Source organism: Streptomyces sp. NBC_01808, assembly GCF_035917395.1.
Taxonomy (GTDB): Bacteria; Actinomycetota; Actinomycetes; order Streptomycetales; family Streptomycetaceae; genus Streptomyces.
In genome coordinates this window covers 861,791-1,323,163 of the sequence record NZ_CP109072.1, presented here as the reverse complement: position 1 = coordinate 1,323,163, position 461,373 = coordinate 861,791, and the positions used below count along the sequence as shown (strand labels likewise).

General features: G+C 73.4%; 387 protein-coding genes, 6 tRNA genes, 13 pseudogenes, 1 CRISPR repeat array and 1 riboswitch (2 of these 408 only partly in view). Of the genes and pseudogenes, 261 read left to right on the top strand and 145 right to left on the bottom strand.

Annotation, left to right across the window (positions count from 1 at the left end; all coding sequences use genetic code 11):
- On the top strand, positions 1 to 180 hold the 3' end of the coding sequence (locus tag OG946_RS05450) for an aldehyde dehydrogenase family protein (protein ID WP_326795010.1). It extends 1,257 nt beyond the left edge of the window; 180 of the gene's 1,437 nt are visible here — the last part of the coding sequence; the start codon falls outside the window, past its left edge; it ends in the stop codon at positions 178 to 180.
- Between the two features lie 337 nt (positions 181 to 517).
- On the opposite strand, the pseudogene OG946_RS05445 reads toward OG946_RS05450, so the two are convergent.
- Together OG946_RS05445 and OG946_RS05440 are read right to left on the bottom strand one after the other, a co-directional pair.
- Positions 518 to 799, bottom strand: a pseudogene (locus OG946_RS05445) (transposase); the annotation flags it as partial.
- Positions 800 to 838: 39 nt separating this feature from the next.
- A tRNA-Leu gene (locus tag OG946_RS05440) sits at positions 839 to 926 on the bottom strand.
- A gap of 108 nt (positions 927 to 1,034) precedes the next feature.
- Between OG946_RS05440 and OG946_RS05435 the strand changes: the two genes are divergently transcribed.
- The 3 genes from OG946_RS05435 to OG946_RS05425 all read left to right on the top strand — a co-directional run bounded on the left by OG946_RS05435 (position 1,035) and on the right by OG946_RS05425 (position 3,768).
- Positions 1,035 to 2,405, top strand: coding sequence for a M20/M25/M40 family metallo-hydrolase (locus tag OG946_RS05435; RefSeq protein ID WP_442814270.1), 1,371 nt, complete (start codon positions 1,035 to 1,037; stop codon positions 2,403 to 2,405).
- Positions 2,406 to 2,588: 183 nt separating this feature from the next.
- Positions 2,589 to 2,822: a chaplin gene (locus OG946_RS05430; protein ID WP_326795009.1), complete on the top strand. Its 234-nt coding sequence runs from the start codon at positions 2,589 to 2,591 to the stop codon at positions 2,820 to 2,822.
- 142 nt (positions 2,823 to 2,964) lie between these two features.
- A complete protein-coding gene (locus OG946_RS05425) occupies positions 2,965 to 3,768 on the top strand; it encodes a chaplin (RefSeq protein ID WP_326795008.1) in 804 nt (267 codons plus the stop codon).
- Positions 3,769 to 4,000: 232 nt separating this feature from the next.
- Here OG946_RS05425 and OG946_RS05420 read toward each other — a convergent pair whose 3' ends face one another.
- A complete protein-coding gene (locus OG946_RS05420; RefSeq protein WP_026276372.1) occupies positions 4,001 to 4,189 on the bottom strand; it encodes a DUF5703 family protein in 189 nt (62 codons plus the stop codon).
- 47 nt (positions 4,190 to 4,236) lie between these two features.
- On the opposite strand from OG946_RS05420, the gene OG946_RS05415 reads away from it, so the two are divergent.
- Entirely contained in the window at positions 4,237 to 4,995 is a 759-nt protein-coding gene (locus OG946_RS05415; RefSeq protein WP_326795007.1) for a hypothetical protein, read from the top strand.
- Positions 4,996 to 5,108: 113 nt separating this feature from the next.
- Here the strand turns inward: OG946_RS05415 and OG946_RS05410 are convergent, their stop codons facing one another.
- Both OG946_RS05410 and OG946_RS05405 read right to left on the bottom strand, forming a co-directional pair.
- Complete coding sequence (locus OG946_RS05410) at positions 5,109 to 7,481, bottom strand: helix-hairpin-helix domain-containing protein (RefSeq protein ID WP_326795006.1); 2,373 nt, start codon at positions 7,479 to 7,481, stop codon at positions 5,109 to 5,111.
- The gene (locus tag OG946_RS05405) at positions 7,478 to 8,485 is read right to left on the bottom strand and encodes an aldo/keto reductase (protein WP_326795005.1); all 1,008 of its coding nucleotides are present in this window, start codon (positions 8,483 to 8,485) and stop codon (positions 7,478 to 7,480) included. The genes OG946_RS05410 and OG946_RS05405 overlap by 4 nt, the downstream gene beginning before the upstream one ends.
- 123 nt (positions 8,486 to 8,608) lie before the next feature.
- Between OG946_RS05405 and OG946_RS05400 the strand changes: the two genes are divergently transcribed.
- Together OG946_RS05400 and OG946_RS05395 are read left to right on the top strand one after the other, a co-directional pair.
- A complete protein-coding gene (locus OG946_RS05400) occupies positions 8,609 to 9,658 on the top strand; it encodes an LLM class F420-dependent oxidoreductase (protein WP_326795004.1) in 1,050 nt (349 codons plus the stop codon).
- 228 nt (positions 9,659 to 9,886) lie between these two features.
- Entirely contained in the window at positions 9,887 to 10,678 is a 792-nt protein-coding gene (locus tag OG946_RS05395) for a ferritin-like domain-containing protein (protein ID WP_326795003.1), read from the top strand.
- A 58-nt stretch (positions 10,679 to 10,736) separates the two neighbouring features.
- Here OG946_RS05395 and corA read toward each other — a convergent pair whose 3' ends face one another.
- Positions 10,737 to 11,735 (bottom strand): magnesium/cobalt transporter CorA, encoded by a 999-nt coding sequence (gene corA, locus OG946_RS05390; protein ID WP_326795002.1) that lies wholly within the window; start codon positions 11,733 to 11,735, stop codon positions 10,737 to 10,739.
- 56 nt (positions 11,736 to 11,791) lie between these two features.
- Here corA and OG946_RS05385 point away from each other — a divergent pair, with 56 nt between their 5' ends.
- The 4 genes from OG946_RS05385 (at position 11,792) to mshC (ending at position 15,435) form a co-directional block, all read left to right on the top strand.
- The gene (locus OG946_RS05385) at positions 11,792 to 12,517 is read left to right on the top strand and encodes a histidine phosphatase family protein (RefSeq protein WP_326795001.1); all 726 of its coding nucleotides are present in this window, start codon (positions 11,792 to 11,794) and stop codon (positions 12,515 to 12,517) included.
- A gap of 85 nt (positions 12,518 to 12,602) precedes the next feature.
- Positions 12,603 to 13,193, top strand: a complete 591-nt coding sequence (locus OG946_RS05380) for a DUF3090 domain-containing protein (RefSeq protein ID WP_326795000.1) — start codon at positions 12,603 to 12,605, stop codon at positions 13,191 to 13,193.
- Positions 13,157 to 14,077: an SCO1664 family protein gene (locus OG946_RS05375; RefSeq protein ID WP_326794999.1), complete on the top strand. Its 921-nt coding sequence runs from the start codon at positions 13,157 to 13,159 to the stop codon at positions 14,075 to 14,077. Before OG946_RS05380 ends, OG946_RS05375 begins: the two co-directional genes overlap by 37 nt.
- Positions 14,078 to 14,205: 128 nt before the next feature.
- A complete protein-coding gene (gene mshC, locus OG946_RS05370; RefSeq protein ID WP_326794998.1) occupies positions 14,206 to 15,435 on the top strand; it encodes a cysteine--1-D-myo-inosityl 2-amino-2-deoxy-alpha-D-glucopyranoside ligase in 1,230 nt (409 codons plus the stop codon).
- Positions 15,436 to 15,453: 18 nt separating this feature from the next.
- On the opposite strand, the gene OG946_RS05365 is transcribed toward mshC, so the two are convergent.
- Positions 15,454 to 16,674 (bottom strand): PAC2 family protein, encoded by a 1,221-nt coding sequence (locus OG946_RS05365; protein WP_326794997.1) that lies wholly within the window; start codon positions 16,672 to 16,674, stop codon positions 15,454 to 15,456.
- Positions 16,675 to 16,934: 260 nt separating this feature from the next.
- On the opposite strand from OG946_RS05365, the gene OG946_RS05360 reads away from it, so the two are divergent.
- The 6 genes from OG946_RS05360 (at position 16,935) to OG946_RS05335 (ending at position 23,952) form a co-directional block, all read left to right on the top strand.
- Entirely contained in the window at positions 16,935 to 18,254 is a 1,320-nt protein-coding gene (locus tag OG946_RS05360; protein ID WP_326794996.1) for an enolase C-terminal domain-like protein, read from the top strand.
- 122 nt (positions 18,255 to 18,376) lie between these two features.
- Positions 18,377 to 19,423, top strand: coding sequence for a sugar ABC transporter substrate-binding protein (locus tag OG946_RS05355; RefSeq protein WP_326794995.1), 1,047 nt, complete (start codon positions 18,377 to 18,379; stop codon positions 19,421 to 19,423).
- Positions 19,424 to 19,426: 3 nt separating this feature from the next.
- Positions 19,427 to 21,085 carry a sugar ABC transporter ATP-binding protein gene (locus tag OG946_RS05350; RefSeq protein ID WP_326794994.1) on the top strand — a complete coding sequence of 553 codons (1,659 nt, stop codon included), beginning with the start codon at positions 19,427 to 19,429 and terminating at the stop codon, positions 21,083 to 21,085.
- The gene (locus OG946_RS05345; protein WP_442814268.1) at positions 21,082 to 22,143 is read left to right on the top strand and encodes an ABC transporter permease; all 1,062 of its coding nucleotides are present in this window, start codon (positions 21,082 to 21,084) and stop codon (positions 22,141 to 22,143) included. Before OG946_RS05350 ends, OG946_RS05345 begins: the two co-directional genes overlap by 4 nt.
- Before the next feature lie 10 nt (positions 22,144 to 22,153).
- Positions 22,154 to 23,119, top strand: coding sequence for an aldo/keto reductase (locus tag OG946_RS05340; protein ID WP_326794993.1), 966 nt, complete (start codon positions 22,154 to 22,156; stop codon positions 23,117 to 23,119).
- Positions 23,120 to 23,124: 5 nt separating this feature from the next.
- Positions 23,125 to 23,952, top strand: coding sequence for an amidohydrolase family protein (locus OG946_RS05335; RefSeq protein ID WP_326794992.1), 828 nt, complete (start codon positions 23,125 to 23,127; stop codon positions 23,950 to 23,952).
- 84 nt (positions 23,953 to 24,036) lie between these two features.
- Here OG946_RS05335 and OG946_RS05330 read toward each other — a convergent pair whose 3' ends face one another.
- The 5 genes from OG946_RS05330 to OG946_RS05310 form a co-directional block, all read right to left on the bottom strand.
- Positions 24,037 to 24,708, bottom strand: a complete 672-nt coding sequence (locus OG946_RS05330; protein WP_326794991.1) for a FadR/GntR family transcriptional regulator — start codon at positions 24,706 to 24,708, stop codon at positions 24,037 to 24,039.
- Between the two features lie 173 nt (positions 24,709 to 24,881).
- Entirely contained in the window at positions 24,882 to 26,504 is a 1,623-nt protein-coding gene (locus OG946_RS05325) for a glycerol-3-phosphate dehydrogenase/oxidase (protein ID WP_326794990.1), read from the bottom strand.
- Between the two features lie 5 nt (positions 26,505 to 26,509).
- The gene (glpK, locus tag OG946_RS05320; RefSeq protein WP_326794989.1) at positions 26,510 to 28,036 is read right to left on the bottom strand and encodes a glycerol kinase GlpK; all 1,527 of its coding nucleotides are present in this window, start codon (positions 28,034 to 28,036) and stop codon (positions 26,510 to 26,512) included.
- A gap of 84 nt (positions 28,037 to 28,120) precedes the next feature.
- Positions 28,121 to 28,918, bottom strand: coding sequence for an MIP/aquaporin family protein (locus OG946_RS05315; RefSeq protein WP_326794988.1), 798 nt, complete (start codon positions 28,916 to 28,918; stop codon positions 28,121 to 28,123).
- 189 nt (positions 28,919 to 29,107) lie between these two features.
- Complete coding sequence (locus OG946_RS05310) at positions 29,108 to 29,872, bottom strand: IclR family transcriptional regulator (RefSeq protein WP_125933977.1); 765 nt, start codon at positions 29,870 to 29,872, stop codon at positions 29,108 to 29,110.
- Positions 29,873 to 30,130: 258 nt separating this feature from the next.
- On the opposite strand from OG946_RS05310, the gene metH reads away from it, so the two are divergent.
- The 4 genes from metH (at position 30,131) to OG946_RS05290 (ending at position 38,179) form a co-directional block, all read left to right on the top strand.
- Positions 30,131 to 33,670: a methionine synthase gene (metH, locus tag OG946_RS05305; protein WP_326794987.1), complete on the top strand. Its 3,540-nt coding sequence runs from the start codon at positions 30,131 to 30,133 to the stop codon at positions 33,668 to 33,670.
- A gap of 165 nt (positions 33,671 to 33,835) precedes the next feature.
- Positions 33,836 to 34,570, top strand: a complete 735-nt coding sequence (locus OG946_RS05300; RefSeq protein WP_326794986.1) for an HAD family hydrolase — start codon at positions 33,836 to 33,838, stop codon at positions 34,568 to 34,570.
- Between the two features lie 340 nt (positions 34,571 to 34,910).
- Complete coding sequence (locus tag OG946_RS05295; RefSeq protein ID WP_326794985.1) at positions 34,911 to 36,515, top strand: ABC transporter substrate-binding protein; 1,605 nt, start codon at positions 34,911 to 34,913, stop codon at positions 36,513 to 36,515.
- 59 nt (positions 36,516 to 36,574) lie between these two features.
- Positions 36,575 to 38,179, top strand: coding sequence for an ABC transporter substrate-binding protein (locus OG946_RS05290; protein ID WP_326794984.1), 1,605 nt, complete (start codon positions 36,575 to 36,577; stop codon positions 38,177 to 38,179).
- Positions 38,180 to 38,246: 67 nt separating this feature from the next.
- On the opposite strand, the gene OG946_RS05285 is transcribed toward OG946_RS05290, so the two are convergent.
- A complete protein-coding gene (locus tag OG946_RS05285; protein ID WP_018836882.1) occupies positions 38,247 to 38,918 on the bottom strand; it encodes a response regulator in 672 nt (223 codons plus the stop codon).
- Positions 38,919 to 38,950: 32 nt separating this feature from the next.
- Positions 38,951 to 39,967, bottom strand: coding sequence for a RecB family exonuclease (locus OG946_RS05280; RefSeq protein ID WP_326794983.1), 1,017 nt, complete (start codon positions 39,965 to 39,967; stop codon positions 38,951 to 38,953).
- 154 nt (positions 39,968 to 40,121) lie between these two features.
- On the opposite strand from OG946_RS05280, the gene OG946_RS05275 reads away from it, so the two are divergent.
- From OG946_RS05275 to prcA, 8 genes are all read left to right on the top strand, one after another.
- Positions 40,122 to 41,240 (top strand): site-2 protease family protein, encoded by a 1,119-nt coding sequence (locus tag OG946_RS05275; RefSeq protein WP_326800153.1) that lies wholly within the window; start codon positions 40,122 to 40,124, stop codon positions 41,238 to 41,240.
- Between the two features lie 27 nt (positions 41,241 to 41,267).
- A complete protein-coding gene (locus OG946_RS05270; protein ID WP_326794982.1) occupies positions 41,268 to 42,173 on the top strand; it encodes a tRNA (adenine-N1)-methyltransferase in 906 nt (301 codons plus the stop codon).
- Positions 42,174 to 42,273: 100 nt separating this feature from the next.
- Positions 42,274 to 42,849 carry a hypothetical protein gene (locus tag OG946_RS05265; RefSeq protein WP_326794981.1) on the top strand — a complete coding sequence of 192 codons (576 nt, stop codon included), beginning with the start codon at positions 42,274 to 42,276 and terminating at the stop codon, positions 42,847 to 42,849.
- Between the two features lie 292 nt (positions 42,850 to 43,141).
- Positions 43,142 to 44,908, top strand: coding sequence for a proteasome ATPase (gene arc / locus OG946_RS05260; RefSeq protein ID WP_326794980.1), 1,767 nt, complete (start codon positions 43,142 to 43,144; stop codon positions 44,906 to 44,908).
- Positions 44,909 to 45,153: 245 nt separating this feature from the next.
- A complete protein-coding gene (gene dop, locus OG946_RS05255; protein ID WP_199850562.1) occupies positions 45,154 to 46,665 on the top strand; it encodes a depupylase/deamidase Dop in 1,512 nt (503 codons plus the stop codon).
- Between the two features lie 161 nt (positions 46,666 to 46,826).
- Positions 46,827 to 47,045, top strand: coding sequence for a ubiquitin-like protein Pup (locus OG946_RS05250; protein WP_326794979.1), 219 nt, complete (start codon positions 46,827 to 46,829; stop codon positions 47,043 to 47,045).
- Between the two features lie 129 nt (positions 47,046 to 47,174).
- Entirely contained in the window at positions 47,175 to 48,020 is an 846-nt protein-coding gene (gene prcB / locus OG946_RS05245; protein ID WP_326794978.1) for a proteasome subunit beta, read from the top strand.
- A 54-nt stretch (positions 48,021 to 48,074) separates the two neighbouring features.
- Entirely contained in the window at positions 48,075 to 48,911 is an 837-nt protein-coding gene (gene prcA, locus OG946_RS05240) for a proteasome subunit alpha (RefSeq protein WP_326794977.1), read from the top strand.
- Between the two features lie 85 nt (positions 48,912 to 48,996).
- On the opposite strand, the gene OG946_RS05235 is transcribed toward prcA, so the two are convergent.
- On the bottom strand, positions 48,997 to 50,100 hold the full coding sequence (locus OG946_RS05235; protein ID WP_326794976.1) for a LacI family DNA-binding transcriptional regulator: 1,104 nt from the start codon (positions 50,098 to 50,100) through the stop codon (positions 48,997 to 48,999).
- A gap of 101 nt (positions 50,101 to 50,201) precedes the next feature.
- Here OG946_RS05235 and OG946_RS05230 point away from each other — a divergent pair, with 101 nt between their 5' ends.
- From OG946_RS05230 to OG946_RS05165, 14 genes and pseudogenes are all read left to right on the top strand, one after another.
- Positions 50,202 to 51,452, top strand: coding sequence for an MFS transporter (locus OG946_RS05230; RefSeq protein WP_326794975.1), 1,251 nt, complete (start codon positions 50,202 to 50,204; stop codon positions 51,450 to 51,452).
- Positions 51,453 to 51,461: 9 nt separating this feature from the next.
- Positions 51,462 to 52,823, top strand: coding sequence for a Pup--protein ligase (pafA, locus tag OG946_RS05225; protein WP_326794974.1), 1,362 nt, complete (start codon positions 51,462 to 51,464; stop codon positions 52,821 to 52,823).
- Between the two features lie 127 nt (positions 52,824 to 52,950).
- The gene (locus OG946_RS05220; RefSeq protein WP_326800152.1) at positions 52,951 to 53,937 is read left to right on the top strand and encodes an FKBP-type peptidyl-prolyl cis-trans isomerase; all 987 of its coding nucleotides are present in this window, start codon (positions 52,951 to 52,953) and stop codon (positions 53,935 to 53,937) included.
- 183 nt (positions 53,938 to 54,120) lie between these two features.
- Positions 54,121 to 54,495, top strand: a complete 375-nt coding sequence (locus tag OG946_RS05215) for an FKBP-type peptidyl-prolyl cis-trans isomerase (protein WP_047014842.1) — start codon at positions 54,121 to 54,123, stop codon at positions 54,493 to 54,495.
- A gap of 179 nt (positions 54,496 to 54,674) precedes the next feature.
- On the top strand, positions 54,675 to 55,691 hold the full coding sequence (locus OG946_RS05210; RefSeq protein WP_326794973.1) for a helix-turn-helix transcriptional regulator: 1,017 nt from the start codon (positions 54,675 to 54,677) through the stop codon (positions 55,689 to 55,691).
- 47 nt (positions 55,692 to 55,738) lie between these two features.
- Positions 55,739 to 56,662, top strand: coding sequence for a helix-turn-helix transcriptional regulator (locus OG946_RS05205; protein ID WP_326800151.1), 924 nt, complete (start codon positions 55,739 to 55,741; stop codon positions 56,660 to 56,662).
- A gap of 119 nt (positions 56,663 to 56,781) precedes the next feature.
- Positions 56,782 to 56,994 (top strand): hypothetical protein, encoded by a 213-nt coding sequence (locus OG946_RS05200; RefSeq protein ID WP_388894211.1) that lies wholly within the window; start codon positions 56,782 to 56,784, stop codon positions 56,992 to 56,994.
- 134 nt (positions 56,995 to 57,128) lie between these two features.
- Positions 57,129 to 57,437 carry a Sec-independent protein translocase subunit TatA gene (gene tatA, locus OG946_RS05195; protein ID WP_047014839.1) on the top strand — a complete coding sequence of 103 codons (309 nt, stop codon included), beginning with the start codon at positions 57,129 to 57,131 and terminating at the stop codon, positions 57,435 to 57,437.
- Between the two features lie 124 nt (positions 57,438 to 57,561).
- Positions 57,562 to 58,503, top strand: coding sequence for a twin-arginine translocase subunit TatC (gene tatC, locus OG946_RS05190; protein ID WP_326800150.1), 942 nt, complete (start codon positions 57,562 to 57,564; stop codon positions 58,501 to 58,503).
- A gap of 17 nt (positions 58,504 to 58,520) precedes the next feature.
- Positions 58,521 to 59,411 carry a diacylglycerol kinase gene (locus OG946_RS05185; RefSeq protein WP_326794971.1) on the top strand — a complete coding sequence of 297 codons (891 nt, stop codon included), beginning with the start codon at positions 58,521 to 58,523 and terminating at the stop codon, positions 59,409 to 59,411.
- A gap of 114 nt (positions 59,412 to 59,525) precedes the next feature.
- Entirely contained in the window at positions 59,526 to 62,363 is a 2,838-nt protein-coding gene (locus OG946_RS05180; RefSeq protein ID WP_326794970.1) for a DEAD/DEAH box helicase, read from the top strand.
- A gap of 32 nt (positions 62,364 to 62,395) precedes the next feature.
- On the top strand, positions 62,396 to 63,877 hold the full coding sequence (locus OG946_RS05175) for an oxidoreductase (RefSeq protein WP_326794969.1): 1,482 nt from the start codon (positions 62,396 to 62,398) through the stop codon (positions 63,875 to 63,877).
- A gap of 101 nt (positions 63,878 to 63,978) precedes the next feature.
- Positions 63,979 to 64,301, top strand: a pseudogene (locus OG946_RS05170) (ABC transporter); the annotation flags it as partial.
- Entirely contained in the window at positions 64,298 to 65,074 is a 777-nt protein-coding gene (locus OG946_RS05165; RefSeq protein WP_326794968.1) for an ABC transporter permease, read from the top strand. The pseudogene OG946_RS05170 and the gene OG946_RS05165, both read left to right, overlap by 4 nt.
- A 19-nt stretch (positions 65,075 to 65,093) precedes the next feature.
- Here the strand turns inward: OG946_RS05165 and OG946_RS05160 are convergent, their stop codons facing one another.
- On the bottom strand, positions 65,094 to 65,954 hold the full coding sequence (locus OG946_RS05160) for a siderophore-interacting protein (protein ID WP_326794967.1): 861 nt from the start codon (positions 65,952 to 65,954) through the stop codon (positions 65,094 to 65,096).
- 105 nt (positions 65,955 to 66,059) lie between these two features.
- Positions 66,060 to 66,968 carry a 5'-3' exonuclease gene (locus tag OG946_RS05155; RefSeq protein ID WP_326800149.1) on the bottom strand — a complete coding sequence of 303 codons (909 nt, stop codon included), beginning with the start codon at positions 66,966 to 66,968 and terminating at the stop codon, positions 66,060 to 66,062.
- Positions 66,969 to 67,203: 235 nt separating this feature from the next.
- Between OG946_RS05155 and OG946_RS05150 the strand changes: the two genes are divergently transcribed.
- Both OG946_RS05150 and OG946_RS05145 read left to right on the top strand, forming a co-directional pair.
- The gene (locus OG946_RS05150; protein WP_326794966.1) at positions 67,204 to 68,274 is read left to right on the top strand and encodes a quaternary amine ABC transporter ATP-binding protein; all 1,071 of its coding nucleotides are present in this window, start codon (positions 67,204 to 67,206) and stop codon (positions 68,272 to 68,274) included.
- The gene (locus OG946_RS05145) at positions 68,267 to 70,897 is read left to right on the top strand and encodes an ABC transporter permease/substrate binding protein (RefSeq protein ID WP_326794965.1); all 2,631 of its coding nucleotides are present in this window, start codon (positions 68,267 to 68,269) and stop codon (positions 70,895 to 70,897) included. Before OG946_RS05150 ends, OG946_RS05145 begins: the two co-directional genes overlap by 8 nt.
- 93 nt (positions 70,898 to 70,990) lie before the next feature.
- On the opposite strand, the gene OG946_RS05140 is transcribed toward OG946_RS05145, so the two are convergent.
- Positions 70,991 to 71,713, bottom strand: coding sequence for a helical backbone metal receptor (locus OG946_RS05140; RefSeq protein WP_326794964.1), 723 nt, complete (start codon positions 71,711 to 71,713; stop codon positions 70,991 to 70,993).
- Positions 71,714 to 71,737: 24 nt separating this feature from the next.
- Positions 71,738 to 72,820: a TDT family transporter gene (locus tag OG946_RS05135; protein ID WP_326794963.1), complete on the bottom strand. Its 1,083-nt coding sequence runs from the start codon at positions 72,818 to 72,820 to the stop codon at positions 71,738 to 71,740.
- Positions 72,821 to 72,890: 70 nt separating this feature from the next.
- Between OG946_RS05135 and OG946_RS05130 the strand changes: the two genes are divergently transcribed.
- Positions 72,891 to 73,838 (top strand): LysR family transcriptional regulator, encoded by a 948-nt coding sequence (locus tag OG946_RS05130; protein ID WP_326794961.1) that lies wholly within the window; start codon positions 72,891 to 72,893, stop codon positions 73,836 to 73,838.
- Positions 73,839 to 74,226: 388 nt separating this feature from the next.
- Entirely contained in the window at positions 74,227 to 75,084 is an 858-nt protein-coding gene (locus OG946_RS05125) for an SAM-dependent methyltransferase (RefSeq protein WP_326794960.1), read from the top strand.
- 13 nt (positions 75,085 to 75,097) lie between these two features.
- On the opposite strand, the gene OG946_RS05120 is transcribed toward OG946_RS05125, so the two are convergent.
- The 3 genes from OG946_RS05120 to OG946_RS05110 form a co-directional block, all read right to left on the bottom strand.
- On the bottom strand, positions 75,098 to 75,796 hold the full coding sequence (locus OG946_RS05120; RefSeq protein WP_326794959.1) for a gamma-glutamyl-gamma-aminobutyrate hydrolase family protein: 699 nt from the start codon (positions 75,794 to 75,796) through the stop codon (positions 75,098 to 75,100).
- The gene (gene eat / locus OG946_RS05115) at positions 75,796 to 77,337 is read right to left on the bottom strand and encodes an ethanolamine permease (protein WP_326794958.1); all 1,542 of its coding nucleotides are present in this window, start codon (positions 77,335 to 77,337) and stop codon (positions 75,796 to 75,798) included. The genes OG946_RS05120 and eat overlap by 1 nt, the downstream gene beginning before the upstream one ends.
- Before the next feature lie 141 nt (positions 77,338 to 77,478).
- A complete protein-coding gene (locus tag OG946_RS05110) occupies positions 77,479 to 78,219 on the bottom strand; it encodes a FadR/GntR family transcriptional regulator (protein ID WP_326794957.1) in 741 nt (246 codons plus the stop codon).
- A gap of 94 nt (positions 78,220 to 78,313) precedes the next feature.
- Here OG946_RS05110 and OG946_RS05105 point away from each other — a divergent pair, with 94 nt between their 5' ends.
- Genes OG946_RS05105 through OG946_RS05095 form a run of 3 tightly spaced genes read left to right on the top strand, consistent with a single transcriptional unit; the run spans position 78,314 to position 81,914 of the window.
- Positions 78,314 to 79,705 carry a glutamine synthetase family protein gene (locus OG946_RS05105; RefSeq protein WP_326794956.1) on the top strand — a complete coding sequence of 464 codons (1,392 nt, stop codon included), beginning with the start codon at positions 78,314 to 78,316 and terminating at the stop codon, positions 79,703 to 79,705.
- 11 nt (positions 79,706 to 79,716) lie between these two features.
- On the top strand, positions 79,717 to 81,123 hold the full coding sequence (locus OG946_RS05100; protein ID WP_326794955.1) for an aldehyde dehydrogenase family protein: 1,407 nt from the start codon (positions 79,717 to 79,719) through the stop codon (positions 81,121 to 81,123).
- A gap of 5 nt (positions 81,124 to 81,128) precedes the next feature.
- Entirely contained in the window at positions 81,129 to 81,914 is a 786-nt protein-coding gene (locus OG946_RS05095; protein ID WP_326794954.1) for a 3-oxoacyl-ACP reductase, read from the top strand.
- A gap of 49 nt (positions 81,915 to 81,963) precedes the next feature.
- On the opposite strand, the gene OG946_RS05090 is transcribed toward OG946_RS05095, so the two are convergent.
- Positions 81,964 to 83,184 carry an alanine racemase gene (locus OG946_RS05090; RefSeq protein ID WP_326794953.1) on the bottom strand — a complete coding sequence of 407 codons (1,221 nt, stop codon included), beginning with the start codon at positions 83,182 to 83,184 and terminating at the stop codon, positions 81,964 to 81,966.
- 137 nt (positions 83,185 to 83,321) lie between these two features.
- Positions 83,322 to 83,729, bottom strand: coding sequence for a hypothetical protein (locus OG946_RS05085; RefSeq protein WP_326794952.1), 408 nt, complete (start codon positions 83,727 to 83,729; stop codon positions 83,322 to 83,324).
- On the opposite strand from OG946_RS05085, the gene OG946_RS05080 reads away from it, so the two are divergent.
- From OG946_RS05080 to pheT, 11 genes are all read left to right on the top strand, one after another.
- The gene (locus OG946_RS05080) at positions 83,710 to 84,564 is read left to right on the top strand and encodes a hypothetical protein (RefSeq protein ID WP_442814266.1); all 855 of its coding nucleotides are present in this window, start codon (positions 83,710 to 83,712) and stop codon (positions 84,562 to 84,564) included. The two genes, OG946_RS05085 and OG946_RS05080, sit on opposite strands and share 20 nt — an antisense overlap.
- Entirely contained in the window at positions 84,561 to 85,898 is a 1,338-nt protein-coding gene (gene mycP, locus OG946_RS05075) for a type VII secretion-associated serine protease mycosin (RefSeq protein WP_326794950.1), read from the top strand. Before OG946_RS05080 ends, mycP begins: the two co-directional genes overlap by 4 nt.
- Positions 85,876 to 86,628, top strand: coding sequence for an SseB family protein (locus OG946_RS05070; RefSeq protein ID WP_326794949.1), 753 nt, complete (start codon positions 85,876 to 85,878; stop codon positions 86,626 to 86,628). Before mycP ends, OG946_RS05070 begins: the two co-directional genes overlap by 23 nt.
- 78 nt (positions 86,629 to 86,706) lie before the next feature.
- Positions 86,707 to 87,072 carry a DUF1844 domain-containing protein gene (locus tag OG946_RS05065; RefSeq protein WP_326794948.1) on the top strand — a complete coding sequence of 122 codons (366 nt, stop codon included), beginning with the start codon at positions 86,707 to 86,709 and terminating at the stop codon, positions 87,070 to 87,072.
- Positions 87,073 to 87,391: 319 nt separating this feature from the next.
- Entirely contained in the window at positions 87,392 to 88,000 is a 609-nt protein-coding gene (gene infC, locus OG946_RS05060; RefSeq protein ID WP_420308214.1) for a translation initiation factor IF-3, read from the top strand.
- 110 nt (positions 88,001 to 88,110) lie between these two features.
- Complete coding sequence (rpmI, locus tag OG946_RS05055; protein ID WP_018852864.1) at positions 88,111 to 88,305, top strand: 50S ribosomal protein L35; 195 nt, start codon at positions 88,111 to 88,113, stop codon at positions 88,303 to 88,305.
- A gap of 99 nt (positions 88,306 to 88,404) precedes the next feature.
- Positions 88,405 to 88,791, top strand: a complete 387-nt coding sequence (gene rplT, locus OG946_RS05050) for a 50S ribosomal protein L20 (protein WP_326794946.1) — start codon at positions 88,405 to 88,407, stop codon at positions 88,789 to 88,791.
- 119 nt (positions 88,792 to 88,910) lie between these two features.
- Positions 88,911 to 89,780: a TrmH family RNA methyltransferase gene (locus OG946_RS05045; RefSeq protein WP_326794945.1), complete on the top strand. Its 870-nt coding sequence runs from the start codon at positions 88,911 to 88,913 to the stop codon at positions 89,778 to 89,780.
- A gap of 73 nt (positions 89,781 to 89,853) precedes the next feature.
- The gene (locus OG946_RS05040; protein WP_326794944.1) at positions 89,854 to 90,939 is read left to right on the top strand and encodes a sensor histidine kinase; all 1,086 of its coding nucleotides are present in this window, start codon (positions 89,854 to 89,856) and stop codon (positions 90,937 to 90,939) included.
- Positions 90,940 to 91,080: 141 nt separating this feature from the next.
- Positions 91,081 to 92,226: a phenylalanine--tRNA ligase subunit alpha gene (pheS, locus tag OG946_RS05035; RefSeq protein WP_326794943.1), complete on the top strand. Its 1,146-nt coding sequence runs from the start codon at positions 91,081 to 91,083 to the stop codon at positions 92,224 to 92,226.
- Entirely contained in the window at positions 92,226 to 94,754 is a 2,529-nt protein-coding gene (pheT, locus tag OG946_RS05030) for a phenylalanine--tRNA ligase subunit beta (protein ID WP_326794942.1), read from the top strand. The genes pheS and pheT overlap by 1 nt, the downstream gene beginning before the upstream one ends.
- A 237-nt stretch (positions 94,755 to 94,991) precedes the next feature.
- A CRISPR array of direct repeats spans positions 94,992 to 95,755; the repeat unit is 29 nt; unit sequence CTGCTCCCCGCGCACGCGGGGATGGACCC.
- A 99-nt stretch (positions 95,756 to 95,854) separates the two neighbouring features.
- On the opposite strand, the gene OG946_RS05025 is transcribed toward pheT, so the two are convergent.
- A complete protein-coding gene (locus OG946_RS05025; protein WP_326794941.1) occupies positions 95,855 to 96,229 on the bottom strand; it encodes an ATP-binding protein in 375 nt (124 codons plus the stop codon).
- A 425-nt stretch (positions 96,230 to 96,654) separates the two neighbouring features.
- Between OG946_RS05025 and OG946_RS05020 the strand changes: the two genes are divergently transcribed.
- The 10 genes and pseudogenes from OG946_RS05020 to OG946_RS04975 all read left to right on the top strand — a co-directional run bounded on the left by OG946_RS05020 (position 96,655) and on the right by OG946_RS04975 (position 108,029).
- The gene (locus OG946_RS05020) at positions 96,655 to 97,488 is read left to right on the top strand and encodes a helix-turn-helix domain-containing protein (protein WP_326794940.1); all 834 of its coding nucleotides are present in this window, start codon (positions 96,655 to 96,657) and stop codon (positions 97,486 to 97,488) included.
- Positions 97,485 to 97,694 carry a DUF397 domain-containing protein gene (locus OG946_RS05015; RefSeq protein WP_326794939.1) on the top strand — a complete coding sequence of 70 codons (210 nt, stop codon included), beginning with the start codon at positions 97,485 to 97,487 and terminating at the stop codon, positions 97,692 to 97,694. Before OG946_RS05020 ends, OG946_RS05015 begins: the two co-directional genes overlap by 4 nt.
- 607 nt (positions 97,695 to 98,301) lie before the next feature.
- Positions 98,302 to 100,425, top strand: coding sequence for a TIGR03986 family type III CRISPR-associated RAMP protein (locus OG946_RS05010; RefSeq protein ID WP_326794938.1), 2,124 nt, complete (start codon positions 98,302 to 98,304; stop codon positions 100,423 to 100,425).
- Positions 100,422 to 101,936, top strand: a complete 1,515-nt coding sequence (locus tag OG946_RS05005; RefSeq protein ID WP_326794937.1) for a Cas10/Cmr2 second palm domain-containing protein — start codon at positions 100,422 to 100,424, stop codon at positions 101,934 to 101,936. The genes OG946_RS05010 and OG946_RS05005 overlap by 4 nt, the downstream gene beginning before the upstream one ends.
- Entirely contained in the window at positions 101,927 to 102,499 is a 573-nt protein-coding gene (locus OG946_RS05000; protein WP_326794936.1) for an RAMP superfamily CRISPR-associated protein, read from the top strand. Before OG946_RS05005 ends, OG946_RS05000 begins: the two co-directional genes overlap by 10 nt.
- Positions 102,492 to 103,916 carry a type III-B CRISPR module-associated Cmr3 family protein gene (locus OG946_RS04995; RefSeq protein WP_326794935.1) on the top strand — a complete coding sequence of 475 codons (1,425 nt, stop codon included), beginning with the start codon at positions 102,492 to 102,494 and terminating at the stop codon, positions 103,914 to 103,916. Before OG946_RS05000 ends, OG946_RS04995 begins: the two co-directional genes overlap by 8 nt.
- A complete protein-coding gene (locus OG946_RS04990; RefSeq protein ID WP_326794934.1) occupies positions 103,913 to 105,325 on the top strand; it encodes an RAMP superfamily CRISPR-associated protein in 1,413 nt (470 codons plus the stop codon). The genes OG946_RS04995 and OG946_RS04990 overlap by 4 nt, the downstream gene beginning before the upstream one ends.
- A complete protein-coding gene (locus OG946_RS04985) occupies positions 105,322 to 105,759 on the top strand; it encodes a hypothetical protein (RefSeq protein WP_326794933.1) in 438 nt (145 codons plus the stop codon). Before OG946_RS04990 ends, OG946_RS04985 begins: the two co-directional genes overlap by 4 nt.
- A gap of 13 nt (positions 105,760 to 105,772) precedes the next feature.
- Positions 105,773 to 106,873 (top strand): hypothetical protein, encoded by a 1,101-nt coding sequence (locus OG946_RS04980; RefSeq protein WP_326794932.1) that lies wholly within the window; start codon positions 105,773 to 105,775, stop codon positions 106,871 to 106,873.
- Between the two features lie 152 nt (positions 106,874 to 107,025).
- Positions 107,026 to 108,029 (top strand): annotated as a pseudogene (locus tag OG946_RS04975) (IS5 family transposase).
- Between the two features lie 191 nt (positions 108,030 to 108,220).
- On the opposite strand, the gene OG946_RS04970 reads toward OG946_RS04975, so the two are convergent.
- The 6 genes and pseudogenes from OG946_RS04970 to OG946_RS04945 all read right to left on the bottom strand — a co-directional run bounded on the left by OG946_RS04970 (position 108,221) and on the right by OG946_RS04945 (position 114,075).
- Positions 108,221 to 109,444: an IS701 family transposase gene (locus OG946_RS04970; RefSeq protein ID WP_326794931.1), complete on the bottom strand. Its 1,224-nt coding sequence runs from the start codon at positions 109,442 to 109,444 to the stop codon at positions 108,221 to 108,223.
- 411 nt (positions 109,445 to 109,855) lie between these two features.
- A complete protein-coding gene (cas2e, locus tag OG946_RS04965) occupies positions 109,856 to 110,212 on the bottom strand; it encodes a type I-E CRISPR-associated endoribonuclease Cas2e (protein ID WP_326794930.1) in 357 nt (118 codons plus the stop codon).
- Positions 110,209 to 111,170, bottom strand: a pseudogene (gene cas1e / locus OG946_RS04960) (type I-E CRISPR-associated endonuclease Cas1e). Before cas1e ends, cas2e begins: the two are co-directional and overlap by 4 nt.
- A gap of 3 nt (positions 111,171 to 111,173) precedes the next feature.
- On the bottom strand, positions 111,174 to 111,920 hold the full coding sequence (gene cas6e, locus OG946_RS04955) for a type I-E CRISPR-associated protein Cas6/Cse3/CasE (protein WP_326794929.1): 747 nt from the start codon (positions 111,918 to 111,920) through the stop codon (positions 111,174 to 111,176).
- On the bottom strand, positions 111,920 to 112,468 hold the full coding sequence (locus OG946_RS04950; protein WP_326794928.1) for an HD domain-containing protein: 549 nt from the start codon (positions 112,466 to 112,468) through the stop codon (positions 111,920 to 111,922). The genes cas6e and OG946_RS04950 overlap by 1 nt, the downstream gene beginning before the upstream one ends.
- Before the next feature lie 749 nt (positions 112,469 to 113,217).
- The gene (locus OG946_RS04945; RefSeq protein WP_326794927.1) at positions 113,218 to 114,075 is read right to left on the bottom strand and encodes a 3-hydroxybutyryl-CoA dehydrogenase; all 858 of its coding nucleotides are present in this window, start codon (positions 114,073 to 114,075) and stop codon (positions 113,218 to 113,220) included.
- Positions 114,076 to 114,256: 181 nt separating this feature from the next.
- Here OG946_RS04945 and OG946_RS04940 point away from each other — a divergent pair, with 181 nt between their 5' ends.
- Complete coding sequence (locus tag OG946_RS04940) at positions 114,257 to 115,534, top strand: glycoside hydrolase family 10 protein (RefSeq protein WP_442814265.1); 1,278 nt, start codon at positions 114,257 to 114,259, stop codon at positions 115,532 to 115,534.
- Between the two features lie 57 nt (positions 115,535 to 115,591).
- Here the strand turns inward: OG946_RS04940 and OG946_RS04935 are convergent, their stop codons facing one another.
- Positions 115,592 to 115,795 carry a DUF1918 domain-containing protein gene (locus OG946_RS04935; protein WP_326794926.1) on the bottom strand — a complete coding sequence of 68 codons (204 nt, stop codon included), beginning with the start codon at positions 115,793 to 115,795 and terminating at the stop codon, positions 115,592 to 115,594.
- A 129-nt stretch (positions 115,796 to 115,924) separates the two neighbouring features.
- On the opposite strand from OG946_RS04935, the gene OG946_RS04930 reads away from it, so the two are divergent.
- The 3 genes from OG946_RS04930 to OG946_RS04920 all read left to right on the top strand — a co-directional run bounded on the left by OG946_RS04930 (position 115,925) and on the right by OG946_RS04920 (position 118,866).
- Complete coding sequence (locus OG946_RS04930; protein ID WP_326794925.1) at positions 115,925 to 116,383, top strand: GNAT family N-acetyltransferase; 459 nt, start codon at positions 115,925 to 115,927, stop codon at positions 116,381 to 116,383.
- A gap of 21 nt (positions 116,384 to 116,404) precedes the next feature.
- Positions 116,405 to 116,980 carry a histidine phosphatase family protein gene (locus tag OG946_RS04925; protein WP_326794924.1) on the top strand — a complete coding sequence of 192 codons (576 nt, stop codon included), beginning with the start codon at positions 116,405 to 116,407 and terminating at the stop codon, positions 116,978 to 116,980.
- Between the two features lie 128 nt (positions 116,981 to 117,108).
- Positions 117,109 to 118,866 carry a GMC family oxidoreductase gene (locus OG946_RS04920; protein WP_326794923.1) on the top strand — a complete coding sequence of 586 codons (1,758 nt, stop codon included), beginning with the start codon at positions 117,109 to 117,111 and terminating at the stop codon, positions 118,864 to 118,866.
- A gap of 769 nt (positions 118,867 to 119,635) precedes the next feature.
- On the opposite strand, the gene OG946_RS04915 is transcribed toward OG946_RS04920, so the two are convergent.
- Positions 119,636 to 121,327, bottom strand: a complete 1,692-nt coding sequence (locus OG946_RS04915) for an IPT/TIG domain-containing protein (protein WP_326794922.1) — start codon at positions 121,325 to 121,327, stop codon at positions 119,636 to 119,638.
- Between the two features lie 403 nt (positions 121,328 to 121,730).
- On the opposite strand from OG946_RS04915, the gene OG946_RS04910 reads away from it, so the two are divergent.
- From OG946_RS04910 to OG946_RS04900, 3 genes and pseudogenes are all read left to right on the top strand, one after another.
- A complete protein-coding gene (locus tag OG946_RS04910; protein WP_326794921.1) occupies positions 121,731 to 122,462 on the top strand; it encodes an IPT/TIG domain-containing protein in 732 nt (243 codons plus the stop codon).
- A 206-nt stretch (positions 122,463 to 122,668) separates the two neighbouring features.
- Positions 122,669 to 122,965 (top strand): annotated as a pseudogene (locus tag OG946_RS04905) (transposase); the annotation flags it as partial.
- A gap of 9 nt (positions 122,966 to 122,974) precedes the next feature.
- Positions 122,975 to 123,459: pseudogene (locus tag OG946_RS04900) on the top strand (Tn3 family transposase); the annotation flags it as partial.
- Positions 123,460 to 123,569: 110 nt separating this feature from the next.
- On the opposite strand, the gene OG946_RS04895 reads toward OG946_RS04900, so the two are convergent.
- Complete coding sequence (locus tag OG946_RS04895) at positions 123,570 to 124,478, bottom strand: alpha/beta hydrolase family protein (RefSeq protein WP_326794920.1); 909 nt, start codon at positions 124,476 to 124,478, stop codon at positions 123,570 to 123,572.
- A gap of 104 nt (positions 124,479 to 124,582) precedes the next feature.
- Between OG946_RS04895 and OG946_RS04890 the strand changes: the two genes are divergently transcribed.
- Complete coding sequence (locus tag OG946_RS04890; RefSeq protein ID WP_326794919.1) at positions 124,583 to 125,152, top strand: TetR/AcrR family transcriptional regulator; 570 nt, start codon at positions 124,583 to 124,585, stop codon at positions 125,150 to 125,152.
- 228 nt (positions 125,153 to 125,380) lie between these two features.
- Here the strand turns inward: OG946_RS04890 and OG946_RS04885 are convergent.
- Both OG946_RS04885 and OG946_RS04880 read right to left on the bottom strand, forming a co-directional pair.
- Positions 125,381 to 125,552: pseudogene (locus OG946_RS04885) on the bottom strand (site-specific integrase); the annotation flags it as partial.
- A 255-nt stretch (positions 125,553 to 125,807) separates the two neighbouring features.
- Positions 125,808 to 126,132: pseudogene (locus OG946_RS04880) on the bottom strand (Hsp70 family protein); the annotation flags it as partial.
- A gap of 225 nt (positions 126,133 to 126,357) precedes the next feature.
- Here OG946_RS04880 and argC point away from each other — a divergent pair.
- The 7 genes from argC to OG946_RS04845 all read left to right on the top strand — a co-directional run bounded on the left by argC (position 126,358) and on the right by OG946_RS04845 (position 132,527).
- On the top strand, positions 126,358 to 127,386 hold the full coding sequence (gene argC / locus OG946_RS04875; protein WP_326794918.1) for an N-acetyl-gamma-glutamyl-phosphate reductase: 1,029 nt from the start codon (positions 126,358 to 126,360) through the stop codon (positions 127,384 to 127,386).
- Positions 127,383 to 128,546 carry a bifunctional glutamate N-acetyltransferase/amino-acid acetyltransferase ArgJ gene (argJ, locus tag OG946_RS04870; RefSeq protein ID WP_326794917.1) on the top strand — a complete coding sequence of 388 codons (1,164 nt, stop codon included), beginning with the start codon at positions 127,383 to 127,385 and terminating at the stop codon, positions 128,544 to 128,546. Before argC ends, argJ begins: the two co-directional genes overlap by 4 nt.
- On the top strand, positions 128,543 to 129,493 hold the full coding sequence (gene argB, locus OG946_RS04865; RefSeq protein ID WP_326794916.1) for an acetylglutamate kinase: 951 nt from the start codon (positions 128,543 to 128,545) through the stop codon (positions 129,491 to 129,493). Before argJ ends, argB begins: the two co-directional genes overlap by 4 nt.
- On the top strand, positions 129,490 to 130,710 hold the full coding sequence (locus tag OG946_RS04860; RefSeq protein ID WP_326794915.1) for an acetylornithine transaminase: 1,221 nt from the start codon (positions 129,490 to 129,492) through the stop codon (positions 130,708 to 130,710). The genes argB and OG946_RS04860 overlap by 4 nt, the downstream gene beginning before the upstream one ends.
- 22 nt (positions 130,711 to 130,732) lie before the next feature.
- Positions 130,733 to 131,257: an arginine repressor gene (locus OG946_RS04855; protein ID WP_101425469.1), complete on the top strand. Its 525-nt coding sequence runs from the start codon at positions 130,733 to 130,735 to the stop codon at positions 131,255 to 131,257.
- 396 nt (positions 131,258 to 131,653) lie between these two features.
- Entirely contained in the window at positions 131,654 to 131,977 is a 324-nt protein-coding gene (locus tag OG946_RS04850) for a DMT family transporter (RefSeq protein ID WP_326794914.1), read from the top strand.
- A complete protein-coding gene (locus OG946_RS04845; protein ID WP_326794913.1) occupies positions 131,967 to 132,527 on the top strand; it encodes a TetR/AcrR family transcriptional regulator in 561 nt (186 codons plus the stop codon). The genes OG946_RS04850 and OG946_RS04845 overlap by 11 nt, the downstream gene beginning before the upstream one ends.
- 22 nt (positions 132,528 to 132,549) lie before the next feature.
- Here OG946_RS04845 and OG946_RS04840 read toward each other — a convergent pair whose 3' ends face one another.
- The 3 genes from OG946_RS04840 to OG946_RS04830 form a co-directional block, all read right to left on the bottom strand.
- Positions 132,550 to 133,104 (bottom strand): GNAT family N-acetyltransferase, encoded by a 555-nt coding sequence (locus OG946_RS04840; protein WP_326794912.1) that lies wholly within the window; start codon positions 133,102 to 133,104, stop codon positions 132,550 to 132,552.
- A gap of 20 nt (positions 133,105 to 133,124) precedes the next feature.
- Positions 133,125 to 133,709, bottom strand: coding sequence for a pyridoxamine 5'-phosphate oxidase family protein (locus OG946_RS04835; RefSeq protein ID WP_326794911.1), 585 nt, complete (start codon positions 133,707 to 133,709; stop codon positions 133,125 to 133,127).
- 103 nt (positions 133,710 to 133,812) lie between these two features.
- Positions 133,813 to 134,868 (bottom strand): tartrate dehydrogenase, encoded by a 1,056-nt coding sequence (locus OG946_RS04830; RefSeq protein ID WP_326794910.1) that lies wholly within the window; start codon positions 134,866 to 134,868, stop codon positions 133,813 to 133,815.
- A gap of 85 nt (positions 134,869 to 134,953) precedes the next feature.
- Between OG946_RS04830 and OG946_RS04825 the strand changes: the two genes are divergently transcribed.
- From OG946_RS04825 to OG946_RS04775, 11 genes are all read left to right on the top strand, one after another.
- Positions 134,954 to 136,561, top strand: coding sequence for an SLC13 family permease (locus tag OG946_RS04825; RefSeq protein WP_326794909.1), 1,608 nt, complete (start codon positions 134,954 to 134,956; stop codon positions 136,559 to 136,561).
- A 141-nt stretch (positions 136,562 to 136,702) separates the two neighbouring features.
- A complete protein-coding gene (locus OG946_RS04820) occupies positions 136,703 to 137,899 on the top strand; it encodes an argininosuccinate synthase (protein ID WP_326794908.1) in 1,197 nt (398 codons plus the stop codon).
- Positions 137,900 to 137,931: 32 nt separating this feature from the next.
- Positions 137,932 to 139,356, top strand: a complete 1,425-nt coding sequence (gene argH / locus OG946_RS04815) for an argininosuccinate lyase (RefSeq protein WP_326800147.1) — start codon at positions 137,932 to 137,934, stop codon at positions 139,354 to 139,356.
- A gap of 120 nt (positions 139,357 to 139,476) precedes the next feature.
- Positions 139,477 to 140,448: an aldo/keto reductase gene (locus OG946_RS04810; RefSeq protein WP_326794907.1), complete on the top strand. Its 972-nt coding sequence runs from the start codon at positions 139,477 to 139,479 to the stop codon at positions 140,446 to 140,448.
- A gap of 172 nt (positions 140,449 to 140,620) precedes the next feature.
- The gene (locus OG946_RS04805; protein WP_326794906.1) at positions 140,621 to 140,857 is read left to right on the top strand and encodes a hypothetical protein; all 237 of its coding nucleotides are present in this window, start codon (positions 140,621 to 140,623) and stop codon (positions 140,855 to 140,857) included.
- On the top strand, positions 140,854 to 141,951 hold the full coding sequence (locus OG946_RS04800) for an AAA family ATPase (RefSeq protein ID WP_326794905.1): 1,098 nt from the start codon (positions 140,854 to 140,856) through the stop codon (positions 141,949 to 141,951). Before OG946_RS04805 ends, OG946_RS04800 begins: the two co-directional genes overlap by 4 nt.
- Positions 141,948 to 142,907 (top strand): DUF58 domain-containing protein, encoded by a 960-nt coding sequence (locus OG946_RS04795; RefSeq protein ID WP_326794904.1) that lies wholly within the window; start codon positions 141,948 to 141,950, stop codon positions 142,905 to 142,907. The genes OG946_RS04800 and OG946_RS04795 overlap by 4 nt, the downstream gene beginning before the upstream one ends.
- A gap of 367 nt (positions 142,908 to 143,274) precedes the next feature.
- On the top strand, positions 143,275 to 144,225 hold the full coding sequence (locus tag OG946_RS04790) for a VWA domain-containing protein (protein WP_326794903.1): 951 nt from the start codon (positions 143,275 to 143,277) through the stop codon (positions 144,223 to 144,225).
- 11 nt (positions 144,226 to 144,236) lie between these two features.
- Positions 144,237 to 145,178 carry a S1C family serine protease gene (locus OG946_RS04785; RefSeq protein WP_326794902.1) on the top strand — a complete coding sequence of 314 codons (942 nt, stop codon included), beginning with the start codon at positions 144,237 to 144,239 and terminating at the stop codon, positions 145,176 to 145,178.
- A 9-nt stretch (positions 145,179 to 145,187) separates the two neighbouring features.
- Positions 145,188 to 145,859 (top strand): response regulator transcription factor, encoded by a 672-nt coding sequence (locus OG946_RS04780; protein WP_326794901.1) that lies wholly within the window; start codon positions 145,188 to 145,190, stop codon positions 145,857 to 145,859.
- A complete protein-coding gene (locus tag OG946_RS04775) occupies positions 145,856 to 147,145 on the top strand; it encodes a sensor histidine kinase (RefSeq protein ID WP_326794900.1) in 1,290 nt (429 codons plus the stop codon). Before OG946_RS04780 ends, OG946_RS04775 begins: the two co-directional genes overlap by 4 nt.
- Before the next feature lie 32 nt (positions 147,146 to 147,177).
- Here the strand turns inward: OG946_RS04775 and OG946_RS04770 are convergent, their stop codons facing one another.
- Complete coding sequence (locus tag OG946_RS04770; RefSeq protein ID WP_101425485.1) at positions 147,178 to 147,849, bottom strand: lysophospholipid acyltransferase family protein; 672 nt, start codon at positions 147,847 to 147,849, stop codon at positions 147,178 to 147,180.
- Positions 147,850 to 148,066: 217 nt separating this feature from the next.
- Between OG946_RS04770 and OG946_RS04765 the strand changes: the two genes are divergently transcribed.
- Together OG946_RS04765 and OG946_RS04760 are read left to right on the top strand one after the other, a co-directional pair.
- Positions 148,067 to 149,236 (top strand): glycerophosphodiester phosphodiesterase, encoded by a 1,170-nt coding sequence (locus OG946_RS04765; RefSeq protein WP_326794899.1) that lies wholly within the window; start codon positions 148,067 to 148,069, stop codon positions 149,234 to 149,236.
- A 281-nt stretch (positions 149,237 to 149,517) separates the two neighbouring features.
- Complete coding sequence (locus OG946_RS04760; protein ID WP_326794898.1) at positions 149,518 to 150,042, top strand: GNAT family N-acetyltransferase; 525 nt, start codon at positions 149,518 to 149,520, stop codon at positions 150,040 to 150,042.
- On the opposite strand, the gene OG946_RS04755 is transcribed toward OG946_RS04760, so the two are convergent.
- Both OG946_RS04755 and OG946_RS04750 read right to left on the bottom strand, forming a co-directional pair.
- Positions 149,975 to 150,436 (bottom strand): hypothetical protein, encoded by a 462-nt coding sequence (locus tag OG946_RS04755; RefSeq protein WP_326794897.1) that lies wholly within the window; start codon positions 150,434 to 150,436, stop codon positions 149,975 to 149,977. The two genes, OG946_RS04760 and OG946_RS04755, sit on opposite strands and share 68 nt — an antisense overlap.
- Positions 150,429 to 150,797 (bottom strand): hypothetical protein, encoded by a 369-nt coding sequence (locus OG946_RS04750; RefSeq protein ID WP_326794896.1) that lies wholly within the window; start codon positions 150,795 to 150,797, stop codon positions 150,429 to 150,431. The genes OG946_RS04755 and OG946_RS04750 overlap by 8 nt, the downstream gene beginning before the upstream one ends.
- Before the next feature lie 570 nt (positions 150,798 to 151,367).
- Between OG946_RS04750 and OG946_RS04745 the strand changes: the two genes are divergently transcribed.
- The 8 genes and pseudogenes from OG946_RS04745 to OG946_RS04710 all read left to right on the top strand — a co-directional run bounded on the left by OG946_RS04745 (position 151,368) and on the right by OG946_RS04710 (position 163,247).
- On the top strand, positions 151,368 to 152,390 hold the full coding sequence (locus tag OG946_RS04745) for a methionine ABC transporter ATP-binding protein (protein ID WP_326794895.1): 1,023 nt from the start codon (positions 151,368 to 151,370) through the stop codon (positions 152,388 to 152,390).
- Positions 152,387 to 153,106 (top strand): annotated as a pseudogene (locus OG946_RS04740) (methionine ABC transporter permease); the annotation flags it as partial. The gene OG946_RS04745 and the pseudogene OG946_RS04740, both read left to right, overlap by 4 nt.
- Positions 153,092 to 153,907, top strand: coding sequence for a MetQ/NlpA family ABC transporter substrate-binding protein (locus tag OG946_RS04735; RefSeq protein ID WP_326800146.1), 816 nt, complete (start codon positions 153,092 to 153,094; stop codon positions 153,905 to 153,907). The pseudogene OG946_RS04740 and the gene OG946_RS04735, both read left to right, overlap by 15 nt.
- Before the next feature lie 77 nt (positions 153,908 to 153,984).
- Positions 153,985 to 154,590 (top strand): GNAT family N-acetyltransferase, encoded by a 606-nt coding sequence (locus OG946_RS04730; RefSeq protein WP_326794894.1) that lies wholly within the window; start codon positions 153,985 to 153,987, stop codon positions 154,588 to 154,590.
- 142 nt (positions 154,591 to 154,732) lie between these two features.
- The gene (gene cbiE / locus OG946_RS04725) at positions 154,733 to 156,028 is read left to right on the top strand and encodes a precorrin-6y C5,15-methyltransferase (decarboxylating) subunit CbiE (protein ID WP_326794893.1); all 1,296 of its coding nucleotides are present in this window, start codon (positions 154,733 to 154,735) and stop codon (positions 156,026 to 156,028) included.
- 373 nt (positions 156,029 to 156,401) lie between these two features.
- A complete protein-coding gene (gene cobT / locus OG946_RS04720) occupies positions 156,402 to 160,790 on the top strand; it encodes a nicotinate-nucleotide--dimethylbenzimidazole phosphoribosyltransferase (RefSeq protein ID WP_326794892.1) in 4,389 nt (1,462 codons plus the stop codon).
- A gap of 271 nt (positions 160,791 to 161,061) precedes the next feature.
- On the top strand, positions 161,062 to 162,345 hold the full coding sequence (gene cobA / locus OG946_RS04715) for a uroporphyrinogen-III C-methyltransferase (protein ID WP_326794891.1): 1,284 nt from the start codon (positions 161,062 to 161,064) through the stop codon (positions 162,343 to 162,345).
- A gap of 83 nt (positions 162,346 to 162,428) precedes the next feature.
- A complete protein-coding gene (locus OG946_RS04710; protein WP_326794890.1) occupies positions 162,429 to 163,247 on the top strand; it encodes a TrmH family RNA methyltransferase in 819 nt (272 codons plus the stop codon).
- Between the two features lie 100 nt (positions 163,248 to 163,347).
- Here the strand turns inward: OG946_RS04710 and OG946_RS04705 are convergent, their stop codons facing one another.
- Complete coding sequence (locus tag OG946_RS04705) at positions 163,348 to 164,679, bottom strand: serine/threonine protein kinase (RefSeq protein ID WP_326794889.1); 1,332 nt, start codon at positions 164,677 to 164,679, stop codon at positions 163,348 to 163,350.
- Between the two features lie 170 nt (positions 164,680 to 164,849).
- Between OG946_RS04705 and OG946_RS04700 the strand changes: the two genes are divergently transcribed.
- From OG946_RS04700 to OG946_RS04685, 4 genes are all read left to right on the top strand, one after another.
- Positions 164,850 to 165,104, top strand: coding sequence for a hypothetical protein (locus OG946_RS04700; RefSeq protein WP_047014755.1), 255 nt, complete (start codon positions 164,850 to 164,852; stop codon positions 165,102 to 165,104).
- 184 nt (positions 165,105 to 165,288) lie between these two features.
- The gene (locus OG946_RS04695) at positions 165,289 to 165,495 is read left to right on the top strand and encodes a hypothetical protein (RefSeq protein WP_047014754.1); all 207 of its coding nucleotides are present in this window, start codon (positions 165,289 to 165,291) and stop codon (positions 165,493 to 165,495) included.
- Between the two features lie 222 nt (positions 165,496 to 165,717).
- Complete coding sequence (locus OG946_RS04690) at positions 165,718 to 166,785, top strand: hypothetical protein (protein ID WP_326794888.1); 1,068 nt, start codon at positions 165,718 to 165,720, stop codon at positions 166,783 to 166,785.
- Positions 166,786 to 166,852: 67 nt separating this feature from the next.
- The gene (locus OG946_RS04685; protein ID WP_047014752.1) at positions 166,853 to 167,140 is read left to right on the top strand and encodes a TFIIB-type zinc ribbon-containing protein; all 288 of its coding nucleotides are present in this window, start codon (positions 166,853 to 166,855) and stop codon (positions 167,138 to 167,140) included.
- Positions 167,141 to 167,238: 98 nt separating this feature from the next.
- On the opposite strand, the gene OG946_RS04680 is transcribed toward OG946_RS04685, so the two are convergent.
- The 6 genes from OG946_RS04680 to OG946_RS04655 all read right to left on the bottom strand — a co-directional run bounded on the left by OG946_RS04680 (position 167,239) and on the right by OG946_RS04655 (position 170,501).
- A tRNA-Val gene (locus tag OG946_RS04680) sits at positions 167,239 to 167,310 on the bottom strand.
- 205 nt (positions 167,311 to 167,515) lie between these two features.
- Entirely contained in the window at positions 167,516 to 168,658 is a 1,143-nt protein-coding gene (locus OG946_RS04675) for a S1 family peptidase (protein WP_326794887.1), read from the bottom strand.
- Positions 168,659 to 168,881: 223 nt separating this feature from the next.
- A complete protein-coding gene (locus tag OG946_RS04670) occupies positions 168,882 to 170,099 on the bottom strand; it encodes a GNAT family N-acetyltransferase (RefSeq protein ID WP_326800145.1) in 1,218 nt (405 codons plus the stop codon).
- Between the two features lie 156 nt (positions 170,100 to 170,255).
- Positions 170,256 to 170,330 (bottom strand) — tRNA-Val (locus OG946_RS04665).
- 1 nt (position 170,331) lies between these two features.
- Positions 170,332 to 170,402: transfer RNA gene (locus OG946_RS04660), tRNA-Cys, on the bottom strand.
- Positions 170,403 to 170,428: 26 nt separating this feature from the next.
- Positions 170,429 to 170,501, bottom strand: a tRNA-Gly gene (locus tag OG946_RS04655).
- Between the two features lie 195 nt (positions 170,502 to 170,696).
- Here OG946_RS04655 and OG946_RS04650 point away from each other — a divergent pair.
- The 3 genes from OG946_RS04650 to OG946_RS04640 are packed head-to-tail and all read left to right on the top strand — an operon-like array spanning position 170,697 to position 173,484.
- Positions 170,697 to 171,767: a chorismate-binding protein gene (locus tag OG946_RS04650; RefSeq protein ID WP_326794886.1), complete on the top strand. Its 1,071-nt coding sequence runs from the start codon at positions 170,697 to 170,699 to the stop codon at positions 171,765 to 171,767.
- Positions 171,764 to 172,603, top strand: coding sequence for an aminotransferase class IV (locus tag OG946_RS04645; RefSeq protein WP_326794885.1), 840 nt, complete (start codon positions 171,764 to 171,766; stop codon positions 172,601 to 172,603). The genes OG946_RS04650 and OG946_RS04645 overlap by 4 nt, the downstream gene beginning before the upstream one ends.
- Positions 172,604 to 172,653: 50 nt before the next feature.
- The gene (locus OG946_RS04640; protein ID WP_326794884.1) at positions 172,654 to 173,484 is read left to right on the top strand and encodes a GNAT family N-acetyltransferase; all 831 of its coding nucleotides are present in this window, start codon (positions 172,654 to 172,656) and stop codon (positions 173,482 to 173,484) included.
- Between the two features lie 120 nt (positions 173,485 to 173,604).
- Here the strand turns inward: OG946_RS04640 and OG946_RS04635 are convergent, their stop codons facing one another.
- On the bottom strand, positions 173,605 to 174,117 hold the full coding sequence (locus tag OG946_RS04635) for a DsbA family protein (RefSeq protein WP_326794883.1): 513 nt from the start codon (positions 174,115 to 174,117) through the stop codon (positions 173,605 to 173,607).
- 128 nt (positions 174,118 to 174,245) lie between these two features.
- Here OG946_RS04635 and OG946_RS04630 point away from each other — a divergent pair, with 128 nt between their 5' ends.
- A complete protein-coding gene (locus OG946_RS04630; protein ID WP_326794882.1) occupies positions 174,246 to 174,737 on the top strand; it encodes a hypothetical protein in 492 nt (163 codons plus the stop codon).
- A gap of 152 nt (positions 174,738 to 174,889) precedes the next feature.
- Positions 174,890 to 175,042 (top strand): hypothetical protein, encoded by a 153-nt coding sequence (locus OG946_RS04625; RefSeq protein ID WP_199850565.1) that lies wholly within the window; start codon positions 174,890 to 174,892, stop codon positions 175,040 to 175,042.
- A gap of 124 nt (positions 175,043 to 175,166) precedes the next feature.
- Here OG946_RS04625 and OG946_RS04620 read toward each other — a convergent pair.
- Positions 175,167 to 175,724: pseudogene (locus OG946_RS04620) on the bottom strand (CGNR zinc finger domain-containing protein); the annotation flags it as partial.
- A 180-nt stretch (positions 175,725 to 175,904) separates the two neighbouring features.
- Positions 175,905 to 176,318 carry an SsgA family sporulation/cell division regulator gene (locus OG946_RS04615; RefSeq protein ID WP_018836768.1) on the bottom strand — a complete coding sequence of 138 codons (414 nt, stop codon included), beginning with the start codon at positions 176,316 to 176,318 and terminating at the stop codon, positions 175,905 to 175,907.
- Positions 176,319 to 176,743: 425 nt separating this feature from the next.
- On the opposite strand from OG946_RS04615, the gene OG946_RS04610 reads away from it, so the two are divergent.
- A tRNA-Val gene (locus tag OG946_RS04610) sits at positions 176,744 to 176,818 on the top strand.
- Between the two features lie 106 nt (positions 176,819 to 176,924).
- On the opposite strand, the gene OG946_RS04605 is transcribed toward OG946_RS04610, so the two are convergent.
- Positions 176,925 to 177,653: a 3'-5' exonuclease gene (locus OG946_RS04605; RefSeq protein WP_326794881.1), complete on the bottom strand. Its 729-nt coding sequence runs from the start codon at positions 177,651 to 177,653 to the stop codon at positions 176,925 to 176,927.
- A 187-nt stretch (positions 177,654 to 177,840) separates the two neighbouring features.
- Here OG946_RS04605 and OG946_RS36025 point away from each other — a divergent pair, with 187 nt between their 5' ends.
- The 5 genes from OG946_RS36025 to OG946_RS04580 all read left to right on the top strand — a co-directional run bounded on the left by OG946_RS36025 (position 177,841) and on the right by OG946_RS04580 (position 183,236).
- On the top strand, positions 177,841 to 178,149 hold the full coding sequence (locus OG946_RS36025) for a hypothetical protein (protein WP_442814262.1): 309 nt from the start codon (positions 177,841 to 177,843) through the stop codon (positions 178,147 to 178,149).
- Complete coding sequence (locus OG946_RS04595) at positions 178,149 to 179,306, top strand: hypothetical protein (protein WP_326794880.1); 1,158 nt, start codon at positions 178,149 to 178,151, stop codon at positions 179,304 to 179,306. Before OG946_RS36025 ends, OG946_RS04595 begins: the two co-directional genes overlap by 1 nt.
- Positions 179,307 to 179,420: 114 nt before the next feature.
- Positions 179,421 to 181,403, top strand: coding sequence for a threonine--tRNA ligase (gene thrS / locus OG946_RS04590; RefSeq protein WP_326794879.1), 1,983 nt, complete (start codon positions 179,421 to 179,423; stop codon positions 181,401 to 181,403).
- A 60-nt stretch (positions 181,404 to 181,463) separates the two neighbouring features.
- Complete coding sequence (locus tag OG946_RS04585; RefSeq protein WP_326794878.1) at positions 181,464 to 182,024, top strand: HIT family protein; 561 nt, start codon at positions 181,464 to 181,466, stop codon at positions 182,022 to 182,024.
- 120 nt (positions 182,025 to 182,144) lie between these two features.
- Complete coding sequence (locus tag OG946_RS04580) at positions 182,145 to 183,236, top strand: hypothetical protein (RefSeq protein ID WP_326794877.1); 1,092 nt, start codon at positions 182,145 to 182,147, stop codon at positions 183,234 to 183,236.
- 48 nt (positions 183,237 to 183,284) lie between these two features.
- Here the strand turns inward: OG946_RS04580 and OG946_RS04575 are convergent, their stop codons facing one another.
- Positions 183,285 to 184,478 carry a trans-sulfuration enzyme family protein gene (locus tag OG946_RS04575; protein WP_326794876.1) on the bottom strand — a complete coding sequence of 398 codons (1,194 nt, stop codon included), beginning with the start codon at positions 184,476 to 184,478 and terminating at the stop codon, positions 183,285 to 183,287.
- Between the two features lie 63 nt (positions 184,479 to 184,541).
- Here OG946_RS04575 and yczR point away from each other — a divergent pair, with 63 nt between their 5' ends.
- A complete protein-coding gene (gene yczR, locus OG946_RS04570) occupies positions 184,542 to 185,996 on the top strand; it encodes an aminotransferase-like domain-containing protein (RefSeq protein WP_326794875.1) in 1,455 nt (484 codons plus the stop codon).
- A gap of 39 nt (positions 185,997 to 186,035) precedes the next feature.
- Here the strand turns inward: yczR and OG946_RS04565 are convergent, their stop codons facing one another.
- Entirely contained in the window at positions 186,036 to 187,649 is a 1,614-nt protein-coding gene (locus tag OG946_RS04565) for a hypothetical protein (protein ID WP_326800144.1), read from the bottom strand.
- Positions 187,650 to 187,790: 141 nt separating this feature from the next.
- The gene (locus OG946_RS04560) at positions 187,791 to 189,989 is read right to left on the bottom strand and encodes an elongation factor G-like protein EF-G2 (protein WP_326794874.1); all 2,199 of its coding nucleotides are present in this window, start codon (positions 189,987 to 189,989) and stop codon (positions 187,791 to 187,793) included.
- 252 nt (positions 189,990 to 190,241) lie between these two features.
- Between OG946_RS04560 and pgsA the strand changes: the two genes are divergently transcribed.
- From pgsA to OG946_RS04485, 15 genes are all read left to right on the top strand, one after another.
- On the top strand, positions 190,242 to 190,970 hold the full coding sequence (pgsA, locus tag OG946_RS04555; RefSeq protein WP_326794873.1) for a phosphatidylinositol phosphate synthase: 729 nt from the start codon (positions 190,242 to 190,244) through the stop codon (positions 190,968 to 190,970).
- 20 nt (positions 190,971 to 190,990) lie between these two features.
- Positions 190,991 to 191,857 carry a phosphatidylinositol mannoside acyltransferase gene (locus tag OG946_RS04550; RefSeq protein ID WP_326800143.1) on the top strand — a complete coding sequence of 289 codons (867 nt, stop codon included), beginning with the start codon at positions 190,991 to 190,993 and terminating at the stop codon, positions 191,855 to 191,857.
- Entirely contained in the window at positions 191,854 to 193,026 is a 1,173-nt protein-coding gene (locus OG946_RS04545; protein ID WP_326794872.1) for a glycosyltransferase family 4 protein, read from the top strand. Before OG946_RS04550 ends, OG946_RS04545 begins: the two co-directional genes overlap by 4 nt.
- Position 193,027: 1 nt before the next feature.
- Positions 193,028 to 193,582, top strand: a complete 555-nt coding sequence (locus OG946_RS04540) for a membrane protein (protein ID WP_047014730.1) — start codon at positions 193,028 to 193,030, stop codon at positions 193,580 to 193,582.
- Between the two features lie 183 nt (positions 193,583 to 193,765).
- Positions 193,766 to 194,686 (top strand): pyridoxal 5'-phosphate synthase lyase subunit PdxS, encoded by a 921-nt coding sequence (gene pdxS / locus OG946_RS04535; RefSeq protein ID WP_326794871.1) that lies wholly within the window; start codon positions 193,766 to 193,768, stop codon positions 194,684 to 194,686.
- An 11-nt stretch (positions 194,687 to 194,697) separates the two neighbouring features.
- Positions 194,698 to 195,291 carry a pyridoxal 5'-phosphate synthase glutaminase subunit PdxT gene (gene pdxT, locus OG946_RS04530; RefSeq protein WP_326794870.1) on the top strand — a complete coding sequence of 198 codons (594 nt, stop codon included), beginning with the start codon at positions 194,698 to 194,700 and terminating at the stop codon, positions 195,289 to 195,291.
- Positions 195,292 to 195,362: 71 nt separating this feature from the next.
- Positions 195,363 to 196,115, top strand: a complete 753-nt coding sequence (locus tag OG946_RS04525) for a YebC/PmpR family DNA-binding transcriptional regulator (protein WP_326794869.1) — start codon at positions 195,363 to 195,365, stop codon at positions 196,113 to 196,115.
- Between the two features lie 123 nt (positions 196,116 to 196,238).
- On the top strand, positions 196,239 to 196,898 hold the full coding sequence (gene ruvC / locus OG946_RS04520; RefSeq protein ID WP_326794868.1) for a crossover junction endodeoxyribonuclease RuvC: 660 nt from the start codon (positions 196,239 to 196,241) through the stop codon (positions 196,896 to 196,898).
- Complete coding sequence (gene ruvA / locus OG946_RS04515; RefSeq protein WP_326794867.1) at positions 196,895 to 197,518, top strand: Holliday junction branch migration protein RuvA; 624 nt, start codon at positions 196,895 to 196,897, stop codon at positions 197,516 to 197,518. The genes ruvC and ruvA overlap by 4 nt, the downstream gene beginning before the upstream one ends.
- A gap of 67 nt (positions 197,519 to 197,585) precedes the next feature.
- Entirely contained in the window at positions 197,586 to 198,629 is a 1,044-nt protein-coding gene (gene ruvB, locus OG946_RS04510) for a Holliday junction branch migration DNA helicase RuvB (protein WP_326794866.1), read from the top strand.
- Between the two features lie 233 nt (positions 198,630 to 198,862).
- Positions 198,863 to 199,369 carry a preprotein translocase subunit YajC gene (yajC, locus tag OG946_RS04505; protein WP_326794865.1) on the top strand — a complete coding sequence of 169 codons (507 nt, stop codon included), beginning with the start codon at positions 198,863 to 198,865 and terminating at the stop codon, positions 199,367 to 199,369.
- Positions 199,370 to 199,529: 160 nt separating this feature from the next.
- Positions 199,530 to 201,311, top strand: coding sequence for a protein translocase subunit SecD (secD, locus tag OG946_RS04500; RefSeq protein WP_326794864.1), 1,782 nt, complete (start codon positions 199,530 to 199,532; stop codon positions 201,309 to 201,311).
- Position 201,312: 1 nt separating this feature from the next.
- Positions 201,313 to 202,515: a protein translocase subunit SecF gene (gene secF, locus OG946_RS04495; RefSeq protein ID WP_326794863.1), complete on the top strand. Its 1,203-nt coding sequence runs from the start codon at positions 201,313 to 201,315 to the stop codon at positions 202,513 to 202,515.
- Complete coding sequence (locus OG946_RS04490; protein ID WP_326794862.1) at positions 202,512 to 203,060, top strand: adenine phosphoribosyltransferase; 549 nt, start codon at positions 202,512 to 202,514, stop codon at positions 203,058 to 203,060. The genes secF and OG946_RS04490 overlap by 4 nt, the downstream gene beginning before the upstream one ends.
- A gap of 160 nt (positions 203,061 to 203,220) precedes the next feature.
- Positions 203,221 to 205,716, top strand: coding sequence for a RelA/SpoT family protein (locus tag OG946_RS04485; protein ID WP_326794861.1), 2,496 nt, complete (start codon positions 203,221 to 203,223; stop codon positions 205,714 to 205,716).
- A gap of 77 nt (positions 205,717 to 205,793) precedes the next feature.
- Here the strand turns inward: OG946_RS04485 and OG946_RS04480 are convergent, their stop codons facing one another.
- Together OG946_RS04480 and OG946_RS04475 are read right to left on the bottom strand one after the other, a co-directional pair.
- Positions 205,794 to 207,023, bottom strand: coding sequence for a DUF349 domain-containing protein (locus OG946_RS04480; RefSeq protein ID WP_326794860.1), 1,230 nt, complete (start codon positions 207,021 to 207,023; stop codon positions 205,794 to 205,796).
- Between the two features lie 230 nt (positions 207,024 to 207,253).
- A complete protein-coding gene (locus OG946_RS04475; protein WP_326794859.1) occupies positions 207,254 to 208,105 on the bottom strand; it encodes a peptidylprolyl isomerase in 852 nt (283 codons plus the stop codon).
- Positions 208,106 to 208,299: 194 nt separating this feature from the next.
- Here OG946_RS04475 and OG946_RS04470 point away from each other — a divergent pair, with 194 nt between their 5' ends.
- The 15 genes from OG946_RS04470 to aroQ all read left to right on the top strand — a co-directional run bounded on the left by OG946_RS04470 (position 208,300) and on the right by aroQ (position 223,509).
- Positions 208,300 to 209,019: an MBL fold metallo-hydrolase gene (locus tag OG946_RS04470; RefSeq protein WP_326794858.1), complete on the top strand. Its 720-nt coding sequence runs from the start codon at positions 208,300 to 208,302 to the stop codon at positions 209,017 to 209,019.
- Positions 209,016 to 210,302, top strand: a complete 1,287-nt coding sequence (hisS, locus tag OG946_RS04465) for a histidine--tRNA ligase (RefSeq protein ID WP_326794857.1) — start codon at positions 209,016 to 209,018, stop codon at positions 210,300 to 210,302. Before OG946_RS04470 ends, hisS begins: the two co-directional genes overlap by 4 nt.
- 182 nt (positions 210,303 to 210,484) lie before the next feature.
- On the top strand, positions 210,485 to 211,126 hold the full coding sequence (locus OG946_RS04460) for a vitamin K epoxide reductase family protein (protein WP_326794856.1): 642 nt from the start codon (positions 210,485 to 210,487) through the stop codon (positions 211,124 to 211,126).
- Positions 211,127 to 211,159: 33 nt separating this feature from the next.
- Positions 211,160 to 212,581, top strand: coding sequence for a replication-associated recombination protein A (locus OG946_RS04455; RefSeq protein ID WP_326794855.1), 1,422 nt, complete (start codon positions 211,160 to 211,162; stop codon positions 212,579 to 212,581).
- A gap of 162 nt (positions 212,582 to 212,743) precedes the next feature.
- Positions 212,744 to 213,355, top strand: coding sequence for a 30S ribosomal protein S4 (gene rpsD, locus OG946_RS04450; protein WP_326794854.1), 612 nt, complete (start codon positions 212,744 to 212,746; stop codon positions 213,353 to 213,355).
- Positions 213,356 to 213,551: 196 nt separating this feature from the next.
- The gene (locus OG946_RS04445) at positions 213,552 to 214,001 is read left to right on the top strand and encodes a DUF948 domain-containing protein (RefSeq protein ID WP_326794853.1); all 450 of its coding nucleotides are present in this window, start codon (positions 213,552 to 213,554) and stop codon (positions 213,999 to 214,001) included.
- A gap of 5 nt (positions 214,002 to 214,006) precedes the next feature.
- The gene (locus OG946_RS04440; RefSeq protein WP_326794852.1) at positions 214,007 to 214,357 is read left to right on the top strand and encodes a DUF6167 family protein; all 351 of its coding nucleotides are present in this window, start codon (positions 214,007 to 214,009) and stop codon (positions 214,355 to 214,357) included.
- On the top strand, positions 214,357 to 217,026 hold the full coding sequence (gene alaS, locus OG946_RS04435; RefSeq protein ID WP_326794851.1) for an alanine--tRNA ligase: 2,670 nt from the start codon (positions 214,357 to 214,359) through the stop codon (positions 217,024 to 217,026). The genes OG946_RS04440 and alaS overlap by 1 nt, the downstream gene beginning before the upstream one ends.
- Positions 217,027 to 217,051: 25 nt before the next feature.
- Positions 217,052 to 217,519, top strand: coding sequence for a Holliday junction resolvase RuvX (gene ruvX / locus OG946_RS04430; protein WP_326794850.1), 468 nt, complete (start codon positions 217,052 to 217,054; stop codon positions 217,517 to 217,519).
- Positions 217,520 to 217,597: 78 nt separating this feature from the next.
- Entirely contained in the window at positions 217,598 to 219,208 is a 1,611-nt protein-coding gene (mltG, locus tag OG946_RS04425) for an endolytic transglycosylase MltG (RefSeq protein WP_326794849.1), read from the top strand.
- Positions 219,208 to 220,044 carry a shikimate dehydrogenase gene (locus OG946_RS04420; RefSeq protein ID WP_326800142.1) on the top strand — a complete coding sequence of 279 codons (837 nt, stop codon included), beginning with the start codon at positions 219,208 to 219,210 and terminating at the stop codon, positions 220,042 to 220,044. The genes mltG and OG946_RS04420 overlap by 1 nt, the downstream gene beginning before the upstream one ends.
- A gap of 141 nt (positions 220,045 to 220,185) precedes the next feature.
- Complete coding sequence (gene aroC / locus OG946_RS04415; RefSeq protein ID WP_326794848.1) at positions 220,186 to 221,370, top strand: chorismate synthase; 1,185 nt, start codon at positions 220,186 to 220,188, stop codon at positions 221,368 to 221,370.
- Entirely contained in the window at positions 221,367 to 221,948 is a 582-nt protein-coding gene (locus tag OG946_RS04410) for a shikimate kinase (RefSeq protein ID WP_326794847.1), read from the top strand. Before aroC ends, OG946_RS04410 begins: the two co-directional genes overlap by 4 nt.
- Entirely contained in the window at positions 221,945 to 223,072 is a 1,128-nt protein-coding gene (gene aroB, locus OG946_RS04405) for a 3-dehydroquinate synthase (protein WP_326794846.1), read from the top strand. Before OG946_RS04410 ends, aroB begins: the two co-directional genes overlap by 4 nt.
- On the top strand, positions 223,069 to 223,509 hold the full coding sequence (aroQ, locus tag OG946_RS04400; RefSeq protein ID WP_326794845.1) for a type II 3-dehydroquinate dehydratase: 441 nt from the start codon (positions 223,069 to 223,071) through the stop codon (positions 223,507 to 223,509). Before aroB ends, aroQ begins: the two co-directional genes overlap by 4 nt.
- A gap of 45 nt (positions 223,510 to 223,554) precedes the next feature.
- Here the strand turns inward: aroQ and OG946_RS04395 are convergent, their stop codons facing one another.
- Both OG946_RS04395 and OG946_RS04390 read right to left on the bottom strand, forming a co-directional pair.
- Entirely contained in the window at positions 223,555 to 225,918 is a 2,364-nt protein-coding gene (locus OG946_RS04395) for a protein kinase domain-containing protein (RefSeq protein ID WP_326794844.1), read from the bottom strand.
- Positions 225,915 to 228,494, bottom strand: a complete 2,580-nt coding sequence (locus OG946_RS04390) for a protein kinase domain-containing protein (protein ID WP_326794843.1) — start codon at positions 228,492 to 228,494, stop codon at positions 225,915 to 225,917. Before OG946_RS04390 ends, OG946_RS04395 begins: the two co-directional genes overlap by 4 nt.
- Before the next feature lie 195 nt (positions 228,495 to 228,689).
- Here OG946_RS04390 and OG946_RS04385 point away from each other — a divergent pair, with 195 nt between their 5' ends.
- The 5 genes and pseudogenes from OG946_RS04385 to nusB all read left to right on the top strand — a co-directional run.
- Positions 228,690 to 228,905, top strand: coding sequence for a hypothetical protein (locus OG946_RS04385; protein ID WP_326794842.1), 216 nt, complete (start codon positions 228,690 to 228,692; stop codon positions 228,903 to 228,905).
- Between the two features lie 146 nt (positions 228,906 to 229,051).
- Positions 229,052 to 229,792: an AAA family ATPase gene (locus OG946_RS04380; protein WP_326794841.1), complete on the top strand. Its 741-nt coding sequence runs from the start codon at positions 229,052 to 229,054 to the stop codon at positions 229,790 to 229,792.
- A gap of 133 nt (positions 229,793 to 229,925) precedes the next feature.
- Positions 229,926 to 231,032, top strand: a complete 1,107-nt coding sequence (locus OG946_RS04375) for a M24 family metallopeptidase (RefSeq protein WP_326794840.1) — start codon at positions 229,926 to 229,928, stop codon at positions 231,030 to 231,032.
- A 66-nt stretch (positions 231,033 to 231,098) separates the two neighbouring features.
- A complete protein-coding gene (gene efp, locus OG946_RS04370) occupies positions 231,099 to 231,665 on the top strand; it encodes an elongation factor P (protein ID WP_101425548.1) in 567 nt (188 codons plus the stop codon).
- A gap of 1 nt (position 231,666) precedes the next feature.
- Positions 231,667 to 232,092: pseudogene (nusB, locus tag OG946_RS04365) on the top strand (transcription antitermination factor NusB); the annotation flags it as partial.
- A 301-nt stretch (positions 232,093 to 232,393) separates the two neighbouring features.
- On the opposite strand, the gene bldD reads toward nusB, so the two are convergent.
- Positions 232,394 to 232,897 (bottom strand): transcriptional regulator BldD, encoded by a 504-nt coding sequence (bldD, locus tag OG946_RS04360; protein WP_018836716.1) that lies wholly within the window; start codon positions 232,895 to 232,897, stop codon positions 232,394 to 232,396.
- Between the two features lie 227 nt (positions 232,898 to 233,124).
- Here bldD and pyrR point away from each other — a divergent pair, with 227 nt between their 5' ends.
- From pyrR to OG946_RS04290, 14 genes are all read left to right on the top strand, one after another.
- Positions 233,125 to 233,685, top strand: coding sequence for a bifunctional pyr operon transcriptional regulator/uracil phosphoribosyltransferase PyrR (gene pyrR, locus OG946_RS04355; protein ID WP_101425550.1), 561 nt, complete (start codon positions 233,125 to 233,127; stop codon positions 233,683 to 233,685).
- Between the two features lie 92 nt (positions 233,686 to 233,777).
- Complete coding sequence (locus OG946_RS04350; protein ID WP_326794839.1) at positions 233,778 to 234,785, top strand: aspartate carbamoyltransferase catalytic subunit; 1,008 nt, start codon at positions 233,778 to 233,780, stop codon at positions 234,783 to 234,785.
- On the top strand, positions 234,782 to 236,077 hold the full coding sequence (locus OG946_RS04345) for a dihydroorotase (RefSeq protein ID WP_326794838.1): 1,296 nt from the start codon (positions 234,782 to 234,784) through the stop codon (positions 236,075 to 236,077). The genes OG946_RS04350 and OG946_RS04345 overlap by 4 nt, the downstream gene beginning before the upstream one ends.
- Positions 236,074 to 236,679: a PH-like domain-containing protein gene (locus OG946_RS04340; protein WP_326794837.1), complete on the top strand. Its 606-nt coding sequence runs from the start codon at positions 236,074 to 236,076 to the stop codon at positions 236,677 to 236,679. Before OG946_RS04345 ends, OG946_RS04340 begins: the two co-directional genes overlap by 4 nt.
- The gene (carA, locus tag OG946_RS04335; protein ID WP_326794836.1) at positions 236,676 to 237,845 is read left to right on the top strand and encodes a glutamine-hydrolyzing carbamoyl-phosphate synthase small subunit; all 1,170 of its coding nucleotides are present in this window, start codon (positions 236,676 to 236,678) and stop codon (positions 237,843 to 237,845) included. The genes OG946_RS04340 and carA overlap by 4 nt, the downstream gene beginning before the upstream one ends.
- Positions 237,838 to 241,158: a carbamoyl-phosphate synthase large subunit gene (gene carB / locus OG946_RS04330; RefSeq protein WP_326794835.1), complete on the top strand. Its 3,321-nt coding sequence runs from the start codon at positions 237,838 to 237,840 to the stop codon at positions 241,156 to 241,158. Before carA ends, carB begins: the two co-directional genes overlap by 8 nt.
- Positions 241,159 to 241,244: 86 nt before the next feature.
- Positions 241,245 to 242,414 (top strand): quinone-dependent dihydroorotate dehydrogenase, encoded by a 1,170-nt coding sequence (locus OG946_RS04325; protein ID WP_326794834.1) that lies wholly within the window; start codon positions 241,245 to 241,247, stop codon positions 242,412 to 242,414.
- Entirely contained in the window at positions 242,411 to 243,262 is an 852-nt protein-coding gene (gene pyrF / locus OG946_RS04320; RefSeq protein WP_326794833.1) for an orotidine-5'-phosphate decarboxylase, read from the top strand. The genes OG946_RS04325 and pyrF overlap by 4 nt, the downstream gene beginning before the upstream one ends.
- Before the next feature lie 207 nt (positions 243,263 to 243,469).
- The gene (locus OG946_RS04315) at positions 243,470 to 243,793 is read left to right on the top strand and encodes an integration host factor (protein WP_018836707.1); all 324 of its coding nucleotides are present in this window, start codon (positions 243,470 to 243,472) and stop codon (positions 243,791 to 243,793) included.
- A 38-nt stretch (positions 243,794 to 243,831) separates the two neighbouring features.
- Complete coding sequence (gene gmk / locus OG946_RS04310) at positions 243,832 to 244,425, top strand: guanylate kinase (RefSeq protein WP_326794832.1); 594 nt, start codon at positions 243,832 to 243,834, stop codon at positions 244,423 to 244,425.
- A 31-nt stretch (positions 244,426 to 244,456) separates the two neighbouring features.
- Positions 244,457 to 244,729 (top strand): DNA-directed RNA polymerase subunit omega, encoded by a 273-nt coding sequence (gene rpoZ / locus OG946_RS04305; protein WP_018836705.1) that lies wholly within the window; start codon positions 244,457 to 244,459, stop codon positions 244,727 to 244,729.
- A gap of 90 nt (positions 244,730 to 244,819) precedes the next feature.
- Entirely contained in the window at positions 244,820 to 246,049 is a 1,230-nt protein-coding gene (gene coaBC, locus OG946_RS04300) for a bifunctional phosphopantothenoylcysteine decarboxylase/phosphopantothenate--cysteine ligase CoaBC (protein ID WP_326794831.1), read from the top strand.
- A 217-nt stretch (positions 246,050 to 246,266) separates the two neighbouring features.
- The gene (gene metK / locus OG946_RS04295; RefSeq protein ID WP_018836703.1) at positions 246,267 to 247,478 is read left to right on the top strand and encodes a methionine adenosyltransferase; all 1,212 of its coding nucleotides are present in this window, start codon (positions 246,267 to 246,269) and stop codon (positions 247,476 to 247,478) included.
- Positions 247,479 to 247,673: 195 nt separating this feature from the next.
- Complete coding sequence (locus OG946_RS04290) at positions 247,674 to 249,812, top strand: primosomal protein N' (RefSeq protein ID WP_326794830.1); 2,139 nt, start codon at positions 247,674 to 247,676, stop codon at positions 249,810 to 249,812.
- A gap of 72 nt (positions 249,813 to 249,884) precedes the next feature.
- Here OG946_RS04290 and OG946_RS04285 read toward each other — a convergent pair whose 3' ends face one another.
- Positions 249,885 to 250,394 (bottom strand): hypothetical protein, encoded by a 510-nt coding sequence (locus OG946_RS04285; protein ID WP_326794829.1) that lies wholly within the window; start codon positions 250,392 to 250,394, stop codon positions 249,885 to 249,887.
- Positions 250,395 to 250,707: 313 nt separating this feature from the next.
- Between OG946_RS04285 and fmt the strand changes: the two genes are divergently transcribed.
- From fmt to OG946_RS04265, 4 genes are all read left to right on the top strand, one after another.
- Positions 250,708 to 251,661, top strand: coding sequence for a methionyl-tRNA formyltransferase (gene fmt, locus OG946_RS04280; RefSeq protein WP_326794828.1), 954 nt, complete (start codon positions 250,708 to 250,710; stop codon positions 251,659 to 251,661).
- Positions 251,662 to 251,703: 42 nt separating this feature from the next.
- On the top strand, positions 251,704 to 253,122 hold the full coding sequence (locus OG946_RS04275; RefSeq protein WP_326794827.1) for an RsmB/NOP family class I SAM-dependent RNA methyltransferase: 1,419 nt from the start codon (positions 251,704 to 251,706) through the stop codon (positions 253,120 to 253,122).
- Positions 253,123 to 253,266: 144 nt separating this feature from the next.
- Positions 253,267 to 253,956, top strand: a complete 690-nt coding sequence (gene rpe / locus OG946_RS04270; RefSeq protein ID WP_326794826.1) for a ribulose-phosphate 3-epimerase — start codon at positions 253,267 to 253,269, stop codon at positions 253,954 to 253,956.
- Between the two features lie 167 nt (positions 253,957 to 254,123).
- Positions 254,124 to 255,113, top strand: coding sequence for a sugar-binding transcriptional regulator (locus OG946_RS04265; protein ID WP_326800141.1), 990 nt, complete (start codon positions 254,124 to 254,126; stop codon positions 255,111 to 255,113).
- Positions 255,114 to 255,189: 76 nt separating this feature from the next.
- Here OG946_RS04265 and OG946_RS04260 read toward each other — a convergent pair whose 3' ends face one another.
- A complete protein-coding gene (locus OG946_RS04260) occupies positions 255,190 to 257,502 on the bottom strand; it encodes an ATP-binding protein (RefSeq protein ID WP_326794825.1) in 2,313 nt (770 codons plus the stop codon).
- Positions 257,480 to 258,664: an acyltransferase family protein gene (locus OG946_RS04255; RefSeq protein WP_326794824.1), complete on the bottom strand. Its 1,185-nt coding sequence runs from the start codon at positions 258,662 to 258,664 to the stop codon at positions 257,480 to 257,482. Before OG946_RS04255 ends, OG946_RS04260 begins: the two co-directional genes overlap by 23 nt.
- A gap of 146 nt (positions 258,665 to 258,810) precedes the next feature.
- Here OG946_RS04255 and OG946_RS04250 point away from each other — a divergent pair, with 146 nt between their 5' ends.
- A complete protein-coding gene (locus OG946_RS04250) occupies positions 258,811 to 260,109 on the top strand; it encodes an MFS transporter (protein ID WP_326794823.1) in 1,299 nt (432 codons plus the stop codon).
- A gap of 32 nt (positions 260,110 to 260,141) precedes the next feature.
- Here the strand turns inward: OG946_RS04250 and dgoD are convergent, their stop codons facing one another.
- From dgoD to OG946_RS04225, 5 genes are read right to left on the bottom strand one after another with little or no spacing between them, the layout of a single operon-like run.
- Positions 260,142 to 261,290, bottom strand: a complete 1,149-nt coding sequence (gene dgoD / locus OG946_RS04245) for a galactonate dehydratase (RefSeq protein WP_326794822.1) — start codon at positions 261,288 to 261,290, stop codon at positions 260,142 to 260,144.
- Positions 261,291 to 261,294: 4 nt separating this feature from the next.
- Positions 261,295 to 262,215, bottom strand: a complete 921-nt coding sequence (locus OG946_RS04240) for a carbohydrate ABC transporter permease (protein ID WP_326794821.1) — start codon at positions 262,213 to 262,215, stop codon at positions 261,295 to 261,297.
- On the bottom strand, positions 262,212 to 263,162 hold the full coding sequence (locus tag OG946_RS04235; RefSeq protein WP_326794820.1) for a carbohydrate ABC transporter permease: 951 nt from the start codon (positions 263,160 to 263,162) through the stop codon (positions 262,212 to 262,214). The genes OG946_RS04240 and OG946_RS04235 overlap by 4 nt, the downstream gene beginning before the upstream one ends.
- Entirely contained in the window at positions 263,159 to 264,481 is a 1,323-nt protein-coding gene (locus OG946_RS04230) for an ABC transporter substrate-binding protein (RefSeq protein WP_326794819.1), read from the bottom strand. The genes OG946_RS04235 and OG946_RS04230 overlap by 4 nt, the downstream gene beginning before the upstream one ends.
- Positions 264,482 to 264,505: 24 nt before the next feature.
- Positions 264,506 to 266,500 carry a beta-galactosidase gene (locus OG946_RS04225; protein ID WP_326794818.1) on the bottom strand — a complete coding sequence of 665 codons (1,995 nt, stop codon included), beginning with the start codon at positions 266,498 to 266,500 and terminating at the stop codon, positions 264,506 to 264,508.
- 100 nt (positions 266,501 to 266,600) lie between these two features.
- On the opposite strand from OG946_RS04225, the gene OG946_RS04220 reads away from it, so the two are divergent.
- Positions 266,601 to 267,392 (top strand): SDR family NAD(P)-dependent oxidoreductase, encoded by a 792-nt coding sequence (locus OG946_RS04220; RefSeq protein ID WP_326794817.1) that lies wholly within the window; start codon positions 266,601 to 266,603, stop codon positions 267,390 to 267,392.
- A 64-nt stretch (positions 267,393 to 267,456) separates the two neighbouring features.
- Positions 267,457 to 268,257, top strand: a complete 801-nt coding sequence (locus OG946_RS04215) for a FadR/GntR family transcriptional regulator (protein ID WP_326794816.1) — start codon at positions 267,457 to 267,459, stop codon at positions 268,255 to 268,257.
- An 83-nt stretch (positions 268,258 to 268,340) separates the two neighbouring features.
- Here OG946_RS04215 and OG946_RS04210 read toward each other — a convergent pair whose 3' ends face one another.
- From OG946_RS04210 to OG946_RS04195, 4 genes are all read right to left on the bottom strand, one after another.
- A complete protein-coding gene (locus OG946_RS04210; protein ID WP_326794815.1) occupies positions 268,341 to 269,240 on the bottom strand; it encodes a LysM peptidoglycan-binding domain-containing protein in 900 nt (299 codons plus the stop codon).
- A gap of 7 nt (positions 269,241 to 269,247) precedes the next feature.
- Positions 269,248 to 269,422: riboswitch (cyclic di-AMP (ydaO/yuaA leader) on the bottom strand.
- Between the two features lie 103 nt (positions 269,423 to 269,525).
- The gene (locus OG946_RS04205) at positions 269,526 to 270,170 is read right to left on the bottom strand and encodes a hypothetical protein (protein ID WP_326794814.1); all 645 of its coding nucleotides are present in this window, start codon (positions 270,168 to 270,170) and stop codon (positions 269,526 to 269,528) included.
- Positions 270,171 to 270,502: 332 nt separating this feature from the next.
- Positions 270,503 to 270,751 carry a DUF397 domain-containing protein gene (locus OG946_RS04200; RefSeq protein WP_047014672.1) on the bottom strand — a complete coding sequence of 83 codons (249 nt, stop codon included), beginning with the start codon at positions 270,749 to 270,751 and terminating at the stop codon, positions 270,503 to 270,505.
- The gene (locus OG946_RS04195; protein ID WP_326794813.1) at positions 270,752 to 271,612 is read right to left on the bottom strand and encodes a helix-turn-helix domain-containing protein; all 861 of its coding nucleotides are present in this window, start codon (positions 271,610 to 271,612) and stop codon (positions 270,752 to 270,754) included.
- 235 nt (positions 271,613 to 271,847) lie between these two features.
- On the opposite strand from OG946_RS04195, the gene OG946_RS04190 reads away from it, so the two are divergent.
- Together OG946_RS04190 and OG946_RS04185 are read left to right on the top strand one after the other, a co-directional pair.
- The gene (locus OG946_RS04190) at positions 271,848 to 272,300 is read left to right on the top strand and encodes an ATP-binding protein (RefSeq protein WP_326794812.1); all 453 of its coding nucleotides are present in this window, start codon (positions 271,848 to 271,850) and stop codon (positions 272,298 to 272,300) included.
- The gene (locus OG946_RS04185) at positions 272,297 to 272,722 is read left to right on the top strand and encodes a hypothetical protein (protein ID WP_326794811.1); all 426 of its coding nucleotides are present in this window, start codon (positions 272,297 to 272,299) and stop codon (positions 272,720 to 272,722) included. Before OG946_RS04190 ends, OG946_RS04185 begins: the two co-directional genes overlap by 4 nt.
- A gap of 175 nt (positions 272,723 to 272,897) precedes the next feature.
- Here the strand turns inward: OG946_RS04185 and OG946_RS04180 are convergent, their stop codons facing one another.
- From OG946_RS04180 to OG946_RS04145, 8 genes are all read right to left on the bottom strand, one after another.
- Positions 272,898 to 273,866 carry a sugar phosphate isomerase/epimerase family protein gene (locus tag OG946_RS04180; protein ID WP_326794810.1) on the bottom strand — a complete coding sequence of 323 codons (969 nt, stop codon included), beginning with the start codon at positions 273,864 to 273,866 and terminating at the stop codon, positions 272,898 to 272,900.
- A gap of 91 nt (positions 273,867 to 273,957) precedes the next feature.
- Positions 273,958 to 276,057, bottom strand: a complete 2,100-nt coding sequence (locus tag OG946_RS04175) for a PQQ-dependent sugar dehydrogenase (RefSeq protein ID WP_326794809.1) — start codon at positions 276,055 to 276,057, stop codon at positions 273,958 to 273,960.
- A gap of 323 nt (positions 276,058 to 276,380) precedes the next feature.
- Entirely contained in the window at positions 276,381 to 277,466 is a 1,086-nt protein-coding gene (locus tag OG946_RS04170; RefSeq protein WP_326794808.1) for a mechanosensitive ion channel family protein, read from the bottom strand.
- 411 nt (positions 277,467 to 277,877) lie between these two features.
- Positions 277,878 to 278,516, bottom strand: coding sequence for a response regulator transcription factor (locus tag OG946_RS04165; RefSeq protein WP_326800140.1), 639 nt, complete (start codon positions 278,514 to 278,516; stop codon positions 277,878 to 277,880).
- Positions 278,513 to 280,261 carry a sensor histidine kinase gene (locus tag OG946_RS04160; protein ID WP_326794807.1) on the bottom strand — a complete coding sequence of 583 codons (1,749 nt, stop codon included), beginning with the start codon at positions 280,259 to 280,261 and terminating at the stop codon, positions 278,513 to 278,515. Before OG946_RS04160 ends, OG946_RS04165 begins: the two co-directional genes overlap by 4 nt.
- 263 nt (positions 280,262 to 280,524) lie before the next feature.
- Complete coding sequence (locus OG946_RS04155; protein ID WP_326794806.1) at positions 280,525 to 281,148, bottom strand: transglycosylase SLT domain-containing protein; 624 nt, start codon at positions 281,146 to 281,148, stop codon at positions 280,525 to 280,527.
- A gap of 328 nt (positions 281,149 to 281,476) precedes the next feature.
- On the bottom strand, positions 281,477 to 282,634 hold the full coding sequence (locus OG946_RS04150; RefSeq protein WP_326794805.1) for a winged helix DNA-binding domain-containing protein: 1,158 nt from the start codon (positions 282,632 to 282,634) through the stop codon (positions 281,477 to 281,479).
- Positions 282,635 to 282,805: 171 nt separating this feature from the next.
- Entirely contained in the window at positions 282,806 to 283,699 is an 894-nt protein-coding gene (locus OG946_RS04145) for a universal stress protein (RefSeq protein WP_326794804.1), read from the bottom strand.
- 436 nt (positions 283,700 to 284,135) lie between these two features.
- Between OG946_RS04145 and OG946_RS04140 the strand changes: the two genes are divergently transcribed.
- A complete protein-coding gene (locus OG946_RS04140; RefSeq protein WP_326794803.1) occupies positions 284,136 to 285,212 on the top strand; it encodes a S1 family peptidase in 1,077 nt (358 codons plus the stop codon).
- A 153-nt stretch (positions 285,213 to 285,365) separates the two neighbouring features.
- The gene (locus OG946_RS04135; protein WP_326794802.1) at positions 285,366 to 287,033 is read left to right on the top strand and encodes an IS1182 family transposase; all 1,668 of its coding nucleotides are present in this window, start codon (positions 285,366 to 285,368) and stop codon (positions 287,031 to 287,033) included.
- A 54-nt stretch (positions 287,034 to 287,087) separates the two neighbouring features.
- Here the strand turns inward: OG946_RS04135 and OG946_RS04130 are convergent, their stop codons facing one another.
- Positions 287,088 to 287,879, bottom strand: coding sequence for a diacylglycerol/lipid kinase family protein (locus OG946_RS04130; protein WP_326794801.1), 792 nt, complete (start codon positions 287,877 to 287,879; stop codon positions 287,088 to 287,090).
- A gap of 128 nt (positions 287,880 to 288,007) precedes the next feature.
- Positions 288,008 to 289,615 carry an FAD-binding oxidoreductase gene (locus OG946_RS04125; RefSeq protein ID WP_326800139.1) on the bottom strand — a complete coding sequence of 536 codons (1,608 nt, stop codon included), beginning with the start codon at positions 289,613 to 289,615 and terminating at the stop codon, positions 288,008 to 288,010.
- A gap of 82 nt (positions 289,616 to 289,697) precedes the next feature.
- Here OG946_RS04125 and OG946_RS04120 point away from each other — a divergent pair, with 82 nt between their 5' ends.
- Both OG946_RS04120 and OG946_RS04115 read left to right on the top strand, forming a co-directional pair.
- Positions 289,698 to 290,297 (top strand): TetR/AcrR family transcriptional regulator, encoded by a 600-nt coding sequence (locus OG946_RS04120; protein ID WP_326794800.1) that lies wholly within the window; start codon positions 289,698 to 289,700, stop codon positions 290,295 to 290,297.
- Positions 290,294 to 291,913 (top strand): glycerol-3-phosphate dehydrogenase/oxidase, encoded by a 1,620-nt coding sequence (locus OG946_RS04115; protein WP_326794799.1) that lies wholly within the window; start codon positions 290,294 to 290,296, stop codon positions 291,911 to 291,913. The genes OG946_RS04120 and OG946_RS04115 overlap by 4 nt, the downstream gene beginning before the upstream one ends.
- Here OG946_RS04115 and OG946_RS04110 read toward each other — a convergent pair.
- The 5 genes from OG946_RS04110 to sucC all read right to left on the bottom strand — a co-directional run bounded on the left by OG946_RS04110 (position 291,897) and on the right by sucC (position 296,835).
- Entirely contained in the window at positions 291,897 to 292,733 is an 837-nt protein-coding gene (locus OG946_RS04110; RefSeq protein ID WP_326794798.1) for an SGNH/GDSL hydrolase family protein, read from the bottom strand. The two genes, OG946_RS04115 and OG946_RS04110, sit on opposite strands and share 17 nt — an antisense overlap.
- 124 nt (positions 292,734 to 292,857) lie before the next feature.
- The gene (locus OG946_RS04105; RefSeq protein WP_326794797.1) at positions 292,858 to 294,393 is read right to left on the bottom strand and encodes an aldehyde dehydrogenase family protein; all 1,536 of its coding nucleotides are present in this window, start codon (positions 294,391 to 294,393) and stop codon (positions 292,858 to 292,860) included.
- On the bottom strand, positions 294,390 to 294,824 hold the full coding sequence (locus OG946_RS04100; RefSeq protein WP_326794796.1) for a carbonic anhydrase: 435 nt from the start codon (positions 294,822 to 294,824) through the stop codon (positions 294,390 to 294,392). Before OG946_RS04100 ends, OG946_RS04105 begins: the two co-directional genes overlap by 4 nt.
- The gene (sucD, locus tag OG946_RS04095) at positions 294,821 to 295,696 is read right to left on the bottom strand and encodes a succinate--CoA ligase subunit alpha (RefSeq protein WP_326794795.1); all 876 of its coding nucleotides are present in this window, start codon (positions 295,694 to 295,696) and stop codon (positions 294,821 to 294,823) included. Before sucD ends, OG946_RS04100 begins: the two co-directional genes overlap by 4 nt.
- A gap of 5 nt (positions 295,697 to 295,701) precedes the next feature.
- Positions 295,702 to 296,835, bottom strand: coding sequence for an ADP-forming succinate--CoA ligase subunit beta (gene sucC / locus OG946_RS04090; protein WP_326794794.1), 1,134 nt, complete (start codon positions 296,833 to 296,835; stop codon positions 295,702 to 295,704).
- A gap of 165 nt (positions 296,836 to 297,000) precedes the next feature.
- Here sucC and OG946_RS04085 point away from each other — a divergent pair, with 165 nt between their 5' ends.
- From OG946_RS04085 to OG946_RS04070, 4 genes are all read left to right on the top strand, one after another.
- On the top strand, positions 297,001 to 298,710 hold the full coding sequence (locus tag OG946_RS04085) for a thiamine pyrophosphate-binding protein (RefSeq protein WP_326794793.1): 1,710 nt from the start codon (positions 297,001 to 297,003) through the stop codon (positions 298,708 to 298,710).
- A 9-nt stretch (positions 298,711 to 298,719) separates the two neighbouring features.
- Positions 298,720 to 299,949: a formyl-CoA transferase gene (frc, locus tag OG946_RS04080; protein ID WP_326794792.1), complete on the top strand. Its 1,230-nt coding sequence runs from the start codon at positions 298,720 to 298,722 to the stop codon at positions 299,947 to 299,949.
- Positions 299,950 to 299,952: 3 nt separating this feature from the next.
- Positions 299,953 to 302,091 (top strand): acetate--CoA ligase family protein, encoded by a 2,139-nt coding sequence (locus OG946_RS04075; protein ID WP_326794791.1) that lies wholly within the window; start codon positions 299,953 to 299,955, stop codon positions 302,089 to 302,091.
- Between the two features lie 70 nt (positions 302,092 to 302,161).
- Positions 302,162 to 303,547, top strand: a complete 1,386-nt coding sequence (locus OG946_RS04070) for an OFA family MFS transporter (protein ID WP_326794790.1) — start codon at positions 302,162 to 302,164, stop codon at positions 303,545 to 303,547.
- A gap of 92 nt (positions 303,548 to 303,639) precedes the next feature.
- Here the strand turns inward: OG946_RS04070 and OG946_RS04065 are convergent, their stop codons facing one another.
- Together OG946_RS04065 and OG946_RS04060 are read right to left on the bottom strand one after the other, a co-directional pair.
- Positions 303,640 to 304,329 (bottom strand): GntR family transcriptional regulator, encoded by a 690-nt coding sequence (locus tag OG946_RS04065; protein ID WP_125933826.1) that lies wholly within the window; start codon positions 304,327 to 304,329, stop codon positions 303,640 to 303,642.
- Between the two features lie 127 nt (positions 304,330 to 304,456).
- Positions 304,457 to 305,674, bottom strand: a complete 1,218-nt coding sequence (locus OG946_RS04060) for a molybdopterin molybdotransferase MoeA (protein ID WP_326794789.1) — start codon at positions 305,672 to 305,674, stop codon at positions 304,457 to 304,459.
- A gap of 151 nt (positions 305,675 to 305,825) precedes the next feature.
- Between OG946_RS04060 and OG946_RS04055 the strand changes: the two genes are divergently transcribed.
- The 16 genes from OG946_RS04055 (at position 305,826) to OG946_RS03980 (ending at position 326,958) form a co-directional block, all read left to right on the top strand.
- Positions 305,826 to 306,866: a 2-dehydropantoate 2-reductase gene (locus OG946_RS04055; protein ID WP_326794788.1), complete on the top strand. Its 1,041-nt coding sequence runs from the start codon at positions 305,826 to 305,828 to the stop codon at positions 306,864 to 306,866.
- A complete protein-coding gene (locus OG946_RS04050; RefSeq protein WP_326794787.1) occupies positions 306,863 to 308,809 on the top strand; it encodes a molybdopterin oxidoreductase family protein in 1,947 nt (648 codons plus the stop codon). The genes OG946_RS04055 and OG946_RS04050 overlap by 4 nt, the downstream gene beginning before the upstream one ends.
- Positions 308,800 to 310,707 (top strand): NAD(P)H-dependent oxidoreductase subunit E, encoded by a 1,908-nt coding sequence (locus OG946_RS04045; protein WP_326794786.1) that lies wholly within the window; start codon positions 308,800 to 308,802, stop codon positions 310,705 to 310,707. Before OG946_RS04050 ends, OG946_RS04045 begins: the two co-directional genes overlap by 10 nt.
- Positions 310,704 to 311,576, top strand: coding sequence for a 2Fe-2S iron-sulfur cluster-binding protein (locus tag OG946_RS04040; protein WP_326794785.1), 873 nt, complete (start codon positions 310,704 to 310,706; stop codon positions 311,574 to 311,576). The genes OG946_RS04045 and OG946_RS04040 overlap by 4 nt, the downstream gene beginning before the upstream one ends.
- A gap of 6 nt (positions 311,577 to 311,582) precedes the next feature.
- Positions 311,583 to 312,434, top strand: a complete 852-nt coding sequence (gene fdhD / locus OG946_RS04035) for a formate dehydrogenase accessory sulfurtransferase FdhD (protein ID WP_326794784.1) — start codon at positions 311,583 to 311,585, stop codon at positions 312,432 to 312,434.
- 218 nt (positions 312,435 to 312,652) lie between these two features.
- Complete coding sequence (locus tag OG946_RS04030; protein WP_234380570.1) at positions 312,653 to 313,279, top strand: TetR/AcrR family transcriptional regulator; 627 nt, start codon at positions 312,653 to 312,655, stop codon at positions 313,277 to 313,279.
- 164 nt (positions 313,280 to 313,443) lie between these two features.
- Complete coding sequence (locus tag OG946_RS04025) at positions 313,444 to 314,361, top strand: ferritin-like domain-containing protein (protein ID WP_326794783.1); 918 nt, start codon at positions 313,444 to 313,446, stop codon at positions 314,359 to 314,361.
- Positions 314,358 to 315,356 carry a TIGR00268 family protein gene (locus tag OG946_RS04020; protein ID WP_326794782.1) on the top strand — a complete coding sequence of 333 codons (999 nt, stop codon included), beginning with the start codon at positions 314,358 to 314,360 and terminating at the stop codon, positions 315,354 to 315,356. Before OG946_RS04025 ends, OG946_RS04020 begins: the two co-directional genes overlap by 4 nt.
- Positions 315,353 to 316,090, top strand: a complete 738-nt coding sequence (gene larB, locus OG946_RS04015) for a nickel pincer cofactor biosynthesis protein LarB (protein WP_326794781.1) — start codon at positions 315,353 to 315,355, stop codon at positions 316,088 to 316,090. The genes OG946_RS04020 and larB overlap by 4 nt, the downstream gene beginning before the upstream one ends.
- 140 nt (positions 316,091 to 316,230) lie before the next feature.
- Positions 316,231 to 317,487: a nickel pincer cofactor biosynthesis protein LarC gene (gene larC, locus OG946_RS04010; protein WP_326794780.1), complete on the top strand. Its 1,257-nt coding sequence runs from the start codon at positions 316,231 to 316,233 to the stop codon at positions 317,485 to 317,487.
- 62 nt (positions 317,488 to 317,549) lie between these two features.
- Complete coding sequence (locus tag OG946_RS04005; protein WP_326794779.1) at positions 317,550 to 319,916, top strand: HAD-IB family hydrolase; 2,367 nt, start codon at positions 317,550 to 317,552, stop codon at positions 319,914 to 319,916.
- Positions 319,913 to 321,151, top strand: coding sequence for a zinc-dependent alcohol dehydrogenase (locus tag OG946_RS04000; RefSeq protein WP_326794778.1), 1,239 nt, complete (start codon positions 319,913 to 319,915; stop codon positions 321,149 to 321,151). Before OG946_RS04005 ends, OG946_RS04000 begins: the two co-directional genes overlap by 4 nt.
- A 131-nt stretch (positions 321,152 to 321,282) precedes the next feature.
- Complete coding sequence (locus OG946_RS03995) at positions 321,283 to 322,860, top strand: lactate racemase domain-containing protein (RefSeq protein WP_234380572.1); 1,578 nt, start codon at positions 321,283 to 321,285, stop codon at positions 322,858 to 322,860.
- Complete coding sequence (locus tag OG946_RS03990) at positions 322,857 to 323,885, top strand: lysophospholipid acyltransferase family protein (RefSeq protein WP_326794777.1); 1,029 nt, start codon at positions 322,857 to 322,859, stop codon at positions 323,883 to 323,885. The genes OG946_RS03995 and OG946_RS03990 overlap by 4 nt, the downstream gene beginning before the upstream one ends.
- Before the next feature lie 426 nt (positions 323,886 to 324,311).
- A complete protein-coding gene (locus tag OG946_RS03985; protein ID WP_326794776.1) occupies positions 324,312 to 325,982 on the top strand; it encodes a bifunctional 3'-5' exonuclease/DNA polymerase in 1,671 nt (556 codons plus the stop codon).
- Positions 325,983 to 326,139: 157 nt separating this feature from the next.
- On the top strand, positions 326,140 to 326,958 hold the full coding sequence (locus OG946_RS03980; protein WP_326800138.1) for a putative protein N(5)-glutamine methyltransferase: 819 nt from the start codon (positions 326,140 to 326,142) through the stop codon (positions 326,956 to 326,958).
- Here OG946_RS03980 and OG946_RS03975 read toward each other — a convergent pair.
- On the bottom strand, positions 326,927 to 328,072 hold the full coding sequence (locus OG946_RS03975; protein ID WP_326794775.1) for a DUF4185 domain-containing protein: 1,146 nt from the start codon (positions 328,070 to 328,072) through the stop codon (positions 326,927 to 326,929). The genes OG946_RS03980 and OG946_RS03975 overlap by 32 nt on opposite strands.
- A gap of 200 nt (positions 328,073 to 328,272) precedes the next feature.
- Between OG946_RS03975 and OG946_RS03970 the strand changes: the two genes are divergently transcribed.
- Entirely contained in the window at positions 328,273 to 328,827 is a 555-nt protein-coding gene (locus OG946_RS03970; protein WP_326794774.1) for a pyridoxamine 5'-phosphate oxidase family protein, read from the top strand.
- A gap of 40 nt (positions 328,828 to 328,867) precedes the next feature.
- On the opposite strand, the gene OG946_RS03965 is transcribed toward OG946_RS03970, so the two are convergent.
- Positions 328,868 to 329,689 carry an SAM-dependent methyltransferase gene (locus OG946_RS03965; protein ID WP_326794773.1) on the bottom strand — a complete coding sequence of 274 codons (822 nt, stop codon included), beginning with the start codon at positions 329,687 to 329,689 and terminating at the stop codon, positions 328,868 to 328,870.
- Between the two features lie 165 nt (positions 329,690 to 329,854).
- On the opposite strand from OG946_RS03965, the gene OG946_RS03960 reads away from it, so the two are divergent.
- Positions 329,855 to 330,277, top strand: coding sequence for a limonene-1,2-epoxide hydrolase family protein (locus tag OG946_RS03960; RefSeq protein WP_326794772.1), 423 nt, complete (start codon positions 329,855 to 329,857; stop codon positions 330,275 to 330,277).
- Complete coding sequence (locus OG946_RS03955) at positions 330,274 to 331,062, top strand: SDR family NAD(P)-dependent oxidoreductase (protein ID WP_125933810.1); 789 nt, start codon at positions 330,274 to 330,276, stop codon at positions 331,060 to 331,062. Before OG946_RS03960 ends, OG946_RS03955 begins: the two co-directional genes overlap by 4 nt.
- A gap of 195 nt (positions 331,063 to 331,257) precedes the next feature.
- On the opposite strand, the gene OG946_RS03950 is transcribed toward OG946_RS03955, so the two are convergent.
- Entirely contained in the window at positions 331,258 to 332,229 is a 972-nt protein-coding gene (locus tag OG946_RS03950; protein WP_326794771.1) for an ArsR/SmtB family transcription factor, read from the bottom strand.
- A gap of 61 nt (positions 332,230 to 332,290) precedes the next feature.
- Between OG946_RS03950 and OG946_RS03945 the strand changes: the two are divergent.
- Positions 332,291 to 333,603: pseudogene (locus OG946_RS03945) on the top strand (MFS transporter).
- An 82-nt stretch (positions 333,604 to 333,685) separates the two neighbouring features.
- Here OG946_RS03945 and OG946_RS03940 read toward each other — a convergent pair.
- Genes OG946_RS03940 through OG946_RS03925 form a run of 4 tightly spaced genes read right to left on the bottom strand, consistent with a single transcriptional unit; the run spans position 333,686 to position 338,249 of the window.
- The gene (locus tag OG946_RS03940) at positions 333,686 to 335,047 is read right to left on the bottom strand and encodes a GH1 family beta-glucosidase (RefSeq protein ID WP_326794770.1); all 1,362 of its coding nucleotides are present in this window, start codon (positions 335,045 to 335,047) and stop codon (positions 333,686 to 333,688) included.
- 20 nt (positions 335,048 to 335,067) lie between these two features.
- A complete protein-coding gene (locus OG946_RS03935; protein ID WP_125933807.1) occupies positions 335,068 to 335,922 on the bottom strand; it encodes a carbohydrate ABC transporter permease in 855 nt (284 codons plus the stop codon).
- Positions 335,915 to 336,922: a carbohydrate ABC transporter permease gene (locus OG946_RS03930; RefSeq protein ID WP_326794769.1), complete on the bottom strand. Its 1,008-nt coding sequence runs from the start codon at positions 336,920 to 336,922 to the stop codon at positions 335,915 to 335,917. Before OG946_RS03930 ends, OG946_RS03935 begins: the two co-directional genes overlap by 8 nt.
- 10 nt (positions 336,923 to 336,932) lie before the next feature.
- Positions 336,933 to 338,249, bottom strand: coding sequence for an ABC transporter substrate-binding protein (locus tag OG946_RS03925; protein ID WP_326794768.1), 1,317 nt, complete (start codon positions 338,247 to 338,249; stop codon positions 336,933 to 336,935).
- A 149-nt stretch (positions 338,250 to 338,398) separates the two neighbouring features.
- On the opposite strand from OG946_RS03925, the gene OG946_RS03920 reads away from it, so the two are divergent.
- Entirely contained in the window at positions 338,399 to 339,649 is a 1,251-nt protein-coding gene (locus OG946_RS03920; protein ID WP_326794767.1) for an ROK family protein, read from the top strand.
- 524 nt (positions 339,650 to 340,173) lie between these two features.
- On the opposite strand, the gene OG946_RS03915 is transcribed toward OG946_RS03920, so the two are convergent.
- Positions 340,174 to 343,629 carry a ThuA domain-containing protein gene (locus tag OG946_RS03915; protein ID WP_326794766.1) on the bottom strand — a complete coding sequence of 1,152 codons (3,456 nt, stop codon included), beginning with the start codon at positions 343,627 to 343,629 and terminating at the stop codon, positions 340,174 to 340,176.
- A 280-nt stretch (positions 343,630 to 343,909) separates the two neighbouring features.
- On the opposite strand from OG946_RS03915, the gene OG946_RS03910 reads away from it, so the two are divergent.
- Complete coding sequence (locus OG946_RS03910) at positions 343,910 to 344,677, top strand: class I SAM-dependent methyltransferase (RefSeq protein WP_326794765.1); 768 nt, start codon at positions 343,910 to 343,912, stop codon at positions 344,675 to 344,677.
- 51 nt (positions 344,678 to 344,728) lie between these two features.
- On the opposite strand, the gene OG946_RS03905 is transcribed toward OG946_RS03910, so the two are convergent.
- Positions 344,729 to 345,706 (bottom strand): NAD(P)-dependent alcohol dehydrogenase, encoded by a 978-nt coding sequence (locus OG946_RS03905; RefSeq protein WP_326794764.1) that lies wholly within the window; start codon positions 345,704 to 345,706, stop codon positions 344,729 to 344,731.
- Positions 345,707 to 345,798: 92 nt separating this feature from the next.
- Here OG946_RS03905 and OG946_RS03900 point away from each other — a divergent pair, with 92 nt between their 5' ends.
- Positions 345,799 to 346,473: a TetR/AcrR family transcriptional regulator gene (locus OG946_RS03900; protein ID WP_326794763.1), complete on the top strand. Its 675-nt coding sequence runs from the start codon at positions 345,799 to 345,801 to the stop codon at positions 346,471 to 346,473.
- A 48-nt stretch (positions 346,474 to 346,521) separates the two neighbouring features.
- Here OG946_RS03900 and OG946_RS03895 read toward each other — a convergent pair whose 3' ends face one another.
- The 6 genes from OG946_RS03895 to OG946_RS03870 form a co-directional block, all read right to left on the bottom strand.
- Entirely contained in the window at positions 346,522 to 346,728 is a 207-nt protein-coding gene (locus OG946_RS03895) for a DUF5999 family protein (protein ID WP_101425633.1), read from the bottom strand.
- A 228-nt stretch (positions 346,729 to 346,956) separates the two neighbouring features.
- The gene (locus tag OG946_RS03890; RefSeq protein ID WP_326794762.1) at positions 346,957 to 348,423 is read right to left on the bottom strand and encodes an amino acid permease; all 1,467 of its coding nucleotides are present in this window, start codon (positions 348,421 to 348,423) and stop codon (positions 346,957 to 346,959) included.
- A 63-nt stretch (positions 348,424 to 348,486) separates the two neighbouring features.
- Positions 348,487 to 350,859, bottom strand: a complete 2,373-nt coding sequence (locus OG946_RS03885) for an alpha-L-fucosidase (protein WP_326794761.1) — start codon at positions 350,857 to 350,859, stop codon at positions 348,487 to 348,489.
- A gap of 243 nt (positions 350,860 to 351,102) precedes the next feature.
- Positions 351,103 to 353,346 (bottom strand): MMPL family transporter, encoded by a 2,244-nt coding sequence (locus tag OG946_RS03880; RefSeq protein ID WP_326794760.1) that lies wholly within the window; start codon positions 353,344 to 353,346, stop codon positions 351,103 to 351,105.
- 108 nt (positions 353,347 to 353,454) lie between these two features.
- Entirely contained in the window at positions 353,455 to 354,054 is a 600-nt protein-coding gene (locus OG946_RS03875) for a TetR/AcrR family transcriptional regulator (RefSeq protein WP_326794759.1), read from the bottom strand.
- A gap of 98 nt (positions 354,055 to 354,152) precedes the next feature.
- Complete coding sequence (locus OG946_RS03870; RefSeq protein ID WP_326794758.1) at positions 354,153 to 355,139, bottom strand: DUF3048 domain-containing protein; 987 nt, start codon at positions 355,137 to 355,139, stop codon at positions 354,153 to 354,155.
- 287 nt (positions 355,140 to 355,426) lie between these two features.
- On the opposite strand from OG946_RS03870, the gene OG946_RS03865 reads away from it, so the two are divergent.
- On the top strand, positions 355,427 to 355,615 hold the full coding sequence (locus OG946_RS03865) for a hypothetical protein (RefSeq protein WP_326794757.1): 189 nt from the start codon (positions 355,427 to 355,429) through the stop codon (positions 355,613 to 355,615).
- A gap of 37 nt (positions 355,616 to 355,652) precedes the next feature.
- On the opposite strand, the gene OG946_RS03860 is transcribed toward OG946_RS03865, so the two are convergent.
- The 4 genes from OG946_RS03860 to OG946_RS03845 all read right to left on the bottom strand — a co-directional run bounded on the left by OG946_RS03860 (position 355,653) and on the right by OG946_RS03845 (position 359,180).
- Positions 355,653 to 357,065, bottom strand: coding sequence for an NAD(P)(+) transhydrogenase (Re/Si-specific) subunit beta (locus tag OG946_RS03860; protein ID WP_326794756.1), 1,413 nt, complete (start codon positions 357,063 to 357,065; stop codon positions 355,653 to 355,655).
- Positions 357,062 to 357,379, bottom strand: a complete 318-nt coding sequence (locus OG946_RS03855) for an NAD(P) transhydrogenase subunit alpha (protein ID WP_047014626.1) — start codon at positions 357,377 to 357,379, stop codon at positions 357,062 to 357,064. Before OG946_RS03855 ends, OG946_RS03860 begins: the two co-directional genes overlap by 4 nt.
- Positions 357,376 to 358,533, bottom strand: a complete 1,158-nt coding sequence (locus tag OG946_RS03850) for an NAD(P) transhydrogenase subunit alpha (protein WP_326794755.1) — start codon at positions 358,531 to 358,533, stop codon at positions 357,376 to 357,378. Before OG946_RS03850 ends, OG946_RS03855 begins: the two co-directional genes overlap by 4 nt.
- Before the next feature lie 149 nt (positions 358,534 to 358,682).
- Positions 358,683 to 359,180, bottom strand: coding sequence for a helix-turn-helix domain-containing protein (locus OG946_RS03845; RefSeq protein WP_326794754.1), 498 nt, complete (start codon positions 359,178 to 359,180; stop codon positions 358,683 to 358,685).
- Between the two features lie 157 nt (positions 359,181 to 359,337).
- Between OG946_RS03845 and OG946_RS03840 the strand changes: the two genes are divergently transcribed.
- Entirely contained in the window at positions 359,338 to 359,730 is a 393-nt protein-coding gene (locus OG946_RS03840; RefSeq protein WP_326794753.1) for a VOC family protein, read from the top strand.
- Positions 359,731 to 359,766: 36 nt separating this feature from the next.
- Here the strand turns inward: OG946_RS03840 and OG946_RS03835 are convergent, their stop codons facing one another.
- On the bottom strand, positions 359,767 to 360,447 hold the full coding sequence (locus OG946_RS03835) for a helix-turn-helix domain-containing protein (protein ID WP_326794752.1): 681 nt from the start codon (positions 360,445 to 360,447) through the stop codon (positions 359,767 to 359,769).
- A gap of 28 nt (positions 360,448 to 360,475) precedes the next feature.
- Between OG946_RS03835 and OG946_RS03830 the strand changes: the two genes are divergently transcribed.
- Positions 360,476 to 361,345 (top strand): Fpg/Nei family DNA glycosylase, encoded by an 870-nt coding sequence (locus tag OG946_RS03830; protein ID WP_326794751.1) that lies wholly within the window; start codon positions 360,476 to 360,478, stop codon positions 361,343 to 361,345.
- Positions 361,346 to 361,364: 19 nt separating this feature from the next.
- Here the strand turns inward: OG946_RS03830 and OG946_RS03825 are convergent, their stop codons facing one another.
- Positions 361,365 to 361,586, bottom strand: a complete 222-nt coding sequence (locus OG946_RS03825; protein ID WP_326794750.1) for a dodecin — start codon at positions 361,584 to 361,586, stop codon at positions 361,365 to 361,367.
- Between the two features lie 64 nt (positions 361,587 to 361,650).
- Complete coding sequence (locus OG946_RS03820; RefSeq protein WP_326800137.1) at positions 361,651 to 362,061, bottom strand: universal stress protein; 411 nt, start codon at positions 362,059 to 362,061, stop codon at positions 361,651 to 361,653.
- 234 nt (positions 362,062 to 362,295) lie between these two features.
- Between OG946_RS03820 and OG946_RS03815 the strand changes: the two genes are divergently transcribed.
- Positions 362,296 to 363,840, top strand: a complete 1,545-nt coding sequence (locus OG946_RS03815) for an MFS transporter (RefSeq protein WP_326794749.1) — start codon at positions 362,296 to 362,298, stop codon at positions 363,838 to 363,840.
- On the opposite strand, the gene OG946_RS03810 is transcribed toward OG946_RS03815, so the two are convergent.
- Both OG946_RS03810 and OG946_RS03805 read right to left on the bottom strand, forming a co-directional pair.
- Positions 363,837 to 364,388: a dihydrofolate reductase family protein gene (locus OG946_RS03810; protein ID WP_326794748.1), complete on the bottom strand. Its 552-nt coding sequence runs from the start codon at positions 364,386 to 364,388 to the stop codon at positions 363,837 to 363,839. The genes OG946_RS03815 and OG946_RS03810 overlap by 4 nt on opposite strands.
- Before the next feature lie 68 nt (positions 364,389 to 364,456).
- Entirely contained in the window at positions 364,457 to 365,161 is a 705-nt protein-coding gene (locus OG946_RS03805; RefSeq protein WP_326794747.1) for a helix-turn-helix domain-containing protein, read from the bottom strand.
- Between the two features lie 275 nt (positions 365,162 to 365,436).
- Here OG946_RS03805 and OG946_RS03800 point away from each other — a divergent pair, with 275 nt between their 5' ends.
- Both OG946_RS03800 and OG946_RS03795 read left to right on the top strand, forming a co-directional pair.
- A complete protein-coding gene (locus OG946_RS03800; protein ID WP_326794746.1) occupies positions 365,437 to 366,210 on the top strand; it encodes a hypothetical protein in 774 nt (257 codons plus the stop codon).
- 411 nt (positions 366,211 to 366,621) lie between these two features.
- Entirely contained in the window at positions 366,622 to 370,683 is a 4,062-nt protein-coding gene (locus tag OG946_RS03795; protein WP_326794745.1) for a discoidin domain-containing protein, read from the top strand.
- 590 nt (positions 370,684 to 371,273) lie between these two features.
- Here the strand turns inward: OG946_RS03795 and OG946_RS03790 are convergent.
- Together OG946_RS03790 and OG946_RS03785 are read right to left on the bottom strand one after the other, a co-directional pair.
- Positions 371,274 to 372,227, bottom strand: coding sequence for a pirin family protein (locus tag OG946_RS03790; RefSeq protein ID WP_326794744.1), 954 nt, complete (start codon positions 372,225 to 372,227; stop codon positions 371,274 to 371,276).
- Positions 372,228 to 372,300: 73 nt separating this feature from the next.
- Positions 372,301 to 373,068 (bottom strand): annotated as a pseudogene (locus OG946_RS03785) (RICIN domain-containing protein); the annotation flags it as partial.
- Here OG946_RS03785 and OG946_RS03780 point away from each other — a divergent pair.
- The gene (locus tag OG946_RS03780; RefSeq protein WP_442814259.1) at positions 373,031 to 373,285 is read left to right on the top strand and encodes a zinc ribbon domain-containing protein; all 255 of its coding nucleotides are present in this window, start codon (positions 373,031 to 373,033) and stop codon (positions 373,283 to 373,285) included. The pseudogene OG946_RS03785 and the gene OG946_RS03780 overlap by 38 nt on opposite strands.
- A 208-nt stretch (positions 373,286 to 373,493) precedes the next feature.
- Here OG946_RS03780 and OG946_RS03775 read toward each other — a convergent pair whose 3' ends face one another.
- Positions 373,494 to 376,103, bottom strand: coding sequence for a PA14 domain-containing protein (locus OG946_RS03775; RefSeq protein ID WP_442814584.1), 2,610 nt, complete (start codon positions 376,101 to 376,103; stop codon positions 373,494 to 373,496).
- Positions 376,104 to 376,307: 204 nt separating this feature from the next.
- Between OG946_RS03775 and OG946_RS03770 the strand changes: the two genes are divergently transcribed.
- The 6 genes from OG946_RS03770 to OG946_RS03745 all read left to right on the top strand — a co-directional run bounded on the left by OG946_RS03770 (position 376,308) and on the right by OG946_RS03745 (position 384,607).
- Positions 376,308 to 377,339, top strand: a complete 1,032-nt coding sequence (locus tag OG946_RS03770; protein ID WP_326794743.1) for a LacI family DNA-binding transcriptional regulator — start codon at positions 376,308 to 376,310, stop codon at positions 377,337 to 377,339.
- A 241-nt stretch (positions 377,340 to 377,580) separates the two neighbouring features.
- Entirely contained in the window at positions 377,581 to 378,672 is a 1,092-nt protein-coding gene (locus OG946_RS03765; RefSeq protein ID WP_326794742.1) for an ABC transporter substrate-binding protein, read from the top strand.
- 5 nt (positions 378,673 to 378,677) lie between these two features.
- Positions 378,678 to 380,402 (top strand): sugar ABC transporter ATP-binding protein, encoded by a 1,725-nt coding sequence (locus tag OG946_RS03760; RefSeq protein WP_326794741.1) that lies wholly within the window; start codon positions 378,678 to 378,680, stop codon positions 380,400 to 380,402.
- Positions 380,395 to 381,360, top strand: coding sequence for an ABC transporter permease (locus OG946_RS03755; RefSeq protein ID WP_326794740.1), 966 nt, complete (start codon positions 380,395 to 380,397; stop codon positions 381,358 to 381,360). Before OG946_RS03760 ends, OG946_RS03755 begins: the two co-directional genes overlap by 8 nt.
- Positions 381,357 to 382,376 carry an ABC transporter permease gene (locus OG946_RS03750; RefSeq protein WP_326794739.1) on the top strand — a complete coding sequence of 340 codons (1,020 nt, stop codon included), beginning with the start codon at positions 381,357 to 381,359 and terminating at the stop codon, positions 382,374 to 382,376. Before OG946_RS03755 ends, OG946_RS03750 begins: the two co-directional genes overlap by 4 nt.
- Before the next feature lie 239 nt (positions 382,377 to 382,615).
- Positions 382,616 to 384,607, top strand: a complete 1,992-nt coding sequence (locus tag OG946_RS03745; RefSeq protein WP_326794738.1) for an N-acetylmuramoyl-L-alanine amidase — start codon at positions 382,616 to 382,618, stop codon at positions 384,605 to 384,607.
- Positions 384,608 to 384,698: 91 nt separating this feature from the next.
- Here the strand turns inward: OG946_RS03745 and OG946_RS03740 are convergent, their stop codons facing one another.
- Positions 384,699 to 385,709 (bottom strand): LCP family protein, encoded by a 1,011-nt coding sequence (locus tag OG946_RS03740; protein ID WP_326794737.1) that lies wholly within the window; start codon positions 385,707 to 385,709, stop codon positions 384,699 to 384,701.
- Positions 385,710 to 385,976: 267 nt separating this feature from the next.
- Here OG946_RS03740 and OG946_RS03735 point away from each other — a divergent pair, with 267 nt between their 5' ends.
- From OG946_RS03735 to OG946_RS03715, 5 genes are all read left to right on the top strand, one after another.
- Positions 385,977 to 387,581: an ABC transporter substrate-binding protein gene (locus OG946_RS03735; protein WP_326794736.1), complete on the top strand. Its 1,605-nt coding sequence runs from the start codon at positions 385,977 to 385,979 to the stop codon at positions 387,579 to 387,581.
- A 20-nt stretch (positions 387,582 to 387,601) separates the two neighbouring features.
- Complete coding sequence (locus tag OG946_RS03730) at positions 387,602 to 388,567, top strand: ABC transporter permease (RefSeq protein ID WP_326800135.1); 966 nt, start codon at positions 387,602 to 387,604, stop codon at positions 388,565 to 388,567.
- Entirely contained in the window at positions 388,560 to 389,486 is a 927-nt protein-coding gene (locus OG946_RS03725; protein ID WP_326794735.1) for an ABC transporter permease, read from the top strand. The genes OG946_RS03730 and OG946_RS03725 overlap by 8 nt, the downstream gene beginning before the upstream one ends.
- Before the next feature lie 95 nt (positions 389,487 to 389,581).
- Positions 389,582 to 390,595 (top strand): ABC transporter ATP-binding protein, encoded by a 1,014-nt coding sequence (locus tag OG946_RS03720; RefSeq protein WP_326800134.1) that lies wholly within the window; start codon positions 389,582 to 389,584, stop codon positions 390,593 to 390,595.
- Positions 390,585 to 391,286, top strand: coding sequence for an ABC transporter ATP-binding protein (locus tag OG946_RS03715; protein WP_326794734.1), 702 nt, complete (start codon positions 390,585 to 390,587; stop codon positions 391,284 to 391,286). Before OG946_RS03720 ends, OG946_RS03715 begins: the two co-directional genes overlap by 11 nt.
- Positions 391,287 to 391,323: 37 nt before the next feature.
- Here OG946_RS03715 and OG946_RS03710 read toward each other — a convergent pair whose 3' ends face one another.
- Complete coding sequence (locus OG946_RS03710) at positions 391,324 to 392,052, bottom strand: haloacid dehalogenase type II (RefSeq protein ID WP_326794733.1); 729 nt, start codon at positions 392,050 to 392,052, stop codon at positions 391,324 to 391,326.
- Positions 392,049 to 392,861, bottom strand: coding sequence for an SAM-dependent methyltransferase (locus OG946_RS03705; protein ID WP_326794732.1), 813 nt, complete (start codon positions 392,859 to 392,861; stop codon positions 392,049 to 392,051). Before OG946_RS03705 ends, OG946_RS03710 begins: the two co-directional genes overlap by 4 nt.
- A gap of 138 nt (positions 392,862 to 392,999) precedes the next feature.
- Between OG946_RS03705 and OG946_RS03700 the strand changes: the two genes are divergently transcribed.
- Positions 393,000 to 393,848 (top strand): ATP-binding cassette domain-containing protein, encoded by an 849-nt coding sequence (locus tag OG946_RS03700; protein ID WP_326794731.1) that lies wholly within the window; start codon positions 393,000 to 393,002, stop codon positions 393,846 to 393,848.
- Positions 393,845 to 394,516: an ABC transporter gene (locus OG946_RS03695; protein WP_326794730.1), complete on the top strand. Its 672-nt coding sequence runs from the start codon at positions 393,845 to 393,847 to the stop codon at positions 394,514 to 394,516. Before OG946_RS03700 ends, OG946_RS03695 begins: the two co-directional genes overlap by 4 nt.
- A gap of 14 nt (positions 394,517 to 394,530) precedes the next feature.
- Here OG946_RS03695 and OG946_RS03690 read toward each other — a convergent pair whose 3' ends face one another.
- On the bottom strand, positions 394,531 to 395,733 hold the full coding sequence (locus tag OG946_RS03690) for an anhydro-N-acetylmuramic acid kinase (protein WP_326794729.1): 1,203 nt from the start codon (positions 395,731 to 395,733) through the stop codon (positions 394,531 to 394,533).
- Between the two features lie 298 nt (positions 395,734 to 396,031).
- Between OG946_RS03690 and OG946_RS03685 the strand changes: the two genes are divergently transcribed.
- From OG946_RS03685 to OG946_RS03650, 8 genes are all read left to right on the top strand, one after another.
- Positions 396,032 to 397,396 (top strand): ABC transporter substrate-binding protein, encoded by a 1,365-nt coding sequence (locus OG946_RS03685; RefSeq protein WP_326794728.1) that lies wholly within the window; start codon positions 396,032 to 396,034, stop codon positions 397,394 to 397,396.
- A complete protein-coding gene (locus OG946_RS03680) occupies positions 397,393 to 398,361 on the top strand; it encodes a carbohydrate ABC transporter permease (RefSeq protein ID WP_326794727.1) in 969 nt (322 codons plus the stop codon). Before OG946_RS03685 ends, OG946_RS03680 begins: the two co-directional genes overlap by 4 nt.
- Positions 398,362 to 398,375: 14 nt before the next feature.
- The gene (locus tag OG946_RS03675; protein WP_326794726.1) at positions 398,376 to 399,188 is read left to right on the top strand and encodes a carbohydrate ABC transporter permease; all 813 of its coding nucleotides are present in this window, start codon (positions 398,376 to 398,378) and stop codon (positions 399,186 to 399,188) included.
- Between the two features lie 117 nt (positions 399,189 to 399,305).
- On the top strand, positions 399,306 to 402,557 hold the full coding sequence (locus OG946_RS03670) for an alpha-mannosidase (RefSeq protein WP_326794725.1): 3,252 nt from the start codon (positions 399,306 to 399,308) through the stop codon (positions 402,555 to 402,557).
- A 21-nt stretch (positions 402,558 to 402,578) separates the two neighbouring features.
- Positions 402,579 to 404,291: a class I mannose-6-phosphate isomerase gene (locus tag OG946_RS03665; protein ID WP_326794724.1), complete on the top strand. Its 1,713-nt coding sequence runs from the start codon at positions 402,579 to 402,581 to the stop codon at positions 404,289 to 404,291.
- Positions 404,288 to 405,403: an ROK family protein gene (locus OG946_RS03660; RefSeq protein ID WP_326794723.1), complete on the top strand. Its 1,116-nt coding sequence runs from the start codon at positions 404,288 to 404,290 to the stop codon at positions 405,401 to 405,403. The genes OG946_RS03665 and OG946_RS03660 overlap by 4 nt, the downstream gene beginning before the upstream one ends.
- Positions 405,400 to 406,470: a LacI family DNA-binding transcriptional regulator gene (locus tag OG946_RS03655; RefSeq protein ID WP_326794722.1), complete on the top strand. Its 1,071-nt coding sequence runs from the start codon at positions 405,400 to 405,402 to the stop codon at positions 406,468 to 406,470. Before OG946_RS03660 ends, OG946_RS03655 begins: the two co-directional genes overlap by 4 nt.
- 105 nt (positions 406,471 to 406,575) lie before the next feature.
- Positions 406,576 to 407,376: an IclR family transcriptional regulator gene (locus OG946_RS03650; protein ID WP_326794721.1), complete on the top strand. Its 801-nt coding sequence runs from the start codon at positions 406,576 to 406,578 to the stop codon at positions 407,374 to 407,376.
- A 146-nt stretch (positions 407,377 to 407,522) separates the two neighbouring features.
- Here OG946_RS03650 and OG946_RS03645 read toward each other — a convergent pair whose 3' ends face one another.
- From OG946_RS03645 to OG946_RS03620, 6 genes are read right to left on the bottom strand one after another with little or no spacing between them, the layout of a single operon-like run.
- Positions 407,523 to 408,359, bottom strand: coding sequence for a hypothetical protein (locus OG946_RS03645; RefSeq protein ID WP_326794720.1), 837 nt, complete (start codon positions 408,357 to 408,359; stop codon positions 407,523 to 407,525).
- A complete protein-coding gene (locus OG946_RS03640) occupies positions 408,350 to 408,526 on the bottom strand; it encodes a hypothetical protein (RefSeq protein WP_326794719.1) in 177 nt (58 codons plus the stop codon). The genes OG946_RS03645 and OG946_RS03640 overlap by 10 nt, the downstream gene beginning before the upstream one ends.
- A 2-nt stretch (positions 408,527 to 408,528) precedes the next feature.
- On the bottom strand, positions 408,529 to 409,827 hold the full coding sequence (locus OG946_RS03635) for an extracellular solute-binding protein (protein ID WP_326794718.1): 1,299 nt from the start codon (positions 409,825 to 409,827) through the stop codon (positions 408,529 to 408,531).
- Positions 409,828 to 409,887: 60 nt separating this feature from the next.
- Positions 409,888 to 410,829 (bottom strand): carbohydrate ABC transporter permease, encoded by a 942-nt coding sequence (locus OG946_RS03630; protein ID WP_326794717.1) that lies wholly within the window; start codon positions 410,827 to 410,829, stop codon positions 409,888 to 409,890.
- A complete protein-coding gene (locus OG946_RS03625) occupies positions 410,826 to 411,800 on the bottom strand; it encodes a carbohydrate ABC transporter permease (RefSeq protein WP_326794716.1) in 975 nt (324 codons plus the stop codon). Before OG946_RS03625 ends, OG946_RS03630 begins: the two co-directional genes overlap by 4 nt.
- The gene (locus tag OG946_RS03620; RefSeq protein WP_326794715.1) at positions 411,797 to 412,711 is read right to left on the bottom strand and encodes an IclR family transcriptional regulator; all 915 of its coding nucleotides are present in this window, start codon (positions 412,709 to 412,711) and stop codon (positions 411,797 to 411,799) included. Before OG946_RS03620 ends, OG946_RS03625 begins: the two co-directional genes overlap by 4 nt.
- Positions 412,712 to 412,981: 270 nt before the next feature.
- Between OG946_RS03620 and OG946_RS03615 the strand changes: the two genes are divergently transcribed.
- Positions 412,982 to 415,510, top strand: coding sequence for a hypothetical protein (locus OG946_RS03615; protein ID WP_326794714.1), 2,529 nt, complete (start codon positions 412,982 to 412,984; stop codon positions 415,508 to 415,510).
- 32 nt (positions 415,511 to 415,542) lie between these two features.
- Positions 415,543 to 416,760, top strand: coding sequence for a glycoside hydrolase family 16 protein (locus OG946_RS03610; protein ID WP_326794713.1), 1,218 nt, complete (start codon positions 415,543 to 415,545; stop codon positions 416,758 to 416,760).
- An 83-nt stretch (positions 416,761 to 416,843) separates the two neighbouring features.
- Here OG946_RS03610 and OG946_RS03605 read toward each other — a convergent pair whose 3' ends face one another.
- The 5 genes from OG946_RS03605 to OG946_RS03585 form a co-directional block, all read right to left on the bottom strand.
- Positions 416,844 to 417,623, bottom strand: a complete 780-nt coding sequence (locus OG946_RS03605; RefSeq protein ID WP_326794712.1) for an SDR family NAD(P)-dependent oxidoreductase — start codon at positions 417,621 to 417,623, stop codon at positions 416,844 to 416,846.
- A complete protein-coding gene (locus tag OG946_RS03600) occupies positions 417,620 to 418,534 on the bottom strand; it encodes a dihydrodipicolinate synthase family protein (RefSeq protein WP_326794711.1) in 915 nt (304 codons plus the stop codon). Before OG946_RS03600 ends, OG946_RS03605 begins: the two co-directional genes overlap by 4 nt.
- A 142-nt stretch (positions 418,535 to 418,676) precedes the next feature.
- Complete coding sequence (locus OG946_RS03595; RefSeq protein WP_326794710.1) at positions 418,677 to 419,858, bottom strand: mandelate racemase/muconate lactonizing enzyme family protein; 1,182 nt, start codon at positions 419,856 to 419,858, stop codon at positions 418,677 to 418,679.
- A gap of 161 nt (positions 419,859 to 420,019) precedes the next feature.
- A complete protein-coding gene (locus OG946_RS03590; protein ID WP_326794709.1) occupies positions 420,020 to 420,607 on the bottom strand; it encodes an N-acetylmuramoyl-L-alanine amidase in 588 nt (195 codons plus the stop codon).
- A 164-nt stretch (positions 420,608 to 420,771) separates the two neighbouring features.
- The gene (locus OG946_RS03585) at positions 420,772 to 422,088 is read right to left on the bottom strand and encodes an ROK family transcriptional regulator (RefSeq protein ID WP_326794708.1); all 1,317 of its coding nucleotides are present in this window, start codon (positions 422,086 to 422,088) and stop codon (positions 420,772 to 420,774) included.
- Positions 422,089 to 422,329: 241 nt separating this feature from the next.
- On the opposite strand from OG946_RS03585, the gene OG946_RS03580 reads away from it, so the two are divergent.
- From OG946_RS03580 to OG946_RS03565, 4 genes are all read left to right on the top strand, one after another.
- Positions 422,330 to 423,817: a GntP family permease gene (locus OG946_RS03580; RefSeq protein WP_326794707.1), complete on the top strand. Its 1,488-nt coding sequence runs from the start codon at positions 422,330 to 422,332 to the stop codon at positions 423,815 to 423,817.
- An 8-nt stretch (positions 423,818 to 423,825) separates the two neighbouring features.
- A complete protein-coding gene (locus OG946_RS03575) occupies positions 423,826 to 425,163 on the top strand; it encodes a four-carbon acid sugar kinase family protein (RefSeq protein WP_326794706.1) in 1,338 nt (445 codons plus the stop codon).
- A 139-nt stretch (positions 425,164 to 425,302) separates the two neighbouring features.
- Positions 425,303 to 426,340, top strand: coding sequence for a 4-hydroxythreonine-4-phosphate dehydrogenase PdxA (gene pdxA, locus OG946_RS03570; protein ID WP_326794705.1), 1,038 nt, complete (start codon positions 425,303 to 425,305; stop codon positions 426,338 to 426,340).
- Positions 426,341 to 426,399: 59 nt separating this feature from the next.
- Positions 426,400 to 427,191: a DeoR/GlpR family DNA-binding transcription regulator gene (locus tag OG946_RS03565; RefSeq protein WP_125933750.1), complete on the top strand. Its 792-nt coding sequence runs from the start codon at positions 426,400 to 426,402 to the stop codon at positions 427,189 to 427,191.
- A 106-nt stretch (positions 427,192 to 427,297) separates the two neighbouring features.
- On the opposite strand, the gene xylB is transcribed toward OG946_RS03565, so the two are convergent.
- Positions 427,298 to 428,719, bottom strand: a complete 1,422-nt coding sequence (xylB, locus tag OG946_RS03560; protein ID WP_326794704.1) for a xylulokinase — start codon at positions 428,717 to 428,719, stop codon at positions 427,298 to 427,300.
- A 102-nt stretch (positions 428,720 to 428,821) separates the two neighbouring features.
- Between xylB and xylA the strand changes: the two genes are divergently transcribed.
- From xylA to OG946_RS03545, 3 genes are all read left to right on the top strand, one after another.
- Positions 428,822 to 429,985 carry a xylose isomerase gene (gene xylA, locus OG946_RS03555; RefSeq protein WP_326794703.1) on the top strand — a complete coding sequence of 388 codons (1,164 nt, stop codon included), beginning with the start codon at positions 428,822 to 428,824 and terminating at the stop codon, positions 429,983 to 429,985.
- A 377-nt stretch (positions 429,986 to 430,362) separates the two neighbouring features.
- Complete coding sequence (locus tag OG946_RS03550) at positions 430,363 to 430,815, top strand: hypothetical protein (protein ID WP_326794702.1); 453 nt, start codon at positions 430,363 to 430,365, stop codon at positions 430,813 to 430,815.
- 54 nt (positions 430,816 to 430,869) lie between these two features.
- Positions 430,870 to 431,745: an alpha/beta hydrolase family esterase gene (locus OG946_RS03545; protein WP_326794701.1), complete on the top strand. Its 876-nt coding sequence runs from the start codon at positions 430,870 to 430,872 to the stop codon at positions 431,743 to 431,745.
- A gap of 11 nt (positions 431,746 to 431,756) precedes the next feature.
- On the opposite strand, the gene OG946_RS03540 is transcribed toward OG946_RS03545, so the two are convergent.
- From OG946_RS03540 to OG946_RS03525, 4 genes are all read right to left on the bottom strand, one after another.
- Positions 431,757 to 432,548, bottom strand: coding sequence for an amino acid ABC transporter ATP-binding protein (locus OG946_RS03540; RefSeq protein WP_326800133.1), 792 nt, complete (start codon positions 432,546 to 432,548; stop codon positions 431,757 to 431,759).
- A 5-nt stretch (positions 432,549 to 432,553) separates the two neighbouring features.
- Positions 432,554 to 433,372 carry an amino acid ABC transporter permease gene (locus OG946_RS03535; protein WP_442814258.1) on the bottom strand — a complete coding sequence of 273 codons (819 nt, stop codon included), beginning with the start codon at positions 433,370 to 433,372 and terminating at the stop codon, positions 432,554 to 432,556.
- A complete protein-coding gene (locus OG946_RS03530) occupies positions 433,369 to 434,163 on the bottom strand; it encodes a basic amino acid ABC transporter substrate-binding protein (RefSeq protein ID WP_326794700.1) in 795 nt (264 codons plus the stop codon). The genes OG946_RS03535 and OG946_RS03530 overlap by 4 nt, the downstream gene beginning before the upstream one ends.
- Positions 434,164 to 434,296: 133 nt before the next feature.
- The gene (locus OG946_RS03525) at positions 434,297 to 435,565 is read right to left on the bottom strand and encodes a citrate synthase (protein ID WP_326800131.1); all 1,269 of its coding nucleotides are present in this window, start codon (positions 435,563 to 435,565) and stop codon (positions 434,297 to 434,299) included.
- Positions 435,566 to 435,661: 96 nt separating this feature from the next.
- Here OG946_RS03525 and OG946_RS03520 point away from each other — a divergent pair, with 96 nt between their 5' ends.
- A complete protein-coding gene (locus OG946_RS03520; RefSeq protein ID WP_326794699.1) occupies positions 435,662 to 436,825 on the top strand; it encodes a citrate synthase/methylcitrate synthase in 1,164 nt (387 codons plus the stop codon).
- A gap of 72 nt (positions 436,826 to 436,897) precedes the next feature.
- Here OG946_RS03520 and OG946_RS03515 read toward each other — a convergent pair whose 3' ends face one another.
- On the bottom strand, positions 436,898 to 438,061 hold the full coding sequence (locus tag OG946_RS03515) for an alpha/beta fold hydrolase (protein WP_326794698.1): 1,164 nt from the start codon (positions 438,059 to 438,061) through the stop codon (positions 436,898 to 436,900).
- Between the two features lie 83 nt (positions 438,062 to 438,144).
- Here OG946_RS03515 and OG946_RS03510 point away from each other — a divergent pair, with 83 nt between their 5' ends.
- Positions 438,145 to 439,041, top strand: coding sequence for a LysR substrate-binding domain-containing protein (locus OG946_RS03510; protein WP_326794697.1), 897 nt, complete (start codon positions 438,145 to 438,147; stop codon positions 439,039 to 439,041).
- An 85-nt stretch (positions 439,042 to 439,126) separates the two neighbouring features.
- Here OG946_RS03510 and OG946_RS03505 read toward each other — a convergent pair whose 3' ends face one another.
- Together OG946_RS03505 and OG946_RS03500 are read right to left on the bottom strand one after the other, a co-directional pair.
- Entirely contained in the window at positions 439,127 to 440,431 is a 1,305-nt protein-coding gene (locus OG946_RS03505; RefSeq protein ID WP_326794696.1) for an SWIM zinc finger family protein, read from the bottom strand.
- On the bottom strand, positions 440,428 to 443,343 hold the full coding sequence (locus OG946_RS03500) for a DEAD/DEAH box helicase (protein ID WP_326794695.1): 2,916 nt from the start codon (positions 443,341 to 443,343) through the stop codon (positions 440,428 to 440,430). The genes OG946_RS03505 and OG946_RS03500 overlap by 4 nt, the downstream gene beginning before the upstream one ends.
- A gap of 241 nt (positions 443,344 to 443,584) precedes the next feature.
- On the opposite strand from OG946_RS03500, the gene OG946_RS03495 reads away from it, so the two are divergent.
- The 7 genes from OG946_RS03495 to OG946_RS03465 all read left to right on the top strand — a co-directional run bounded on the left by OG946_RS03495 (position 443,585) and on the right by OG946_RS03465 (position 450,628).
- Positions 443,585 to 444,634 (top strand): fatty acid desaturase family protein, encoded by a 1,050-nt coding sequence (locus OG946_RS03495; RefSeq protein WP_326794694.1) that lies wholly within the window; start codon positions 443,585 to 443,587, stop codon positions 444,632 to 444,634.
- Positions 444,635 to 444,851: 217 nt separating this feature from the next.
- The gene (locus OG946_RS03490; protein ID WP_027746601.1) at positions 444,852 to 445,034 is read left to right on the top strand and encodes a hypothetical protein; all 183 of its coding nucleotides are present in this window, start codon (positions 444,852 to 444,854) and stop codon (positions 445,032 to 445,034) included.
- A 177-nt stretch (positions 445,035 to 445,211) separates the two neighbouring features.
- Complete coding sequence (locus tag OG946_RS03485) at positions 445,212 to 445,991, top strand: MHYT domain-containing protein (RefSeq protein ID WP_326794693.1); 780 nt, start codon at positions 445,212 to 445,214, stop codon at positions 445,989 to 445,991.
- Between the two features lie 74 nt (positions 445,992 to 446,065).
- The gene (locus tag OG946_RS03480) at positions 446,066 to 449,161 is read left to right on the top strand and encodes a sensor histidine kinase (protein WP_326794692.1); all 3,096 of its coding nucleotides are present in this window, start codon (positions 446,066 to 446,068) and stop codon (positions 449,159 to 449,161) included.
- Positions 449,158 to 449,595 (top strand): roadblock/LC7 domain-containing protein, encoded by a 438-nt coding sequence (locus tag OG946_RS03475; protein WP_326794691.1) that lies wholly within the window; start codon positions 449,158 to 449,160, stop codon positions 449,593 to 449,595. The genes OG946_RS03480 and OG946_RS03475 overlap by 4 nt, the downstream gene beginning before the upstream one ends.
- An 18-nt stretch (positions 449,596 to 449,613) precedes the next feature.
- Complete coding sequence (locus OG946_RS03470) at positions 449,614 to 450,033, top strand: DUF742 domain-containing protein (RefSeq protein ID WP_101425705.1); 420 nt, start codon at positions 449,614 to 449,616, stop codon at positions 450,031 to 450,033.
- A complete protein-coding gene (locus OG946_RS03465) occupies positions 450,014 to 450,628 on the top strand; it encodes a GTP-binding protein (protein ID WP_326794690.1) in 615 nt (204 codons plus the stop codon). The genes OG946_RS03470 and OG946_RS03465 overlap by 20 nt, the downstream gene beginning before the upstream one ends.
- Before the next feature lie 22 nt (positions 450,629 to 450,650).
- On the opposite strand, the gene OG946_RS03460 is transcribed toward OG946_RS03465, so the two are convergent.
- Positions 450,651 to 451,079: a PPOX class F420-dependent oxidoreductase gene (locus OG946_RS03460; RefSeq protein ID WP_326794689.1), complete on the bottom strand. Its 429-nt coding sequence runs from the start codon at positions 451,077 to 451,079 to the stop codon at positions 450,651 to 450,653.
- Between the two features lie 106 nt (positions 451,080 to 451,185).
- Here OG946_RS03460 and OG946_RS03455 point away from each other — a divergent pair, with 106 nt between their 5' ends.
- Positions 451,186 to 452,187, top strand: a complete 1,002-nt coding sequence (locus tag OG946_RS03455; protein ID WP_326794688.1) for a DUF6397 family protein — start codon at positions 451,186 to 451,188, stop codon at positions 452,185 to 452,187.
- A 7-nt stretch (positions 452,188 to 452,194) separates the two neighbouring features.
- Here OG946_RS03455 and OG946_RS03450 read toward each other — a convergent pair whose 3' ends face one another.
- A complete protein-coding gene (locus OG946_RS03450) occupies positions 452,195 to 454,723 on the bottom strand; it encodes a DEAD/DEAH box helicase (RefSeq protein ID WP_326794687.1) in 2,529 nt (842 codons plus the stop codon).
- 148 nt (positions 454,724 to 454,871) lie between these two features.
- On the opposite strand from OG946_RS03450, the gene OG946_RS03445 reads away from it, so the two are divergent.
- Positions 454,872 to 455,666: a metal-dependent hydrolase gene (locus OG946_RS03445; protein WP_326794686.1), complete on the top strand. Its 795-nt coding sequence runs from the start codon at positions 454,872 to 454,874 to the stop codon at positions 455,664 to 455,666.
- A gap of 146 nt (positions 455,667 to 455,812) precedes the next feature.
- Here OG946_RS03445 and OG946_RS03440 read toward each other — a convergent pair whose 3' ends face one another.
- On the bottom strand, positions 455,813 to 457,594 hold the full coding sequence (locus OG946_RS03440) for an ABC transporter ATP-binding protein (protein ID WP_326794685.1): 1,782 nt from the start codon (positions 457,592 to 457,594) through the stop codon (positions 455,813 to 455,815).
- Complete coding sequence (locus OG946_RS03435) at positions 457,591 to 459,429, bottom strand: ABC transporter ATP-binding protein (RefSeq protein WP_326794684.1); 1,839 nt, start codon at positions 459,427 to 459,429, stop codon at positions 457,591 to 457,593. The genes OG946_RS03440 and OG946_RS03435 overlap by 4 nt, the downstream gene beginning before the upstream one ends.
- Positions 459,430 to 459,590: 161 nt before the next feature.
- Between OG946_RS03435 and OG946_RS03430 the strand changes: the two genes are divergently transcribed.
- Positions 459,591 to 460,349, top strand: a complete 759-nt coding sequence (locus OG946_RS03430; RefSeq protein WP_326794683.1) for a L,D-transpeptidase family protein — start codon at positions 459,591 to 459,593, stop codon at positions 460,347 to 460,349.
- A gap of 69 nt (positions 460,350 to 460,418) precedes the next feature.
- Here OG946_RS03430 and OG946_RS03425 read toward each other — a convergent pair whose 3' ends face one another.
- Positions 460,419 to 461,373: the 3' portion of a Gfo/Idh/MocA family protein gene (locus tag OG946_RS03425; protein ID WP_326794682.1), read on the bottom strand. The gene runs 482 nt beyond the window's last position; 955 of the gene's 1,437 nt are visible here — the last part of the coding sequence; its start codon lies beyond the right edge, outside the window; it ends in the stop codon at positions 460,419 to 460,421.

Below are 461,373 nucleotides of genomic sequence, written 5' to 3'. Positions count from 1 at the left end.
GCGGCGCACCGAGTGGCGAGTGCCATCCGCGCGGGCACGGTGTTCATCAACATGCCCAACCCCGTGGACGCCTCCGCCCCCTGGGGCGGGTTCAAGGCGAGCGGCTGGGGCCGGGAGATGGGCAGGGGGGCCATCGATGCGTACACGGAGGTCAAGAGCGTGTGGACCTCGCTCGCCTGAGGTGCCCGCCCGTCGCGGACAGGCAGCCCCCGCGGGTTCGGACCGCGCGATCCTGAAAATGATGCGCGGCTTTCCGCCTGTCCGCCCGTCCGGACAGGATCTCGTTGTCGCCCCGGCCCAACGATCAAAACCGCGCGGCCGTCCGGGACCCTGAAGAACCATGCAGCCGGGTGGTGGACGGCAACGACGGCCTCGACTGCCTGCGCCGCCGACAGCAGCGGACACGGCTGGACCCTGGTGCGGTTCGCCGCCGCCGACCGGGACCTCAGGAGCCCGACGCTCGGTCGGGTGCTCCAGGGGTCCTCAGGTAGTGGGTGGTCAGGGATGAAGCCGCTGGTCAGGTGGCCGGTCTGGGTAGGGCGGCAAGGCGGGTGGATGCGCTGGTCAGCTCGTTTCGCCAGGGCCAGGTGGCGGCGATTCGCAGTCGTAGGCGGCGGCCGCCGCGGGTGAGGCGGGCGACGGCGTGCAGCAGCCGGTGGCGCAGCTTCTTCGGCTCGGCGGTGGACAGTTCGCCGTCCAGCAGCAGCGTTTGCGTCCAGGCGAGCAGGTTGATGGCGGTCAAGGACAGCTCCAGCCAGCCTGAAGTTGATCTACCAACCCGAACGTCAACTCGTGCGTGTCGAGGCCAAGCTTGACCCGTACCAGTTGGGGATAAGGGTGGTGTCCAGGGGGGGACTTGAACCCCCACGCCCTCATACGGGCACTAGCACCTCAAGCTAGCGCGTCTGCCATTCCGCCACCTGGACCGGTGGACGCCGCGCGGGCGGGGCCCGCCGCGACGCGGTACACCCTAGCAAACCCGCGGGGGCTCGCGATCACCCCGCGGGTTGGGTCGGGCGGTCCGGCGGGGCAGGATGGGGCGTGGACCCCGAACGTGCCAGGGAGGCATCGTGAGCCAGCCGGAGAACGCCCGTGGCGGCACCGTCGAGCGCGCGGAGAGCGAGGTCGTCGACCTCTGCCGTGAGCTGATCCGGATAGACACCAGCAACTACGGCGACCACTCCGGGCCGGGGGAGCGGGCGGCCGCGGAGTACGTGGCGGAGAAGCTGGCCGAGGTGGGTCTCGAGCCGGAGATCTTCGAGTCGCACCCCGGCCGGGCGTCGACCGTGGCGCGGATCGAGGGCGAGGACTCCTCGCGGCCGGCGCTTCTCATTCACGGCCACCTCGACGTCGTGCCGGCCAACGCCGCCGACTGGACCCACGACCCCTTCTCCGGCGAGGTCGCCGACGGCTGCGTCTGGGGGCGGGGGGCGGTGGACATGAAGGACATGGACGCCATGACCCTCGCCGTCGTACGCGAGCGGCTGCGCACCGGCCGCAAGCCCCCGCGCGACGTCGTGCTCGCCTTCCTCGCCGACGAGGAGGCCGGCGGGCTCTACGGGGCCAGGCACCTCGTGGACACGAAGCCGGAGCTGTTCGAGGGCGTGACCGAGGCCATCGGCGAGGTCGGCGGCTTCTCGTTCACCGTGAACGAGGACGTGCGGCTGTATCTCATCGAGACCGCGCAGAAGGGCATGCACTGGATGCGTCTGACGGTCGACGGAACCGCCGGGCACGGCTCGATGACCAACCGCGACAACGCCATCACCGAGCTGTCGGAGGCGGTGGCCCGGCTGGGGCGGCACGAGTTCCCGGTGCGGCTGACCAAGTCCGTACGCGGCTTCCTCGACGAGCTCGGCGACGCCCTCGGCGTCGAGCTGGACCCCGAGGACATGGACGCCACCCTCGCCCGGCTCGGCGGCATCGCGAAGATCATCGGCGCTACCCTCCGCAACACCGCCAACCCCACCATGCTCGGCTCGGGCTACAAGGTGAACGTGATCCCCGGGCAGGCCACGGCGCACGTCGACGGCCGCTTCCTGCCGGGGTACGAGGAGGAGTTCCTCGCCGACCTCGACCGGATCCTCGGCCCGCGCGTCAAGCGCGAGGACGTGCACGCCGACAAGGCGCTGGAGACCACCTTCGACGGGGCGCTGGTCGAGGCCATGGCGACGGCCCTGAAGGCGGAGGACCCGATCGCCCGCGCCGTGCCGTACTGCCTCTCCGGCGGTACCGACGCCAAGTCCTTCGACGACCTCGGCATCCGCTGCTTCGGCTTCGCGCCCCTGCAGTTGCCGCCGGAGCTGGACTTCGCCGGGATGTTCCACGGGGTCGACGAGCGGGTCCCGGTCGCGGGTCTGCAGTTCGGCGTCCGGGTGCTGGACCGGTTCCTCGACGCCTGCTGAGCTGGGTTTTCTCCCCGGCGGAGGTGCGGGTGCGGGCGGGTGGCACACGCCGTCGAATCGGCCACCTGTACCAACCGGACTGAAACGGATGAATGGCACGATAAGCGCGTAGCCCGAAACCTGCCTCGTCGTTGCATTGGATGCGGTCCGCTGCTGGGGCCGCACCGTCAACGAGGAGGAAGAATGATCAAGAAGGTTGTCGCCGCGGCGGCCGCCACGGGCGGTCTGGTGCTGGCGGGTGCCGGGGTCGCCGCTGCCGACGCGGGTGCTCAGGGCGCTGCTGTGCAGTCCCCGGGCGTGCTGTCCGGCAACGTCGTCCAGGCTCCGATTCACATCCCCGTGAACCCCTGCGGCAACACCGTGAGCCTCATCGGTCTGCTGAACCCGGCGTTCGGCAACACCTGCATCAGCAAGTGACGTTCAACCTCCCGTAAAGGGTGTGACCGTACGGCCCCGGAGCGCGCTGCAGTGCTCCGGGGCCGGACGGGCTTTTTGGACGAGCGGGACGGGGACGGCCCGCCTGCTCGCGTACTCAGAACTCAGAAGGCAGGAAAGACCCATGCGACATGTCGCAAGGAAGGGCCTGTTCACCATTGCCGCCGCAGGCGGCATGCTGGTCGCCGTAGGCGCCGCCGGCGCGCAGGCGGACGCGGGCGCCGAGGGCGCCGCCACGAACTCCCCCGGTGTCGGCTCCGGTAACACGGTGCAGGCGCCGGTGCACGTTCCGGTGAACGCGTGCGGCAACACGGTGGACGTAGGCGGGCTGCTCAACCCCGCGTACGGCAACACGTGCGTCAACGACGGCGGGGGCACGAAGACCGGCGCCGGCGGCCACGCCACCGCCGGCGGCGCCACCGGCGGCCACGCCACCGGCGGCGGCGCCACCCGCGGCCACGCCACCGGCGGCGGCGCCACCGGCGGCGGCGCCCAGGCTCAGGGCCAGTCGTCGCAGTCCCCGGGTGTGCTCTCCGGCAACACGGTGCAGGCGCCCGTGGACGTACCGGTGAACGCATGCGGCAACTCCGCCAACGTCGTCGGCGTCGGCAACGCCGCCTTCGGCAACGGGTGCGGCAACGTTGCCACCCCCGACACCCCGAAGCCGCCCAAGCCCGAGGAGCCGCCGACGCCGGACGAGCCGGACCGCCCCGACGTGCCGGACACCCCCGAGCAGCCCGACGAACCCAAGGACCGGAGCCACACCCCGCCGAACCACGAGACGCACGCCGGCGCGCCCGTCTCCGGCCCCGAGCAGCTCGCGGAGACCGGCTCCGACATCCCGGTGGGTGCCCTCATCCCGCTCAGCGGCGGCCTGCTGCTCGGCGGCGCGGTGCTCTACCGCCGCGCCCGCGCGTCCGCGGCCTGATCACGCGGGCAACCTGAGCAAGCGGGCAACCCGATCGGGCAGGCGGCCTGATCGGGCCGGCTCCTTGATCAAGTAGCCGACGGCAGGGGCGGGTCCGGACAGCCGGACCCGCCCCTTTGCCGTCCGTATCGTCTCCGCCACCGTCCGGCACCATCCGGCGCCGGACCCCCCTGTACGCACGGAAACCGCAGGTCGGCGGAGCGTCCACGCTAGGGATACGCCCCCGCGGGGCTCACCACGTCGCTCGCACCTGTCTGATGATCCGGCGCCGCAGCCGCGCCCTGCGGCTGCCGTCGGGATACAGCCGGAGCCGGTGCAACTCCCAGTGCCCGTACTCGGCTTGGTCGGTCAGAAGCCTCGCCGCGGCGGCCCGTGAGACTCCCCGCGGCACATAGACATCACGAAACTCGTATTCCGGCATCGCATCCATTGTGCGGAAAGTGCCTCGCTCCGGATAGCGTCTGCACTATGTCTGATGCTGCGCAGCCTACGGCTGCCGAGGTACGCGCCGCCGCGTCGGTGCTGAAAGCCGCGATCGACCGCCACCTCGAAGCGGTCGAGCGCCGGTCGGGCGAGGAGGGCTCTGCCGTCTATGCCGCCTTCGAGGAGCTGGCAGCGGCAGCCGAGGCGTACGACGAGGTGTTGTACGAGGTCCACGACGAGGTGACCCCCTTCGAGATCCCCAGCAGCGACACGCTGCCCGCCTACACCGGGCCCGACGAGCCGGGGGCGCTCAGCGTCCTCATCCGCCGGGACTACACCGTGGCGGAGCCGCACCGGCTGCTGGCTCAGGCACAGCGCATCGCCGACCTCGACCCGGACGTCGCGGGCGGGGACGAGAGCGGCGACCGGGAGGCCGTGGGCAGCAGCCTGACGGCGGCGGTCGGCGTGCTCTTCGGCGAGTTCGAACCGGACGAGATCGCCTCGCGGCACCGGGAGTTCGGCCTCTCCGAGGGCGACTCCGCGGTGTGGGTGGCGGCGGCGGAGGAGCCGGCGGAGCCGGGGGAGTGGCTGTCGGCGCCGTTCGACCAGGTCGACCCCGAGCTGGTCATCTGCCGCTTCGACGTCAGCGCGTCGTTCGAGGACGAGCTGGACTTCGACGCGGACGACGAGGCGGACATCGAGGACGACGACGGCGAGGGACGCGAGGACGACCGGGTGGTCGACGCGCTCGACGACCTGGACGACGGCGACGACGAGCTGGAGCGGGTGGACACGGACCGCTGAGCGCGATGCCGCGGGGCCCGGCGCGGACGCGCCGGGCCCTTCCTCATGCCGCCCGCCCGACGCCGCCCGACGCCGCCCGACGCCGTCTGGCGCCGCCGCGTGCCGGTTCCGGGTCAGGCCCGGGTCTGGGCGTCGAGCAGGCCGCGCAGCCGTGTCGTACGCCGCGGGGCCGGCACCTCCGCGAGCCGCCTGGCCAGCACGGGGCCCGCGCCGTGCACGACGGAGAGGTGCCGCTCGCCGCGGCTGAATGCCGTGTACGCCCACGCGCGGCTCAGCGCCGCCTCCGCGTCCCCGGGCACCACGACCACCGCGGCGGGCCAGCGCCGCCCGGCCGCCTGGTGGGCGGTCAGCGCCCAGCCGTGCCGTACGGCCTCGGCGACCCGGTCGGGACGGACGACGACGGCGGTGCCGCCGCAGTCGAGGTGCAGCCCGGCGTCGTCACCGGAGGTGACCAGTCCCGGCACGGCGGTGCCGGGGGCGGGGACGTAGACGACGCGGTCGCCCGCGTCGAAGCCGCCGAACGCGCCGGGGCCTGGGTTCAGCCGCTCCTTCAGCGCCGCGTTCAGCACCCGGGTGCCCGCGGCGCCGCCGTGCCCCACGGCGATCACCTGGGTGTCCGCGGCCGGCACCCCGAGGGCGCGCGGTACGGAGTCCGCGACGAGCTGCACCGTGCGGTGGACCGCCTCGCCGGGGTCCTGCACCGGGACGATCACGACCTCCTTGCCGGGCGCCGCCACGGCCTGCAGCTCGCCGGCGCCGACGCCGGAGACCAGCTCGCCGATCGGTCCCGGGTCGGGGGTGCGGGACGTCACCCGCGGGCAGACCCGCGCGGCGGCCACGTCGGCGTAGACCCGGCCGGGGCCCGCGGACTCCAGCAGCCCGGGGTCGCCGCTGAGCACCAGCCGGGCGCCGTCGGGCAGCGCCTCGACGAGGGCGGCGGCGGCCTCGGCGTCGAGCTGCGGCGCGTCCAGCACGGCCAGCACGTCGACGGCGAGCAGGCCGTCGGCGTCGCGCCCGGGCCCCTCCCGGTCGGCGAGCAGCCCGCGCACGGTCACGGCTCCGCCGGACGCCGGGTCCTCCGCGCCGGTTGCGGAGCGGCCTTCCGCGGCGGCGGCCTCAGGTCCGGTGGCCGCCGCGGCGAGCAGGCCGGCCAGGCGGGCCCGGCCGTCGTCGGTGTGGGCCGCCGCGTATGCGCGCAGCCCCAGGGCGCGGGCCGCGGCGACCAGCGCCGCCGGCTCCGCGCGGGCGGCTTCGCCGCCGCTGTGCAGCACGAGCCCGCTGCCCGCGGTGGCGCGGATCAGCTCCGCGGCGGAGGGCGACGGCGCGGCGCCGGCCGCGGCCTCCCACGCGCCCGCGCCGACGACGCGGACGGCGGTGTCCTCACCCTGCTCGTCGGCGTCGTCCGCCGCCGGACCCGGCGGCGGCGTGAACGTGTTGACGAGCCGGGACAGGCCGTCCGCCAGGCCCTCCTCCGCCATCGCGTAGCGCTCCAGGCCGAGCAGCAGCCGTACGGGGATCTCCTCCTCGCCGTCCCCCTCGCCCTCCGGTGCGGGGGCCGCGGCGGGCGGCTCCTCGCGCTCCTCGCGCTCCTCGAAGACGAGCACGCCGCCCGCCGACGCCGCCTCGCGCAGCGCCTCCTCGGCGTCCGGTACCCCGTACCCGGACAGGGCCTCCGCCAGCGCCGGGAACTCCAGCGCGGTGTGCCCCCTGAGGGCCGCCTGCGCCAGCAGCCAGCCCACCAGCGCCTCCACCCGGCGCTCGTCGCCGGGCTCCGCGGACTCCAGCAGCCCGCGGGCGAACTCGTCGGCCTGCGACGGCCGTACGCCCGGCACCGCGAGCAACTGCCACGGGTCCGCACGCAGCAACTCCGCGGCGCCTTCGCCGAACTGCCCCGCGACCCGCGCCGCAGGACCCTCGGGGGCGCCCGCGCCGGCCAGCAACTGCCGTACGGCGGCGACCGCCTCGGCGCTCGGCTCCGGCGGCCGCACCGGCTCACCCTGCCCGCCACCGGCCCCGGCACCCGCACCGGCCTCCGGAGCCGTCCTGGCCCCGGCCGGCGGCTCCGCGCGCCGTACGGGCCGGGGCTTGGGCGCCCGCGCCTGCGCGGGGAAGAACGCGGTGGCGTCCCGCTCGCCCCGCTCCACGGCCCGCACGGCGGCCAGCAGCTCCGCCGCCTTCCCGGTCAGCGCCGCCCCGCTCTCGACGGCCGCAGCGGCCCGCCTGGGCCGCTCCTCGCCACCGTCCGCGCCCTCGCCGGACCCACCGGCCGCCGCGCTCGCCTCGGCCTCGGTACCCGCGCCGTTCCCGGCACTCGCGTCGGCCCCGGCACTCGCGCCGGTCTCCGCGCCCGCGCCGGACTCGCCCCTGCCGGTCCCGCCGGGTGCCCCGCCCGCACCGGACTCCGCGCCACCGCCGCCGCCCCCCGCAGCCCCCGGCCCCGTACCGCCCCCCGCCGCCGTCTCCGCGGCCTCCGGTGCGTCGTTCACAGCGTGCTCCAGTCCTGATCGGGATAGCGGTGCACGGGCGCCGACACGTCGTCCAGCGCCTGGCAGATCTCGTCAGGAAGCGTAAGACCCTCCACCGACAACGCCGCCGACAACTGCTCGGCGTTGCGCGCCCCCACCAGCGGTGCCGCCACCCCCGGCCGGTCCCGTACCCACGCGAGCGACACCTCCAGCGGCGTCACCGCGAGACCGTCCGCCGCCGTGGTGACCGCGTCGACCACCCGGCTCGCCTCCTCGTCCAGGTACGGCACGACGAACGGCGCCAGGTGCTCCGAGGCCAGCCGCGACCCCGGCGGCGTGGCGTCGCGGTACTTGCCGGTCAGGACCCCCCGGCCGAGCGGCGACGACGGCAGCAGGCCCACGCCCAGGTCCAGGGCCGCCGGCAGCACCTCCCGCTCCACCCCGCGCTGCAGCAGCGAGTACTCCATCTGGGTCGACGCCAGCCGCGTCCGCCCGCCCGCCGCGCCCGCGCCACCGCCCGCGGCCCCGGCGAGCTGCCAGGTCGCGGCCTTGGCGAGCTGCCAGCCGCTGAAGTTGCTCACGCCCGCGTAGCGGGCCCGGCCGCTCGCTATGGCGGTGTCGAGGGCCTGGAGGGTCTCGTCCATCGGCGTGTACGGGTCGAAGGCGTGCACCTGCCACAGGTCGACGTGGTCGGTGCCCAGCCGCTCCAGCGAGGCGTCGAGCGCGCCCAGCAGGTGCCGCCGGGAGGTGTCGAAGCGGCGCTCGGGGTCGGGCACGCTGCCCGCCTTGGTGGCGACGACGATGTCCCGCCTCGGTACGAGGTCCCCCAGCAGGCGTCCCAGCAGATACTCCGCGCCGCCGTCCGCGTACACGTCGGCGGTGTCGACGAGCGTCCCGCCGGCCTCCCAGAACGTCTTCAGCAGTCCGGCCGCCTCGGGCTCTCCGGTGTCCCGCCCCCAGGTGAGGGTGCCCAGTCCCATGCGGGAGACGCGAAGGCCCGTGCGGCCGAGTTGCCTGTGCTCCATGGGCGTTGAGATTACTGGGGCCGGCGCGCTGCGCGGCGCGGACCGCCGCGCTAGAGTCGCACAGATATATTACCCACCGGTACGAAACCTCGGCGCGAGGCGCCGGAGAGCAGGGAGGCCCGCATGCGGCTCGGGATCAACCTCGGCTACTGGGGCGCCGGCATGGACGCCGACAACCTCGCCGTCGCGCAGGAGGCGGACCGCCTCGGCTACGACGTGTGCTGGGCGGCCGAGGCGTACGGCTCCGACGCGGCCACCGTGCTGAGCTGGGTCGCCGCCAAGACCGAGCGGATCGATGTCGGCTCCGCGATCTTCCAGATCCCGGCCCGTGCCCCCGCCATGACCGCGATGACCGCCGCCACCCTCGACTCGCTCACCGAGGGCCGCTTCCGCCTCGGCATCGGCGTGTCGGGACCGCAGGTCTCTGAGGGCTGGTACGGGGTGGAGTTCGGCAAGCCGCTCGCCCGCACCCGCGAGTACGTGGAAATCGTGCGCAAGGCGCTGTCGCGCGAGCGGCTGTCGTACGCGGGGGAGCACTGGACGCTGCCGCTGCCCGACGGCCCCGGGAAGCCCATCAAGCTGACCGTGCACCCCGTCCGCGAGCACATCCCCGTCTACATCGCCGCCATCGGCCCGAAGAACCTGGAGCAGACCGGCGAGATCGCCGAGGGCGCCCTGCTGGTCTTCTACTCGCCGGAGCACGCCGAGGAGACCACCCTGCGCCACGTGCGCGCCGGGCGGGCGAAGGCCGGCAAGGAACTGGACGGCTTCGACATCGTGCCCACGGTCCCGATGGCCCTGGGGGACGACATCGCCGCGCTCGCCGACGTCTTCCGCCCGTACACCGCCCTGTACGTCGGCGGCATGGGCAGCGCCAAGCAGAACTTCTACAACCGCCTCGCCGGCCGGATGGGGTACGAGCGCGAGGCCGCCGAGATCCAGTCCGCGTACCTCGTCGGCGACAAGGCCGCCGCGGCCGCCGCCGTGCCGCAGGAGCTGATCGACGCCACCACGCTGCTCGGTCCCGTGGAGCGGATCGCGGACCGCATGCGGGCGTACGCCGAGGCGGGGGTGACGTCGCTGTCGCTGGCGCCGTCCGGGTTCACGCGGGAGGAGCGCATCGCGGGCGTACGCGCCGGAGTGGAGGCGCTGGAGCGCGCCGGCCTCGCCTGAGCCCCCGCGGCCCCGGCCCCGCGGCCTGAGCCACCGTTCCTGCCCGGCGGCCGTGGTGGGGCTCCGGATCCTCCCCGCCACGGCCGTCACCCCACCCAACGCGCCGTCCCCGCATGGGTTACGGATCGCCCGCATGGCGGATGGTGCGCACCGCGGGTGTTGCGTCATGCGCATCCCCGTCATTCACTCGGATACGGGTGTATTCCGGCAGTGAAAGGCGACGGTGACATGCTCTCGGCCAAGGACCTGTACAAGGAGATCCTCGACAACGACGACACCTTCCGGCTGTTCTGCTCCATCGCCGCCGCCGGGGAGGCCCAGGGCGGCTGGGAGAACGCCCGCATCTCCGCCCTCGTCCCCGACTCGTACCGGGAGCTGGCCCCCAAGGTGGCCCGGCACGGCGCCGACGAGGACAAGCACGGCCGCATCTTCCACGCCCTGATGAAGAAGCGCGGAGTGGAGCCGGTGGCCGTCCCCGCCGAGACCGACTACACGATGCTGCTGGAGGGCATCGGCATCGGCCTCGCCCACGACCAGCTCCGCCGGGACGGGCAGCTCACCGAGGCCGACATCATCACGTACCTCGCGCACAGCAGGGTCACCGAGCAGCGGGCGTCGGACCAGATGCGGATGCTCCTCAAGTACTTCGGCGACCACCCGGACATCGGCCGCGCGGTGCGGATGATCTCCCACGACGAGGACAACCACCTCGCGTACTGCCACGAGGAACTGCTCGCCATGGCCGCGCACGGCCACGGCCGCCGCGTCCAGGCCGCGCTGCGCGAGGCGGCGCTCGCGGAGATCCGGGTGTACCGGGACGTGAGCCACGCGGTGATGGCGCACATGGGGCGGATCCTGAAGTGGTCGCGCGCCAGGCGCGCGCTGCTGTCCGCGGGTATCGACGCGGTGTACGCGTACGAACGCGCCGGCGGCTGGCGGCGGATGGTCAGGCTGCGGATGCCGGAGTTCCGCGACGCCCTCGGCGGACCGCCGCCGCGCACCGCGACCGAGTTCGCCTGACGCGAACGGCACCCGGCGCGAACGGCGCGAACGGCACCCGGCCGCCGGGCCGCGGCCCTCAGCGCCCGCCGTTGCCCAGCCAGCCGCGCCGGCGGAAGAACACGTAGAGCGACAGCACCACGGACGCCATCACCAGCAGCACCGCCGGATACCCGAGCGTCCAGTGCAGCTCCGGCATGTGGTCGAAGTTCATCCCGTAGATGCTGCCGATGACGGTCGGCGCCGCGGCCATGGCGGCGTACGCGGAGATCTTCCGCATGTCGTCGTTCTGCTGCACCCCCACCCGCGCGAGGTGCGCGGCGAGGATGTCGGACAGCAGCCGGTCGACGGTCTCCAGGTGCTCGTTGACGCGCATGAGATGGTCGCCCACGTCGCGGAAGAACGGCCGCGCCCGCTCGTTGACGAACGGCAGCCCGGCCCCCGCCAGCCGCGCGATCGGGTCGGCCAGCGGGCCGGTGACGCGGCGGAACTCCAGCGCCTGCCGCTTGAAGTCGTAGATCCGCCCCGCCGAGCGGCCCGGGTCGCGGCCGCTGGGCTGGAAGACCTCGGCCTCCAGCTCCTCCAGGTCGGTGTGGAAGTCGTCCGCGACGTCGAGGTAGTTGTCGACGACGGCGTCGCACACCGCGTACACCACCGCCGTCGGCCCGTGCGCCAGCACCTCCGGCTGCCCCTCCAGCCGGGCCCGTACCCGGCCGAGGGGGTTCGCCTCGCCGTGCCGGACGGTGACCACGAAGGAGTCGCCGACGAAGGTGTTGATCTCGCTGACGGTGATGGTGTCGGTGCTGTCGTCGTAGAGCACGGGCTTGAGCACGAGGAACAGCGCCGCGTCGTACACCTCCAGCTTCGGCCGCTGGTGCGCGGTGACCGCGTCCTCCGCCGCGAGCGGGTGCAGACCGAGCTCGCGGGTCAGTTCGTCGAACTCCTCGCGCGACGGCTCGAAGAGCCCGATCCAGCAGAAGGTGTCCTCGTCGGCGCGCGCCTGCGCGAGCACCGCCAGGACGTCCGCGGGCGCGGGCACGCGCCGGCCGTGCCGATAGAGCGCGCAGTCGACGATCACACCGTCATTCTTTCCCGAACCGTGCCGCCTGTCGCGCAGGACGTACGCTGGCTGGCATGCCCACCCTCCTCCTGCTCCGGCACGCCCGGTCCACGGCCAACGTGGACGGCGTGCTCGCCGGCCGCAGCCCGGGCGTCGGACTGGACGAACGCGGCACAGAGCAGGCCGCCGCGCTGCCCGCCCGGCTGGCCGCCCTGACGCCCGCCGCCGTGGTCACCAGCCCGCTCGAACGCTGCCGCGAGACCCTCAAGCCGCTGCTGGCCGCCCGCCCGGAACTGCCGGTGCACGTCGACGAGCGGCTGACCGAGTGCGACTACGGCGAGTGGACCGGCAGCAAGCTCGCCGAGCTGGCGGAGGACCCGCTGATGGCCACCGTGCAGCAGCACCCGTCGGCGGCGGTGTTCCCCGGCGGCGAGACGATGCGCGCGATGCAGGCGCGCGCCGTCGAGGCGGTACGGGACTGGAACGCCACCGTGCTCGCCGAGTACGGCCCGGAGGCGCTGTACGTGATGTGCAGCCACGGCGACGTCATCAAGTCCGTGGTGGCGGACGCCCTCGGGATGCACCTGGACCTCTTCCAGCGCATCGCCGTCGGCCCCGCCTCCGTCACCGCGATCCGGTACACGCCCCTGCGCCCCTTCGTGCTCCGGCTCGGCGACACCGGCCTGCTCGACGGCCTCGCGCCGCCGCCTCCCGCGGCGGATCCGGGGGCGGACGGTGCGCGGGAGGACGCGGCGGACGCGTCGGCCGCGGAGGTGGGCGGCGGTGCTGGAGCCGGTTGATCCCCGATGATCAGCTCGCGCAGTAGGGTGGTCGGATCGGGCCCGCAGCGGATCCCGTTCAGAAGTCGAGCAATCGGAGCAGCACGTGCCGCGTGAGGTGTACTTCTACGACCCGCCGGACCGCTTCGTGGCCGGCACGGTCGGGCTGCCGGGGCGCCGCACCTTCTTCCTGCAGGCGTCCAAGTCCGGCCGTACGACCAGCGTTGCGCTGGAGAAGGCGCAGGTGTCCGCGCTGGCCCAGCGGATCGACGAGCTTCTCGACGAGGTGGTACGGCGCAGCGGCGGCACCAGCGACGTGCCGGCCGTCGCCCCCGCCGAGCTGTCCGACACCGCGCCCCTGGACGCCCCCATCGAGGAGGAGTTCCGGGTCGGCACGATGGCGCTGGCGTGGGACGCGGAGAGCGAGCGGATGGTCGTCGAGGCGCAGGCTCTGGTCGAGTTGGACGCCGACTCCGACGAGGACCTGGCGGCGGCCGAGGAGGCGCTGCTGCAGGACGACGAGAACGGCCCGCCGATGCTGCGCGTACGCCTCACCGGGCAGATGGCGCGCGCCTTCGCCAAGCGGGCCAACGACGTGGTGAACGCCGGCCGGCCGCCCTGCCCGCTGTGCAGCCTGCCGCTCGACCCGGAGGGACACGTATGTCCGCGCCAGAACGGATACCGCCGGGGGGAGTGAGCCCGCTCGCCCTGGCGTCCGACGAGGCCCGCGCGCTGCTCACCGGCGGCGAGCTGACCGTCGCCGGGCGCATCCGCGGCGCGTCGAACGCGGTCCTGTTCTGCACCGTCGCCCACGCCGGGCGGACGGCGGAGTGCGTGTACAAGCCGGTCGCGGGGGAGCGGCCGCTGTGGGACTTCCCTGACGGCACGCTGGCGCAGCGCGAGGTCGCGGCGTACGAGGTCTCGGAGGCCACCGGCTGGGGGCTGGTGCCGCCGACGGTGCTGCGGGACGGGCCGTTCGGCGAGGGCATGTGCCAGCTCTGGATCCCGGCCGCGGACGCGCAGGACGGGACGGACGCGCAGGACGGGACGGACGCGCAGGGCGGACGGGACGGCACGGCGGGGGCGGCGCCCGGCGGCGCCGACCTGCTCGCCCTCGTCGAGGGCGACGAGCCGGGACCCGGCTGGAAGGCCGTGGGCTACGCCGAGACGGGCGAGGGCCGTCCCGCGCTGCTCGTGCACGCCGACGACGTCCGGCTGCGCCGCCTCGCCGTACTCGACGCCGTGATCAACAACGGCGACCGCAAGGGCGGCCACCTGCTGCCCGCCGCCGGCGGCCGGCTCTACGCCATCGACCACGGTGTGACGTTCCACACCGACGACAAGCTGCGCACCCTGCTGTGGGGCTGGGCCGGCGAGCCGCTGCCCGCCGAGGCCGTCGCCGTGCTGCACCGGCTCGCGGCAGGGCTCGCCCCCGAGGGCCCGCTGGCCGCCCGGCTGGCGCCGCTGATCACGGCGGCGGAGGTGGCCGCGCTGCGGGCCCGTACCACCGCGCTGCTGGCCTCGGGACGGCACCCGGAGCCCAGCGGCGAGTGGCCGGCCATCCCCTGGCCGCCGGTCTGAGCCTGCCGGTCCTCGCGCCGGCGCTCGCGCGGGCATATTCCGTACGAACCCTCCCACCCCTGTCCGAAACCGCGGCCTCGCGCCGCCCCGGTCGTTTCACCAGGCAACCGGCGGTTACGCTCGTTTACATGCATGCCTGGCCTGCTCCCGAGGTCCCGGTGCTCCCCGGCACCGGCCGCGACCTCCGCCTCCACGACACCGCGACCGGAGGGCTCGTCGCCCTCGATCCCGGCCCGGAGGCCCGCATCTACGTCTGCGGCATCACCCCCTACGACGCCACCCACATGGGGCACGCGGCCACCTACACCGCGTTCGACCTCGTGCAGCGCGTCTGGCTGGACAACAAGCGGCAGGTCCACTACGTCCAGAACGTCACGGACGTCGACGACCCGCTGCTCGTCCGGGCCGCCGAGACGGGCGAGGACTGGACCCTGCTCGCCGACCGCGAGACGGACCTGTTCCGCGACGACATGACGGCCCTGCGGAACCTGCCGCCGCGCGAGTTCGTCGGCGCGGTGGAGGCGATACCGCGGATCGTGCCCCTCGTGGAGCAACTGCGCGACGCCGGCGCGGCGTACGAGCTCGACGGCGACATTTACTTCTCGGTCGAATCCGACCCCCGCTTCGGCGCCGTCTCCGGGCTCGACGCGGCCACCATGCGGGAGCTGTCCGCAGAGCGCGGCGGCGACCCCGACAGGACCGGCAAGAAGAACCCGCTCGACCCGCTGCTCTGGAGCGCCGCCCGCGAGGGCGAGCCGAGCTGGGACGGCGGTTCCCTGGGCCGCGGGCGGCCCGGCTGGCACATCGAGTGCGTCGCCATCTCGCTGGACCACCTGGGCATGACCTTCGACGTGCAGGGCGGCGGCAGCGACCTGATCTTCCCGCACCACGAGATGGGCGCGTCCCACGCGCAGGTGCTGACCGGCGAGTTCCCCTTCGCCAAGGCGTACGTGCACTCCGGGCTCGTCGCCCTCGACGGCGAGAAGATGTCGAAGTCCAAGGGCAACCTCGTCTTCGTCTCCCGGTTGCGCCGCGACGGCGTCGACCCCGTGGCCGTACGGCTCGCGCTCCTCGCCCACCACTACCGCACGGACTGGGAGTGGACCGCCCACGGTCTTGAGGAGGCGGAGCGGCGGCTGGCGCGCTGGCGGGACGCCGTCTCCCGGCCGGAGGGGCCGCCCGCGGAGGGGCTCGTGGAGGAGATCCGCGCCGCGCTGGCGGAGGATCTGGACTCGCCCGCGGCGCTGGCCGCCGTGGACCACTGGGCGGCGCTGCAGCGCGCCGGGGGTGGTACGGACACGGGGGCGCCGGGCGTGGTCTCGCGGGCGGTGGACGCGCTGCTGGGCGTGGCGCTGTAGCGGGCGGGCGGGGCGGCGTCAGTCCTTGCCGCCGGCCTCGCCTTCGCCGTCGCGCCCGGGGCGCTTGCCGTCGTCGGACCCGGCGTCGGCGTCCGTGTCCGCGTCGCCGTCGTCGGAGGCGTCCTCGCCGGCGCCACGGTCCGAGCCGTCCGAGTCCTCCGGGCCGTCCGAACCCTCCGCGGCCCCGGAGTCTCCGGTGTCCCCGTCGTCCTCGGCGGTCCCGGAGTCCTGCCCGGCACCGTCCTCCTCCGGCTCCGCGGCGCCCTCCGCCTCGTCCGTGCCGCCGCCGTCCTCGCCGTCCCCGTCGCGCTCCTGCGGCGCCCGGGGCTCCTCCCGGTCCGTGAGGGGCTGCGGCCCGGAGAGGTCGCGCAGGTACGGCCCGGCGCCCGGATCGCGGCGGCGCAGATAGCGCTCGAACTCGCGGGCGATCGCCTCTCCCGACGCCTCCGGCAGCTCCGCGGTGTCGCGCGCCTCCTCCAGCGTCTGCACGTACTCCGCGACCTCGCTGTCCTCCGCGGCCAGTTGGTCCACGCCCACCTGCCAGGCCCGCGCGTCCTCGGGCAGTTCGCCCAGCGGGATGCGCACGCCGATCAGATCGTCGAGCCGGTTGAGAAGCGCCAGGGTGGCCTTCGGGTTGGGCGGCTGGGAGACATAGTGCGGGACGGCGGCCCAGAGGCTCGCGGTCGGCACGCCCGCGTGCGTGCACGCCTCCTGGAGGATGCCGACGATCCCGGTCGGGCCCTCGTAGCGGGTCTCCTCCAGATCCATCGACACCGCGAGCTCCGGGTCCGAGGTCACCCCCGTCACCGGCACGGGCCGGGTGTGCGGCGTGTCGCCGAGGAGCGCCCCGAGCAGGACGACCAGCTCGACGCCCAACTCGTGGGCGAAGCCGAGGATTTCGTTGCAGAACGAGCGCCAGCGCATGCTGGGCTCGATGCCGCGGACGAGCACCAGGTCCCGCGGGTTGCCCTTGCCGTCGGCGTCCGCGATCCGCACCGCGGACAACTGCGTGGTGGGCCAGGTGACCTTCCGTACGCCGCCGTGGAGGGTGACGGTGGGCCGGTTGACCTGGAAGTCGTAGTAGTCCTCGGCGTCCAGTGACGCGAAGACCTCGCCCTTCCACTCCCGGTCGAGATGGCCGACCGCGGAGGAGGCGGCGTCACCGGCGTCGTTCCAGCCCTCGAAGGCGCAGATCATCACCGGATCGACCAGCTCGGGCAGCCCCTCCAGCTCGATCACCCAGCGCCTCCTTCCCCTGTGCCGGCCCCTGTGGCCACGTGCTGCGGAACATGCGGCCCCCAGCCTAAGGCTTCCCCGTCGGCGCGCCGTATCCCGTGCGGCGCGAGTACCGATTCATCCGAGGTGTGCACCTTGAGGAGGGTTGGCAGCGCGTCAGTGCGGATAAATCACTCACGGCCTCTGGACGTTGGCAAGCCCACCCCGATATACATCGGATGACTGCTGAAAGATCCGATGTTCCAGACGCGAGGGAAGCCTGTATGCGACCGACTGTCACCGATTTGGACGTCTCCGACATCCGCTTCCCCACCTCACTGGAGCTCGACGGGTCGGATGCCATGCACCCCGACCCGGACTACTCCGCCGCGTACGTCGTCATCCGCACCGACGACCCCGGAGTCGAGGGGCACGGCTTCTGCTTCACCATCGGCCGCGGCAACGACGTCACCGCCGCCGCCATCCGCTCCCTCGCCCCCTACGTCGTCGGCCGCCCCGCGCCGCGTACCGCCGCCGAGCTGGCCGAGCTCTGCAACACCCTCACCCGCGACTCCCAACTGCGCTGGCTAGGCCCCGAGAAGGGCGTGATCCACATGGCCGCAGGCGCCGTGGTCAACGCCGCCTGGGACCTGGCCGCCGGGCTGGCGGGGCTGCCGGTCTGGGAGTTCCTCTCCTGGATGACCCCCGAGGAACTGGTGTCCCTCGTCGACTTCCGCTATCTCTCCGACGCCCTCACCCCCGACGAGGCGCTGGCCCTGCTGCGCGCCGCAGAACCCGGCCGCGCCGAGCGGGCCGCGCTGCTGCGCGCCGAGGGCTACCCCGCGTACACCACCACCCCCGGCTGGCTCGGCTACTCCGACGAGAAGCTCATCCAGCTCTCCAAGGCCGCCGTCGCCGAGGGCTTCGGCCAGATCAAGCTCAAGGTCGGCGGCGACCTCGACGCGGACGTACGGCGCATGCGGCTCGCCCGCGAGGCCGTCGGCCCCGACGTGCGCATCGCCGTGGACGCCAACCAGCGCTGGGACGTCGCCGACGCCGTGCGCTGGATGACCGCCCTGGCCCCGTACGCGCCGCACTGGATCGAGGAGCCCACCAGCCCCGACGACGTGCTCGGCCACGCCGCCGTGCGCGCCGGGCAGCCGGTGAAGGTGGCCACCGGCGAACACGTCGCCAACCGCGTGATGTTCAAGCAACTGCTCCAGGCCGGCGCCGTCGACTTCGTGCAGATCGATGCCGCCAGGGTGGCCGGCGTCAACGAGAACCTGGCCATCCTGCTGCTCGCCGCCAAGCACGGCGTGCCGGTCTGCCCGCACGCCGGCGGCGTCGGCCTCTGCGAACTGGTGCAGCACCTGGCCATGTTCGACTACGTCGCCGTCTCCGGCACCCGCGAGGACCGCGTCATCGAGTACGTCGACCACCTGCACGAGCACTTCGCCGACCCGGCCGTCGTCGTGGACGGCCGCTACCGCGCACCCGAGGCCCCCGGCTTCTCCGCGCGCATGCTCCCCGAGTCGCTGGCCGCGCACCGCTACCCGGACGGCCCGGTCTGGCAGGCAGTGGCCGAGCGGGACCAGGGGAGCTGAGCCCCCATGCCCGACGCACCGCACACCGCACCCCACGCCGCACGGCCGGCTCCCCGGCCCGCCGCGGCCCGAGCCGAACCCCCCAGCCGCATACCCGAGACGAACGACGGGACGGGACTCCCATGCTGACTCGCAGACTCCGCACGACGGCCGTCGCGGCCTGCACCACACTCCTCGCCCTCGCCCCGCTCACCGCCTGCAACCGCGGCAACGACGCGGCCGGCGGCGACGGCCAGGTCGGCATCGACATGCCGCGCACCGACAGCGACTTCTGGAACTCCTACCACCAGTACCTGAAGAAAGGCGTCTCGGACGGCGTGGTCGACGCCCTGCCGATCACCAACTCGCAGAACGACATCGGCAAGCTCGTCGCCAACGTGCAGGCGTTCACCGACCAGGGCGCCGACGCCGTCATCATGGCGCCGCAGGACACCGGCGCGGTCGCCTCCACCCTGGAGCGGCTGGCGGAGGAGGACATCCCCGTCGTCAGCGTCGACACCCGCCCCGACAAGGGCGAGGTCTACATGGTCGTACGGGCCGACAACGAGGCCTACGGCATCAAGGCCTGCGAGTACCTCGGCGAGCAACTGGGCGGCAAGGGCAAGGTCGTGGAGTTCCAGGGCGACCTGGCCTCCATCAACGGCCGCGACCGCTCGGTGGCGTTCAAGAAGTGCATGGACGAGAAGTACCCCGAGATGCAGGTCTTCGAGCTGCCCACCGAGTGGAAGGGCGACGTCGCCTCCGCAAAGCTGCAGAGCGTCCTGGCCAAGGAGAAGACGATCGACGGCATCTACATGCAGGCCGGCGGCGTCTTCCTGCAGCCCACCCTGGCGCTGCTGGAGCAGAAGGGGATGCTCAAGCCCGCCGGGGAGGACGGCCACATCACGATCGTCTCCAACGACGGCATCCCCGAGGAGCTGGACGCCATCCGCTCCGGGAAGATCGACGCCACCGTCTCCCAGCCCGCCGACCTCTACGCCGAGTACGCGCTCTTCTACGCCCAGCAGGCGCTGAAGGGCAAGGAGTTCAAGCCGGGCAAGACCGACCACGGCTCGGAGATCGTCAAGATCCCGAACGGCCTGGAGGACCAGTTGCCGGCCCCGCTGGTCACCAAGGAGAACGTCGACGACCCCGAGCTGTGGGCCAACCAGCTCGAAAAGCAGGGCTGAGCCGTGCCCGCGGCGCCCCCCGCCGTACGCGCCGACGGCGTCGTCAAGCGCTTCGGCCCCACGCTCGCGCTCGACGGCGTGCACCTGGAGGTCGCGGCCGGCGAGGCACACGCCCTCGTCGGCCGCAACGGCGCCGGGAAGTCCACCCTCGTCTCCGTGCTCACCGGCATGGAGCGGCCCGACGCCGGCGCCGTGACCTTCTCCGGCGCGCCCGCGCCGCCGTTCGGCGACACGGCGGCGTGGCGCGCCAAGGTCGCCTGCGTCTACCAGAAGCTCATGATCGTCCCGGACCTCACGGTCGCAGAGAACCTCTTCCTCAACCGCTACACCGGTGGCGGCGCCATCAACTGGCGCGGGCTGCGCTCGCGCGCCCGCGAGCTGCTGGCGGCGTACGGCGTGGACGTGGACCCCGCGGCGCGGGCGAAGGATCTCGGCGTCGAGCAGCGGCAGTTCGTGGAGATCGCCCGGGCGCTGAGCTTCGGCGCCCGGCTGATCATCCTCGACGAACCGACCGCCCGGCTCGACGCCGGCGGGATCGACCGGCTCTTCGGCAAACTGCGCGAACTGCAGCGGCAGGGGGTCGCCTTCCTCTTCATCTCCCACCACCTCCAAGAGGTCTACGAACTCTGCGACACCGTCACCGTCTTCCGCGACGCCCGGCACATCCTCACCGCGCCGGTCTCCGGGCTGCCGAAGGAGGACCTGGTCGCCGCGATGACCGGCGAGGGCGCGCCCGCCGGCGCCGGGGGTCCTGCCGCGCTGCCGCGGCAGGCGACGGCGGCGGGCGGCGCCGAGCCCGTGCTGCGGGCGCACGCGCTGGCCGTGGCCGGTGCGTACGAGCCGCTGGACCTGGCCGTGCGCGCCGGGGAGGTCGTCGGCCTGGCCGGCGCCGCCGCCAGCGGCAACACGGCGATCGGCGAGACCCTCGTCGGCATGCGGGCGCCGGACGGCGGCCGGGTCGAGGTGCGCGGGACCGCCGTGCGCACCGGCAGCGTGCCGCACGCGCTGGAGGCCGGCATCGGGTACGTACCGGAGGACCGGCACCAGCAGGGCCTGGTGCCCGGGCGCAGCGTCGCGGAGAACGCCACGCTCACCGTCGCCGACCAACTGGGCCCGTACGGCACCGTGCTGCCCTCGCGCACCCGCCGGTTCGCGCAGCGCATGATCGAGTCGCTGGACATCAAGACCTCGGGTCCTGCACAGGACGTCGACGGGCTCTCCGGCGGCAACCAGCAGAAGGTCGTGATCGCCCGCGCGCTCGCCCGGGACCCCGGCGTGCTCGTGGCGATCAAGCCGACCGCGGGCGTGGACGTGAAGTCCAAGGACGCCCTGCTGGGCGTCGTCCGGCGGGTGGCCGACGGCGGCAGCGGCGCCGTCATCGTCTCCGACGAACTGGACGACCTGCGCGTCTGCGACCGCGTGCTCGCGCTCTTCCACGGGCGGGTGGTCGCGGAGTTCGGCGGCGGCTGGACCGACCGGGAACTGGTCGCCGCCATGGAGGGCATCGAACCCGGAGCCCGCGGCCCGCAGCAGGAGCACGGCACCGGCACGGACCAGCCGGACCAGCACGTACAGCCAGGCCAGCCAGACCAGTCTGGCCAGTCCGACCAGTCAGTTCAGCCCGACCAGCAGGATCAGCCGGAAAAGGGGCAGCAAGCATGACACGGCCTACGTCGACAGCGCCGCCGGCCAGCGCGGCCGAGGGCGGAGCGGCGGTGGAGAAGAAGCCGCAGTTGCAGCTCGGCGGGGTGGAGATCGACCTCGGCCGCTGGCGCGACTTCTCGCTCGTACCCGTCATCTTCGTGCTCGGCGTGATCGGCTTCATCGTCTCGCCCGCCTTCCTGACCTCCGACAACCTCATCGGCGTCGTCCAGCAGTCCACCGAACTCGGGCTGCTGGTCCTCGCCCAGGCCCTCATCCTCATCAGCGGCCGGATGGACCTCTCGCTGGAGTCGACGATCGGCGTCGCGCCGGTGATCGCGCTCTGGCTCGTACTGCCCGCCGAGGGCGGCCGGTTCACCGGCATCGAACTGCTGCCGTCCGGCACGTCGATCTTCCTCTGCCTCCTCGTCGGCGCCGTCATCGGGCTCTTCAACGGCTTCCTCATCCTCAAGCTCAGAGTCAACGGCTTCATCGCCACGCTCGGCATGCTGGTCATGCTGCGCGGCCTGCACGAGGGCATCACGGGCGGCAAGTCCATCATCGAGGTGCCCGAGTCCTTCGCCTACCTCGGCAAGGAGAGCTGGCTCGGCGTGCCCGCCGCCGTCTATGTCTGCCTCGGCCTCTACGCCGTCGGCGGGCTGATGCTCGGTTATCTGCGGCACGGGCGCGCGCTGTACGCCATCGGCGGCAACCCGGAGGCGGCGCGCGCCGCGGGCATCCGCGTCGACCGCATCACCTGGATCGTGCTGGCCATCGGCGGCATGCTCGCGGCCTTCGCCGGCGTGCTCTACACCGGCCACTACGGCTCGGTCTCCGCCGGCCAGGGCAAGGACATGATCTTCCAGGTGTTCGCCGCGGCGGTCATCGGCGGCATCAGCCTGCGCGGCGGGCGCGGCACCCTCTTCGGTGCGCTGACCGGCGTGCTGACGCTCCAGCTCGTCATCAACGTGATGACGCTCGCGGGTGTGCCGGCGGAGTGGACGAAGTTCCTCAACGGGGCGATCATCATCGTGGCCCTGGTCATTTCCCGGTTCGTCAGCGGCGAGAAACAGGACTGAGAGGCGGCGGATGCCCCCCATACCCAGGCTCGGCCTCGGCTGTGCCAACCTCGGCAACCTCTACCGGGCGATGCCGGACGCCACCGCGGCCGAGATCGTCGAGACCGCGTTCGCGCACGGCTACGGCTACTTCGACACCGCGCCGCACTACGGTGTCGGGCTGTCGGAGGAGCGCCTCGGCCGTGCGCTCGCGGGCCGGCCGCGGGACTCGTACACCGTGTCCACCAAGGTCGGCCGGCGGCTGCGGCCCCTCGGCCCGGGCGAGACCGAGCCCGCCCACGACTTCGTCGACACCCCGGCCCGCGGCCGGGTGTGGGACCTGAGCCGGGACGGGATCAGGGCGACGCTGGAGTCGTCCCTGGAGCGGCTGGGGCTCGACCGGGTGGAGATCGCGTACCTCCACGACGTCGAGAACCACCTGCCGCAGGTGTACGAGACGGCCTTCGCGGCGCTCGCGGAGCTGAAGGCGGAGAAGGTCGTCGGCGCCATCGGCTTCGGCATGAACTTCAGCGACCATCTGGGCCGGCTCGTCGCCGACCTCGACGTCGACGTGGTGCTGTGCGCCGGGCGCTGGACGCTGCTGGAGCGGAGCGCGTACGACGACCTGCTGCCCGTCTGCGAACGGCGCGGCACCTCCGTCGTCGTCGGCGGCGTCTACAACACCGGGCTGCTCGCCGACCCGCGGCCCGGCGGGCGGTTCCACTACGGCGAGGCGCCGGCCGAGGTGGTGGAGCGGGCGCGCGGGATCGCCGAGGTGTGCGGCGAGTTCGGGGTGCCGCTGAAGGCGGCGGCGCTGCGCTACCCGTTCGCGCACCCGGCGGTGGTCTCCGTCATCCCGGGCGCCTCCCGGACGCGCGACGTCCGGGAGAACGCGGAGATGTTCGCGTACGACATCCCCGACGCGCTCTGGCCCGCGCTCGTCGAACTCGGGCTGCTCGACGCCGACCTGCCGCTGCCCGCGGCCACGGGAGGCTGAGCGCAATGCCGCGCATCGACGCCCACCACCACCTGTGGGACATCAGCCGCCGCCCGCAGCCGTGGATGGACGGCTCCTGGGCCGACCCGCTGCGGCGCACCTTCACGCTGGCCGACCTCGCGCCGCATCTGGCGGAGCACCGCATCGACGCCACGGTGCTGGTGCAGACCTCGTCGTCGTACGAGGAGACGCTGGAGCTGTGCGAGGAGCCGGACCCGCCGGTGGCGCTGGTCTGCGGCTGGCTCGACCTGACCGCGCCAGGACTGGACGTGGACACCCTGCGCCGTACGCCCCCGCGCCTCGGGGCGCTGCGCCACCAGGCGGAGGAGGAGCCCGACCCGCGGTGGCTGGAGCGCCCCGACGTGCTGCGGGCGCTGGGGCTCGCGGGCGAGATCGGCCTCGTGTACGACCTGCTCGTGACGCCGCGCGAGCTGCCGGCGGCGATCGCCGCGGCCCGCGCGGTGCCGCACACCCGGTTCGTCCTCGACCACGCGGGCAAGCCGCAGATCGCGGCGGGGGAGTGGCAGCCGTGGGCGGACCTGGTCGCGGAGCTGGCCCGGCTGCCCAACGTGAGCTGCAAGCTGTCCGGCCTGGTCACGCAGGCGGACTGGGACCACTGGCGGCCGGCGGACGTGCTGCCGTACGCGCGGCACGTGATCCGCGTGTTCGGGCCCGGCCGGATCCTCTTCGGCTCGGACTGGCCGGTGTGCACGCTGGCGGCGGAGTACGGGCGGGTCGTCGAGCTGGCAGAGGAGGCGGTGGCGGACCTGACGGCGGCGGAGCGGGAGGCGTTCTTCGGCGGCAACGCCCGCCGGCTCTACCTCGGGGACTGAGGCCGGGCGCTGGGCGCGGCAGGTGGCCGCGGCCCCGCCCGGCCCGTACAGTCCCGGCCCGTCCGGGCCCGTCCGGGCCCCGGGTCACAGTGTCCGGCGCAGCCACTGCTCCACGCTCGCGATGTGCACCGTGGCCCACGACCTGGCCGCCTCGGCGTCCCGGCTGCGCATCGCGTCGAGGATCGCCCGGTGCTCGGTGAGCGTGCGCCGTACCGCGTCCTCCTGCGTCAGACCGCGCCAGATGCGGGCGCGGGCCGTCGGCCCCGACAGCCCCTCAAGCAGCGAGCTGAGCACGGAGTTCCCCGACGCCTGCACGATGCGGCGGTGGAACTCCAGGTCGGCGCGGACCAGTTCCTCCACGGACGGGTCGTGGCCCAGCTCCGCCAGCTCCGCCTCCAGCGCGTCCAGCTCGGGATCCCCGATGCCGGTGCAGGCCAGCGCGGTGGCGGCGGGCTCCAGGATGCGGCGTACGGCAAGCAGCTCCAGCACCGTGTCGTCGCGGTGGAAGTCGACGACGAAGCTCATCGCCTCCAGCAGCAGTTGGGAGTCGAGGCTCGTGACGTACGTGCCGTCGCCCTGCCGTACGTCCAGGATGCGTATCAGCGCGAGTGCGCGCACCGCCTCGCGGAGCGAGTTCCGGGACAGGCCGAGCTCGGCCGCCAGCTCGCTCTCCTTGGGCAGCCGGTCGCCCGGCCGCAGCTTGCCGGAGACGATCATTCCCTTGATCTTCTCGATCGCCTCGTCCGTGACCGCCATCTCGCGCCCTCCCTGACACAGACATCCGATGTCTGCGCCGCTTCCATTATGACCTGCGGCCCGGGTGGGCGGAGCAGGGGAGGGCGGCGAATCCGGCGGGAGGCGGAAAAGGGGGAGGGGAGAGGCGCCCCCATGGCGCCTCTCCCCTCGGACTTCCGGCCCGCGGCGGGTGCTCAGCCCCGCTTGCGGGCGAGGAGCTCCCGCACCCTGGCCCGTACGTCGGCGGTGTCCAGGCCGCGGATCGTCACCGTCGTGCGGCGGCGCAGCACGTCGTCCTCCGTCTCGGCCCACTCGTGGTCGCGGGCGTAGACCACCTGCGCCCAGATCTCGGGCCCGTCGGGGTGGATGCGCTCGCCCAGGTCCGGGTTCTCGTTGACCAGGCGGGCGATGTCGAACGACAGCGAGCCGTAGTGCGTGGCCAACTGGCGGGCGGTGTCCGGGGCCATGCGGTGGCCCGGGTCGCGGTCGACGAGGAGCCGGTGCGCGACCGCGTTGGGGTTCGCCACGCCGGGCAGCGGCGTGTGCCGTACCAGGGACTTCACCGGCTGCATGTCCTCGGCGATCGCCCCGCCGTGCTCCTTGGCGAGCTTGCGGAGCACCATCCGGCCGATGTGGCGGTACGTCGTCCACTTGCCGCCCGCCACCGACAGCATCCCGCCGGCGCCCTCGGTGACGACCGTCTCCCGCTTGGCCTGCTCCGTACCGCCCGGACCGCCGGGCAGCACCCGCAGCCCGGCGAAGGCGTACGTCACGAGGTCGGGCGACAGGTCGTCGTCGCGCACCGAGAGCGACGCCTCGTCGATGATCTGCGCGATGTCGGCGTCGGTCGGGTGCACGGCGGCGGGATCGCCCTCGTACGGCTCGTCCGTGGTGCCCAGCAGCAGTTGGTCCTCCCACGGCAGCGCGAAGGTGACGCGGTACTTGTCCACCCACGTCGACATCGCCGCGCGCCACGGCGACCGCCGCTTGAGCACGATGTGCGCGCCCTTGGAGAGCCGGATGGACGGGTCCGCGGCCGGGTCCTCCAGGTGCCGCAGGTGGTCCACCCACGGCCCGGTGGCGTTGAGCACCAGCCGGGCGTCGACGCCGAACTCGTCGCCGCTCAGCCGGTCCCGCAGGTCCGCGCCCGTCACCTGGCCGTGGGTGAAGCGCAGCCCGGTGACCTCGGCGTGGTTGAGGACGACGGCGCCGGCGCCGACGGCGGCCCGTACCGTCATGACCGCCATCCGCGAGTCGTTCATCTGGTGGTCGCCGAAGACCGCGACCGCCTTCAGCCCCTCGGTGCGCAGCGCGGGGACGTCCCGGGCCGCCCGGCCGGGGGTGATGAGGTGGCCCACGCCGTCGCGGAACCCGGACAGCGCGGAGTAGGCGAAGACGCCGGCGCCGAGCTTGGCGGCGCCGTGCGGGCCGCCCTTGTAGAGCGGCAGATAGAAGGGGAGCGGGTTGACCAGGTGCGGCGCTACGTCGCGGGCCAGCACCCGGCGCTCGTGGTGGTTCTCGGCCACCAGCTTCACCGCGCCGTTCTGCAGGTAGCGGATGCCGCCGTGGACGAGCTTGGAGGACGCGGACGAGGTGGCGCCGGCGAAGTCGCCGGCGTCCACCATCGCCACCCGCAGTCCCGACTGGGCGGCGTGCCAGGCCACCGAGGTGCCCAGGATCCCGCCGCCGATGACCAGGAGGTCGTACGTGGCCCGGGCGAGCAGATCCCGGGTCTCCGCGCGGCCGAGGGTGTGGCCGGCAGTCGGGTGCGTCCCGAGTGCGGGTATCGCCGCCGGGACGGTCTGCGGGAGAGTCATCGCCGCTACTCCTTGTCTTCGATCCAGCCCATGGTGCGCTGGACTGCTTTGAGCCAGTTGTTGTATTCGCGGTCGCGGGTTTCGGTGTCCATGCGGGGGGTCCATTCGGCGGCGCGGCGCCAGTTGGCGCGCAGGGCGTCGGTGTCGGGCCAGTAGCCGACGGCGAGTCCGGCCGCGTAGGCGGCTCCCAGGCAGGTGGTCTCGGCGACCAGGGGGCGGACGACGGGGGCGTCGAGGACGTCGGCGAGGGTTTGCATGAGGAGGTTGTTGGCGGTCATGCCGCCGTCGACCTTCAGGGAGGTCAGCTCGACCCCGGAGTCTTTGGTCATCGCGTCGACGATCTCGCGGGTCTGCCACGCGGTGGCTTCCAGCACCGCCCGGGCGAGGTGTGCCTTGGTGACGTAGCGGGTGAGGCCGGCGATGACGCCGCGGGCGTCGTCGCGCCAGTAGGGGGCGAACAGGCCGGAGAAGGCGGGTACGAAGTAGGCGCCGCCGTTGTCTTCGACGCTCAGGGCGAGGGTTTCGATTTCGGCGGCGGTGGAGATGATGCCCATCTGGTCGCGCATCCACTGCACCAGCGCGCCGGTGATGGCGATGGATCCTTCCAGGGCGTAGACGGCGGGTTCGTCGCCGATGCGGTAGCCGACGGTGGTGAGCAGGCCGTTTTCGGAGTGGACGGGTTCGCCGGCGGTGTTCATCAGCAGGAAGGTGCCGGTGCCGTAGGTGGATTTGGCTTCGCCCTGGGCGAAGCAGGTCTGTCCGAAGAGTGCGGCTTGCTGGTCGCCCAGTGCGGAGGCGACGGGGATGCCGGTCAGGGTGCCGGAGGCGGCGTGGCCGTAGACCTCGGCGGAGGAGCGGATCTGGGGGAGTACGGCTTGGGGGATGCCCATGGCCTGGCAGATGCCGGGGTCCCAGTCGAGGGTTTCGAGGTTCATGAGCATGGTGCGGGAGGCGTTGGTGACGTCGGTGACGTGGACGCCGCGGCCGGGGCCTCCGGTGAGGTTCCAGATGACCCAGGAGTCCATGGTGCCGAAGAGGATGTCGCCTGCCTGGGCGCGGGCGAGGAGGCCGGGGGTGTTGTCGAGGAGCCAGCGGATTTTGGGGCCGGCGAAGTAGGAGGCAAGGGGCAGGCCGGTGGCGGTGCGGAAGCGGTCTTGTCCTTCGGTGCCGCCGAGTTGGCGGCAGAGTTCTGCGGTGCGGGTGTCCTGCCAGACGATGGCGTTGGCGACGGGTTCGCCGGTGTTCTTGTCCCAGAGCAGGGTGGTTTCGCGTTGGTTGGTGATGCCGATGGCTTTGACGTCGGCGCGGGTGATGCCGGCTTTGGCGACGGCGCCGTCGACGACTTGCTGGACGTTGCGCCAGATCTCGGTGGCGTTGTGCTCGACCCAGCCGGGCCTGGGGAAGATCTGCTGGTGTTCCTTCTGGTCCACCGACACGATCCGGCCATCGGTGTCGAACACGATGCACCGGCTCGAAGTCGTCCCCTGATCGATAGCCGCAATGAACGGGCCTGCAGTGTGTGCGTCGGTCATGTCGCTCCGATACGTCGTTGGTTCGGCGTGGGTCGAGGTGGTGGCCTGCGTGGTCCCGCCCGGTGCGGGGGCGGGACGCCCGGCTCAGGCGAAGACGGCTTGGTAGAGACCGCCGGCGGCGGCGCCGCCGATCAGCGGGCCGACGACCGGGATCCACGCGTAGGTCCAGTCGGAGCCACCCTTGTTGGGCAGCGGCAGGAGGGCGTGGACGATACGCGGACCGAGGTCGCGCGCGGGGTTGATGGCGTAACCCGTGGGGCCACCGAGGGAGAGACCGATGCTGACAACGACGAGCGCGGTGATCAGTACGCCGAGGGTGCCGAGCCCGTTGCCTTCGGCGTTGAGGCCCTGGGTGAGGATCGCGATGACGAGGACGAAGGTGGCGATGATCTCGGTCATCACGTTCTGCACGACGTTGCGGATCTCGGGGCCGGTGGAGAAGATGCCGAGCACCGGTCCCGCGCCCTTCTCATGGGCCTCGATCGCCTTCTGGTCCGCGCCGTCGAGATGACCCACGACTTCCTTGTCGGTGAGGTGGTCGTGGAACTGGCCGTAGTAGGCGAGCCACACGAAAGCGGCGCCGATCATGGCGCCGAGCAGTTCGGAGGCGAGGTAGAGCGGGACGTCGCTCCAGGGGGTGTCGCCCTTGATGGCGAGCCCGAGGGTCACCGCGGGGTTCAGATGGGCGCCGGAGACACCGGCGACCGCGTAGGCGCCGGTGAGGACCGCGAGACCCCAGCCGAAGGAGACCGCGACCCAGCCTGCCTGGTGGGCCTTGGACTTCTTGAAGGTGATGGCGGCGACCACGCCGCCACCGAGAACGATCAGCAAGGCCGTCCCGAGCACCTCACCGCTAAATATGTCCCAATTGGACGGGTCCATCCTGCGACTCCTTTGTCCTGGCTGGTCCGTACAAGGAATCCGGTCCGCGCATAACACCCTACGTCAAAATTATCGTTAGGTGTTCGACAATGCCGACCGGTGCACGGCAGTGTTCCGCCACGTCACAGGCACGTCAAGGCCCGGTGGCGGGAAAACGGGGAATCGGCCAGTCGGAGGAGGCCCGCGCGGTCAGAAGCGCCCGGCGCCCAGGTCCCTCGCCACCGCCCGGGCGCAGTCGCGTACCGCGGCCACCAGTTCGGGCCGCAGCTCGCCGCCGGGGCAGACGCGCTCCACCGCGCCGGTGACGCCCACGGCGCCCACGGGCATGCCGCGGCGGTCGCGTACGGGGGCGGCGACGGCCGCGATGCCGTCCCAGGTCTCCTCGACGTCGGAGCCCCAGCCGCGGGCCCGGGTCAGCTCCAGGATCCGTTCGAAGTCCGCCGCCTCGGTGACCGTGGCGGGCGTGAGCGCCTTGCGGTCGCCCTCCGCGGCCTCGGCGTGGGCCACCGGGTCGACGGCGCACAGGACCTTCCCCAGCGCCGTGCTGTGCAGCGGCAGCATGGCGCCTATCTCCAGCACCTGCCGGCTGTCGTCGGGCCGGAAGACGTGGTGGACGATGAGCACGCCCTGGTGGTGCAGCACGCCCAGGTGCACGCTCTCGCCGCTGGCCCTGGCCAGGTCGTCGGTCCAGGGCAGGGCGCGGGCGCGCAGCTCGTGCACGTCCAGGTAGCTGTTGCCCAGGCGGAGCAGTTCCGCGCCGAGCTGGTACCGCCCGGAGACCGGGTCCTGCTCGACGAAGCCCTCCTGCTGCAGCGTGCGCAGGATGCCGTGCGCCGTGCCCTTGGCCAGGCCCAGCGTCGAGGCGACGTCGGACAGGCCCAGGCGCCGCTCTCCTCCGGCCAGCAGGCGCAGCACCGCAGCCGCTCGCTCGAGCGACTGGATGTTCCGTGCCACGGAAGATCCTCCTCAACGAGACCGGCAGTTCGACAATGCTGAACAGTATCGGTCATTGTTCCGCCGCAGGGGGGTGGTCGGGGAAGACCCCGGACGTGCCGATCGTGCCCGAGTCTGCCGGAAAGCGCCGCAAACCTGCACCGTCCGGGTCGTGGGACAGCCCGCGCCGCACCGGCTCCGGCCGATACCCTTGGCCCGTGCACCGGCCCTCGCGGGCCGCGCATAGCCGACAGCCGTCGCACACGAGGGAGTATCCCCATGGCCTCGCAGCCGTCCCAGCCCGCCGCCAGCCAGCAGACCCGCGCCGACGCGCTGCGCGAGGCCCTCGCCACCCGCGTGGTGGTGGCCGACGGCGCCATGGGCACGATGCTCCAGGCGCAGGAGCCCACGCTCGACGACTTCCAGCAGCTGGAAGGCTGCAACGAGATCCTCAACGTCACCCGACCCGACATCGTGCGCTCCGTGCACGACGAGTACTTCGCGGCCGGCGTCGACTGTGTGGAGACCAACACCTTCGGCGCCAACCACGCCGCCCTCGGCGAGTACGACATCGCCGACCGGATCTTCGAGCTCTCCGAGTCCGGCGTGCGCATCGCCCGCGAGTCCGCCGACGCGCACACCGCGGGCGACGGCCGGCAGCGCTGGGTCCTCGGCTCCATGGGCCCGGGCACCAAGCTGCCGACCCTGGGCCACGTCGCGTACGGCACGCTGCGCGACGCGTACCAGCAGAACGCCGAGGGCATGATCGCCGGCGGCGCCGACGCGCTGCTCGTCGAGACCACCCAGGACCTGCTGCAGACCAAGTCCGCCGTCCTCGGCGCCCGCCGGGCGCTGGCGGCCACCGGCATGGACCTGCCGCTGATCTGCTCGGTGACCGTCGAGACCACCGGCGCCATGCTCCTCGGCAGCGAGATCGGCGCCGCGCTCACCGCGCTGGAGCCGCTGGGCATCGACATGATCGGGCTGAACTGCGCCACCGGACCGGCCGAGATGAGCGAGCACCTGCGCTACCTCGCCCGGCACTCCCGGGTGCCGCTGTCCTGCATGCCCAACGCCGGCCTCCCGGTGCTCGGCAAGGACGGCGCCCACTACCCGCTGACCCCGGGCGAACTGGCCGACGCCCAGGAGACGTTCGTCCGCGAGTACGGGCTGTCCCTGGTCGGCGGCTGCTGCGGCACCACCCCGGAGCACCTGCGGCAGCTCACCGAGCGGGTACGGGACCTGCAGCCGGTCGAGCGCTCGCCGCGGCCCGAGCCGGGGGCCGCGTCGCTGTACCAGACGGTGCCGTTCCGGCAGGACACCTCGTACCTGGCGATCGGCGAGCGCACCAACGCCAACGGCTCGAAGAAGTTCCGTACCGCCATGCTCGAAGGCCGCTGGGACGACTGCGTGGAGATGGCCCGCGACCAGATCCGCGAAGGCGCCCACATGCTCGACCTGTGCGTCGACTACGTCGGCCGCGACGGCGCCGCCGACATGGCCGAGCTGGCGGGCCGGTTCGCCACCGCCTCCACGCTGCCCATCGTGCTGGACTCCACCGAGGTCGACGTGATCCGCGCCGGCCTGGAGAAGCTCGGCGGCCGGGCCGTCATCAACTCCGTCAACTACGAGGACGGCGACGGCCCCGAGTCCCGCTTCGCCCGCGTCGCGACGCTCGCCCGCGAGCACGGCGCCGCGCTGATGGCGCTGACCATCGACGAGGAGGGCCAGGCCCGTACCGCCGAGCACAAGGTCGCCATCGCCGAGCGGCTGATCGACGACCTCACCGGCAACTGGGGCATCCACGAGTCCGACATCCTCATCGACTGCCTGACGTTCACCATCTGCACCGGCCAGGAGGAGTCCCGCGGCGACGGCATCGCCACCATCGAGGCGATCCGCGAGCTCAAGCGCCGCCGCCCCGACGTGCAGACCACGCTCGGCCTGTCGAACATCTCCTTCGGTCTCAACCCGGCCGCCCGCGTCGTGCTCAACTCCGTCTTCCTCGACGAATGCGTGAAGGCCGGCCTCGACTCGGCGATCGTGCACGCCAGCAAGATCCTGCCGATCGCCCGGCTGGAGGAGGAGCAGGTGCAGGTCTGCCTGGACCTCATCCACGACCGGCGCCGCCCGGCCCAGGGTGACGAGCCCGCGTACGACCCGCTGCAGCGCCTGCTGGAGCTGTTCGAGGGCGTCGACACCAAGTCGATGAAGGCGGGCAAGGCCGAGGAGCTGGCCGCGCTGCCGCTGGAGGAGCGGCTGAAGCGGCGGATCATCGACGGCGAGAAGAACGGCCTGGAGGCCGACCTGGACGCCGCGCTCGCCGAGCGGCCGGCCCTGGAGATCGTCAACGAGACGCTGCTGGACGGCATGAAGGTCGTCGGCGAGCTGTTCGGCTCCGGGCAGATGCAGCTCCCGTTCGTGCTCCAGTCCGCCGAGGTGATGAAGACCGCGGTGGCCTATCTGGAGCCGCACATGGAGAAGGTCGACGACGGCGAGGGCAGCTCGGGCAAGGGCACGATCGTGCTGGCCACCGTGCGCGGCGACGTCCACGACATCGGCAAGAACCTGGTCGACATCATCCTGTCCAACAACGGCTACAACGTGGTCAACCTCGGCATCAAGCAGCCCGTCTCGGCCATCCTGGAGGCCGCGGAGGAGCACGCCGCCGACGTGATCGGGATGTCCGGGCTGCTGGTGAAGTCCACGGTGATCATGAAGGAGAACCTGGAGGAGCTGAACCAGCGCCGGCTGGCCTCCCGCTACCCGGTGATCCTCGGCGGCGCCGCGCTCACCCGCGCGTACGTCGAGCAGGACCTGCACGAGGTCTACGAGGGCGAGGTCCGCTACGCCCGCGACGCCTTCGAGGGGCTGCGGCTCATGGACGCCCTCATCGGCGTCAAGCGCGGCGTCCCCGGCGCCGAGCTGCCCGAGCTGCGCCCCCGCCGGGTACGCGCCGCCACCCCCGCGCCCGCCGCCGCCGACGAGGAGGCCCCCGCCCGCTCCGACGTGGCCACCGACAACCCCGTGCCCACCCCGCCGTTCTGGGGCACCAGGGTCGTCAAGGGCATCCAGCAGGCCGACTACGCCTCCTGGCTGGACGAGGGCGCCCTCTTCAAGGGCCAGTGGGGGCTGAAGGCGCCGCGCGGCGGCGGCCCGTCGTACGAGGACCTGGTCGCCACCGAGGGCCGGCCGCGGCTGCGCGGGCTGCTGGACCGGCTGCAGACCGGCAACCTGCTGGAGGCGGCCGTCGTCTACGGCTACTTCCCCTGCGTCTCCAAGGGCGACGACCTGATCGTCCTCGGCGACGACGGCGCCGAGCGCACCCGCTTCACCTTCCCTCGGCAGCGGCGCGGCCGGCGGCTGTGCCTGGCGGACTTCTTCCGGCCGGAGGAGTCCGGCGAGACGGACGTCGTCGGCTTCCAGATCGTCACCGTCGGCTCGAAGATCGGCGAGGCCACCGCCGAGCTGTTCGCCGCCGACTCCTACCGCGAGTACCTGGAGCTGCACGGGCTCTCCGTACAGCTCGCCGAGGCGCTGGCGGAGTACTGGCACGCGCGGGTACGCGCCGAGCTCGGGTACGCCGGCGAGGACCCGGCGGAGATCGAGGACATGTTCGCGCTGAAGTACCGCGGCGCCCGGTTCTCGCTCGGCTACGGCGCGTGCCCGGACCTGGAGGACCGGGCGAAGATCGCCGAGCTGCTGGAGCCGGAGCGGATCGGGGTGAAGCTCTCCGAGGAGTTCCAGTTGCACCCGGAGCAGTCCACGGACGCGATCGTCATCCACCACCCCGAGGCGAAGTACTTCAACGCCCGCTGAGCGCCGCCGGCGCCCGGGCCGTACCCGTACCCCGGCATCGTCGTAAATGCGCCCCGAACGGTCTCCCCGGGCGCTTTCCGGACAGTCGGCTTACACTGGTCGGTCCGGAACAGGCCGGTCGCTTCTGGCGGCCGGCCTTTGCGCCCCTTCGAGGGAGGTGAGCGGATGACCAGCAGCATTCCCGCTGAAGGCACCCGAACGGCCCAGGGCACCGCCCAGGACCGCCGGGTGCGGTCCATCCGCGGTACGACGCCGCAGGCCGTACTGCTCGACATGGACGGCACCCTGGTCGACACCGAGGGCTTCTGGTGGGCCGCCGAGGTCTCGGTCTTCGCCGAGTTCGGCCACGAGCTGACCGAGGAGCAGCGCCAGGTCGTCGTCGGCGGCCCGATGTCGCGCAGCGCCGCGTACCTCATCGCGACCACCGGCGCCGACATCGGCCTGCCGGAGCTGACCGTGCGCCTCAACACCCGCTTCGAGGAGCTGGTCGACGGCGACGTGCCGCTCATGCCCGGCGCCCGGCGGCTGCTCACCGAACTCGCCGCGCACGACGTGCCCACGGCCCTCGTCTCCGCGTCCCACCGGCGCATCATCGACCGGGTGCTGCGCTCGCTCGGCCACGAGTTCCACCTCTCCGTGGCCGGCGACGAGATCCCGCGTACGAAGCCGCACCCCGACCCGTACCTGCACGCCGCGGCCGCACTCGGGGCCGACCCGCGGCACTGCGCGGTCATCGAGGACACCCTGACGGGCGTGACGGCGGCGGAGGCGGCCGGCTGCGCCGTCGTGGCGGTGCCGTCGGTGGCGCCGATCGAACCCGCGCCGGGACGGCACCTCGTGCGTTCCCTCACGGAAGTCGATCTTTCCTTTCTCCGCTCCGTAGTCGAGCGCCTCCACTGAGAAAGCGGTGAGGAAACTCCGCGCAGCGGTTCATGTATTTTGCGTGACGAAAGCCGTTACCCCATTGCCGCTACCGGGCGCGGATTCGACAGGGTGAGCTTTCTCACGCGCACAGCTCTCGACAGGGGTGTGGAACTGTGCTGGAGGGGTTCCGAGGGTCTCCCGAGGTGCCTCCCTGTGTCCGGTTTGATTGGGGTTCACGGCCATTGTTCCCGCGTCCGGTTATCGGAAGGGCGCCGGGCGTAATCGGCATGTGATTCCTTCTCAACTTCCCTGCCACCCAGCCCGGCTGGGTGCTCCGGCTAATCTCTCCGGGGACGCCTGAGGGAGAAAGTCGACCATGATTCGTAAGTCGTTGGTGCTGCCCGCGCTGCTGGGTGTGCTCGCCCCGGTCGTCACCTCCTGCGGCGTGGTGGGCGACTCCGGCGGAGACGACGACGCGATCGTGGTGGGTACGACCGACAGGCTGGAGCTGACGAAGGAGAACCCGGCTCCGCTCGACCCCGCCACGGCGTACGACATCAACTCCTGGAACGTCCTGCAGAACACCTTCCAGACGCTGATGCGGATGCCGCGTACGGGCTCGGAGCCCGAGCCGGACGCCGCCGAGCAGTGCGTCTTCGCCGACCGGCGCAGCGAGCAGTACCGCTGCACGCTCCGCGACGGCCTGACGTTCACCAACGGCCACGACCTCACCGCCGAGGACGTCAAGTTCTCCATCGAGCGGATGCTGAAGATCAAGAACCCCAACGGCCCGTTCCCGCTGCTCGCCAACGTCGACACGGTGGAGACCCCGGACGAGCTGACCGTGGTCTTCCACCTCAAGACGCCCGACGCGACGTTCCCCCTCAAGCTCGCCACCCCCGCCGCCGCCATCGTCGACAGCGAGGTCTACGAGAAGGACAAGCTCTACGAGGGCTTCGAGATCGCCGGCTCCGGCCCGTACAGCCTGAAGGTGGAGCACGACGACGACGTCGCCACCAAGGCCGTCTACACCGGCAACGGCGACTACAAGGGCGAGGTCGAGCCGCAGAACGACGCGGTCGAGGTCCGCTACTTCGGCACCTCCAAGAGCATGGAGGACGCCATCGCGGGCGGCGACATCGACGTGATGGGCCGCAGCCTGAAGCCGGAGCAGATCAACCGCCTCGACGACGGCGCCGACGGCGACGTCAGCCTCTTCGAGACGCCGGGCGCGGAGATCGCCTACCTCGTCTTCGACGTCGAGAACCCGACCGTGAAGGACCGGGCCGTACGCCAGGCCGCGGCCGAGGTGATCGACAGGACGAAGCTCGCACGCGACGTCTACCAGCGCACCGTCGACCCGCTGTACGCGATGATCCCGCGCGGCATCATCGGCCACAACACCGCGTTCCACGACGCCTACGGCGACCGTCCGGACGCCGACGGCGCCCGCGAACTGCTGCGGGAGGCGGGCGTCGAGACGCCCGTGAAGCTCACCCTGAACTACACCACCGACCACTACGGCGAGACGACGAAGGCCGAGTTCGAGGAGCTGCGTGACCAGCTCAACAGGTCCGGCCTGTTCGACGCCGACATCAAGGGCGACACCTGGGAGACGTACAAGAAGCACTACGCGGAGAATCGGTACGCCGTCTACGGCCTGCACTGGTATCCCGACTTCCCCGACCCCGACACGTTCACCGGGCCGTTCGTCGGCGAGGAGAACTTCACCTTCAACAACTACGACAGCTCCGTCATCGAGGACCTGATCCCGAGGACCCGCCAGGAGGCACAGCGGGAGCGCACGACGGACAGCTTCGAGCGGATACAGGACGTCCTCGCCAGCGACGTCCCGTACCTCCCGCTCTGGCAGGGCAAGCAGTACATCGCGGCGCGCGACACCGTCACGGGGGCGGAGTGGGCGCTCAACTCGTCGTCGACGCTGCAGCTCTGGGAGCTGCGGCGCGGACTGAGCGAGTAGGGGCCACCGGCGGTGCCGCGCCGGGCAGAGAACCGACCCGAGTGAAGGAACCCACACACGTGAAGAAGGCTGTCCAGCGGTTCGCCCCACCCCTCGGCGCCGCCATGGCCACCGTGCTGCTCGCCGCCGGCTGCGGCTCGGACTCCGGATCGGGGGCCGGCTCCGGCGACGCGGTCGTGATGGGGATGACCGACGAGGTCACCGCCATCGACCCCGCGGCGGGCTACGACCCCGGCTCCTGGCTGGTGTTCAACAACGTCTTCCAGTCCCTGCTGAGCTTCCCCAAGGGGTCCACGGAGCCCGAGCCCGAGGCGGCGAAGGAGTGCACCTTCGAGGACGCCGACAGCCGCGTCTACACCTGCAAGCTGCAGGACGGGCTGAAGTTCTCGAACGGCTCGGAACTCACCTCCGAGGACGTGAAGTTCTCCTTCGAGCGCACCATCGGCATCGACGATCCGGCGGGCCCCGCCGTCATGCTCGACTCGATCGGCGAGATCGAGACGCCCGACGAGCTGAGCGTGACGTTCCGGCTGGACTACCCCGACGCGACCTTCCCCATGAAGATCGCCTCCGGCGCCGGCTCGATCGTGGACAGCGAGTCCTACCCCAAGGACAAGCTGCGCGACGACGGCGAGGCCGTGGGCTCCGGCCCGTACAAGCTGGACTCCTACCAGGAGGGCAAGGAAGCCGAGTTCTCCGTCAACTCCGGCTACAAGGGCACCGCCAAGGTGCAGAACTCCGGGATGACGCTGAAGCTCTACGGCGACAACACCGGCGGCGACGGCAAGCTGAAGAAGGACCTGGAGAACGGCGACATCGACCTGGCCTACCGCGGCCTGGCGATGAAGGACATCGCCGAGCTGCAGGACCAGGCCGGTGCCGGCCAGAAGATCCAGCTCGTCGAGGGCACCAGCGCCGAGGTGCAGCACCTGGTCTTCAACATGAACGACCCGGTCGCCGGCGACCCCGCCGTGCGCAAGGCGTTCGCCTACCTCATCGACCGCAACGCGCTGGTCCGCGAGGTCTACGAGGGCACTGCCGAGGAGCTGTACTCGATCGTCCCGGCCGGCATCACCGGCCACAACACCGCCTTCTACGACACCTACGGCGACCGCCCCGACCCGTCCAGGGCCGAGCAGGCGCTGCGCGAGGCGGGCATCGACGAGAAGGTCCCCGTGACGCTCTACGCCACGCCCGAGCGCTACGGTCCCGGCACGGTGCCGTCCTTCGAGCTGATCGCCGAGCAGCTCAACGACAGCGGCCTGTTCCAGGCCGACGTGAAGTCCGTGCCGCTGGACGAGTTCGAGAAGGGCGTCGAGAAGGGCTCGTACGGCGTCTACGTCAAGGGCTGGGTGCCGGACTACCCGGACCCGGACAACTTCACCGCGCCGTTCTTCGGCGAGGGCAACGTGCTGGCCAACAACTACAACCCGGGCCGGATCACCAGCGAGCTGATACCGGCGGCCGCCGGCCAGTCGGAGCGTACGGCCACGGTGGACGCCTACGGCGAGCTGCAGGACATCGTCGCCGACCAGTTGCCGGTGATACCGCTGTGGCAGGGCAAGCAGTACGCCGCCGCGCAGGAGAACATCCTCGGCCTGGAGTGGACGCTCGACGCCTCGACGGTCTTCCGCTTCTGGGAGATCTCGAAGGGCTCGGAGTGACCCGCCCGCACTGATCTGAGGTACGCGGCCGGGAGCCCCGCTCAGGCAAGGGCTCCCGGTACGCCGCTCAGGACCCGCCGGGGCGCACCAGCCCGCTCTCGTACGCGTACACCGCGGCCTGCACCCGGTCGCGCAGGCTCAGCTTGGTCAGCACGTGGCCCACATGGGTCTTCACGGTCGTCTCGCTCACGAACAGGTCGGCGGCGATCTCCGCGTTCGACAGCCCGCGGGCGACCAGCTTCAGCACCTCTACCTCGCGCTCGGTGAGCGTGTCCAGGGTGTCCGGCACGTCCTGCTCTCCTGTCGGCAGCTTGGTGGCGAACTTGTCGAGCAGCCGCTTGGTGATGCTCGGGGCCAGCATCGCGTCCCCGGCGGCCACCACGCGGATCGCCTGCACCAGCTCCCCGGCCGGCGCGTCCTTCAGCAGAAAGCCGCTGGCCCCCGCGCGCAGCGCCTCCACCACGTACTCGTCGAGGTCGAAGGTCGTCAGGACCAGCACCTTCGCGGGCCCGTCCCGGCCCGCGCCGGTGATCTGCCGGGTGGCCTCCACACCGTCCATGCGGGGCATCCGGATGTCCATCAGCACCACGTCCGGCTGCAGCGCCCTGACCTGGTCGAGCGCCTGCAGCCCGTCGCCGGCCTCGCCGACCACGGCGATGTCCTGCTCTGCTTCCAGGATCATGCGGAAGCCGGTGCGCAGCAACGGCTGGTCGTCGACGAGCAGGACGCGGATGGCCACAGGGTCTCCTCTTCCTCGGCCGGACCGGATTGTCAGGCGGTGTCCATTCTGCCCTGCGCACCGTCCCCGGCCCCGGCCGGGCGGGGCTGCGGCAGGCCGAGATCGACGCCGGTCAGCGGATACGGGGGCGGGGTGCCGCCGAAGGCGGGGCAGGAGTCCTTGAAGTCGCACCAGTCGCACAGCCGGCCCGGCCGGGGCCGCCAGTCGCCGCTCTCCGTCGCCCGCCGGATCGCCTGCCACAGGGCGAGCACCTTGCGCTCCACGCCGCGCAGGTCGGCCTCGTCCGGGTCGTACGTCAGCACGTCGCCGCTGCCCAGGTAGACCAGCTGCAGCCGGCGCGGGACACTGCCCCGCAGCCGCCACAGCACCAGCGCGTAGAACTTGATCTGGAAGAGGGCGTCCGCCGCGTACTCCGGCGGGGGCGCCTTGCCCGTCTTGTAGTCCACGACGCGGACCTCGCCCGTCGGCGCCACGTCCACCCGGTCGATGACGCCGCGCAGCTTCAGCCCGGAGGCCAGCACGGTCTCCACGAACAGCTCCCGCTCCGCGGGCTCCAGATGCGCCGGGTCCTCCAGCGTGAACCACCGCTCGACGAGCCGCTCGGCCCCGGCCAGCCACTCCGCCAGCCGCTCCGCGGCCCCGTCCGCGCCGCCCTCCCCGGCCCCGCTTCCGGCCCCTGCCCCGTCTTCGTCACCGTCCGTGAACAGCTCGGCCAGCTCCGGCCGGTCCGCGAGCAGCCGCTCCCAGGCCGGCGCCACCAGCGCCCGCGCCCGCGGCGGCGTACGCTCGGCGGCAGGATCGTCGAACAGCCGCTCCAAGACCGCGTGCACCAGCGTCCCGCGGGCGGCGGAGGCGCGCGGCTTCTCCGGCAGTCTGTCGATCACCCGGAAGCGGTACATGAGCGGGCAGGTCATGAAGTCCGCCGCGCGGGAGGGAGACAGGGCCCGGGGCGGCGCCGGGGCCCGTGGCGCGTCCGGCCCGCCGTCCCCCTCGGGCGGCGGCGGTGCGGGGTCCGCGGGGTGGTTCCCGGTGTCGGTGCGGGTACTCATGGTGTACGACCCTAGGGCCCGGGACCGACATCCGGCGGCATACGATGCAGGCGGGACCTGCGGGCAGGAAGACGGGCACCGCGAGCGGGCAGGAGTGGGAGTCGTGAGCGAGGAGCGCAGGGGCGATCGGCCCGGCCGCGGCGGCGGCATCCTCATGGGCCGCCCCTTCGGCGTGCCCGTGTACGTCGCCCCGAGCTGGTTCCTCGTCGCCGCCCTCATCACCTGGGTCTTCGGCGGCCAGCTCGAACGGATCCTGCCCGAGCTGGGCGCCCTGCGGTACGTGATCGCGCTCTTCTTCGCCGTCGCGTTCTACGCCTCCGTGCTCGTCCACGAGCTGGCCCACACCCGCGTCGCCCTCCACTACAAGCTGCCCGTACGCCGCATCCAGCTGCAGTTCTTCGGCGGTGTGTCGGAGATCGAGAAGGAGTCCGAGACCCCCGGCCGCGAGTTCTGGCTCGCCTTCGCCGGGCCGCTGCTCTCGCTCGTCCTCGCCGGCGGCTTCTACGGCGCCCTCCAGCTCGTCGAGGAGGACACCGTGCCGGCGGTGCTCCTCGCCGCCCTCACGATCTCCAACCTGATCGTCGCCGTCTTCAACCTGCTGCCCGGCCTGCCGCTGGACGGCGGCCGGATGCTGCGCGCCGCGGTCTGGAAGGTCAGCGGCAAGCCCATGACCGGCACGGTCGTCGCCGCCTGGGTGGGCCGCGCGCTGGCCGTGGCCACGCTCATCGGCCTCCCGCTCTTCACCCACTCGCGCGCCTCCGACCCCGGCAGCGTCGACACCGTCACCGACGCCCTGCTGGCGGCGATCCTCGCCGCGATCATCTGGACCGGCGCCGGCAACAGCCTGCGCATGGCCAGGCTGCGCGAGCGGCTGCCCGAGCTGCGCGCCCGCGCCCTCACCCGCCGGGCGGCCCCCGTCACCGCCGACACCCCGCTGTCCGAGGCGCTGCGCCGGGCCGAGGCCGCGGGCGCCCGCGCCCTCGTGGTCGTCGACGGCCGCGGCTTTCCCACCGGGGTCGTCCGCGGCGCGGCCATCGCCCAGACCCCCGCCCACCGCCGCCCCTGGGTGGCCGTCAGCTCGCTCTCCCAGGACCTCACGGACGAGATGAAGGTCTCCGCCGAGCTGACCGGCGAACAACTGCTGGAGCACCTGCGCGAGAGCCCTCACAGCGAGTACCTCGTGCTGGAGGAGACCGGCCACATCTACGGGGTACTCACCACCGCCGACGTCGAGCGCGCCTTCGTCGCCGCCATGGCCCGGCCGCAGCCCTGATCACCCCCGGCCGGTAGGGTGAGCGGCATGTCCGAGCCGACCGGTGCCGCCCGCCGCCGCGGGCCCTTCCAGGTCGGGGACCAGGTACAGCTCACCGACCCCAAGGGACGCCACTACACGTTCACGCTCGAAGCCGGGAAGTCCTTCCACACTCACAAGGGCTCCTTCCCGCACGACGAGCTGATCGACGCCCCCGAGGGAACCGTCGTGCGCACCACGGGCAACGTCCCGTATCTCGCGCTGCGCCCCCTGCTCCCCGACTACGTCCTGTCCATGCCGCGCGGAGCGGCCGTCGTCTACCCCAAGGACGCCGGCCAGATCCTCGCGTTCGCCGACGTCTTCCCGGGCGCGCGCGTGGTCGAGGCGGGCGTCGGCTCAGGGTCGCTGACCAGCTTCCTGCTGCGCGCCGTCGGCGACAGCGGCATGCTCCACTCGTACGAGCGCCGCGCGGACTTCGCCGACGTCGCCCGGCAGAACGTCGAGCGCTACTTCGGCGGCCCCCACCCCGCCTGGCAGCTCACCGTCGGCGACCTCCAGGACAACCTGTCCGACACCGAGGTCGACCGCGTCATCCTGGACATGCTCGCGCCCTGGGAGTGCCTGGACGCGGTCGCCAAGGCCCTGGTGCCCGGCGGCATCGTCTGCGCGTACGTCGCCACCACCACCCAGCTCGCCCGCACCGTGGAGTCCATCCGCGAACACGGCAACTTCAACGAGCCGCAGGCGTGGGAGACCATGCTGCGCAACTGGCACGTGGAGGGCCTCGCCGTACGCCCGGACCACCGCATGATCGGCCACACCGGCTTCCTGCTCACCGCCCGCAGGCTCGCCGACGGCGTCGAGCCGCCGCTGCGCCGCCGCAGGCCCGCGAAGGGGGCGTACGGGGAGGATTACACCGGCCCCGGCGGCCAGCGGGCCGCCGCGGGGAACTGAAGGGGGCACCGAAGCGGCAGGGGTCGTTCCGCGGGCGGCGGGTGTGTGACACCATGCTGGCCTCCCCACGGCCCTCCCAGCCCTCCCAGGAGCCTCACCCGTGCAGCCTCTGCCCGGCGCCGACCTCCCGCACACGCACCCCCGCGCGGTGCACTGGATCGCGACGGCGGCCGCCATGGCCGCCGTCATCGCCCTCGCGGCGCTCATCAAGCCCCCGTCCGTCGCCGCCGGCAACGACGGCAAGGGCGACCACGGGGGCAGACCCGCCCCCGGGCCCGACGCGAGCGCCGCCCACTACCCGGTCGACTGTGCCGGCACCGAGCCCGAGGTCTTCAAGAAGGGCTCCGCCGACTTCGACGGCGACGGCCGCGCCGAGACCGTCGCCGTGGTGCGCTGCCGCGCCGCCGCCGGCACCCCGCCCAGCGGGATGTACGTCGTGTCCGCCGCCAAGCCCGGCCGGTCACCGCGCGTGACCGAAACTCTCGTCGATCCCGCCGAGGGCATGAGCGTCGGGGAATTCGCTGTGCGCGAAAATGAGATTTCGGCCACCCTCCTCGGCTACTCCTCGCCCGACGTTCCCCGCAGCAAGCCGGACAAGCAGCGCAACGTGACCTGGACGTGGGAGAACGGCCGCTTCCGCCTCACCGCGGAGCCCGTCCCCGGCACCCAGGTCTGACCCCGCCGCGGCACCCCCTCCCACATCGCCTTCCCGCCGGTTCCCGGAACCGGCGGGGGAGCGGTCGCCGTTCCGCTGCAATTCCAGGCACCCTTGGCGGGTGTTGAGCGTTGTAGACGAAACAAATGGCTGCTTTCCGATGTTGCTGGATGGGTATTTGCCTGGCGTGAGGACGGGCGCACGGGTGAAGATCGGATGCACCCCGACCGTCTTTGTGATCTAGGGGTTTCAAGTGGGACGCGGCCAGGTAGGGTCAGGAAGCGTCCAGCTCCCCTTGGAGGAGGTGAGGACCGTGGCAGCCCACGACGACGACACCAACCGCGGCATCCGGCCGGGTCGAGGGTCCGAAGACCCTGCCGGTCAGGTCGCCTACCTTGAGCAGGAGATCGCCGTCCTGCGACGAAAGCTCGCCGACTCGCCGCGTCACACGAGGATCCTCGAAGAACGCATCGTCGAGTTGCAGACCAACCTCGCCGGAGTGTCCGCGCAGAACGAGCGCCTGGCAAGCACTCTCCGTGAGGCCCGGGACCAGATCGTCGCCCTGAAAGAAGAAGTCGACCGGCTGGCCCAGCCGCCCGCCGGCTTCGGAGTCTTCCTCCAGGCCAACGACGACAGCACGGCGGACATCTTCACCGGCGGCCGCAAGCTGCGGGTGAACGTCAGCCCCAGCGTGGAGCTCGACGAGCTGCGCCGCGGTCAGGAGCTGATGCTCAACGAGGCGCTGAACGTGGTCGACGCCATGGCGTTCGAGCGCTCCGGGGACATCGTCACCCTGAAGGAGATCCTGGAGGACGGCGAGCGCGCCCTCGTGATGGGGCACACCGACGAGGAGAAGGTGGTACGGCTCGCCGAGCCGCTGCTGCACACCACCATCCGCGCCGGCGACGCCCTGCTCCTGGAGCCCCGCTCCGGGTACGTCTACGAGGTCATCCCCAAGAGCGAGGTCGAGGAGCTGGTCCTCGAAGAGGTCCCGGACATCGACTACACCAAGATCGGCGGCCTGGGCAACCAGATCGAGCTGATCAGGGACGCCGTCGAGCTGCCGTACCTCTACCCCGACCTCTTCAAGGAACACGAGCTGCGGCCTCCCAAGGGCGTGCTCCTCTACGGCCCGCCCGGCTGCGGCAAGACGCTGATCGCCAAGGCGGTCGCGAACTCCCTCGCCAAGAAGGTCGCGGAGCACACCGGCCGCCCCGCCGGCAAGAGCTACTTCCTCAACATCAAGGGCCCCGAGCTGCTCAACAAGTACGTCGGCGAGACCGAGCGGCACATCCGCCTGGTCTTCCAGCGGGCCCGCGAGAAGGCCAGCGAGGGCACCCCCGTCATCGTCTTCTTCGACGAGATGGACTCCCTCTTCCGCACCCGCGGCTCCGGCGTCAGCTCGGACGTGGAGAACACCATCGTCCCGCAGCTCCTCTCCGAGATCGACGGCGTCGAGGGCCTGGAGAACGTCATCGTCATCGGCGCCTCCAACCGCGAGGACATGATCGACCCCGCGATCCTGCGCCCCGGCCGGCTCGACGTGAAGATCAAGATCGAGCGCCCGGACGCCGAGGCCGCCAAGGACATCTTCTCCAAGTACCTCACCCGGACGCTGCCGCTGCACGCCGAGGACATGTCGGAACACGGCGAATCGGCCGAGGCCACCGTCGACGCGATGATCCAGTCCGTCGTCGAGCAGATGTACGCGGAGTCCGAGGAGAACAGGTTCCTCGAAGTCACGTACGCCAACGGTGACAAGGAAGTCCTCTACTTCAAGGACTTCAACTCCGGCGCAATGATCGAGAACATCGTGGACCGCGCCAAGAAGATGGCCATCAAGGCGTTCCTCGACCACAACCAGAAGGGCCTGCGCGTCTCCCACCTCCTCGCCGCCTGCGTCGACGAGTTCAAGGAGAACGAGGACCTGCCCAACACGACCAACCCCGACGACTGGGCCCGTATCTCCGGAAAGAAGGGCGAGCGGATCGTGTTCATCCGCACCCTCGTCACCGGAAAGCAGGGCGCGGACACCGGCCGGTCGATCGACACGGTGGCCAACACCGGTCAGTACCTGTAAATGCGGCGATCCGGCTGCGGGGGGGCACCACACGGCCGCCCGCAGCCGGACACGTATTTCCACGGGTGCAAACCGACCGGAGCAAAGACTGTAATGATCTCCCCACTGCCGCCAAGGCGTTCTAGGCTCTTCCGTACCGGCGCGCAGCGCAGCGCATCGCCGCCGCGGGGACCGCACGTGCCGCAGACGCAGCGGTACTTGAGTTCCGTCCAGGGCCGCGGACGGTACCGGGCAAGGAGGGCCGCATGACCGTACGGCGAGTAATGGGCATCGAGACGGAGTACGGAATCTCCGTCCCGGGCCATCCCAACGCCAATGCCATGCTCACCTCGTCCCAAGTCGTCAACGCCTACGCGGCGGCGATGCACCGGGCGCGCCGCGCCCGGTGGGACTTCGAGGAGGAGAACCCGCTGCGGGACGCCCGCGGCTTCGACCTCGCCCGTGAGGCCGCCGACTCCAGCCAGCTGACCGACGAGGACATCGGCCTCGCCAACGTCATCCTCACCAACGGCGCCCGGCTCTACGTCGACCACGCCCACCCCGAGTACAGCGCCCCCGAGGTCACCAACCCCCGCGACGCCGTGCTCTGGGACAAGGCCGGCGAACGCATCATGGCGGAAGCAGCGGAACGCGCGGGACAACTGCCGGGTGCGCAGCCCATCCTTCTCTACAAGAACAACACCGACAACAAGGGCGCGTCCTACGGCTGCCACGAGAACTACCTGATGAAGCGGGAAACCCCCTTCTCGGACATCGTGCGCCACCTCACGCCCTTCTTCGTCTCCCGCCAGGTCTTCACCGGCGCCGGCCGCGTCGGCATCGGCCAGGACGGCAACGAACACGGCTTCCAGATCAGCCAGCGCGCCGACTACTTCGAAGTCGAGGTCGGCCTGGAAACCACCCTCAAACGCCCCATCATCAACACCCGCGACGAGCCCCACGCGGATGCCGAGAAATACCGCAGACTCCACGTCATCATCGGCGACGCGAACCTCTCGGAAATCTCCACCTACCTCAAGCTCGGCACCACCGCCCTGGTGCTGTCGATGATCGAGGACAACTTCATCGCGGTCGACCTGGCCGTGGAGCAGCCCGTGCGCACCCTGCACCAGGTCTCCCACGACCCGACGCTGCGTCACCAGGTCGTGCTGCGCAGCGGCCGTACGCTCACGGCCGTACAGCTCCAGATGGAGTACTGCGAGCTGGCGCGTAAATATGTCGAGGAGCGCTTCGGCGCGGACGCGGACGAGCAGACCAAGGACGTGCTCACCCGCTGGGAGGACACCCTCAACCGGCTGGAAGCCGATCCCATGAGCCTGTCCGGCGAGCTGGACTGGCTGGCCAAGCGGGAGCTGCTGGAGGGCTACCGCCGCCGCGACACCCTGGACTGGGACGCGGCCCGCCTCGCGCTGGTCGACCTGCAGTACGCGGACGTACGCCCGGAGAAGGGCCTGTACAACCGGCTGGCGGCCCGCGGCCGCCTCAAGCGGCTCCTGACCGAGGACGAGGTCCTGCGGGCCGTGAAGAACCCGCCGGAGGACACCAGGGCGTACTTCCGCGGCCGCTGCCTCGAACAGTACGCGGACGACGTCGCCGCCGCCTCCTGGGACTCGGTCATCTTCGACCTCCCCGGCCGCGACTCCCTCCAGCGGGTCCCCACCCTGGAACCCCTGCGGGGTACCCGCAACCACGTCAAGGAACTGCTGGACCGCTGCCGCACGGCAGAGGAGCTGGTACGGGTCCTCTCGGGCGGCTGATCCGGGACGGACCGGGCTAAAGGTGGCGCGGAGGGGAATCATCCGGGTGGCCTCCGAGCGTTGAGAGAGCACCGGGCCGATGTCGGGCCCAGCTTGTAGGGTCGGATCTTGCAGGGCGACGCAGTCAGGACCATCGGGCGACACCGAGCGGGGTGAGGGAAATGGCGACCAAGGACACCGGCGGTGGTCAGCAGAAGGCCACGCGCTCCCAGGAAGAGGTCGAGGAGCAGGCGCAGGACGCCGAGGTCTCCGAGGACCTGAAGGAACGGCAGGAGAAGCTGTCGGAGGACGTGGACTCGTTCCTCGAAGAGGTCGACGACGTGCTCGAAGAGAACGCCGAGGAGTTCGTGCGCTCCTTCGTGCAAAAGGGCGGCGAGTAGCCGTCCCGGGCGTCCGTCCGGGCAGCACCCGGGCGGACGCCCGGCAGCGGCACGGGTAAGGTCCGTGCCCAGCGCAAGTCACCGGCTCGGCCCGTGGGGGGCGGGCCGCCGTACCCCGGAAGGATTCGCGTGGAAGCCAACATCCGTGGCGCAGGGCGACTGCCGGCTGCCTTCCTCACGCCGGGCTCGTCCTCGTTTATGGACTTCCTGGGTGAGCATGCTCCCGCGGCGCTGCCGGGGAACCGGGAGGTGCCGCCCGTGAAGGGTGCCGTCGAGGCGCCGCACGGCACCACCATCGTGGCTCTGACCTTCCCCGGCGGGGTCGTCCTCGCCGGTGACCGGCGGGCCACGATGGGCAACATGATCGCTCAGCGTGACATCGAGAAGGTCTTCCCCGCCGACGAGTACTCCGCCATCGGCATCGCCGGCACCGCGGGCGTCGCGGTCGAGATGGTGCGGCTCTTCCAGCTGGAGCTGGAGCACTTCGAGAAGGTCGAGGGCGCCCAGCTCTCCCTGGAGGGCAAGGCCAACCGGCTGTCCACGATGATCCGGTCCAACCTGGGCATGGCCATGCAGGGCCTGGCCGTGCTGCCGCTCTTCGCCGGGTGGGACCCGGCGCGGGAGAAGGGCCGCATCTTCTCGTACGACGTGACCGGCGGCAGGACCGAGGAGCGGGGATTCGCCTCCGTGGGGTCCGGGTCGGTGTTCGCGCGCGGTGCGCTGAAGAAGCTGTTCACCGACGAGCTGACGGAGCAGCAGGCCGCCACCGTCGTCGTCCAGGCGCTGTACGACGCGGCGGACGACGACTCCGCCACCGGCGGGCCGGACCTGACCCGCCGCATCTTCCCCATCGTCACGTCCATCACCGATGAGGGCTTCCGCCGGCTGCCCGACGCCGAGGTCTCCGAGATCGCCCGCTCGGTGGTCGACGGCCGGCTGGAGCTGCCCGACGGCCCGCGCGCGTCCGTGCTCTAGCGGGCGCGCGGCCCCACGAGATTTCTCCACGAGCAGAGAGGGACGGATAAGCCGGTGTCGACACCGTTCTATGTCTCACCCCAGCAGGCCATGGCGGACCGCGCGGAGTACGCCCGCAAGGGCATCGCGCGCGGCCGCAGCGTGGTCGTGCTGCAGTACAGCGACGGCATCCTGTTCGTCGCCGAGAACCCGTCCCGGGCCCTGCACAAGGTCAGCGAGATCTACGACAGGATCGCCTTCGCCGCGGTCGGCAAGTACAACGAGTTCGAGAACCTGCGCATCGGCGGCGTCCGTTACGCCGATCTGCGCGGGTACACGTACGACCGCGAGGACGTCACCGCCCGCGGCCTCGCGAACGTCTACGCGCAGACTCTCGGCACGATCTTCTCCAGCGGCGCGGAGAAGCCGTACGAGGTGGAGCTGATCGTCGCGGAGGTGGGGGAGACCCCCGCCGACGACCAGATCTTCCGGCTGCCGCATGACGGTTCGATCGTGGACGAGCACGGTTCGGTCGCGGTCGGTGGCAATTCCGATCAGATCAGCAGCTATCTCGACCAGCGGCACCGCGAGGGCATGACGCTGGCGGAGGGGCTGAAACTGGCGGCGGAGTCGCTGGCGCGGGACAACAACGGCGGCGAGCGGGAGCTGACGTCGAAGCAGTTGGAGGTCGCGGTCCTCGACCGCAACCGGCCGCAGCAGCGCAAGTTCCGGCGGATCCTGGGCAGTCAGCTCTCCCGGCTGCTGGAGGAGGACGGCGAAGGACCGGCGGGTGCCTCCGGTGCGGATGACGCGGAGGACGCCGCGGCGGACGCGGACGGCGGCGCCGAGGGCGCGGCCACCGCGGACGGCTCCGCGGAGGAGCCGGGCGACGGGTCCGGCAAGAAGAAGTAGCGGTACGGCATCGACCGGGCGGGCCCAGCGACGGGCCCGCCCGTCGTCGTGTCCGGGCCCGCGCCCGGGCCCCTTTGCGGCGGCTCTACGCGCCCGGGGCCGGGGCCGTCGACGCGCGCACCGACAGGCGGGCCGGGACCGTCGTGCTGCCCGCGCCGCGGCCCGCGAGGGCGTCGAGCAGCGCCGTCATGCCGGCCGCGCCGACGGTGTCCGCCGGGAGCCGCACGGTGGTCAGCTCCGGCTCGACGGCGGTGGCCAGCGCCAGGTCGTCGAAGCCGGTGACCGACACGTCGTACGGCACCCGCAGCCCGAGGCGCCGTGCGGCCTTGAGGGCGCCGGCTGCGAGCAGGTCGTCGTCGCAGACCAGCGCCGTGGGCCGGTCCTCCGCCGCCGGGGCCGCGAGCGCCCGCTGGGCCGCCGCGAGACCGCCGGCGACGGACAGCTCGGCGGGTTCGGTGCGCAGCCGGGCGCCCGGCACGGCGGCGAGCGCGTCGGCCAGCGCGCGGCCGCGGGCGGCGAAGGTCCAGGAGTCGATGGCGGCTGCGAGGCGGGTGATCCGCCGGTGGCCGAGCTCCAGCAGGTGCCGGGCGACCTGCCGCATGCCGTCGGCCACGTCGGCGTTGACGGTGGCGACGGCGCCGGTGTCGGCGGGGTCGCTGTCGAGCATGACGAGCGGGAGCCCGCCGCCGCGCAGGTTCCGTACGGCGTCGGTGGCCATGGACGAGGCGATGACGCCGTCGACGGCGGTGTGGGCGGCGGCGAAGGGGTCGCGGGCGGGGCCGATGCCCTCGGGGGAGGGGTAGAGCACGACGCCGAAGTCGTGGGCGGCGGCGGCGCGTGCGGCGCCGGCGTGGACGCCGGCGAAGAACTCGTTGGTGAGCGCGGGGACGACGAGGAGCGCGGTGCGGGTTCCTCCGGTGCGCAGGGTGCGGGCGGCGGCATTGGGGCGGTAGTCCAGCTCGCGGGCGGCCGCGCGGACGGCGTCGGCCTTGGCGGCGGAGACGCGGCCGCGCCACTTGCCGCCGAGGACGAGGGAGACGGCCGCCTGGGAGACGCCCGCGGCGCGGGCGACGTCGCGGCTGGTGACGCCGCCGCCGCGGCCCGCGGTCTGCCGCGGGGCCGGCTCGCCTGCCGCCGGCTGTCCGGTGCGCGCCGCGGCGCGCCTTCCGTCCTCGTGCGCGCCCCGCATCGTGCCTCCTCGTCGCGTTCCGGCATACGGGGTCGACCCTCGCCCGTGTTACGTATAACCTACGGCGTTATACGTAACACTTCACCGTCTCGGGAGGGGCCGTGCTGCGGGGATACGCCGAGTTGCTGCGGGTCAGACACGTCGGCAGGCTGCTCACCGGGACGCTCATCGGGCGGCTGCCGAACGCCACCGCCGCGTTCGCCATCGTGCTCTTCGTCCGGGCGGAAGGCGGCTCGTACACCCTGGGCGGCGTCCTCTCCGGCGGCTACGGCCTGGCCACCGCGATCGGGCAGCCGCTCCTCGGCCGCGCCGTCGACCTGCGCGGCCAGCCGCGCGTGCTGCTGCCCAGCGCGCTGCTCTCCGCCGCCGGGATGGCCCTCTTCGCCGTCGTGGGCATCGATCCGCTGCCGCTGGCCTGCGTCGCCGTCCTGGTCGCCGGGCTTTTCACGCCGCCGCTGGAGGGCGCCCTGCGGGCGCTGTGGCCCAGCGTGCTCAAGCGCGACGACCGGGTGCACGGCGCGTACGCGCTGGACGCCGTGGCGCAGGAGGTGATGTTCGCCGTCGCGCCGCTGATCGTCACCCTGCTGGTCGCCACCGCCTCCGAGTCCGCCGCGCTGCTCGTGCTGGGCGCCCTGGGCGTGCTGGGCGCCCTGTGGGTCGTCCTGTCGCCGCCCGCCCGCCGGTGGCGCTCCGAGCCGCGCGAGGCGCACTGGCTGGGCGCCCTGCGGGCGCGCGGGCTGCTGGTGATCCTCGGCGCCTTCTTCTTCGTCGGCGTCGCCCTCGGCGGAACGGCCGTCGCCTCCGTCGCGTACGCCGACGCCCGCGGCGACGACGCCATCGGCGGCTATCTCCTCTCCGCGCTCGGCGCCGGCGCCCTGGCCGGCGGCGTCGTCTACGGCGCGCGGCAGTGGCCCGGCCGGGCCGAGCGGCGGCTGCAGTTGCTGCTGGCGGGCCTGGCGGTCGGCTATCTGCCGCTGATGCTCACGCCCGGCACCGTCGCCATGACGCTGCTCTCCGGCGTCGCGGGCCTGTTCCTCGCCCCGGCGCTCGCCTGTTCGTTCGTCGTCGTCGACCGGCACGCCCCGCGCGGCACGGCCACGGAGGCGTTCTCCTGGCTGGTGACGACCTTCGGTTTCGGCGCCGCCGCGGGCACCGCCATCAGCGGTCCCGCGGTCGAGCACGGCGGCGAGACGGGCGGCTTCGCGGTCGTGGGGCTCGGCGGAGCGGCGGCGCTGCTGGTGCTGACCGGCTTCGTACGGGTTCTGGCGGGCACCGGCCGTCCGCACCGACCGGTCGAAAAAGATCGAATCGGCGGAGCTGCACCCGGTTTCGAAACAGAGCGACAGGCGTAATGTTCAGTCATGGACCGCCGCATTTTCGGGCTTGAGAACGAGTACGGCGTCACGTGCACGTTCCGGGGGCAGCGCCGCCTGTCCCCGGACGAGGTGGCGCGCTACCTCTTCCGCCGGGTCGTCTCCTGGGGCCGCAGCAGCAACGTCTTCCTGCGCAACGGTGCACGCCTGTACCTGGACGTCGGCTCGCACCCCGAATACGCAACTCCCGAGTGTGACAACGTCATCGAGCTGGTCACCCACGACAAGGCGGGCGAGCGCATCCTCGAGGGCCTCCTCGTCGACGCCGAGCGCCGGCTCCACGAGGAGGGCATCGCCGGCGATGTCTACCTCTTCAAGAACAACACCGACTCCGCCGGCAACTCCTACGGCTGCCACGAGAACTATCTGGTGGCCCGGCACGGCGAGTTCTCCCGGCTCGCCGACATCCTCATCCCGTTCCTCGTCACCAGGCAGCTCATCTGCGGCGCCGGCAAGGTGCTGCAGACGCCCCGCGGCGCGGTCTACTGCGTCAGCCAGCGCGCGGAGCACATCTGGGAGGGCGTCAGCTCCGCCACGACGCGCTCCCGGCCCATCATCAACACCCGCGACGAGCCGCACGCCGACGCCGAGCGCTACCGCAGGCTGCACGTCATCGTCGGCGACTCCAACATGTCCGAGACGACCATGCTGCTCAAGGTCGGCGCCACCGACCTCGTGCTGCGCATGATCGAGGCCGGCACGGTGATGCGCGACCTGACCCTGGAGAACCCGATCCGGGCCATCCGCGAGGTCAGCCACGACATGACCGGGCAGCGCAAGGTGCGCCTCGCCAGCGGGCGGGAGGCGTCCGCGCTGGAGGTGCAGCAGGAGTACTACGAGAAGGCCGTGGACTTCTGCGAGCGCCGCGGCATCCGCACCGGCGTCGTCGAGCGCGTCCTGGAGCTGTGGGGCCGCACCCTGGAGGCGATCCGCTCCCAGGACCTCGCCAAGGTCGGCACGGAGATCGACTGGGTGATAAAGCACCAGCTCATCGAGCGCTACCGGGCCAAGAACAACATCACCCTCTCCCACCCCCGGATCGCGCAGATAGACCTCGCGTACCACGACATCCACCGCCGCCGCGGGCTGTACTACCTGCTGGAGAAGCGGGGCCAGGCCGCCCGGGTCTGCAACGACCTGAAGATCTTCGAGGCCAAGTCGGTCCCGCCGCAGACCACCCGTGCCAGGCTGCGCGGCGACTTCATCCGCCGGGCGCAGGAGCAGCGGCGCGACTTCACGGTGGACTGGGTGCATCTGAAGCTGAACGACCAGGCGCAGCGGACCGTGCTGTGCAAGGACCCGTTCCGCTCCGTGGACGACCGGGTGGAAAAGCTGATCGCCGGAATGTAGACGGGGCACGCGGTGGGTGCGGGACGGATGTGATGACGGGGATCCGGGCGCGAAGGCCGTAGAGTGGCCGAAGCTGCCCGGACCCCCTACATGAGTTGGACCCATGACACATCGCAAATTGACCCGCATGGGGGCGGCGCTCGTCGTGCCCGCCCTGCTGTTCGCCGCGGCCTGTGGCTCCGAGGACTCATCCGACTCGGACAACGGGGGGAAGACCGGCGTCGTGACCAAGGTCACGGGCGCCTTCGGGGAGGAGCCGAAGTTCGACGTCCCGGACGGCGCCAAGGCGTCCGACGAGGCCGTCGTCAAGGTCCTCAGCGAGGGCGACGGTGCCAAGGTCGGCAAGGGCGACCAGGTCCGGCTGGACTTCGCCGGCAAGACCATGAAGGACGACCAGGACCTGGGCAGCACCTGGGCGCAGCCCGCCGCGGGGGGCGGCGGTGGCCAGCAGGCCGGCGGCGCCGTGCACCAGCAGCTCATGGGCAAGGTCGGCGAGCCGAACCAGTCGCTGCCGCCGGACGTCCTCGACTCGGTCGAGGGCCACACCGTGGGCAGCCGCCTGCTGGTCGAGGGCACCGCGGGCGCGCTCGTCGGCGAGAGCCTGAACCCCGAGTCCGGCATCAAGAAGGGCGACGGCCTGGTCTGGGTCATCGACGTCGCCGGCGCCGGGAAGGTCGACGCCAAGGCCGAGCTGAAGGGCGAGTCCGCCGAGCCGCGCGAGGGCATGCCGGAGATCGAGGTGCCCGCGGGCAAGGCCGCGAAGATCACCATCCCGGACGGCGCGGACGCCCCGAAGGAGCTGCAGGAGCAGGTCCTCATCAAGGGCAAGGGCGCCAAGGTCGAGGCCGGCCAGGGGCTCGTCGCCCAGTACACCGGCTACGCCTGGGAGGATGGCAAGAAGTTCGACGCCTCCTGGGACAACGCCGGCGCGGCCACCTTCCAGATCGGCACCGGCTCGGTCGTCGAGGGCTGGGACAAGGCGCTGGTCGGCAAGAAGGTCGGCGACCGGGTGCTCCTGGTCATCCCGCCGGACCTGGGCTACGGCAAGTCCAAGGGCCACGAGCTGGAGAAGAAGACCCTCGTCTTCGTCGTCGACATCCTCGGCACGGTCTGACCCGCGGTCCGCGCGGCCGGCGGGGTCCGGGACGCCCCGGGTGCGGTGACGACCACCGGCACCCGGAGGCGCCCGAGGGCCACCGGCCGCGCCCCCGGGGGAGGCGGCGGCAGCGCCGCCCCGGGGTGTCTGCAAGACTTACGGCCCAGTCACCGACCACCCATGCGCGAGGAGTGTTCTTCCGTGAGCATCGACAAGCCCGAGGTCGACTTCCCCGAGGGCCCGCCGCCGGCCGACCTGGAGGTCCAGGACCTGTGGGAGGGCGATGGACCCGTCGCGAAGGCCGGTGACACCGTCTCCGTCCACTACGTCGGGGTCGCCTTCTCCAGCGGCGAGGAGTTCGACGCGAGCTGGAACCGCGGCAAGCCGCTGCAGTTCCAGCTCGGTGCCGGCCAGGTCATCCCAGGCTGGGACCAGGGCGTGGCGGGCATGAAGGTCGGCGGCCGCCGCCGGCTGACCATCCCGCCGCACCTGGCCTACGGCGAGGCCGGCGCCGGCGGCGGCCGGATCAAGCCGGGCGAGACGCTGATCTTCGTCTGCGACCTGGTCGCGGTCTGACGGCACCGTCGGCACCCAGCAGAGCGCAAGGCCCCCGCCGTACGGCGGGGGCCTTCGCTTTGGCCGCCGGGCCCAGGCGGAGTACGGTCGTCATCTGCGAACCCCAGCGACACGTGCGGTACACGGTCGCCGGCGGCAGCCGCCCGCTGCCCCGGACGCGCAATAAGGAGACCCCCTCGATGGCGATCGCCAAGGCGGAGCGGCTGATGTGCCTGGCGCTGTGCCTGCTCGGCACCGGCCGCCCGCTCAGCAAGCGTGAGCTGCGCACGTCCATCGAGGCGTACGTGGAAGCCTTCGGACCCGGCCGCGGGGCCGCGTTCGGCTCCGACACCTCCGGCGAGGACGCCTTCAACCGGATGTTCGAGCGCGACAAGGACGACCTGCGCGAGCTGGGCATGGTGATCGACACCGTCGAGGGTCTGGACGGCGAGCCCGGCTATCTGGCCCGCCGGGACAACAACCGGCTGCCGCCCGTCACCCTGGACGCGGAAGAGGCCGCCGCGCTCGGAGTGGCCGCGAAAGTCTGGCAGCAGGCCCGGCTCGCGGGCGCGGCCAGTGGCGCGCTGCAGAAGCTGCGCGCCGCCGGGATGCCGCTCGCGGGAGCGGGAGACGACCCCGAGGCCGGCGCGGTGGAGCAGGTCAGCGCGCTGGAGCCGCGGATTCCGGTGCGGGAGGCGGCGTTCGAGCCGCTGATGCTCGCCTGCCGGGACCGCCGGCCCGTCGTCTTCCCGTACCGCAAGGCCAATGCGGCCCGCCCGGAGGAGCGGCACGTCGAGCCGTGGCAATTGGAGTGCTGGCGGGGCCACTGGTACCTCGTCGGCCACGACCGCGGCCGCGACGCCGAGCGCGTCTTCCGGCTCTCGCGCATCACCGGCCGGGTCCGCAACCGCGGCCGCGGCTTCACCGCCGAGGTGCCGGACCGGGTGACCGTACGCGAGACCGTCGAGCGCTGGGCCGGCGAGAGCGCGGACCGCTCGGCCCTCATCCGGCTGCGCACCGGCGCCGGCTACCCGCTGCGCGCCCGCGCGTACGGCATCCGCGAGGCGGTGCTGCCGGGCTGGGACGAGCTGGAGATCCCGTACGGGCACGGACTGGACGCCTGGCTGGTGGAGTTCGGTCCTGACGTGGTGGTCCTGGAGCCCGCCGAGCTGCGGGCCGACGTCATCGACCGGCTGCGTGCCGTGGCCAAGGGCTGAGGGGGAGCGGGGGAGCAGTGGCCAGTGCCATCGACCAGACCCGGCGGATGCTGTCGCTGGTGACGTATCTGCGGGAGCGCAACGGCGCGTACCTGTCGGACGTCGCCCGCGCCTTCGGCGTCACCGAGGACGAGCTGATCTCCGACCTGGACGTGCTGCCGATGTGCGGGACGAGCTTCCGCGGCGGCGACCTGCTGGACATCGACACCGACGGCGAGCGCATCTGGTTCCGCAACCCCGAGTCCACCGGCACCGGCGAGCCGCTGCGACTGGCCGCGGACGAGGCCACCGCGCTGCTGGTGGCGGCCCGGGCCGTGGCCACTTTGCCGGGGCTGCGGGCCGGTGACCGGCGGGCGCTGGTGCGGGCCACCGCGAAGCTGGAGGCCGCGGCCGGCGAGTCGGCGGCGGCCAGCTCCAGCCTGTCGGTGACGTTCGAGTCCGAGGGCGGGGTCTTCGCCGAGGTGGACCGGGCGATCTCCGAGCGGCGTCGGCTGTGGCTGCGGTACTACTCGCCGTCCCGGGACGAGCTGACCGAGCGGGAAATCGACCCGATCCGGCTGGTCTCCGTCGGGCACACGTACGTGGAGGCGTGGTGCCGGCTGTCGGAGGCGCGGCGTACGTTCCGGCTCGACCGGGTCGCCGAGATCCGGATCCTCGATGCCCCGGCCGACCCGCCGCCCGTCGAGCTGCGCGACCTGTCCGAGGGCATCGTCCAGCCGTCCGCGGAGGACCCCGAGGTCGTCATCGAGGTGGGCCCCGGCGGCCGTTGGGTCGCCGAGTACTACCCGCACGACAGCGCGGAGGAACTGCCCGACGGGGGGCTGCGGATCTCGCTGCGGGCCCCGGACCCGGCGTCGCTGCGCCGGCTGGCGCTGCGGCTGGGGCGGGACGGGCGGATCGTCGCGCCGGGCGATCTTGCGGACAGCGCGCGCGACGCGGCGGTCAAGGCGCTTGCCGCGTACGACGTTTAGCATCAAGCTTCGCCATTCCGACGTAAGGGACATGCCGTGCGAATCGGTGAGCGGCCCCTCCGGACGCCGATGTCTTCCGGGGCCGCCGCGGCGGCTAGGCTTCGCCCATGATGTGGCCCATGACCGCCGTCGCGCTCGGCTTCCTCGGGCTCGTCGCCCTCGCCGTTCCGGCCCTTCGCGTCGGCCTCGAAGTGCACCGGCTCGCCCGCCGGCTCGATGACGCGGCGCAGCAGATCAGCCGCGCGACGCGGGACCTGGAGCGCTCCGCGGCGGACGTCGCCCGGCGGGCGGGCTCGACACGTGACCTCCCCGGATCGGATTTCGGGAGGTAGGCTGCAGGTCGCGGCTCCGGTGCGAGGCGGGGGCCACGATTGGTGTACGCCGGGGGATTGCCCGGAGTTCACCCCCGCGGGTTACGATCGATCACGCCCAAACCCACGCAGCCTCGGTGAGAAGGTAGACGCATATGTTCGGACGGCTCGGCCCTACCGAGATCATCCTGATTCTCGTCGTCGTCATCCTGCTGTTCGGCGCGAAGAAGCTTCCGGACATGGCCCGTTCGCTGGGCAAGTCGGCCCGCATCCTCAAGAGCGAGGCCAAGGCCATGAAGAACGAGGGCAAGACGGACGAGGCCGCTCCGGCGGACCCGCCGCAGCCCGCGCCCAAGACCATCCAGGCCGCCCCCGGCGACGTGACCAGCTCCCGTCCGGTCAGCGAGCCGCAGGTGAACGACCAGCAGCCGCAGGCTCAGACGCAGCAGCAGTCGCAGCGCTGACCGATCCGCAGGGGCACACCGCGGCCGGAGACGGCCTCGCGGCACGAGATGAGGACGTGGGTTGCTAAGCGTTGCCCGCCGTAAGGAGCGCAAGGAGCGCCAGGAGAGGGACCCCGAGGGGCGCATGCCGCTCGCGGAGCACCTGAGGGAGCTTCGCGACCGGCTCGTCAAGGCCGTCGGGGCCATCCTCGCCGTCTGTATCGTCGCGCTCTTCTTCTATCAGGACATCGTCGACTTCCTGATGGACCCGGTGCTCGAATCCGTCGGCTGCCCGGACGACCTGAAGGCGTCCGACATCGGCAAGCAGGAGGACTGCGCCTCCTTCACGGTCAACGGCCTCATCTCGCCGTTCACCATCATGCTGAAGGTCTCCTTCATGACCGGCATGGTGCTCTCGACGCCGATCTGGCTGTACCAGTTGTGGGCGTTCCTCGCCCCTGGGCTGCACAAGAACGAGAAGAAGTACTCGCTCGGGTTCGTCGCCGCGGGCGTTCCGCTCTTCCTCGGCGGCGCCTTCTTCGCGTACAAGATCCTGCCGACCACGGCCGAGGTGCTGCTGGAGTTCACCCCGGAGAACGCCACCAACCTGCTGCCGCTGCCGGAGTTCATCGACCTGCTGACCCGCATGGTCGTGGTCTTCGGGCTCGCCTTCGAGCTGCCGCTCGTGCTGGTGATGCTCAACATGGGCGGGGCCGTCACCGGGCGCCGCATGCTCGACTGGTGGCGGGCCATGATCTTCGGCATCGTCACCTTCGGCGCCGTCGCCACCCCCAGCACAGATCCGATCGGCATGTTCGCGCTGGCCGGCCCGGTCATCATCCTGTACTTCCTGGCCACCGGCTTCTCCCTGCTCAACGACCGCCGCCGGGCCCGTATCGCGGCCCGTGGCCCGGCGGACGACGAGGCGTCCGACCTCGACCTCACCCCCGAGGACGTGGGCGACGTGGAGCCCGTGAGCGCCTCGGCGACGCTGCCGGAGCAGTCCACCGGCGAGGCCGACAGCGCGGGTGGCACCGGGAGCGGGGACGGTACGCCCCGCAGAAATGGTTACGACGACGCCACCTGACCGCTAGGGTCACGCGGGTGACCAGCGATATCACCGTGTTCGTCAACCCCACCGCGGGCCGCGGCCGGGGTGCCAAGGCCGCCCCCGTCGTCACCGAGGCGCTGCGCGACGCCGGCTACGAGGTGACCACCGTCCAGGGCCGCGACGCCGCCACCGCGCTCGCCGGCGCCCGCGAGGCGGTCGCCGCGGGCACCGGGGCGCTCATATCGGTCGGCGGCGACGGGATGGCCGCCCTCGCGCTGCAGGCCGTGGCCGGCACCGAGGTGCCCGTGGGCATCGTGGCCGTGGGCACCGGCAACGACTTCGCCCGCGCCACCGGGCTGCCCGTGCGCGACCCGGCCGCCGCCGCGGAGGTCGTCGTGGGGGCCCTGGAGTCCGGCAGCACCCGGGCGATCGACCTGGGCAAGGCGGGGGACACGTACTTCGGCACCGTGCTGGCCTCCGGCTTCGACTCCCGCGTCAACGACCGCGGCAACCGGATGAGCTGGCCGCCCGGCCGGTTCAAGTACGACGTGGCGATGGTCGCCGAGCTGGCGTCCTTCCGCCCGATCCCGTACAAGATGCGGCTCGACGACGGCCCCGAGACCGAGATCGAGGCGACCCTCGTCGCCGTCGGCAACGGCCCGTCGTACGGCGGCGGCATGCGGATCTGCCACGAGGCGCGGATGGACGACGGGCTTTTCGACATCACCGTCGTCGGCCGGTGCAGCCGGCGCACGCTGCTGCGGGTCTTCCCGCGGGTCTACAAGGGCACGCACCTGACCCATCCGGCCGTCACCGTGCACCGGGCCGCGCGCGTGTCGCTGAGTGCCACAAACGTCACCGGGTACGCGGACGGGGAGCCGCTGGGGCCGCTGCCGCTGACCGCGGAGTGCGTGCCGGGCGCGGCCCGGGTGCTGGTGCGCTGAGCCGCCCCGGCCACCCGGGACGCCGCTGGTCGTGGCCGTGGCCGTCCGGCTGACCTGGGGGGTCCGTAAAGATCGGGTGCGCTGTCGGTGGTGCCCGGTAGGCTCGTACTTACGATGACCGACGAGCACATCCCTCCCGCCGAGGCGTACGCGGCGCACCGCCGCCGGGCCGCCGAGGAAGCCACCGCACTCGGCTCGTTCCGCGGGCTGTACGAGTTCGCGCTCGACCCCTTCCAGCTCGACGCCTGCCGGGCCCTGGAGGACGGCCGCGGCGTGCTGGTCGCGGCGCCGACCGGCTCCGGCAAGACGGTCGTCGGCGAGTTCGCCGTGCACCTGGCGCTGGAGCAGGGCCGCAAGTGCTTCTACACCACGCCGATCAAGGCGCTGTCGAACCAGAAGTACGGCGACCTCGTCCGGCGCTACGGCGCCGCGAACGTCGGCCTGCTGACCGGCGACAACACCATCAACTCCGACGCCCCGGTGATCGTCATGACCACCGAGGTCCTGCGGAACATGCTGTACGCGGGCTCCCAGACCCTCCTCGGTCTCGGCTACGTGGTCATGGACGAGGTGCACTACCTCTCCGACCGCTTCCGCGGCGCCGTCTGGGAAGAGGTGATCATCCACCTCCCGGAGTCCGTCACCCTGGTCTCCCTGTCGGCGACGGTCTCCAACGCCGAGGAGTTCGGCTCCTGGCTCGACACCGTGCGCGGCGACACCGCCGTCATCGTCTCCGAGCACCGCCCCGTGCCGCTGTGGCAGCACGTGATGGCCGGCCGCCGGATGTACGACCTGTTCGAGGAGCGCACCGCCGCCGGCGGCCGGCAGGAGCCCGCCAAGGCGGTCAACCCCGACCTGCTCCGGCTGGCCCGGCAGGAGTACTCCCGCCCCTCGGGCCCGCGCGACCGCCGCCGCGGCCGGGGCCGCGAGGCCGACCGCGAGCGCGAGCGCCGCTCCCGCTCCCGGGTCTGGACGCCCAGCCGCGTCGAGGTCATCGAGCGGCTGGACGCCGAGGCGCTGCTGCCGGCGATCACGTTCATCTTCAGCCGCGCCGGCTGCGAGGGCGCCGTACAGCAGTGCCTCTACGCGGGCCTCCGGCTCAACGACGAGGAGGAGCGCGCCGCCGTCCGCGAGATCGCCGAGCTGCGCACGGCCGCGATCCCCCGCGAAGACCTGCACGTGCTGGGCTACTTCGACTGGCTGGAGGCCCTGGAGCGGGGCATCGCCGCGCACCACGCGGGGATGCTGCCGACGTTCAAGGAGGTCGTCGAGGAGCTGTTCGCCAAGGGCCTGGTCAAGGCGGTGTTCGCGACCGAGACGCTGGCCCTGGGGATCAACATGCCGGCTCGCTCCGTGGTGCTGGAGAAGCTGGTGAAGTGGAACGGCGAGACCCACGCCGACGTCACGCCGGGCGAGTTCACCCAGTTGACCGGACGCGCGGGGCGCCGGGGCATCGACATCGAGGGCCATGCGGTGGTGCTGTGGCAGCGCGGCATCAGCCCGGAGTACGTCGCGGGCCTGGCCGGCACCCGGACGTATCCGCTGCGCTCCTCCTTCCGCCCGTCGTACAACATGGCGGTCAACCTCGTCGCCCAGTTCGGCCGGCACCGCACGCGCGAGCTGCTGGAGATGTCCTTCGCGCAGTTCCAGGCGGACAAGTCGGTCGTCGGCATCTCCCGCCAGGTGCAGAAGAACGAGGAGGGCCTGTCCGGCTACCGCGAGGCGATGACCTGCCACCTCGGCGACTTCGAGGAGTACGCGCGGCTGCGCCGCGACCTCAAGGACCGTGAGACGGAGCTGGCCCGCCAGGGCGCCGCGCAGCGCCGGGCCGCCGCCGCGGGCTCGCTGGAGAAGCTGCGCCCCGGCGACGTGATCCACGTGCCCACCGGCAAGTTCGCCGGCCTCGCCCTCGTCCTCGACCCCGGCACGCCCGCGGGCCGCACCAACGGCCACCGCGGGTTCGAGCAGCACGACGGCCCGCGCCCGCTGGTGCTCACCGCCGCCCGGCAGGTCAAGCGGCTGGCCGCGATGGACTTCCCGGTGCCGGTGGAGGCGCTGGAGCGGATGCGCATCCCCAAGTCGTTCAACCCCAAGAGCCCGCAGTCGCGCCGCGATCTGGCCTCCGCGCTGCGCACCAAGGCCGGTCACCTGGAGCCGCGGCGGCACCGCAAGGAGCGCGCCCCCGCCGCCGACGACGGCGAGATCGCCCGGCTGCGCAAGGCGATCCGCGCCCACCCCTGCCACGGCTGCGACGAGCGCGAGGACCACGCCCGCTGGGCCGAGCGGTACCACCGGCTGCTGCGCGACACCCACCAGTTGGAGCGCCGCATCGAGGGCCGGACGAACACCATCGCCCGCACCTTCGACCGGGTCTACGCGCTGCTCACCGAGCTGGGCTACATCGCCGAGCAGCACGGCGGCGAGAAGGTCACCGAGGACGGCCGCCGGCTCGCCCGGCTCTACGGCGAGCTGGATCTGCTGGCCTCCGAGTGCCTGCGCGAGGGCGTCTGGGAGGGCCTGGGCCCCGCCGAGCTGGCCGCCTGCGCCTCCGCGCTGGTCTACGAGGCCCGGCAGTCCGACGACGCGATGGCGCCGAAGCTCCCCGGCGGCGGCGCCAAGCGGGCCCTGGGCGACATGGTGCGCATCTGGGGCCGGCTCGACGCCCTGGAGGAGGGCCACGGCATCCGCCAGACCGAGGGCGTCGGCCAGCGCGAGCCGGACCTCGGCTTCGCCTGGGCCGCGTACCAGTGGGCGTCCGGGCGCAGCCTGGACGAGGTGCTGCGCGAGGCGGACATGCCGCCGGGCGACTTCGTGCGCTGGTGCAAGCAGTTGATCGACGTGCTGGGGCAGTTGTCCGCCGCCGCCGACCCGGAGAGCACGGTCGCGGGCAGCGCCCGCAAGGCGGTCGACAAGGTGCTGCGCGGCGTCGTGGCGTACAGCTCGGTGGGCTGAGGCCGCCCGCGCGCGGGCACTACCCTTCCCGGGTGATCACCTACGACGATCTGACGCCCCCGGAGCGGGAGTTGTGGGCCGCGTTCCCCGAAGGCCGCCCGGTGGACCTGCGCGTCGGCGACGCGGCCCTGGACGACCCCGCAGGCGGCGCGGCCTGGGGCCCGGAGCGTACGGTACGGGCCGCGGTCCTCGCCGCGCTGCTGCTCGGCGCGCACCCGCCGCAGCCCGGCGCCATCGCGGCGCTGCGGCTGGCCGGGGCGCGGATCACCGGAGGGCTGGACCTGACCGGGGCGGAGACGGCCCACCGGCTGCGGCTGGAGCACTGCTACCTGCACGAGGAGGTCGTCCTCACCTCGGCGACCACCGCGAGCGTGCACCTCGACGACAGCGTGCTGCCCCGCGTGGACGCCCGGCTCGCCCGGGTCGAGGGCGTGCTGTCGGTGCGGCGCAGCCGGGTCGCCGGCGCCCTGCTCGCCACCAACGCCCGGATCAGCGGCGAACTCCTCCTGCACGGCGCCCGGTTGACCGGCGAGAACGGCTGGTCGCTCTTCGCCGGCGGGCTGGAGGTCGACGGTGCGGTCTTCTGCACCCACGGCTTCACCGGCGGCGGCGGGATACGGCTCATCGGCGCCCGGCTGTCCGGCGGGCTCTTCCTCGACGGCGCCCGGATCGGCGCCGCGGACGGCCTCGCGCTCGTCCTCGACCACGCCGAGGTCACCACCGTCCGGCTCACCGACGGCTTCGCCGCCGCGGGCCGCCTGGAGCTGCGCGGCACCCACATAGCCGACCTGCTCAGCTTCGACGGGGCGCGGCTCGGCGACTGCACCGGCATCGACTGCGCCCGGATGCAGGCCACCGACTTCCGCTTCACGCCCGCCGTCCGCCCCGCCGGGCCGGTCTCGCTCGACGGCACGCAGGTGACCACGCTCCACGACCACCTGGAGAGCTGGCCCGCGACCGTCCTCCTCGACGGCTTCGCGTACGGCTCCATCCAGTCGGCGGGCGCCGCGGGGAAGGACTCCGTACCGCGCCGGCTCGACTGGATCCGCCGCGGCACCGGCTACGCCCCGCAGCCGTACGAGCAGCTCGCGGCCTGGTACCGGCAGATCGGCCACGTCGACGACGCCCGCCGCGTCCTGCTCGCCAAGCAGCGCGCCCGCCGCCGCACGCTGCGCCCCGTGGGCCGCGCCTGGAGCCTGCTGCTCGACGGCACCGTCGGCTTCGGCTACCGGCCGTGGCTGGCCGGGCTGTGGCTGGCGGCGCTCACGCTGCTCGGCAGCCTGGTCTTCGCCGCGGGCGACGACCGGCCCGTGCGCGAGGGCGAGGGGCCCGACTTCCACCCCGTCGTCTACGCCCTCGACCTGCTGATCCCGGTCGGGGGCCTCGGCCAGCGCGACTTCTGGTACATGTCAGGCGGGGCGGCGCAGATCTTCTCGTACGTCCTCGTCGCCACCGGCTGGCTGCTGACCACGGCGCTGGTGGCCGGGATGACGCGGACCCTGGAGCGCACGTAGCCGCCCCGGCCGCGGCGCGCTTAGCCGCGTCCGTGACCCTGTGAGCCATGCGCTGGACCACGATCTGTTCCGCGGAGTCTCCGCCGCCGCCCTGGCCGCCCGCCGTGCACGTCGAACTCGCCCGCGCGCCGGGGGAAACGGAGGCGGAGCCGCTGCGGGCGGCGCTCACCGGGTTCGCGGGGGTGCGCGAAGTGGTGCTCGACGGGCGCCGGCTGAGCGCGCGGGCGGCGGACGGCGCGGCCCCGTGCCGCTGGTGCTGGCCGCGCTGGAGCGCGAGGGCGCCGAGGCGGCCGCGGTCACCGTCGCCCGGCCCTCGCTGGACGACGTGTATCTGCGGTACGCGGGCCGCCGGTTCGCCGACGCGGACAGCGCGGGCCTAGCCGGCGGCGCGCCGGCCCCGGCCGCCGCGGGAGGTGCGCGATGAGCGCTCTGGCGGCCCACACCTGGTACATGACGCAGCGTCAACTGACCGCGTTCCTGCGGCAGCCGGCGTATCTGCTGATCACCCTCGTCCAGCCGGTGATCTGGCTCTTCCTGTTCGGCAACCTGTTCCGCGAGATCACCGAACTGCCGGGCTTCGGCACCGGTTCGTACCTGGACTACCTGATCCCCGGCGTGGTGGTGATGAACGCGCTCAGCTCCAGCATGTGGGCCGGCATGGGCACGCTGGAGGAAATCGAGCGCGGCACCCTCAACCGGTTCCTGACCACCCCGGTCAGCCGCGGGGCGCTGATGAACGCCAACGTGGTCAACAACGGCCTCAGCGTGCTCGTGCAGTCCGTCGTGATCGTCCTGCTCGGGCTGCTCGCCGGGGCGGACTACGCGGGCGGGCCCGCGGGGCTGCTCGTGCTGGTGGCCGCGGCGATCCTGCTGGGCACCGTGTTCGGCGCGATGTCCAACGCGATCGGCATGGTGGTGCGGCAGCGTGAGTCGATCATCGGGATCAACACGTTCCTGCTGCTGCCGCTGACGTTCCTGTCCTCGGCGTTCACGGCGCCGGCGCTGATGCCCGCTTGGATGCGGCACATCGCCGACGCCAACCCCGTCGACTGGGCGGTGGTGGCCGGCCGGAGCGCGCTGTCGGCGGACCCCGACTGGGGCGTGGTGCTGCTGCGCTGCGGAGGGCTGCTGGCGGTGGCGGTGGCGGCGGTGTCGCTGTCGACCCGTACGTTCCGCATGTACCAGCGGTCGGTCTGAGCCGTCCGCCCCGCGGGCCTCAGGGTGCGGAGCCGGCGGCCGGCTCCGCACCCTCCTGCTCGCGCTCGACGGCCTCGTTCCACTGCTTCTTCGAGGACTGCCAGCCGTCCTCGTCGTGGCCGAGCCGCCAGTAGCCGGAGATCGACAACTGTTCGCGCGGCACCTCCCGTTCCAGCCGCAGGTGCCGGCGCAGCTCCTTGACCATCCCCGCCTCGCCGTGCACGAAGACCTGCGCCCGGCCCGGCGGGAACTCCAGCGCCCGCACCGCCTCGACGAGGGCCCGGCCCACCGGCCGGCCGTCGCGGCAGAGCCAGGTGACGGCGCCCTCGGGGGCCGCCAGCGGCTGCCGCTCGGCGGCGTCGGCGACCTCGATCAGCACGTGCGCGACGGCCCCGTCGGGTACGCGCTCCAGCGCGGCGGCGATGGCCGGCAGCGCGCTCTCGTCGCCCGCCAGCAGATGCCAGTCGGCGGCCGGGCTGGGCGCGTACGCGCCGCCCGGGCCGAGGAAGCGCACCACCTCGCCGGGCCGGGCGCGAAGCGCCCAGGGGCCGGCCACGCCGGCCGCGCCGTGCACGACGAAGTCCAGCGTCAGCTCCCGGGCTTTGGCGTCCCAGTCGCGCACGGTGTACGTGCGCATCAGGGGCCAGCGGTCGCGGGGCAGGTCGCGGCGGATGGCATCGAGGTCGTACGGCTCGGGGTACTCTGCGCCCGGTGCGGGGAAGAGGAGCTTGACGTAGTGGTCGGTCCACTCGCCCGCGGTGAAGCCGGAAAGTTCGTCGCCGCCGAGGACCACACGCACCATGTGCGGGGTGAGTTGCTCGGTGCGCACCACGCGGGCGGTGTGGACCTGGCGTTTCCGGACTGCGGGGCGGTCTGCCACGTGAACCTCCGGGACGAGAGGAAGTTAGGGTTACCTAACCTAACATCCCGGCGGCCGGACCGCGTCCCGGAACCGCGGCGCCCGGCCCGCGTCGCGGCCCCGACGTCAGCCGCCAAGCGTCGTCAGCAGCCGTTCCAGCGAGCCGCCGAGCCCCCACTGCTTCGCGAGCGCCGCCAGCCGCTCCGGGTCCCGCGGCGTCCGCGGCAGCTCCGGGTCGTACGCCGGCAGCGGCACGTCGGCCGCGACCCGCACCACCTTCGGCGCCACCTCGACGTACGGCCGCGCCTCGGCCAGCCGGCGCCGCTGCGCCGGGGTGAGCCGCGAGGTGGGGTCGTCGACGGCGGCCATGATGCCGGCGAGGTCGCCGTACGCGTCGAGGAGCTTGGCCGCGGTCTTCTCGCCGATGCCCGGCACGCCCGGCAGGCCGTCGCTGGGGTCGCCGCGCAGCAGGGCGAGGTCGGCGTAGCCGGAGCCGTCGACGCCGTACTTCTCGCGCAGCGCCGTGCCGTCCATGACGGTGGCGTTGCCGACGCCCTTGACCGGGTACACCACCCGTACCCCCCGGGCGTCGTCGACGAGTTGGAAAAGGTCGCGGTCGCCGGTGACGATGTCCACGGGCCCGGCCGCCCGCGCGGCCAGGGTGCCGATCACGTCGTCCGCCTCATACGGGGCCACGCCCACCCGCGCGATGCCGAGGGCGTCCAGCACCTCCTCGATGACCGGCACCTGCGGCGACAGCGTGTCCGGAACCACCTCCTCGTCCGCCTCCTCCCCGGGGTGCTCCTCGGCGACCCGGTGCGCCTTGTACGACGGGATGAGATCCACCCGCCACTGCGGCCGCCAGTCGGCGTCCATGCAGGCCACGAGGTCGTCGGGCCGGTAGTCGGCGACGAGCCGGGAGATGAAGTCGAGCAGCCCCCGCACGGCGTTCACGGGGGTGCCGTCGGGGGCCGTGACCGATTCCGGTACGCCGAAGTACGCGCGGAAGTAGAGGCTGGCCGAGTCGAGCAGCATCAGGCGTCGGGTCATCCCCTGATGATGCCGTATGCACCGCGACCAAACGCGATCGAGATGTGAACTGGATCACGCAATGGTTTGGACATCGTGATCCTGGGCAGCGGCGGAAGTGGAGTGAACCGATGGTCTATACACGGACAATTCGGTAAGCAACCGGGCAGAACCCGCGTCACTCCACGACCTGCCGACGGGGGAGGCAGGTCGATTTTTCCGTTCGAAGCGTGAGGTGTATGTGAGCAGGCTCCAGGCGGAGCACCTGTACAAGGTGTTCGGCAAACGGCCAGAAGACGCGGTCGCCCGGCTAGAGTCCGGCGAAGACCGTGAGAAACTTCGTAAAAAGGGCACGACCGCGGCGGTGGTGGACGCCTCCTTCACCGTCGAGTCGGGCGAGATATTCGTGGTCATGGGCCTCTCCGGGTCCGGCAAGTCCACGTTGCTGCGCATGCTCAACGGGCTGCTCGACGCGACATCGGGCCGGGTGCTCTTCGACGGCCAGGACCTGACGTCGCTGACCGACCGCGATTTGCGCGAGGTGCGTTCCACGAAGATCAGCATGGTCTTCCAGCACTTCGCGCTCTTCCCGCACCGCAGCGTCCTGGAGAACGCCGCGTACGGCCTCGAAGTCCAGGGCATACCCCGGGCGGAGCGCGAGCAGCGCGCCACCGAGGCGCTGGAGCTGACCGGCCTGAAGGGCTGGGAGCACCACTGGCCCGACGAGCTTTCCGGCGGCATGAAACAGCGCGTGGGCCTGGCCCGCGCCCTGGCCACCGACGCCGACCTGCTGCTCATGGACGAGTCCTTCAGCGCGCTCGACCCGCTGATCCGGCGGGACATGCAGGACCAGCTCATCGAGCTGCAGTCCAAGCTGAAGAAGACCATCGTCTTCATCACCCACGACCTCAACGAGGCCATGCGCCTGGGCGATCGCATCGCCGTCATGCGCGACGGCCGCATCGTCCAGATAGGCAGCCCCGAGGACATCCTCGTCCGGCCCGCGGACGACTACGTACGCCGCTTCGTCGAGGACGTCGACCGCACCCGGGTGCTCACCGCCGGATCCATCATGGAGGAGCCGCAGGACGGCCTCTCCCCGAAGGAACTGCGCGCCGCCGCGCCCGTCAGCGTGACCGAGGACACACCCGTCGCCGAGCTGTTCGGCCCGTTCGCGACCGGCGACGACGCCGTGGGCGTCACCGACGCCGACGGCGACCTCGTCGGCCTCGTGGAGCGCGGCCGGCTGCTGTCCATCCTGGGCGACCAGGCAGGCGACGACGAGGGCGAGAAGGTGACCGCAGGTGCCTGAGATCGACTTCGGGTCCCGGGTCGAGTCGGTGGTCGACTGGCTCAAGGACCACCTCGGCTGGCTCTTCGACTTCATCGACACGGTCCTCTCCGGCATGTACGACGGCGTCAACGCCGTCCTCGACGCGCCGGAACCGCTCGTCATGGCGGGCATCTTCGCCGTGATCGCCTTCTGGCTGCGCGGCCCGCTGCCCGCGGTGCTCGCGTTCGCCGGATTCGCCATCGTCGACTCGGTGCAATTGTGGCCCGAGGCCATGGAAACCCTGTCGATGGTGCTGGTCGCCACCGCGATCACCGTGGTGATCGCCGTGCCGCTGGGCATCTGGGCGGCCCGTAACAAGGTCGTCAGCACCGCCATCAGGCCGATGCTCGACTTCATGCAGACGATGCCCGCCTTCGTCTATCTGATCCCGGGCGTCATCTTCTTCTCCATCGGCATCACCCCGGGCATCATCGCGACCATCGTGTTCGCCATGCCGCCCGGCGTGCGCATGACCGAGCTGGGCATCCGGCAGGTCGACGCCGAACTGGTCGAGGCCGCCGAGGCGTTCGGCACCAAGCCCGCCGACACGCTGCGCCGCGTGCAACTGCCGCTGGCGCTGCCGACGATCATGGCGGGCGTCAACCAGGTCATCATGCTCGCGCTGTCCATGGTCGTCATCGCCGGCATGGTCGGCGGCGGCGGCCTCGGCGAGGTCGTCTACAACGCCGTCACCCGCGTCGCCATCGGCACCGGCTTCGAAAGCGGCCTCGTCGTCGTCATCCTCGCCATGTACCTGGACCGGATGACCAGCGCGCTCAACCAGCGCGTCTCGCCGCTCGGCCGGCGCGCGCTCGCCAAGACCGCGGCCGCGGTCGACCGGTGGAAGTTCCTGCACTACAAGCCCACCACCGCGGTCGCCACCGTCGGCATCGTCGTGCTGGCGCTGCTCGCCGGCGGCCTGAACCTGGCCGAGTCCGACGACGAGGGCACCCCGCAGGCCGCCGCCGCGTCCACCGACGTCGGCGAGGGCCGGCAGATCGACATCGGGTACATCCCCTGGGACGAGGGCATCGCCTCCACCTTCCTGTGGAAGGAGGTGCTGGAGCAGCGCGGCTTCGAGGCCGAGACCAAGCAGCTCGACCCGGGCCCGCTCTTCACCGCCGTCTCCGAGGGCCAGGTCGACTTCCAGACCGACGCCTGGCTGCCCGTGACCCACGAGCAGTACTGGGAGAAGTTCGGCGACAAGATGGAGGACATGGGCTCCTGGTACGGGCCCACGACCCTGGAGCTGTCCGTCCCGTCGTACATGAAGGACATCAAGTCCCTGGAGGATCTGAAGGATCACAAGGGCGAGTTCGACGGGAAGATCATCGGCATCGAGGCCAGCGCCGGCATGATGGGCATCCTGAAGGACAAGGTCGTCAACGAGTACGGCCTGGAGGACTGGGAGGTCGTCTCCTCGTCCACCTCCTCGATGCTCGCGGAGCTGGAGCGCGCGTACCAGGCCGAGGAGCCGGTCGTCGTCACGCTCTGGTCGCCGCACTGGGCGTACAGCAAGTACGACATGACCAAGCTGGAGGATCCGAAGAAGGCCTGGGGCTCCGGTGACGACGTGCACAGCACCGCGCGCAAGGGCTTCGCGAAGGACGAGCCCGTCGTCGCCGAGTGGCTGCGCGACTTCACCATGAAGGAGAAGGAGCTCACCAGCCTGGAGGAGATGATCGTCGACGCCGGGGAGGGCAACGAGCAGCAGGCCGTCCGCGACTGGCTGGAGCAGAACGAGGGCTACGTCGACAAGATGGCCCCGCTCCCCGACGGCGGCAGCGGCGGCGGCACCCAGGGCAAGGACGCGGGCAAGACCGTGAACCTCGGCTACTTCCCGTGGGACGAGGCCATCGCGTCCACGTACCTGTGGCAGAACGTGCTGGAGGACCGCGGCTACAAGACCAACGTCAAACAGCTCGACCCCGGCCCGCTCTACACCGCGCTCGCCGAGGGCCAGATGGACGTGCAGTTCGACGCCTGGCTACCGGTGACGCACGAGCAGTACTGGGAGAGATTCGGTGACAACCTCACCGATATCGGCTCCTGGTACGGGCCGACCACGCTGGAGCTGTCCGTCCCGTCGTACATGAAGGACATCAAGTCCCTGGAGGATCTGAAGGATCACAAGGGCGAGTTCGACGGGAAGATCATCGGTATCGAGGCCAGCGCCGGCATGATGGGGATCCTCCAGGACAAGGTCGTCAACGAGTACGGGCTTGAGGACTGGGAGGTCGTCTCCTCGTCCACCTCCTCGATGCTGGCCGAGCTGGAGCGGGCGTACGACAAGAAGGAGCCCATCGTCGTCACGCTCTGGTCGCCGCACTGGGCCTACGGCAAGTGGGACCTGACCAAGCTGGAGGACCCGAAGGGGGCCTGGGGCGAGGGCGACGACATCCACACCGTTGCCAAGAAGGACTTCGCCGAGGACTTCCCGGAGTTCCACGAGTGGCTGAAGGACTTCAAGCTCTCCGAAGAGGAGCTGTCCTCGCTGGAGGTCGAGATCCAGAACGGCGGTGACGGCAAGGAGAAGGAGTCCGCCCGCAAGTGGATGGACGACAATCCCGAGGTCATCGACCGGATCGCACCGGTCTCCTGACCGGCGGTCACACTCCGGGCGCCTCGTCGTCCCCCTGCGCGGGGGCGGCGGGGCGCCCGCCTTCTGGCCGCCTCTCGCCCGCCGTCGCCCTTCCTACGCCGCGCGCAGCGCCGCGCCCAGCACCCCGGGCGCTTCGGCCAGCGACGGCCCGTACCACGTCAGATGCCGCCCGCTCACCGGTGCCGCCGCCATCGCCGGGAACGCCTCCGGGCCGTCGTCAGCCCCGAAGGCGTACGGCTCGTCGGGCAGCACCACCAGTTCCGCGCCGCTCTCGTGCAGCTCCGCGAGTGGCACCCGCGGATACCGCTCCGCGTGCCCCGCGTACACGTTCGCGACCCCCAGCCGCGCCAGCAGGTCCCCGGCGAACGTCTCCCGGCCCAGCACCATCCACGGCCGCCGCCACACCGGCACCACCGCCCGCCGCGCCCGCGACCCCGGCCGTACCTCACGCCAGGCCGCCTCGGCGGCGGCCAGCCACTCCGGCCGTGCCGCGGCCCCGCACGCCGTCAGCACCCGCGCCAGCTCCGCGAATGCCTGCTCCAGCGTGCGGACTTCGGTGACCAGCACCTCAAGCCCCGCCGCCCGCAGCGCGGCGAGGTCCGGCTCGCGGTTCTCCTCCTCGTTCGCGACGACCAGGTCGGGCGCCAGCGCGACGATCCGCTCGACGTCCGGGTTCTTCGTCCCCCGCACCCGTACGACGTCGAGCCCCGCCGGGTGGGTGCACCAGTCGGTGGCGCCGACGAGCGTGCCGGGCGCCGAGACGGCGACCGCCTCGGTCAGCGACGGAACCAGGGACACCACACGCCTGCCTGCCATCTCCTCAGGCTACGGGGACGGTCGTCAGCGGGCCGGGGCCGCGAGAAGGTCGCCTCGGGCCACCGCCGCCGTCGTACGGACCGCGGCCGTCAGCCAGGCCGCGACCAGCAGCCCGTACAGCAGCACCGCAAGCGCGCGGAACGCCGCGAGCCCCGTGTGCTCCGCCAGGCTCGCCGCGCCCGTCACGCACGTGCCCACCGGGAACGTGAACGCCCACCACGTCAGCGCGAACGGCATGCCGCGCCGCGCGGCCCGTACGACCAGCGCCCCCGCCACCGCCAGCCACAGCAGCGCGAAGCCCAGCACCGGCACCCCGTACAGCGCGGCGAACGCCCCCGGCACCGCCGCCGAGCCGTCCGCCAGCGCCCCCGCGGCCGTCGTCGACTGCCCGAGCGGCCCCAGCACCAGGAACAGCGCCGGAGTCAGCGCGAGCGGCAGCGGGCCCCGCTCCACCAGCCGGGCGAAGACCAGCGGCAGCATCAGCAGCGTCGCCAGCAGGCTCATCCCGAACATCCCGAAGCAGCCCAGCACCAGCGACTCCCGCCACTGCCCCGCGGGCAGCCGCGGCGCCAGCGCCGGACCGGTCGCGGCCGACACCATCGGGGCCACCACCGGCAGCAGCCACACGGGCGAGGCGTCGCCGGGCCGCACCCGGTGGCGTACGACCATCAGATACGGCACGGCCACGGCCGCCACCAGCCCCACCGCCGTACCCGCCGCCCACAGCGCGGCGTGCACGGCGAACGCGGCGCCGCCGCCCGTCACGCGCGCCCCCACGGCGGTCGTCGCGGCGCCGACCGCGAGCAGGGCCATCGACAGGCACCCGTAGAACGGCGCGACCGCGGGATCGGCGAGGTGCTCGCGGGCGCGGTCGGCGTGCCGGGCCCAGTGCGCGGCACGGGCGGCGAGCAGCGCGGCGAGGAGAACGGCGGCCAGGGCCCAGACGGGGACCAGCGCGGCGGGCGGCAGGCCGACCGCGGCTCCGGCGGTGGCGACGATGGCGGTGCCCATGACGCCTGCGTACCAGTTGGGGCCGAGGTCGCGGGTGGAGAGCCGGTGGTGCGCGCGGGTGGCGGGGCGGGGGCGTACGAGGGCGGTGGCGGCCATGGCATCAGCCTCGCCCGGGTGGCGGGCGCCCGGTAGGGACCGATCTTCTATCGGCTCATAAGCTGGGGTTATGAGCGAGTACGAGGCCGCGGGTGACGGGGAGCCGTCGCTGGCCCGCCGGGTGCCGGACCTGGCGGCGCTGGAACTGCTGCTCGCCGTCGCCCGGCTGGGCAGCCTCGGGCGGGCGGCGAAGGCCCTCGGCGTGAGCCAGCCCGCGGCCAGCGCGCGCCTCCGGTCCATGGAGCGGCAGCTCGGCGTCGCGCTCGTGCACCGCTCGCCCGCGGGCTCGCGGCTCACCGAGGCCGGGGGCGTGGTGACGGAGTGGGCCCGGCGGGTGGTGGAGGCGGCGGAGGCGTTCGACGCGGGCGCGGCGGCGCTGCGCGCGCGGCGGGACTCGCGGCTGCGGGTGGCGGCGAGCCTCACGGTCGCGGAGTACCTGCTGCCGGGATGGCTGGTCGCGCTGCGCGCGGCGCGGCCGGAGACGGCGGTGTCGCTGCAGGCGGGAAATTCGGTGGCGGTGGCGTCGCAGGTGCGGTCCGGGGCGGCGGACCTGGGGTTCGTGGAGGGCTCGGGGGTGCCGTCGGGTCTGGACGGGGCGGTGATCGGGCACGACCGGCTGCTGGTGGTCGTGGCGCCGTCGCATCCGTGGGCGCGGCGCCTGCGGGGGCTGCCGCCGGGGGAGCTGGCGGGGGCGGCGCTGGTGCTGCGGGAGCAGGGCTCCGGTACGCGACAGGTGCTGGACGAGGCGCTGGGCCCGTACGGCGGACTGGGGACGCCGCTGCTGGAACTGGCGTCGACGACGGCGGTGAAGTCGGCGGCGGTCACGGGGGCGGGGCCGGCGGTGCTGTCGGAACTGGCGGTGGCGGACGAGGTGGCGACGCGGCGCCTGGTGGCGGTCGCGGTGACGAACCTGCCCCTGACCCGAGCCCTCCGCGCGGTCTGGCCCCGCGGCCAGCGCCCCACGGGCCCGGCCCGGGACCTCCTGTCCCTGACGAGAGGGGGCAAGGGGGCGGGATGAGGGCCGGCCGGGTCCGTGGCGGGTGGGGTCGCCCCGTCCCCGCCCCGTCCCGCTTCCTCAGGGGCTCCGCCCCCGAGCCCCCCGCGGGGCTGCGCCCCGGACCCCCGCGCGGCTGCGCCCCTGCACCCCGCGGCCCTCGTACCCGCCCGCCATGCCCGCGCGGTGTCGCTCCTGAGACCCCTGCGGGGCTGTGCCCCTGCACCCCGCGGCCTGCGCTCCGCACACCCGCCGCCGCAGCACCCTGTATCCGTCGTGCCTGCGGTCCCGACACCCGCTCCCCGCGTTCCCGCAGGGGCTCCGTACCCCCTGCGGGTGGGGGATTTCCGCGTTACCCTCGTTCCAACCTGTCTTGATCTTCGAGGCGTCGAGTGGACGCGGGGAGCGCGTGGTGTCAGCAGAGGACCAGTCCTTCATACCCGGCGTCTCCGTCGAGCAGCCCACGTCCGCCCGCGTCTACGGCTGGCTTCTCGGCGGCAAGGACAACTACGCCGTCGACCGGGAGTTCGCGCTCAAGCAGCTCAAGGAGTTCCCCGCCGGGCTCGACATCACCCGTGAGAACCGGCTGTTCCTCTTCCGGGCCGTGCGGTGGCTCGTCGAGGAAGCCGGGATCCGGCAGTTCCTCGACATGGGCTGCGGGCTGCCCACGGACAACAACGTCCACCAGGTCGCCCAGCGCTTCACCCCCGACGCCCGCGTCGTCTACGTCGACAACGACCCCATCGTCCTCGCCCACGGCCGCGCGCTGCTCGCCGAGGACGCCTCCACCATCGTCGTCGACGGCGATCTGCGCGACCCCGCCACCATCCTCGACGACCCGCTCGTCACCCGGCTCATCGACTTCGACGAACCACTCGCCGTGCTCTACCTGTCGGTCATGCACCACGTACCCGACGCCGACGACCCCGTCGGCGTCCTCGGCGCCGTGCTCGACCGCGCGCGGCCCGGCAGTTGCGTGTGTCTGTCGCAGGTGGTCACCGACGATCCCGTCACCAGCGCCGCGATGACCGAGAGCGTACGGGCCAAGGGCATCCCGTGGCAGACGAGGACGCCCGCCGAGGTCGACGCCCTCGTCCGGGGGCTGGAGCCCGTCGAGCCCGGGCTGGTGGATCTCGTCGACTGGCGGCCCGACCGGTTCCAGCCGCCGCTGGCCCCCGTCGACCCGGTTCTCCAGCCGTACCTCGGCACCACGAAACACGCCAAGCCCGTCTACGAGTACGGCGGCATCGTCCGCAAGCCCGCGGGCTGAGGCGCCGAGCCCGTCAGCCCGCCGCCTCCACCAGGCCCCGCAGCACCCGCGCGTCCTCGCCCATCTCCGGGTGCCACTGCACCCCCAGCGCGAAGCCTCCCGCGGCCGGCAGCTCCAGCGCCTCCACCACGCCGTCCGCCGCGTACGCCGACGCGATCACGCCGGTGCCCAGCTCCGCCACCGCCTGGTGGTGGTACGCCGGGACCGTCACCGCCTCCGGCAGCAGCGAGGCGAGCCGCGTGCCCGGGACCGGTTTGATCTCGTGGGCGCCGAAGACGCCCGGGCGCTCGCGGTGGCCCTCCATGTGCTGGCGCAGCGTGCCGCCGCGGGCGACGTTCAGCAACTGCGCCCCGCGGCAGACCCCCAGCAGCGGCAGCTCCGCCGCCAGGGCCGCGTCGATCAGGGCCAGTTCCCACTCGTCCCGCTCCCGTGACGTCGGAGTGACGGGGTCCGTGCGGGCGTCCGCCTCGGCGCCGTAGCGGGCCGGGTCCAGGTCAGGGCCGCCCGCGATGATCAGGCCGTCCAGGCGGCGCAGGGTTTCCGCCGCCCGGGCCGGGGCGTCCGGGGGGAGCAGCGCGGCGAGGCCGCCGGCGCGCTGGGTGAGGCGGTGGTAGCCGGCGGGCAGCAGGGCGGCGGGCAGGTGCCACTGGCCCCACCTGGCCTCGTCGACGAGGTAGGTGGAAATGCCGATCAGGGGCCGGGTCCTGCTCATCACTTCTCCCTCGTCGTGGGGCGTTCGAGTTCCGCTTCCGCCTCCGCCAGCGCCGCGAACTCCTCCTCCGGGGCCGCCGCGACCAGACGGTGCCGACTGTAGAGTGCGAAATATCCCAGGGCCACCGCGTACACGCAGCCCGCGATCATCGCCGCCCACTTGTCCACCAGGAACGTCGCCACCAGCGCCGACAGCGCGAGCACGAACGCCACCGAGGACGTCACCGCCCCGCCAGGCGTGCGGTACGGGCGGTGCAGCCCCGGTTCGCGGCGGCGGAGCACGATGTGGGAGAGCGCCATCAGCGCGTACGAGATGGTGGCACCGAACACCGCGACGTTGAGCATCCGCGCCCCGTTCCCGCTCCCGGCCGCCAGGGCGAAGCCGATCGCGCCGGGCACCAGCAGGCCCAGGAACGGGGCCTTGCGGCGGGAGGTGAGGGAGAGGACGCGGGGCAGGTAGCCGGCCCGGGAGAGCGCGAAGAGCTGGCGCGAGCCGGCGTAGATGAGGGAGAAGAACGACGCGACGAGCCCGGTGAGGCCCGCGTAGTTGACGAACCGGCTGAGCGCGGTCGCCTCGCCGTCCGGTTGCAGCGCCTCCACCAGCGGGTTGCCCGCGTCCTGTACGGCGGCGGAGCCGCGGGCGCCGGCCGCGGCGATGAAGGTGACGACGGCGAGCAGCAGCAGCACGCCCATCGCCCAGGCCATCGCGCGCGGCAGCGTACGGGACGGGTCCTTGGTCTCCTCCGCGGCCAGCGGCACGCCCTCGACGCCCAGGAAGAACCACATCCCGAACGGGAACGCCGCCCAGATGCCCAGGATCCCGAACGGCAGCCAGGAGTTGGCGCCGAGCGCGCCGTCGTCGACCGGGATGTCGTTCAGCGAGCCGGCGCTGAACTCGGTGAGGGCACCGATGGCGAAGATCAGCAGCGCGGCGACCGCTACGGCGGTCACGACGAGGCTGAAGCGCAGCGCCTCGCCGACGCCCCACAGGTGGATGCCGAGGAAGATGGCGAAGCAGGCGAGGTAGACGGGCCAGCCGGAGGTGAGCCCGAACAGCTCCAGCGACTCGACGTAGTCGCCGATGAAGATGACGATCGCGGCCGGCGCCAGGACGTACTCGATGAGGATCGCCGTGCCGGTCATGAACCCGCCCCAGGGGCCCAGCGCCTTCCGCGCGAAGCCGTAGCCGCCGCCGGCCGTGGGCAGCACGGCGGCCAGCTCGGCGAGGGCGAAGACCAGGCAGGTGTACATCACGCCCATGAGCAGCGCGGCGATGGCCAGGCCGCCGAAACCGCCCTCCGCCAGGCCGAAGTTCCAGCCGGAGAAGTCGCCGGAGACGACGTACGCCACGCCCAGGCCGGTGAGCAGCAGCGGCCCGGCGCTGCCGGCGCGCAGCGCGCGGCGCTGGAGATACGCGTCGTCCGCGGCGTCGTGCGCGACGGGGCCCGAGCCGGAGCCGGGGCCGGCGGGGGCGCCGGGAGCGCCGTCGGGGGCCGCGCGTGGGCCGGGCGGTGCGGTGCGGGACTCGGTGCCTTCGCTCATGGTGCCGCTCCTGCCTCAACGGACGGTGGGACCCAGTAATGGTGTGGTCCCATACCTTTGCGGCGCCGACGTCACGAGCGCAAGCCCCGTGCATGAAGGTCCTGTTACGCGGCCGGTCCGCGGCGGTGTGCCCGACAGGGCCTAGCCCAGGAAGCCGCGCAGCAGCGCCGCCGTGCCGGCGCAGTGCTCGCGCATCATCTCGCGGGCGGCGTCCGGATCGCCGTCGAGCACCGCGCCGACGAGCGCGGCGTGCTGCGCCTGGCTGTGCTCCAGGTTCCGCACCAGCAGCGGGATGCAGTCCAGCAGGTCGTTGACGGTGGCCCGGACGGCGGCGTACTGCGCCGCGAGCCGCGGCGAGCCCGCGAGTTCCGCGAGGGTCAGGTGCAGCAGGGTGTCCAACCGCCGGTAGTCGCCCAGCGGCGCGTCCTGGGTGGCCTCCAGGGCGGCGCGCAGCCGCGCCCGCTGCCCGGGCGCCATCTCGGTGCCGGCGCACAGCTCGGCGGCGCCCGTCTCCAGCACCTCGCGGAAGCGCAGCACGTCCTCCAGGTCCGTACGCTCCGTGCGCCGGCGCAGCTCCTCCTGCGCGTCCCGGCGCGCGGGGGTGCGCTCCCGTACGAACGTGCCTCCGTAGCGCCCCCGGCGGCTCTCCACCAGCCCCTCGTCCGCCAGCACCTTCAGCACGTCCCGCAGCGTCACCCGGCTGATCCGCAGCCGCTCGGCCAACTCCCGCTCCGCGGGCAGCCGCTCGCCCGGCGGCACCAGGCCCAGGCGCAGGACCTGCAGTATCTGCTCCAGCGCCTCCTCGAAGCCGTTGCCCGCGCGCACCGGGCGCAGTACGGTCCGCAGCCCGTCGCCGGCCGCCGCGTTGCTGAACGCCCTCATCCCGCCCCGCTCTCCCGACCCGCTGCCTCTTCCTACTTCCCAACCAAAGGTATCCATGCATACCTTAAGACGTCCGCAAAAGAGGAGACCCTCCGTGACCGACTCCGCACGCACCCCCGCGCTGCCCGTGCCCGAGCTGCGCCGGCTCGTCGAGGCCGGTGAGCTCGACACCGTAGTCCTGGCCTTCACGGACATGCAGGGCAGGCTTCAGGGCAAGCGCTTCGCCGCCCCCTTCTTCCTCGACGAGGTGCTGGCACACGGCACCGAGGGCTGCAACTACCTGCTCGCCGTGGACGCCGACATGAACACCGTCGAGGGCTACGAGATGTCGTCCTGGGAGCGCGGCTACGGCGACTTCGCCATGCACCCCGATCTCGCCACCCTGCGCCGCATCCCCTGGCACCCCGGCACCGCCATGGTCACCGCCGACCTCGCCTGGCACGACGGCGCGCCCGTCACCGCCTCGCCGCGGCAGGTGCTGCGGCGCCAGCTCGACCGGCTCGCCGAGCGCGGCTGGACCGCGTACGCGGGCACGGAGCTGGAGTTCATGGTCTTCAAGGACACCTACGAGCAGGCGTGGAACAGCGCGTACCGGGACCTGACCCCCGCCAACCAGTACAACGTCGACTACTCCGTCCTCGGCACCGGCCGCGTCGAGCCCCTGCTGCGCCGCATCCGCAACGAGATGGCCGCCGCCGGCATGACCGTCGAGTCCGCCAAGGGCGAGTGCAACCTCGGCCAGCACGAGATCGCCTTCCGCTACGACGACGCGCTGACCACCTGCGACCAGCACAGCATCTACAAGACCGGCGCCAAGGAGATCGCCGCCCAGGAGGGCACGGCGCTGACCTTCATGGCGAAGTACGACGAGCGCGAGGGCAACTCCTGCCACATCCACCTGTCGGTACGCGACGCCGACGGCGCCCCCGTCTTCGCCGCCCCCGACGGGCCGGACGACGGGGACGCCCCGTACGGCATGTCCGAGACCATGCGGCACTTCGTCGCGGGACAGCTCGCCTGCCTGCCGGAACTGACCCTCCTCTACGCCCCGAACATCAACTCCTACAAGCGCTTCCGCCCCGGCTCCTTCGCCCCCACCGCCGTCGCCTGGGGCCCCGACAACCGCACCTGCGCCATCCGCGTCGTCGGCCACGGCGGCTCACTGCGGCTGGAGAACCGGCTGCCGGGCGGCGACGTCAACCCGTACCTCGCCGTCGCCGGGATGATCGCCGCCGGGCTGCACGGCGTCGAGCGGAAGCTCGAACTCCCCGAAGCCTGCACCGGCAACGCCTACACCGGCGACGCCGCGCACGTCCCCGCCACCCTCCGGGACGCCGCCGAGCTGTGGAGCGGCAGCGCGCTGGCCCGGGAGGCGTTCGGCGAGGACGTCGTACGCCACTACCGCAACATGGCGCGGGTCGAGCAGGAGGCGTACGACACCGCCGTCACCGACTGGGAACGCTTCCGGTCCTTCGAGCGCATGTGAGGTCGACACCCTTGGCAGCATCAGCACCCGCAGCACAGGCACCACCCGCCACGCCGCACGAGCACACCGTCGTCAACCCCGCCACCGAGGAGCCCGTCGCCACCGTCCCGGCAGCGGGCCCCGAAGAGGTCGCCGCCGCCGTCGCCCGCGCCGCCGAGGCCCAGCGGGGCTGGGCCGCCCTCGCCCCCGGCGACCGCGCCCGGCTGCTGCGCCGCTTCGCCGCCGAGGTCGACGACCGGATCGAGGAACTGGCCCGGCTGGAGGTCACCGAGGCCGGGCACCCGGTGGCCGCCGCCCGCTGGGAGGCCGGCAACGTACGCGACCTTCTCGACTACGCCGCCGGGGGAGTGGAACGCCTCACCGGCAGCCAGATCCCGGTCGCCGGCGGGCTCAACGTCACCTTCGCCGAGCCGCTCGGCGTCGTCGGCGTCATCGCCCCGTGGAACTTCCCCATGCCCATCGCCGCCTGGGGCACCGCCCCCGCGCTCGCGGCCGGCAACGCCGTCGTGCTCAAGCCGGCCGAGACCACCCCGCTGACCGCGCTGCGGCTCGCCGAGCTGGCGCTCGAAGCGGGCCTGCCGGAGGGGCTGTTCCAGGTCGTGCCGGGCGCAGGACCGGTCGCCGGCGCCGCGCTCGTCGACCACCCGGACGTGGCGAAGGTCGTGTTCACCGGCTCCACCGCCGTCGGCAAGCGCATCGCGGCGCGCTGCGCGGAGCAGGTCAAGCGCGTCACCCTCGAACTCGGCGGCAAGAGCCCGAACATCGTCTTCGCCGACGCCGACCTGGAGCGCGCCGCGGCCGCCGCCCCCGCCTCGTTCCTCGACAACACCGGCCAGGATTGCTGTGCCCGCAGCCGCATCCTCGTCCAGCGCAGCGTGTACGACCGCTTCCTCGCCCTGCTGGAGCCCGCCGTCCTCGCCTTCACCGCCGGCGACCCGGCCGACCCCGGTACGCAGATGGGCCCGCTGATCTCCGCCGCCCACCGCGAGCGGGTCCGCGGCCACGTCCCCGAGTCCCGCCCGGCCGCCATCCGCGGCACCGTCCCCGAGGGCCCCGGGTACTGGTACCCGGCCACCGTCCTCACCGACGCGCCGCCCGACGACCCGGTCAGCCGCGAGGAGGTCTTCGGCCCCGTCGCCGTCGTCCAGCCCTTCGACGACGAGGCCGACGCCGTACGCCTCGCCAACGCCGGCCCGTACGGGCTGTCCGGCTCGCTGTGGACCCGCGACACCGGCCGCGCCGTCCGCGTCTCGCGGGCCGTCGCCGCCGGGAACCTCTCGGTCAACTCGCACAGCAGCGTGCGCTACTGGACCCCCTTCGGCGGCTTCAAGCAGTCCGGCCTCGGCCGCGAGCTGGGCCCGGACGCGCTCGCGTCGTTCACCGAGACCAAGAACGTCTTCATCAGTACCGAGGAGTGAGCACGTTGACCGACCAGACCCCCGTCTGCCGCCGGCTGCCCGGCCGCACCGCCGTCGTCACCGGAGCCGGCAGCGGCATCGGCCTGGCCACCGCCCGCAGGCTCGCGGCGGAGGGCGCGCACGTCGTCTGCGCCGACGTCGACGAGACCGCGGGCAAGGCGGCGGCCGAGGCCACCGGCGGGCTGTTCGTCCGCACCGACGTCACCGTCCAGGACGACGTCGAGGCGCTGTTCAAGGCCGCGTACGACACGTACGGCTCGGTCGACGTCGCGTTCAACAACGCCGGCATCTCGCCGCCCGAGGACGACTCCATCCTCCTCACCGGCATCGACGCCTGGCGCCGGGTGCAGGAGGTCAACCTGACCTCCGTCTACCTGTGCTGCAAGGCCGCCCTCCCGTACATGCAGCGCCAGCGCCGCGGCTCGATCGTCAACACCGCCTCGTTCGTGGCCGTGATGGGCGCCGCCACCTCCCAGATCAGCTACACCGCCTCCAAGGGCGGGGTGCTGGCGATGTCCCGCGAGCTGGGCGTGCAGTTCGCCCGGGAGGGCATCCGGGTCAACGCGCTGTGCCCCGGGCCGGTCAACACACCGCTGCTCCAGGAGCTGTTCGCCAAGGACCCGGAGCGCGCGGCCCGGCGGCTGGTGCACATCCCGGCGGGCCGCTTCGCGGAGGCGGAGGAGATCGCCGCCGCGGTCGCGTTCCTGGCGAGCGACGACGCGTCTTTCGTCAACGCCGCGGAGTTCCTGGTCGACGGCGGCATCGCGGGCGCGTACGTCACGCCGCTGTAGCCGCGTCCGCCCGGGCGGCCCGCTCAGCGCGCCGTCCGGGCGGGCCTGCCTAGAGGAACGTACGGCCCTCGCCGCGGTACGTCGGGACCGTCTCCGTGACGCGCTCGCCCTCGATCAGGTGCAGCGCGTCGAACCGCTCGCACAGCTCGCCCGCCTTGGCGTGCCGGAACCACACCCGGTCGCCGACCAGCAGGTCGTCGGCGGGCGCGCCGAGCAGCGGGGTCTGCACCTCGCCCGCGCCCTCCTGCTTGTCGTAGCGCAGGCCCTCCGGCAGGTACGGCACGGGCGGCCGGTCGGAGCCGGCGGGTCCGGATGCGGGGTAGCCGCCGCCGAGGACGGTGACGACGCCGACGCCGGGGCGGCGGACGACGGGCAGCGCGAAGACGGCGGCGGGGCGGCCGGTGAACGCGGTGTAGTTGTCGAACAGCCGCGGCTGGTAGAGCCCCGAGCCGGCGGCGACCTCGGTGACCGCGTCCTCGGCGGCGGTGTGCTGCACGCTGCCCGTACCGCCGCCGTTGACGAACTCCAGATCCGCCAGCCGCCGCACCGCCGCCACCGCCTCCGCCCGGCGCTCGGCGAGCTGCCGCCTGGCCACCGCCTGCATCAGCCGTATCCCGCGCGACGTCAGCGGCCACCCGGGGACGTCGTCCCCGATGCCGGCCACGTGCCCCTCGTACGCCATCAGCCCCACCAGCCGGAAGCCCGGTCGCCGCACCACCTCGCGGGCCACCGCCGCCAGCGCCGCCGCGTCGGACAGCGGCGAGCGGCGGGCGCCGACGCGCAGCCGGCCGCCCAGCAGCCGCAGCGAGGTGTCCAGTTCCAGGCAGACGCGCACCTCCTCGCGCCCGCGCCCCCGGGCCGCGTCGACGAGGTCCAACTGCGCCGGGTCGTCCACCGTCACCGTCACCGCGGCGGTGAGCTTCGGGTCGCCGGTCAGCTCGGCGAAGCCGGCGCGGTCCGCGGACGGGTACGCCAGCAGCACGTCCGCGAAGCCGGAGCGCGCCAGCCACAGCGACTCGGGGAGCGTGAAGGACATGACCCCGGCGAACCCCGGCTCGGCGAGCACCCGCTCCAGCAGCGCCCGGCAGCGCACCGACTTGCTCGCCACCCGCACCGGCTTGCCCGCGGCCCGGCGCACCAGATCCGCGGCGTTGGCGTCGAGCGCCTCGGTGTCGACGGCGGCGAAGGGGGCGTCGAGGTGGGCGGTGGCGCGGTCGTAGCGGGCGCGCAGGGCCGCGTGGTCCGGGACATGGGCGGTGTGGGCCGGCATGGGGGAAGCCTGCCACCGCGTGCCCGGGAGGCGGTAGTGGGTACGGACAGGATGAGGCATTCGGGCGGCGCACCGTCCGTCGCGGGAGCCCAGTAGAGTGTCGCGAGCGCCTGTCCAGCAGGTCATCCGGGGGCTACTCACAGGAGGGGAGTGAGGGGGCTGTTGAGCACTGACGCAGAGCAGACTCCCGCGGCCCCGCCGTCGCCGGCTTCCCCGCCCGCGGCGAAGCCGCGCGAGAGCACGAAGCCGCCGCTGAGCGCGGAGCCCGTACGGCCCGTGTCGCCGCGGGCGGACGCGGAGCCCCCGCGGCCGGCCGGTCCCCCGGGCGGCTCCGGCACCGCGGTACGGGCCGCCGGGCCCGCGCCGGCCGACGGTCCCGTACGGCCGGAGCGCCCCCAGCCGGCGGCCGAACCCCCGCCGCTCGCGGCCGAGTCCGCCGATGCCCCGCCCTCTTCGCCGTCCCCGGCCACCTCGTCGTCAGGGTCCAGGCCGCCGCGGCACCCGCCGCGGCCGTACGCCCCGCCCGTGCCCGCCGTCCCTCCCAAGCCCGTAGGCGCCCCGCTGCACATGGCATCCGTGCTCCCCTCCGACATCCCCCGCCCCGAGCCGGAGCCGCCCGCGGAACGGCGCAGCGTCGCGCGCACCGTGGCCGCCGCCGTCGCCCTCGTCACCGGCGTCGGCCTCGTCGTGGGCGCCGCCACCGGCAGCCTGCTCAGCGACGGGCCGAGCGCGCAGGCCAGGCCCGGGGCGTACGAGGTGGCCCGCGGCCTCTGGCACGCCACCCCGGTCGACACCCTCTTCCCGCCCCGGCTCGAAGGCGACGGCGCGGGCCCCGGCGGCGCCGACCGCGTCTGGGTGCGCGTCGCCGTCGCCCCGCCCGCCGACTGCAAGGAGGGCCTCGACGCCGCGCTGGCACGGGAGTTGCGCCGCGTGGGCTGCGAGAAGCTGCTGCGCGCCACGTACACCGACGTCACCCGCAGCAGCGTCACCACCGTCGGCATGGTCTTCACCGCGGCGGGCGCCGCGAAGATGGGCCGGTTCGAGGACCGCTTCGAGGAGCGGGAGCTGGCCGCGCGGACGGACATGCTGCCGCGCGCGTACGGCACGGAGACGGGACCCGCCGCCGGCTTCGGCGCCGGGCAGCGCGCGACCTGGACCGTACGCGTGCTCTCCGACGCCCCCGTCGTCCTCTACGCCGTCACCGGCTTCGCCGACGGCCGCGCCGTGACGGAACCGCAGCCCGCCAACGAGGCCGTCCACCCCGACACCACCACCGCGCCCGCCCAGGCCGGCCTCGGCCACGACGCCGAGGGCATCGCCGACCGCGTCGAGCGCGGCCTGCGCAAGACCTCCGCCAAGGCCACGGAGTCCCCGCGGTGACCCGCCCGTTCCGCGTACGCCGCCGCGCCGCCGCGCTCCTCGCCGCGCTGGCCGCCGCCGCCCTGCTCGGCGCCACCGCCGCCCCCGCGCACGCGGACGGCCTCCAGGAGCTGCAGTGGGGCCTGGACGACGTCCGCGCCCCCGAGGCGTGGAACACCACGCGCGGCGAGGGCGTCACCGTCGCCGTACTCGACACCGGCGTCGACGCCGGCCACCCCGACCTCACCGGACAGGTGCTGGACGGCAAGGACTTGGTCGGCTTCGGCGCCCGCCGCGGCGACGACTCCTGGGCCCGGCACGGCACCGCCATGGCCGGCATCATCGCCGCGCACGGCCACGGCCCCGGCGCCGCAGAGGGCGTCACGGGCGTCGCGCCGGACGCGAAGATCCTGCCGGTACGGGTCATCCTGGAGGACGGCGACGCGCAGCGCGGCAAGGCCCGCGAGACCCGCGGCAGCGCGCTCGCGGACGGCATCCGCTGGGCCGTCGACAACGGCGCCGACGTCATCAACCTCTCCCTCGGCGACGACAGCAAGTCCGCCCACCCCGAGCCCGGCGAGGACGCCGCCGTGCAGTACGCGCTGCGCAAGGGCGTGACCGTGGTGTCGTCCGCGGGCAACAGCGGCGAGAAGGGCGACCGCATCTCGTACCCCGCGGCCTACCCCGGCGTCATCGCCGTCACCGCCGTCGACCGGACGGGGGCGCGCGCCGAGTTCTCCACCAGGCACTGGTACGCCACCGTCGCCGCCCCCGGCGTCGACGTGGCCATCGCCGACCCCGACCGCACCTACTACGAGGGCTGGGGCACCAGCGCCGCCGCCGCGTTCGTCTCCGGCGTCACCGCCCTGGTCCGCGCCGCCAACCCGGACCTGACCCCCTGGCAGATCCGCGACCTGCTGCGCGACACCGCGCAGGACCCGCCGGAGGGCGGCCGCGACGACGAGCTGGGCGCCGGCCGGGTGGACGCGGCGGCGGCGGTCGCCGCGGCCCGGGAGCTGAAGGCCGCGCCGCAGGAGCCGAAGTCGGCCGCGTACGACGAGAAGCGCTTCGGCTCGGCGCCCGCGCTCGTCGCCACCGAGGAAGACGGGCCCAACGGCCTGGCGCTCGCCGCGGGCGTCATAGGCGTGGGGCTGATCGCGGGCGCGTGGTTCCTGTGGCGCGGTCCGCGGTCGCGCGCGGCCGGCGTCTGGCGCGGCCCCGAGCCCCCGCCCTTCGCGCCGCCGCCGGCCGGGCCGCCGCGGTCGGCGCCCCCGCCCGGCGCCGCAGGACCGCGCCCGCAGGGGGACGACGGGCCACCGCTAGGCTCGTCGGGTGTCACTGAAGAACATCCCTGACCCCGGCTTCGCCGCCGACGACGGCTCGGCGGACCCCGGCCTCGCCGCCGCCCTCACCGCCTACGCGGAGGCCCCCGACGACCCCGCGGCCGGGCCCCGGGTGCTCGCCGCCCTCGCCGGCACGCGGGTGCTGGTCCCCGTCGTCGCGCTCCTCGGCGAAGTGGAGGAGGGGCCCGACGGACTGCGCCGCGACAAGACCAGCGACATGGCGGTGCCCACCCTCGAAGTCCCCGGCGGCCGGCGTGCCCTGCCCGCCTTCACCTCCACCGCCGCCCTCGCCCGCTGGGACCCCGCCGCCCGCCCCGTGGCCGTAGCGCTGCCGCAGGCCGTACGGGCCGCCGTAGCCGAGCGCGCCGACACCGTCGTCCTGGACGTCGCGGGCCCCGTGCCGTACGAGCTGACAGGTCCTGCCCTGCTCGCCGCCGCCGAGGGCCGCGGCAGCACCGACCCGCTGGCCGATCCCGGCGTCGTCGCGGCCGTGACCGCCGTGGTCTCAGGTGTCCCCGGGGTACGTGCCGCGTCCCTGGCCCGCGCCGGCGAGGCGGACGGCACCCTGGCCCTCGTCCCCGCCGCCGGCACCGCCCCCGCCGCCGTCGCCCGCGCCGTCGCCGAGGCGCTGGCCGCCGACGCTGCCCTGCGGGCCCGGCTGGTGCGCGGTCTGGACCTGGCCCTGCTGCCGCCGGACACCCCGCTCCCCGGCGCACCGCTGCCGCTGCGCCCCGCCGGGTAGCGCCCGTACCCGGCCCCGGGCCGCGGCCCCGGCGCTGGTTAGGGTGGCCTCCGGTCCCGTACGAGGAAGTGAGCCCCCATGAGCGACACCGGCCCCGGCGCCGACGCAGGACCCGACTTCGACGCGATGACCCGCGACATCGCCGAGGTCCCCGCCGTGGAGGTGATCACGACGGTGGCGGTGCACCTGATGAGCGCTGCCGCGGTCAAGCTCGGGCTCGCCGAGGACGGCGCCGCGCACAAGGACCTCGACGAGGCCCGCAAGCTGATCACCGCGCTGGCCGGGCTGGTCACCGCGGGTGCCGCGGAGGTCGGCTCGTACCACGCGGCCCCGCTGCGCGACGGGCTGAAGTCGCTCCAGCTCGCCTTCCGCGAGGCGTCCGAGCACCCGGACGAGCCGGGCCAGGGCCCCGGCGAGGCGTACACGGGCCCCGTCTTCGGCTGACTCCCGCCGCGGGCGCGGCACGGATGTGCAGGGTCTCTCCGCGCACTGGTATGCTTGACAGCGACCGGCCGGACGCGCCATGCAGGAAAGAGGAGCGACCGGCCCGCAAGTGGAGGCTCCGATCTCCCACCTTCCGGCCCCCGGTCGGCGGGTCACCGGTCCCAAGCGCCCCGCGGCTGGCTCTGCGGCGGTGCTCCCCGGCAGGAGCCCGCATTTGCGTCCCGTCCGGGGTTTTTTCGTGCCCGCGTCGGATGGTCGGCAGACAGAACGTGACGCGGTTGCCCGCCAGGCAGTCGCGTGGTGGAAATGAGGAGGCCACATCAGCGCCGAGCCCCGCATCAACGACCGGATTCGCGTCCCCGAGGTGCGACTTGTCGGCCCCAGCGGCGAGCAGGTGGGCATCGTCCCGCTCGCCAAGGCTCTGGAGCTTGCCCAGGAGTACGACCTCGACCTGGTCGAGGTGGCGGCCAACGCCCGTCCTCCGGTGTGCAAGCTGATGGACTACGGGAAGTTCAAGTACGAGTCGGCCATGAAGGCCCGTGAGGCGCGCAAGAACCAGGCGCACACGGTCATCAAGGAGATGAAGCTCCGGCCGAAGATCGACCCGCACGACTACGACACCAAGAAGGGTCACGTCGAGCGGTTTCTCAAGCAGGGTGACAAGGTCAAGATCACGATCATGTTCCGCGGTCGTGAGCAGTCCCGTCCCGAGCTGGGCCGACGGCTGCTGCAGCGGCTCGCGGAGGACGTGCAGGAGCTGGGCTTCGTGGAGTCCAACCCCAAGCAGGACGGCCGCAACATGATCATGGTCCTCGGTCCGCACAAGAAGAAGACCGAGGCGATGGCCGAAGCCCGGGAGGCCCAGGCCGCCCGCAAGGCGGAGCGCAGGGGCGACGACACCGCTCCGGCGGAGCGCGCCGAGGCCTGATCGCGGACCCGGCCCCGGGTCCGGAGACGTAGGACGAAGTCAGTCTGACGCTTTTGCATGCCCTTTTACGGGGTGGTGGGAGGCGCCGAAGACGAGGAGTGAACGGCGAGATGCCGAAGAACAAGACCCACAGTGGTTCCAAGAAGCGCTTCCGCGTGACCGGCTCCGGCAAGGTGCTGCGTCAGCGTGCCAACCGGCGCCACTACCTGGAGCACAAGCCGTCGACTCTGACCCGGCGCCTCGCCGGCACGGTCGAACTGTCCAAGGCCGACGCCAAGAAGGTCAAGAAGCTTCTCGGCAGGTGAGTCGCCGCCCTGCACCGGCAGGGCGCAGGACTCAAGAGACCGGGACCCAGCCGTTCCGGGTCGCGCAGCCGACGCGACCCAGCCCCAAGGAGTGAACAAGTGGCACGCGTCAAGCGGGCAATCAACGCCCAGAAGAAGCGCCGGGCGATCCTCGACCAGGCCAGCGGTTACCGCGGCCAGCGCTCCCGCCTCTACCGCAAGGCGAAGGAGCAGGTCACCCACTCCCTCGTCTACAACTACAACGACCGCAAGAAGCGCAAGGGCGACTTCCGGCAGCTCTGGATCCAGCGGATCAACGCCGCTGCCCGCGCCAACGGCATCACCTACAACCGCTTCATCCAGGGCCTGAAGGCCGCGGGCGTCGAGGTGGACCGCAAGATGCTGGCCGAGCTGGCCGTGAACGACGCCGGCGCGTTCGCCGCGCTCGTCGAGGTGGCGCAGAAGGCGCTGCCCAGCGACGTCAACGCGCCGAAGTCCGTCGCCTGAGCCACCGCGCTCGCACGGTACGTACCAAGGACCCGCAGGCCGCCGGCCTGCGGGTTCTGTCTTCAGCGCGGGTCTTCCCGCCGTCCGCACCTGCTGCACGAAAGGTCTCCCCGCCGCCCATGGGCACCCCCGAGCCGATCTCGCCGCGCTCCGCCCGCGTCACCGCCGCCCGCAAGCTGCTCAGGCGTGCCGGGCGGGCCAAGGAGCGCAGGTTCCTCGCCGAGGGTCCGCAGGCCGTGCGGGAGGCGGTGGCGTACGGGGCCGGAGCGGCCGGCGGCGCCGGCCCTGCGCTGGTCGAGCTGTTCGTCACCGCGGAGGCCGCCGAGCGGCACGCGGAGATCGTCGGGGCGGCCCGGAGCGCGGGGGTGCGCGTCCACGCCGCCGCCGAGGAGGTCGTCGCCGGGCTCTCGCAGACCGTGACGCCGCAGGGGCTGGTGGGCGTCTGCCGGTTCCTCGACGTGCCCCTCGCCGGCGTCGTCGCCGCCCGCCCCCGGCTGGTGGCCGTCCTGGCGCACGTCCGCGACCCCGGCAACGCGGGCACCGTGCTGCGCTGCGCCGACGCCGCGGGGGCCGACGCCGTGGTGCTGACCGACGCCTCCGTGGATCCGTACAACCCCAAGGCCGTACGGGCCTCCGCAGGCAGCCTCTTCCACCTGCCCGTCGTCACCGGCGTGCCCGCCGAGCGCGCCGCCGCCGAGCTGCGCGCCGCCGGGGTGCGGCTGCTGGCCGCGGACGGGGCGGGGGAGCGGGACCTCGACGACGAGCTGGACGACGGCGGCCTCGCCGCCCCCACCGGCTGGATCTTCGGCAACGAGGCGTGGGGGCTGCCCGCGGAGACCAGGGCGCTCGCCGACGCCGTCGTGCGGGTGCCGATCCACGGCCGCGCCGAGAGCCTGAACCTCGCCACCGCCGCCGCCGTGTGCCTCTACGCCTCGGCCCGGGCGCACCGCCCGATCGGCGGGTGCCGTCCCGTCAGCTCCGCCCGGTAAGGTGACCGCTCTAGGTCCGCGAGTCGACCGTACGGGCAGGCCAACGCCCGGTCTGCGGGAGGGGGTTCATGGGGTGGAGAGTGCAGATGACGGGCCCGAGGCCAAGGACCTCGGCTGTGCGCCCGACGATCTGCCGGACGGCCTCGTCGTGGCCGACGAGCGCGGCGTCGTGGTGCGCTTCAACGCCGCCGCCGCGCGGATCACCGCCCTGGAGCCGGCCGCCGTCCTCGGCCGCCCGCTGGCCGAGGCGCTGCCCCTGGAGGACCTGAAGGGCCGCCGCTGGTGGCGGCTGACGGACCCGTACGGCGGCCTGGCCATCCGCACCGGGCACCCGGAGCGCAACCTGCTGCTGCCCGGCAACCGCGAGGTGCTGGTCGCCGCCCGCTACGTGCGCGACGGGCGCACGGGCCCGGTGCGCAAGCTCGTCGTCACCCTGCGCGGTACGGAGGCCCGGCGGCGCAGCGAGCGCAGCCACGCGGAGCTGATCGCCACCGTCGCGCACGAGCTGCGCTCGCCGCTGACCTCCGTGAAGGGCTTCACCGCCACGCTGCTGGCGAAGTGGGAGCGGTTCACCGACGACCAGAAGCGGCTGATGCTGGAGACCGTGCACGCCGACGCCAACCGCGTCACCCGGCTCATCGCCGAGCTGCTGGACATCTCCCGTATCGACTCCGGCCGGCTCGAGGTGCGCAAGCAGCGCGTCGACGTGGTCGCCGCGGTGCACCGGCACGTGGAGGCGCAGACCACCGCGGGCCAGGACCCGGCGCGGTTCCGCACGCTGGTGCCGGGGGAGCTGCCCGAGCTGTGGGCCGACCCGGACAAGGTCGACCAGGTGCTGGGCAACCTGCTGGAAAATGCCGTGCGGCACGGCGAGGGACTTGTCACCATCGAGGTGGCACCCGCCACCCTCAACCACGGCAGGGAAGGCACCCAGGTCACCGTGAGCGACGAAGGCCCCGGCATCCCGGAGGAGTCGATGAGCCGCGTCTTCACCCGCTTCTGGCGGGGCAGCAAGCGCGGCGGCACGGGCCTGGGGCTGTACATCGTCAAGGGCATCGTGGAGGCCCACGGCGGGATCATCACGGTCGGCCGCGCCCCCGGCGGCGGCGCCCGCTTCCGATTTACCCTGCCCGTCGGCGCCCCGGCCCACCTCGCCTGAGCAGCGGCCGCCCGCCCACGGGCTTCACCCATGTCCACGCGCCCGTAGACTCGACCCCCGGCCCTTCGGCGACCTCGTTCGCCGACACCGCCGCGGCCGCCGGGTCGGGGCGCAGCCAGCCAATCGGAAGTACGGGAAGAGATGTCGGCACCGAACAAGTCGTACGACCCTGTCGAGGTCGAGGCACTGAAACCGGAAGAGATCGACCGGGTGCGCGACGGGGCGCTGGCCGCCATCGCCGCGGCCGGTGACCTCGCAGAGCTCCGCGAGGTGAAGATCGCCCACGCCGGCGACCGCTCGCCGCTGGCGCTGGCCAACCGCGAGATCGGCGCCCTGCCGCCGCACGCCAAGGCGGACGCGGGCAAGCGCGTGGGCCGGGCCCGCGGCGAGGTGGGCCAGGCGCTCAAGCGGCGGCAGGAGGAACTGGAGGCGGAGCGCGACGCCCGCGTGCTGGTCGAGGAGGCGGTGGACGTCACGCTGCCGTACGACCGCTCGCCCGCCGGCGCCCGGCACCCGCTGACCACGCTCTCCGAGCGCATCGAGGACATCTTCACGGCGATGAGCTGGGAGGTGGCCGAGGGCCCCGAGGTCGAGGCGGAGTGGTTCAACTTCGACGCCCTCAACATCGCGCCCGACCACCCCGCGCGCAGCGAGCAGGACACCTTCTTCGTACGGAGCCCGCAGGGCGACGGCGCGGGGGAGCGGCAGGGCGACGACGAGTCCGGCGTCGTGCTGCGTACCCACACCTCGCCCGTGCAGATCCGCACCATGCTCGACCGCGAGCCGCCGGTCTACGTGATCTGTCCCGGCCGCGTCTACCGCACCGACGAGCTGGACGCCACCCACACCCCCGTCTTCATGCAGGTCGAAGGGCTGGCCGTGGACGAGGGCCTGACGATGGCCGACCTCAAGGGCACCCTCGACCACATGGTCTCCTCGCTCTTCGGCGAGGGCATGCGGACCCGGCTGCGCCCGGACCACTTCCCGTTCACCGAGCCGTCCGCCGAGATGGACATGGTCTGCTTCGTCTGCCGCGGCGAGTCCGTCGGCAACCCGGACCGGCCCTGCCGCACCTGCGGCTCCGAGGGCTGGATCGAGCTGGGCGGCTGCGGCATGGTCAACCCGAAGGTGCTGGTCGCCTGCGGCATCGACCCGGAGCGCTACAGCGGGTTCGCGTTCGGGTTCGGGATCGAGCGGATGCTGATGTTCCGCCACAACGTCGAGGACATGCGAGACATGGTCGAGGGTGACGTGCGCTTCACCAGGCCGTTCGGGATGGAGATCTGATGCGAGTCCCGCTTTCGTGGCTGCGGGAGTACGTCGACCTGCCGGCCGGCGAGACCGGCCGCGCCGTCCAGGCCCGGCTGATCAGCGCCGGCCTGGAGGTCGAGACCGTCGAGCGGCTCGGCGCGGGCCTGACGGGCCCGCTGGTCGTCGGCCGGGTGCTGGCGATCGAGGAGCTGACGGAGTTCAAGAAGCCGATCCGCTACTGCCAGGTCGACGTCGGCAGCGCCAACGGCACGGGGGAGCCGCAGAACATCATCTGCGGCGCGAGCAACTTCGCCGTCGGCGACAAGGTCGTGGTCATCCTGCCCGGCGGCGAGCTGCCCGGCGGCTTCAAGATCGGCTCCCGCAAGACGTACGGCAAGGTCTCCGAGGGCATGATCTGCTCGGTGCGTGAGCTGGGCATCGGCGACGACCACGACGGCATCCTCGTGCTGCCGCCCGAGTACGAGCCGGGCACCGACGCGATCGCGCTGCTGGAGCTGAACGACGAGGTCCTGGACATCGCCGTCAACCCCGACCGCGGCTACGCGCTGTCCCTGCGCGGCGTCGCCCGCGAGACCGCCATCGCCTACGGCCTGCCGCTGCGCGACCCGGCGCTGCTCGACGTGCGCCCGCCGAACGACTACGGCTACGAGGTCAAGGTCGACGACCTGCGCGGCTGCGACCGGTTCACCGCCCGCGTCGTCACCGGCGTCGACCCCGAGGCCCGCTCGCCGATCTGGCTCCAGCGCCGGCTGCAGAAGGCCGGCATGCGCCCGATCTCGCTCGCCGTGGACGTCACCAACTACGTGATGCTGGAGATCGGCCAGCCGCTGCACGCCTACGACCGCGACCGGCTCGACGGCCCCCTCGGCGTCCGCCGCGCGGCCCCCGGCGAGAAGCTCACCACCCTCGACGGCGTCGAGCGCACCCTCGACCCCGAGGACCTGCTGATCACCGACAACCGCGGTCCGATCGGGCTGGCCGGGGTGATGGGCGGCGCCGACACCGAGATCGCCGAGGCCGAGGTACGCGACCACCTGCTCGGCTCCGTGGCGGGCACCACCGACATCGTCATCGAGGCCGCGCACTTCGATCCGGTCTCCATCGCCCGCACCTCGCGCCGCCACCGCCTCACCTCCGAGGCGTCGCGCCGCTTCGAGCGCGGCGTCGACCCGGAGGCAGGACCGGCCGCGGCGCAGCGCACCGTGGACCTGCTGGTGCTGCTCGCCGGCGGCTCCGCCGAGGCGGGCGTGACCGGGGTCACCGCGCCCCGCGGGCCGCGTACCGTGCGGATGAAGGCCGACCACCCGGACCTGGTGGCGGGCGTGACGTACGGGCGCGAGACCGTGGTGCGCAGGCTCCAGGAGGTCGGCTGCGACGTCTACGGTGCCGACGAGCTGACCGTCACCGTGCCGTCCTGGCGCCCCGACCTGAGCTTGCCGAACGACCTCGCCGAGGAGGTCATCCGGCTCGAAGGCTACGAGAACCTGCCGTCCACGCTGCCCCGGCCGCCCGCCGGCCGCGGTCTGACCGGCCGGCAGCGACTGCACCGCAGGGCCGGCCGGGCGCTGGCCGGTGCCGGCTACGTCGAGGTGCTGAACTACCCGTTCCTGAGCGAGGCGGCGCTCGACGCCCTCGGCCTGGAGCCGGACGACGCCCGCCGCCGTACGGTCACCCTCGTCAACCCGCTGAGCGACGAGGAGCCGGCGCTGCGCACCACGCTGCTGCCCGGGCTGCTCACCGCCCTGCGCCGCAACCACGGCCGGGGCGCCGCGGACCTGGCGCTCTTCGAGACCGGCCTGGTCTTCCGGCCCTCCGGCTACGAGACCGCGCCGGTGCGGCTGCCCGTCGACCGGCGGCCCACCGACGAGGAGATCGCCCGGCTCGACACCGCCCTGCCCAAGCAGCCGCGCCGCGCCGCCGTCGTCCTCGCCGGCGCCCGCGAGCGGGCCGGCTGGTGGGGCCAGGGCCGCCCGGCGGACTGGGCGGACGCGGTGGAGGCGGCCCGGACCGTGGCCCGGGAGGCGGGTGCGGAGCTGGCGGCGGAGCCCGACCGGCACGCGCCGTGGCACCCCGGCCGGTGCGCCGCGCTGGTCGCGGTCGTGGACGGCGAGCGGCGGGTCGTCGGCCACGCCGGCGAGCTGCACCCGCGGGTGGTCAAGGCGCTGCAGTTGCCGGAGCGCACCTGCGCGATGGAGGTCTCGCTCGACCTGCTGGAGATCGCCGGCGGCGGACCGCTGCAGGCGCCGCGGATCTCCACGTACCCGGTGGCGACGCAGGACGTGGCGCTGGTCGTGGCCGCGGACATGCCGGCGGCGAAGGTCGCGGAGGCGCTGCGCGCGGGGGCCGGGGAGCTGCTGGAGTCGGTGCGGTTGTTCGACGTCTTCACCGGCGAGCAGGTGGGCGAGGGCCGCAAGTCGCTCGCCTACGCGCTGCGCTTCCGCGCCGCCGACCGCACGCTGACCGCCGAGGAGGCGGGCGCCGCCCGGGACGCCGCGGTGGCCAGGGCCGCCGAGGAGGCGGGCGCGGTGCTGCGCGGGGCGTGACCGGGGCAGCCGCGCGACGGTACGGGCCCCGTACCGTCGTGCGGCCCGGTGGTCACCGGGCCGGGCGCTTGAGTTCGGCGTGCGGTCCCGCCCACTCGGTTGAAGCTGAGTTCGTAGCATGGCGTAAAGAGTTGAACCGTGCGCACACTCCTCGCTCGACAGATGGTGGAAATGTCCGAATCTTCATTTGTTGCTCAGGACGGTCTCCCCGCCCGGTAAACACCCAGGTCAGCAAGACTGCTCCCCGCGCACGCGGGGATGGACCCACTAGCCTCTTCTACCAACTCCATCTCTACGACTGCTCCCCGCGCACGCGGGGATGGACCCGCGCCGCGCCAATCGGTGGCCCGCTCCAGCATCTGCTCCCCGCGCACGCGGGGATGGACCCAATCTCATCCGGCGTCGGGGAGGTTCTGGAGGCTGCTCCCCGCGCACGCGGGGATGGACCCCAGTGCGACCCCGGCGGCGGCAGCGGCGGGGGCTGCTCCCCGCGCACGCGGGGATGGACCCCCGGCCCGTGCGGAGTGTCCGGTCAGCGGCACGCTGCTCCCCGCGCACGCGGGGATGGACCCGATGCCGCGAACGTGGCCGAGACGCGAGCGGACTGCTCCCCGCGCACGCGGGGATGGACCCCCTGGTGTCGCCGCCGACCAACTCCCGCAGATCCTGCTCCCCGCGCACGCGGGGATGGACCCTGGCCGAAGCGCCTGAAATGGATCTCCCGGCACCTGCTCCCCGCGCACGCGGGGATGGACCCGGCTCCAGGCTCATCGCCCACCTCCGAACTCCCTGCTCCCCGCGCACGCGGGGATGGACCCCCGTACCGATGTCCAGGAACTGCCGGATTCCCCTGCTCCCCGCGCACGCGGGGACGGACCCAGCAGCGCGGCCATCGTCAGGCCCATGAAGAACTGCTCCCCGCGCACGCGGGGATGGACCCCCGAACCAGGCCCGGAAGAACGCCGCCCGCCGCTGCTCCCCGCGCACGCGGGGATGGCCTCCGGCACATCGTGTCCCGGTTCCCTGAAGACGGACCCGGGTGTCTTGGGTTCCCGTAGAGGGTCAGCTTTCAGGGACCGTTGACACCCCCGCACGGGCCGTCAATACGACGTCTCCGCGGCGGTCTGGATCTTGAACTCCGCCCAAACCAACTTGCCGGGGCCGGAGCGGTCAGACACCCCCCAATCGTCCGCGAACGCGGAGACGAGCATCAGGCCGCGCCCGCGGTCGTCGGTATCCGCGGGCGTACACAGGCGCGGGGTGCCGTCACCGGCGTCGTGTACCTCGATACGTACGACGCCCTCGTTGAAGATGATCCGTACGAGGAAACGGCGGCCGACGGGTGTGTGCTGGAGCGCGTTCGTCGCGAGTTCCGAGACGCACACGCGGATGTCGTCGGTGCGGTCGCCCATGCCGACCACGGTGGCGGCGAAGTCGCGCGCCTTGTAGACCGACGCGGCACTGCGGGCGAACATGCGCGCATGCGTGGCCCTGGTAGCTGCCCCGTGCTGGGTGGGAGCCGTGTCGAGGTCCGTCTTCGTCTCCCTCGGTGCCTCCTCCCGCCCGGAACCGTGCGGGTCTGCGGGTGTAGCGGCAGACGCCGAACCTCCCGGTCCGCCGCGGTAAACCCGTGACTCCCTCCTCGGTTGCCGCCGGGAGGTCGTCGTTGAGGGCTCAGACGGTTCCCCGTCTGTCACTGGGGCGCAAGGGGACGGGGCGGGGGACTGCCCATCCGCTGCCTGGCTGCCTGCCGTCGTCATACCGAATCTCCGCGGGGGGTCTCTCGTGTGTCCCCGGCTTCCTGCCGGGTACTACTCTGCGTATCCCAACCATCACCGTGAAGTGGCGACTTGACGCCCGTCGGGCGTTGCCGCAGCGGCAGGCAACAACGGGAGACGGCATGTCCGAACAGGCAGGCGATGGCGCAGACCAGGAGAAGCAAGACGCACGCGAGACCTTGGCTCACGCGCTAGTCACGCTGAGGAAGAAAGCGGGCAAGTCTCTCTCACAACTCGCGGAAGACACGGGATACGAGCGAAGCTACCTAAATCGACTCGAAAACGGCGAACGCATTTCAAAGCGCCCGGTCATGGAAGACCTGGACAGCTACTACGGCACAGACAGATTGCTGGTGAAGCTCTGGAAGTCCGCGCGGAACAGCGTCATCGTGAACAGGTACAAGCTGTTCATCCGGTACGAGGAGGGGGCGGTGATCATGCACAAGTACATGACCGCGATCCCCGGGCTTCTCCAGACCGAGGACTACGCGCGCGCCGTTCTGTCGTCCTCTCCAAACCACGGGGAGACAGACTGGCTGGAGGAGCAGGTGACCTTGCGACTCAGCCGCCAAGAACTGCTGCAGCGGGAGCCGCCCCCGAGCCTTCGCGTGATCCTGGACGAAGCCGCGCTCAGGAGGCCCACCGCGGACGCGAAGGTATGGGCTGGACAGCTTGCCCACCTCTTGGAGTCCGCCGAGCGGCCTTCCACCGTGATCCAGGTCCTCCCCTTCACCGCCGGCGTCCACGACCTCTTGGGCGGTTCCCTTTCGCTGCTGTGGCAGGCGGACGGGATGGGCGTTGCCTACCTGGAGGGCAGCAAGTCGGGGGACCTGGTGGAGGACGCGAAAGAGGTGGCCCAGTACCGGCTGTCATACGATCAGCTACGAGACGTGGCCCTTCCGCCGTCAGCCTCACACGACTTCATCAGGACCATCATGGAGGATGCTGGATCATGAGTAACACCGACCTGAGCGCCGCGCGGTGGCGCAAGAGCAGCTACAGCAACGGGGGAGACGCGAACTGTGTCGAGGTCTCCGACGACTTCCCCGGCATCAGGCCGGTACGGGACTCGAAGGACCCGGACGGTCCGGCGCTCGTCTTCTCGGCGGACGGCTGGGCCTCTTTCGTCGCCGCCGTCAAGGGCGGGGAGTTCACCGCCTGAGCCACTGATACAGACCCGAACGACCGGCCCTCGCTAGGAAGGCGGCGACGGAGGTCGCTTAGCTGCTCCTGCGCACGCGGGGATGGACCCACCAGCAGCAGCAGCGTCTGCCGGTCCGTACACTGCTCCCCGCGCATGCGGGGATGGACTCTCGTCGGATGAGCTCTGGAGATGGCTGGTCTCCTGCTCCCCGCTCACGCGGGGATGGATGCCATGTCGATCGCCTGTCATCCGGTACAGGGTGGCTGCTCCCCGCGCATGCGGGGATGGGCCCCGGTGGCGCATTACGTCGGGGACCATCGCCTTCTGCTCCCCGCGCACGTGGGGATGGATCCGGCGTGGATTACGACTCCTACGAGGTCCTGACCTGCTCCCCGCGCACGGCGGGGTTGGAATCTGGAGTGGCGCGAGCGTTTTGTCGACCGCGACTGTGCTCCCCGCATACGCGGGGATCGCCCAAGGCGGCTTGCCGGCGGAGCAACGCCAGCCCGGGGCTGCTCCTCCATCACCAAATTGGCTGGCCTTGCCCCGGCCGACTTGCGGTCGCCGTACTCAACCGGCTTGATTGGTCCCCGCGTTACCCACCATCCATCCAGCAGGGGGGCCTGTGGCAGCGGCATCGGTCGGGCGGGACGAGTTTGTCAACCCGTACACGTTCGTCCCGTTACCCAAGGGCGAGCCCGGCGCCGCATGGCGGAGCAGGCCCGCCGGGCACGGTCAACTGGCGCGCGGCCGACTGAGCGGCGCCCTCGATGTGGAGATCACCGCGCGTAGTCCGCTGCTGCTGCGGAACGTCTACGACGATGACGGCGACGGCGACGGCACGTTCCCGCGACGTCACGTTCCCGGGTACGAGGAGCCGCAGCCGTATATCCCCGGTTCGTCGCTGGCGGGCACGATCCGGTCGCTGCACGAAACGATCGCCGGTGGCTGCCTGCGGGTGTTCAACGGTTCCTTCCGGCCCGGCTACCGGAATCACGTCACGAAGCAGGACGCCGGATGGCGACTGGCGTTGATCACCGAGGTCGACGAGAAGGGCGCTCCCGCGCGGCTGCGCCTCTGCCGGGAGAGGACGGTGTGGGTCGACTCCGAGATCCTGCACCGGGGACTCGGCGGCCCGGACGAACTCCGCTCCGGACTACGGGTGGAGCTGGCCGGGGTAGTGGAGAAGTCGGGTCTGGGGCGGTGGGAGCTCCGCAGCCGGGGTGCCGCGGTGCGGCAGGCGGCGGACGGTGACGTGGTGGTGCTGGTCACCCATGCCGGCACCCGGAAGAAGACGCGCAAGAACCCCGACGCCGATGGCCCGGGAAAGATCCGGGGGCGCTACTTCTGCGCTACAGGGGAGTTGGTGGGACCGGTCCGCGACGCGGTCGTCGACGACGAGACCTGGCACAACTACCTGGCTGCCGTCAACGGCACCCGCGACGTCCAGGAAGCGCGGCAGAACCCCGGGAGCGCCGGGAAGGGTCAGGTCCCGGTCACCCACCCACACGATGATGACGCCCTACTCGGCCACCGCGACCGGGCGGCGCAAGAACTCCGCGAAGGCCAGGTGGTGTGGGTACGGGCGGAACTCACCGGCGAGAAAGTCCTCCTCAAGGAGGTCTCACTGGCGGCCGTCTGGCGGCACCAGGGCACAGGCGAGGCCCGGGAGCGGGTGCCGGAACACCTGCGGGACGCCTGCTCCGACTCCCGGGCGCTGTGCCCCAGTTGCCGCCTCTTCGGATCGGTGGACTCCGGCGGCCGGAACGACAAGGACGGCCAGGGCGCAGCGCGTCAGGACGCTTATCGCGGTCATGTCCGGTTCTCCGACGCCGTCCCGCGGTCGGCCCTGAGGCCGGAGGTCCGTCACCTGCCCCCGATGGGTTCGCCGCGGCCGGGTGCCGGGCAGTTCTATCTTGCGCGCAACGAGACGAAGCTGGAGAACAGGACCGCGGAGACGGAGAACGACCCGCCGCTACGCGAATGGGGCGCGCGGGACGAGAACGGCCGGCGGCAGCTTCGCGGACGTAAGCACTACTGGCTGACCGGCCGCTCGGAGGATCGCCCGTACTTCCACGCCGAGCGCGAGCGGGAAAGGACCTTTCGAAAGCTGTACGGTGCGGACAACAAGCTGGTCTCCACCGCCGAGTCCGTTCCGCAGGGCTCGGTGTTCACATCGCGGGTGTTCTTCGAGAACCTCACCCCGGCCGAGCTGGGCGGCCTGCTCAGCGCGCTGGCCCCGTCCTTGTTGCTGGGCACCGACGACGGCACGGACGGGCCCGGGCCGGTTCACTACGGCTGGGCGGTCGGCGGTGGCCGCCCGTTGGGGTTCGGAACGTGCACCGCCCGGGTCACGATCGCGTCGCTCGACAGCGCGGAGAGCCGCTATCTGGGGGCCGATCCGCCGGAGGAGGCGGATGCCGTCGCCCTGGTGGGTGCCTTCCGCCGATCGGTGTCCAAGGAACTGGGCGAGGTGTGGAAGCGGCTCGCCCCGGTGTTGCGGCTGGACTGGGCACCGGCCGACCGCGTGTGGTATCCGCCCGCAGGATGGCTGCCCGGGCCGCAGGAACACTTCGGCAACCCCAGGGTGCTCAAGGCGAGTTTCGCCTTCTGGAAAGATTCCGCCGGCGCCTACGGGAGGAAGGGCGGCACCCCTTACAAGCAGCTCCCGGCCCCCAACTCACCCAAACTCGGCATGAAGGTCGTCGAGGACTCAAAGGCCCTCAACGGCAACGGCGGTGACGCATGACCGCCGCCACAGAACCCGGGCACGTGCTCGGGCACGTACCCGAGCACGTCTACGTCGACATCGGCGTCGTCCGTGTCCAGTCCTACCTCTCCCGCACGTCCAGCCTGCGCGGCCACCGCGCCGCCTCGCACACGCTGGCCGCGGCCACCGCACGTGAGGCCGTGGAGCGCGCGGTCGACGGGCTGGCCGAGGTCAACGCGGAGGCCGGCGAGGTGGACGGTGTGGTCAGCCTGCGGTTCGACGTGGCGCCGGACGAGGATCCCGCGCCCCGGGTGCGGCTTGTGCAGGACGCTGTCCTCGCCCGCCTGCGCCAAGCCCTTCCGGGCGCGGAGTTCACCTCGGTGTGGGGCAGGGGCACGTCGTACGTGGAGGTTTACCAGCGGCAGATGAAGCCGCGTGTCGGACGGGGCGAGGTGCGGTACGACCTGCCTCCGCCGGCGGAGTTCCCGCTGGCTGCACCGTGCCGTACGTGCCACGTCGGCCCGGCCGCCGGGGAGGCAGCGGTCACCGGCAGCCGGCGGCAGATGTGCCCGGACTGTCTGCATCGCAACATCCCGCGCGACACGATGCTCGACGACGGCGGAACCCCCGAGGGCCGCCTCGTACGTGACCTGGGGCTGGACCGGCCGCCCGAGATGTTCCCGGCACTCGCCGCCCTCGGCGGCGGGGAGGGCAACCACCTGGCGACCGTCGCCGCCGACGGCAACGCCTTCGGCGAGTTCTTCGGCGAACTCGCCAGGCAGGGGAGCCTGGACCCCGGGCTCCGGCAGGCCAAGGAGGAGCTGTCCGCCAAGCTGTCGCAGGCGACGCGCGATGCGCTGCAGGAGACGGTGTACGACCTGCACATCGAATACGACTACGCGCAGTTGTGCGTGATCCCGCACGTCGTCGGCGGTGACGACGTACTGCTGAGCATGCCCGCCGACTGGGCGTGGAAGTTCACGATCACCTTCCTGCAGCGGTTCCACGCGTCGGTGCGCGAGGCGACTGCGGACCTCGTCGACAGGCTGAACGGCAACCGCACCCGCACCGGCCGTCCCGGGCTCGTACCGCCCACCGCATCGGCCGGGGTGGTCTTCTCGCACCACAAGGAGCCGCTGAACCTGCTGCGCGAGTCGGCGTACGACCGGATGGCGGAGGCCAAGCGGGAGGCGAAGGGGCGGCAGTCGTCCATTCAGTGGCTGGACCTCACGGCCGACGGGCCCGACGCCCCGCGCCACCGTCCGGTGCTGCTGGCGCAGCTACGCACCCCGGCGGGCGAGCCGGCCGACGCCGACCGTGCGCTGTCCCGGCTGGCCGGGGTTCCGCCCGCCCACCGGGCCCGCCTCGCCGGCGTCCTGCGCGACCGGGGTCCCCTCACCGCCGCCGCGGTGGAGAGCCGCCGTGTCGGGCACTGGGAGGCCGTCCGCCCCTTTCTGCCGCCGCTCGACGGCCCGCCGGACGGCGATCCGCCCTGCGGGATAGGGCTGGGGGCCGCGCTGGGGATGGCGAGGTGGTGGCCGTGCGCGTGACGATCACCTTCCACGGGCCCTTTCGCGTGGCCACCGGCAGGAGCCGCCCCGGTATCGACGCCGCCGTCGACCCGGACGAACTGCTCCCCGCCTCCTCCCTGAAGGGCCTGATGCGCGACTCCGCCGAACGGCTGCTGCCGGGCGCGAAGGGTATCGCCGACGCCGTCTTCGGCACCGCCCGGCATCCGTCGGCCTGGGCCTGGGAAGGCGCCTCCTTCCCTGACCCCCCGCCGCGCATCCGCGTGCGCGCGCAGGTGTCGCTGGACGAGGAGACCGGCGCGGCAAAGCACGGCCATCTGCTGTACGGGGAGGAGGTCTGGGCCCGTGCCGCGGAGTTCACCGTCTACCGTCACACCCGCCTGCCGCGGGTGGCCGGGCCCGAGCTGGGTGAGTCGGACCACCTGACGGTGCTGGCCTGCGCCGCCGCCGGCGTACACGCGTTGGGCGGAGGCCGGCGGCGTGGCCTCGGCTGGGTGACCTGCACGCCGCGGGAACCCGCGGTGGACCCGGAGCTGATCGACCGCTTCCGCCTCCTCGCCGCGCGCTGGAGGGAACATGCCTGAGGTGCCCGCCACACCCGCCGCGTCCGGCATGCTGGACGTGACCGTCACCGCGCACCAGCCGCTGGCCCTCGGGGTGCGCCCGGCCGGCACCGCGCCGACACAGACCCGGTCCCACATCCCCGGCTCGGTGCTGCGCGGCGCCCTGGCGACGGTGTGGATCCGCGACCACGGGCTTCCGATGGAGGTCTCCCCCCGGCTACGGGAGGAGTTCGTCGCCCTGTTCGAGGGGGACGTACGCTACGGTCCGCTGTTCGGCGCCGGATCCGGGATCGTGCCGCTGTCGGTCAAACGTTGCAAGTACCGCTGCTCCCCCGACGCCTACGTCGACACGGCGTTCGCCGACGACGACGAGCCGTCGCACTGCGGCCTGTGCGACGAGGCCGCACCGCTGACCGGCGGGCGGGGCGAGGTGGAGTTCTTCGGCAGCCGGGCCGGCAAACTGCACGTAGAGCGCACCCACCTGGAGATCGACGACGACAGCCAGGTCGCCAAGGACAAGGAGTTGTTCACCCGCCGCGCTCTGTCCCACCGCGAATCCGACGGGACACACCGCACGTTCCACGGCCGGATCGTGCCCCGCGGCCTGCCAGAGGCGGCGGCGGACTGGCTCGTACGGCCGAGGAAGCTGCGGATGGGCGGAGGCCGGAGCACCGGCGGTGGGGTTTCCTTCGCCGCGGCCCCCGCGCACCCGGAGTCGCCGGAGACCGCGACGACCGTCGTGCTCAGGCTGCTCTCGCCCGCGGCGCTGACCTGCCCCAGCGGCCTGCCGCTGGACCTCGGCGACCGGGACGCGGTGCGTGACGCCCTCAACGACGAGCTTGCCGACGTGCTCGGCACGCCGATCACCGAGGTGAGCCGACTGTGGGCAAGGCGCGAGCACGTCGGGGGCTGGCACGCCGCCTCCGGCCTGCCCAAGGCGGCGGAGCTGGCGCTGAGCCCCGGCTCGGTGCTGCGCCTGGCCTTCGCCGAGCCGCCCTCGCCGGAAGCGCTGCAGGCGCTGACCGCACGCGGGATCGGCCTGCGCCGCAACGAAGGCTTCGGCGCCGTGGAGGCCGCCGTCTCAGGCTGGCGGGCACCTGCCACCGCCGGCCCCGGGGACGCGGGGGACACGGGGGACACCGCCTCCGGTGGGCAGGCAGCGGCGCCCGACGAAGTCGAAAGCCACGCCCGCACCCTGCACCGTACGGGCCACGGCAGGTGGTTCGCCGACCAGCTCCGCCCCTACGCCGCCGGCCGCATGGCGGGCGAGCCGCCGAGCACAGCCCTACTCGACCGCTTTCGGCTGCGTGACCTCCCCGACGGCGACCGGGACGACATCGAGCGCATGCTGCTGGACGCGTCGCCGCAGGTCCTCGACCGCACCCTCGCGGCACTGCGCTTCCTGAACATGCTGGACGAGGAGAAGCGGCAGCCATGACCGTCGTCATCCATCTTCTGCGGGCGGAACTGGAGTTCACCTCGCCCGGCGGCGTGGCCGCGCCCGAGTCGCTGACCGCCGGGTCGGTCCTCACCCCGGACCTGCCCGTCGCCCGTGACGGCGACGGCTTGCCGTACGTACCGGGAAGCTCCGTGGCGGGCGCCCTGCGCGGCGCCGTCGCCGAAGAGGCGGGCAAGGTCCGGCTCTTCGGCGAGGTGCGGAAAGAGCAGTCGGACGACGGCAGCGACCGGACCACGGCCGTCGCGTCCCCTGTTCGCGTGCTGGGAACCCGTCTGGTGCCGCACGAAGACGGGCCGCTGGAACCTGCCGTGCGCCGCCGCACCGCCATCGACAGGCACCGCGCCGCGGCCGAGGCGAACACCCTCCACGAACGGGAGGTCGTCCCACCCGGCACCCGGCTCACCGTCTGGCTCCGGCTGGACGCCGCCGCGGGGGACAGCGACCGGCTGGACGAGTTGCTGGCACTCCTGCGCACCTGGCGCCCTTGCTTCGGCGGCGGGCGTACCACCGGTCTCGGCCAGGCCCGGCTGCTGAGCATCCACCACCGCCCCATCGACCTGAACACCCCCGAAGGACTACGGCACTGGCTGCTGGGCGGCGGGCCCGGCCTCGTCGACGACCGGGCCGAACTGCTCTACGACGCCGGCCGTCCCGGCGACGCCCGCGGCGCGCCGGAGATCCCGCTGGTCTTCGGCCGCGAACTGCACTTCCGCATCGTCGACGCGATCCACCTCGGCACCGGCGAACGCCGCCAACGCGGACACGGCAGAACCGGCTACGCCCCGGTCCTGCTCAACCACGACGACGCCCCCGTGATCCCCGGCACCAGCTGGAAGGGGCTGCTGCGGGCCCGCGTGGAGTTCATCTTCCGTTCTGTGGGCATCGACACCTGCGCGTCGGCCGGGGGTGGTGCGGGTGACGGGACTTGCGGCGAGTGCGCCACCTGCGCCGAGTTCGGGTTCTCCGGCAGGCGGAAGCACGGCGGCGAACCGGCCGGTGAAGCCGGCAGCGTCGGCGCCCGTGGAACGCTGATCTTCAACGACTCCGCCATCCGCAACGGCCGCTGCCCCCGGCGCAACCACGTCGCCCTCGACCGCGTCTTCGGCGGCGCCCGCGACAACCTGCTGTTCACCGAGGAAGTCGTCGAAGACGGCACCCTCACCCTGCGCGTCCAGCGAGCGGGCGACCTGCCCGACCCCGTACGCGCCGCTCTCGTACTCGCGCTCCACGACATCCACGACGGCCGGACCGGCATCGGCGGCGGCACCACCCGCGGCCTCGGGACCCTGACCGCCACCGAGGACACCGCCCGCTGGCTGGAGACCGAACGTACCGCCGCCATGGCCGCACTGAGCGCCCACGTCCCCCAGGAGGTGCCCGCCACGTGAACACCACCACCGCGAACGTCGTGACGCCCACCCCGGCCCGGCTGGAGCGCCGCGGCCGGCTGCCCTGGGCCGACGCCCGCGCCCTGCTGGGCGGTACCACCTGCGCCTGGGCGGATCTGGACGGCTTCCACGTCGCCACCGCCGCCGACCTGCCCGGGTCTGCCCCTCTGGCCACCCACCTGTGGGCCTGGGACGACGGCGGTTCGCGCTGTCCCCGGCTGCGCTTCGACGGCGCGCAGGTGCTCGTCGCCGTCCTGCACGTCGGCGACACCGACGGTGGGCTTGAGGTCCGGGTACGGCCCGGCCGCCCCTGGGACGAGCACGACCACCGGGTCGGCCCGCTGCGGCCCGAGGCGTACCGGCTGAACTTCGAGCTGCTGGAGCTGACCGGGCCCACACCGGCGACCTTCGTCCGCGCCGTCACGCCGATATGAGGGGAGGCCGGGGATGATCCCCTGGTACCGGCAGCTGTGGCACTTCGTCACCAGCCGTGAAGGGTGCGGGGCGATCACCGTCGCCACCTCGTTCGGCGTCGCCGTCGGCGTCGTACCGAGCATCCTCCAGGAACTCTCCGGTGACCTGTGGGTCTTCGTCGCCGTCTTCGTGGCAGCCGTCGCCGCCGTCGTGGGCGGCTGGGCGCTAGGCCGTCCCCGCGGCGTCGGCGTGGTGGCCTGCCTCTATCCCCAACCGGACCGGGACCGTCTGAGGCGGCTGGAGGACGCCTCGGACGGAAATCACAGCAGCTCGCAGAGGCTTCACCCCGACTTGCTCTCCCTGGGCGGTGTGACGCTCGATCCCGCCGCCCGTGTCGACCTGGCAGCCAAGCTCATCAGCGCCCGGATCGCGGAACACCAGGCAAACGACCCCGACGGCTCCGTCACCCTCTATCCCTTGGCGCCCCTGGACGACGGCTACCTGCTGGGCCGACGCCTGCGCGGCACCCGGTTCCATGCGCTCCACGTCATGCACGTGCCCTCAGTCGGCTCCGAGAAGGCCGTCCACACCATCACCCTCGGCCTGCACCTAGAAGATCCGCTCACCGAAGCCCAATGCCGGCTCATCACCCGCCACATGGTCACGCCCGCCGGGACCGCCGCCGCAGCACCGGCACCTGTCCCCAACCCCGACTGCCCGGCCCGGTACCGGCACCGGCTGGCGCTGATCGTCCGGATCAGCCCGTCGACGTCGATGGTCGCCGACGCCACTTTCGTCGCCACCACCGGCGAGGTCCAGCGATCCACAGACCACTCCCACACCGGGTACGTCCCACCCGACAACCACCCCTGCGGCGCCCACGCCGTCGTCGAGGCCGCAGGCCCGCTTACGGAGTCCCGCGAGGTCTTCGAGGCCGTCACCGCCCACATCCGCCAGTCCTGGCAGACCGCCCGCGCCACTTGGGCCGAGGAGACGGGCCAACCCGGCATCACCACCCGGCTGTTCATCAGCGCCCCGCTGCCGATAGTCCTCGCCCTCGGCTGGCTGATGGCCCGGGAGGACGTCACGCTGGTACCGCACCGGCTGCACCTGAGCGAGCGGGGAAGAACATGAGTCTTTTCCTGTTCTTGGGAATATGCCGGAATTTGCGGAAGTGGTAAGTTCCAGAGGAACCACAAGATAAGTGCCCTAGGGCGCGTATTGCGTCGTGATCAATCTGCGGGGTTTGCCTTCGCGGCAGGGCCTGGACCGGTAGACCTTCCTGGGTGACGCGAGTGCAACTGACGGATGCGGAGTGGGAGTTCATCGCGCCGTATCTGCCGATCGGCGAGTACGGCCCGTACCCCGAGCGGCTGCGGCAGCAGTTCGAGGGCGTGATCTGGCGGTTCAAGACGGGCGGGCAGTGGCGGGAGATGCCGGTGGAGTTCGGCGCCTGGTCGACCGTCCACAACCGCTTCCGGCAGTGGCGTGACGCCGGGGTCTTCGATGCCCTGCTGGAGGGCCTGATCGCGGAAGCCGCGAAGCGGGGTGAGGTAGACCTGTCCCTGGTCAGCATCGACTCCACCACGGCGCGGGCCCACCACGACGCTGCCGGGATGCACCTGGACGAGGGCGTCCTCACCGCTTTGGAGAAGGCTGCCACCGAGGCGGAGAAGGCCAGGTCAAGGGGGGCGGCTGCGGCGAACAAACCGGGCAGGAGGCCGGAGGCGGTCCCGAGCGGGAAGAACGACGGCGCATCCGGCGCCGACGCAGACTCCGGCTGAAGGCCGCTCTGCTCGGACGCTCCAGGGGCGGACAGACCAGCAAGATCCATGTTGCCGGCGACCGGAAGTGCCGCCCACTGGCGTTCATCCTGACCGCGGGACAGGCCGCCGACAGCCCGCAGTTCATCCCCGTGCTCAAGAAGGTACGGGTCCGCGGGCCCGTCGGCCGTCCCCGTACCCGGCCCGGCGCAGTCGCCGCGGACAAGGCGTACTCGTCCCGTGGAAACCGCGCCCACCTGCGCAAACGCCGCATCAAGGCGGTCATCCCGGAGAAGAAGGACCAGGCCGCCAACCGGAAGAAGAAGGGCTCCGCAGGAGGCCGGCCCCTCAGCCACGACGCCGACCTCTACAAGGAGCGGAACACCGTCGAACGCCTGATCAACAAGCTCAAGGCATGGCGAGGCATCGCCACTCGATACGACAAGTCACCCGCAAGCTACCTCGCCGGACTCCACCTGCGCGCCTCGGTGATCTGGCTCAAGGACCTCACCCGGACCACCCGTTGATCACAACCAAATACGCGTCCTAGTACTACAGGGCTAGATTTTGATCATCTGGAGTGGCAATCGCCTCCGAAAATGATGGCGACGAGCTTCGGCCTGATGCTCACGACGCCAGATCGACCAGCGAAGCCCGAGGTCAACCAGGGTGCGAGCGGAACCGATCAAGTTGAACAACCGTCGAACCTCGGCGATGGTCAAGGCTGCGAGTCGGCGTGCGTGCACTCGTGGCCTCCTGGGCTCGTCCGGTCTTGCGGAGCCCTTTTTTTCGCGACCCGCGCCATCGCCGCCAAGAATGCCAACGCCAGCATGGACATGGTGATGTGGCGATACCAGGCGTCGTACTTGCGCACCTGGTAGTTGTCCAGCCCGGCCTGCTGTTTCGCGGCCTCAAAGCACTCCTCGACCGGCCAGCGCAGTCCGATGACCGCGACCAATTCCGACAGCGATTCCTGGCGCGGGTTGTGGCAGTGGAAGTAGGAGATCTCTCCGTTGTCGATGTTGCGCCGGATCACATACAGGTGTCTCTCGCGCCCGGCGATCACGGCCCAGTCGTAGGTCCGAAACCCCTTCGCGCCGATACCGCAGGCGCGGCGCGTGAAGTCCCCCGGCCGCAAGCCGGCCGCCAGGACGTCCAAGCGGGTCGGGCAATCAGGGTTGGTGGTGACGCCCCCGGTGTTGATGTCGGTGGACTTCGGAACGGCCATGCAGTACGCGGTGCCGCCTTCTTCCAGGAATCTGCGCAGCCCGCGGTTCTGACCGAACTCCTCGTCCGCCGTGAACCACGAGAACGGCACCCCAGCCGCCACCGCGCGCTCGATCATGGCCTGGACCTGCTGCGGACGGGTACGGAAGACCACCTCGTCATCGATTCCCGCCTCGCGGCGGCGCTCGAAGTCAGCGCACCAGGACTCCTGCGGCAAATACAGCTCCCGATCGATCAGGACGCGGTCGCCGCTGCGGTTTGCGTAGGCCAGGAATGTCCCGATCTGGCAGTTATCGATACGCCCGAGGGAGCCGGAGTACTGGCGCTGGACCCCGGCCGACTTCCTCCCTTTCTTGGCGAATCCGGTGGGATCGGCGATGAGCACGCCCCGGGGGTCCGCGAAATGTTCCATGGCGTAGTCGCGGGTCAGGTCCCGCAGCAGGTCCGCGCTCCAGGGGGTGAGATTCAAGAACCGCTGGAGCGCCTTGGGTTCCTTGGCGCCAGCGAACTCGGCAATGGTCCAGCCGTTCTTCCGCTGGAGCGGCGAAAGGAGCCCACGCAGGTACTGGTGGGCGTGCTCGCGGGATTCAGGGCGGTAGAACAGCGGACTGATCCGCTCGCGCAGCGCAGTGAACTCGCGCTTCCACACGGCTAATTCAGCACGGGTTACCGCGCCTTGCGGGAGATCTTGATCACGGGCTTGCGTCGCTGCCATGGACGAAGTCTCTCCCAACCCCATGATCAAGATCTAGCCCTGTAGTACTAGTCGGCAATAGTGCTCCCCGCGCACGCGGGGATGGACCCGCCGCGGAGTAGGCGTCCGCCAGATGGGGGCAGTGCTCCCCGCGCACGCGGGGATGGACCCCGTCGGTCGCGCATGATGCAGTGGCCGTGTCTGTGCTCCCCATGCACGCGGGGATGGACCCTCTCTTCGATTCTTGTTTAGAGACAGGTGGACGTGCTCCCCGCGCACGCGGGGGAGGACCCATCCAGCTCCAGCCGGCGACCACCGCGGCGAACTGCTCCCCGCCTGCGCGGGGAGCAGGGCTGTCAACAGAGCTTCTCTGCCGGCCACAGGCTAAGGGCGAGGAAGACCCGGGGCATCTTCCGCCCCCGGCTCGTTCGCTCAGCGGGCGTAGCGGCGGCGTTTCGCGGTGGTGCTCCAACCCTGGCGGGGTGGGCGGGTGGCGGCGGTGGGGCCGGTGGGCTGTGCGGTGGGGCGGCGGATGAGCGTGACGCCCTCGTGGTCCTCGGGCAGCCACTGGTGGTCGCGGGTCTCGAAGGTGTAGCCCTGCTCGGTGTCGGTGGTGTACGTCAGCAGGGCGCGGCCCTCGTGCGCGTGCTCCTCCACCGCTGCCCAGAGCGCGCTCCGGATACGGGCCGAAGGACTGCCGACGAAGACGCCGGGGGAGACTTCGAGCAGCCAGCGGGTGAGGAAGCCCCGCAGCCCGACGGGGCAGTTGGAGAGGACGATCACGGTCACCAGATCAGCCCCTCGCCGAGGTTGCTGCCGGACTCCACTTCTTCGCCGCGGTCGGACTGGAGCGTAACCCGGTCGCGCTGCGGGGCGTCGCCCTCCTCGGCGGAGTCCGCCGTCGTCCCAGGGGCGAGCAGGGTCTTCACGTCGTGGACGCAGCGCTCCAGCAGTCCGGTGGCGTGCACGCGGTCGCGTAGCGCGCGGCGCACGCGCGAGCCGATGTCCTCCTCGCTCTCCGCGGCGACCTCGAAGGCGACCGGGATGCCGATCTCCGTCTTGTAGAGGTCCGCGATGTCCAGGGCGAACGACAGCTCCTGTCCGGAGTGCACGAAGCCCAGCCCGGGGATGCAGCCCAGCGCCGCGACCACGCTCTGGGCGATGCCTACATGCACTGCCCGGCGGCGGTGACGGCCTGGTTCGGGGCGTCGCCGGAGGCGAAGTCGCCCTGGGCGTAGCGGCGTCCTCGCCAGCGGATGCCGGTGCGGGCCGCCTCGGCGCGGTAGCACGCCTTGACGCGGTCACCCTCCCTGCCGAGCAGCTCGCGGCGGCTGCGGCCGGCCGGGTCGTCGTCGGGGAAGCGGAGCGCGTACATCGAGCGGGCGACCTCCAGCCGCGTCCGCGGGTTGGCCCACAGTCGTGCCTGGGCCTCGGCCAGAGCCGCGGAGCGGGAGAGCGCCCGGCCGCTGGCGTAGTAGCGCACGCCGTGCTCTCCGACCCACACGATGCCGACGCCGCTCTCGCCCAGCAGCCGGACCGCCTGCTGGGAGATCTTCGTGCCCGGTCCGAGTAGCAGCGTGCCGATGGTCGCGGACGGGAGGTGGCGTACGCCGTCGCCGTCGGCGGCGGTGATCGCGTTGTCGGCGCAGTGGATGACGGCGCGCTCCAGGTAGACGAAGGACAACCGGTCGCCGATCCGGGTGAGTTCGCGTGGTGAGGGGGCGCCGCGCCTGCTGACGGTGGTCATCCGCTATTCCCGCGGTGCCAGGGTGAGCAGTCCGCAGCCGTACGCCTTGCCCCGGCCGATGCCCTGGGTGAGGGCGTTCCGCAGGGCCTCGGGGTCGGTGACCTCCAGTCGGCCGCTGAAGACGGCGGTGACCAGGCTGACGGGGGCGCCGCGCGAGCCGTTCCCCTTCCGAGCCCCGGGCGGCGCCTGGTCGCCGGGGCGTTTACGGAAGGAGAGGTCACGGCGGCCGTGGACGACCATCGCGTAGCGGTGCAGCGGGTCGTCCGCGTCCGGCGCCGCTCCCGGCAGCAGCTCGAAGCCGTGCCTTTCCTGCTGCTTCAGCAACCAGCCGAGCTGGTGGCGCGGGGAGACGTGCGCCGTGCGTTTGGTCGGCTCACCGTCCTTGCGGCGGACGGAGTGCACCGGGTTGGCCGTCAGCCGGAACGCCCAGCGGTCGCCCTTGGCCAGGCGGCGCAGGAACGGCAGGTAGTGCCGGGTCTCCCAGCCGGGGGCCTCGGGGTTGGCCAGCGTGGGCCAGCCGGCCTGCTCCACCAGCCCGGTGAGGTCGGGGCGGTCGGGCCCGACGAGGTAGACCTGCACGTCGGCACGGTCCCCGTGGTCCAGGCGCCAGAGGATGCGGGGCCGGGCTTCGGGGTCGGTGGACAGGCCGGGGAAGCCGGCGAGCAGCGCCGCGTGCAGGCGCTGCGGTGAGGACAGCAGGAAGCGGGCTCCCGCGCGCGCGGTGTTGATACGGAAGCGGGTGAGGTACATCAGTCGCTCTCCAGCAGGGGCATCGGATCGTGCTCCGGGACCTCCGGCACCTCGGCCGGCCGCGGTACGGCGTCGTGCCGCACCGACCGGCGGGCGTACCGGCGGTGGCGCGGATCGAAGCTGAGCGGCTGGTCGGCCACGACGTCACCGGGCGGGTCGTCGGGCGCGGAGTCCAGCCGCACGGGAAGCCGGTCCGGGGCGGTACGGGCGGTCTGCTCCCGATACCAGGCCGAGGCGAGCCACGGATGCTCCAGCAACGCCGTCTCCAGCCCCGTGTCGTGCCGGACGCCCAGGTCGAGCCGGCGCCCGGGTGGGCAGGCGCGCCGGCCGAGAAACGGCAGGAAGTGCGGAGACCGCCTTACCTGACGCGGTAACCAGTCGTCCCAGAGTCGCCCGGCCACGGCACCGCTGTCCGCCATATGCCGCCACAGCGGCAGCCACGCGCCGCTCCTGCCGCCCTCGCGCTGGTCGGACTTCGCCCACACCGTGCGGGCGGGCGAGGACAATCGCTCACCGATACGTGCCGCATCCGGCGGCCTGCCGTTCATGCCCTGCATTAGACCCCGGGACAAGGTGATGTATAACGCTGATGAGTAATTCTGTCTGATAATTCACGCTAGTGATTGACGTCTTGTAGTTTGCTTCTTCGCAACTGTTGGCCCCCCTCCAATCGCCCGCCGGCCACTCACTCTTCCGGCTTACCCGGGCAGGAGCCCCCGATGGACGTACGCTGAGCTGTACCTGAGGCGATGCATGCGGCCCCGTTGGACCGACTGGTGGAAATGCCCGAATCTCCGTTTGTTGCTCAGAACGGCCTCACCGCTCGATAAAACACCCAGGTCAGTGAGACTGCTCCCCGCACACGCGGGGATGGACCCGACTGCACATCGTGTGCCAGGACGTCAGCAGACTGCTCCCCGCGCACGCGGGGATGGACCCGGGTGGTGCAGGCCAGCCAGCAGGTACGCCGCGCTGCTCCCCGCGCACGCGGGGATGGACCCGCGATGTGCATCTCCAAGCCGGTGAGCCGGTGCTGCTCCCCGTGCACGCGGGGATGGACCCGAAGCTGGACTTGCCGATGCCGGGTTCGCCCACTGCTCCCCGCGCATGCGGGGATGGCCCCACCACGGAGCCGACGCCGGCGGACCGCGTCGTGCTGCTCCCCGCGCATGCGGGGATAGAGTCTGGGATTGCCCCCTGGTGCTCCAGGGCCGGATCGATCCGATCGAAGACTGGCAACCCGTGAGCCGGCCGCCGTCTGCAGTGACTCCGTAGGTAGTCCTGTAGTGCAAACCAACTAGTAGGCGTAGAACCCGGCGCCCGACTTCCGGCCCAGCCGCCCCGCCTCGACCATCCGCGCCAGCAGCGGCGGCGTCGCGTACGACGGCTCCTTGTACTCGGCGTACATCGAGTCGGCCACCGAGGCGATGACGTCGAGGCCGATGAGGTCCGAGAGCTTCAGCGGGCCCATCGGGTGGGCGCAGCCCAGCTCCATCCCGTTGTCGATGTCCTCGCGCGTCGCGATGCCGGACTCGAACATCCGGACCGCGGCGAGCAGATACGGGATCAGCAGCGCGTTGACGACGAACCCGGAGCGGTCCTGGGCCCGGATGGAGTGCTTGCCGAGCACGTCGCGGGCCAGCGCCTCGGTCCGCTTGAGCGTGTCGTCGCTGGTCGTCAGGGCCGGGATCAGCTCGACGAGGCGCTGTACGGGCGCGGGGTTGAAGAAGTGCATCCCGATGACCTGCTCCGGCCGCGTGGTGGCGATGGCGAGCTTGACCAGCGGGATGGAGGAGGTGTTGGAGGCAAGGACGGCGTCCTGGCGGGTGACGACCTGATCAAGGATCTGGAAGATTTCGATCTTGACCTGTTCGTTTTCCACCACCGCCTCGATCACAAGATCGCTGTCCGCAAGCTCTCCGAGATCGGTGGTGAAGCTCAGCGCGTCCAGCGCCTCGTCCCGTTCCACCTCGGTGATCTTGCCGCGCTCCGCGGCCTTGGCGAGCGAGTTGGTGACGCGGGTACGGCCCAGTTCGAGGGCGTCGCCGGTGGTCTCGGCGACGACGACCTGAAGGCCGGAGCGGGCACACACCTCGGCGATGCCGGAACCCATCTGGCCGGATCCGACCACTCCGACGCGTTCGATGTCGGTCAATGTCTCTCCTCGTCCCTCGTCCTGCCGTGTGGGCAACCCTTTCGGACCCCTGACGTTACCCGCGTAGCGCATGGCTCTTGTCCCCGGGTGAGGCGGGACGCGAGGATGTGCCGCAACTGACGAGTGGTTCAGACCACTTGGCTCAGTCGGATTCTTGTTCTCGGCGATTCGGAGGGTCCAGATGGGGAGCAGCACTCCCGGCAGACCGCACCACCTCAGCAGACGCCGGTTCGGCGCCGCGGCGGTGGGTGCCCTGTCCGCGGTGACCGTGGCGGGCGACGCGATCGCGGCCACGGCCGGCGCGGCGGGGCGCGGCCACAGCCGCCCGGCCGGGCAGATGCGCGGCTCGTGGGTGGCGACGGTGGCGAACATCGACTGGCCGGTCCAGCAGGGCCTGAGCGCGGCCGAGCAGCAGCGTCAGTTGCTGGCCCGGCTCGACGAGGCGGCGGACCGGCGGATGAACACCGTCGTCTTCCAGGCCCGGCCGACGGCGGACGCGATGTGGCCGTCGCCGCACGAGCCGTGGTCGGAGTGGCTCTCCGGGACCCAGGGCGCCGACCCGGGCTGGGACCCGCTCGGCTTCGCCGTCCGCGAGGCCCACCGGCGCGGTCTCGAACTGCACGCCTGGTTCAACCCCTACCGGGTGCGCAACGACGCGCGCGCGGAGAAGCTGGTGCCCGAACACCCGGCGAACCGGCACCCCGACTGGGTCGTCCCGTACGGCGGCAAGATCTACTACGACCCGGGGGTGCCGGAGGTCCGCCGCTTCGTCCAGCGCTGCATCCTCGACGCCGTACGCCGCTACGACATCGACGCCGTGCACTTCGACGACTACTTCTACCCGTACCCGGTCGCGGGCCAGGAGTTCGCCGACGAGGAGACGTACCGGAAGTACGGCGGCGCCTTCGCGGACAAGGCCGACTGGCGGCGCAACAACGTCGACCTGCTGGTCGCGGAGCTGGGCCGGGCCATCAAGCGGACGAAGCCCAACGTGCAGTTCGGCGTCAGCCCGTTCGCGGTCTGGCGGAACGCGGCCACCGACCCCGAGGGCTCCGACACCCAGGCGGGCACGCAGACGTACGACAACCTCTACGCCGACACCCGTAAATGGGTGCGCGAAGGCTGGATCGACTACATCGTCCCGCAGGTGTACTGGAACATCGGCTTCGCGGTCGCCGACTACGCCAAGATCGTGCCCTGGTGGAACGACGTGGTCGCGGGCACCGGCGTCAACCTCTACATCGGCGAGGCGCTCTACAAGGTCGGCACCGCCGGCCAGCCCGCGGCCTGGTTCGACCCGGCGGAACTCTCCCGTCACCTGACGTTCTGCCAGGGCTACCCGGAGGTCCAGGGCAACATGTACTTCTCTGCGAAACTGCTGCCCCAGGACCCGCTGGGCGCGGTCAGCAGGCTCGTCGCCGACCACTACCGCGAGCCGGCCAGGCCGCCGCGCTGCTGACGGCGCGCCCGCCGGCCCCCGCCGTCCCGGCCGCACCGCCACCCGCGGCCGCGGACGTCAGCCCTGCCCGGACTCCCGGTCCCGATGCCGGACCACGGAGTCCGGGCCGGGTGACACCAGCGCCTCGTGGCCGTCGTCGAACCGCACCCGGTAGGGCGGTGCGCCGGCTGCGCCCATGACTTCGAGGATCTCCGCCGTCCGGTCCTCCTGACCAACGACACGGCCGTGCACACACAGCTTGTCGCCCACTTCAGCCTGCATCGGGTCGACCTCCTGTCCGGCTCGTCCCCAGATGATGGGGTCCGTGACGCCAGTTTAGGGGCGGGTGCCGCGCTTGGCTCCCGGAGAATTCCGGTGTACGGGCCATGCACCGCGTGCCAGGCTCTGCCCATGGCTCACGTACCCGCCCCGTACGAGGTCTCCACCGACCCCGCCCGCCTCGACCGCGCGCTCGTCCACCGCTGGCTGTCCACCGACGCGTACTGGGCGCTCGGCCGCAGCCGCGCGCAGCAGGACACCGCGATCGACCACTCCCTGAACTTCGGCGTCTACGCCCCGGAGGCAGCCGCCGCCGGCGGCGGCCCCCGCGGCGCGGGCGGGCAGGTCGCGTACGCCCGCGTCGTCACCGACCGCGCCACCTTCGCCTGGCTCTGCGACGTCTACGTGGCCCGCGAAGCCCGCGGCGCAGGCGTGGGCAGCGGCCTCGTCGCCGCCGTCCGCGACCACCTCGCGCCGTACCGGCTGCGCCGTGTCCTGCTGGCGACCGGCGACGCCCACGAGGTCTACGCGAGGCTCGGCTTCGAGCCGCTGGCGGATCCGACCCAGTGGATGGCTCTGGGCAGAGCCTGACGGGGCTCTTACCATCACCGCATGAACGTTCGTCTCACGCTGCTCGCCGCGGCCCGCAACTCCTCGCGGCTCGCGGAGCGCTTCGACGACGACCGGCCGCTGGACGCGGACGGCTGGGTGGCGGCCGAGCGCGCCGTTCCGGTGTTCTCCCCGCTGGCCGCAGCCGAGTTGCGGTACTGCTCGCCCACGCAGCGCTCCCGCGAGACGGGCCGGGTGCTCGGCCTCGCGCCGCTGGCCCAACTCGCGCTGCGCGACTGCGACATGGGCCGGTGGCGGGGGCGCACGCTGGAGGAGGTGATGATGACCGAGCCGCGCGACGTGGACGCCTGGCTCGCGGATCCGCACGCCGCCCCGCACGGGGGCGAGCCGCTGATCGCCTTCATCCAGCGGATAGGCGGCTGGCTGGACACCCGTCCGGTGGACGACGGCACCCACGTGCTCGCCGTCACCGAGCCCTCGATCATCCGCGCCGCGCTGGTCTACGCGCTGAAGGCGCCGCCCGTCTCGTACTGGCACATCGACGTGATGCCGCTGTCGGCGATCAGCCTGACGGGCCGCCCCGGGCGGTGGAGCCTGCACGTCGACAGTTGGGCGTGAGCGCCGGGGCGAGTGGACTGCGGGGCGCGGCGGGCGGATGATGTCGGGGCCATTGCCAACTCCCTACGGGTAGGTAAATCTACTGCCTGGTAGGTAGCCGCAGCACCGGGTGCGAGGAGCGAGACGCGATGAGCTCGTACGACGTGATCGTGATCGGTTCCGGCTTCGGCGGCTCGGTGGCCGCCCTGCGCCTGACCGAGAAGGGCTACAAGGTCGGCGTGCTGGAGGCCGGGCGCAGATTCGCCCGCGAGCAACTGCCCAAGAACTCCTGGCGGCTGCGCGACTACCTGTGGGCCCCCGCCCTCGGCCTCTACGGCATCCAGCGCATCCACCTCCTCAGCAACGTGATGGTGCTCGCCGGCGCCGGCGTGGGCGGCGGCTCCCTCAACTACGCCAACACCCTCTACGTGCCGCCGCCCGCCTTCTTCCGGGACCGGCAGTGGGGCCACATCACCGACTGGCAGGAGGAGTTGGCCCCCTACTACGACCAGGCGAAGCGGATGCTCGGCGTCCGGGAGAACCCCACGACCACCGAGGCGGACACGTACCTCAAGACCACCGCCGAGCGCATGGGTGCCGGCGACTCCTTCCGGCTCACCCCTGTCGGCGTCTTCTACGGCGACGGGCGCGACGCCGGCGGCGGGACCACGGCGGCTCCCGGCGAGACCGTGCCCGACCCGTACTTCGGCGGCGCGGGCCCGGAGCGTGCCGCGTGCCTGGAGTGCGGCTCGTGCATGACCGGCTGCCGCTACGGCGCGAAGAACACCCTGACGGAGAACTACCTCTATCTCGCCGAGCGGCGCGGCGCCGTCATCCACCCGCTGACCACCGTCGTCGACGTGCACGAGGCCGCCGGCGGTGGCTACGAGGTGACCACGGTGGCGACGAACAAGCGCCGCCGCGGCAAGCGGGAGGTGCTGCGCTGCGACCACGTGGTGGTCGCGGCGGGCACGTACGGCACCCAGACCCTGCTGCACCGCATGAAGTCCAGCGGCCGGCTGCCCGGACTCTCCCCGCGCCTCGGCGAGCTGACCCGCACCAACTCCGAGGCGCTGGTCGGCGCGGTGACCTTCCCGCGCACGTACCGCAAGAAGCGCGGCGCGGGCGAGCCGGACTTCACCAAGGGAGTGGCCATCACCTCCTCGATCCACCCCAACGACACCACGCACATCGAGAACGTGCGCTACGGCAAGGGCTCCAACGCGATGGCGCTGCTGTGCGTCCCGCAGTTCAAGCCCGCCGGGAAGCTGCCCAAGGCGCTGCGGGTGCTGGGCGCGTATCTGCGGCACCCGGTGCTGGTGGCGCGGACGGCCACGACGTACCGGTGGTCCGAGCGGACGATCATCGGGCTCGTCATGCAGACCCACGACAACTCGCTGACCACGTACCTGAAGGACAAGGGCCTCGGCAAGGGCCTGCTCACGGCCCGGCAGGGCCACGGGGCACCGAACCCGGTGCACCTCCCCGAGGGGGCGGAGGCGGCGCGGCAGCTCGCCGAGCAGATCGGCGGCCAGCCGGGCACGAACCTCGGCGAGCTGATGGGCAAGCCGCTGACGGCGCACTTCCTGGGCGGCTGCCCCATCGGCGAGGACGCGGAGCACGGCGTCATCGACCCGTACCACCGGCTGTACGGCCACCCGGGGATCTCGGTGGTGGACGGCTCGGCGGTCTCCGCGAACCTCGGCGTGAACCCGTCGCTGACGATCACGGCGCAGGCGGAGCGGGCGATGGCGCTGTGGCCCAACAAGGGCGAGAAGGACCCCCGCCCCGCGCAGAACGACCCCTACACCCGCCTCCGCCCGGTGCCCCCGCGGCAGCAGGCGGTGCCGGCGGGCGCGTTCGGCGCCCTGCTCCTCCCGATCCCGGAGGTCCCGCCGAAGAGCTGACCGGCCACATGTGCCACGCAGGACACGCTCTGAGTGGGCGGGTCGCGAGGTGATGTCCGTTTCCGGTTGGGGTTGGGGCAGGTTCGCTGGTGGAGCTGTGTCGGCTGTTGCTTCCTGGCGAAGTTGCCGGTGTCGGCCTCGGTGAGGATGTCGAGTTTGACCGGGCGTTTCAGCCTGGCGCGGGTGCCTTCGATGTTTCTTCGGCAGCAGTTCGTGGCCGGGAGCTTCGCAGACGTCCTTGGCCCGTAGCGGTCCGGTCGCGTGGTTGAAGGCGGCGAGGATGCGGGGGTAGTCCGGGTGCTCGGGCAGGTCCGGCGGGGAGGCGGGGAGCCGGTCGGCGAGGCCGGTGACGGTCTTGCGGGTGATCGCGAGGTGCTCCAGTTGTATCTCGGCTTCCCGTGACCGGGTCTGCAGGCCGTCGATCTGTGCGCGGAGGTCGTTGGCCAGGGTCCGGGCGGCGTCCTCCTGGAGGTCCAGGGCATCGAGCAGGGGCTGGATGTTCACGCTGCCACCGCGTTCGCCGCGCGCCAGGTGGGGGCGTTCGTGGCGGTGCTGCTGCCGATGGCGGGGGCGGCCCTGGTCGGCGCGGCGGTGGCGGGCAGGCTGCGTAGGCCCTCTGCTCCCGAAGCCGCCACGAAATGACAAGCAGTTCCCTGCAGTGGTTCAGTGTCACGCGTGAGTGGGTCCTGTCGACGCTCCTCCCGCCCGCGGGCGGCCTGCCTCGGTGTCCGAGTAGCCCAGCGAGCCGATGCCATGCGGCGCCCCGCAGTCAGGTGTAGGTGTACCGAGTGGGGGACGTGGCCGTGGCTCCGGTGGAGGTCGTCGCGACCACCGTCACGGGGCCGGGCGTGGACGTCGCAGGGGTGACCGCCTGCACCTTGATGTCGGACATGACCTTGACCAAGAGGGCCGGGACGCCGCCGAAGGTGACGCTGGTGACCTGGGACAGGAACGTGCCGTTGAGGTTCACGACGCGGCCTCCCGTGCGCGGCCCGGAGGTGGGGCTGATGCTGGTGATGGTGGGACCGCCGAGGTAGGTGTAGGAAAGGCTGTTGGAGGTGCCTCCCGGGCTGACCATGTAGACGGGGACGGTGTGGGCAAGGGTCGACGGCGGGACGGTCACGGTGAGCTGGGTGTCCGACAGGACGGTGGTGGGCACCTCGGCGGTGCCGAACCGTACGGTCTTGAGCCCGACGAACCGTAACCCGGTGAGGGTGATGGTGTTTCCCCCGCTCATCGACCCGGAGGTGGCCGAGAGCTGGTTCACGACGGGCCGCTGGCGGTAGTAGTAGTAGCCGACGATCGCCGTTCCGCCGCTGGCGGTCACGATGACCGGTACGGCTGATCGGATGGTGGAAGGGGCGGTCGCGGTCAGCGTGGTGTCGCTGATCACGGCGAAGTCCGTGGCCTGCCGGGCCCCGAAGCGGACGGAGGTCGTCCCGAGGAAGCCCCGGCCTTCGATGATCAAGGTCGTTCCGCCGCCCCGGGGGCCGGTGTTGGGGGAGATGCTGGCGGGCCTTCTCAGGACGCCGACCGTGTTGCCGCCGTGGTCGACGACATACAGATATCCGCCGTCCGGTGTGGTTGCCACCTTGTGGGGTCCGGCGAATCCCGGGATGGTTTCGCTGACGCTGTTGCTGCTCGGGTTGATCACCGTCAGCGAGCCCGCGCCGGTCATGGACGCGTAGATGAGCGTCCCGTCCGGGGAGGCGGTCAGATAGGCGGGGATGCTCGCGACGGTGATGGTGTCGATGACGGCGTTGGTGGCCGTGCTGATGACACTCACCTTGCGGGAACCGGAGTTCGCCACGTACACACGGGTCCCGTTGGGCGTGGCGGCCACGCCCAGGGGCGCTTGGAAGCCGGTCACGGTGGCCACCACGGTGTTGCCCACCGTGCCGATCACGCTCACGGTGCCGTCGGTGGAGTTGCTGACGTAGGCCCGCAGCCCGTCGGGCCTGACGGTGATGGCCTGGGGGCCGTTTCCCACGGTGATGGTGCCGGTGACGGTGTTGGTGGCCGTGCTGATGACACTCACGGTGCCGGCACCCGAGTTCGCCACGTATACACGGGTCCCGTCGGGGGTGACGGCCAGCCCGCGCGGAGCGTTGAGGCCGCTGACGGTACCGGCGAGAGCGCCGGTGGCCGTGTTGACGACGGCGACGGTTCCCGAGCCGGGCATGGTCACGTAGACGTACCGGCCGTCGGGGGTGACCGCCGCGGCCCACGGGCCGGCCCCCACACCGATGGTGGTGACGACGGCGTCCGTGGCGGTGTCGATCACGCTCAACGTGTTGCTGCCCGAGTTGGTCACATAGGCGCGCAGCCCGTCGGGCCGCATGGCCACGGAGTGGGGCGCCGATCCCACCGGGATCGCGCTGACGCCGTCCACCAGGGGCAGGGCGGCGGACGAGGAACTCCCGGACTTCCCGGTTTCTGGCGGTGCTTGACCGACTGACATTGCCGACTCCTCTCGACCGGACTCCCGAATTCGGTGAGTTCAGAGCGAGTTGAGGATTTCACGCCCTGCAGTCCCGGTAACCTGGGGCCCCTGAACTCAGGGGTCGATTCCGTGTGTTCCCCTGACCCTCCCATCCGTCGCGACCCTGCATAAGTGGTCAACCGAAGCGCCCGGGTGCATATTTTGGCAGAGGGAAGCAATTCATCTTGTAGTATTTACCACTCATTACATCATGTGCGCTCTAGCACATTCGTGGAATCTCCGCTTCAGTTGTGTGTACAAGGACGCCCTGCGTGAGGAATCCCATCCCACTGAAATGGCGCCGACATCACGGCCATTCGTACCCCCGCAAGCAGGGCCGCCATCCCGGAGAAGCAGACACCCAGCGCGAAGGAGAAGGCCCATGGTCACTCTGAACCCGAATCAGGGACCCACCTCGGGTGGTAACCAGGTCGTCATCACCGGGACGAATCTCGCGGGCGCCACCAGCGTGAAGTTCGGCTCCAAGTCGGCCACCTTCACGGTCGACAGCGACACCCGTATCACCGCTGTGGCGCCCTCGAACAACGCTGCGGTCCAGGTCGTCGTCACCACGCCGGGCGGAACGGCCCCGGGCTGGTACTACTACATCACGGCACCGGCCAAATCGAGCCTCAGTGCGACCACCGGGCCGCTCGACGGCATCCCCGTCACCCTCAACGGTTCGAGCCTGCAGACCGCCACGTCGATGTCCTTCGGCTCCAACACCGCCATTCCCACCGTGGTGAACGACACTAGGCTGAACGTCCAGGTGCCGGCCGTGACCACCCCCCAGACCGTCCCGGTCAGCGTCACGACCAAGGGCGGCACGACCAACGGGCTCACCTTCACCTATCTGGGCGCTCCGACGGTGACCAGCATGAACCCCGTCACCGGACCGGACTACGGCGGCACGGCGTCCACCATCATCGGCACCAACTTCAGCGAAGTCGTGGACGTGTCGTACGGCCCCGACCCGACCGCCTACAACATCATCGACGACAGCACCATCGTCGCCTACTCCCCGGGCGGCACGGGCATAGTCACAGTCACCCTCACCAGCGCGGGGGGCAGCGACTCCTCGCAGTCATTCACCTACACCGTCACCCCCGGCTGAGCCGGCCGAATGGGCGCTGAGCCTGCGAGCCCGCCCGCGGAACCGGGTCACACAGGCCCGGTTCCGCACACGACTGTTCGGCGGTGGCTGTCTTTGTGGGTGGTTCGTGAGTCTTTGAGTGGATCTGCTGTCGCCTGATGGTGTGGCGCCGGGGCCGCATCTGCCGGTCCGCGGGTGGTGATCCGGTGATGTGTCCGGGTGAGTGAGTGCGTGCCGTACCGAGTGACTTATCGGATGCGCAGTGGGCGTTGATCGAGCCGGTGATGACCGCGTGGAAGGACCGGCACCGCTCGGTCAGTGGCCACCAGGACGCCTACGCCATGCGGGAGATCGTGAACGCGATCCTCTACCAGGGGCGGACCGGCTGCCGGTGGGCCTGTCTCCCGCACGACCTGCCCCAGAAGAGCGCGGCCTACTCCTACTTCGCCGCCTGGTGGGACGACGGGACTGACCAGGTCATCCACGAACTCCTGCGCTGCCAGGTCTGTGAACGCGCCCGGCGATGAGAGGATCCGGCCCAGAAGATGTGGCGCATCGACCGCACCGCCGACTACGGCGCCCCGCTCGGCGACGCGATCGCGCACTACGGGCGGATCGCGAAGACCCCTGCACATCCTGCGCCTGGCCGACGAGCCTGGCTACCGTCGGCAGATCAAGGTGCAGGCCAACCGCCAGGAGGGCCGCCACGCGCTGACCCGGAAGATCTTCCACGGGAAGCAGGGCCAGCTCTACCAGCGCTACCAGGACGGCATGGAGGACCAGATCGGCGCCCTGGGCCCTGGTTCTCAACGCGCTCGTACTGTTCAACACCAGGTACATGGACGCAGCGGTGAACCAGTTGCGCGCGGACGGCTTCGATGTCCGTGACGAGGATGTAGCCCGTCTCTCGCCGTTCGTGCGGCACCACATCAACATGCTCGGCCGGTGCTCGTTCCTACTGCCCGAGATGCCCGGCGGACTGCGGCCGCTGCGCGACCCGGAGCGGGCCGAGGTGTGAGCAGAGGCGAGGGAGCGGCTCCGAGCACTGCCGCCCCCTCGCCGGTCAGACCGGGGCGTTCTTCTGCTCGACCGTTCGGCGCCGGGCATCCCCCGGCTGTCGGGCTGGGCTTACTTGCCGGCGATGCTCCACGTACCGTCGCCGTCCTCGGCGTTGCTGCCAAGGGCGGTCCACTCGGCGTCGTCGAGGCCGAGGGCCGCGCGGAGGTAGGCGGAGATCGCGTCGGCGAGGAGGACGACGCGGGCGGGGTCCTCGTCGGTGGTCTCGGCGACCCTTTCGCCGGCGATGCCGCCCATGGTGTGCTCGGCCTCGGCGATGGTGAGCAGGCTCTTGGGGGCCGGGCTGAGGTGGTAGGCGTCGGTGAACCACTCCGGCCCCCGGGTGGAGAGCTGCGACTGGTCCTTTCCGCCCGCGATGACCAGGGCCGGGGTGACCATGGTGGAGAAGTCCGGCTTCATGAACGGGAGGTTCTCGGCGGCGAACGGGGTAAGGCTGTCGCCGGTTCCGGTCGCGGCGATCAGCGCGCCCGCCGACACCGCGGAGTGGGAGAAGTCCTCGCCGGGAACGTTGTCGGCGTCGAGTACGCGGGCACCGAGGAGGGCGCCCGCGGTCTGGGCGCCCCAGGAGTGGCCGACCACGGCGGTGCGTTCACGGTCGACGCGGGTCTCCAGGCCGGCCTGGGCCAGGATGTCGCCGAGGTTGTCGAGGATCGCGTGGAGATCGGCTATCCGCACGCGCCAGATGGTGGCGAAGCGCGGGTCGTCCCAGCCGATGGCGTTGCGGCGGGAGTCCAGATGGGTGGGCTGCACCACGACGAATCCGGCGGCGGCCCACCGGTCGACGAGGGGCTCGTACCCGTCCAGGGACCACGCGTTGCCGTGGGAGAAGACGATCACGGGCAGGTTCTGGCCCGACCGGGGGGCGGTGACCTTCACCTGCAGGTCGATGCCGCGGCCAGGTGCGGGAACGGGGATGGGCTTGACCGAGACGATCTGGTGACCGAGGGGGCGGGAGGACATGGGGGACCTGTGCTTTCTCTGCGGAGCGGCTCTGCCATACTTTGGCGGAGCGCTGTTCCGCCAAATTTAGCGGAACATTGTTCCGCGAGCAAAGGGAGCCATCCGTGCCAGAGTCGGTCGGGGTACGCCAAGCACAGGCGCAGCGCACCCGCAGCGGCGTACTGGAGGCTGCTGCGGCGGTCTTCGTCGAGCAGGGCGTCCAGGCGCCTGTCCGTGACATCGCCGAACGCGCCGGCGTCGGTGTCGGCACGGTCTACCGGAACTTCCCGACCCGCGCGGACCTCGTCACCGCCGTCTATCGGCACCAGATCGACGCCTGCGCCGCTCTCGCGCCCCGACTCCTTGAGGAGTCCGCCTCGCCGTTCACCGCCCTGACCCTGTGGACGGACGTGTTCGTGGACTTCCTGGTGACCAAGCACGGCCTCGGCGCGGCACTGGGGTCCGGAGATCCGGGACTGGAGAACCTCCACGCCCTCATGCTCGACACCCTGGTCCCGGCCTGCACGACGCTGCTGGACGCCTGCGCCGCCGACGACGAACTACGCCCCGGTGTCACCGCCTACACGCTCATGCGCGCCATCGGAAACCTCTGCATCACCGGCCCCGACTACGATCAGGCCGACGCCAAGCGCATGATCGCCCTCCTCCTCACCGGATGTCGCAACACGGCATGACAACAGGCCCGGCGCCCGTGCCGCCCACACCCGCTACGCCGGTCTCTGTCCACTGCGCAAAGTCGCAACGTGGACCACGGCTGCATCCACTGCCCGCCACTGGTAGCGGCGCCCTGGAGGGCGCCCGCGCGCGTCCTGGCCCGTCACACCACTGTTCCACCTCGTCCGCGGCGCCCGCACATCAGCGACCGGGCGAGGTGGCGGTGGTTCAAGGCGAGCCGCGGCCGATCAGCGCCGGGCGTCGCCTGGGGCCAGCAGACTGGTGACGCCCGCGATGGCCTCCGGCGAGGGCTTGAAGTAGCGGCGGACGTTCTCGGCCTTCTTGTGCCGGGACTGGGCCATCAGCATCAGCTCGGAGGCGCCCTGCTCGCCGAAAGTGGGTCAGGCCGGAGTGGCGGTACGGACGGTCAGCGCCTTCCCGGCCAGCAGTTGCACGACGGTGGGCGCCGCTTCCCCCCTTGCCGCGGATAACAGGGCCGCTTCACGTACGGCCCGGAGAACGTCACCGCAGGTGACGGATCAAACTCCCGCAGATAATAGGGCGTTATCCGTGGAACAACATCACACCCGTCCCGCGACCGACGTCCCGTCAGCCGCCGATCAGGAACGACGAGGGCTTAGCGCCGGTTTACGTTCCGATGTTCCTCGACCCCCGTAACGGCCCCGCCGCACCGACCGCTTCCGCCAGATCGGGCCGCGGAATGTAGGCGGTCGCGATCCACGGCAGGTCGTCCTCCGGCCCGGCGGCCAGCACCGGAGCCGTGAACGCCCCGCCCACCGCCCGCGCCGCCGCCAGCTCCCGTGCGAACCGCCGCCGGAACTCCCCCTGCCGCGCCAGATGCGGATGCAGGACCTTCACCGCCACCGCCCGCCCACCCGGCGACCGGCCCAGGAACACCTCGCCCATCCCGCCGGCACCCAGCCGGCCCCGCAGCCCGAACCGCCCCCCTCTCCGGGTCCCCGGCCCTCAGCGGCTCCACCCCGGCCCCCCTCCCCACCCCGGCACCCACGGCCCGGCGCCCACGTCCGGCGCCCCCACGCAGGTTACGTTCCCCCGGCTCTCGCCGTGGCCGGCCGGGCAGTCGGAAGCGCATCGAAGGGGAAGACCGGGATCCGGTCTCCATCCGGCGGGACCGGTACCGTCGAATATTCTTTGCATAGCTCTGCTGTCATCCGTATAGTCATGCTGAGACGAGGAGGAGCGGATGACCGTGCAGGTGGCAGTGGCCGGGGCGAGCGGGTATGTGGGCGGGGAGCTGCTTCGGGTGCTGCTGGGGCATCCCGGGGTCGAGATCGGGGCTCTCACCGCCCACGCCAACGCCGGGCGGCCCCTCGGCGACATACAGCCGCACCTCGCGCCCCTCGCCGAGCGGGAGCTGGCCGAGACCGCGCCCGGCGTGCTCGCCGGGCACGACGTCGTGTTCCTCGCGCTGCCGCACGGGCAGTCCGCCGCCGTGGCGGCGGAGCTCGGCGAGGGCGTGCTCGTCGTCGACTGCGGCGCCGACCACCGGCTCGCCGACGCCGCCGACTGGGAGCGGTTCTACGGCACGCCGCACGCCGGCACCTGGCCGTACGGGCTGCCCGAGCTGCCCGGGCACCGCGACGCCCTCCACGGGGTCCGGCGCATCGCGGTTCCCGGGTGCTACCCGACCGCCGTCTCCCTCGGCCTCTTCCCCGCGTACGCCGCCGGGCTCGCCGAGCCGGAGGCCGTCGTCGTCGCCGCCTCCGGCACCTCCGGCGCCGGCAAGGCGCTCAAGCCGCACCTGCTGGCCAGCGAGGTGATGGGCTCCATGAGCCCGTACGGCGTCGGCGGCGGGCACCGGCACACGCCGGAGATCGGCCAGAACCTCAGCGCCGTCGCGGGGGAGCCGGTCACGGTCTCCTTCACCCCGACCCTCGCCCCGATGCCCCGCGGCATCCTCGCCACCAGCACGGCGCGGGCCCGCCCCGGCACCACGGCGGAGGCGGTGCGCGCCGCGTACGAGAAGGCGTACCAGGGCGAGCCGTTCGTCCGGCTGCTGCCGCCCGGGCAGTGGCCCGCCACCGGCGCGGTCACCGGCTCCAACACCGCGCTGCTACAGGTCGCGTACGACGAGAGCGCCCGGCGCATCATCGCCGTCAGCGCCATCGACAACCTCACCAAGGGCACCGCCGGCGGCGCGGTGCAGAGCATGAACATCGCCCTCGGACTCCCCGAGGAGCTGGGGCTTTCTACGACAGGAGTGGCACCTTGAGCGTCACGGCAGCCAAAGGGTTCACGGCGGCGGGCATCGCCGCCGGGATCAAGGAGAACGGCAACCCGGACCTGGCCCTCGTGGTCAACGAGGGGCCCCGCCGCGCCGCCGCCGGGGTCTTCACCGCCAACCGCGTCAAGGCCGCCCCGGTCGTCTGGTCCGAGCAGGTGGTCAAGGGCGGCGAGGTGTCCGCGGTGATCCTCAACTCCGGCGGCGCCAACGCCTGCACCGGACCCCGCGGCTTCCAGGACACCCACGCCACCGCCGAGCGCGTCGCCGAGGTGCTCGGCCACAGTGCCGCGGAGGTCGCCGTGGCCTCCACCGGGCTGATCGGCATGCTGCTGCCGATGGACAAGCTGCTGCCCGGCGTCGGCCTGGCCGCGGCGGAGCTGTCCGCGCACGGCGGCGAGAAGGCCGCCATCGCCATCAAGACCACGGACAGCGTGCACAAGACCGCCGTCGTCACCGCCGGCGGCGACGGCGCGGCCTGGACCGTGGGCGGCATGGCCAAGGGCGCGGGCATGCTCGCGCCCGGGCTGGCGACCATGCTCGTCGTCCTCACCACCGACGCCGACGTGCCCGCCGCCGATCTCGACGCCGCGCTGCGCGCCGCGACCCGCACCACCTTCGACCGCGTCGACTCCGACGGCGCCATGTCCACCAACGACACCGTGCTGCTGCTGGCCTCCGGCGCCAGCGGGGTCCGGCCGCCGCAGCCGGAGTTCGCCGAGGCGGTACGGGCCGTCTGCGACAGCCTCGGCCGGCAGCTGATCGCCGACGCCGAGGGCGCCAGCAAGGAGATCAAGGTCGAGGTCGTGGGCGCGGCCGGCGAGAACGACGCCGTGGAGGTCGGCCGCTCCATCGCCCGCAACAACCTCCTCAAGTGCGCCATCCACGGCGAGGACCCCAACTGGGGCCGGGTGCTGGCCTCGATCGGCACCACCTCCGCCGCCTTCGAGCCGGACCGGCTGAACGTCGCGATCAACGGCGTGTGGGTGTGCAAGAACGGCTCGTTCGGCGAGGACCGCGACCTGGTCGACATGCGCTACCGCGAGGTCCACATCGTGGCGGACCTCGCGGCAGGCGATGCCGAAGCGGTGATCTGGACCAACGACCTGACGGCCGACTACGTCCACGAGAACAGCGCGTACAGCTCATGACGACCACCTCCGCGCCCGCCGCGGCACCGGCCACCCCCACCCGCAAGCACACCGCCCTGCCCAAGGCCCGCACGCTCATCGAGGCGCTGCCCTGGCTCACCCGCCACCACGGCAAGGTCGTCGTGGTCAAGTTCGGCGGCAACGCCATGGTCGACGACGACCTGAAGCGCGCCTTCGCCCAGGACGTCGTCTTCCTGCGGCACGCGGGGCTGCGGCCCGTCGTCGTGCACGGCGGCGGCCCGCAGATCAGCGCGCAGCTCGACCGGCACGGCCTGGCCAGCGAGTTCCGCGCCGGGCTGCGGGTGACGACGCCGGAGGCGATGGCCGTCGTACGGATGGTGCTCGCCGGGCAGGTGCAGCGCGAGCTGGTCGGCCTGCTCAACGAGCACGGCCCCTTCGCCGTCGGCCTGACCGGCGAGGACGCGCACACCATCACCGCCACCCGGCACCGCCCGCTGGTCGACGGCGAGCCGGTCGACATCGGCCGGGTCGGCGAGGTCACCGACATCGACACCGGCGCGATAGAGGCGCTGCTCGCGGACGGCCGTATCCCGGTCGTCTCCTCCGTCGCCCGCTCCGCCGACGAGTCCGACGCGGCCGGCGAGGTCTTCAACGTCAACGCCGACACCGCCGCCGCCGCGCTGGCCGCCGCGCTCGGCGCGGAGACCCTGATGGTCCTCACCGACGTCGAGGGCCTGTACGAGAACTGGCCGGACAGCGACGAGGTCATCAGCCGGCTCACCGCCGGCGAGCTGGAGCGGCTGCTGCCCGACCTGGCCAGCGGCATGGTCCCGAAGATGGAGGGCTGCCTGTACGCGGTGCGCCACGGCGTGCACACCGCGCGGGTCATCGACGGCCGGGTGCCGCACTCCATCCTGCTGGAGATCTTCACGGACGAGGGCATCGGCACGATGGTCGTGCCGGACGCGGAAGGGTCTGCGACATGAGCGGCACGGGCGGCGGCACGGGCGGCGGTGGCGTGAGCGGCAACGCGGAGCTGACGGAGCGCTGGCAGGGCGCGCTGATGGACAACTACGGCACCCCGCGCCTGCCCCTCGTCCGCGGCGCGGGCGCGAAGCTGTGGGACGCCGACGGCAACGAGTACCTGGACTTCGTCGGCGGCATCGCCGTCACCTCCCTCGGCACCGCCCACCCGGCGGTCGTCGAGGCCGTCTCCAGGCAGATCGCCACGCTCGGCCACGTCTCCAACCTGTACGTCGCCGAGCCCCCGGTGGCGCTCGCCGAGCGGCTCCTCGAACTCGCCGGCCGGCCCGGCCGGGCGTTCTTCGCCAACTCCGGCGCGGAGGCGGTGGAGGCCGCGTTCAAGATCGGCCGGCTGACGGGCCGTACGCACATGGTGGGGACCGAGGGCGGCTTCCACGGCCGCACCATGGGCGCCCTGGCGCTGACCGGGCAGCCCGGCAAGCAGGAGGGCTTCGGCCCGCTGCCGGGCGAGGTCACGCACGTCCCGTACGGGGACGCGGAGGCGCTGCGCGCCGCGGTGACCGAGGAGACCGCGCTGGTGATCATCGAGCCGGTGCAGGGCGAGAACGGCGTCGTCGTACCGCCGGACGGCTATCTGGCCGCGGCCCGCGAGATCACCAGGGCCGCCGGCGCGCTGCTGGTGCTGGACGAGGTGCAGACGGGCATCGGGCGTACGGGCCACTGGTTCGCCGCGCAGGCGCAGGGTGTGGAGGCGGACGTCGTCACCCTCGCCAAGGGCCTCGGCGGCGGCCTGCCGATCGGCGCCACGCTGGCCTTCGGGCCCGCCGCCGACCTCTTCACCCCCGGAAGGCACGGCTCCACCTTCGGCGGCAACCCGGTCGCCTGCGCCGCCGCGCTGGCGGTGCTGGACGTGATCGCGGCCGACGGGCTGCTGGCGCAGGTCAAGCGGGTGGGGGAGCGGCTGCGGGACGGAATCGGCCGACTCGGGCACCCGCTGGTCGACCATGTGCGAGGCGCGGGTCTGCTGCTCGGTATGGTGCTCACCGAGGCCGCCGCGCCGCAGGTGCAACAGACGGCCCAGGCAGCGGGATTCCTGGTCAACGCGGTGGCGCCGGACGTGATCCGGCTCGCCCCGCCGCTGATCCTCGGCGAGGCGGAGGCGGACGCCCTGCTTGCCGCACTGCCGGCCGTGCTCGACGCGGCGGGTCCCGCAGCCTAGCCCCGACGAGCCGGAGAGTGACATGTCCGAGGAGCACAACGGTCCCGCCGTGCCGCACACGCGCACGGCGCGCCACCGCAGGATCGTCGACATCCTGAACCGGCAGCCGGTCCGCTCGCAGAGCCAACTGGCCAAACTCCTCGCCGACGACGGCCTGACGGTGACGCAGGCGACGCTCTCCCGGGACCTCGACGAGCTGGGCGCGGTCAAGATCCGCAACACGGGCGGCGAACTGATCTACGCCGTCCCCTCGGAGGGCGGCTTCCGCACCCCGCAGGTGCCGCTGGGCGAGTCGGCGAAGGAGGAGCGCATGGCGCGGCTCGCCGGCGAACTGCTCATCTCGGCGGAGGCGTCGGCGAACATCGTCGTGCTCCGCACGCCGCCGGGCGCGGCGCAGTTCCTCGCGTCGGCGATCGACGCGGCGGAGCTGACGCCGATCCTCGGCACGATCGCGGGGGACGACACCCTGATGGTGATCAGCCGCGACCCCTCGGGCGGCCAGTCCCTGGCCGACCACCTCCTGAAACTCGCCGAACGCGAACGCTGACCCCCTGCGGGCGGCGGGGCGGAGCCTTCGGGCTGTCTGTACCGGTGGTGTGGGCGGCGGGGTGCCGGGCGCGCGGCCTGGAAGGGGCGCGGGGGTGGGGCTTTCGAGGCTGTCCGCGCCGGGTGGCGACGGTAGCGGGGTGTGGGGCGCAGCCCCGCGGGGGTACGGGTGCGGAGCCCCGGGTTCTCCGTGGGTACGCGGCTCTGGCCGGGCGGTGCCGCGGGTAGTGCGGCGTGGGGGCGCGGGTACCGGCGAGTAGGCGCGGAGCCCGAGGTCGTCCGCGTCGGAGGCGTGGGCAGCGGATCCGGGGCGCAGCCGGTCGTCGGACCGCTCCCGTACACTCGAAAACCTGGACAGATGTCCAGCTAGTTTCCCCCGCATGCAGAAGGGCGGACGATGACCTACGTGCTGCTGATCGGTGCCATCCTCAGCGAGGTGACGGCAACCGTCGCGCTGCGGCTCTCCGAGGGCTTCTCGAAGATCCTCCCGTCGATCGTCGTGGTCGTCGGCTACATCACCGCCTTCACCCTCCTCAGCCTGGTGCTCAAACGCGGCATGTCCATGGGCATCGCGTACGGAATCTGGGCCGCCGCCGGCGTCGCGCTCGTGGCGCTCATCGGCGCCGCCTTCCTCGGCGACGGCCTCACCGGCGTCCAGATCGGCGGGCTCGTACTCGTCGCCGCAGGCGTCGTCGCGCTGGAGGTCGGCGGTGCGCACTGAGACCGGCGCCGCCGACGGGCGCGTGCAGCGCGGGCAGGAGCGGCGGCGGCTGCTGCTCGCCGCCACCGTCCGCGTCATCGGCCGCGGCGGCGTCGCCGCCGTGACGCACCGGGCCGTCGCCGCCGAGGCGGGCGTGCCCAAGTCGGTGGCCACGTACCACTTCCCGGCCGTCGCCGACCTGCTCGCCGCGGCGCTCAGCGACAGCGTCGACGCCTACGCGACCGCGCTGGCCGGCGCGCTGCCCGAGTCGTACGACACCGCCGATCTGGGCCGGCATCTGGCCGCGTATCTGGACGAGCACGGCGCGCGCTGCGCGGCGGAGTTCGACCTGTACCTCTACGCCGCCCGCCACCCCGAGCTGCGCCCCGTCCTGGGCCGCTGGCACGACCTGCTGGCCGGGATCGCCGGCCGGTTCACCAGCGATCCGGTCGCCATCACCGCGTTCGCGGCCGCGCTCGACGGGCTCAGCCTGCAGTCGCTCCTACGGGACGAGCCGCTGACCGCCGCCGAGATCCAGCAGGTCGTCGACCACGTCCTGCACCGCCGCTGAACCACGGCGGTGCCGGCCGGGCTCAACTGCCCCGTGCCTCCCGCCACTCGTGGCTCAGCAGCGACCAGACCTCCAGGTCGCGCCGCTTGCCCGCCATCTCGAACCGGCTGCGCAGCGTGCCCTCGTGGCTCATGCCCAGGCGCCTGGCGACCGCGATGCTGGCCTTGTTCGCCGGGTCGACCAGCCACTCCACCCGGGACAGGCCGCGTACGTCCACCGCCCACTCGATCATCCGCCGGGACGCCTCGGTGACCAGTCCGCGCCCCTGCGCCTCGGGCGCCAGCCAGGCGCCCAGCTCGCAGGAGCCCTCCGCGGTGTCGAAGAGCCGGTAGATCATGCCGCCGACCAGTTCGCCGTGCAGCCGGATGGCGAACATCCGGCCGGCGTCGCGGGCCTGCTTGTCGGCGTACGCCTGGAGGAAGCGGCGGGCGCCAGCTTCGTCGGTGACGTCGTGCGCCCAGGGCAGCCACGGCTCCAGGTGCGCCCGGTTCCGGTCGGTGAACGCGGTGAGCTCCGCGGCCTGCCACGGCTCCAGCGTGGTCAGTTCCGCGCCTTCGGCCAGGGGTGTGCTCAGCATCGGTGCGGCTCTTTTCTCGGTCACTGGGTGGGTGGCAGCGGCAGCGGAAGCCCGGGCAGCCCGTCGATGCTGGCCGCGATGTGCTCCTTCTTGCGGAAGTACGCGTCCAGCCCGGCGTCGTCCTCCCGCGCGAAGCGCCGGCCGTGCAGGTCGCGGTCGGCTTCGTAGGTCATGAAAGGCACAGCGTAACCGCAGGTGTCGCGGATCAGTTCGGCGGTCACGACGACGACCGCCCGCAGTCCGTGCCGGGACGGGTCGACGGCGGGGAAGTGCCCGAGCAGGGCGGGGAAGCGGGGGTCGTCGCGGAAGACGGCCTCACCGCTGCCGTGCACCCGCACGATGTTCGGCGGGCCCTCGAAGGCGCACCACATCAGCGTGATCCTGCCGTTCTCCCGCAGGTGCGCGATGGTCTCGGCGTTGCTGCCGGCGAAGTCGAGGTACGCCACGGTGCGCTCGTCGAGGACGGCGAACGAGCCCGTCAGCCCCTTCGGCGAGAGGTTCACCGTGCCGTCCGCCGCCAGCGGCGCGGTCGCCGTGAAGAACATGTGCTGCGCCTCGATGAAGGCGCGCAGCCGGCCGTCGATGCGTTCGTACGTTTTCCCCATGCGCCGAGTGTGCGGCGCGGTACGGCCGCGGCGCGCGGAGTTTCGCAGTGCGAGACCGCGTACCGCGCCCCGCGGCGTCACCGTGCCACGGTGCCGCGCGCCGTCACAGCCGGGTGATCACGGTACGGGTGAACTCCTCCGTGCTCGCCGAGCCCCCCAGGTCCGGGGTGCGGACGTCGGTGGCGGCGAGCGTCGCGGCGATGGCGTCGACCACCTCCGCGCCGGCCCGCTCGTGGCCGAGGTGGTCGAGCATCAGCGCCGCCGACCAGATGGCGCCGATCGGGTCGGCGATCCCGCGGCCCGCGATGTCCGGCGCGGAGCCGTGCACCGGCTCGAACATCGAGGGGTACGTGCCCTCGGGATTGAGGTTCGCCGACGGCGCGATGCCGATGGAGCCGGCGACGGCGGCGGTGAGGTCGCTGAGGATGTCGCCGAAGAGGTTGGAGGCGACGATCACGTCGAACCGCCCGGGGTCGAGGACGACCTTGGCGCACAACGCGTCGATGTGCTCCTGGTCCCACGCCACCTTCGGGTGGTCCGCGGCCCGTTCGCGTACCAGCTCGTCCCAGAACGGCATGGTGTGCACGATGCCGTTGGACTTGGTCGCCGAGGTGAGCCGGCCGGTGCGGCGGCCGGCGAGGCCGAAGGCGTAGTCGAGGACGCGCGTGACGCCGGCCCGGGTGAAGACCGCCTCCTGCACCGCCATCTCCTCCGGGAAGCCGCGGTGCAGCCGGCCGCCGATCTCGCTGTACTCGCCCTCGGTGTTCTCGCGCACCACCACCAGGTCGACGTCGCCGGGGCCCGCGGCCCGCAGCGGGCTCTCCATGCCCTCGAAGACGCGCACGGGCCGGAGGTTCACGTACTGCCGGAAGGCCCGGCGGATGGGGATGAGCAGTCCCCACAGCGAGATGTGGTCCGGCACGCCCGGCGCGCCCACAGCGCCCAGGAACACCGCGTCGTACGCGCGCAGCCGCTCGATGCCGTCCTCCGGCATCATCGCGCCCTCGCGCTGGTAGCGGGCGCAGGACCAGTCGAGGTGCGTGTACGCGAACTCCACCCCGTGCCGCCGGCCGACGGCGTCCAGCACCTCCAGTGCGGCGGGCGTGACCTCCTGCCCGATGCCGTCTCCGGGGATGATCGCGATCCGATGTGTTGTCATGACCCTTCCCCTCAGCCGAGTTGTGCCCCACCTTACGGAGCAGTCCTGAATGTAAGCCAGGCCGCACGGTTATCCGGAGGGGACGATGAAGCCCGACGCCACGGCGCCACGTGCCAAGACCGACGTCGAGCAGGCACTGCTCGGCCATGCGACATACCGCAGCCTCGGTGAGCAGAAACTCTCGCCGCAGGAGGAGAAGTTCGAACGGGGGCGGCGGACCACCGGGTTCTGGCTGGCCCCGCTGGTCGCCATCATCTTTCTCGCGCTCCCGCTGGACATGGCGCCGAGCCAGCAGACGCTGGCCGGCATCCTGCTCGGCGTCATCGTGCTGTGGGTCACCGAGCCGGTGCCGATCCCGGTGGGCGGGCTCATAGGTGTGGGCGCGATCGTCGTCCTCGGCGTGGTGCCGCCGGACGACGCGCTGGCGCCCTTCGGCTCCTCCACGATCTTCACCTTCATCGGCGCGTTCATCCTCGCCCAGGCCATGCTCAAACACGGCGTGGCCCGCCGGTTCGCGTTCTGGATCCTGGGGTTGCCGGGAGTCGGCCGTTCGACGTTCCGGCTGATCGCCGCCTTCGGCGTGATCACCTGCCTGCTGTCGGCGTTCGTCTCCAACACCGCGACGGTGGCGATGCTGCTGCCCACCGCGCTGGGCATCCTCACCGTGATCGCCAAGATGCTCCAGGACCGCGGCCTGGTGGAGCAGGACTTCGACCCGACGCGGCTGCGCGTCGGCGCCGCGCTGGTGCTCATGCTCGCGTACGGCGCCAGCGTCGGCGGCCTGCTCACCCCGGTCGGCAGCCCGCCGAACCTCATCGGCCGCGGCCTCATCGAGGAGGCCACCGGCGAGAAGATCTCCTTCGCCGAGTGGACGGCCACCGCGCTGCCGCTGTGTGCCTGCATGTTCGTCGTCCTCGTCATCGTCCTGCTGCTGCTCAACAAGCCGGAGATCCGGCGGATCGAGGGCGTGGAGGAGTACGTGCGCGAACAGCGCGCCGCGCTCGGCAAGTTCTCCCGCGCCGAGTGGAACACCCTGATCGCCTTCGGCATCACCGTGGCGCTGTGGATCACCCCGGGCATCGTCGCGCTCGCCGTGGGCACCGAGGCGTCCGCGTACACCACCGTCAGCGACCGGCTCGACGAGGGCATCGTGGCCGTGCTCGGCGCCGCGCTGCTGTTCATCCTGCCGACGAACTGGGCGCGCCGCGAGGCCACCCTCAACTGGAGCGACGCGGCCCGTATCGACTGGGGCACGATCCTGCTCTTCGGCACCGGCATCATCTTCGGCTCCCTGCTCGCCGACACCGGGCTGGCCGAGACCATCGGCAAGGAGTCCAACGACCTGCTCGGCTTCTCCAGCGTCTTCACCATCACGATCTTCGCGGCCGTGCTGGCGGTGATCGTCTCCGAGACGACGAGCAACACGGCCTCCGCGGCGGTGGTGGTGCCCATCATCATCCCGATCGCCATGGCCGCCGACGTCGATCCGTTCGTCCCGGCGCTGGCGGCGACCTTCGCCGCGTCCTTCGGCTTCATGCTGCCGGTCTCGACGCCGCAGAACGCCATCGCCTACGGCTCAGGCGTCGTGCCGATCACCACGATGATCCGCTCCGGCGCGGGCTTCGACGTCCTCGGCGTCATCCTGATCATCCTGGGGCTGCCGCTGATGGTCGAGGTCACCGGCATCGGCTAGCGGGCCTCCTCAGGCCCGTACCGCCCGGCCGGGGGCGCGCTGCTCCGGCCGGGCGGCCCGCCGCGCGCGCGGCGTTTTGACGAACCATACGGAGTGCTGCATACTTATTCTGGTCAGCGTATGCATCCTAAGGAGACTCCCGTGACCGAGCGCGTCGTACTCGCCTACTCGGGCGGCCTGGACACCTCCGTCGCCATCGGCTGGATCGCCGCGGAGACCGGTGCCGAGGTCATCGCCGTCGCCGTGGACGTCGGCCAGGGCGGCGAGGACCTCGACGTGATCCGCAAGCGCGCGCTGGCCTGCGGCGCCGTGGAGGCCGAGGTCGCCGACGCCAAGGACGAGTTCGCCGACGAGTACTGCCTCCCGGCGATCAAGGCCAACGCCCTGTACATGGACCGCTACCCGCTGGTCTCCGCGCTCTCCCGGCCCACCATCGTCAAGCACCTCGTCGCCGCCGCCCAGAAGCACGGCGCCGGCACCGTCGCCCACGGCTGCACCGGCAAGGGCAACGACCAGGTCCGCTTCGAGGCCGGCATCTCCTCCCTGGCCCCGGGCCTGAAGTGCATCGCCCCCGTCCGGGACTACGCCATGACCCGGGACAAGGCCATCGCCTTCTGCGAGGAGAAGGGCCTGCCCATCGCGACCACCAAGAAGTCGCCGTACTCCATCGACCAGAACGTCTTCGGCCGGGCCGTCGAGACCGGCTTCCTGGAGGACATCTGGAACGCCCCGATCGAGGACGTCTACGAGTACACCCAGAACCCCGCCGTGGCCCGCGAGGCCGACGAGGTCGTCGTCACCTTCGAGCGCGGCGTGCCCGTGGCCCTCGACGGCCGCCCCGTCACCGTGCTGCAGGCCGTCCAGCAGCTCAACGAGCGGGCCGGGGCGCAGGGCGTGGGCCGGATCGACATGGTCGAGGACCGGCTCGTGGGCATCAAGTCCCGGGAGGTCTACGAGGCCCCCGGCGCCATCGCGCTGATCACCGCCCACCAGGAGCTGGAGAACGTCACCGTCGAGCGGGAGCTGGCGCGCTACAAGCGGCAGGTCGAGCAGCGCTGGGGCGAGCTGGTCTACGACGGCCTGTGGTTCTCGCCGCTCAAGCGGGCCCTGGACGGCTTCATCCAGGAGGCGAACGAGCACGTCACCGGCGAGATCCGGATGACGCTGCACGGCGGCAGGGCCGTCGTCACCGGCCGGCGCTCGCCCGCCTCGCTGTACGACTTCAACCTCGCGACGTACGACACGGGCGACACCTTCGACCAGTCGATGTCCAAGGGCTTCATCGAGATCTTCGGCCTCTCCTCGAAGATCGCGGCCGGGCGGGACCTCGCCCAGTGAGCGACGGCACCGAGGGCGCGGCGCCCCAGGACATGAAGCTCTGGGGCGGCCGGTTCGCCGACGGCCCCGCCGCGGCGCTGGAGCGGCTGTCCGCGTCCGTCCACTTCGACATGCGGCTCGCCCCGTACGACATCGCCGGCTCCCGCGCGCACGCGCGGGTGCTGGCCAGGGCCGGGCTGCTGACGGCCGACGAGCTGAACCGGATGCTCGCCGGGCTCGACCACCTGGAGACGGACGTCGCGACCGGGGTGTTCACCGCCACGATCGCCGACGAGGACGTGCACACCGCGCTCGAACGCGGCCTGCTGGAGCGGCTCGGCCCCGAGCTCGGCGGCAAGCTGCGCGCCGGCCGGTCCCGCAACGACCAGGTCGCCACCCTCTTCCGGATGTACCTGCGCGACCACGCCCGCACCCTCGGCGGCCTCCTCGCCGAGCTGCAGGAGGCCCTCGTCGGCCTCGCCGAGGCGCACCCGGACGTCGCCATGCCGGGCCGTACGCACCTGCAGCACGCGCAGCCCGTGCTCTTCGCCCACCACGTGCTCGCGCATGCCCAGGCGCTCTCCCGGGACGCCGAGCGGCTGCGGCAGTGGGACGAGCGCACGGCCGTCTCGCCGTACGGGTCAGGGGCGCTCGCGGGCTCCTCACTGGGCCTGGACCCCGAGGCGGTCGCCGCCGAGCTGGGCTTCGAGCGCGGCTCGTCCGGCAACTCCATCGACGGCACGGCCGCGCGGGACTTCGCCGCGGAGTTCGCGTTCGTCACCGCGATGATCGGCGTCGACGTCTCCCGCATCGCGGAAGAGGTCATCCTGTGGGCCACGAAGGAATTCTCCTTCGTCACCCTGCACGACTCCTTCTCGACCGGCAGCTCGATCATGCCGCAGAAGAAGAACCCGGACATCGCCGAGCTGGCGCGGGGCAAGGCGGGCCGGCTGATCGGCAACCTCACCGGGCTGATGGCGACGCTGAAGGCGCTCCCGCTCGCGTACAACCGCGATCTGCAGGAGGACAAGGAGCCGGTCTTCGACTCGATCGACACCCTGGAGGTCCTGCTGCCCGCGTTCACCGGCATGATGGCCACGCTCACGGTCAACCGGGAGCGGCTGGAGGAGCTGGCCCCGGCCGGCTTCTCGCTGGCCACCGACATCGCCGAGTGGCTGGTCAAGCAGGGCGTGCCGTTCCGCGTCGCGCACGAGAGCGCGGGTGAGTGCGTCAAGGTCTGCGAGGCCGAGGGCATCGAGCTCGACCAGCTCACGGACGAGCAGTTCGCGAAGGTCTCCCCGCATCTGACGCCCGAGGTACGGACCGTGCTGACCGTCCCCGGCGCGCTCGCCGCGCGCGACGCCCGCGGCGGCACCGCACCGGCGGCGGTCGCGGTGCAGCTCGCGGAGGTCAAGGAGGACGTGGCGGCCCAGGTGCGCTGGGCGGCGGCGACCCGGCAGGCGGGCCCCGCCGCGTAGCACAGCGGAAGCGGCGGTGTGGCGGTGCGGCACAAAGCCGTGTCGGGCGCTGCCGGGGGCGGGGCCCGTCTTCTACGGTGGACGGGCCTGACAGCCGCACCGAGGACGTAGGAGCCCGCGATGGCGTTCGACCGACTGACCGAAGTGACGACGCCCGCCGCCCACATCGGCTTCGGGCTCGCCGCCGTGGGCCGCCCCGCGTACATCACCACGGGACGTGCCGACGACCTCCCCGCCGGCCGGGGGGTCGAGGAGATGCGCGCCCGCACCCACGAACTGCTGGACGCCGCCTACGCCCAGGGCGTGCGGTACTTCGACGCCGCGCGCTCCTACGGCCGGGCCGAGGAGTTCCTCGCCGACTGGCTGAAGCAGCACCCGGACGCCCGGGACGCGGTCGTCGGCAGCAAGTGGGGCTACGCGTACGTCGGCGACTGGCGCGCGGACGCCGAGGTGCACGAGGTCAAGGACCATGGCGTCGACGCCTACGACCGGCAGCGCGAGGAGTCCGCGGAACTCCTCGGCGACCGCCTCGACCTCTACCAGATCCACTCCCTCACCCCCGACAGCCCGGCGCTCACCGACACCGACCTCCACCGGCGCCTCGCCGCCCTGGCCGCGAACGGCGTCACGGTCGGCTTCTCCACCAGCGGCCCGGAGCAGGCCGCGGCGGTACGGGCCGCGCTGGAGGTCACCGTCGAGGGCGAGCGGCTCTTCGACACCGTGCAGAGCACGTACAACGTGCTGGAGCCGGCGGTCGGCGAGGCGCTGGCCGAGGCGCACGACGCCGGGCTGACGGTGATCGTCAAGGAGGGCCTGGCGAACGGCCGGCTGGCCGGCGCCGACGCGCCCGCAGAACTGCTCGCCGTCGCCGCCGAGTGCGGCGCGGAGCCCGACGCCGTGGCGCTCGCCGCCGTGCTGCGCCAGCCGTGGGCCGGCGTCGTGCTCTCCGGCGCCGCCACCGCCGCGCAACTGCACTCCAACCTCGCCGCCGCGGCGGTCGACCTCGGCCCCGCGCAGTACGACCGCCTCGCGGCCCTCGCCGAGCCCGCCGCCGACTACTGGCAGCGCCGCGCGGCCACCCCCTGGTCGTAGGCCCGTCGCCGAACCCCGCCTGAGCCGTACCCCCTGCCGGCACATGTCACGTGGCTGCCGCCGGGATCGACGCGGCCCGTCCGACGAGCCCCGCGCGCTGCGGGCTTTAAGGGGATTTTCGCCCTCCGGTGATGACATGCGGTAACGCAGTCGTCTGACGGAGGAGACCCCGATGTCCCGTCGTATACGCAGGCTCTCGGTCGCCGGTGCCGCCGTGTTCGCCGTGGCCGGCCTGGCCACCGGCGCGTCCGCCGCGCTCGACCGCGGCGACGACAAGCCCGAGGTCCGGCTGGTGGTCAACGAGGACCGCGAGCAGACCGGCGCCCAGAGCGCCGCCCACGAGGACTGCCCGGACAAGGGCGGTTCCGGGGCGCCCTCGGGCGCCGCCGAGAACGCGGGCGACCTGTGACCACCACCACCCCCGCCGGACCGGGCCCCGGCGCCGCGCCGGGCCCCGGGACGGCGCTCCTGGAACAGGCGCTCTTCGAGGTCAAGCGGGTGATCGTCGGCCAGGACCGGATGGTCGAGCGGCTGCTGACCGCCGTGCTCGCCCGCGGGCACTGCCTGCTCCAGGGCGTGCCGGGCGTCGCCAAGACGCTCGCGGCGGCCACCCTGGCGACCGTGTCGGGCGGCACGTTCCACCGCATCCAGTTCACCCCGGACCTGGTGCCGTCCGACATCACGGGCACCCGCATCTACCGGCCCTCCAGCGAGACGTTCAGCGTCGAACCCGGGCCGGTCGCCGCCAACTTCGTGCTCGCCGACGAGATCAACCGCGCCCCCGCCAAGGTCCAGTCCGCGCTGCTCGAAGTCATGGCCGAGCGGCAGGTCAGCATCGGCGGCCGGACCATCCCCATGCCCGAGCCGTTCCTCGTCCTGGCCACCCAGAACCCCATCGAGTCCGAGGGCGTCTACCAGTTGCCCGAGGCCCAGCGCGACCGCTTCCTGCTCAAGGTCGACGTCTCCGCGCCCACCGAGGACGAGGAGCTGGCGATCCTCTACCGGATGAGCGTCGACCCGCCCGCCGCCCGCCGGGTGCTCGCGCCGCACACCCTCGCGGCCCTCCAGCGCCGCGCCGACGAGGTGTTCGTCCACCATGCCCTCGCGCAGTACGCGGTACGCCTCGTCCTCGCCACCCGCGAACTCGCCGCCCGTGGCGACGCGGCCGGTGGCGGCCGGCTCGCGTACGGCGCGGGGCCGCGGGCCACGCTCGGCCTGGTGGCGGCGGCGCGGGCACTGGCGCTGCTGCGCGGGCGCGAGTACGTGCTGCCCGCCGACATGGCGGCGCTCGCCCACGAGGTCATCGCCCACCGGCTGGTGCTCTCCTTCGACGCCCTGGCCGACGGCATCACGCCCGAGTCGGTCGTCGACGAGGTGCTGGCCGCCGTGCCGCAGCCCCGGGTCACGCCGCACCAGGCGGAGGATGCCGCGGCCGGCGGCCTCGCCGGGGCCGGGAGCGCCGGGAGCGCCGCGAGCGGCCGGAAGGCCGGGAGGGCGGCATGAGCGCGACCGGCAGAGCAGCGGGTGCTACGGCCCGGGGGGTGCCCGGCTCGCCGTCGCTGGGCGAACTCACCCCGGAACAGGCGCTCCAGCACCTGCGGCTCATCTTCACCCGCCGCCCCGACGGCCTCCTCCAGGGCGACCACACCGCCCTCGTCCCCGGCCCCGGCGGCGAGCCGGACGAGAGCCGCCCGTACAACCCGGGCGTCGACGACGTACGCCGCATGGACTGGAACGCCACCGCCCGCACCACCGTGCCGCACGTGCGGATGACCCTCGCGGACCGCGAACTGACCACCTGGATCGTCCTCGACGCCAGCGCCAGCATGGACTTCGGCACCGGCCGGATGGAGAAGCGGGACCTCGCCGTCGGCGCCGCCGCGGCCGTCGCGTTCCTCACCGAGCGCGCAGGCAACCGCCTCGGCGCCCAGCTCGTCCGCCCCGACGGCATCCAGCGCATCCCCGCCCGCAGCGGGCGGCGGCACCTGATGCGGGTGCTGCGCACCGCGCTGGAACGCCCCCGCGTGCCCGCGGGCCCGCAGACCCACACCCTCGCCGAGGCGGTGGCCGCGCTGCAGCGCGCGGAGCGCCGCCGCGGACTGGTCGCCGTCGTCTCCGACTTCCTCGAACCGGGCTGGGAGCAGCCGCTGCGGGCCCTGGCCCGGCGGCACCATGTCCTGGCCGTCGAAATCGTCGACCCCCGGGAGCTGGAGCTGCCCCCGGTAGGGCTGCTGACCGTCGTGGACCCGGAGTCGGGCCGGCGCCGGGAGATCCCCACGTACTCGAAGCGGCTGCGGGAGCGGTACGCCGCCGCCGCGGCGGAGCAGCGCGCGGCGATCGCCCGGGCGCTGCGGGCCGCGGGCGCGGCACGGCTGCCGCTGCGCACGGACCGCGACTGGGTCCGGGACATCGCGCGTTACGCGGCGGCACAGCGCCGCGGCACAGGCGGTGCGGCATGACCTCCGGTCCGCTCCCCGGTCCCCGGGCGGCCCCGGCGGCCCGGTCGTCCCGGGCGGGGCGGGGACCGTACCCCCGCCGCCCGCCGGGCCGCGAGGACAGCAGGCACCCGGCGGGTCACGGCCGTGCCGGCACGGCAACCGCCGCGCCCGCGCGCCGGGTTCGCCTGCCAGGCCCGTACGGCATGGGCGCGCAGGGGAGGAGTACCCGCCCGCTGCCGCACACCGGAGCACCCGTGGGCGCCGCTCCCGCGCCCGGGGCGTACCGCCTCCGCGGCTTCGCCCGCGGTGCGGACTCCCGCGGCCGCACCCGTCCGCCCCGGTCCCGTACGCGCGTCCGCACACCCCGTCGACTCCCGGAGGGTCGCGCATGAGTCTCGCCTCGCCCGGGTGGCTCGTGCTGCTCGTGCCGCTCGCCGCCCTCGTCGTCGCGTACGTCGTCATGCAGGCCCGGCGCGGCCGCTACGCCGTGCGGTTCACCAACGTCGATCTGCTCGACAAGGTCATGCCCCGCCGCCCCGGCTGGCGCCGGCACGTGCCTGCCACCGCGTTCTGCGCCATGGCCGGGCTGCTCATCGTCGGCTTCGCCCGGCCCACCGCCGAGACCGAGGTGCCGCGGGAGCGGGCGACCATCATGGTCGCGCTGGACGTGTCCGCCTCGATGCGGGCCACCGACGTGCAGCCGTCGCGGTTCACCGCCGCGCAGGACGCCGCCCAGACGTTCGTGACCGAACTGCCCGAGCGGTTCAACGTCGGGCTCGTCACCTTCAGCGGCACCTCCACCGTCGCGCTGCCGCCGACCACCGACCGCGAGGCCATGCGCCGCGCGCTCGACCGGCTGGACACCCGGCAGGGCACGGCGATCGGTGAAGCGGTGTTCTCCTCCGCCGAGGCGATCCGCACGCTCGACGAACAGGCCGAGCGCGAACCGCCGCCCGCGCACGTCGTGCTGCTCTCCGACGGGCAGAACACCACGGGCCGGGCCACGCCCGCCGCCGCCGAGGAGGCGGCCGCGGCCGGGATCCCGGTGTCCACGATCGCCTACGGCACCGAGGGCGGCACCATCGATCTGGCCAGTGGGCAGAGCGTGCCGGTGCCGGTCGACGCGCCCGCGCTGGAGGAGCTGGCGACCGCCACCGGCGGCGCGTTCCACGAGGCCGCCTCCGGCGAGGAGTTGCAGGCCGTGTACGAGGACATCGGCAGCTCCGTCGGCTACCGCACCGAGGAGCGCGAGATCTGGCAGTGGTTCGTCGCCGCCGCGCTGATCGCCGCGCTGCTGGCCGCGGCCACGTCCCTGCTGTGGTTCTCGCGCCTACCATGAGGAGAACGACCGTGACCCACGCCCGTCCCGGCCTCGGCGAGCCCCGCGGCCCCGCGTTCACCGCAGGCGACCGCCCCGGCGCCGCCGCCCCGCGCCCCGCGGGCGGTCCCCCGCAGGGCGGTCCCCCGCAGGGCGGGCCCGTGCCGCCGGTGTCCCCGTACCGCGTCCCCCCGGCGCCCATCCAGACCCCGCCCCCGGCGCCCCGCCGCGCGGCGAACCGAGTCCTGGCCGCCGCCGTCGTCGCCGCAGTCCTCGCCGGCGGCGCGGCCGGGTTCGCCGCCGGCGAGATACGCGGCCCCGGGGGCGGTGAGGAGGCGGCGGCCGGCGCGCCCCCACCGGCCGCCGCCGGGCGGAACCCCGGCGAACTCGACAGCGTCGCTGCCCGGGTGCTGCCCAGCGTGGTGTCCGTACAGGCCGGCGAACGGCAGGGCTCCGGCTTCGTCTTCGACGACCGCGGCCGCATCCTCACCAACGCCCACGTCGTCGGCACCGCCACCGACGCCACCGTGGTGCTGCACAGCGGCCGCCGGGTGGACGCCGAGGTGCTGGGCCGCGACACCGGCCGGGACGTGGCCGTGCTGGAGGTGGCGGGCTCGTACGTCCCGCGCGCGCTGCCGATGGGCCGCGCCGCGGACCTGTCCGTCGCCGACTCAGTGCTGGCCATCGGCTCGCCGCTGGGCCTGTCCGGCACCGTCACCTCCGGCATCGTCAGCGCCGTCGACCGCGAGGTCTCGCTCGGCGGCGGCGCGCAGCAGCGGGCGGTGCAGACGGACGCCTCCATCAACCCCGGCAACTCCGGCGGCCCGCTGGTCGACGCCGCGGGCCGGGTCGTCGGCATCAACACCGCCATCGCCTCGCTGGACCGGGGCAGCGGCGGCTCGATCGGCATCGGCTTCGCCGTACCCGTGGAGGACGCGGTCCGGGCGGCGGACTCGATCATCGAAGGCGATTAGGTTCATGCCATGCGGATACTCGTGGTCGAGGACGAAGAGGACCTGGTGGGCGCGCTCCGGGTCGGGCTGGTGCGCTCCGGGTACGCGGTCGACACCGCCGCCGACGTGGACGGCGCGCTGGAGAAGCTCGGGGTCAACGAGTACGACCTCGTGCTGCTGGACCTCACCCTGCCCGACGGCGACGGCCTCGCCGTCTGCCGGGAGATACGCGCGGCCCCCGGCGGGCCGCGGATCCTGATGCTCACCGCGCGCGACCGCCTCGCCGACCGGGTGCGCGGCCTCGACGCGGGCGCCGACGACTATCTCGTCAAGCCGTTCGCGCTGCCGGAGCTGCTGGCGCGGATACGGGCCCTGCTGCGCCGCGACGAGGGCGGCACGTCCGTCGTGGAAGTCGGCGAACTGCGGCTGGACACGGCCAGGTTCGAGGCGTACCGCGGCAGCCGCCCGCTGCGGCTCACCCCCAAGGAGTTCGGCGTGCTGCACTACCTGATGACCCGGCCGGGGCGCGTCGTCTCCGCGGAGGAACTCCTGGAGCACGTCTGGGACGAGAACGCCGACCCGTTCACCAACACCGTGCGCGTCACCGTCGGCTCGCTGCGCCGCAAGGTCACCGGCGAGGAGGAGCCGCTGATCGAGACCGTCATCCGGCACGGCTACCGGCTGAGGGAGGAGACGTCGTGAGGCGGCCCCGGGTGCCGCTCCCGGCCTTCGTCCACACCATCCGCTTCCGGCTCACCGTGCTCTACTCGGTGCTCGTGTTCTGCCTGACCGCGCTCGTGCTCGGCGGCGCGTACGTCGCGGTGCAGCGCAGCGGCCACGCCCAGCCGGTCAGCAAGGAGCTGCGGGCGGAGAAGCGGGTCGACGGCGTACGGGTCGGGGACATCGACGTCGTCAAGGCCGAGGACGTCGAGGCCGCCGTCAACTACGAGACGCTGGGCAACCTGCGCACCTTCTCCTTCGCCGTCCTCGGCGGCGTGGCCGTCGCCAGCCTCGGCACCGGCTGGGTGCTCTCCGGCCGGGCGCTGCGCCCCGTACGCGCCATCGCCCGCACCGCCGAGGAGATCCAGGCCGGCAGCGACCTCTCCCGCCGGATCCGGCTCGAAGGACCGCGCGACGAGCTGCGCATGGTCGCCGACACCGTCGACTCGATGCTCGACCGGCTCGACGGCGCCTTCGCCGCGCAGCGCCAGCTCGTGGACGACGCCTCGCACGAGCTGCGCACCCCCCTGGCCATCATCCGGGCCAACCTCGACGCGGTGCTCTCCGTCGAGGAGTCGGAGCCGGAGGAGCGGCGGCGGGCCGTCGCCGTGGTCGACCGGGCCACCACGCGGATGACGCGGCTGGTGGAGGACCTGCTCGCCACCGCGCGGCGGTCCGCCGCCGCGTTCGCCGACGCGGACGTGGACCTGGCGGCCGTGGCGGACGAGGCGTGCGAGGAGTTCGCGCCGCTGGCGACGGAACGCGGCCTGGTGATCCGGCGCCGGCTGGACGAGGGCCTGGTGCTGATCGGCGACCCGTACGCGCTGCGCCGGGCCGTCGGCAACCTGCTCTCCAACGCGGTACGTCTCGCGCCCGCCGGCACCCGCATCACGGTCGCGGCCGGCCGCGCGGAGGGCTGGCTGTGGATCGCCGTGCAGGACGCGGGCCCCGGCATCGGCGAGGGCGAGCAGGCCCGGGTCTTCGACCGGTTCTGGCGCGGCGAGGCGGGCCAGGAGGGGCGGCCCAGGGACCGGCACGCGGGTCTCGGGCTGGCGATCGTGCGGCAGATCGTGGAGTCGCACGGCGGGCAGCCGCGGCTGTTCTCCCGGGTGGGCGCGGGCAGCACGTTCGTGCTGTGGCTGCCCGACGTGGGCGCGGCGGCCGGGGCCCGCGGTGCGGGCGGGCCGCCGGACGAGCTGCCGGACGAGCTGCCCGCGGAGATGCGCGGCGGGGAGGACGTCGGGCCGGCGGAGCTGCTGGAGAAGTAGCCGCCGCGGGCGGGCGGTTCGTACCGTACGGCTCAGGCCGCCGACTTCACCTTCGTGGCGTACACGTCGACGTACTCCTGCCCGGACAGCCGCATGACCTCGCTCATCACCTCGTCGGCCACCGCCCGCAGCACGTACCGGTCGCGGTCCATGCCCTCGTAGCGGGAGAAGTCCAGCGGCTCCGCGAAGCGCACCGTGAACCGGGCGATCCGCGGCCGGCCCGCGCCGCCCGGCTGGATCTTCTCCGTGCCGACCATCGCGAACGGCACCACCGGCGCGCCGGTCATCAGCGTCAGCCGCGCCACGCCCGTACGCGCCCGGTACAGCCGGCCGTCGGGGGAGCGGGTGCCCTCCGGGTAGATGGCGAAGACCCGGCCCTCCTCCAGGATCCGGCGCCCCGTCATCAGCGCCGCGACGCCGCCGCGGCCGCCGTCCCGGTCCACCGGGATCATCCCGACCGAGGTGAAGAACCAGGCCATCAGGCGGCCCTTGACGCCCTTGCCCGTGACGTACTCGTCCTTGCCGATGAAGAACACCGGCCGCTTCACGACCAGGCCGAGGAACATCGAGTCGACGAACGTGAGGTGGTTGCCTGCGAGGACGACCGGGCCCGTGCCGGGGATGTGCTCGTGGCCCTCCACCCGGGGGCGGTACAGGACACGCATGAGCAAGCCGAGAAACGCCTTGATCAGAATGCGGAACAAGGAAGGATCCTCCGGTCGGGACGGTGACGCCTGCGACCATACTCGCCTGACCGCACGGTTCCCACTCCGGCTTCAACCGGCCGAGACGCAGTGTTGCCGCCGATTTCACGAGCACGCCGCCGCAAGTCTCCCGCACCCGCGCCGGTGCCGCCTAACATCGGGCCGTCTTTTGTCGAGGCGCCGTCAATGGCGCGGGTACGGCGGAGAGGTAGCTGACATGAGCGACGGCGGTACGGAGCGGCAGCAGCCCGGCAGACGGGCGGTGCTCGGCGCGGCGGCGCTGGGCGGTGCGGTGGCAGCGGTGGGCCTGCCGGGTACGGCGCGCGCCGCGGGCGGGTCCGGCGGCAGCGGCGGTTCCGGCCCTGGCGGGCGGCTGCCGAACCCGGCGGTGATCGCGCACCGCGGGGCCAGCGGCTACCGGCCCGAGCACACCCTCGGCGCGTATCAGTTCGCCCTCGACATGGGCGCGGACGTCATCGAGCAGGACCTCGTGCCGACCAAGGACGGCCATCTCGTCTGCCGGCACGAGAACGAGATCGGCGGCACCACCGACGTCGCGGACCACCCGGAGTTCGCCGACCGCAAGACCACCAAGACGGTCGACGGCGCGAAGATCACCGGCTGGTTCACCGAGGACTTCACGCTCGCCGAGCTGAAGACGCTGCGTGCCACGGAGCGCATTCCGGCCGTCCGGCAGCGCAATACCCTCTACAACGGCCGCTGGGAGGTGCCCACCTTCGAAGAGGTGCTGCAGTGGGCGGAGCGGCAGCGGCGCGGCACCGGCCGGTCGGTGTATCTGCATGTCGAGACGAAACACCCCACGTACTTCCGCTCCATCGGCCTTGAGCTGGAGAAGCCGCTGGCGCGGCTGCTGCGCCGCTACGGCCGGGACATGCGCAACTCGCCCATCTTCCTGCAGTCGTTCGAGCCCACCAGCGTCGAGCGGCTCGCCGGGCTCGTCGACTCGCCGGGCGTCGTGCTCCTCGGCGGGGCGTCCTCGCGGCCGTGGGACTTCGTCGAGGCCGGGGACCCGCGCACCGTCGCCGACCTGGTCACGCCCGAGGGGCTGGCGTGGATCGCGGGCTTCGCCAAGGGCCTCGGCCCGACGCTCGACCTGATCATCCCGAAGGACTCCACCGGCAAGCTGCTGGAGCCCACGACCCTCGTCCGCGACGCGCACGACGCCGGGCTGGTGCTGCATCCGTACACGATGCGCAACGAGAACACCTTCCTGCCGGCGGACTTCCGCAGGGGCACGGACACGACGCACTACGGCGACGCGTTCGGCGCCTTCCAGGCCTACTTCGAGACGGGCATCGACGGGATCTTCACCGACAACCCCGACACCGGGCTGCTCGCCCGGGACGCCTTCCTCGCGCAGGGCTGACCCCGGGGGCCGCCGGGCAACCGGCAGGCCCCGTCCGCCCGTTGCCTGCCGCCCGGTCCGTCCCGGCGGCGGGCAGCGGGCGCACCCGCGTCGCGTACCCGGACATCTCAGGCGAGTTGGCAATATCACAGGGATGCCCGGGCCTCGTCCGTAGCCACGGCACGACCGCGCCGCGCAGAATGCTCACGGCGGAGGTTGCGCCGGGTGAAGTGCGGGGAAACACGCGGTAGGCCGCAGGTTTTGCGGCCTGTCTACGGGTGCACAGAGGAGGCGGGCGCGGCATGGGCAAGAGTGTGACGATCACGCCGGCGACGAACGACGACGCCGAGCAAGTCCTGAAACTCCAGTACCTCTGCTACCAGGCCGAGGCTGCGCTGTACGGGGACTACCGCATACCCCCGCTCACCGAGACCCTCGACGAGCTGCGCGCGGAGTTCGACCGCGGTGCCGCCGTCGTCGCCCGCCTCGGCGACGAGGTGGTCGGCGCCGTCCGCGGCACGGTCGAGGTCGACGGCACCGCCGTCATCGGGCGGCTCATCGTGCACCCCCGGATGCAGGGCCACGGCCTCGGCGCCCGGCTGCTGCTCGCCATGGAGGTCAGGCTCGCCGAGGGCGGCGCGCCCGTCGAGCGGTTCCAGCTCCTCACTGGGCACCGCAACGAGGCGAACCTGCGGCTGTACCGGCGTCTCGGCTACGAGCCGGTGGGCACGGAGAAGGTCAGCCCGCGGCTGAGCCTGGTCACTCTGGAGAAGGCCCCGCAGGGCGCGTCCGCGACGACTGCTTCCTCAGCCACCACAGCCCGATGACCGGCAGGATCACGGGCAGGAAGAGGTAGCCGCGGCCGTAGTCGGACCACACGGTCTGGTCCGGGAACTCGGACGGCTGCACCTCCGTCCAGGTGCCGATCGCCAGCACGCCGATCAGCTCGGCGGTGATGCACACCAGCGCGAGCCGCCGCGCCGTCTCACCGCCGCGCGCGAGGGCGACGGTGATGAAGACGTAGACGACGGCGGCCAGCGCGGAGAGCACGTACGCGAGCGGCGCCTCGTCGAACTGCGTGCTGAGCTGGTAGACCGCCCGCGAGGTGGCGCCGACGGCGAAGACGCCGTACAGCGTGAGGATCAGCCGCCCGGGCCCGCTGGACAGCCCGGCGCGCCCGCCCCCGCGCGGCTCCCCGGCCGCCTGCCGCTGCTCAGCCACCGGAGCCCGCCCAGATGTCGTGCAGCCGCACCTGGAGCACGGCCAGGACGAAACCCCCGACGGCCACCGTCGCCGAGCCCCAGCGGCTGCGCTCCGACAGCGACAGCAGGCCGGTGGCGGGAACGGCGAAGCCCGCGGCGAGCAGATAGGCGACGAACACCGCCGTGCCCTCGTCCGCCTTCTCGCCGCGGCCGAGCTGCACCAGGCCGACGACGACCTGGGCCAGCGCGAGGACCGTCACCACGGCCATGCCGGCGAAGTGCCAGTCCTTCGTGGGCTCATCCTTGACCGCGGCGTACCCGCACCAGGCCGCGAGGGCGAGCGCGGCAACCGCGACCGCGATCGTCAAGGGGAGGAACATGACTCGACCTTACTGCGTCGTCCCGGGCCCGCAGAGCCGGGTCCCGGCACGGTCCGTACGCTTCCGGCCACGCGCCCGCCGCCGTGGCGTTGACCACAGCGCCCACCCCTCCGCGCCCCTTCCGCTTGCCCGCCCGGCACCGTATCCGCGCAGGTCACAACGGTGTACGGGGACTCCGGCGCCGCTCCGCCCCGGGCTGTCCGCAATGCGGACAGCCGTCCCGGTCCGTGGCGCCCATCTGTTTTACTGATCCGCATGACCACGACGAGCAGCCGCACCTGTGCGACCGAGGCGAGCAGCATGACGCCCGGTGCTCGTTGTATGTGTCGAATGCACCGCTGAGGGCCCCCGCCACGAGACTCGCGCCCCGAAGCGAGTCCGCGGGCCGCTCCGCCGCCGTGCCCCGCACGGCCGTGCCCCGAGCCGAGCCCGCGTGTCCCGGGGCAGCGCCGCGCCCCCGCGCACCGCTGCCCCGGAGCCACCCCCCGAGACCCGAGTAGCGCGCCCCGCCGTGGGCGCGCCGTGCCCGCCCGCGCCCGCGGCCGGGCACCCGAGAGCGATGGAACCCACGTGATCACAGTCCAGGACCTGAAGAAGGTCTACCGCTCCCGCGGCCGCGAGACCGCCGCGCTCGACGGCGTCGACCTGCGCGTACGCGAGGGCGAGGTCTTCGGCGTCGTCGGCCGCAGCGGCGCCGGCAAGTCCACCCTCATCCGCTGCATCAACCTCCTGGAGCGCCCCGACTCCGGCACCGTCACGGTCGCGGGCCAGGACCTCACGGCCCTCTCCGGCCGCGAGCTGCGCGCCGCCCGTACCCGTATCGGCATGATCTTCCAGCACTTCAACCTGCTGAGCGCCCGCACCGTGCAGGACAACGTCGAACTGCCGCTGGAGATCCTGGGCCTGTCGGGGCAGGAGCGCGCCCGCAAGGCGCTCGAACTCCTCGACCTCGTCGGCCTCGCCGACCGCGCCAAGGCGTACCCCGCGCAGTTGTCCGGCGGCCAGAAGCAGCGCGTCGGCATCGCCCGCGCCCTCGCCGGCGACCCGCAGGTGCTCCTCTCCGACGAGGCCACCTCCGCGCTCGACCCCGAGACCACCCGCTCCGTCCTGGAGCTGCTGCGCGAACTCAACCGCGAACTCGGTCTGACCGTCCTGCTCATCACCCACGAGATGGACGTCGTCAAGGCCGTCTGCGACTCCGCCGCGCTGATGCGCTCCGGCCGCATCACCGAGTCCGGCACCCTCGACGAGCTGCTGGCCACCCCCGGCTCCGAGATCGCCGCCCAGCTCTTCCCCGTCGGCGGCGAGGCGTACGGCAACGAGAGCACCATCGTGGACATCACCTTCCACGGCGACACCGCGAGCCGCCCGGTGATCTCCCACCTGTCCCGCACCTACAACCTCGACGTCTCGATCCTCGGCGCCGCCATGGACACCGTCGGCGGCCGGCAGGTCGGCCGGATGCGCATCGAGCTGCCCGGACCGTACGAGGAGAACGTCGTCCCCCTGGGCTTCCTGCGCGAGCAGGGCCTGGAGATCGACCCGGTCGGCGTCGACGCCGCCGACCTGCCCGCCCTGGAGAGTGCCAAGTGAGCTGGACCGAGATACGCCCCGAGCTGCTGACCGGGCTCTGGGAGACGCTGGCCATGGTCGGCTGGGCGGCGCTCGTCGCCGTCGTCGTCGGCACCCCGCTGGGCGTGCTGCTGGTCCTCACCGACCGCGGCCGACCGCTGCAGAACGTCCTCGCCAACCGGGTCATCGGGCTCGTCGTGAACGTCGGCCGCTCGCTGCCGTTCATCATCCTGCTGCTGGCGCTGACCGCGTTCACCCGCGCGCTGGTCGGTACGTCCATCGGCCTCAAGGGCGCCATCGTGCCCCTGGCGATCAGCGCCATCCCGTTCTTCGCCCGGCTGGTCGAGACGGCGGTACGGGAGGTCGACGCCGGTCTCGCCGAGGCCGTGGAGTCGATGGGCGGCAGCACCTGGACCGTGGTCGTCAAGGCGCTGCTGCCGCAGGCGCTGCCGTCCCTGGTCGCGGGCCTGACCACCACCGTCATCGCCCTCGTCGGCTACTCCGCCATGGCCGGCGCCGTCGGCGGCGGCGGCCTCGGCGACGTCGCCATCCGCTACGGCTACCAGCGCTACGAGGGCGACGTCATGCTCGCCACCGTCGTGCTGCTCGTCGTCCTCGTCAACGCCGTCCAGTTGATCGGCGACTTCTTCGTCCGCAGCCTCAGCGACCGCAGCACCCGCAGCGCCGCCTACCTGCGCATCTCCCGCCCCGCGCGGGCCGGGGTGACCGCGGTCGCCGGCGTCGCGCTCGTCGGCTCGCTCACGGTGGGCACCGTCAACCTCACCTCCGAGGGCGGCGACGGCGGCGCGAACACCGTCACCGTGGCCGCGACGCCCGCGCCGCACGGCGAGATCCTGACCTTCGTCAAGGACAACCTCGCCGCGGACGCCGGGATCGACCTGCGCATCCGCGAGTTCACCGACTACGTCAAGCCCAACGAGGCCGTCGCCAACGGCGAGGTCGACGCCAACTTCTTCCAGCACACCCCGTTCCTGGACGACTACAACGACAAGAACGGCACCGACATCGTCCCGACCGTCGGCGTGCTGGTCGAACCGCTCGGCCTCTACTCCGAGGAGGCGGACGACGTCTCGGGGATCGGCAGCGGCGACACCGTCGCCGTACCGAACGACACCACCAACATGGGCCGCGCCCTCCATCTCCTCGACGCCGAAGGCCTCGTCGAGCTGAAGGACGGCACGGGGCTCAACGCCACCCTCGCCGACATCGCCGACGACCGCGGCCTGGACATCCGGGAGCTCGAAGCGGCCCAGACGCCGCGGGCGCTCCAGGACGTCGACGCCGCCGTGATCAACGGCAACTACGCCATCGACTCCGGCCTCGACCCCCGGTCCGACGCCATCGCGCTGGAGGAGGCCGAGGGCAACCCGTACGTCAACATCCTGGCCGTACAGGCCGGCGACGCGGACGACCCGGAGATCGAGAAGCTCGGCGAGCTGCTCAACTCCCCGGAGACCAAGGCGTTCATGGAGAAGGAGTTCCCCTCCTCCGTACCGGTGTTCGGCCCCGTGGGCTGAGCCGTGGCATATCCGCCGCCGGATGCTGCATGCTGTCCGAGTCAGCTCGTCATCGGTCCACGCACTCGGAGAAGCGCATGTCATCCACCTTCCCGGACGTCTCCCTCAGCACGGACCGGCTGGTGCTCCGCCCGTTCGACGAGGAGGACGTGCCGGCGCTGACGGAGATGATGAACGACGAGGCCGTCACCGCGTGGACGCAGGCGCCGCACCCGTACACCCGGGACGACGCCTACGACTGGGTGACGCGCGTAGCCCCGGCCGAGCGCACCGGCGGCCGGGGCATCGTCTTCGCGGTCTCGGAGTTCCTCACCCAGCGGCTCGTCGGCGTCGTCCACCTCAGACGGACCGACTGGCGCACGCTGGCCGCGGAGGTCTCGTACGTCGTCGCCCCCTGGGCGCGCGGCGAGGGGTACGCCGCGGAGTCGGTGCTCGCCGTCGCGCGCTGGCTCTTCGACGTGCAGAAGTTCGAGCGCCTCGAACTGCGCACCGCCGCGGACAACACCGCGGCGCAGCAGGTCGCGCAGAAGCTCGGCGGCATCAGCGAGGGCGTCCTGCGCAACGCCTGGATAGCGCGCACCCGCACCGAGGACGGCGGCTGGACGGACATCCGCACCGACCTCATCGTCTGGAGCCTGCTGCCGGAAGACCTGGATCCGGATGGCGGGAGTGGTGTGCTCTGACGCTCCCTTACCTCCGGCCCCGACCTCCGGCGCGCCTTCGCGTGGACGGCACGTACGCTACGGGCGTGCCCTTCGCGGGGCCGGGAGCGGCCGCCGGCGGGCCGGCGCACCCCGCAGTCGACGACCAGGAGAAGAGTGAGCGATGGCGGACCGGGTCACCGTGATCGGGTGGGACGGTTCACCGCTGACCGAGGCGGCCCTCGGCGCGCTCGGCGCGGCCAGCCTCGTGGCCGGGGCGGCGCACCACCTCGCCCTGCCCGAGGTGCCGCCGGGCGCCGAGCGGATCCGGCTGGGCAGCGTGGGCCTCGCGGCCCGCAGGATCGCCCGGCACCGCGGCACGGCGGTGGTCATCGCCGACGGCGACCCGGGCTTCTTCGGCGTCGTACGCACCCTGCGCGCCCCTGAACACGGCCTGGAGGTCGAGGTGCTGCCGGCGGTCTCGTCCGTCGCCGCCGCCTTCGCCCGCGCCGGGATGCCGTGGGACGACGCGCAGGTCGTCGTCGCGCACGAGCGCAACCTGCGCCGGGCCGTGAACGTCTGCCGGGCGCACCCCAAGGTCGCCGTCCTCACCTCGCCGGGCGCGGGACCCGCAGAACTCGCCCTGCTGCTGCGGGACGTCCACCGGACCTTCGTCATCTGCGAGGAGCTGGGCGGGGCGCACGAGCGTGTGACGGTGCTCACGTCCGACAAGGTGGCCGAGCACGTGTGGCGCGACCCGAACGTGACGCTCGTCATCGGCGGCGGCATCGGCGGCGGCATCGGCGGCGGCATCGGGGCCGGCGCCGGGCCGACGACTGCGGGGGGCGCCGCCGCGCCCGCGGCCGGCGGCTGGCTCGCCGGCCACGACGCGGGCTACCCGCCCCCGGTGCGCGGCTGGAGCCTGGCCCCCGCGGAGTACGGCGCCGCCCCCGACGAGGGCGAGGCGCCGCAACTGCGCGCCGTCCAACTCGCCCGGCTCGGGCCCCGGCAGGGCGACCTGGTGTGGGACATCGGTGCCGGCAGCGGCGCGGCCGCGGTCGAGGCCGCCCGCTTCGGCGCCGCGGTCATCGCCGTGGACCGCGACCCCGACGCCTGTGCCCGCGCCTCGGCCGCGGCCCGCCGCTTCGGGGTGCTGCTGCAGACCGTCCACGGCACCGCCCCCGGGGTCCTCAACGACCTGCCGGAGCCGGACGTCGTCCGGGTCGGCGGCGGGGGCGCGGCGGTCGTCGCGGAGTGCGCGGCCCGGCGGCCGGTGCGGATCGTCGCCCACGCCCGTACCCGGGACGGCGCGGAGGAGGTCGTACGGGCCCTCACGGACGCCGGATACGCCGTGGAGTGCTCGCTGCTGCAGTCCGTCGACCTCGACCCGCAGGGCCCCGCGGACGCGGGTTCCGGCGGGGGGTGGCGGGAGCGGGAGCGCACGGTCGTGTTCCTGATCGCGGGGAGCCGCGCGGGCTGAGCCGCGGGTGCGCCACGGGGTGCGCGCGGTGCGTACGACGCGCTCCGGGCGCGCGGGAGGCGTGCGCCGGATGCTCCCCGCGGTGCACCGGACGGCACCCGCGGGGCTCGACCCCAGCCGGACTCGCGTGCGGATTACGGGTAGGCTGGCCGACTGTTGTGCCGTGACTTGGCGTTCGTTGCAGCGTGGCCGAATGCCGGTAATGTCCGGGGGTCTTGTCGCAGTTGTCGGGAACGTAAACCCTGCGGGTGGTCGTGCCGCCGGGCGGGGTGTGCTCGTTCTAGCTATGGGCGGCCGGTCTGTCCCGCGGGGGGCTGCTGCCGGACGGACGGTCGGAGAAGGAGCTGGAGCGATGGGCGAGGGGTACGGAAGCATGACTGACACCGGCAAGCTCCCGGAAGGGCACCAGCCGGGGCCGGACGACGCCGCCGGAGGCCACCACCCCGCCCGCGCCGCGACCCCCGACACCGCCCCGGCGGCCGAGGGCGCGGCGGACGACGACGACTTCCTGTTCCTGCCCGGCGCGCAGGGCGCGTGGACGGATCCGAGGGTCCCGGCCCCCGCGGGCGCGCCCGCCGCGGCCGCGGCGGGCGGCGCGGAGCCGGCCACGGGCGCGCAGCGGCGTCCGCTGCACATGGGCCCGCCGGTGCCGGAGCAGGCCGGGGGAGTGGTGCGGTCGCTCGCGGACCGGGGTCCGGCGAGCGGTTCCGCGGACACCCGGGAGGCGGTCGCGGCCGCTAACGCGGGCGGTACGGGCGCCGGTTCGCCGGCGCAGGGCGCAGGCGAGACGCCGCAGCCGGCCGCGGCCGCGGCGGCGAACTCCGCGCGGGCCGAGCAGACGAACCAGACCGGACAGCCAGCACAGCCCGCACAGAACGCTGCCGCGGGACCGGGCATCGCCGCGGGCGCCGAGCAGGGTGCGCCGGCCGGAACGTCGGCGGCACCGGGTGCCGTGGCGGACCAGGGTGCTCAGGCGCCGGGCCGCGCGGGCCAGGAGACGACGGCCGGTGGGCAGCAGGCCGTTGACCAGGCTGCCGAGCAGGGCGGGAGCGCGCCGGGCGGGCTCGCCGCCGACCAGGCCGCGGCCGCGTCGGGGCAGTCGGTGCCGACCGCGGCGGGTTCCGTACCGCCGCAGGTGGCGCAGGCAGGCGGGCAGGCGCCGCAGCCGCCGGTACGTACGCCGGGGCCGCCGACGGTCGGCCCGGAGTACCTGGACGTCACCCGGGTCGGCGCAACTCACCTGCCGGGCCCGCAGCTCGGCGAGATCCCGCCCGCACCGGCGGGCTGGACGACGGTGTCGCAGGCGAACGGCGAGACGCTCGCCCAGGCCCAGCCCCGGGAGGTCGGCGGAGAGGCCCCGGCCCCCGGCGCGGAGGCAGCCCCCGCGCACGACGGCGCCGCGACGGCGGCCCCGTCCGGTGCGACGCCCGCGCAGAACGCGCCGGCCGCGAACGGCGAACCGGCCGCGGCGGCGCAGACCGAGGGCGGTGCGCCCGCACCGGCCCCGGTGGACGCGGCGCAGGCCGCCGTCCGCAGGGCGGCTGCTTCCGCGGGCGCGTCGCTGGGCCGCGGCATCTCCACCAACAGCGCCGTCACGAACGGCGGTAACGATGCCACCGGGGCGCAGCCCGCGGACGCGGACGCGACCCACGTGCGGCAGCCCGCCAACGGCACCGCGGACGCGGCCGCCGCTGCGGCGGAGGCGAACCAGGCCGCCCCGGGTGGGCAGCCCGACGCGGCGGTGGCGACCGGCGGTGACCCGCAGACCGAAGGCAGTGACCCCGCGGACGGCGCTGCCCAGCCCGCCCGCGGGGTCGCGGGCCAGGCGCCCGCCGGTCACGCCGCCGACGGGCCGGCGGTGCACGCCGACGCTGCGGCGGCGAGCGAGGCGGAGGCGCCCGCGGTGCCCGCCGGGCAGAACGGCCAACCGGCCGCCGGCACCGCCGTGTCGAGCGGACCGGGGGGCGCCGCCGCGGCCCAGGCGCCGGACGGTCACGCGGTGAACGGGTCCGCGCCGCAGGCGGTGGCGGAGGGCCCCGCCGCGGGCCAGGCGCAGGAGGCGCAACCCGCGAACGGCACGGCGCCGCACGCCGACCCCGCAGTCGAGTCCCGCAACGGTGCCGCGGCACAGACCGGCGCTGACGCCGCCTCGGAAGGACCCGGGACCGTGCCGGAGGCCGGCGGCAACTCCCAGGCCCCGGCCGGCGGTCAGGACGACTCCGCCACCGCGGACGGGGTGGTCCTCCACGCCGTACCCGGCAACGACACCGCGGCCCAGGCCGCGGACAGCGGCGCGGTCCGTACCGCCGAGCAGGCGACCGCGGACCAGCCGGTCGCAGCCGCGCAGGCGAACGCGCAGACCGGCGGCGACTCCGCCGCCCGGCAGGACCGTCAGGGCGACACCGCCGGGCAGCAGCCCGCGGACGCGGCCGCGCTCCACGCCGTGGCCAACGGGCAGCCCGTCAACGGTGCCAAGGCGCGGGTGGCGAACGGTCAGGCGGTGCCCGGTGGGCAGCCTGCCGTCCCCGCCGCGCGTGCCGCGAGCGACGAACCCGCCACGGCCGGCGCCGTACACGCCGCTGCCGGTGGGCGGCGCGGCGTTTCGCTGGGGGTCCAGAACGGCGCCCAGGCCGCCGCCTCCGGCACCGCGGGGGAAGCCGCGGCCGATGCGCCGTCCGAGGCCCAGCCCGCGGGCGACGGCGCACAGCGCACCGGTGCCCCCGTGACGCAGATCCGCGGCCGGCGGCGGCGTGGCACCGCCGTGAACGCGCCGGTCACCCCCGCCGCGCCCCCGGCCGGCGCCGCGCAGGCGGCCCCGGGCAACGCGGCGGCGCCCGGCGCCTCCGTACCGGCGCAGGCCGCCCCGCCCCAACCCGCCCCCGCGGAGGAGGCGTCGGCCACCCCGACGCCGGCCTCCGCCGACGCCGCACCCGCGGCCGACGCACCGGCTGCCGGCGTCGACGCAACGCCCCCCGCCGCCGCACCGGATGCCGCCGCGGCCGACGTGCCCGCCGCTCCCGCGGACGAGCCCGCCGCCCCCGGCTTCGCCGACGCCGAGCGGGCCGCCGTCCACCGCGTCATGCGTGAACGCCGCGACATCCGCAACGGCTTCCGCTCCGACCCCGTACCGCACGAGGTGCTGCTCCGCGTCCTGGAGGCCGCCCACACCGCCCCCAGCGTCGGCCACTCCCAGCCCTGGGACTTCGTCGTCATCCGCTCCGAGGAGACCCGGCACCGGATGCACGAGCTGGCCGCCCGCCAGCGCGAGGCGTACGCGAAGAGCCTGCCCAAGGGCCGCGCAAAGCAGTTCAAGGAGCTGAAGGTCGAGGCCATCCGGGACACTCCGGTGAACATCGTCGTCACCGCCGACCCCACCCGCGGCGGCCGGCACACCCTCGGCCGGCACACGCAGCCGCAGATGGCCCCGTACTCGTCCGCGCTCGCCGTCGAGAACCTCTGGCTCGCCGCCCGCGCCGAGGGACTCGGCGTCGGCTGGGTCAGCTTCTTCGACGAGCGCGAGCTGGTCCGCGAGCTGGACCTGCCGGAGCATCTGGACGTCGTGGCGTACCTCTGCATCGGCTACGTCGACGAGTTCCCCGACGAGCCGGAGCTGGTGCAGGCCGGCTGGTCCAAGCGCCGCCCGCTGTCCTGGGTCGTCCACGAGGAGAGCTACGGCCGCCGCGCGCTGCCCGGCGCCGACCCGCACGACCTGCTCGCCGAGACCCTCCAGGGCATCCGCCCGCTGGACGCCAAGGCGCTCGGCGAGGCGTGGGAGCGGCAGAAGCGGATGACGAAGCCGGCCGGCTCGCTCGGCATGCTGGAGATCATCTCGGCGCAGCTCTGCGGCCTGTCCCGCAAGTGCCCGCCGCCCGTGCCTGAGCCCGCGGCCGTCGCGGTCTTCGCCGGCGACCACGGCGTGCACGCGCAGGGCGTCACGCCCTGGCCGCAGGAGGTCACCGGCCAGATGGTCGCCAACTTCCTCGGCGGCGGCGCCGTCTGCAACGCCTTCGCCACCCAGGTCGGCGCCGAGGTGTGCGTCGTGGACGCCGGGGCGGCGGCCGAACTGCCCGCCGCCGCGGGCCTCGTACCGCGGAAGGTGCGCAAGGGGACCGCGGACATGACCGCGGGCCCCGCGATGACCCGCGAGGAGGCGCTTCGGGCCGTCGAGGTCGGCATCGAGACCGCCCGGGACCTGGTCGCGGCAGGCAACAAGGCGCTGCTGACCGGTGAGATGGGCATCGCGAACACGACCGCGTCCGCCGCGATCATCGCCGTCTTCACCGACTCCGAGCCCGCCGACGTGACCGGCCGCGGCACCGGCATCGACGACGAGACGTACGACCGCAAGGTCGATGCCGTCCGCCGGGCGATCGAGGTCAACCGCCCCGACCCGTCCGACCCGATCGGCGTGCTGGCCGCGGTCGGCGGCCTGGAGCACGCCGCGCTCGTCGGCTACATCCTCGCCGGCGCCTCGCTGCGCACGCCCGTCGTGCTGGACGGGGTGAGCGCGGGCGCGGCGGCGCTGGTCGCCCGCGCGGTGGCGCCTGAGGCGCTGGCCGCGTGCATCGCGGGCCACCGCAGCCCCGAGCCGGGGCACGCGGCGGCGCTGACGAAGCTGGGGCTGCGCCCGCTGATCGACCTCGACCTGCGCCTCGGCGAGGGCACCGGGGCGCTGCTGGCGCTGCCGCTGGTGCAGAGCGCGGCGCGGGCGATGCACGAGGTGGCGACGTTCGACGCTGCGGGCGTGACGGAGAAGGGCTGAGTCCGCCGCACCCGGGTGTCCGCACGCGCGCGTCGGCGTGCCGCGTACGCCTCGGGTACACCCGCGGTCCCGGCCGGGGCGGCTTTCCGCGTACGTCGCGGGAGGGCCCCGGGGCCGTAGCGCAGCCGTCCGCCGCGGCGGGGTGTCCGCGCAGGCCATAGGGTTGGCGTCGCGGGCCCCCACGCGCCACGCCCGCCCCGACCGCAGTCCGCGAAGAACCGCCGCTCCAGCGCCGCAGCGGCCGGCACACCGTACGAGGAGCCGCTCCGCCATGTCCCGTCCCCCCGCCCACTCCGCCCCCGGTTCCGACGCGTTCGCGTACCCCGTCGGACTGCGTCTCGCGGGCCGGCGCGTCGTCGTCCTCGGCGGCGGCCAGGTCGCCCAGCGCCGGCTGCCCGCGCTGCTCGCCGCCGGCGCCCGGGTCACGCTCGTCTCGCCGTCCGCCACCCCCTCCGTGGAGGCGATGGCCGACGCGGGGGAGCTGACGTGGGAGCGGCGGCCGTACGCGGACGGGGATCTGGAGGGCGCCTGGTACGCGGTCGTGGCCACCCGCGACCCCGCCGCCAACGCCGCCGCCTCCGCCGAGGCCGAGCGCCGCCGCGTCTGGTGCGTCCGCAGCGACGACGCCTCCGCCGCGACCGCCTGGACCCCCGCCACCGGGCGCAGCGAGGGCGTCACCGTCGCCGTGCTCACCGGCAGCGACCCGCGCCGCTCCGCCGCCGTCCGGGACGCCGTCGTGGAGGGCCTGCGCGACGGCACCCTCAGCGCCCCCCACCACCGCACCCTCCCCCAAGGACCTCCGACAAGCTCCGGTCCAGGGGGTACCCCCATCCCGCGCGTCGCCCTCGTCGGCGGCGGCCCCGGCGACCCGGACCTCATCACCGTCCGCGGCCGGCGGCTGCTCGCCGAGGCCGACGTCGTCATCGCCGACCGCCTCGGCCCCCGCGACCTCCTCGACGAACTGCCGCCGCACGTCGAGGTGATCGACGCCGCGAAGATCCCGTACGGCCGGGCCATGGCCCAGCAGGCGATCAACGACGCGCTGATCCGGCACGCCAGGGCGGGCAAGGCGGTCGTCCGGCTGAAGGGCGGCGACCCGTTCGTCTTCGGCCGCGGCATGGAGGAGGCGGAGGCGCTGGCCCAGGCGGGCGTGCCGTGCACCGTGGTGCCGGGCGTCACCAGCGCGATCAGCGTCCCCGCGGTCGCCGGCATCCCGGTGACGCACCGCGGGGTGGCGCACGAGTTCACCGTGGTCAGCGGCCACGTCGCGCCCGACGACGAGCGCTCGCTCGTGGACTGGCCCGCGCTCGCCCGGCTGCGCGGCACGCTGGTCCTGCTCATGGCCGTGGAGCGCATCGGCGCCATCGCGGAGACGCTCGTACGCGAGGGGCGCGACCCCGCGACGCCGGTGGCGATCGTGCAGGAGGGCACGACGGCGGCGCAGCGGCGGGTGGACGCCACGCTCGCCACGGCCGCGGCGGCGGTGGCGCGCGAAGGGGTGCGGCCGCCGGCGGTGATCGTCGTCGGCGAGGTGGCGGCCAGGTCGCTCGGCTGACGGAGGGCCGCGGGCGGCGCGGGGCGACGCACGTCACGTACCCCGGCGTCGGAATCCGGCCCGCGGCACGGCAGGATCGTTCCGTGGCAGAACTTCTCACCGTCGACGACCCCGCCGACCCGCGCCTGTCCGACTACGCGAGCCTCACCGACGTCGAGCTGCGCCGGCGCCGCGAGCCGGCGGAGGGGTTGTTCATCGCCGAGGGCGAGAAGGTCATCAGGCGCGCGATCGAGACCGGCTACGAGACGCGCTCCATGATGCTCTCCGCCAAGTGGGTCGACGCGATGCGGGACGTCATCGACGCGCTGCCGGCCCCGGTGTACGTCGTCGACCCCGGGCTGGCCGAGCAGGTCACCGGCTACCACGTGCACCGCGGGGCGCTCGCCGCCATGCGCCGCAAGCCGCTGCCCGACGCCGCCGCGCTGCTGGCGCGCGCCCGCCGCGTGGCGGTGCTGGAGACCGTCAACGACCACACCAACATCGGCGCCGTCTTCCGCAGCGCCGCCGCCCTCGGCATGGACGCCGTGCTGCTCTCGCCCGACTGCGCGGACCCGCTGTACCGGCGGTCGGTGAAGGTCTCCATGGGCGCCGTCTTCCACGTCCCGTACGCGCGGCTGGCCTCCTGGCCGCACGACCTGGAGACGGTCCGCGAGGCGGGCTTCACCCTCGTCGCCCTCACCCCGGACCCGCAGGCGGTGCCGATCACCGAGGCGGCACCGGGGCGGCTGCCGCGGGCCGCGCTGATGCTGGGCACGGAGGGCGCGGGGCTGTCGGCGCGGGCGCTGCGGGCGGCGGACCAGCGGGTACGCATCCCCATGTCGAACGGCGTCGACTCGCTCAACGTCGGCGCCGCCGCGGCGGTCGCGTTCTACGCCGTGGCGACGGCCCTCGCCGAGGACTGAACCCGCCCCGGGGCCCGGCGCACGGGGGCGTGGCCGAAAACCGCCGCGGGCGCGGCGGATCACCCCGGGGCAGCGGGCCCCGAGTGATCCACTGGTTGTACTAGAGCGGGCCCTGGCAGCCTTGGGCCGCCGCGATACCGAGCGCGACCAGCAGCGTCACCGTCACGAACACGATCAGCCGCTGCCGCATCAGCCGCGCCCGGTCCGGCGCGGGCCTCCGCTGTGGCGCGGGCTTGCGCGGCGCCGACGCGGCACCGTCGCGTGGCCCGCTCCGCGGCACCTGCGCACGCTGCTCCGTCTGCCGACCGCGGTCCGCGCCCTGCCGTCCGCGCTCCGGCGCCGGAGCCGGTGCCTGCTTGCGCGGCGCACCGCCGCCCGCGCGCTGCCCCGGCCGCTGCGCCGCCCCGGGCCGCTGGGCGGGCCCCGGCCGCTGCGGGGCACCCGGCCGCCCGGTGCCGTGCGGTCCCGGGCGCTGCGCGGCGCCCGTACCGTGACCCGGCCGGCCCGCGCCCGTCGTCCGCGGCGCCGGCGGCCGGTGCGCGGCCGTGGGGCCCGGGGCCGTACGCTCCGCGGCGATCCTGCGCGGTGAGGCGGCCTCCGGCCCCGCGCCGTGCGCCTCGCGGGCCGCGATCTCCTTCAGCCGCAGCGACAACTGCAGCGTCGAAGGACGGTCGTCCGGGGTCTTCGCCAGGCACGTGCGCAGCAGCGGCGCCAGCGCGTCCGGCACCCCGTCGAGCAGCGGCTCCTCGTGCACCACCCGGTAGAGCATCACCTCGGAACTGCCCTGCCCGAACGGCGAGTCGCCCGTCGTCGCGTACGCGAGCGTGGCGCCCAGCGAGAACACGTCGCTCGCCGGCGTCACCGGCTGCCCGCGCACCTGCTCGGGCGCAAGGAACCCGGGCGAGCCGACCGCCGTGCCCACGTGCGTCAGCGTGGAGGCGCCGGTCGCCCAGGCGATGCCGAAGTCGATGATCCGCGGGCCCTTGGGGGAGAGCAGGATGTTCGACGGCTTCAGGTCGCGGTGCACCACACCCGCCTCGTGCACGGCGACCAGGCCCTCGGAGAGCGCCGCGCCGATCGCCGCGACCCGGGCCGCGATCAGCGGCCCCTCGTCGCCGACCTTGTCGTGCAGCGAGGGCCCCGGTACGTACTGCGTGGCGAACCACGGCCGGTCCGCGTCCAGATCGGCCGCCACCAGCCGCGCCGTACAGCCGCCGCGGATCCGCCGGGCGGCGGAGACCTCGCGGGCGAACCGCGACCGGAACTCCTGATCCTCCGCCAGATCCGGCCGGATCACCTTGAGCGCGACCCGCTGGCCGCGCCGGTCCGAGCCCAGGTAGACCACGCCCATGCCGCCCGCGCCGAGCCGCCGGTGGATCCGGAACGAGCCGACGACACGCGGATCCTCCCGACGGAGCCGCATCATCGCCATGCCGTAACCATCCCCGCTGCCCGGTCTGTCTGCCGTGCACAGCTTACGGACTTGACCGCCGCTCGCGCTGGCAGGGCGCCGTGCGGCGGGCCGAATTGTCAGTCCCAGGTGGGATCCTGGAGATATGGCCGGGCCCAAGTGCGGCCCCTACGAAGGGGGATGCGGGACAGGTGAAGGGCGATCGAGTGGAGATAGTCGTGGACGCGGGGGACACGACGCGGACGTACCAGGTGGTGGCCTCGCGCGCCGGCCGGAGGGTCGAGACGTCGGTGCGCCGGGGCGTGGTCGAGGTGAGCGAGGTGACGCGCAGCGGCTCGGTGGTGCGCACGGCGCGGTTCATGGCCACCAGGGTGCTCGCCCTGGTGGAGCATCCCGTGCCGCGTACGGACGGCGAGGTCCCTCTCGGGGAAGACCCTGGGACGTAGTACGCGGTCTCCACCCATGGGAGTAGCGAGTTCGCGCCGCAGTCATCCTCCGGGAGGCCAGGCAATCGATACGCGGGCATGACGACCCGTGCCGATCATTTCCCTAATGTTGTCGTCAAGCGGCGGGCGCAGCACTCGTCCCCCGAGGTCGGACGCCCGCCGCCCCAACACAGGAGTGGCAGCCATGGAGAGAACAGCGGAGCACACCGCACGGCCCAAGGCCGTCGCAGGGGCGCTCGCCGCGTTCGGCGCACAGCCGTCGGAGCGCAGGCACCCGCTGGTCGCTCTCGCGATGGTGCTGCCCCTGGCGATCGTGCTCACCGTCCTCTTCGGCGGGTGGGAAGCGGTCATCACACATGCGTCGTCCGTGGCCGGAATGATGGGGCACTAGCCCCGTCAGGCCCGGGAGAGCGGCCCGGGCCGGGGACAGCCGGCTCAGCCCCGTGGGGACGGGGGTGCGGCGGACGGACGTGTACGCCCGGGCGTCTGGGGAGACGCCCGGGCTACGCGTTTTCCGGGGCCGTACGCGGCAGGGCACGCCTGCGGGGACCCCCGCCTGCCGGTCCTGTCACGTTCATGCAGGCCGTCGAGGTACGGGGCCTAGGATGAGCCGGTGCGCGCACGCCTCGTCGACCGGCTGGCGGAGCTGAGCCGGGGGGCCGGCGAGCCCGCGGTGATCGTCGACCGCGCGGACGTGACCGTCGTACGCAGCGGGGGCACCGTACTCAAGGCGCACGCCCCGCGGCTCGACCCCGCCGCCCTCGCCGTCCGGCTGCGGGTGGCCGCGCACCCGCTGCTCGCGGGCACCCTGCTGGCGCCGCTCGGCGGGCTGGCAGGACCCGTCGAGGGCCGGTACGTGAGCCGCTGGCCGTACGGGGCCGCGGTGGCGCCCGACGCCCCGGAGGCGGCGCCGTGGCGGGAGGCGGGGCACCTGATCGCCCGGCTGCACGCGGTACCGGCGGACCGGCTGCCGGGCCCCCTGCCGCCGATGTCGGGACCGGCGAACGCGGCCCGCGCCATAGCGGCGCTGCGCGCGACACTGACCACCCCCGCGCCCCGCGCACCCGCGGACTCCGGCCCGCCGCAGGACCGTACCCGCGCGACCGCGCCGGCACCGCCCGCACCGGACGGCACCCTCGCAACGGCCCCTGCCGCCACCGGCCCCTGCCCCGCCCACGCGCCGGACCGTACCGCCGCCGCGATCGTGCTCCGGGCCTGGGCGCGGCTGCCCGCCTGGGCCCGGGACGACGAGCCCCGCGCACAGCCCCGCTCGCTCCTCTGCCACGGCGACCTCCACCTCGGCCAACTCGTGCGCCATCCCGCCCCCGACGGCCCCTGGCACCTCATCGACGTCGACGACCTCGGCCTCGGCGAGCCCGCCTGGGACCTCGCCCGCCCCGCCGCCGGCTACGCCACCGGCCTCATCCCCGCCGCCGACTGGGCCGCCTTCCTCGCCGGCTACCGCGCCGCCCGCGGCCCCGCCGTCGCCCCCGGCGACGGCCTCTGGCCGCCCGAGGTCGACGTGCCGGCCCGCACCCTCACCGTCCAGCTCGCCGCCCGCGCCCTCGTGGACGCCGCGACGGGCGTACGGCCCCTGGACGACACCGACCACGACCTGCTCGCCGCCTGCGCGCGTATCGGCGCGATGGAGGACGGGACGGAGCCGGGCGGCGCATCGTAGGCTGTGCAGCCATGGCCGCCGTCCGTCATCCGTGGCGGCGGAAGAGTTCGAGGAGTTGAGGGCGACCATGCAGTGTCCCAAGTGCCGTGCGCCGATGCAGACGTACAACCGCAACGGCGTGCAGATCGAGCAGTGCAGCGGGTGCCGGGGGATCTTTCTCGACTACGGCGAGCTGGAGACCCTGACCCGGCTCGAGGCCCAGTGGGCACAGCAGGCCCCGCCGCCTCCGCCGCCGCCCGCCCAGGGCGGCTACCCGCAGCAGGCCCCGGGCTGGGGCGGTGGCCACCACGGCGGCGGCCACGGTCACTACGGCCACCGCAAGGGCGGCTTCTCCCGCATGCTGTTCTCGTCCTGACCCACGGTCGGACAGCGTCCGTACGGCCCCCGCCCGCGGGGGCCGTACGCGCGACCACACGGCGAAGGGCCGGAGCGTCGGCTCCGGCCCTTCTGCTGTGCGCGGTACTGGGATTGAACCAGTGACCTCTTCCGTGTCAGGGAAGCGCTCTCCCGCTGAGCTAACCGCGCGGGCTTTCTGCGGCTAGATACTTCCACGCGCCGACCGCCATCGCAAGTCCATGATCATCGCGTGGCCGTACGGCCCGTGCCACCCGCCGGCGGCGGGTGGCACGGGCCTGCGGTCACCGGCGAGGGGCCGGTGCCACGGGGACGCGGTCGCCCGCGGACCTGCCGTCGATCTCCCTTGCCGACGCCGCGGGATCGCCGGCGGGCCCTACGCGGTGTGCAGCCTCAGCCCGTAGCGGCCGAGGATCTCGTTGACCGGCTGGTACCAGGTCTCGCCGCCGCCGCTGCAGTTGCCCCAGCCGCCGGACGTGACGCCCTGCGCCTGGTCGCCGCTGATGAACGAGCCGCCCGAGTCGCCGGGTTCCGCGCAGACGCTCGTCTTGGTGAGCTGGCGCACGACGGCGCCGCCGCTGTAGTTGACCGTCTCGTTCTTGGCCAGCAGCGTGCCGCAGTGCCAGCGCGTGGTGGAGCCGGAGCGGCAGATGGAGGCGCCCACCGGGGCCTCCGCGGAACCGCGGACGAGCTGGTCGGGCACGGTGCCCCAGCCGAGGACCACGGGGACGGTCCACCAGCCGCTGCCGACGCTGACCCAGGCGTAGTCGTTGTCGGGGAAGGACGAGCCCTGGAAGTTGCCGATGTACGAGCGGTCCCAGCCGCTGACCGCCTGGCCCGCGCCGCCGCAGTGGCCCGCGGTGACGAAGCCGCCGTGCACCGAGAAGCCGATGGAGCAGCGGACGTTGCCCGTGTAGTACGGGTCCCCGCCGACGGTGCCGGCGGCGAAGGTGCTCGGCGCCCCGGCGACCGTCCCGACCTCGACGGGGCCGGCGGCGCGGGCCCGTTCGAGGAAGGTGCGGACCGCGGCGTCGCCGCGGTGGCCGGCGACGACGTCCACCCGGACGCTGTTGGCGCGCGCGTCCACGCGCCAACTGGCCACCCCCGCGGGGGCGGACAGCGCGTCCAGGCGCTTCATCGTCGCGTCCAGCCGCGCGGCGCTGTGCTCGACGACGCGCACGTCGGCGCCCGTCGCCCTTACCGCGTCCGCGCGCTGGGTGCCGGTGACGGCGACGGTGAGCCGGCCGCTGTCCGCGTCGAACCACGAGCCGCCGTAGGCGGCACCGGCCGCGCGCTCGGCCTTCTTCTCGGTCTCGCCCGCCCGGCGTTCGTCGGCCAGCCGCTCCCGGGCCTGGTCGGCCGTGAGGCCCAGGTCCCGCTGCAGCGCGCGGGCCAGACCCGGCGAGAGCTCCTGCGCGGAGTCCGCGCCGGCGGCGGGGGCGAGGGCGGCGGCGCCGCCCCAGGTGCTGAGGAGCAGGAGTGCGGACAGGCCGAGCCTTAATCCGAAGGTGCGTCTCACGATGGTGACCTTTCTGCTGTTCCCTCATGTCGAGTGGGGGTGGAACACAGATGGTTGAGAGCGCTCTCAATCGGCGCGCTGTCACCACAGCACGGGCCCGCATGTTTGTCCAGACCTTTCGCAGGCGCGAAAAGCGGCCGCCCGGCCCCGCGGGGGGGCCGGGCGACCGCTGTGCAACCGCCTTGCGGCGTACGCCTCTTCGGGCGCGCCGGCCGGACAGGGCCTAGAACTCCTCGACCGTGTGCGGCAGCAGCGGCGTGCGCAGCGCGGCGTCGAGCGCGTCGGTGGCGCCCGCGGTGTGCTCGGTCGCCAGGCCCGCGCGGACGGCGGCGGCGAGGGTGGTGCCGCCGAGGTAGGCGGCGGACAGGTCGCGGACGTCGACGGTGAGGTCCGGCGCCGCGTCGACGCTCTCGTACGCGGCCGGGGCGCCGGGCGCGACGGTGAGCCGGTACGTGCCCTCGTTGGCCGGCACCGCCGCGTCGGTCACCGCCAGCACGACGTCCGCCGCGGCGGCCCAGGAGCGGCGCCGCAGGGCCGTGCCGACGTCGAGCAGCCGCACCCACAGCGCGGGGAACGTGCTCGTGACCCGTACCTGGTCGCGGTCGGCGGCGAAGAGCAGCAGCGGGTCGTCGAGCGGGCGGCCCCAGGCGCGTACCGTGCCGGTCAGGTCCAGGGAGGTGAGATAGCGCCACAGGGCCGCGGCCACGGCAGGGGTGTCCGCCTCCAGCTCGTCCAGCCGCACCAGGCCCGAGGTCTCCGGGCGGTCGCTGTCGCCGTCCTTCGTGCGGTAGACGGCGTAGCCGGCGAGGGGCGCACCGAGGGCGACGACGCGCGGCCGGGAGAAGTCCTCGTCGTCCGGGTCCTGTTCGACCATCCACTCCTTGGCCCACCACTCCTCGCTGCGCTCGGGCCGGCCGGCGCGCCCGGAGCGGGTGCGGTCGTAGTACGGGCCGAGCAGCGCGGGCGCCGCGGCCGGGTCGACCAGCCGCAGGGGCCGCTCGTCGGGGGCGATCCGCAGCCGCAGCGCCTCCCGGGAGTCGATCTCGACGGTCGCGCCGTACGTGCCGGGGCCGAAGCCGAACCGCCCGTAGATGGCGGTCTCCGACGCCCACAGCGCCGCCATCGGCCAGCCCTCGGCCGGGCAGCGCGCAAACAGCTCGGCGATCATCCCGGAGAGCACTCCGCGGCGCCGGTGCGTCGGCGCGACGGAGACGAACGTCAGGCTGGGGCAGGGGAGTTCGGCACCGGGGACGGCCATGGTGAACGGCAGCGCGGCGACCATGCCGACCAGCGTCTCCGCGTCGTACGCGCCGATGCGCAGGCAGCCCGCAAGGAGTTCGTGATGGCGTTTGCGAAGTTCGTCCTCGGGCTTTTCGTGGAAGACCAGATAGGCCAGCTCCTGAGCCCGGTCAATGTCACTTTCGGGTATTTCACGGAACACAATGGCAGCACGGTCGTTCATATTCTGACACTATCTGTCATGACCGATGCCTGCACATCGCTTCGTGCCAGGTCCCGGACGGGTGCGCCGCGGCCGGGGGCCAACGACGAAGGCGACCCATGCGCGCGGCGGGCGCGGGCATGGGTCGCCTTCGGGTGGTGGACGATACTGGGATTGAACCAGTGACCTCTTCCGTGTCAGGGAAGCGCTCTCCCGCTGAGCTAATCGTCCGAGGTGGAGACGGGATTTGAACCCGTGTAGACGGCTTTGCAGGCCGTTGCCTCGCCTCTCGGCCACTCCACCAGCGGGGGCCCGTGAGACCCCCATCGAGCGGACGACGAGATTCGAACTCGCGACCCTCACCTTGGCAAGGTGATGCTCTACCAACTGAGCTACGTCCGCCGGTCGTGCTCCGAAGGCGCCGGTGAGGCGCTTCCGGTAGTCATGAACCTTAGCGGATTCCGGGGCCAGCTCAAATTCGGTTTCCCGCAGGCGCCCGGCCCGCCTCCCGGCCCGCCTCCTGGCCCGCGGACGCGCCCGTGCCAGGGCCGCACCCGTCCCGGGCCCGGTGTCCGCCGGCCGCCATAGACTCGCGGCGTGCCCCGCCTCGCCCCGCTCGCCCGCTTCGGCGGTCTCGTCGCCTCCGACCTGCGCGACGTGACCGACGACCCGGCCGCGCTCGACTCCGCGGGCTGGTGGGCCGTCGTCGCCGGGTACGAGGGCCGGACGGTGTGCGCCCGCTTCGGCGACGTACGCCCCGATCCGCACCCGCCCGCCGCCCGCGCGCACCGCTGGCGCGGCCCAGGCGCCGCGCGCTGGACGACCTCCCTCGACCGCGGCGGCTACGTGGCCGGGGTGCACCGCATAAGGGAGCGCATCGCCGCCGGCGACGTCTACCAGGTCAACCTGTGCCGCGTCCTCACCGCCCCGCTCCCGGGGCCGGACCCGGACGCCGCCGACATCGACGCCCTCGCCGCCGTCCTCGCCCGCGGCAACCCCGCTCCGTACGCCGGCGTCGTCCGGCTGCCCGCGCACGGCGTCGAGGTCGCCACCGCCTCGCCCGAGCTGTACCTGCGCCGGGCCGGCCGCGCCGTCGAGTCCGGCCCGATCAAGGGCACCGGCCGCACCGCCGCCGACCTCACCGCAAAGGACCGCGCCGAGAACGTCATGATCGTCGACCTCGTGCGCAACGACCTCGGCCGCGTCTGCACCACCGGCTCCGTCACCGTGCCCGCCCTCTGCGCCGTCGAGGAGCACCCCGGCCTCGTCCACCTCGTCTCCACCGTCCGCGGCGAGCTGGCCCCGGGCGCCGGCTGGGCGGAGCTGATCGGCGCGACCTTCCCGGCCGGATCCGTCACCGGCGCGCCGAAGAGCAGCGCGCTGCGGATCATCGACGAGCTGGAGACCGCCCCCCGCGGCCCGTACTGCGGCGGCGTCGGCTGGGTCGACGCCGACCGCGGCACCGGCGAACTGGCCGTCGGCATCCGCACGTTCTGGATCGACCGGGCCGCGTCCTGCGGCCCCGCGCTGCGCTTCGGCACCGGTGCGGGCATCACCTGGGGCTCCGACCCGGAGCGCGAGTGGCGGGAGACAGAATTGAAGGCATCCCGGCTGCTCGCGGTAGCGTCGGAAGCGGAAGTCACGAGTGAAGGGACCGTACGCCCATGAAGGTCTGGCTCGACGGCGGGCTGCGCGAGGTGGCCGACGCCCGGGTCTCCGTGTTCGACCACGGCATCACCGTGGGCGACGGCGTCTTCGAGACGTTGAAGGCCACCGGTGGCGCCGCCTTCGCCCTCACCCGGCACCTGGAGCGGCTGGCCCGCTCCGCCCGCGGCCTCGGCCTGCCCGAGCCCGACCTCGACGAGGTGCGCCGGGCCTGTGCCGAGGTGCTGGCCGCGGAGCCCGTGCCGCACGGCCGGCTGCGCATCACGTACACCGGCGGTGCCGCGCCGCTGTCCTCCCACCGCAGCGACCCGGACGACAGCCGTCCCACCCTGGTCGTCGCCCTGGCCGCCGCCGAGCCGCGGCCGGACGAGACGGACGCCGTCACCGTGCCCTGGACGCGCAACGAGCGCGGGGCCGTCGCGGGGCTGAAGACCACCTCGTACGCGGAGAACGTCGTCGCGCTCGCCCGCGCGCACGACGGCGGCGCGAGCGAAGCGCTCTTCGCCAACACCCGGGACCGGCTCTGCGAGGGCACCGGCTCCAACGTCTTCGTCGTCCTCGGCGGCGAGCTGCACACCCCGCCGCTCGCCTCCGGCTGCCTGGCCGGGATCACCCGGCAGTTGGTGCTGGAATGGACCGGCGCCCGGGAGACGGACCTGCCGTTCTCGGTGCTCGCCGAGGGCAGCGAGGTGGAGGAGGTCTTCCTGACGTCCTCGCTGCGCGACGTCCAGGCCGTACGGCACCTCGACGGCAGCGAACTGCCGGGTGCCCTCGGTCCGGTCACGGCGAAGGCCATGCAGGTGTTCGCGGAGCGGTCGGCGGGGGACGTCGACCCGTAGAGGCGGAGGGCACCGGCAGACTCCGCGCGTCCGAGGACGAAGGGGAAGCGATGACGACCCATCTGCGCCCGGCCGGAGCCGAGCGGCGTGAGCCGGGCGGCGGCCGTACGCGTGCGTTCGCCGTGTGCGTCAACGGCCGCCCGATCGGCGAGGTCGAGCTGGCCACCGACCCGCGCCTCGGCCCCGCCACCGGGCGCGTACGGACGCTTCGGATCCAGCGGTCCGAGCGTGGCCGCGGCCGGGGCACGGTGGCGGCGCTGGCGGCCGAGGAGGTGCTGCGCGGCTGGGGCTGCCGGGAGATCCTGCTCAGCCTGGACCCGCGCGCGGAGGTCGGCCTGCGGCTGGCCGCGGCGCTCGGCTACACCGAGACGGGCCGGACGATGGCCAAGGAGCTGGCCGCGGTGCCCGAGCTGCCGCCCGGCTCCGCGGTGCGGCCGATGGCGGCGGGCGAGTACCCGGGCTGGCGGACGGCGGAGGTGGAGGCGTACGCGCACCGCTGGCTGGACCAGGGGACGCCGCCCGACGAGGCGCGGAGCCGGGCCGGTGCCGCCCACGACGCGCTGCTGCCGGCGGGCGCCGCCACCCCGGACGTGGCGCTGCGCGTGCTGGAGCACGAGGGGGCGGGGGTGGGCACGATCTGGATCGCCCTGAAGCCGCAGATCGCCACCGGGGGGTACGTCTACGCCGTGACCGTCGCTCCCGAGCACCGGGGGAGGGGCCACGGCCGGACGCTGATGCTCGCCGCGGAGCGCGAGTGCCTGGCGGCGGGGCTGCCCACGCTGGGGCTGCACGTCTTCGCGTGGAACGAGGTGGCGCGGCGGCTGTACGAGTCCCTGGACTACGCGCCCACGGCGTACCACCTGCGCAAGCCGCTGATCTGAAGACGGCGGCGGCGGCCCGCGGCGCCCCGGCCGGGGGCACGGCCGCGGGACCGGGGCGCCGCCCGGCCCGCAGCCCCCGCCTCCGGCCCCTGCGCGAGGGCTCGCCGGCCCGGCCCCGCCTCAGCCCGCCGCGGCCAGCAGCCGGTCCGCGATCTCCTCGATCCGCTCGCGCAGTCCCTCCTGGCTCTTGCCGCCGTCCAGGCGCTCGTCCCCGATGACGTACGTCGGCGTCCCCGTCACGCCGATCGCCTTGCCCTCCGCGACGTCCGCGTCCACGATCAGGAAGTGCCGCCCGTCCACGAGGGCCGTCTCCACCTCCGCGGCGTTCAGGTCCAGCTCGCGCGCCGTCTCGACCAGCAGCGACTCGCCCTGCTTGCCGAACTTCTCCGCCCTGGCCAGCACGGCCTCGACGTACTCCCAGCCCTTCCCCTGCGCGAACGCCTCCTCGGCGGCCTGGGCGCCCGCCATCGCGTGCTGGTGCTTGTCCAGCGGGAAGTGGCGCAGCCGGATGTCGAGCCGGTCCCCGTAGCGCTCCCGCAGCGCGCGCAGGTCGGCGAGCGCCGTCCGGCAGTCCGGGCACTGCAGCTCGCACCACACGTCGAGGACGGGCGCACCGTTCACATCGTTCTCCATGGATGTCAGTCTTCCAGGCCCCGAGGGGCGGCGCCGTCTCGGTCCTGCGGACGACCCGGACCCGGAGATGTCCCCCATGCCGTGCCGCACCATGGCAATCGTGGCGCGTTCCGGTGCACGATGGATGCATGTTCACCACCACGGTCTGCGCCGCGCTCTCCGCGGCGGGGCTCGCGATCGCGCTGTTGACCGCATACCGGCGTAGGTTCCGGCGGGCGACGAAGATCGCTGCCCTGTCGCTGGTGCCGGTCGGCCTGGCCATGGCGGGGCTGGTCAAGCTCGGCGGCAAGGTAGGCAAGGCCACCGGGGACTGGGCCACGGATCTCGTCTTCAAGCCCTCGGTCTGGGGCGGCTTCGGCGTGCTCGCGGTCGCCGTCGTGCTGTGGGTCGCCCAGCGTTTCGCCGGCGAGCGCGCCAAGCGCAAGGCCGGCGGGGGCGCCGCGGCCGCCCCTGCGGCAGCGCCCGCGGCGTCGCAGCCCGCGCTGGGCGCCGGCCGGGCCGGCAAGTCGCGCGGCTCCGCGCCGGCGACGACGGGGCGGCGGGGCTCCGGCTCCGGCTCCGGCTCCGGGGACGAGGACTTCTCGGACATCGAGGCGATCCTGAAGAAGCACGGAATCTGACGCTACGGGCGCACCGAACTACCCTGCGCAGCCGCGAAGTCGATCTCTGTCGACAAGAACTGATCATGCGCGGCCGATCTTCGTGAACAGGCCGGGTTTTCCTGGCGTGTTGCCCACTTGGGCATGCGTGCCTGCGCAATTATCTGCGCGAGATGAACGACCACACGCCCGCACCGCGGCCTCCCGCCCCCGCCGAGCCCCGCGGCTGCCTCTTCGCCCTGTCCCAGCCGCCGTTGATGCTCTTCCTCACCGTCGTGGGCGTGCTGATCTTCGGCACCTCGGTCTACGACCTCATCGGCTGGTGAGCGCCGCCCCGCCGGCGGCCCCGGCCGCCGCCTTCCCGTCCCCGGTTCCGGCCATGTCCCCAGCCCCGTTCCCCGCGCCGTCCTTCGTCCCGTTCCCCGTCCCGTTCCCAGCCCCGTTCTCCGCCGCCGCCTCGCGCTGCCGGGCGCGGTACGCCGCCACGTGCAGCCGGTTGCCGCAGGTGCGGCTGGAGCAGTAGCGGCGGGAGCGGTTGCGCGAGTAGTCGACGAAGGCCCGGCCGCAGTCCGGCGCCTCGCAGCGGCGCAGCCGTTCGCGCTCGCCGGCGACGACGAGGAACGCCAGTGCCATCCCGCCGTCCGCGGCCAGGTGTTCGGCGACGGAGGCGCCGGGCGCGAAGTAGTGCACGTGCCACTCGTACCCGTCGTGGTCCGTGAGCTGCGGCGTGGTGCCGGCCGCGGCCACGATCGCGTTGAGCCGCTCCGCCGCCGCCCGGTCGTCCGGGGCGGCGAAGACGGCCGAGAGGTCCCTCCGTACGGCCCGGACCGCGTCCAGGTCGGAGCGGCAGAGGGCTTCCAGGCCGCTGATCTCGTGCTCGTCGACGAACCCCTGGAGCGCCCCCACGTCCACGAGCACGTCCGCTTCCTTGCCCCCGTCCCCGGCGTCGGTGTTCAGAAGCGCCACGACGATGTCGAGCGCGCACCGGGTGTCGTGATTGATCAGCACCGTTCCGCTCCCCTGGTCGGGCCGCGCGTTCCCCTGGTCGGTCTGACGCCGACTCTAGCCAAAACGTGACACCGCCGTCGCCCACGGTGGAACGACGGCGGTGCCGTGATGCGGTTGTCCGGTGGGGGGTCCGGCCGTCTCCCCGAGGCTGACGGCTACGGACGGTGAGGTCGTAGGGGCTCAGCTCTCCGCGAGGATGTGCGAGAGCTCGGTGTCGAGGTCGAAGTGGCGTGGCTCCGTCCCGGGCGGCACGGCGGCGTCCGTGCGCTTCAGGAAGGACTCCAGCGCCCTCGCGGGTGCTTCGAGCAGCGCCTCGCCCTCGGGCGAGCTGAGGGCGATGCAGACGACGCCCTGGCCGTGGCTTCTGGATGGCCAGACGCGGACGTCGCCGGTGCCGGTCGGGCGGTGGAGCCCTTCGGCGAGCAGATCGCGGGCGAACACCCATTCGACCGTCTCTTCTGCGCCCGTGTGGAAGGTGGCGTGCACGGCGTAAGGATCCGCGGTGTCGTACCGCAGACCTGCGGGGACAGGCAGGGAAGACTCGCTCGACACAACGAGGCGCAGGTGCAGCTCGCAGCTGACCGTGTGGTTCATAAGCGCCAGGGCCTTTCGCTCAGTGTGCGCTCGGGGATTCGCACGTCGGCGAAGTCGACATGCCACCTACCGGGGCGTTGTAAACCCCTCTGACTGTTTTGCGATGTTTTTCGTAGTTCGTACGGCCTAGTGAGGGTTCTCGGAGCAGGGCCGTTCCGGTGAACTCTCCGGCACGCATAGTTTGGGCTCTCTGGATGCGGAGAGTAACGAGAATCGGGCGCAGTGTGACGGAGGCGCGCGGAGGGTGCGTCGGCGATGGCCGGTAAGGGGCATACGGGGATGCTCACGCCGGGTAACGCCGCCGCCGTCGTCACCGCGCGGCTGCGTCGCGCGGACGGGGCCCTCTGCGGCCCCGCCGCGGCAACCGGTTTGAACGGCGACCCCGCCGCCCTGTATGGTTCTGACCGCGCCACCAAGGCGCTCCGGGGCGATTAGCTCAGGGGGAGAGCGCTTCGTTCACACCGAAGAGGTCACTGGTTCGATCCCAGTATCGCCCACCAAGACGAAGGCGATCTGCGTCCGCAAGAAGCACGGACGCAGATCGCCTTCGTCGTTACTGCGCACCCCCGCTTCCCGGCAACGGGGTACGCCACAACGTCAATCGAGTCAGGCCACCGTCGCCAGACCGGTCGCGCGCAACGGCCAGGCCGGGTCGCAGCGTTCGTCCGAGCCCGTGCGCGCGAACCACGCCGTCAGGCCGCGCGCCTGCGCGCCGTGCCAGGCCGTCTGCCGAGTGTGCAGCTCCGGCGCGGTCAACTCGCCCAGCCGGTCCGCGTAACGCTGTCCGATGGCCCGTACGAGGCGCAGCGCCGCCGTCGCGTCCGCGCCGGCCTCGTGGGCGCCGGCCAGCTCCACGCCGTAGTGCTCGCACAGCGCCGTGAGCGTGCGGCTGCCCTTGCGGTAGCGGTCGAGGTGCCGGTCCAGCACCAGCGGGTCCAGCACGCACAGCGGCGCGCCGCCGAGGTACTTCGGCAGCGAGGAGGCGCGGTGCCGGCGTAACTCGCGGTCCAGCAGCGTCAGATCGAACGGTGCGTTCATCACCACCAGCGGTACGTGGCTCGCGCACTGCGCCGCCAGCGCCTTGCCGACCTCCTCCATCACCGGCGCCGGCCAGCGGCCCAGACGCTGCAGATGCGCCCGCGTCAGCCCGTGCACCGCCGTGGCCGCGGCCGGGATCTCCACGTCGGGAGAGACGAGCCACGACGTACAGCGGGGCGGCGAGGTGATGTGGGGCTGGACGACGACGGCTGCGGAGAGTATCCGGTCGCGTTCCACGTCCACGCCGGTCGTCTCGGTGTCGAAGGCGGCCAGTGGCCCCTCGTACCAGAGCGTCATCAGCCCAACTCCCTGGAGTTTTACGGTCGGTGGGGTGGTTCCCACCCGACCGGGTGATACCCCCAACACCCCTCGTTCGAACAATGGTTGTTTGGCGGAGAGCCCGTGCGGTGACAACAGAGAGTGAGGGCCGGGCGCGCCTCGGCCGCCCGTGGCGGGGCCGGCCCCCGTCAGCTACCCACAGCGCGTGGAAGGCAGTTGGGCCATGGCCCTCACCCGGCCGGAACCGCGCGGCCCGTTCCCCGAGCGGACCGCACCGCGGCGCGGTGCTCTCGCCGCGACGGCGTGCACGGAGACGCTGCAGACCGCCTGTCTGCACGCGGTCGTTGCCGCTGCCCGCTGCACCCCGGTGCAGCCCTTCCCCGGCAGCGGCATCGACCGGCACGTCCCGGTACGGGCCGCGCGCCGCCCGGCCGGCCACGCACTGATCCGTGTCTTCGCCGGCCGCGCGCGCCACGCGCTCACCGCGAGGGCCGGCAGGGGAGGGAGACCCTGATGTACCGGCAGCCTCCGGAGCCCGACCCCGCCCATACGGACCCCGCCGTGCTCGGCGCCCTCCTCGCCCGCCATGGCTGGCGCCGGCACGGCGGTTCCACCGGCAGGTACGCGCGCTTCACCCCGCCCGGCGACGCACCGGGCGGCGCCGGCGTCCTCGTACCGGCCGACCGCGCCTTCCCCGACTGCACCGACCTGCTCGCCGAAGCGCTCACCGCGCTGGCCCGCAGCCCCGAGCCGTCCGCCCCGCTCGTGCTCACCGCAGTGGCCGTGCCCAGCGACGAGGTGAGCTGGGAGTACGGGGCCGAGCGGCGCGCCGGGCCCGCCCGGTGGGCCGACGCCGAGCGGCTCTCCGCCGCCGCCCGCGCCATGCTGCTGGCCGGCGCGCTCGCCGCCCGCCGCCCCGCGGGCTTCCACGGTGCCCGGCTGCGCCCGCACGCCGCGCGGGACGTCGAGCAGACCCTGCTCGGCCCCGGCGCCCACGCCGCCCGGCTCACCGCGTTCGTACCCGCGCCGGAGAGCCGCGCGGTCACCACCATGCTGCTCCGCGCCCTGCGCGGCACCCGCGACGCGGTGGACCGGCACCACACCACCGGGGCGATGGACGCCTTCGACCACGCCGTCGAACTCGGCGTGTGCCACGAGCTGGCCGAGGCCCTGACCGCCCTCGTACGCGGCACGGACGGCGTGCGCATCACCCTGGCCTGGGCGCCCGCGTACCCGCCGCCGCAGGGCTTCGCCCCCGTCCCCGAGCCGGTGGAGTTCACCCCCGGCGACATCCCGGCCCTGCAGCGGGCCGCCGTGCGCTACCGGCACCGGGAGCCCTCCCTCCCGGTCCGGCTCACCGCAGCCGTCACCCGGCTCAGCCGGACGGCAGCCACCGGCCCCGGCCGGGTGCGGCTGCGGGTACTCGCGGGCGCGGACGTCACCGAGGTGCGCACGTCGCTCGACGAGGAGGCGTACCGGGTCGCCGGCCAGGCGCACCTGGCCGGCGTCCCGGTGCGGCTCAGCGGCATGCTGGAGAGCCGCGGCGGCTTCCGGCGGCTGACCGGGGCGTCGGGGGTGCGGCCCGTACCGGTGGCGGACGCCGAGGGGAACCGGCTGCCGAAGGCCCACGAGCACCTGGACTTCCTCGACGAGGCGTACGGCGACGGCTGAGAGCACCGGTCCGCGCACGCGACGCCCGATTTCGCCGTGCGCCCCCCCGGCTCGGTACGATTCACGCCGTGCCGCCGCCGCGTGCGGCACCCCGTTCCCCGTGAAGGAGACCCCGTGTCCGACGTCCGTGTGATCATCAGCCGCGATGCCGCCGAGCGGGAAGAGCGCGTGGTCACGACGGGCACGACGGCCGGCGACCTCTTCCCCGGCGAGCGCACCGTGATCGCCGCCCGCGTCGCCGGCGCGCTGAAGGACCTCGCGTACGAGGTCGCCGACGGCGACGAGGTCGAGCCGGTGGAGATCGACAGCCCCGACGGGCTGGACATCCTGCGGCACTCCACGGCCCACGTCATGGCCCAGGCCGTGCAGGAGCTGTTCCCCGAGGCCAAGCTCGGCATCGGCCCGCCCGTCAAGGACGGCTTCTACTACGACTTCGACGTCCCCGAGCCCTTCCACCCCGACGACCTCAAGCGCGTCGAGAAGAAGATGCAGGAGATCGTCAAGCGCGGCCAGCGCTTCTCCCGCCGCGTCACCACCGACGCCGACGCCCGAGAGGAGCTGGCCGCCGAGCCGTACAAGCTGGAGCTGATCGGCCTCAAGGGCAACGCCGCAGACGCCGCGGAGGGCGCGTCCGCGGAGGTCGGCGCCGGCGAGCTGACGATCTACGACAACCTCGACGCCAAGACCGGCGAGCTGTGCTGGAAGGACCTCTGCCGCGGCCCCCACCTGCCGACGACGCGGCTCATCCCCGCCTTCAAGCTGATGCGCTCCGCCGCCGCGTACTGGCGCGGCAGTGAGAAGAACCCGCAGCTCCAGCGGATCTACGGCACGGCCTGGCCGTCGCGGGACGAGCTGAAGGCGCATCTGGAGTTCCTGGCCGAGGCCGAGAAGCGCGACCACCGCAAGCTCGGCACCGAGCTGGACCTCTTCTCCATCCCCGAGGACATCGGCTCCGGCCTGGCGGTCTTCCACCCCAAGGGCGGCGTCGTGCGCCGCGTGATGGAGGACTACTCGCGCCGGCGGCACGAGGAGTCGGGCTACGAGTTCGTCTACACCCCGCACGCGACGAAGGGGAAGCTCTTCGAGAAGTCGGGCCACCTGGACTGGTACGCCGACGGCATGTACCCGCCCATGCAGCTCGACGAGGGCCAGGACTACTACCTCAAGCCCATGAACTGCCCGATGCACAACCTGATCTTCGACGCCCGCGGCCGCTCGTACCGCGAGCTGCCGCTGCGCCTCTTCGAGTTCGGGACCGTCTACCGGTACGAGAAGTCCGGCGTCGTGCACGGCCTCACCCGGGCCCGGGGCTTCACCCAGGACGACGCGCACATCTACTGCACCAAGGAGCAGATGGCCGGCGAGCTGGACTCGCTGCTGACCTTCGTGCTGAACCTGCTGCGCGACTACGGCCTGGAGGACTTCTACCTGGAGCTGTCCACCAAGGACCCGGAGAAGTCCATCGGCTCCGACGAGGTCTGGGCGGAGGCCACCGAGATCCTGCGCCGGGCCGCGGAGAAGCAGGGCCTGCAACTGGTCATGGACCCGGGCGGGGCGGCGTTCTACGGGCCGAAGATCTCGGTGCAGGCCAAGGACGCCATCGGCAGGACGTGGCAGATGTCCACGATCCAGGTGGACTTCAACCTCCCCGAACGCTTCGACCTGGAGTACACCGCGGCGGACGGCTCGCGGCAGCGGCCGGTGATGATCCACCGCGCCCTCTTCGGCTCCATCGAGCGGTTCTTCGCCGTCCTGCTGGAGCACTACGCGGGCGCCTTCCCGGCGTGGCTGGCGCCGGTACAGGTCGTCGGCATCCCGATCGGCGACGACCACGTGCCGTACCTCCAGGAGGTCGCGGCGAAGATGCGGGCCCGCGGGCTGCGGGTCGAGGTCGACTCCTCCTCCGACCGGATGCAGAAGAAGATCCGCAACGCCCAGAAGGCCAAGGTCCCGTACATGCTGATCGCGGGCGACGACGACATGGCCAAGGGCGCCGTCTCCTTCCGCTACCGCAGCGGCGAGCAGAACAACGGCGTGCCGATCGACGACGCGATCGACGAGGTGGCCCGCGCGGTCGCGGAGCGCGCCGGGTCGTGATCCGGCGCGGCCGGGGCGCCGGGCCGGGCCCGGCGCCCGGTCGGCGGGGCCGTACGCCATATGCTGCTGAGCATGACCAGTGAGCCGGAGCAGCAGCTCGGGGTCGGCACCCCGGATCAGTTCCAGCGGCTGTGGACGCCGCACCGCATGGCGTACATCCAGGGGGAGAACAAGCCCACCGGCACCGCCGCCGGCGACGGTTGCCCGTTCTGCGCGATCCCGGAGAAGTCCGACGAGGACGGGCTGATCCTCGCCCGCGGCGCACAGGTCTACGCGGTGCTGAACCTGTACCCGTACAACGGCGGGCACCTGATGGTCGTCCCGTACCGGCACGTCGCGGACTACACCGAGCTGACCGACGAGGAGACCGCGGAGCTGGCTGTCTTCACCAAGCGCGCGATGACCGCCCTGCGCACCGCGTCCGGGGCCCAGGGGTTCAACCTCGGCATGAACCAGGGCCCGGTCGCGGGCGCGGGCATCGCCGCGCACCTGCACCAGCACGTGGTGCCGCGGTGGGGCGGGGACACGAACTTCATGCCGGTCGTCAGCCACACGAAGGTGCTGCCCCAACTCCTGGCGGACACCCGCGCGATGCTCGCCGCCGCCTGGCCCGCGGACTAGCCGGTCCCTCCGCCTGGCGGTGCCTTCCGACCGGGGTGAGTTTTCCGGGGTTACGTGCACACTGGGCCGAAAGCGGGGGGTTCGGCCCCCGTTTGCGCGGCGGTGTGCAGGGGGGCACAGATGTCGGGTGACGAGACGGTCGTCTATGCGGAGAGATCGTGGAACCCGCTGGCGGCGAAGGTGCGGCTGACGACCGGCGGGTTGTCTCCGGGGCGGGATCCGCAGGTGCGGACCCGCGACTTGAACCTGCTGGCCATGGCCGAGGCGTATCTGCGGGGGCAGTGGGTCGGCGGCGGCGGGGCGGAGCGCGAGCTTTCGCGGATCGGGCAGGGGCGCGGCCCCGTGCCGGTGATCCGCGTGACCGGCTCCGCCCAGGTGATCTGGGTGCGGCGGGCGGCGGAGTTCGCCCGGGCGCTCGGCGAGCTGGCGGTGCCGCTGAGCGGCGGGCCCGCGGAGGTGGCCGCGGCCGGGCGGCGGGCCGAGGAGGAGGGCGTGCCGCTGTGGATGGCGCGGCGCTCCGCCGCGGGACCGCGGAGCGGCACGGTGACGGTGGCCGTCGACCGGCGGCTGGTGCGCGCGGACGTCTGGGCCGACGGGGTGCCCGGGACGCCCGCGGTGCGGCTGCGCGGGAAGGCCGGTCTGACGCTGGAGCAGATGCGGGTGCGGAAGCCGCCGCTGACGGTCACCGTGGCGGGCCGGCCGGCCGGGCTCACCATCGTCGACTCCTCGTTACGGGGGCTGTTCGCCGTGCTCCGTTCGGCGGGGGAGCGGTGGGAGCTGGAGGGCCGGGACGTGGAGTCGTCCCGGCTGCTGCGGGACGGGCGGCCGGTGGCGCTGCTGACGCGGCGCCGGGAGTGGAGGGTGCGGTACGCGCGGGTGGTGCCGCTGATGGACGTGCGGTACGAGTCGGACGACCCGATGGACGCCGTGGTGGCCCACTTCTTCGGCGTCGTGTGCGGTGCGGGCGACCAGAACGCGCTGATCCGCTTCGGCACGGTGCACCGGGTGTTCGACCCGTACGGGAACGCCGGGGCGGACGACACGGGGGGCGTGGGATGGGCCATGTGGGACGCACCGTGGACCACCGGCCTCGGTTACGAGCCCGCCGGCAGCGGCTCCGGCGGTGCGGACGGTGGTGGCGGCTTCGACGGCGGTGGCGGCGGCTCCGACGGCGGCGGTGGGGGCGGTGGCGGGGGAGGCGGTGACGGCTGAGCCCGGCGCGGCCCTCGGGACCGGACAGCCGGGCCCGCCCGCTCCGCCCTATGCGGGGTCCGCCGCCTTGGCCAGTGCCTGCGCCAGGTCCGCCCACAGGTCGTCCGGGTGCTCGATGCCCACCGAGACCCGGACCGTGCCCTCGCCGATGTCCATCGCCGCCAGCGCCGCCGCGTCGAGCTGCCGGTGCGATGTGCTCGCCGGGTGCATGACGAGCGTCTTGACGTCGCCGAGCGACGGGCTCAGCAGCGCCAGCCGCAGCGACTCGACGCACCTGCGCCCCGCGTCCCGGCCGCCCGCCAGGTCGAACGCCAGCACCCCGCCGCCCGCGGCCAGCAGCCGGGCGGCCGTCGCGCGGTCCGGGTGGTCCGGCAGCCCCGGGTGGCGGACCCGGGCGACCGCCGGGTGGGAGGCGAGCCGTTCGGCCAGCGTCAGCGCCGTCGCGGACTGCCGCTCGACGCGTAGCGCCAGGGTCGCCATGCCCCGCAGCGTCAGCCACGCCGCGAACGGGTCGGCCACCGCGCCCTGTTCGACGGCGTGCGTCCAGACCCGGCGGCGCAGCTCCGCGTCGCGGAAGACGGCGACGCCGCCCAGGACATCGGCGTGGCCGCCGAGGTACTTGGTCGCCGAGTGCACGACGACGGCGGCGCCGTGCTCGACCGGGCGGCAGAGCAGCGGGGTGGCGAACGTGTTGTCGACGACGCCGGCGACCCCGGCCTCCGCGGCGGCGGCCAGGAGCGCGGGCAGGTCGGTGACGGCGGTGGTGGGGTTGGCGATGGTCTCCAGGTAGAGGACCCGGGTGCGGGGCGTGCACGCGGCCCGTACCTCGTCGGCGTCCCGGCCGGAGACGTACGTGACCGACACCCCCCAGCGCTTCGCCAGATCGGTCAGCGTCGCGTACGTGCCGCCGTACAGGGAGCGCTGCGCGATGACGTGGTCGCCCGCGGAGAGCAGGCTGAGCAGCACGGCGTTGATCGCGCCCATGCCGGACGCGAACGCCAGCCCGCCCGCACCCCCTTCGAGGTCGCTGACGGCCTCCTCCAGCGCGCGGACGGTCGGGTTGCCGAAGCGGCTGTAGAGGTACGCGCCGTCCGGGTCGTGGAACGCGGCGGCCATCGCGTCGGCGGAGTCGAACGAGAAGACGTGCCCCTGGTGGATCGGCACGGTCACGGGGCGGCTGCCCTCGGGGACCGGCACGGGCGGGTGGGCGGTACGGGTCGAGGGGTGCAGGTCGGCGCTCATGGCGAAAGTCTCCGCGGCGAATGGGTTGCCGGAACAGGGCCAATTCCGGGAGATTGGTCCGCCATGGACACCGACGACGTGCGGGCCTCCGACCTGGTGGCCGCCCTGGGCCGCTGGTCGGCCGGGCGCGGCCCGCTGTACGTGCTGCTCGCCGCCCGGCTCCGGCGGCTGGTCGACGAGGGCCGGCTGCGCCCGGGCGCCGCGCTGCCGCCGGAGCGGGCGCTCGCGGCGGCGCTGGCCGTGGGGCGCACGACGGTCGTCGCGGCGTACGGCGTGCTGCGGCAGGAGGGCCGCGTCATACGGCGGCAGGGGAGCGGCACCCGCGTCGCCGAGGCGGCGCTCGTGCCGGGGCGCACGGCGGAGACAGCTAACCCGCTCTTCCTCAACCTGCTGGAGCCGGCCGACGGCGTGATCCTGCTGAGCTGCGCCGCCCCCGACGGCCCGCCGCCCGAACTGGCCCGCGCCTACCGCGACCTGGCCCTGCCCGCGACCGGCCTCGGCTACCACCCCGCCGGGCTGCCCGCCCTGCGCGCCGCCGTCGCCGCCCGCTACGCCGCCCGCGGCATCCCCACCGACCCGGCGCAGATCCTCGTCACCACCGGCGGCCAGCAGGCGCTGGCGCTGCTGACCCGGTTGTTCATCGCCCCCGGCGACCCGGTGCTGGTCGAGGCGCCCGCGTACCCCGGCGCGCTGGACCTGTTCCGGGAGGCGGGCGCCGTGCTGCGGCCCGTGGCGGTGGGGCCGTACGGGATCGACGTGGACGCCGCCGTGCGGACGCTGGCGGAGCACAGGCCGGCGCTCGCGTACGTCGGTTCGGTGCACCAGAACCCGACCGCCGCCGTGCTGCCCCCGCTGCGCGGGCGGCGGCTCGCGGAGGCGGCGGGCCACTTCGGCGTACCGCTGGTGGACGACGAGGTGGTGGCGGACCTCGCGTTCGAGGGCGCCGCGCCGCCGGCGCTCGCCGCGTGCGCGGACGGCGCCGAGGTCATCAGCGTCGGGTCGCTGAGCAAGGTGGTCTGGGGCGGCCTGCGCATCGGCTGGGTGCGCGCGCCCGCAGGCGTCGTCACCCGGCTCGCCCGGCTGAAGGCCGTCCACGACCTCGGCACCGACGTGCCGGCGCAGCTCGTCGCCGTCTCCCTGCTGGCCGCGTACGAACCCCTGCTCGCCCGCCGCCGCGCCGAACTGCGCGCGGCCCACGACCACTTGCGCGCCGAGCTGGCGCGGCTGCTGCCCTCCTGGGACTGCCCGCCGGTCCCCGGCGGGCAGACGGTGTGGCTGCGGCTGCCGTACGGGGACGGGGTGTCCTTCGCGCAGGTCGCGCTCCGGCACGGGGTCGCCGTCCTGCCCGGCGCCTGCGTGGACGCCGCCGGGGGCAGCGGCCCGTATCTGCGGCTGCACTTCTGCTTCCCGCGGGACGTGCTCACCGAGGCCGTCGAGCGGCTGGCCGCGGCCTGGACGGCGTACGACGGGAGCTCCCGCCCGGCGACGCCCGCGGCCCTCGGCGGCGTGACGGTGTGACCGGGGCGGAACCCCCGCCCGCGTGTGCCGTGCGCGCCGTCAGGCGTCGTACACGTCCGCCCGCTGCGGCTCCGCGCCCTGCACCATCCCGCTGAGCGCCATCGACCGGCCGGCGAAGTTCGTCGTGTCCACGTTGTTCTCCTCCAGCACCCGCAGCGCGGCCTGGTGGACCACCCGCAGCACCGGCGTCGCCGTGCGCAGCGCGTCGTCCGCCATGAAGCGGTGCCGCCACGGCTTGTCCGCCCACACGTGCCGCAGCCCGAAGGGCTCGGGGAGCTTCAGCTTGCCGCCGAGGTAGTCGAGCAGCGGCGGATACCAGGTGAACGGCGCCCGCGCGGCCAGTCGCACCACCTCGCGGGTGCGGACCAGCGGCAGCGGCTTCTCCTTGGTCTCCCAGAACTTCATGCCGCTCACGGTCTTCGTCTCGCGGCTGGGCTTGCTGGTGAACAGCGGGTGCACCGGGCCCAGCGCGTGCCCCGTGACCTCGATGCGCAGCGTCTGGTGCAGCACGGTCACCGAGACCAGCAGCGTGATGACCAACTGGCCGTCCCAGAGCGTGAACTGCACGCCCAGATAGTGCCGGTTGCCCGCGCCGAACTGCTGCTCGTTGCAGATCCGCTGGACCTCGAAGTCCCGTACGGAATAGCCGTCGACGATCGCGCCGCCGGGCCGGGCGACCTCGCCCGCGCCCTCGCCTATCGGCGCGACGATCCAGTGCTTTATCGCGGGTGCGGGGAAGCCGCCGGTGTGCAGCGGGGTGCGCTCCAGCATGCGCAACTGGTCGTGCACCGCCTTGACGACGTCCCAACTGCGGAAGGGGTTGATCTCGCCGCCGGACTCCTTCGGCTTGAGGTCCTCCGCCAGGTGCCAGGCGCCCCAGCGGGTGCCCATGCCGAGTATCCCCTTGGGGCCCGCGTAGAAGACGACGTTGCTGTGCTGCTCCGCCGACAGCTTCGCCAGGCCCAGCCGCAGCCGCTCCGCGCTGGCCTCGCCGGGGTTGCTCGGCACCGCCTCGGGGATCTTGGCGCCGAGGCCGCCGCCGGACAGCAGCGCCGTCCAGTGCTCGCGCAGGCCCTTGGCGTACTTCTCGCAGATCCGGTTCGCCCAGAACCAGCCTATGATCGGCGCGACCAGCAGGCCGCGCAGATAGATGTAGAGCAGGCCGTCGAGCGGCATCGTGATGAAGAGGTAGATGGCGGCGACGCCGATGAGGCCCAGCAGCACGTACCCCACCGCGCCGACGCGCTTGTCCGACGCGCCTGCCAGGGTGCGGCGGAGCTGGAAGACGCCGAGCCAGAGCAGCACCCCGGGCAGGAACAGCAGCCCGAAGACGCCCATCACCACGGTCAGCCTGGTGTCGCGCTCCTTGCGATAGCGGTTGGCCGCCAGGCAGTGCTCCAGCACCGCCTGCGGCTCCGTGCCGAACGACTGGATGAGCGGCTTGCGGCCGTCGGCGAGCATGCGCACCGTGACGGCGCGCGCGAACGCCTCGCCCAGGTTCGGCTCGAAGAGCGAGAGCCGGCCCTTCTTGAAGTCCGACTTGCTCCAGTCGTTGTTGGCGTCGAGGAGTTTGGTGACGGCGCTGTCGCGGTACGCCGTGGAGGCGAGCGCGTGCGTCGCCGCCGTCTGACCCTGGGCGCCCGAGAGCGGCACCTGTGCGCGCGGGGCGAAGTCGAACTCCAGCCCCTCAGAACCTGCCACTGCCGCCCCCAACGCCGCGCGTCCGCCCCGGTGGTGGGGCCGGGCCCGCGGGCAAGCGGGCCCGACCACCAATGTGCCCCAGCCTAGCCGCGGTCAACCGTCGCGGGCCTGCCGATCACGGATCTTCGCCGCCAACTGCTGCGGCATCGGCTCGTGTCTGGCGTACGAGCGGTCGAACCGGCCGGTGCCGTGCGACAGGGAGCGCAGATCCACCGCGTACCTGCCGATCTCGAACTCCGGCACCTCCGCGCGCACCAGCGTCCGGCCGCCGCCCGCCTGCTCGGTGCCGACCACCCGGCCGCGCCGCCCGGACAGGTCGCTCATCACCGGGCCCACGTACTCGTCGGCGACCAGTACGCCGATCTCGGCGACCGGCTCCAGCAGATGGATCTGCACCTGCGCCGCGGCCTCCCGCAGCGCCAGCGCGCCCGCCGTCTGGAACGCGGCGTCGGACGAGTCCACCGAGTGCGCCTTGCCGTCGACGAGCGTGATCCGCACGTCGACCAGCGGATAGCCGGTGGCCACGCCCTTGACCGCCTGGCCGCGTACGCCCTTCTCCACCGACGGGATGAACTGCCGCGGCACCGCGCCGCCCACCACCTTGTCCACGAACTCGATGCCCGAGCCCTCCGGCAGCGGCTCGACCTCGATCTCGCAGATGGCGTACTGCCCGTGGCCGCCGGACTGCTTGACGTGCCGCCCGCGCGCCGCCGACCGGCCGGAGAACGTCTCGCGCAGCGACACCTTGTGGTCCACCGAGTCGACCTGCACGCCGTACCGCGTGCGCAGCCGCTCCAGCGCCACGTCGCGGTGCGCCTCGCCCAGGCACCAGAGCACCAGCTGCCGGGTCGAGGCGTTCTGTTCCAGCCGCATCGTCGGATCCTCGGCGCACAGCCGCGCCAGGCCCTGCGACAGCTTGTCCTCGTCCTGCTTGGTGTGCGCCTCGATGGCCACCGGCAGCAGCGGGTCGGGCATCACCCACGGCGCCATCAGCAGCGGCTCTTCCTTGGCCGACACCGTGTCGCCGGTCTCCGCGCCGTTCAGCTTGCCGACGCAGGCGATGTCGCCGGCGATCGCCGCGTCCAGCGGGCGCTGGAGCTTGCCGAACGGGGCGGTCAGCGAGCCGATCCGCTCGTCGGTGTCGTGGTCCTCGTGGCCACGGTCCTCCATGCCGTGCCCCGAGACGTGCACCGTCTGGTCGGGGCGCAGCGTGCCGGAGAAGACGCGCAGCAGTGACAGCCTGCCGATGTACGGGTCCGAGGACGTCCTGACCACCTCGGCGGCCAGCGGCCCGGCGGGGTCGCAGGCCAGCCCCGCGCGCTCCTCGCCGCGCACGGTGGTCACGTCGGGGATCCGGCGCTCCGGCGGGGTGGGGAAGCCGCCGGTGATCAGCTCAAGCAACTCGACCGTGCCGAGACCCTGCGTGCCGCCGTCTGCGGCGGGCGCGGCGGCCAGCACCGGGTGGAACACCCCGCGCGCGACGGCCTTCTCCAGGTCCTGCACGAGCGTCTTGACCTCGACGTCCTCGCCGCCGAGGTAGCGCTCCATGAGGGACTCGTCCTCGCTCTCGGAGATGATGCCCTCGATGAGCCGGTTGCGCGCCTCCTCGATCAGCGGCAGCTCCTCCTCGCGAGGCGGTCTCTCCTCGCGGGCGCCGGAGGTGTAGTCGAAGACGCGCTGCGTGAGCAGGCCGATCAGCCCGTGGACGGGCGCATGGCCGTCCGCCGCCTGCTCGCCGAGCAGCGGCAGGTACAGCGGCAGCACGGCGTCGGGGTCGTCGCCGCCGAACGCCTCCCTGCAGGTCTCCGTCATCTGGTCGAAGTCGGCTCTGGCGGCGTCCAGATGCGTGACGACGATCGCCCGCGGCATCCCGACCGCCGCGCACTCGTCCCACAGCATCCGGGTCGCTCCGTCCACGCCGTCCGCGGCCGAGACGACGAAGAGGGCCGCGTCCGCGGCGCGCAGACCGGCCCGTAGCTCCCCGACGAAGTCCGCGTAGCCGGGGGTGTCCAACAGATTGATCTTGATGCCGTCCCATTCCACCGGGACCAGCGAGAGCTGCACCGAGCGTTGCTGGCGCTGTTCGATCTCGTCGTAGTCGGATACGCAGCCGCCGTCCTCGACCCGGCCGGCCCGGGTGAGCGCCTTCGTGGTCAGCGCCAGCGCCTCCACCAGCGTCGTCTTACCGGATCCGCTATGGCCGACCAGCGCCACGTTCCGAATGTCGGAGGGCCGGGCGGCCGCCGCTGCCCTGCCGGCGGCTCCGGGGTGTGCGTTTGCCTTGTCACCCATGTGTCTCGCCTCCGTCTGACACGTGCGGTGCATTCGAGCTTTGCACCGCGGTCAGACCCCGTCCATAGCACGGACGGCTTCGGAAACGGCGACCGGCCGGACGTGCGTACGGCCCGGCCGGTCAGGGGCGTACGGCCCGCGCGGCCCCGCCGGGGCGCTGGCTACGATGGCTGCGCTACGTTGAGCGACTTCCACCGACGAGCCCCCCCGGCCAGCCGCGGGGGCCCGCCGACCGGCGACCCTGGGACGGCCATGCTGAACAAGTACGCGCGTGCGATCTTCACGCGTGTCTTCGCACCGATCGCCGCGATGCTGCTGCGTCGTGGCGTGAGCCCCGACACCGTCACCTTCGTGGGCACCCTCGGGGTGATGGCGGGCGCCTTGGCCTTCTACCCGCGCGGGGAGTTCTTCTGGGGCACGGTGATCATCACCCTCTTCGTCTTCTCCGACCTGATCGACGGCACCATGGCCCGCCAGTCCGGCCGCTCCAGCCGCTGGGGCGCGTTCCTGGACTCGACGCTCGACCGGGCCGCGGACTCCGCCGTCTTCGGCGGCATCGCGCTCTGGTACGCGGGCGACGGCGACGACCTCGTGATGTGCGCGGTGGCGATCTTCTGCCTCGCCGGCGGCCAGGTCGTCTCGTACACGAAGGCCCGCGGCGAGAGCATCGGGCTGCCGGTGAAGGTCAACGGCCTGATGGAGCGCGCCGACCGGCTGGTGATCACCCTGGTGCTCGCCGGCTTCGCGGGCATGGAGCGCACCTTCGGCATCCCGCACATCGACCTCCTGCTGCCCATCGCACTGTGGGCGGTCGCCGCGGGCAGCGCCGTCACGCTCTTCCAGCGGATGGTGACCGTGCACCGGGAGGCGGCGGAGAAGGACGCCGCCGACCCGCTGCCGCCGCCCGCGCCGCGCGGCGGCCCGCGCCCCGAGTCCGAGTCCGAGTCCGAGTCCGCGCCGGCGGACCAGGAGAGCGCGTGAGGGAGCGCCTGACCGACGGGATGTACGGCCTGGGCTGGGGCGCCGTGAAACGGCTGCCCGAGCCCGCCGCCGCCGCCCTCGGCAGGCGCATCGCCGACACCGCCTGGCGCCGTGACGGCAAGGGCGTACGGCGGCTGACGTCGAACCTCGCCCGCGTCGTCCCGGACGCCGGGCCCGAGCGGCTGGCGGAACTCAGCCGGGCCGGCATGCGCTCGTACATGCGCTACTGGATGGAGTCCTTCCGGCTGCCGGCCTGGAGCAAACAGCGCGTCCGCGACGGCTTCGACCCCCGGGACGTGCACTGGCTCGAGGACGGTCTCGCCGGTGACACCGGCGTGATCCTCGCGCTGCCGCACATGGGCAACTGGGATCTGGCGGGCGCCTGGGTCACCACCAAGCTGGGGGTCCCCTTCACCACCGTGCAGGAGCGGCTGAAGCCGGAGTCGCTGTACGACCGCTTCGTCGCATACCGCGAGAGCCTGGGCATGGAGGTGCTGGCGCACGGCGGCGCGAGCGCCTTCGGCACCCTCGCCCGGCGGCTGCGCGGCGGCGGTCTCGTGTGCCTGGTCGCCGACCGCGACCTGTCCACCACCGGCGTCGAGGTGGACTTCTTCGGCTCCGCCGCCCGGATGCCCGCGGGACCCGCGCTGCTCGCCCAGCAGACCGGCGCGCTGCTGCTGCCCGTCACGCTCTGGTACGACGACTCTCCCGTCCTGCAAGGGAAGGTGCACGCGCCCGTCGAGGCGCCGGCGACCGGCACCCGTGCCGAGAAGACCGCCGCGATGACGCAGGCGATGGCCGACGACTTCGCCGCCGGGATCGCCGAGCACCCGGAGGACTGGCACATGCTCCAGCGCTTCTGGCTGGCGGACCTGGAGTCGCGGTGAGGGTCGGGATCGTCTGCCCGTACTCCTGGGAGGCGCCCGGCGGAGTGCAGTTCCACGTCCGGGACCTGGCGGAGCACCTGCGCGCCGCCGGCCACGAGGTCTCCGTCCTCGCGCCCGCGGACGACGACACCCCGCTGCCCGAGTACGTCGTCTGGGCCGGCCGCGCCGTCCCGGTGCCGTACAACGGATCCGTGGCGCGCATCAACTTCGGCTTCCTGTCCGCCGCCCGGGTGCGCCGCTGGGTGCGCGACGGCGACTTCGACGTGCTGCACATCCACGAGCCGGCCGCGCCGTCGCTCGCCCTGCTGGCCTGCTGGGCGGCGAAGGGGCCGATCGTGGCCACGTTCCACATGTCGAGCCCGCGCTCCCGCGGCATGATCGCCGCGTACCCGATCCTGCAGTCGGCCCTGGAGAAGATCAGCGCGCGCATCGCGGTCAGCGAGTACGCGCGCCGCACCCTGGTGGAGCACCTGGGCGGCGACGCCGTCGTCATCCCCAACGGCGTCGACGTCTCCTTCTTCGCCGGGGCCGGCCCCAAGGCCGCGTGGCAGGGCCGCACGCTGGGCTTCATCGGCCGGATCGACGAGCCGCGCAAGGGACTGCCGGTACTGATGGAGGCGTTCCCGCGGATCCTGGAGCGGGTGCCGGACGCCCGCCTGCTGGTCGCCGGGCGCGGCGACCCGGCCGAGGTCGCCGGGCACCTGGCGCCCGAGGTGCGCGAGCGGGTGGAGTTCCTCGGCATGGTCAGCGACGAGGACAAGGCGCGGCTGCTGCGCAGCGTCGACCTGTACGTCGCGCCGAACACCGGGGGCGAGTCGTTCGGCATCATCCTCGTCGAGGCGATGTCCGCGGGCGCACCGGTGCTCGCCGCCGACCTCGACGCCTTCGTGCAGGTGCTGGACGGCGGCACGGCGGGCGAGGTGTTCGCCCGCGGGGACGCCGGGGACCTGGCCGGGCGGGCGGCCGGGCTGCTGCTGGACGACGCCCGCCGGGCCGAGCTGCGCGAGCGCGGCAGCAGGCACGTACAGCGCTTCGACTGGTCGACCGTCGGCGCGGACATCCTGGCGGTGTACGAGACGGTGACCCAGGGCGCCGCGTCGGTGGCGGAGGACGAGCGCGCCGGCCGCTGGGCGGCCCGCTTCGGCCCCGCCCGCGACCGGGAGGCATGACGTGTCGACCGCCCTGACCCTGCTGCTCGTCGCCGTCGGGCTCTGCCTGATCGGCGTCTACCTGAGCTGGACCGCCGGCCGGCTCGACCGGCTGCACACCCGCATCGACGCCGCCAAGGCGGCCCTCGACGCCCAACTGCTGCGCCGCGCCTCGGTGGCGCAGGAGCTGGCCACCAGCGGCGTGCTCGACCCGGCCGCCTCGATCGTGCTCTACGAGGCCGCGCACGCCGCCCGGCAAGCGGAGGAGGACCAGCGCGAGGTCGCCGAGAGCGAGCTGAGCCAGGCGCTGCGGGCGGTCTTCGAGGCGCCGGAGCAGGTGGAGGCGGTACGCGGGGCGCCGGGCGGCGAGGAGGCCGTACACGAGCTGGCGGAGGCCGCGCGGCGGGTGCCGATGGCGCGGCGCTTCCACAACGACGCGGTGCGGGCGGCGCGGGCGCTGCGCCGGCACCGCAAGGTGCGCTGGTTCCGGCTGGCCGGGCACGCGCCGTTCCCGCTGGCGGTCGAGATGGACGACGAGCCGCCGCCGGCGCTGACCGACCGCGCCCCCGCGGGCTGACCCGCGCCGCCGGCCGGGCGGCCACAGCTTGCCGATTGGCTCTTTCCCGACCCCTCCCGCCTGGGGTTTCCTTGATGGTGGCGCGCGTTCGGGCCCGGTGTCCGAACGTGTTTACGATGGAAGCAGCGCACCGTACGCCACCCATACATCCACACCGCATCCCTCACCGAGCGAGGTTCCACCGTGTCCAGCACGCCCAGCTCCGCCCCCCAGCCGTCGGCTCCCGAGACCGGCACCGCACGCGTCAAGCGCGGCATGGCCGAGCAGCTCAAGGGCGGCGTGATCATGGACGTCGTCACCCCCGAGCAGGCGAAGATCGCCGAGGACGCGGGTGCCGTCGCGGTGATGGCCCTGGAGCGGGTGCCCGCCGACATCCGCAAGGACGGTGGCGTGGCGCGCATGTCGGACCCCGACATGATCGAGGGCATCATCGAGGCCGTCTCCATCCCCGTGATGGCCAAGTCCCGCATCGGCCACTTCGTGGAGGCCCAGATCCTCCAGGCGCTCGGCGTCGACTACATCGACGAGTCCGAGGTGCTCACCCCCGCCGACGAGGTCAACCACTCCGACAAGTGGGCCTTCACCACCCCCTTCGTCTGCGGCGCCACCAACCTCGGCGAGGCCCTGCGCCGGATCGCCGAGGGTGCCGCCATGATCCGCTCCAAGGGCGAGGCCGGCACCGGGAACGTCGTCGAGGCCGTCCGCCACCTGCGCCAGATCAAGAACGAGATCGGCGCCCTGCGCGGCCTGGACAGCCACGAGCTGTACGCCGCCGCCAAGGAGCTGCGGGCCCCGTACGAGGTGGTCGCCGAGGTCGCGAAGCTCGGCAAGCTGCCCGTCGTGCTCTTCTCCGCGGGCGGCGTCGCCACCCCCGCCGACGCGGCGCTGATGCGCCAGCTCGGCGCCGAGGGCGTCTTCGTCGGCTCCGGCATCTTCAAGTCCGGCGACCCCGCCAAGCGCGCCGCCGCCATCGTCAAGGCCACCACCTTCTACGACGACCCGAAGGTCGTCGCGGACGCCTCCCGCAACCTCGGCGAGGCCATGGTCGGCATCAACCTCGACACCCTGGACGACGCCGAGCGCTACGCCGGCCGGGGCTGGTGAGGTCGGCAGCCATGGGCACCGCCCCCGCCATCGGCGTCCTCGCCCTCCAGGGCGACGTACGCGAGCACCTGGCCGCCCTCGAAGCGGCCGGCGCGAGCGCCGTGCCGGTCCGCAGGCCGGCGGAGCTGGCGGAGGTCTCGGGCCTGGTCATCCCCGGTGGCGAGTCCACCACGATGTCCAAGCTCGCCGTGGCCTTCGGGCTGCTGGAGCCGCTGCGCGAGCGGGTGCGGGCGGGGATGCCCGCGTACGGCTCCTGCGCCGGCATGATCATGCTGGCCGACAAGATCCTCGACCCGCGCTCCGGGCAGGAGACCGTCGGCGGCATCGACATGATCGTGCGCCGCAACGCCTTCGGCCGGCAGAACGAGTCGTTCGAGGTGCCGCTGGAGGTGGCCGGCGTCCCCGGCGGCCCCGTGCACGGCGTCTTCATCCGGGCGCCGTGGGTGGAGTCCACCGGCGCCCGGGTGGAGCGGCTGGCGGAGGTCGGCGGGCATCCCGTCGCCGTCCGGCAGGGTCCGCTGCTGGCGACCTCGTTCCATCCCGAACTCACCGGCGACCACCGCGTGCACGCCCTCTTCGCGGATATGGTGCGCCGGGCGGCCTGACCGGCACCGGTAGGATCGACGAGTTCGTTGCCGGTTAGTCGAATGCGCGGAACGCGGAATGGAGCGGGGCTGTGTCCGGCCACTCTAAGTGGGCAACCACCAAGCACAAGAAGGCCGTGATCGATGCCAAGCGAGGAAAGCTCTTCGCCAAGCTGATCAAGAACGTCGAGGTCGCGGCGCGGCAGGGGGGAGCCGACCCCGACGGAAATCCCACGCTGTACGACGCGATCCAGAAGGCCAAGAAGCAGTCCGTCCCGAACAAGAACATCGACAGCGCCGTCAAGCGCGGCGCCGGTCTCGAAGCGGGCGGCGCCGAGTACGAGACGATCATGTACGAGGGCTACGGCCCCAACGGCGTGGCCGTGCTCATCGAGTGCCTGACGGACAACCGCAACCGCGCCGCCTCCGACGTCCGCGTCGCCATGACGCGCAACGGCGGCTCCATGGCCGACCCCGGCTCCGTGTCGTACCTGTTCAACCGCAAGGGCGTGGTGATCGTCCCCAAGGGCGAGCTGGGCGAGGACGACGTGCTGGCCGCGGTGCTGGACGCCGGCGCCGAGGAGGTCAACGACCTGGGCGGGTCCTTCGAGGTGCTCAGCGAGGCCGGCGACATGGTCGCGGTCCGCACCGCGCTGCAGGACGCCGGGATCGACTACGACTCGGCCGAGGCCAACTTCGTCCCCACCATGCAGGTGGAGCTGGACGAGGAGGGCGCCCGCAAGATCTTCCGGCTCATCGACGCCCTGGAGGACAGCGACGACGTCCAGAACGTCTTCGCCAACTTCGACGTCTCCGACGAGGTCATGGAGAAGGCCTCCGCCTGAGCCGTACGCGCATGCCGTGAGGGGCCCGCAGGATGGCGACATCCGGCGGGCCCTTCGGCTGCGCTGTCGGTGCCGGCCGGTAGCCTGCACACACGTACGCGGGCAGACGAGAGGGGGCGGCCGGTGCGGGTGCTCGGAGTGGACCCGGGGCTCACGCGGTGCGGTGTGGGCGTCGTGGACGGAGCGGCCGGCCGGGCGCTGCGGTTGGTCGCCGTCGGGGTCGTACGCACCCCGTCCGACGCCCCGACTCCCGAGCGGCTGCTGCTCATCGAGCGCGGCATCGAGGAGTGGCTGGACGCGCAGCGGCCCGAGGCCGTCGCCGTCGAGCGGGTCTTCAGCCAGCACAACGTACGCACGGTGATGGGCACCGCCCAGGCCAGCGCCGTCGCCATCCTCTGCGCCGCCCGCCGCGGCCTGCCCGTTGCGCTGCACACCCCCAGCGAGGTCAAGGCCGCCGTCACCGGCTCGGGCCGCGCCGACAAGGCGCAGGTCGGCGCCATGGTCACCCGGCTGCTGCGGCTCGACGCCCCGCCCAAGCCGGCCGACGCCGCCGACGCGCTGGCGCTGGCCATCTGCCACCTGTGGCGCGCCCCCGTCCAGGACCGCCTGCTGCGCGCGCGTGCCGCCGGCGCACCCGCGCGCGCCGGGACGGCCGCCCGTGCCGCCGCCCCCGGCGTACGGCGCACCGCCCGCCCGGCCGGCCAGAGCGCCCCGCGCGCCGGCCGCGCGGGCCAGGACCGCCCGGAGCCCCGGGACCGCGAGATCCGGAGAGACCCCGCATGATCGCCTTCGTCAGCGGCCCCGTCGCCGCCCTCGCCCCCGACGCCGCGGTCATCGAGGTCGGCGGCATCGGCATGGCCGTGCAGTGCACGCCCGACACCCTGTCCACGCTGCGCGTCGGCAAGGACGCCCGGCTGGCCACCTCCCTCGTCGTCCGGGAGGACTCCCTCACCCTCTACGGTTTCGCCGACGACGACGAGCGCCAGGTCTTCGAGCTGCTGCAGACCGCCAGCGGCGTCGGCCCGCGGCTGGCCCAGGCCATGCTCGCCGTGCACCGCCCCGACGCCCTCCGCCTCGCCGTCTCCACCGGCGACGAGAAGGCGCTGACCGCCGTTCCCGGCATCGGCAAGAAGGGCGCGCAGAAGCTGCTGCTGGAGCTGAAGGACCGGCTCGGCGAGCCGCTGGGCAGCAGCGGCCTCGTCGGCAGGCAGGCCGGCGCCGCCGCGGCCGCCGGCTGGCGCGAGCAGTTGCACGCCGCGCTCACCGGCCTGGGGTACGCGCCGCGCGAGGCCGACGAGGCCGTCACCGCCGTCGCCCCGCAGGCGGAGGAGAACGGCGCCGCGCCCCCGCCGCTGCCGCAGTTGCTGCGGGCCGCCCTGCAGACCCTGAACCGCGCCCGATGACGGCGCCCGGCCCCCGGCGCGTACGACGCATCGCGACAGCAACCGAACCACGACGGACGGATCCACGATGACCTGGGAGGACGCCGACCCGCGGCTGGTGGACTCGGCCGCCGACGCCGACGACCGGGCGGTGGAGACGGCGCTGCGCCCGAAGGACCTGGCCGAGTTCGTCGGCCAGGAGCGGGTGCGCGAGCAGCTCGACCTGGTGCTGCGCGCCGCCCGCCAGCGCGGCGGCGCCGCCGACCACGTGCTGCTCTCCGGCGCCCCCGGCCTCGGCAAGACCACCCTCGCGATGATCGTCGCCGCCGAGATGGCCGCCCCGATCCGCATCACCTCGGGCCCCGCCATCCAGCACGCCGGCGACCTCGCCGCGATCCTCTCCTCCCTCCAGGAGGGCGAGGTGCTCTTCCTCGACGAGCTGCACCGCATGTCCCGCCCCGCCGAGGAGATGCTCTACATGGCGATGGAGGACCTGCGCGTCGACGTCATCGTCGGCAAGGGCCCCGGCGCCACCGCCATCCCGCTGGAGCTGCCCCCCTTCACCCTGGTCGGCGCCACCACCCGGGCGGGGCTGCTGCCCCCGCCGCTGCGCGACCGCTTCGGCTTCACCGGGCACATGGAGTTCTACTCGCCGGCCGAGCTGGAGCGCGTCCTGCACCGCTCCGCCCACCTCCTCGACGTCGCCGTGGACGCAGCCGGCGCCGCCGAGATCGCCGGCCGCTCCCGCGGAACCCCCCGCATCGCGAACCGCCTGCTGCGCCGGGTGCGGGACTATGCCCAGGTCAAGGCCGACGGCGTGATCACGCGCGAGATCGCCGCCCGCGGCCTGGAGGTCTACGAGGTCGACGACCGCGGCCTCGACCGCCTCGACCGGGCCGTCCTCGGCGCCCTGCTCAAGCTCTTCTCCGGCGGCCCCGTCGGGCTGTCCACGCTGGCCGTGGCGGTGGGGGAGGAGCGGGAGACCGTCGAGGAGGTCGCCGAGCCGTTCCTCGTACGCGAAGGGCTGCTGGCCCGTACGCCCCGCGGCCGCGTCGCCACCCCGGCCGCCTGGGCCCACCTGGGCATCCCGCCCCCGCAGCCCGGCGGCGGCATGCAGCAGACCGTGTTCTGAGCGCCCCGCCGCGCCCGGCGGGGCTCTGCGGGGGCCGGCGGCGCGGGTGCCCCGGCGGGTACCCGCGGCGGCGCGGGGAGTCGCCTGTTACGGAACCCGGGTGACATGCTGGGCGTTGTTCACACGGCGGAACTCGCTTAGACTCCGCCGACGCCTTCCGGAATCGGAGGGTACCCCCGCCCCCCAGAACGAGGCCGTGGCGAACGCGGTCCTACGAAGGAAACCCGGACACCGTGGATATCACGATTCTCTTGCCGTTCATCGTGCTCATCGGGGCGATGTTCCTGATGACCCGCTCGGCAAAGAACAAGCAGCGCCAGATGATGAACATGCGGGACCAATTGCAGCCGGGCAGCGGCGTGCGGACCATCGGCGGCATGTACGCCACGGTCAAGGAGGTCCACGAGGACACCATCCTTCTGGAGGTGGCCCCCGGAGTACACGCGATCTACGCGAAGAACTCCATCGGCGCCGTCCTGGACGACGCCGAATACAACCGCATCGTGCACGGCGCTCCGGAGTTCGGCGACGAGGACATCACGGCGCCCGACGACGCCTCCTCGCTGACCGGATCCGCCGACGGCGATACCGGTGACGAGGACGCCGAGGACCGCAAGGAGGCCTCGGACCGCATCGACCTCGACAAGAAGGACGCGGCCGACGACGCCGAAAGCGACGCCGGGGCCGCGGACACCAAGGACGAGGACGAAAAGAAGAACGGCGGCTCCGCCGCGAAGTGACCGCGGCCCTTCGGCGGCGGCCCCGCACGTAGTGCGGAGGCGCCGCCGGCCGCGGTGAACGGGGGACCGGTCACTTTTCGCCTCGCGGCACCGCGGGGCTACACTTCGTGACCGCGCGACGAGCCCCGCCGCGCGGTGTCTGGACAGGAGAATCGAGAAGGTGGCAGCACCCAAAACGGGCCGCAGGTCCCAGGGATCTCACGGCAGGCCCTGGCGCCCCCTGCTGCTGATCCTGACCGCGATCGCCGCGCTCACCGGTGGGATGTTCCTCTCCGGGCACACCGCCCCGCGCCTCGGCATCGACCTGGCCGGCGGCACCAGCATCACGCTGGAGGCCAAGCCCCAGCCGGGCGGCGAGAACGCGATCAACTCCACCAACATGGATACCGCCGTCAACATCATCGAGCGCCGCGTCAACGGCCTCGGGGTGCAGGAGGCGGAGGTCCAGACCCAGGGCGACCGGCACATCATCGTCAACATCCCCAAGGGCACCGACCAGAAGACGGCGCGCGAGCAGGTGGGCACCACCGCGCGGCTCTTCTTCCGCCCCGTGCTCTCGTACGAGGTGAACGAGGCCCCGAAGCCGTCGCCCAGCGCCTCGGAGTCCGGGGGCAAGGAGAAGGACAAGGACAAGGACAAGGACGCCTCCTCCTCGCCGTCCCCGTCCGAGACCGCCTCCGACAAGGCGAGCGACGACGCCAGTCCGAGCGACGGCGCGACCGAGCAGGGCCGCGCCCTGTCCGAGGGCCTCGCCCAGGCCGACGACTCGCCCAGCCCGACCGAGTCGCAGGCGCCGCCCGCCGAGACACCCCCGGCCGAGCAGGCGCCCACCGGCCAGGTCTCCGCCGACGTGCAGAAGAAGCTGGACGCGCTGGACTGCTCCAACGCCGAGGAGCGCACCAAGATCGGCGAGAACGCCAAGCCGACCGACACCGTCGTCGCGTGCGACAGCGAGGGCGCGTACAAGTACGCGCTCGGCCCGGCCGAGGTCGAGGGCACCGACGTCGACGACGCTTCCGCCACGTACGACGCCCAGCAGGGCTCCGGCTGGATCGTGCAGCTCGAGTTCAACGGCAAGGGCTCCGACAAGTTCGCCGACGTCACCGGCACCCTCGCCGGCCAGGCCCCGCCGAACAACCAGTTCGCCATCGAGCTCGACGGCGAGGTCGTCTCCGCACCCTCCGTCGACGAGTCGATCACCGGCGGCCGGGCGCAGATCTCCGGCAGCTTCAACCAGGAGTCGGCCGAGGAGCTGGCCAACGTCCTGTCGTACGGTGCCCTGCCGCTGTCCTTCGAGGAGTCCGAGGTCACCACCGTCTCGCCGGCCCTCGGCAACGAACAGCTCCAGGCGGGCCTCATCGCCGGCGCCGTCGGCCTGGCGCTGGTGATCATCTACCTCGTCGCGTACTACCGCGGGCTGGCCCTCGTGGCCGTAGTCAGCCTCATGGTCTCCGCCGCCCTCACGTACACGATCATGGCCCTGCTCGGCCCCGGTATCGGCTTCGCGCTGAACCTCCCGGCGGTCTGCGGCGCGATCGTGGCGATCGGCATCACGGCGGACTCGTTCATCGTCTACTTCGAGCGCATCCGCGACGAGATCCGCGAGGGGCGCACGCTGCGCCCCGCGGTGGCCCGCGGCTGGCCGCGGGCCCGGCGCACCATCCTGGTCTCCGACTTCGTGTCCTTCCTGGCGGCGGCCGTGCTCTTCGCGGTCACCGTGGGCAAGGTGCAGGGCTTCGCCTTCACCCTGGGCCTCACCACGCTCCTCGACGTCGTCGTCGTCTTCCTCTTCACCAAGCCGGTCATGACCATCCTGGCCCGCAAGCGGTTCTTCGCCAGCGGTCACCCCTGGTCCGGGCTCGATCCCAAACGGCTGGGAGCCAGGCCACCGCTGCGCGGCCGCCCGCGCACCGCCGGTCCCGTCAACCCGAAGGAGGTCTGAGATGTCGCGGCTCGGCACCCTCGGCGCCCGCCTCTACCGCGGTGAGGCCGGCTACGACTTCGTCGCCAAGAGGTTCCTCTGGTACGGCGTCTCCGTCCTCATCACGATCATCGCGATCGCGGGCTTCTTCATCCGCGGCCTGAACATGGGCATCGAGTTCGAGGGCGGTGCGGTCTTCACCACCCCGAAGACCGAGACCTCGGTCTCGCAGGCCCAGGAGGTCGCCGAGGAGGCCTCGGGGCACCAGGCGATCGTCCAGGAGCTGGGCAGCGGGAAGCTCCGTATCCAGGTCAGCAGCATCGAGACGCAGCAGTCCGACAAGGTCAAGACGGCGCTCGCCGAAGAGCTGAACGTCGACGCCGGGGCCATCAACGACCAGCTCGTCGGGCCCAGTTGGGGCGAGCAGATCGCGAACAAGGCGTGGCAGGGCCTGGCGATCTTCATGGTCCTGGTGGTGATCTACCTCGCCATCGCCTTCGAGTGGCGCATGGCGCTCGCGGCGCTCGTCGCGCTGATCCACGACTTGACGATCACGGTCGGCGTCTACACCATCGTCGGCTTCGAAGTCACCCCGGGCACGGTCATCGGCCTGCTGACCATCCTCGGTTACTCGCTGTACGACACGGTGGTGGTCTTCGACGGGCTCAAGGAGAGCACGAAGGACATCACCAAGCAGACGGGCTTCACCTACCGCGAGGCGGCCAACCGCAGCCTCAACGGCACGCTCGTCCGCTCCATCAACACTTCCGTCGTGGCCCTGCTGCCGGTCGCCGGCCTGCTCTTCATCGGCGGCGGCGTGCTCGGCGGCGGCATGCTCAACGACATCGCGCTGTCTCTGTTCGTCGGCCTGGCGGCCGGCGCGTACTCCTCGATCTTCATCGCCACCCCGCTGGTGGTCGACTTCAAGGAGCGCGACCCCGCCATACAGGCCCACAACAAGCGGGTCGCCGCCCGGCGCGCCTCCGACGCCCGTTCCGCCGCCCGCGGCGAGAAGGGGACGGCCGGGCGCGAGGACGACGCGGGCGCGGTGGCCGTCGAGGACGACGAGCCCGAGGACGACCCCCGTGCTCCCGAGCCCGCGGGCCAGGGCGTCGTCGGGCCTCCGCGCGCCGAGGGCCGCCGGCAGCAGCCGGTGTCCCGGCAGCGCGGCCGGGGGCGCCCCTCCGGCAGCCGCGGCGGCCGGTCGGGAGGCAAGCGCCGGTGAGCGTGCCCGAGGGGACCAGGGAGCTGCTGCTCAGCCGGATCCAGGACGTGCCGGACTACCCGCAGCCGGGCGTGATGTTCAAGGACATCACCCCGCTGCTGGCCGACGCGAAGGCGTTCGCCGTGCTCACGGACGCGCTGACGGAGGTCTGCCGGGAGCAGGGTGCGCAGAAGGTCGTCGGCCTGGAGGCGCGCGGCTTCATCCTGGGCGCGCCGGTCGCGGTGCGCGCGGGGATCGGCTTCGTGCCCGTACGCAAGGCGGGCAAGCTCCCGGGCGCCACCCTCGGGCAGGCGTACGACCTTGAGTACGGCACGGCGGAGATCGAGATACACGCCGACGCCGTGCAGCCCGGCGACCGCGTGCTCGTCATCGACGACGTGCTGGCCACCGGCGGTACCGCGGAGGCGTCGGTGCAGCTCATCCGGCGGGCGGGCGGCACCGTCACCGGCGTGGCCGTGCTGCTGGAGCTGGGCTTCCTGGCCGGCCGGGCGCGGGTCGAGCAGGCGCTCGCCGGGGCTCCGCTGGACGCGCTCGTCACCGTCTGAGCCGCCTGGGCCCCCGGCACGTCCGTAGAGCCCGGCCGGCCGGCGTTCTGCCCGGTCGGGGGCCTGGTCAGGCGGTTGCCGGGTGGTGCGGGCGCGACGGCAGATACCATGGCAGTTCCGGGGATCTCCCCCGTGGGCCGTCCACCGTCAAGGAGTGCTCTTGCCAGACGAGGCTCATCGGTCCACCGCCGCGCCGCCCGAGAAGCAGCGGCAGCCCGGCGCGGCGGACCGCCCGCTGCCCGCACGGGCCGCCGAGAACGGCTCGGGACGCCGGACCGCGCCGCCGGAAGGGCGGACGCAGCCGGCTACGCCGGCGCGCGTCGAGCCGGCCTCGGGGCACGGCGGCGGGCAGGCCGGCCGCGGCGGCTCCCCGAGCCGCGTGCGGGCCCGGCTGGCGCGCCTCGGAGTGCAGCGGCAGAGCCCGTACAACCCGGTGCTGGAGCCGCTGCTGCGGATAGTGCGCGGGAACGACCCGAAGGCCGACACCTCGACGCTGCGCCAGATAGAGCGCGCCTACCAGGTCGCGGAGCGCTGGCACCGCGGCCAGAAGCGCAAGAGCGGCGACCCGTACATCACCCACCCTCTGGCCGTCACCACGATCCTGGCCGAGCTGGGCATGGACCCGGCCACGCTGATGGCCGGCCTGCTGCACGACACGGTGGAGGACACCGAGTACGGGCTTGAAGACCTGCGCCGTGACTTCGGCGACCAGGTGACCCTGCTGGTGGACGGCGTCACCAAGCTGGACAAGGTCAAGTTCGGCGAGGCCGCGCAGGCGGAGACCGTGCGCAAGATGGTCGTCGCCATGGCCAAGGATCCCCGGGTCCTGGTGATCAAGCTCGCCGACCGGCTGCACAACATGCGCACGATGCGCTACCTGCGCCGCGAGAAGCAGGAGCAGAAGGCGCGCGAGACGCTGGAGATCTACGCGCCGCTGGCCCACCGGCTGGGCATGAACACCATCAAGTGGGAGCTGGAGGACCTCGCCTTCGCGATCCTCTACCCGAAGATGTACGACGAGATCGTCCGCCTGGTCGCCGAGCGCGCCCCGAAGCGGGACGAGTACCTGGCCGTCGTCATCGACGAGGTGCAGCAGGACCTGCGCAGCGCCCGGATCAAGGCGACCGTCACCGGCCGCCCGAAGCACTACTACAGCGTCTACCAGAAGATGATCGTGCGCGGCCGCGACTTCGCCGAGATCTACGACCTGGTGGGCATCCGCGTCCTCGTCGACTCGGTCCGCGACTGCTACGCGGCGCTGGGCACCATCCACGCGCGGTGGAACCCCGTCCCCGGACGGTTCAAGGACTACATCGCGATGCCCAAGTTCAACATGTACCAGTCGCTGCACACGACGGTCATCGGACCCGAGGGCAAGCCCGTCGAGCTGCAGATCCGCACGTTCGACATGCACCGCCGCGCCGAGTACGGCATCGCCGCGCACTGGAAGTACAAGCAGGAGGCGACCGGCGCCGCCGCTCGCCAGCAGGGTGCCGGCACCCGCAGGGGCAGCAAGTCCGAGCAGGTCAACGACATGGCCTGGCTGCGCCAGTTGATCGACTGGCAGAAGGAGACCGAGGACCCCGGCGAGTTCCTGGACGCGCTGCGCTTCGACCTGTCCCGCAACGAGGTCTTCGTCTTCACGCCCAAGGGCGACGTGATCGCCCTGCCCGCCGGCGCCACGCCCGTCGACTTCGCGTACGCGGTGCACACCGAGGTCGGGCACAAGACCATAGGAGCGCGGGTCGGCGGCCGGCTCGTACCGCTGGAGTCCGCGCTCGACAACGGCGACACCGTCGAGATCTTCACCTCCAAGGCGGCCGGCGCGGCCCCCTCCCGGGACTGGCTGAACTTCGTCAAGTCGCCCCGCGCGCGCAACAAGATCCGCGCCTGGTTCTCCAAGGAGCGCCGGGACGAGGCCATCGAGCAGGGCAAGGACGCCATCGCACGGGCGATGCGCAAGCAGAACCTGCCGATCCAGCGCATCCTCACCGGCGACTCGCTGGTCACCATCGCGCACGAGATGCGCTACCCCGACATCTCCGCGCTCTACGCGGCGATCGGCGAGGGCCACATCTCCGCGCAGAACGTGGTGCAGAAGCTGGTCCAGGCGCTCGGCGGCGAGGAGGCGGCCACCGAGGACATCGAGGAGAGCGCCCCGCCGCTGCCCGGCACCCGCAAGCGCCGGGCGGTCAACGACCCCGGCGTGATCGTCAAGGGCGTCGACGACGTGTGGGTCAAGCTCTCCCGCTGCTGTACGCCGGTGCCCGGAGACCCGATCATCGGCTTCGTCACCCGCGGCAAGGGCGTCTCCGTGCACCGTGCTGACTGCGTCAACGTCGAGTCGCTGTCGCAGCAGCCCGAGCGGATCATCGAGGTGGAGTGGGCGCCGACGCAGTCGTCGGTCTTCCTCGTCGCCATCCAGGTGGAGGCGCTGGACCGCTCCCGGCTGCTCTCGGACGTCACCAGGGTGCTGTCCGACCAGCACGTGAACATCCTGTCCGCCGCCGTGCAGACCTCCCGCGACCGGGTGGCCACCTCGCGCTTCACGTTCGAGATGGGCGACCCGAAGCACCTGGGGCACGTACTGAAGGCGGTACGGAAGGTGGAGGGCGTCTACGACGTGTACCGCGTCACCTCCGCCCGGAACAACTGAGCGCACCCGCCGCCACCGTCCCCGTACACGACTGGGGCCCCGCCGTACGGCGGGGCCCAGTCGTCCAGCGGCTCGTCTCAGCCGCCGAACTCCCGCAGGCCCTTGAGCGCTTGGTCGAGCAGCGCCTGCCGGCCCTCAAGCTCACGGGCCAGCTTGTCGGCCTTCGCCGCGTTGCCCTGCGCCCGCGCCTGCTCGATCTGCCGGTGCAGCTTGTCGACGGCGTCCTGCAACTGCCCCGTCAGGCCCTCGGCGCGCGCCCGCGCCTCCGGGTTCGTCCGGCGCCACTCGGCCTCCTCCGCCTCGCCGATGGACCGCTCCACGGCGTGCATCCGGGCCTCGATCTTCGTCCGGGCGTCCCGCGGTACGTGCCCGATGGCCTCCCACCGCTCGTTGATCGAGCGGAAGGCGCCCCTGGCGGCCTTGAGGTCGGTGACCGGCAGCAGCTTCTCCGCCTCCGCGACCAGCTCCTCCTTGCGCGTCAGGTTCTCGCGCTGCTCGTGGTCGCGCTCGGCGAAGACCTCGCTGCGGGCCTGGAAGAAGACGTCCTGCGCACCGCGGAAGCGGGACCACAGGTCCTCCTCCTGGTCGCGCTGCGCGCGGCCCGCGGCCTTCCAGTCGGCCATCAGCTCGCGGTAGCGGGCGGCCGTCGGCCCCCACTCGCGGGAGCCGGAGAGCGCCTCCGCCTCCTCCACCAGCTTCTCCTTGCGCCGCCTGGCCTCCTCGCGCTGGGCGTCGAGCGATGCGAAGTGCGCCTTGCGGCGCTTGGAGAACGCCGAGCGTGCGTGGCTGAAGCGGTGCCACAGCTCGTCGTCGCTCCTGCGGTCCAGCCGCGGCAGACCCTTCCAGGTCTCCACCAGCTCCCGCAGCCGCTCGCCCGCCGCGCGCCACTGCTCGCTCTGCGCCAGCTCCTCCGCCTCGGCGACCACCGCCTCCTTGGACTCGCGCACCTCCTGCTGGTGCTTGACCTTGGCCGCCTTGCGCTCCTCCTGACGGGCGCCCACGGCCTCCACCAGCCGGTCGAGCCGCGCCGTCAGTGCGTCCAGGTCACCGACCGCGTGCGCCTCCGAGACCTGCGCACGCAGGTGATCGATGGCGGTGGTGGCGTCCTTGGTGGACAGGTCGGTGGTCTGCACCCGGCGCTCGAGGAGGCCGATCTCCACGACCAGGCCCTCGTACTTGCGCTTGAAGTAGGCGAGTGCCTCCTCGGCCGAGCCCGCCTGCCAGGAGCCGACGACTCGCTCGCCGTCGGCGGTACGCACGTACACGGTGCCCGTCTCGTCGACCCGGCCCCATGGGTCGCTGCTCACAGCGCCTCCTCACATGACGCCCCGCGGGCCCGGCAGCCCGGCGGCGTCTTCCACAGTTGTCTGCGGCCGGAAAGGGGATGGGGTACCGGATCCGGCCGATCCGGCGGCGGGCGAAAGCGACTGCCGCCGGCACCCCCGCACCTGCACAACGCCAACATAGGCGAACGGCGGGCCGGCTGTCCGCATCCCGCGCGAGACCAATCCCGTAACGACACGGGGCCGGCCGTGGCTCAGCGGTCGGTCTCCTGCTCCTTGGTGCCCTTGGTGACGGTCGCCTTGTCGATGACCACCGTCGCGTTCGGGGCGGTGTTGCCCGTCTGCGGGTCCTGCGGCTGCGCGCCGGCCTCGGCGATGGTCTTGACCGTGGCCGTGCCCTCGTCGGTGAGCTGACCGAACGGCGTGTAGTTCGGGGGCAGCGGGCTGTCCTGGTACACGAGGAAGAACTGGCTGCCGCCGGAGTCCTTCTGACCGGTGTTGGCCATCGCCACGGTGCCCGCGGGGTACGTCCCGCCCTTGACCGCCTTGTCCTTGAGGTTCTCGTCCGGGATCGTGTAACCGGGGCCGCCCTGGCCGGTGCCCGCCGGGTCGCCGCACTGCAGCACGAAGATGCCGGACTCCTGACCGGTCAGCCGGTGGCACGGGCTGTGGTCGAAGTAGCCCTCGTCGGCGAGGAACCGCATGTTGTTCACGGTGTGCGGTGCCTTGCCCGCGTCCATCTCGATGCCGATGTCGCCACAGGTGGTCGACAGCGTCATCGTGTACGTCGCCGAGTCGTCGATGTCGAGCTTCGGCTCCTTCTTCCACGTCTTGTCCGACGGCTTGCCCTTCTCCGGCTTGCCGCAGGGGTCGTGCGCCTTCTCCGGGCTCGCGCTGGGCGCCGCGGCGTCGTCCTTCTTCTTGTCGTCGTCCGACCCGAAGCCCGTGGCCGCCGCGACCGTGACGACGGTGATCACCACCACGAGCGGGGCGGCGATGATCGCCGCGAGCTTCCGGTTGTGCTTTCTGCGGTCGGCGCGCCTGCGCTGCTGCCGCTCGTACTTGTCCCGGGCGAGCTGCCGCCTCCGCTGGTCCCTGCTGACCACCGCGTCTTCTCCCTCGAGTCGCTGCCACACGCGTTCGTGGATCCGGAATTCCGTGTGCCGTACCGTATATCGATTCGCTGCCGGATGAGGAGCGCCGGTAGTCTCGGTACGGCCGCAATTCCGGGGCCGCCGCCGGCCGCGCGGATCCCGGCGGCGGCACACATCCGACGAGATCCGACAGGTGAAGGACGATCGTGCTCATTGCCGGGTTCCCCGCGGGCGCATGGGGCACCAACTGTTATCTCCTCGCCCCGGCCGCCGGGGAGGAGTGCGTGATCGTCGACCCCGGGCACCGGGCGGCGGACGGCGTCGCGGAGGCCGTCGCCAAGCACCGGCTGAAGCCGGTCGCGGTGGTGCTCACCCACGGGCACCTCGACCACGTGGCCTCGGTGATCCCCGTCTGCGGCGCCCACGACGTGCCCGCCTGGATCCACCCCGCCGACCGGTACATGCTCGCCGATCCGGAGAAGGCGTTCGGCATGGCCGTCGGGGCGCCGCTGCTCGGCGACCTGACCGTGGGCGAGCCGGACGACGTGGCCGAGCTCGCCGACGGCGCCGAGCTGGAGCTGGCCGGGCTGAACCTCACGGTCGCGCACGCGCCGGGCCATACCAAGGGGTCGGTGACCTTCCGGCTGCCCGAGCAGCAGGATGTGCCGCAGGTCCTCTTCTCGGGCGACCTGCTCTTCGCCGGCTCCATCGGACGCACCGACCTGCCCGGCGGCGACAGCGCCGAGATCCTTCAGTCGCTGGCCCGCGTGTGCCTGCCGCTCGACGACGCGACCGTGGTGCTCCCCGGGCACGGCCCCCAGACGACCATCGGCCGCGAGCGCGCCGGCAACCCGTTCCTGCAGGAGCCGGCCGCCGGCCGGGCGGGCGGCCCGGCCGCCCCGCTCCGCCACCAACGACGAATGTGACGACACCCTCCGTGAGCACTTCACCGGCTTTCAAGGCCCCCAAGGGCACCTACGACCTGATCCCGCCGCGCTCCGCGGCCTACCTCGCCGTCCGCGAGGCGTTCGCCGCGCCCGTACGCCGCGCCGGCTACGGCTACGTCGAGACCCCCGGCTTCGAGGACGTGCGGCTCTTCGCCCGCGGCGTCGGCGAGTCCACCGACATCGTGACCAAGGAGATGTACACCCTCACCACCAAGGGCGGCGACGAGCTGGCGCTGCGCCCCGAGGGCACCGCCTCCGTGCTGCGCGCGGCGCTGGAGAGCAACCTGCACAAGCAGGGCAACCTCCCGGTCAAGCTCTGGTACTCCGGTTCCTACTACCGCTACGAGCGCCCGCAGAAGGGCCGTTACCGGCACTTCTCCCAGGTCGGCGCCGAGGCGATCGGCGCCGAGGACCCGGCGCTCGACGCCGAGTTGATCGTCCTGGCCGTCGACGGCTACCGCGCGCTGGGGCTGACCGGATTCCGGCTGCTGCTCAACTCGCTCGGCGACCAGGAGTGCCGGCCCGCGTACCGCACCGCGCTCCAGGACTTCCTGCGCGGCCTCGACCTCGACGAGCCCACCCGCGAGCGGATCGAGATCAACCCGCTGCGGGTGCTCGACGACAAGCGCCCGGAGGTCAGGGCCCAGCTCGACGCCGCGCCGCTGATGCGCGACCACCTGTGCGAGGCGTGCAAGGCGTACCACGAGCAGGTCCGCGAGCTGCTGACCGCCGCGGGCGTCGCGTACGAGGACGACCCCCGGCTGGTCCGCGGCCTCGACTACTACACCCGCACCACCTTCGAGTTCGTCCACGACGGCCTCGGCTCGCAGTCCGCCATCGGCGGCGGCGGCCGCTACGACGGGCTGTCGGAGATGATCGGCGGCCCCGCGCTGCCCTCGGTGGGCTGGGCGCTGGGCGTGGACCGCACGGTGCTGGCGCTGGAGGCCGAGGGCGTGGCGCTGGACCTGCCCGCGACCACCGACGTGTACGCGGCGGCGCTCGGCGAGCAGGCCCGCAGGACGCTCTTCGGGGTGGTCACCGAGCTGCGCAGGGCCGGGGTGGCGGCGGACTTCGCGTTCGGCGGCAAGGGGCTGAAGAACGCGATGAAGTCCGCCGACCGCTCCGGCGCGCGCTTCGCGCTGGTGGCGGGGGAGCGGGACCTCGGCGAGGGCGTGGTGCAGCTCAAGGACCTCGGCAGCGGCGAGCAGCGGGCGGTCGGGCTGGCGGAGGTCGTCGGCGAGCTGCGGAAGCTGCTGGCCTGACCCCTGCGGGTGGCGCGGTGACGGGTGGATTTACGCCGGTCGAATGTGCGGTCGGGCATCGTTGACCCCTGGCGGTGGATGGCCGGAGGGTCACCGGCCGATCACCGGTGCACCGGTGCCCGATCGCCCTGCGTTGCGGCACAATGAGGTGCCGCCACCGAGCCGAGCCCACGGAAGCAGAGATGACCACGACCGCAACGAGAACGGCCCCGTCCCAGCACGAGGACCCGCCCGATTCCGGACTGATCGGATCGGGCCGACCGTTCGCCTGGCTGCTGGTGATCGGCGGCGTGCTGGGTCTGGTCGCGTCCGCGGTGATCACGCACGACAAGATGAAGCTGCTGGAGGACCCGAACTACGTCTCGGCCTGCAGCCTGAACCCCGTCCTGTCGTGCAACAACATCATGAAGAGCTGGCAGGCGTCGGTGTTCGGGTTCCCGAACCCGTTCGTCGGCTGGATCGCCTTCCCGATGCTCGTGGTGATCGGCGTCGGCCTGCTGTCCGGCGCCACGCACCGCCGCTGGTGGTGGACCGGGCTGTGGGCGGGCTCCCTCTTCGGGGTCGGCTTCGTCACCTTCCTCCAGTACTCGTCGCTCTACAAGATCGGCTCGCTGTGCCTGTGGTGCTCGCTGGTATGGGCGGTGACGATCCTGATCTTCTGGTACACCACCGTGCACAACGTCAAGACCGGCGTCTTCCCGGTCTCGGCGCGGGTGCGCGAGACGGTGCTGGAGTTCAACTGGGTGGTGCCCGTCCTGTGGTACGGGATCCTGCTCATCCTGATCGGCATCCGCTGGTGGTCGTACTGGAAGACGCTCCTCTGAGCGCTGTCAGTCCCGTGGCATAGGGTCGGAACCGTGGAGCCCGACCTGTTCACCGCAGCGGCCGAGGAGCGCCAGGAGAAGGATCCCGGCAGCTCCCCGCTGGCCGTCCGGATGCGCCCCCGCAGCCTCGACGAGGTCGTGGGCCAGCAGCACCTGCTCAAGCCCGGCGCGCCGCTGCGCATCCTCGTCGGCGAGGGTGCTGGGGGTACCGCCCACACGCGCGCAGCGCGTAGTGGGGGAGGCCCGGCGGGTCCGGCGTCCGTGCTGCTCTGGGGCCCGCCGGGCACCGGCAAGACGACCCTGGCGTACGTGGTCAGCCAGGCCACCCAGAAGCGCTTCGTGGAGCTGTCCGCGATCACCGCGGGCGTCAAGGAGGTCCGCGCGGTCATCGAGGGCGCCCGCCGCGCCGCCGGGGGGTACGGCAAGGAGACCGTCCTCTTCCTCGACGAGATCCACCGCTTCAGCAAGGCCCAGCAGGACTCGCTGCTGCCCGCGGTGGAGAACCGCTGGGTGACGCTGATCGCGGCCACCACCGAGAACCCGTACTTCTCGGTGATCTCCCCGCTGCTCTCCCGCTCGCTGCTGCTGACGCTGGAGCCCCTCACCGACGACGACGTGCGCGGGCTGCTGCGCCGGGCGGTCGCCGCCGAGCGCGGCCTCGGCGGCGCGGTGACGCTGCCCGAGGAGTCCGAGGAGCACCTCCTGCGCATCGCCGGCGGCGACGCGCGCCGGGCGCTCACGGCGCTGGAGGCGGCGGCCGGGGCGGCGCTGGCGCAGGGCGAGGCGGAGGTGTCGCTGCCGACGCTGGAGGCGGCGGTGGACCGCGCCGCCGTGGCGTACGACCGGGACGGCGACCAGCACTACGACGTGGCGAGCGCCCTGATCAAGTCCGTGCGCGGCTCGGACGTGGACGCGGCGCTGCACTATCTGGCGCGCATGATCGAGGCGGGCGAGGACCCGCGGTTCATCGCCCGCCGGCTGATGATCTCCGCCAGCGAGGACATCGGCCTCGCCGACTCCTCCGCCCTGCAGACGGCGGTCGCGGCGGCGCAGGCGGTGGCGATGATCGGCTTCCCGGAGGCGGCGCTGACGCTGGCGCACGCCACGGTGGCGCTCGCGCTGGCCCCGAAGTCCAACGCGGTGACGAAGGCCATCGGCGCGGCCATGGACGACGTACGGGCCGGGAAGGCGGGCCCGGTGCCGGCGCATCTGCGGGACGGGCACTACAAGGGCGCGGAGAAGCTGGGGCACGCGCAGGGGTACGTGTATCCGCATGACATACCGGGCGCCATCGCCGCCCAGCAGTACGCCCCGGACGCCCTCGCCGGCCGCAGGTACTACGAGCCGACGCGGTACGGCGCGGAGGCGCGGTACGCCGAGGTGGTCGAGCGGGTGCGGGAGCGGCTGGCGGGCGGGGGCCAGGACGGCCCCGGCCGGGGCGACGAGCGCGACTGACCCGCCGCGCGCGGCCGGCCGGGCGCCTGGTGATGCGGATCACGGCGCCTTGCCGCCGGGAATGCCCGAAATCGCGGGTGCGTTTTTCTAGGTAAGAGCGCGAGAGCGCTGGCATCGCTTAAAGTAAGCCTTGCCTAACTTTCCAGAGGAGGATGGAAGCACGTGAACCAGCCGCGCCCCAAGGTCCGCAAGTCGCGGGCCCTCGGGATCCCGCTCACCCCGAAGGCTGCCAAGTACTTCGAGAGCCGCCCGTACCCGCCCGGCATGCACGGCCGCGGCCGGAAGCAGACGAGCGACTACAAGGTGCGCCTGCTCGAAAAGCAGCGCCTGCGCGCGCAGTACGACATCAGCGAGCGCCAGCTCGTCCGGGCGTACGACCGCGCCAGCAAGGTGCAGGGCAAGACCGGTGAGGCGCTGATCGTCGAGCTGGAGCGCCGGCTGGACGCCTTGGTCCTCCGCGCGGGCCTGGCCAGGACCGTCTACCAGTCCCGGCAGATGGTCGTCCACGGCCACATCGAGGTCAACGGCCGCAAGGTCGACAAGCCGTCCTTCCGGGTCCGCCCCGACGACGTGGTGACGGTCCGCGAGCGCAGCCGCCAGAAGTACCCGTTCCAGGTCGCACGCGAAGGCGGCTACGCGACGGACGGTGAGACCCCCCGCTACCTCGAGGTCAACCTGCCGGCGCTCGCTTTCCGGCTCGACCGGGAGCCCAACCGCCGCGAGATTCCCGTCCTCTGCGACGAGCAGCTCGTCGTGGAGTACTACGCCCGCTGACGGCCCCGCCCGCCGCGGGCGCACGGAACGTGCGCGGAAGTATGCGCAACGTACAATCCGCTCGCGCAACTCCCCAGTGCACGGGGGTCAATCCGGTACGGGGCTGTCGGTCCGGCGCGATAGGGTCGGAGCCTGCCCTGGCAGCGCAACACCCCGTCGACTCGCCCGGCGAGCAGCCCTGAAGGAGCGGTGCATCGTGTCCGGTGGAGAGGTGGCCGGCATCCTCGTGGCCGTCTTCTGGGCCATCCTGGTCTCGTTCCTGGCCGTGGCCCTCTTCCGGCTCGCCCGGACCCTTCGCGCGGCAGGCGAGTTGGTCACGCGCGTGACCGAGGAGGCCGTCCCGCTGCTCGCGGAGGCCGGCGCCACGGTCCGCTCGGCCAACACGCAGCTCGCCCGGGTCGACGCCATCGCCTCCGACGTGCAGGAGGTCACGGCCAACGCCTCGGCCCTGTCCTCCACCGTCTCCACTGCCTTCGGCGGCCCCCTGGTGAAGGTGGCCGCGTTCGGGTACGGGGTGCGCCGTGCGCTCGGCCGGAACCGCGGCCCGGCCGGAGACGACGGCGACGTGATCGTCGGCGGCCCGGTCGGCGGGGCCCGGGTGCCCGCCGCCCGCCGGGGCTTTTCCGTCAGGCGCAGAAAGGGCTGAGCAGCATGTTCCGTCGGACCTTCTGGTTCACGACCGGTGCGGCCACCGGAGTCTGGGCCACCGTCAGGGCGCAGCGCGCGATGCGCCGCGTCTCGCCGGAGGGCATCGCCGCCACGGCTGCCAACCGCGCCGTCGACACCGGCCGCCGCGCCCTGCTCTTCGCCCAGGACGTGCGCGCCGCGATGGCCGAGCGCGAGGACCAGCTCAACGACGCCCTCGGGCTCAGCCCCCGCAGCCGCCCCGCGGAGCTGCCGGGACAGCGCGCCAAGGCACAGCTCGAACGGAAGGCCGCGCGGCGCCGCTCCGGCGACCGCAGCCCGTACCACCGCAATCGCAACCTGAAAGAGGACCACTGATGGAGTCGGCCGAAATCCGCCGCCGCTGGCTGCGCTTCTTCGAAGAGCGTGGGCACACCGTCGTGCCGTCGGCGTCGCTGATCGCCGACGACCCCACGCTGCTCCTCATCAACGCGGGCATGGTCCCCTTCAAGCCGTACTTCCTCGGCGAGGCCACCCCTCCGTACAAGCGCGCCACGAGCGTGCAGAAGTGCATCCGCACCCCGGACATCGACGAGGTCGGCAAGACCACCCGGCACGGCACGTTCTTCCAGATGTGCGGCAACTTCTCCTTCGGCGACTACTTCAAGGAGGGCGCCGCCACCCTCGCCTGGGAGCTGCTCACCAGCTCGCAGGACGCGGGGGGTTACGGTCTCGACCCCGAGCGCCTGTGGATCACGGTCTACGAGGACGACGACGAGGCCGAGCGCATCTGGCGCGACGTCGTCGGCGTGCCCCCGGAGCGCATCCAGCGCCTGGGCAAGGAGGAGAACTACTGGGACATGGGCGTGCCCGGTCCCTGCGGCCCGTGCTCCGAGGTCAACTACGACCGCGGCCCCGAGTTCGGCGAGGCCGGCGGCCCCGCCGTCAACGGCGAGCGCTACGTGGAGATCTGGAACCTGGTCTTCATGCAGTACGTGCGCGGCCCCGGCAAGGGCAAGGACTACCCGATCCTCGGCGACCTGCCCCAGCAGAACATCGACACCGGCCTCGGCCTCGAACGCCTGGCGATGATCCTGCAAGACGTGCACAACATGTACGAGATCGACACCTCGCGCGCCGTCATCGACAAGGCCGAGGAGCTGACCGGCGTGCGCTACGGCGCCGCCGACCACTCGGACGTCTCGCTGCGGGTCGTCTCCGACCACATGCGCGCCTCGGTCATGCTCATCGGCGACGGCGTCACCCCCGGCAACGAGGGCCGGGGCTACGTGCTGCGGCGCATCATGCGCCGCGCCGTGCGCAACATGAAGCTCCTCGGCGCCGACCGCCCCGTCGTCGGCGAGCTGGTCGACGTCGTCATCAGCACCATGGGCGAGCAGTACCCGGAGCTGGTCGCCGACCGCAAGCGCATCGAGTCCGTCGCGCTCGCCGAGGAGGCCCGCTTCCTCAAGACCCTCAAGGCCGGCACCAACGTGCTGGACACCGCCGTCACCGAGGCGAAGTCCGCCGGCTCCGGCGTGCTCCCCGGCGACAAGGCGTTCCTGCTCCACGACACCTGGGGCTTCCCGATCGACCTCACGCTGGAGATGGCCGGCGAGCAGGGCCTGACGGTCGACGAGGACGGCTTCCGCCGGCTGATGAAGGAGCAGCGGGACCGGGCCAAGGCCGACGCCGCCGCCAAGAAGACGGGCCACGCCGACCTGTCCGCGTACCGCGAGGTCGCCGACTCCGCCGGCGCCACCGAGTTCACGGGCTACACGGCCACCGCCGCCGAGTCCACCGTCGTCGGCCTGCTGGTCGGCGGCGTGGCCTCGCCCGCCGCCACCGAGGGCGACGAGGTCGAGGTCGTCCTCGACCGCACCCCCTTCTACGCGGAGGGCGGCGGCCAGCTCGCCGACACCGGCCGGATCCGGCTCGGCTCCGGCGCCGTGGTCGAGGTGCGCGACGTGCAGCAGCCGGTGCCCGGCGTCAGCGTGCACAAGGGCGTCGTCCAGGTCGGCGAAGTCACCGTCGGCGAGCCCGCCCAGGCCGCCATCGACGTGAGCCGCCGCCGCGCCATCGCCCGCGCCCACAGCGCCACCCACCTGACCCACCAGGCGCTGCGCGATGCCCTCGGCCCCACCGCCGCGCAGGCGGGCTCCGAGAACGCCCCGGGCCGCTTCCGCTTCGACTTCGGCGCGCCCGCCGCCGTACCGGGCGGCGTCCTCGGCGACGTCGAGCAGAAGATCAACGAGGTGCTCGCCCGCGAACTCGACGTGCACGCCGAGGTCATGTCGATGGAGGACGCCAAGAAGCAGGGCGCGCTGGCCGAGTTCGGCGAGAAGTACGGCGACCGGGTGCGCGTCGTCACCATCGGCGACTTCTCCAAGGAGCTGTGCGGCGGCACCCACGTGCACAACACCGCCCAGCTCGGCCTGGTCAAGCTGCTCGGCGAGTCCTCCATCGGCGCCGGCGTGCGCCGGGTGGAGGCCCTGGTCGGCGTGGACGCGTACAACTTCCTGGCCCGCGAGCACACCGTGGTCCACCAGCTCACCGAGCTGCTGAAGGGCCGCCCCGAGGAGCTGCCCGAGCGGATCTCCGGCATGCTGGCCCGGCTGAAGGACGCGGAGAAGGAGATCGAGAAGTTCCGCGCCGAGAAGGTGCTGCAGGCCGCCGCCGGGCTCGCCGAGGGCGCCAGGGACGTCGGCGGCGTCGCGCTGGTCGCCGCCCGGGTGCCGGACGGCACGGCCGCCGAGGACCTGCGCAAGCTCGTCCTGGACGTACGGGGCCGGATCCCCGGCGACCGGCCGGCCGTCGTGGCGCTCTTCTCCGTCGCGGCTGGTCGTCCCATCACCGTGATCGCCACCAACGAGGCCGCCCGCGAGCGCGGTCTGAAGGCCGGCGACCTGGTGCGTACGGCCGCCAAGACGCTCGGCGGCGGCGGCGGTGGCAAGCCCGACATCGCCCAGGGCGGCGGGCAGGACCCGCAAGCCGTCGGCGAGGCCGTGGCCGCGGTGGAGCGGGGCGTCGCGGAGGCCGCCGCCTGATATGGAACCGCCGCAGGAGGGCCGGATGATCCGCCGCGGGCGCAGGCTCGCGGTGGACGTCGGCGACGCCCGGATCGGGGTCGCGTCGTGCGACCCCGACGGGATCCTCGCCACGCCCGTGGAGACCGTGCCGGGCCGGGACCTGCCGGCGGCGTTCCGCAGGCTGGCCGCGCTCACCGAGGAGTACGAGCCGCTGGAGGTGCTCGTCGGCCTGCCGCGCTCGCTGCACGGCGGCGAGGGCCCGGCGGCCGCCAAGGTCCGCGGCTTCGCGGAGAAGCTGGCCCGCCGCGTCCACCCCGTGCCCGTGCGGCTCGTCGACGAACGCATGTCCACGGTGACGGCCGCTCAGAATCTGCGTGCGGCCGGGAGATCGAGCCGCAAGGGCCGATCGGTGGTCGACCAGGTGGCGGCCGTCGTCATCCTCCAGAGTGCGCTGGAAGCCGAACGGGCGTCAGGGGCGGCGCCGGGTGAGAGCGTCGAGGCGGCCCTGTGATCGCGATACGGTAACGTTCCGCGCGGACACGGCACCCGTCGTATAAAAGCACCGGCGGCCACGCGGCATAGGGGACTGATGACTGACTACGGCCAAAACCCCGGCTCCCAACCCTGGCAGCCCGACGACAGCCTTCACGGCGGGCAGCAGGACTGGTCGGGCGGGCAGCCCGGCGCCGGGCACCACCACTACGGGGGACAGCAGCCGCAGCAGCACTACCCGCACCAGCAGCAGTCCTCCTGGGACTCGGGCCAGCAACAGCAGTACCCCGGCGGCTGGGACACCACCGGCGGCGGCGGGATGCCGCTGGCCGACCCCTACGCCGCCCCCGCGCCGCAGCCCGACTACTACGGCACACCGGACGCCTACCCGCCGCCGAACCCGCACCCGCAGCAGCAGCCGGGCCCCCCGCAGCCCGGGCACCACCAGCCCCCGCCGCACCAGCAGCGGCCCCCGCACCCGGGCCAGGGCGCCCGGCGCAACGGCGGCCGCGAGGACTGGGACCCCGCCACCCGCCCGCCCGCGCGCGACGACCACCCCTTCTTCGACGGCGACGGCGACGGCGATTTCGACGACGGCCCCCGCGAGGGCCGCGGCGGTGGCCGGAGCGCCGGCCGCGGTACGGGCCGCGACCGCCGCGGCGCCAAGCGCCGCAACGGCTGCGCGTGCCTCGTCATCGCCCTCGTGCTGGCCGCGGGCCTCGGCGGCCTCGGCTACCTCGGCTACAACTTCTGGAACGACCGCTTCGGCGCCGCCCCCGACTACTCGGGCGAGGGCGCGGGCAGCGTGAACGTGGAGATCCCCGAGGGCGCGAGCATCACGCAGATGGGGAACATCCTCAAGGACAAGGGCGTGGTCAAGAGCGTCCAGGCGTTCGTCGACGCCGCCGGCGACGAGATGCTCCACCCCGGCTCGTACACGCTGCACAAGGGCATGTCGGGCGAGGCCGCGGTCAAGATGATGCTGAACCCGGAGGCCGCCAACCAGCTCGTCATCCCCGAGGGCCGGCGCGCCACCGCCGTCTACGCGATGATCGACGAGCACCTCGGGCTCAAGGAGGACACCACCGCCAAGATCGCCGAGAAGGGCGACCTCGGCCTGCCCGACTGGGCGGACGGCAACCCCGAGGGTTTCCTGTGGCCGTCGAGCTACTCCGCCGCCGAGGGCACGGACCCCAAGAAGCTGCTGCGCGAGATGGTCAAGCGGGCCAACGCCAAGTACACCGAGCTGGGCCTGGAGGACAAGGCGGCGAAGGTGGGGCAGACCCCGTACGAGATCGTCACCATCGCCAGCCTCATCGAGGCGGAGGGGCAGTCGAAGGAGGAGTTCGGCAAGGTCTCGCGGGTCATCTACAACCGTATGAAGCCGGACAACACCGCCACCAACGGCATGCTGCAGTTCGACTCCACCATCAACTACGCCAAGGGCGAGTCGAACCTCGACATCTCCAACCAGGACACGCAGTTCGACTCCCCGTACAACACCTACCTCCACGCCGGCCTGCCGCCCGGGCCCATCGACAACCCCAGCGAGCGGGCCATCGTGGCGGCCCTCGAGCCGACGCCCGGCGACTGGCTGTACTTCGTCACCGTCAAGCCCGGCGACACGCGCTTCACCGCCAGCAAGGAGGAGCACGACCGCAACGTCGAGGAGTTCAACGAGAACCAGCGCAAGAAGGAGGACGAGTGATCGCGCAGACCCGGCGCGCGGCCGTCCTCGGCTCGCCCATCACCCACTCCCTCTCGCCGGTGCTGCACCGCGCCGCGTACGGCGAACTGGGCCTGACCGGCTGGACGTACGGCCGCTACGAGGTGGACGAGCGGCGGCTCGCCGGCTTCCTCGACACCCTGGAGCCGGGTGAGTGGGCCGGGCTCTCGCTGACCATGCCGCTCAAGCGCGCGGCGATCCCGCTGCTCGACGAGGTCAGCGCCACCGCCCGGTCGGTCGAGGCGGTCAACACCGTCGTGCTGCACGACGACGGCCGCCGCTTCGGTGACAACACCGACATCCCCGGCATCACCGCGGCGCTGCGCGAGCGCGGCATCGAGAAGGTCGAGCGCGCCGCCGTCCTCGGCGCCGGCGCCACCGCCTCGTCCGCGCTCGCCGCCCTCGCCTCCGTCTGCACCGGGGAGGTCACCGCGTACGTACGCTCCGCCGCCCGCGCGACGGAGATGGAGCAGTGGGGCGAGCGCCTCGGCGTCTCGGTGCGCTGTACGGACTGGTCCGAGGCCGCCGCCGCCTTCGGCGCCCCGCTGGTCGTCGCCACCACCCCGGCCGGGGCCACCGACGCCCTCGCGGCCGCGGTCCCGGAGCGCCCGGGCGCGCTCTTCGACGTGCTGTACGAGCCGTGGCCCACCCCGCTCGCCGGGGCGTGGGCCGCGCGCGGCGGGACAGTCGTCGGAGGTCTCGACCTGCTGGTGCACCAGGCGGTGCTGCAGGTGGAGCAGATGACGGGCGCCGCCCGGGCCCCGCTGGCAGCCATGCGCGAGGCCGGCGAGGCCGCGCTGCGCGCCCGTACGCTCTGAGGCCCGGCACCCCCGGCGGACGAGCTGCCGGGGGTGCAAGTGTTTGCCTGTCCGGCCGTCCATTCCGTGGACCTGGACAAGTGCGGGGCCCGGAGCGTGCGAGGATCGGGGCGAGGACTTCGCACTCGTAAGGGAGCACCGTTGAGCAGGTTGCGCTGGCTCACCGCAGGGGAATCGCACGGCCCGGCACTCGTGGCGACACTGGAGGGCCTGCCCGCGGGGGTGCCCGTCACCACCGACCTGGTCGCCGACCACCTTGCCCGCCGCCGGCTGGGGTACGGCCGCGGGGCGCGGATGAAGTTCGAGCGCGACGAGGTCACCTTCATCGGCGGCGTACGCCACGGGCTCACCCTCGGCTCCCCGGTCGCGGTCATGATCGGGAACACCGAGTGGCCCAAGTGGGAGAAGGTCATGGCCGCCGACCCGGTGGACCCGGCCGAGCTGGAGGGCATCGCCCGCAACGCCCCGCTGACCCGACCGCGCCCCGGCCACGCCGACCTCGCCGGGATGCAGAAATACGGCTTCGACGAGGCCCGGCCGGTGCTGGAGCGCGCCTCCGCCCGCGAGACCGCGGCCCGGGTGGCGCTGGGGGCCGTGGCCCGCTCGTACCTGAAGGCGACCGCCGGCATCGAGGTCGTCTCGCACGTCGTGGAGCTGGGCGGCGCGAAGGCCCCGTACGGCAGCATCCCCGCCCCGGCCGACGTGGCGCGGCTCGACGCCGACCCGGTGCGCTGCCTGGACGCGGACGCGAGCAAGGCGATGGTCGAGGTGATCGACCAGGCACACAAGGACGGCGACACCCTCGGCGGCGTCGTCGAGGTCGTCGCGTACGACGTGCCGGTCGGCCTCGGCTCGCACGTGCACTGGGACCGCCGTCTTGACTCCCGGCTGGCCGGGGCGCTCATGGGCATCCAGGCCATCAAGGGCGTCGAGCTGGGCGACGGGTTCGCGCTGGCCCGCGTGCCGGGATCGCAGGCGCACGACGAGATCGTCGGCACCGACGACGGCATCCGCCGCTCCTCCGGCCGCTCCGGCGGCACCGAGGGCGGGCTGAGCACCGGCGAGCTGCTGCGGGTGCGCGCCGCGATGAAGCCCATCGCGACCGTGCCGCGGGCGCTGGCGACGGTGGACGTCGCCACCGGCGAGGCCACCCAGGCGCACCACCAGCGCTCCGATGTCTGTGCCGTACCCGCCGCGGGCATCGTGGCGGAGGCGATGGTGGCGCTGGTGCTGGCCGACGCGGTGGCGGAGAAGTTCGGCGGCGACAGCGTCACGGAGACCGCCCGCAACGTCCGCGGCTACCTGGAGAATCTGGCGATCCGATGACCAGCAGCACCGAGGGCCGTGAGCGCCCCGACACCGCATCCGAGCCGGCCGCCGCGGGCGGTACGGACGGCCCCGCCGTCGTGCTCGTCGGCCCGCCCGGCGCCGGCAAGTCCTCCGTCGGTGCCGTGCTCGCCGCCCGCCTCGGCACCACCGTCCGCGACACCGACGAGGACATCGAGAAGGCCGCGGGCAAGCCGATCCCCGACATCTTCTACGACGACGGCGAGCCCGCCTTCCGCGCCCTGGAGCGCGCCGCCGTGCGCGCCGCGCTCGCCGAGCACCCCGGCGTGCTGGCCCTCGGCGGCGGCGCCGTCATGGACCCCGGCACCCGCGAGCTGCTCGCCGCGCACCGCGTCGTCTTCCTCGACGTCGAGATGGCCGACGCCGTCAAGCGCGTCGGCCTCGACGCCCCCCGCCCGCTGCTCGCCGTCAACCCGCGCCAGCAGTGGCGCACCCTGATGGAACAGCGCCGCCCGCACTACACCGAGGTCGCCCGCGCGACCGTCACCACCGCCGGCCGCACGCCGGACGAGGTCGCCGAACTCGTACTCGCAGCATTGGAGAGCCACCCCGCATGACACCGAGCGCCGAAGGGGCCGAGGTCACCCGCATCCACATCGGCGGCACCGCGGGCACGGATCCGTACGAGGCCGTCGTCGGCCGGCAGTTGCTCGGCGAGCTGCCGCGGCTGATCGGCGAGCGGGCCAAGCGCGTCGCCGTCCTCGTGCCGGAGGCGCTGGCCGAGACCGGCGAGGCACTGCGCGCAGACCTGGCGGAGCAGGGGTACGAGGCCGTCGTCATCCAGGTGCCGAACGCGGAGGAGGCCAAGACCGCCGAGGTCGCCGCGTACTGCTGGCGGGCCCTGGGCCAGTCCGGCTTCACCCGCAGCGACGCCGTCGTCGGCGTCGGCGGCGGCGCCACCACGGACCTCGCCGGGTTCGTGGCCGCGACCTGGCTGCGCGGCGTGCGCTGGGTCGCGGTGCCGACGACCGTGCTGGGCATGGTGGACGCGGCGGTCGGCGGCAAGACCGGCATCAACACCGCGGAGGGCAAGAACCTCGTCGGCGCGTTCCACCCGCCGGCCGGGGTGCTGTGCGACCTCGCCGCGCTGGACTCCCTCGGCGTCCACGACTACGTCTCCGGCCTCGCCGAGGTCATCAAGGCCGGCTTCATCGCCGACCCGGCGATCCTGGAGCTGGTCGAGGCCGACCCGGAGGGCGCCCGCAGCCCCGCGGGACCGCACACCGCCGAGCTGGTCGAGCGCGCGATCCGGGTCAAGGCCGAGGTGGTCTCGACGGATCTGAAGGAGTCGGGCCTGCGCGAGATCCTCAACTACGGGCACACCCTCGGCCACGCCATCGAGAAGAACGAGCGCTACAAGTGGCGGCACGGCGCCGCCGTCTCCGTCGGCATGGTCTTCGCCGCCGAGCTGGGCCGGATCGCCGGCCGCCTCGACGACGCCACCGCCGACCGGCACCGCGCGGTGCTGAGCGCCGTCGGGCTGCCCGTGACGTACCGCGGCGACCAGTGGCCCAAGCTGCTGCAGACGATGAAGGTGGACAAGAAGACCCGCGGCGACCTGCTGCGCTTCATCGTCCTCGACGGGCTGGCGAAGCCCGCCGTGCTGGAGGGCCCCGACCCGGCGATGCTGCTCGCCGCGCACGCCGAGATCGCGGCGGGCGCGGAGGAGGCGGTCCGATGACGCGCGTGCTGGTGCTCAACGGGCCGAACCTCGGCCGCCTCGGCTCCCGCGAGCCCGACGTCTACGGCGCCACCTCCTACGCCGGGCTCGTCGAGCAGTGCACCGCCCTGGGCAAGGAGCTGGGCTTCGAGGTCGAGGTGCGGGAGACCAACGACGAGGCCGAGATGATCCGCTGGCTGCACGAGGCCGCGGACGGCCGGCTGCCCGTGGTGATCAACCCGGGCGCCTTCACGCACTATTCGTACGGGATGCGCGACGCGGCGGCGCAGCGCACGGCGCCGCTGATCGAGGTGCACATCTCCAACCCGCACGCCCGCGAGGAGTTCCGGCACACCTCGGTGATCGCCGCGGTGGCCTCCGGCACGATCGCGGGCTTCGGCATCGGCTCGTACCGGCTGGCGCTGCGCGCGCTGGCGGAGGACCTGGCCGCGTCCTGACCCCCGGCGGTCCGTACGGCCCGCCCCGGCGCTCCGTACGGGCCGTCAGCCGCCGTCCGGGACGGCGTAACCCTCCGCGCCCGTCGCGCGCCGGCCGACGAACGACACCACGCGGTCGCCCGCCGCGGCCACCCGCCGGTCCGTCGGGTCCTCGAACGCGGCGGGCAGCGTGCCGTCGCCGACGACCTCGCCGTCGGCCAGCGCGTACTCCACGAGGTGCACCTCGTCCTCGTCGCCGAACTCGGCCCGCACGGTGACCGTTTCGTCGTCCATCGCCAGGATCGCCGGCGCGCCGAAGGCCACCCCTTCGTCCCACCGGACCTCGCCGGTGACGGCGTCCACGGCCGCCAGCCGGTAGGGCGCGACCACGCTCGGCGCTTCTGCGGCGACGACCACGGTGTCGCCGTGCGCGCCGATCCACGGGATGTCGGTGTTCTCGTCGCCGCTGAGGCTCAGCTCGCCGAACGGCGCGGCCTCCGGGATCTCGTGGTGGTTCCTGCCGGTCCGGTCGAAGACCAGCAGCGCGTTCTCGCTGCCGTCGCCGCCGCGCCCCAGCTCGACCGAGACCGGCTCCGCGGTCAGCGGCCACGACTCCGTGGCGTTGCGGGGCAGTTCGAAGCGCCAGCGCTCCTCGCCGGTGGCCGAGTCCAGCTCCACGACCGTGTTGGGGTTGTCGGCCCGGCCGCACGTCTCCATCAGCACCGTGGTGCGCGGCCCGGTCAGCGCGTCGGACAGCCGGCAGCCGTCGATGCCGTCGGTGCGCTGCCAACGCTCGTCCCCCGTGCGCGCATCGAAGCCCAGCACCCCCTCCTCGGCGGCGACCACCAGCCGCCCGCCGGACATGCCGAGCGCCGGGCTGCGGGTCGAGGAGCCGCCGGTCTCGCGGTGCCACAGCAGCCGGCCGGTGGCGGTGTCGACGGCGCCGACCACGCCGCAGTCGTCCAGGCCGTCGTCCTCGTCGCCGTAGACGACCGCGCCGATCCCGTCGTACGTGGCGGTGCGGCCCCGGGACGTCTGGCACGCCACCGCCGAGCCCCGCGGCGGCGCTACGGACCAGAGCCTGTCGCCGCTGCCGGGGTCGAGTCCGACGGTGCCGCGGGCGTCGGTGCGGGCGGCGGCGTGCTCGGTGAGCCAGCCGCCGACGAGGGCGGTCCGGTTGCCGGTGCCGGAGACCGGGGCGCGCCAGTCGCGGACCCGGTCGCCCGCGGCGGTGACGTCGGCGGCGGAGTCGGCGGCGGGACCGGAGGGCTCGGGCGCGGCGGTACGGCCGTCACCCTTGTCCCCGTCGCCGCCCGGGGTACGGGATGAGGAGGAGCCCTGCTCGGCGGCGCCCGGCTCGCCGTCGTCGTCCGGGAACAGGAGGAACCCGGCGGCCAGCAGCGCGGCCGCCGTCACCGCCGCCGTCGCGGCGAGGGCCGCGGGCCGGGACGCCAGCCGGCGGAGCCTGCCTGCCATGCCCGCGCCCCTGGCCGGGGGCGCGGTCGCGGACGCGGGGGACCGGGGCGGCGCCAGCGGGTACGACGTGGTGGCACCGCTGACCGCCGGCGACTGCTCCGGCGCCGCCCGATCCGCCGCCGGGTCCGGCGACTCCGCCGCCCGCGCCGCCGCGATCACCTGCGCCGGAGTCGGCCGGTCCGCCGGCTCGCGGGCCAGGCAGGCCCGTACGAGATCCGCCAGCTCGGCCGGCACCCCCGTCAGATCAGGCGTGCCGTGCACCGTCCAGTACGCCAGCGTCGCCGCGGGCGCGTCGCCGTACGGCGGCCGCCCGGTGGCGGCGTACAGCAGCACCGCGCCCAGCGAGTACACGTCGCCTGCCGGGCCCACCGGGGCGTCGCCGACGAGCTGTTCCGGCGAGGCGTAGCCGAGGGTGCCGATGGCCATGCCGGTGCCGGTGAGGCCGGTGGCGTCGGCGGCGCGGGCGATGCCGAAGTCGATGACGCGCGGCCCGTCGTCGGCGAGCAGGACGTTCGACGGCTTCAGGTCGCGGTGCACGATCCCGGCGGCGTGGACCACGACGAGAGCCTCGCCCAGCGCCGCCGCCAGCGAGCAGAGCCGGCGCGGCGGCAGCGGCCCGTCCGCCGCCACCGCCTGCGCCAGCGAGGGGCCCGGGACGTACTGCGTGGCCAGCCAGGGCGTCGGGTCGTCGGGCCCGGCCGCGACGAGCGGCACGGTGAAGAAGCTCAGCACCCGGCGCGCGGCGTCGGCCTCCTGGCGGAAGCGCGCCCGGAACTCCGGGTCGGCCGCCAGCTCCTCGTGCACCAGCTTGAGCGCCACGTGCCTGCCGTCGTCGGCGCGTGCGAGGTGCACCTCGCCCATGCCGCCCGCGCCGAGCAGCCGCACCAGCCGGTACGGGCCGACGCGCGCGCCCGCGTCCCGCGCGCCCGGCTCCGCCCCCCGCGGCGTGCTCATGCGCCCGGCGCGGACAGCAGCGCCATGCCCTCGGTGTCGGTCGGCGAGTCGAAGATGATCACGGTGTCCTCTCGCGCCAGCAGGGCGTCGACGTGGGGGATCTGCAGGGGGAGGGTGCCGCCGGTGTGCGCGTCCCCGTCCGCCAGGGCCAGCCGCAGCAGCGGGATGCCGCCGAGGACCTTCTCCGAGCTGCCCAGGAGCACGCCGTCGTCGCCCACGCCGTAGACCGCGCCGAGGGCGTCGTCGGGCAGGGTACGGTGCCAGCGCCACGCGCCCGTGCGCGCGTCGTACGCCGCGAGGCCGAAGACGGGCCGCGTCTCGGGTCCCGCGGAGTAGGCGGTGACGAGGGTGTCGCGCCAGCCGAGCAGTTCCGGGGCGAGCGTCTCGCCGTAGTTGCTCGTGGTGACGACGCCGAACGGCTGCTTGCCCGCCAGCGGTTCGTGCGCGGTCCCGTCCGGGGCGAAGACCTGGAGCGGCAGCTTGTCGGAGTCCTCCAGGTAGGTCCGTACGGCGACGGGCTCGACCGTCTCGATGTTGCCCCCGGTGACGCCCGCGCCCAGCTCGGTCGACCAGCGCACGGTGCCGTCCGCCGCATTGAGCTGCGCGACGCGCACCCGGCCGGCGCTCGGCTGGTCGGCGCGCCGCCGGTCGTCGCCGCCGTCGCAGACGGTGATCATGGCGACGCTCGTCCGCCCGGCGGCGGCGTCGCCGAGCGCACATCCGTCGCCGTCCTCCGGAGTACGCAGCCACACGGCCCGGCCGTCGCCGAGGGCGTAGCCGACGAGTCCTGAGTACGAGCGGACGACGACCCGTTCGCCCACGATGCCGACCGTCGTGCTCACCGCGTCGTCGCCGCCCTTCGGGGGCCGCAGCCCGGTGCGCCAGACGGTCGCGCCGGTGCCGGTGTCGAGGACGGCGAGCCGGTCGCAGCCCTCGCCGGCCTCGGCGGAGGTCCCGTACGCCACGGCGCCCCGGCCGCCGCTCGTGGCCGGCGACATGGCGCACGGCACCAGCCCCTCGGCCGGCGGCGTCGCGGTCCACCGCAGGTCGCCGTCGGCGCGGTCGTAGCCGCGGACGTCGTGCTCGTCGGCCCGCACGACGGTGTCGCCGGCGAGCCAGACGCCGAGCAGGCCGCGGCTCCTGGTCTCGTTGACGTCCTCGCCCGCCGCGGGCTCTTCCGGTCGGTTGTCCCAGGCCACGGACCACTCGCCGGTGGCGAGGGAGACGCCGTCGACGGGGCTGGCGGGCGCGGGCAGGGCGCGGTCGCCGCCGGGCTCGGCGGGGTTGGTCACGGGCGACCCGGACGCCGCGGGGCGGCCGCGGCCGTCGGCGCCGGGCGGCGGTCCGCCGCCCGGGTCGTCGCCGTCGCCGCCGCGCAGCAGGGTGGCGGCGAGCACGGCGGTGGCCGCGAGTACCGCGGCGGCGGCGAGCACCACCCGTCGCCGCCGGGGGCGGCGGCCGTACCGGAGCGCGTCGGCGGTGACGGGCGGTCCTGGCAGGGCGCGGCTCCGGCTGCCGAGGTCGGGCGGCGGCCCGAAGACCCCCGCGGGCTCGGGGGCGTCCGGCGGCGCGGGCACGTCACGGGGGCGGTCCGCGGGCGTCCCTGCGCCGTCGCCGCCCGGCCCTGCGGCATCCCGTACGGTCCCGGCCCCGCCCGCACCGCCGTCCGGCGGCGGCGGGTCCCCGCGGCCGCCCCCCGCGGCGGCCTCCTCCCGTACGGGCACCGCCCCCCGGTCCCGTACCGCCCCCGCCGCGAACGCCCACGACACCCCGCCCGCCGGCCCCGCCGCCGCCGCGACGGCCGCCACCCCCGGCCGCCCGCCCGGGTCCTTCGCCAGGCACCCGGCCACCAACTCCCGCAGCCCCTCCGGCACTCCGGCGAGATCCGGCTCCCCGTGCACCGTCCGGTACGCCACCGCATGCGCCGGCCCGTCGCCGAACGGCCGCCGTCCCGTCGCCGCCGTCGCCAGCACCGCGCCCAGCGCGAACACGTCGCAGGCCGGCGTCGAGACGCCCTCCGTCAGGTGCTCGGGCGCCGCGTACCCGGCCGTGCCCATCAGCACGCCGGTCCCCGTCAGCCGGGTGGCGTCCGCCGCCCGGGCCACGCCGAAGTCGATGACGCACGGCCCGGCCGCGCCCACGATCACGTTCGCCGGCTTGAGGTCCCGGTGCACGATCCCCGCCGCGTGGATCGCCTCCAGCGCCGTCGCCAGCGCCGCGGCCAGGGCCCGCAACCGCCCCTCGGTCAGCGGTCCGTGCGCCCGCAGCAGCGCGGCCAGCGTCGGCCCCTCGACGTACGCGGAGGCCAGCCACGGCCGCGCCGCGTCCGGGTCCGCCGCCAGCAGCGCCGCCGTGCAGGGGCTCGCCACCGCCCCCGCCGCGGCCACCTCACGGGCGAACCGGACGCGGAACTCGGGGTCGCGGGCGAGGAAGGAGTGCACGACCTTCACGGCGGCGGGCCGCCCGGCGGCGTCGCGGGCGAGGAACACCTGCCCCATGCCGCCGCGGCCCAGCGGTCGCACCACGCGGTACGGGCCGAACCGCCGCCCGCCGTCCGCCTCCTGCCCAGTACCCATGCGCCGCCCCCCTCGCCGGTCCCGAGTCTCCCGCCGTTCGGATGACTAGAGACGCCCCGTACCGCCATTGGAGTTCCGGATCTTCTTTTCGCCACGAAGGCGTAACCTCACGGCGCCCGCCGCGGATAGGAAGTCCGGGACATCTGAGTCCCCGTCAGAAACACTCGCACACACCGACGACGAGGAGAAACACGGATGCGCGTATGGGCGCGGGTGGCGGTCGCGATGGTCGCGGCGCCGGCGGGAGTGGGACTGCAGGCCGGGGTCGCGAACGCCGACGAGCACTACAACGGCGGCAGCGTCTCGAACGGGTCGAGCTTCGCCCTCCTCCGCACGGGGCAGATCGACGACCCGATGGAGGACGTACTGGAGCACTTCCTCCTGCTCGGCGGAAACCACACCTGGGACTAGGCCCGCGCGGCGCTCCTGGCAGGATCGTTCCCACCGTGGCGGGTCGTGCGGGTACCGTGCGGGGCTAAGGCAGCCCCGGACCGCGGTACGGCCATGACCAGCCGGGCGTCGGTACGTGACGGGTCACAGAGCAGAGGGTGCACGGGATGCAGCACGCAGTGGGGGTTCCGCAGCCGCCCCAGGGCAGACCTGGCCCTGCCGGTCCGCCGCTGCCGGCGGCGGCCGGGCCGCATGACGCGGTGGAGACGACCGGCCACATCAAGCTCCCGGTCGGCGGCCCCGTGGCCCTGCCCAGCCCGCCGCCCGCACCCATGCCGCACGGCGCACCGCCACCCACGGTGGCGGTGCTGCTCATCGGCCCGGCCGGGGCCGGCAAGACCACCGTCGCGCGCTACTGGGCGGACACCCGCAGGGCGCCCACTGCCCACATCAGCCTCGACGACGTACGCGAGTGGGTGCGCGCCGGCTTCGCCGACCCGCAGGCCGGCTGGACCGACCACTCCGAGGCGCAGTACCGTCTCGCCCGCCGCACCTGCGGCTTCGCCGCCCGCAACTACCTGGCCAACGGCATCTCCTGCATCCTCGACGACGCGGTCTTCCCCGACCGCCCCGTGGTCGGCCTGGGCGGCTGGAAGCGGCACGTCGGCCCCGGGCTGCTGCCCGTGGTGCTGCTGCCGGGCCTGGAGTCCGTCCTCGCCCGCAACGCCGCGCGCACCGGCAACCGGCGGCTCGCGGACGAGGAGGTGGCCCGCATCCACGGCCGGATGGCCGGCTGGTACGGGTCCGGCCTGCCGATCATCGACAACTCGCACCACGACGTGCCCGCGACCGTCCGGATGCTCGACGACGTCGTCGGGCGCAGCCTGGCGAGCCCTCCGGCCTGGTAGCCGGGGCAGGCCAGCGCGGGGCCCGCCGGGTACGGCGGATTCCGTGCCCGCGGCGTGCCGTGCGGGGCGGGGCCCGTGCCCGTACGGACGCGCTCCGGCGGCCCGGGACCCCGGGCCGCCCTAGGCTCGGATCATGCCCGAGGTGCACGCTGCCCGCCGTACCCGGCTGCGCTCCCACTGCGAGGCGGCCGGCAGCGACGCCGTGCTCGTCTCCCGGCCGGCGAACATCACCTACCTCACCGGCTGCGCCCCGCCGGGGGCCGTCCTGCTGCTCGGCGCCGGCGACGACATGCTCGTACGGCCCGGCGATCCCGCACTGGACCCGGTGGGCGCCCCGCAGCCCGACGACCTGCGGGTCCACGCCCTCGGCGGCCCCGAAGGGGACGCCGCCGTCGCGGCCACCGGGCTCGCCGCCGCGGGCGGGGCCACCGCGCTGGCCGTCGAGGAGCACCACCTGACCGTGGCCCGGCACCGCGCCCTGGCCTCCGTCGCGCCCCGGCTCGTGCTGATGGACCTCTCCCGCGCCGTGGAGCAGCAGCGCCTCGTCAAGGACGACGAGGAGATCGCCTGCCTGCGGATCGCCGCCGAGATCGGCGACCAGGCGCTGGGCGAGCTGCTGGAGTCCATCCTCGTCGGCCGTACGGAACGGCACCTGGCGCTGGAGCTGGAGCGGCGGCTCGTCGACCACGGCGCCGAGGGCCCGGCGTTCCCCACCGCCGTCGGCACCGGGCCGCACGCCGGCCGCGCCGGGCACGTACCGACCGACCGGCGGGTGGAGGAGGGCGACTTCCTCACCGTCTGCCTGGGCGCGCGCTACCGCGGCTACCGCTGCGAGATCGGCCGCACCTTCGTCGTCGGCACCGCCCCCGACGACTGGCAGATCGAGCTGTACGACCTGGTCTTCGCCGCGCAGCGGGCCGGCCGGGAGGCACTGACGCCGGGCGCGGAGTACCGCGAGGTGGACCGGGCGGCGCGCCAGGTGCTGACCGCGGCCGGACACGGCGACGGCGTCGGTCCCTTCACCGGCCACGGGGTGGGACTCGAAATCGACGAGGACCCGCGGCTGGCCCCGGGGGCGATGGGTAAACTGGACGCTCGTGTGCCGGTCACCGTCGAGCCGGGAGTCCATCTCCCCGGCCGGGGCGGGGTCCGGATCGACGACACGCTCGTCGTCCGCTCGCCGGCGGACGGCGGTCCCGAGCTACTCACCATCACGACGAAGGAACTGCTCGCGCTCTGACCCCGGCCGGGTCCTGGCGAATCCGGGCCTCCTTCGTCGTCCACGCAGTCCAGGAGATTTCGCGACGTGGCCACCACGAACGACCTCAAGAACGGCTTGGTGCTCAAGCTCGACGGCGACCAGCTCTGGTCCGTCGTCGAGTTCCAGCACGTGAAGCCCGGCAAAGGCCCTGCCTTCGTCCGTACGAAGCTGAAGAACGTGCTCTCCGGCAAGACCGTCGACAAGACGTTCAACGCCGGCGTGAAGGTCGAGACGGCCAACGTCGACCGCAGGGACATGCAGTTCTCGTACAAGGACGGCGAGTACTTCGTCTTCATGGACATGGAGACGTACGACCAGGTCCACATCGACCCCAAGACCGTCGGGGACACCGCCAACTACCTGCTGGAGGGCTTCGACACCACCGTGGCGCTGCACGAGGGCACGCCGCTGTACGTCGAGCTGCCCGCGGCCGTCGAGCTGACCATCGCGCAGACCGACCCGGGTGTGCAGGGCGACCGCTCCACCGGCGGCACCAAGCCGGCCGAGCTGGAGACCGGGTTCTCCATCCAGGTCCCGCTGTTCATCTCCACCGGCGAGAAGATCAAGGTCGACACCCGCTCCGGCGAGTACCTCGGCCGCGTGAGCGGCTGACGTGGCCGCACGGAACACGGCGCGCAAGCGCGCGTTCCAGATCATCTTCGAGTCCGACCAGCGCGGCGCGCCCGCGGGGCAGGTGCTGGAGGACTGGATCCGGCTGGGGCGGACCGACCCCCGGCAGCCGCCGGTCGGCGACTTCACCCGGCGGCTGGTCGAGGGGTACGCGGAGCACGCCGCCCGGATCGACGAGCTGCTGAGCTCGTACTCGGTCGGCTGGACCCTGGACCGGATGCCGGTCGTGGACCGCAGCATCCTGCGTCTGGGGGCGTACGAGCTGATCTGGGAGGACGAGACGCCGGACGCGGTGGCGATCGACGAGGCGGTGCAGCTCACCAAGGAGTTCTCCACGGACGACTCCCCGGGCTTCGTCAACGGCCTGCTGGGCCGGCTCCAGGAGCTGAAGCCGCGGCTGCGCCGGGACGCGGAGGCGGGCCCGGAGGCGGCGGCGGAAGCGGAGGCGATCCCGGAGCCGGGAGCGGACGCGGACGGCGCGTCGGCGCCGCGGGACGAGGGCGGCGACGCGGCGGCCACCGGGGACTCCGGGGCCGGCGCGGCGGAGGCCGTGCCCGGCGCCGCCCCGGCGGAGGACGTGCCGGACGGCGCGCGGTCCGACGCCGGCTAGCGCCACGCGCGTCTCTCACGTTGACGGCCGCCGTCTGCGGACCGGACCCGGACGGGCCCGGTCCGCAGACGGCGGCACGTTTCTGCAGGTGAGGCGCGGGTCAGGCGTCTTCGTGGACCACGACGGCGCGGCGGGCGTCGGCGTCCAGGACGCCCCAGCCGATGAGCTGCTCGGTCAGCACCGAGGGCGACTGGTCGTAGATCACGGCGAGCGTGCGCAGGTCGTCCTGGCGGATGGAGAGGACCTTGCCGTTGTAGTCCCCGCGCTGGCTCTGGATCGTCGCCGCATAGCGCTGCAGCGGGCCCGCCTTCTCCGCGGGGATCTGGGCCAGGCGCTCCAGGTCCAGCACGAGCTTCGGCGGCGGCTCCGCGGCCCCGCCGGGCGCCGAACCCGGGAGAAGCTCCTGCACCGGCACCCCGTAGAAGTCCGCCAGCTCGGCCAGGCGCTGCACGGTGACCGCACGGTCCCCGCGCTCGTACGACCCGACGACGACGGCCTTCCAGCGCCCCTGGGACTTCTCCTCCACGCCGTGCAGTGAGAGGCCCTGCTGGGTACGGATGCCCCGGAGCTTGGCCCCGAGCTGTTTGGCGTATTCGCTGGACATATGGCTCCCCGGACGACAGTCTGGTAACTCACTGTGAGGTTACGCAGCGTAACTTGGCTTCGTCAAGCGGAAGATTCATCCGGTCGCCACCCATCAGGGTGGTGCGCGCGCGGCGGTGGAGCGGCGGAGCCCCGGCGGCGGTGGTGTCCGGCCGCGCTGTTACGGTAGAGGGGACCTGACGTCCTTTAACACCCGTCCTGTGAGGCGGGGAAGGGGGTCCTTTTCGTATGGACACGCACAGCCCTGAACCGGCGCGGCCCGTACTGGAGGCGCCGGACATCCAGCGGGTGCTGACCCGCATCGCGCACGAGATCGTGGAGCGCACCAAAGGCGCCCACGACGTGGTGCTCCTGGGCATCCCGACCCGCGGCGTGTGGCTCGGCCACCGGCTCGCCGCGAAGCTCGAAGAGATCACCGGCAGCAAGTTCGGCCAGTCGGGGGTCGGCTCGCTCGACATCACGATGTACCGCGACGATCTGCGCATGGGCCCGCCCCGCGCGCTCGCCCGCACGGACATCCCCGCGGAGGGGATCGACGGCCGGCTGGTGGTGCTCGTGGACGACGTGCTCTTCTCCGGACGCACGATCCGCGCGGCGCTCGACGCGCTGAACGACATCGGCAGGCCGCGGGCGGTGCAGCTCGCCGTCCTCGTCGACCGCGGCCACCGCGAGCTGCCCATCCGCGCCGACTACGTCGGCAAGAACCTCCCCACGTCGCTGCGGGAGACGGTCCGCGTCCAGCTCACCGAACAGGACGGCCGCGACGCCGTGCTGCTCGGCTCCAAGTAGGACGCCCGCCCCGCCCGCCGGCCGCCGGGGGCGTACGCCCCCGTGAGCCGCGGCGCGCGACCCGCCGTACCCACGACACCCCGGAGCACCCAGTGAAGCGCCATCTCATCTCGGCCGCCGACCTGTCCCGCGACGACGCCGTGCTGATCCTCGACACCGCCGAGGAGCTGGCCCGGATCGCGGACCGGCCCATCAAGAAGCTGCCCACCCTGCGCGGCCGCACCGTGGTCAACCTCTTCTACGAGGACTCCACCCGGACCCGCATCTCCTTCGAAGCCGCCGCCAAGCGGCTCTCCGCCGACGTCATCAACTTCTCCGCCAAGGGCTCGTCGGTCTCCAAGGGCGAGTCCCTGAAGGACACCGCCCTGACCCTGGAGGCGATGGGCGCCGACGCCGTCGTCATCCGCCACCACGACTCCGGCGCCCCGCACCGGCTGGCCACCTCCGGCTGGATCAACGGCTCCGTCGTCAACGCCGGCGACGGCACCCACGAGCACCCCACGCAGGCGCTCCTCGACGCCTTCACCATGCGCCGCCACCTGGCGCCCGGCACCGGCGGCGGGCTCGACGGCCGCCGGATCACGGTCGTCGGGGACATCCTGCACAGCCGGGTCGCCCGCTCGAACGTGCTGCTGCTGCACACCCTCGGCGCCGAGGTCACCCTCGTCGCGCCGCCCACGCTGGTGCCGGTCGGCGTGGAGAGCTGGCCGTGCGAGGTCTCGTACGACCTGGACGCCGTGCTGCCGAAGTCCGACGGCGTGATGATGCTGCGGGTGCAGCGGGAGCGGATGAACGCCGCGTTCTTCCCCACCGAGCGCGAGTACGCCCGCCGCTACGGCCTCGACGGCGAACGGATGGCGCGCATGCCCGAGCACGCCCTCGTCATGCACCCGGGCCCGATGAACCGCGGCATGGAGATCACCGCCGAGGTCGCCGACTCGCCCCGCTGCACCGCCGTCGAGCAGGTCGCCAACGGCGTCTCCATCCGCATGGCCGTGCTCTACCTGCTGCTCGGCGGCGCACCGGGCGAGGCCCCCGCCGCCGCCCCGACCGCCACCCCCGCCCCGACCGCCGCACGCACCGAGGAGACCGACCGATGAGCAAGACCCTGATCCGCGGCGCGAAGCTCCTCGGCGGCGAGGCCCGGGACGTCCTGATCGACGGCGAGACCGTCGCCGAGGTCGCCGAGCACGGCGTGGCGCTGCCGGCCGAAGGCGCCGAGGTGGTCGAGGCCGCGGGCCACATCCTGCTGCCCGGCCTGGTCGACCTCCACACCCACCTGCGCGAGCCCGGCCGCGAGGACTCCGAGACCGTCCTGACCGGCACCCGCGCCGCCGCGAAGGGCGGCTTCACCGCCGTCCACGCGATGGCCAACACCTTCCCCGTCGCCGACACCGCCGGCGTCGTGGAGCAGGTCTGGCGGCTGGGCCGCGAGTCCGGCTACTGCGACGTGCAGCCGGTCGGCGCCGTCACCGTGAGCCTGGAGGGCAAGCAGCTCGCCGAGCTGGGCGCCATGCACGAGTCCGCGGCCGGGGTCGTGGTCTTCTCCGACGACGGCAAGTGCGTGGACGACGCCGTGATCATGCGCAGGGCGCTGGAGTACGTGAAGGCGTTCGACGGCGTCGTCGCGCAGCATGCGCAGGAGCCGCGGCTGACCGAGGGCGCCCAGATGAACGAGGGCGTCGTCTCCGCCGAGCTGGGCCTCGGCGGCTGGCCCGCCGCCGCCGAGGAGTCGGTCATCGCCCGGGACGTGCTGCTCGCCGCCCACGTCGACTCCCGGGTGCACATCTGCCACCTGTCCACCGCCGGCTCGGTGGAGATCGTGCGCTGGGCGAAGTCCAAGGGCTGGCGGGTCACCGCCGAGGTCACGCCGCACCACCTGCTGCTCACCGACGAGCTGGTCCGCTCCTACGACCCCGTCTACAAGGTCAACCCGCCGCTGCGCACCGAGACCGACGTACGCGCGCTGCGCGAGGCGCTGGCCGACGGCACCATCGACTGCGTCGCCACCGACCACGCCCCGCACCCGCAGGAGGACAAGGACTGCGAGTGGGCCGCCGCCGCCATGGGCATGGTCGGCCTGGAGACGGCGCTGTCCGTCGTGCAGCAGACGATGGTCGACACCGGGCTGCTCGACTGGTCGGGCGTCGCCGACCGGATGTCCTTCCGCCCCGCCGCCATCGGCCGCCTCGACGGCCACGGCCGCCCCGTCGCCCCCGGCGAGCCCGCCAACCTCACCCTGCTCGATCCGGCCTACCGTGGTCGGGTGGATCCGCACAGCTTCGTCTCCCGCAGCCGCAACACCCCGTACGCGGGCCGCGAGCTGCCCGGCCGGGTCACGCACACCTTCCTGCGCGGCCGGGCCACGCTCGCCGGAGGTGAGCCCGTATGACGCTCGCCACCCTGCTCGCCGAGGAGCCGCGGTCGCAGCCGGTGACCGACTGGGCCGCACGCACCGGCTGGGTCGTCGGCCTGATCCTCTTCATCGCGCTCGTCTACTGGCTGATGCGCGAGGGCTGGAAGTGGCGCGGCCAGCTCCAGTCCGGCATTCCGGACCTGCCCGCGATCCCCGGGGAGACCGGGGAGGTACGGCTGGAGCTGACCGGCCGCTACCACGGCACGACCGCCGCCGGGCAGTGGCTCGACCGCATCGTCGCCCACGGCCTGGGCGTACGCAGCCGCGTCGAGCTGACCCTCACCGAGCAGGGCCTGGCGGTCGTACGCCCGGGGGCCACGGACTTCTTCATCCCCACCGCGCACCTGCGCGGCGCCCGGCTCGACAAGGCCATCGCAGGCAAGGTCCTCACCGAGGGCGGGCTGCTGGTGGTCACCTGGGCCCACGGCGGCGCGGAGTACGACTCCGGGTTCCGCTCAGACCACGCCGCCGAGCACGCCGCCTGGGTGGCGGCGCTCGGCGCCCGGACGACAGAGAAGGCTCCCGCCGACGCCGCCGCGAGCACCGCAGACAGCACCACCACGGAAGGCACACGATGACCGCAGCCCACCGCGGCCAGGACAGCCCCGCCGTACTCGTCCTCGAAGACGGCCGCAGCTTCCGCGGCCGCGCCTACGGAGCGACGGGGGAGACCTTCGGCGAAGCCGTGTTCTCCACCGGCATGACCGGCTACCAGGAGACCCTGACCGACCCCTCGTACCACCGCCAGGTCGTCGTCATGACCGCCCCGCACGTCGGCAACACCGGCGTCAACGACGAGGACGCCGAGTCCGCCCGCATCTGGGTCTCCGGCTACGTCGTGCGCGACCCCGCACGCGTCCCCTCCAGTTGGCGCGCCACCCGCTCCCTCGACGAGGAGCTGCGCCGCCAGGGCGTCGTCGGGATCTCCGGCGTCGACACCCGGGCGATCACCCGGCACCTGCGCGAGCGCGGCGCCATGCGCGTCGGGATCTTCTCCGGCGACCGGGTCGCCGACCCGGACGCGATGCTCGCCAAGGTGCGGGTGCAGGAGCAGATGAAGGGCGCGGACCTCGCGCCCGAGGTCGCCACCGACGAGCCGTACGTCGTCCCCGCGATCGGCGCGAAGCGCTTCACCGTCGCCGCGCTCGACCTCGGCATCAAGGGCATGACGCCGCGGCGCATGGCCGAGCGCGGCATCGAGGTGCACGTGCTGCCGGCCACCGCCACGGTCGAGGAGGTCTACGCGGTCCGGCCCGACGGCGTGTTCCTCTCCAACGGGCCCGGCGACCCGGCCGCCGCCGACCTCACCGTGGTCCGCGCGGTGCTGGAGCGCGGCACGCCGCTGTTCGGCATCTGCTTCGGCAACCAGCTCCTCGGCCGCGCCCTGGGCTTCGGCACGTACAAGCTGAAGTACGGCCACCGCGGCATCAACCAGCCCGTCCAGGACCGCACCACGGGCCGGGTCGAGGTCACCGCGCACAACCACGGCTTCGCCGTGGACGCCCCCCTGGACGAGATCACCGGTACCCCCTACGGGCGCGCCGAGGTCAGCCACGTGTGCCTCAACGACCGGGTGGTCGAGGGCCTGCGGCTGCTGGACCGGCCGGCGTTCTCCGTCCAGTACCACCCCGAGGCGGCCGCCGGGCCGCACGACGCCGCGTACCTCTTCGACCGCTTCGTCCAGCTCATGGCCGCTCAGACGGCACAGACAGCACCGCCAGCACAGGGAGCCCAGCGTGCCTAAGCGCACCGATATCCGGTCCGTCCTGGTCATCGGCTCGGGCCCGATCGTCATCGGCCAGGCCGCCGAGTTCGACTACTCCGGCACCCAGGCGTGCCGCGTGCTCAGGGCCGAGGGCCTGCGCGTCATCCTCGTCAACTCCAACCCGGCGACGATCATGACCGACCCGGAGATCGCCGACGCCACGTACGTCGAGCCGATCACCCCCGAGTTCGTCGAGAAGATCATCGCCCGCGAGCGCCCCGACGCCCTGCTGCCCACCCTCGGCGGGCAGACCGCGCTCAACACCGCGGTCTCGCTGCACGATTCGGGGGTGCTGGAGAAGTACGGCGTGGAGCTGATCGGCGCCAACGTCGAGGCCATCCAGAAGGGCGAGGACCGCGACCAGTTCAAGGAGGTCGTCGCCGAGGTCCGCCGCAAGACCGGGCACGGCGAGTCCGCGCGCTCGGTGATCTGCCACACGATGGACGAGGTGCTGGCGGGCGTCGACGGCCTCGGCGGCTACCCCGTGGTCGTCCGGCCCTCCTTCACCATGGGCGGCGCCGGCTCCGGCTTCGCGCACGACGAGGAGGAGCTGCGCCGCATCGCAGGACAGGGGCTCGCGCTCTCGCCGACGACCGAGGTGCTGCTGGAGGAGTCCATCCTCGGGTGGAAGGAGTACGAGCTGGAGCTGATGCGCGACAAGCACGACAACGTCGTGGTCGTCTGCTCCATCGAGAACCTCGACCCCATGGGCGTGCACACCGGCGACTCCGTGACCGTCGCCCCGTCGATGACGCTCACCGACCGTGAGTACCAGATTCTGCGCGACATCGGCATCGCCGTCATCCGCGAGGTCGGCGTCGACACCGGCGGCTGCAACATCCAGTTCGCGGTCGACCCGGCGGACGGCCGGGTCGTCGTCATCGAGATGAACCCGCGCGTCTCCCGCTCCTCGGCGCTCGCCTCCAAGGCCACCGGCTTCCCGATCGCCAAGATCGCCGCGAAGCTGGCCGTGGGCTACACCCTGGACGAGATCCCCAACGACATCACCCGCGAGACCCCCGCGTCCTTCGAGCCCACGCTCGACTACGTGGTGGTGAAGGTCCCCCGCTTCGCCTTCGAGAAGTTCCCCGCTGCCGACGCGACGCTCACCACCACGATGAAGTCGGTCGGCGAGGCCATGGCCATCGGCCGCAACTTCACCGAGGCGCTGAACAAGGCGCTGCGCTCGGTCGAGAAGAAGGACGCCCCCTTCGACTTCGCCGGCCCGCCGGCGGGCCCCGGGGAGAAGGCCGCGCTGCTGGAGAAGGCCGCCGTGCCCACCGACGGCCGGCTGAACACCGTGATGGCCGCGATCCGGGCCGGCGCCACCGAGGCGGAGGTGCACGAGGCGACGCGGATCGACCCGTGGTTCGTCGACCAGCTCTTCCTGATCAAGGAGGTCGCCGACGAGCTGGCCGCCGCCGACCACCTCGACCCGGACCTCCTCGCGTACGCCAAGCGCCACGGCTTCTCCGACGCCCAGATCGCCGGCGTACGGGGGCTGCGCGAGGACGTCGTGCGCGAGGTGCGCCACGCGCTGGGCGTACGCCCGGTCTACAAGACCGTCGACACCTGCGCCGCCGAGTTCGCGGCCCGTACCCCGTACCTCTACTCCTCGTACGACGAGGAGACCGAGGTCGCCCCGCGCGAGCGGCCCGCGGTGATCATCCTCGGCTCCGGGCCCAACCGCATCGGCCAGGGCATCGAGTTCGACTACTCCTGCGTCCACGCCTCCTTCGCCCTCGGCGAGGCGGGCTACGAGACCGTGATGGTCAACTGCAACCCGGAGACCGTCTCCACCGACTACGACACCTCCGACCGGCTGTACTTCGAGCCGCTGACGCTCGAGGACGTGCTGGAGGTCGTGCACGCCGAGACCCAGGCGGGCCCGGTCGCGGGCGTCCTCGTGCAGTTGGGCGGGCAGACCCCGCTGGGGCTCGCGCAGGCGCTGAAGGACAACGGCGTGCCCGTCGTGGGCACGTCGCCGGAGGCGATCCACGCCGCCGAGGACCGCGGCGCGTTCGGCCGCGTGCTCGCCGAGGCGGGGCTGCCGGCCCCCAAGTACGGCACCGCGTTCTCCTTCGCCGAGGCCAAGAAGATCGCCGCCGGGATCGGCTACCCGGTCATGGTGCGGCCGTCGTACGTGCTCGGCGGGCGCGGCATGGAGATCGTCTACGACGAGCCGTCGCTGGCCGCGTATCTGGAGCGGCACGCGGGGCTCATCTCCGAACACCCGGTCCTCGTCGACCGGTTCCTCGACGACACCATCGAGATCGACGTCGACGCGCTCTACGACGGCCACGAGCTGTACCTCGGCGGCGTCATGGAGCACATCGAGGAAGCCGGCATCCACTCCGGCGACTCCGCCTGCGCGCTGCCCCCCATCACCCTCGGCGGGCACGACATCAAGCGGCTGCGCGCCTCCACCGAGGCCATCGCGCACGGCGTCGGCGTCCGCGGGCTGATCAACATCCAGTTCGCGCTGGCCGGGGACATCCTCTACGTCCTGGAGGCCAACCCGCGCGCCTCGCGCACCGTCCCCTTCACCTCCAAGGCCACCGCCGTCCCGCTGGCCAAGGCCGCCGCCCGCATCTCGCTCGGCGCCACCGTCGCCGAGCTGCGCGCGGAGGGCATGCTGCCGGCCACGGGCGACGGCGGCACGCTGCCGCTGGACGCGCCGATCTCGGTGAAGGAGGCCGTGCTGCCGTGGACGCGCTTCCGCGACATCCGCGGCCGGGGCGTCGACACCGTGCTCGGCCCGGAGATGCGCTCCACCGGCGAGGTCATGGGCATCGACAGCGTCTTCGGCACGGCGTACGCCAAGTCGCAGGCCGCCGCGTACGGCGCGCTGCCCACCCGGGGCCGCGCGTTCGTCTCGGTCGCCAACCGGGACAAGCGCTCGATGGTCTTCCCGGCCCGCGAGCTGGTCCAGCACGGCTTCGAGCTGCTGGCCACCTCCGGCACCGCGGAGGTGCTCAGGCGCAACGGCATCGCCGCGACCGTCGTACGCAAGCACTCGCAGGGCCCGGGGCCCGACGGCGAGCGCACGATCGTGCAGTTGATCCACGACGGCGCCGTCGACCTCATCGTCAACACGCCGTACGGCACCGGCGGCCGGCTCGACGGGTACGACATCCGTACCGCCGCCGTCGCCCGCGGCGTGCCGTGCCTGACGACCGTCCAGGCGCTGGCCGCCGCCGTCCAGGGCATCGAGGCGCTGACCCGCGGCGAGGTGGGGGTGCGCTCCCTCCAGGAGCACGCCGGGCACCTCACCGAGGCCCGCGCCCGCTAGCCGCCGCCCCCGAGTCGTCCCGTGCCCCCGCCGGTCCGCCACCGGTCCTGCGGGGGCACGGCACCCGAAGCAGCCGAAGGTCCCTCATGTATCCCTTGCTCTTCCACAGCGTCCTCTCCCGGCTGGACTCCGAGCGGGCCCACCGCCTGGCGTTCGCGGCCATCCGCTCCGCCGCCGCCGCACCCGGCGTGCGCAGCGCGGTCCGCGTCACCGCGGCCCCCCGCCACCCCGAACTCCGCGTCCACGCGCTCGGCATCGACTTCCCCGGCCCCTTCGGGCTCGCCGCGGGCTTCGACAAGAACGCCGTCGGCATCGACGGACTGACCATGCTCGGCTTCGACTTCGTCGAGGTCGGCACCGTCACCGCACGCGCCCAGCCGGGCAACGAGCCGACCCGGCTCTTCCGGCTGATCCCGGACCGGGCCCTGGTCAACCGGATGGGCTTCAACAACGACGGCTCCGCCGCCGTCGCCGCCCGGCTGGCCCGCCGCCGGTACGGGCAGCGCACCCCGTACCGGCCCAACGCCGTCGTCGGCGTCAACATCGGCAAGACCAAGGCCGTCCCCGAATCGGGTGCCATCGCCGACTACGTCACCTCCGCGGAACGGCTCGCGGGACACGCCGACTACCTCGTCGTCAACGTCTCCTCGCCCAACACCCCGGGACTGCGCGACCTCCAGGCCGTCGCCCACCTGCGCCCGCTGCTCGAAGCGGTCCGCGCCGCTGCGGACCGCGTCGCGGGCGGCACCGCCAGGGCCGCCGCGCCGGGCACCCCCGGGCGCGTACCGCTGCTGGTCAAGATCGCTCCCGACCTCGCGGACGAGGACGTCGACGCGGTCGCCGACCTGGCCCTGGAGCTGGGCCTCGACGGCATCATCGCCACCAACACCACCATCGCCCGCGAGGGCCTGGTCACCGCGCGTTCCCGGGTCGAGTCCATCGGCGCCGGCGGCCTGTCAGGGGCGCCGCTGCGGCAGCGCTCCCTGGAGGTGCTGCGCCGCCTCTACGCGCGCGTGGGCGCGCCAGCCGGGAACGGGATCGTGCTCGTCGGCGCCGGCGGCATCGAGACCGCCGCGCACGCCTGGGAGCGGATCCTCGCCGGCGCCACGCTCGTCCAGGGCTACAGCGCCTTCGTCTACGAGGGCCCGCTGTGGCCCCGCAGGATCCACCGCGGCCTCGCGGAGCTGCTGGCCGCGTCCCCGTACGCCACCCTCGCCGACGCCGTCGGCGCCGACGCCAGGAAGGCGACCGCATGACCCCCGAGCCCGCCGAGCCCTTCGGCCGCCGGCTGCACCGGGCGACGGCCGCCCGCGGCCCGCTGTGCGTCGGCATCGACCCGCACGCCGCGCTGCTGGCCCGCTGGGAGCTGCCGGACGACCCGGCGGGTCTGGAGCGGTTCGCGATGACCGCCGTCGAGGCGCTGGCCGACCGCGTCGCGGTGCTCAAGCCGCAGTCCGCGTTCTTCGAGCGCTTCGGCTCCCGCGGCGTCGCCGTGCTGGAGAAGGCCGTCGCGGCGGCGCGGGCGGCCGGGGCGCTGGTCCTCATGGACGCCAAGCGCGGCGACATCGGCTCGACGATGGGCGGCTACGCCGCCGCGTACCTCGACAAGGACGCTCCGCTGCGCTCCGACGCGCTGACCGTCACCCCCTATCTCGGGTACGAGTCGCTGCGCCCGGCGCTGGACGCCGCCCACGCCGCCGGCGCCGGCCTCTTCGTCGTCACGCTCACCTCCAACCCGGAGGGCGCCGAGGTACAGCGCGCCGCCGTGCACGGCGCGCACGGCGCACGAACCGTCGCGCAGACGATGCTGGACCACATCGCCGCCGAGAACCGCGGTGCGGAGCCGCTCGGTTCGGTCGGCGCCGTCGTCGGCGCCACCCTCGCCGAAGCCGGCGCGGACCTGGCCGTCAACGGCCCGCTGCTGGCCCCCGGCATCGGCGCCCAGGGCGCCGCGCCCGCCGACCTCCCGCGGGTCTTCGGCGCCGCCCTGCCCCAAGTCCTGCCCAGCGCAAGCCGGTCGGTGCTGGCGCACGGACCGGATATCGCGAGGCTGCGGGTAGCGGCCGAACAATTGGCCGATGACGTACGGAACGTATGCCAATAAACCGGGTCATATACCCAGAACTTGCCGCGGAACTTGAGTCTGACCAGGACTTTTCGTCTGTTCTCGCTGACTGGCGCGTTCTCGGCCGCTAGTCTCCGTCATCAGAGCGCGGGCGCCAGCGCGTTGCTCGTTGCTCCGCAGGTGCGGGGCCACTAGGTTCCACACCGTTCCATATCCGATTAGTTCGACATCCGAGGTGACGTAGGCGTGGCTCTTCCGCCCCTTACCCCTGAACAGCGCGCAGCCGCGCTCGAGAAGGCCGCAGCGGCTCGCCGGGAGCGCGCCGAGGTCAAGAATCGGCTGAAGCACTCCGGCGCTTCCCTGCACGACGTCATCAAGCAGGGCCAGGAGAACGACGTCATCGGCAAGATGAAGGTCTCCGCCCTGCTTGAGTCCATGCCCGGCGTGGGCAAGGTGCGCGCCAAGCAGATCATGGAGCGTCTCGGCATCTCAGAGAGCCGTCGGGTGCGCGGTCTGGGCTCCAACCAGATCGCCTCGCTGGAGCGCGAGTTCGGCAGCACCGGTTCCTGACGTTCCGAGGCACTCCCGGAAACCGGGATAATCGCTGCATGAGTACAGCCTTCTCCCGGGGGGCGGCCCCCGTCCCGCCGGCAGATCGTCTGCGGCTGACCGTGCTCTCCGGCCCCTCGGGGGTCGGCAAGAGCACGGTCGTCGCGCATCTGCGCAAGGTCCATCCCGAGGTGTGGCTCTCGGTCTCCGCGACGACCCGCAGGCCGCGCCCCGGCGAGCGGCACGGCGTCCAGTACTTCTTCGTCAGCGACGACGAGTTCGACAAGCTCGTCGCCAACGGCGAGCTGCTGGAGTGGGCGGAGTTCTCCGGTAACCGGTACGGCACCCCGCGCGGGCCCGTGCTGGAGCGGCTGGACGCCGGCGAGCCCGTGCTGCTGGAGATCGACCTCCAGGGGGCGCGGCTGGTCCGGGAGAGCATGCCCGACGCGATGCTGGTCTTCCTCGCCCCGCCGAGCTGGGACGAGCTGGTCCGCCGGCTCACCGGGCGCGGCACGGAGCCGCCGGAGGTCATCGAGCGCCGGCTGGCCGCGGCGCGGACCGAGCTGGCGGCCGAGGAGGAGTTCGACGCGACCCTTGTCAACACCTCCGTCGAGGATGTCTCCGCCGAGCTGCTAGCCTTGATGCAGGTTTGATTCGTGAAGTTCCACTGGAAGGCTGGATAGGTTGTCCTCTCCCATCACCGCGCCCGAGGGCATCATCAACCCGCCGATCGACGAGCTGCTTGAGGCGACCGACTCCAAGTACAGCCTCGTGATCTACGCGGCGAAGCGCGCGCGGCAGATCAATGCGTACTACTCCCAGCTCGGCGAGGGCCTGCTGGAGTACGTCGGCCCGCTGGTGGACACCCACGTGCACGAGAAGCCGCTGTCCATCGCGCTCCGCGAGATCAACGCGGGTCTGCTGACCTCCGAGGCCACCGAGGGTCCCGCGCAGTAGGCATCCCTCATCCACCGGGCCCGGCAGCGCGGCTGCCGGGCCCGTGGTGTGTCATGGGGGGTGGAGACGACGAGCGGTGGGGAGCGGAGCATGGCGGAAGCGGCGGAGGAAGCGGCACCGGCCGAGGTGGTGCTGGGCGTCAGCGGCGGCATCGCGGCGTACAAGGCGTGTGAGCTGCTGCGGCTCTTCACCGAGTCGGGCCACGCGGTACGGGCCGTGCCCACGGCCGCCGCGCTGCACTTCGTCGGCGAGGCCACCTGGGCGGCGCTCTCCGGACGCCCCGCCGCCACCGAGACCTGGGCGGACGTGCACGAGGTCCCGCACGTGCGGATCGGCCGGCGGGCCGACCTCGTGGTCGTCGCCCCCGCCACGGCCGACGTGCTCGCCAGGGCGGCCCACGGCCTGGCCGACGACCTCCTGACGAACACCCTGCTCACCGCCTCCTGCCCGGTCGTCTTCGCGCCCGCCATGCACACCGAGATGTGGGAGCACCCCGCGACCCAGGCCAACGTGGCCACGCTGCGGGCCCGCGGCGCCGTCGTCATCGAGCCCGCCGTCGGCCGGCTCACCGGCACCGACACCGGCAAGGGCCGGCTGCCGGAGCCGGCGGAGATCTTCGAGGTCTGCCGCCGCGCGCTCGCCCGCGGCGCCGGGGGACTGGCCCCCGACCTCGCCGGCCGGCACGTCGTCGTCAGCGCGGGCGGCACCCGCGAGCCGCTGGACCCCGTGCGCTTCCTGGGCAACCGCTCGTCCGGCCTCCAGGGGTACGCCCTGGCCCGTACCGCCGTGGCCCGCGGCGCCCGGGTCACGCTGCTGGCCGCGAACACCGCGCTGCCCGATCCCGCGGGCGCCGACATCGTGCGCGTGGGCACCGCCGTGGAGCTCCAGGAGGCCGTGGTGAAGGCCGCGGCCGACGCCGACGCCGTCGTCATGGCCGCGGCCGTCGCCGACTTCCGCCCGGTGACGTACGCCAGCGGCAAGATCAAGAAGAAGGACGACCGCGAGCCGGACCCGATCACGCTCACCCGCAACCCCGACATCCTCGCCGGGATCTCCGCCGCCCGGCCGCGCCCCGGGCAGGTCGTCGCCGGCTTCGCCGCCGAGACCGACGACGTGCTCGCCAACGGCCGCGCCAAGCTCGCCCGCAAGGGCTGCGACCTGCTCGTCGTCAACGAGGTGGGGGAGACCAAGGCGTTCGGCTCCGACGGCAACGAGGCCGTGGTGCTCACCGCCGACGGGCACGAGGTGCCCGTGCCGTTCGGGCCCAAGGAAGCGCTGGCCGACGTGGTGTGGGACCTCGTGGCGGAACGGTTCGGCTGAGCCGTCCGCTGCCGACACTCCGGCAGATTATTGCTGCTTTCCGGGGGAACTCCTGCGGGAACCTGCTGTTCCCCAGGTCAACGGGCATCCAGGGACCGAGACGGGTTGTCCCTTGAGCGAGACTCCCGGATAAAATGGCCCGCGGGCCCGTCCCGGAAGCGCCCGGCCCGGGTCCGCAACCGATCAGCCAGCAGCCGCTGCAACCATGGGGAGCGATGTGTCCCGCCGTCTTTTCACCTCGGAGTCCGTTACCGAGGGCCACCCCGACAAGATCGCTGACCAGATCAGCGACGCCATCCTCGACGCCCTTCTCAAGGACGACCCGCACTCCCGCGTCGCGGTCGAGACGCTGATCACCACCGGCCAGGTGCACGTGGCCGGCGAGGTGACCACCTCCGGTTACGCGGACATCGCGACCCTCGTACGGAACAAGATCCTGGAGATCGGGTACGACTCGTCGAAGAAGGGCTTCGACGGCGCCTCCTGCGGCGTCTCCGTGTCCATCGGCGCCCAGTCGCCGGACATCGCCCAGGGCGTGGACACCGCGTACGAGAGCCGGGTCGAGGGATCCGGCGGCGACGACCTCGACCTCCAGGGCGCCGGCGACCAGGGCCTGATGTTCGGCTACGCCTGCGACGAGACGCCCGAGCTGATGCCGCTGCCCATCCACCTGGCGCACCGGCTCTCCGCCCGGCTCAGCGAGGTCCGCAAGAACGGGACCATCCCCTACCTGCGCCCCGACGGCAAGACGCAGGTCACCATCGAGTACAACGGCGACAAGGCGGCCCGGCTCGACACCGTCGTCGTCTCCTCGCAGCACGCCTCCGACATCGACCTGGACTCGCTGCTGACGCCCGACATCCGCGAGTTCGTCGTGGAGCCGGAGCTGAAGGCGCTCCTCGACGACGGCATCAAGCTGGACACCGAGGGCTACCGCCTGCTGGTCAACCCCACCGGCCGGTTCGAGATCGGCGGCCCGATGGGCGACGCCGGGCTCACCGGGCGCAAGATCATCATCGACACCTACGGCGGCATGGCCCGGCACGGCGGCGGCGCCTTCTCCGGCAAGGACCCCTCCAAGGTCGACCGCTCCGCCGCGTACGCCATGCGCTGGGTCGCCAAGAACGTCGTGGCCGCCGGCCTGGCCTCGCGCTGCGAGGTGCAGGTGGCGTACGCGATCGGCAAGGCCGAGCCGGTCGGGCTCTTCGTCGAGACCTTCGGCACCGCGACGGTCGACGTCGAGAAGATCGAGAACGCCATCTCCGAGGTCTTCGACCTCCGCCCGGCGGCGCTCATCCGCGACCTGGACCTGCTGCGCCCGATCTACTCCCAGACCGCCGCGTACGGCCACTTCGGCCGCCCGCTGGCCGACTTCACCTGGGAGCGGACCGACCGCGTCGACGCGCTGCGCAAGGCCGCCGGCATCTGAGCGGCCACCCCGCTTCCCCGCGGATCGCCGTCCGCACACCGGGTCGGGTGCGGACGGCGCGACGACGCACCGAGGTCCCGTGCCGCGCGCCGAGGGCCCGTAGGTGATCCGCCGGACATTCCCGGGGCCCCGGACCGCGGTCCGGGGCCCCCGGGCGTCCGGCGCGGTGTCCGCAGCGTCTGGTAGGACGGAGGGGTGAGCAGCGACGACGGCCGGGAGGCGGCACCCGAGGGAGCGGAGCAGCTCGCCCTCATCCGGGAGACCGTGCGCAAGGCCAAGGGCCCCCGCGCCCGCCCGCGCACCTGGCGCGGCGCCGCGCTGGCCGAGGAGTTGCCCGTCGCCCGCGTCCTGGTCGACAAGGGCCTGCTCCACCTCGACCGCCTCTTCGACTACGCCGTGCCCGCCGCGATGGACGCCGAGGCGCGCCCCGGCGTGCGCGTGCGCGTCCGCTTCGGCGCCGGCGAGCGCGAGGGGCGCCGGGAGGGCGGCGGGCTGATCAACGGGTACGTGGTCGAGCGCCGTGCCGACAGCGACTTCCCCGGCACGCTCGCGCCCCTCGCCCAGGTCCTCTCGCCCGAGCCCGTCCTGGGGGCCCAGCTCCTGGACCTGTGCCAGGCCGTCGCCGACCGGTACGCCGGCGCCCTCGCCGACGTCGTCCAGCTCGCGCTGCCGCCGCGGATGGCCCGCGCCGAGAAGAAGCCCTCGCCGGAACCGCTCCCGCCACCCTCCGCGCCCGAGGCCGGGAGCTGGGCGCGCTACGCCAACGGGCCCGGGCTGCTCACCGCGCTGGCCGGCGGCGGCGCCCCGCGGGCGGTGTGGACGGCGCTGCCGGGGCCCGACTGGCCCGACGAGCTGGCCCGCGCGCTGGCCGCCGCCCTCGCCGCCGGCCGCGGCGCCCTCGCCGTGCTGCCCGACGGCCGTGCCGCCGCCCGCGTCGACGAGGCGCTGACCGCCCTCGTCGGCCGCGGCCGGCACGTGCTGCTCACCGCCGACGCCGGGCCCGAGGCCCGCTACCGCCGCTGGCTCGCGGTCAGCCGCGGCGCCGTCCGCGGCGTCGTCGGCACCCGGGCCGCCGCCTTCGCGCCCGTACGGGACCTCGGGCTCGCCGCCATCTGGGACGACGCCGACACCTCTCACGCCGACGACCGCGCCCCGCAGCCGCACGCCCGGGAGATCCTGGCCCTGCGCGCTGCCCGCGAGCACACCGGGCTCCTCGTCGGCGGCCACGCGTGCAGCGTCGAGGCCGCCCGCTACGTGGAGAGCGGCTGGGCCCAGCCCGTCGCCGCCCCCCGCGAGACGGTACGGGCCGCCGCGCCGCTCGTCCGCACGGTCGGCGACAGCGAGCAGGCCCGCGACGCGGCGGCCCGCGCCGCCCGGCTGCCGACGCTCGCGTGGCAGGTCGCGCGGGAGGGGCTGCGGGCCGGTCCCGTGCTGGTGCAGGTGCCCCGCCGCGGGTACGCGCCCCGGCTGGCCTGCGCCCGCTGCCGCGCGCCCGCGCGCTGCGCCCGCTGCGCCGGGCCGCTGGTCGGCGAGGGCCGCCGGGAGGCGCTGGTGTGCGGCTGGTGCGCGACGCGGGAGCACGCCTGGCGCTGCCCCGAGTGCGGCGGTACGCGGCTGCGCGCGCAGGTCGTCGGCGCCCGGCGGACGGCGGAGGAGCTGGGGCGGGCGTTCCCGTCGGTGCCGGTGCGCACGTCGGGGCGCGACCATGTGCTGGCGCGGGTGCCGGACGCCCCGGCGCTGGTCGTCAGCACGCCGGGCGCGGAGCCCGTCGCGGAGGGCGGGTACGCGGCGGCGCTGCTGCTCGACGGCTGGGCGCTGCTGAACCGCCCGGACCTGCGGGCGGGGGAGGAGGCGCTGCGGCGCTGGCTGACCGCCGCGGCGCTGGTCCGCGGCTCGGCGGCGGGCGGGGTGGCGGCGGTCGTCGCGGACCCGGCGCAGCGTCCGGTGCAGGCCCTGGTGCGCTGGGACCCGGCGGGCTTCGCCGGCACGGAGCTGGCGGAGCGCGCGGAGCTGGGCTTCCCGCCGGTGTCCCGGATGGCGGCGGTCTGGGGACCGGGGGAGGCGGTCACGGCGTTCGTCGGCGACGCAGGGCTGCCGCCGTCGACGGAGGTGCTGGGCCCGGTGCCGGTGCCGGTGCCGGAGTCGCCGGGCGGGCGGGGTGCCGCGGGGGGCGGCCCGGCGCCGGGGGAGTCGTGGGAGCGGGTGCTGCTACGGGTTCCGCCGGGTCACGGAGCCGCCCTGGCGGCGGCCCTGAAGGCGGCGCAGGCGTCCCGCATGGCCCGCCGCACGGGCCCACCCCTGCGCATCCGCATCGACCCCCCGGACATCGGCTGAGCGCCGGGGCGGGGCGCAGGACGGCAGGGGACGGGCTTGCGCGGACGGATCCCGGGCCCCGGGCGGCCGCTGTCAGGACTGCGTGATCGCGACCGCGTCCGTCTGCTGGGCCGGGGCGGCCGTGCCAGGGGCCGGGCGGGCGGCCGGGACGACCGGGAGCGTTCCCGACGGCAGCCGGGACTCGCCGGCGGGGGAGCCCGCGGCCTCGGCGGAGCCGGCCTCGCGGGGTTGCTGGGCGCGGCGGGTGCCGTAGCGGCGGTGGACCGCCTGCTTGGTGACGCCCAGCGCCGAGCCCACCGCGTCCCAGGAGAAGCCGAGCGAGCGGTCGAAGTCGACGGCCGCGGTCACCAGCGTCTCGACACTGTCCCGCAGCTCCTGGGCGAGCCGCACCGTGGGCGCCGGGGCCCGCCCGTACACGACGAAGCCCGCGGACGGGCCCGTCCGCCGGGGGCGGTAGACGTTGCCAAGCTGGGCGGTGAGGGTGCGCAGCGCGTCGACCTGCCTGCGCACCCTTTCGATGTCCCGCACCAGGAGCTGCAGGCTCGCCCGCGCCTGGGCGTCGTGGCTTGCGTGGTCGGCCATGGAGAAGCCTCTCGAACCGGCGTCGTTCGGATCGGGCCGCGGAGCGGCCCGTTTCGGTCGTTTTTCACTTTCCTGACTGAGCAACGCGACACTTACTCGGCGGTCACGGGTCGGGGGCGCGCGCTCCGTGCCCGGGAGCGTGCGGCCGATCGCACGCCCCTGGCGTATCCGGACCACGGCGTTCCGCCCGCGCCCGCCCCCGGCCCCGCCTGCGCGGGTCCTAGACTTGGCCCGCCCCCCTCGCCGCCACGACCGCCCGTCCCGTACGCCCACGCCCGCGCCACCAGCGCCGCCGAGAGGACCCGCACCGCCCATGAGGCTCGTTTTCGCCGGTACGCCGGAAGTCGCCGTACCCGCCCTCGACGCCCTGCTCGCGTCGGACCGGCACGAGGTCGTCGCCGTCGTCACCCGGCCCGACGCGCCGGCCGGGCGGGGCCGGCGGCTCGTGGCGAGCCCCGTCGCGCAGCGCGCCGAGGAGGCCGGCATCGAGGTGCTGAAGCCCGGGCGGCCCAAGGAGCCGGAGTTCCTCGACCGGCTGCGCGCCATCGGCCCCGACTGCTGCCCCGTCGTCGCGTACGGCGCCCTGCTGCCCAAGCCCGCGCTCGACATCCCCGTGCACGGCTGGGTCAACCTGCACTTCTCGCTGCTCCCCGCCTGGCGCGGCGCCGCGCCCGTGCAGCACGCGATCCTCGCCGGCGACGAGGTGACCGGCGCGACCACGTTCCGGATCGAGGAAGGGCTCGACTCCGGGCCGGTGTTCGGGGTCGTCACCGAGCAGGTGCGGCCCACCGACACCAGCGGCGACCTGCTGACCCGGTTGGCCATGGCCGGCTCGGGGCTGCTCGCCGCCACCATGGACGGGATCGAGGACGGCAGCCTCAAGGCCGTGCCGCAGCCCGCCGAGGGCGTGACGTCGGCGCCGAAGATCCAGGTGGCGGACGCGCGGCTGGACTTCGCCGCCCCCGCGCTGCGCGTCGACCGCGTGGTCCGCGGCTGCGCCCCCGCGCCCGGGGCCTGGACGACGTTCCGCGGCGAGCGGCTGAAGGTCCGCTCGGTCACCCCTCGCCCGGAGCGCACGGACCTGGCGCCCGGCGAACTGGCCGTGGAGAAGTCCGCGGTGCACGTCGGCACCGGTTCGTACGCCGTGGAGCTGCAGTGGGTGCAGGCCCAGGGCAAGCGGCCGATGGCGGCGGCGGACTGGGCGCGCGGGGTGCGCATCGCCTCGGGCGAACGCCTCGGCGACGGGCCGGAGCCGGCCGGGGCGTAGGCTTCCGGTGTACGCAACTGCCAGCCCCGGAGCACATTTCACGTGAGCGACCAGCCGCGCCGTCGCCGGCCCGCCAAGCCCTACCGCAGGCCGCAGAAGGATCCCGTACGGATCCTCGCCTACGACGCGCTCCGCGCGGTCGACGAGCGCGACGCCTACGCCAACCTCGTGCTGCCGCCCATGCTCAGGCAGGCCCGGCAGCGCGACGGCTTCGACGCCAGGGACGCGGCGCTGGCGACCGAGCTGGTCTACGGCACCCTGCGCCGCCAGGGCACGTACGACCGGATCATCGCCGCCTGCATCGACCGCCCGCTGCGCGAGGTCGACCCCGAGGTGCTCGACGTCCTCAGCCTCGGCGCCCACCAGCTCCTCGGTACCCGCATCCCGCCGCACGCCGCCGTCTCGGCGACGGTGGAGCTGGCGCGCGTCGTCCTGGGCGACGGGCGGGCGCGGTTCGTCAACGCCGTGCTGCGCAAGATCGCCGCCCGCGACCTGGACGCCTGGCTGGCCGAGGTGGCGCCCCCCTACGCCGACGACCCCGAGGAGCACCTCGCCGTCGTCCACTCCCACCCCCGCTGGATCGTCTCCGCGCTCTGGGACGCGCTCGGCGGCGGCCGGGCCGGGATGGAGGAGCTGCTGGCCGCCGACAACGAGCGTCCCGAGGTCACCCTCGTCGCCCGCCCCGGCCGGGTCACACCGACGGAGCTGAGCGGTCCGGACACGCTGCCGGGGCGCTGGTCCCCGTACGCGGTGCGGCTGGCCGAGGGCGGCGACCCGGGCGCGCTTGACGAGGTGCGCGACGGCCGGGCGGGCGTGCAGGACGAGGGGAGCCAGCTCGTCGCGCTGGCGCTCGCGAACGCCCCGCTGGAGGGCCCCGACACCCGCTGGCTCGACGGCTGCGCCGGCCCCGGCGGCAAGGCGGCGCTGCTCGGGGCGCTGGCCGCGGAGCGCGGCGCGGCGCTGGTGGCGGCCGAGAAGCAGCCGCACCGGGCCCGGCTGGTCGCCCGCGCGCTGGCCGGCAACCCGGGCCCGTACCAGGTCGTCGTCGCCGACGGCACCCGCCCGGCCTGGCGCCCCGGCGGCTTCGACCGCGTCCTCGTGGACGTCCCCTGTACGGGCCTGGGCGCCCTGCGCCGCCGCCCCGAGGCCCGCTGGCGCCGCCGCCCCGAGGACCTGGAAGGCTTCGCGCCGCTCCAGCGGGCGCTGCTGGAGGACGCGCTGCGGGCGGTACGCACCGGGGGCGTCGTCGGCTACGTCACCTGCTCCCCGCACCCCGCCGAGACCCGCGCCGTCGTCGACGACGTGCTGAAGGCGGCCGGCGCCCCCGCCGCCGAGCTGGTCGACGCCCGCCCGCTGCTGCCCGGCGTGCCGGAGCTCGGCGAAGGACCCGACATCCAGCTCTGGCCGCACCGCCACGGCACCGACGCGATGTACCTCGCGCTGCTGCGCCGCACCGGCTGAGGCCCCTGCCCGCGCTCGGCCCTCGGCCCCCGGGCGGAGGGACCGGCGCCGAACCCGACATTCCGGCCCGCGTGCGGTGAACAGGGAGTGGCAGCACGGGTACCGCGGCCTCTGCTCCGGCGCGGGCATGGCAGGCTGGGGGGCATGGCAGTCCAGATCAACCCCAGCATCCTGTCCGCCGACTTCGCCCGCCTCGCCGAGGAGGCGGACGCGGTGTCGGGCGCCGACTGGCTTCACGTCGACGTCATGGACAACCACTTCGTGCCCAACCTGACGCTCGGCGTCCCGGTGGTCGAGTCGCTGCGCCGGGCCACCGACACCCCGCTGGACTGCCACCTGATGATCGACGAGCCGGACCGCTGGGCCCCCGCGTTCGTGGACGCGGGCGCCGGCTCCGTGACCTTCCACGCCGAGGCGGCCGCGGCGCCGGTGCGCCTGGCGCGCGAGCTGCGCGCCAACGGGGCGCGGGCCTCGATGGCGCTCAAGCCCGCCACCCCCATCGAGCCGTACGAGGACCTGCTGCCCGAGCTGGACATGCTGCTGGTCATGACCGTCGAGCCGGGCTTCGGCGGCCAGGCGTTCCTGGACATCATGCTGCCCAAGGTGCGCCGCACCCGGGAGCTGATCGCCAAGCACGGCCTGGAGATGTGGCTGCAGGTCGACGGCGGGGTCTCCGCGGAGACCATCGAGCGCTGCGCGGAGGCGGGCGCGGACGTGTTCGTCGCCGGTTCCGCGGTGTACGGGGCCGAGGACCCGGCCGCCGCGGTGCGGGCGCTGCGCGCCCAGGCGGCGGCGGCCAGCGAGGGGGCACCCTGGGCGACGGGCTGCCACTAGCGTCCGCGTACCACCGGCACAGCCCCGCGCCCGCGGCCCGCGGCCTCTCGGAGCCGACGCCTCCGGGCCCGGATCGTGAAAGTATTGAAGACGGAGCAGCGCCTTCGAGCAGCTCCGCCGGGGAGAGCAAAGGAGATCTCGTGTCGACGGGCCGGACGGCTGCGCGGATGGGACCCGCGGAGCTGGTACAGGCGGCGGCGATGGCCCGCCGCTTCTACCTGGAGGGCAAGTCCAAGATCCAGATCGCCGACGAGTTCGGCGTCAGCCGCTTCAAGGTCGCCCGGGTGCTGGAGACCGCGCTCGAGCGCGACCTCGTACGGATCGAGATCCGCGTCCCCGCCGAGCTCGACGCCGAGCGCTCCGACGCCCTGCGCGCCCGCTTCGGCCTCAGGCACGCCGTCGTCGTGGAGGCGCCGGCCGACGCCGTGCCCGACACCCGTGACCCGGAGAACCTCGGCAGCGTCGCCGCCGACCTGCTCGCGGAGCTGGTCACCGAGGGTGACGTGCTTGGCCTGGCCTGGGGCCGGTCCACGATCAACATGGCGCAGGCGCTGCACCGGCTGCCCCCGTGCACCGTCGTCCAGCTCACCGGCGTCTACGACGCGGGCACCGCGGAGCGCGGCTCCGTGGAGGCCGTGCGCCGCGCCGCGGAGGTCGCCGGCGGCGAGGCCCACCCGATCTACGCGCCGATGCTGCTGCCCGACGCCGCCACCGCCACCGCGCTGCGCAGCCAGACCGGGGTGGCCCGCGCCTTCGAGTACTTCGACAAGGTGACCGTCGCCGCCGTCTCCATCGGCTCCTGGGAGGAGGGCATCTCCGCCATGCACGACATGCTCTCCGAGGAGGAGCGCGCGCACTACGCCTCGCTGGGCGCCGCCGCTGAGATGTCGGCGCACCTCTTCGACGCCGAGGGCCGGCGCATCGGCCGCGACCTGGGGGAGCGGTGCATCACCGTCGAGGCGGACCGGCTGCGCCGGATCCCCGAGGTGGTCGCCATCGCGGGCGGTGCGCGCAAGCGCGAGGCAATCGTGGCGGTGCTGCGCTCGGGGCTGGTGACCAGCCTGGTCACGGACACCGTGGCCGCGGACTACCTGCTGGACGAGGTGGCGCCGGGCCCGCGCCCCGCGCTGGACCGCGCAGACCCGGACGAGTTGTAGCGCCACAGGGCCCCGCGCCGTAGGGGACGTTCCGTACGTCCGGCACCCCCTCCCCGTACGAACCGGGCCGCGGGGCTCAGTCCGCGGGCGCGTGCAGCGGGCCGGAGAGCACCCCGGGGATCTGCGAGCGCGAGGTGAAGCCGAACTTCGCCAGGATGTGCTCCACGTGCGCGTCCACCGTGCGCTTGGAGATCACCAGCTTCTCGGCGATCTCCCGGTTCGTCAGCCCTCTGGCCACCAGCCCCGCCACCTGCCGCTGCCGCGGCGTGAGCCCGTCGCCCGCGCCCGGCGGCTGCGCCGGGACCGCCGGCGCGGGGGGCACCGCCTCGTCGGCGAGCGCCAGCGCCACCGCGGCGTTGGTGGGCAGCCGGCCGCCTTCGCGGAACGCGGTGTCGTAGCCGTCGCTGCCCAGCGCCTCGCGGGCCGCGTCCGCCGCGCCGCCGTGCAGGTCGTGCAGGACGGGGATGCCGAACCTGGCCTCCTTCACCGCCCGGCGCCACAGCGCGTCCGCCGCGCCCTGCAGCACGGCCACCCGCTCGAAGTGCCGCAGCTCCGCCGCCCGCCAGGCGAAGCCCTCCAGGAAGTGCGCGACGCCCATCAGGTCGTGCAGCACCGCCTTGGCGCGGATGCCCTGCCGGGCGCACTCGATGCTCTCCAGGTGCTCGCCCTTGAGCCACAGGCCGATGCTCTTGACCCACAGCGCCCAGCCGCGCGACCACAGCTCGGCGGGGGTGGCCGCGTTGCGCCGGAGGGAGTCCTCGCTGAGCGCGATGCCCTCGCCCGTACCGCCGTTGAGGACGTGGAAGAAGCCCGCGATGAAGCCGCTCATCAGCAGCCCGGTCTCGTCACCCTGCTCCGCCAGCTCCCGCCGGGCGGCCTCGAAGCCCTCGGCGACGCCGTCGGCCCGGCCGTGGAAGTAGCGGGAGTGCTGGCGGAAGGTACGGGTCCAGGCGAGGCCCGTACGGTCGTCGATGCGCAGCGCGACGGCCTCGGCCTCGTCCAGCAGCGCGAAGGTGTCGCCGCGCTCGCCCTGCATGTCCATGAACCAGCAGGTCAGCCAGAGGGCCTTGACCCGCTCCTGGCGGTCCTCCGGGCAGCGGCCGAGGGCGCGGCGCAGCCAGTAGCGGCCCTCGGTGAGCAGCCCGGTGCAGTGCCAGTAGCCCCACAGCATGGTGGCCATCCGCAGGCCCGCGGAGGCGTCGTCCGGGTCGGTGACGCAGAACTCCAGCGCGACCCGTACGTCCGCCTGGTCGCGCACCATCTGCCGCAGCAGCACCGCCTGCCGGTCGCCGGTCCACTCGGCGTCGAAGAACCGGGCCCGGCGCAGGAAGTGGTCGCGGTGCCGGCGCCGGGTGCGCTCCGCCTCCGCGTCGGGGCCGAGCTGTTCCAGGCCGAACTCCCTGATGGTGTCGAGCATCCGGTAGCGGGTGCCGTGCTCGGACTCCACCCGCAGCACCACGGACTTCTCCACCAGCCCGATCAGCGCGTCGAGCACCCCCTCGACGGGCAGCGCCCCCTCCGCGCCGACCGCCTCGGCGACGTCGAGGCTGAACTCCCCGGCGCACACCGCGAGCCGGGACCACAGCAGCCGCTCCGGCTCGGTGGACAGCTCGTAGCTCCAGCCGATGGTGGTACGCAGCGTCTGGTGCCGCGGCACGGCGGTGCGGCGGCCGCCGGTGAGCAGTTGGAAGCGGTGGTCGAGCCGGTTCAGCATCTCCTCGGGGGAGAGCACCCGCAGCCGGCTGACGGCCAGTTCGATGGCGAGCGGGATGCCGTCGAGGCGGCGGCAGAGGGCGAGGACGTCGGCGCGGTTGTCGTCGTCGACGGTGAAGCCGGGCACGGCGGCGGCGGCCCGGTCGGTGAACAACTGCAGCGCGTCGTCCGCGGGGCCGGTGTCCGGGACGGCCAGCGGCGGGATCGGCAGGATGTGCTCGCCCGCCACGTCCAGGGGCTGCCTGCTGGTGGCGACGACGTGCAACTGCGGTGCGGCGCGCAGCAGTTCCTCGGTGAGCACGGCGCAGGCGTCGACCAGGTGCTCGCAGGTGTCGAGGATGAGCAGCGTCGTCTTGTCCCTGAGGTACGCGGCGAGCGCGTCCTGCGCCGGCAGCGCGGTCTGCTCCGGCAGGTCCAGCGCGGCGGCGACGGTGTTGGGCAGCAGCCGCGGGTCGGCGAGGGCGGACAGCGGGACGAGGGTGACGCCGTCGGGGAAGCGGGAGTGCAGCCGGTGCGCGCCGCGCACGGCGGTACGGGTCTTGCCGACCCCGCCGGGTCCCGTGAGCGTGACCAGACGGGCCTGCCGCAGACAGGCGTCGAGCAGCGCGAGCTCCTGCCGGCGGCCGACGAAGCTGGTGGCTTCGGCGGGCAGCTCACCGGCGCTGCGGTTCCTCATCGTGGTCCCCCGGAGGTCGGTGACCGGCTGGCGACGTACGACCGGCGGTCGTACAACCGACGACGGTAAGGGGCGCGCGGGCGGGCGTCGGAGCGAGTCCGAGGGATTCAACCGAATGGGGGGCGCGAGAGGGCACCATGCCCGCCGGGGGGAACAGAGGCGCGAGCCGTGGCTCGACCGCCCAGCGCAGCACCCGGCGCACCGGCGGGGTGCACAGCAGTGCCATGCCCGCGGCGGCGGCGAGGGTGACGGCCACGGGTCCCGCGGGTGTCGAGAGCCACGCCGGCTCGTACCAGCCGCCGTAGCGGGCCCCCTGGGTGGCGAAGGCGTGCAGCAGATAGCCGTAGAGCGTGCCGGCGCCCAGTGCGGTCCACCACGTCCGGCGCTGGGGCACCCAGGCGAGGAAGGCCGCGGCCAGCAGCAGCGAGCAGCAGAAGAGCACCGGCGCGGCGAGCAGCCCGGTCGTCCCGGAGTAACCGATCTCCTGGGCGGCGGTGCTGCGGTAGAGCCAGCGCCGGTCGGTGTGCGGGCCGAGGAGGTACGCGGCCACCGGTGCGGCGAGGAGCACCGGGGCGGCCAGGATCCGCGCCTCGCGCCGCCGCAGCAGCCGCAGCCGGTCCGGTGCGCAGGTCAGGCCGAGGACGAAGAACGGCAGAAGCTGCAGCACCCGTTGCAGCTCCAGGTCGTTGCCGATGTCGGGGGTGGCGGTGGCCAGCGCCGCGACGGCCAGCGCCACCGGCAGCGGGTGGCGCAGCGCGGTCCACAGCGGCACGGACAGCCGCCAGACGAAGAGCGCGAGCAGGAACCACGTCACGCCCCAGGGGTCGAGCAGGCTGAAGGGGCTCGCGTTGTCGCCGGCGTGGCGGCCGAAGAGGGTGTACGCCGTTTCGAAGACCAGGTACGGCACGACCAGCCCGGTGATCAGGCCCCGGGCCCGGCGGGGCGAGCCGTCCTGGCCGCGGGAGAAGTAGCCGGAGACGAGTACGAACAGGGGCATGTGGAACGCGTAGACGGTCTCGTACGCCGCGGCGACCGCCCGGCTGCCGTCGACCAGCGGCTCCCAGGCGTGCCCGCACGCGACGAGGACCACCGCCAGGAACTTGGCGTTGTCGAAGTACGGGTCCCGGGGGGTGCCGGGGCTGTCCCTGTCGTTGCCGCTCACCGCTCTTCCCTATCATGCCGATGGGAATAATAGGGAAACTGCCGCGGCCGGGCGCCGCGCGCTCCCGGACTCCCCGGCCGCCACCCGCACTTCAGGGCGCGCCGACGATCTCGTACAGTGTCGGCCGACCCTGCCGAGGAGCGCGCATGACGGCCGACGCCCGCCGCACGGACCCCGCCCTCGGCGCCCCCGCACCCGTTCCCGGCGGCCCGCCGGGCGGCTCGCGGCGGTGGATGTGGCTGGCCGCCTGGCCCGTCGTCGCCGCGCTCGCCCTGTCCAACGAGCCCGCGCCGCTGTACGTGCTGTGGCAGGGCCGGTTCGGCTTCTCCGCCGCCACGATCACGCTGATCTACGCCGCCTACATCGCCGGCCTGCTCGTCACCCTGACGTTCGCCGGCACCCTCGCCGACCGGTACGGCCGCAGGCCGGTGCTGCTGCCGGGGCTGGCGCTGTCGCTCACCGCCGCGGTGCTCTTCGCCACCGCGGAGTCGGTCGCCGTGCTGGGCGTGGCGCGGCTGCTCAGCGGGTTCGCGGTGGGCGCGGTGCTGGCCGCGGGGATGGCGGCGGTGGCGGACCTGGCGCCGCCGGGGCAGAAGCAGTTCGGCGGGCTGGTCGGGTCCGCGTCGATGGTCGGCGGGGCGGCGCTGGGGCCGATGCTCGCCGGGGTGCTGTCGGAGACCCTGCCGCACCCCACGAGACTGGTCTTCGTGGTGCAGACGGGGCTGTTGCTCGTCGCGCTCGCGGTGGTGCTGCGGATGCCGCTGTCCCGGCCGGGGGAGCGGCGTGGCGAGCGGCCGGGCGGGGGGGCGGAGGCCGAAGCCGGAGCCGGGAGCGCGGCGGATACGGCGCCCCGGCGCGCACGCCGGCTCGTACGCATCCCGTCCGTGCCCCGCCCGCACCGCCGCACCTTGCTGCTGAGCCTCGCCGTCCTCGCCCCGGGCATGACCGCCACCGGCTTCGTGCTCTCCCTCGGTCCTGCTCTGCTGGCCGACTTGCTGGACAGCGACAACCGCGCGCTCGCCGGAGGCATGATCTTCCTGCTCTTCGCGGCGGCGACCGGCGTGCAGTTCGCGGTGCGCGCCCTGCGGGTACGCGTCCTCTTCATCCTCGGCGCCGTACTGACCACCGCCGGCATGGCGGCGCTGGTGCTCGCGACCGCCGCCACCTCGGTGCCACTGCTGCTGGCCGCCGCGGTGCTGGCCGGGCTCGGCCAGGGCAGCGCGCAGCTCGGCGGGCTCAGCACGCTCAGCGCCCGGATACCGGCCACCCGGCTCGCCGAGGCCAACGCGGCGCTCACCGGCGGCGGTTACCTGATGGCCGGGGTGCTGCCGGTCGCCGCCGGGTACCTCAGCGACGCGGTGGGGCTGACGGCGGGCACCACGGCGTTCGGCATCGCGGTCGCGGTGCTGGTGACGGCCGGCGCGGTGGCGGCGACCCGGCGCTGAGCCGCCGCCCACTCCGCGTCACCCACGCGGCGTCACCACTCCGCGTACGACCCGTCCGGGTGCCGCCACACCGGGTTGTGCCAGGACTCCGCCGTCCCGTCCGCGGCCCGTACCGCCCGCTCGTCGATCTCCACGCCGAGACCGGGCCCGGCCGGCCGCAGCAGGTGCCCGTCGTGGAACCGGAAGACCTCCGGGTCTGCGACGTAGTCGAGCAGTTCCGCGCCGGTGTTGTAGTGGATGCCGATCGACTGCTCCTGGATGAGGAAGTTCGGCGTGCAGAACGCGAGTTGCAGGCTCGCGGCCAGCGCCAGCGGCCCCAGCGGGCAGTGCGGCGCGATCGCCACGTCGAACGTCTCGGCCAGCGAGGCGATCCGCCGGCACTCCGAGATGCCCCCGGCGTGCGAGAGGTCCGGCTGGAGCACCGCGACGCCCGCCCGCAGCGCCGGCAGCATCTCCGTCCGCGAGAACAGCCGCTCGCCCGTCGCCACCGGCAGCGCCGTCGAGCCGGTGACCCGCTCCAGCAGATGCGTGTGCTCGGGCAGCACCGGCTCCTCCACGAACATCGGCGCGTACGGCTCCAGCACCCCGATCGCCTTGATCGCGCCGGCCGCGGAGAACCGGCCGTGGAAGTCGACGGCGAAGTCCCGCTCCGGGCCGAGCGCGTCGCGCGCGGCCTCCGCGCGCGCGGCGACCCGGCGCAGCTCCGCGACGTTCGGCAGCCGGTCCATCCGTCCGGAGCCGTTCATCTTCACCGCCGTGAAGCCCGCCTCCACCTGCGCGGCGACCTGGTCGCGGACCTCGCCGGGCTCGTCGCCGCCGACCCAGCAGTACGCGCGGGCGCGTTCGCGCACCGGGCCGCCGAGCAACTGGTGCACGGGCGCGCCGAACGCCTTGCCCGCGAGGTCCCACAGCGCCTGGTCGAGACCCGCGACAGCGGAGGAGAGCACCGGACCGCCGCGGTAGAAGGAGCCCTTGGCCATGAGCTGCCAGTGGTCCTCGATCCGCAGCGGGTCGGCGCCGAGGAGGAACTGCTCGGCGAGTTCGTGGACGGCGGTGCGGACGGTCGCCGCCCGGCCCTCCACGACCGGCTCGCCCCAGCCCACGAGGCCGTCGTCGGTCTCGACGCGGCAGAACAGCCAGCGCGGCGGCACGGCGAAGGTCTCGACCCGGGTGATCTTCAACTTGCTACTCCTTGACGCTGCCCTCGGTCAGCCCGGTCTGCCAGAAGCGCTGGAGGACGAGCATCGCGACGGCCAGGGGGATGACGGAGACGAAGGCTCCGCCGATGGTGTACTGCGTGAGTTCCGGCACCCGGTCCGCGGCCTGCTGCCAGGTGACCAGCCCGAGCGTGATCGGGTACTTCCGGTCGTCGGAGAGCATCACCAACGGCAGGAAGTAGTTGTTCCAGATGTGCACGAACTGGAAGAGGAAGACGGTCACCAGCGCCGGGGTCATGATCCGCAGCACCAGCGAGAAGAAGATCCGCCCTTCGCCCGCGCCGTCCACCCGGGCCGCCTCCAGCAGCGTGTCGGGCACCGCCGCCTCCGCGTAGATGCGGCACAGGTAGACCCCGAACGGGCTGACGATGCTGGGGATCAGGACGCCCCAGTAGGTGTTGGTCAGCTCCAGCTTGCTGAACATCAGGTAAAGCGGCAGCGCCAGCGCCGTCGAGGGCAGCAGCACACCGGCGAGGACGAACTTGAACACCGCCTCCCGGCCCGCGAAGCGGTACTTGGCGAGCGCGAAGCCGGCCGCGGCGGACAGCAGCGTCGCCAGCACCGCGCCGACGCCCGCGTACAGCAGGGAGTTCAGCATCCAGCGCAGGTAGACGTGCCCGTCGTAGCTGAAGACCCGGCTGAGGTTGTCCCACAGCCGCGGGTCGTCGAACCACAGGCCGAAGGAGCCGTAGAGGCTGTCGTTCGACTTGGTGGCCGCGACCACCAGCCAGTAGACCGGCAGCAGGAAGTACAGCGCGGCGGCCGTGAGCACGGCCACCAGGACGATGCGGCCGGGGCGCGGTGCCCGGCGCGGGCGCGGTGCGGGGGCGGCGGGCGGAGACCCGGCCACCGCGGTGACGGTCGTGGTCCGGGTGCCGGTGGCGCTCACCGCTCGCTCCTTTGCTTGCGGGTGACGAGGCTGAGGAATCCGAACGACAGCACCATGGCGACGACGGCGAGGATGACCGACTTGGCCGCCGCCAGATACAGGTTGGCGTTCGCGAAGGCGTCGAAGTACGCGCTGAGGTTGGGGGTGTAGTCGGTGGTGACGGCCGGGGCGACCTTCTTCAGCACCAGCGGTTCGGCGAAGAGCTGCATCGTGCCGATGATGGAGAACACGGTGGTCAGCACGAGGGCCGGCCGTACCAGTGGGATCTTGATGCGCAGCGCCGTCTGCCACGGCCCCGCGCCGTCGATCCTGGCCGCTTCGTACAGTTCCTGCGGCACGGCCTTGAGCTGGGCGATGATGATCAGCATGTTGTAGCCGGCGAACTGCCAGACCACGATGTTGGCGATCGACCACAGCACGTTGTCGTAGCCGAGGAAGTCCGGCTGGAAGCCGAGGTCGCCGAGCACGGAGGTGATCGGGCTGACCCCGGGCACGTACAGGAAGCCCCACAGGATGGTGGCGATCACGCCGGGGATGCCGTAGGGCAGGAAGTACGTGGCCCGCAGCAGTCCCGCCCAGCGGTGGGAGACCTGGTCCAGCAGCAGCGCCAGCACCAGCGCGAGCAGCAGCATCACCGGCACCTGCACGATGCCGAAGAGCAGCACCCGGCCGAAGCCGTCGACGAACGTCTCCTGCTGCAGGGCCAGGGAGTAGTTCTCGAAGCCGGCGAAGCCGACGGACGGCTCGCCCAGGCCCATGGGGCCGCTGCGCTCGACCTTCAGCATGCTCTGGTAGACGGCGTAGAGGACCGGCAGCACCATCGCGAACAGGTACAGCGCGAGGAACGGGCCGAGGAACGCCCACGCCTTGCGGTCGGGGCGGCCGCGGCGCCGGCCGCGAGCGTCCGCGCCGGAGCGCGCCAGGCCGGGTTTCACCGATGTGCTCATCGCGCGCTCCTCGCCTTGAGCCCCTTGGCCTTCAGGTCGTCCACGAACATGCCCTCGGCGTCCTTGAGGGCGTCCGCGAGCGAGCCGTGGCCGGCCAGGACGCGGCCGAAGGCGTCCTGGATGTGCGCGTACGACTGTGTCGTCGTCGGCGCGAACCGCCAGGAGGTGTCGACGTTGCGGTCGGCGAGCTGGAAGACCTCGTTGTAGCGCTGGCCGCCGAAGAACGGGTCGGGCTTGCCGAGCGCGGAGTCCGCCAGCTCGATCTTCGCCGCGGGCCAGCCGTAGCCGGCGGCGATCAGCAGGTCGATCGCCGCGGGGTCGGTGTTGAGCCAGTGCGCGAACTCCAGCGCCTCCACCGGGTGCCGGCTGCCCTGGAGGATCGCGGTGGACGAACCGCCCCAGTTGGACGAGGCGTGCCCGCCGCGCTCCCACTGCGGCAGTTCGGCGACCCGCCACCGGCCCTCGGTGCGCGGCGCGTTGCCGCGGATCAGGGCGTCGTACCACTGCGCGCCCGGCCAGGTGACGAGTTGGCCCGTCTGCAGGCCCTTGTAGAACGCGGACTGCGCGTCCTGGACGGGCGCCACGAGCCCGTCGGAGAGCATCCCGTCCCAGAAGCCGGCGATCTGAAGCGACTCCGGGCCCGCGAGGTCGACCACCCAGGTGTCGCCCTCGGTGGTCACCCAGTGGGCGCCGCGCTGCCAGGGGAAGGCGGCGAACCACTGCGCGTTGGCGGGCGGGAAGGCGGTGATGAGGGAGCCGCGCTTCTTGATCTCCACCGCGGCGGCCCGGTACTCGTCCCACGTCGCCGGGACCTCGATGTCCCACTTGTCGAAGAGGTCCTTGCGGTAGAACAGGCCCATCGGTCCTGACGCCTGGGGGATCGCGTAGGTCTTCCCGGCGAACACCCCCTGCTGCCACTGCCAGTCGACGTAGGAGTCCTTCAGCTCGTCGGCACCGTACTCGCTCAGGTCCGTGAGGCCGTTCACGAGCATGAACTCGGGCAGCGCGTAGTACTCCACCTGCGCCAGGTCGGGCGGGTCGCCCGCGGTGAGGGAGGAGTGCATCTTCTGGTAGCCGCCCGAGGTGTTGGCGGGCACCATCTGCACGTCGACCCGCACGTCCGGGTTCTGCTCGTTCCACAGGGCCACGGCCTTCTGCAGGGGCACCCAGGTCCAGAAGGTCAGCGTGACCTTCTGCCCCGGCCTGCGCCTGGCCGCCGTGGTCGTACGGGCCGCGCCGACCTCCTCGCCGCAGCCGGCCAGTGCGGGCGCGGCGGCCGCCGCCGCGCCCCACGCCAGGATCTTCCTTCGGGTGGGCATCCGACCTCCTTGTCAGAGTGCTCCTCAGGACTGCAGGACGACGACGCCGCGGGCGGGCAGGTCGACGGAGGCGACCGGGCCCGCCGCGGGGTCCGCGCCGTCGCCGGCGACCGCGGGCATCGGCTCGGGCAGGGTGACGGTCGCGGTACCGGCACCGTGGTTGAGCAGGAAGAGGAAGCGTCCCTCCGCGCCCTCCCGCACGGTGGCCTGGACGCCCGCCGGCAGCCCCGGCAGCACCGGCGCCACCCCCGCACCGGCGCGCACCCGGTCCACCAGGGTGCGCATCGCCGCCACCGGCAGCCGGGTGCCCGCGTACCAGGCGACTCCGTCCCCGTACGCGTGCCTGGTGACCGCGGGCCGCCCGGCCAGCTCGCCCGCGCCGAAGGCCGCCACCGCCTCCGCGCCTTCGAGGTCGATCGCCTCGGACCACAGGTCGCCGCTGCCGGCCAGCGTCCCGGTCAGCGGCAGGTGCTGCCCCTCGGCCAGCGGCCAGAACTCCTCGACGCGCAGCCCCAGCACCTCGCGCAGCGGCGCCGGGTAGCCGCCGAGGTGGACGCGGTCGCAGTCGTCGGAGATGCCGGTGAAGTACGAGACGAGCAGGTGGCCCCCGGCGCGTACGAACTCCGTCAGCCGGGCGCCCGTCTCCGCGCTCATCAGGTACAGGTTCGGCACCACCACCAGCCGGTACGCGGACAGGTCGCGGTCCGGCGGCACCACGTCGCACTCCACGCCCGCGTCGAAGAACGGCCGGTAGTGCCGGCGCAGCGTCTCGGTGAAGTCCAGGTCCGCGGAGGGGTGCGAGCCCTGCTCCAGCGCCCACCAACTGTGCCAGTCCGCGAGCAGCGCCACCTCCGGGCGCGAGCGCGCCCCCGCGAGCTGCGGCACGGCGGCCAGCTCCCGGCCCAGCGCGCGCACCTCGCGGAAGATCCGGGTGCCGGTGCCGGCGTGCGGCACCATCGCCGAGTGGAACTTCTCGGCGCCGCCGGGGGTCGCCCGCCACTGGAAGTACAGCACCGCGTCCGCGCCCTGCGCGACGGCCTGCCAGCTCCACAGCCGCATCGAGCCGAACGGCTTGGGGCTGTTGCGCGCCCGCCAGTTGACGGCGCTGGGCGCCTGCTCCATCAGCATCCACGGGCGGCCGCCGCCCGCCGAGCGGGTCACGTCGAAAGCCAGGCCCGCCCCGATGTGGGTCTCCGGGTCGTACGGGTCCTGGTAGTAGTCCAGGGCCTGGACGTCCTCGTGCGCCGCCCAGGCGAACGCGTCGACGGCCTTGTGCAGCGGCAGGTGGTTGGTGGTGACGGGCACGCCGGGGGTGATCCGGCGCAGCGCCTCCTTCTCGGCGAGGTAGCACTGCAGCAGCGCGTCGTCGCAGAAGCGCGCGTAGTCCAGCACCTGTGCCGGGTTGGGGTGCGTGGGGGTGGTGCGCGGCGGGAGCACCTGCTCGAAGGTGTCGTAGCGCTGCGACCAGAAGGTGGTGGCCCAGGCGGTGTTCAGCGCCTCGACGGTGCCGTAGCGCTCGCGCAGCCAGCGGCGGAAGTCGGCGGCGGAGACGTCGCAGTAGCAGCGGGGGTTGGAGCAGCCGTACTCGTTGCCGATGTGCCAGCTCTCCAGGGCGGGGTGGGTGCCGTAGCGGGTGGCCAGCTCGGTGACCAGGCGCACCGCGTGCTCGCGGTAGACCGGGCTGGAGGGGCAGAAGTGCTGGCGCGAGCCGGGCCACCTGCGGACGCCGTCGGCGTCCTGCGGCAGCACCTCGGGATGCCGCTCGGACAGCCACGGCGGCGGGGAGGCGGTCATCGTCGCCAGGCAGACGCGGATGCCGGCGCCGTGCAGGTCGTCCAGCACCCGGCCGAACCAGTCGAAGTCGTACGCGCCGGGCCGCGGTTCGACCAGCGCCCAGGAGAAGATCCCGGCCGTGACCATGGAGACCCCGGCCTCCTTCATCAGCCGGATGTCCTCGGCCCTGACCTCCTCCGGCCAGTGCTCGGGGTTGTAGTCGCCGCCGAAGTGGATGCGTCCCACGCTGTCTCCGCCCCTCTTGCTCAATTCTTAAATTACGAATTAACCTTGGGGAAACGTAGAAGTGCCGCGGCAGATCCGTCAACACCCGGAGCGCGAACTCGTGACAGCAGCCGGAGCCACGCAACTCCCGTACACCGCACGCTTCGACGGCCGCACCGCCGTCGTCACCGGGGCCGCCGCCGGCATCGGCGCGGCCATCGCCCGCCGGCTCGCCGCCGAGGGCGCCGCGGTCGTCGTCGCCGACATCGACGGCGACCGGGCGGAGGCCACGGCCGAGGAGATCCGCGCCGCGGGCGGCACGGCGGCGGCGGCCGTCGCGGACGTGGCCGAGGAGGACGGCTGGGCCCGGATCCTGTCCGCGGCAGGGGACTTCGGGCCCGTCGGCGTCCTCGTCTCCAACGCCGTCGCCGTCGACGTCGCCCCCGCGCACGAGACGTCGCCCGCCTCCTGGCGGCGCCAGGTCGACGTCGGGCTGACGGCCGCGTTCCTCGGCTTCCGCGCCTGCCTGCCCGGGCTGCGCGCGCAGCAGGGCGCCCCGGGCGCCGCGGTGCTGGTCTCGTCCGTGCACGCCAGGCACGGCATCCCGGGACACCCCGCGTACGCCGCCGCCAAGGGCGGGCTGCTGTCGCTGGCCGGCCAACTGGCCGTCGAGTACGGCCCGTCGGTGCGGGTGAACACCGTGCTGCCGGGACCGGTGCTCACCCGGCTCTGGGACCGTGTCCCCGAGGAGGACCGCAGGGCCAGCGCCGGGCAGACCGCCGCGGGGCGGCTGGGCGCGCCGGAGGAGGTGGCCGCCGCCGTCGCCTTCCTCGCCGCGCCCGAGGCGTCCTACGTGACCGGCACGAGCCTGGTCGTGGACGGCGGCTGGAGCGTCGTAAAGTCATCGGCCTGAGCGGGGGCGCCGCGGGGGTGGCGGGAGCACCGGGAGCGGTGACGTGAGGGAGGAGCGAGCGGCCATGGCGGGTTACGCGCGCCGCGGGGTGCACGGGCAGACGGTGGAGACCCTCGCGCACCGGGTACTCGGCGGTGAGATCGCCGAGGGCGCCACGCTCGACCTCGCCGCCCTCCAGGCCGAGCTGGGGGTCAGCCTCACCGCGCTGCGCGAGTCGCTGAAGGTGCTGGCGGCCAAGGGCATGGTCGACGCCCGGCAGAAGCGCGGCACGTTCGTCCGGCCGCGCGCCGACTGGCACCTCCTCGACGCCGACGTGCTGCGCTGGCGCTTCGAGACCGCGGGCCGGCAGCAGGGCGAGGGCGCCGCCGCGCGGGCCGCCTCCCCGCTGCTGCGCGACCTGGACGAGGTGCGCGGCATCGTCGAGCCCGCGGCGGTCCGGCTGGCCGCGGTGCGGCGCACCGACGCGGACCTGGCGGCGCTGGAGGCGGCGCTCACGGCGATGGCCGGGGCGCGGGACGGCGCGGCCGAGGCCGTCGCCGCGGACCTCGCGTTCCACCGCGCCCTGCTGGCAGCCTCGCACAACGAGCTGCTGGAGCGCATGGATCAGGTCCTCGCCAGCGGCCTGGCCGCGCGCGACCGCCTGGTGCACGGCCCCGGACACCACCCGCAGGACCCCGTGCCGGGCCACCGCGCCGTGCTGGCGGCGATTCGGGCGCAGGACCCGGACGCCGCGGAGGCGGCGATGCACCGGCTCCTCGCCCAGGCGGCCCGGGATCTGGCCGAGTTGTCCGCCGGTGAGTCCGCCGATGGGTCCGCCGATGGGTCCGCCGGTGAGTCCGCGGCGGAACGGGCGGCCGGGGCGTAGCCCGTACGACGAACGCGCCCCGCCGCGCGGACGGATCCGCGCGACGGGGCGAAAAAGACTCCCGCGGGCCATCGCCCCCGGAATCAGTACCAGTTGTTCGCCTGCCAGAACTCCCAGGCGCCGCACGGGCTGCCGTAGCGGTCGTTCATGTAGTCCAGGCCCCACTTGATCTGCGTGACCGGGTTGGTCCGCCAGTCGGCGCCGGCCGAGGCCATCTTGTCGCCCGGCAGCGCCTGCATCAGGCCGTACGCGCCGGAGCTGGGGTTCGTCGCGGTGTGGTCCCAGCCGCTCTCGCGCTCCACGATGCTGCTGAAGCAGGTGAACTGGTCGGCGGGCACGATCTCCCTGGCCGCCGCCTGGATGCCGGACTCGGTGGTCGGGACGCTCGCCTGCGACGCCTCGGTGGCGCCGCCGGAGCCGCCGGAGCTCCCCGAGGACGACGAGCCGTTCGGGTCGATCGACTTGTCGACCTTGCCGCCCTCGGTGTCGATGCGCAGCTCGGTGCCGACCTTCAGCGCGGCCGGGTTGTCGCCGATCGCCTTCTCGTTGTCGACGTACACCCGCTGCCAGCCGCCGGGCACGTCGTACTTCGCGGCGATCTTGGCCAGCGTCTCGCCGGCGCCGACGGTGTGCTCGACGTAACGCTGCTGCTTCTGCTCGGTCTTGGCGGCGGTCTGGTCGGCCTCGGCAGGCTTGCTCTCGGCCTTCTTGTCCCCCAGGTCCAGCTCCTGGCCCGGCAGGATCAGGTGGGGGTTGTCGCCGACGGCTTCCTTGTTGGCCTCGTACAGCCGCTGCCAGTCGGGACCGAATCCGTTGTCCTCGGCGATCTCCGAGAGGGTGTCGCCCTTCTCGACCGTATAGGCGTGCGCGGCGGTCGCCGCGATTCCGCCGGCGACGGGCAGGGCTATGCCCACCCCCGCGGCGGCGGCATAGCGGCGGGTGGAGCGCGACTTGGGCGCGCGCCGGGTGCCGGTTCCGGCCATGGTTGGCTCGCTCTTTCTCCGACGCCTGCGAGGTGAGCTGTCGGGTTCGGGCTGGAGTTGCCCGGCCGCGTCGTGCTGTGCGGCTTCACCCCGAGTCGGGGAGTGCGGTGCGGTTCTGCCACCGTGCTCCTGCCGACGGAGAAGTGGTTCCCCCGCTCCTGCCCGAACGGCTGTGGGGACGACGGATCCGGGCTCCGACGGGCAGGATTCGGCGTACCGGAGCGCGGCGCTCGCGTCTGCGAACGTCTCGGACACTAGGAGATCGAACGGCAGATCACAAGAGGATCACGAGGATCCACACGTAGTCTGACGCTCCGTGGTGACGCGCGCACGCGTGGGGCGGTTGGGGCGCGTGTGACGTTCGGCACTCACGCTGAGGTGCAGCGCCTCCAACAGGGGCTGTCCGGCCGGTACGACGAGACCGTGCACCCCGCGCTCCGCGGCGCCGGCGAGCGCGGTCCGCCAGGCGTCGGGGCCTGCGGGCGCCGCCGCCGGGGTCCAGCGCCCGGCGCCCGGCTCCTCGTAGCCGGGTCCCGCGGGCGCGAGCCGGCGGAAGGCGGGCACCGTCGGTGCTACGGCGCCGAGTTCGGCGCACCGCCGGGAGTCGGCGGCGAGCGCGAGCCGGCCGCCGCTGAGCAGCACCACGGTGGCCAGCGCCCGGGCCAGCAGCGCGGCCTGCGGGACGCTGTCGGGCAGCGCGACGACGAGCCTCGCCCGGCCGGTGGCGGCGGCCAGGGCGGCGGCGAGCGCCAGCACGTCGTGCGCCGGGTCAGGACCGCCGTCCAGCCACAGCGCGTCGGCGCCCGCCGAGTCGTACGCCGCGCACTCCGCCAGCCAGGCCGCGGGCTCCTCGGGCAGCCGGGGGAGCAGCACCCCGACGCGGACCGCCGGCGGTTCCGCGCCGGTGGACGGGGGTGGAGATGCGCTCATCGCGGGCCTCCCCGGGGGCTGACGAGGGCCATCGGGGGCATACCGTACGCCGATACCCTGCGGAAGGCAGCGGTGCGGACACCCACGGTTCATGATTTCTGGAATTTCATCTGCCGTGCCCCCGGGCGGCGTTGCGCGCCCGTACCCCGGCAAACGCCGAGGGAGGGGACCCCCCCGGGGTGTCCCCTCCCTCTCTGTGCTCCCGGCCGGTGGCCCACGTCAGTGCGGTTGGGCCACACCCCCGTTCGCCGGGATGGGCTCGCCGTCCGGCTGGGACGGCGAGTGGACCGGGCGGCGCGGCAGCCGGTGCGCGGGCACCGCGCCTGACGCGGTCACGCCGGGCTCCGCGACAGCAGGAAGTCGGCTTCGCCGGCCTTGGCACCCTCGATGAACGCGTCCATTTCACCGGGGGTGTAGATGAGGGCGGGACCGTCGGGGTGCGCCGAGTGCCGTACCGCTATCCGGCCGTCCCGCAGCTTCATGGCCTCGACGCAGTTGCCGCCGTTGCCGCCGCTCCACGGCTTGTGCCAGCCCTCGGTGCCGAGGTCCGCCGCCGGCATGCCGTTGTAAATGCGTTCCATTCACAGCTCCTTGCGGAAGTCCCGGAGGATTTCCTTCGTGCGTTTTGCCGTCGCCGCCTGGGCCGCCATGTGGTCCAGGGCGGCGAGGTGTGTGGCCACCTCGTGCCGGCCGTCGAGGTAGACGGCGCCGGTGAGGTACTCGGTGTAGATCATGTCCGGCAGCTCGGGCATGGCGAACCGGAAGAGGACGAAGGGGCTGTACGTGCCCGGATGGTGGCCGGTGCGGAACTCCGCCATCTGGAGCGTGACGTTGGGCAGCGACGCGATGTCGAGGAGCCGGTCGACCTGCGCGCGCATCACCGCGCCGTCGCCCACCGGGCGGCGCAGGACCGTTTCGTCCACGATGACCCAGAACCGCGGCGCGTCCTCGCGGGTGAGCAGGTCCTGGCGCTCCATGCGGAGCGCGACGTGCCGCTCGATCTCCGCGGGCGCGACCCGGCCGAGGGAGCCGACCTTCAGCACGTGCCGCGCGTAGTCCTCGGTCTGCATCAGACCGGGCACGAAGTGCGGCTCGTACGACCTGATGAGCGACGCCGCGCCCTCCAGGCTCACGTACATGCTGAACCAGTCGGGCAGGATGTCGTGGAAGCGCTGCCACCAGCCGGGCGCGTTGGCCTCCTCGGTCAGCGCGACGAAGGTGTCGATCTCCTCCTGGTCGATGCCGTACGCCTGCAACAGCAGTTGCACGTACGGGACCTTCAGCGCGACCTCGGCGGTCTCCATCCGGCGCACGGTGGCGGGGGCGACGCGCAGGGTCTTCGCGGCTTCCTCGCGCTTGAGCCCGGCCCGCTCGCGCAGCTCCTGGAGTCGCTTGCCGAGCACGACCTGCCCCACGGTCGGCGCAGACCGCGGTTCGCTCACGCCATACCTCCCTGTCGGAACTGCCTCAAGCAGTGTGCCACGCCTCGGGCTTGGCGAACACAGTGCAACGGCAACTCTGAAAAATTCACAGTGGGGGTTGCCAAGTGGCCGCGGCGGGGCCATAGTTTGGGATGTGAGCCAGTCCACACAGCCGCATCACACGGGGGTCGTGACACAGGGTCCCGGCTTGCCGGGATTCCGTTCGGGGGTCGATGCGGTGCGGTGCGGTTTCGAGGTGCCAGGTCAGGCGGACGCCGTTACGGTCGCCCGCCGGCTGGCCCGCGAGCAGATGCGCCGCTGGGGGGTGGAGGGCGAGGTGGGTGACAGTGCCACCCTCGTCCTCTCGGAACTGGTGACCAACGCACTGCTGCATACGGGGAGTCGGCGCATAGGGTGCGAACTGCGCTGCAGCGCCGACCGCCTGCGGCTGGCCGTCACCGATCAGGGTGTCGAGCCGGGAAGCCTGCGGGTGCAGCGGTCGTCCGCGGACGAGCAGGGTCGGGGGCTCCTGCTCGTCACCGCGGTCAGCAGTAGCTGGGGGGCATACGACGCGCGGCCCGGCCCGGGTCTGGTGGTCTGGGCGGAGCTGCAGCGCGGGGTGTCGGCGGCCGGGGGGGCCGCCGCGCCGCGCGCTTCCGGTACCCGTACCGGGGCCGGCCCAGCGGTCGGCGAGCGGGCGGCCGGATGATGCGCACCGAGCCCGGCGGCCGGCTCCGGCTGGCCGTACCGGGGGCGGGCGCCGCGGCCCTCGGCTGCGACGCGGTGGGCGTACCGCAGCGGATCGGCTACGACGTGATGGCCCGGCTTCCCCGCGTGGGCTGCGTCTTCGCCGACGGCAGCCGGTGGTGGTGGATCGTGCCGGCCGGCTCCGGCCTCGGCCTGCAGTGGCCGCGGAGCGTGCACTACGCTCCGGGCGCCGATATCTCGGGGGCGGCCGCCGGCACCGGCGGGCCGGCGGCCGTACCCCGGCTGGTGCACCGGCCGGCCGACGGGGTTCCGTACACGCCGCCGATCCCGCTCTTCCTGCGCATCTGCCGGCGCACCGGCGTCGAGCCCGCCTGGTCCTGCGACGTCGCCCGGGCGGCCGCGGGCCGCAGCGACGCCGCCTGAGCACCCGCGGCGGACCGGCCGGCGGGCACCTCCTTGTTTCGGTTGCGGGGGAGGAGCCCGGGGCCGGCCCGCCGCGGGAATGACGAAACCGCGGGCCGCGCCGCCGTCGGCGGCGGCGCGGGTCCCGCGGATCGTGTCCTTCGTGCGTGCGGTGCCTAGCGCGCGGTGCCGGGGTTCAGTAGTCCCGGCCCTGCAGCGCCACCATCGCGTCGTAGCTGGTCTCGGCCGCCCAGATCGAGCCCTGGGGCTCCTGCGGAGCGCGGTCCTGCTCCCAGAAGTACAGCGGCAGCCCCGGCGCCCGCAGCCCGCTGAAGAAGCGGCGGAAGTCCAGCTCGCCCTGGCCGAAGACGACGTCGCGGTACTGGTTCGTCAGTGCCGGGTCCCGCACGCCGTCCTTGACGTGGAAGGCGATGTAGCGCTGCGGGGCGGCGTTGACGTAGTCCAGCGGGTCGAACTCGCCGAGCTGGTCGCGGAACCGGACCGAGGCGCCGAACGCCCAGAGGATGTCCAGCTCCAGGAAGACGTACCGCGGGTCGGTGCCGCTCAGGAAGAGGTCGTGGCGCCGCTTGCCCGGCCGGTCGGTGACCGGGCCGAACTCGTTGGTGTGGTTGTGCTGGTAGACCTTGAGCCCGTAGCCGCGGGCCACCTCGCCGGACTCGTTGAAGCGGTCGGCGCCGGCCTGGATCTCCGCCGCCGTACGGCCGGGGAAGTCGCTGGCGGTGCCGACGTAGTCCATGCCGAGCGCGGCGGCGTTCTCGAACTCCCGCTCGCGGGTGCTCGCGTTGAGCAGCGCGTCGAGCCCGAGGTGGGCGCCGCCGGCGACCAGCCCGTTGTCGTCGAGCAGCTTGCGGAGCTTGGGGACGGTCATGTCCGGCTCGGCCGGCGAGGTGTAGCCGGCGAACTCGATGTGCTTGTAGCCGATCGCGGCCAGCTCGGTCAGCACGGGCGTGAAGCCGCGCTGCTGGATCTGGTCGCGGACGCTGTAGAGCTGCAGGCCGATACGGCCCCGGGGGATCAGGCCGCCGTGGCCGTCGGTCTGGGCGGCGGCGGCGGGGGCCGCGAAGGCCCCGGCGCCCGCGGCCACGGCGGCGGTGCCGGCGGCGGCCCTGAGGAATCCACGGCGGTGCAGGCTGGGCTTGCTCATGTCGGATCTCTCCTGCGAAGTTCGGGTGTGGACGGGGTGGGAACCGCGGGGTGGCGTACGTGCGCACGCCACCCCGCGCCGTACCGGAAGGTCAGCCGACGATCTTCATGACCGCCCGGTCGCTGCCGGTGAGGCCGCCCGGGTCGGTGTACTCGGCGACGAACACGCCGGTGACGTTGCCCTCGGACGGGTCGTGACCCGCCACGGGCTCGGTCTGGATCGTGCCGCTGCAGCCCGCGGTGGTGCTCTGCGGGTGGCCGTGCGCGTCATGGCCCACGATGTAGTGCACCTGGACCTTGCTGCAGTCCACCTCGGCCTCGTCGGAAACCGTGACCTCGAACTGCACCGCGTCGCCGAAGTGGAACTCCTGCTGGTCGACGGGCTTGACGAGGGTCACGACCGGGGCCTGGTTGCCCACGGTGATGTCGACGTCCTTGTACGCCGCCCGGCCCTTGCTGTCGGTGACCTTCAGGGCCGCCTTGTAGGTGCCGTCCTCGGTGTACGTGTGCGAGGGGCTGACGTCGGTGGAGTCGGTCCTGCCGTCACCGTCGAAGTCCCAGGCGTAGCGCACCCGGTCGCCGTCCGGGTCGGTGGTACCGGCCGCGGAGAATCCGACGGTCAGCGGCGCGAGGCCCTTGACCGGGGTGGCGGTCAGCTCGGGCTTCGGCGCGTGGTTGCCGGTGCGGCCGATGTAGTCGATCCGCGAGAGCTGCGCGTCCGGGTTCTCGGAGAAGTAGCCGTCGCCGTACTCCAGGACGTAGAGGGCGCCGTCCGGGCCGAACTCCAGGTCCATGGGGTTGTCGACGGGCGGCTTCCCGACCCCCTGGGCGACCGGGTTGATCGCTTCCACGGTGCCGGAGCGGTCGAGCCTGAACTCCTTGATGTAGTCCCGGCCCCACTCGGCGAACAGCGGCGTTCCGTCGTAGTACCTCGGCCAGGCCACGGCCCGGTTCAGCAACTCGGTCGCCGGCTTGTACTCGTACGCCGGTCCGGCCATCGGGGCGATGCCGCCGGTGCCCAGGCCCGGGAACTCCGCGGACTGGCCGTAGGAGTACCAGACTTCCGGCTGCTCCACCCCGGGCAGCTCGGTGCGGCCGGTGTTGTGCGGCGAGGTGTTCACCGGCTTGGCGCAGTCGAACCGCTCGCCGGAGGTCTTGGTGGCGAAGTCGTAGTCGTTGTACGGCATCTTCGCGGTGGCGCAGTACGGCCAGCCGTAGTTGGCGGGCTTGTCGAGCACCAGCCACTTGCCCTGCCCGGCGGGACCGCGGGTGTCGCTGGCCGCGCGGGCGTCGGGGGAGTAGTCGGCGACGTAGACGGCGTCTGTCTGCGGGTCGATCTCCATCCGGTACGGGTTGCGCAGGCCCATGGCGTAGATCTCCGGCCGGGTCTTCTCCGTTCCCGGCTTGAAGAGGTTGCCGTCGGGTATCGCGTACGAGCCGTTGTCGCGGACCTTGATGCGCAGCACCTTGCCGCGCAGGTCGTTGGTGTTCCCGGAGGTCCGCTGGGCGTCGAACGCCGGGTTGCGGCTGTCCCGTTCGTCGATCGGCGTGAAGCCGTCGGACTCGAACGGGTTGGTGTCGTCACCGGTGGTCAGATACAGGTTGTCGTCGGAGTCGAAGGCGATGTCGCCGCCGACGTGACAGCAGATGCCGCGGTCCACCGGGACCTGGAGGATCTTCTGCTCGGTGGTGAGGTCGAGGGTGTCGCCCTTGAGCTTGTACCGGGAGAGCTGCAGGTGGCCCTTGTAGCGATCCCAGTCCGCCTGTGTGCCCTCGAAGGGCGCGTCCCCCTCGTTGACGGGGGTGTCGGGGTCGTCGACGGGGGTGTCCAGCGGGGGCGAGTAGTAGAGGTAGACCCACTTGTTCTTGCGGAAGTCCGGATCGATGGCGACGTTCTGCAGGCCCTCCTCGTCGTGCTGGTACACGTCGAGTTCGGCGGCGAGCTTGTTCACGCCGGTGTCCGGGTCGTTGAGCCAGACCTTGCCGGCGCGGGTGACGTGCAGGACCCGCTTGTCCGGCAGGACGGCGAGGTCGAGCGGCTCGCCGGGGCGGTCGTTGAGCGTGATCTTCTCAAAGGCGGTATCCGGTGGCGGCTGCTCGGCGGCTTGCGGTGCCACCGCGGTCGCGCCGGGCGCGACCAGCAGCGCGGCGCTGACCGCGCCGGAGGCCAAAAGGGCCAGTCTTCGTAGCATTTCCCCTCCCAGGGGCTGGACGACAAGGCGGCTGGACACGCTCCTGGGTGGTCGGCCCGTTCGCGCCGTCCTTGATCGGCCCGCGCGCTGCGGCTCGTGCGCGGCTTTACGTCCCCCCGCCGTCCACGTCCCGACATGTGACGGCGGCCGGTTGGAGATTAGACCTCTTTCGACGCAACGCCAATGCCTACGACCAGAATGGGCACGACTTTGTCTTTGGAAAGAGCAAACTAGGGTGTGGTCACGGACGGTTCCGCCCCGCCGGGCGGGGCGGGATCGCCTGGCGGGGCCGTACGGGAGTCAGGTGGGCGGGCGCCGCGGGTTCAGCCCGCGGACGGGCCGCCGGCGGGCACCTCGGACGCCTCGCGCTGCCGCGGCAGCAGCACCGGGGTGTCCTGGTGGTGCAGGACGACGTTGCGCACGGGGTGGGCGATCTCGATGCCCTCTTCCCGGTAGCGCAGTTGCAGCCGCTTGATGAACTCGTGCTTGATCCGGAACTGGTCGCTGAACTCGACCGCGCGCAGCACCACGGAGAAGCCGGCGCGCGAGTCGCCGAAGGTGTGGAAGCGGACCACGGGGTCGTGGTCCGGCACACCGCCCTCGACCGCCCCCATGACCTCGTGCGCCACCTCCACCGTCACCCGCTCGACCAGGTCGAGGTCGCTGGAGAGCGCCACACCCGCCTGTACGACGATGGACAACTCCTGCTCGGGACGGTGGTAGTTGGTCATGATGGTACTGGCGAGCTGGTCGTTGGGGATGACGACGAGGTTGTCCGACTGGGTGCGGATCACGGTGTTGCGCCAGTTGATGTCGGTGACGTAGCCCTCCTCGCCGCTGCTGAGCCGGATGTAGTCGCCGACCTGCACCGTCTTGGAGGCCAGGATGTGCACCCCGGCGAAGAGGTTGGCGAGCGTGTCCTGTAGCGCCAGCGCCACCGCGAGGCCGCCGACGCCGAGCGCGGTGAGCAGCGGGGCGATCGAGATGCCCAGGGTCTCCAGCAGGATCAGCAGCCCGATCGCCAGCACCGCGATGCGGGTGATGTTGACCAGGATGGTGGCCGAGCCCACCCCCTGCGAGCGGGCGCCCATGAGCTGTGCGACCACCCGGGCCGCGGCGACGGTGACCGTCAGGATGAGCACGGCGACGACGATCTGCTCCACCGTGTGCTCGACCGGGCGCTTCAGCGGCAGCGCGGCGGCGGCGATCGAGACGCCGCCGGCCAGCGCGCCCCAGGGGGCCATGGTGCGCAGCGCGCCGACGAGGATGTCGTCGCCGGCCCAGCTCGTCCGGGTCGCGCCCTTGCCCAGCCAGCCCAGCAGCACGCGCAGGAGCAGGCCGGCGCCGATGCCGCCGAGTATCGCGGAGCCGGCGACGACCAGATCGTGCAGAGTGAGGGCTCGGTTCACCTTGATACCTGTCTTCGTTCGGGGACGGGGGACGCCCGGACGCCTGTGCGATCCGGCGCGCTCGCCATCCTGCCGTATCCGGCGGGGCAGTTGGCCCCGCGGCCGTAGGAACCGGACGGTCCGGTCCCGTTTGCATGCGTGTGGGCCGCGCCGTTGCGGAGGCGGAAGTTCAGGGTCAGCCCTGAGGTGCGGTGCGCACCCCGCGGCTACGGTGGTCGGCACCGGCTCCGCTCCGCGGCGGGCACGCGCGGATGCGCGGGGGACGAACGGGGGCGCGCGTGAGGGAACGCCGCGGAGCGGCGGCCGGCACCGCGGTCCCGGCGCGGAGCGCCGACGCGCCCGCGACCGGCCGCGCGCGCCGCCGGTCCGGGGCTGCCGCCGCGGGGGTGCGGCCTGCCCCGGCGGGGGCGTTCAGCCGCGCAGATACCTGAGCACGGCAAGCACCCGCCGGTGGCCCGAGTCGTCCGACTCCAGGCCGAGCTTGGCGAAGACGTTCCGCACGTGCGTCTCGACGGTCTTGCCGCCGATCACCAGGTCGCGCGCGATGGCCTCGTTGGAGTGCCCCTCCGCCATCAGCGCCAGTACGTCCCGCTCCCGCGCCGTCAGCCCGGCCAGCGGCTCGGCCGCGCGCGGCGAGCGCATCAGGTGCGTGACCACCCGCGGGTCCACGACGCTCTGGCCCGCCGCCACCCGGCGCAGCGCGCCGGCCAGCTCGTCCGCGTCGGCGACCCGCTCCTTCAGCAGATAGCCGAAGCCGCGCGGGTCCTCGGTGAGCGCCCGTACGACCGTGCCGGTCTCGACGTACTGCGACAGCAGCAGCACGCCCGTGCCCGGATGCCGGGCGCGGATCGCGGCCGCGGCCCGCAGCCCCTCGTCGGTGTGCGTCGGCGGCATCCGGATGTCGAGCAGCACAGCGTCCGGGCGGTGCCGCTCGACCAGGGCGAGCAGCGGGCCCGCGTCGCCGCACTGCGCGGGGACCGCGACGCCCGCGTCGCCCAGCAGCCGGACGATGCCCTCGCGCAGGATCGCGGAGTCCTCGGCGACGATCACTCGCACGGCAGCTCCGCGACCACCCGCGTGCCGCCGCCGGGCGGGCTGTGCACCGTGAGTACGCCGCCGACCGCCGAGACCCGGTCGGCCAGCCCGCGCAGCCCGCCGCCGAGGTGGTCGTGCCGGGCGCCGCCGATGCCGTCGTCCACCGCCTCGACGACCAGCCGGCCGTCGCGGTGGCGGGCGCTGACGCTGACCGCCCGGGCGCGGGCGTGCTTGGCGGAGTTCGCCAGCGCCTCGCTGACGGTGAAGTACGCGGTGGCCTCGACGTGCGGCGCGAAGCGCCGGTCCTCCGCGGCCACCACCACCGGCAGCTCCGCCCGCCCGGCCAGCTCCCGCAGCGCGGACGCCAGCCCGTCGCGGGTCAGCACCGCCGGGTGGATGCCGTGCGCGAGGCCGCGCAGCTCCTCGACGGCCAGCCGCAGGCTCCGCTCCACGTCCCCGACCGCGCGGCGCAGCTCCTCGTCGGGGTGGTCCGCCAGGCCCTTCTCCACCCGGCGCAGCGTCATCAGCGCGAAGACCAGCCGGGCCTGCGCCCCGTCGTGCAGGTCGCGCTCCAGCCGCCGGCGCTCGCTGTCCGCGGCCTCGACGACGCGGGCGCCCGCCGCCCGCGCCTCGGCCTGCAGCCAGACGTTCTCCAGCGCGAGCCGCAGCGCGGCGACCGCCGAGCGCAGCAGCTCCTCGTCCTCCGCGACCGCCGGATCGTGGCGCAGCAGCGCCAGCGGGGCGCCGCCGGCCGCGTCGATCCGGGTGCTGCCGGTCGCGGCCTCCTCGACCGGCTCGCCCGCGGCGTCCACGTACGCGCCGGCCGCTGGCCGCCACACGCCCAGCCGCAGCCCCGGGTCGCCGAGCACCGGCACCAGCGCCTCGCGCAGCCGCCCGGGGTCCGGGTCGCCGCCGACCTCCATCACCAGGCCGCCGACCTCCGCGCGCTGCAAGCGCATGCGCAGCAGCCCGACGAGGAAGGCGAGCGGCACAGCGGTCTGCGCCACGTCCGAGAACACGCCCACGGCGCCCTCGACCGGCTCGCCCGCGGGCACGAGCACCACGAGCACGTCCCACAGCAGGAAGGAGGTGGCGACCAGGACGGCGAGCCAGGCCGGCAGCAGCGCGCGGCGGCGGGCGACGGAGGCGCGCTGCCAGCGCCGAACGACCGCCACCACCACGGCGAAGGAGACGGCCCAGCCGATGGCGCGGAAGCCGGCGTCGAACGTGGGGAAGAGGTCGCCGAGCGAGGGGGTGAAGAGCGGGTTGGGGCCGCAGTCGCGGCAGGCGAGGTAGGAGCCGCCGGGGTGGGCCGCCGGGTCGAAGGCCAGGGTGCGCAGCAGGCCGCCGGTGGCCACCAGGCCGTAGCCGAGCAGCACTATCCGGCGGGTGGCGGGCGAGCCGGTGCGGCCGTCGGGGTAGGCGAGGACGAGGTGGGCGAGGACGGCCACGTTCAGGCCCTCCCACCAGGCGCCGAGGGCGAAGAGCGGCGGGATCGTGGTGCCCTGGAGGTTGCCGAGGAACCAGGTGACGCCCACCGCGGTCATCAGCGGTCCGGTGGCGTTGGCCGGGCGCCGCCACCAGGCGGCGAGGCCGGCGCCCGCGTAGGCCCAGCCGACGGCGAGGTCGCGCAGGAGGTCGGCGGTGGAGGCGCCGGTCCCGGCGTACGCCCAGGCGCCGACGCCGCCGGAGACGACGGCGGCCAGCGCGGCCGCCACCGTCCAGCAGCGCATGACCTGCGTCGGTTCCCGGGAGTGCACGGGCCAACGCTAAGCCATCCGGAGGGGTGGATGTCGCCGCGAGCGAGCCGGGCGCCGGCCCTGGCGGGCCGTCTGACCTGGGGCGGGACCCCGGGGAAGGCGGTGGGGAGTGCCGGAAGGGTGAATTCCGGTAGTCGGTGTGACGGGCGTACGGGAAGCCGGGACCCCGTCGTCCGGCGGGGGGAGAGAGAGTGCCGGACGGCGGGGTCCCGGGGATCACGTACGCGCGGGGCGTGCCGCTGGGGGGACGGTGCGCGGCGGGCTCAGTAGGCGCCCCAGACGTTGTCGATCGAGCCGTAGCGGTCGGCGGCGTAGTTGCACGCGGCGACGATGTTGGCGACCGGGTCGACGATGTTCTTGGTGGTGCCGGCCACGTGGTAGGCGTCGAACGTGGGCGGGATCACCTGCAGCAGGCCCCGCGAGGGGACGCCGTTGACGGCGTTGATGTCCCAGTTGTTGATCGCGTGCGGGTCGCCGCTGGACTCCCGGATGATGTTGCGGTGGATCCCCTCGTACGTGCCGGGTATGTCGTGGCGCTCCATGACGTCCATTGCCTGCTTGATCCACTCGTCCAGGTTCGTGCCCTTCGTCGCGTGCACGGCGGACGGCGAGGACTGCGAGGACGGCGCGGAGGGCTTGGACGGCGTGGAGGGCTTGGAGGGCTTGGAGGGTGCGGCGGGCTTGGAGGGTGCGGCGGGCTTGGAGGGTGCGGAGGGCTTGGAGGGTGCGGCGGCGTGTGCGGAGGCAGGGGCGGCGCTCTGCGGCGCGGCGGCGACGGCCTGCGGCGCGACCGCGCCGGTGAGGGCTACGGCCGCGGCGGCCCAGCCGCCTGCGGCCAGGAGTCGTCGGCGGGCGGCGGCGGGGCGCAGAAGGGTGGGAGCAGACATGTGAGCGGGTCTCTTTCCGTGTGCCTACGTGGGGGGACGGCCGCCCGGAGTCGGCAAAACGGGCGACTCGGGAAGTTCTAACGGACACAAACCGGGAATGTCACGCACCCCTGTTACTACCGCCCGTAGTGCGACAAGCCGGAACGGATGCCCCTTCGATGAGGCGCCGGGCGCCCCCGTGCCGGGGGGCGGAGTACGACCGCGCTTCGTATGTGACGCAGCCCATGTGGGCGAGGTCACAAATGAAAGCGGGCGCTAACCGCTAAAACGGACATGTCCGTCTCTTTGTCTGCAACCGGCCGGGCCCACGGGTACCGGGAGCGGCGCGTCAGCCGGTCAGCTCCTTGGTCATCGGCGCCGGGAAGCTGACCACGAGCCCCTGCTCCGCGAGCCAGCCCTCCAGCCGCTCCGCCTCCGCTGCCACGGCCCTGCGGGCCTCGGCGCCGCGGTCGGCGAGCAGCCGGTGCACGACGGCGCCGTCCCGGCGCTGCGCCCAGGCGCCGACGATCTCGCCGCGCCACCAGACCGTGGGCCCGGCGTTACCGGCGCTGTCGAAGAGGCTCGTGCGGTGGGCCGGGTCCGTATACCAGTCGCGGTCGCGCCAGCCCATCGTGGCCGGGTCGAGGCCGGGCAGCAGCGCCGCCCACGGGCCGGGGTCCGGATCCTCGCCGAGATCGCCCGGCAGTACGTATCCCACGCCCTCGTCGAGCGCCACTTCCTCCGCCCCCAGCTCCGCCAGCGCGGCCCGGACCTGGCCCAGCGGCAGCCCGGTCCACCACTTCACGTCCGCGAGCGTCCCCGGTCCGAACGCCGCCAGCCAGCGCCGCACCAGCTCGGCGCGCGCCCGCGCCGGATCCATCGGCGGAACCGGCGGCGCCACCGCGAAGCGGAACTGCCCCGACGTCCAGCCGCCCAGCGGCCGGGTGCGCCGGATCCGGCCCTCCATGCCCAGCACCCGCATGACCCCGCCGCCGGCCCGGGGGCGCGACTCGTACGGCTTCCCCGGATAGAGGGTGTACGTCAGGGCCAGCTCCGGCACCGCCGCCGTGACCTCGGCGGCGCTCGCCTCGCCCAGCTCCGCCAGCGCGGCCAGCGCCCGCTCCTGCGCGGCGGCCAGCCACGCCTCGTCGTACTGCGGCCCCGCGGTGCCGAGCTGCTTCACCAGCAGCGCGCGCTCGCGCGCGGCGACGGTCTCGCCGACGGCGAAACGGAACACGGGCACCAGCTCCGTGGGCACCACCCACAAGGTGCGCCGCATGGCGTGCATGCGCTGCAGCGACCCCTCCTCGTACAGCGCGCGGTCCAGCGCGGCGAGCGACGGGTCGCGCAGCCGGGCGCGGGCGGACAGCGCGACGGTCGGCGAGTCGGTCGCGTGCAGCCCCGCGAGCGCCTCCGCCACCTCCTCGGGCGACGTGGCGCGGGCCGGGCCGACCAGCAACTGGCGGTGCGCGAGCCGGGCGCGGCGCTGCGCGGTGGTGATCACCATGCCGCCACCCTACGGAGAGGGTCTGACACCGGCCCGTACGCGACGGCGGGCGCCGGCCGGCGCGGTGCGCCGACCGCCCTCGCCGGGTGCCCGGGAGGCAGCTGCGCCGCCGGTACCGGCGGGGCAGCCGGGCCGTCCCTTCTTCTTGTTCCTCCGGCCTTCCCGGTCCTTCTAGTCCTCCCGGACCACCGCCACCGGGCACGGGGCCAGGTGCAGCACCCCGTGGCTGACCGGGCCCAGTTGTATGCCCGTCGCCCCCGCGCCCGCCGTCGCGTCCGCGAGCGGGGTGCGGCGGGCGCCGAGGACCACCAGGTCCGCCTCGGCCGCCGCCGTCAGCAGCGTGTCGCGCGGCAGGCCCTCCGGCGACTGCCGCTCCAGCGGTACGTCCGGATGGCGCTCCACCGCCGCGCGCACCGCGCGGCCCAGCGCCCACTCCGCCTCCCGCATCCGAGGGTCGGGCGCCCCGCCCAGGGTGTGCGCGTGCGTCGCCACGCCGCGCTCCGGCGAGCGCCACGAGTGCACCGCCGTCACCGCGCAGCCGCGCGCCTGCGCCGCCCGGAACGCGAAGTCCACGGCCGCCGGCTCCGCCCCGTCGTTCCCGGTGCCCAGCACGACCCGGCCGAACTCGCCGCGCCGCGCCGCCTCTTCGCCCCGTACCACCACCACCGGGCAGGCCGCCCGCGCCGCCACGGTCAGCGCCACCGAGCCCAGCGGCAGCGCGTCGTGGCCGCCGCGGCCCCGGTCGCCGACGACCAGCACCGTGCCCTTCTCGGCCTCGCGCAGCAGCGCCGGCACCGGGTCGCCGGAGAGCAGCTCCGCCTCCACCTCGATGCCCCGCCCCTGTTCGCGGGCACGGTCGGCCGCGGTCACGAGGACGTGCTCCGCCACGCTCCGGCCGCGCGGCCGGGCGACGGTGAACTCCGGCCACGTGCGCTCGTACGGCTCCCACAGCGGCGCGTACACGATCCGCAACTCCGCCCCGCGCCTGACCGACTCGGCCACCGCCCAGTCGAGCGCCGCGAGGCTCGCGTCCGAGCCGTCCACCCCTGCCACCAGCTTTCTCATGACCACGAGGCTTGCACATCGCGCCCGGCGCGGGCGAGGGGGCGCACTTCCTCTTGACGGCTGGGGCGCGCCCCGCGGGCGTCCTCTGTCGCCGTCGCCGCCGGTGCTTCGGGGGTCGCGGGGGAGCACGGCGCGGGCCGCGCGCCCCGTGTGCGCCGGGCAACACCGCCCGCGCCCGGGCCGGTCCGAGGCGCCTCCCGGCGCGCCCGCGAAGGGGGTCCGTACGGCTGCGCACTTGGACGCGTTCTGTTGCCCCGCCTCAAGTGATCTGGCACACAAGGAGCGTGGCCTTGTGTGCTACTCACGAGTTAGTCATACTCGGCGAGTTGTCTGGCAGTGATAAATCTGTTCGCTGCTTGGCATGCGCATGTCCAACTAAATCCTCCAGAGTCCGCCCGTCGCCGGGTGGATCCAACCCCCCATAGGAGGCAGCACGTTGAGGTATCGAGCCATATCCAAGAGCCGGTACGCCATCGCGGGCGTCGGCGCCGCCGCGCTGATCGCCGGCAGTCTGACGCTCGCCACCGCCAACGCCAGCCCGAGTGAGCCCGTCGCCGACACGCTGTCGTCGGCCGCCGCGGGCGACCTCGCCGGCACCCTCGTCCAGGACCTCAAGGGCGGGGCAGCAGGGGCGTACTACGACGCCCAGGCGAAAGAACTCGTCGTCAACGTCGTGAACGACGAGGCAGCCGAGAAGGCCGAGGCGGCGGGCGCCCGTGCGCGTACCGTCGACCACACCACGAAGGAGCTCAAGGCCGCGAAGGGGGACCTCACGCAGGGCGCCACCGCCGGCACGTCGCGCGCGCTCGACCCGGTCACCAACCAGGTCGTCGTCACCGCCGACAGCACGGTCAAGGGCGCCGAACTGGCCCAGCTGAAGAAGGAGGTCGCGGCGCAGGACGGCAAGGCCGTGCTCAAGCGCACCGCGGGCACGTTCAAGCCGTACATCTCCGGCGGCGACGCCATCTACACCGGCGGCTCCCGCTGCTCGCTCGGCTTCAACGTGACCAAGGACGGGGAGCCCTACTTCCTGACCGCCGGTCACTGCGTCGAGCTCGGCGGCAGCTCCTGGTCCGAGTCCTCGGGCGGGCCCGTCATCGGCGAGGCCGAGGGCGCGACCTTCCCGGGCAACGACCGGGCGCTCGTCAAGTACACGGCGGACGTCGAGCACCCGAGCGAGGTCGACACCTACGACGGCAGCGTCCAGGAGATCACCGGCGCGCGTGAGGCCACGGTCGGCGAGACCGTGCAGCGCAGCGGCAGCACCACGCAGCTCCACGACGGCAGTGTCGTCGCGCTCGACGTGTCGGTGACCTACCCCGAGGGCACGGTCGACGGTCTGATCCAGACCGACGTGTGCGCCGAGCCCGGCGACAGCGGCGGCTCGCTCTTCGCGGGCAGCGACGCGATCGGCCTGACCTCGGGCGGCAGCGGCGACTGCACCAACGGCGGCGAGACGTTCTTCGAGCCGGTGGTCGCAGCCCTCGACGAGTACGGGGCCACCATCCCGTAACCGGAGCGCTCCACGCACCGACGCAGCACGTACGACCCGGGCCCCCGGCACCGCACGGGACGCTGTTGGTTTATTCGGGGGCTCGCGTGACGTCGGCCTTCAGGACCCGGTTGTGGTCTTGAAGGCCGACGTTGTCGTATGGGGTGGGTGCGCATGTCGATGCAGCCGAAGGGGTCTGAGGAGATTCCGGCGGAGACGGTGCGGGTGGCGCGAGCCGCGTTTCCGAAGGGCAGTCTGGCGATCCGGGTCCGGGACGAGCTGGGACCGCTGTTTGGTGATGAGGAGTTCGCGGACCTGTTCCCGGCGCGGGGGAAGCCTGCCTGGTCACCGGGCAGGCTGGCGCTCGTGCTGGTGTTGCAGTTCGTGGAAGGGCTCACCGACCGGCAGGCGGCGGAGGCGGTGCGGGCGCGGATCGATTTCAAGTACGCCCTCGGACTGGACCTCGGTGATCCCGGGTTCGACTTCTCGGTGCTCTCGGAGTTCCGGGACCGTCTGGTCGGGGCGGAAGCCGGGCGGCGGGTGCTGGACGGCATCCTGGCCGCGGCTGGGGAAAGCGGGCTGCTGAAGACCACAGGCCGGGCACGGACCGACTCCACGCATGTGCAGGCCGCGGCCCGGCAACTGTGCTGGCTGGAGCTGGTCACCGAGACCCTGCGATCGGCGCTCAACGAGATCGCCCAGGCCGCCCCCGGCTGGCTGCGCGAAGTCGCGGAACCGGACTGGTTCAAGCACTACGCCACCAGGGCCGAGGACTCCCGTTTCCCCAAGTCCCGTGCCAGGCGGGACGAGATGGGCCTGCGGATCGGGACGGACGGGACACGACTGCTCGAAGCCGTCTTCGGCCCCCGGGCACCCGACGGACTGCGCACGCTGGAGCGGGTGGAAACCCTGCGCCAGGTCTGGGTCCAGCACTTCCACCAGGTGGAGGGCGAGGTGAGGCGACGGGACCCAAAAGACCGGCCGCCGGGCGCAAACCGCCTGGTCACACCCTATGACACCGAGGCACGCGGCAGCGTCAAACGCGACACCCTGTGGGACGGATACAAGGTCCACCTCACCGAGACCTGCGAGCCGGACGTCCCGAACTTGATCACGAACGTGGCCACCACCGTCGCCACCGTCCCCGACATTTCGATGACCGACACGGTGCACGCCCAGCTTGCCGAAGCGGGCCGCCTGCCCGGCGAGCATCTGGTCGACGCCGGATACGTCGACGCACACCTGCTGGTCCACGCCCGCCGCGAGTACGGCGTCACGCTCACCGGGCCGGTCGCCGGCGTCATCAGCCACCAGTCCACCGCGAACAGCGGTTTCACCGGCGACGACTTCACCATCGACTGGGCGGGCGAGCAGGTCACCTGCCCCGGCGGCCAGACCACCCGCCGCTGGAACCCCGACCGCTCGCCCGAAGGCACCCCGGTGATCCGGGTCCGCTTCAACGCCAGCCAGTGCCGTCCCTGCCCGGTCCACGAGCAGTGCACCACCTCCAGCATCGGCCGGCGCCTGACCCTGCGGCCCCGCGAAGAACACGAAGCGCTCCGCCAGGCCCGCGCCGACCAGGACACCGACACCTGGAAGGACCACTACAAGATCCGCGCAGGAGTCGAAGGCACCATCTCCCAAGCCGTCGGACGCTGCGGCCTGCGCAGATCCCGCTACCAGGGTCTCGCGAAGACCAGCCTCCAGCACCAGCTCACCGGCGCCGCCATCAACCTTGCCCGCATCGACGCCCACCTGACCGACACACCCCGGGCCCGCACCCGCACCAGCCACTTCGCAGCACTTCGCCCCGCCGAGCCCATGCTCGACGGGGCGAAGTAGGACCAGCCCCCGAATAAACCAACAGCGTCCCGCACGGTGCCGGGGGCCCGGCCGTCAGCGCAGCACCCGCAGCGCCCCCGGCAGGACCCGCGCCGTCAGCGGCAGTCCGGGCGCGGGGATGCCGTCGGCGGCGTACGGCATCGGCCGGTCCGCCTCGACCTCCACGCGCTGTCCGCGCAGCGTCTCGCCGCGCGTCCGCGTCGGCCGCCCCGGGCCGCCGCCGAGGACGGCGACCTCCAGTGCGCCGTCGTCGAGCCGGACGCCGGGGGCGGACTCGGGCGCGACCGGGGCGCCGGGGCAGGGGGCGTTGGCGAGGACGGCGGTGTGGCCGCGCATCTCGTACGGCGTGCCGTCCACGGTGATCCGGAAAAGCGCCGACCGCCGCGACGCCAGCGCCCGGCCGGGTGCCGTACGGGCCGCGCCCGCGCCGATCCACACCGCACCGAGCGCGAAGGACGGCGTCTCGCCGTCGACCCGCAGCACGTCCACCGGCCGCGGCTCGCCGTGCAGCAGCAGCTCCGCCAGCTCCTCCGACGCCCGCGGCAGCCCCAGCGCCCGCGCGACCGCGTTGCGCCCGACCGCCCCGGGCACCAGCCCGCACACCGCGTCGGTCTCCACCAGCGCCCCGGCCACGGTCCCGGCCATGCCGTCGCCGCCGACCGCGAGCACGGTACGCCCCGCCCCTGCGGCGCGTTCGGCCAGCTCGGCGGCGTGCCCGAACCCCCGGCTGTACTCCGCCTCGACCTGCGCGCCCGCGCCCCGCAGCGCCCGGGCCAGCGGAATGAGCGCCGCGGCCCCGGCGGCCCGGCCGGCGGCGGGATTGACGATGGCGGTGAAGCGGCGCATGGCGGGCTCCGGTTCGGTGGTGCGTACGGCGGTCAGGAGGTCACCTGCGAGTCGGGGGAGGGCGGCCCGCGCGCCGGCCGGACGGCCGTTTCCCGTACCGAACGGGGCCCGCGGGCGCCGCCGCCCGCTCACTCGTCCGCCCTCGGCAGCAGCACCCCCGGGTTGAGGATGCCCGCCGGGTCCAGCGTCGACTTGACCGCCCGGAGCGCCGCCACGGCCAGGGGGCCGATCTCCCGCGCGTACCACGGGCGGTGGTCCGTGCCCACGCCGTGGTGGTGGGTGATCGTGCCGCCGCACTCCAGGATCGCGTCGCTCGCCGCGCCCTTGGCGCGCTCCCACGCGCCCAGCGGGTCGCTGCCGCGGGCGCCGACCACCGTGAAGTACAGCGACGCGCCCGTCTCGTACACGTGCGAGATGTGGCACATCACCAGCGGCGGCGTCCCCGCCGCCGTCAGCGTCTCGGTGAGCGCCCCGCGGACCGCCTCGTACAGCCGGGGCAGCGCCGGCCAGAAGGCCGCCGTCTCCAGCGTCTCCGCGAACGCCCCGGCGTCCAGCAGCGCGTCGCGCAGGTACGGGGCCCGGTAGCGGCCCGCGGCCCAGGACTCGCCCGGCTCCGCGCCCAGCAACTCCCCGCCCGCCGCCCGCAGCACGACCCGCGCCGCCGCGCGGCGGTCCGCCGCCTCGCCCGCCGCGCCCTCGTACCCGGTGACGACCAGGCAGCCGCCCGGCGGGGAACCACCCGGCGCGCCGAGGTCCTCCGGGCGCGCCAGGCCCACCATCGTCTCGGTCTCGTCGGACAGCCGCAGCACCGTCGGCAGCGGCCCGTCCTGCGCGAGCGCGCGCAGTGCCGCCGCGCCCGCGTCGAAGGAGCCGAACCGCCAGCCCTCGTACGCCCGTACCCGCGGCAGCGGCCGCACCCGTACGGTCACCGAGGTGATCACCCCGAACGCGCCCTCGGAACCCAGCACCAACTGCCGCAGGTCCGGCCCCGCCGCGGAGCGCGGCGCGCGGCCCAGCCGCAGCGTGCCCTCCGGCGTCGCCACCGTCAGGCCCACCACCATCTCGTCGAACCGCCCGTAGCCCGCGGACGCCTGGCCGCTGCCGCGGGTCGCGGCGAAGCCGCCGACGGTCGCCCACTCGAAGGACTGCGGGAAGTGGCCGAGGGTGAACCCCCGCTCGCCGAGCAGCCGTTCCGCCTCCGGCGCGCGCAGGCCCGCGTCGAGCTCCGCGGTGCGCGCGACCTCGTCGAGCGCCGCCAGCCGGTCCAGCCGGCGCAGGTCGAGGGCGACGACACCGGAGAAGCCGCTCCCCTTCGCGTACGGCGCGAGCCCACCGGTCACCGATGTGCCGCCGCCGAACGGCACCACCGCCACCCGCCGCTCCGCGCACACGCGCAGCACCGCCAGCACCTCGTCGTGGCCGCCGGGCAGCACCACCGCGTCCGGCGCGTCCGCGACCTCCCCGGCGCGGATGCGCAGCAGGTCGGGCGTGGACTTGCCGCGGGTGTGCCGCACCCGGCTCGTCGCGTCGGTGCGTACGTGCGCCGCGCCGCCCGCCGCGCCCGCGAGCGCGTCGAGGACGTCCGCGCCGAGCCGCGGCGGCGGCACGTCGAGGTCCGCGAGGGCCACCGGCGGGGTGTCCGCGGGCCGCACCCCCAGCAGGTCGCGCAGCAGGTCGCGGACGCCGTCGGGGAGCGGCGCCGCCTGCCCGGGGTCGCCCCACCCGTTCCACAGCATGTCCAACGCGAACCTCCCGTACGGGCCCGGCACCCCGGCCGGAGGGGTTTCCTCCACCGCCATCCTCGTTACACTGTGACAGGTGAAGTCGAAACGTCACAAGCCCTCGCTGGACGACCTCGCGCTCGACGCGCTGCGGGACTGCGTCCTGGCCGTGGGCGTGCGCCGCACCACGCTCACGGACGTGGCCCGCCGCGCGGGCGTGTCGCGGATGACGCTGTACCGGCGCTGGCCCGACGTGCAGTCCCTGGTGGGCGATCTCATGACCCGCGAGTGGATCGACGTCGCACGTGGGGCGCTCCCCGCCGCGGACGGCGCGGCGAACGCGCGCGAGGTCCTGGTGGCGGGGCTCACGGAGGGCTCGCGCGCGCTGCGCGCGCACCCGTTGTTCCGCAAAATCCTCGACGTCGACCCCGAACTGCTGCTGCCGTACATGCTCGACCGCCGCGGCGCCAGCCAGGACGTCCTGCTCGACCTGATCGCCGAGGACGTCCGCAAGGGCCACGCCGACGGCTCCGTACGCGAGGGGCACGCGGTGCGGCAGGCCAGGGCCGCGCTGCTCGTCGTGCAGTCCTTCACCTTCTCCATGCGCACCATGACCGACGAGGACGACCCCGACCTCGGCACCGCCGCGTTCGAGCACGAGCTGCGCGGGGTGCTGGAGAGGATGCTCTCGCCATGACCGTGCAGCCCGCCGGGCAGCCCGCCGACCCGAGTGCCGCGAGCGCGGCCGACGCCCCCCGGAACTTCTCCCTCAACTCCCGCCGCCGCACCCGTGAGCTGGCCGGGCTGGCGGCCGGCGAGCGCGTCGACCTGCTGGTCGTCGGGCTCGGCGCCACCGGCGCCGGCGTCGCCCTGGACGCCGCCGCGCGCGGTCTTTCCGTCGCCGCGATCGACGCGCACGACCTGGCGTTCGGCACGTCGCGCTGGAGCAGCAAGCTCATCCACGGCGGGCTGCGCTACCTCGCCTCGGGGCAGGTCGGCATCGCCCGCGAGTGCGCGGTGGAGCGCGGCGCGCTGCTGGAGCACATCGCGCCGCACCTCGTGCACGCCCAGCCGTTCGTCATCCCGCTCACCCCGCTCACCACCCGCGCGCAGGCCGCCGTCGCCTGGGCCGGGTTGCGCTCGGGCGACCTGCTGCGCGCCGCGGCGCGCACCTCCCGCGCAGCGCTGCCGCCGCCCCGCCGGCTCTCCGCGGTGGAGACCGGGCAGCTCGTGCCCGGACTGCGGCAGTACGGGCTGCGCGGCGGACTGCTGTCCTGGGACGGGCAACTGACCGACGACGCCCGGCTGGTGACGGCCGTCGCGCGGACGGCCGCGGGACACGGGGCCCGGGTGCTGACCCGGGTCCGTGCGGTGGAGCTGACCGGCACCGGCGCGGTGGTCCGCGACGAGACGACGGGGGAGCGGCTCCGCATCCGGGCCCGCGCGGTGGTCAACGCGGCCGGGGTGTGGGCCGGTTCGCTGGTGCCGGGGGTGCGGCTGCGCCCCTCGCGCGGCACGCATCTGGTGCTGCGCGCCGAGGCGCTGGGGATGGGGCGCCAGCCCGGCGGGGCCGGGGTGCACATCCCGATCCCGGGGGCGACGGGACGGTTCGCGCTGGTGCTGCCGCAGGACGACGGCCGGGTGTACGTGGGGCTGACCGACGAGCCGGTCGACGGCGAGGTGCCGGACGTGCCGGCGGCGCCGGAGACGGACGTCGGCTTCCTGCTGGACGTGCTGGACTCCGCGCTGGACGTGCCGGTGCGCCGGTCGGACGTCGTCGGCGCCTTCGCCGGGCTGCGCCCGCTGCTGGAGAGCGACGGCAGCACCGCCGACCTCTCCCGCCGGCACGCGATCCTCACCTCCCCGGACGGCGTGGTCACCGTCGTCGGCGGCAAGCTGACGACGTACCGGCGGATGGCCGAGGACGCGGTGGACGCGGCCGTGTCCTGCGCGGGACTCACCGCGGGCCCGTGCCGCACCGCCCGGCTGCCGCTCGTCGGCGCCGCGCCCGCGGCGGAGCTGGCCGGGCTCGACGCACCGCGCCGGCTGGTGCAGCGCTACGGGACGGAGGCGCCCGCGGTGCAGGCGCTGGCCGCCGCCGAGCCGGCGCTCGCCGCGCCGGTCGTCCCGGGGTACCCGGTCACCGGCGCCGAGCTGGTGTGGGCCGTACGCCACGAGGGCGCGCTCGACGAGGCCGATCTGCTGGACCGGCGCACCCGGGTGGGGCTGGTGGCGGCGGAGCGGGCGGCCGCGGTGGCGGCCGCCCGCGAGGTGCTGTCCGCGGTGCCCGTGGCGGTCAGGCCAGGGCGTTGAACACGGGGTAGTAGCCGCCGGACTGCCCGGCCGCCGTGGGGTGGTACGAGTCACCGATGGGGAAGGTGACGCTGTGCAGCCATTCGCTGTCCGAGCAGATCTCGTGCCCGGAGAACGTCGGCCGGACGTCGCCGTACGCGAAGCCGTGGTCGGCCGCGCGCTTGGCGGTGACGTCGCTCAGCAGGTCCGAGGCGCCGTTGATGGCGGCCCGGGAGCGCTCGCTGATGCCGAAGATGCAGCCGCCGTTGAGCTTGTACATCCGCGGGTAGCCGAGCACGACGACCTGCGCGTTGGGGGCGCGGGCGGTGATCGCGTTGTACGCCGCGTCCAGCCGCCCGGGAAGGGTGCCTTCGATATAGGTGCGCGCCTGGTTGATGCGGTTGATACAGGCCGACTCGCCCTGGAGCACACAGGTGGTCATGGCATCGGCGAAGCCCGCGTCGTTGCCGCCGATGCTGATGGAGACGAGGGAGGTGCCGGAGTTGAGCGGGCCGAGCTGGTTGTTGATGACATCGCCGGTACGGGCGCCGGAACAGGCGGTGAAGGAGAAGGACGCCGGGGCGTGCGCGTTCTTCCACAGCACCGGGTAGGCGTTGTTGCTGCGTTTGCAGTCGCCGCTCGCCGAATCGTACGAACCGGCGCCCACGCCGGAGGCGTAGGAGTCGCCGAGCGCGACGTAGTTTTCGGCGTAGGTACTCTCGGCGTAGGCGCTCGCGCCGGCCGCGCTCTCGGCAGCCTGCGCGGGTACGCTGCCGAGCAGCGCCACTGTGGTGGCGACGAGGAAGCCCAGCAGCAGCCGCAAGGGCCGGGCAGTTCTCATGGAACCCCCTGGGGGTGAGGTTGTACCGAGTGGTAACCACACCCTGCCCCCTGAAACCCATGTCCATGCCAAGTCGCAACTGTGCGCCCGTGATGCGCCGTTCAACCCCTGTTACAGGAGTTCATCAGGGCATGAGCTGATAATCGGGGAAGTTGCCCGGCGGGCGTTCGCCCGCCGGCCCCTCGGTGAAGGCGTGCACCAGCAGGTGCCCGCCGACGAACGCGCCGCGCCACGAGGCGCCGAAGCCGCCGAACAGCTCGGCCCGGTCCCCGCGCGAACGCGGCGCGTTGCGGCCCTTCTTGAACGCCCGTACCTGCGGCGCCACCCGGTCGTAGAACTCCTGGTCGTCGCAGGAGAGGGTGGCCACCAGGGCGCCGTTGGAGGCGTTCATCGCCGCCAGCAGCTCCGCCTCGGTGTCGACCAGCACGATCGAGTCGACCGGGCCGAACGGCTCCGCGTGGTGCAGCGGCGAGGCCGCCGGCGGGTCCAGCAGCGTCACCGGCGCGGCGTACGCGGAGGTGTCCTGGCCCGGCAGCAGCCGCGCGTCCGCGAGCCGCCCCCGGTACAGCGGCACCGCGCCCCGGTCCACCGCGTGCGCCACCAGGTCCGCCAGCTCCTTGGTCTTGGCGGCGCTGATCAGCGGCCCGAAGTCCAGGTCCGGCAGCGGGTCTTCGGGACGCGCCACCGCCAGCGGGTGCCCGACGCGCACGGAGCCGACCGCCGGCAGGTACGCCGCCAGGAAGTCGGCGAAGGAGGCGCGCTGGACGACGAACCGGGGGTAGGCGGTGCAGCGCTGCTTGGCGTAGTCGAAGGTCGCGCGCACCTGCGGGGTGAGCGTGGCCCAGCCCGAGTAGTTCCACACCCCCCAGCAGTTCAGCCCCTCCTGCTCCAGCACGTGCGGCTTGTCCAGGTCGGCCAGCGCGGCGGCCACCCGTCCGCCGGTGTCGCGCCCGCCGACGAAGGACACGCAGCCCAGCTCCGGCGCCCGTACCAGCGCCTCGGACAGCTCGCCGCCGCTGCCGGAGACCAGCGTCAGCGGCACGCCGGCGCGCACGGCCAGCGCGCAGGCCAGGGTCAGGCACGCCAGGCCGCCGTCGGTCGGGGTCTTGGCGATGGCCGCGTTGCCGGCCAGCGCGCAGACGAGCATGGCGTGCACGAGCACGCTCATCGGGTAGTTCCAGCTCGCGATGTTGCTGACCGGTCCCGGCAGCGGGGTCCGGCCCGCGAGCATGCCCTCGATCTCCTCGACGTACCAGCGCACGCCGTCCACGGCGCGGTCCACGTCGGCCGTGGCCTGCCGCCAGGGCTTGCCGATCTCCCAGACGAGGAGCAGCGCGAGCAGGTCGCGGTGCTCCTCGATGGCGTCGAGGGCCGTCGACACCCGCGCCTTGCGCTCCGCCAGCCGCAGGTGGCGCCAGCTCCGGTGGGCGTCGAGTGCGGTGCGTACCGCGGCGTGCGCGGTGTCCGCGTCCAGCCGGGGCGGCCCCGCGATCGGCGTGCCGTCCACCGGCGAAGTAGTCGGCAGCGGGCGGCCGTCGGCCCTCCAGACGCCGTTCCAGTGGTTCAGCACGCGCTCGTCGCGAAACGCCTCGGGCGCCGCCGCGAGGCAGCGCGCCCAGGCGTCAGGCCACGCCGTGCCGGGCTTGAGGATGAGGGTCACGAGGGTGTCTCCGCTCGTCCGGGGCCGATCTCGCGCAGCTCGCCGCCGCGCGTGTAGAGGAAGCCGCGCACCACGTCCCTGTGGGGCAGCCGGGGGCTGGCCGCGAGCCGGTCGAGGCAGCGCACGAGGTCGGCCGCCGGTTCGTCGAGGGCCGCGCAGTCCTCGTGGTGGACGAGCACGATCTCGCGCGTGCCGCCGCGCAGTTGGCTCAGCCGCAGCGAGTCGAGCGCGTCGGGGGTGACGCACCCGCCCGCGTTGCGGATGACGTGGGCGTCGCCCGGCCGCAGCGCGAACATGGCCTCCACGCCCAGCCGGGCGTCCATGCAGGCGAGTACGGCGACCTTGCTGGCCGGCGCCCGGGCGGCCGGATCGAGCGGGGCGAGGGCCGCGCCGCCCCGGCGCCGGGCGAGCAGGTCCTCGGTGCCGGTCATCCCAGTGCCTCGCGGGCCAGCCGCGCCGTCTCCGACGGGGTGGTGCCGACCCGTACGCCGGCGGCCTCCAGGGCCTCCTTCTTCGCCTGGGCCGTGCCCGAGGAGCCGGAGACGATGGCGCCGGCGTGGCCCATGGTCCTGCCCTCGGGGGCGGTGAAGCCGGCGACGTAGCCGACGACCGGCTTGGTCACGTGGGCCCTGATGTGCGCCGCGGCCCGCTCCTCGGCGTCGCCGCCGATCTCGCCGATCATCACGACGAGTTCGGTGTCCGGGTCGGCCTCGAAGGCGCGCAGGCAGTCGATGTGGGTGGTGCCGACGACCGGGTCGCCGCCGATGCCGACGCAGGTGGAGAAGCCGAGGTCGCGCAGCTCGTACATCAACTGGTAGGTGAGGGTGCCGGACTTCGACACCAGGCCGATGCGGCCGGGGCCGGTGATGTCCGCGGGGATGATGCCCGCGTTGGACAGGCCGGGGGAGATCAGCCCGGGGCAGTTGGGGCCGACGAGCCGTACGCCCGCGGCCTCCGCGCGGGCCCGGAAGGCGACGGTGTCGTGGACGGGGACGCCCTCGGTGATGACGACGACGAGCCCGACCCCGGCGTCGACCGCCTCGTCGACGGCGTCCTTGACGTACGGCGGCGGCACGAAGACGACGGACACGTCCGCGCCGGTGGCGGCGACGGCCTCCTTGACGGTGCCGTGGACCGGGACCTCCCGGTCGTCGAACGCCACGCTGGTGCCCGCCTTGCGCGGGTTGACGCCGCCGACGACGGCGGTGCCGGACGCCAGCATCCGCCGGGTGTGCCTGCGGCCCTCGGCGCCGGTCATGCCCTGGACGACCACCTTGCTCGCCGCGGTGAGGAAGACTGCCATGGGGATCAGCTCCTTGCCGGTACGGCGGCCGCCCGCGCGGCGGCGCCGTCCATCGTGTCCACTTGGGTGACCTGGGGGTGCCGGGCGGCGGCGAGGATCTGCCGGCCGCGCTCGGCGCTGTTGCCGTCGAGGCGGACCACCAGCGGGCGGGTCAGCTCGATCCGCTCCAGCGCGCGCACGATGCCGTCGGCGACCGCGTCGCAGGCGGTGATGCCGCCGAAGACGTTGACGAAGACGGACTCCACGTCCGGGTCGGCGAGGATCACGCCGAGCCCGTCGGCCATGACGTCCGCGGAGGCGCCGCCGCCGATGTCGAGGAAGTTGGCGGGTGCGGCGCCGTTCCTGGCGACCACGTCGAGCGTCGACATGACGAGCCCCGCGCCGTTGCCGACGATGCCCACCCGGCCGTCGAGCTTGACGTAGTTGAGCCCCTTCGCGCGCGCCGTCGCCTCCAGCGAACCGGCCTCGTCCGGCACGTCGTACGCCGCGTGCTCCGGGTGCCGGAAGCCGGCGCTGTCGTCCAGCGTCACCTTGCCGTCCAGCGCCAGGACGGCGCCGTCGGCGGTGGTGACCAGCGGGTTGACCTCGACCAGCAGCGCGTCCTCCGCCGTGCACACCTCCCAGAGCGCCACCAGCACGGGCACGGCCGCCGCGGGCAGCCCCCCGGCCGTGGCGATCCGCCGCGCCACGGCCTCGGTGACGCCCTCCGCCGGGTCCACCGGGATCCGCGCCAGCGCCTCGGGACGGGCCGCCGCGACCTCCTCGACGTCCATGCCGCCCTCCGCCGAGGCCATCGCCAGGAACGTGCCCGCGGCGCGGTCCAGCAGGTACGCGACGTAGAACTCGCCGGCGACGTCCGCGGTCCTCGCGACCATCACCTTGTCCACCCGGTGGCCCTTGATGTCCATGCCGAGGATGTCGCGCGCCGCGGCCTCGGCCGCCGCCGCGTCCGGGGCGAGCCGCACCCCGCCGGCCTTGCCCCGGCCGCCCGTCTTCACCTGGGCCTTGACCACCGTCCCGCCCCCCAGCACCCGGGCGGCCGCCCGGACCCCCGCCGGGTCGGACGCCACCGCCGCGTCGGGCACGGGAACGCCGTGCCTGCGGAACAACTCCCGCGCCTGGTACTCGAACAGATCCATCTCAAGGGCACCTTCCGTTGGTCGCGTCCGACTTGGAGATTTCCGGTGCACGCCCCCTGGACATCGACTCACCGATGCGGGATAACCGTCTGCATACAGTATTCGTGTCCTGTATGCAATGTACAGAGTGACAGCGAACGCACCGGTGAAGGGACTGAACTCCCCATGTCCGACGGCACATCCGGCAACCCCGGCACCCCCGGAGACCCCGGCCACATCTCCGGCGGCCACCTCGTCGCCAAGGCGCTCAAGTCAGAGGGCGTCGAGGTCATCTACACGCTCTGCGGCGGCCACATCATCGACATCTACGACGGCTGCGTCGACGAGGGCATCGAGGTCGTCGACGTACGGCACGAACAGGTGGCCGCGCACGCCGCCGACGGATACGCCCGGCTGACCGGCAAGCCCGGCTGCGCGGTCGTCACCGCGGGCCCCGGCACCACCGACGCGGTCACCGGCGTGGCCAACGCCCTGCGCGCCGAGAGCCCCATGGTGCTCATCGGCGGCCAAGGGGCCCTGACCCAGCACAAGATGGGCTCGCTCCAGGACCTCCCGCACGTCGACATGATGGCGCCGATCACCAAGTTCGCCGCCACCGTGCCGCACACCGCGCGGGTCGCGGACATGGTCTCCATGGCCTTCCGGGAGTGCTACCACGGCGCCCCCGGGCCGTCCTTCCTGGAGATCCCGCGTGACGTGCTCGACGCCAAGGTCCCGGTGGACCAGGCCCGCATACCCCGCGCCGGCCACTACCGCGCCTCCACCCGCAGCGCCGGCGACCCCGAGGCCATCGAGAAGCTCGCCGACCTCCTCGTGCACGCCGAGAAGCCGGCCGTGCTGCTCGGCAGCCAGGTCTGGACGACCCGCGGCACCGCCGCCGCCATCGACTTCGTACGCGCCCTGAACGTGCCCGCGTACATGAACGGCGCCGGCCGCGGCACCCTGCCGCCCGGCGACCCGCACCATTACCAGCTCTCCCGCAGGTACGCCTTCACCGAGGCCGACCTCATCGTCATCGTCGGCACGCCCTTCGACTTCCGGATGGGCTACGGCAGGCGGCTCTCGCCGACCGCGACCGTCGTGCAGATCGACCTCGACTACCGCACCGTCGGCAAGAACCGCGACGTCGACCTCGGCATCGTCGGCGACGCAGGACTCGTCCTCGCCGCCGCCGCGCAGGCCGCGTCCGGCCGCCTCAACGGCAGCGCCGCCAAGCGCAAGGAGTGGCTGGAGGAGCTGCGCACGGTGGAGGAGAAGGCGCGCGCCAAGCGGCTGCCGCAACTCACCTCCGACGCCTCGCCCATCCACCCGTACCGCCTGGTCAGCGAGATCAACGACTTCCTCACCGAGGACTCCATCTACATCGGCGACGGCGGCGACATCGTCACCTTCTCAGGACAGGTCGTCCAGCCCCGCAGCCCCGGCCACTGGATGGACCCCGGGCCGCTCGGCACCCTCGGCGTCGGCGTGCCGTTCGTGCTCGCCGCCAAGCAGGCCAGGCCCGACAAGGAGGTCGTCACCCTCTTCGGCGACGGCGCCTTCTCGCTCACCGGCTGGGACTTCGAGACCCTCGTCCGCTACGACCTGCCGTTCGTCGGCATCGTCGGCAACAACTCCTCGATGAACCAGATCCGCTACGGCCAGGCCGCCAAGTACGGCGTCGAGCGCGAGCGCGTCGGCAACACCCTGGGCGACGTCCCGTACGACGAGTTCGCCCGCATGCTCGGCGGCCACGGCGAAGAGGTCCGCGACCCCGCCGAGATCGGCCCCGCGCTGCGCCGCGCCCGCGAGTCCGGCAAGCCGTCGCTCGTCAACGTCTGGGTCGACCCGGACGCGTACGCCCCCGGAACCATGAACCAGACCATGTACAAGTGAGGTGACCCCATGACGAAGGCCCTTGAGGGCGTTCGCGTCCTCGATATGACCCACGTCCAGTCCGGGCCCTCCGCCACGCAGTTGCTCGCCTGGCTCGGCGCCGACGTGATCAAGCTGGAGGCGCCCGCGGGCGACATCACCCGCAAGCAACTGCGCGACCTCCCGGACGTCGACAGCCTCTACTTCACGATGCTCAACGGCAACAAGCGCAGCATCACCCTCAACACCAAGACCCCGCGCGGCAAGGAGCTGCTCACCGAACTGGTGCGCCGCAGCGACGTGCTGGTGGAGAACTTCGGCCCCGGCGCCGTCGACCGCATGGGCTTCACCTGGGAGCGGATCCAGGAGATCAACCCGCGCATCGTCTACGCCTCGATCAAGGGCTTCGGCGAGGGCCCGTACACCGACTTCAAGGCGTACGAGGTCGTCGCCCAGGCCATGGGCGGCTCCATGGCCACGACCGGCTTCGAGGAGGGCCCGCCGCTCGCCACCGGCGCGCAGATCGGCGACTCCGGCACCGGCGTGCACACCGTCGCCGGCATCCTCGCCGCGCTCTACCAGCGCACCCGCACCGGCCGCGGCCAGCGCGTCAACGTCGCCATGCAGCACGCCGTGCTCAACCTCTGCCGGGTCAAGCTCCGCGACCAGCAGCGGCTGGCGCACGGCCCGCTCGCCGAGTACCCCAACGAGGACTTCGGCGACGAGGTGCCGCGCTCCGGCAACGCCTCCGGCGGCGGCCAGCCCGGCTGGGCGGTCCGCTGCGCGCCCGGCGGCCCCAACGACTACGTGTACGTCATCGTCCAGCCCGTCGGCTGGCAGCCGCTCACCGAGCTGATCGGCCGCCCCGAGCTGGCCGGGGACCCCGAGTGGGCCACGCCCGAGGCGCGGCTGCCGAAGCTCGGCAAGATGTTCCAGCTCATCGAGGAGTGGTCGAGCACCCTGCCCAAGTGGGAGGTGCTGGAGAAGCTCAACGCGCACAACATCCCCTGCGGCCCGATCCTCTCCACCAAGGAGATCATCGAGGACGCCAGCCTGCGGGACAACGGGATCGTCGTCGAGGTCGAGCACCCCGAGCGCGGCACGTACGTCACCGTCGGCAGCCCGCTCCGGCTCTCCGACTCGCCCGCGGCCATCCGCCGCTCCCCGCTCCTCGGCGAGCACAACCACGACATCTACGGCAGCGAACTGGGCCTGACCGCAGCGGACATGGCCGCCCTCAAGACGGACGGAGTGATCTGAGAGATGGACGGCGCCAAGGACACCGCGGCGGTCCGCGAGGTGCTCGCGGAGGTACGCGCCGAGGGCCGCACCGCGCTCACCGCCCCCGAGGCGAAGCAGATCGCGGACGCGTACGGCATCGCCGTGCCCGGCGAGGGCCTGGCCGGGGACGTGGAGGAGGCGGTGGCGCTGGCCGACGGCTTCGACGGGCCGGTCGTGCTGAAGATCGTCTCGCCGGACATCGTGCACAAGACCGACGCCGGGGGAGTGGAGGTCGGCCTCGCCGACGCCGCCGCCGTACGCGCGGCGTTCACGCGGATCGTCGCCAACGCCCGCGCGTACGACCCGGCCGCCCGGATCGACGGCGTCCAGGTCCAGCAGCAACTGCCGGCGGGCCGGGAGGTCATCGTCGGGGCCGTGACCGACCCCACCTTCGGCAAGGTCGTCGCGTTCGGCCTCGGCGGGGTGCTGGTCGAGGTGCTGAAGGACATCACCTTCCGGCTCGCGCCGGTGACCGGGGACGAGGCCGCCGGCATGCTCGACTCCATCCGCGCCGCCGAGGTGCTGCGCGGGGTGCGCGGCGAGCAGGCCGTCGACCGGCGGGCGCTGGCCGACCAGATCCGCCGGGTCTCCCAGCTCGCCGCGGACTTCCCCGAGATCGCGGAGGTCGACCTCAACCCCGTGATCGCCACCCCCGACGGCGCGCTCGCCGCCGACGTGCGGATCCTGCTCGGCGAGGGGGAGCCCGAGGCACGCCGCCGGTTCAGCCGCGAGGAGATCCTGACGGCGATGAACCGGCTGATGAAGCCGCGCTCCGTGGCCGTCATCGGCGCCTCCAACGAGACCGGAAAGATCGGCAACTCGGTGATGCGCAACCTCGTCGACGGCGGCTTCCCCGGCGACATCCACCCCGTCAACCCCAAGGCCGACGACATCCTGGGGCGCAAGGCGTACAAGACCATCGCCGACGTGCCCGGCGACGTCGACGTCGCCGTCTTCGCCATCCCCGCGGCGTACGTCCCGGCCGCCCTGGAGGAGGTGGGCCGCAAGGGCGTCCCCAACGCCGTGCTCATCCCCTCGGGCTTCGCCGAGACCGGCGAGCACGAACTCCAGCGCCGGATCGTGGACATCGCCGCCGAGCACGGCGTCCGGATCCTCGGCCCCAACATCTACGGCTACTACTCCACCTGGCAGGACCTCTGCGCCACCTTCTGCACGCCGTACGACGTGAAGGGCGGCGTGGCGCTGACCTCCCAGTCCGGCGGCATCGGCATGGCCATCCTCGGCTTCGCCAGGACCACGAAGACCGGCGTCTCCGCGATCGTCGGCCTCGGCAACAAGTCCGACGTGGACGAGGACGACCTCCTCACCTACTTCGGCGAGGACGAGAACACCACCTGCATCGCGATGCACCTGGAGGATCTGAAGGACGGCCGCGCCTTCGTCGAGGCCGCCCGCGAGACCGTGCCGAAGAAGCCCGTCGTCGTCCTCAAGGCCGGCCGCACCAGCGCCGGTGCGAAGGCCGCGGGCTCCCACACCGGGGCGCTGGCCGGCGACGACGCGGTCTACGACGACGTGCTGCGCCAGGCCGGCGTGATCCGCGCGCCGGGGCTGAACGACATGCTGGAGTACGCCCGCGCGCTGCCCGTGCTGCCCACGCCGCGGGGCGACGACATCGTCGTCATCACCGGCGCCGGCGGCTCGGGGGTGCTGCTCTCCGACGCCGTGGTCGACAACGGGCTGCGGCTGATGGAGATCCCGGCCGACCTGGACGAGGCGTTCATGCGGTTCATCCCGCCGTTCGGGGCGGCGGGCAACCCGATCGACATCACCGGCGGCGAGCCGCCGGCCACGTACGAGGCGACGATCCGGCTGGGCCTGACCGACCCGCGCATCCACGCGCTGGTCCTCGGCTACTGGCACACGATCGTCACCCCGCCCATGGTCTTCGCCGAACTCGCCGCCCGGGTGGTGGCAGAGGAGCGGGCCAAGGGCAACGTCAAGCCTGTCGTGGCGTCCCTCGCGGGCGACACGGAGGTCGAGGAGGCGAGCGCGTACCTCTTCGAGCGCGGGGTCGTCGCGTACCCGTACACGACCGAGAAGCCGGTCGCCGTACTGGGCGCGAAGTACCGCTGGGCGAGAGCGGCGGGGCTGCTCGCCTGAACCACCCGCACCACCGCAGAGATCAGGACAGGGGGCGCTGACCGGATTCTCGATACAAGGGGTGCAACCCATGACGACAACCGAAGACCGGTCGGTCCTCCCCTACCGGGAGGTGACCGACAGAAACGGCAGGACCTATCGGATAGGCGAGTCCGACGTCGACATCATGGGCCGCAAGCGGAAGTGGATGGTCATCCTTCCGTGGGTGGGCATGATGGGCATCAGCTCGGCGGAGTACGCGTTCGCCTCCGCCGAGGACACGCTCCATACCGCGCACCACTGGGCCAGCGGGCACATCTTCTGGATGATGACCGTGTGGGTGTTCTTCCAGGCCGCGGTCGCCTTCCCGGCCGGGAAGCTGCGCGAGACCGGGAAGCTGCCGGCCCGCTTCGCGATGATGCTGGGCGCCACCGGCACGCTGCTCGGCTATCTGTCCCTGGCGTACGCGCCGCACGTCGTCGTCGCGTACATCGGCTTCAGCATGTTCAGCGGCATGGGCGCCGGCATGGTCTACGCGACCTGCGTCAACATGGTCGGCAAGTGGTACCCGGAGCGTAAGGGCGGCAAGACCGGCTTCGTGAACGGCGGTTTCGCCTACGGCTCGGTGCCCTTCGTGTTCCTCTTCACCGGCTACATGGACCTGACCAACTTCCGCTGGGTGCTGGTCTCGGTCGGGCTCTTCCTCGCGCTGATGGTGGGCACGGCCGGGTTCTTCTTCAAGGACCCGCCGAAGAACTGGTGGCCCGCCGAGGTCGACCCGCTCAACCCGCCGAAGGACCCGCGGGCGGCCCGCTCGCTGAAGATGAACCCGCCCGCGGTCAAGCAGTACACCCCCCGGGAGGCGTGGGCGACGGGCCGCGTGACGCTGATGTGGTTCTGCCTGGCGTGTACGTCGGGCGTGAACATCTTCGGCATCGCCTTCCAGGTGGACATCGGTGAGGAGGCCGGCTTCGCCGGCGGGATCGTGGCCACGGCCATGTCCCTCAAGGCCGTCGTCAACGGCACCGGACGCGGCGTCATCGGCTGGCTGTCCGACCTCTACGGCCGCAAGCGCTGCCTGATCGTGGTGTGCATCGTGCTCGGCCTGTCCCAGTACGGCATCCTGTGGTCGGCCGACATGAAGAACCTGCCTCTGTTCCTGGTCTTCTCCTCGATCTCCGGCTTCGGCGGCGGCGCGATCTTCCCCATGTTCGCGGCGCTGACGGCCGACTACTTCGGCGAGAACAACAACGCCTCGAACTACGGCATGGTCTACAGCGCCAAGCTCGTCTCCGGCCTCGGCGCGGGCATGGGCTCCGTGGTCGTCGGCGCCTGGGGGCACTCCGGCGCCTTCCTGCTGGCCGGCTCCATCTCGCTCTTCGCCGGCTTCATGGCGCTGTTCCTGACCCCACCGGGACGGCAGCGGCTGAAGGACATCGAGCCCAACCCGCGGCCGATCAGCAGAGAGACGGACTAGCCCCGGGTCCAGGTCCCCGACCCGGCGACTCCGCCCCGGCGAGGGCGGAACGCACAGGAGAGGCCCCGGCCGACCGCTACCCGGCCGGGGCCCTAGCGGGGGTGGTCGTCGTGCTGGCGCTGGTGGTACGAGCGGCGGGTGTGCTCGGTGTGCGCGCGCATGACCTCCTGGGCACGGGCCTCGTCGCGGTCGTGCACGGCGGCGATCAGCTCGCGGTGCTCGATCCAGGACTGGGCGCCGCGCTGCCGGGCCACCGGTGTGTAGTACCAGCGGACGCGGCGCTCGACCTGGGCGGCGAGCTCGGCCAGCACGGCGTTACCGGCCAGCTCCATGACGTACGCGTGGAAGGCGAGGTTCGCGGCGACGACGGCTTCCAGGTCGTCGGCCGCCACGGCCCGTTCGCCCGTCGCGCACAGCTCCTCCAGCCGGGCGATGCCCTGGCCGGAGGCGTTGGCGGCGGCGAGCCTGGCGGCCTCGGTCTCCAGCAGCGCGCGGACGACGAGGAGCTGGTCGGCCTCGGCGTCGGTCGGCTCGTGCACGTACGCGCCCTGGGCGGGGCGCAGATCGACCCAGCCCTCGGTGTTGAGCCGCTGCAGCGCCTCGCGCACGGGCTGGCGGGAGACGCCGAGGTGGCCGGCCAACTCGGTCTCGACCAAGTGCTGTCCCGGCGGGAGGGTGCGCGTGATGATCAGCTCGAGAAGGGCCTCGTACACCCGCTCGCGGAGCGGGCCCGGCCGCTCCAGCCGCGGCATCGCCCCCTGGGGTAGTCCCTGGGACAGCATCGATCTCCCCACCCTCTGTCGCCCCCGGCGACAGGTGAATTGGCTTTTGTCTACAGTCTACCGAGAGCGTGGATGAAGGATGAGTGCCCCCCGTGGTGAGGAAGTTCACACCATTTGTGGTGCGGTGTCAGCGCGGCAGCCGCAGCAACTCCACCTCGTCCGCCCCGCCCGGCGGCAGCACCGCCACCGCGTCCGCCGCCGCCGCGCCCCAGAGCAGCCCGGGGCGGTCGTGGCCGACCGGGACGGCGCGGGTGCCGTCGAGCGTCACCGGGACGAGCCGGGTGTCGCGCGGGTGCGGGGCGGGCGCGCGGGAGCCCGCGGCGGGGGCCGGGGCGAGCCGGGCGCGCCAGGGCGGCGGGGGAGTGCGGCCCGCCAGCCGTTCCAGGAGCGGTACGAGCAGCGTCAGGCAGGCGGCGAAGGCGGCGTACGGGTTTCCCGGCAGGCCGACGACCGGCGGCCCGCCGCCGGGGAGCCGGGCCAGCAGTTGCGGATGCCCGGGCCGGCAGGCCACCCCGTCGACGAGCACATCCGCGCCCAAGTCGGCCAGCGCCGGGCGCAGATGGTCGGCGGGACCGCGGGACGAGGCGCCGCATACTGCGACGGCGTCGGCCCCGGCCGCCGCCCGGGTCAGCGCGGCGGTCAGCGGCGGGCGGCCGTCCGGCAGGTACGTCACGGGCTGCGGCGCGCCGCCTGCCCAGGTCACGACGCCGGGCAGCAGCGGGCCCACCGCGTCGCGGACCCGGCCGGCCGGCGGGGTGCCGCGGCGTACCAACTCGTCGCCGGTGACGAGGAGCGCGACGCGGGGGCGGCGGTGCACGGCGACCCGGTCGTACCCGAGGCTCGCGGCGAGCCCCAGCGCCGCCGGGGTCAGCACGGCGCCTGGCGGCAGCACCTCGGCACCGGCCGGGCACTCCTCGCCGCGCCGCCGCACGTGCCGTCCCGGCCGCACGGCGCCGGCCACCGACGGGCCGGTGCGCAGGGCGTCTTCGTACGGCAGCACCGCCTCGGCGCCCTCGGGCACCCGGGCGCCGGTGGCGACCTCCAGCGCCCGCCCGGCCGCGAGCCGCGCCACCGGCGGCTCCTGTCCCGCCAGCACCCGCCCGGCGACGGTCCACGGCCCGGGCCCGGCCACGGCGTAGCCGTCCATCGCGGCGGTGTCGAACGCCGGCAGCGGCGCGCGGGCCGTCAACGGCTCGGCGAGCGCCCGCCCGTGGGCCCGGCGCAGCGGGGTGTCGCGGACGGCGAGCGGGCCCGCCGCGGCCGCGGCGGCGGCGCGCGCCTCCGGCCAGCCCCGTGCGGCGGCGGGCGCGGTGCGGGGCGGGGGAGTTGTTCCGAGCGTCGTCATCAGCGGCCTCCCGCGGGTTGCGGCGCGGCCCAACGGGCCGCCGTAGAAGGGGTGCACGACCCTTGACCCCCATGAAAGGCATACTGTAGACAATATTCTGTCGACTAGGAAAGAGCCCCCGCGATCGCATCGCACGCAAGGGAGCCCGCCAGTGAAAGTCGCAGTTGTCGGTGCCGGCGCGATCGGTGCCTACGTCGGAGCAGCGCTCCACCGCGCCGGTGCCGACGTCCATCTCATCGCCCGCGGACCCCATCTGGCCGCCATGCGCCGTGCAGGCGTCAGCGTGCTCAGCCCGCGCGGCGACTTCACCGCCCGCCCCGAGGCGACGGACGACCCGGCGGCCGTAGGCCCCGTCGACTACGTCTTCCTCGGGCTGAAGGCGAACTCGTACGCCACCAGCGGCCCGCTCGTCCACCCGCTGCTGCACGACAGGACGGCGGTCATCGCCGCCCAGAACGGCATCCCCTGGTGGTACTTCCACGGACTGCCGGGCCCGTACACCGGACAGCGCATCGAGAGCGTCGACCCCGGCGGCGCCGTCACCCGTACCCTGCCGCCCGAGCGCGCCATCGGCTGCGTCGTCTACGCCGCCACCGAACTCGCCGCGCCCGGCGTCGTACGCCACCTGGAGGGCACCCGCTTCTCCATCGGCGAACCGGACGGCGCCGTCAGCCCGCGCTGCCTCGACTTCAGCGCCGCCATGGTGGCCGGAGGGCTCAAGTGCCCGGTCGAGCCCGACCTGCGCAACGACATCTGGATCAAGCTGCTCGGCAACATCTCGTTCAACCCCATCAGCGCGCTCACCCGCGCCACCATGGGCGAGATCGCCGGGCACGACGGCACCCGCGAGCTGGTCACCGCCATGATGCGGGAGACCCTGGAGGTCGCCGCGCGGCTCGGCAGCCGGCCCGGGATCTCCATCGAACGGCGGCTCGACGGCGCCGCGCGCGTCGGCGACCACAAGACCTCCACCCTCCAGGACCTGGAGCGGGGCAAGCCGCTCGAACTCGACGTGCTGCTCGCCGCCGTGGTCGAGCTGGCCGGCCTGACCGGCGTCCCCGTGCCCACCGTGCGTGCCATCGCCGCGGTCGCGGGACTGCTCGCCGAGACGACGGCCCGTACCCCCGCCGCGGCCGACCGGAGCAACCCGAGCAACCCCAGCAGCCAGGACACCGCCAGGAGCGCCTCATGAAGGACCGCAACAGGACCCCGAAGCAGTACCCGCGGCTCACCCACCCGCTCGTCCGCGGCGCGGACGGCGAGCTGCACCGGGCGACCTGGGAGGAGGCGCTGGACGCCGCCGCGCGCGGCTTCGCCGCGGCCACCGACGCGCACGGCCCCGACGCGTTCGGCATGTTCTCCTGCGCCCGCTCCACGAACGAGATGAACTACGTCGCGCAGAAGTTCACCCGCGTCGTCATCGGCACCAACAACGTCGACTCCTGCAACCGCACCTGCCACGCCCCCAGCGTCGCGGGCCTGTCCGCCGTCTTCGGCTCCGGCGGCGGCACCTCCTCGTACGCGGAGGTCGAGGAGACCGACCTGATCGTGATGTGGGGCTCCAACGCCCGCTTCGCGCACCCGATCTTCTTCCAGCACGTGCTGAAGGGCATCCGCAACGGCGCCCGGATGTTCGCCGTCGACCCGCGCCGTACGGGGACCGCCGAGTGGGCCGACCGCTGGCTCGGCCTCGACGTCGGCACCGACATCCCGCTCGCCCACGCAGTGGGCCGCGAGATCATCCACGCCGGGCTCGCCAACACCGCGTTCATCGAACGGGCCACCAGCGGCTACGAGGAGTACGCCGCCGCCGTCGAGCCCTGGACCCTGGCCGCCGCCGAGCAGGTCACCGGCGTCCCCGCCGCGGCGATCCGCGAGCTGGCGCACGCGTACGCCACGGCGGAGCGCGCCCAGTTGTGCTGGACCCTCGGCATCACCGAGCACCACAACGCCACCGACAACGTCCGCGCCCTGATCAACCTCGCCCTCCTCACCGGCCACGTCGGCCGCCACGGCAGCGGGCTCCAGCCCCTGCGCGGCCAGAACAACGTCCAGGGCGGCGGCGACATGGGCGCCATCCCCAACCGGCTGCCCGGCTTCCAGGACATCCTGGAGCCGGCGGTGCGGGAGCGCTTCGAGACGGCCTGGGACGCCGTCATCCAGCCCCGCTACGGCCTCAACCTCACCGAGATGCTCGACGGCATCGAACGCGGCACGCTGAAGGCCGTCTACTGCATCGGCGAGAACCCTGCCCAGTCCGAGGCCGACAACGAGCACACCGTCCAGCGGCTGCGCGCCCTCGACCACCTCGTCGTCCAGGACATCTTCCTGACGAAGACCGCGCTGCTCGCCGACGTCGTGCTGCCCGCCTCCGCCGCCTGGTGCGAGACCGAGGGCACCACGACCAACAGCGAACGGCGCGTCCAGCGCGTCCGCAAGGCCGTCCGTCCGCCCGGCGAGGCGCGCGACGACATCGACATCCTCTGCGAGCTGGCCCGCCGGCTTGGCCACGACTGGAAGTACGGCGAGGCCGAGGCGGTCTGGGACGAACTGCGCGCGGTCTCGCCCGACCACCGCGGCATGACGTACGCGCGCCTGGAGCAGCACCAGGGCATCCAGTGGCCCTGCCCCAGCGAGGACCGGCTGGAGCCGACGTACCTCCACGGCCGCCTCTGGGAGGCCGGCCCAGAACGCCGCGGCCCGCGCGCGGCCTTCGGCCCGGTGCTGCACTCCCCGCCGGTGGACCTCCTGGACGACGACTACCCGCTGCGGCTCACCACCGGCCGGAGGCTCGACTCGTACAACACGGGCGTGCAGTCCAGCGGCTTCGCCTCGCCGCTGCGCCGCGGCGAGAACATCGAGCTGTCCCCGGAGGACGCGGCGGCCTACGGCGTCGCCCACGGCGAGGAGGTCCGCGTCACCTCGCGCCGCGGCTCGGTCGTCGCCCCGGTGTGGATCGACGAAGGGCTGCGGCCCGGGCTGGCGTTCATGACGCTGCACTTCCCGGACGAGGTCGACACCAACCAGTTGACGATCGAGGCCACGTGCCCGATCGCGGGCACGGCGGAGTACAAGGCCGCGGCCGTACGCATCGACAAGCTCGCCGCCCGGCAGGCGGTGCCGTCGTGGACCTGAAGTACACCGACGCCAAGCCCTCCGACGCCGAACGCGGCGCCGTCGACGAGCTGCTGGGCCCCGCGCCTACGGGCTGGGAGGGCGGCGAACGCGACGCGGCGGACCTGCGCTGGGCGAAGGGCGGCCACGAGGCCCGCGACCGCCGCGACCTCCTGCTCCCGGCCCTGCACGCGGTCAACGACCGGGTGGGCTGGATCAGCGAGGGCGCCCTGGACTACATCTGCCGCCGCCTGACGGTCCCCCCGGCGGAGGCGTACGGGGTCGCCACCTTCTACGCGATGTTCTCCCTGCGTCCGCGCCCGGCGACGGTGCTCCACGTCTGCACGGACATCGCGTGTGCGGCGAGGGGATCGAAGCGCGTGACGGAGTCCCTGACGTCACGCCTGGGCCCGCCGGGCACCCCCGCGGGCCGCGCGATATGGCAGGAGAGCCCATGCCTGGGCCTGTGCGAACGGGCCCCGGCGGCGCTGGTGATACGGGCGGGGGAGGTACCGGAGGCGCGGGGGGCGGGGGCCGGCGGCGCACCCCCCGGTTTCGGGAAGGGGCGGGATCGGGGAACCCCCACCACCGCCGTCGTCGCCCCCGCCACCACCGACGGCCTCATCCTCGCCGCCCACGACCCCGCCCGCGCCGACCAGGAACCACCACCCGCCGCCGCGGTCCCCCAGACCGGCGACCCCGGCCTCGTCCTCCTTCGCCGCGTCGGCACCACCGACCCCGCCGACCTCGACGACTACCGCGCCCACGGCGGCTACACCGCCCTGCGCAACGCCTTCGCCCTCGGCCCCGCCGGCGTCATCCGCGAGGTCACCGACGCCGGTCTCCTCGGCCGCGGCGGCGCCGCCTTCCCCACCGGGCGCAAGTGGCAGGCCACCGCCTCCCAGCCCGTCCGCACCCGCTATCTCGTCTGCAACGCCGACGAGTCCGAGCCCGGCACCTTCAAGGACCGCGTGCTCATGGAAGGCGACCCCTACGCCCTCATCGAGGCCATGACCATCGCCGGCTACGCCGTCGGCGCCCACCGCGGCTACCTCTACCTCCGCGGCGAATACCCCCGCGCCCTCGACCGCCTCACCCACGCCGCGGACCGGGCCCGCGCCCGCGGACTCCTCGGCGACGACGTCCTCGGCCAGGGCTACGCCTTCGACATCGAGATCCGCCGCGGCGCCGGCGCGTACATCTGCGGCGAGGAGACCGCGATCTTCAACTCCATCGAGGGCCACCGCGGCGAGCCGCGCACCAAGCCCCCGTTCCCCACCGAACGGGGCCTCTTCGGCAAACCCACCGCCGTCAACAACGTCGAGACCCTGGTCAACGTCCTGCCGATCCTCACCCACGGCGCCGCCGCCTTCGCCGCGACCGGCACCGAGTCCTCCACCGGCACCAAGCTCTTCTGCGTCGCCGGCACCGTCGACCGCCCCGGCGTGTTCGAGGTCCCCTTCGGCGCGACCCTCCGCGACCTCCTCGACCTCGCCGGCGGTCCCCCGCCCGGCCTCCGCGCCGTGCTGCTCGGCGGTGCCGCCGGCGGCTTCGTGCGGCCCGACGAGCTGGACGTGCCGCTGACCTTCGAGGGTGCCCGCGCCGCAGGCGCCACCCTCGGCTCGGGCGTCGTCCTCGTCCTGGACGACACCGTCGACCTGCCCCGCATCCTCATCCGCGTCGCGGAGTTCTTCCGCGACGAGTCCTGCGGCCAGTGCGTACCGTGCCGCGTCGGCACCGTGCGGCAGGAGGAGGCCCTGCACCGCATCGCGGACCTCCGCGGCGCCGAAGCCGCGGCCGACGTCGCGCTGCTGCGCGAGGTGGGCCAGGTCATGCGCGACGCCTCCATCTGCGGTCTCGGCCAGACCGCGTGGAACGCCGTGGAGTCCGCCATCGACCGCCTGGGAGCCTACGAATGAGCAGCGTCCCGCTCGGCCTGCCGCGCCGCCGCGTCGAGTTCGAACTCGACGGCGAGACCGTCCACGCCCTGGAGGGCGACACGATCCTCGACGCCTGCACCGCCGCGGGCAAGGACATCCCGACCCTCTGCTACGGCGACACGCTCACGCCCAAGAACGCCTGCCGGGTCTGCGTGGTGGAGGTGGAGGGCGCCCGCGCGCTCGCGCCCGCGTGCTCGCGCCGCGCGGAGCCGGGCATGAAGGTCCGTACGGGCAGCGAGCGGGCCCGGCACAGCCGCAAGCTGGTCCTCGAACTCCTCGCCTCCTCCACCGACTTGTCGACGACGCCGCATGTCGCCGGGTGGATCGAGGAGTACGGCGCGGAGCCCGGCCGGTTCGGTCCTGACGCGGCGACGGTGGGGGACCGCGGCGCGAAGGTCGACAACGACCTCTATGTGCGCGAGTACGGCAAGTGCATCATGTGTTACAAGTGCGTCGACGCCTGCGGCGACCAGTGGCAGAACACCTTCGCCATCGCGGTGGCCGGCCGGGGTTTCGACACGACGATCGCCGTGGAGCACGACGGGCCGCTGCCCGATTCGGCCTGTGTCTACTGCGGCAACTGCATCGAGGTCTGTCCCACCGGGGCGCTGAGCTTCAGGACCGAGTACGAGATGCGCGCGGCCGGCACGTGGGACGAGGACGCGCAGACGGAGACGACGACGGTGTGCGCGTACTGCGGGGTGGGCTGCAACCTCACGCTGCACGTGCAGGACAACCGGATCGTCAAGGTCGGCTCGCCGCACGACAACCCCATCACGCGGGGCAACCTGTGCATCAAGGGCCGGTTCGGCTACCAGCACGTCCAGAACGTCCAGGGTACGGAGTGATCGGCGATGGGTCGGGTGACGGTGCGGCGTCCGGTGGTGCGGGTGCGCGGGGGGCGGGTGGACCGGCGGGCGGACACGCTGGTGGCGGAGGAGCCGCTGGAGATCCGGCTGGGGGGCCGGGCGTTGGCGATCACGATGCGGACGCCGGGTGACGACTTCGCACTGGCGGCGGGGTTCCTGGTCAGCGAGGGGGTGGTGGCCGAGGGCGGGGAACTGGCCGGGATCACGTACTGCGCGGGGGCGGTGGACGGTGCGGAGGGCGGGAACACGTACAACGTGGTGGACGTGCGCCTGGCCGCGGGGGTGCCCGTGCCGGACGTCTCGCTGGAGCGCAACGTCTATACGACGTCGTCGTGCGGCTTGTGCGGGAAGGCGAGCCTGGACGCGGTCCGTACGACCACCCGCTGGCCTCTCGCCGACGGCGACATGCGCCTCACGCCCGGGGTCCTGGCCGCGCTGCCCGACCGGCTGCGGGCCGGGCAGCGGGTCTTCGACCGCACCGGGGGACTGCACGCCGCCGCGCTGTTCACTCCGGAGGGAGAGCTGATCGACCTGCGCGAGGACGTGGGCCGCCACAACGCCGTCGACAAGCTGATCGGCCGGGCGTTGCAGCAGGACCGCCTCCCGCTCTCCGGCACCGTGCTGATGGTCTCGGGGCGCGCCTCCTTCGAACTGGCCCAGAAGGCCGCGATGGCCGGCATCCCGGTGCTGGCCGCGGTCTCCGCGCCGTCGTCCCTGGCCGTCGACCTCGCCGCCGAGACCGGCATGACGCTGGTCGGCTTCCTGCGCGGCGACACCATGAACGTGTACGCAGGCGAACACCGCATCGCCCCGCACCGTACGGTCGCGGGCGTCTGATCGGCCCCGTCGCGTGCGCGGGCGCGGGGCCGGCCGGCGGGGTGCGCCCCCTGCGCCTGCCGGCCCCCGACGCCCGCGCGGCCCTCCCGCGCGCCGCCTCGCCGACGTGCCCTCTTGACCGGAGCTTTGGCCCGCCCCTCTTGTCCCGGCCGGGCGTTCACCGAAGACTTGACGCAATGAGCAAAATGCACACCTGCGTTGGAGCGTGAGCGACCACCGTGACCGGGAAGAGAACGCTGGGCCCTCGGGTGCGGCCGCTCGGGCCCCGCCCCGGCCGTCCCGACACCAGGGCGGACATCATCCGGGCCGCCAAGCGCATGTTCGCCCGCGGCTACGGCGCCTGCAGCCTGCGCGCGGTCGCGCGCGAGGCGGGCGTCGACCCGTCCCTCCTCGTCCAGTTCTTCGGCAGCAAGGAGGGGCTGTACCTGGCCGCCATCGCCGACGTGATGCGCCCCGACGACGTGCTCGGGCGGATCATCGGCGACGCCTCCGACGGTCTGGGCGGCCGGCTCGCCGCCTATTACTTCGATCTGTGGGACGACGCCGAGACCAGGTGGCCCTTTCAGGCGATCCTGCTCTCCGCCGCCTCGTACCAGCCGGCCGCCGCCATCCTGCGCGACTTCATCACCCGCGAACTGGTCGCCCGCATCGCTTCCCGCGCCGTCAAGGACCGCGCGGAGCTGCGCGCCGGCCTCGCAGGATCCCACCTCGTGGGCACCGCGCTGGTGCGCTACGTGGTGCGCTTCGGCCCGCTCGCCGAGTTGCCTCGGCCGGAGTTGGCCGAGATCGTGGGCCGTACCATCGACGGCTATCTCTTCGGACCGCTTCCCGCCGCACAGAGTTAGCGCGCCGAGTCAACCTCAGGAGTGTCTGCTGCGTCACGGGTGGGGGCAGTGGCGTGCGGGTCCGGCCGCGATCTAGAATCGCGAGCTAACTCAACAGATGTTGATAAAGGGCTTCGTGCCGTGATGGACTCGGCGTAATCGGCGCATCTGCCGGAGGGAGAGCAATGGCCTTCGACATACCGGGCTACATCAACACGGCCGGACGCGTCCAGGTCGACGATCTGGATCTCGACGCGTTCGCCGAGCGCCCGCTGTCCGCGGAGGCACTGCGCTGTCTGCGGTACATGTCGGACGTGGAGAGCCACACGGTCTGCTACCTGCGGGACGTGCTGGTCACCCCCTCGCACCGGGACCCGGACGTCACGGCGTTCATGTCGATGTGGGCCTTCGAGGAGTTCTGGCACGGCGAGGCGATCGACTCGGTGCTGCGGGCCCACGGGCAGAAGGCCGACTACGACCACATCCGCGAGGTGCGCGAGGCGCAGGGCATCAAGGACCGGCTGGCGCCGATCTACCAGTCCATCGCGGCCAACGCCATCGGCGACGACTTCGTGGCCGTGCACATGACGTGGGGTGCCATAAACGAGTGGTCCGCGCACGCCGCGTACGGCAGCCTCATCGAGAAGGAGCAGCACCCCGAGCTGACCAAGCTGCTCGGCCGCATACAGCGTCAGGAGTCCCGTCATCTCGCGTTCTACGCCAGCCAGGCCAAGGAGCGCCTGGAGCGCTCCCAGCGCGCCCGTTCACTGGCGCGCTGGGTGACCGAGCGCTTCTGGCAGCCCGTCGGCTCCACCATCCAGCCCGTGGAGGAGACCCGGTTCGTGCTGCGGCACCTGCTGGGTGACGACGCGGGCGCCGCCGCCGTGCGCAAGATCGACGAGAAGGTGCACAAGCTTCCCGGCATGGCCGGGCTCAACCTGGTCCAGCGCGGCGTCGCGGGCTTCGGCGCCGGCGTGCCCGTCGGCGGCCTGAGTGCCGCCAGGCGCAGCTCCCGCAAGCGGCTGGTCGCCGGCGCCGCGGTGGTCGCGGGCGCGGCCGGGATCGCCGCCGTACGACGTCGATCGGCGGGCTCACACGCATGACGGACGCCGGCCCCGCCGCGCACCACGGCCCCGCCGCCGACCGGCGCGGGCCCACCGCAACCGCCGCCGGTGACCCCGCGGCCGCCCCCGCGCCGGGGCCGGCCGCCGCGGACTCCGGCGAGCCGGACGCGGGCGCGGCCGCCGCCGCGCTGCTGGCGGAAGTCAAACGACTCGGCAGCGTCGCGGTGGCATACTCCGGTGGCGTGGATTCCACGGTCGTCCTCGCCGCGGCCGTACGCGCCCTCGGCCCCGGCCGGGCCGTCGCCGTCATCGCCGACTCGCCCGCCCTGGCCCGCGGCGAGCTGGCCCTCGCCCGCGACACGGCGGCGGACCTCGGCGCCGAACTCGTCGTGCTGGACACCGACGAGCTGTCCGTCGCGGGCTATCGCGCCAACGCCGGCGACCGCTGCTACTTCTGCAAGCAGACCGTGCTCGGCCGGGTCTCCGGCTACGCCGCGGAGCACGGCTTCGCGCACGTCGCCACCGGCACCCACCTCGACGACCGCCGCGCCGCCCACCGCCCCGGGCTGCGCGCCGCCAAGGAACTCGCCGCCGCCGAGCCGCTGGCCGCCGCCGGCCTCGGCAAGGCCGCGGTGCGCGCGGTCGCGCGGGCGTGGGGGCTTCCGGTCGCGGAGAAGCCCGGCATGCCGTGCCTGGCGTCCAGGATCGCGGTGGGCATCACGGTCTCCAAGGACCGGCTGCACCTGGTCGAACGGGCCGAGGAGAGGGTCCGCGAAACGCTGGACGAGCACCGGGTGGGCGCCCGCGACGTCCGCGTACGGCTGCTGAAGCAAGGATTCCGGATCGAGCTGGACGCGCCCGCGCACCGCCAGGTCGCCGCCGCCCACGGCCTCGGCGACACGCTGCTGCGCGAGGTCGCCGCCGTCGGCCCGCTCGGCGAGGGCAGTCTCGCCCCGTACCGTACGGGCGCGGTGAGCACCGCCGCCCGCGCGGCCTCCCGCACCGTCTCTTCCGATGGAGCGCCGACGCGATGAGCGAGCCGCGCGGCAGCGCCCTCGACGCCACCGGCCTCGCCGGGCTGCTGGCCGGCGGCATCGCGGAGGTCGGCGACTTCGCCCGCCTCGACGTGGGCCGGCGGCGCCGCACCGGCGTGCCCGAAGTCGTCTACGCGGACGGCAAGACCCCGCAGCAGACCCTCCAGCTCCTCGCCGAACTGCGCGGCCGCACACCGGACTCCCCGGCGCTGGCCACCCGCTGCCCCGAGGAGGTGCTGCGGGACGCGCCCGACACGTTCGCCGACGAGCCGGTACGCGTCGACACCCGCGCCCGCACCGTCACCGTGGGCCCGCTGCCGGCTCCGCGCGGCACCGTCGCCGTGCTCACCGCCGGCACCAGCGACCTGCCCGTCGCCCGCGAGGCCGTCGCCACCCTCGACGCGCTGGGCACCGGCTCGCGGCTCTACGCCGACGTCGGCGTCGCCGGGCTGTCCCGGCTGCTCTCGGTGCTCGCCGAAGTGCGCGCCGCGGACTGCGCGATCGTCGTCGCGGGCATGGACGGCGCCCTCCCGAGCGTCGTCACCGGACTGCTCACCGCCCCCGTCGTCGGCGTCCCCACCAGCGTCGGCTACGGCTTCGCCGACGCCGGCCGCGCCGCCGCGGGCGCGATGCTCGCCTCGTGCGCACCCGGGCTCACGGTCGTCAACATCGACAACGGCTTCGGCGCCGCCGTGCACGCCGCCAAGATCGTGGGGGTACGCGCCGGTGACTGAACAGCGCAGCGCCCGCCCCGCCTTCGCGTACGACGTCGCTCACACGGGGGAGGCCGCCCCGCGCGCCGGTGTGGCGGCGGAGACGTACGGGAAGGGCTCTCCCACCGATCATGAACGGGACTCGCCGGGGGTGACGCACGGTGGCTGAGGGGACGGCCGCGGCCCATCTCGACTGCACCGCAGGGGTGGCCGGCGACATGCTGCTCGGCGCGCTGCTCGACGCCGGCGCGCGCCTCGCCGCCGCACGCGACGCGGTCGCCGCACTCAAGATCGACGGGCTCGACGTGTCCGTGGCGCGCGACCGCCGCGGCGGCTTCGGATGCAACCGCGTCACCGTCCACCGCCCTGCCGTCCCCGACCACCACCGGCACCTCGCCGACGTCCTCGCCGACCTCGACCGCGCCACCGGCGCCGGACTCGCCGCGCTCGCCGCGGACTTCGCCGCCCGCGTCTTCCGGCTGCTCGCCGAGGCCGAGGGCAAGGCGCACGGCACCACCGCCGAGGAGGTCCACTTCCACGAGGTCGGCGCCTTCGACGCGCTCGCCGACGTGGTCGGCTGCGCCGCCGCCCTCGCCGACCTGGGCCTGCTCGCCCCCGGCGCCGCCGTCACCACCTCCCCGCTCGCCGCCGGCAGCGGGGAAGTCGACTGCGCGCACGGCCGGATGCCCGTCCCCGTACCCGCCGTGCTGCACCTGGCCGCCGCCGGCGGCCTCGTGCTGACCGGCGGCGGCCTCGCCGGCGAGCGCACCACCCCCACCGGCGCCGCGCTCGTCGCCGCCCTCGCCGCGCCCGGACCGCTGCCGGACATGGCGATACGGGCCGTGGGCACCGGCGGCGGCCGCCGCGACACCCCCGACCGTCCCAACATCACCCGCGTCGTCGTCGGCACCCGCACCGCCCCCGCGGCCGGCGGGCCCGCCGAGGGCGAGGTCACCGTCGTGGAGAGCACCGTCGACGACCTCGACCCGCGGCTGTGGCCCTCGGTCCTCGCCGCCCTGCGCGCCGCCGGCGCGTGGGACTGCTGGACCACCGAGACCGTCGGCAGGCACGGCCGCCCCGGCCGCGTCGTCACCGCGCTGTGCGCGGCGGAGGTACGGCCCGCCGTGGCCGACGTGCTGTTCCGGCACACCACCACGCTCGGCGTCCGCTGGTCCGCCCACCGTCGCCTGATGCTGCCCCGGCAGAGCGCCGTGGTCGCCGTGGGCCCGCCCGGCGCCGAGCAGCAGGTCACCGTCAAGGTCGCGGACGGGCCCGGCGGCGCGCTCACCGTACAGCCGGAGCTGGCCGAAGCGGAGGCCGCCGCGGCCGCGCTGGGCTGGCCCGTACGCGCGGTGTGCGAAGCTGCCGCAGTCCGCTACCGGGGCGACCTGGCGGTGCCGCGGCCCGCCACCGGTTGACCGCCGGTCCGCAACAGAAACAGAGACCGGCATATGCAAGACCAGACCAGGGGAGGGCACGAGTGACGGGGACTTACCGCATCGGGCGACTCGACGACGCGCACGTCCTGCTGACCGGGGCCACCGGCTTCATCGGGCAGGCGCTGCTGGAGCGGCTGCTGTCCGGCCATCCCGGCACCCGCGTCTCGATCGTCGTCCGCCCGCGGGGCAACGGCGGTGCCGCCGACCGCTTCCGCCGCCTGCTGCGCAAGGACGTCTTCCGCACCTGGCGCGAACGGGTCGGCGACGAGGCCGCGTTCGCCGAGGCGGAGCGGCGCGTCACCGTCATCGAGGGCGCCCTCGACAAGCTGGAGGACGTCGAGTTCCCCGCGGACATCGACGTCGCCATCCACTGCGCCTCGTCCGTCTCCTTCGACCCGCCCATCGACGAGGCGTTCCGCAGCAACGTGTCCGGCGCCGTCGCGCTGTACGAGAAGCTGGGCAGGCAGGAGCGCCCGCCGCACATCGTGCACATCTCCACCGCGTACGTCTCCAGCGGCGGCCAGGGCCTCGTCCGGGAGGGCCGGCTCACCCACGACGTCGACTGGCGCGGCGAGCTGGCCCAGGGCCTGGCCGCGCGCGACGACGTCGAGCGCGCCTCCCGCCGCCCCGAGGTGCTGCGCAAGGCGCTGGAGAAGGCCGGCCGCGACCACGGCAAGGCGGGACCGCAGATCGCCGCCAAGGACGCCGAGGACGCCCGCCGCGCGTGGGTCGAGGAGCGGCTCGTCGAACACGGCGCCACCCGCGCCGAGATCCTCGGCTTCTCCGACGTCTACACCTTCACCAAGGCGATGTCCGAGCGCGCCGTCGAGGAACTGTGGGCGGGCCGGCCGCTGTCGATCGTGCGGCCCGCGATCGTGGAGAGCGCGCTGCGCCACCCGTACCCCGGCTGGATCGACGGCTTCAAGATGGCCGACCCGCTGATCATCGCGTACGGCAGCGGGCTGCTGCGTGACATGCCGGGGCAGCCGGACACCGTGATGGACGTCGTCCCCGTCGACCTCGTCGTCAACGCCACCCTCGCCGCCGCCGCGGCGCCGCCCGAGGAGGGCGCGGGGCCGCACTACTTCCACGTCGGCTCCGGCGCCACCAACCCCCTCACGCTGCGCGACCTGTACAAGCACGTGCACTCCTACTTCCGCCGCGACCCGCTGCCGGAGAGCAGCGGCCGCGGCCACGTCCGGCCGCCGTCGTGGACCTTCCCCGGCGCCGCCCGGGTGGAGTTCGCGCTCGGCGCCGGCGAGCGCGCCGCGAACTTCGCCGACAAGGTCCTCGGCCAACTGCCCGGCACCGAGCGCACCCAGGAGTGGGCGAGCAGGCTGCACAAGGAGAAGCGCTCGCTGGAGACCCTGCGCCGCTACTCCGACCTGTACGGCGTCTACACCCGTACCGCCGTCGTCTACGACGACCGCGAACTGCGCGCACTGAACGAGGCGCTGCCCGCCGACCGCGCCGCCGAGCACGGCTTCGACCCCGCCGAGATCGACTGGTACACGTACCTCGAAGAGGTCCACTGCCCCAAGGTCACCGCGCCGCTGCGGGCCAGAACCGGCGGCGGCCGCAAGACCCGCAAGCCCAACCCCGCCGCGCTCCCGCCCGGCGGCGACACCGCCGCCGGCAGCACGGCCGCCGTCTTCGACCTGGACGGCACGATCATCGCCTCCGACATCGTCGAGTCCTACGTCTGGACCCGGCTGGCGTCGCTGCCGCGCGGGCGCTGGGCCCCCGAGTTGTTCGACCTCGCCCGCAACGCGCCGCGCTACCTGCTCGCGGAGCGGCGCGACCGCGGCGACGTGATGCGCTCCTTCTTCCGCCGCTACGAGGGCGCACGCGCGGAGGAACTCCGCGCCCTGGTCGCGGAGCAGGTCGGCGACGCGCTGCTGCACCGCGTGATGCCCGAGGCCGTACGCCGCATCCGCGCGCACCGCGCCGCGGGCCACCGCACGGTGCTCATCACCGGCAGCCTCGACCTGCTCGTGGAGCCGCTGCGGCCGCTCTTCGACGACATCGAGGCGACCCACCTCGCCGAGCACGACGGCGTCCTGACCGGCTTCCTGCGCACCCCGCCGATCGTCGGCGAGGGCCGCGCGGCGTGGCTGCAGAGCCACGCCCGCGAGCGGGAACTCGACCTCGGCGCCAGCTTCGGCTACGCCGACAGCTACTCGGACCGGCCGCTGCTTGAGGTCGTGGGCAAGCCGCACGCGGTCAACCCCGACACCCGGCTGTTCCGGCACGCCAAGCGCCACCGCTGGGAGATCGCCCGCTGGGGGACGCACACCGCGAGCCGCTGGGACGCGCTCGCGGGCACCGTGATCAGCCACACCCGGCCGCGTCCCGTACGGGCCCTGCCCGCGGCCGGCCGCACCGCATCCGACGGAGAGGCCCGATGAGCCTGGCGCTTCAGTACCACCGTTCGCCCGCGCGCTTCCTGGCCGCCCGCGGGCTCAGCCGCACCCGCAGCCGCGCCGCCGGCTCGCTGGCCGGCTCGCTCGCGCCGCTGCGGCTCACCCGCGACCGGCGCGAACTGCCCAAGGGCGACGGCTGGACCCGGCTGGCGCCCAGCCTGTCCGGCATCTGCGGCTCGGACCTCGGGATGCTCAACGGCACCGTGTCGCCGTATCTGGCGGCGCTGACGTCCACGCCGTTCGTGCCGGGACACGAGGTCGTCGGCACCACCGTCGACGACCTGCCGACCATCCCGCGCGGCACCCGCGTCGTGCTCGACCCGGTGCTGTCCTGCGCGGTGCGCGGCCTGCCCGAGTGCGACGCCTGCCGCGCCGGACACACCAACCGCTGTGACCACATCACCTCCGGGCACCTGTCGCCCGGCATGCAGACCGGCTACTGCGCCGACACCGGCGGCGGCTGGGCGCAGCGCATGGTCGCCCACGAGCACCAGCTCCGCCCGGTGCCCGACGACCTGCCCGACGAGCGCGCGGTGCTCGTCGAGCCGCTGGCGTGCGCGATCCACTCGGTGCGCCGGGTGCCGATCGAGCCGGGCGCCTCGGTGCTGGTCATCGGGGCCGGCACGGTGGGTCTTTTCACCGTGCTCGCGCTGCGGCAGCTCACCGAGGCGGGCACCATCCACGTCGTCGCCAAGCACGGCCACCAGCGCGAACGGGCGCTGGCGCTGGGCGCGGACGAGGCCGTCGAGCCGGACCGCGCGCTGCGCGCCGTCCGCCGGATGACGTCGGCGCTCGCCCAGCGTCCCGAGATGGGTTCGGAGTTCCTGCTCGGCGGGGCGGACATCGCGTTCGAGTGCACCGGCGGCGGCGCCGGCCTCGACACCGCGCTGCGTACCGTACGGGCCGGGGGCACGGTCGTCGTGTCCGGCATTCCGGGGGGCGCCGACCTGACCCCGCTGTGGTACCGGGAGCTGAGCCTCGTCGGGGCGTACACGACCAGACGCCGCGAGGACATCACCCCGGACGACCCCGACGCGGGCCCGGACGGCCGCGCCGGCACGGACTTCGACAAGGCGGTGCAGCTCGCCGCCACCGCGCCGCTGGACGGCTACGTCGAACGCTACGCGCTCCAGCAGTGGCGCCCTGCGCTGGAGCACGCGTTCGCGGCCGGCTCGGCGGGCTCCGTCAAGATCGCCTTTGATCCGACCCTGGACGGCTGACCGGGGACGAATGGCAGGGTGGGGGCCGGTACCGTAGTCGGCCGCCCCCCACCGCCGTACGCAGCCGCCGGGCACCCGACGCCCGCACCGCCGCCCGCTGCAGGCGCCGGCGACCACACTGAGGAGAGAGCGTGAGCAGACCAGGCTTCGTGCTGGAAGTCGACGAACGAACCCCGCCCCTGCTGGTGCACGAGGGCGAGAATTTCCGGCTGGAGCGGCTGCCCCACGGCACCCGGGTGATCTACCCGCCCGACTCGCTGCCCGGCATCCGCGACCTCGACGGGGTCATCCGCCGCGCGCTGCTCGAACCGCACGGCAGCGAGCCCCTGCCCGAGCTGCTGTTCGCCGGTATGCGGCTGACGATCGTCTTCGACGACCTGTCCCTCCCGCTGCCCCCGATGCGCAGGCCCGACGTACGCCAGCGCATCATCGAGCAGGTGCTGGAGATGGCGGCGGCCAAGGGCGTCGACGACGTCGAGCTGATCGCCGCCAACGCCCTGCACCGGCGCATGACCCCGGCGGAGCTGCAGCACGTCGTGGGCGACCGGGTGTTCCGGTCGTTCTTCCCGCAGCACCTCACCAACCACGACGCCGAGGACCGCGACAACCTCGTGCACCTCGGCGACACCGCGGAGGGCGAGGAGGTCGAGATCAACCGGCGGGCGGCCGAGAGCGACCTCGTCGTCTACGTCAACATCACCTCGACGGCGATGAGCGGCGGCCCCAAGTCGGTGTCGGTGGGCCTGGCCAGCTACCGCAGCATCCGCCACCACCACAACGTGCACACGCTGCGGCACTCCCGGTCGTTCAACGACCCGCCGAAGTCGGCCATGCACCACTCGTACAACCGCATGCACGACCTGATCGGCGGCCAGGTCAAGGTGTTCACCGTCGAGACGACGCTGAACAACGACACCTTCCCGTCCGCCACCCGCTTCCTCAACAAGCGCGAGTGGGAGTGGAACTACGGCGACCAGGCCGCCTACCTCGCCTCGCGGCGCGGCAACGCGCTGATGACGCCGTCGATGCGGCGGCGGCTGTGGCACAAGACGGAGGCGCCGTACGGGGTCACGGGCGTGAACGCGGGCGCGCCGAGCGAGGTGCACCCGATCACCCTGCGCAACGTCCACCGCCAGCAGCTCACCGAGGTGCAGGGGCAGGCGGACGTCGCGGTGTACGGGCTGCCGTACATCTGCCCGTACAACGTCAACTCGGTGATGAACCCGATCCTGACGATGTGCCTGGGCCTCGGCTATTTCTTCAACCTGTATCTGAACAAGCCGATCGTGCGCGAGGGCGGCGTCGGGATCTTCTACCACCCGATGCCGAACGAGTTCCACCCCGTGCACCACCCCAGCTATATCGACTTCTACGAAGAGGTGCTGGCCGAGACCACCGATCCGGCGGTCATCGAGGCCAAGTTCGAGAAGCAGTTCGCCACCGACCCGTGGTACGTGCACCTCTACCGCAAGAGCTACGCCTACCACGGCGTGCACCCCTTCTACATGTGGTACTGGGGCGCGCACGCGATGCAGCACCTGGGCCAGGTCATCTTCGTCGGCGCTGACCGCAGCGCGGCCTCCCGGCTCGGCGTGCAGTCGGCGTCGACGCTGAACGACGCGCTGCAACTGGCTTCGCAGACGGTGGGCACCAGCCCTTCGATCACGTACCAGCACATGCCGCCGCTGACCCTGGCGTCCGTCCGATGAACGGCGCGAAGGGCCCGCGCAAGGGCGGCAAGCCAGGAAGGGGGAGCCTGCGCGGCGACCTGGCGATGGTGCGGTCCGGCCGCGACTGGCGCGGCCGGGCCCTGGCCCCGCGCGGCTACCGCACCCCGGGCGGCAGCGCGGCGGGCTTCGGGGCGGGGAAGGCGGAGCAGAAGACGTTCCCCACCGCGTGGGCGCGGACGCCCGCGGCCCGGGCGGTGCGCAACGTCCTGCAGCGCGGGGTGCTCAAGCAGTACGCGTGGGCCAAGACCCGGCCGCAGATCGAGGGCCTGGACCTGCTGGAGTCGCTGCGCGGCCCGGCGATCTTCGTCGCCAACCACTCCAGCCACCTCGACACCCCGCTGATCCTCGGCTCCCTGCCCCGCCGCATCGCCGACCGCACGGCGGTCGGCGCGGCGGCGGACTACTTCTTCACCTCCACGGCGGTCAGCATCACCACCGCCCTGATGTTCAACGCCTTCCCGGTGGACCGCTACGGCTCGCGCCGCGGCGGGGTGTCGCTGCCCGCGGAGCTGATCGACGACGGCTGGAGCCTGCTGCTGTACCCGGAGGGCACCCGGTCGCACGACGGCTGGATGAGCTCGTTCAAGATGGGCGCGTCGCGCCTGTGTGTGAACATGGGCATCCCGGTCGTCCCGGTGGCGGTCCGCGGCACGTTCGCGGCGATGCCCCGCGGCAAGGCCCTCCCCACCCGCACGGGCACGCGCCTGGTGGTCCGCTTCGGCCGCCCCCTGCCCCCGCAGACGGGCGAGTCGGTCACGGACTTCCGCGCCCGCATGCTGCGCCACATCGCCGCCCTGTGGGCGGAGGAGGACCTGGGCTGGTACCAGTCGCTCCGCGCGGCGGAAGAGGGCCGCCTGACCCTCCCGGAGGGCCGCACGACGGCGCTGCCGCTGACGTCGACGCCGGTGGAGCAGGGGAAGCCGGTGGCGGAGTGGCGGAGAGTCTGGGAGGCGACGAGACCGTCGCTGGGGGACGGCCGCCGGAAGGTATGGCGGGACGACTGAGGGCCGTTCGGCGCCGTGGGCTTCACGGGTCCGGGGGGTAGCCCTGGTGTCGCCCTGAGCGGAAGCGTGTGACCGGTGGCCGCTCTGTCGGCGGGGTCCGGGGCGGAGCCCCGGTTCCGGGAAGGGGCGGGGTCGGGGACACTCCCCGGCTCGCCCGCGCCGCCCGCGCGGGCAGTTGGATCCGGGCGGAGCCCGGTGGGGGGTGGGGTCGGAGTCCCCGAATTCTGTCGGCGCAGGGGCCGTGGCGGGATCTGGGGCGGCAGCCCCGAGGGGTCGCAGGGGCGGAGCCCCTGAGTCTTGCGTGCCGCGCCGCAGGCGCGGCTGCGGGGTCCGGGGCGCAGCCCCGGTTTCGGGGAGGGGCGGGGTCGGGGAACACACCCCGCCGACCCGACCCCGGTGTCAGTGGGCGGTGGCAGACTCGGGCGCATGCGCTGGGCCATGGCCGACGGACCCCGCGGCGGGGTCATCGTCTGCCCCGTCGACGCCGCAGGCAACCCCCAGGGCCCCGAACACACCTACCCCCACCCCGCCCACGCCCTCCGCCACCACCCCACCGCCGACCGCTGGATCTGGTCCTCCACCGCCGCGTTCTACCCCCGCCTCCTCGACGCCGGCGAAACCGTCCCGCGCTGTCACGACGTCGAAGCCGCCGAAGCCATCCTCCTCGGCCACGAGGGGATGTGGGGCCTGCCCCGCTCCCTCGCCGCCGCCTGGGCGCGACTCCGCGGACTCCCCGTGCCGAAAGACCCGCCGCCCCGCTCGTTCGCCGGCGAGCCCGAGCCCACTCTCTTCGACGCCGCCCCCGCCCGTCCCCACGGCACCGACGACCTGCCCGCCCTCCTCGCCGTCCACGCCGCGCAGCAGGACCGCGTCGCCGCCTCCGGTCACCCGCGCCGCCTGCGCCTCCTCCTCGCCGCCGAGTCCGCCGGCATGCTCGTCGCCGCCGAGATGCACCACGCCGGCCTGCCCTGGCGCGCAGACGTGCACGACGCCCTGCTCACCGAACTGCTCGGCGGCCGCTACCCCGGCGGCCTGGAGCCGCCCCGCCTCGCCGCGCTCGCCGACGACGTGTCCCGCGCGTTCGGCGAGCGGGTCCGCCCCGACCTGCCCGCGGAGGTCGTCCGCGCGTTCCGCAAGGCGGGCGTCAGGATCACCTCCACCCGCAAGTGGGAGCTCCAGGACATCGACCACCCCGCCGTCGCCCCGCTGCTGGAGTACAAGAAGCTGTACCGGCTGCACACCGCCCACGGCTGGTCCTGGCTGCAGACCTGGGTGCACGACGGCCGGTTCCGCCCCGAGTACCTGCCGGGCGGCGCCATGTCGGGCCGCTGGACCACGCACGGCGGCGGCGCGCTGCAGATCCCGCGGGTGGTGCGCCGCGCGGTGATCGCGGACGAGGGCTGGCGGCTGGTGGTCGCCGATGCCGACCAGATGGAGCCGCGGGTGCTGGCGGCCGTCTCCGGCGACGCGGGGCTGATGGCGGCGGCGGACGGCACGAGGGATCTGTACGAGGCGCTGGCGGCCCGCGCGTTCGTGGGCGGGCGCGCGGAGGCGAAGCTGGCGCTGCTGGGCGCGATCTACGGCCAGACCTCCGGCGACGCGCTGAAGTACCTGGCGGATCTGCGCCGCCGCTTCCCCGCCGCGGTGGCGTACGTGGACGAGGCCGCCCGCGCCGGCGAGGAGGGCCGGCTCGTCCGCAGCCATCTGGGCCGTACGTGCGCGCCGTCGGACGCGGCGGACGACGGCGAGGCGGGGTTGCCGCAGGAGGACGACGGGGGCGGGGCGACGGCCCGCGGGGGCGCCGCGGCGCGGGCGCGGGGCCGCTTCACGCGCAACTTCGTGGTGCAGGCGAGCGCGGCGGAGTGGGCGCTGTGCCTGCTGGCGGCGCTCCGTCAGGAGCTGGCGGGGATGCGCGCGGAGCTGGTGTTCTTCCAGCACGACGAGGTGATCGTGCACTGCCCGGAGGCGGAGGCGCCGGCGGTGGAGAAGGCGCTGGCGGCGGCGTCGGCGCGGGCGGGGGAGGCGATGTTCGGGGAGACACCGGTGGTGTTCTCGTTCACGACGGCGGTGGTGGAGTGCTATGCGGACGCGAAATAAGGAGGGGCGGAGCGTACGGACCACAAGGTAGAACGGGTACGTGCCAGAGACCCCGCCGCAGAACGCCCCGCAGCACGAACCCACACGGCACGAACGACAACCACAAGACCCCGCACCACCCCGACCCCCGCCCCACCAGCCCGACCCCCAGGCCCCCCTGGTGGCCCGCCTCCGCGCCGCCGGCTGCGTCTTCGCCGAGGACGAGGCCCGCCTCCTCCAGGACGCCGCCCGCACCCCCGTCGAGCTGGACGCCCTCGTCGCCCGCCGCGTCGCCGGGTGGCCGCTGGAACAGGTGCTGGGCCGGGCCGAGTTCTGCGGGCTGCACATCGCCGTCGAGCCCGGCGTGTTCGTACCCCGCAGGCGCAGCGAGTTCCTGGTCCGCCACGCCGCAGAAGCGGCGGCGGCCGCCCCCCGCCCCGTCGTGCTCGACCTGTGCTGCGGCTCCGGCGCCATCGGCGCCGCCGTCGCCGCCGCCGTGCCCGGCGCCGAGGTGCACGCCGCCGACGTCGACCCCGCCGCGGTCCGCTGCGCCCGGCGCAACGTCGGGCCCGGCGGCACCGTCTACGAGGGCGACCTGTACGCGCCGCTGCCCGGACGCCTCCGCGGCCGCGTCGACGTGCTCGTCGTCAACGCCCCGTACGTGCCCACCGCCGAGGTCCCGTTCCTGCCGCCCGAGGCCCGCGACCACGAGCCGCTGACCGCGCTGGACGGCGGCGCCGACGGGCTCGACGTGCAGCGCCGCGTGATCGCGGCGGCCCCGGAGTGGCTGGCGCCCGGGGGGCTGCTGCTCGTGGAGACGAGCGAGCGGCAGGAGCCCCGTACCCGCGCGGCCGTCGCCGCCGCCGGGCTGACGGCGCATACGGCGGTGTGCGCGGACCTGGCGGCGACGGTCGTCACCGGCCGCGCGCCGCGGACGGGCGATGCGCGGCCCGGCGCGGGGCCGCCTACACGAACCCGCGCACCCGGTGCTGCATGACCCGGTACGGCCAGCCCTCGGCGGTGTTCCACTGGCTCACCGCCAGATGCAGGTTGTCCGGCGTCGACCCGGGGATCACGTAGCCGCCGTACAACTGCGCCACGTGTGAGTCGTCCTCGTTGCCCCACTGCCCGCCCCACACCAGCGTCCGCCGGTGCGCCTCGTACAGGTTGGACGTGGGTGTGTCCATGAGGATGCCGTCGATGCGGTAGTCGGCCTCGTTGAACCACGTGAGGATCCACTTGCCCGCCATCGGCCGCAGGCACATCTCGCCGAAGCGCCCCTCCAGCACCGGCGTCGGCGGATTGCCCCACGCCCAGGCGCCGTTGCGGTAGCCCCACGGCTCGTACGCGCCGGGGTCGGTGATCCTTGCCGCCGGCACCCGCTGGAGGATCATCGGCTTGCTGCGGGTGAACTCCGTGGAGAACACGTACACGAAGCCGTCGTTGCCCTCCGCCCAGGTCAGCAACTGGAAGAGCCCGCCGTGCAGGTCGGGGGCGAACTTCGCGCCGGTGTGCACCCAGGTGGCGCCGTTGTCGTCGGAGCGCCAGATCTCCGTCCAGACGACGTTGCCGAGGCCCTTGTTGACCATGGCGTGCAGATACATCGTCGAGCCGATGGTGATGACGTCGGACGGCAGGACGGTGGAGAAGACGGGGTTGTCGTGCTCGTACACCCACAGTTGCTGCGCCGCCGCACCGCCCACCGCGCCGGACCAGGTGACGCCGGCGTCGAGGTCCGTCGTCCGCGAGTACAGCGCGACGGGCGAGCGCCACCAGCCGCCGCCGACGCGCGCCTCCTCGAAGGTGTCGCCGAAGACGAAGAGCATCCTGCCGTCCGGCGTACGGACGGGGATGCCCAGGTCGGTGGCCTCCATCCGGTACGCGGTGGTGATCCCGGGCCCGGTGAGGTCCCGGATCTTGGTCACCTCCAGGGCCGCCGCGCGGCGCCCTGCATCCGGGGCGGCCCCGCGCCCGGTACCCGCCTCCGCCGCCGCCTTCCCGGTCCCCAGCAGCACCCCGCCGCCGACGGCGGCGCCGGCCGCCGTTCTCAGGAACCGCGCCCTGCTCATGGGTGTGCCGCGGCCGGCTCCGACTTCGCGATGACTGCCCATGGGCCCTCCCGAAGGTCCCGAGAAATCGATTTCACGAACTCGGCAACAGAGCCTCCCATCGCGTTCCCGCACCGTCAACAACGCCGACACGCCCCCGCGCAGCCGCGCGCGATGAGTTCCGGCCGCCAGGCTGGTCGACACCTCCGAGGAAACACGGCACACAAAAGACCGCAAAAGAACGCGCACCACGAGGAGTCCGCATGGCCGAAAAGACACCCCGCGAGCCCGAGCCGGCGCTCCACCCCGACTACAGCGGCCCCGACGCCACCGCCACCCCCTGGCCGGACGCCCGCCGCGAACTGGAGACCGCCGGGGTCTTCTGGCTGACCTCCGTACGCCCCGAGGGCCGCCCCCACGTCACCCCGCTGATCGGCGTCTGGCTGGACGGCGCCGTGTACTTCTGCACCGGCGCCGGGGAGCGCAAGGCCCGCAACCTCGTCGCCAACCCGCACTGCACCGTCGTCACCGGCGCCAACGCCCTGGACGAAGGGCTCGACGTGGTCGTCGAGGGCGACGCCGCACAGGTCCGCGACCGCGCCCTGCTCGGCCGGGTCGCGGACGCGTACATCGAGAAGTACGGCCGTACCGTCACCTCGCCCGCGGGCACCTTCCACGGGCTCCCCGAGGCCGTGCGCAGCGGCGAGGGCCCGCTGGTCTTCGAGGTGGTCCCGCGGGTCGCCTTCGCCTTCGCCAAGGGCGAGCCGTTCGGCCAGACCCGCTACCGCTTCGCCGCCCGCGGGACCGGCGGAGCCTGAGCCGCGGGCGCTCCGGCGGCGCTTCGGCGGGTCCGCCGCGTCACGGCTTGCGGCCGACGCCTCCGGCCATCAGGCGCTCGTAGAGCTTCAGATCCGTGCGGACCGGCTTGTCGGGACGCCAGTGCGGCAGCGAGACCACGCCCGGTTCCAGCAGTTCGAGACCGGTGAAGTAGCTCTCGATCTCGGCGGCGGTGCGGAAGCGGCCGGTGCCGAGGAAGGACAGGAAGGTGTCCTGCAGCGCCCGGGCCTCCTCGCCGACGTCGCAGAAAGCGGTGATCACCAGGTGGCTGCCCGACGGGACCGCGTCCATGTACGCGTCCACGATGCCCTGCGGGTCCTCGTCGTCGTGGAGGTGGTGGAGGATGCCGACGAGCAGGATCGCCACCGGACGGGAGAAGTCGATCAGCCGGCGCACGTCGGGGTGCTCCAGGATCTCCTGCGGGCGCCGCAGGTCGGCGGTGATGACGAACGTGTCGTCGTTCTCCTGCAGCAGGGCGCGGCCGTGGGCGAGGACGATGGGGTCGTTGTCGACGTAGACCACGCGGGCGCCCGGCAGGTGGCGCTGGGCGACCTGGTGGGTGTTCTCCATGGTCGGCAGTCCGGCGCCGAGGTCGATGAGCTGGTCGATGCCCGCCTCGGCGGTCAGGTAGCGCACCGTGCGGCCCAGCGCCTCGCGGTTGAGCCACGCCAGGTCGTCGATGTGCGGCATGGTCTGCCGCAACTGGTCGGCGACGGCGCGGTCGACCTTGTAGTTGTCCTTGCCGCCGAGCACCACGTCGTAGGCCCGGGCGATGCTGGGCTTGGTGGTGTCGATGTCGCCGGGGCCCGGTTTGGCCGCCCGCCCCTTGCCCTCGTCCTGCACAACAGTCCCTTTCTGCCCGCCTGGTGACGTGGGGGACGAGCCTAGCCGCTGCCACCGGGCGCCGCACCATGGGCCAACGACCTTGAGCCATGGGGCGATTGGGGATGGCGAGAAGTACGGGTTCGCCTTGACGGGCGGCGCGGGCGCTCAATAGCGTTCCGGGGCATGCCAGCCCCGAACGAACCCGCCACCGAAGAAGAAGCCCTCGTCGTGCAGTTCTTCGCCGACATGGGCAGCACCTACGCCGAGATGGTGCCCGCCTTCCGCCGCCATCTGGCCGACGACTGCGTCTGGGACAACCAGGGGCTGCCCGAGGTCCGCGGCACGGAGCAGATCCTGGGCTTCCTCCAGCAGCTCGTCGACCAGACCGGACTGGAGAGCGTGGGGGGAGAGGTGCTGCGGATCGCGAGCCGGGGCGGCACCGTGCTCACCCAGCGCCACGAGCACTGGACCGGCAAGGACGGCGCCGTCCTGGTCGAGTCGCTGCCCGTGATGGGCACCTTCGAGGTCGCCGACGGCAAGATCACGTCCTGGCGCGACTACTACGACTCCGCGCTCCTGGCCCACCTGATGGCGGGTGACGCGTGACCGCGCAGACCGGGGAGGACCCCGGCGGGCGGTTCGCGGGCAGGACCGCCGTCGTCGCCGGCGCCAGCGAGGGCATCGGCTTGGCGGTCGCCGCCGGGCTCGTGGCCGGCGGCGCCAACGTCGTGCTGGTGGCCAGGCGCGAGGACGTGCTCGCCGAGGCCACCGCCAAGCTCGGCCCGGCCGCCTCCGGCATCGCCGGCGACGTCGCCGACGAGACGACCGCCGCCCGCGCGGTCGCCCACGCCGTCGACACCCACGGCGGCCTGGACCTCCTCCACTTCAACGCCGGCACGCTGCTGCCCGGCGACATCGCAGGACAGCCGCTCGACCACGTCGACCGCATGCTCGCGGTCAACCTGCGCGGCCCCATCACCTTCGTCCGCGCGGCGGCGCCGGAGCTGGCGAAGCGCCCCGGCGCGGCGGTGACCCTCACGTCGTCGGCCACCGGCCGGCTGCCCGTCCCGGGCCTCGGCGTGTACGGCGCCACCAAGGCGGCGCTGCACTACCTGGTGTCCACCTGGGCCATCGAGCTGGCGCCCAGCGGGATCCGGGTCAACGCCCTCTGCCCCGGCGGCACGTACACGCCGTCGATGTACGAGGCGGCGAAGGCCATTCCGGGGCTGGAGGAGGCCACGATCGCCACCAACCTCGTCAAGCGGATGGCCACCCCGGAGGAGATCGCCCGGCCGGCCCTGACCCTGCTGGACAGCGCGGAGAGCGGGTACGTCACGGGCGCCGTCTGGGACATCGACGGCGGCTACCAGCGCGACCGTTCGGCCGGCTGAGCACTCCCGGCGGTACGCACGCACCCGTCCCTCCCCGGACCGCGCCGCGGGCCCGGGACGGGCGGGCCCGCCGCCCCGTCGCGGGCCCGGGACGGGCGGGCCCGCCGCCCCGGCCGCGTACGCCCGTCTCGCGGCAGCCCGTACGCCACCGGGCCGCGCCCGTAGGCCGTCGAGCCGCGCGCGTACGCCGCGGCCTCAGCCGTCCCGCTGCGCCGCGACCAGCACCTCGCCGGCCGCCGTGCGGTAGTACAGCACCGACCGCCCCGCGCGCCGCCGTCCCACCAGCCGGGCGTCGTGCAGCACCCGCAGGTGCCGCCCCACCGAGCCGAGTCCCTGCCCGGTGAGCGCCACCAACTGCGTGGTGCTCTTCGGGGTGTCCAGCAGCGCCAGCACCGTCGCCCGCCCCGGGCCGAGGAGCCGGCCCAGCGACTCCGCCGGCGCGGCGGCCCCGGTGTCGGCCAGGGCCCCGGCGCAGGGGTAGACGAGGGCGTAGCGGTGCGGCGCCTCCCAGCAGACCCAGCCGGTGCGCGGCACCACGGGCACGAACAGCAGTTGCGCTCCGGAGACGTCCCGCGGCGGGTAGTCGCGCACGTTTATCTGCAGCCGGCTCGCGCCCAGCCACCGCGTGCCCGGCCGCAGCGCGTCCAGCGCCGCCGCCCAGCCGCCGTGCCCCACCTGCGCGGTGCGCGCGACGATGTCCGCCTCGATGATCCGCCGGCGCCGCGGCCAGTCCGGCAGCACCGTCTCCCGCCAGACCCACTCCATCACCTCCGCCGCCCGCCGCGGCAGGTCGTCGCGGCGCAGCCGCTCCGGCAGCCTGCCGTCGAGGGAGACGGCGACGTCGGCGCGGGCGGCGTCCGGGGGCGTGGCCCATACCGCCGCGAGCTCCTCCTCGAAGGACACCCCCGCCGCGCCCGTGGGCGTCGGGGTGAGGAAGTCCGCATTCCACGGCCGCAGCAGCCCCGCCCGGACCAGCTCGTCGGCCACCGGGTCCGCGGCCTGCCGCGCGCGGTACGCGGGCAGGTGGGCGTCGAGCCAGGCGCGCTCCCCGGGGTGCGAGGGGGTGCCGCGGGCGAGCATCTTCAGGCACGCGAGGGTCTCGGCGAGCGGCGAGACCACGAACCGGCTGCCCGCCAGCGTGTCCGCGTCGACCTGCCACCACCCCATTGCTTTCGCCTCCCGGCGAAACTCTAACCCCCGGGCCGCGATCTCCCCGAGGCTGCCCGGCATGCGCACCTATCGCGAGTTGTTCCGCGCCCCGGAGTTCACACCCCTCTTCGCCGCTTCCTCCCTCCAGGTCGCCGGGCTGACGATCAGCGGCCTGGCGCTCGGCACGCACATCTACGAGCAGACCGGCTCCCCGCTGCTGTCGGCCCTCGCGATGTTCGGCCCCTCGCTCGCCCAGGTGCTGGGCGCGACCCTGCTGCTGTCCGCCGCGGACCGGCTGCCGCCGCGCGGCGCGATGACCGCGCTCGCCCTCGTCTACGCCGCCGCCACCACCGCGCAGGCCGCACCGGGGCTGCCGGTGTGGGGCGCGTTCGCGATCCTGGTCTGCCTCGGGCTGCTCGCCTCGGTGGGCGGCGGCGTGCGCGCTACGGGCTGCTCAACGAGATCCTGCCGCGCGACGGCTACCTGCTCGGCAGGTCGGTGGTCAACATGTCCGCCGGCGCCATGCAGATCACCGGCTTCGCGGTCGGCGGCGTGCTCGTGACCGCGCTGTCCCCGCGCGGCACGCTCCTTGTCGCCGCCGCGGCGTTCCTCACCGGTGCCGCCGTCGCCCGCGCCGGGCTCGGCCGCCGGGCGCCGCGCGCGGCGGGGCGGCCCTCGGTCGCGGAGACCTGGCGGGTCAACGCGCTGCTCTGGTCCTCGCGGCACCGCCGCACCCTGTATCTCGCGCTCTGGCTGCCCAACGGCCTCGTCGTCGGCGCCGAGTCGCAGTTCGTGCCGTACGAACCGGACCGCGCCGGCGTCCTGCTGGCCCTCACCGCGCTGGGCATGCTCACCGGCGACGTCCTCGCCGGACGGGTGCTGCCCGCCCGGTGGCGGCCCCGGCTCGGGGTGCCGCTGCTGTTGCTGCTGGCCGTCCCGTACCTGGTCTTCGCGCTGCGCCCGCCGCTGGCGGTGGCGGCGGTGGCGGTCACCCTCGCCTCGGCCGGGTTCGCCGCGAGCCTCGTCCAGCAGGAGCGGCTGATGGCGCTGACGCCGGACGAACTCAGCGGCCAGGCCCTCGGGTTGCACACCTCGGGGATGCTCACCATGCAGGGCGTGGCCGCCGCCCTCGCCGGCGGCATCGCGGAGCTGACCTCGCCGGCGACGGCGATGGCCGCGATGGCGGCGCTGTCGATCGCCGTCACGCTGGCCCTGGCCCCGGGCCTGCGCGCGGCGGGTGCGGCGAGTGCGGCGAGTGCGGCGGGTGGCGCGGGTGCGGCGGGGCAGGCGGTCACCGCCCCGGCGCAGGACCCGGCCTCGCGTCCGCCCGGTGGCGGGGGCGGGACGCGGGACCGGGAGTCCGGGGTCGGTCCGCGAGCACCCCGCGCGTGACTGCCCGGGCACGCCGTCGTGGTGGGGGGATGCCGTGCGGGGCACGCGGCGGCGGACCCGGGCGGAGCGTGTGCCGTACGCGCTAGGCCGCGCGCCGCGCCGCCGCGCGGTGGCCGCGGATCAGCTCGGCGTAGCGCCGGCCGCTGCCCTTCACGGTGCGCCGCTGGGTGGCGTAGTCGACGTGGACGAGCCCGAAGCGCTTGTCGTAGCCGTACGCCCACTCGAAGTTGTCCAGCAGCGACCAGGCGAAGTACCCCGCCAGCGGCACGCCGCGGCGCACCGCCTCCGCGCAGGCGGCGAGGTGCTCCTCCAGATAGCGGGTGCGCTCCGGGTCGTCGATCTGGCCGTCGGGACCGACGGCGTCCGGGTAGGCGGCGCCGTTCTCCGTGACGTACAGGCAGCGGGCGCGGTAGTCGTCGGCCATCCGCTCCAGCGTCTTCGTCAGCCCCTCGGCGTGCACCTCCCAGCCCATCGCGGTGCGCCGCACGCCGGGCAGGTCGACCTGGCGCGCGTACGGCAGCGGCCCGTCCGGGTCGTCGGCGACGACCTGGCGGAAGTAGTAGTTCAGGCCCAGCCAGTCCAGCGGCGCGGCGATGGTCTCCAGGTCCCCGGGGCGCTCGGGCAGGTCCACGCCGTAGAGCCGGCGCATGTCCTCCGGGTAGCCGCGGCCGTGGACCGGGTCCATCCACCAGCGGTTGGTGTGCCCGTCGGCGCGTGCGGCGGCGGCGATGTCCTCGTCGCGGTCGGAGGCAGGCTCGCAGTGCGTGAGATTGTTGACCAGCCCGATGCAGGCCCCGGGCACCGCGGCGCGCAGCGCCTGGACCGCCAGGCCGTGGCCGAGGTGCAGGTGGTACGAGGCCCGTACCGCCGCCGTGAGATCGGTGAGCCCCGGGGCCATCCGGCCCTCCAGGTGCCCGATCCAGGCCGAGCAGAGCGGCTCGTTGAGCGTGGCCCAGTCGGTGATCCGGTCGCCGAGCCGGCGGGCCACCGCGTCCGCGTACGCCGCGAACGCCTCGGCGGTGGCGCGCTCCGCCCAGCCGCCGCGGTCCTGGAGCGCCTGCGGCAGGTCCCAGTGGTAGAGCGTGGGGAAGGGCGTGATGCCGGCTTCGAGGAGCGCGTCGGTGAGCCGGTCGTAGAAGGCGAGCCCCGGCTCGTTGACGGGCCCGTCGCCGCCCGGGACGACGCGCGGCCAGGCGATCGAGAAGCGGTACGCCCCGGCGCCCAGCCGGCGCATCAGCGCGATGTCCTCGGGCCAGCGGTGGTAGTGGTCGCAGGCGGTGTCGCCGGTGTCGCCGCCGTCGACCATGCCGGGTGTGTGGGAGAAGGTGTCCCAGATCGACGGCGAGCGCCCGTCCTCGCGTACGGCGCCCTCGATCTGGTACGCGGCGGTGGCCGTGCCCCACACGAAGTCGGACGGGAGGCGGTCGAGGTGCAGGTCGGTCACGGAGTTCCTTTCGGGCGGGGTCACTTGACGGCTCCGGCGGTCAGCCCGGCGACGAGATAGCGCTGGAGCAGCAGGAAGCCGGCGACGACGGGGAGGCTGACGACGAGGGAGGCGGCCATGACCTGGTTCCAGTACACCTCGGTCTGGGTCGCGTACCCCTGCAGCCCGACGGAGAGCGTCCGGGTGACGTCGTTGGTCATGACCGAGGCGAAGAGCACCTCGCCCCAGGCGGTCATGAAGGAGTAGATGGCGACGGCGACGATCCCGGGGACCGCCGCCGGCACCACGACACGGAACAGCGCCTTCAGCGGCCCGCAGCCGTCGACGAGCGCCGCCTCGTCCAGGTCGCGGGGGATGGAGTCGAGATAGCCGACCAGCATCCAGATCGAGAAGGGCAGGGTGAAGGTCATGTACGTGAGGATCAGGCCGCCGCGGGAGCCGTAGAGGGCGATCCCGGTGGTGTTCCCGATGTTGACGAAGATCAGGAAGAGCGGCAGCAGGAACAGGATGCCGGGGAACATCTGGGTGGACAGCACCGTGACCGTGAAGAGCCGCTTGCCGCGGAAGCGGTAGCGGCTGACGGCGTACGCGGCGAAGACCGCGATCACGACCGAGCAGCCGGTCGCGGCGCCCGCCACGATCAGCGAGTTCAGGAAGTAGCGGGCCAGCGGCACCGTGTCCCAGATGTCGAGGTACGGCCGGATGGTCAGCCCGCTGGGGATCCAGCGGAACGCCCCGGTGACGTCTTCCAGCGGCTTCAGCGAGCTGCTGAGCATCACGTACACGGGCGTGACCGCGAAGACCGTCAGCAGCGTGAGCACGATCCGCCGGGTCCAGACGAACGACCGCGGCGGCGCGGTGGGGGAGCTATGCACGGGCCGCCTTCCTTCCCCGGGAGGTGAGCAGCAGATAGCCGGCCGTGACGACCAGCAGGAAGAGCAGCAACAGCACGGACATGGCCGAGCCGGCGCCGAAGTTCCAGGTGACGAAGGACGACTGGTAGATGTGGATGGAGATGATGTCCGCCGACTCCGGCGCCGACTTGCCGAAGAGGATGTACGGCACGTTGAAGTCGTTGAAGGTCCACAGGAACAGCACCAGGACCAGCACCTGGTTGACCGGCCGCAGCGACGGCAGCGTGATCCGGCGGATCTGCTGCCAGATCCCGGCGCCGTCGATCGCGGACGCCTCGTACACCTCGCGCGGGATGTTCTGCAGCGCGGCGGTGAGCACCAGGAAGGCGAACGGCCAGGTGCGCCAGACCGAGACGACGACCAGCGAGACGAACGCGTTGTCGCCGATCAGCCAGAACGTGGGCTGGTCGGTCAGCCCCAACTGGTCGTGGAGCACGTGGTTCACCAGGCCGTTGTCCCGCTGGAGCATGAACGACCAGGTGATGACGGCGGTGTAGACGGGCAGCGCGTACGGGGTGAGGAAGAGCGCGCGCAGCAGCCCGCGGCCGCGGAAGGCGTCCTGCATCAGGATCGCCGCGGTGACGCCGAGCAGCCACGAGAGCCCGACCGCCAGCACCGTGAACGCGCAGGTGATGAAGAACGAGCGCAGCAGCGCCTCGCCCACGGGGGCGTCGAAGTCGACGGCGATGCGGAAGTTGTCCAGGCCCGTCCAGGGCGCGGCGCCCCAGTCGCGGATGTAGTGCTGGGTCAGCTCCTTGAAGCTCATCACCACGCCGACGGCCATCGGCACCAGGTGGATCAGCAGCTCAAGCAGCAGCGCGGGCAGCAGCAGGAGGTACGGCAGGGCGCCGCGCCGCACGCGGCCGCGGCCGGTGCGGCGGCGCTTGCGGGCGGCGCCCCGGCCGGCGGGCGGCTTGTCGCCGGGGCCGGCCGGGGGCGTGTCGAGAGCGGTCGCGGTCATCCGGCGCCGCTCACTTCTGCATCTGCTGCTGGGCCTCGGTCAGCCGCTTCTGGACCGACTCCGTGGTCACCTCGTCGCCGGCGGCGGCGTCCGCGAACAGCTCCTTCATCGCGTCGCCGACGAGGGTCTCGAACTGCGCCTCGTCCGGTACCTGCGGCAGCGGCGCGGAGCTGGTGGACAGCACCTCGCGCAGCACGGTCAGGTCGGTGGTGCTGAACGCCTCGTCCTCCTGCGCCTCCTTGACCGGCGGGATGGAGCCGTAGGTCTCGTTGAGGATCTGCTGCTCCTCGGTGGAGGTCATGAACTTCACGAAGTCCAGGGCGCCGTCGAGGTTGTCGGTGTTCTTGAAGACGGCGATGTTGATGCCGGCGACCATGGAGTTGACGTTCTGGCCCTCCGGCGGGTTCTCGCTCTGCATCGGTACGGGCGCGACGCCGTACTCCTCGGGCTTCATGCCGTGCGCCTTGAGCGAGCTGCCGGCGGCCTGCCACAGGAGCATGCCGGCCTTGCCGGTGGCGAGGTCCTTGATCGACTGGTTCTGCGCGTACTCGGCGTTGCCGACCGCGGCGATCTTGTCGTTGGCGAGGAAGTCGACGTACTGCTTGACCGCCGCGACCGCCTCGGGGGTGTCGAACGTCGGGTTGCCCTCGGCGTCGAAGAAGTCCGCGCCGTGCTGCTTGCCGAAGACGAAGGCGTGGTGCGAGTTCTCCACCGGGTTGCCGCCCTCGACGGCGACGCCGTACTTGCCGTCCTTGGTCAGCTTCTTGCCGACGGCGACGAAGTCGTCCCAGGTGGCCGGGGGTTCCTCGATGCCGGCGTCGGCGAACATCTGCTTGTTGTAGTAGAGCGCGTACGAGAGGGAGTACAGCGGCACCGCCGCGGGGTCCTGGCCCTCGGCACCTGCGGCGGCCAGCGCCGAGGGGACGAACCGGTCCTTGCCGCCGATCCGGTCCAGCGTCTTGTCGTCCCACGCCAGCAGCCCGTCGCTCGCCTGCAGCGAGGCGGACCAGGTGTTGCCTATGTTGAGCACGTCGGGGCCCTGCCCGGAGGAGGTGGCCGCGAGGATCCGGTCCAGAAGGCTGTCCCAGGGGATGACTTCGAGCTTGACGTCGATGCCCGTCTTCTCCTCGAACTTCTCGATCTCCGGGGTCAGCACCTTCTTGTCGTGCTCCAGGCTGGTGCCCTGGTTGCTCGCCCAGTACGTCAGCTCGTCGGGCTTGTCGTTGCTGCCCCCCGAACCCGTCGAGCTGCCGCCGCCGCAGGCGGCGGCGGTCACGCTGAGGGCGGTGGCGAGTGCGGCGGTCGCCGCCAGGCGGATTCTGCGCATGGGTGGGGCCCCTCTCCGGGCACATGGCTTAAGGCTGTGAACGCGGCCCGCGCTTAATTCAGGGCGTGAGTTAAGTGGTGAAGGAAGTCCTCGTCAACCCTTCTCACACGCGTTTCCCGGCACGTATCTTTCCTCCGGGAAGGAGCCACATGGCGAGAAACAACGGCCGTACCGTGCGCGACCTGCGCCGTAGCAACCGCTCCGCGGTACTGCGCCACCTGTACTTCGAAGGGCCGCTGAGCCGCCAGGAGTTGGGCCCGGTCACCGGGCTCAGCTCCGGGTCGATCAGCAACGTCGCCGCGGAGCTGATCGCGGAGGGGGTGCTGGAGGAGGCGGGCGCGGTCGACTCCGACGGCGGCCGGCCCCGCACCCTGCTGCGGGTGGCGCCGCGCTGCGGGCACATCGCCGGCGTCGACGTCGGCGAGACCCGGGTGCGGGTGGAGCTGTTCGACCTCGCCCGTACCGAACTCGCCCGCGCCGAGCGCCCGCTGGCCGACGGCGGCCGGGACGCCGGGCGGGTCGTCGCGCACATCGCCGAGGGGCTGGCCGCCGTGCTCGCCGACGCGGGCGTCGCCGCCGGTGAGCTGCTCGGCGTCGGCCTCGGCGTCCCCGGCATCGTCGACCGCGAACCGGCCCGCGGCGGCGCGGTGGTGCACGCGCAGACCATCGGCTGGGACGGCGTACCCCTGGAGGCCATGCTGCGCACCGCCGCGACCGGCGCGCCGGGCCTCGCGGACGTGCCGTACACCGTGGCCAACGGCGCCAAGACGCTGGGCCAGGCCGAGATGTGGTTCGGCGCGGGCCGCGGCGCGCGCAACGCCGTCATCGCGCTCATCGGCTCCGGCGTCGGCGCCTGCGTCGTCACCGACGGCACCGCCTACGGCGGCTCGTCCAGCGGCGCGGGGGAGTGGGGGCACACCACGATGCGGATACGCGGACGGCGCTGCCGGTGCGGCGCCCGCGGCTGCCTGGAGGCGTACGTCGGCGCGGAGGGGATGCTGCGGCGCTGGCGGGAGGCGGGCGGCGAACCGGTCGCCACGGACGAGGAGTCGGCGCTCGCGGAGCTGATCGCCGCCGACGACCCCGCGGCCCGCGCCGTGCTGGACGAGACCGCCGAGTACCTCGGCGCCGGCATCGCGGACCTCGTCAACCTCTTCAACCCGGAGCGCATCGTGCTGTCCGGCTGGGCCGGGCTGCTCGCGGGCCCCCGGCTGCTGCCGGCCGTACGCGGGGCCACGGCCATGTACGCGCTGCGCTACCCGGCGGCGCGCGCGGCGATCGAGATGGGCGAACTCGGCACCGACGCCGTCACCGTCGGCGCCGCGACGCTCCCGCTGAGCCACTTCCTCGACGCAGGCGGCACGTCGCACCGCGACACCACGGCAACCCCGGCACGGTGACGCTTTCCGGCGCGGGAACCGGGACGCGGCGCACCGCGGCCCACCCATGACCGGGCGCGAGCAGACCCCCCACCCGGTCGCCCAGCGCGGAGCGATCCACCGGGTGCCGGGGTGCCGGGGTGCCGGGGTGCCGGGTGCTGGGCGCCGGTAGCCGAGGTGCTGGATGCCGGGTGCGGAATGCCGGGGCCACGGCAGCCCCGGCACGCTGACCCGCACGGGGCCGGGCCGGGGCACGGAGCGCCGCGGCGCGGCCACCGGATCGCGCGCGAGAAGACCCCCATCCGGCCGCCCGCCCGCGGAACGAACCGCCACGGGCGCCGGATGGCGGGCGCCGGGCGCGGGACGACGGGTACGAAGTGCCGGGTACCGGGCGCCAGGCGCCGGGTGGGCGATGCCCGGTACGGGCCGCCGCGCGGCGTGCGGCCTGCCCCGGCCCCGCCCTCCCGCGGCGCCCGCGGCAGGCGAACGGCGGCCGACCGGGGCATCCCCGGCCGGCCGCCGCCGCGTGGTGCGTGAGCCGGTGGTCAGTTCACCGTGACCTGCACCGCACCGGTCGTCAGATTCCCGGTGTCGTCCGTGACGGTCAGATGGGCGGTGTACGTCCCCTTCCTGGTGTACGTGTGCGTCGCCGTCGCCGCGCCGTCGCCCGTCGCGTTGTCCCCGAAGGTCCAGTGGTACGACTTGGCCGTACGCCCCTCCGGCAGCGTCACCGCGCCCTCGAAGGAGAACTCCGCCGGTGCCGTCGCGCTCTCCGGCGAGGCCGTCGCCGTCACCTTCGCCGCCGACTCCTTCTCCGCGCCGCGGCCGTTGAAGTGCAGCCAGTCCAGCGCCAGCAGGTCCGGGCTCGACGGGGTCCACGCCGGGTTGGTGAAGACCACGTAGACCTTCTCCACCCCGCCGGGGTCGGTCAGCGGCACCGTGGGCGAGACCACCTTGGCGAAGTCCCCGGTGTTCGGGATCGTCGCCTTGCCCAGCAGCTCGCCGTCCGGCGCGTTCGCGCGGAACTCGACGTCGCCGCCGAGCCCGGCCGAGGAGGCGCCGACCGTCACCGAGTCGATCCCGCTCGGGGTCCCCGGGTCCAGCACGATCCAGTCGCCGTGCTCGATCTCGCCCAGCCGCTTGCCCCCGGAGGAGTCCTCCCGGGCCAGCGTCTCCACGCCGCCGTTCGCCCCGCCGGTGCCGTTGTGGTGCTCGGCCTCGCGGAACTTCTGCCGCAGGCTCAGCGAGTCGGAGCCGACCAGGCTCGGCACGCCCTCGGCGCCGTCGTCCTCGTACTGCGCGCTGATGCCGTAGTAGAGGTTCTGCCCCGGGCCGTGGCTGTCGCCCGGGTCGGTCTTGAACTCGCCCTCGCAGCCGGTCAGGTTGTCCAGCGGGTGCAGGTGGTCGTCGTGCCCGAGCTGCGTCTGCACCACCACGCGCGAGCAGTCGATGTCACCGTCCTCCGCGTCCTTGACCTCCACCTTGTACGGAACGGTGTCGCCGAAGTCGAACGCGGTGCCGTCGGCCGGCGTGGTGACCGTGACCTCGGGACGGGTGTTGCCGACGGTGACCTCGTGCACCGCCATCGCCGTACGCTCCGGCGGCCCCTCCACCGTCAGCCGGGCGGTGAACCGGCCCTTCTCGGTGTAGGTGTGCGTCGGGTTGGGGTCCGTGGAGTCGGTCGTGCCGTCGCCGTCGAAGTCCCAGGCGTACGTGATCGGGTCGTCGCCCGGCGAGTGCGAACCCTCCGAGGAGAACTCCACCGTCAGCGGCGCGGGCCCGGAGTCCGCCGACGCCGACAGCTTCGCCACCGGCGGCCGGCCCTCGGCCACGTAGTCGATGCGGTAGATGCCGGCGTTCTCGTTGCTGCCGCCGCGGCCGGTGCCGCTGCCCTCGCCGAAGTCGATGACGTACAGCGAGCCGTCGGGGCCGAAGTCCGCCTCGAAGGGCTGCACCCAGCTCATGTCGCCGAAGATCCCGTTGATCGACTGCAGGTCGCCCTTCTTGGCGGGCGCGAACCGCGGGTCCTCGAACTGCTGGTCCTTCTCCTGGAACGAGAAGGTCTTGAACCACTTGCGGGTCAGCTCGTAGGTGATCCACTTCCCCTCGAAGTACTCGGGGAACTTGTACGGGCTGTCGTTCTTCGGGTCGTAGTCGTAGACCGGGCCGCTCATCGGGCCGCCGCCGCCGGTGCCCAGCTCGGGGAACTCCTGCGAGGCCGAGTACGCGTACCAGACCGTGGCGGGCTGCGCGGGCGGCAGCTGCGTCTTGCCGGTGTTGTTCGGCGAGTCGTTCACGGGGGCGGAGCAGTCGAACTTCTCCCCGGCCTTGCCGGCCGCGAAGTCGTAGTCGTTGAACGGCGTGTTGTTGCCGATGCAGTACGGCCAGCCCTGGTTGCCCGCCTTGGTGAGCCGGTTGTACTCCACGGTCCCCTCGGGCCCGCGGTTCGGGTCGGCGCTGCGCGCGTCGGGGCCGTAGTCCGCGACCAGCAGGGCGCCGGAGATCGGGTCGGTGGTGATGCGGAACGGGTTGCGGAAGCCCATCGCGTAGATCTCGGGACGGGTCTTCGACTCGCCCTGCTGGAAGAGGTTGCCCTTCGGGATGGTGTAGCCGCCGCCGGTCGTGGGCTTCACCCGCAGCACCTTGCCGCGCAGGTCGTTGGTGTTGCCCGCGGTGCCCTGGGCGTCCCAGGCGCGCCGCCCCTCGCGCTCGTCGATGGGCGTGAAGCCGCTGGACTCGAACGGGTCGGTGTTGTCGCCGGTGGCGACGTACAGGTTGCCCTCGGTGTCGAACGTCAGCGAGCCGGCCATGTGCACGTTGGCCCGGCCCTCGCCGCGCCACGTCGGGACCGTCAGCAGCACCTTCTGCGACGCCGGGTCCGCGGTGTTCCCCTTCATGGTGAAGCGGGACAGGTTGATGAGGTTCTTCTCCTTGTCGGAGTGCAGGAGATAGAGCCAGTTGTTGCGTGCGAAGTTCGGATCCAGGGTGAGCCCGAGGAGGCCGTCGGACTGGCTGGTCATCTCGGGGGTGTAGTCGAAGTCCAGGGCGGTGGTGACGTTCAGCGTCTCCTGGTCGACGACCTTCAGCTCACCGGTGCGCTGGGCGTAGAACACCCGCCGGTCGGGGGCGACGGCCAGCTCGAACGGGTCGGCCAGGTCGTCGGTGACCAGCGGGGTGCGCTGGAAGTTGCCGGTCTGGGTGGCCGAGCAGTCGCCGGGCGCGTCACCCGCGGCCCACCGGATCCCGCCGAGCAGGTGCTTGAGGAAGAGCGGCTCGTCGAAGGACGACGCGTCGTGGCCGCCGGCGGTGAACCACGACCGGCCGCCGTCGTACTTCTGGCACCACGAGAACGCGTGGTCGACGCCCTCGTCCAGCCCGGTGATGCCGTCGCGCACCTTGATCTGCGCGAGGGTGTGCACCTTGCCGGTCGGGTTGGCGCGCCAGTTGTACCACTCCTCGTTGCGCTCCCAGAGCTGGGGCAGGCCCTTGGTGGAGGGGTGGGTGTTGTCCAGCACCTTGATCCGGCCGGTCTGCGGCACGGGGTGCTTGTCGAAGATCGCGCCGACCAGGCCCTCGTACCAGTCCCAGTCGCGCTCGCTGGCCGAGGCAGCGTGCAGGCCGAGCCACCCCCCGCCCGCCTGGATGTACGACTGCAGCGCGGCCCGCTGGTCCGCGTCGAGCAGGTCGCCGCTCTCCGGCGTGGAGTTGGTGTTGTTGAAGACGACCGCCTCGTAGTTCGCGAGGTTCTCCTCGGTGAACGCGGCGGCGTCGTCGGTCGAGTCGACCTCGAACCCGTACTCCTCGCCGAGCTTCTCGACGGCCTCGATGCCCGCCGGGATGGAGTCGTGGTAGAAGTTCGTGACCTTGGAGAAGACCAGGACCCGGAAGTCGGCCTCCTCGTCCTGCGGGGCGGCCGTCGCCGAGGCCGTGCCCAGGAGCAGCGCCAGCAGCGCGGCCAGGACGGCGATGGGTGACAGGGGTGGTCTGGCTAGGCGTCTCATAGTGCTCCCAGTCGTGCCGGAACGCGGGCGCGTCGGAGGGCGGGCCCGTTTCGTGGTGGCGTAGAAAGCGCTTGCTGACGGTGCTCTGTCAAAGTAAGCCCTTACCCACAGGTGGTCAACGGTCGTGCGCGGACCGGGAACCGGCCGCCTTCCGGGCGTACGGGCAGGGGCGGAAACCCCCGCGGGGCGGCGCGCCGGGACGTCCGGTCGCGCCGGGCGCACCATCCCGCCCGCGGCGTCACCGCGAGTTCAAGATCTCGTAGCCGGGTATCCTCACGGAATGGGCGAGGACCTGAGCGCGGCGGCGGCCAAGGGCTGGGCGGTGCGCTGGGAACTGCAGCGGGAGCAGCGGGAGGCCGGTCGCGAGGAGCGGTTCACCGTCGTCGGTGACCTCGTGGAGCTGATCACCGCGGGCCGCGACCGCCCCGCCGTCCTCGACCTCGGCTGCGGTACGGGCTCGCTGGCCGCCCGGCTCAAGCGCCGGATGCCCTCGCTCGACGTCGTCGCCGCCGACGCCGACCCCGTGCTGCTCGGCCTCGGCCGCCGGATGCACGGCACGCGGGTCCGCTTCGTCGACACGGTGATCGGCGGCATCGGCTGGCAGGACGAGCTGGAGCTCGACCGCCCGCTGGATGCCGCGGTCTCCGCGACCATGCTGCACCGCCTCCCCGAGCGCGTGCTCCTGGAGGTCTACGGCAGGCTGCACACCCTGCTCCGCCCCGGCGGGCTGCTCGTCAACGCCGGCCGGCTGCCCCAGGAGGACGCGGCCGTCGCCGAGCTGGCGGGCGAGGTCGGCAGCCGGCTGGCCGAGCGGCGGCGGATGCCGGGCGGCGAGGACTGGTCCTCATGGTGGGACGCGGCGGCCGAGGCGCCCGAGCTGGCCCGGCTCTTCGCCGAGCGGCGCCGCCGCGGCGCGGCCCCCGCGGGGGACAACGGGCTGAGCCTGGCGCGCCACGTGGACCTGCTGCAGAAGGCGGGCTTCGCGGCGGTCGGCACGGTCTGGCAGTGCGGCGACAGGTGCGTGCTGGTCGCGGTCCGCGGCGAGTAGGCCCCGCGCCCGTCACCTGCCCCGCTCACCCGCCGGCGCCCGCCGCCGCGCTCAGTCGACCCGGACCACGTACTTGCCCCGTACCCCGCCCGCCTCCAGAGCCCGGTGCGCCGCCGCCGTCTCGGCCAGCGGGAAGACCGTGTCCACCGCGGGCACCAGGTGCCCCCCCGCCACCCGGCGGGCGAGATCGTCGACGTGCGCGGCCGCGGGGTTGCCGCTGAAGAAGCGCACCCGCCCGCGTCCGTGCACCGCGCTGGCCGCGATGGCGCTCAGCGAGCCGAGCGGCCGCGCCGGGTCGAGGGCGACGCCGACCATGCGGCCGCCCGGCTTCAGCAGCCGTCGGAACGTCCGCAGATCGGCGTCCGCCGTGTCGAGGACGACGTCGAACAGGCCCAGCTCGGCCGGTGACGTCTCCCGGTGGTCGAGGGCGCGGTGGGCGCCGAGCGTACGGACGAAGTCCAGGTTGGCGGCCCGGGCCAGGGCCGTGACCTCGGCGCCGTACGCCCGGCCGAGCTGGACGGCGGCGCTGCCGACGCCGCCGGCCGCGCCCCTGACCAGCAGCCGCTCGCCGGGGCGCAGCGCCGCCTTGTCGCGCAGGGCGGTGACCGCCGTGGTGCCCGTCACCACCAGTGCGGCGGCGGCCACCAGGTCCGGCGCGTTCGGACCGTCCGGCACCCGGCCGAGGCGCCCGGCCCGTACCGCCACGTACTCGGCGGCGCTGCGCGCCCTCGCGGTGCGCCCCACGAAGCCCCACACCCGGTCGCCGACCGCGACCCCGGCGGCGCCGGGACCGAGCGCGGCGACCTCGCCGCTGAAGTCCTGCCCGACCCGCTGCGGGAACCTCCGCCCGCTGAGGGCGCGGGCCCGGCCGGAACGTACCGCCAGGTCGCCGCCGTTCACGCTGAACGCGTGCACCCGTACGAGAACCTCGCCCGGGCCGGGCTCCGGGCGCGGCACCCGGCCCACATACAGCACCTCGGGCCCGCCGAAGCGGTCGAACAGTACGGCTCTCATCGTGCGCACTGCCATCGTCCTCACCTTCGCGGCGGCCGGGTATCCGGGGGCCGAGCGTAGGCTGACAAGTGGACGAGATCGTCCGGTTGAGCCGGAGGTGAGAGACATTGGCGGCGGAATCCTCTCGGATCGCGGGCCCGGACGGGCTGCGCGCCGACGCCCGGCGCAACCGGCGGCGCATCCTGGCCGCCGTCCGCGCGGTCTTCGCCGAGCACGGCATCGACGCGCCCATGGCGACCGTCGCCCGGCGCGCGGGGGTCGGCGTGGCCACGCTCTACCGGCGGTTCCCGACCCGGGACGCGCTGGTGCGGGCCGCGTACGCGGAGCAGATGGCCACCTGCGGCCAGGCGCTCACCGACGCACTGGCGGACCCCGATCCGTGGCGGGGGTTCCGGCGGCTGGTCGAGACGGTCTGCGAACTGCAGCGGGAGGAGCGGGGCTTCCCGGCCGCGTTCCTCGCGGCCTTCCCGGACGGCACCCGCGCCGACGCGGCCGTGCGGGAGCGGGCGGAGCGGGACTTCGCGGTGCTGGTCCGCCGGGCGCAGGCGGCGGGCGCGCTGCGGGCCGACTTCCACCCCACCGACCTCGCCGTGGCGCTGCTGGCGCACTGCGGTCTCGTCGGCGCGCTGCCGGACGACCGGGCGGCGTCGCGGCGGCTCGTGGCGTATCTGCTCCAGTCGTTCCGCGCGGAGGCGGCGGGTGAGCCGCTGCCGCCGCCGGGCGCGGTGTCGCTGAGCAGCCTGCCGACCGCGGTCGGCGGCTCGCCGGGCGGGCGGACCTGAGGGGCCGGGCCCGGCGGAAGAATCAAGAGGGGCGTACGCCGACGGGCCTCACGCCGCGGTCGTCAGCAGCCCGGGGCGCACCTCGCGCCGCGGCGCGACGACGGCGCCGGTCGGCAGCAGTTCACCGGTGTCGTCGAAGACGATCGTGCCGTTGCACAGCAGGCTCCAGCCCTGCTCGGGGTGGAAGGCCACGGTCTGCGCGGCGTCGCGGTCGGGGCGGTCGGCGGCGGGACACTCGGGCCGGTGGGAGCACATCGGACACCTCTCGGTCGGGAGGCGGCGGCCCTGCCGGGCCGCCGGTGGCGGTGTGGTTCCGTCTGGAAGGTGAGACCTGGCCGGCGCCGGAAACTCATCGCCCATCCTCAGGAAACCACCGCCGGGTTGAGCCCCGGTCCGTGCGCGGTCACAGTCCCGTCTCAGCGCCCGCGGGCGGCAGGACCCGTACCGGCGCACCGTCCGCGGCCGGTACGGGCCCGCCCCGCGTCAGCCGCGCGGCTCGTCGCGCTTGTGGAGATCGGGCCCCTCCGCCGCCGCCCGCTCGGCGCGGCCCAGCTCACTGCGGCGGTAGGAGTACGTGAAGTACACGAACATCCCGACCGCAAACCACACGCCGAACCGCAGCCACGTCTCCCACTTCAGGAACGTCACCAGCCAGATCGAGAAGCCGACGCCTATCAGCGGCACTATCGGCATCCCCGGGCAGCGGAACGTCCGCGGGAGGTCCGGCTGCCGGTAGCGCAGCACGATCACCGCGACGCACACCACCACGAACGCCAGCAGGATCCCGATGTTCGTCAGCTCCGCGGCCTCCCCGATCTTCAGGAAGCCCGCGATCAGCGCCGAGCCGACGCCCACGATCCACGTCACCCGCGTCGGCACGTGCCGCGTCCGGTGCGTCTTGGCGAACCACTTCGGCAGCAGCCCGTCGCGGCTCATCGAGAACCACACGCGCGTGACGCCCAGCATGAAGGTGAACATCACCGTGAGGATGCCGATGATCGCCCCCACCGCGATCAGGTTCGCCAGCCAGCCGAGACCCACCGACTCGAACGCCGTGGAGAAGCCGCTCTCCGGGTCGATGCCCTTGTAGTTCTGCATCCCCGTCAGCACCAGCGTCGCGGCCACGTACAGCAGCATGGAGATCGCCAGCGAGTAGAGGATCGCCTTCGGCATGTGCCGCTGCGACTCCTTCGACTCCTCGGCCGCCGTCGACATCGCGTCGTAGCCGAAGACCGCGAAGAACACGGTCGCCGCGCCGGTGAACGCACCGCCGACGCCGTAGGGGAAGAAGGGGTTGTAGTTGGCGGTGTCGATGTGGAAGACGCCGACCAGGATGACGACGAGCACGACCAGGACCTTCAGCACCACCACGACGGTCTCGAAGCGCGCCGCGTTCTTGATTCCGAGGGTCAGCAGGTACGCGACCAGCAGGCACAGCACGACCGCGAACAGGTCGACCTTGTGCCCCTCGCCGGTGCCCGGGGCGCCGAGCATCCACGCCGGCAGGTCGGCGCCCATGTTCTCCATGAGGAAGGAGAAGTAGCCGGAGATGCCGATGGCCACCACCGCGACGATCGCGGTGTACTCCAGCAGCAGATCCCAGCCGATGAACCACCCGGCGAGTTCGCCGAGGACCGCGTAGCCGTACGTGTACGCCGAGCCCGCCTTGGGGATCAGGCCGGCGAACTCCGCGTACGACAGGGCCGCCGCCGCGCTCGCCACCCCCGCGATCAGGAAGGAGACGAGCACGGCGGGGCCCGCCGTGCCGTTGGCGACCGCGCCGGCGAGCGCGAAGATGCCCGCGCCGATGATGCCGCCGACGCCGATCGCCGTGAGCTGCCACAGCCCGAGGACCCGGGTGAGCTGTTCGCCGCTCTCGCCCTCGGCGGTCTCGATGTGCTCGATGGGCTTGCGGCGCAGTACGCCGTCCGTGCTCCAGAGCCCTGCCATGGTGCGTCCTCTCCGTCGAGGCCGTTCGATGACAGTGCAGCACGATGACGGATGAGGTGCCTTTCAGGAAGAGGGGCGGGTGCTCACCTTGAAAACCCAGGCGTGCTTCCCCGCCCTGCGGGCCGCCGCCGGCACCTCGACGACCAGCGCGCCGCCGTCGACGTCCCAGTTCAGCGGGCGGCCGCCGTAGCCGAGCATGGTGATCTCGTCGCCGGCCCTGAGGGGCACCGGGGCCTCGACGACGAGCCGGGACGAGGGCGCGGCGAGCGAGTGAATGTAGAAGGCGTCGCGCTTCATGGTGAACCGCAGGTCCTCGCCGAGCTGCGCCATGCGCGACCAGTAGGTGGTGCCGTAGATCGCTTCGCCGTTGACGCGCAGCCACTCGCCGGTCTCGCGCAGCCGCCGCTCCATGATCTCGGGGATGGTGCCGTCGGCGCGCGGGCCGATGTCGAGGAGGAAGTTGCCGTTCTTGCTGACGATGTCGACGAGGCTGTGCACGACCTCCTCGGTCGTCATGTACGCATCGTCGGGCGTCTCGGCGTTGTAGCCGTAGGACCGCGGGTCGAGGCCGCGGCTGGCCTCCCACTTGGCGACGACGGTGTTCTCGTACACCTCGTACTCGGGCGTGGAGAAGTCGTGCGGGCCGATGCCGGAGCGGTTGTTGACCGTCACCTCGATCGGCCGCGGGCGGTTCTTGGCGTGGTTGAAGTACTCGGCGAGCACCCGGTGGCTGTCGTTGTCGCCGCCGATGTCGCACCACATGATCTCGGTGTCGTACTCGCGGATCAGCTCCAGCATCTGCCCGGCCTGGTAGTCGCGGACGTAGTCCTGGCCCGAGGTGTAGCCGGTGTACGGCACGGGCTCCAGCGTGTACGGGTTGCGCGGGGCGTGGCCGTACCAGGGGTTGTCCGGGTTGAACCACTCCGGCATCGAGAAGTACAGCCCGCAGTGCAGGTCGGGGGTGTACCTGCGGGACGCGTCGAACAGCTCCCTGATCAGGTCGCGGCGCGGGCCCATCGCGACGGAGTTGCGGGTGGAGAGCTTGGTGTCCCAGAGCGCGAAGCCCTCGTGGTGCTTGGAGGTGAGCACGTGGTACTGCGCGCCCGCGTCCCGGAACAGCTCGACCCAGGAGCGCGGGTTGAAGCGCTCGGCGCGGAACATCGGGATGAAGTCGTCGTACGCGAAGTCCTCGCCGTACACCTCCCGGTGGTGCGCGTGCGTCGGGTTGTCCGGCTGGTTCATCTGCTGCCAGTACCACTCCGCGTACTGCTTGCCGACCGGCGCCCAGGCGGGCACCGAGTACACGCCCCAGTGGATGAAGATGCCGAACTTGGCGTCGTTGAACCAGTACGGCGCCTGATGGCTGCTCAGCGACGCGTCGGTCGGCTCGAAGTCGGGCACCCCGAGGGTCAGCGGGCGGGTGACCTCGGCGGCCGTGCCGCCCCGCCCGGTGGCGAGGACGCGGCCCTCCTGCACGGTGCCCGGCGCCACGCCCGTGCGGTTGCGGATGCCGACCGTGACCCGGGCCTGTTCGCCGGGGCCGAGCCGCGGCACCGGGACCGGCGCGACGGTACGGGCGCCCTCGGTGTCGACGGTGACCGACAGGCCGTCGCGGGCGGCGATCCACACGGCGCCGGCGTTGATCAGCGTGGCCTCGACGGACTGCGCGCCGGAGCGCTCCAGCGAGGCGGTGGTGGAGCGGACGTTGCGCAGCGCGACGGCGCGCCCCTCGGCGACGGGCTGCAGGGAGAGCGCGAAGATGTGCAGCGCCGGCTTGTCGGGTTCGGCCCGGTTGATGACCGGCAGGGTGAGCGCGACCGCCTCGCGGACCGGGTCCAGGCCCAGTTCGACGACGGCGATGGACACCTGGTGCGGGTCCTTGGTGCCGTTGGGGGCGTAGCGGTACGGGGCCCTGAGCGAGCCGCCGCCGGAGTACCAGTCGGGGGCGGACAGTCCCGCGGTGGCGGTGCTGCCGTCGGCGTAGTGCACGGTCGCCTCGCCGGAGGCGGTGCCGTACGAGGAGGAGGCCAGGAACAGCACGCTCAGGTAGTGGCCCGGGGGCAGTTCGACCCGCTGGCCCATGGCGACGATGTTGTTGGGGGCGCCGGCGTCCGCGCCGGGGAAGTCGAAGGGGAAGCCGTCGACCTCGATCGGCCCCGCGGGCAGCTCCTCGCCCGGGTAGGTGTAGCCGCTGCCGTCGAAGTTGCCGCCGCGGGCGTCGGCGGTGTCGACGCCGTCGTTGTCGAAGTGGGCGGTCAGCGGCACCGGTACGGGGTCGGGGACCCGGCCCCAGTCGTCGGCGGTCGCGTTCTCGTCCGCGGCCCCGGCCGGGCCCTGTGGTGCGGCGCCTGCGGCGGTGGGCGCGAGGCCCAGCGCGGAGCCCGCCGCGGTTCCGGCGCCGATCGCCAGCACGTGCCGTCGTGCAAACCCGTTCATCCCGTTCTCCCTCAAGGACCTTGATCCATCCGATGTCTATGGGAGTTGTGTCAGATTCAAGCGCTTGCTGGGGAGGGAACGTAGAGATTCATCGGATGAACGTCAAGGCTCGGCGCAGCGGGGGGCAACGGGCGGCACCGAGCGGCAGCGGGTGGCAACGCGCCGGGGCCCGGTGGCGCGAACGCCACCGGGCCCCGGTCGGGTTGGTGTGGTCCCGCGGTGCCGGGCACCGCGGGTCGTGCCTCAGCGCACGCCGGTGGGCTCGGGCTCCCGCTCCTCGCCGGCGGTCGGCGGCGGCGCGGGGGCCGCGGCGAGCTGCCGGTACAGCTTCTCGCCCTCCACGTCGACGTTCGGCAGGATCCGGTCCAGCCACTTCGGCAGCCACCAGGCGGATTTGCCGATCAGCGCGAGCACCGCGGGGACGATGGTCATGCGGACCAGGAAGGCGTCGAAGAGGACCGCCACCGCCAGGCCGAAGCCCATCATCTTCACCATGTCGTCGCCCGCGCCGATGAAGCCGGCGAAGACGCTGATCATGATGACCGCGGCCGCGGTGACCACCCGGGCGCCGTACCGGAAGCCGGTGACCACTGCCTCGCCGGCGGACTCGCCGTGGACGTACGCCTCGCGCATCCGGCTGACCAGGAAGACCTCGTAGTCCATCGCCAGGCCGAAGACCACGCCGATCAGGAAGATCGGCATCATCGACATGATCGGACCGGTCTCCTCGACCCCGAAGGCCCCGGCCAGCCAGCCCCACTGGAACACCGCGACGACGGCGCCGAGCGCGGCGAGCACGGAGAAGAGGAAGCCGAGCGCGGCCTTCAGCGGCACCAGCACGGAGCGGAACACCAGCATCAGCAGGACGAACGCCAGGCCGACCACCAGCGCCAGGTACGGCACCAGCGCGTCGTCGAGCACCTTCGAGAAGTCGATGTTCACCGCGGTGCTGCCGGTGAGGTACAGCTCCGCGCCGGTCTCGTCCTGGAGCGAGGACGACAGGTCGCGGATCTCGCGGACGACCTTCTCGGTGTCGGTGTCGCTCGGTCCGGTGGACGGGGTGACCATGACGGTCGCGGTGTCCCCGGCCTCGTTGAACCCGGCGGGGGTGACGGAGACGACGCCGTCCACGTCGGAGATCCGCGCGACGACCTCGTCGGCCGCGTCCTGCGGGTTCGCCGCCTCGGTGGCGTCGATGACGCCGGTGACCGGGCCGTTGAAGCCCGGACCGAACGCCTCGGACAGCATGTCGTACGCCTTGCGCTGCGTGGTGTCCGTCGGCTGGCTGCCCTCGTCGGGCAGGCCCAGTTCCATGCTCGCCACCGGCGCGGCCAGCGCGCCGAGCCCGATGATGGCGGCGGCCAGCACCAGGACCGGGCGCTTGAGCACCCCGCGGGCCCACCGGGTGCCCATGTTCGGCTTGGTGTCGTGGTCGGACGCCTTCGGGGCGCCGGTCTCCGGGTTGGCCTTGCGCACCTTGCGGCCGTAGATCCGCTTGCCCACGATGCCCAGCGCGGCCGGGACCAGCGTGAGCGCGATGAGCACCGCCAGCGCGACCGTACCGGCCGCCGCGAAGCCCATCTTCGTCAGGATCGGGATGTTGACGACCGCCAGGCCCGCCAGCGCGATGATCACGGTGAGGCCGGCGAAGACCACCGCCGAGCCGGCCGTGCCCACGGCGCGGCCCGCCGCCTCTTCGCGGGAGTGGCCGTCCGTCAGCTCCGCCCGGTAGCGGGAGGCGATGAACAGGGCGTAGTCGATGCCGACCGCGAGGCCGATCATCATCGCCAGCGTGGAGGTCGTGGCGGACAGGTCGAGCACGGTCGCCAGCGCCGTGATCGAGGAGATGCCGATGCCGACGCCGATGAGCGCGGTGATGATCGGCAGCCCGGCCGCGACCAGCGAGCCGAAGGTGATCACGAGCACGACCAGCGCGATGCCGACACCGATGATCTCGCCGTTGCCCATGTCGGGCTCGACCATCAGCGCGTCACCGCCGGCCTGGATGTTCAGACCGTCGTCGCGCTCCTCGTCGACCACGTCGGTGATGGCGTCGCGGGTCGAGTCGTCCAGTTCCATGGACGTGACCTTGTAGTCGACGACCGCGTATGCCGTGGAGCCGTCCTTGCTGACCCCCGCGTTGTCTGCGAACGGGTCGCTGACCTGCTCCACCTGGTTGCCGGCGATGCCGTCGAGCACGCCGTCGACGGCCTCGCGGGAGTCGGCGGCGGTGATCTTCTGGCCGTCGGGTGCCTCGAAGACGATACGGGCCGTCGCGCCGTCGGCGGACTGCCCGGGGAAGCGCTCCTCAAGAAGGTCGAACGCCTGCTGTGCCTCGGTGCCGGGCAGCGCGAAGTCGTCCTCGGGCGCGGTGCCCGCCGACGACGCGCCGAACCCGGCGAGGACGAAGAGCAGCAGCCATATCAGCGCCGTGATACCGCGCCGCCGGAAGGCTAGCCGGCCGAGTTTGTATAGGTAGGTGGCCACGAGCAGGTTTCTCCTGATCTCGACGGTGGGTTGTGTTGAACCAGCCCGACGACGAGAGCGGCGTACGCCAGGTGGAGCCGTGTTCTGTTGTGGTTGGCGAACGATAGGTCAGTTCATATGCAGGGCGGGGAGAATCACTGCGTCGACATAACGGACGAGATAGTCGCTGGTGACCGGCGCGTTCTCGATGAGGGGCCGGGCCAGCATGGCCCCCAGCATCATGTGCGGGACGAACTTCGCGGCGGGGATGTCCGCGGGCAGCTCGCCGCGCGCGACGGCGCGATCGATCAGCTCCTGGAAGGCGGCCAGCTCCGGCTCGATCAAGAGCTGCCGCATGGCCTGCTGCAGTTCCTCGTTGGACTGCTGGGCGAAGGCGACCGCGCGCAGGAGGGCCGAGTCCTTCTCCGCGCTCTGGCACACACCGTCGGCGAACTGCACGAGGTCTCCGCGCAGCGTGCCGGTGTCGATCCCGGCCGACCTCACCGGCTTGCCGTGCCGGAGCGCCGTGGCGACCAAGTGCGGCTTGGAGTGCCACTGGCGGTAGAGGGTGGCCTTGCTCGACCGCGTACGAGCCGCGACCGCGTCCATGGTGAGGGCCTCGTAGCCGACTTCGCGCAGATGGTCGAGCACGGCCTCGAAGAGTTCCTGCTCGCGCTCGGCGCTCAGCCGGCTCCGGCGCCCGGTGGTACTGGTGTCCTGCACGACCATCGGGCCCCCTCCCCAGTCAGCGGAACGAAACGGTTTCGTACCCAAAAAATGCTAGCGGCTGTCAGAAGAGGTTCGTGCCAATAAGGGTGTGGTTTGCGTCACTCTGTGAAGACGACCCAGACCGGGCCGCGCGCGAAGTGCAGCCGCTCGCCGTCCGCGCCGGTGAACTCCGTGCCGCCGCCTGCCGATCCGCGCTCCCATCGCGCCTCGTACGACCTGCCGCCGCGCAGCACCTCCGCCTTCCCGGTGCCGACGGTCTCGGTGAAGGGGGAGACGTTCCCCGAGCGGTCGCCGAAGCCGGAGTCGTGGATCTTCACATGCTGGACGACGACCGTCGCCGCCGACAGCCGCCCGCCCGCCGTGGTGGCGGCCGGGGTGCCGTCGAAGGAGATCAGCCAGCGCTTCTCGCCCGCGTCCCAGGTGAAGCCGAAGCTCGCGGCCGGGTAGCGCACGGTGCGCTCGGCGGTGGCCTTCCCGCCCTTCGGTGCCGGGCCGAAGCGGAAGCCGATGTCCCGTGCCCGGTCCGCGTCCGGCGCCGCGGCCAGCGCCCGCTCCGGCCGGACGAAGAGGTTGTGCGGTACGGGCTTCGCCGGGTCGCGCAGGTACGCGTCGGCGGCCGTACCCGGCGGCACGGGGAACAGGGGTGCCTCGTCGATGACCGGGAGCAGCTTGGACTGCGCCCCGGAGAAGGCGAGCGCGGGCCTGCCGAACTGCTCCAGGAGTTCGAGGTCGGACTCGCGGGCGCTGCGCACCGGGCCGACCCGCTCCGGCGGGTGCGAGGCGTAGACCGCGAGCAGCCGGCTGAGGCCGGCTTCCACCCGTTCGACGTAGACGATGTCCGCTCGCTCCAGGCCCGTCTGGGGGCGGGCGGGCTCGGCGTTGTCGACCTTCACGCCCAGCACCGGTCCGCCGCGTCCCGCCAGTCCGGTGAACGGCGAGCCGCTTCCCAGCTCTTCCCGGGGTTTCCCGGGCTTCTGCGTCTCCTCCTTGGTGCACCCGCCCGCGAGCAGCAGCGGGAGCAGCAGGAGCACGGCCGGCAGGGCCGCGGGCGTACGCAGAAGGCGGGCTATGCGGCTGGTGCCCATTGACGTCCCTTCCCGGATGAAATGATTCGTATGTCTGACTATGGCCTGATTCTAGAATCGATCGGCCGGACCGGATAACGCCGGGCGTCCCCGGCCCCGAGTCGTTACTCTGTGGAAACGGACAGCCCCGCCCGCGGGGAAGGGCCCGACACCTCGGACCGTCCGTGAGCCCAGCCGGCGCCACCGCGTCCGAACTGCCCACCCGAACAGCCCGGGGTGTCCGCCGCCGACACCCGCCGCCCGGCCACGGCGGGCTGACCAGTTCACATGACCCGGAGGAGTGCACCTTGACCGCCGAAGCCGCACCGGAACGGCATCCCCAGCCCGCCCCCCGGCCGCATCCGCGCCCGCGAGTGGCCGAGGAGTCCGTGAGCAGCCTGGACGTGTGGGCGCGCTCGGCCCCCATCCGGCTCGCCGGATACGAGGACGACCCGGCCGACACCGCCGAGCTGCACATCCTGCGCGGCATCGACTGATCCGGCCGGGCCGCCTGCGCCCGTACTTCCGCGTGCGCTAGCCGACGAACGTGCGGACCGCCGCCTTCAGATCGGCGAGCCCCTTCTTGGCGTCGGTGAAGAACATCCCGGTGTTCTCCGCGGTGTACAGCTCGTTGTCGATGCCCGCGTACCCGTGGCCCATCGACCGCTTGATCACCACCACGCTCTTGGCCCGGTCCACGTCCAGGATCGGCATGCCCGAGATCGCGTTGCCCGGCCGCCGCGCGGCCGGGTTGGTGACGTCGTTGGCGCCGATTACCAGCGCCACGTCCGCCTGCGGGAACTCCGGGTTCGCCTCCTCCATCTCCTTGAGCTGCGGATACGGCACGTTGGCCTCGGCCAGCAGCACGTTCATGTGCCCCGGCATCCGGCCGGCCACCGGGTGGATCGCGTACGTGACCTCCACGCCGTGCTCCTCCAGCAGGTCCGCCAGGTCGCCCAGCTCGTGCTGCGCCTGCGCGGCCGCCAGTCCGTACCCCGGCACGATGACGACCTTGCCGGCGTACGCGAGCTGGATCGCCACGTCGTCGACCGAGACCGGCCGCACCGGCACGTCCCCGTCCGTGCCCACGGCCGCCGCCTCGTCGCCGGTGCCGAAGCCGCCGACGATGATGGCCGGAATCGAACGGTTCATGGCGTCCGCCATCAGCTTGGTCAGGATCGTGCCCGAGGCGCCGACGAGCGCGCCGGCGATGATCAGCGCCGGCTCGTTGAGCACGAAACCGGCCATGCCGACCGCCGTGCCGGTGAAGGCGTTGAGCAGCGAGATCACCACGGGCATGTCCGCGCCGCCGATCGGCAGCACCATCGTGACGCCGAACGCCAGCCCCGCGAGCGTCAGCAGCGTCAGCGCCGCGACGCTGCCCGGGTCCACCACCAGCCAGACGCCGGCCCCGGCGAAGACCAGGGCGAGCCCGGCGTTCAGCGCCTGGCTGCCCGGCAGGACGATCGGCTTGCCCGGGATCACGCCCTGCAGCTTCCCGGCGGCGATGAGCGAGCCGGAGAAGGTGATGGCGCCGATGAGGATGTCGATGCCGCCCGGCACGGTGGTGCGCGCGCCGAGGTCCTCCGGGTGCGCGTGCTGGAGCACCTCGACGATGGCCAGCAGCGCGGCGGCGCCGCCGCCGACCGCGTTGAACAGGCTCACCAACTGCGGCATCGCGGTCATCTCGACGGTACGGGCCAGATACAGCCCGGCGCCGGAGCCGACGACGGTCGCGGAGAGCAGCACCAGCCAGCCGGTGGCGGTGATGTCGCCGCGCTCCGCCAGCAGCACCGCGGTCGCCACGATCGCCACCGCCATGGCACCGGCCGAGAGGGTGTTGCCGCGGCGGGCGGTGGCGGGGGAGTTCATCAGCCGCAGGCCGAGCACGAAGCAGGCGGCGGCGGCCAGCAGCACGTACCGGACGGCGGTCTCCAGATCGCTCACTTCGCCGCACCTCCCTTGGCGCCGCCCGGCGTCGGCCGGGCGCGGAACATGTGGAGCATCCGGTCCGTGACGACGTACCCGCCGACGACGTTCATCGCGCCGAACGCGACGGCCACGAAGGCCAGCGCGTACTCCAGCGGCTCGTCGGCCAGGGACGTCACCAGCATCGCGCCGATCAGCACGATCCCGTGGATCGAGTTGGCGCCGGACATCAGCGGCGTGTGCAGCGTCGCCGGCACCTTGCTGATCACTTCGAAGCCGACCAGCACGCTGAGCACGAAGATCGTGACGGCGGTGAGCAGATCGAGGTTCACCGGTTCCCTCCGTTCTGCGGAGCGACCGCGTCGCTGACGACCTCGCCGCCGTGGGCGACGACCACGCCGGCCTGGATGTCGTCGTCGAGGTCGATGCGCACCGCCTCGTCGGCGACCAGGTGCGCCAGCAGCGCGCTGATGTTGCGGGCGTACGCGGTGGAGGCGGCCGTCGCCATCACCGACGGCAGGTTCCCGGCGCCGATCAGCGTCACGCCGCCGGCGAGCACCGCGGTCTTGTCCGGCTCGGACAGCTCCACGTTGCCGCCGAGTTCGCTGGCGGCCATGTCCACCACCACCGAGCCCGGCCGCATCTGCTCCAGCGCCTCGGCCGTGACCATCAGGGGCGGCTTGCGGCCCGGCACCCGGGCGGTGGTGATCACCACGTCGAAGCGGGGCACCGCCGCCGTCAGCGCGGCGAGCTGCGCCCGCTGCTCCTCGTCGGTGAGCACGCGCGCGTAGCCGCCCTCGCCCGCCGCCGAGGCCACGCCCTCCAGCTCCAGGAACTTCGCGCCCAGCGACTCGATCTCGCCCTGCGCCGCGGGCCGGACGTCGTACGCGGTGACGATCGCGCCGAGCCGGCGGGCGGTGGCGATGGCCTGCAGCCCGGCGACGCCCGCGCCGAGCACGAGGACGGCGGCGGGCTTCGAGGTGCCCGCCGCCGTGGTCAGCATCGGAAAGTACCGGTCGTAGCTGTCGGCGGCGAGCAGCACCGCCTTGTATCCCGCGACGTTGGCCTGGGAGGTCAGCGCGTCCATCGTCTGGGCCCGGCTGAGCGTACGGGGCAGCAGGTCGAGGCTGACGACGGTCACCCCCCGGGCGGCCAGCTCGCCGATCAGGGTGGCCTGGCGGAGCGGGTCGAGCATGCCGATGAGCGTCTGCCCGGAGCGCAGGGCGGCGGCGGTCTCGCGGTCGGGCGGTGCGACGCAGAGCACGACGTCGGCCCGGCGGATCAACTCGTCCGCGCCGACGATCTCGGCCTCCGCGGCCGTGTAGTCGGCGTCGGTGAACCAGGCGCTCGTGCCCGCGCCGGTCTCGACGAGGACGTCGACACCCGACCGGCGCACACGGGTGACGACTTCGGGGGTGAGGGCGACGCGGCGCTCGTCCGGCGCGCGCTCCCTCAGGACCCCCGCGGTGACGGCTTGGGCTCCCATGCTTCTCGCTCCCTCTTGGGCGAATTGCGGGCGACGTCAGGGTGCTGCCCTCGGTGCGCGGTGGGGACACCTCGGGCAGCGGTGATGCGGGTGTGCGTTGGCGGTGCGGTGGTGGCGCGGTGTGCGGTGGTGGTGCCGGGACGGGCACGCTATCGGATAACCGTTCCGTTCGGACCGCCCCGGACGTGCGGTTCCTGCGGATCGCGACCGGCGGACGGGCCGGTGCCGACCGGGAGGTGAGCCAGGCTCTCGCCGGCCGCGAGCCGGCGCACGAGGGCCTGGAAAGTGGGGCAGCGGGTGAAGTCGTGCGCCTCGCACTCCAGCGCGTGGTCGATCATCGCCTTCGACCGCTCGATCTCCCGCATCCGCTCCTGAAGCTCCTCCCGGTGCCGTGCCAGCAGCGCGTGCCGGTCGCCGGGGCCCTGCGCGGCGAACAGCTCGCGCAGTTGCTCCAGGCTGAGCCCGCCGCGCTTGCCGCCGATGATCATGGCGACCCGGGAGACGTGGTCGGAGGTGTAGCGCCGGCGGCCGTTCACGCGCTCCGCCGGGGTGAGCAGGCCCATGGCCTCCCAGTGCCGCAGCACGTGGGCGGCGAGGCCGAAGCGCCCGGCCAGCTCGCCGATGGTCATGGACTCGCCCGACTTCATGTTGACATTAACTTGCAGAGTGGGCGCGGAGTCAAGGGTGGGGGCCCGGGTACGACGTGATCGTCGCGGGCACCACGCCGGCCGAACCGCGCCGGGCGGGTGAGGACGTCCGATTCGTTCAAGACGCGTATGCCGGCCCGTTCCTAGGGTCGGGGCCATGACCGCACGATTCGACGCCATCGGAATGGTGACCGCCGACATGGCCGCCACCCTCGCCTTCTACCGCCTGCTCGGCCTGGACATCCCCGCCGACGCCGACGGGCAGCCGCACGTCGAGGCGGCACTGCCCGGCGGGCTGCGCCTGATGTGGGACGCGGAGGAGGCGATCAAGTCCTTCGCGCCCGACTTCGAGCCGCCGACCGGGGAGGGGCGTATCGGCCTCGCCTTCCGCTGCGAGGGCCCCGCCGACGTGGACGCGACGTACGCGATGCTCACCGAGGCGGGGTACAAGGGGGCCATGGCGCCCTGGGACGCCGAGTGGGGCCAGCGCTACGCGCAGGTGCACGACCCCGACGGCAACGGCGTCGACCTCTTCGCCCCGTTCGGCTGACCGCCGGGCCCGCGGAGGGGCGGACCGGGGTGCCGCTCAGAGCAGCGCCGTCAGCGGCACCCCGGCCAGTGCCCGCATCTCGCGCGCCAGGTGCGCCTGGTCCGCGTACCCCGCCAGCGCCGCCGCCCCGGCCGGCGGCGTGCCCGCCCGGGCGAGCGCCAGCGCGCGGTTCATCCGCAGCACCCGGGCCAGCGTCTTCGGCCCGTACCCGAAGGCCGCCAGGCTGCGCCGGTGCAACTGCCGCTCGCCGAGCCCCACCGCCCCCGCGATCTCGGCCACCGGCCGGCCCGCCGCCAGCGCCGCGACGACCGCCGGCACGTACGGCTCCGGCGGCTCCGTGTCCGCCAGGCGGGCCCGCGCCAGCGCCTCCAGCGCCGCACCCGGGTCCACCGCCCCGGCGACCTGCTCGGCCGCCAGCCGGGCCCGCCGCTCGCCCCACAGATCCGCCAGCGGCACCCGCAGGTTCCGCAGCTCGTGCGCGGGCGCGCCCAGCACCGCCGGGCCCTGCCCGGGGGCGAAGCGCAGCCCGGTGTACGTGTCGCCCGCCGCCCCGGTGCCGACGTGCGCCCGGGTGTCGGGGCCCGCGACGAGCAGCCCGCCGGGCGTGAGGATCAGGTCGGTGCCGCCGTCCGGGAGCACCCGGTACGGGCCAGGGCGGACGTCCCGGCGGCGCCAGACGACCGCGCCGCCGAGCAGCGCCGGCCTCTCCTCGTACATCACTCCAGGATGCCGCAGACTGGGAGGCATGCCCGAGCTTCCCGAAGTCGAAGCGCTCAGCGGATTCCTGACCGAGCACCTGGTGGGGCGGTACGTCGCCCGGGTGCAGCCGGTCGCGATCAGCGTTCTCAAGACGTACGACCCGCCGCTCACCGCGCTGGAGGGCGCCGAGGTCACGGCCGTCGGACGGCACGGCAAGTTCCTGGACCTCACGGTCGCCGACGAGTTGCACCTGGTGATCCATCTGGCCCGGGCCGGCTGGCTGCAGTGGAAGGACAAGCTGCCGGCCGCGCCGCCGCGTCCCGGCAAGGGGCCGCTGGCGCTGCGGGTGCGGCTGGCCGAGCCGGAGGGCGCGGGCTTCGACCTCACCGAGGCGGGCACCCAGAAGCGCCTCGCGGTCTACTGCGTACGGGATCCGCAGGACGTGCCCGGCGTCGCCCGGCTGGGGCCCGACCCGCTGGCCGCGGCGTTCACGGCGGAGGCGTTCGCCGGGCTGCTGGCGGGCGAGCGGCGGCAGATCAAGGGCGTGCTGCGCGACCAGTCGACGATCGCCGGCATCGGCAATGCGTACTCCGACGAGATCCTGCACGTCGCGAAGCTCTCCCCGTACAAGCTCGCCGCGAACCTCACCGACGAGGAGACCGCCGTGCTCTACACGGCGATCGGCGACACCCTGCGCGGCGCCGTCGAGCGCTCCCGAGGGGTGGCCGCGGGGCGGCTGAAGGCGGAGAAGAAGAGCGGGCTGCGGGTGCACGGGCGGGCCGGGGAGAAGTGCCCCGCCTGCGGCGACACGATCCGCGAGGTGTCGTTCGCCGACTCGGCGCTGCAGTACTGCCCCACCTGCCAGACCGGCGGCAAGCCGCTGGCCGACCGGAGGATGTCCCGGCTGCTGAAGTGACCGCGGCCGCGGAGGGCTGTCAGGAGCCGCCGGCGTCCTCCAGCCGGAAGCCCACCTTCAGGCACACCTGCCAGTGCGCCACGGCGCCGTTCTCCAGTTGCCCGCGCACCTGGGTGACCTCGAACCAGTCGAGGTTGCGCAGCGTCTGCGAGGCGCGCGCGACGCCGTTGCGGACGGCGTCGTCGACACCGGCGTGGGAGGAGCCGACGATCTCGGTGATGCGGTACGTGTGATCGCTCATGAACCCACCGTGCCGCAGACCCGCCGGGCTCGCGACACGGGCGGCACCCGGCCGGCGGCAGGGGTTACGGCACCACGGTGACCGGCCAGCGGCCCGCCTTGACCAGGCGTACCGCCACCGAGCCGACGAGCCGGTGCCCCGCCTGCTCCGACGCGCCTACGATCACCGCGTCCGCCTTGAGGTCCTGTGCCGCCTGCACCAGCCCCGTGTAGGCGTCGCCGTGCAGGGTGTGGAACTCCCAGCGCACGTCGAACAGCCCGCGCAACTGCGCCGCCGTCCGCCGGATCTCCGCCACCAGCTCCTCGGCCACCTCCGCCGTCGCGCCCGCCACCGGCGCGCCGAGCGCCGCCGCGGCGGCCAGCGTCGGCTGCACGTACACCACCGCGAGCAGCGAGCCCTGCCGCCGGGCCAGCCCCGCGGCGTAGGCGGCGGCGCGCCAGGAGGTGTCGGAGCCGTCGACGCCGACGAGGATCACCTTGGGGCCGTCGGTGCCGCGCTCGAAACGGGCCGTGGCCTCCGGGCGGTCACCGGGGCGGTCGTCCGGGCGCTCCCCGGTCCCGTCCCCTGACCTGCCCGCTGACCCGTTCTCTGACCTGTCTTCGAGGTTGCCCCCGGTGCCGGCTTCGCTCACAACCCGGACGGTACCCGACGCGCCGCACGGCGTGCACGGTACGGTGCGCGCGCCCGGACGGTGCGGTTGACTGCGGGCATGACGCAATCCCATCCGCCCGCCGGCGCACCCGCGGATCTACGGCTCGCGCAGCCGGCCGGGCGCTGGCTGCTGACCGCGGTGGTGATCGGCTCGGGCATCACCTTCCTCGACGCCACCGTCGTCAACGTCGCGCTGCCCACCATCGGCGACGAACTAGGCGCCTCCCTCGGCGGTCTGCAGTGGACCGTCAACGGCTACACCCTCACCCTCGCCGCGCTCATCCTCCTCGGCGGCGCCCTCGGCGACCGCTACGGCCGCCGCCGGATCTTCATCTTCGGCACCGTGTGGTTCGCGGTGGCCTCGCTGCTGTGCGCGCTGGCGCCCAACGTCGGCATCCTCATCGCCGCCCGCACCCTTCAGGGCATCGGCGGCGCGCTGCTGACCCCCGGCTCCCTCGCCCTCATCCAGGCCTCCTTCGCCCCCGAGGACCGCGCCCGCGCGATCGGCGTCTGGTCGGGGCTCGCCGGCATCGCGAGCGCCCTCGGCCCGCTGCTCGGCGGCTGGCTGGTGGAGGCGGCGAGCTGGCGGTGGGTGTTCGCCATCAACGTGCCGCTGGCCGTTGTCGTCGTGGCCGTCGCCGCCCGGCACGTACCCGAGAGCCGCGACGAGACGGCCACGGGACGCTTCGACTGGACCGGCGCCGCGCTCGGCGCGCTCGGCCTGGCGGGCGTGACGTACGCCCTGATCGCCGCGCCCGAGAAGGGCGTCTCGGCGCTGCTGCTGGCCGCGAGCAGCGGCGTGGGGGTGGCGAGCCTCGCGGCGTTCGTGTTCGTCCAGCGGCGCAGCAGCCACCCGATGCTCACCACCGGGATCTTCGGCTCCCGCCAGTTCACCGCGGCGAACCTGGTCACGTTCGTCGTCTACGCCGCCCTCGGCGGGGTGACCTTCTTCCTCGTGCTGGACCTGCAGATCGCCGCCGGCTACTCGCCGATCGCCGCGGGCTCCGCGCTGCTGCCGGTGACGCTCATCATGCTGGCGCTCTCGGAGCGGTCGGGAAAGCTGTCCGAGCGCATCGGGCCGCGCATCCCGATGACGGTCGGCCCGGCGATCTGCGCCGGCGGGCTGCTGCTGATGCTGCGCATCGGCGGCCCCGGCGACAACGTGCCGTACGTACGGGAGGTGCTGCCCGGCGTGGTGCTCTTCGGCTTCGGCCTGGCGACGACGGTCGCCCCGCTCACCGCCACCGTCCTCGGCGCCGTGGAGGACCGGCACTCCGGCATCGCCTCCGGCGTCAACAACGCGGTGGCCCGCGCCGCGGGCCTGCTCGCCGTCGCCGCGCTGCCGCTGGCCGCCGGGCTCTCCGGCAACGACTACCGCAACCCCGGGGCGTTCGGCGACGGCTTCCGCGTCGCCCTGCTCATCTGCGCCGTGCTGCTCGCCGGCGGGGCCCTGCTGTCGTGGCTGACGATCCGCTCGCCGAAGGAGCCGGCGGGGCCGCCGGAACCGCCGTGCCACGTGCACTGCGCGGTGGCGGGCCCGCCGCTGCAGTCGCTGGTCGAGGACCCGGCCGCCGACGACCCCGAGGAGCCGGAACGCCCCTAGTCCGCCGGCCCGTAGACCAGGTGCAGCACGCCGGAGGCGAACGCCTTCGAGTCGAGCAGCTTCAGCGGGATCCTGGTGTCGCCCTCGTCGAAGAGCCGCTCGCCCTGGCGCACCGCGACGGGGTGGACCAGCAGGTGCAGCTCGTCCAGCAGGCCGTGCGCGAGCAGCTCGCGGATCACGGAGACCGAGCCGCCGATGGAGACGTTTCCGCCGGACTCCTTCTTGAGCGCGGTCACGCCGGTGACCAGGTCGCCCTGGAGCTTCTCGGAGTTGCGCCAGCTCAGGTCGACCTCGCCGCGGCTGACGACGATCTTGCGGGCGTCGCCGAGGATCTTCGCGAACCCGGCGTCCTCGTCGTCGGTCCCCTCCCGCTGCGGCCACGCCTCCGCGAAGCCGTCGTAGGTCTTGCGGCCGTAGAGCATGGTGTCGGACATCAGCCCGCCGACCGCCTCGCCCATCTCGTCGTCGAAGTAGGACATGTGCCACTGGTCGGGCGCCTCCACGACGCCGTCGAGGGAGATGAACAGGCTGGCGACGATCTTTCTCACGGGAGGCTCCAGAAGGCGGGGGGTCGGCGGACGTGCAGTCCGTCGGGACGTTAGCGGCCGCCGGGGCGTCAGGTCTTGTACAGAAGCGCCAGCGGCTGCGCGGGCCGCGGGTCGTTCCGCAACTGTCCCGCGGTCCGGCCGATGAAGCGGCTGAGCGCGTGGGCCAGATGCGGCTCGTCGTAGTAGCCCAGGCGGTGCACGACGTCGTCGGCCGCCGCGCCCTCGCGGAGCAGCACCGCGGCGTGCCGCGCCCGTTCTATCTGCCGGACCGCGCCGTGGGTGAAGCCGGTCGCGGCCTGGAAGCGCCGCTGCGCGGTGCGCGCGGAGACGTCCGGTGTGCCGCCGCGCATCAGGTCGGTGACGAGCGGGTCGCGGACGAGCACGCCGGCGCGCACCAGCCGGTCCGCGAACGCCTCGGCGTCGTCGGGCCCCGGCACCGGCCAGTGGGAGTCCTTCAGCCAGAACGACCTGCGCGTCGCGTCGGGTATGTCCACCCCGCCGTCGACCAGCAGGGGCGCCGGCAGATGCGTCAGCGAGGTGCCCAGCGCGAAGGTGATGCCGAAGAACGCCGCCTCCTCGGGCACCGGCGCCGTGCTCGTCCGCGACTCGGGGCCCGCCACCGCGGCCTGGAACCCCGCGCGCGACTCCCAGAACACCAGGTCCCAGCAGGCCGACGCGACCGCCGTCATCCGGTCGACGCCCTCGCTGCGGCTGCGCCAGACGTACGACACGTACGGCGAGTCCGACGCCCGCCCCTCGATCTCCAGCCCCATCGCGCCCCCTCGCGACAACCGGCGCCCCGCACGGGCGCGCTCCCGCCGTGCAGTCTGGCACGCGCCACCGACAACGGCCCGGCGGCGGCCGGCGGGACGAGCGCCCGCCGGTCGCCCCGGCTCACCTCCGCCGCCGCGAAGCTCCGTGCGGCGTACGGGCGTTGCCCATGGCCGGGCGCACCCCCGCCGGAGCAGGGCTTTTATATCCGCTTTCGCGGCCCGGTGCTTCGATGCAGGCCGCGAACGACCCACCGAACTCCCTGAGGGGGACCCCCTTGAGACGTCTCGCCACGGCCCTGGCCGCCGTCCTCGCCGGCGCGGCCGCGCTGACCCCGCTCGCCCAGGCCGCAGCGCCCGCGGCGTCACCGCCCGACCCCGCGCCCGGCGGGCCGCAGCGCCCGTACGAACCGGATGTGGAGGGCACCGACAACATCGACACCCTGGACGTCACCGCGACCCGCGGGCCCGGGCGGAGCGTGACAGTCGCCTTCGACCGGCGCAGCCGCGCCGCCGAGGGGACGACGCCCGCCGGGGCCCGCCGCTTCGTCTTCCTCTTCGACCGCTCCGTCAGCTTCCGTCCCGACTCCTTCCCGACCTGCGCCCGCGCCGTGGTCGAGGCGGACGGCGTGGCCGCCTGCCCGCCCGGCTCCCTCGTCGGCGAGGGCCTCGGCACCTGGCCGGACGGCTCGGAGCACGACGTGTCGGTCGTCAACACGCGCGTCGACGGCACGCCCGGGGTGCTGGTGGTCATCCCCGGCGTCGGCTCGATCCTGGAGCAGACCTTCGAGCGGATTCGGGACCCGTACTACGGCGACTACGGCTGGGCGGCCGACGAGATCCTGCCGCCCAGCCCGGTGCCGCCGGGGGAGCGCGCGGGCACCACGCGCTTCCAGTTGTCGTTCGGCGCGACCCGCGAGGACGGCGGCCGCACCGTCGGCTTCGTCGAGACGACGGCGCGGCCCGGCGACAAGCTGCGGTTCGGGCTGTGGAGCGAGTTCGTCACCGGCCAGGTCGTGCTGCCCACGGCGACGGTGCGCCTGGGGCCCTGACCCCCTCCCGTACGGCACCGCATCCTGTACGGGGCCCGGCCGGGCGGTGGCGCCAGAAGTCCCGCGGCGTCACCGCCCCGCCGGGCGCCAGGCTCACCCGGCCGCGTCGCCGGCGCCCGTCGACGGTGAAGCCGGCGTGACGCAAGAAACAGCCAAGAAATGTAAGTGAGTTGCGTTCCTCGGGCGGGTGGTGCGCGGGTCGGCCGGCGCGGTGCGGATGTCCCCAGCTCTGCACGCTGCCAACTCGCGCGTGCACCGCCCTTGATGGCGTGCTGTCATGTGCACGCAAGCCGGTTCGGTGTGGCCGCGCACGGGAACGGAGTCGATGCCGTGACCGTAGACCTACCATGATCGTTCTGCAATTCTTCGATATCTCAGCGTAATTAGCTAACTCACAGGTTGGACGACCCCATGAGAAAGCACCGCTCGAGACATCGGCCCACCGTCGCCGCCCTCGCCACCGGACTGCTCCTGTTCGGCCTGCCCGCCCTCCCCGCCCTCCCCGCCGTCGCCGCGGCCGGCTACGACGACGCCGCCGGCCGCCCCGCCGCGAGCAGCGCCGCCCCGCGGCACGCCGCGGCGGAGGTGACGGACGGCGACCAGGACACGTACTGGCAGAGCCGGGGCACGGGCCCGCAGTGGGTGCAGACTGACCTCGGCCGGCAGGCGCGCGTCGACGAGGTCGTGCTCCGACTGCCCGCGGACGCCGCCGCGCGCAAGCAGAGGCTCGCCGTGCAGGGCAGCGCCGACGGCACCACCTTCCACACCCTGTCCGCCGAGGACGCCCGCGCCTTCCGCCCCGCCGCGGACAACACCGTGACCGTGCGCTTCCCCGCCTCTCTCACCCGCTACGTGCGCGTGCAGTTCGCCGGCGCCACCGCGGAACGCCCCGCCCGCCTCGCCGAACTCACCGTGCACACCGCCGCGGACGGCGCCGCCGACCTCGCCGCGGGCCGCCCCCTCAGGGCCAGCAGCCACACCGGCGACAAGACCGCCGACCGGGCAGGCGACGGCGACCGTGACAGCTTCTGGCAGAGCGGGAAGAGCAAGCGCGAGCAGTGGCTGCGGACCGACCTCGGCGCCACCGTCGGCATCGACCGCGCCGTGCTCAAGCTCCCCGAGGGCGGCGCCGCCCGGGTGCAGAACCTCAAGCTCCAGGGCAGCACGGACGGCCGGGAGTTCACCGACCTGACCGCCGCCCGCGACATCGCCTTCGGCGCCGCCGGCGGCCACAGCGCGACCCTCTCCTTCGACACCGCCGTCACCCGCCACGTACGCGTCGTCTTCACCGCCGGCACCGGCAGCGCCCGGCTGGCCGAGCTGGAGGTCTACGGTCCGGCCGAGGGCGACACCCGGCCGCCCGGCGCCCCCCGCGACCTCACCCGCACCGCGCTCCCCGACGGCCGCGTCCAGCTCGACTGGCGGCCCCCGGCCGAGGGCGCCGACGACCTCGACGGCTACGACGTCTACGCAAACGGCCGGCTGCGCACCGGCGTCGCCGCCGACGTGACGACGTACGTCGACACCCCGGCGCCCGGCGAGTCCGTCACGTACCGCGTACGCGCCCGGGACGGCGCCGGCAACCAGTCGCCCGACAGCGCCAGGGTGACCGCCCGGGGCGGCCCGGCCGCCGCCGCGGAGCCCGCCGCACCGGATCCAGGCACCGCCGCCGCGGCCGCCGCCGATCCCGACCTGGCCGGGGGCAAGCCGATCACCGCCTCCTCCCACGTGCACAACTTCGTCGCCACCAACGCCAACGACGGCAACCGCGGCACCTACTGGGAAGGCGCCGGCGGCGCCTACCCCGGCACCCTCACCGTCGAACTCGGCGCCAACGCCGACGTCAGCGCCGTCGTCGTCCAGCTCAGCCCCGACCCCGTCTGGGGCCCGCGCACCCAGACCTTCTCGGTCCTCGGGCGGGAGCAGGGCGCCACCTCCTTCACCACCCTCAAGGCCGGCGCCCAGTACGCCTTCGACCCCGCCACCGGCAACAGCGTCACCGTCCCCGTGACCGGCCGCGTCGCCGACCTGCGGCTGTCGTTCACCGCCAACACCGGCGCCCCGGCGGGCCAGGTCGGCGAACTCCAGGTCCTCGGCACCGCCGCCCCCAACCCCGACCTGGAGGTCACCGGCCTCACCCACACCCCCGCGAACCCCGACGAGACCCAGTCCGTCACCCTCGCCGCGACCGTGCACAACGCCGGCGAGGAGCCCGCGGCGGCCACCGGCGTCGGCTTCCTGCTCGGCGGCGAGCCGGCCGGCACCGCCGACGTCGGCACGCTGGCCCCGGGCGCCACGCGGACCGTGACCGCGAACACCGGCGCGCACGACTCCGGCGAGTACGCCGTCGCCGCCGTCGTCGACCCCGACGACACCGTCGTCGAACAGGACGAGGGCAACAACGAGTACACCGCTCCCACCCCGCTCCGGGTCTCGCCCGTGCAGAGCAGCGACCTCGTCGCCGCCTCGGTGGACTGGACGCCCAGCTCCGCGACCGGCGGGGAGAGAGTCGACTTCTCCGTCGCGCTGAAGAACCAGGGCACCCAGGCGTCGGCGAGCGGCAGCCACCCGATCACCCTCACGCTGCGCAACGCCTCCGGCGGTACGGTCACCACGCTGAACGGCGCTCACAACGGCACCGTCGCCGCCGGCGCCGCCACCGCCCCGGTCGGCCTGGGCAGTTGGACGGCGGCCAACGGCTCGTACACCGTCGAGGTGACGGTCGCCGCAGACGCCAACGAGGTGCCGGTCAAGCGGGAGAACAACACCAGCACCGAGTCGCTGTTCGTCGGCCGCGGCGCCGACATGCCGTACGACACGTACGAGGCCGAGGACGGCGCCGTCGCCGGCGGCGCGCAGGTCGTCGGCCCGAACCGCACCATCGGCGACGTCGCGGGCGAGGCGTCCGGGCGGCGCGCGGTGACCCTCGACCAGACCGGCGAGTCCGTCGAGTTCACCGCCAGGGCCAGCACGAACACCCTGGTCACCCGGTTCTCCATCCCCGACGCCCCGGGCGGCGGCGGCATCGACGCCACCTTGAACGTCTACGTCGACGGCACCTTCCACAAGGCCGTCGGCCTCACCTCGAAGTACGCCTGGCTGTACGGGGCGGAAGCCGCCCCGGGCAACAGCCCCGGCGCAGGCCCCGCGCGGCATATCTACGACGAGGCGAACCTGATGCTGGACAGGACCGTGCCCGCCGGCAGCAGGATCCGGCTCCAGAAGGACGCGGCCAACACCACCAGCTACGCGATCGACTTCGTCAGCCTGGAGCAGGTCGCGCCGAAGGCCAACCCGGACCCGGCCGCGTACACCGTGCCCGCCGGGGTCACCCACCAGGACGTGCAGAACGCCCTGGATCGCGTGCGCATGGACACGACCGGTCAGCTCAAGGGCGTCTACCTGCCGCCCGGCGAGTACCAGACGTCGAGCAAGTTCCAGGTGTACGGCAAGCCGGTGCAGGTCGTCGGCGCCGGCCCCTGGTACACCCGCTTCCACGCGCCCGCGGGCGAGCAGAACACCGACGTCGGCTTCCGCGCCGAGCAGGCCGCGGCAGGATCCTCCTTCCGCGGCTTCGCCTACTTCGGCAACTACACCAGCCGCATCGACGGCCCCGGCAAGGTCTTCGACTTCCAGAACCTCTCGGACATCACGATCGACGACATCTGGAACGAGCACATGGTGTGCCTCTACTGGGGCGCGAACACCGACGACATCACCATCGGGAACTCCCGCATCCGCAACTCCTTCGCGGACGCGATCAACATGACCAACGGCAGCACCGGCGCCCACGTCGTCAACAACGAGTCCCGCGCCACCGGCGACGACAGCTTCGCGCTCTTCTCCGCGATCGACGCGGGCGGCTCCGACATGCACAGCAACGTCTACGAGAACCTGACCTCGCTGCTCACCTGGCGGGCCGCGGGCATCGCCGTCTACGGCGGCTACAACAACACCTTCCGCAACATCCGCATCGCCGACACCCTCGTCTACTCCGGAGTCACCGTCAGCTCGCTGGACTTCGGCTATCCGATGAACGGCTTCGGCACCCAGCCGACGACCCTGGAGAACATCACCATCGAGCGCTGCGGCGGGCACTTCTGGGGCGCGCAGACCTTCCCGGGCATCTGGCTCTTCTCCGCCTCGAAGGTCTTCCAGGGCATCAGGATCGACAACGTCGACATCGTCGACCCGACGTACTCCGGGATCATGTTCCAGACCAACTACGTGGGAGGCCAGCCGCAGTTCCCGATCAAGGACACGATCCTCACCGACATCACCGTCTCCGGCGCCCGCAAGAGCGGTGACGCCTTCGACGCCAAGTCCGGCTTCGGTCTGTGGGCGAACGAGATGCCCGAGGCGGGGCAGGGCCCGGCCGTCGGTCAGGCCACGTTCCGCAACCTGACCCTGAGGAACAACGCGCAGGACATCAAGAACACCACGTCCACCTTCACCATCGACATCCAGCCCTGATCCGCGACCCCTCGCGGGCAGGCGCCCCGGCCGGAGTTCGATGCCCGGCCGGGGCGCCGTCGTCGGCACGTACGGCGAGCGCCCGGGAGCCCAAGGGCGGCCAGGCGCGGCCTGGGCAGTCGAATCCGCCGTTCTCGCGGTTCATCGGCCTGACCGCCCGCACCCCCTCCACCGCCGAGCGCTGCCGCAGCAGGACCTCGGCCACGCCGCGCACGGCGCCCCGGGGCGGGACCGCGGCTCGCCGCCGGGGCCTCCGATGTTCTCCGCGTCGTGGGTGCTCACGGGCTGTCGGTCCTCCGCGGCGGTGGGCAGAAGGTTCCGGGAAGCGGCACTTCTGTGCATTGGGCGTCTTGATCCCGGTTCGCCATGGGGTCCGTGCCCGTGTCCCGGCGCGCGGCGGGTCCCGTATGCCTGAACGGCCATCGACGCAGGTGGCCGGATTATGCCCAGGCGCGGGGGAACCGCTTCGCAACAGCGCTACTGACGCGTAGTCTTCTGTTCGGGCCCCGTTGTTCCCCCGGCAGCGGGGCCCATAACGTGCCCCGCCGCCGTGCCCGTACGGGCACGGCGGCGGGTGAACGGCCGGGCGCTCAGCGCGGCTTGAGGGGGGTCGGCGGCAGCGGCGGCGCCTCCAGCCGGGGGCCTTCGTAGCCGTGGACCTCGCCGAAGCCGGTGCCGCTCATCCACTCCGTACGGGCCCGGTCGATCTCGTCGTGGTGGCGGCCCACGAAGTTCCACCACATCACGATCCGCTCCGCGAACGGCTCGCCGCCCAGCAGCATCAGCGAGCTGTCCACATCGGCCCGCAGCGGCAGCTCCGTACGGCCGCAGCCCAGGTAGACCATGGACTCCGGGGCGAGCCGCAGCCCGTCGACCTCCGCCTCGCCGGACATCGTCAGCGCCGCGTACTCGTAGTCGGGCTCCACCGGCAGCCGCGCCTCCGTGCCCGCCGCCAGGGTGACGTCGGCGCCGACGATCGGCGTGTACGTCGTCCCCGGGGACGCCGCGCCGGCCAGCTCGCCGAGGATGACCGTCGCCGACAGGCCGCCGCCGGCCACGTGCGGCAGCTCCGCGTGGTGCTCGAAGGCGGGCGCGGTGGCGCGGTGGGCGTCGGGGAGCGCGACCCACAGCTGAGCGCCGTGGAGCAGCCGCGAGTGGTCGCGCGGCGACTCCTCCGAGTGGGCGATGGCCCGCCCCGCGGTCATCAGCCCCAGCTCCCGCGGCCGCACTGTCTGCAGGCTGCCCAGGCTGTCGCGGTGCAGGACCTCGCCGTCGTGCAGCCAGCTCACGGTCTGCAGCCCGGTGTGCGGGTGCGGCGGCACCTGCATCCCCGGCTCGCCCGCGATGTCGTCGGGGCCGTAGTGGTCGACGAAGCACCAGGCGCCGACCATCCGCCGGCCGAGGTTCGGCAGCAGCCGCCGCACCACCGTGCTCTCGCCCAGCGGCATGTGGCGCGCCTCCAGCACCTCGCGCACCGGCTCCGCCGTCACGTCCGCCCGGCCGCCGCAGGCGGCGACCGGGGGCTTCATGTCCAGATTGCTCATGGGCCCACGCTACGCGCGCGGACGGCCGGAATCCGCATGCCGGCCCGGCCGCCCGCGCGTCACCCGGCGCGCGTCAGGCCGGCGCCGCGACCAGCCGCCACAGGTGGTCCGCGGTGCCGTTGTCGTCGTACTGCACCACCTGCGCGCTGTTCGCCGTCGACATGCCGTCCACGCCGAGCACCTTGCCGCTGTGCTCGTTGCGGATGCGGAACCAGCCGTCCGCGTCGGGCACGATCCGCCACAGGTGGTCCGGCGCGCCGTCGTCCTCGTACTGCACGACGGGCGCGCTGTTCGCCGTCGAGCCGCCGTCGACGGCGAGCACCTTGCCGCTGTGCCCGTTGCGGATCACCAGCAGCCCGTCGCCCCGCTCCCGCAACTGCCAGGAGTGGTCGGACGTGCCCGAGTTGTCGAACTGGTGGACCCGCGCGCCGTCCGACAGCGACATCCGGTCGACCGCCAGCACCTTGCCGCTGTGCTTGTTCTGCACCCGGTGGTACGGGGGCTCCGGTGTCCACGGCGTGCCGTCCGGGCCGGCGGTCGGGAACGCCGTGATCCGCAGCCGGGCCGCGCCCATCGGGATCAGCGTCACCGTCTCCGGCGCCTCCGTACTACGGGCCGGGCTCTGCTGCAGCGGCGCGACGACGCGCTGCCGGTCGGCGACCCACTCCGGCAGCCGGCGCGCGGGCGCGGTGATGCGCACCGGGGTGTGTTCGTGGGTGAACGGGTCGCCGGTCACCGGCCCGTCGTCGCGGTGGAACGCGAGGCCCGCCGGGGCGTCGGGGGCCAGGGCGTAGTTCCACGGGGTGGTGGCGTGCACGGCGAAGTGCGGGAAGTCGCCGCTCGCGTGGGTCGATCCCGCCTGCTCCTCGACGGAATGCGCCCAGTGCGGGCATGTCGACCGGCGAAACCGTATCTCCCAGGCCCGATTCGCATGCCGGTCGTGCGGCGTCGTTGCGCACGCCGACCGGAACGCCTCCCACGTCCTTGCCCGTAGGGGCGAGAGCGTGTGGACTGCGGGGCGTGAGTCACGCGCCCCAGCCGCCCGGCCAACCGGCTGAATGGCTCAGACGCGGGAGGTCACCCCACAGCCAGTGGGACCCCACCCGCAAGCCCGGCCCTTCACGGCCGGGTAGTTGACCGGAGGAGGCATGTCGGTGCCTGGCGCTTGGTGCTCGGGAACGCCCGGCGGGGCCGGGCGGCGGGCCCGCCCCCCGGCCCCGGCCGCGGCGGGCGCCGCGGCCGGGGGTGCGGGGAACGGGCGGTGCGTCAGGAGGCGTCGCAGGTGAGGGTGCCGTCTGCGGCCCCCTCGATCAGCGCCTCATGGGCGGCCCTGATGCGTTCCACATCGGGCTTGAGGACCTTGCGGTCGTAGGTGAGCAGTCCGTTCAGCTCGCCCTCCACATCCGTGATCTGGGTGTAGACGGCGCCGCTGCTCCCGTTGCAGGCGGCGAACCGCTCGACTTCGGCCAGCTTGATCAGGTACTCCTCGGTGTACGCCTCGCGGTCGACGCCCACGTAGGTGTGCCGCACCGGCCAGGCGTTGCCGGGGATGGCCAGCCCGAGGCCGCCGTACTCGCCGCTGACGAGCGCGCGCGTGCCGTCGGGCTTGGGCAGTTGCGCGCTCGGATAACCGTGCGCGTCGGAGATGTCGCCGTTGCCGCCGTCGACCGCTCCGCAGCAGTTGTGGCCACTCATGTTGTTGACCAGCCGCGTCGGGTCCAGCTCCTTGGCGTAGTCGGCGATACGGGCCTGGTCGTACTGGCCCCAGCCCTCGTTGAACGTCACCCACATGACCACCGACGGGTGGCTGTCGTGCTGCTCGATCATCTCCTTCAGCTCGTGCTCGAACTGGGTGCGGGAGCTCTGCGAGGGCGTCTTGGTGTTCATCGACGGCATGTCCTGCCACACCAGCAGGCCCAGCTTGTCGGCGTGGTAGAACCACCGGTCCGGCTCGACCTTGATGTGCTTGCGCACGGAGTTGAAGCCCATCTCCTTGTGCATGTCGAGGTCGTACTTCAGCGCCTTGTCGGTGGGCGCGGTGTGGATGCCCTCGGGCCAGAAGCCCTGGTCGAGGGTGGCCATGGCGAACACCGGCTCGCCGTTGAGCGTCATCCGTTGCTGACCGTCGATCGTCTCGACGCCCACGGTCCGCATGCCGAAGTAGCCGCGCACCTGGTCGGCGGAGGCACCGGCGCCGACCGTCACCTTCAGGTCGTACAGGTGCGGGTCGTCGGGGGACCACAGCTTCGGGTCGGGCACGGGCACGGTCAGGGGCTCGCCGGTCTTCCCGGTGGCGGTGCCGACCTCGCGGCGGCCGTCGTACGCGGTGGCGGTGACCGGCACGCCGTCGCGGACGCCGCGTACCTGGACGGCGGCCTGCTCGCCGGCCACGTCGGGGGTGATCTTCAGGTCCTCGGCGCGGTCGGTGGGCACCGGCTCCATCCACACGGACTGCCAGATGCCGGAGGAGGAGGTGTACCAGATGCCGCTGGGCGACAGCCGCTGCTTGCCCATCGGCGGGTTCTCGCCGTCGGCGGAGTCGGTCGGATCGTAGACCCCGACGATCAGCTCCTGCTTGCCGCCGCTGCGCAGGGCCCGGGTGACGTCGGCGCTGAACCGGTCGTAGCCGCCCTTGTGGGACGCGACCTGCTTGCCGTTGAGCCAGACGTCGGCCTTCCAGTCGACAGCGTCGAAGTTGAGCTGGAGCCGCTCGCCGCCCTGGCCGACGCGCCAGTCATGCGGCACGGTGAAGGTGCGCTTGTACCACATGCGCTCCTCGTGCCGCTGGACCCCGGACAGCTCGGACTCGACCGGATAGGGCACGACGATCTTCTCGTCCAGCGTGCGGCCGAACGGCGGGCTCTCGCCCTCCGTGGCGCCGGCGAACTGCCAGGTGCCGTTGAGGCTCTGCCAGTCCTCGCGGGTGAGCTGCGGGCGCGGGTACTCCGGGAGCGGGGCGTCCTCGTCGACGTCGTCGGCCCACTTCGTCCGCAACTGGTACTCGGAGTCGTTCGCCCCCGAGGTCCAGAACTCGCCGATGTCGGAGCCGTCGGCGCCGGTCAGTCCGCCCTCGCCGTCGTAGCGCACGTCGGCGGAGCCGCCCTGGCCGACCACCGGCTCGTCGAGCGGGACGATCAGCCGCGAGGGGTCGTCGGGGTCCAGCTCGGCCGCGGCCCGCGGCCAGTCGGCGCCGCCGATGACGGTCTCCAGATGCTCGTCGAACGTCGCCGGGGGCGCGGCGAGCGGCTGGGCGAAGTCCATGGTCAGCGTGCGGCCGTCGGGCTGCACGGCGACGTCGGTGGGGCCGGTGTAGTCGAAGTCCCCGGGGAGCGTGAACGCGGACTGCGGCACGGCCTCCTTCTGGGCGGCGGGCTTGGTCCAGCGCAGGTGGAAGTTCGAGCCGCCGTGGTGCTCGAAGTACTCCACCTTGATGTCGTACGTGCGGCCCGCCTCCAGGGTCACGGGCTGCGAGGTCTGTTCCTTGTCCCAGTCGTCGATCCAGTGGTCGATGACGATCTCGCCGTCCACCCACAGCCGGAAACCGTTGTCCGCGCTGACGTGGAAGGTGTGCGCGCCGGAGACCTCGGGGGTGATCCCGCCGGTCCAGCGGACGCTGACGTTGTCGGCCTGGCCGGCGCGGGCCGCGAGGCGCGGCTCCAGGTTGTCGAAGTCGAGCGACGGGTCGAAGGCGGTGGCCTTCAACTGGTCGAAGTCGAACGTGCCGGGGGCGCTGTGGGTGTAGTACTCGCCTTTGAGGCCGTGGACCTCCGCGGCTGCGCGGGAGTCGGCGGCCTCGGCGGCGGCCGGGCGGTCGTCGCTCGTGGCCGAGAAGCCGGGACCGGCGGGGACCAGGGTCAGGGCGAGGGCCGCGAGGATGGGCGTCGGCCAGCGGAGTAGTCGCCGCCGTACGCGTCTGAGCGAGGGGTGCACGGGTACCTCCGGAAGTCGGAGAATGCGGGTGCTGGGGCTGCCCTTTGCCCCCGGGCGTCTTGTATAACGTTGGAAACAAGGGCAGTTGGCATGACAGCACGCCTCCTGCGTTGTGTCCAGTGCATGACCAAACGGCGTAGGAGGAACGCGTTGAGAGTCAGCCTGAAGGATGTGGCCGAGCGGGCGGGCGTGTCGGTGAAGACCGTCTCGAACGTGGTCAACAACTATCCGCACGTCACGCCGGCGATGCGGGCGCGGGTGCAGCAGGCGATCGACGAGCTGGGTTACCGCCCCAACCTCACCGCCCGCCACCTGCGCAAAGGCCGTACGGGCATCATCGCGCTCGCCGTGCCCGAGCTGGGCAACCCCTACTTCGCCGAGCTGGCGGGGCACGTCATCGACGAGGCCGCCCGGCACGACTTCACCGTCCTGCTCGACCACACCCAGGGCCGGCGCGAGCTGGAGCTGCTCGTTACCCAGGGCTTCCGGGCCCGGGTGATGGACGGGTTGATCCTCAGCCCGCTGGAGCTGGACACCGAGGATCTGCGCGGCCGGGCCGAGGAGAGCCCGCTGGTGCTGCTCGGCGAGCGGCGCTACGACCTGCCGTACGACCACATCGCGATCGACAACATCGCCGCGGCCCGGCAGGCGGTCGGCCATCTGCTGGACCTCGGCCGGCGCCGCATCGCGTTCCTCGGCGCCCGCGAGGACCGCGCCCACCAACCTGCTCACCTGCGACTTCTCGGCTGGCGGGCGGAGTTGGCGGACCGCGGCGTGCCGGTCGACGAGGCGCTGGTGGCGTACACCGAGGGCTGGGAGCGGGCGGACGGCGCGGTCACCATGGCGGCGCTGCTGGACTCCGGGCAGCGGCCGGACGCGGTCTTCGCGTACAACGACCTGATCGCCATCGGCGCGATGCGGGTGATGTCGGAGCGCGGGCTGCGGGTGCCGGAGGACGTGGCGGTGGTCGGCTTCGACGACATCACCGAGAGCCGCTACGGGGCCGTCACGCTGACCACCATCGCGCCCGACAAGCAGGCTATCGCCAGGCTCGCGGTGGAGTCCCTCGTCAAGCGTCTCGACGCCGCCCACGGCGACGGCAGCGTGCCCGAGTCGCAGGAGATGCACCCCGCGTTCTCGCTGGTGGAGCGGGAGAGCACGCGCGGCCGCGTGAGCGGCTGACCCCCGCGGAACGCCCCGCCCGGGCCGGCCCCCGGGCGGGTGCCCCGGCCTGCCTCCCGCCGTCCTGACGGGGCGTCAAGTCCCTTACGGGGCAGGGTGCTTGGCGATCTTCGCCGGACAAATCCGTGCTGCGGGAGGTGTTTACAGCGCCCTTCCAACGATGTAAAACATCCCCTGAATTCTTCCGGTCCCGCGCAGCGGCCCGGCCCTCGTACTCCACCGCCCGAATTGGGGTATCACCATGAAGCCGCACGCCCGTACCGCCGCCAGAACACTCCTCGCCGTCGCGCTCAGCGCGAGCCTCGCGCTCGCGGCCGGCTGCGCCAAGTCCGAGGACGACGACGAGGGGAGCACCGGCGCCGCCGCCGGCTCCGAGGAGGCCAAGGGCAGCGAGCAGAAGGTCTCCGGGGGCTCGGGCCCGACCTGTGTGATCGGCGACTACGGCGCCGAGGAGACCGACCTCGCCGGCGCCACCGTCGGCTTCTCGCAGTCCGAGAAGGAAGCCAACCCGTTCCGTATCGCCGAGACCGCCTCGATCAAGGCCGAGGCCGACGAGCGCGGCATCGAACTGCTCACCGCCAACGCCCAGTCGCAGTTCTCCAAGCAGATCAGCGACGTCCAGGACCTCATCGCCAAGGGCGCCGACCTGCTGGTCATCGCCCCGCTGAACTCCGACGGCTGGGACCCGGTGCTGAAGTCCGCGGCGAACAAGAAGATCCCCATCGTCACCATCGACCGGAAGATCAACGCCGAGCCCTGCAAGGACTACGTGAGCTTCATCGGCTCCGACTTCACCGAGCAGGGCAAGCGGGCCGCGGACAAGATGATCGAGGCCACCGGCGGCAAGGGTGAGATCGCCATCCTGCTCGGCACCCCCGGCAACAACGTCACCACCGAGCGCACCAAGGGCTTCAAGGACCGGATCGCCGAGAAGGCCCCGGACCTGGAGGTCGTCTTCGAGCAGACCGGCGAGTTCGCCCGCGAGAAGGGCCAGCAGGTCACCGAGCAGCTCATCCAGTCCAACCCGGAGATCACCGGGATCTACGCCGAGAACGACGAGATGGGCCTCGGCGCCGTCAACGCGCTCAAGGGCGCGGGCAAGGAGCCCGGCGCGGTCAAGATCGTCACCATCGACGGCACCCGCAACGCCGTCCAGGGCATCGTCGACGGCTGGATCGACTCCGTCATCGAGTCCAACCCGCGCTTCGGCCCGCTGGCCTTCGAGACCCTCGACGCCTTCACCAAGGGCGAGGAGGTCGGCCAGGACATCGTGATCGAGGACAGCGAGTACACCGCCGACAACGCCGAGGCCGACCTCGGCAAGGCGTTCTGACGCCGATGGCCGCAGCGAACGAGCCGCCCGAGCGGCACGAGCCGGGCGGGCCCACCGGGCCCGCCCGGTCCGCCGGGCCGCACCCGGCAGAGTCCCAGGAGGTCACGGACGTCGAGGACGCCGGCCGTGCCCCCCGGGACGGCACGGCGGAACGCCCCGCCGTCCTGGCCGTACGCGACCTGACCAAGCGCTTCCCCGGCGTCCTCGCCCTCGACGGCGTCGACTTCACCGCCCGCGCCGGCGAGGTGCACGCCCTCGTCGGCGAGAACGGCGCCGGGAAGTCCACCCTCATCAAGGTCCTCACCGGCGTCTACCAGCCCGACGAGGGCGAGCTGACCTACCGCGGCGAGCGGGCGTCCTTCGCCACCCCGCTCGCCGCCCAGCAGGCCGGCATCTCGACCATCTACCAAGAGGTCAACCTCATCCCGCTGATGAGCGTGGCCCGCAACCTCCTCCTCGGCCGCGAACCGCGCCGCCGCGGCGGCCTCATCGACTTCGGCCGCATGCACCGCGAGTCCGAGCGCATGCTCCTCGACTACGGCGTCCGCGTCGACGTCCGCCGCCCGCTGGCCGAACTCGGCGTCGGCGCCCAGCAGATGGTCGCCCTCGCCCGCGCCGTCTCCGCGGCCGGCCGCACCGACGTCGTCGTCATGGACGAGCCCACCTCCTCCCTCGAACCCCGCGAGGTCGAGACCCTCTTCGGCGTCATCGGCCGGCTGCGCGCCGACGGCGTCGCCGTCGTCTACGTCAGCCACCGCCTCGACGAGCTGTACGCCGTCTGCGACACCGTCACCGTGCTCCGCGACGGCCGCGTCGTGCACACCGGGCCGCTCGCCGGGCTCGACCGGCTCCGGCTGGTCTCCCTCATGCTCGGCCGGGAGATGGGCGAGGTGCGCGCCGAGGGCCTGACCAAGTTCACCGGTGATCACGGCACCGGTGCCGAACCGGTGCTGCGCGCCGAGGGCCTGACCCGCCGGCACGAGCTGCACGACGTCTCGCTCTCCGTCCGCCCCGGCGAGGTCGTCGGCCTCGGCGGACTCCTGGGCTCGGGACGTACCGAGACCGCCAAGGCCATCGCCGGCGCCCTCCCGCTCGGCGCCGGCCGCGTCACCGTCGCGGGCGCGCCCGTACGCACCGGCTCCACGCCCGCCGCGATCCGCGCCGGCATCAGCCTGCTGCCGGAGGACCGCAAGTCCGAGGGCATCGTGCCGGGGCTCTCGGTCCGCGAGAACATCGCGCTGGCCGCGCTGCCGCGCATGTCGCGCTACGGGCTGGTCTCCGAGGCCCGTATCGACGCCGTCGTGGAGACGTTCGTCAGCAGGCTGCGCATCAAGGCGGCGAGCCCGCACCAGAAGGTCGGCGAGCTGTCCGGCGGCAACCAGCAGAAGGTGCTGCTGGCCCGCTGGCTCGCCATGCAGCCCAAGGTGCTGCTGCTGGACGAGCCGACGCGCGGCATCGACGTCGGCGCCAAGGCCGAGGTGCAGAAGCTCGTCGACGAACTCGCCGAGGACGGCCTCGGCGTGCTGCTGATCTCCTCCGACGTGGAGGAGCTGATCGAGGGGTCCGACCGCGTGGTGGTGCTCAGGGACGGCGCCGTCGTCGGCGAGCTGACCGGCGACGACGTCACCGAGGACAGACTCATGGAGGCCATCGCGGCCGCCGCAGAGCCCGGTGGAGAACCGGACCCGGCGCCCCGCGGGCCCGGTGCGGAGGCGGCCGGCCATGGCTGACCTCACGCTGCGCCGCGCGCTGCCCGCCGACCGCGAGCGGGTGCTGCGCTGGCTCCAGGAGTACGGCGTCTACGCGGGCGTCGCGCTCCTGCTGCTCGTCAACATCGCCTTCACCCCCCACTTCCTGTCCGCCGAGAACTTCCGCACCCAGGCCGTCCAGGTCGCCCCCGTCGTCATCGTCGCGCTCGGCATGGCGCTGGCCATCGGCAGCGAGGGCGTCGACCTGTCCGTCGGCTCCGTCATGGCCCTGTCCACCTCGCTGGTCGCGCTCTACATGGGGTACGGGCCGTGGATCGCGCTGATCGTCGCGATCGTCGGCGGTGCCGCGGTCGGTCTGGCCAACGGCTCGCTGATCGCGTTCGTCGGGGTCCAGCCCATCGTCGCCACGCTCGCGCTGATGGTCGGCGCCCGGGGGCTCGCGCTGGTGCTGCTGCCGCAGTTGGAGGACATCCGCGACCCGGGCATGGCGACTCTCGGCTCCGGCGAGTTCGCCGGCGTGCCGTACGTGGTGCTGATCGCGGTGGCGCTCGCGCTCGTCGTCGCCTTCGTCGTCCGCCGCACCACCTTCGGCCGCCAGTTGCTCGCCATCGGCGACAGCCGCCCCGCCGCCAAGCTCGCCGGGCTGCCGGTGCGCCGGGTGCTGATCGTGGTGTACGTCGTCTGCGGCGTTCTCGCCGCCGTCGCCGGCTTCCTGGCCACCGCCCGGCTGTCCGCCAGCGACCCCACGTCGCTCGGCAACCTGATGGAGCTGTCGGCCATCACCGCCGTCGTCGTCGGCGGCACCCCGCTGACCGGCGGCCGGGTCCGCATCGGCGGCACGGTGGCAGGAGCGGTGCTCATCCAGTTGCTGACGGCCACCCTGATCAAGCACGACCTGGAGCCGTCGTGGACGCAGATCGCCCAGGCCGTGGTGATCATCCTCGCCGTCTACGCCGCCAGGGAGAGGGGGAAGCGGTGACCGTCGTGAAAGACGAACCCGTCGCCGTGGCGTACGGCCCGGAGGAGCCCGCGGGCTCCGGGCGGGGCGAGCGGCTGAGCGCCCTCGCGCAGCAGCACGGCGCGCTGGTCGCGCTCATCGCCATCGCCGCCGTCGCCTCGCTGTCCTTCGACTCCTTCGCCACCACCGGCAACATCGAGAACATGGCGGTCTCCTCCGCCTTCCTCGCCGTCGTCGCCCTCGGGATGACCTTCGTCATCATCACCGGCGGCATCGACCTGTCCGTCGGCTCGGTGTTCGTGCTCGGCGGCGTGCTCGCCGCCTGGGGCTCACGCCACGGCACCCTGGTCGCGCTGCTGCTGCCACTCGCCGTCTGCGGACTCTTCGGCCTGGTCAACGGGTTGCTCATCGCCCGGCTCCGGCTCGCGCCTTTCATCGTCACGCTCGCCGCCATGCTCGGCGCCCGCGGCGTGATGCTGTCGATCACCGACGAGGGCGCCGACACCTACCTCGTCGCCGAGGGCTCGTTCTTCGCCGACCTCGGCCAGGGCAAGCTGCTCGGCATCGGCGTCCCGGTGTGGATCACCGCGGCGCTCTTCGCCGCCGGCGGCGTCCTGCTCCGCCGCACCCGCTTCGGCCAGCACGTCTACGCCGTCGGCGGCAACGAGGACGCCGCCGCGCTGATGGGCGCGCCCGTGGCCCGTACCAAGACGCTGGTCTACACCCTCAACGGGCTGCTCGCCGGCTTCGCCGGCGCGCTCAACGCCGCCTGGCTCGACTCCGGCGTGACCATCCTCGGCTACGGCATGGAGCTGGAGGCGATCGCCGCGGTCGTCATCGGCGGCACGCTGCTCTCCGGCGGTATGGGCTTCGTCGGCGGCTCGCTGGTCGGCGTGCTGCTGCTGAAGGTGATCCAGAACGTCATCAACCAGATCGGCTCGCTCGACTCCGCCTACCAGCAGGTCGTCAGCGGCGGCTTCCTGGTGGTCGTCGTCATCGCGCAGACCTGGCTCGCCCGGCGCCGCCGGGCCCCCTGACCGGCCGCCGGGCGACCGGGCGGGTTGGCCCGGCGGTCGTACGGCGGCCGGTCGCGGCCCCGAGCCGCGGCCGGCCGTCGACATCGGTCTGGACCAGTGCCGCCGCGCAGTTGGGCGGCAGCCGGGCTGACGTGCAACTTTCGTGCCCCTGGGAGGGATTGACGGGCGCGTGACCGACTCGGTACCCCTGATACGCACCGCACGCGCACGACCTCGTCCCGACCCCCTGAGGAGTCCCGTTGCCTCCCACCCCAGCCACCCGCCTGCGTGTGAACCTGCGAAGACGACCCTGGGCGACCGCCGCCGTCGCCGCCGGCCTGCTGCTGCCGCTGACCTCGGCGTCCCTCCCGGCCGCCGCCGGCGGCGGCGAGGACGCGGCGGCGCCCGCGACCCGGCAGGCGGCGTACGCCGCGGCGGCCGACGAGTACGGCGTGCCGGAGAGCGTGCTGCTCGGCGTGTCGTACCTGGAGTCCCGCTGGGACACCCACGCCGGCGAGCCGAGCACCGACGCCGGCTACGGCCCCATGCACCTGACCGACGCGCCCACCGTGCTCGCCGAGGACCACCACGGCGGCACCGCCGAGGACCCCCGCGGCGACACCGAAAGGCCCGTCGGCGACGAGACGTTCGGCCCCGCGCTCACCACGCTGTACGCGGCCGCCGAGCTGACCGGCACCGACGCGGCGACGCTGCGCGCGAAGCCCGCGGAGAACATCGCCGGCGGCGCCGCGCTGCTGGCCGCGTACCAGGAGGACCTGGGCGCGCCGGCCTCGGCCGACCCGGCCGACTGGTACGGCGCGGTGGCGAAGTACGCGGGCGCCGCGTACGAGCAGGACGCCGCGACGTTCGCCGACGAGGTGTACGCGACCATCCGCGACGGCGCCGCCCGCACCACCGACGACGGCCACGCCGTCCGGCTCGCGGGCGACCCGTCCGTGGCGCCGCAGCAGCGGTGGCTCGGCGAACTCGGCCTGCCGCGGCTGGCGGACGAGGAAGTGGAGTGCCCGGACCGGCTCGGCTGCGAGTGGATCCCGGCGACGTACCGCCAGACCAACCCGGACAACATCCAGGCGTACGTCAACCACGACAAAGCCGACCGGCCGCGCGACCAGAAGATCGAGTACATCGTCATCCACGACACCGAGGGCCGCTACCCGGGTGTCATCAACCTGGTCCAGGACCCCAAGCGCGCGGCGAGCTGGCAGTACACGCTGCGCAGCTCCGACGGCCACATCGCCCAGCACGTCAAGCACAAGGACGTCGCCTGGCAGGCGGGCAACTGGAACATCAACGCCAAGTCCATCGGCCTGGAGCACGAGGGCTTCGCCAAGGACCAGGGCACCTGGTACACCGAGGCGATGATGCGCAGTTCGGCGACGCTGGTGCGCTACCTGGCGGCCGAGTACGACATCCCGCTGGACCGCACGCACATCATCGGCCACGACAACGTGCCCGGCACCACCACGCCGAACATCGCCGGCATGCACTGGGACCCGGGCCCGTACTGGGACTGGGAGCGCTACTTCGAGCTGCTGAAGGCCCCGCTGCGCAGCCCGGGCGGGTTCTCGAAGTCGATGGTGATGATCAAGCCGGACTTCGCGGAGAACAAGCCGCAGTTCACCGGCTGCAGCTACGAGGAGGGCTCCGACCCGAAGGAGCCGTGCCCGCTCGCGCCCTCGTCGTCGGTGATCCTGCACTCGCAGCCCGACGCGGACTCCCCGCTGCTGGCGGACGTCGGTCTGCACCCCGACGGCCGGGCGTCCGACATGCACGTCTCGGACGTCGGCAGCAGGGCCTCGGCCGGGCAGTCGTACGCGGTGGCCGGGCGCAAGGGCGACTGGGTGGCGATCTGGTACCACGGCCTGAAGGGCTGGTTCCACAACCCGGCGGGCGCGCGGGTCGCCGACTACACCGCCGGGAAGATCGTCACGCCCAAGCCGGGCAAGGAGTCGGTGCCGGTCTACGGCCGGGCGTACCCGGAACAGGCGGCGTACCCGCCGGAGATCCCCTACCAGCCGATCTCGGCGCACCCGTACGAGTTCAAGGCCGGCCAGGCGTACTCCTACGGCGGCACGGTTCCCGGCGAGTACTACCGCGCCGTGTCCTTCGACGGCTCCGCACCCGGGGACCGCACGGTGGTCCGCGGCAAGACGAAGTACCACATCATCCAGATCGGGCACCGCATCGGCTTCGTCAACGCCGATGACGTGACCGTGCGCCGGGTCCTCTGACCCGTCGCGCACCGCGGCGCCGCCGGTCCCATGCCCGGCGGCGCCGCTCGCGTGCGCGCCCCTGTCCCGCCCGTTGTGCGCGCCCCGTGCGTCAGTCGCAGTCCATACGGTCGCCGGGGGCGACCCGGCCCGTCCAGTCGAAGCCGCCGCGCGGTCCCCGCTCGTCGCCCGGTGCCAGCCTGCGGTCGGCGGCCAGCCGCCGGAACATGGCGCGGGCCCGCTCCTCGTTCCACTTCACCGCCGAGCCCCACTCGCCCGCCGGGTGGCTGATGCTCGCCAGCGGCACGGTCGCGAACTCCACGTTCCGCAGGCGCAGATCCCGCGCCTTCCAGCCCAGCGCCAGCATGTCGGCCACGCTGGTGCGGGGGCCCGGGCGGAGCCCGCGGGCGACCTCGCCGACGAGCGCGCCCAGCCTCGGCGGATCCGCCGGCGTGCCCGCGGCCAGATGCCGCCCGGCGATGCCGGCGACCAGCCGCTGCTGGCGGCGTACGCGGTCGATGTCGCCATGCCCGCGGTGCCGGGTGCGGACGTACTGCAGCGCCCCGACGCCGTCGAGGTGGTGCTTCCCGGGCTTGAGGTCGATGCCCGAGTTCTTGTCGCGCATCGGCTCCTTCGTACATACCGGTGCGCCGCCGAGTGCGTCGACCGCCTGGACGAAGCCCTTGAAGCGCGCCTGCAGATAGTGGTCGATGTCCAGCCCGGTGGCGCGCTCCACGGTGCGCGTCAGCAGGTCAGGACCGCCGTGCTGCAGGACGGTGTTGATCTTGCCAGAGTGGGCGGTGGGTCCCGCGCCGTCGTCGTGCGGCGCGAACGGGACATAGGAGTCGCGGGGGAGACTGACGACGCTCGCGCGCAGGCCGTGGGCCGACAGGTGCACGACCATGACGACGTCGGCGCAGCGGCAGGCCGCGCCGCCCGCGTGCCAACGGCTCTTCTCCTCCTCGGTCAGCCCGGCGCGCGAGTCGCTGCCGACGACGAGGACGTTGGTGCCCGTGGCGCCCGACGCGGGCGCGGCGGCGAGCGCCCAGCCGTAGCCGGAGCCGGCGAGCACGGCCAGGCAGGCGCCGCCGGCGAGGGTGCGGGACAGCGGGGGGAGCGCCATAGGGGTCCTTCCCGGTGAGGTACGGGACACCGGATGCTACGGGGCATAATGCCCCGCAATATCCGTAAAACCCGCCGTGTCCCGCCCCGGGCCACCCGGTCGACGCAAGGAGCGGGGCCGCTCGGTCCGGCACCGGCCGCTGACCTTGGCGGACCGTGCGCACGTCGGGTGCCCGCGGAGTGGACTCCTCATTGCGCCGTACACCGATCATGGGTTCTAATTGCAAACTGTTCGCAATAACAGTCTGCCTTCAACAGGGGAGTGGGCATGTCAGTCCGCGGCATACGCGCAGCGGTCTCGGTCACGGCGGCAGCGGCGGTGCTCGCGGGGGCCGCCGCCTGCTCGAACCCGGACGCCGACGACGACTCCGGCGGCTCCGGCGGGAACGGCACCACCGCCGTCATCGGCGTCGCCAACGAGCCCGACACCCTCAGCCCGCTCCTCGGCTACGGCAAGGACGGCAACTCCAAGCTCTTCGACGGCCTCCTCGCCCGCGACGGCGACATGGAGCTGAAGCCCGCCCTCGCCCGCGCGCTGCCCGAGATCACCGACGGCGGCACCACGTACACGTACGAGCTGCGCGACGACGTGACGTTCAGCGACGGCGAGCCCTTCACCGCCGCCGACGTCGTCTTCACCTACGAGACCATCCTCGACCCCGGCACCAACAACGCCTCCAAGGGCGACCTGGAAGCCGTCGAGAGCGTCGAGGCCGAGGGGGACGACACCGTCGTCTTCACCCTGAAGTACCCCTACGCGCCCTTCGCCGAGCGCACCGTGCTGCCCATCGCGCCCGAGCACGTCGCCGGCAAGGGCGACGTCAACACCGGTGCGTTCAACACCGAGCCCATCGGCACAGGACCGTACGTCCTGGACAACTGGCGCAGGGGCGAGAAGCTCACCTTCTCCGCCAACCCCGGCTACTGGGGCGGCAAGCCGAAGGTGAAGAAGCTGACCATGGCGATCATCGCCGACGACGACATCCGCGCCACCCGGCTGCGCTCCGGCGACCTCGACGGCGCCATCCTGCCGCCGAACCTCGCCAAGACCTTCGCCGAGGACGACGGCAAGCAGACGCTGGCCGCCACCACCACCGACCACCGCGCCGTCACGCTGCCCACGGCCAACCCCGTCACCGGCGACATCGCCATCCGCCGCGCGCTCGACGTGGCCGTCGACCGGGGGGCGATGGTCGACAAGCTGCTGGAGGGCCGGGGCAAGGCGGCGTACGGTCCTGTGCCCACCGACAGCGAGTGGTTCGCCAAGGGCACCGAGCGCCCCTACGACACCGAGCTGGCCGAGAAGATCCTCGACGACGCCGGCTGGCGCGCGGAAGACGGCGGCATCCGCGAGAAGGACGGGCAGCGCGCCTCGTTCACCCTCTACTACCCCTCCGGCGACAAGCTCCGCCAGGAGCACGCCCTCGCCTTCGCCGGCGACGCCAAGAAGGTCGGCATCGAGGCCAGGGTGGAGAGCGGCACGTGGGAGGTCATCGAGCCGCGGATGGGCGAGGACGCCGTGCTCGCCGGGGGCGGCAGCCCCGCCGACCCCGACTTCGACCTCTACCCGATGCTCTACTCCGAGCTGGCCGGCCAGGGCTTCAACAACATGGCCTCGTACGAGAACCAGGACGTCGACACCGCCCTCGTCGAGGGCAGGGAGAGCGGCGACAAGGCCGAGCGCAAGCGGGCGTACGACAAGGTGCAGCAGGAACTCACCGAGAACCCGGGCTACATCTTCCTCACCCACATCGACCACATCTACGTCATCGCCGACACCTGGCGCGGCCTGACCACCCAGGTCGAGCCGCACGAGCACGGCTTCGGCAGCGGTCCCTGGTGGAACGTCGAGAGCTGGCAGCCCGCGTCGTGACCGGGCTGCCGCTGGCCCCGATGACGCGGATGGCCGGGCGGCGGCTGCTGTACGCCGTCCCCGTCCTGCTGGCCGTCACCTTCGGGGTGTTCGCCATCGCCGCCGCCTCGCCGTTCGACCCGGTGAAGGCGTACGCGGGCACCGCCGGGTTCAGCGCCTCCGAGGAGGCACTGGACCAGCTCCGCGACAGCCTCGGCGCCGACGATCCGTTCGTCACCCGCTGGTGGGACTGGCTGTCCGCCGTCGTCACCGGCGACCTCGGCCAGTCGACCAGCATGCGCCAGCCGGTCGCCGACGTCATCGGCGAGCGCATCGGCTGGACGGTGCTGCTCTGCGCGGTCGCGTTCGCCGTCGCCATCGTCGTCGGCACGCTGCTCGGCGTGCTCGCCGCCCGCCGCCGCGGCGGGCTGCTCGACCGGGCCGTCACCTCCGTCGCGTACGCGCTGGAGGCGGCGCCGCCGTTCTGGCTCGGGCTGCTCGCCGTCTGGCTTTTCGCGCTCCAGCTCGACGCGCTGCCGGCCGGCGGACTCACCGACACCGGCACGGACGTCGTCACCTTCGGGCAGGTCGCCGAGCACGTGCTGCTGCCCGCGTCGGTGCTCGCCGTCTCGCAGATGCCGTGGTTCGTCCTCTACGTCCGCCAGGGCGTCGGCGACGCGCTGGACGAGGACCCCGTGCGCGGCGCCCGCTCCCGCGGGCTCGCCGAGCGCACCGTGCTGCTGGGGCACGCGCTGCGCTCCGGGCTGCTGCCCGTGCTCACCCTGATCGGCACCCGGGTGCCGGAGCTGATCACCGGCGCGCTGCTCATCGAGACCGTCTTCAGCTGGCCGGGGATCGCCGCGGCCACCGTCGAGGCCGCCACGTCCGTCGACTTCCCGCTGCTCGCCGCGCTGACCGTGCTGGCGACGGCGGCGGTGCTCCTCGGCAACCTGCTGTCCGACCTGTTGTACGGACTCGCCGACCCGAGAGTGGGCTTCGATGGCTGAGGCACCAGAGGCACCAGAGGCCGTACGGAAGCCGGGCGCGCCCCCCGGGCCGCCGGACGCGACCCGCTGGCGCACCCGCGGCACCGGCCGCAAGTCGGTGCGTACGCTGCGCGTCCGCACCTCCGCCGCGGTCGTCGCGCTCGCCGTGCTGGCGGTGCTCGTCGTACCGCCGCTGGTCCAACTCGACCAGCAGGCCGTCGACATCGGCAACAAGCTCGCCGCCCCGTCCCTCTCCCACCTCTTCGGCACCGATGACGTCGGCCGCGACGTGCTGCTGCGCTGTGTCTACGGGCTGCGCGTCTCGCTGCTCGTCGGAGTGGTCGCCGCGCTCGTCGCCACCGTCGTCGGCACCGCCGTCGGGGCACTGGCCGGCGCGCTCGGCGGGCACGTCGACCGGGCCGTGATGCGGCTCGTGGACGTCTTCGCCTCCGTACCGCACCTGCTGCTCGGCATCTTCATCGTCGCCCTCTTCCAGCCCGGGGTGTGGCCGGTCGTCGCCTCCGTGGGGCTGACGCACTGGGTGTCGACCTGCCGCATCGTGCGTGCCGAGGTGCTGTCGCTGCGCGGCCGGCCGTTCGTGGACGCGGCCGTCTCCGGCGGCGCCTCGCGCACCCGGGTCGCGATCCGCCACCTCGTGCCCGGGGTGCTGCCGCAGGCGGGGCTCGCGGCGGTGCTGATGGTGCCGCACGCCGTCTGGCACGAGTCGGCGCTGTCGTTCCTCGGCCTCGGGCTGCCGCCGCACCAGGCGAGCCTGGGCGCGATGGTCCAGGGCGCGCGCGGCTCGCTGCTGGCGGGGGACTGGTGGCCCACGCTCTTCCCCGGCCTGTTCATCATCATCCCGACCCTCGCCGTCGCCGGCCTGGCCGGCGCGTGGCGGGAGCGGCTGAACCCGCGCCGCCGATCGGAGCTGACGCTGTGACGGACCGTACGGATCGCCAACTCCACGACAGCCACGCCGAACACGACGACCACAGGGACCGCGCCGCCGCCGCGCCGCTGCTGGCCCTCGACCGGATGTCGGTCCGCTTCCGGATGCCCCGCGGCCGGTACGTCGCGGCCGTCACCGACGTCTCCCTCGCCCTCGCCCCCGGCGAGTGCGTCGCGCTCGTCGGCGAGAGCGGCTGCGGCAAGTCCGTCCTCGCCTCGGCGCTCCTCGGGCTGCTGCCCGAGAACGCCGAGACCGCCGGCACCGCGCACCTCGGCGAACTGGAGCTGCTGGGCGCCGAGGAGGCGGAGCTGGCCCGCCGGGTACGGGGCCGCCGCGTCGGCCTCATCCCGCAGTCCCCGGCCGCGCACCTCACGCCCGTACGGACCGTGCGCTCCCAGCTCCAGGAGGTCGTCCACGAGCTGACGGACACCCGCAAGGCGGGGCTGCGCGCGGCCGCGGAAGAGGCCGCGGAGCGGGCCGCGTTCCCCGCCGACCACCTCGACCGCTACCCGCACGAACTCTCCGGCGGCCTCGCCCAGCGCGCCGCCACCGCCCTCGCCCTCGTCAGCCGCCCGCCGCTGCTCCTCGCCGACGAGCCGACCACCGGGCTCGACCGCGACCTCGTCGAGCGCACCGTCGACGAGCTGCGCCGCCAGGTCGACGACGGGCACGGGCTGCTGATGATCACCCACGACCTGGCCGCCGCGGAGCGGATCGCGGACCGGGTGGCGGTGATGTACGCCGGGCGGATCGTCGAACTCGCCGACGCCGCCGCCTTCTTCGGCGCCCCCGGGCCCCGGCACCCGTACGCCCGCGGCCTCCTCGACGCCCTCCCGGAGCGCGCCTTCACGCCGATCCCCGGGCTGCCGCCGGAGCTGGGCGCGCTGCCGCCGGGCTGCGCGTTCGCGCCGCGGTGCGCGTACACGACGGCCGCCTGCGCGGCGCTGCCTGCCCTGACGGCGGGCGTCGCCTGCCACCACCCGCTGTCCGCCGCGACCGTACCGCCGGAGAAGCCTGCGAGCGCCGGGGCGCAGCAGGTGCCGGCGCCGCGGAGCGACGAGCCGGGATCCCCGCAGCCGGAGGCCGTCGATGCCCGCTGAAGCCCCGCCCCCGCTGCAACTCCGCGCCGTCACCGCCGGATACGACCGCCGCGCCCCCGTCGTCCGCGACGTCTCCTTCACCCTCGCCCCCGGCGAGGCCGCCGGGCTCCTCGGCCCCAGCGGCTGCGGCAAGTCCACCCTCGCCCGCGTCGCCGCCCTGCTGCACCGCCCGGACGCCGGCGAGGTGCTGCTCGACGGCGCGCCCGTACGCGGCTGGCGCCACCGCGCCCCCCGCGCGCAGCGCACCGCCTTCGGCGTCGTCTTCCAGCAGCCCCGCCTCGCCGCCGACCCGCGGCTGACGCTGGCCGCCCTGATCGGCGAGCCGCTGCGTGCCACCGGCCGCCGCGCGGAGGCACCGTCCCGTACCGGGGAACTCGCCGCACTCGTCGGCCTCACCCCCGACCTGCTGGCCCGCCGGCCGCACGAGGTCAGCGACGGCCAGCTCCAACGCGCCTGCCTCGCCCGCGCGCTGGCGTTGCGCCCCCGGATCCTGGTGTGCGACGAGATGACGGCGATGCTCGACGCCTCCACCACCGCGGCGCTGGTCGCGGCGGTCGAGGACTACCGCCGCACCTCGGGCGCCGCGCTGCTGGCCGTGGGGCACGACCGGACGCTGCTGGAGCGCTGGTGCGACCGCACGGTCGCCTGGGAGGAACTGGCCCCGGAGGCGAAGCCCGCGCCGAGTGGCTGATTGCTTTCGTACGGACGGACGGTGCGTGAAGGAGCCGTTACGGACAGCCCAACGCGTCGGCCAGGCCGGTGAAGTCCCGCGCCGCGACATCGCCCGGCACGTCCGCGTCCGCCCCGCCCGCCGGGCCCTTCTCCAGCGGGCGGGAGACGAACGCCGTCCTGAGCCCCGCGCCGCGCGCGCCCGCCAGGTCCCAGCCGTGGCACGCCACCATCAGCAGCTCGCCCGGCGCCACGTCCAGCAGCCGCGCGGCGGTCAGATACGGCGCCGGGTCCGGCTTGTAGCGCTGCGCCAGCTCGGCGGAGAGGATGCAGTCGAACGGCAGCCCCGCCGCCTTCACCAGGTGGGTCAGCAGCGCGAAGCCGCCGTTGGACAGCGCCGCCACCACGTACCGGCCGCGCAGCCGCGCAAGGCCCGCGGCCGCGTCCTCCCAGGCGGGCAGCCGGTGCCAGGCGCGTACCAGCTCGGCGCGGTCGGCGTCGTCGAAGGCGGCGCCGACGCCGTGGCGTTCGAGCAGCTCGTCCAGCGACTCGCGGTGCAGCACGTCGAGATACGCCCACGCCCGCTCGCCGCCGTTGACCCGGCCCATCGACGGCAGGTACATCTCCCGCCACTCGTCGGCGAAGCCGGCGCCGTCCAGCTCCACGCCGCGCCGCCGCGCCAGGTGCGCCACCTGCTCCGCGACGCCCGTGCGCCAGTCGACGGTGGTGCCGAAGATGTCGAACGCGACGGCCCGTACCGACCCCGGATCGAACTCCGCTCCCGTCATGCGCTTCCCGCCTTCCGTCCCACGCCGCCGAACAGGTCGAGCGGCTCCGGCTCTCCGCCGCCGTCCGGCCGCCACCGCGGGCACGACACGACACCGGGCGGCAGCAGTTCCAGGCCGGTGAAGAAACCTTCGATCTCCTCCGGCGTGCGCAGCACGTACGGCACCGCGCCGCTCCTGTTGTACGCGTCCTGCGCCCGCCTGGCTTCCGGGTGCACCACGCCCGTCCCGTCGTTGAGCGCCAGATGGCTGCCCGCGGGGAGCGCGCCGACCAGCCGCATCACGATCCGGCGCGCCTCGTCGTAGTCCGCGACGTGCCCCAGGATCCCGCTGAGGACCAGCCCCACCGGCTCGTCGAAGTCCAGCGTCTTCGCCGCGCTCGCCAGCACCGCGTCCGGGTCGTGCACGTCGGCGTTCACGTAGTCGCACACCCCGGTCGGCCGGGAGACCAGCAGGGCGCGCGCGTGCGCGAGGACCATCGGGTCGTTGTCGACGTAGACGACCCGCGCCGACGGGTGCACCGCCTGCGCCACCTCGTGCGTGTTCTGGGCCGTCGGCAGCCCGGTGCCGATGTCGAGGAACTGGCGTGTCCCTGCCTCGGCCGCCAGGTAGCGCAGGGTGCGGGCGAGGAAGGCCCGGGAGGCGCGGGCGACGTCGACGATGGCGGGTGAGGCCCGTACGTACGCCTCACCCGCGAGCCGGTCGACGCGGTAGTTGTCGCTGCCGCCGAGCCAGTAGTTCCAGATACGCGCCGACTGCGGCACGGTGGTGTCTATCACCGGCGCTCTTCCGCCGCCATCTGCGTCCCCCATCAGCACTCTCCCACCACCAGTCGCGCTTGAAGCCCCACAAAGTAGTCCAACGGCCTGTGCACCGTAAGCGATCCGGCCACCCGGGCGCACGCCAGTGCGGTCGCCGCGGGTGCGGCCACCGTGGGATCATCCGGGTCCATGAGGCTGGACGGCGTCGGGCGGCGCTACGGCAGACGCGGCCCCTGGGTGCTGCGCGGGGTCGACCTGCGGGTGCCGCCGGGTGCGCTCGTACGCGTCGAAGGGGCCAACGGCGGCGGCAAGTCGACGCTGCTGCGGCTGCTGGCCGGCATCGACCTGCCCAGCGCCGGGCGCGTCGCCGACCGCCCCGCGCGCACGGCGTACGTGCCGGAGCGCTTCCCCGCCGCCCTGCCGCTGACGGCGCTCGGCTACCTGACGCACCTGGGCCGGGTGCAGGGGCTGCGCGGTGCCGAGGCGCGGCGGCGGGCGGGGGAGTGGCTGGCGCGGTTCGGGGCGGGGGAGTCGGCGCGTACGCCGCTGGACGAGCTGTCGAAGGGCGGCAGCCAGAAGGTCGCGGTGGCGCAGGCGCTGCTCGCGGAGCCGGAGCTGCTGGTGCTCGACGAGGCGTGGACCGGGCTGGACGCGGGCGCGCGGGCGGAGCTGGACGCGGCGGTGGCCGAACGGCTGGCGGCGGGCGGGGCGGTGGTGTTCGTCGACCACGACCCGCGGCGGCTGGCGGACGTGCCGTACGCCGCCTACCGCGCCGGCGGCGGGCGGGTCGTCGCCCGTCCCGCGGGCGGAGCCCCGGCGGTGGTGGTCGAGGCGGTCGGGCCGCCGGGCGCGCGCGTGCCCGGCGACCTGCCGGGGGCGCCGCTGTGCGAGGAACTGCCCGGCGGCGGCTGCCGGCTGACGGTGCCCGCCGCGCACTCCGACGCCCTGCTGCGGGCGCTGCTCGGCGCACGCCCCGGCTGGCACATCCGCGGCGTGCACCCCCTGCCGTACGCGCGGGAGGAGGACCCGGCGCCGTGACCGCGCTCGTGCGCTACCAACTCGCCCTGCTCGCCAGGTCGCACCGCTGGCTGCCGCCGCTGCTGGTGTACGCGGCGGCCGTGGCCGTCGGCGTCCAGCCCGGGCAGGCGGTGCTGGACTCGCTCGGGGTGGCCGCGGCGGCGGTGCTGCCGGTCGCCGCGTGGCTCGTGCGGGTCTGCACCGGCGTGGAGCCGCCCGCCGCACGGGCCTGCCTGGCCGCGGCCGCGGGCCCGGCGCGGGCCCATCTGGCAAGCCTGGCCGCGGCGTTCGCGGCGGCGTGCGCGCTGGGTGCGGCGGGCGTGGCCTTCGTCGTGCTCGTCAGCGACGCGCACGGCTCTGACCGGGCCTCGGAGACCGCCGTCCCCGTCGCGGCGGCCGCGGGCGCGGGGCTGCTGGCGACGCTGACCTGCACGCTGCTGGGGACGGCGGTGGGTGCGCTGTGCAACCGGCCGCTGCTGCGCAGCCGGGCGTGGACCGTGCCTGCGACGCTCGTCGGCGCGGGGGCGGTGCTGGTGGCGGCCGGCTCCCCGGCGAACGCCGCGGTGACCGGCCTGGTCAGCGGCTCCCGCGCGGCGGAGGTACCGCTGCCGTTGCTGCCCCTGACGGGCGCCGCCCTCGCGGCGGCGGTGACGGCGGCACTGGCGGCGGCGCTGAGCGCCCGGCGCTGACCGGCCCCCCGGCCTCACACCACCCGCAGCCGCACCGGCGCCTGCGCCGCCGGCTCCGGCAGCCGTAGCGGCCGGGCGCCGGGGGTGATCGAGCCCAGCAGCGCCGCCTCGCGCGCGCCCGTCGCCGAGGGGACCGACGCCGGCAGGCCGCACACCGTCAGAAAGCCGAGCAGCGCGAAGAGATACCCCTCCTTGCCCTGCGACGACAGCCCGTGGTCCTCCATCCGCGACACCAGCGCCGGCGCGCACAGCTCCGCCAGCCGCGCCATCAGCGCCGGGTTGCGCACCCCGCCGCCGGAGACGACCAGCTCCTCGACCCCGTACTCCCGGCACGCCGCCGCGACCAGCTCCGCGGTCAGCTCCGTGACGGTGGCCACCAGGTCGTCCAGCGCGGTCCTGGCGCCCGTCTCGGCCACCTGCTCGCGCAGGTACGCCCCGTGGAACAGCTCCTTGCCCGTCGACTTGGGCGCCGCCAGCGCGTAGTACGGCTCGGCCAGCAGCCGGCGCAGCAGCTCCCGGTCCACCGTGCCGCGCCGCGCTCGCGCGCCGTCGGTGTCCATCGTCTCCGCGCCGCCGGTGCCGTCGGCCACGGCCGCGTCGATGAGTGCGTTGGCGGGGCCCAGGTCGTACGCGACGACCTCGCCGGCGCCGCCGCGGACCGTGATGTTGGCGATGCCGCCGAGGTTCAGCGCCCCGCGCCGCGGTCCAGGACCTTCGCCGAGGAGGAGCAGCGCGTCGAGGGTGGAGGCGAGCGGGGCGCCCTGGCCGCCGCGGGCGATGTCGCGGGTGCGGACGTCGGAGACCACCGGCAGCCCGGTGGCCTCGGCGATCCAGGCGGCGTTGCCGAGCTGGAGGGTGCCGCGGGCGCGCCGGCCCTCGACCCAGTGGTAGAGGGTCTGGCCGTGCGAGACCACGAGGTCCGCGCGCCCGCCCGCCACCGCGTCGACCGCCTCGGCGGCCACCCGGCCGAAGAACCGGCCCAGTTCGGTGTCGAGCCGGCAGACCTCCGCCATCGTCGTCGCGGCCGGGGGCAGGGAGGCGGCGACGGCGCGGCGCAGTTCGCCAGGGAACGGGGCGCTGTGCAGGCCGCGGGGGTGCAGGAGCAGTTCGTCGCCGGCCAGGCGCAGGTCGCAGACGGCGGCGTCCACGGCGTCGTAGGAGGTGCCGCTGAGCAGGCCGACGACGGTGAGCGCGGGGGCGGGGTGCGGGTGGGTCATCGGGCCATTGTCGTCGGCGCGTTCGCGGGGGTGCGGGCGGCGTACGGCGGCGGCGTGGAGGTCGCAGGCCCGGCGGCCGGGTGCCGTCCTTGCGCAGAGGCGCGGCGACGGGCCTGCGACCCCGCTGGGCCAGAACTATACATTTCGGGCATTCCGTCACAAGGGGAAGCGCGGCCTGACTTGTCAGGCCGTCCGCTGAAATGTCACTGCAAGCCCATTGACGTCGGCCGTAGTCGGCCGTCAAGCTCTCTCCACTGCGTGTTAACGATAACACGAGAGCGACCAAGGGAGCCGCCCGATGTCAGGTCGTCATCCGCCGATCCCCCCGCCACCCGCCGACCCCCGCACGACCACCCCCCGCACGACCACCCCCGGCCCCGGCCGCTTCGACCGCCGTACCCTGCTCCGGGTCTCCGCGGCCGGCGCGGCCGTCACCGCCACCGGCGGACTGGCCGCCGCCTGCGGCAGCGCGTCCGGGAAGGGACCCGGCGAGGTCGCCATCCACGGCGACAACCCCGCCTGGGAGGCGCCGCTGCAGGCCGCCGGCCAGGCGCTCCAGTCCACCGCCGGCCTGCAGCTCGTACCCGAGGTGATCCCGTCCCTCGAGTCCTTCGAGCAGGTCGTGAAGTCCTCGCTCCGTACCCGGAAGACCCCCGACCTGCTCAAGTACTGGTCCGGCTACCGGCTGCGCGACCTCGCGCGCACCGGCGGCATCGAGGACCTGTCGCAGCAGTGGGAGGACGCCGAGTCCCGCGGCTGGGTCGAGCCCTCGCTGCGCGAGGCGTTCACCTACGGCGGCCGCGTCTACGGGCTGCCGATGAACCTCGCGTACTGGGTGATCTTCTACAACCCCGAGGTCTTCGCGGAGCACCGCCTCAAGAAGCCCGAGACCTGGGACGACTTCCTCACCGCCTGCTCCCGGCTGAAGGACAACGGCATCACCCCGCTGCACGGCACCACGGCCGGCCGCTGGCCCGCGTTCATCTGGTTCCAGGAGATCCTGAGCCGTCAGGACCCGCAGTTCTACGACGACCTGATGAACGGGCGCGAGCGCTACACCGACCCGCGCGCCGAACAGGCGCTGCGCACGATCGCCGGCTTCTTCGACAAGGACTGGTTCACCAGCATGGACGTGGACCACAACAACGCCGCCGCGTCCGTCCTCCACGGCGACATCGGCATGGTGGCCTGCGGCACCTGGCTGGGCGCCGTCTTCGCCGGCGCCGGCGCCAAGCCCGGCAAGACCCTCGACGCCTTCGTCCTGCCCATGGCCGACCCGGCCGCGCGCCCCTGCGTGATCTTCGAGTCCAGCGCCTTCGCCGTCACGGTCAAGGGCCCGGACAAGGAGGAGGCGCTGAAGGCCGCCGGCGGCTGGCTGCACCCCGAGGTCGCCACCGCCTTCGCGCACGGCCTCTCCGACAGCAGCCCCAACCCGAAGGTCACGCCCGCCAACGCGGTCATCGAGGGCGTGACGCGGCAGTCGAAAAACCTCTGGCTGCTCAACCGGTTCTGGGAACAGGGCCCGCCGGAACTCGTCGAGTCCACCGTGGACGACCTCGCGGGCATGCTCATCGAACCGCACTCGTACCGCAGCGGACTGCGGACCATGCAGGAGCGCGCCGACGAGGCGTGGAAGGTGTGGCGGGAGGCGGAGAAGTCATGACCGACACCGTGGGCACGGCGGAAGCCGCCAAGCCCGTACGCCTCCGCCGCCGCATACCCGTCCGCAGCCCGCACCAGGCCGCGAAGAACACGTCCACCCGCCGCATAGGAGGCCCGTTCGCCGGCGTCCCCTGGGCGCTGCCCGCGCTCGCCCTCGTCGGCGTGCTGCTCGTCTATCCCTTCCTCCGCAGCATCTACGGCAGCTTCTTCGAGGACAACGGCTTCACCAGCAGCTTCACCGGTATCGACAACTACACGCGGCTCGCCGAGGACCCGATCTTCGGCCGCTCGCTGCTCAACACCTTCATGTGGGTCGCCGGCACCCTGCTGCTGCCCGTCGTCGCCGGCCTCGCCATCGCGGTGGCCACCCACCGGATGCGCCGCTTCGGCGGACTCGCCCAGCTCGTCATCGTGCTCCCGTTCGCGATCTCCGGCGCCGCCACCGCCGCACTGTGGCGCTTCATGCTCACCACCGACGGCGCGGTCAACCAGATCCTGCGCGGCGTCGGCCTCGACTCCTGGGCGCAGAGCTGGCTGCTGGAGTGGCCGCAGAACACCATCTCGATGATCGTCGCCAGTACCTGGCAGGCCACCGGACTGAACGTCATCCTCTTCGCCATCGGCCTGCGCGCCATCCCGCGCGAGACGATCGAGGCCGCCGAGCTGGACGGCGCCACCGGCTGGCGGATGTTCCGCCACATCACGCTGCCGCAGTTGCGCGCCGTGACGGTCGTGGTCGTCGGCATGGCCATCGTCAACAGCCTCAAGGCGTTCGACATGATCTGGGTCCTCACCCAGGGCGGTCCCTCGCGCAGCTCCGAGACGCTGGCGCTGACCATGTACCGCGAGGCATTCCGCCTCTTCCACGTCGGGTACGGATCCGCCATCGCGCTCGTGCTCTCCGTGATCGTCGTCGCTTCCTCGTGGCTGTATCTCCGCCGCCAGATGCCCGGTGCCAAGGACTGAGAGGAGACACCGACATGGGACGCCACATGCGCAACCTCTTCGTCGCCGGCTGCGTGCTGCTCTGGCTGCTGCCGCTCTACCTGCTGATCGTCAACGCCCTCACCCCCGCCGCGGAGTACACGGGGTCCGTCGACTGGACCCCGCAGGGCTTCGCGATCTTCGACAACCTGAAGACCGCCTGGAGCGACGCCGGCATCGGCGACGGCTTCGCCAGCTCGATGCTGTACGCCGTCGTCTGCGGCGGGGTGGCCGTGGTGGTCGCGGCGATGGCCGCGTTCGCCGTCATCGTGCTGCCGATACCCAGGCCCGCCCTGTGGTTCTGGGTGATCTTCTCCGGGACGCTGTTCCCGCTGCAGATGTTCCTGGCCCCGCTGTTCGGCATGTACGCCGACGCCAACCTCTACGACACCCGCCTGGGCCTGATGCTCGTCTACGCGGCCTGGGCCATCCCCTTCGCGTTCTTCCTCATCCGCAACCAGATGACGACGATGCCGCCGGAGATCACCGAGGCCGCGATGCTCGACGGTGCGTCCATGCGCCGCATCTTCTGGCGCATCCACGTGCCGCTGATGCGCTCCGGGCTGGGCGCCGCGTTCATCTTCCAGTTCACCGCCGTCTGGAACGACCTGCTGTTCGGCATCACGCTCACCCGCAGCCCCGAGATCCAGCCGGTGATGGCGGCCCTCAACTCCCTCAACCAGGCGTACAGCTCGGCCGGGCCGCCGGTGATCCTCGCCGGCGCGTTCATCGTCTCGCTGCCCACGCTGCTGGTGTTCCTGGTGTTCCGCGGCCTGTTCCTGCGCGGCATCACCGCATCCGCCCGCTGACCCGCCCGACCGCCGACCGCCCGCCCACCGACCCGTCCGCCCGCCGACCCCTGCCCGGCCCACGAACCCGCCCGCATCACCGCCCGCGCCGCCGCGGGAGAGTACGGAGACCACCGCATGACCACTCGGGCCCTCGTCAAGACCACCGACTGGGACAACGACCGCATCCGCGACAGCCTGCGCAGCAGCGTCGTCACCGCCGAGGGCAGCCTCGCGGGTACCGCCCTGCGCCTGACCCAGGAGCCGCTGCTCAAGCACGCCGAGGGCGGCGGGCTGCTGCAGAGCCTGCGCGTCGAGGCCACCGGCGGCGCCCTGCCCGCCGATCTGGCCGACGCCTTCGTCGTACGCACCGAATCCGGCACGGCGCTGCCCGCCGCGCCGGAACCGGGCCCCGGTGGGTCCGTACGGCTGCTGCTGCCCGCCGTCGACACCGCCACCCGCGTCACCGTCGGCCTGGCTGCCGATGCCGATGCCGATGCCGATGCCGGTGGCGGTGGCGGTGCCGGGGCCGACGCCGGCATCGCGCTGACCCTCACCCCGCAGCGGCAGTGGACCCTGCACCTCGTCCACCACTCCCACCTCGACATCGGCTACACCGACCCCCAGGGCCGCGTCCTCGCCGAGCACCTGTCGTTCCTCGACTCCTGCCTGGAGCTGACCCGCGCCACCGACGACTGGCCCGCCGAGTCCCGGTTCCGCTGGTGCGTGGAGTCCCTGTGGTCCTTCCGGCAGTGGGCCGACGCCCGCCCCGCCGAGCAGGTCGAGGAGTTCGTACGGCGCGTCCGCGAGGGCCGCATCGAGCTGACCGCCATGCCGTTCAACCTGCACACCGAGACCTGCTCCACCGACGAGCTGCACGAACTGCTGCGGCTCGCCGACGAGGTGCGCGACGAGCACGGCGTCGAGTTCACCTCCGCGATGCAGACCGACGTGCCCGGCGCCGTCGTCGGCCTCGTGGACGCGCTCGCCGCCGCGGGCGTCACGTACCTGTCCGTGGCGCACAACTGGGCCGGCCGGTCCGTGCCCCACCTCGTCGGCGGCGAGAAGCTGCCCCGGCTCTTCCGGTGGCGCGCGCCCAGCGGCAACAGCATCCTCGTCTGGGTCACCGACACCCCGCACGGCCTGGCCTACATGGAGGGCCCGCTGCTCGGCTTCGACACCGACTACGACAGCGTCGACGACCTGCTGCCCGCCTATCTGACGTCGCTGGCCAGCAACCCGTACCCGTACCGCGGCGGCATCTTCGGCTGGGCCATGGACCAGGCCGACGTCAAGCGCGAGCCGTACCCGTGGGACATCCTGCACCTGCGCGTGCAGGGCAAGTTCGGCGACAACGCGCCGCCGCGGCGGATCATCGCCGACACCGTCCGCCGCTGGAACGAGACCTGGGCCTACCCGCAGCTCCGGCTCTCCCGCAACGAGGACTTCTTCACCGACGCCGAGGCCCGCCTCGGCGACGAGATCCGCACCTTCGAGGGCGACTGGACCGACTGGTGGGTCGACGGCGTCGGCTCCGGCGCCCGCCCGCTGTCCCTGGCCCGCACCGCGCAGGCCACCGTCGCCGACGCGCAGACCCTCGGCACCTTCGCCGGCATCCTGGGCGCCTCGGGCGCCGCCGACGACAGCCGGGACGCGGCCCCGGTCTACGAGGCCGTGTCCCTCTTCGACGAGCACACCTGGGGCGCCGGTGACCCCTGGACCCACGGCGACCACGGCGGCCACAGCGGCGAGGAGCAGTGGCACTGGAAGTACGGGCAGGCGCTGCGCGCGTACGACGACGGCAACTCGCTGCTCGACCGGGCCCGCGCCCGCCTCGGCCAGCGGCTCGCCGGCGCGCCCGACGCCGTGTCGTACCACGTCGTCAACACCTGCTCCTGGGCCCGCACCGACGTCGTACGGATCTTCCTGCCGGAGAGCAGCGTGCCGCTGGAGCAGCGCGTCGCCGTCCGCGACGCCCGCACCGGCGGGAAGCTGCGGCACGAGGAGCAGGCGCAGGTCAACGACGACCACCGGGACGCGGGCCGGTTCCTCCTGGTGTGCGTTGCCGACGTGCCGCCCGCCGGATCCGTACGCCTCGACGTCGTCGCAGAAGGCGCCGACGACGGGACCGCCGACGGCGAGGGCACCGTCCTGAAGGCCGCCACCGGCTGGAACCCCACCGGCGGCACCGAACAGGAGGACCCCGCCGAGACCGCCGCCGCCGCGCACGCCCAGGCCGACCCCACGCTGCTTCAGAACGAGCACCTCGCGGTCCGCGTCGACCTCGCCCGCGCCTGCATCGCCTCCGTCGTCGACAAGGCCACGGGACGCGAACTCGTCCGCGCAGACGCCGTCGCCGGCTTCAACGCCTACATCCACGACAGCTACACCACCGCCGGCGGCTTCAACCACAACTCCAGCCGCACCACCGGCTCCGACCGCCTGGAGCACCTCGGCAACCGCTCCGTCGCGCCGCCCGCCGCGCTCATCGCGCGCAAGTCCACCGCCACCGGCGAGACCCTCACCTACGAGACCCGCCCCGCCGGCGCCAACCGGGTGCGTACGACGCTCACGCTGCCGCACGGCGCCGCCCGCCTCGACATCGAGAACCGCGTCGACAAGGACGCCACCCTGGGTAAGGAGAGCGCCTACTTCGCGTTCCCCTTCGCCTTCGAGTCGCCCACCGTGCGGATGGAGGCCACCGGCGGCGCCACCGGCACCGGCCTGTCCGTCATCCCCGGCTCCGCGCAGCACATGCGGGCCGTACGCCGCTGGGTGACGCTCGCCGAGGACGGCCTCGCGGTCGCCTGGGCCACCCAGGACGCGCCGCTGGTGCAGTTCGGGAACATCGCGCTGCCGTATGCGCCGTTCCCCAAGACGATGGGCCAGGACGAGCCCGCCACCGTCTTCTCCTGGATCCACAACAACCTGTGGGACACCAACTTCCCCAGCGAGCAGGGCTTCGAGTTCACCTTCCGCTACAGCCTGGCCTGCGGTACGGACGACGCCACCCCGCACGGCTCCCTCGGCGCCCGCACCGCCGCGGGACTCAGCCGCCCGCTGCACGCCGTACGGGCCCGCGCCCCGCACGCCGAGGGCCCCGAGGTCACCGACGGGCTGGCGTTCGCCGAGGTCGGCGACTCGCGGGTGCGGCTCGTCGGCGCCACCACCCCCGGTGGCGAAGCCGGCGAAGGCGCCGTGCTGCTGCGGCTGCAGTCCTTCGCCGAGGAGCCCGTGGCCTGTCCCGTACGCGCCCTCTTCCCCGTCACCGGGGCCGGGCTCGCCGACTACCTCGGCCGCCCGGGAGACGACCTGCCGGTAACGGACGGAGAGGTCACCGTCGACCTCCCCGCCCTCGGCACGACCGCGGTGCTCTTCCGGCGCCGCTGAACCACATCCGAAGGAGACTGCGTGTACCGGCTCGACCCGCGCTACGCACCCGCCCCGCCGGCCGTCCTCACCACCGGCTGGCGGGCGGTGGCGGCGGAACTCCCCCACGGCCCGGCGGTAGTGGCCGTCGAGGGACCCCCGTCCGCGGACTGGGACGCCCTCGCCGGCCGGCTCCGGCGCGAGCTCACCGCCCGCGGCACCCCCGTGGCACTTCTCGACGTACGGCGCCACTACGCGCCGGCCGACGAGGTCAGGCGCCGCACCGAGCGGCCCGAGGACGCCGCCGACCCGCACTACTGCAAGCTCGCCGAGAACCCCCTCGACGACCTCTTCGACACCCCGCCCGCGGCGCGCCGCCCCGACGCCGGGCTGCTGCTCGTCTACGGCCCCGGCGCCGCCGTCGTACCGCACGACCTGCTCTGGTACGCCGACGTGCCCAAGCGCTACGCCGAGGCCGCCGTCACCGCCGGTACCACCGGCGCCAACCTGGGCCTGCCCGGCGAAGCCCCCGCACACCGGCGGCTGTTCTACGTCGACTGGCCCATGCTCGACCGCCACCGCGACGCGCTGGCCCGCCGCATCGACGGCTGGCTCGACGTCCAGGACCCCGCCCACCCCGTCCACCTCGACGGCGACGGGCTGCGCGGCACCCTCGCCGCGCTCGCCCGCCGGCCCGTACGCACCCGGCCCTACTTCAACTCCACGCCCTGGGGCGGCCACTGGGCCCAGCGCGAGCTGGGCTTCGCCCCCGACGCGCCCAACACCGCCCTCGGCTACGAGCTGATCGCCCCCGAGGCCGGCATCCTGATCGGCACCGGGCCGGACGCGCAGGCCGAGGTGCCGTTCCAGCTCATGTGCGTCCTCGCCCCCGAGGACGTGCTCGGCGCCGAGGTGCACGCGCGCTTCGGCACCTCGTTCCCGATCCGCTTCGACTACCTCGACACCGTCGACGGCGGCAGCCTGTCGCTGCACTGCCACCCGCGCGAGGCGTACATGCGCGAGCGGTTCGGCTGGCCGTACACCCAGCACGAGACGTACTACATGACCCTCGGCAGCGCCGAGACCAAGGTGTACCTCGGGCTGCGCGAGGACGCAGACACCGGGCAGTTCCGCAAGGAGATCGAGAAGGCGATCACCGACGCGGTGCCCATGGACCCGGAGGACCACGTGCTGGCCTTCCCGGGCGAGAAGGGGCAGTTGTTCATGATCCCCGCCGGTACGCCGCACGCCAGCGGCGCCGGCAACCTCGTCCTGGAGATCAGCGCCACGCCGTACCTCTACAGCCTCCGCTTCTACGACTGGCTGCGGCCCGGCGCCGACGGCAAGCCGCGGCCCATGCCGTACGAGCACGGGCTGGCGAACCTCGACACCGCGCGGCGCGGCGAGGAGGTGTCCCGGGAGCTGGTGCAGGACCCGCGCGAACTGCGCTCCGGCCCCGGCTGGCGCGAGGAACTGCTCGGCGCGCTCGACGAGATGTTCTACGAAGTCAGGAGGTACACCCTGGACGAAGGAGCCGAGGCAGGCGACGACACCGAGGGCCGCTTCCACGTCCTCAACGTGGCCGAGGGCGCCGGCGTCACCGTGCACACCGCGGCCGGCGACATCCACGGGCTGTCGTACGCCGAGACGCTGACCGTGCCCGCGGCGGTCGGCGGCTACCGGCTCGTGGCCACCGCGGGCGGCGGGCCGGTGCGGGTCGTCAAGGCCCTCGTCAGGAAGGCCGCCGAGCGTTGATCCCCGTCCTGGAGATCGGCGGCACGCACGTCACCGCCGCGCTGGTCTCCCCGCGGACCGCCGTCGCCACCCGCGTGCGGCGTCCGCTGGACGCGCGGGCCCGCGCCGAGGACATCCTCGGCGCGGTCCTGCGCTGCGCCCGCGCCCTGCCGACGGCGCCGGCGGGCGCGCGGTGGGGGGTGGCGGTGCCGGGTCCCTTCGACTACGCGACGGGCGTCGCGCTCTTCGCGGACGTCGGCAAGTTCGAGTCGCTGTACGGGGTGGACGTGCGGGCGGCGCTGCTCGACGGGTTGCCGGGGAGCCCGTCGGGCGTCGCCTTCCGCAACGACGCGCACGCCTTCCTCGCCGGCGAGTGGGCCGCGGGCGCCGCCCGCGGCCACACCCGCGCGGTGGGCATCACCCTGGGCACGGGCGTCGGCTCGGCGTTCCTCGCGGACGGCACGCTGCACACGACGGGCCCGGGGCTGCCGCCGGAGGGCCGGATGGACCTGGCCAGGATCGACGGCAGACCGCTGGAGGAGGTGGTCTCCCGCCGGGCGATCCTCGCCAGGTACGGGACCGCCGCGGACGGCGGGGCCGGACCGGGTTCCGGGGACGGACCGGGGTCAGGGGACCGGGCGGGCGCGGGTGTCGACGTCCGCGAGATCGCGGAGCGCGCCCGGGCGGGGGAGGAGCGGGCGCGCCGGGTGCTCGACGCGGCGTTCGGCGCGCTCGGCGCGGAACTGGGCCCGCGGCTGGCGGCGTTCGGCGCCACGGCGCTGGTCGTCGGCGGTTCCATGGCGGAGTCGTGGGACCTGGTCGCCCCACCCCTGACCACCGCCCTGACGGCCGGAGGCTGGCAACCGGCCGCCGGGGCCGCGGTGCCCGGGGTACGCGCCGGAGCGGACCCCGGCCGGCCGGAACCCGCCCGCTCGTCGCTGTCCGGCGGCCCGGCGGGAGGCCGGCTGCGTCCCGGCGAGCCCGACGGCGCCGGGGAGCCGGGCCGTACGCCGGCGAAGACCCGTCCCCAGAGCCCCGCGGAACCGCCCCCGGGTTCCCGGCGGTTGGTACGGGCCCTGCTCGGCGAGGACGCCGGGCTGATCGGGGCCGCCGCCGTCGGGGGTGCCGGGTGACGCCCGGGCCCGCCGGCGGGCCCGCTCCGCGGGACGCGCAGCCCACGCTGCGGGACGTCGCGGAACGCGCCGCGGTCAGCGCCATGACCGTCTCGCGCGTGCTGCGCGACGACCCCAAGGTGCTGCCCGCCACCGCCGCCCGCGTCCGCGCCGCCGTCGCCGAACTCGGCTACCGGCGCAACGAGGTCGCCCGCAGCCTCCGCCTCGGCAGCGGCACCGGGCTCGTCGGCCTCGTCGTCACCAACCTCGCCAACCCCTTCTACTCCCGCCTCGCCCTCGGCGTCGACGCCGTCGTCGCCCAGCACGGCCTCAAAGCCGTCATCGGCAACACCGGCCAGGACCCCGACACCGAACGCAGCCTCGTCGAGGACCTCGTCGCCCGCCGCGTCGACGGCATCGTCGCCGTCCCCGCCGGCGGCGACCAGCGGCACCTGGCAGCCGCCGCGGCCGAGGGCGTGCCCGTGGTGCTGGCGAGCCGCCCGCCCGTCGGGTTCGCCGCCGACCACGTCCTCGTCGACGACTACGGCGGCGCCCGCGCGGCGACCGAGCGGCTGCTGGCCGCCGGGCACCGCCGCATCGGCTTCCTCGGCTCCCCGCCCGCCGTCTACACCGGCACCGAACGACTCCGCGGCTACGCCGCCGCCCTCGCCGCCGCCGGGCTGCCCGCCGACGACACGTACATACGGCAGGGGCAGCAGCAGACCGCCGAAGCCGCCCGTGCCGCCGCCGCGCTGCTCGCCCTGCCCGAGCCGCCGACCGCGCTGTTCTGCTCCAACAACCGCAACACCATCGGCGCCTTCCGCGCCATCCGCGAGGCAGGAACCGCCACCGCCCTCGCCGGGTTCGACGACTTCGAGATGGCCGACACCCTCGGACTGCCGCTCACCCTCGTCGCGTACGACACCGACGAACTCGGCCGCGAGGCCGGCCGCCTGCTCCTCGCCCGCCTCGGCGAACGCACCGCCGCCGCCGGCGCCGGCCCTCGCGTGGACACCGCCCCCGCCCCGCCGGAGCGCCGGACCATGGTCCCGACCACCCTCGTCTCCTACGGCACCCCCGACCCGTAACGGGTTCCGCGCACCCGGGCCCTTCCGTCCATGTAACATCCGCTATCTGGATGAGCCATCTTCCCGCCAGGGGAACGGGGGCCGGGACCGGGAACGGAGGTCGCGATGGCGGCAACGGGAGGCACCGCGTCGGGCACGCAGAGCGTGGAGCGCGCCCTGTCACTGCTGTCGTACTTCACCGACGAGCAGCCGGAGCGCCGCATCGCCGAGCTGGTCGAACTCAGCGGCCTCGGCCAGTCCACCGTCTCCCGGCTCGTGGCCGCCCTGGAGTCGCTCGGCTATCTCGTCCGGGACGAGCGCAGCGGCCTGCACCGCATCGGCCCCAAGGTCGTCGAACTCGCCGGCGTCGCGCTCAACCAGTCCACCGTCCACCGCGCCGCCCGCCAGGTCGCCCAGAACCTCGCCCACGAACTCGGCCTCGGCGCCAACGTCGCCGAACGCCACGGCGACCGCATGTTCTACCTCTGCCACTTCGAAGGCCCCCTCGCGCCGCGGACCTTCACCCTCACCGGCCGCTCCGCTCCGCTGCACGCCACCGCCATGGGCAAGGCGCTGCTCTCCGGGCTCGCCGAGGACGAGGTCCGCGACCTCATGGGCCCCGACTACCCCGCGTACACCCGCAGAACCATCACCGGCCTCCCCGGGCTGCTCGACGCCCTGGCCGAGACCCGCGCCCGCGGCTACGCCACCGAGGTCGAGGAGCTGGCCTTCGGCCGCGCCTGCCTCGCCGCGCCCGTACGCGACCGCTCCGGCGCGGTCGTCGCCGCGCTGTCCGTCTCCGGCTCGCTGTCTGCCATGGACCTGACCGCCCGCCAGGACACGCTCGCCGCCAGGACCGTCGAGTACGCCGACCAGATCTCCACCGGCCTCGGCTACCTCGCCCACGCCCGACCCGCCGCGCTCTGAACCCGCCCCCCGGCACGCCGTACGTCCGTTCCGTACCCCCCGGACACAGGTGAGCCCGGTCCCGGGGTGCGGGCCTCGGGACCGGGCTCCGGCGGGCGTCGGCCGAACCCTCGACGGCGACGACCGCCCGCTTCACCCGCGAACGCTCAGGACCTCCCGCCCACCAGCCGGTAGTCGTGCCCCGCGCGCAGCGGGAACCCGACCGCGCCGGTGACGGGGTCCACGGAGAAGTCGACCGCGCGTCCTGTGGTCGTGTCCAGCACCTTCAGCGACTCCGCGTGCCAGCCGGCGTTCGCGTTCACGATCCGCGACGTGCGCTTCCCGTCACCGTAGCTGTACACCGAATCCCGCGTCACCGGGAATACCTGAGCCAGAAGCCGGTCCGAGGAACCCGCCTCCACCCGGCGCACCAGCACGCCCTTCCCGCCCACGAACGCCGGCACGTCGCCCCGCGCCACCTCGTGGTCCGTGAGCGTCACCGGGCCCTCGTGCCGCTCACCGGTGTTGACGTCGATCCACGTCCCCGCCGGCAGGTACACGTCCTGCCCGGTCGCCGTCGCGAAGTCCGCCCCCCACACCGGGGCGGCCAGCAGCGACTCACCGAGCATCCACTCGTACCGCCGGGTCGACTCGTCGACCAGCCCGTACGTCCGCTCGTCCGCCGGATACGCCAGGTGCAGCGGCGTCATCGCGTACGGGAAGCCGGAGGCGTGCCCGTCGAGGACCGCGTCGTAGATGTACGGATGCAGCGAGTCGTGCCACAGCGCCAGCTTCCGGGCGTCCGCGGCCACGTCGTCGCCGAACCGCCACGGCCCCTGGCCGAAGCCGAGCACCGGGGTGAGCGCGTTGAACTGCACGTTGCGGGCGAAGTACGCGCGGTACGCCGGGTCGGTCGGCTCCGCCTTGCCGGGGGTGCCGCCGACGAAGTCCGGGTAGAGGTTGCCGTAACCGCTGGCCGCGAGGTTCAGCAGGTTCACCGGCATCCGGTCGGGCTCCCCGCGGAACCCGCCACCCCCGGGACCCCGGCGCCCCGCCCCGCGTCCGCCGGCTGCGCGGCCTGCGCGGGCGGCAGCAGCGCCGGGAGCAGCGCGAGCGGCAGCGCCGGCAGCAGCGTACGGCGCACGGCGCGCGCTCTGACACCTCCGCGCACGCTCACTCCTCGATCAGGCGGGCGACGTCCTCGCCGGCCGTCCGCATCGCGTCCTTCGCCGAGGAGTCGCCCACCAGCACCGCCTGCACCTGCTTGGCGACCGCGTCCTCGATCTGCGCGTTGTTCGCGTACGTCCAGAACGGTCCTGGCGTCGCCGTCGCGGTGATCTTCTCCGTCCACTCCGTGGTGAACGTGTCCGACGCCACCTCCTGCGCCGCGAGGCCCTCCTCCGTCGTCGGCGGCAGCGCCAGCTTCCCGAAGTAGTCGACGACCGTGGCCTGGTCGGAGGTGGTGTGCACGGCGAAGTCCGTGGCCGCCGCGGAACCCTCGCCCTTCGTCACCACGATGACGTGGCCCCACAGCAGCGCCTGCGGGTCGTCCCCCTTCTTCAGCACCGGCCGCGGCACCGCGACCATCGCCTCCGCCAGCGACTCGTCCGCGGCCTCCGCGAGCGTCGCGCCCTTGCCGACCAGCGCGTCGTCGTAGAAGCCGACCTTGCCCTGCGCGAACAGCGCGCGGGCGTCGAAGCGGTCCACCGCCTTGGCGATGAGCTTCTCGTCGTAGAGCTTCTTGAACCACTCCACGGCGTCGACCGACGCGTCGTCGCCGATCGCCACCTCGCCGTCCGCCATGATCGGGCAGCCGAAGGTCTGCATCCACGGGAAGATGTCCTTGAGCTGCTCCACCTTCGTCGCCGCGGCGTACGGCGTCACCCCGCCGCCCAGGTCCTTCAGCGCCCGCAGCGCGTCCTCGAACTCCGCGATCGTGCCCGGCAGCCGGCGGATCCCGGCCTCGTCCAGCAACTTCCGGTTGCCGATCAGCCCGATGGAGCCCGTCGTCCACGGCAGCCCGTACTGCACCCCCTCGTACTGCCCGCTCTTCAGCGCCACGTCCGTGTAGCCCGCCCCGGCCGCCGCGTCCCCCAGGTCCAGCAGCGTGCCCATCTGTGCCACCGCCGCCAGCCACGCGATGTCCAACTGCACCGCGCCGCTGATCTCCCCGCTGCTCAGCTTCAGCGTCAACTGCTTCAGATACTCGTTGTACGGATACTCCGTCGTGGAGACCTCCACCTTCCCGGCCTTCTCCCAGGCGGTGATGATCCCCTCCACGACGGGCTTGCTGGCCTCCTCGTTGAGGGCCCAGGAGGTGAAGCCGAACTTCTTGGCGTCGGCGTCGCCGCCGTCGCCCGAGCCGCCCCCGGAGGGCGCGCAGGCGGCGAGGGCGCCGGGCACGGCGAGCCCGAGCGTGCCCAGGCCCAGCAGTCTGAGGGTGTCGCGGCGTGGAAGTGCGTGGCGGGACATGCCGACTCCTTGGAGGTTGGGAAGCGTGGTGCGGTACGGGACCGGGCGCGGCGGCGCCGGTCAGCTCTTGACGGCTCCGGCGGTCAGCCCGCCGACGAGGTACCGCTGCAGGAACATGAACGCGACGACCACCGGCACCGAGACGATCAGCGACGCCGCCATCAGCGCCGGCCAGGCCGTCTGGAACTCGCCGATGTAGGTGTTCACCAGGCCCGGCGGCAGCGTCATCGTGTCGTCGCCCGACAGCGTCAGCGCGAAGATGAAGTCGTTCCAGCCGCGGACGAACGCGAACAGACCGGCCGCGACCATCCCGGGCGCGGCCAGCGGCGCGACGATGCTGTGCAAGGTGCGCCAGCGGGACGCGCCGTCGATGGCCGCCGCCTCCAGCAGCGCGTCGGGCACCGTGTCGAAGATGCCCTTCAGCATCCACACGCACAGCGGCATGGTGAACGTGGTGAAGGACAGGATCAGCGCCGTGTACGTGCCGAGCAGGTCGAACTGGCGGAACACCGCGTACAGCGTGATCAGCAGCAGCGCCTGCGGGAACATCTGCGAGGCGAGCACGAAGTTCATCAGCGACCTGCGGCCGCGGTAGCGGAACTTGGAGAACGAGTAGCCCATGTACGTGGAGACCACCACGCTCAGCACCGCGGTGACCCCGGCCACGATCACGCTGTTGACCATGTAGTCGAAGAGCTTGTCGTTCTCGGCGAACGCCCGGAAGTGCGCGAACGTGATCTCGGTGGGGAAGAACCGCGGCGGGAAGCGGAACGCCTGGCCCGGCGGGCTGAGGGCGGTGACCAGCATCCAGTACATCGGCAGCAGGCCGAACAGCCCGATGACGCCGACCGCGGCCCACGCGGCGACGGAGGAGCGGACCTGGTCGGGGCGGCGGCGGGGCCTCCGGAGGGCCGGGCGGCGCCCGGCGGGGGTCCCGGGCGGGCCGGGCGGCGGCGCCTTGGGGGAGGCGCCGTCGGCGGTGGTGAACCGGGCGGTGGTCACGAGTCCTTGTCCTCCCGCTCGGAGGTCCTGAGGTACACCCCGACGAGGGCCAGGAGCAGCAGCATCCACAACCCGCCGAGCGCGGCCGCGTGGCCGAGGTCGAAGCCCTTGAAGGCGTCCTGGTAGACGGCGACCGCGAAGGTCTCCGTGGCCCCGGCGGGGCCGCCGCCGGTGAGGACGTAGATGGTGTCGAAGTGCTGGAAGTTCCAGATGAACTCGAGCAGGAGCACGATCGCGGCGACGCCCCGTACTCCCGGCCAGGTGACGGCGCGGAACCGGCGCACGGCCCCCGCCCCGTCCACGGCCGCCGCCTCGTGCAGTTCGCGCGGCACGGTCTGCAGACCGGCCAGCATCATGACCATCATCCACGGGAAGCTCGCCCACGTCTTGGTGACGATCACCGCGACCATCGCCGTGGTCGGCTCGCCGAGCCATGACACGCTCTCGTCGATGAAGCCCAGCTCCAGCAACGCGCCGTTGAGGACCCCGTAGTTCGCATTGAAGATCCACATCCAGAGGAATGACACCACGACGCCGGGGATCACCCAGGGGAAGAGGAAGAGCCCGCGCAGGAACCCGCTGCCCTTCAGCCCGGTGTTCAGCGCCAGCGCGAGCGCGAACCCGACGGCGAACGGTGCGAGGGTGGCGCCGACGGTGAAGACGAGGGTGTTCTCGAGCACCGGCCAGAAGTCGCGGTCGAGTACGTCGGCGTAGTTGTCGAGGCCGACGAACGTACGCCCCGGCAGCCGCAGATCCTGGTCGAAGAAGCCGGTGACGAGGGAGGCGACGAGCGGGTAGAACACGATCGCCGCGAAGAGCGCCAGGCCCGGCACGGTGAGCAGGAAGGCGAAGGCGCCGTTCGACAGCCGCTGCCCCTCGCGCTTGGCCGGCCCGGGGGCGCGAGCCGGCGCGGGGGAGGCGGCGGGCGGCGCGGGGGCCGCCTGCTTCGGTGAGGCGGACGGGGGCGTCACGGCCGGCTCCTCTCGGGCTCGCGCGGGTGGCCTTGCCCGTTTCCGTTTCCGTTCCCGGGTCCGGGGCCGTTTCCGGGCCCGGCCCCGGGTCCGTGGCCGCGTGCGTCGCCGGTCCTGGCGGGCGGCGGCGCGGCGCGCGGGCCGACGTAACCGAGGCCGACGCTCACGGAGTCGGCGGCCTCGACCGCGGCGCGGGACAGCTCCTCCTCGCGCCGGTCGAGCGCCACGGTGGACAGCGGCCCGGAGATGGAGATGGCGGCGACGATGTCGCCGGAGCGGTCGCGGATCGGCGCGGCCACGCAGGAGCGGCCGTGCGCCAGCTCCTCGACCTCGGTGGCGTAGCCGCGGCGGGCGACGGCCTCCAGTTCGGCGTCGAGCGCGGCGTGCGAGGTGAGGGTCGCCTGCGTGTAGCCCGGCAGCGCGTCCTCGGGGAGCAGCTCGCGGCGGCGCTGCGGGGCCAGGCCCAGCAGCAGGCACTTGCCGAGCCCGGTGGCGTGCAGCGGCTTGCGCTGGCCGGTGAGCACGGTGGACCTCGGGGCCAGCCTGCCCTCGAAGTTGAGCAGGTAGAAGAGGGCGGTGCCGTGCCGGATGGCGACGTTGGCGCCGAGGCCGAGGCGGGCGGCGAGCTCCTGCGCGAGCTGGCGCGCCTCGCGGTGGACGGGGTGGTGGTTGACGGCGACGCCGCCCAGGGTGATGGGGGCGGTGCCGAGGCGGTACAGGCCGCTGACGGCGTCACGTTCGACGTAGTCCAGCGACTCCAGGGTGGCCAGCAGCCGGGAGGTGGTCGAGGTGCCGAGGCCGGTGATGCGTACGACGTCGGAGACCCGCAGCTCCGGGTGGCCGTTCTGGAAGACCGCGAGCACGGCCACCGCGCGCTCCACGCTCTGGTTGTTGCCCTGATCCGATGCCATCCGCGACTCCAGTGAATCTGCTTTGCAACATGCGGGATCGTTGCCCACATATTGCGACGGCGTCAACCCTTGTGGTGGTGCTTCTGCAGCAACGGCCCCGATCCCGGCCGACGATGACGACCGGTTTTCTCGTGCGGCAGGGGTTGACGGTCGTGCAGCATGTGGACACGCTTCCTGCATTACGGATGCTAGTTGCACCATGCACCAGTGGGGAGCGTGTCATCGATGCCCAGCCGCCGGAGCTTCGTCAAGGCCGCGGGAGTCACCGCCGTGGCAACGTCAGCCCAGGCAGGCGCGGTTGCCGCCGCCGCGGACCGGGACGCGGGCCCGGACATCCTGCACCTCGACGGCGACCGCGTCCGCCTCACCTGGGGCCGCACCGACGCCGGCTGGCGCGCCGTCCGGGTACACACCCGCACCCGCAGCGGCTGGCGTGAACTCCCCGGCGCCCTCGGCGAGTACGGCCTCACCCACCACGCCGGCGCGGAACCGCCCGACGCCCAGCAGGTCCGCCGCGAGGAGGCCGGCACCCACCACGCCTTCCTCCCCGCCGAAGGCGCCGCCGAGGGCACCTCCCAGAGCAAGGCGGTCGTCTTCCGCCACACCCACCCCCTCGGCACCCTCGAAGCCCGCTGGCGCATCGACGGCCGCCACCCCCACGACGTCCGCGTCACCCTCACCTGGACCGCCGCCCAGGACGGCTGGATCAGCCTGCGGACCCCCACCCTGTGCGCCCTGCCCGAGCAGGACCTCGCCTTCGGCTGCGTTCCCGGCGGCTGGTACGGCCACGAGGCCAACCCCGACCTGCGCATGGCCGCCGAGTACGGCCACGGCCTGCCCGCCGTGCCGCACCTCTTCTACGACGACCTCGCCACCACCCTCGCCCCGGTCCTCAGCACCACCGAAGGGCTCACCCTCGCCGCCGTCGCCGAACCGGGCATGGCCCGCGACCCGTACGCCGCCGACCGCGTCACCCACCGCGACGTACGCCTGGCCCTGTCCACCCGCGACCGCGCCGGCCGCCTCACCCCGCACCTCGCCCGGCCCATCCTCGGCCGCGCCGACTCCCGCTGCACCGCGGGCGACCGCCGAGTCCTCGACTTCCGCTTCACCCTCACCGACGCCGACTGGTTCGAGGCGCTACGGCACGCCGCCACCGACGTCTACGGCTTCGGCCGGTACCTCGAACTCGCCGCCAACAAGCACGCCCTGACCGAGCGCCTGGCCCGCATCCAGGCCACGTACATCGCCGACCCGGTGCTGTCGCAGTGGCTCACCGACGAGTACGAGGGCACCACCATCGGCGCCCAGAAGTACAACGGCTTCGTCCAGGGCGCCGAGAACGACGCCATGAAGAACTCCGACATCGGCGCCATGTGGGGCCTCGCCGCCGCCACCTCCGACGCGCTGCTGGAACGCGACCGGCTGCCGTACGTGCGCGACTTCAAGCTCGCGCAGCAGCAGACCGCCGCCGGCCACTACCGCGGCGCGCTCAAGGGCCAGTACTACCTCTTCAAGTCGGACCGCTTCGTCGAGGAGGGCAACCCCGACGCCGACATCGCCGACTACGTCGAGCCGCTGGCCACCGCGTACTACGTCATCACCGACCTCGCGCACATCCTGCTCTTCCAGCCCGGCGACGCCGAGCTGAAGGGCCGCATCCGGCTCGCCGCCGACCACCTCGCCGACGCCCAGAAGCCCGACGGCTCCTGGGAGGTGGCCACCGACAAGGAACCCCCGTACGCGGTCACGTACCCGCATCTGACCGAGGATCTGCGGCCCACCTGGTACGGGCTGCTCGTCGCCCACCACGCCCTCGGCGACCGGCGCTACCTCGACGGCGCCGTGCGCGGCGCCGACTGGTACGTCACCCACGCCGTCGAGCGCGCCCGCTACCTCGGTTCCACCGGCGACTCCGGCTTCCGCATGGACCTGTCCCTCTCCCAGGGCATCCAGGGCCTGCTCGACCTCGCGGACGCCACCGGCGAGCGCCGCTACCGCGACGCCGCCATCGAGGTCGCCCGCCTCCACACCACCTGGATCTACACCCACCCCGCCCCGTCCACCGAGCCGCGCACCCGGGACGGTGTCACCTACGAGGCGTGGCAGCTCACCCAACTCGGCCTGCAGAAGGAGCAGAACGACAGCGCGCCCGGCAACGGCCCCATCCTGCTCTCCAGCTTCGCCGGCACCTATCTGCGCGTACACCGCCTGACCGGCGACCCCCTCTTCCGCGACATGGCCCGCGCCGCCGCCCTCGGCCGCGACGCCTTCGTCGCCGAGGAGCCGGGCGTGCACTCGTACTACTGGGTGCGCTTCACCAACGGCATCGGTGCCTTCCCGCACCACGCGTGGTGGCAGGTCGGCTGGATCCTCGACTACCTGCTGGAGGAGGTGCGTACCCGCACCGGCGACCGCATCAGCTTCCCCCGCGGCTACTTCACGCCCAAGGTCGGCGGCCAGCTCACCTACGGCTTCGCCCCCGGCCGCGTCCACGGCACCCCCGCGACCCTGCGCATCCCGCCGCGGCTGCTGACCGCCGACACCCCGCACGCCGAGACACTCGGCGCGCTGGCCACCGACGGCGGCCGGCTCTTCGCGCTGGTGCTGAACAGCAGCGCCCGGCCGCTGACCGCCACCGTGACCGTCGACCCGGCGCTGGCGCACCCGGACGGGCCGCGCACCGTCACCGGCATCCGCGCCGTCTCCGGCCGCCTCACCGCCGCCGACGCGCCGCGCTTCACCGTGGCGCTGAAGCCCCACGGCATGGCGGTCGTCGCGCTCGACCTCGCCGAGTAGCCCGTACGCCGACGCGACCGGAAGGACGTCACATGCCCCGTGCCACCCCCCTCGCCGCGGCGCTCGCCGCCGCCACCGCCCTGCCCCTGCTCGCGCTCTCCCCGCCCGCCGCCGCGGTCCCGGCGGCCCCGGCCGCCGCCGCGGAGCGCGCCGCGGCGCCCGTCGCGGGGCCGCCCGGGACCGGCTGGACCCAGTTCTTCGGCGACGAGTTCGACGCCGCCGGCGTCGACACCGCCAAGTGGAACTTCCGCACCGACGTCAAGGCCAACAGCGCCCAGCGCCCGCAGAACGTCACCCAGTCCGGCGGCGCCCTGCACATCGCGCTGAAGAAGGAGGACCACGCGGGCAAGCAGTTCACCGGCGGCGGCGTCATCTCCAAGAAGCACCTGCGCTACGGCTACTACGAGACCCGCGCCAGGATCAACGACGGCGCCGGCTGGCACACCGCCTTCTGGCTCCAGGCCGGCGACGGCAGCACCACCTTCCCGGCCGAACAGCGCACCGAGATCGACGGCTTCGAGACCGACTCGGTCAACCCGACCAGGACCTCGCACAACGTCCACGGCTGGGTGGGCAGCGGCGTCCACGGCCCGGTCACCTACGGCTCCGGGACGTACGACACCGGTCTCGACCTCAGGCAGTGGCACACCTACGGCATCGACTGGTCAGAGAGCGGCGCGAAGTTCTTCATCGACGGCGCACTGAAGTACACGGCTCCGTACACCCCCGGCCAGTGGATGCACGACTACACCGCCGTCTGGCTCACGAGCATCGCCACCGGCGCGCTGCCCGACGCGGGCAAACTGCCCTCGGCCGCCTCCTTCGACTACGTCCGCTACTGGCAGCGCGACTACTACGTCGACAACGACGGCGCCGCCGCCTACGGCTACTCCACCACCGGCACCTGGCAGCCCAGCGCGCTCACCGGCTGGACGAAGGACTCGCCCGTCTCCTACGGCTGTGCGGCGGGCGCCGAGGCGACGTGGCGGCCCCGGCTGCGGGCGGCCGGCTCGTACGAGGTGTTCATCCGCAAGTCCGTCTCCGCCACCGGCGGCGACCCGGCGGCGAAGGTGACCCTGAACAACGCCGGCGCCGTCACCACCCGCACGCTCGACGAGCGCTCCGGCAGCCCCGGCTGGGTCTCGCTGGGCACGCAGCCGTACCAGGCAGGCGAGAGCGCGTCGGTGTCGCTCACCGCGAGCGGCACGGGGTGCGCGCATGCCGACGCGGTGAAGTTCGTCCGGCGGTAGCGGCCGGCCCGTAGCGTCGTATACCGGTTGCCGGTCCCGTCATACGGGACCGGCAACCGGTATACGGATATTCGGCGCGAGCGTTACAGGAAGCGCTCCCGGAGATCAGGGCGGAGCCAGGCGGCGGGGGAGGAGATGCTGAGGCCGCCGTCCACCGGCAGCACCGCGCCCGTGATGAACGAGGCCGCGGGGGAGGCCAGGAAGTGCACGGCCGCCGCGACCTCCGGCGGGGTGCCGGTACGGCCCAGGGGGTAGCCCTCGGCGACGTGCGCCAGCGGCGGGGTGCCGATCGTGCCGGGCGCCACCGCGTTGACACGGACGCCGCGCGGGCCGTAGTCGAGGGCGAGTTGGCGCACCAGACCTTCGACGCCCGCCTTCGCCGCCGCGTAGCCGGGCAGTCCGGGGGCGGCGAGGAAGGCGTTCACCGAGGTGACGGCGACGATGGCGGAGCCGGACCGGAGCCGGGGGAGTGCCGCGCGGGCGACGTAGAACGCCGTGTCCAGGGTGGCGGACTGGGCCAGCCGCCACTGCGCGTCGGTGGTCTCGGCGGCCCGCGCCACCGGCTGCGCCGCCGCGGCCAGCACCACGACGTCCAGCCGCCCCAGCGCCTCCGCCGCCGAGGTCACGCACCGGGCGGCCTCGGCGGGTTCCGCGCAGTCGGCGGCGACGTACGCGGTGTACGACGGGTGCGCGCAGTCCGCCAGCCCGCAGCCCGCGACCCGGTCGCCGCCCGCCGCGAACGCGTCGGCCACCGCGCGCCCGATCGCGGAGTCGCCCCCGACGACGAGCACGCCGCACGCCCGCCCGCTCCCGTCCGGCGCCGCCGCGCCCCCGCCCGCGCCCACGGCCGGGCCCCCGCTCACCGCGCCCCGCCCGGGGCCACCGGCGGCAGCGCCAGCCGCTCCAGGATCCCGTCCAACTGCCCGCGCAGCGCCTCCGTCAGCCCCTTCGCCGGCAGCCGCACCGCCGCGGAGTCGATCACCCCGCGCCGTACCAGCACCTCCTTGTGCACCGCCCAGGCGAACCCCGCCTGCATGCCGAACCGGATCAGCGGCAGCAGCCGCTCGTACGCCCCGTGCGCCTGGTCCGTCCGCCCCGCGGCCCAGGCGTCCAGCACCGGCCGCAGCGCGTCGGTGAACTCGCACGCCGGCATCGTCCCCACCGCGCCCGCGGCCAGCTCCTCCAGCAGGAAGAAGGCGTTCTGCCCGCCGAGCACGTCGAACCCGGCCGAGGAAGCCGCCACCGTCTCCGCGATCTTCGGCACGGTCGGCGCCGACTCGACCTTCACCGAGTCGACCCCTTCGAGCTTGCCGAACTCCGTGATCAGCGGCACCGGCATGGCCACCCCCGTCGTCGCGGCGGCGTCCTGGACCATGACCGGCGCCCCGGCGCGCTCGCCCAGCGCGCCGTAGAAGTCGACGAGCTGCTGCGGGCCTGGCTTCGCGAGGTACGGCGGCAGCACCATCAGCGCGTCCGCGCCGCCCGCGACGGCCTGCCCGCACTGCTCCAGCGCCGTCGCCAGGCTCGTCGGGCTGACCCCGGCCACCACCGGCACGGCGCCGGCGACCACGTCCCGTACGTCCGCGAGGACCGCGTCCCGGTCGGCGGCGGTGAGCGCGAAGCCCTCGCTGGCCATGCCGAAGACCGCCACCCCGTCCGCGCCGGCGAGCAGTTGGAACGCGGTGAGCCGGCGCAGCGAGGGGCGGTCGAGGCTGCCGTCCGGGTGGAAGGGGGTCGCGAGGACGGGGACGAGACCTCGTACGGGCCGGCTCATGCTGGGGTCCTTTCGTTCGCCCGGCCGGCCGCGCCGCGCGGTGGGGCGGTGGTGCCGCCTTGCCGGGGCGGGCCGGGCCGGGGTGGGGTGTGCGGGGCGGGGACTGCCGGGCGGCGGCCGGGCGGGCCGGTCCCGGCGTCCCTCACCCGGTGATCTCCTGCGCGTGCCGTACGACGAACTCCGCGTCCACCTCCACGCCCAGCCCCGGCCCCGCGGGGAGCGGGATGCCGGTGTCCGGGCCGCCGGCGAGCGGGGTGCGCAGGATGCGGCTCGCGACCTGCCAGGTGGTGGGCTGGTACTCGAAGTACGGCATGGCGGCGACCGCGGCGGCGAAGTGCAGCCCCGCGGCGGTGGCGACGCCGAGGCCCGTGGAGTGGTGCGGGGCGACGGGGACGTGGTGGGCGGCGGCCAGCTCGGCGATGGCCATCGCCTCGGTCAGGCCCGTGCGCCCGGCGTCGGGCTGGGCCAGGGCCAGGGCGCGGCGGCCGAGCCAGTGGGCGAACTCGTAGCGGTTGCGCAGGGCTTCGCCGACCGCGACCGGGAGGTCGAGGCGACGCTGCAGGTCGCGGTGGCCCTCGACGTCCTCGGGGGCCAGCGGCGCCTCCAGGAACAGCACCCGGCGGCGCCGCTGCAACTCCCGGCCGAGGCGGGCGGCTTCCGCGGGTCCGTACGCCCAGTGCGCGTCGACGGCGACGCGCAGCCGCTCGTCGGCGGCGAGCACGGCATCGACGGTGGCGAGGTCGGCCTCGACGCCGCGGCCGAGGTGCAGCTTGATCCGGTACGCGCCGCGCCCGGCCCACTCGGCGGCGAGCTTCGCGCGCTCGGCGTCGGTGTCGCGGGGCAGCCCGGAGACGTAGGCGGGCTGCACGGTGCGGAAGGCGCCGCCCAGCAGCTCGGCGACGGGCAGTCCTGCGCGGCGTCCGGCGAGGTCCCACAGGGCGATGTCGACGGCGGCGAGCGCGTCGGCCTGATGGCCGGTCAGGTGGCCGCGCTCGCGCATCAGGTCGCGCAGCCGGTGCCAGGCGGGGCGTACGGCACCGGCGGGGGCGCCGAGCAGCACGGGGCGCAGGAGCCTGGCGACGGCCTGTCCGGGCACCTCGGGGCCGACCGGCGCGAGCGCCTCGCCCCAGCCCTCGGCGCCGTCGTCGGCGACGACGCGGACGAGCAGGGTCTCGAAGCGGGCGGAGTACAGGCTGCGCCAGGGCTCGCGCACCACGTACCCGCGGTCCTCGGTGAGGTCGCTGCCGTCGTCGAGCCGGCCCAGATACGCCTCGTCGTGCGGCAACTTGAGCGCGTAGACGCGGACATCGGCGATGCGGGCCATGCTCACCATCCCTGCTTCGGCAACGGGCTCAGGCGATGGCAGATTCCCACATCATGCAAGCGATATGCAAGAAGTGCATTGGCCTTTACGGAATAGGGGACCCGGTGAGCGGCAACACCCCTGAGCCGCCCACCGGGTGCTCGTGGGTCCTGCGCCGTGCGTCAGGCGGCCCGTACCAGCCCCATGTACTTCGTCCAGTTCCAGTTGGGGCCGGGGTCGGTGTGGGTGGCGCCGGGGACCTCGTTGTGGCCGATGATGTGGTCGCGGGTGCGCGGGATGCCGTAGCGGGTGCAGATCGCGGCGGTCAGTTGCGCCGACCGCTGGTACATCACGTCCGTGAACCAGGCGGGCTTGTCCACCCAGCCCTCGTGCTCGATGTCGATGCTGCGGGTGTTGTAGTTCCAGTTGCCGGCGTGCCAGGCGATGTCCTTCTCCCGGACGAGCTGGGCGATGTAGCCGTCGGCCGAGGCGATGAGGTAGTGCGAGGAGACGTCGCGGCTGGGGTTCTGGAAGATGTCCACGGCGTCCTGGAAGTACTCCTGGGTCACGTGCACGACCACGAAGTCCAGCGGGTACGAGGTCGGGCGGCTGGAGACCGTGTAGTTGGACGGATCCGCCGGGATCCAGTGCGTCGTGGGGTACTGCGCCGCCTGCGCGGGCGTGGCGGCGAGGCCGCCGAGGCCGGCCGCGGCGGCGGTGGCGGCGGCGCCCTGGATGAGCCGCCTGCGGGGGAGGTTCGCGAAGTCCATGGGGCTCCTGACAGCGGAGGGACATTTGCGCGTACATGACAGTCCGGAATCCATCATGAGGACACGTCAGGCCCGCTGCCAAGACATGGCCGGATATGCCAATGGGCGTACCAAAGGCGGTGGTCGGGGGCGGCGGTACGAGGGAGGCGCCCGGTGCGCGCGGGTCAGCCGGCGGCGACCGCGCCCGGCGCCTCCATGACGGCGTCGACCTCGCTCAGCGCGGCTCCGAGCAGCGGCCCCTCGCCGCCGAGCGCCGAGACGGTCAGCCGTACGGTACGGGCCGGGTCGGCGAGCCGGCGGCCCAGCTCGCGTTCGACCGCGGGCACCACCCAGGGGCCGAGGCCGGCGAGCGCGCCGCCCAGCACGACGGTCTCCGGGTCGAGGAGGTTCACGGCGCCGGCGAGCGCGATGCCCAGCGCGCCGCCCGCCTCGCGCAGTGCCGTCCGCACCAGGGCGTCGCCGTCGGCGGCGCGGGCGGCGAGCATGGCGATCCGCCCGCCGGGGCCCGGGTGTTCTGCGCGGGCCCGCGCCGGGTCGATGCCGGACGCCCGCAGCACGGCCTCCTCGCCGGCGTACTGCTCAAGGCACCCGCGCCCGCCGCAGGCGCACGGCCGGCCCTGGGGGCGTACGGGCACATGGCCCAGCTCCCCGGCGAACCCGTGTGCCCCGCGCAGCAGTTCGCCGTCCATGACGACGGCGGCGCCGATGCCGATCTCGGCGGAGACGAAGAGGAAGTTCCGCCCGGGCCCGGGGGAGCTGCGGTCCGCCGCCTGGAGCGCTGCGGCCGGCTGGCCCTCGGGACCGAGAGCGGGACCTGCGCCGGGGTCCCCGTCCTCGCCGGCGCCGGGCGGCTCCGCCGCGGTGTGCTCCAGGCGCTGTTCCGCCAGCGCGCCGAGGTTGGCCTCGTTGCCGACGCGGGCGGGTGGAGCGGCCGGAAGGAGCGGGCCGAGGTCGACGCCCTGCCAGCCGAGGTTGGGGGCCCGTACGACGGTCGACTCGTCGCGCGCGATGAGACCGGGGACGGCGACCGTCAGCCCGGTCGGCGTCAGGCCCTTGCCCCGTACCTCCGCCACGACCTCCTCCATCAGCCCGGCGAGCCGCGCCAGCACCGGCCCCGGCGGGTGGTCCCGGTTCGCGGCGTCGGCGGCGACCCGGGCCCGTACCCGGCCGCGCAGGTCCACCGCGCAGACCGCGAGGTGGTCCACCCCGATCTCGGCGCCGAGGCCGCACGGCCCGCGGTCGTTGAGCGCGAGCGCGCTGCCGGGCCTGCCCACCGTGCCCGGGCGGCCGGGACCCAGCTCCACCAGCAGCCCCGCCCGCAGCAGTTCGTCCACGACGGCCGCGACCCCCGCCCGCGTCATCCCGATCCGCGCCGCCACGGCCGCGCGCGACAGCGGGCCCCCGGCGGCCACGGCGCGCAGGGCCAGGGACAGGTTCCGCTGCCGCAGCGCCTGCTGCGTACGGGGAGAGGGCGCCGACACGGGCGACTCCTTCGGGCGGTGAACGGGCGGTGAACGGCGGTGACGACCGTCACGTCGGGCTCGGGCACGACGACCCTACGGCCTCGCGGCGCGGTAACCGAGCATGGCGGACAGGCTCAACACGTCTAGTTGCACGAACTGCGCAGAAAATCTTGGTCGTACTGCTTGTTTCGTGCAGGTTACGCATGCATGATGTGCCTGTCCGAACGGACGTCCACAGCAAAGTCGGAGGAGGATCGGCGTGGATCTTCAGCTCTTGGCGGCGCTCGTGCTCGGTATCGCCACGATCATCGTCATCGTGCTGCGCACCAGGCTCGACGCCTTCGTCGCACTGCTCGTCGCCTCGTTGGTGACGGGCTTCGTCGCGGGCGCGCCTGCTACGGAAACCCTCGATTCGATCACCGCGGGCTTCGGCACGACGCTGGGATCGATCGGCATCGTGATCGGCCTGGGCGTGGGCCTGGGCAAGATCCTGGAGGTCTCCGGCGCCGCGGACGCGCTGGCGAGGGCGTTCGTCCGGGCCTTCGGCAAGGGCCGGGAGCCGTGGGCGATGGGCACGACCGGCGCGGTCGTCTCGATCCCGGTGTTCTGCGACTCCGGCTACGTGATCATGAACCCGCTGGCCCGCTCCATAGCCCGCGTGAAACGCGCAGGTTATGTGACGCTCGCGCTAGCGCTGGGCTGCGGCATGACGCTCACCCACCACCTGGTGCCGCCGACGCCGGGACCGCTGGGCGTGGCCGGCATCCTCGACGCAGAGCTGGGCGCGCTGGTGCTGGCGGGCCTGGCCTTCTCCGTCGTGCTGCTGCCCATCGTGATCGCGTACGCCCGCTGGATGGGGCCGAAGCTGGAGAGCGAGGTCTCGGACGAGGTCCGCGAGGCCGTGTATGGCAAGGCCGCGGTCGCCGCCGGCGCCGGTTCGGGCTCCGCGGGTGCGCCGGCCGACCTGTCCGAGAGCGAGTTCGCGGACGAGCCGGAGCCGGAGCGCGACCCGGCGGCCGCCCTCGGCACCCCGCCGCCCGGCGCCAAGCCGCACCGGATGAGCCCCGGACTCGCCACGCTGCCGCTGCTGGTGCCGCTGCTGCTCATCATCGCCAACACCGTGGCCTCCGCCATCGACCAGAACCGCCAGGGCGCGGTCGGCTCCGACGACTACGAGCCCTCGGCCCTGCCGAAGGCCCTGGCCTTCATCGGCAGCCCCGTCGTGGCGCTCCTGATCGGCATCGTGCTCGCGGTCTACGTGCTGCTGCCCCGCTGGACGACCCGTTCCCAGGTCGGCGGCTGGCTCTCCGAGGCGGCCGCTTCCGCCGGACTCATCATCCTCATCACCGGCGCGGGCGGTGCGCTCGGCCAGGTCCTGCGCGACACCGGCGTGGGCGACGAGTTGGCCGAGGCCATCTCGTCCTGGAGCCTGCCGGGTGTGCTGGTGCCGTTCCTCATAGCCTCGCTGGTGCGGGTCGCCCAGGGCTCCGGCACGGTGGCGATGATCACCGCCGCGTCCGTCACCGCACCACTCATCGACGGCCTCGGGATATCCGCGCTGCTGGCCGCACTGGCCTGCTGTGCCGGCTCGATGGTCTTCAGCTACTTCAACGACTCCTACTTCTGGGTCGTCACCCGCTTCACCGGTCTCGACGGGATCGCGGCCATCCGTGGCTGGTCGGGCATCACCACCGCCGTGTGGCTCGGCTCCCTGCCGCTGCTGCTGGTCGCAAGCACGTTCATATGAGTGGGCCGGTGAGTGGACGTCCGGTCGGCCGGCGAGCGGCCGTGCTGGTGGCCGCGGACGACCTGACGGGCGCGAACGCCACGGCGGCGGGCTTCGCCCGGGCCGGGCTGCGTGCCGTGACCGTCGGCGCCGACCAGGGTCCCGACGTCCTCGCCGGGCTCGCGGAGCGGTTCGACGCCGTGGTGGTCAGCACCGACAGCCGGCACTGTGCGCCCGCCGAGGCGGCGCGCCGGGTGACCGACGCCGTACGGGCCGGCTGGCCGGCCGAACTGGTCAGCAACCGCGTCGACTCCACCCTCCGCGGCAATGTCGGCGCCTCCACCGAAGCCCTGCTGGCGGCCGTGCACGCGGCCTCCGGCCGGCGGGCCGTGGCCCTGTGCGCACCGGCCCACCCCGAGGCGGGCCGGCACACCGTGCAGGGCACCCAACTCCTCGACGGCGTCCGGCTGGAGGAGACCGAACTGGCGCGCGACCCACGTTCGCCCGTGCCCACCTCGGACATCGCGGAACTGCTACGCCGCCAGGCGGACCTGCGGATCGCCCGCGTGCCGCTGTCGGTGGTCACCGCCGAGGCCGGGACGCTCCAGGCCCATCTGGACAAGGTCGTCGCCGAGGGCGCCGAGGTGGTCGTCGCCGACGCGCTGACCGTCGAGCACCTGGAGCGCACGGCCGCGGCGGCCGTCGCCGCCGGCGGCGACGGGATCGTGTGGACCGGCGTCGACTCCGGGCCCGGCTCCGTGGCGCTGGCCCGCGCGCTCGGCATCACCGGCCGCGCCGCGGGCGCCCCGGTGCTCGCCGTCTCCGGCTCCGCCACCGCGCTGACCCGCACCCAGCTCGCCCGGCTGCGGGCCGTCGAGCCGGTGCGCGTGGTCCGCCCCGTCACCGTTCCCGGCTCGCCCGTCCCCGAGCCCGCCGCCACCGCCGAGGCGCTGGCGGCGGAGCTGGCCGCGGCGGGCCCCGGCGAGGTCGTGCTGCTCGCGACCGTGCTGGAGGACGCCGACGTCGTCGCCCTCGACCCCGCGGACGCGGCCCGGCTCGCGGCGGAGCTGGCCCGCACGGTCCGTACCGCCCTGGAACGGCAGCCCGTCGACGGCCTCTTCGCCACCGGCGGCGACGTCTCCGCCGCCCTCTTCGCCGCGCTCGGTGCGGCCGGGCTCGACGTCGAGGAGGAGCTGGAACCGCTGGCGGTCGCCGGCAGCTTCGTCGGCGGCGACTGGGCCGGACTGCCGGTCGTCACCAAGGGCGGCCTGATCGGCGGCGCCGACACCACCGTCGCCTGCGTCGCCCGTCTGCGCCGCGCCGCGGCCGCCGCCCGGCGGCACGTTCCGGCCGCCGGAAGACGTTGACCCCGTGAACCAGGCCGTCCCGAGCACACTGTGAACCCGTGAACCCCCTGCACACCGACCGGCCCGAGGAGTTCGGGCCGACCGCACCCCACCGGACGGCGAGCGCACCGCGCCGCCGCACCACGAGGAGGAACCACCGATGACCCGCCCCGTCCTCGCCGTCACCCTGGGCGACCCCGTCGGGATCGGCCCGGAGATCACGGCGCGCACCCTCGCCGAGGTCGCCGGGCAGCCCGGGCACCACGGCATCGCCGTCGGCGACGCCGAGGCGCTGCGCCGCGGCGCCCGCGCCGCCGGGCTGGACACCGAGGTGCGCGCGGTGAGCGGCTTCGACGCCGAGCCCGCGGGCCCCGGCGTCATCGACGTCTTCGACACCGGTGAACTCGGCGCGGACGTACCGGAGTGGGGCAAGGTCGACGCCCGCGCGGGCCGCGCCGCCGTCACCGCCATCGAGGTCGCCACCCGCGCCGCGCTCGACGGCAAGGTCTCCGGGATCGTCACAGGCCCCATCAACAAGGAGGCCATCTGGAAGGCCGGCTCGAAGCACCTCGGCCACACCGAGATGCTCGGCGAGCTGACCGGCGTGACCCGCCAGGACACCATGTTCGTCGTGCGCAACACCGCGGCCGAAGGCCACCACCTGCGCATCTTCTTCACCACCCGGCACGTCGCGCTGCGCACCGCGCTCGACCAGATCACCGCGGAGCGCGTCGGCAAGTCGATCCGCGAGGCCGTCACCGCGCTCCAGGTCTTCGGCACCGAGGCGCCCCGGCTGGCCGTTGCCGCGATCAACCCGCACGGCGGCGAGAACGGCGCGTTCGGCGACGAGGAGATCGTGCACATCGCCCCCGCCGTGGAGGCGGCGCGCGCCGAGGGCCTGGACGTCAGCGGGCCCGTCCCCGCGGACTCCGTCTTCCACCAGGGCCTCGTCGGCCGCTACGACGGCGTGCTGTCCCACTTCCACGACCAGGGCCACATCCCCGCCAAGACCTACGACTTCGACGGCACCATCTCCGTCACCGTCGGGCTGCCGATCCTGCGCACGTCCGTCGACCACGGCACGGCCTTCGATATTGCGGGCACCGGCCGAGCCGATCACGGCACAATGCTCTCGGCGTATCTCGCGGGCGTGGACTACAGCCCGTTCGCGGACCGGATCCGCCGGACGTACGGCTGACCCACCCCGCCCGCCGCGGGGCCCGCCGCGGCGGGCGGACACGACAGACGGAGGCACGTGTGGCCCACCCGACGGCGCGACGCGGCACGCGCGAGCGGCACGAAGCCCTGCTGCGGCTGCTCCGCGAAGGCACCACGCAGGTGGAGGAGCTGGCCGCGGCGCTCGCGGTGTCGCCGTCGACCGTACGGCGCGACCTGGGCCGGCTCACCGAGGGCGGCCGGGTGACGCGCACCTACGGCGGCGCGGTGGTGCCCGAGGCGTTCCCCGAGCGGCCGGTGGGGGAGAGCGCGCTCGTCCGGCTGCACGCGAAGGCCGCGATCGCGGAGGCCGCGCTCGCGCTGGTGCCGGAGAGCGGCGCGGTGTTCGTCGACGCGGGCACCACGTGCGCGGCGCTGGCCCGCCAGTTGCTCGACGCCGACGTGCACGCGGGCGGCAGCGTCGTCGTCACCCGCGGCCTGGAGACCGCGCAACTGCTCGCCGGGGCGCCCGACATCGACGTGGTGATGCTCGGCGGCAGCGTGCGCCCGCTGAGCCACGGGCTGGTCGGCCCGCTCACCGACCTGGCGCTGGACCGGCTGTCGTTCTCGGTGGCGTTCCTCGGCGCCGACGCGGTCGACCCCGAACGCGGCGTCGGCGAGCCGACGCTGGAGGAGACGGCGGTCAAGGAGCGCGTCGCCGCCCGGGCGCACCGGGTCGTGGTCCTGGCCGACGCGACGAAGCTGGCCGTCGACGACGCCCCGGCCTGGACCCGGCTGCCCCGGGGCTGGACGCTGGTGACCGACGCGGAGGCGCCGGAGGACCTGGCGGAACGCTGCGCGGCGGCGGGCGTGACGCTCGTCCGCGCGGGCTGATCCGCCGCGCCGGTACGCGGCCGCCGTCCCCGCGTACGCGGCGCCGGCCCGTGCGCGGGCACCGTCCGGCCCGCTCCGCCGCCCCGCCCCTCCGGTCCGTACGCCCTCAGCCCGCCCGGCGCAGCAGCGCGCCCGCGTCCGCGAGCACCCCGCCGATCCGCTCCAGCGTCGCGTCGTCCCGCTCCAGCGGCTCGTACGTGCGCCCCTCCGCCGTGGACCAGCGCCTGGCCACCGCCGCCGGGTCCTCGTCCAGCAGCAGCCCCGCCGCCTGCGCCGCGGCGCCGAGGGCGACCAGCTCCTGCGCCCGCGGCACCTGCACCGCCCGCCCCGACAGCCGCCGCACCGTCTCCCGCCACGCCGCGCCCTGCGCCCCGCCGCCGATGAGCAGCAGCGGCGCGTCGGGGTCGGCGTCGGGCCCCGAGACCTCCGCCAGCGCCGTCAGCAGCGCGTGCACCGCGCCGTCGTACGCGGCCTGGAGCACCTGCTCCGGGGTGGTGTCGTGGCGCAGCCCGTGGACGAGGCCGGAGGCATGCGGCAGGTCGGGGGTGCGCTCGCCGTCGAGGAAGGGCAGCACGACAGCCGTGCCGCCGGGCCGCACCTCCTCGCGGTAGCGGCCGAGCAGCGCGGCGATCCGGTCCACGGCCTGCGTGCAGTTGAGCGTGCAGGCCAGCGGCAGCCAGTCGCCGCGCGCATCGGCGAATCCCGCGACGGTGCCGGTGGGGTCGGCGGGGCGGTGCCGGGAGACGGCGTAGACGGTGCCGGAGGTGCCGAGGCTGAGTACCGGCTGTCCGGCGGCGAGGCCCAGGCCCAGGGCCGCGGCCATGTTGTCGCCGGTGCCGGGGGCGACGAGGGCGCCGCGGGGTACGGGCAGTCCTTCGGCGCGTACGGTGCCGGCCGCCTCGCCCGGCCGCAGCACGCGCGGCAGCCGGTCGGGGGAGAGGCCGACGTGCTCCAGCGTCGCGGTGTCGTACGTCTCCGTCGCGGCGTCCCACCAGCCGGTGCCCGAGGCGTCGCCGCGGTCGGTGACGGCCTCGCCGGTGAGCCGCTCGGTGAGGTAGTCGTGCGGCAGCCGGACGGCCGCGGTGGCGGCGGCGGAGTCCGGCTCCTGCTCGGTGAGCCAGGCCCATTTGGTGACGGTGAAGGAGGCGACCGGCACGCTGCCGGTGCGCTCCGCCCAGCCCTTCGGCCCGCCCAGCTCCGTGACCAGCCGGTCGCGCTGCGCGGCGGAGCGCACGTCGTTCCAGAGCAGAGCGGGACGTACCGGACGCCCGCCGGCGTCCAGCGTCACCAGTCCGTGCTGCTGCGCGCCCACCGCGATGGCCGCCGCCTCGCGGGCCGGCGGGCCGCAGGCGGTCAGTGCGGCGCCGAGCGCGTCCCACCACTGCTCCGGATCGCTCTCCCGCCGGCCGCCGGTGCTGACGACGTGCGCGGCCTGGCCGTGCGCCACCACCTGCCCGGTCTCGCTGTCGACGACCAGCGCCTTGGTGGACTGCGTCGAGCTGTCGACGCCGATGACGAGGGGCCCCATGCTGTGTCCTCCGCGACTCGTGGGCCGGCTCTTCCCTCCGACCCGGTCGGCATCCTATTTTGTAAAGCGGCCTTACGAAATAGATCCGCCGAAGGAGCCGTCATGTCGTATACCCCGACCCCCGAGGACAAGTTCAGCTTCGGCCTGTGGACCGTCGGCTGGCAGGGCCGCGACCCCTTCGGCGAGGCGACCCGAGAGCCGCTCGACCCGGTCGAGAGCGTCCGCCGACTGGCGGATCTCGGGGCGTACGGTGTCACGTTCCACGACGACGACCTCATCCCGTTCGGTGCCTCGGAGACGGAGCGCGAGTCGCACGTCAAGCGCTTCCGGCAGGCGCTCGACGCCACCGGCATGGCCGTCCCGATGGCCACCACCAACCTCTTCACCCACCCCGTCTTCAAGGACGGCGGCTTCACCGCCAACGACCGCGACGTGCGCCGCTACGCGCTGCGCAAGACCATCCGCAACATCGACCTCGCGGTGGAGCTGGGCGCGCGGATCTACGTCGCGTGGGGCGGGCGCGAGGGCGCGGAGTCCGGCGCGGCCAAGGACGTGCGCGCCGCGCTCGACCGGATGAAGGAGGCGTTCGACCTCCTCGGCGAGTACATCACCGGCCAGGGCTACGACCTGAAGTTCGCCATCGAGCCGAAGCCCAACGAGCCGCGCGGCGACATCCTGCTGCCCACCGTCGGGCACGCGCTGGCCTTCATCGAGCGGCTGGAGCGCCCCGAGCTGTACGGCGTCAACCCCGAGGTCGGCCACGAGCAGATGGCCGGGCTCAACTACCCGCACGCCATCGCCCAGGCGCTGTGGTCAGGCAAGCTGTTCCACCTGGACCTCAACGGCCAGAACGGCATCAAGTACGACCAGGACCTGCGCTTCGGCGCCGGCGACCTCCGCGCGGCGTTCTGGCTCGTGGACCTGCTGGAGACCGGCGGCTACACCGGCCCGCGGCACTTCGACTTCAAGCCGCCGCGCACCGAGGACAAGGAGGGGGTGTGGGCGTCGGCCGCAGGCTGCATGCGCAACTACCTCATCCTCAAGGAGCGTGCCGCGGCCTTCCGCGCCGACCCCGCGGTGCAGGAGGCGCTGCGCGCCTCGCGCCTGGACGAGCTGACGCAGCCCACCGCGGACGACTCCGGCCTCGCGGGGCTGCTCGCGGACCGGAGCGCGTACGAGGACTTCGACCCGGAGGCGGCGGCGCGGCGCGGGATGGCCTTCGAGCACCTGGACCAGTTGGCGATGGACCACCTCCTGGGCGTCTGACTCCGTAGGACGGCGTACGGGCCGCCGCCGGGTACCCCATCGAACCCCGGCGACCGGCCCGTACGCCCCCCCAGAGACCCCTGCACGGCCCGATGCCCCGGACCACCCCTGCACGGCCCGTACGCCCCGGGAATCCCTGTAAGTCACCGCACGTCCCCCCGCGCACCCGCCCCAGGGTAGGCCGCCCCTCCGACAACGCCGGGTGCACGCCCGCGGGCGGCAGGCGGCCAACCCTCCGGGTGGCATCGGCCGGGTACGGGCCCTGACGCCGCCCGTAAGCCGGCCGCGGCCCTCTGACCGGCGGCGGAGTGTCGCAACCCTGTCACGAGCCCGGCGGAGCCATCCCTTCCGCCGCCACCGCGGGCGAAGCTGGGGCCATGAGTTACCCGCCGCCCGCAGACGCCCCGCCGCCGGACCACACGCCCCCGCTCGGCAGCAGCACCCAGCACTGGCCCGCCCCGCCCCCGCCGCCCGACGGCGGCAACAAGAAGCGGTGGCTCGCGGCGGCCGCGGCGGTCGTGGTGCTCGCCGGCGGCGTCGGCCTGACGTACGCGCTCGTCAGCGGCGGTGACGACGACGAGGGGACGTGCGCCTGCAAGCCTCCGCCCAGCGAGAGCCCGTCCGCCGCTCCCGACGACCCCAAGCTCCCCGACGACATCCCGACCGAGCTGCTGCCCAGCGGCCTGGACCCCGAGGACCTGCCCAGCGGCCTGAACCCGGAGGACATCCCCACCGAGTTGCTGCCCAGCGGCCTCGACCTCGACGACCTGCCCAGCGGCCTGAGCCCCGAGGACATCCCCACGGAGCTGCTGCCGGAGGGGGTCTCCTAGGCCGCCGCGGTCCGCCGGAGGGTCGCGCCGCCGGCCGCCGTAGGATCGATCATCATGACGACCCGGGCGGAGACCGTACGGCGAGCCGAGCGGCACGAGTTGACGTATGGCGGGCGCCGCCGGCGCTTCCTTCTCCTACGGCCGGACCCCGGCCCGCGTCACCGCCCCGCGCCGCTCGTCGTCGACCTGCACCCCAGCGGCCTCGGCCCCGCCGCCCAACTCCGCGGCAGCGGCCTCGGCGAGCTGACCGCGCGCGGATACGCCGTCGCGGCGCCGCAGGGAGCGCTGCCCTACCAGGGCGGCTGGGCCTGGTCCCTGCCCGGGGTGCCGCTGGCGGGGGAGGAGCGGATACGGGACGAGGCCGCCGACGTCGACGACGTCGCCTTCCTCGCCGCGCTGCTCGACACCCTCGACGGCATGCTCCCGCTCGACCCCGCCCGCCGTCACCTCTCCGGTTTCTCCGGCGGCGCCCGGCTCGCGAGCCACGCCGCCGTCGCCTTCGGCGACCGCCTCGCGTCGGTCGCCTGCGTCGGGGGCGTACGCCGCCCGGGCGGCCCCGGCGACACCGCACCGCCGCTGCTGGCCGTCCACGGGCTGCGGGACGACACCAACCCGTACCGTGGCGCGGCCGGCCCCCGCTGGGACGAGCCCGTGCCCGACGCCGTCGCCCGCTGGGCCGGGGCCGCGGGCTGTGCGGCGGAGCCGGTACGGACCGAACCCGCGCCCGGCGTCACGGAGTTCCGCCACCGCGACGCCGCGGGCCGCGAGCCCGTACGCCTCGTCTCCGTCGCGTCCCTGGGCCACGCCTGGCCGGGCACCCCCGACCCGCTGCTCGGCGGGCACGCCGGCGGCGCGGGCAGCGACGCGTACGACGCCTCGGCGGCCGTACGGAGCTTCTTCGACGAGTTCGGCGGCGTACGGGCCGCCTGAGCCCGTACGCCCTACAGCTCCGCGACCTCCGCCGCCGCCGGGTCGAGCACCCGCGCCAGGAACGTCCGCGTCCGCCGGTGCTGCGGGTTGCCGATCACCTGCTCCGGCACCCCCTGCTCCACGATGGCGCCCTCGTCCATGAACACCACCCGGTCCGCCACCTCCCGCGCGAAGCTCATCTCGTGCGTGACCACCAGCATCGTCATGCCCTCGTCCGCGAGGTGCCGCATCACGGCGAGCACGTCGCCGACCAGCTCCGGGTCGAGGGCAGACGTCGGCTCGTCGAAGAGCATCAGCTCCGGCTCCATCGACAGCGCCCGCGCGATCGCCACCCGCTGCTGCTGCCCGCCGGACAACTGCGCCGGGTACGACTTCTCCTTGTCCGTCAGCCCGACCCGCACCAGGTTGGCCCGCGCGACCTCCTCCGCGTCCGACCGGCTGCGCCCGAGCACCCGCCGCTGCGCGATGGTCAGGTTGTCCAGCGCCGTCAGATGCGGGAAGAGGTTGAACGACTGGAAGACCATGCCGATCCGGCGCCGCACCCGGTCGATGTCGACGTCCGGGTCGGTGACTTCGGCGCCGGCCACGGTGATCCGCCCCGCGCTCGGCTCCTCCAGCATGTTCACGCAGCGCAGCAGCGTCGACTTGCCGGAGCCCGAGGGGCCGATGACGCACACCACCTCGCCGCGCGCGACCGTCAGGTCGATGCCGCCGAGCACCTCCAGGTCGCCGAAGGACTTGTGCAGCCCTTCGACGCTGATGGCCGGCGCCCCCGGGGCGGCCTTGTCCCCCGCCTTGTCCAACGTGGTCACCGAGCCTTCGCCGCCTTCGCCTCTAGCCGCCGGACGAGGTGCCCGAGGGGGATGGTGATGATGAGGTAGCACAGCCCCGCGACGAGGATCGGCGTCAGGCTCAGATTGTCGTTGAGCGCGTCGCGACCGAACTTCGTCAGCTCCTGCTCGTCCACGGTCAGCCCCAGCACGTAGACGAGCGAGGAGTCCTTGGTGAGCAGGATCAGCTCGTTCGTCAGCGGCGGCAGCACGATGCGGAACGCCTGCGGGATCACGATCGTGATCATCGCCCGCGTCTGCGACATGCCCAGCGACCTGGCCGCCTCCACCTGCCCCTTCGGCACCGCCTGGATGCCCGCGCGGATGGTCTCCGCCATGTACGCGGCGCCGACCAGGCCGAGCGCGAGCATCGTGGTGAGCAGCAGGTTGATGTTCACCTTGAAGGCCAGCGGCACGCCGTAGCCGAGGGCGATGAACACCAGGAGCGCGGGCACGCCGCGGAAGAGTTCGATGTACGCGGTCGCCAGCCACCGGTTCGGCGGCACCGAGGACAGCTTCATCAGCGCCAGCAGCAGCCCGAGCGCCAGCCCGAAGACGAAGCCGAGCGCCGTGTACGTGACCGTGTTGACGAGCGCGGTGGTGATGACGTCGGGGAACTGGTTCTCCGCGACGTCGAGGTTGAAGAACGCGTCCTTGACCTCGCCCCAGTCGGCGAGCAGACCGATCGCGACGGCCGCGGCGAGCAGCACCCCGTACTGCACGCCGCGCACCAGCCTCACCCGCTGACGCCGCGTCAGCGAACGGCGCCCCGCGGCCTTATTGTCGGGCTCTTTCACTGGGGCGCCTCGCCGAACCACTTCTGGTAGATCTTGTCGTACGTGCCGTCGTCCTTCGCCTTCGCGAGAACGTCGTTGATCACCTTCAGCAGTTCCTCGTTGTCCTTGCCGACGCCGATGCCGTACTGCTCACCGGTGTCGAACTCGGTGGAGACCTCGAAGTCCGGCCGGTCCTTCACCCAGTCGTAGAGCACGCCGTTGTCGTTGATCGCGGCCGGGATCTGGCCGCCCTCCAGGGCCTGCAACTGCAGCCCGAGGTCCTCGTAGTCCTTGACCTCGACGCCCTCGGCGTTGTCCTGCGCGTACATCTGGCCCGTGGTGTCCATCTGCACGCCGAGCCGCTTGCCCTTCAGCGCCTCCAGCGAGTCGAGTCCCGAGCCCTTCTTCGTCGCGAGCGCCTGGGTGGCGTCGAAGTACGGGTCGGAGAAGGCGAACTTCTTCTTCCGCTCGTCCGTGATGGTCATGCCGGCCGCGGACAGGTCGCACTTGTTGGAGGCGAACACCGCGCCGGACTCGATGCCTTCGAAGGGCGTGTCGATGACTTCCTGCTTGACGTCCAGCTCTTTCGCGACGAGGTCGATCAGCTCGATGTCGAAGCCGACGATGTCGCCGCTCTTCTTGTCCTGGTACTCGAAGGGCTCGTAGGGCAGGCCGGTGCAGTTGAGCAACTTCCCGTTCTCGACGAGCGATACGTCACCGCTCTGCCCGGACTTCTCGGTGCTGCTGCACCCGGCGAGGAGCACGGCCGCCGCGCCGATGGCTATGAGCGGCAGCGGGGGGCGGTACGACACGATGCCTCCTGGGCAGGTCGGCGCAAGTGATGTGCTGCTGGGACTGCGCATCCTGCCACCGGTCTACGCGCGTGTCGCCGCCCCGGTCATTGCGAGCATGTAACGGAGCCGTTCACATGATCCGTAACGCTCCCTATGGGAGGGGTTGTTCGGGGGGCGGACCGGTGTAGCGGCCGCTCGGACGCATGCGCAGGGGGCGCTCGGCGTACTCCTCCAGCGCATGCGCGACCCACCCGGCCGTACGCGCCACCGCGAACACCGTCTCGCCCGCCTCCGCCGGCATATCGGCCGACACCGACAGCACGGCCAGCGCCAGATCGACGTTCGGCCGTACGGACACGTGCCGCGCGGTGATCTCGGCGACCTCCCGGGCAGCGGCGAGCGCCGCGGCGGCCCGCGGGATCCCGTCCAGCAGCGCGAACAGTACCTCGGCGCGCGGGTCTTCGCCCGCGTACAGCCGGTGCCCCAGGCCCGGGACGCGCCGCCCCGCGCGCAGGTGGTCGGAGACCACGGCGGCGGCGCTGCCGCGCGCCAGCGCCTCGGCGAGCATGCGGTGCGCGAGGCCGCTCGCGGCGCCGTGCAGCGGGCCGTCGAGGGCACCGAGCCCGGTGGTGACGACGGCGTACGGGTGCGCGCGGGCGGAGGCGGCGACGCGGGTGGCGAGGGTGGAGGCCGCCAGGTCGTGGTCGATGAGCAGGGTGAGCGCGGTGTCCAGGCAGCGTACGGAGCCGGCGTCGGGCCGCAGCGCCGTCAGCCGCGCCCACAGCCGGCGGGCCACGGGGGCGTCCGGGGCGTGCGCGGGGCCGGCCAGGGGGAGCGCGGTGGCCATGGTGGCGACCAGGCCGCGGGCGGTGGCGCGGACGGCGTCGTCGGCGAGGTCGAAGCGCAGCGGGTCGGCCGCCGCGGCGGCGACCACGGCGGCGCGCAGCCGGTCGACGGGGCCGGCGTGGGCGGGGAGCGCGGCGACGGCGGCGGTGGCGGCGGCCAGCAGCTCGGGCGGCGCGGTGAAGCGGATGCCGGGGGTGAGCCGGCCGGTCCACAGCCAGTCGGCGACCTCCTCGTAGCCGTACGCGGCGGCCAGGGCGGTGGCGTCGACGCCGCGGAAGAAGTAGCGGTCGTGCTCGATGAGCGTGATGCCCGTACGGACCGGGGTGCCGCCAGGCGTCTCGCCGTCCTCCCCGGCGGCGGAGGGGGCGGTGGCGACGGCGGCGGCGTGCGGGCGGCGGTGGCGGCGCGCCAGCACGGCGACCTCGCGGGCGTCGAACAGGCTGCCGCGGCCACCGGGCGCCTTGCGGCTGCTCAGCAGGCCGCGGCTGACGTAGGCGTAGACGGTCTCGGGCTTCACGCCCAGCCGCTCGGCGGCCTCGCGCGTGGTCAGCTCGTCCCTCGTCTCCTCGGCCATCTTCTCCTCGTGCTCCCATATTGATCCAATCAAGATTGACAGATATTGAATCAAGGGTGGACAGTCGAAATCAATAGAGGAGAGAGGAAGACCGGCATGGCCACAACCAGGGCCGACGCCCCGGCCCCCGCCCCGCGGGGGCTCAGCGGCGTCGTCGTCACCGAGACCCGGCTGGGCGACGTACGCGGACGCGAGGGCTTCTACCACTACCGCCAGTACTCCGCGGTGGACCTTGCCCGCGAGCGCACCTTCGAGGACGTCTGGCACCTGATGTTCGAGGGCGAACTGCCGGACGCCGCGCAGCGCGCCGCGTTCACCGCACGCACCGCCGCACTGCGCCACCTGCCGGCCGACCTGCGCGACGCGCTGCCGGGTATCGCCCGCTCCAGCGTGCTCGCGGGCCCGCTCGCGGGGCTGCGCACCGCGCTCTCCCAGGCCGGCGCGGCGGCGGACTTCCGGCCGCTGTACGACCTGACGCCGGCGCAGCGCCGCGAGAACGCGCTCGCCGCGTGCGCGATGGTGCCCACGCTGCTGACCGCGCTGCACCGCATCGGGCAGGGGCAGGAGCCCGTCGAGCCGCGCGACGACCTGCCGTACGCGGCCAACTACCTGTACATGCTCACCGGCGAGGAGCCGGAACCCGCCCGCGCGCGGGCGATCGAGGCGTACCTGATCTCCACCGTCGACCACGGCTTCAACGCCTCGACCTTCACCGCCCGTACGATCGCGTCCACCGGCGCGGACCTGGCGGCGTGCCTCGTCGGCGCGATCGGCGCGCTCTCCGGGCCGCTGCACGGCGGCGCGCCGAGCCGCGCGCTGGACGCGCTCGACGCCATCGGCACGCCGGACCGCATCGACCCGTGGATCCGCGAACGGGTGCTGGCGGGCGAGCGGATCATGGGCTTCGGGCACGCGGTCTACCGCACCGAGGACCCGCGCTCACGGCTGCTGCGGGGGTTCGCGGAGTCGTTCGGCGGGCCGCTGGCGGAGTTCGCGGTCGAGGTCGAGCGGCGGGTGGTGGAGATACTCGCGGAGCTGAAGCCGGGGCGGGAGCTGCACACGAACGTGGAGTTCTACGCGGGCGTGGTCATGGAGCAGTGCGGGCTGCCGCGGGACATGTTCACGCCGACGTTCGCGGCGGCGCGGGTGGTGGGCTGGAGCGCGAACGTCCTGGAACAGGCGGAGGACCCCAAGATCATCCGCCCGGCCGCCCGCTACGTGGGCCCCCCGCCACCGCAGCCGATCCCGCGGGCGGCCTGAGCGCCGCGCGCCCCCCGCGCGGTCGCGGTCGCCGCGGATGGCGGCCGCCGCGGATGCCCCTCGCGGCGGTTGTCAGCCGGAGAGGAAGTCCCGTACCTCCGCCAGGAGCCGGTCGCGGCCGAAGCCGGGCCGCTCCAGGTGGAGGTAGTGGGACGCGCCGGGCAGCGTACGCACCCGGGCCTCCGCGGTGCGGGTGAGGTGGCGGCCGAGCAGTTCGGCGTCCTCGGGCCGGGACCAGAAGTCGTCCTCGCCGCGGAGCACGAGGGTCCGGGCGCGGATGAGGCCGGCGTCGTAGAACTGCCGCCCCTGCGCGAGGTAGAAGGCGTCGACGAGTGGCCCGGTCGGGTTGCGGAAGGTCGGCGGGGCGGGTGGGGCGCCCGGCGGGGCCGGGGTCTCGCCCGGAGGGCCGTGACGCAGGGCGGCCTCGCGGTACGCGGCGCGTACCGCCGGGTCACGGCGTGCGTCGGGATCCTGGCCGGCGGGCAGCCCGGCGTCCCAGCGGGCGGTCAGCGAATCGGCGGTGACCGCGCGCCAGCCGGGCTGGGGCAGCGGCTCGCCCGGCCGGTCGGGGTCCGCCAGCTCGCCCTGCAGCGGCCAGTCGCTCGCGCCCGAGTAGAGGGTGTTGAGCACGACGAGGTCGGTGATGTGGTCGGTGTCCAGCGCGGCGTACATCCCCAGCCAGTGGCCGCCGGTCGCCCAGCCGAGGGCGGCGAGCCGCCGGGAGCGGTGGCGGCGGCGGAGGAGGGCGACGACGGCGCCGATGTCGGCGACAGCGGCGTCGGAACGGACCTGCGGCTCGGCGCCGGCGGCGGGGGTGCGCATGCCGGGCGGGAGGTCGGAGCGGCCGAAGCCGCGCAGGTCCATGGCGTAGACGGGGCGGCCGGTGGCCCGTACGAGGTCGGCGGCGAGGGAGCCGCCGGGCACGGGGAGGTCGAACGCGGACGTCCCGTCCGGGCGGGCGCCGTGCACGAGGAGCAGCGGCGCGCCGCGCGGGGGGCGGCCGGGGGTGGTGACCTCGCGGACGGAGATACGGACGCCGTCGGCGCCGCGGGTCGTGAGGTCCCGGCGGGCGAGGCCGTCGTCGTATCCGCGGACGGCTGCGGTCCGGTCCGCTGCGGTCGGGTCCGTGGCGGTGGTACGGGTGCTTGCCGCGGCGGTGGGGCGGGGCGCGGCCGTGGCGGTGAGGCCGGCGATGCCGGCGGCGGCGCCGGTGCTGAGGAAGTGTCGTCTCCGCATGCCGGTGACCGTAGGCGGGGCCCGTGAGACGAACAATCTATCTCTGTCTATCAACTGATCGTCGATGCTTATAACTTGAGGCCATGGAGCTGCGCCAACTGCGGTATTTCGTCGCCGTCGCCGAGGAGTTGCACTTCGGGCGGGCGGCGGGTCGGCTGGGCATCGCCCAGCCCGCGCTCTCCCAGCAGATCCGGAAACTGGAGACCGACCTGGGCGTGGAGCTGCTCACCCGCAACCGCCGCCGGGTCGCGCTGAGCCCGGCGGGGGCGGCGTTCCTGCCGGAGGCGCGGGAGACGGTCGCCCGGGCCGCGCGGGCGGCGCGCGTGGCGCGGCGCACGGCGGCTGGCGAACTCGGGCGGCTCGCGCTGGGGTTCGTCGGCTCGGCGACCGACGAGCTGCTGCCGCGTGCGATGCCGGTGCTGCGGGCGCGGTACCCGGACCTGGAGGTCACGCTGCGCGAGTCGACGAGCGCCGAGCAGGTGGCGGCCCTCGCGCGCGGTGAACTGGACCTCGGCCTCCTCCGTCCGCCGTCGCCGCTCCCGGCGGGCCTGCGTACGAGGCTGCTCACGCGGGAGCGGCTGGTCGCCGCGCTCCCCGTGGGCCACCGCCTCACCCGGCTGCCCCGCCTCACGGCGGCGGACCTGCGAGGCGAGCCGCTCGTCCGCTTCCCGAGGGCCGAGGGCGCGTGGATGTACGACCTCATCACCGACTACTGCCGCGGCGACGGCGGCCCACCGCCGGAGGTGGCGCAGGAGGCGGTGATGATGCAGACGATCACGGCGCTGGTGGCGGCGGGCACGGGCATCGCGCTGGTGCCCGCCTCCCAGCGCACGCTGGCCCGCCCGGGGGTGGCGTTCCGCCGCCTGGTGGCGGCCCCGCTCCTGGATCTGGTCGCGGCCTGGCCGGAGTCCTGCTCCAGCCCCGCGCGGGGGCCGGTGGTGGAGACCCTGGCAGCCGCGGGCGGGAGTCGCGGCGCGTGAGGCCCTGCGGGACGGGCGGCGTATCGGCCCTCGCCGCCCACCGCAGGCGCCGGCGAGGCCCGCCTGCGGCGAGGCCCGCCTGGGGTCAGGCGTCTTCCAGGACCGTGGCCAGGGCTGCCGCCGGGTCCGGGGCCGGGGGGCCCGCGGGGGTCCAGGTGGTGCCCTCCTTGCGGTACGGCCACCAGCGGCCGTCGGGGCCGTAGCGGAGCTGGGCGCCGCGGCCCACCGCCGTCCAGCGGGTGCCCGTGGCGCGGAGTTCGGGGCGGGTGTCCGGGTCCCAGGCGGCGGCCAACTGGTCCGCGGCGCGGGCCAGGGCCGCCGGGTCCGGGGTCCAGTCGTCCTCCAGTACCGCGAGGCCCGCGGCGCCGCCGTGGCGCCAGGCCCGTACCGCACGCTCCATCCCGGCCCGGTCCCGCCCGCTGCCCCGCGCCAGCCGTACGGCGATCCGCGCCGCCGCGCCGCCCGCGTCGGCGTCCGTACCGCCTCCCGGGTCCGGGGACTTCGCCGTCGCCGCCATCCGTACCGCATCCTGCGACTCCGTCAGCTCCCGCGGCAGCGGCGCCCCCGCGTGGTCCGGCGCCAGGGCGTCGGCCAGCAGCCGGCGGGCCCGTACCGCCGTGTCCGCGACCAGGAACTCCAGCGCCGCCACGTCCAGTCCCGCCGCCGGCTCCGCGCCGCCGGTCAGCACCGGGGGCGTCCCCGCCTCCGCGACCGGGCCCACGGCAGGCGGCAAGGGGGGCGGCGACGCCGCGTACGCCTCATCCGCCCGCACCCCCGCGGCGACCGCCGGGACCGCGGGACCCGCCTCCTGCTCCGCCCGCGCCGCGCTCCGCTCCTGGAGGTCCGCAAGCAGCCGTGCCTCGCCCCGCCCCCGCATCAGCAGCAGCACGAACGGGTCCGCGTCCAGCAGCCGCGCCACCAGGTAGCTCAGCGCCGCCGTGTGCTCGCAGTGGTCCCACTCCCCGCACCCGCACTCCGGCTGCAGGTCGCCGATCCCCGGCAGCAGCGACACCCCGGCCGCCGCCGCGTCCTCGTCCAGCTCCGGCGGCATGTCCCGGTCCAGCAGCGCCGCGATGTGTCCCGCGCGGTCGGCGATCGTGTCCAGCAGCCGCTCCCAGTCGGCGTCGTCGAGCTGCTGCACCAGCACGTCGGTGCGGTACGGCGTACGGTCCGCGCCCAGCACCCGCGCCGTGAGCCGCCCCGGCCGCACCGCGACCGCGCCCACCGCGCCCGCGCGCGCGTGCTTGCGCCCGCGGCGCAGCAGCGTGCCGTCCAGCACCGTGTCCTCCAGCGCCTTCTGCCAGGCCCGCCCCCACCACGTGTGGGCGAACCCGCGCCCCTGGCTCGGCGGCAGCGCCTCGAAGGTCAGCTCCTCCTGCTCCGTCATCACTCGCCCCCTCGCGGCCCGGCCAGCCGGACCAGCTCCGCCAGTTGCTCGTCGGACAGTTCGGTGATCGCCGCCTCGCCGCCACCGCCGAGGACGGCGTCCGCCAGGCCCTGCTTGTGCTGCAGCATCTGCGCGATGCGGTCCTCGATCGTGCCCTCGGCGACCAGCCGGTGGACCTGCACGGGCTGCGTCTGCCCGATGCGGTACGCGCGGTCGGTGGCCTGCGCCTCGACGGCGGGGTTCCACCAGCGGTCGTAGTGCACGACGTGTCCCGCGCGGGTGAGGTTGAGGCCCGTGCCGGCGGCCTTCAGCGAAAGCAGGAAGACCGGCACCTCGCCGTCCTGGAAGCGCCGCACCAGTTCCTCGCGCTCGGGCACCGGCGTGCCGCCGTGCAGCAGTTGGGCGGGGACGCCGCGCGCCGCGAGATGGGTCCCGAGCAGCCGGGCCATCTGCACGTACTGGGTGAAGACCAGCGCGCTGCCGCCCTCGGCGAGGATCACGTCCAGCAGCTCGTCGAGGAGTTCGAGCTTCCCCGAGCGGCCGGGGATGCGCGGGGCGTCCTCCTTCAGATACTGCGCGGGGTGGTTGCAGATCTGCTTCAGCGCCGTCATCAGCTTCAGGATCAGCCCGCGTCTGGCCATCGCGTCCGCCTCGGCGATCGCCGCGAGCGTCTCGCGCACCACCGCCTCGTACAACCCGGCCTGTTCCGCCGTCAGCGCCACCGCCCGGTCGGTCTCGGTCTTGCGCGGCAGCTCCGGCGCGATGCCCGGGTCGGACTTGCGGCGGCGCAGCAGGAAGGGGCGTACGAGCCGGGCGAGCCGCTCGGCGGCGTCGGCGTCCCCTTCGCTCCCGCCCGACCACCCTGCGCCGGATTCGGCGGCGTCCGCGTAGCGGGTACGGAACCTCCGCAGCGGGCCCAGCAGTCCGGGCGTCGTCCAGTCGAGGATCGCCCACAGCTCGGAGAGGTTGTTCTCCACCGGCGTGCCGGTCAGCGCGACCCGCGCCCGGGACGGGATGGTGCGCAGCGCCTTCGCGGTCGCGGAGAAGGGGTTCTTGACGTGCTGCGCCTCGTCGGCGACGACGAGCGACCAGCCCGCCTCCGCCAGCCGCCCGGCGTCGAGCCGCATCGTCCCGTACGTCGTGAGCACGAACTCGCCGTCCGCCAGCGCCTCCAGCGACCGCCCGCCGCCGTGGAAGCGGCGCACGGGCGTGCCGGGGGCGAAGCGCTCGATCTCGCGCTGCCAGTTGCCGAGCAGCGACGCCGGGCAGACCACCAGCGTCGGGCCCGCGGTCTCGTCCTGCTGCTGCCGGTCGAGGTGCAGGGAGATGAGCGTGATGGTCTTGCCCAGGCCCATGTCGTCGGCGAGGCAACCGCCGAGGCCGAGCGAGGTCATGCGGCGCAGCCAGCCGAGCCCGCGCAACTGGTAGTCGCGCAGGGTCGCGGCGAGGGCCGCGGGCGGGGCGGTCGGCTCGTCCTGCTCCTCGGGGTCGGCGATGCGCTTGCGCAAAGTGTCGAGCCAGCCGCTCGCGGCGACCTCGACCCGCCCGCCGGGCACGGCAGGGTCGTCGATCTCGCCGGTGAGCGCCGCGCCGAGGGCGTCGACGGGGGTCAGGTCGGCGTCCTTGCGGTCGAGCGCGCGGCGTACGGACTCGGGGTCGACCAGCACCCAGCGGTCGCGCAGCCGCACCACCGGGCGGGCGGCCTCGGCGAGCCGGTCCAGCTCGGCGCGGGTCAGCTCCACGTCGCCGACCGCGTAGCGCCAGCCGAACGCGACGAGGGCGTCGGCGGAGAGGTAGGACGGGCCAGGACGGCGGCCGTCCGGGTCGTCGGCGGGGCCGACGACGGCGCGGGCGGTGAGGTGCCGGGTCAGGTCACGGGGCCAGTGGATCTCGACGCCTGCGGCGGCCAGGCCGCGGGCGCCGGGGCCGAGGAGGGCGGCGAGGTCGTCGTCGCCGAGGTCGACGGCGTCGGGCACCGCGGCCGAGAGCAGCGGGGTGAGCGCGTCCCAGGCGTGGGCGGCGCGGCGCAGGGTGAGCAGGGCCAGCATGCGGGCGCCGGGGCCGAAATGGGCCGCGGTGCCGGCCCACACGTCGGCGGCGTCGGCGAGGAGGGTGGGGTCGGCGGTGCCGTGCAGTTGGACGACGGCCCGGAAGGCGGGGCGGTCGCCGGTGGTGCCCATGTCGACGCGGAGCGAGACCCGTACCCCGGCGTCGTGCCCGGCGGCGACGTCGTCGGCCCAGGCGCGCTGCTCGGGGACGTGCCGGGGCTCGGGCGCGGCGAAGGCCCGGCCGCCGGCGGCCAGTACGGCGGCCGGGGAGCGGGGGAGGCCGTCGGCGACGGCGTCGAGGAAGGCGCGGAGCAGATGCTCGGGGGCGGGAAGGAGCACGGGGCCCGCGCCCGGGGCGCCGTCCCGCGGCTGCGGTGCCGCGTGCGCCTCCGGCGGCATCGCGGCCGCCAGCTCCCGCAGGTGCCGTACGTCGTCCTCGCCCAGCGGCCCGCAGCGCCAGGCGTCGTACGCGCCCTCGCTCAGCCCCGGCAGCAGCTTGCCGCGGGCGGCGAGGCGCAGCGCCAGCAGCGCGGCGGTGCCCCAGAAGACGGCGGCCGGGTGCACGCCGTCCGCGCCGGCGGCGTGCGCCGCCCGGGCGCGGGTGAGCACGGGCACCGCGTCCGCGGCCGGCAGCAGCAGCGCCGGCACCTCGCGGGTGCCGCCGCCGGGATCGGCGACGGTCAGCGCGGCGCGGGTGCCGCGGGGGTGGTCGGGCGGGCCGGCGGCGGAGGCTGCCTGGCCGGCGTCCTGGCCGGTCGCCAGGGCGTCGTCCGGATCCGGGAGCCAGAAGGCCATGCGGCCCGTGCGGGCGGGGTCGGCGGGGAGGAAAAGGGCGGCGCAGCGGGAGAGCGGGGGAAGGGCGGTCACGTACGGACGCACTCCTCAAGTTTGACTACCGGGCGGTCGAGAGTACCCCAGGCATCGCGGCACCGGACGCCGCCGAGGCGTGATCAACTTCACTTTTGCGCACGTGGTGCCGCGGGGGGTGTATCTGGCACTACCTTGTGCCGGGTGGATTGCACCCGGGCGTTCCGGGTGCTGACGTCACCGCGCCGAGCTTTCCGGTTCCGTAGCGTCGAGGTCCTCAACGCGAGAGACCGGAGGCGCCATGCCGCAGGCCACTGCCACACCGACCGCCAAGGGGTCGCCGACCACCAGGGGTTCGGAGTTCACCCCGCTCCTGCGGGAGGTCAAGGCCGCCGGGCTGCTGCGGCGGCGCCGCGGCTGGTACGCCCGCAACACGGTGATGACGCTGCTGGCGCTCGCCGCGACCGGCGTCGGCATCCATCTCGTCGGAAACACCTGGTGGGTCCTCTTCCTCGCGGTGCCGGCCGCGGTCTTCTCCACCCGCGCCTGCTTCCTCGGCCATGACGCGGGCCACTCGCAGATAGCGTCGACCCGGCGGGCGAACGGGCTGATGGGCCTGCTCGGCGGCAACCTGCTGATCGGCATGAGCCGCAACTGGTGGAACGACAAGCACAACCGCCACCACGCCAACCCCAACCACATCGAGAAGGACCCGGACGTCGGCGTCGGCGTCCTGGTGTGGACCCAGGGCCAGGCCGCGGTGCGCGAGGGCTTCGCCCGCTGGCTCACCCGCAACCAGGCGCGCCTGTTCTTCCCGCTGCTGCTCCTCGAAGGCATCAACCTGAAGGTGTCGAGCTGGCGCGACCTGCGCCGGCAGAAGCCGGGCGAGCGCTGGGTCGAGGGTCTGCTGCTGGGCGCCCACCTCGCGGGATACGCCGCCCTGCTGCTGACCGCGATGTCCCCCGGCAAGGCGGTGGTCTTCGCGCTGGTGCAGCACGCCGTGTTCGGCCTGCACCTGGGGATGTGCTTCGCGCCCAACCACAAGGGCATGGAGATGATGGACTCCGGCGACGACTGGGGCCATCTGCGCAAGCAGGTGCTGACCTCGCGCAACGTGCGCGGCGGCATGGTCACCGACTGGCTCATGGGGGGCCTGAACTACCAGATCGAGCACCACCTCTTCCCCAGCATGCCCCGCCCCCACCTCCGCCGCGTCCAGCCCATGGTCCGCGCGCACTGCGCGGCACTCGGGCTGCCGTACGTGGAGACCAGCGCCTTCGAGTCGTACCGCCAGGCCCTGGAGCACATGCACGAAGTCGGCGAGCCGCTGCGCGCCCCCGCCACCCCCTAAGAGGGCGCACGCTCTCCTTCTGCCGTCACGGGGCGGGCCCACCTCCCGCCCCGTGACGGCGCACCTCCCGCCCGTAACGGGGAACCCGTCCCGTAATGGGTCCCTCATCCACATGTATGACGCCCTCCGGCGCCGGTCATGGGATAAAGGAACCGGGGGAGCGGTGTGGCCGTTCCCCAGTCGAGGGCGGTGTGCCGCCGCTGTAGGAGGCAGGAAGATGTCGAATCGAGGGAAGGTCGCGGCCGGCGGGGTGGCGGTCGGATTGCTGCTGTGGTGGTTGACCTCGTTCTGGATCGCCGTGCTGGTGATCGTCGGTGTGCCGGTGGCCGCCTATCTGGCGCTCGACCCCGGGCAGCGCCGCAGGCTCAAGAGGGTGACACGCAAGGAGCTCGGCCGCTGACCGTGCGCCCCTCTTACGGAGGCATACGGCCGATGAGGCTTATGCCATAAGAAATGTGCCAGCGGCGTGCCTCTTCAGGCGTTGTCTGGTCGATCGAGGCATTGACTCTGTCAAATTCAGTCAGGTTTGGCATGCGCCCCGGTCGTGCGCCCCCAACGGGACTAGCGTCCCTGAGACATGGGACACCTCGACCACGCAGCCTACGGGTGGCTGACACCCGTTCTCTCGTACGCGATGGCGTGCATCGGCGCCGCGCTCGGGCTGCGCTGCACCGTCCAGGCGCTGGCGGCCCCCACCGCCCGCTCCCGGCGCAACTGGCTGCTCACCGCCGCGTCCGCCACCGGGACCGGCATCTGGACGATGCACTTCATCGCCATGCTGGGGTTCACCGTCAGCGGCACCGAGATCCGCTACGACATCCCGCGCACGGTCCTCAGCCTCGTGGTCGCCATGGCCGTCGCCGGAGCCGGCGTCTTCGCCCTCGGCCGCCTCCGCGCCCGGGGCCCCGCCCTGCTGGTCGCCGGGCTCGCCACCGGGCTCGGCGTGGCCGCCATGCACTACATCGGGATGGCCGCCGTCCGCCTGCACGGCTCGATCGCCTACGACCTCCCGGCCGTGGCGCTCTCCATCCTCATCGCGGTCGCCACGGCCACCGCCGCGCTGTGGACCGCGCTCACCATCCGCTCCCCGCTTGCCGTGACCCTCGCCTCCCTCGTCATGGGGGCGGCGGTGACGAGCATGCACTACACCGGGATGGCCGCCTTGTCCGTGTCCGTGACGCCCTCGCCCGAGGCCCTGGCCGGGGCCACCGCCACCCAGTTCGTCTTTCCCCTGACCGTAGGACTCGGCTCGTACCTCTTCCTCACCTCGGCGTTCGTCGCGCTCACGCCGACCGCCGCGGAGCGTGCCGCCACCGTGTCCGCCCAGCGCCTGACCCGAACGCCCGGCGCCGTCTAGCCGGCCGCGCCGCGCCCGCACCCCGGCCGGACGGACCCCGCGGGGTGGGCCCCGCCAACCGATATGAGGTGGACATGCGAACCCCGGACAGCAACTCGCCGAGCGGCCCGTCCGGTACGCCGTCCGCACCCCCGGCCGAGCGGCCCGCCGGGCGCGGGGCGGGCGGGGCGGCGCCACCGGTGCCCGCGCCGGTGCGCGGCCGGAGGGCGCACGCGGGACCGCCCGCCGACGAGCCCGAGCCGCCGCCGGGGCCGAGCGCCTGGGAGCGGGCGTATCTGCCGGACGGAACGGGCGCGGAGAGCGCCGGGGAATCGGCGGGCTCCGGAGGTTTGAACGCGGGGGGTGCACAGAAGACGCCGGCGTACGGGCACCGCGGGCGGCGCCGGCGGTTCGGGCCCCGTACCGTACGCGCGCGCGTCATCTGCCTGCTGACCGTGCCGGTCGTCTCCCTGATAGCGCTCTGGGGCTACGCCACCGTCGGCACCGCGCAGGACGTCTCCCGGCTGCGCCAGCTCGAACAGGTCGAGACCGAGGTACGGCAGCCCCTTGCCGCCGCCGTCGCGGCGCTCCAGGACGAACGGCGGGCCGCCGCAAGCCATCTCGCCGGCCCCGGCGGCGACCACGGTGGCGCCTACGGCGCGGCGACCGTCCGCACCGACCGGGCCGTCGACCGGCTGCGGCTCGACGGCAGCCACACCGTCGCGGAGGGCGCCGACCTGCCCCGGGACGTCACCCGGCGGCTCGACGGCTTCGTCACGGGCACGGAGTCGCTGGGGCGGCTGCGTACCCAGGTGGAGGCCCGTACGACCGACTGGTCGCGGACGTACGAGAAGTACACCGCCGCCGTCGACCGCGCCTTCGGCGTCTCCGGCGCGCTCACCGGCATCCAGGGCGCCGAGGCGGCGTCCGAGGCCCGGGTGCTGCTGGAGTTCGGCCGGGCCGGCGAGATGCTCGCGCGCGAGGACGCGCTCCTGGCCGCCGGGCAGTTGCGCGGGTCGCTCAGCGCCGCCCACCACCGCGCCTTCGCCGACGCCGCGTCCGCCCGCGCCGCCCTGGAGGAGGGCTCGGCCGCCGACCTCGGCGGCGGTGAGGCGGAGGTGTGGCGGCAGGCCCGCGAGAGCAAGGCGTACCGCACCCTCGGCGAGCTGGAGGACGCCGTGGCCGCCGCGGACTCCGGCACCGCCGCCGTCGAGGCCGCCCCCGCGCGGGACTGGCAGGGCCCGTACGCGGACGTGGCCGGCGCCGTCCGCGCCGTCGGACGGGAGCACGCCGCGGAGGCCGACCGCACCGACCCCTTCACCGACGGCGTGCTCACCCCCTCGGGCGCCGCGGCCCTCTTGGGCCTCGCCGCCGTGGCCGCGGCTCTCCTCATCTCCGTACGGATAGGCCGCGGGCTGATCGTCGAACTCGTCGGCCTGCGCAACTCCGCCCTCGAACTCGCCCGCCGCAAGCTGCCGCACGCGATGCACAGGCTGCGCGCTGGACAGGAGATCGACATCGCCGGCGAGGCCCCCAGGGGCGACCCGGGCGACGAGGAGATCGCCCAGGTCGGCGAGGCGCTGACCACCGTGCACCGGGCGGCGCTGCGCGCCGCCGTCGAGCGGGCCGAGCTGGCGAGCGGCATCTCCGGGGTGTTCGTCAACCTCGCCCGCCGCAGCCAGGTGCTCGTCCACCGCCAGCTCGCGCTGCTGGACAGCATGGAGCGGCGCGCCGAGGACCCCGAGGAACTGGACGACCTCTTCCGGCTCGACCACCTCACGACCCGCATGCGGCGGCACGCCGAGAGCCTGATCATCCTCTCCGGCGCGGCCCCCGGCCGCGCGTGGCGGATGCCGGTGCCGCTGCAGAGCGTGGTGCGGGCCGCGGTCTCGGAGGTGGAGGACTACGCGCGCGTGGAGGTGCGGGCGCTGTCGGACGTGGCCGTGGTGGGCGCGGCGGTGGCCGACCTGACGCATCTGCTGGCGGAGCTGGTGGAGAACGCCGCGCAGTTCTCGCCGCCGCACACCAAGGTGCGGGTGTACGGCGAGCAGGTCGGCAAGGGCTACGCGATCGAGGTCGAGGACCGCGGCCTGGGCATGGGCAAGGAGGCGCTGGCCGCGGTGAACCGGCGGATCCGGCAGTCGGAGGCGCTGGATCTGTTCGACAGCGACCGGCTGGGGCTGTTCGTGGTGAGCCGGCTGGCGGCGCGGCACGGGATCCAGGTCAGCCTGCGGGAGTCGGTCTACGGGGGGACGACGGTGGTGGTGCTGCTGCCGACGGCGCTGCTGGAGGCGGCGGTCGAGGGGGCGGTGGACCCGGGGGCGAGGGCGGGGGCGCGGGGCGCGGCGGCGCGGCCGTTCTCGGGGGGGCTGGTGCCCGGGGTGCCCGGTGGGCCTGGCGGTTCCGGGGTGGCGGGGCTGGCGGGTGGTTCGGCGGCTCCGGGGTTGCCCGGGGTGCCGGTGCGGAACCGGGTGGACGGGGGCGGCTCCGGCGCGCACGGGGCGGAGAAAGGGGCGCGGGTCACGGAGAACGGGCTGCCGGAGCGGTGGGCCGGGCGGGCGCTGCCGGGGCCGTGGAGCACGGGGCCCGGGCCCGGAGGGCCGGCCGTCGGGCCGGTGGGTGAGCGGCCGGTGCTGGCGTCGCGGGAGGACGTGGTGCTGCTGCGGGCCCGGCTCGGCGTGGATCCGGCGGGTGGTACGGCGGACGTGGTGGACGGCGGCGCGGAAGGCGGTGACGGCGCGGGGGTGGCGGCTGTGGACGGGGAAGCCTTCGGCGGGCCCGGGATGTACGCGGGGCAGGCCGGGCAGGAGGCGGCTGCCGTCCAGGCTCCCGGGGACGTCACGGAGCTGCCCAGGCGCGTACGGCAGGCCAGCATGGCCCCGCAGTTGCGGCTGGAGCCCGGCTCCGGCGACGGCGGCACGCACACCGGGGAGCGTGCGGACGGCGCGGACGACGCCACGGACACCGGCGACGGGGCCGCCGGAGCGCGCGGGGAGCCCGGCGCCGCGGACCGCTCCGCACCGCGGGAGCGCACGCCGGAAGAGGCGCGCGCCCGCATGGCCGCGTACCGCAGCGGCTGGTTACGCGGCGGCGGCCTGCCCGCCGGCCGCACGTATGGCGGTGAACCGGGCGGCGGACGCCCGGAGCCGGACGAGACCGCGCACACGTCGAGGGAAGGGGAAAGCCCATGATCGAGCCGGACACGGTGCACACGCAGAGATCCGGGGGACTCGACTGGCTGCTGGACGACCTCGTCAGGCGCGTCGCCGACGTGCACCACGCCGTGGTGCTCTCCGGCGACGGCCTCGCGGTCGGCAACTCCAGAACCCTCTCCCGCGAGGACGCCGAGCACCTGGCGGCGGTCGCGTCGGGCTTCCACAGTCTCGCCAAGGGCGCCGGGCGGCACTTCCGCGCGGGCGGCGTACGGCAGACGATGGTCGAGATGGACGACGGCTTCCTCTTCGTGGCCGCGGCCGGGGACGGCTCCTGTCTTGCCGTACTCAGCGCCGCGACGGCGGACATGGGCCTCGTCGCGTACGAAATGGCCCGCCTGGTCGCACGGGTGGGCGAACATCTATACACCGCCCCGCGAACGGCCGCAGCGAAGCCGCGGAATCCGGGCTGAGCACGGCGGTGACACGTTATGACTGAAGATATGAGTGGCACCCCTCCGCACCACGGCAGTCACTGGTACGACGCCGAGGCCGGTCCGCTGGTCCGCCCGTACGCGATGACCGGCGGCCGGACCCGGCCGGTGACCACCACGGTGCGGTTCGACCTCATCGCGCTGATCGACCTGGAGGAAGAGGCGCTGGAGGCCGCGGGGAAGGAGGCCGAGACGTTCGGGCCCGAGCACCGGGCGCTCATCGACCTCTGCCGGATCGAGACCCAGTCCGTCGCCGAGCTGGCGGCGGAGACCGATCTGCCGGTCGGGGTGGTACGGGTACTCCTCGGCGATCTGGTCGAACTCGGCTGCGTACGGGTCAGCAGGCCCGTACCGCCGGCGCAGCTTCCCGACGAGATGATCCTGAGAGAAGTGATCGATGGACTCCGCGCCCTCTGACCGCAGGGTCGACGACGCGCTGGCGCTGAAGATCCTCATCGCCGGCGGCTTCGGGGTGGGCAAGACCACCCTGGTCGGTTCTGTCAGCGAGATCCGTCCGCTGCGCACCGAGGAGCAGTTGAGCGAGGTCGGCACCGCAGTCGACGACACCGGCGGCGTGGACGAGAAGACCACGACGACCGTGGCGATGGACTTCGGCAGGATCACCATCCGCGCCGGGCTCGCGGTCTATCTGTTCGGCACGCCGGGGCAGGACCGTTTCTGGTTCCTCTGGGACGAGCTGGCCACCGGCGCGCTGGGCGCGGTGGTGCTGGCCGACACCCGCAGGCTGCAGGACTGCTTCCCGGCGGTGGACTACTTCGAGCACCGCAGCATCCCGTTCATCGTCGCGGTGAACTGCTTCCCCGAGTCGCGCAGTTACGGCGCCCACGAGGTCGCCCGTGCCCTCGACCTCGACCAGGGCACTCCGGTCGTGCTGTGCGACGCCCGCGACCGCGACTCGGGGAAGGAGGTGCTGATCAGGCTGGTCGAGTACGCCGGGCGGGTGCACACCGCCCGGCTGCTCGACACGGTCGGCACGGAGCCCGTGGGGTGAGCGGGGCCCGGGGTACCGGGGGTCACTCGGCGACGCGGGCCTCGGAGACCACCCTGTCGATGGCGACCCGGACGAGGAGTTCGCCGGCGACGGCGTTGCGCGCGCCGTAGGTCTCGGCGAGTTCCCTGTCCACGTAGCGGGCGGCGATGACGGTGGCCCAGTGGCGCATCTCGTCCAGGTCGTCGCTGAGCCTCGCGCGGCCGGAGAGCACGGCGAACGAGTACGGATAGCTTTCGTCGTCGACGCAGAGGGTGGCCCGGCCGTCGCGCGCGAGGTTGCGGCCCTTGACGGTGCCGGCGCCGGTGTTGAAGACGAAGTCGTCGCCGTCGAGTACGAACCAGACCGGGGCCACGTGGGGGCTGCCGTCGGCGCGGACGGTGGCCAGCTTGCCGGTGCGGGTGCCTGAGGAGACGAAGGTGCGCCACTCTTCGTCGGTCATCTTCTCGCCCATGCGAGCACGTTATCCACAGGGGAGGCGGGGCGGGGAGCGACGCGCTAGAGTCGTCACTGAGAGTAATCGAGATGGCGCTTTTCGAGCGACGACGGGGGAGATGGTCATGGTGGTACGGACCGGGGCGGGCACGGGTGCGCGGACGGCTGGCGCGGCGGGCGAGCGGGCGGAGCCGCTGACGTTCGGCCGCGCGGCTGCGGAGCTGGGGCTGCTGCCGCGGGAGTTGGAGTTGGCGGCGCAGCTCGGGCTGGTGCCGACGGAGCCGCCGCAGCGGGCCGGCGGCCGGCGCCGGGTGGCACGGGCCGAGGTGGCGCGGCTGCGGGCGGAGGACGGCGCCGGGGGCGCCGGGCCGGCGGCTGCGCTGCGTGAGCGGCTGCGGCTGGTGGGGACGGCCGCGGGGGCGGAGGAGCTGGGCATCTCGTCCGTGCGCTTCACGCGGCTGGCGCGGGCGGGGTGCTTCGCGCCCGCGCGGTTCTATGTGAACCGGTACCGGGTCGTGGTCTGGCTGTATCTCGCGACGGAAGTGGAGCGGTTCGGGGAGCGGGAGCCCGGGCTGCTGCGCGGACCGCTGCCGCCGGCGATGCGGGCGGAGCTGGCCGAGGGCGCGGACGTACGGGCCCGCGGCTGGCGGCAGCGGCGGGTGGAGCAGTTGTTGTCGGAGCGGGTGGACCCGTGGGAGCGGGCAGGCGCGTATGCGGCGGTGCTGAGCGACGCGGAGCTGGCGGAGGAGGTGCCCGACGCCGGGGAGCGGGCGCGCGTCGTGGAGCACCGGGCGGAGCTGGTCGCCCCGGCGCGCGGCGGCAGCGAGACGGCCCGCCGGGCGGCGGAGGACGTGCTGCTGGCGGAGTCCGACGCGGAGGCCCTGGGGTACCGGCTGGGCCTGGCGGTGGAGCTCCAGGCCGCGCGGGTTGACTACGCCACCCCGCCCCCGTCCTTGTCCCCGGAAGCGTCCACGTCCCCGGCACCGCTTCCCGCCCCGCTCCCGGCTCCGCCTGCGCCCCCGGGCGGCGCCCCGCCCGCGCGGCCGGCGGGAGGCATCCGACCACGCCGCGGCAGCCTCAACTGGCTGCGACGGGGCCGCAGGCGCCGCACGGGCCTGCCGCGCTGACGGCAGGTCAGCCGGCCGCCTGGCTCAGCGGGCCGACGTCGGTGACGCGGAGGACGGCGCGGGCCTCGGCGTCGGAGGCGGTGAGATCCACCTCCGCGGAGATGCCCCAGTCGTGGTCGCCCTCCGGGTCGGCGAAGGTCTGGCGGACGCGCCAGAGAGCGTGCTCAGGGTCCTCCTCGATCCGCAGCAGCCGCGGCCCGCGGGCGTCAGGACCGGTGCCGATGTCCTCGTACTCCTCCCAGTACGCGTCCAGTGCCTCGCCCCAGCGCTCCGCGTCCCAGCCGGACTCCTCGTCCAGCGTGCCCAGCTCGTCCGCGTCGTCGAGCGCCGCAAGCTCCACCCGGCGGAACAGCGCGTTGCGAACGAGGACCCGGAAGGCGCGCGCGTTGGCCGTCACCGGACGCACCTGGTCGGCGTGCTCCATGGCCTGCTCGGCGGTCTCCTCAGCCGGGTTGGCCAGTTGTTCCCACTCGTCCAGCAGGCTGGAGTCGACCTGGCGGACCATCTCGCCGAGCCAGGCGACGATGTCCTCGAAGTCCTCGGACTTCCGCTCGTCCGGCACGGTGTGGTCCAGGGCCTTGTACGCGCTGGCCAGGTAGCGCAGCACGATGCCTTCGGTGCGGGCCAGTTCGTAAAAGGAGACGAACTCGCCGAAGGTCATGGCCCGTTCGTACATGTCACGGATGACCGACTTGGGGGAGAGGGGGTGGTCGCCGACCCACGGGTGGCTCTTGCGGTACAGCCCGTAGGCGTGGGACAGCAGCTCCTCCAGCGGCTTGGGGTAGCTGACGTCCATCAGCCGCTCCATCCGCTCCTCGTACTCGACGCCGTCCGCCTTCATCTCCGCGACCGCCTCGCCGCGCGCCTTGTTCTGCTGGGCCGCGAGGATCTGCCGGGGGTCGTCGAGGGTGGACTCCACGACGGAGACCATGTCGAGCGCGTAGGAGGGGGACTCGGGGTCGAGGAGGTCGAACGAGGCCAGCGCGAAGGTCGACAGCGGCTGCTGGAGGGCGAAGTCCTGCTGGAGGTCGACGGTCAGCCGCACGATGCGGCCCTGCGCGTCCGGCTCGTCGAGCTGCTCGACCACACCACCGTCGAGGAGGGAGCGGTAGATCGCGATGGCGCGGCGGATGTGCCGGAGCTGCTTCTTGCGCGGCTCGTGGTTGTCCTCCAGCAGCCGGCGCATGGCGGTGAAGGCGTTGCCCGGGCGGGCGATGATGGACAGCAGCATGGCGTGCGTGACGCGGAAGCGGGAGGTGAGCGGTTCTGGATCGGCGGCGATGAGCTTCTCGAAGGTGTTCTGCGACCAGTTGACGAAGCCCTCGGGCGGCTTCTTGCGTACCACCTTGCGGCGCTTCTTCGGATCGTCGCCGGCCTTGGCGAGCGCCTTCTCGTTCTCCACGACGTGCTCCGGCGCCTGCGCCACCACCAGCCCGGAGGTGTCGAAGCCGGCCCGCCCGGCCCGGCCGGCGATCTGGTGGAACTCGCGGGCCCGCAGGGTGCGCACCCGGCTGCCGTCGTACTTGGTCAGTGCGGTGAACAGCACCGTGCGGATGGGCACGTTGACGCCGACGCCGAGGGTGTCGGTGCCGCAGATGACCTTCAGCAGCCCGGCCTGCGCCAGCTTCTCCACCAGCCGCCGGTACTTGGGCAGCATCCCGGCGTGGTGGACGCCGATGCCGTGCCGGACGTAGCGGGAGAGCTGCTTGCCGAACCGGGTGGTGAAGCGGAAGTTGCCGATGAGGGCGGCGATCTCGTCCTTCTCGGCGCGGGTGGACATGTTGATGCTCATCAGCGCCTGTGCCCGCTCCACCGCCTGCGCCTGGGTGAAGTGCACGATGTAGACGGGCGCCTGCCGGTTCTCCAGCAGCTCGGTCAGGGTCTCGGTGAGCGGGGTGGTGCGGTACTCGTACGACAGCGGGACGGGCCGGGTCGCCGAGCGGACCACCGAGGTGGACCGGCCGGTGCGCCGGGTCAGGTCCTCCTCGAAGCGGGAGACGTCGCCCAGCGTCGCGGACATCAGCACGAACTGCGCCTGCGGCAGCTCCAGCAGCGGGATCTGCCACGCCCAGCCGCGGTCCGGCTCCGCGTAGAAGTGGAACTCGTCCATCACCACCTGGCCGATGTCGGCGTCCTTGCCGTCGCGCAGCGCGATGGACGCCAGCACCTCGGCGGTGCAGCAGATGACGGGCGCGTCGGCGTTGACGGAGGCGTCGCCGGTGAGCATGCCGACGTTCTCCGTGCCGAAGATCTTGCACAGGTCGAAGAACTTCTCCGACACCAGCGCCTTGATCGGCGCGGTGTAGAACGAGACCTCGTCCCGGGCCAGCGCCGCGAAGTGCGCACCGGCCGCGACCAGCGACTTTCCGGAGCCGGTGGGGGTGGACAGAATCAGGTTCGAGCCGGAGACGACTTCGATCAGAGCCTCTTCCTGCGCCGGATAGAGGGAGATGCCCCGCTCCTCGGTCCAGGAGGAGAACGCCTCGAAGAGGTCGTCGGGGTCGGCGGTGGGCGGCATCTGATCGATAAGGGTCACCCGACCATACTGCCCTCCGCCGCCCCGGAAGTGTGAACCCCCGGTACGTGTGAAGATCACCCGCGCTAGGCTGTGCCGCCGACGGGCGGAGCCTGTGGGGCCAACGGCCGTTCGCCACACGGGCGGACGAGGGGTGGGGGAGCTTTTCATGATGGGTCCAGCGCACTCGCTTTCGGGGGCGGCGGCGTGGCTGGGGGTGGGCGCGGCGGCCACCGCGACGGGCCACGAGATGCCCTGGCCGGTGCTCGTCGTCGGCGCCCTCATCTGCGCCGGCGCGGCCCTCGCCCCCGACCTGGACCACAAGTCCGCGACCATCTCCCGCGCCTTCGGCCCGCTGTCCCGCATCCTCTGCGAGGTCATCGACAAGCTCTCCGCCAGTGTCTACAAGGCGACGAAGAAACGCGGCGACCCCCGCCGCTCCGGCGGCCACCGCACCCTGACGCACACCTGGCTGTGGGCGGTCCTGGTCGGCGCCGGCTTCTCCGCGCTCGCCGTCCTCGGCGGCCGGTGGGCGGTCCTCGGGATCCTCTTCGTCCACATGGTGCTGGCCATCGAGGGCCTGCTGTGGCGGGCCGCCCGGGTCTCCAGCGACGTCCTCGTGTGGCTCCTCGGCGCCACCAGCGCCTGGATCCTCGCCGCCGTCCTCGACCAGCCCGGCAACGGCTCCGACTGGCTCTTCACCGAACCCGGCCAGGAGTACCTGTGGCTGGGCCTGCCCATCGTCCTCGGCGCCCTCGTCCACGACCTCGGCGACGCCCTCACCGTCTCCGGCTGTCCGGTCCTGTGGCCGATCCCGGTGGGCCGCCGGCGCTGGTACCCGATCGGCCCGCCGGACTTCATGCGCTTCCGCGCCGGAAGCTGGATCGAGCTGAAAATACTGATGCCGGTCTTCATGCTCGCCGGCACCGCGGGCGGCCTCACCGCGATGGGCGTCATCGGCTGAGGCCGCGTCTCCCACCAGGCACATCCAGGAGCAACGCCACCGCATCGCGGATCCGATCGGGCATCGACGGCACGCGAGGGAGTACCTCACGCCGGGCGGCGCGGAGACCCGCCCCGGGCGCGTGGACCGCACGCGGCCGGGGCCGGTCAGCCGTGCCAGGAGCGCCAGAGGGCGGCGTAGGCGCCGTCTGCCGCGACCAGTTCGTCGTGGCTGCCGAGTTCGCTGATGCGGCCCTCCTCGACCACCGCGATGACGTCCGCGTCGTGCGCGGTGTGCAGGCGGTGGGCGATGGCCACGACCGTGCGGCCGTCCAGGACCTTCGCCAGCGACCGCTCCAGGTGCCGCGCCGCCCGCGGGTCGAGCAGCGACGTCGCCTCGTCGAGGACCAGCGTGTGCGGGTCGGCCAGCACCAGCCGGGCGAGCGCGATCTGCTGCGCCTGGGCCGGGGTGAGGGCCGTGCCGCCCGAGCCGACCTCCGTGTCCAGGCCGTCGTCCAGCGCCCGGGACCACTCGCCCGCGTCGACCGCGCCCAGCGCCGCCCACAGCTCCGCGTCGCTCGCCTCGGTACGCGCCAGGCGCAGGTTGTCGCGCAGCGAGCCGACGAAGACGTGGTGCTCCTGGTTGACCAGCGCCACGTGCTCGCGTACCCGCTCGGCCGGCATCCGCGCCAGCTCCGCGCCGCCGAGCCGGATCTCGCCGCGCCGCGGCGAGTAGATCCCGGCCAGCAGCCGCCCCAGCGTCGACTTGCCCGCGCCCGAGGGCCCGACCAGCGCCAGCCGGCTGCCCGGCTGCAACCGCAGCGAGACGCCGTGCAGCACGTCCGCCCCCGCGCGGTAGCCGAAGCGGACCTCGTCGGCGTGGACGTCCCGGCCGCCCGGCCGCACGGCCGCGTCGCCGTCCTCCTCCTCGATGTCCCGTACGCCCACCAGCCGGGCCAGCGACACCTGGGCCACCTGGAGTTCGTCGTACCAGCGCAGGATCATGCCCACCGGCTCGGTGAGCATCTGCGCCAGCAGCGCGCCCGTCGTCAGCTCGCCGACGCTCATCCAGCCCTGGAAGACGAACGCGCCGCCGATCAGCAGCACCGAGCCGACCACGACGACGTGCGTGGCGTTGAAGACGGGGAAGAACATGCAGCGCAGGTAGAGCGTGTAACGCTCCCACGCCACCCATTCCTTGACCCGCCGGTCGGACAACGCGACCCGGCGCGCGCCCAGCCGGTGCGCCTCCACCGTGCGCCCCGCGTCCACCGTCTCGGAGAGCGCCGCGGCCACGGCGGCGTACCCCGCGGCCTCCGAGCGGTACGCGCTCGGCGCCCGCTTGAAGTACCAGCGGCAGCCCGCGAGCAGCACCGGCGCGGCCAGCACCACCGCCACCGCCAGCGGCGGCGCCATCACCACCATGCCGCCGAGCACCAGCCCGACCCACACCACCGCGATCGTCAACTGCGGCACGGCCTCGCGCATCGCGTTCGCCAGCCGGTCGATGTCCGTGGTGATACGGGACAGCAGATCGCCGGTCCCGGCCCGCTCCAGCACGCCCGGGGGCAGGCCCACGGACCGCACGAGGAAGTCCTCGCGCAGGTCCGCGAGCATCCGCTCGCCCAGCATCGCGCCGCGCAGCCGCACCAGCCGGATGAAGACCGCCTGCACCGCCAGCGCGATCGAGAACAGCACCACCGCGCGCGTCAGATGGAGGTCCTCGACCCCCGCGGACAGGTCCTCGACCAGGCCGCCCAGCAGGTACGGGCCGGCCATGGAGGCGATGACGGCGATCGCGTTGACGGCGATCAGCAGCAGGAACGCCGTCCGGTGCCGGCGCAGCAGCTCCGCCACGTAGCCGCGCACGGTCGCGGGCGCGCCCACCGGCAGGGTGGTCGCGGTGCGCGGCGCGGCCGGGTCGTACTCCGGCGGTCGCACGCCGATCATGCGGTCTCCTCCATCATCTGCGGCACGCCGCCCTCGTCGCGTACGGCAGGTTCGCCTTCCGGTACGCGGCCGGGCGCCTGCTTCTCGTCGTCCGTCTCCCGGGTGACCACGGCGCGGTACGCGACGTCGCCGTGCAGCAGTTCGCGGTGCGGCCCCTCGGAGACCACCGCGCCGTCCTGCACGAACACCACCGTGTCCGCCCGGTCCAGCAGCAGCGGGCTGGAGGTGAACACCACCGTCGTACGGCCCGCGCGGATCTCCCGCAGCCCCTCGGCGATACGCGCCTCGGTGTGCGAGTCGACCGCCGACGTCGGCTCGTCCAGCACCAGCACCTCCGGGTCGGCCACCAGCGACCGCGCCAGCGCCAGCCGCTGGCGCTGGCCGCCGGAGAGCGACCGGCCGCGCTCGGTGATCGGCGCGCCCATCGGTGCCCCGTCGCCGTCCGGCACCGCGGCCGCCGCCTGCGCCAGCGCGGTCAGCACGTCGCCGCACTGCGCGGCGGCCAGCGCGGCGGCGGGCTTGACCGAGCCGGACGCGGGTACGTCCAGCAGGTCGGCCAGCGTCCCGGACAGCAGCATCGGGTCCTTGTCCTGCACCAGCACCGCCGTCCGCGCCCCCGCCAGCGGCACGTCGTCCAGCTCCATGCCGCCGAGCCGCACCGACGGCAGCTCGCCCGGCTCCGCCGGGTGCCCGCCGAGCCGGTCGGCGAGCCGCCCCGCGGCGTCGGGGTCGCCGCACACCACGGCGGTCAGCCGGCCGGCAGCGGCACGCAGCCCGGTCGCCGGGTCGTGCAGCTCGCCGCCGAGCGGGCCGTGGTCGGTGCCGGTGCCGCCGGTCGTGGTGCGGGCGAGCCCGAGGACGCGGGCGGCGCGCTTGGCGGACGGCCGGGAGAAGGAGTACGCCATCGCCAGCTCGGCGAAGTGGTGCATCGGGAAGAGCAGGAACGTCACCGCCCCGTAGACCGTGACCAGCTCGCCGACCGTGATCGTCCCGTTCCGCGCGAGCCCCACCCCGTGCCCGACGACGACCACCAGCAGCACCCCCGGCAGCGCCACCTGCACGGCGTGGATCAGCGCCCACATCCGCGCGCTGCGCACCGCCGCGGTCCGCACCTTCTGCGACGCCTCCCGGTACCGGTCGAGGAACAGCTCCTCGCCGCCGATGCCGCGCAGCACCCGCAGGCCCGCCACGGTGTCCGCCGCCAGCTCGGTCGCCCGGCCCGCCTTGGCCCGCTGGTCGTCGGCGCGGCGGGTGGCGTACGGCAGCAGCGGCAGCGGCGCGAGCGCCAGCACGGGCAGCGCGACGGCGACGAGGAGGCCCAGCTCGGGCGCGTAGACGACGAGGCCCGCGGTGACGGCGAGCGCGGTGAACAACGCGGCGGTGAACCGCGAGAACGACTCGACGAACCAGCCGATCTTCTCCACGTCGCCCGTGCTCACCGCGACCACCTCGCCGGCCGCCACCCGCCGGGTGAGGATCGAGCCCAGGTCGGCCGCCTTGCGGGCCAGCAACTGCTGGACCCGGGAGGCGGCGGTGATCCAGTTGGTGACGGCCGCGCGGTGCAGCATGCTGTCGCCGAGCGCCATCAGCGCGCCGAAGGCGATCAGCAGCGCGCCGGCGACCGCGAGCCGCCCGCCGTTCCGGTCCACGACCGCCTGCACGGCCATGCCCACGGCCAGCGGCATCGCGCCGAGGGGCAGCATCCACACCAGGCCCCAGAGCAGCGCGGCCACCTGGCCGCCGAGCTGCATGCGGCCGAGCCAGACGAGGAAGTGGCGGCCGGATCGGACGTCGGGTTCACCGGGGTCCGTATGCGGCAGGTCGCGCAACTGCATGGCATCCCAAAATGGTCGTCTCGGGTGTGGGGTGAGCCGTGCAAGGCTGGCGGTTCGCGGGCGGGATTTCAACCGGTTTTCCCCCGCGCCGTGGCCATTGCGCCACGGCCCGCGGGGGACCGCCCGGCAGGGCGCGGGACGCGGCGTGTGACGATGGGTGTATGCGTGCGTACGGGACGAGCGGGCGGCTGCCGCGCCGGACGGCCGCCGCGGCGGTGGGGCTGATTCTGCTGGCGGGCTGCGGCGGTTCGGGCGGCGGCGACGGTGACAGCGGGGGCACGAGCGGTACGGGCAAGGGCGCGGCCACCGGTGGCGCGAGCGCGTCGCCCAGCACCCCGCCCGGCGACATCCCCGGCGTCGGCGCCCGAATGAACGGGAAGGTGCCCGCGGACTCCCGCCAGGCCGTCGCCGTCTACGGCAAGGGCCCCGACTCCGCCGACGCCACCGTCGTCCTCTACGAGAAGCACGGCGGGAACTGGCAGCGCCGGGAGAGCTGGCCCGCGCACAACGGCAAGAAGGGCTGGACCCCCGACCACCGCGAGGGCGACAAGCGCAGCCCCGTGGGGGTGTTCACGCTCTCCGACGCCGGCGGCGTGCTCGCCGACCCGGGCGCGAAGCTCCCGTACCTCCAGAGTCCCGCCTTCGCCGCGCCCCACTACTGGCCCGAGACGCACTGGAACGACTTCGACCTCGTCATCGCCATCGACTACAACCGCGTGCGGGGCACCTCGCCGCTCGACCCGACCCGCCCGCAGGGGCAGGGGAAGGGCGGCTCGATCTGGTTCCACATGGACCACGGCAGCGGAACGTCCGGCTGCATCAGCATCTCCAAGTCCGGGATGACGGAGCTGCTGCGCACCCTGGACCCGCGGAAGGACCCGGTCGCCGTGATGGGCGACCGGGCCTCCCTTGCCGGCTAACGGCGCCGCGCGCCGGTCTCCGCCGGGGCCGCGCGCCGTCAGCGCGGCGACGCGGCCGTAAGCCGGCGCTCATGCCTCGTCGGGCTTCTCCGAGTCGACGCCGGAGCGCTTGTCCTTCCACCCGCCGCGGGTGAAGTCCGGGATCTGCTGCGGCTTGCCGCCCGCCTTGATCGACTCGTGGCTGAGCGGCACCGGCGCGGTCCAGGTCACGGCGTCGTAGACGTCGAAGTCCGGGACCAGGCCGAGGCGCATGCACTGCATCAGCCGGAAGATCATGATGTAGTCCATGCCGCCGTGGCCGCCGGGCGGGTTGGAGTGCTCCTTCCACAGCCAGTGGTCGTACTCCGCGAAGTCGCCGAAGCTGTGCCACCGGTCGTCGGTGTGCATCGGCTCCAGGTAGATGCGCGGCTCGTAGTCCTCGAAGACGCCCTTCGTGCCGCCGAGGGAGTTGATCCGGCTGTACGGGTGCGGGGTGGAGACGTCGTGCTCCAGCCGGATGACGCGGCCCTTGGCCGTCTGCAGCACGCTGAAGGTGCGGTCACTGCCGATGTACGTCTCCTTCCAGCTCGGGTCACCGGCGGGCATGTGCTCCTCGCGGTACTCCGCGAGGCCCAGGGCCGGGGTGCCGAAGCTGGAGATCTGCGTGACGCGGTCGCCGCGGTTGACGTCCATGTAGTTGGCCGTCGGGCCGAAGCCGTGGTTGGGGTAGAGGTCGCCGCGCAGCCGGGTGTGCCACAGCCGGCGCCACGGGCCCTCGTAGTAGTCGGGGTCGAACATCAGCCCGCGCAGGTCGTGGTTGTACGCGCCGGCGGCGTGCAGCAGCTCGCCGAAGAGCCCGGCGTGCGCCATGCGCAGCACCCGCATCTCGTTCTTGCCGTACGCGCAGTTCTCCAACTGCATGCAGTGCCTGCGGGTGCGCTCGGACAGGTCGACGAGGTCCCACAGCTCCTTCACGGTCATCGCGATGGGGCACTCGACACCGACGTGCTTGCCGTTCGTCATGGCCGCCCTGGCCATCTCGAAG

Excerpts from the sequence above, each read along its gene's own strand:
- OG946_RS05435 (WP_442814270.1), top strand. The coding sequence starts at position 1,035 with ATGGGGCGTGGACCCCGAACGTGCCAGGGAGGCATCGTGAGCCAGCCG.
- OG946_RS05430 (WP_326795009.1), top strand. The coding sequence starts at position 2,589 with ATGATCAAGAAGGTTGTCGCCGCGGCGGCCGCCACGGGCGGTCTGGTG.
- OG946_RS05425 (WP_326795008.1), top strand. The coding sequence starts at position 2,965 with ATGCGACATGTCGCAAGGAAGGGCCTGTTCACCATTGCCGCCGCAGGC.
- OG946_RS05420 (WP_026276372.1), bottom strand. The coding sequence starts at position 4,189 with ATGCCGGAATACGAGTTTCGTGATGTCTATGTGCCGCGGGGAGTCTCA.
- OG946_RS05415 (WP_326795007.1), top strand. The coding sequence starts at position 4,237 with ATGTCTGATGCTGCGCAGCCTACGGCTGCCGAGGTACGCGCCGCCGCG.
- OG946_RS05405 (WP_326795005.1), bottom strand. The coding sequence starts at position 8,485 with ATGGAGCACAGGCAACTCGGCCGCACGGGCCTTCGCGTCTCCCGCATG.
- OG946_RS05400 (WP_326795004.1), top strand. The coding sequence starts at position 8,609 with ATGCGGCTCGGGATCAACCTCGGCTACTGGGGCGCCGGCATGGACGCC.
- OG946_RS05395 (WP_326795003.1), top strand. The coding sequence starts at position 9,887 with ATGCTCTCGGCCAAGGACCTGTACAAGGAGATCCTCGACAACGACGAC.
- OG946_RS05385 (WP_326795001.1), top strand. The coding sequence starts at position 11,792 with ATGCCCACCCTCCTCCTGCTCCGGCACGCCCGGTCCACGGCCAACGTG.
- OG946_RS05375 (WP_326794999.1), top strand. The coding sequence starts at position 13,157 with ATGTCCGCGCCAGAACGGATACCGCCGGGGGGAGTGAGCCCGCTCGCC.
- mshC (WP_326794998.1), top strand. The coding sequence starts at position 14,206 with ATGCATGCCTGGCCTGCTCCCGAGGTCCCGGTGCTCCCCGGCACCGGC.
- OG946_RS05360 (WP_326794996.1), top strand. The coding sequence starts at position 16,935 with ATGCGACCGACTGTCACCGATTTGGACGTCTCCGACATCCGCTTCCCC.
- OG946_RS05355 (WP_326794995.1), top strand. The coding sequence starts at position 18,377 with ATGCTGACTCGCAGACTCCGCACGACGGCCGTCGCGGCCTGCACCACA.
- OG946_RS05345 (WP_442814268.1), top strand. The coding sequence starts at position 21,082 with ATGACACGGCCTACGTCGACAGCGCCGCCGGCCAGCGCGGCCGAGGGC.
- OG946_RS05340 (WP_326794993.1), top strand. The coding sequence starts at position 22,154 with ATGCCCCCCATACCCAGGCTCGGCCTCGGCTGTGCCAACCTCGGCAAC.
- OG946_RS05335 (WP_326794992.1), top strand. The coding sequence starts at position 23,125 with ATGCCGCGCATCGACGCCCACCACCACCTGTGGGACATCAGCCGCCGC.
- OG946_RS05330 (WP_326794991.1), bottom strand. The coding sequence starts at position 24,708 with ATGGCGGTCACGGACGAGGCGATCGAGAAGATCAAGGGAATGATCGTC.
- OG946_RS05325 (WP_326794990.1), bottom strand. The coding sequence starts at position 26,504 with ATGACTCTCCCGCAGACCGTCCCGGCGGCGATACCCGCACTCGGGACG.
- glpK (WP_326794989.1), bottom strand. The coding sequence starts at position 28,036 with ATGACCGACGCACACACTGCAGGCCCGTTCATTGCGGCTATCGATCAG.
- OG946_RS05315 (WP_326794988.1), bottom strand. The coding sequence starts at position 28,918 with ATGGACCCGTCCAATTGGGACATATTTAGCGGTGAGGTGCTCGGGACG.
- metH (WP_326794987.1), top strand. The coding sequence starts at position 30,131 with ATGGCCTCGCAGCCGTCCCAGCCCGCCGCCAGCCAGCAGACCCGCGCC.
- OG946_RS05300 (WP_326794986.1), top strand. The coding sequence starts at position 33,836 with ATGACCAGCAGCATTCCCGCTGAAGGCACCCGAACGGCCCAGGGCACC.
- OG946_RS05295 (WP_326794985.1), top strand. The coding sequence starts at position 34,911 with ATGATTCGTAAGTCGTTGGTGCTGCCCGCGCTGCTGGGTGTGCTCGCC.
- OG946_RS05280 (WP_326794983.1), bottom strand. The coding sequence starts at position 39,967 with ATGAGTACCCGCACCGACACCGGGAACCACCCCGCGGACCCCGCACCG.
- OG946_RS05275 (WP_326800153.1), top strand. The coding sequence starts at position 40,122 with ATGGGCCGCCCCTTCGGCGTGCCCGTGTACGTCGCCCCGAGCTGGTTC.
- OG946_RS05270 (WP_326794982.1), top strand. The coding sequence starts at position 41,268 with ATGTCCGAGCCGACCGGTGCCGCCCGCCGCCGCGGGCCCTTCCAGGTC.
- dop (WP_199850562.1), top strand. The coding sequence starts at position 45,154 with ATGACCGTACGGCGAGTAATGGGCATCGAGACGGAGTACGGAATCTCC.
- OG946_RS05250 (WP_326794979.1), top strand. The coding sequence starts at position 46,827 with ATGGCGACCAAGGACACCGGCGGTGGTCAGCAGAAGGCCACGCGCTCC.
- OG946_RS05235 (WP_326794976.1), bottom strand. The coding sequence starts at position 50,100 with ATGCGGGGCGCGCACGAGGACGGAAGGCGCGCCGCGGCGCGCACCGGA.
- pafA (WP_326794974.1), top strand. The coding sequence starts at position 51,462 with ATGGACCGCCGCATTTTCGGGCTTGAGAACGAGTACGGCGTCACGTGC.
- OG946_RS05220 (WP_326800152.1), top strand. The coding sequence starts at position 52,951 with ATGGGGGCGGCGCTCGTCGTGCCCGCCCTGCTGTTCGCCGCGGCCTGT.
- OG946_RS05210 (WP_326794973.1), top strand. The coding sequence starts at position 54,675 with ATGGCGATCGCCAAGGCGGAGCGGCTGATGTGCCTGGCGCTGTGCCTG.
- OG946_RS05205 (WP_326800151.1), top strand. The coding sequence starts at position 55,739 with ATGCTGTCGCTGGTGACGTATCTGCGGGAGCGCAACGGCGCGTACCTG.
- OG946_RS05200 (WP_388894211.1), top strand. The coding sequence starts at position 56,782 with ATGACCGCCGTCGCGCTCGGCTTCCTCGGGCTCGTCGCCCTCGCCGTT.
- tatA (WP_047014839.1), top strand. The coding sequence starts at position 57,129 with ATGTTCGGACGGCTCGGCCCTACCGAGATCATCCTGATTCTCGTCGTC.
- tatC (WP_326800150.1), top strand. The coding sequence starts at position 57,562 with ATGCCGCTCGCGGAGCACCTGAGGGAGCTTCGCGACCGGCTCGTCAAG.
- OG946_RS05180 (WP_326794970.1), top strand. The coding sequence starts at position 59,526 with ATGACCGACGAGCACATCCCTCCCGCCGAGGCGTACGCGGCGCACCGC.
- OG946_RS05165 (WP_326794968.1), top strand. The coding sequence starts at position 64,298 with ATGAGCGCTCTGGCGGCCCACACCTGGTACATGACGCAGCGTCAACTG.
- OG946_RS05155 (WP_326800149.1), bottom strand. The coding sequence starts at position 66,968 with ATGCTGCTCGACTCGGCCAGCCTCTACTTCCGCGCGTACTTCGGCGTA.
- OG946_RS05140 (WP_326794964.1), bottom strand. The coding sequence starts at position 71,713 with ATGGCAGGCAGGCGTGTGGTGTCCCTGGTTCCGTCGCTGACCGAGGCG.
- OG946_RS05135 (WP_326794963.1), bottom strand. The coding sequence starts at position 72,820 with ATGGCCGCCACCGCCCTCGTACGCCCCCGCCCCGCCACCCGCGCGCAC.
- OG946_RS05130 (WP_326794961.1), top strand. The coding sequence starts at position 72,891 with ATGAGCGAGTACGAGGCCGCGGGTGACGGGGAGCCGTCGCTGGCCCGC.
- OG946_RS05120 (WP_326794959.1), bottom strand. The coding sequence starts at position 75,796 with ATGAGCAGGACCCGGCCCCTGATCGGCATTTCCACCTACCTCGTCGAC.
- eat (WP_326794958.1), bottom strand. The coding sequence starts at position 77,337 with ATGAGCGAAGGCACCGAGTCCCGCACCGCACCGCCCGGCCCACGCGCG.
- OG946_RS05110 (WP_326794957.1), bottom strand. The coding sequence starts at position 78,219 with ATGAGGGCGTTCAGCAACGCGGCGGCCGGCGACGGGCTGCGGACCGTA.
- OG946_RS05090 (WP_326794953.1), bottom strand. The coding sequence starts at position 83,184 with ATGCCGGCCCACACCGCCCATGTCCCGGACCACGCGGCCCTGCGCGCC.
- OG946_RS05065 (WP_326794948.1), top strand. The coding sequence starts at position 86,707 with ATGAGCGACACCGGCCCCGGCGCCGACGCAGGACCCGACTTCGACGCG.
- rpmI (WP_018852864.1), top strand. The coding sequence starts at position 88,111 with ATGCCGAAGAACAAGACCCACAGTGGTTCCAAGAAGCGCTTCCGCGTG.
- OG946_RS05045 (WP_326794945.1), top strand. The coding sequence starts at position 88,911 with ATGGGCACCCCCGAGCCGATCTCGCCGCGCTCCGCCCGCGTCACCGCC.
- pheS (WP_326794943.1), top strand. The coding sequence starts at position 91,081 with ATGTCGGCACCGAACAAGTCGTACGACCCTGTCGAGGTCGAGGCACTG.
- pheT (WP_326794942.1), top strand. The coding sequence starts at position 92,226 with ATGCGAGTCCCGCTTTCGTGGCTGCGGGAGTACGTCGACCTGCCGGCC.
- OG946_RS05025 (WP_326794941.1), bottom strand. The coding sequence starts at position 96,229 with ATGTTCGCCCGCAGTGCCGCGTCGGTCTACAAGGCGCGCGACTTCGCC.
- OG946_RS05020 (WP_326794940.1), top strand. The coding sequence starts at position 96,655 with ATGTCCGAACAGGCAGGCGATGGCGCAGACCAGGAGAAGCAAGACGCA.
- OG946_RS05015 (WP_326794939.1), top strand. The coding sequence starts at position 97,485 with ATGAGTAACACCGACCTGAGCGCCGCGCGGTGGCGCAAGAGCAGCTAC.
- OG946_RS05005 (WP_326794937.1), top strand. The coding sequence starts at position 100,422 with ATGACCGCCGCCACAGAACCCGGGCACGTGCTCGGGCACGTACCCGAG.
- OG946_RS04995 (WP_326794935.1), top strand. The coding sequence starts at position 102,492 with ATGCCTGAGGTGCCCGCCACACCCGCCGCGTCCGGCATGCTGGACGTG.
- OG946_RS04990 (WP_326794934.1), top strand. The coding sequence starts at position 103,913 with ATGACCGTCGTCATCCATCTTCTGCGGGCGGAACTGGAGTTCACCTCG.
- OG946_RS04980 (WP_326794932.1), top strand. The coding sequence starts at position 105,773 with ATGATCCCCTGGTACCGGCAGCTGTGGCACTTCGTCACCAGCCGTGAA.
- OG946_RS04970 (WP_326794931.1), bottom strand. The coding sequence starts at position 109,444 with ATGGCAGCGACGCAAGCCCGTGATCAAGATCTCCCGCAAGGCGCGGTA.
- cas6e (WP_326794929.1), bottom strand. The coding sequence starts at position 111,920 with ATGTACCTCACCCGCTTCCGTATCAACACCGCGCGCGCGGGAGCCCGC.
- OG946_RS04950 (WP_326794928.1), bottom strand. The coding sequence starts at position 112,468 with ATGAACGGCAGGCCGCCGGATGCGGCACGTATCGGTGAGCGATTGTCC.
- OG946_RS04940 (WP_442814265.1), top strand. The coding sequence starts at position 114,257 with ATGGGGAGCAGCACTCCCGGCAGACCGCACCACCTCAGCAGACGCCGG.
- OG946_RS04935 (WP_326794926.1), bottom strand. The coding sequence starts at position 115,795 with ATGCAGGCTGAAGTGGGCGACAAGCTGTGTGTGCACGGCCGTGTCGTT.
- OG946_RS04930 (WP_326794925.1), top strand. The coding sequence starts at position 115,925 with ATGGCTCACGTACCCGCCCCGTACGAGGTCTCCACCGACCCCGCCCGC.
- OG946_RS04925 (WP_326794924.1), top strand. The coding sequence starts at position 116,405 with ATGAACGTTCGTCTCACGCTGCTCGCCGCGGCCCGCAACTCCTCGCGG.
- OG946_RS04920 (WP_326794923.1), top strand. The coding sequence starts at position 117,109 with ATGAGCTCGTACGACGTGATCGTGATCGGTTCCGGCTTCGGCGGCTCG.
- OG946_RS04915 (WP_326794922.1), bottom strand. The coding sequence starts at position 121,327 with ATGTCAGTCGGTCAAGCACCGCCAGAAACCGGGAAGTCCGGGAGTTCC.
- OG946_RS04910 (WP_326794921.1), top strand. The coding sequence starts at position 121,731 with ATGGTCACTCTGAACCCGAATCAGGGACCCACCTCGGGTGGTAACCAG.
- OG946_RS04895 (WP_326794920.1), bottom strand. The coding sequence starts at position 124,478 with ATGTCCTCCCGCCCCCTCGGTCACCAGATCGTCTCGGTCAAGCCCATC.
- argC (WP_326794918.1), top strand. The coding sequence starts at position 126,358 with ATGACCGTGCAGGTGGCAGTGGCCGGGGCGAGCGGGTATGTGGGCGGG.
- argB (WP_326794916.1), top strand. The coding sequence starts at position 128,543 with ATGACGACCACCTCCGCGCCCGCCGCGGCACCGGCCACCCCCACCCGC.
- OG946_RS04860 (WP_326794915.1), top strand. The coding sequence starts at position 129,490 with ATGAGCGGCACGGGCGGCGGCACGGGCGGCGGTGGCGTGAGCGGCAAC.
- OG946_RS04855 (WP_101425469.1), top strand. The coding sequence starts at position 130,733 with ATGTCCGAGGAGCACAACGGTCCCGCCGTGCCGCACACGCGCACGGCG.
- OG946_RS04850 (WP_326794914.1), top strand. The coding sequence starts at position 131,654 with ATGACCTACGTGCTGCTGATCGGTGCCATCCTCAGCGAGGTGACGGCA.
- OG946_RS04840 (WP_326794912.1), bottom strand. The coding sequence starts at position 133,104 with ATGCTGAGCACACCCCTGGCCGAAGGCGCGGAACTGACCACGCTGGAG.
- OG946_RS04835 (WP_326794911.1), bottom strand. The coding sequence starts at position 133,709 with ATGGGGAAAACGTACGAACGCATCGACGGCCGGCTGCGCGCCTTCATC.
- OG946_RS04830 (WP_326794910.1), bottom strand. The coding sequence starts at position 134,868 with ATGACAACACATCGGATCGCGATCATCCCCGGAGACGGCATCGGGCAG.
- OG946_RS04825 (WP_326794909.1), top strand. The coding sequence starts at position 134,954 with ATGAAGCCCGACGCCACGGCGCCACGTGCCAAGACCGACGTCGAGCAG.
- argH (WP_326800147.1), top strand. The coding sequence starts at position 137,932 with ATGAAGCTCTGGGGCGGCCGGTTCGCCGACGGCCCCGCCGCGGCGCTG.
- OG946_RS04810 (WP_326794907.1), top strand. The coding sequence starts at position 139,477 with ATGGCGTTCGACCGACTGACCGAAGTGACGACGCCCGCCGCCCACATC.
- OG946_RS04805 (WP_326794906.1), top strand. The coding sequence starts at position 140,621 with ATGTCCCGTCGTATACGCAGGCTCTCGGTCGCCGGTGCCGCCGTGTTC.
- OG946_RS04795 (WP_326794904.1), top strand. The coding sequence starts at position 141,948 with ATGAGCGCGACCGGCAGAGCAGCGGGTGCTACGGCCCGGGGGGTGCCC.
- OG946_RS04790 (WP_326794903.1), top strand. The coding sequence starts at position 143,275 with ATGAGTCTCGCCTCGCCCGGGTGGCTCGTGCTGCTCGTGCCGCTCGCC.
- OG946_RS04780 (WP_326794901.1), top strand. The coding sequence starts at position 145,188 with ATGCGGATACTCGTGGTCGAGGACGAAGAGGACCTGGTGGGCGCGCTC.
- OG946_RS04765 (WP_326794899.1), top strand. The coding sequence starts at position 148,067 with ATGAGCGACGGCGGTACGGAGCGGCAGCAGCCCGGCAGACGGGCGGTG.
- OG946_RS04760 (WP_326794898.1), top strand. The coding sequence starts at position 149,518 with ATGGGCAAGAGTGTGACGATCACGCCGGCGACGAACGACGACGCCGAG.
- OG946_RS04750 (WP_326794896.1), bottom strand. The coding sequence starts at position 150,797 with ATGTTCCTCCCCTTGACGATCGCGGTCGCGGTTGCCGCGCTCGCCCTC.
- OG946_RS04730 (WP_326794894.1), top strand. The coding sequence starts at position 153,985 with ATGTCATCCACCTTCCCGGACGTCTCCCTCAGCACGGACCGGCTGGTG.
- cbiE (WP_326794893.1), top strand. The coding sequence starts at position 154,733 with ATGGCGGACCGGGTCACCGTGATCGGGTGGGACGGTTCACCGCTGACC.
- cobT (WP_326794892.1), top strand. The coding sequence starts at position 156,402 with ATGACTGACACCGGCAAGCTCCCGGAAGGGCACCAGCCGGGGCCGGAC.
- cobA (WP_326794891.1), top strand. The coding sequence starts at position 161,062 with ATGTCCCGTCCCCCCGCCCACTCCGCCCCCGGTTCCGACGCGTTCGCG.
- OG946_RS04705 (WP_326794889.1), bottom strand. The coding sequence starts at position 164,679 with ATGGCGATGATGCGGCTCCGTCGGGAGGATCCGCGTGTCGTCGGCTCG.
- OG946_RS04695 (WP_047014754.1), top strand. The coding sequence starts at position 165,289 with ATGGAGAGAACAGCGGAGCACACCGCACGGCCCAAGGCCGTCGCAGGG.
- OG946_RS04685 (WP_047014752.1), top strand. The coding sequence starts at position 166,853 with ATGCAGTGTCCCAAGTGCCGTGCGCCGATGCAGACGTACAACCGCAAC.
- OG946_RS04645 (WP_326794885.1), top strand. The coding sequence starts at position 171,764 with ATGAAGGTCTGGCTCGACGGCGGGCTGCGCGAGGTGGCCGACGCCCGG.
- OG946_RS04640 (WP_326794884.1), top strand. The coding sequence starts at position 172,654 with ATGACGACCCATCTGCGCCCGGCCGGAGCCGAGCGGCGTGAGCCGGGC.
- OG946_RS04635 (WP_326794883.1), bottom strand. The coding sequence starts at position 174,117 with ATGGAGAACGATGTGAACGGTGCGCCCGTCCTCGACGTGTGGTGCGAG.
- OG946_RS04630 (WP_326794882.1), top strand. The coding sequence starts at position 174,246 with ATGTTCACCACCACGGTCTGCGCCGCGCTCTCCGCGGCGGGGCTCGCG.
- OG946_RS04625 (WP_199850565.1), top strand. The coding sequence starts at position 174,890 with ATGAACGACCACACGCCCGCACCGCGGCCTCCCGCCCCCGCCGAGCCC.
- OG946_RS04615 (WP_018836768.1), bottom strand. The coding sequence starts at position 176,318 with ATGAACCACACGGTCAGCTGCGAGCTGCACCTGCGCCTCGTTGTGTCG.
- OG946_RS04605 (WP_326794881.1), bottom strand. The coding sequence starts at position 177,653 with ATGACGCTCTGGTACGAGGGGCCACTGGCCGCCTTCGACACCGAGACG.
- OG946_RS04595 (WP_326794880.1), top strand. The coding sequence starts at position 178,149 with ATGTACCGGCAGCCTCCGGAGCCCGACCCCGCCCATACGGACCCCGCC.
- OG946_RS04585 (WP_326794878.1), top strand. The coding sequence starts at position 181,464 with ATGCTGCTGAGCATGACCAGTGAGCCGGAGCAGCAGCTCGGGGTCGGC.
- OG946_RS04580 (WP_326794877.1), top strand. The coding sequence starts at position 182,145 with ATGTCGGGTGACGAGACGGTCGTCTATGCGGAGAGATCGTGGAACCCG.
- OG946_RS04575 (WP_326794876.1), bottom strand. The coding sequence starts at position 184,478 with ATGAGCGCCGACCTGCACCCCTCGACCCGTACCGCCCACCCGCCCGTG.
- yczR (WP_326794875.1), top strand. The coding sequence starts at position 184,542 with ATGGACACCGACGACGTGCGGGCCTCCGACCTGGTGGCCGCCCTGGGC.
- OG946_RS04560 (WP_326794874.1), bottom strand. The coding sequence starts at position 189,989 with ATGGGTGACAAGGCAAACGCACACCCCGGAGCCGCCGGCAGGGCAGCG.
- pgsA (WP_326794873.1), top strand. The coding sequence starts at position 190,242 with ATGCTGAACAAGTACGCGCGTGCGATCTTCACGCGTGTCTTCGCACCG.
- OG946_RS04550 (WP_326800143.1), top strand. The coding sequence starts at position 190,991 with ATGTACGGCCTGGGCTGGGGCGCCGTGAAACGGCTGCCCGAGCCCGCC.
- pdxT (WP_326794870.1), top strand. The coding sequence starts at position 194,698 with ATGGGCACCGCCCCCGCCATCGGCGTCCTCGCCCTCCAGGGCGACGTA.
- ruvA (WP_326794867.1), top strand. The coding sequence starts at position 196,895 with ATGATCGCCTTCGTCAGCGGCCCCGTCGCCGCCCTCGCCCCCGACGCC.
- ruvB (WP_326794866.1), top strand. The coding sequence starts at position 197,586 with ATGACCTGGGAGGACGCCGACCCGCGGCTGGTGGACTCGGCCGCCGAC.
- secF (WP_326794863.1), top strand. The coding sequence starts at position 201,313 with ATGTCGCGGCTCGGCACCCTCGGCGCCCGCCTCTACCGCGGTGAGGCC.
- OG946_RS04460 (WP_326794856.1), top strand. The coding sequence starts at position 210,485 with ATGACCACGACCGCAACGAGAACGGCCCCGTCCCAGCACGAGGACCCG.
- OG946_RS04440 (WP_326794852.1), top strand. The coding sequence starts at position 214,007 with ATGTTCCGTCGGACCTTCTGGTTCACGACCGGTGCGGCCACCGGAGTC.
- alaS (WP_326794851.1), top strand. The coding sequence starts at position 214,357 with ATGGAGTCGGCCGAAATCCGCCGCCGCTGGCTGCGCTTCTTCGAAGAG.
- ruvX (WP_326794850.1), top strand. The coding sequence starts at position 217,052 with ATGATCCGCCGCGGGCGCAGGCTCGCGGTGGACGTCGGCGACGCCCGG.
- mltG (WP_326794849.1), top strand. The coding sequence starts at position 217,598 with ATGACTGACTACGGCCAAAACCCCGGCTCCCAACCCTGGCAGCCCGAC.
- OG946_RS04410 (WP_326794847.1), top strand. The coding sequence starts at position 221,367 with ATGACCAGCAGCACCGAGGGCCGTGAGCGCCCCGACACCGCATCCGAG.
- aroB (WP_326794846.1), top strand. The coding sequence starts at position 221,945 with ATGACACCGAGCGCCGAAGGGGCCGAGGTCACCCGCATCCACATCGGC.
- aroQ (WP_326794845.1), top strand. The coding sequence starts at position 223,069 with ATGACGCGCGTGCTGGTGCTCAACGGGCCGAACCTCGGCCGCCTCGGC.
- OG946_RS04395 (WP_326794844.1), bottom strand. The coding sequence starts at position 225,918 with ATGAGCACGCCGCGGGGGGCGGAGCCGGGCGCGCGGGACGCGGGCGCG.
- OG946_RS04390 (WP_326794843.1), bottom strand. The coding sequence starts at position 228,494 with ATGGGTACTGGGCAGGAGGCGGACGGCGGGCGGCGGTTCGGCCCGTAC.
- OG946_RS04385 (WP_326794842.1), top strand. The coding sequence starts at position 228,690 with ATGCGCGTATGGGCGCGGGTGGCGGTCGCGATGGTCGCGGCGCCGGCG.
- OG946_RS04380 (WP_326794841.1), top strand. The coding sequence starts at position 229,052 with ATGCAGCACGCAGTGGGGGTTCCGCAGCCGCCCCAGGGCAGACCTGGC.
- OG946_RS04375 (WP_326794840.1), top strand. The coding sequence starts at position 229,926 with ATGCCCGAGGTGCACGCTGCCCGCCGTACCCGGCTGCGCTCCCACTGC.
- bldD (WP_018836716.1), bottom strand. The coding sequence starts at position 232,897 with ATGTCCAGCGAATACGCCAAACAGCTCGGGGCCAAGCTCCGGGGCATC.
- pyrR (WP_101425550.1), top strand. The coding sequence starts at position 233,125 with ATGGACACGCACAGCCCTGAACCGGCGCGGCCCGTACTGGAGGCGCCG.
- OG946_RS04345 (WP_326794838.1), top strand. The coding sequence starts at position 234,782 with ATGAGCAAGACCCTGATCCGCGGCGCGAAGCTCCTCGGCGGCGAGGCC.
- OG946_RS04340 (WP_326794837.1), top strand. The coding sequence starts at position 236,074 with ATGACGCTCGCCACCCTGCTCGCCGAGGAGCCGCGGTCGCAGCCGGTG.
- carA (WP_326794836.1), top strand. The coding sequence starts at position 236,676 with ATGACCGCAGCCCACCGCGGCCAGGACAGCCCCGCCGTACTCGTCCTC.
- OG946_RS04325 (WP_326794834.1), top strand. The coding sequence starts at position 241,245 with ATGTATCCCTTGCTCTTCCACAGCGTCCTCTCCCGGCTGGACTCCGAG.
- pyrF (WP_326794833.1), top strand. The coding sequence starts at position 242,411 with ATGACCCCCGAGCCCGCCGAGCCCTTCGGCCGCCGGCTGCACCGGGCG.
- gmk (WP_326794832.1), top strand. The coding sequence starts at position 243,832 with ATGAGTACAGCCTTCTCCCGGGGGGCGGCCCCCGTCCCGCCGGCAGAT.
- coaBC (WP_326794831.1), top strand. The coding sequence starts at position 244,820 with ATGGCGGAAGCGGCGGAGGAAGCGGCACCGGCCGAGGTGGTGCTGGGC.
- OG946_RS04285 (WP_326794829.1), bottom strand. The coding sequence starts at position 250,394 with ATGGCCGACCACGCAAGCCACGACGCCCAGGCGCGGGCGAGCCTGCAG.
- fmt (WP_326794828.1), top strand. The coding sequence starts at position 250,708 with ATGAGGCTCGTTTTCGCCGGTACGCCGGAAGTCGCCGTACCCGCCCTC.
- rpe (WP_326794826.1), top strand. The coding sequence starts at position 253,267 with ATGGCAGTCCAGATCAACCCCAGCATCCTGTCCGCCGACTTCGCCCGC.
- OG946_RS04265 (WP_326800141.1), top strand. The coding sequence starts at position 254,124 with ATGGGACCCGCGGAGCTGGTACAGGCGGCGGCGATGGCCCGCCGCTTC.
- OG946_RS04260 (WP_326794825.1), bottom strand. The coding sequence starts at position 257,502 with ATGAGGAACCGCAGCGCCGGTGAGCTGCCCGCCGAAGCCACCAGCTTC.
- OG946_RS04250 (WP_326794823.1), top strand. The coding sequence starts at position 258,811 with ATGACGGCCGACGCCCGCCGCACGGACCCCGCCCTCGGCGCCCCCGCA.
- OG946_RS04235 (WP_326794820.1), bottom strand. The coding sequence starts at position 263,162 with ATGAGCACATCGGTGAAACCCGGCCTGGCGCGCTCCGGCGCGGACGCT.
- OG946_RS04230 (WP_326794819.1), bottom strand. The coding sequence starts at position 264,481 with ATGCCCACCCGAAGGAAGATCCTGGCGTGGGGCGCGGCGGCGGCCGCC.
- OG946_RS04215 (WP_326794816.1), top strand. The coding sequence starts at position 267,457 with ATGGCGGGTTACGCGCGCCGCGGGGTGCACGGGCAGACGGTGGAGACC.
- OG946_RS04210 (WP_326794815.1), bottom strand. The coding sequence starts at position 269,240 with ATGGCCGGAACCGGCACCCGGCGCGCGCCCAAGTCGCGCTCCACCCGC.
- OG946_RS04205 (WP_326794814.1), bottom strand. The coding sequence starts at position 270,170 with ATGAGCGCATCTCCACCCCCGTCCACCGGCGCGGAACCGCCGGCGGTC.
- OG946_RS04200 (WP_047014672.1), bottom strand. The coding sequence starts at position 270,751 with ATGGAACGCATTTACAACGGCATGCCGGCGGCGGACCTCGGCACCGAG.
- OG946_RS04185 (WP_326794811.1), top strand. The coding sequence starts at position 272,297 with ATGATGCGCACCGAGCCCGGCGGCCGGCTCCGGCTGGCCGTACCGGGG.
- OG946_RS04180 (WP_326794810.1), bottom strand. The coding sequence starts at position 273,866 with ATGAGCAAGCCCAGCCTGCACCGCCGTGGATTCCTCAGGGCCGCCGCC.
- OG946_RS04175 (WP_326794809.1), bottom strand. The coding sequence starts at position 276,057 with ATGCTACGAAGACTGGCCCTTTTGGCCTCCGGCGCGGTCAGCGCCGCG.
- OG946_RS04155 (WP_326794806.1), bottom strand. The coding sequence starts at position 281,148 with ATGTCTGCTCCCACCCTTCTGCGCCCCGCCGCCGCCCGCCGACGACTC.
- OG946_RS04150 (WP_326794805.1), bottom strand. The coding sequence starts at position 282,634 with ATGGTGATCACCACCGCGCAGCGCCGCGCCCGGCTCGCGCACCGCCAG.
- OG946_RS04145 (WP_326794804.1), bottom strand. The coding sequence starts at position 283,699 with ATGAGAAAGCTGGTGGCAGGGGTGGACGGCTCGGACGCGAGCCTCGCG.
- OG946_RS04135 (WP_326794802.1), top strand. The coding sequence starts at position 285,366 with ATGTCGATGCAGCCGAAGGGGTCTGAGGAGATTCCGGCGGAGACGGTG.
- OG946_RS04130 (WP_326794801.1), bottom strand. The coding sequence starts at position 287,879 with ATGCGCCGCTTCACCGCCATCGTCAATCCCGCCGCCGGCCGGGCCGCC.
- OG946_RS04125 (WP_326800139.1), bottom strand. The coding sequence starts at position 289,615 with ATGCTGTGGAACGGGTGGGGCGACCCCGGGCAGGCGGCGCCGCTCCCC.
- OG946_RS04115 (WP_326794799.1), top strand. The coding sequence starts at position 290,294 with ATGACCGTGCAGCCCGCCGGGCAGCCCGCCGACCCGAGTGCCGCGAGC.
- OG946_RS04110 (WP_326794798.1), bottom strand. The coding sequence starts at position 292,733 with ATGAGAACTGCCCGGCCCTTGCGGCTGCTGCTGGGCTTCCTCGTCGCC.
- OG946_RS04100 (WP_326794796.1), bottom strand. The coding sequence starts at position 294,824 with ATGACCGGCACCGAGGACCTGCTCGCCCGGCGCCGGGGCGGCGCGGCC.
- sucD (WP_326794795.1), bottom strand. The coding sequence starts at position 295,696 with ATGGCAGTCTTCCTCACCGCGGCGAGCAAGGTGGTCGTCCAGGGCATG.
- sucC (WP_326794794.1), bottom strand. The coding sequence starts at position 296,835 with ATGGATCTGTTCGAGTACCAGGCGCGGGAGTTGTTCCGCAGGCACGGC.
- OG946_RS04085 (WP_326794793.1), top strand. The coding sequence starts at position 297,001 with ATGTCCGACGGCACATCCGGCAACCCCGGCACCCCCGGAGACCCCGGC.
- frc (WP_326794792.1), top strand. The coding sequence starts at position 298,720 with ATGACGAAGGCCCTTGAGGGCGTTCGCGTCCTCGATATGACCCACGTC.
- OG946_RS04075 (WP_326794791.1), top strand. The coding sequence starts at position 299,953 with ATGGACGGCGCCAAGGACACCGCGGCGGTCCGCGAGGTGCTCGCGGAG.
- OG946_RS04070 (WP_326794790.1), top strand. The coding sequence starts at position 302,162 with ATGACGACAACCGAAGACCGGTCGGTCCTCCCCTACCGGGAGGTGACC.
- OG946_RS04065 (WP_125933826.1), bottom strand. The coding sequence starts at position 304,329 with ATGCTGTCCCAGGGACTACCCCAGGGGGCGATGCCGCGGCTGGAGCGG.
- OG946_RS04060 (WP_326794789.1), bottom strand. The coding sequence starts at position 305,674 with ATGACGACGCTCGGAACAACTCCCCCGCCCCGCACCGCGCCCGCCGCC.
- OG946_RS04050 (WP_326794787.1), top strand. The coding sequence starts at position 306,863 with ATGAAGGACCGCAACAGGACCCCGAAGCAGTACCCGCGGCTCACCCAC.
- OG946_RS04040 (WP_326794785.1), top strand. The coding sequence starts at position 310,704 with ATGAGCAGCGTCCCGCTCGGCCTGCCGCGCCGCCGCGTCGAGTTCGAA.
- fdhD (WP_326794784.1), top strand. The coding sequence starts at position 311,583 with ATGGGTCGGGTGACGGTGCGGCGTCCGGTGGTGCGGGTGCGCGGGGGG.
- OG946_RS04025 (WP_326794783.1), top strand. The coding sequence starts at position 313,444 with ATGGCCTTCGACATACCGGGCTACATCAACACGGCCGGACGCGTCCAG.
- OG946_RS04020 (WP_326794782.1), top strand. The coding sequence starts at position 314,358 with ATGACGGACGCCGGCCCCGCCGCGCACCACGGCCCCGCCGCCGACCGG.
- larB (WP_326794781.1), top strand. The coding sequence starts at position 315,353 with ATGAGCGAGCCGCGCGGCAGCGCCCTCGACGCCACCGGCCTCGCCGGG.
- OG946_RS04000 (WP_326794778.1), top strand. The coding sequence starts at position 319,913 with ATGAGCCTGGCGCTTCAGTACCACCGTTCGCCCGCGCGCTTCCTGGCC.
- OG946_RS03990 (WP_326794777.1), top strand. The coding sequence starts at position 322,857 with ATGAACGGCGCGAAGGGCCCGCGCAAGGGCGGCAAGCCAGGAAGGGGG.
- OG946_RS03985 (WP_326794776.1), top strand. The coding sequence starts at position 324,312 with ATGCGCTGGGCCATGGCCGACGGACCCCGCGGCGGGGTCATCGTCTGC.
- OG946_RS03975 (WP_326794775.1), bottom strand. The coding sequence starts at position 328,072 with ATGGGCAGTCATCGCGAAGTCGGAGCCGGCCGCGGCACACCCATGAGC.
- OG946_RS03970 (WP_326794774.1), top strand. The coding sequence starts at position 328,273 with ATGGCCGAAAAGACACCCCGCGAGCCCGAGCCGGCGCTCCACCCCGAC.
- OG946_RS03960 (WP_326794772.1), top strand. The coding sequence starts at position 329,855 with ATGCCAGCCCCGAACGAACCCGCCACCGAAGAAGAAGCCCTCGTCGTG.
- OG946_RS03950 (WP_326794771.1), bottom strand. The coding sequence starts at position 332,229 with ATGGGGTGGTGGCAGGTCGACGCGGACACGCTGGCGGGCAGCCGGTTC.
- OG946_RS03930 (WP_326794769.1), bottom strand. The coding sequence starts at position 336,922 with ATGACCGCGACCGCTCTCGACACGCCCCCGGCCGGCCCCGGCGACAAG.
- OG946_RS03925 (WP_326794768.1), bottom strand. The coding sequence starts at position 338,249 with ATGCGCAGAATCCGCCTGGCGGCGACCGCCGCACTCGCCACCGCCCTC.
- OG946_RS03920 (WP_326794767.1), top strand. The coding sequence starts at position 338,399 with ATGGCGAGAAACAACGGCCGTACCGTGCGCGACCTGCGCCGTAGCAAC.
- OG946_RS03915 (WP_326794766.1), bottom strand. The coding sequence starts at position 343,629 with ATGAGACGCCTAGCCAGACCACCCCTGTCACCCATCGCCGTCCTGGCC.
- OG946_RS03910 (WP_326794765.1), top strand. The coding sequence starts at position 343,910 with ATGGGCGAGGACCTGAGCGCGGCGGCGGCCAAGGGCTGGGCGGTGCGC.
- OG946_RS03905 (WP_326794764.1), bottom strand. The coding sequence starts at position 345,706 with ATGGCAGTGCGCACGATGAGAGCCGTACTGTTCGACCGCTTCGGCGGG.
- OG946_RS03895 (WP_101425633.1), bottom strand. The coding sequence starts at position 346,728 with ATGTGCTCCCACCGGCCCGAGTGTCCCGCCGCCGACCGCCCCGACCGC.
- OG946_RS03890 (WP_326794762.1), bottom strand. The coding sequence starts at position 348,423 with ATGGCAGGGCTCTGGAGCACGGACGGCGTACTGCGCCGCAAGCCCATC.
- OG946_RS03885 (WP_326794761.1), bottom strand. The coding sequence starts at position 350,859 with ATGAACGGGTTTGCACGACGGCACGTGCTGGCGATCGGCGCCGGAACC.
- OG946_RS03875 (WP_326794759.1), bottom strand. The coding sequence starts at position 354,054 with ATGGTCGTGCAGGACACCAGTACCACCGGGCGCCGGAGCCGGCTGAGC.
- OG946_RS03870 (WP_326794758.1), bottom strand. The coding sequence starts at position 355,139 with ATGGGCACCAGCCGCATAGCCCGCCTTCTGCGTACGCCCGCGGCCCTG.
- OG946_RS03850 (WP_326794755.1), bottom strand. The coding sequence starts at position 358,533 with ATGGGAGCCCAAGCCGTCACCGCGGGGGTCCTGAGGGAGCGCGCGCCG.
- OG946_RS03845 (WP_326794754.1), bottom strand. The coding sequence starts at position 359,180 with ATGAAGTCGGGCGAGTCCATGACCATCGGCGAGCTGGCCGGGCGCTTC.
- OG946_RS03840 (WP_326794753.1), top strand. The coding sequence starts at position 359,338 with ATGACCGCACGATTCGACGCCATCGGAATGGTGACCGCCGACATGGCC.
- OG946_RS03835 (WP_326794752.1), bottom strand. The coding sequence starts at position 360,447 with ATGTACGAGGAGAGGCCGGCGCTGCTCGGCGGCGCGGTCGTCTGGCGC.
- OG946_RS03830 (WP_326794751.1), top strand. The coding sequence starts at position 360,476 with ATGCCCGAGCTTCCCGAAGTCGAAGCGCTCAGCGGATTCCTGACCGAG.
- OG946_RS03825 (WP_326794750.1), bottom strand. The coding sequence starts at position 361,586 with ATGAGCGATCACACGTACCGCATCACCGAGATCGTCGGCTCCTCCCAC.
- OG946_RS03815 (WP_326794749.1), top strand. The coding sequence starts at position 362,296 with ATGACGCAATCCCATCCGCCCGCCGGCGCACCCGCGGATCTACGGCTC.
- OG946_RS03805 (WP_326794747.1), bottom strand. The coding sequence starts at position 365,161 with ATGGGGCTGGAGATCGAGGGGCGGGCGTCGGACTCGCCGTACGTGTCG.
- OG946_RS03795 (WP_326794745.1), top strand. The coding sequence starts at position 366,622 with ATGAGAAAGCACCGCTCGAGACATCGGCCCACCGTCGCCGCCCTCGCC.
- OG946_RS03790 (WP_326794744.1), bottom strand. The coding sequence starts at position 372,227 with ATGAGCAATCTGGACATGAAGCCCCCGGTCGCCGCCTGCGGCGGCCGG.
- OG946_RS03765 (WP_326794742.1), top strand. The coding sequence starts at position 377,581 with ATGAAGCCGCACGCCCGTACCGCCGCCAGAACACTCCTCGCCGTCGCG.
- OG946_RS03760 (WP_326794741.1), top strand. The coding sequence starts at position 378,678 with ATGGCCGCAGCGAACGAGCCGCCCGAGCGGCACGAGCCGGGCGGGCCC.
- OG946_RS03755 (WP_326794740.1), top strand. The coding sequence starts at position 380,395 with ATGGCTGACCTCACGCTGCGCCGCGCGCTGCCCGCCGACCGCGAGCGG.
- OG946_RS03740 (WP_326794737.1), bottom strand. The coding sequence starts at position 385,709 with ATGGCGCTCCCCCCGCTGTCCCGCACCCTCGCCGGCGGCGCCTGCCTG.
- OG946_RS03735 (WP_326794736.1), top strand. The coding sequence starts at position 385,977 with ATGTCAGTCCGCGGCATACGCGCAGCGGTCTCGGTCACGGCGGCAGCG.
- OG946_RS03730 (WP_326800135.1), top strand. The coding sequence starts at position 387,602 with ATGACGCGGATGGCCGGGCGGCGGCTGCTGTACGCCGTCCCCGTCCTG.
- OG946_RS03725 (WP_326794735.1), top strand. The coding sequence starts at position 388,560 with ATGGCTGAGGCACCAGAGGCACCAGAGGCCGTACGGAAGCCGGGCGCG.
- OG946_RS03720 (WP_326800134.1), top strand. The coding sequence starts at position 389,582 with ATGTCGGTCCGCTTCCGGATGCCCCGCGGCCGGTACGTCGCGGCCGTC.
- OG946_RS03715 (WP_326794734.1), top strand. The coding sequence starts at position 390,585 with ATGCCCGCTGAAGCCCCGCCCCCGCTGCAACTCCGCGCCGTCACCGCC.
- OG946_RS03710 (WP_326794733.1), bottom strand. The coding sequence starts at position 392,052 with ATGACGGGAGCGGAGTTCGATCCGGGGTCGGTACGGGCCGTCGCGTTC.
- OG946_RS03705 (WP_326794732.1), bottom strand. The coding sequence starts at position 392,861 with ATGGGGGACGCAGATGGCGGCGGAAGAGCGCCGGTGATAGACACCACC.
- OG946_RS03700 (WP_326794731.1), top strand. The coding sequence starts at position 393,000 with ATGAGGCTGGACGGCGTCGGGCGGCGCTACGGCAGACGCGGCCCCTGG.
- OG946_RS03690 (WP_326794729.1), bottom strand. The coding sequence starts at position 395,733 with ATGACCCACCCGCACCCCGCCCCCGCGCTCACCGTCGTCGGCCTGCTC.
- OG946_RS03685 (WP_326794728.1), top strand. The coding sequence starts at position 396,032 with ATGTCAGGTCGTCATCCGCCGATCCCCCCGCCACCCGCCGACCCCCGC.
- OG946_RS03680 (WP_326794727.1), top strand. The coding sequence starts at position 397,393 with ATGACCGACACCGTGGGCACGGCGGAAGCCGCCAAGCCCGTACGCCTC.
- OG946_RS03675 (WP_326794726.1), top strand. The coding sequence starts at position 398,376 with ATGGGACGCCACATGCGCAACCTCTTCGTCGCCGGCTGCGTGCTGCTC.
- OG946_RS03670 (WP_326794725.1), top strand. The coding sequence starts at position 399,306 with ATGACCACTCGGGCCCTCGTCAAGACCACCGACTGGGACAACGACCGC.
- OG946_RS03650 (WP_326794721.1), top strand. The coding sequence starts at position 406,576 with ATGGCGGCAACGGGAGGCACCGCGTCGGGCACGCAGAGCGTGGAGCGC.
- OG946_RS03645 (WP_326794720.1), bottom strand. The coding sequence starts at position 408,359 with ATGCCGGTGAACCTGCTGAACCTCGCGGCCAGCGGTTACGGCAACCTC.
- OG946_RS03635 (WP_326794718.1), bottom strand. The coding sequence starts at position 409,827 with ATGTCCCGCCACGCACTTCCACGCCGCGACACCCTCAGACTGCTGGGC.
- OG946_RS03620 (WP_326794715.1), bottom strand. The coding sequence starts at position 412,711 with ATGGCATCGGATCAGGGCAACAACCAGAGCGTGGAGCGCGCGGTGGCC.
- OG946_RS03610 (WP_326794713.1), top strand. The coding sequence starts at position 415,543 with ATGCCCCGTGCCACCCCCCTCGCCGCGGCGCTCGCCGCCGCCACCGCC.
- OG946_RS03600 (WP_326794711.1), bottom strand. The coding sequence starts at position 418,534 with ATGAGCCGGCCCGTACGAGGTCTCGTCCCCGTCCTCGCGACCCCCTTC.
- OG946_RS03595 (WP_326794710.1), bottom strand. The coding sequence starts at position 419,858 with ATGGCCCGCATCGCCGATGTCCGCGTCTACGCGCTCAAGTTGCCGCAC.
- OG946_RS03590 (WP_326794709.1), bottom strand. The coding sequence starts at position 420,607 with ATGGACTTCGCGAACCTCCCCCGCAGGCGGCTCATCCAGGGCGCCGCC.
- pdxA (WP_326794705.1), top strand. The coding sequence starts at position 425,303 with ATGACCCGCCCCGTCCTCGCCGTCACCCTGGGCGACCCCGTCGGGATC.
- xylB (WP_326794704.1), bottom strand. The coding sequence starts at position 428,719 with ATGGGGCCCCTCGTCATCGGCGTCGACAGCTCGACGCAGTCCACCAAG.
- xylA (WP_326794703.1), top strand. The coding sequence starts at position 428,822 with ATGTCGTATACCCCGACCCCCGAGGACAAGTTCAGCTTCGGCCTGTGG.
- OG946_RS03550 (WP_326794702.1), top strand. The coding sequence starts at position 430,363 with ATGAGTTACCCGCCGCCCGCAGACGCCCCGCCGCCGGACCACACGCCC.
- OG946_RS03545 (WP_326794701.1), top strand. The coding sequence starts at position 430,870 with ATGACGACCCGGGCGGAGACCGTACGGCGAGCCGAGCGGCACGAGTTG.
- OG946_RS03525 (WP_326800131.1), bottom strand. The coding sequence starts at position 435,565 with ATGGCCGAGGAGACGAGGGACGAGCTGACCACGCGCGAGGCCGCCGAG.
- OG946_RS03520 (WP_326794699.1), top strand. The coding sequence starts at position 435,662 with ATGGCCACAACCAGGGCCGACGCCCCGGCCCCCGCCCCGCGGGGGCTC.
- OG946_RS03515 (WP_326794698.1), bottom strand. The coding sequence starts at position 438,061 with ATGCGGAGACGACACTTCCTCAGCACCGGCGCCGCCGCCGGCATCGCC.
- OG946_RS03510 (WP_326794697.1), top strand. The coding sequence starts at position 438,145 with ATGGAGCTGCGCCAACTGCGGTATTTCGTCGCCGTCGCCGAGGAGTTG.
- OG946_RS03495 (WP_326794694.1), top strand. The coding sequence starts at position 443,585 with ATGCCGCAGGCCACTGCCACACCGACCGCCAAGGGGTCGCCGACCACC.
- OG946_RS03490 (WP_027746601.1), top strand. The coding sequence starts at position 444,852 with ATGTCGAATCGAGGGAAGGTCGCGGCCGGCGGGGTGGCGGTCGGATTG.
- OG946_RS03485 (WP_326794693.1), top strand. The coding sequence starts at position 445,212 with ATGGGACACCTCGACCACGCAGCCTACGGGTGGCTGACACCCGTTCTC.
- OG946_RS03480 (WP_326794692.1), top strand. The coding sequence starts at position 446,066 with ATGCGAACCCCGGACAGCAACTCGCCGAGCGGCCCGTCCGGTACGCCG.
- OG946_RS03475 (WP_326794691.1), top strand. The coding sequence starts at position 449,158 with ATGATCGAGCCGGACACGGTGCACACGCAGAGATCCGGGGGACTCGAC.
- OG946_RS03470 (WP_101425705.1), top strand. The coding sequence starts at position 449,614 with ATGACTGAAGATATGAGTGGCACCCCTCCGCACCACGGCAGTCACTGG.
- OG946_RS03465 (WP_326794690.1), top strand. The coding sequence starts at position 450,014 with ATGGACTCCGCGCCCTCTGACCGCAGGGTCGACGACGCGCTGGCGCTG.
- OG946_RS03460 (WP_326794689.1), bottom strand. The coding sequence starts at position 451,079 with ATGGGCGAGAAGATGACCGACGAAGAGTGGCGCACCTTCGTCTCCTCA.
- OG946_RS03455 (WP_326794688.1), top strand. The coding sequence starts at position 451,186 with ATGGTGGTACGGACCGGGGCGGGCACGGGTGCGCGGACGGCTGGCGCG.
- OG946_RS03445 (WP_326794686.1), top strand. The coding sequence starts at position 454,872 with ATGATGGGTCCAGCGCACTCGCTTTCGGGGGCGGCGGCGTGGCTGGGG.
- OG946_RS03440 (WP_326794685.1), bottom strand. The coding sequence starts at position 457,594 with ATGATCGGCGTGCGACCGCCGGAGTACGACCCGGCCGCGCCGCGCACC.
- OG946_RS03435 (WP_326794684.1), bottom strand. The coding sequence starts at position 459,429 with ATGCAGTTGCGCGACCTGCCGCATACGGACCCCGGTGAACCCGACGTC.
- OG946_RS03430 (WP_326794683.1), top strand. The coding sequence starts at position 459,591 with ATGCGTGCGTACGGGACGAGCGGGCGGCTGCCGCGCCGGACGGCCGCC.